Origin of the sequence: Oceanobacillus rekensis, from assembly GCF_002153375.1 — a bacterium.
GTDB lineage: Bacteria > Bacillota > Bacilli > Bacillales > Amphibacillaceae > Oceanobacillus > Oceanobacillus rekensis.
Map to the genome: position 1 here is coordinate 1 of NZ_MTBQ01000002.1, position 461373 is coordinate 461373.

408 protein-coding genes, 24 tRNA genes, 2 rRNA genes, 13 pseudogenes and 6 riboswitches (1 of these 453 only partly in view) are annotated in these 461373 nt (G+C 38.1%); of the genes and pseudogenes, 325 read left to right on the forward strand and 122 right to left on the reverse strand.

Annotation, left to right across the window (positions count from 1 at the left end):
* The 26 genes from BV906_RS03940 to BV906_RS04060 form a co-directional block, all read left to right on the forward strand.
* Positions 1 to 87 (forward strand): 23S ribosomal RNA (locus BV906_RS03940); the annotation flags it as partial.
* Positions 88 to 153: 66 nt separating this feature from the next.
* Positions 154 to 269, forward strand: a 5S ribosomal RNA gene (gene rrf, locus BV906_RS03945).
* Between the two features lie 374 nt (positions 270 to 643).
* Positions 644 to 718 (forward strand) — tRNA-Glu (locus BV906_RS03950).
* A 4-nt stretch (positions 719 to 722) separates the two neighbouring features.
* Positions 723 to 798: transfer RNA gene (locus tag BV906_RS03955), tRNA-Val, on the forward strand.
* Between the two features lie 40 nt (positions 799 to 838).
* A tRNA-Met gene (locus tag BV906_RS03960) sits at positions 839 to 915 on the forward strand.
* Positions 916 to 929: 14 nt separating this feature from the next.
* Positions 930 to 1006, forward strand: a tRNA-Asp gene (locus BV906_RS03965).
* A gap of 7 nt (positions 1007 to 1013) precedes the next feature.
* A tRNA-Thr gene (locus BV906_RS03970) sits at positions 1014 to 1089 on the forward strand.
* A 53-nt stretch (positions 1090 to 1142) separates the two neighbouring features.
* Positions 1143 to 1218 (forward strand) — tRNA-Lys (locus BV906_RS03975).
* A gap of 5 nt (positions 1219 to 1223) precedes the next feature.
* Positions 1224 to 1336: transfer RNA gene (locus BV906_RS19350), tRNA-Leu, on the forward strand.
* A 901-nt stretch (positions 1337 to 2237) separates the two neighbouring features.
* Positions 2238 to 2312, forward strand: a tRNA-Gly gene (locus BV906_RS03980).
* A 7-nt stretch (positions 2313 to 2319) separates the two neighbouring features.
* Positions 2320 to 2408, forward strand: a tRNA-Leu gene (locus BV906_RS03985).
* A 7-nt stretch (positions 2409 to 2415) separates the two neighbouring features.
* A tRNA-Arg gene (locus tag BV906_RS03990) sits at positions 2416 to 2492 on the forward strand.
* Positions 2493 to 2498: 6 nt separating this feature from the next.
* A tRNA-Pro gene (locus BV906_RS03995) sits at positions 2499 to 2575 on the forward strand.
* Between the two features lie 11 nt (positions 2576 to 2586).
* Positions 2587 to 2659 (forward strand) — tRNA-Ala (locus BV906_RS04000).
* Between the two features lie 20 nt (positions 2660 to 2679).
* Positions 2680 to 2756: transfer RNA gene (locus tag BV906_RS04005), tRNA-Met, on the forward strand.
* Between the two features lie 22 nt (positions 2757 to 2778).
* Positions 2779 to 2854 (forward strand) — tRNA-His (locus BV906_RS04010).
* Positions 2855 to 2871: 17 nt separating this feature from the next.
* A tRNA-Ile gene (locus BV906_RS04015) sits at positions 2872 to 2945 on the forward strand.
* A gap of 22 nt (positions 2946 to 2967) precedes the next feature.
* Positions 2968 to 3060: transfer RNA gene (locus tag BV906_RS04020), tRNA-Ser, on the forward strand.
* 132 nt (positions 3061 to 3192) lie between these two features.
* Positions 3193 to 3268 (forward strand) — tRNA-Phe (locus tag BV906_RS04025).
* An 18-nt stretch (positions 3269 to 3286) separates the two neighbouring features.
* Positions 3287 to 3372 (forward strand) — tRNA-Tyr (locus BV906_RS04030).
* Positions 3373 to 3398: 26 nt separating this feature from the next.
* A tRNA-Gly gene (locus BV906_RS04035) sits at positions 3399 to 3472 on the forward strand.
* A 13-nt stretch (positions 3473 to 3485) separates the two neighbouring features.
* Positions 3486 to 3559, forward strand: a tRNA-Ile gene (locus BV906_RS04040).
* Positions 3560 to 3623: 64 nt separating this feature from the next.
* Positions 3624 to 3697 (forward strand) — tRNA-Arg (locus BV906_RS04045).
* 10 nt (positions 3698 to 3707) lie between these two features.
* Positions 3708 to 3782, forward strand: a tRNA-Asn gene (locus BV906_RS04050).
* A gap of 3 nt (positions 3783 to 3785) precedes the next feature.
* A tRNA-Ser gene (locus BV906_RS04055) sits at positions 3786 to 3876 on the forward strand.
* 4 nt (positions 3877 to 3880) lie between these two features.
* A tRNA-Gln gene (locus BV906_RS04060) sits at positions 3881 to 3955 on the forward strand.
* Positions 3956 to 4253: 298 nt separating this feature from the next.
* On the opposite strand, the gene BV906_RS04065 is transcribed toward BV906_RS04060, so the two are convergent.
* Positions 4254 to 5069, reverse strand: a complete 816-nt coding sequence (locus BV906_RS04065; protein WP_087972180.1) for a glycerophosphodiester phosphodiesterase family protein — start codon at positions 5067 to 5069, stop codon at positions 4254 to 4256.
* Positions 5070 to 5505: 436 nt separating this feature from the next.
* Here BV906_RS04065 and BV906_RS04070 point away from each other — a divergent pair, with 436 nt between their 5' ends.
* The 6 genes from BV906_RS04070 (at position 5506) to BV906_RS04095 (ending at position 14660) form a co-directional block, all read left to right on the forward strand.
* Complete coding sequence (locus tag BV906_RS04070; protein ID WP_245843870.1) at positions 5506 to 6393, forward strand: endonuclease/exonuclease/phosphatase family protein; 888 nt, start codon at positions 5506 to 5508, stop codon at positions 6391 to 6393.
* 364 nt (positions 6394 to 6757) lie between these two features.
* Positions 6758 to 11509, forward strand: coding sequence for a lamin tail domain-containing metallophosphoesterase family protein (locus BV906_RS04075; protein WP_245843872.1), 4752 nt, complete (start codon positions 6758 to 6760; stop codon positions 11507 to 11509).
* A 234-nt stretch (positions 11510 to 11743) separates the two neighbouring features.
* On the forward strand, positions 11744 to 12373 hold the full coding sequence (locus tag BV906_RS04080; RefSeq protein ID WP_087972182.1) for a TetR/AcrR family transcriptional regulator: 630 nt from the start codon (positions 11744 to 11746) through the stop codon (positions 12371 to 12373).
* Entirely contained in the window at positions 12370 to 13041 is a 672-nt protein-coding gene (locus BV906_RS04085; RefSeq protein ID WP_087972183.1) for an MBL fold metallo-hydrolase, read from the forward strand. Before BV906_RS04080 ends, BV906_RS04085 begins: the two co-directional genes overlap by 4 nt.
* 95 nt (positions 13042 to 13136) lie before the next feature.
* Positions 13137 to 13472: a YrdB family protein gene (locus BV906_RS04090; protein WP_176330263.1), complete on the forward strand. Its 336-nt coding sequence runs from the start codon at positions 13137 to 13139 to the stop codon at positions 13470 to 13472.
* A gap of 285 nt (positions 13473 to 13757) precedes the next feature.
* Positions 13758 to 14660 (forward strand): glycine betaine ABC transporter substrate-binding protein, encoded by a 903-nt coding sequence (locus tag BV906_RS04095; RefSeq protein ID WP_087972185.1) that lies wholly within the window; start codon positions 13758 to 13760, stop codon positions 14658 to 14660.
* Between the two features lie 406 nt (positions 14661 to 15066).
* Here BV906_RS04095 and BV906_RS04100 read toward each other — a convergent pair whose 3' ends face one another.
* Positions 15067 to 16356: a glycosyltransferase family 2 protein gene (locus BV906_RS04100; RefSeq protein WP_245843875.1), complete on the reverse strand. Its 1290-nt coding sequence runs from the start codon at positions 16354 to 16356 to the stop codon at positions 15067 to 15069.
* A gap of 347 nt (positions 16357 to 16703) precedes the next feature.
* Here BV906_RS04100 and BV906_RS04105 point away from each other — a divergent pair, with 347 nt between their 5' ends.
* The 4 genes from BV906_RS04105 (at position 16704) to BV906_RS04120 (ending at position 21455) form a co-directional block, all read left to right on the forward strand.
* The gene (locus tag BV906_RS04105; protein ID WP_087972186.1) at positions 16704 to 17084 is read left to right on the forward strand and encodes a DoxX family membrane protein; all 381 of its coding nucleotides are present in this window, start codon (positions 16704 to 16706) and stop codon (positions 17082 to 17084) included.
* A 212-nt stretch (positions 17085 to 17296) separates the two neighbouring features.
* Positions 17297 to 18076 carry an alpha/beta fold hydrolase gene (locus tag BV906_RS04110; protein WP_087972187.1) on the forward strand — a complete coding sequence of 260 codons (780 nt, stop codon included), beginning with the start codon at positions 17297 to 17299 and terminating at the stop codon, positions 18074 to 18076.
* A 767-nt stretch (positions 18077 to 18843) separates the two neighbouring features.
* Positions 18844 to 19608, forward strand: a complete 765-nt coding sequence (locus BV906_RS04115; RefSeq protein ID WP_087972188.1) for a gluconate 2-dehydrogenase subunit 3 family protein — start codon at positions 18844 to 18846, stop codon at positions 19606 to 19608.
* 98 nt (positions 19609 to 19706) lie between these two features.
* Positions 19707 to 21455: a GMC family oxidoreductase gene (locus BV906_RS04120; RefSeq protein WP_087972189.1), complete on the forward strand. Its 1749-nt coding sequence runs from the start codon at positions 19707 to 19709 to the stop codon at positions 21453 to 21455.
* Between the two features lie 447 nt (positions 21456 to 21902).
* Here the strand turns inward: BV906_RS04120 and BV906_RS04125 are convergent, their stop codons facing one another.
* The gene (locus BV906_RS04125; RefSeq protein ID WP_087972190.1) at positions 21903 to 23003 is read right to left on the reverse strand and encodes a metallophosphoesterase family protein; all 1101 of its coding nucleotides are present in this window, start codon (positions 23001 to 23003) and stop codon (positions 21903 to 21905) included.
* A gap of 410 nt (positions 23004 to 23413) precedes the next feature.
* Here BV906_RS04125 and BV906_RS04130 point away from each other — a divergent pair, with 410 nt between their 5' ends.
* The gene (locus BV906_RS04130) at positions 23414 to 24049 is read left to right on the forward strand and encodes a YdcF family protein (RefSeq protein ID WP_087972191.1); all 636 of its coding nucleotides are present in this window, start codon (positions 23414 to 23416) and stop codon (positions 24047 to 24049) included.
* 168 nt (positions 24050 to 24217) lie between these two features.
* Here the strand turns inward: BV906_RS04130 and BV906_RS04135 are convergent, their stop codons facing one another.
* The 6 genes from BV906_RS04135 to BV906_RS04160 all read right to left on the reverse strand — a co-directional run bounded on the left by BV906_RS04135 (position 24218) and on the right by BV906_RS04160 (position 30619).
* Positions 24218 to 26275 carry a CocE/NonD family hydrolase gene (locus BV906_RS04135; RefSeq protein WP_087972192.1) on the reverse strand — a complete coding sequence of 686 codons (2058 nt, stop codon included), beginning with the start codon at positions 26273 to 26275 and terminating at the stop codon, positions 24218 to 24220.
* A 41-nt stretch (positions 26276 to 26316) separates the two neighbouring features.
* Positions 26317 to 26958 carry an ABC transporter permease gene (locus tag BV906_RS04140; RefSeq protein ID WP_087972193.1) on the reverse strand — a complete coding sequence of 214 codons (642 nt, stop codon included), beginning with the start codon at positions 26956 to 26958 and terminating at the stop codon, positions 26317 to 26319.
* A gap of 137 nt (positions 26959 to 27095) precedes the next feature.
* Positions 27096 to 28004, reverse strand: a complete 909-nt coding sequence (locus BV906_RS04145) for an ABC transporter substrate-binding protein (RefSeq protein ID WP_087972194.1) — start codon at positions 28002 to 28004, stop codon at positions 27096 to 27098.
* Between the two features lie 22 nt (positions 28005 to 28026).
* The gene (locus tag BV906_RS04150) at positions 28027 to 28668 is read right to left on the reverse strand and encodes an ABC transporter permease (RefSeq protein WP_087972195.1); all 642 of its coding nucleotides are present in this window, start codon (positions 28666 to 28668) and stop codon (positions 28027 to 28029) included.
* Positions 28659 to 29786, reverse strand: a complete 1128-nt coding sequence (locus BV906_RS04155) for an ABC transporter ATP-binding protein (protein ID WP_087972196.1) — start codon at positions 29784 to 29786, stop codon at positions 28659 to 28661. The genes BV906_RS04150 and BV906_RS04155 overlap by 10 nt, the downstream gene beginning before the upstream one ends.
* Before the next feature lie 125 nt (positions 29787 to 29911).
* The gene (locus tag BV906_RS04160) at positions 29912 to 30619 is read right to left on the reverse strand and encodes a TetR/AcrR family transcriptional regulator (protein WP_087972197.1); all 708 of its coding nucleotides are present in this window, start codon (positions 30617 to 30619) and stop codon (positions 29912 to 29914) included.
* Between the two features lie 129 nt (positions 30620 to 30748).
* Here BV906_RS04160 and BV906_RS19105 point away from each other — a divergent pair, with 129 nt between their 5' ends.
* The 3 genes from BV906_RS19105 to BV906_RS04170 all read left to right on the forward strand — a co-directional run bounded on the left by BV906_RS19105 (position 30749) and on the right by BV906_RS04170 (position 35185).
* The gene (locus BV906_RS19105; protein ID WP_140321955.1) at positions 30749 to 30922 is read left to right on the forward strand and encodes a glycosyltransferase; all 174 of its coding nucleotides are present in this window, start codon (positions 30749 to 30751) and stop codon (positions 30920 to 30922) included.
* 76 nt (positions 30923 to 30998) lie between these two features.
* Complete coding sequence (locus BV906_RS04165) at positions 30999 to 31484, forward strand: hypothetical protein (protein WP_087972198.1); 486 nt, start codon at positions 30999 to 31001, stop codon at positions 31482 to 31484.
* A 299-nt stretch (positions 31485 to 31783) separates the two neighbouring features.
* Positions 31784 to 35185, forward strand: coding sequence for a phosphodiester glycosidase family protein (locus BV906_RS04170; RefSeq protein WP_087972199.1), 3402 nt, complete (start codon positions 31784 to 31786; stop codon positions 35183 to 35185).
* 448 nt (positions 35186 to 35633) lie between these two features.
* Here BV906_RS04170 and BV906_RS04175 read toward each other — a convergent pair whose 3' ends face one another.
* From BV906_RS04175 to BV906_RS20010, 3 genes are all read right to left on the reverse strand, one after another.
* Complete coding sequence (locus tag BV906_RS04175) at positions 35634 to 35837, reverse strand: hypothetical protein (protein WP_087972200.1); 204 nt, start codon at positions 35835 to 35837, stop codon at positions 35634 to 35636.
* Positions 35838 to 35839: 2 nt separating this feature from the next.
* Entirely contained in the window at positions 35840 to 36625 is a 786-nt protein-coding gene (locus BV906_RS04180; RefSeq protein ID WP_087972201.1) for a GAF domain-containing protein, read from the reverse strand.
* A 544-nt stretch (positions 36626 to 37169) separates the two neighbouring features.
* The gene (locus tag BV906_RS20010) at positions 37170 to 37391 is read right to left on the reverse strand and encodes a DUF3237 family protein (protein ID WP_281254113.1); all 222 of its coding nucleotides are present in this window, start codon (positions 37389 to 37391) and stop codon (positions 37170 to 37172) included.
* Positions 37392 to 37439: 48 nt separating this feature from the next.
* Here BV906_RS20010 and BV906_RS19745 point away from each other — a divergent pair.
* Positions 37440 to 38567: pseudogene (locus BV906_RS19745) on the forward strand (RNA-guided endonuclease InsQ/TnpB family protein).
* Positions 38568 to 38719: 152 nt separating this feature from the next.
* Here BV906_RS19745 and BV906_RS04195 read toward each other — a convergent pair.
* A complete protein-coding gene (locus BV906_RS04195) occupies positions 38720 to 39052 on the reverse strand; it encodes a DUF3237 family protein (RefSeq protein ID WP_245843882.1) in 333 nt (110 codons plus the stop codon).
* Positions 39053 to 39099: 47 nt separating this feature from the next.
* Positions 39100 to 40437, reverse strand: a complete 1338-nt coding sequence (locus BV906_RS04200) for an MFS transporter (protein WP_087972204.1) — start codon at positions 40435 to 40437, stop codon at positions 39100 to 39102.
* Between the two features lie 289 nt (positions 40438 to 40726).
* Here BV906_RS04200 and BV906_RS04205 point away from each other — a divergent pair, with 289 nt between their 5' ends.
* From BV906_RS04205 to BV906_RS04225, 6 genes are all read left to right on the forward strand, one after another.
* Complete coding sequence (locus BV906_RS04205) at positions 40727 to 41515, forward strand: TatD family hydrolase (RefSeq protein WP_087972205.1); 789 nt, start codon at positions 40727 to 40729, stop codon at positions 41513 to 41515.
* Between the two features lie 109 nt (positions 41516 to 41624).
* Complete coding sequence (locus tag BV906_RS19110; protein ID WP_140321956.1) at positions 41625 to 41858, forward strand: hypothetical protein; 234 nt, start codon at positions 41625 to 41627, stop codon at positions 41856 to 41858.
* A 205-nt stretch (positions 41859 to 42063) separates the two neighbouring features.
* Positions 42064 to 42175, forward strand: a riboswitch (TPP riboswitch).
* A 107-nt stretch (positions 42176 to 42282) separates the two neighbouring features.
* Positions 42283 to 43293, forward strand: coding sequence for an ABC transporter substrate-binding protein (locus BV906_RS04210; protein WP_087972206.1), 1011 nt, complete (start codon positions 42283 to 42285; stop codon positions 43291 to 43293).
* Positions 43293 to 43583, forward strand: a complete 291-nt coding sequence (locus tag BV906_RS04215; protein WP_087972207.1) for a thiamine-binding protein — start codon at positions 43293 to 43295, stop codon at positions 43581 to 43583. The genes BV906_RS04210 and BV906_RS04215 overlap by 1 nt, the downstream gene beginning before the upstream one ends.
* Positions 43583 to 44359 (forward strand): ABC transporter permease, encoded by a 777-nt coding sequence (locus BV906_RS04220; protein ID WP_087972208.1) that lies wholly within the window; start codon positions 43583 to 43585, stop codon positions 44357 to 44359. Before BV906_RS04215 ends, BV906_RS04220 begins: the two co-directional genes overlap by 1 nt.
* A complete protein-coding gene (locus tag BV906_RS04225) occupies positions 44346 to 45083 on the forward strand; it encodes an ABC transporter ATP-binding protein (RefSeq protein ID WP_087972209.1) in 738 nt (245 codons plus the stop codon). Before BV906_RS04220 ends, BV906_RS04225 begins: the two co-directional genes overlap by 14 nt.
* Before the next feature lie 138 nt (positions 45084 to 45221).
* On the opposite strand, the gene BV906_RS04230 is transcribed toward BV906_RS04225, so the two are convergent.
* The gene (locus BV906_RS04230) at positions 45222 to 45476 is read right to left on the reverse strand and encodes a GlsB/YeaQ/YmgE family stress response membrane protein (protein WP_087972210.1); all 255 of its coding nucleotides are present in this window, start codon (positions 45474 to 45476) and stop codon (positions 45222 to 45224) included.
* A 498-nt stretch (positions 45477 to 45974) separates the two neighbouring features.
* Between BV906_RS04230 and BV906_RS04240 the strand changes: the two genes are divergently transcribed.
* Positions 45975 to 49127, forward strand: coding sequence for a purple acid phosphatase family protein (locus BV906_RS04240; protein WP_087972212.1), 3153 nt, complete (start codon positions 45975 to 45977; stop codon positions 49125 to 49127).
* 28 nt (positions 49128 to 49155) lie between these two features.
* Here BV906_RS04240 and BV906_RS19365 read toward each other — a convergent pair whose 3' ends face one another.
* From BV906_RS19365 to BV906_RS04250, 3 genes are all read right to left on the reverse strand, one after another.
* A complete protein-coding gene (locus BV906_RS19365) occupies positions 49156 to 49311 on the reverse strand; it encodes a hypothetical protein (RefSeq protein ID WP_176330265.1) in 156 nt (51 codons plus the stop codon).
* Between the two features lie 28 nt (positions 49312 to 49339).
* Complete coding sequence (gene yidA, locus BV906_RS04245) at positions 49340 to 50170, reverse strand: sugar-phosphatase (protein ID WP_087972213.1); 831 nt, start codon at positions 50168 to 50170, stop codon at positions 49340 to 49342.
* A gap of 221 nt (positions 50171 to 50391) precedes the next feature.
* Positions 50392 to 50979: a TetR/AcrR family transcriptional regulator gene (locus BV906_RS04250; RefSeq protein WP_087972214.1), complete on the reverse strand. Its 588-nt coding sequence runs from the start codon at positions 50977 to 50979 to the stop codon at positions 50392 to 50394.
* Positions 50980 to 51473: 494 nt separating this feature from the next.
* Here BV906_RS04250 and BV906_RS20210 point away from each other — a divergent pair.
* The 7 genes and pseudogenes from BV906_RS20210 to BV906_RS04285 form a co-directional block, all read left to right on the forward strand.
* A pseudogene (locus tag BV906_RS20210) lies at positions 51474 to 51596 on the forward strand (AMP-binding enzyme); the annotation flags it as partial.
* 200 nt (positions 51597 to 51796) lie between these two features.
* Positions 51797 to 52012: an AMP-binding protein gene (locus BV906_RS20215; protein ID WP_425435179.1), complete on the forward strand. Its 216-nt coding sequence runs from the start codon at positions 51797 to 51799 to the stop codon at positions 52010 to 52012.
* Positions 51990 to 53321, forward strand: coding sequence for an MFS transporter (locus BV906_RS04265; RefSeq protein ID WP_087972217.1), 1332 nt, complete (start codon positions 51990 to 51992; stop codon positions 53319 to 53321). The genes BV906_RS20215 and BV906_RS04265 overlap by 23 nt, the downstream gene beginning before the upstream one ends.
* Before the next feature lie 11 nt (positions 53322 to 53332).
* Positions 53333 to 53572 (forward strand): Zn-ribbon domain-containing OB-fold protein, encoded by a 240-nt coding sequence (locus tag BV906_RS04270; RefSeq protein WP_176330266.1) that lies wholly within the window; start codon positions 53333 to 53335, stop codon positions 53570 to 53572.
* An 893-nt stretch (positions 53573 to 54465) separates the two neighbouring features.
* The gene (locus BV906_RS04275) at positions 54466 to 55155 is read left to right on the forward strand and encodes an ABC transporter ATP-binding protein (protein WP_087972219.1); all 690 of its coding nucleotides are present in this window, start codon (positions 54466 to 54468) and stop codon (positions 55153 to 55155) included.
* Complete coding sequence (locus tag BV906_RS04280; protein ID WP_087972220.1) at positions 55133 to 56488, forward strand: ABC transporter permease; 1356 nt, start codon at positions 55133 to 55135, stop codon at positions 56486 to 56488. Before BV906_RS04275 ends, BV906_RS04280 begins: the two co-directional genes overlap by 23 nt.
* A 208-nt stretch (positions 56489 to 56696) precedes the next feature.
* Positions 56697 to 57548 (forward strand): glycerophosphodiester phosphodiesterase, encoded by an 852-nt coding sequence (locus BV906_RS04285; protein ID WP_087972221.1) that lies wholly within the window; start codon positions 56697 to 56699, stop codon positions 57546 to 57548.
* A 90-nt stretch (positions 57549 to 57638) separates the two neighbouring features.
* Here BV906_RS04285 and BV906_RS04290 read toward each other — a convergent pair whose 3' ends face one another.
* Positions 57639 to 59417 carry a sulfatase family protein gene (locus BV906_RS04290; protein WP_281254114.1) on the reverse strand — a complete coding sequence of 593 codons (1779 nt, stop codon included), beginning with the start codon at positions 59415 to 59417 and terminating at the stop codon, positions 57639 to 57641.
* Between the two features lie 256 nt (positions 59418 to 59673).
* Here BV906_RS04290 and BV906_RS19370 point away from each other — a divergent pair, with 256 nt between their 5' ends.
* Positions 59674 to 59826 (forward strand): hypothetical protein, encoded by a 153-nt coding sequence (locus BV906_RS19370; RefSeq protein ID WP_176330267.1) that lies wholly within the window; start codon positions 59674 to 59676, stop codon positions 59824 to 59826.
* 18 nt (positions 59827 to 59844) lie between these two features.
* On the forward strand, positions 59845 to 60726 hold the full coding sequence (gene galU / locus BV906_RS04295) for a UTP--glucose-1-phosphate uridylyltransferase GalU (protein ID WP_087972222.1): 882 nt from the start codon (positions 59845 to 59847) through the stop codon (positions 60724 to 60726).
* Between the two features lie 803 nt (positions 60727 to 61529).
* Here the strand turns inward: galU and BV906_RS04300 are convergent.
* Positions 61530 to 62648: a M20 peptidase aminoacylase family protein gene (locus BV906_RS04300; RefSeq protein WP_087972223.1), complete on the reverse strand. Its 1119-nt coding sequence runs from the start codon at positions 62646 to 62648 to the stop codon at positions 61530 to 61532.
* A 350-nt stretch (positions 62649 to 62998) separates the two neighbouring features.
* On the opposite strand from BV906_RS04300, the gene menC reads away from it, so the two are divergent.
* A complete protein-coding gene (gene menC / locus BV906_RS04305; RefSeq protein WP_087972224.1) occupies positions 62999 to 64105 on the forward strand; it encodes an o-succinylbenzoate synthase in 1107 nt (368 codons plus the stop codon).
* A gap of 142 nt (positions 64106 to 64247) precedes the next feature.
* Here the strand turns inward: menC and BV906_RS04310 are convergent, their stop codons facing one another.
* Positions 64248 to 65624: an OmpA family protein gene (locus tag BV906_RS04310; RefSeq protein ID WP_087972225.1), complete on the reverse strand. Its 1377-nt coding sequence runs from the start codon at positions 65622 to 65624 to the stop codon at positions 64248 to 64250.
* Positions 65625 to 65879: 255 nt separating this feature from the next.
* Positions 65880 to 65983, forward strand: a riboswitch (SAM riboswitch).
* A gap of 132 nt (positions 65984 to 66115) precedes the next feature.
* Here BV906_RS04310 and BV906_RS04315 point away from each other — a divergent pair.
* Complete coding sequence (locus BV906_RS04315; RefSeq protein WP_087972226.1) at positions 66116 to 67726, forward strand: sodium:solute symporter family protein; 1611 nt, start codon at positions 66116 to 66118, stop codon at positions 67724 to 67726.
* A gap of 149 nt (positions 67727 to 67875) precedes the next feature.
* Here BV906_RS04315 and BV906_RS04320 read toward each other — a convergent pair whose 3' ends face one another.
* The gene (locus tag BV906_RS04320; protein WP_087972227.1) at positions 67876 to 69219 is read right to left on the reverse strand and encodes an MFS transporter; all 1344 of its coding nucleotides are present in this window, start codon (positions 69217 to 69219) and stop codon (positions 67876 to 67878) included.
* A 496-nt stretch (positions 69220 to 69715) separates the two neighbouring features.
* Between BV906_RS04320 and yiaA the strand changes: the two genes are divergently transcribed.
* Complete coding sequence (gene yiaA / locus BV906_RS04325; protein ID WP_087972228.1) at positions 69716 to 70186, forward strand: inner membrane protein YiaA; 471 nt, start codon at positions 69716 to 69718, stop codon at positions 70184 to 70186.
* Between the two features lie 329 nt (positions 70187 to 70515).
* On the opposite strand, the gene BV906_RS04330 is transcribed toward yiaA, so the two are convergent.
* The gene (locus tag BV906_RS04330) at positions 70516 to 70935 is read right to left on the reverse strand and encodes an OsmC family protein (protein WP_087972229.1); all 420 of its coding nucleotides are present in this window, start codon (positions 70933 to 70935) and stop codon (positions 70516 to 70518) included.
* A gap of 130 nt (positions 70936 to 71065) precedes the next feature.
* Positions 71066 to 72604, reverse strand: coding sequence for an AbgT family transporter (locus BV906_RS04335; protein ID WP_087972230.1), 1539 nt, complete (start codon positions 72602 to 72604; stop codon positions 71066 to 71068).
* A gap of 244 nt (positions 72605 to 72848) precedes the next feature.
* Between BV906_RS04335 and codA the strand changes: the two genes are divergently transcribed.
* Positions 72849 to 74111 carry a cytosine deaminase gene (codA, locus tag BV906_RS04340; RefSeq protein ID WP_087972231.1) on the forward strand — a complete coding sequence of 421 codons (1263 nt, stop codon included), beginning with the start codon at positions 72849 to 72851 and terminating at the stop codon, positions 74109 to 74111.
* A 72-nt stretch (positions 74112 to 74183) separates the two neighbouring features.
* Here codA and BV906_RS04345 read toward each other — a convergent pair whose 3' ends face one another.
* Positions 74184 to 74690: a GNAT family N-acetyltransferase gene (locus BV906_RS04345; RefSeq protein ID WP_087972232.1), complete on the reverse strand. Its 507-nt coding sequence runs from the start codon at positions 74688 to 74690 to the stop codon at positions 74184 to 74186.
* 217 nt (positions 74691 to 74907) lie between these two features.
* Here BV906_RS04345 and BV906_RS19750 point away from each other — a divergent pair, with 217 nt between their 5' ends.
* Entirely contained in the window at positions 74908 to 75027 is a 120-nt protein-coding gene (locus BV906_RS19750) for a GntT/GntP/DsdX family permease (RefSeq protein WP_281254123.1), read from the forward strand.
* A 213-nt stretch (positions 75028 to 75240) separates the two neighbouring features.
* Here the strand turns inward: BV906_RS19750 and BV906_RS04350 are convergent, their stop codons facing one another.
* Complete coding sequence (locus BV906_RS04350) at positions 75241 to 76227, reverse strand: NAD(P)H-quinone oxidoreductase (RefSeq protein WP_087972233.1); 987 nt, start codon at positions 76225 to 76227, stop codon at positions 75241 to 75243.
* Positions 76228 to 76350: 123 nt separating this feature from the next.
* Positions 76351 to 77724, reverse strand: coding sequence for a solute carrier family 23 protein (locus BV906_RS04355; protein ID WP_087972234.1), 1374 nt, complete (start codon positions 77722 to 77724; stop codon positions 76351 to 76353).
* Between the two features lie 589 nt (positions 77725 to 78313).
* Here BV906_RS04355 and BV906_RS04360 point away from each other — a divergent pair.
* From BV906_RS04360 to BV906_RS04405, 10 genes are all read left to right on the forward strand, one after another.
* Positions 78314 to 80167: a helix-turn-helix domain-containing protein gene (locus BV906_RS04360; protein ID WP_087972235.1), complete on the forward strand. Its 1854-nt coding sequence runs from the start codon at positions 78314 to 78316 to the stop codon at positions 80165 to 80167.
* Between the two features lie 246 nt (positions 80168 to 80413).
* Entirely contained in the window at positions 80414 to 81604 is a 1191-nt protein-coding gene (locus BV906_RS04365) for an acyl-CoA dehydrogenase family protein (RefSeq protein WP_087972236.1), read from the forward strand.
* A gap of 121 nt (positions 81605 to 81725) precedes the next feature.
* On the forward strand, positions 81726 to 82574 hold the full coding sequence (locus BV906_RS04370; protein WP_087972237.1) for an alpha/beta fold hydrolase: 849 nt from the start codon (positions 81726 to 81728) through the stop codon (positions 82572 to 82574).
* A gap of 79 nt (positions 82575 to 82653) precedes the next feature.
* Positions 82654 to 83610, forward strand: coding sequence for a VOC family protein (locus BV906_RS04375; protein ID WP_087972238.1), 957 nt, complete (start codon positions 82654 to 82656; stop codon positions 83608 to 83610).
* Positions 83611 to 83779: 169 nt separating this feature from the next.
* Positions 83780 to 84262, forward strand: a complete 483-nt coding sequence (locus BV906_RS04380; RefSeq protein WP_087972239.1) for a flavin reductase family protein — start codon at positions 83780 to 83782, stop codon at positions 84260 to 84262.
* A 39-nt stretch (positions 84263 to 84301) separates the two neighbouring features.
* Positions 84302 to 85138 (forward strand): FAD synthetase family protein, encoded by an 837-nt coding sequence (locus BV906_RS04385; protein WP_087972240.1) that lies wholly within the window; start codon positions 84302 to 84304, stop codon positions 85136 to 85138.
* 19 nt (positions 85139 to 85157) lie between these two features.
* The gene (locus BV906_RS04390) at positions 85158 to 85931 is read left to right on the forward strand and encodes a 2-keto-4-pentenoate hydratase (RefSeq protein WP_087972241.1); all 774 of its coding nucleotides are present in this window, start codon (positions 85158 to 85160) and stop codon (positions 85929 to 85931) included.
* An 11-nt stretch (positions 85932 to 85942) separates the two neighbouring features.
* Positions 85943 to 86833 (forward strand): acetaldehyde dehydrogenase (acetylating), encoded by an 891-nt coding sequence (locus BV906_RS04395; protein ID WP_087972242.1) that lies wholly within the window; start codon positions 85943 to 85945, stop codon positions 86831 to 86833.
* A 1-nt stretch (position 86834) separates the two neighbouring features.
* Positions 86835 to 87839, forward strand: a complete 1005-nt coding sequence (gene dmpG, locus BV906_RS04400) for a 4-hydroxy-2-oxovalerate aldolase (RefSeq protein ID WP_087972243.1) — start codon at positions 86835 to 86837, stop codon at positions 87837 to 87839.
* Positions 87840 to 88274: 435 nt separating this feature from the next.
* Positions 88275 to 89087: an endonuclease/exonuclease/phosphatase family protein gene (locus BV906_RS04405; protein WP_087972244.1), complete on the forward strand. Its 813-nt coding sequence runs from the start codon at positions 88275 to 88277 to the stop codon at positions 89085 to 89087.
* Between the two features lie 110 nt (positions 89088 to 89197).
* Here BV906_RS04405 and BV906_RS04410 read toward each other — a convergent pair whose 3' ends face one another.
* A complete protein-coding gene (locus BV906_RS04410) occupies positions 89198 to 89788 on the reverse strand; it encodes a TetR/AcrR family transcriptional regulator (RefSeq protein ID WP_087972245.1) in 591 nt (196 codons plus the stop codon).
* A 168-nt stretch (positions 89789 to 89956) separates the two neighbouring features.
* On the opposite strand from BV906_RS04410, the gene BV906_RS04415 reads away from it, so the two are divergent.
* The 8 genes from BV906_RS04415 to BV906_RS04450 all read left to right on the forward strand — a co-directional run bounded on the left by BV906_RS04415 (position 89957) and on the right by BV906_RS04450 (position 100333).
* Positions 89957 to 91450 (forward strand): aldehyde dehydrogenase family protein, encoded by a 1494-nt coding sequence (locus BV906_RS04415; RefSeq protein ID WP_087972246.1) that lies wholly within the window; start codon positions 89957 to 89959, stop codon positions 91448 to 91450.
* 95 nt (positions 91451 to 91545) lie between these two features.
* Positions 91546 to 93132, forward strand: a complete 1587-nt coding sequence (locus BV906_RS04420; RefSeq protein WP_087972247.1) for an AMP-binding protein — start codon at positions 91546 to 91548, stop codon at positions 93130 to 93132.
* A 31-nt stretch (positions 93133 to 93163) separates the two neighbouring features.
* The gene (locus BV906_RS04425; protein WP_176330268.1) at positions 93164 to 94753 is read left to right on the forward strand and encodes an AMP-binding protein; all 1590 of its coding nucleotides are present in this window, start codon (positions 93164 to 93166) and stop codon (positions 94751 to 94753) included.
* 32 nt (positions 94754 to 94785) lie between these two features.
* Complete coding sequence (locus tag BV906_RS04430; protein ID WP_087972249.1) at positions 94786 to 95952, forward strand: thiolase C-terminal domain-containing protein; 1167 nt, start codon at positions 94786 to 94788, stop codon at positions 95950 to 95952.
* Between the two features lie 2 nt (positions 95953 to 95954).
* On the forward strand, positions 95955 to 96371 hold the full coding sequence (locus BV906_RS04435) for a Zn-ribbon domain-containing OB-fold protein (protein ID WP_087972250.1): 417 nt from the start codon (positions 95955 to 95957) through the stop codon (positions 96369 to 96371).
* Positions 96372 to 96469: 98 nt separating this feature from the next.
* On the forward strand, positions 96470 to 97522 hold the full coding sequence (locus tag BV906_RS04440) for a zinc-dependent alcohol dehydrogenase family protein (protein ID WP_087972251.1): 1053 nt from the start codon (positions 96470 to 96472) through the stop codon (positions 97520 to 97522).
* A gap of 125 nt (positions 97523 to 97647) precedes the next feature.
* Positions 97648 to 99294 (forward strand): flavin-containing monooxygenase, encoded by a 1647-nt coding sequence (locus tag BV906_RS04445; protein WP_087972252.1) that lies wholly within the window; start codon positions 97648 to 97650, stop codon positions 99292 to 99294.
* A 73-nt stretch (positions 99295 to 99367) separates the two neighbouring features.
* Positions 99368 to 100333 carry an alpha/beta hydrolase gene (locus BV906_RS04450; protein ID WP_087972253.1) on the forward strand — a complete coding sequence of 322 codons (966 nt, stop codon included), beginning with the start codon at positions 99368 to 99370 and terminating at the stop codon, positions 100331 to 100333.
* Between the two features lie 338 nt (positions 100334 to 100671).
* On the opposite strand, the gene BV906_RS04455 is transcribed toward BV906_RS04450, so the two are convergent.
* The 3 genes from BV906_RS04455 to BV906_RS04470 all read right to left on the reverse strand — a co-directional run bounded on the left by BV906_RS04455 (position 100672) and on the right by BV906_RS04470 (position 103754).
* Positions 100672 to 101199: a hypothetical protein gene (locus tag BV906_RS04455; RefSeq protein WP_140321958.1), complete on the reverse strand. Its 528-nt coding sequence runs from the start codon at positions 101197 to 101199 to the stop codon at positions 100672 to 100674.
* Between the two features lie 985 nt (positions 101200 to 102184).
* A complete protein-coding gene (locus BV906_RS04465; protein WP_087972256.1) occupies positions 102185 to 102616 on the reverse strand; it encodes a M67 family metallopeptidase in 432 nt (143 codons plus the stop codon).
* 1 nt (position 102617) lies between these two features.
* Complete coding sequence (locus tag BV906_RS04470; RefSeq protein ID WP_087972257.1) at positions 102618 to 103754, reverse strand: hypothetical protein; 1137 nt, start codon at positions 103752 to 103754, stop codon at positions 102618 to 102620.
* Positions 103755 to 104060: 306 nt separating this feature from the next.
* Between BV906_RS04470 and BV906_RS04475 the strand changes: the two genes are divergently transcribed.
* From BV906_RS04475 to BV906_RS04530, 12 genes are all read left to right on the forward strand, one after another.
* Positions 104061 to 104696 (forward strand): BMQ_0737 family morphogenetic spore coat protein, encoded by a 636-nt coding sequence (locus BV906_RS04475; RefSeq protein ID WP_087972258.1) that lies wholly within the window; start codon positions 104061 to 104063, stop codon positions 104694 to 104696.
* A gap of 367 nt (positions 104697 to 105063) precedes the next feature.
* Positions 105064 to 105714 (forward strand): BMQ_0737 family morphogenetic spore coat protein, encoded by a 651-nt coding sequence (locus BV906_RS04480; RefSeq protein WP_087972259.1) that lies wholly within the window; start codon positions 105064 to 105066, stop codon positions 105712 to 105714.
* 74 nt (positions 105715 to 105788) lie between these two features.
* Positions 105789 to 106358, forward strand: a complete 570-nt coding sequence (locus BV906_RS04485) for a hypothetical protein (RefSeq protein ID WP_087972260.1) — start codon at positions 105789 to 105791, stop codon at positions 106356 to 106358.
* A complete protein-coding gene (locus BV906_RS04490; RefSeq protein WP_087972261.1) occupies positions 106351 to 106674 on the forward strand; it encodes a hypothetical protein in 324 nt (107 codons plus the stop codon). The genes BV906_RS04485 and BV906_RS04490 overlap by 8 nt, the downstream gene beginning before the upstream one ends.
* Positions 106675 to 107555: 881 nt before the next feature.
* A complete protein-coding gene (locus BV906_RS04495) occupies positions 107556 to 108341 on the forward strand; it encodes a BC_2427 family protein (RefSeq protein ID WP_087972262.1) in 786 nt (261 codons plus the stop codon).
* Between the two features lie 172 nt (positions 108342 to 108513).
* Positions 108514 to 109296 carry a CsxC family protein gene (locus tag BV906_RS04500; protein WP_087972782.1) on the forward strand — a complete coding sequence of 261 codons (783 nt, stop codon included), beginning with the start codon at positions 108514 to 108516 and terminating at the stop codon, positions 109294 to 109296.
* Positions 109297 to 109656: 360 nt separating this feature from the next.
* A riboswitch (TPP riboswitch) is annotated at positions 109657 to 109759 on the forward strand.
* Positions 109760 to 109846: 87 nt separating this feature from the next.
* Entirely contained in the window at positions 109847 to 110641 is a 795-nt protein-coding gene (gene thiM, locus BV906_RS04505) for a hydroxyethylthiazole kinase (protein WP_087972263.1), read from the forward strand.
* Between the two features lie 40 nt (positions 110642 to 110681).
* Positions 110682 to 111041, forward strand: coding sequence for a Lin0512 family protein (locus BV906_RS04510; RefSeq protein WP_087972264.1), 360 nt, complete (start codon positions 110682 to 110684; stop codon positions 111039 to 111041).
* Between the two features lie 81 nt (positions 111042 to 111122).
* A complete protein-coding gene (gene tenA / locus BV906_RS04515; RefSeq protein WP_087972265.1) occupies positions 111123 to 111806 on the forward strand; it encodes a thiaminase II in 684 nt (227 codons plus the stop codon).
* A gap of 220 nt (positions 111807 to 112026) precedes the next feature.
* The gene (locus BV906_RS04520; RefSeq protein ID WP_087972266.1) at positions 112027 to 112974 is read left to right on the forward strand and encodes an ATP-dependent 6-phosphofructokinase; all 948 of its coding nucleotides are present in this window, start codon (positions 112027 to 112029) and stop codon (positions 112972 to 112974) included.
* A 424-nt stretch (positions 112975 to 113398) separates the two neighbouring features.
* A complete protein-coding gene (locus tag BV906_RS04525; RefSeq protein ID WP_087972267.1) occupies positions 113399 to 113737 on the forward strand; it encodes a DMT family transporter in 339 nt (112 codons plus the stop codon).
* A 2-nt stretch (positions 113738 to 113739) separates the two neighbouring features.
* Complete coding sequence (locus BV906_RS04530; protein WP_087972268.1) at positions 113740 to 114054, forward strand: DMT family transporter; 315 nt, start codon at positions 113740 to 113742, stop codon at positions 114052 to 114054.
* Positions 114055 to 114122: 68 nt separating this feature from the next.
* Here BV906_RS04530 and BV906_RS04535 read toward each other — a convergent pair whose 3' ends face one another.
* The 3 genes from BV906_RS04535 to BV906_RS20220 all read right to left on the reverse strand — a co-directional run bounded on the left by BV906_RS04535 (position 114123) and on the right by BV906_RS20220 (position 116245).
* Positions 114123 to 115061, reverse strand: coding sequence for a DMT family transporter (locus BV906_RS04535; protein WP_245843889.1), 939 nt, complete (start codon positions 115059 to 115061; stop codon positions 114123 to 114125).
* A gap of 284 nt (positions 115062 to 115345) precedes the next feature.
* Positions 115346 to 115900 carry a uridine kinase family protein gene (locus BV906_RS04540; protein WP_087972269.1) on the reverse strand — a complete coding sequence of 185 codons (555 nt, stop codon included), beginning with the start codon at positions 115898 to 115900 and terminating at the stop codon, positions 115346 to 115348.
* A 105-nt stretch (positions 115901 to 116005) separates the two neighbouring features.
* Complete coding sequence (locus BV906_RS20220) at positions 116006 to 116245, reverse strand: TetR-like C-terminal domain-containing protein (protein ID WP_245843891.1); 240 nt, start codon at positions 116243 to 116245, stop codon at positions 116006 to 116008.
* Between BV906_RS20220 and BV906_RS04545 the strand changes: the two are divergent.
* The 3 genes and pseudogenes from BV906_RS04545 to BV906_RS04555 form a co-directional block, all read left to right on the forward strand.
* Positions 116212 to 116361 (forward strand): annotated as a pseudogene (locus BV906_RS04545) (SDR family oxidoreductase); the annotation flags it as partial. The gene BV906_RS20220 and the pseudogene BV906_RS04545 sit on opposite strands and share 34 nt — an antisense overlap.
* 111 nt (positions 116362 to 116472) lie before the next feature.
* On the forward strand, positions 116473 to 116622 hold the full coding sequence (locus tag BV906_RS04550) for an SDR family oxidoreductase (RefSeq protein WP_087972270.1): 150 nt from the start codon (positions 116473 to 116475) through the stop codon (positions 116620 to 116622).
* A gap of 24 nt (positions 116623 to 116646) precedes the next feature.
* Positions 116647 to 117417 carry an SDR family NAD(P)-dependent oxidoreductase gene (locus tag BV906_RS04555; protein ID WP_087972271.1) on the forward strand — a complete coding sequence of 257 codons (771 nt, stop codon included), beginning with the start codon at positions 116647 to 116649 and terminating at the stop codon, positions 117415 to 117417.
* 63 nt (positions 117418 to 117480) lie between these two features.
* Here BV906_RS04555 and bioB read toward each other — a convergent pair whose 3' ends face one another.
* The gene (gene bioB / locus BV906_RS04560; protein WP_087972784.1) at positions 117481 to 118476 is read right to left on the reverse strand and encodes a biotin synthase BioB; all 996 of its coding nucleotides are present in this window, start codon (positions 118474 to 118476) and stop codon (positions 117481 to 117483) included.
* A 169-nt stretch (positions 118477 to 118645) separates the two neighbouring features.
* Positions 118646 to 119173 carry a biotin transporter BioY gene (locus BV906_RS04565; protein WP_245843981.1) on the reverse strand — a complete coding sequence of 176 codons (528 nt, stop codon included), beginning with the start codon at positions 119171 to 119173 and terminating at the stop codon, positions 118646 to 118648.
* Positions 119174 to 119564: 391 nt separating this feature from the next.
* Here BV906_RS04565 and BV906_RS04570 point away from each other — a divergent pair, with 391 nt between their 5' ends.
* Positions 119565 to 119786, forward strand: coding sequence for a hypothetical protein (locus tag BV906_RS04570; RefSeq protein ID WP_087972272.1), 222 nt, complete (start codon positions 119565 to 119567; stop codon positions 119784 to 119786).
* A gap of 165 nt (positions 119787 to 119951) precedes the next feature.
* On the opposite strand, the gene BV906_RS04575 is transcribed toward BV906_RS04570, so the two are convergent.
* From BV906_RS04575 to BV906_RS04585, 3 genes are all read right to left on the reverse strand, one after another.
* Complete coding sequence (locus tag BV906_RS04575) at positions 119952 to 120791, reverse strand: MetQ/NlpA family ABC transporter substrate-binding protein (protein ID WP_087972273.1); 840 nt, start codon at positions 120789 to 120791, stop codon at positions 119952 to 119954.
* Between the two features lie 65 nt (positions 120792 to 120856).
* The gene (locus BV906_RS04580) at positions 120857 to 121528 is read right to left on the reverse strand and encodes a methionine ABC transporter permease (RefSeq protein WP_087972274.1); all 672 of its coding nucleotides are present in this window, start codon (positions 121526 to 121528) and stop codon (positions 120857 to 120859) included.
* Complete coding sequence (locus tag BV906_RS04585; protein WP_087972275.1) at positions 121518 to 122531, reverse strand: methionine ABC transporter ATP-binding protein; 1014 nt, start codon at positions 122529 to 122531, stop codon at positions 121518 to 121520. The genes BV906_RS04580 and BV906_RS04585 overlap by 11 nt, the downstream gene beginning before the upstream one ends.
* 131 nt (positions 122532 to 122662) lie before the next feature.
* Positions 122663 to 122767, reverse strand: a riboswitch (SAM riboswitch).
* Between the two features lie 233 nt (positions 122768 to 123000).
* Between BV906_RS04585 and BV906_RS04590 the strand changes: the two genes are divergently transcribed.
* Entirely contained in the window at positions 123001 to 126045 is a 3045-nt protein-coding gene (locus BV906_RS04590) for an efflux RND transporter permease subunit (protein ID WP_342744344.1), read from the forward strand.
* A gap of 188 nt (positions 126046 to 126233) precedes the next feature.
* Positions 126234 to 127178: an EamA family transporter gene (locus BV906_RS04595; RefSeq protein WP_087972277.1), complete on the forward strand. Its 945-nt coding sequence runs from the start codon at positions 126234 to 126236 to the stop codon at positions 127176 to 127178.
* 141 nt (positions 127179 to 127319) lie between these two features.
* Here the strand turns inward: BV906_RS04595 and BV906_RS04600 are convergent, their stop codons facing one another.
* Both BV906_RS04600 and BV906_RS04605 read right to left on the reverse strand, forming a co-directional pair.
* Positions 127320 to 128534, reverse strand: a complete 1215-nt coding sequence (locus tag BV906_RS04600; RefSeq protein WP_087972278.1) for a dicarboxylate/amino acid:cation symporter — start codon at positions 128532 to 128534, stop codon at positions 127320 to 127322.
* A gap of 465 nt (positions 128535 to 128999) precedes the next feature.
* Positions 129000 to 129680: a phosphoribosylaminoimidazolesuccinocarboxamide synthase gene (locus BV906_RS04605; protein WP_087972279.1), complete on the reverse strand. Its 681-nt coding sequence runs from the start codon at positions 129678 to 129680 to the stop codon at positions 129000 to 129002.
* 366 nt (positions 129681 to 130046) lie between these two features.
* On the opposite strand from BV906_RS04605, the gene BV906_RS04610 reads away from it, so the two are divergent.
* The 3 genes from BV906_RS04610 (at position 130047) to BV906_RS04620 (ending at position 132523) form a co-directional block, all read left to right on the forward strand.
* Positions 130047 to 131009, forward strand: coding sequence for a 3-hydroxyacyl-CoA dehydrogenase family protein (locus tag BV906_RS04610; RefSeq protein WP_176330270.1), 963 nt, complete (start codon positions 130047 to 130049; stop codon positions 131007 to 131009).
* Positions 131010 to 131134: 125 nt separating this feature from the next.
* Positions 131135 to 131851, forward strand: coding sequence for an HAD family hydrolase (locus BV906_RS04615; RefSeq protein ID WP_087972281.1), 717 nt, complete (start codon positions 131135 to 131137; stop codon positions 131849 to 131851).
* A 255-nt stretch (positions 131852 to 132106) separates the two neighbouring features.
* Positions 132107 to 132523 (forward strand): VanZ family protein, encoded by a 417-nt coding sequence (locus tag BV906_RS04620; RefSeq protein WP_176330271.1) that lies wholly within the window; start codon positions 132107 to 132109, stop codon positions 132521 to 132523.
* A 130-nt stretch (positions 132524 to 132653) separates the two neighbouring features.
* Here the strand turns inward: BV906_RS04620 and BV906_RS04625 are convergent, their stop codons facing one another.
* On the reverse strand, positions 132654 to 133400 hold the full coding sequence (locus tag BV906_RS04625) for a hypothetical protein (protein WP_087972283.1): 747 nt from the start codon (positions 133398 to 133400) through the stop codon (positions 132654 to 132656).
* A gap of 238 nt (positions 133401 to 133638) precedes the next feature.
* On the opposite strand from BV906_RS04625, the gene BV906_RS04630 reads away from it, so the two are divergent.
* From BV906_RS04630 to BV906_RS19755, 4 genes are all read left to right on the forward strand, one after another.
* Positions 133639 to 135216 (forward strand): FAD-dependent oxidoreductase, encoded by a 1578-nt coding sequence (locus tag BV906_RS04630; RefSeq protein ID WP_087972284.1) that lies wholly within the window; start codon positions 133639 to 133641, stop codon positions 135214 to 135216.
* A 101-nt stretch (positions 135217 to 135317) separates the two neighbouring features.
* Positions 135318 to 135443, forward strand: coding sequence for a transposase (locus BV906_RS19625; protein WP_217896379.1), 126 nt, complete (start codon positions 135318 to 135320; stop codon positions 135441 to 135443).
* 719 nt (positions 135444 to 136162) lie between these two features.
* Entirely contained in the window at positions 136163 to 138316 is a 2154-nt protein-coding gene (locus tag BV906_RS04635) for a peptidase G2 autoproteolytic cleavage domain-containing protein (protein ID WP_245843892.1), read from the forward strand.
* 555 nt (positions 138317 to 138871) lie between these two features.
* Complete coding sequence (locus BV906_RS19755; RefSeq protein WP_281254124.1) at positions 138872 to 139108, forward strand: transposase; 237 nt, start codon at positions 138872 to 138874, stop codon at positions 139106 to 139108.
* Positions 139109 to 139194: 86 nt separating this feature from the next.
* Here BV906_RS19755 and BV906_RS04640 read toward each other — a convergent pair whose 3' ends face one another.
* Positions 139195 to 140223 (reverse strand): glycosyltransferase, encoded by a 1029-nt coding sequence (locus BV906_RS04640; protein ID WP_176330272.1) that lies wholly within the window; start codon positions 140221 to 140223, stop codon positions 139195 to 139197.
* Between the two features lie 1194 nt (positions 140224 to 141417).
* Here BV906_RS04640 and BV906_RS04645 point away from each other — a divergent pair.
* Entirely contained in the window at positions 141418 to 142020 is a 603-nt protein-coding gene (locus BV906_RS04645; RefSeq protein WP_087972287.1) for a glycosyltransferase family 2 protein, read from the forward strand.
* 480 nt (positions 142021 to 142500) lie between these two features.
* Positions 142501 to 142879: pseudogene (locus BV906_RS20225) on the forward strand (transposase); the annotation flags it as partial.
* On the opposite strand, the gene BV906_RS04655 reads toward BV906_RS20225, so the two are convergent.
* The 3 genes from BV906_RS04655 to BV906_RS04665 form a co-directional block, all read right to left on the reverse strand.
* Positions 142853 to 143608 carry a sulfotransferase domain-containing protein gene (locus tag BV906_RS04655; RefSeq protein ID WP_087972288.1) on the reverse strand — a complete coding sequence of 252 codons (756 nt, stop codon included), beginning with the start codon at positions 143606 to 143608 and terminating at the stop codon, positions 142853 to 142855. The pseudogene BV906_RS20225 and the gene BV906_RS04655 sit on opposite strands and share 27 nt — an antisense overlap.
* 76 nt (positions 143609 to 143684) lie before the next feature.
* Positions 143685 to 144803 carry a polysaccharide biosynthesis C-terminal domain-containing protein gene (locus BV906_RS04660; RefSeq protein WP_087972289.1) on the reverse strand — a complete coding sequence of 373 codons (1119 nt, stop codon included), beginning with the start codon at positions 144801 to 144803 and terminating at the stop codon, positions 143685 to 143687.
* A gap of 497 nt (positions 144804 to 145300) precedes the next feature.
* The gene (locus BV906_RS04665; RefSeq protein WP_087972290.1) at positions 145301 to 146164 is read right to left on the reverse strand and encodes a glycosyltransferase family 61 protein; all 864 of its coding nucleotides are present in this window, start codon (positions 146162 to 146164) and stop codon (positions 145301 to 145303) included.
* An 832-nt stretch (positions 146165 to 146996) separates the two neighbouring features.
* Between BV906_RS04665 and BV906_RS04670 the strand changes: the two genes are divergently transcribed.
* The 5 genes and pseudogenes from BV906_RS04670 to BV906_RS19765 form a co-directional block, all read left to right on the forward strand.
* A complete protein-coding gene (locus BV906_RS04670; RefSeq protein WP_087972786.1) occupies positions 146997 to 148034 on the forward strand; it encodes a polysaccharide biosynthesis protein in 1038 nt (345 codons plus the stop codon).
* Positions 148035 to 148615: 581 nt separating this feature from the next.
* Positions 148616 to 149227, forward strand: coding sequence for a class I SAM-dependent methyltransferase (locus BV906_RS04675; RefSeq protein ID WP_087972291.1), 612 nt, complete (start codon positions 148616 to 148618; stop codon positions 149225 to 149227).
* A 138-nt stretch (positions 149228 to 149365) separates the two neighbouring features.
* Positions 149366 to 149699 (forward strand): annotated as a pseudogene (locus tag BV906_RS19135) (HTH domain-containing protein); the annotation flags it as partial.
* A 139-nt stretch (positions 149700 to 149838) separates the two neighbouring features.
* Positions 149839 to 150588 (forward strand): SDR family NAD(P)-dependent oxidoreductase, encoded by a 750-nt coding sequence (locus tag BV906_RS04680; protein WP_087972292.1) that lies wholly within the window; start codon positions 149839 to 149841, stop codon positions 150586 to 150588.
* A 292-nt stretch (positions 150589 to 150880) separates the two neighbouring features.
* A pseudogene (locus BV906_RS19765) lies at positions 150881 to 151000 on the forward strand (histidinol phosphate phosphatase domain-containing protein); the annotation flags it as partial.
* On the opposite strand, the gene BV906_RS04685 reads toward BV906_RS19765, so the two are convergent.
* Entirely contained in the window at positions 150983 to 151891 is a 909-nt protein-coding gene (locus tag BV906_RS04685) for an AraC family transcriptional regulator (RefSeq protein ID WP_087972293.1), read from the reverse strand. The pseudogene BV906_RS19765 and the gene BV906_RS04685 overlap by 18 nt on opposite strands.
* A gap of 215 nt (positions 151892 to 152106) precedes the next feature.
* Between BV906_RS04685 and BV906_RS04690 the strand changes: the two genes are divergently transcribed.
* The 7 genes from BV906_RS04690 (at position 152107) to BV906_RS04720 (ending at position 161681) form a co-directional block, all read left to right on the forward strand.
* The gene (locus BV906_RS04690) at positions 152107 to 154230 is read left to right on the forward strand and encodes a glycoside hydrolase family 3 protein (RefSeq protein ID WP_087972294.1); all 2124 of its coding nucleotides are present in this window, start codon (positions 152107 to 152109) and stop codon (positions 154228 to 154230) included.
* Positions 154231 to 154474: 244 nt separating this feature from the next.
* The gene (gene ilvA, locus BV906_RS04695; RefSeq protein WP_087972295.1) at positions 154475 to 155731 is read left to right on the forward strand and encodes a threonine ammonia-lyase IlvA; all 1257 of its coding nucleotides are present in this window, start codon (positions 154475 to 154477) and stop codon (positions 155729 to 155731) included.
* Positions 155732 to 155926: 195 nt separating this feature from the next.
* Positions 155927 to 157213, forward strand: coding sequence for a branched-chain amino acid transport system II carrier protein (gene brnQ, locus BV906_RS04700; RefSeq protein WP_087972296.1), 1287 nt, complete (start codon positions 155927 to 155929; stop codon positions 157211 to 157213).
* Positions 157214 to 157404: 191 nt separating this feature from the next.
* Positions 157405 to 158364, forward strand: coding sequence for a hypothetical protein (locus BV906_RS04705; protein ID WP_087972297.1), 960 nt, complete (start codon positions 157405 to 157407; stop codon positions 158362 to 158364).
* 98 nt (positions 158365 to 158462) lie between these two features.
* A complete protein-coding gene (locus BV906_RS04710; protein ID WP_087972298.1) occupies positions 158463 to 159089 on the forward strand; it encodes a metal-dependent hydrolase in 627 nt (208 codons plus the stop codon).
* A gap of 583 nt (positions 159090 to 159672) precedes the next feature.
* Complete coding sequence (locus tag BV906_RS04715; RefSeq protein WP_087972299.1) at positions 159673 to 160341, forward strand: YesL family protein; 669 nt, start codon at positions 159673 to 159675, stop codon at positions 160339 to 160341.
* Between the two features lie 434 nt (positions 160342 to 160775).
* Positions 160776 to 161681, forward strand: a complete 906-nt coding sequence (locus BV906_RS04720; protein ID WP_087972300.1) for a nucleotidyl transferase AbiEii/AbiGii toxin family protein — start codon at positions 160776 to 160778, stop codon at positions 161679 to 161681.
* Positions 161682 to 161833: 152 nt separating this feature from the next.
* Here BV906_RS04720 and BV906_RS04725 read toward each other — a convergent pair whose 3' ends face one another.
* The 8 genes from BV906_RS04725 to BV906_RS04760 form a co-directional block, all read right to left on the reverse strand.
* On the reverse strand, positions 161834 to 162880 hold the full coding sequence (locus tag BV906_RS04725) for a lactonase family protein (protein WP_087972301.1): 1047 nt from the start codon (positions 162878 to 162880) through the stop codon (positions 161834 to 161836).
* Positions 162881 to 163021: 141 nt separating this feature from the next.
* Positions 163022 to 164281, reverse strand: coding sequence for a glutamate-5-semialdehyde dehydrogenase (locus BV906_RS04730; protein ID WP_087972302.1), 1260 nt, complete (start codon positions 164279 to 164281; stop codon positions 163022 to 163024).
* Positions 164282 to 164302: 21 nt separating this feature from the next.
* Positions 164303 to 165436 (reverse strand): glutamate 5-kinase, encoded by a 1134-nt coding sequence (gene proB, locus BV906_RS04735; RefSeq protein ID WP_087972303.1) that lies wholly within the window; start codon positions 165434 to 165436, stop codon positions 164303 to 164305.
* Between the two features lie 47 nt (positions 165437 to 165483).
* Positions 165484 to 166326 (reverse strand): pyrroline-5-carboxylate reductase, encoded by an 843-nt coding sequence (gene proC, locus BV906_RS04740; protein WP_087972304.1) that lies wholly within the window; start codon positions 166324 to 166326, stop codon positions 165484 to 165486.
* 296 nt (positions 166327 to 166622) lie between these two features.
* Entirely contained in the window at positions 166623 to 167405 is a 783-nt protein-coding gene (locus BV906_RS04745; RefSeq protein ID WP_087972305.1) for an ABC transporter ATP-binding protein, read from the reverse strand.
* A gap of 109 nt (positions 167406 to 167514) precedes the next feature.
* Positions 167515 to 168237: an amino acid ABC transporter ATP-binding protein gene (locus BV906_RS04750; RefSeq protein WP_087972306.1), complete on the reverse strand. Its 723-nt coding sequence runs from the start codon at positions 168235 to 168237 to the stop codon at positions 167515 to 167517.
* Complete coding sequence (locus BV906_RS04755; protein WP_087972307.1) at positions 168234 to 168896, reverse strand: amino acid ABC transporter permease; 663 nt, start codon at positions 168894 to 168896, stop codon at positions 168234 to 168236. The genes BV906_RS04750 and BV906_RS04755 overlap by 4 nt, the downstream gene beginning before the upstream one ends.
* A gap of 116 nt (positions 168897 to 169012) precedes the next feature.
* Entirely contained in the window at positions 169013 to 169861 is an 849-nt protein-coding gene (locus BV906_RS04760) for a transporter substrate-binding domain-containing protein (RefSeq protein ID WP_087972308.1), read from the reverse strand.
* 339 nt (positions 169862 to 170200) lie between these two features.
* On the opposite strand from BV906_RS04760, the gene BV906_RS04765 reads away from it, so the two are divergent.
* Complete coding sequence (locus BV906_RS04765; RefSeq protein WP_087972309.1) at positions 170201 to 171265, forward strand: M42 family metallopeptidase; 1065 nt, start codon at positions 170201 to 170203, stop codon at positions 171263 to 171265.
* Positions 171266 to 171290: 25 nt separating this feature from the next.
* On the forward strand, positions 171291 to 172895 hold the full coding sequence (locus BV906_RS04770; protein ID WP_087972310.1) for a glutathione ABC transporter substrate-binding protein: 1605 nt from the start codon (positions 171291 to 171293) through the stop codon (positions 172893 to 172895).
* 77 nt (positions 172896 to 172972) lie between these two features.
* On the opposite strand, the gene BV906_RS04775 is transcribed toward BV906_RS04770, so the two are convergent.
* Complete coding sequence (locus BV906_RS04775; protein WP_087972311.1) at positions 172973 to 173227, reverse strand: GlsB/YeaQ/YmgE family stress response membrane protein; 255 nt, start codon at positions 173225 to 173227, stop codon at positions 172973 to 172975.
* 126 nt (positions 173228 to 173353) lie between these two features.
* Positions 173354 to 174829: a phospholipase D family protein gene (locus BV906_RS04780; RefSeq protein WP_087972312.1), complete on the reverse strand. Its 1476-nt coding sequence runs from the start codon at positions 174827 to 174829 to the stop codon at positions 173354 to 173356.
* Between the two features lie 136 nt (positions 174830 to 174965).
* Here BV906_RS04780 and BV906_RS04785 point away from each other — a divergent pair, with 136 nt between their 5' ends.
* Positions 174966 to 175817: a Cof-type HAD-IIB family hydrolase gene (locus BV906_RS04785; protein WP_087972313.1), complete on the forward strand. Its 852-nt coding sequence runs from the start codon at positions 174966 to 174968 to the stop codon at positions 175815 to 175817.
* A gap of 62 nt (positions 175818 to 175879) precedes the next feature.
* Here BV906_RS04785 and BV906_RS04790 read toward each other — a convergent pair whose 3' ends face one another.
* Entirely contained in the window at positions 175880 to 176380 is a 501-nt protein-coding gene (locus tag BV906_RS04790) for a GNAT family N-acetyltransferase (RefSeq protein ID WP_087972314.1), read from the reverse strand.
* Positions 176381 to 176560: 180 nt separating this feature from the next.
* On the opposite strand from BV906_RS04790, the gene BV906_RS04795 reads away from it, so the two are divergent.
* The gene (locus BV906_RS04795; RefSeq protein WP_087972315.1) at positions 176561 to 177538 is read left to right on the forward strand and encodes a Gfo/Idh/MocA family protein; all 978 of its coding nucleotides are present in this window, start codon (positions 176561 to 176563) and stop codon (positions 177536 to 177538) included.
* Positions 177539 to 177784: 246 nt separating this feature from the next.
* Here BV906_RS04795 and BV906_RS04800 read toward each other — a convergent pair whose 3' ends face one another.
* The 4 genes from BV906_RS04800 to BV906_RS04815 are packed head-to-tail and all read right to left on the reverse strand — an operon-like array spanning position 177785 to position 181358.
* Positions 177785 to 178525, reverse strand: coding sequence for an energy-coupling factor transporter transmembrane component T family protein (locus BV906_RS04800; RefSeq protein ID WP_087972316.1), 741 nt, complete (start codon positions 178523 to 178525; stop codon positions 177785 to 177787).
* Positions 178506 to 180176: an ABC transporter ATP-binding protein gene (locus BV906_RS04805; protein WP_087972317.1), complete on the reverse strand. Its 1671-nt coding sequence runs from the start codon at positions 180174 to 180176 to the stop codon at positions 178506 to 178508. The genes BV906_RS04800 and BV906_RS04805 overlap by 20 nt, the downstream gene beginning before the upstream one ends.
* A complete protein-coding gene (locus BV906_RS04810; protein WP_087972318.1) occupies positions 180173 to 180751 on the reverse strand; it encodes an ECF transporter S component in 579 nt (192 codons plus the stop codon). The genes BV906_RS04805 and BV906_RS04810 overlap by 4 nt, the downstream gene beginning before the upstream one ends.
* Entirely contained in the window at positions 180744 to 181358 is a 615-nt protein-coding gene (locus BV906_RS04815) for a YkoF family thiamine/hydroxymethylpyrimidine-binding protein (RefSeq protein WP_087972319.1), read from the reverse strand. Before BV906_RS04815 ends, BV906_RS04810 begins: the two co-directional genes overlap by 8 nt.
* A gap of 102 nt (positions 181359 to 181460) precedes the next feature.
* A riboswitch (TPP riboswitch) is annotated at positions 181461 to 181567 on the reverse strand.
* Between the two features lie 607 nt (positions 181568 to 182174).
* On the opposite strand from BV906_RS04815, the gene BV906_RS04820 reads away from it, so the two are divergent.
* The 4 genes from BV906_RS04820 (at position 182175) to purU (ending at position 186951) form a co-directional block, all read left to right on the forward strand.
* On the forward strand, positions 182175 to 184088 hold the full coding sequence (locus tag BV906_RS04820; RefSeq protein WP_140321960.1) for a S8 family serine peptidase: 1914 nt from the start codon (positions 182175 to 182177) through the stop codon (positions 184086 to 184088).
* Between the two features lie 317 nt (positions 184089 to 184405).
* Entirely contained in the window at positions 184406 to 185665 is a 1260-nt protein-coding gene (locus BV906_RS04825) for a flavin-dependent oxidoreductase (protein WP_087972321.1), read from the forward strand.
* Positions 185666 to 185680: 15 nt separating this feature from the next.
* Entirely contained in the window at positions 185681 to 185974 is a 294-nt protein-coding gene (locus BV906_RS04830; protein ID WP_087972322.1) for a Dabb family protein, read from the forward strand.
* A 77-nt stretch (positions 185975 to 186051) separates the two neighbouring features.
* Positions 186052 to 186951, forward strand: a complete 900-nt coding sequence (purU, locus tag BV906_RS04835; protein ID WP_087972323.1) for a formyltetrahydrofolate deformylase — start codon at positions 186052 to 186054, stop codon at positions 186949 to 186951.
* 137 nt (positions 186952 to 187088) lie between these two features.
* On the opposite strand, the gene BV906_RS04840 is transcribed toward purU, so the two are convergent.
* From BV906_RS04840 to pdxR, 15 genes are all read right to left on the reverse strand, one after another.
* Complete coding sequence (locus BV906_RS04840) at positions 187089 to 187643, reverse strand: YtxH domain-containing protein (protein WP_087972324.1); 555 nt, start codon at positions 187641 to 187643, stop codon at positions 187089 to 187091.
* Positions 187644 to 187676: 33 nt separating this feature from the next.
* Positions 187677 to 188000 carry a gas vesicle protein gene (locus tag BV906_RS04845; protein ID WP_087972325.1) on the reverse strand — a complete coding sequence of 108 codons (324 nt, stop codon included), beginning with the start codon at positions 187998 to 188000 and terminating at the stop codon, positions 187677 to 187679.
* A 502-nt stretch (positions 188001 to 188502) separates the two neighbouring features.
* Positions 188503 to 188823, reverse strand: coding sequence for a gas vesicle protein K (locus tag BV906_RS04850; protein ID WP_087972787.1), 321 nt, complete (start codon positions 188821 to 188823; stop codon positions 188503 to 188505).
* On the reverse strand, positions 188813 to 189073 hold the full coding sequence (locus BV906_RS04855) for a gas vesicle protein (RefSeq protein ID WP_087972326.1): 261 nt from the start codon (positions 189071 to 189073) through the stop codon (positions 188813 to 188815). The genes BV906_RS04850 and BV906_RS04855 overlap by 11 nt, the downstream gene beginning before the upstream one ends.
* A gap of 14 nt (positions 189074 to 189087) precedes the next feature.
* Complete coding sequence (locus tag BV906_RS04860) at positions 189088 to 189924, reverse strand: GvpL/GvpF family gas vesicle protein (RefSeq protein ID WP_087972327.1); 837 nt, start codon at positions 189922 to 189924, stop codon at positions 189088 to 189090.
* On the reverse strand, positions 189899 to 190156 hold the full coding sequence (locus tag BV906_RS04865) for a gas vesicle protein GvpG (RefSeq protein ID WP_087972328.1): 258 nt from the start codon (positions 190154 to 190156) through the stop codon (positions 189899 to 189901). The genes BV906_RS04860 and BV906_RS04865 overlap by 26 nt, the downstream gene beginning before the upstream one ends.
* On the reverse strand, positions 190153 to 190920 hold the full coding sequence (locus tag BV906_RS04870; RefSeq protein WP_087972329.1) for a GvpL/GvpF family gas vesicle protein: 768 nt from the start codon (positions 190918 to 190920) through the stop codon (positions 190153 to 190155). The genes BV906_RS04865 and BV906_RS04870 overlap by 4 nt, the downstream gene beginning before the upstream one ends.
* 5 nt (positions 190921 to 190925) lie before the next feature.
* Positions 190926 to 191840 (reverse strand): gas vesicle protein GvpN, encoded by a 915-nt coding sequence (gene gvpN, locus BV906_RS04875; RefSeq protein ID WP_087972330.1) that lies wholly within the window; start codon positions 191838 to 191840, stop codon positions 190926 to 190928.
* Between the two features lie 19 nt (positions 191841 to 191859).
* On the reverse strand, positions 191860 to 192126 hold the full coding sequence (gvpO, locus tag BV906_RS04880) for a gas vesicle protein GvpO (RefSeq protein ID WP_087972331.1): 267 nt from the start codon (positions 192124 to 192126) through the stop codon (positions 191860 to 191862).
* A 73-nt stretch (positions 192127 to 192199) separates the two neighbouring features.
* The gene (gene gvpA, locus BV906_RS04885; RefSeq protein WP_087972332.1) at positions 192200 to 192475 is read right to left on the reverse strand and encodes a gas vesicle structural protein GvpA; all 276 of its coding nucleotides are present in this window, start codon (positions 192473 to 192475) and stop codon (positions 192200 to 192202) included.
* 62 nt (positions 192476 to 192537) lie between these two features.
* The gene (gene gvpQ, locus BV906_RS04890; RefSeq protein ID WP_087972333.1) at positions 192538 to 193104 is read right to left on the reverse strand and encodes a gas vesicle protein GvpQ; all 567 of its coding nucleotides are present in this window, start codon (positions 193102 to 193104) and stop codon (positions 192538 to 192540) included.
* A gap of 390 nt (positions 193105 to 193494) precedes the next feature.
* Positions 193495 to 194712 (reverse strand): CynX/NimT family MFS transporter, encoded by a 1218-nt coding sequence (locus BV906_RS04895; protein WP_087972334.1) that lies wholly within the window; start codon positions 194710 to 194712, stop codon positions 193495 to 193497.
* Positions 194713 to 195046: 334 nt separating this feature from the next.
* Positions 195047 to 196480 carry a dipeptidase gene (locus tag BV906_RS04900; protein ID WP_087972335.1) on the reverse strand — a complete coding sequence of 478 codons (1434 nt, stop codon included), beginning with the start codon at positions 196478 to 196480 and terminating at the stop codon, positions 195047 to 195049.
* Between the two features lie 109 nt (positions 196481 to 196589).
* On the reverse strand, positions 196590 to 198023 hold the full coding sequence (locus BV906_RS04905; RefSeq protein ID WP_087972336.1) for an alanine/glycine:cation symporter family protein: 1434 nt from the start codon (positions 198021 to 198023) through the stop codon (positions 196590 to 196592).
* Positions 198024 to 198711: 688 nt separating this feature from the next.
* Entirely contained in the window at positions 198712 to 200121 is a 1410-nt protein-coding gene (gene pdxR / locus BV906_RS04910) for a MocR-like pyridoxine biosynthesis transcription factor PdxR (protein WP_087972337.1), read from the reverse strand.
* A 129-nt stretch (positions 200122 to 200250) separates the two neighbouring features.
* Here pdxR and pdxS point away from each other — a divergent pair, with 129 nt between their 5' ends.
* The 4 genes from pdxS to BV906_RS04930 all read left to right on the forward strand — a co-directional run bounded on the left by pdxS (position 200251) and on the right by BV906_RS04930 (position 203059).
* Positions 200251 to 201138 (forward strand): pyridoxal 5'-phosphate synthase lyase subunit PdxS, encoded by an 888-nt coding sequence (gene pdxS / locus BV906_RS04915; RefSeq protein ID WP_087972338.1) that lies wholly within the window; start codon positions 200251 to 200253, stop codon positions 201136 to 201138.
* Positions 201139 to 201219: 81 nt separating this feature from the next.
* A complete protein-coding gene (gene pdxT, locus BV906_RS04920) occupies positions 201220 to 201813 on the forward strand; it encodes a pyridoxal 5'-phosphate synthase glutaminase subunit PdxT (RefSeq protein WP_087972788.1) in 594 nt (197 codons plus the stop codon).
* 93 nt (positions 201814 to 201906) lie between these two features.
* Complete coding sequence (locus tag BV906_RS04925; RefSeq protein ID WP_087972339.1) at positions 201907 to 202089, forward strand: CsbD family protein; 183 nt, start codon at positions 201907 to 201909, stop codon at positions 202087 to 202089.
* Between the two features lie 70 nt (positions 202090 to 202159).
* Complete coding sequence (locus tag BV906_RS04930; RefSeq protein WP_087972340.1) at positions 202160 to 203059, forward strand: sulfurtransferase; 900 nt, start codon at positions 202160 to 202162, stop codon at positions 203057 to 203059.
* Between the two features lie 106 nt (positions 203060 to 203165).
* Here the strand turns inward: BV906_RS04930 and BV906_RS04935 are convergent, their stop codons facing one another.
* Both BV906_RS04935 and BV906_RS04940 read right to left on the reverse strand, forming a co-directional pair.
* Positions 203166 to 203474: a DUF3006 domain-containing protein gene (locus tag BV906_RS04935; protein ID WP_245843898.1), complete on the reverse strand. Its 309-nt coding sequence runs from the start codon at positions 203472 to 203474 to the stop codon at positions 203166 to 203168.
* The gene (locus tag BV906_RS04940) at positions 203452 to 204729 is read right to left on the reverse strand and encodes an MBL fold metallo-hydrolase (RefSeq protein WP_087972342.1); all 1278 of its coding nucleotides are present in this window, start codon (positions 204727 to 204729) and stop codon (positions 203452 to 203454) included. Before BV906_RS04940 ends, BV906_RS04935 begins: the two co-directional genes overlap by 23 nt.
* A 254-nt stretch (positions 204730 to 204983) precedes the next feature.
* On the opposite strand from BV906_RS04940, the gene BV906_RS04945 reads away from it, so the two are divergent.
* The gene (locus BV906_RS04945) at positions 204984 to 205256 is read left to right on the forward strand and encodes a DUF3006 domain-containing protein (RefSeq protein WP_087972343.1); all 273 of its coding nucleotides are present in this window, start codon (positions 204984 to 204986) and stop codon (positions 205254 to 205256) included.
* Between the two features lie 155 nt (positions 205257 to 205411).
* Positions 205412 to 206170 (forward strand): polyphosphate kinase 2 family protein, encoded by a 759-nt coding sequence (locus BV906_RS04950; protein ID WP_087972344.1) that lies wholly within the window; start codon positions 205412 to 205414, stop codon positions 206168 to 206170.
* A gap of 62 nt (positions 206171 to 206232) precedes the next feature.
* Here the strand turns inward: BV906_RS04950 and coaW are convergent, their stop codons facing one another.
* Complete coding sequence (gene coaW / locus BV906_RS04955) at positions 206233 to 207033, reverse strand: type II pantothenate kinase (RefSeq protein WP_087972345.1); 801 nt, start codon at positions 207031 to 207033, stop codon at positions 206233 to 206235.
* Between the two features lie 161 nt (positions 207034 to 207194).
* Here coaW and BV906_RS04960 point away from each other — a divergent pair, with 161 nt between their 5' ends.
* The 8 genes from BV906_RS04960 (at position 207195) to BV906_RS04995 (ending at position 216251) form a co-directional block, all read left to right on the forward strand.
* Positions 207195 to 207821 (forward strand): 5-bromo-4-chloroindolyl phosphate hydrolysis family protein, encoded by a 627-nt coding sequence (locus BV906_RS04960; protein ID WP_087972346.1) that lies wholly within the window; start codon positions 207195 to 207197, stop codon positions 207819 to 207821.
* Positions 207822 to 207836: 15 nt separating this feature from the next.
* Positions 207837 to 209006 carry a toxic anion resistance protein gene (locus BV906_RS04965; RefSeq protein ID WP_087972347.1) on the forward strand — a complete coding sequence of 390 codons (1170 nt, stop codon included), beginning with the start codon at positions 207837 to 207839 and terminating at the stop codon, positions 209004 to 209006.
* Between the two features lie 167 nt (positions 209007 to 209173).
* Positions 209174 to 210109: an endonuclease I family protein gene (locus tag BV906_RS04970; protein ID WP_087972348.1), complete on the forward strand. Its 936-nt coding sequence runs from the start codon at positions 209174 to 209176 to the stop codon at positions 210107 to 210109.
* Positions 210110 to 210607: 498 nt separating this feature from the next.
* Positions 210608 to 211330, forward strand: coding sequence for a 5-oxoprolinase subunit PxpB (pxpB, locus tag BV906_RS04975; protein WP_087972349.1), 723 nt, complete (start codon positions 210608 to 210610; stop codon positions 211328 to 211330).
* A 19-nt stretch (positions 211331 to 211349) separates the two neighbouring features.
* Entirely contained in the window at positions 211350 to 212114 is a 765-nt protein-coding gene (locus tag BV906_RS04980; protein WP_087972789.1) for a LamB/YcsF family protein, read from the forward strand.
* Positions 212115 to 213071, forward strand: coding sequence for a 5-oxoprolinase subunit C family protein (locus tag BV906_RS04985; protein ID WP_087972350.1), 957 nt, complete (start codon positions 212115 to 212117; stop codon positions 213069 to 213071).
* 257 nt (positions 213072 to 213328) lie between these two features.
* Entirely contained in the window at positions 213329 to 214498 is a 1170-nt protein-coding gene (locus BV906_RS04990; RefSeq protein WP_245843900.1) for a hypothetical protein, read from the forward strand.
* 562 nt (positions 214499 to 215060) lie between these two features.
* The gene (locus BV906_RS04995; RefSeq protein WP_087972351.1) at positions 215061 to 216251 is read left to right on the forward strand and encodes an MFS transporter; all 1191 of its coding nucleotides are present in this window, start codon (positions 215061 to 215063) and stop codon (positions 216249 to 216251) included.
* Between the two features lie 60 nt (positions 216252 to 216311).
* On the opposite strand, the pseudogene BV906_RS05005 reads toward BV906_RS04995, so the two are convergent.
* Positions 216312 to 216925 (reverse strand): annotated as a pseudogene (locus tag BV906_RS05005) (IclR family transcriptional regulator).
* Positions 216926 to 216957: 32 nt separating this feature from the next.
* On the opposite strand from BV906_RS05005, the gene BV906_RS05010 reads away from it, so the two are divergent.
* Both BV906_RS05010 and BV906_RS05015 read left to right on the forward strand, forming a co-directional pair.
* A complete protein-coding gene (locus BV906_RS05010) occupies positions 216958 to 218073 on the forward strand; it encodes a hypothetical protein (RefSeq protein ID WP_176330273.1) in 1116 nt (371 codons plus the stop codon).
* Between the two features lie 738 nt (positions 218074 to 218811).
* Positions 218812 to 219173: pseudogene (locus BV906_RS05015) on the forward strand (transposase); the annotation flags it as partial.
* A gap of 60 nt (positions 219174 to 219233) precedes the next feature.
* Here the strand turns inward: BV906_RS05015 and BV906_RS05020 are convergent.
* Positions 219234 to 219422, reverse strand: a pseudogene (locus BV906_RS05020) (IS4 family transposase); the annotation flags it as partial.
* Between the two features lie 733 nt (positions 219423 to 220155).
* On the opposite strand from BV906_RS05020, the gene BV906_RS05025 reads away from it, so the two are divergent.
* The 14 genes from BV906_RS05025 to BV906_RS05090 all read left to right on the forward strand — a co-directional run bounded on the left by BV906_RS05025 (position 220156) and on the right by BV906_RS05090 (position 234697).
* Complete coding sequence (locus BV906_RS05025) at positions 220156 to 220842, forward strand: CoA transferase subunit A (protein WP_087972353.1); 687 nt, start codon at positions 220156 to 220158, stop codon at positions 220840 to 220842.
* The gene (locus BV906_RS05030) at positions 220826 to 221479 is read left to right on the forward strand and encodes a 3-oxoacid CoA-transferase subunit B (RefSeq protein WP_087972354.1); all 654 of its coding nucleotides are present in this window, start codon (positions 220826 to 220828) and stop codon (positions 221477 to 221479) included. Before BV906_RS05025 ends, BV906_RS05030 begins: the two co-directional genes overlap by 17 nt.
* Positions 221480 to 221493: 14 nt before the next feature.
* Positions 221494 to 222486: a TAXI family TRAP transporter solute-binding subunit gene (locus tag BV906_RS05035; RefSeq protein WP_087972355.1), complete on the forward strand. Its 993-nt coding sequence runs from the start codon at positions 221494 to 221496 to the stop codon at positions 222484 to 222486.
* A gap of 30 nt (positions 222487 to 222516) precedes the next feature.
* Positions 222517 to 224472: a TRAP transporter permease gene (locus BV906_RS05040; protein ID WP_087972356.1), complete on the forward strand. Its 1956-nt coding sequence runs from the start codon at positions 222517 to 222519 to the stop codon at positions 224470 to 224472.
* Positions 224472 to 225317, forward strand: a complete 846-nt coding sequence (locus tag BV906_RS05045; protein WP_087972357.1) for a 3-hydroxyacyl-CoA dehydrogenase — start codon at positions 224472 to 224474, stop codon at positions 225315 to 225317. Before BV906_RS05040 ends, BV906_RS05045 begins: the two co-directional genes overlap by 1 nt.
* A 12-nt stretch (positions 225318 to 225329) precedes the next feature.
* Positions 225330 to 226109: an enoyl-CoA hydratase/isomerase family protein gene (locus BV906_RS05050; RefSeq protein WP_087972358.1), complete on the forward strand. Its 780-nt coding sequence runs from the start codon at positions 225330 to 225332 to the stop codon at positions 226107 to 226109.
* Between the two features lie 15 nt (positions 226110 to 226124).
* On the forward strand, positions 226125 to 227291 hold the full coding sequence (locus BV906_RS05055) for an acyl-CoA dehydrogenase family protein (protein ID WP_087972359.1): 1167 nt from the start codon (positions 226125 to 226127) through the stop codon (positions 227289 to 227291).
* A complete protein-coding gene (locus BV906_RS05060) occupies positions 227291 to 228478 on the forward strand; it encodes a thiolase family protein (RefSeq protein WP_087972791.1) in 1188 nt (395 codons plus the stop codon). Before BV906_RS05055 ends, BV906_RS05060 begins: the two co-directional genes overlap by 1 nt.
* A 137-nt stretch (positions 228479 to 228615) precedes the next feature.
* A complete protein-coding gene (locus BV906_RS05065; RefSeq protein ID WP_087972360.1) occupies positions 228616 to 229587 on the forward strand; it encodes a hydroxyacid dehydrogenase in 972 nt (323 codons plus the stop codon).
* A 27-nt stretch (positions 229588 to 229614) separates the two neighbouring features.
* Positions 229615 to 230025 carry a PaaI family thioesterase gene (locus BV906_RS05070; protein ID WP_087972361.1) on the forward strand — a complete coding sequence of 137 codons (411 nt, stop codon included), beginning with the start codon at positions 229615 to 229617 and terminating at the stop codon, positions 230023 to 230025.
* Between the two features lie 617 nt (positions 230026 to 230642).
* Positions 230643 to 231407 carry an SDR family oxidoreductase gene (locus tag BV906_RS05075; protein WP_087972362.1) on the forward strand — a complete coding sequence of 255 codons (765 nt, stop codon included), beginning with the start codon at positions 230643 to 230645 and terminating at the stop codon, positions 231405 to 231407.
* 10 nt (positions 231408 to 231417) lie between these two features.
* Positions 231418 to 232497: a tartrate dehydrogenase gene (locus BV906_RS05080; RefSeq protein ID WP_087972363.1), complete on the forward strand. Its 1080-nt coding sequence runs from the start codon at positions 231418 to 231420 to the stop codon at positions 232495 to 232497.
* Between the two features lie 46 nt (positions 232498 to 232543).
* Positions 232544 to 233857 carry a hypothetical protein gene (locus BV906_RS05085; protein WP_245843902.1) on the forward strand — a complete coding sequence of 438 codons (1314 nt, stop codon included), beginning with the start codon at positions 232544 to 232546 and terminating at the stop codon, positions 233855 to 233857.
* A 66-nt stretch (positions 233858 to 233923) separates the two neighbouring features.
* A complete protein-coding gene (locus tag BV906_RS05090) occupies positions 233924 to 234697 on the forward strand; it encodes an IclR family transcriptional regulator (protein WP_087972365.1) in 774 nt (257 codons plus the stop codon).
* 307 nt (positions 234698 to 235004) lie between these two features.
* Here BV906_RS05090 and BV906_RS05095 read toward each other — a convergent pair whose 3' ends face one another.
* Entirely contained in the window at positions 235005 to 235718 is a 714-nt protein-coding gene (locus BV906_RS05095; RefSeq protein WP_087972366.1) for a substrate-binding domain-containing protein, read from the reverse strand.
* 550 nt (positions 235719 to 236268) lie between these two features.
* Between BV906_RS05095 and BV906_RS05100 the strand changes: the two genes are divergently transcribed.
* From BV906_RS05100 to BV906_RS05115, 4 genes are all read left to right on the forward strand, one after another.
* The gene (locus BV906_RS05100; protein WP_087972367.1) at positions 236269 to 238032 is read left to right on the forward strand and encodes a sigma 54-interacting transcriptional regulator; all 1764 of its coding nucleotides are present in this window, start codon (positions 236269 to 236271) and stop codon (positions 238030 to 238032) included.
* A gap of 299 nt (positions 238033 to 238331) precedes the next feature.
* On the forward strand, positions 238332 to 240017 hold the full coding sequence (locus BV906_RS05105; protein ID WP_087972368.1) for an acyl-CoA dehydrogenase family protein: 1686 nt from the start codon (positions 238332 to 238334) through the stop codon (positions 240015 to 240017).
* Between the two features lie 16 nt (positions 240018 to 240033).
* Positions 240034 to 240933 (forward strand): NAD(P)-dependent oxidoreductase, encoded by a 900-nt coding sequence (locus BV906_RS05110; RefSeq protein WP_087972369.1) that lies wholly within the window; start codon positions 240034 to 240036, stop codon positions 240931 to 240933.
* A complete protein-coding gene (locus tag BV906_RS05115) occupies positions 240930 to 242390 on the forward strand; it encodes a CoA-acylating methylmalonate-semialdehyde dehydrogenase (protein WP_087972370.1) in 1461 nt (486 codons plus the stop codon). The genes BV906_RS05110 and BV906_RS05115 overlap by 4 nt, the downstream gene beginning before the upstream one ends.
* A 127-nt stretch (positions 242391 to 242517) precedes the next feature.
* On the opposite strand, the gene BV906_RS05120 is transcribed toward BV906_RS05115, so the two are convergent.
* The 3 genes from BV906_RS05120 to BV906_RS05130 all read right to left on the reverse strand — a co-directional run bounded on the left by BV906_RS05120 (position 242518) and on the right by BV906_RS05130 (position 245492).
* Positions 242518 to 243561: an enoyl-CoA hydratase/isomerase family protein gene (locus BV906_RS05120; protein ID WP_087972371.1), complete on the reverse strand. Its 1044-nt coding sequence runs from the start codon at positions 243559 to 243561 to the stop codon at positions 242518 to 242520.
* Between the two features lie 16 nt (positions 243562 to 243577).
* Positions 243578 to 244363 (reverse strand): enoyl-CoA hydratase-related protein, encoded by a 786-nt coding sequence (locus tag BV906_RS05125; RefSeq protein WP_087972372.1) that lies wholly within the window; start codon positions 244361 to 244363, stop codon positions 243578 to 243580.
* A 259-nt stretch (positions 244364 to 244622) separates the two neighbouring features.
* A complete protein-coding gene (locus tag BV906_RS05130; protein WP_087972373.1) occupies positions 244623 to 245492 on the reverse strand; it encodes a LysR family transcriptional regulator in 870 nt (289 codons plus the stop codon).
* A gap of 207 nt (positions 245493 to 245699) precedes the next feature.
* On the opposite strand from BV906_RS05130, the gene mmgD reads away from it, so the two are divergent.
* The 74 genes and pseudogenes from mmgD to BV906_RS05495 all read left to right on the forward strand — a co-directional run bounded on the left by mmgD (position 245700) and on the right by BV906_RS05495 (position 324415).
* Positions 245700 to 246803, forward strand: a complete 1104-nt coding sequence (gene mmgD, locus BV906_RS05135; RefSeq protein WP_087972374.1) for a citrate synthase — start codon at positions 245700 to 245702, stop codon at positions 246801 to 246803.
* 63 nt (positions 246804 to 246866) lie between these two features.
* The gene (locus BV906_RS05140; protein WP_087972375.1) at positions 246867 to 248300 is read left to right on the forward strand and encodes a bifunctional 2-methylcitrate dehydratase/aconitate hydratase; all 1434 of its coding nucleotides are present in this window, start codon (positions 246867 to 246869) and stop codon (positions 248298 to 248300) included.
* Positions 248301 to 248315: 15 nt separating this feature from the next.
* Positions 248316 to 249233: a methylisocitrate lyase gene (gene prpB / locus BV906_RS05145; RefSeq protein ID WP_087972376.1), complete on the forward strand. Its 918-nt coding sequence runs from the start codon at positions 248316 to 248318 to the stop codon at positions 249231 to 249233.
* Between the two features lie 473 nt (positions 249234 to 249706).
* Positions 249707 to 250861 (forward strand): acyl-CoA dehydrogenase family protein, encoded by a 1155-nt coding sequence (locus BV906_RS05150; protein ID WP_087972377.1) that lies wholly within the window; start codon positions 249707 to 249709, stop codon positions 250859 to 250861.
* Positions 250858 to 251934, forward strand: a complete 1077-nt coding sequence (locus tag BV906_RS05155; protein ID WP_087972378.1) for an acyl-CoA dehydrogenase family protein — start codon at positions 250858 to 250860, stop codon at positions 251932 to 251934. Before BV906_RS05150 ends, BV906_RS05155 begins: the two co-directional genes overlap by 4 nt.
* Before the next feature lie 15 nt (positions 251935 to 251949).
* The gene (locus BV906_RS05160) at positions 251950 to 252756 is read left to right on the forward strand and encodes an enoyl-CoA hydratase/isomerase family protein (protein WP_087972379.1); all 807 of its coding nucleotides are present in this window, start codon (positions 251950 to 251952) and stop codon (positions 252754 to 252756) included.
* 190 nt (positions 252757 to 252946) lie between these two features.
* Positions 252947 to 254605, forward strand: a complete 1659-nt coding sequence (locus BV906_RS05165) for a sigma-54 interaction domain-containing protein (RefSeq protein ID WP_245843910.1) — start codon at positions 252947 to 252949, stop codon at positions 254603 to 254605.
* 4 nt (positions 254606 to 254609) lie between these two features.
* On the forward strand, positions 254610 to 255551 hold the full coding sequence (locus BV906_RS05170; protein WP_176330274.1) for a ketopantoate reductase family protein: 942 nt from the start codon (positions 254610 to 254612) through the stop codon (positions 255549 to 255551).
* Between the two features lie 102 nt (positions 255552 to 255653).
* On the forward strand, positions 255654 to 256391 hold the full coding sequence (locus BV906_RS05175; protein ID WP_245843917.1) for an MBL fold metallo-hydrolase: 738 nt from the start codon (positions 255654 to 255656) through the stop codon (positions 256389 to 256391).
* A gap of 297 nt (positions 256392 to 256688) precedes the next feature.
* Positions 256689 to 257837, forward strand: a complete 1149-nt coding sequence (locus tag BV906_RS05180) for an acyl-CoA dehydrogenase family protein (RefSeq protein WP_087972383.1) — start codon at positions 256689 to 256691, stop codon at positions 257835 to 257837.
* A 134-nt stretch (positions 257838 to 257971) separates the two neighbouring features.
* Positions 257972 to 259936: a TRAP transporter permease gene (locus BV906_RS05185; RefSeq protein ID WP_087972384.1), complete on the forward strand. Its 1965-nt coding sequence runs from the start codon at positions 257972 to 257974 to the stop codon at positions 259934 to 259936.
* Positions 259937 to 259950: 14 nt separating this feature from the next.
* Entirely contained in the window at positions 259951 to 260955 is a 1005-nt protein-coding gene (locus tag BV906_RS05190) for a TAXI family TRAP transporter solute-binding subunit (protein WP_087972385.1), read from the forward strand.
* A 29-nt stretch (positions 260956 to 260984) separates the two neighbouring features.
* The gene (locus tag BV906_RS05195) at positions 260985 to 262583 is read left to right on the forward strand and encodes a long-chain-fatty-acid--CoA ligase (protein WP_087972386.1); all 1599 of its coding nucleotides are present in this window, start codon (positions 260985 to 260987) and stop codon (positions 262581 to 262583) included.
* Between the two features lie 16 nt (positions 262584 to 262599).
* Positions 262600 to 263463, forward strand: a complete 864-nt coding sequence (locus BV906_RS05200; protein WP_087972387.1) for a 3-hydroxyacyl-CoA dehydrogenase family protein — start codon at positions 262600 to 262602, stop codon at positions 263461 to 263463.
* Positions 263464 to 263483: 20 nt separating this feature from the next.
* Positions 263484 to 264257 (forward strand): electron transfer flavoprotein subunit beta/FixA family protein, encoded by a 774-nt coding sequence (locus tag BV906_RS05205; protein WP_087972388.1) that lies wholly within the window; start codon positions 263484 to 263486, stop codon positions 264255 to 264257.
* 17 nt (positions 264258 to 264274) lie between these two features.
* A complete protein-coding gene (locus BV906_RS05210) occupies positions 264275 to 265252 on the forward strand; it encodes an electron transfer flavoprotein subunit alpha/FixB family protein (RefSeq protein ID WP_087972389.1) in 978 nt (325 codons plus the stop codon).
* A 6-nt stretch (positions 265253 to 265258) separates the two neighbouring features.
* Positions 265259 to 266104 (forward strand): annotated as a pseudogene (locus tag BV906_RS05215) (3-hydroxyacyl-CoA dehydrogenase family protein).
* A 15-nt stretch (positions 266105 to 266119) separates the two neighbouring features.
* A pseudogene (locus BV906_RS05220) lies at positions 266120 to 267268 on the forward strand (acyl-CoA dehydrogenase family protein).
* Positions 267269 to 267295: 27 nt separating this feature from the next.
* The gene (locus BV906_RS05225) at positions 267296 to 268480 is read left to right on the forward strand and encodes a thiolase family protein (protein WP_087972390.1); all 1185 of its coding nucleotides are present in this window, start codon (positions 267296 to 267298) and stop codon (positions 268478 to 268480) included.
* Positions 268481 to 268897: 417 nt separating this feature from the next.
* Positions 268898 to 269677 carry an enoyl-CoA hydratase/isomerase family protein gene (locus tag BV906_RS05230; protein WP_087972391.1) on the forward strand — a complete coding sequence of 260 codons (780 nt, stop codon included), beginning with the start codon at positions 268898 to 268900 and terminating at the stop codon, positions 269675 to 269677.
* 21 nt (positions 269678 to 269698) lie between these two features.
* On the forward strand, positions 269699 to 270142 hold the full coding sequence (locus BV906_RS05235; RefSeq protein WP_087972392.1) for a PaaI family thioesterase: 444 nt from the start codon (positions 269699 to 269701) through the stop codon (positions 270140 to 270142).
* Positions 270143 to 270323: 181 nt separating this feature from the next.
* Complete coding sequence (locus BV906_RS05240) at positions 270324 to 271907, forward strand: long-chain-fatty-acid--CoA ligase (protein ID WP_087972393.1); 1584 nt, start codon at positions 270324 to 270326, stop codon at positions 271905 to 271907.
* A 90-nt stretch (positions 271908 to 271997) separates the two neighbouring features.
* On the forward strand, positions 271998 to 273176 hold the full coding sequence (locus BV906_RS05245; RefSeq protein ID WP_087972394.1) for an acyl-CoA dehydrogenase family protein: 1179 nt from the start codon (positions 271998 to 272000) through the stop codon (positions 273174 to 273176).
* 32 nt (positions 273177 to 273208) lie between these two features.
* Entirely contained in the window at positions 273209 to 273973 is a 765-nt protein-coding gene (gene fabG / locus BV906_RS05250; protein ID WP_087972395.1) for a 3-oxoacyl-ACP reductase FabG, read from the forward strand.
* A gap of 36 nt (positions 273974 to 274009) precedes the next feature.
* Positions 274010 to 274459, forward strand: a complete 450-nt coding sequence (locus BV906_RS05255) for a MaoC family dehydratase N-terminal domain-containing protein (protein ID WP_087972396.1) — start codon at positions 274010 to 274012, stop codon at positions 274457 to 274459.
* Positions 274456 to 274854 carry a MaoC/PaaZ C-terminal domain-containing protein gene (locus tag BV906_RS05260; RefSeq protein ID WP_087972397.1) on the forward strand — a complete coding sequence of 133 codons (399 nt, stop codon included), beginning with the start codon at positions 274456 to 274458 and terminating at the stop codon, positions 274852 to 274854. Before BV906_RS05255 ends, BV906_RS05260 begins: the two co-directional genes overlap by 4 nt.
* A gap of 33 nt (positions 274855 to 274887) precedes the next feature.
* A complete protein-coding gene (locus tag BV906_RS05265) occupies positions 274888 to 276093 on the forward strand; it encodes an acyl-CoA dehydrogenase (protein ID WP_087972398.1) in 1206 nt (401 codons plus the stop codon).
* Positions 276094 to 276117: 24 nt separating this feature from the next.
* Positions 276118 to 276891 carry an SDR family oxidoreductase gene (locus BV906_RS05270; protein WP_087972399.1) on the forward strand — a complete coding sequence of 258 codons (774 nt, stop codon included), beginning with the start codon at positions 276118 to 276120 and terminating at the stop codon, positions 276889 to 276891.
* Between the two features lie 37 nt (positions 276892 to 276928).
* Positions 276929 to 278098 carry a thiolase family protein gene (locus tag BV906_RS05275; RefSeq protein ID WP_087972400.1) on the forward strand — a complete coding sequence of 390 codons (1170 nt, stop codon included), beginning with the start codon at positions 276929 to 276931 and terminating at the stop codon, positions 278096 to 278098.
* 76 nt (positions 278099 to 278174) lie between these two features.
* Positions 278175 to 278738, forward strand: coding sequence for a TetR/AcrR family transcriptional regulator (locus BV906_RS05280; protein WP_087972401.1), 564 nt, complete (start codon positions 278175 to 278177; stop codon positions 278736 to 278738).
* 37 nt (positions 278739 to 278775) lie between these two features.
* Positions 278776 to 279183, forward strand: coding sequence for an acyl-CoA thioesterase (locus BV906_RS05285; RefSeq protein WP_087972402.1), 408 nt, complete (start codon positions 278776 to 278778; stop codon positions 279181 to 279183).
* A 99-nt stretch (positions 279184 to 279282) separates the two neighbouring features.
* The gene (locus BV906_RS05290) at positions 279283 to 279732 is read left to right on the forward strand and encodes a tripartite tricarboxylate transporter TctB family protein (RefSeq protein ID WP_087972403.1); all 450 of its coding nucleotides are present in this window, start codon (positions 279283 to 279285) and stop codon (positions 279730 to 279732) included.
* Between the two features lie 32 nt (positions 279733 to 279764).
* Positions 279765 to 281309, forward strand: coding sequence for a tripartite tricarboxylate transporter permease (locus BV906_RS05295; RefSeq protein ID WP_087972404.1), 1545 nt, complete (start codon positions 279765 to 279767; stop codon positions 281307 to 281309).
* A 58-nt stretch (positions 281310 to 281367) separates the two neighbouring features.
* Positions 281368 to 281769 carry an acyl-CoA thioesterase gene (locus BV906_RS05300; protein WP_087972405.1) on the forward strand — a complete coding sequence of 134 codons (402 nt, stop codon included), beginning with the start codon at positions 281368 to 281370 and terminating at the stop codon, positions 281767 to 281769.
* A 24-nt stretch (positions 281770 to 281793) separates the two neighbouring features.
* Complete coding sequence (locus BV906_RS05305) at positions 281794 to 282861, forward strand: phosphotransferase family protein (protein WP_087972406.1); 1068 nt, start codon at positions 281794 to 281796, stop codon at positions 282859 to 282861.
* A gap of 66 nt (positions 282862 to 282927) precedes the next feature.
* Positions 282928 to 283722, forward strand: a complete 795-nt coding sequence (locus BV906_RS05310) for an enoyl-CoA hydratase/isomerase family protein (protein ID WP_087972407.1) — start codon at positions 282928 to 282930, stop codon at positions 283720 to 283722.
* A gap of 79 nt (positions 283723 to 283801) precedes the next feature.
* The gene (locus tag BV906_RS05315) at positions 283802 to 284770 is read left to right on the forward strand and encodes a tripartite tricarboxylate transporter substrate binding protein (protein ID WP_087972408.1); all 969 of its coding nucleotides are present in this window, start codon (positions 283802 to 283804) and stop codon (positions 284768 to 284770) included.
* 70 nt (positions 284771 to 284840) lie between these two features.
* Positions 284841 to 285818: a tripartite tricarboxylate transporter substrate binding protein gene (locus BV906_RS05320; RefSeq protein WP_087972409.1), complete on the forward strand. Its 978-nt coding sequence runs from the start codon at positions 284841 to 284843 to the stop codon at positions 285816 to 285818.
* 115 nt (positions 285819 to 285933) lie between these two features.
* Positions 285934 to 286680 carry a 2-phosphosulfolactate phosphatase gene (locus BV906_RS05325; protein ID WP_087972410.1) on the forward strand — a complete coding sequence of 249 codons (747 nt, stop codon included), beginning with the start codon at positions 285934 to 285936 and terminating at the stop codon, positions 286678 to 286680.
* A 17-nt stretch (positions 286681 to 286697) separates the two neighbouring features.
* Positions 286698 to 288362: a long-chain-fatty-acid--CoA ligase gene (locus BV906_RS05330; RefSeq protein WP_087972411.1), complete on the forward strand. Its 1665-nt coding sequence runs from the start codon at positions 286698 to 286700 to the stop codon at positions 288360 to 288362.
* An 87-nt stretch (positions 288363 to 288449) separates the two neighbouring features.
* Positions 288450 to 289430 (forward strand): NADPH:quinone oxidoreductase family protein, encoded by a 981-nt coding sequence (locus BV906_RS05335; protein ID WP_087972412.1) that lies wholly within the window; start codon positions 288450 to 288452, stop codon positions 289428 to 289430.
* 68 nt (positions 289431 to 289498) lie between these two features.
* A complete protein-coding gene (locus tag BV906_RS05340; RefSeq protein ID WP_087972413.1) occupies positions 289499 to 289756 on the forward strand; it encodes a hypothetical protein in 258 nt (85 codons plus the stop codon).
* The gene (locus BV906_RS19140) at positions 289732 to 289920 is read left to right on the forward strand and encodes a hypothetical protein (RefSeq protein ID WP_140321961.1); all 189 of its coding nucleotides are present in this window, start codon (positions 289732 to 289734) and stop codon (positions 289918 to 289920) included. The genes BV906_RS05340 and BV906_RS19140 overlap by 25 nt, the downstream gene beginning before the upstream one ends.
* The gene (locus BV906_RS05345) at positions 289917 to 291002 is read left to right on the forward strand and encodes an ABC transporter substrate-binding protein (RefSeq protein WP_245843925.1); all 1086 of its coding nucleotides are present in this window, start codon (positions 289917 to 289919) and stop codon (positions 291000 to 291002) included. Before BV906_RS19140 ends, BV906_RS05345 begins: the two co-directional genes overlap by 4 nt.
* A gap of 310 nt (positions 291003 to 291312) precedes the next feature.
* Positions 291313 to 292881, forward strand: coding sequence for an ABC transporter substrate-binding protein (locus BV906_RS05350; RefSeq protein WP_176330275.1), 1569 nt, complete (start codon positions 291313 to 291315; stop codon positions 292879 to 292881).
* A 37-nt stretch (positions 292882 to 292918) separates the two neighbouring features.
* The gene (locus BV906_RS05355; RefSeq protein WP_087972416.1) at positions 292919 to 293665 is read left to right on the forward strand and encodes an SDR family NAD(P)-dependent oxidoreductase; all 747 of its coding nucleotides are present in this window, start codon (positions 292919 to 292921) and stop codon (positions 293663 to 293665) included.
* A gap of 254 nt (positions 293666 to 293919) precedes the next feature.
* Positions 293920 to 295872, forward strand: a complete 1953-nt coding sequence (locus BV906_RS05360; RefSeq protein ID WP_087972417.1) for a sigma 54-interacting transcriptional regulator — start codon at positions 293920 to 293922, stop codon at positions 295870 to 295872.
* A gap of 31 nt (positions 295873 to 295903) precedes the next feature.
* Positions 295904 to 297460 carry an acyl-CoA carboxylase subunit beta gene (locus tag BV906_RS05365; protein WP_087972418.1) on the forward strand — a complete coding sequence of 519 codons (1557 nt, stop codon included), beginning with the start codon at positions 295904 to 295906 and terminating at the stop codon, positions 297458 to 297460.
* A 24-nt stretch (positions 297461 to 297484) separates the two neighbouring features.
* Positions 297485 to 299059 carry an ABC transporter substrate-binding protein gene (locus BV906_RS05370; RefSeq protein WP_087972419.1) on the forward strand — a complete coding sequence of 525 codons (1575 nt, stop codon included), beginning with the start codon at positions 297485 to 297487 and terminating at the stop codon, positions 299057 to 299059.
* A 98-nt stretch (positions 299060 to 299157) separates the two neighbouring features.
* Positions 299158 to 300102: an ABC transporter permease gene (locus tag BV906_RS05375; protein ID WP_087972420.1), complete on the forward strand. Its 945-nt coding sequence runs from the start codon at positions 299158 to 299160 to the stop codon at positions 300100 to 300102.
* A gap of 14 nt (positions 300103 to 300116) precedes the next feature.
* Positions 300117 to 300956: an ABC transporter permease gene (locus BV906_RS05380; RefSeq protein ID WP_087972421.1), complete on the forward strand. Its 840-nt coding sequence runs from the start codon at positions 300117 to 300119 to the stop codon at positions 300954 to 300956.
* Positions 300957 to 300973: 17 nt separating this feature from the next.
* Positions 300974 to 302002, forward strand: a complete 1029-nt coding sequence (locus tag BV906_RS05385) for an ABC transporter ATP-binding protein (protein ID WP_087972422.1) — start codon at positions 300974 to 300976, stop codon at positions 302000 to 302002.
* Positions 301977 to 302975 (forward strand): ABC transporter ATP-binding protein, encoded by a 999-nt coding sequence (locus BV906_RS05390; RefSeq protein ID WP_087972423.1) that lies wholly within the window; start codon positions 301977 to 301979, stop codon positions 302973 to 302975. The genes BV906_RS05385 and BV906_RS05390 overlap by 26 nt, the downstream gene beginning before the upstream one ends.
* A 52-nt stretch (positions 302976 to 303027) precedes the next feature.
* Positions 303028 to 304683, forward strand: a complete 1656-nt coding sequence (locus BV906_RS05395; RefSeq protein ID WP_087972424.1) for an AMP-binding protein — start codon at positions 303028 to 303030, stop codon at positions 304681 to 304683.
* Positions 304684 to 304775: 92 nt separating this feature from the next.
* The gene (locus BV906_RS05400) at positions 304776 to 305984 is read left to right on the forward strand and encodes a CaiB/BaiF CoA transferase family protein (RefSeq protein ID WP_087972425.1); all 1209 of its coding nucleotides are present in this window, start codon (positions 304776 to 304778) and stop codon (positions 305982 to 305984) included.
* Between the two features lie 21 nt (positions 305985 to 306005).
* Complete coding sequence (locus BV906_RS05405) at positions 306006 to 307355, forward strand: acetyl-CoA carboxylase biotin carboxylase subunit (RefSeq protein WP_087972426.1); 1350 nt, start codon at positions 306006 to 306008, stop codon at positions 307353 to 307355.
* Positions 307356 to 307380: 25 nt separating this feature from the next.
* Positions 307381 to 307593, forward strand: a complete 213-nt coding sequence (locus BV906_RS05410) for an acetyl-CoA carboxylase biotin carboxyl carrier protein subunit (RefSeq protein ID WP_087972427.1) — start codon at positions 307381 to 307383, stop codon at positions 307591 to 307593.
* Positions 307594 to 307786: 193 nt separating this feature from the next.
* Positions 307787 to 309115: an MFS transporter gene (locus BV906_RS05415; protein ID WP_245843927.1), complete on the forward strand. Its 1329-nt coding sequence runs from the start codon at positions 307787 to 307789 to the stop codon at positions 309113 to 309115.
* Between the two features lie 541 nt (positions 309116 to 309656).
* Positions 309657 to 310352, forward strand: coding sequence for a CoA transferase subunit A (locus BV906_RS05420; RefSeq protein ID WP_087972429.1), 696 nt, complete (start codon positions 309657 to 309659; stop codon positions 310350 to 310352).
* Positions 310345 to 311025, forward strand: a complete 681-nt coding sequence (locus tag BV906_RS05425; protein ID WP_087972430.1) for a 3-oxoacid CoA-transferase subunit B — start codon at positions 310345 to 310347, stop codon at positions 311023 to 311025. The genes BV906_RS05420 and BV906_RS05425 overlap by 8 nt, the downstream gene beginning before the upstream one ends.
* A gap of 63 nt (positions 311026 to 311088) precedes the next feature.
* Positions 311089 to 311862 (forward strand): SDR family oxidoreductase, encoded by a 774-nt coding sequence (locus BV906_RS05430; protein ID WP_087972431.1) that lies wholly within the window; start codon positions 311089 to 311091, stop codon positions 311860 to 311862.
* A 26-nt stretch (positions 311863 to 311888) separates the two neighbouring features.
* Positions 311889 to 312890, forward strand: a complete 1002-nt coding sequence (locus BV906_RS05435; RefSeq protein ID WP_087972432.1) for an NADP-dependent oxidoreductase — start codon at positions 311889 to 311891, stop codon at positions 312888 to 312890.
* A gap of 1192 nt (positions 312891 to 314082) precedes the next feature.
* Complete coding sequence (locus tag BV906_RS20110) at positions 314083 to 314211, forward strand: hypothetical protein (protein ID WP_342744347.1); 129 nt, start codon at positions 314083 to 314085, stop codon at positions 314209 to 314211.
* Positions 314208 to 314339 (forward strand): hypothetical protein, encoded by a 132-nt coding sequence (locus BV906_RS20115; protein ID WP_342744348.1) that lies wholly within the window; start codon positions 314208 to 314210, stop codon positions 314337 to 314339. Before BV906_RS20110 ends, BV906_RS20115 begins: the two co-directional genes overlap by 4 nt.
* Before the next feature lie 21 nt (positions 314340 to 314360).
* Positions 314361 to 315512 carry a thiolase family protein gene (locus tag BV906_RS05445; protein ID WP_087972433.1) on the forward strand — a complete coding sequence of 384 codons (1152 nt, stop codon included), beginning with the start codon at positions 314361 to 314363 and terminating at the stop codon, positions 315510 to 315512.
* Positions 315513 to 315740: 228 nt separating this feature from the next.
* Complete coding sequence (locus tag BV906_RS05450; protein ID WP_087972434.1) at positions 315741 to 316718, forward strand: NAD(P)H-dependent flavin oxidoreductase; 978 nt, start codon at positions 315741 to 315743, stop codon at positions 316716 to 316718.
* A gap of 24 nt (positions 316719 to 316742) precedes the next feature.
* Positions 316743 to 317519, forward strand: a complete 777-nt coding sequence (locus BV906_RS05455) for an enoyl-CoA hydratase/isomerase family protein (RefSeq protein ID WP_087972435.1) — start codon at positions 316743 to 316745, stop codon at positions 317517 to 317519.
* Positions 317520 to 317934: 415 nt separating this feature from the next.
* Entirely contained in the window at positions 317935 to 318873 is a 939-nt protein-coding gene (locus BV906_RS05465; RefSeq protein ID WP_087972437.1) for an MBL fold metallo-hydrolase, read from the forward strand.
* 144 nt (positions 318874 to 319017) lie between these two features.
* A complete protein-coding gene (locus BV906_RS05470; RefSeq protein ID WP_087972438.1) occupies positions 319018 to 319851 on the forward strand; it encodes an aldo/keto reductase in 834 nt (277 codons plus the stop codon).
* 66 nt (positions 319852 to 319917) lie between these two features.
* Positions 319918 to 320133, forward strand: coding sequence for an alcohol dehydrogenase catalytic domain-containing protein (locus BV906_RS05475; protein WP_087972439.1), 216 nt, complete (start codon positions 319918 to 319920; stop codon positions 320131 to 320133).
* Between the two features lie 51 nt (positions 320134 to 320184).
* Positions 320185 to 320625 (forward strand): hypothetical protein, encoded by a 441-nt coding sequence (locus BV906_RS05480; protein ID WP_087972440.1) that lies wholly within the window; start codon positions 320185 to 320187, stop codon positions 320623 to 320625.
* Between the two features lie 356 nt (positions 320626 to 320981).
* The gene (locus BV906_RS05485) at positions 320982 to 322037 is read left to right on the forward strand and encodes a TRAP transporter substrate-binding protein (RefSeq protein WP_087972441.1); all 1056 of its coding nucleotides are present in this window, start codon (positions 320982 to 320984) and stop codon (positions 322035 to 322037) included.
* Between the two features lie 41 nt (positions 322038 to 322078).
* Positions 322079 to 323989, forward strand: coding sequence for a TRAP transporter large permease subunit (locus BV906_RS05490; RefSeq protein ID WP_087972442.1), 1911 nt, complete (start codon positions 322079 to 322081; stop codon positions 323987 to 323989).
* A 126-nt stretch (positions 323990 to 324115) separates the two neighbouring features.
* Positions 324116 to 324415 (forward strand): heme biosynthesis protein HemY, encoded by a 300-nt coding sequence (locus BV906_RS05495; RefSeq protein ID WP_087972443.1) that lies wholly within the window; start codon positions 324116 to 324118, stop codon positions 324413 to 324415.
* 313 nt (positions 324416 to 324728) lie between these two features.
* Here BV906_RS05495 and BV906_RS05500 read toward each other — a convergent pair whose 3' ends face one another.
* Together BV906_RS05500 and BV906_RS05505 are read right to left on the reverse strand one after the other, a co-directional pair.
* On the reverse strand, positions 324729 to 326825 hold the full coding sequence (locus tag BV906_RS05500) for an RNA degradosome polyphosphate kinase (RefSeq protein WP_140321962.1): 2097 nt from the start codon (positions 326823 to 326825) through the stop codon (positions 324729 to 324731).
* A 179-nt stretch (positions 326826 to 327004) separates the two neighbouring features.
* Positions 327005 to 328549 (reverse strand): Ppx/GppA family phosphatase, encoded by a 1545-nt coding sequence (locus BV906_RS05505; protein WP_087972444.1) that lies wholly within the window; start codon positions 328547 to 328549, stop codon positions 327005 to 327007.
* A gap of 783 nt (positions 328550 to 329332) precedes the next feature.
* Between BV906_RS05505 and BV906_RS05510 the strand changes: the two genes are divergently transcribed.
* The 3 genes from BV906_RS05510 (at position 329333) to yhbH (ending at position 333727) form a co-directional block, all read left to right on the forward strand.
* Positions 329333 to 330391 (forward strand): hypothetical protein, encoded by a 1059-nt coding sequence (locus BV906_RS05510; protein ID WP_087972793.1) that lies wholly within the window; start codon positions 329333 to 329335, stop codon positions 330389 to 330391.
* Positions 330392 to 330492: 101 nt separating this feature from the next.
* Complete coding sequence (locus BV906_RS05515; RefSeq protein ID WP_087972445.1) at positions 330493 to 332388, forward strand: PrkA family serine protein kinase; 1896 nt, start codon at positions 330493 to 330495, stop codon at positions 332386 to 332388.
* 166 nt (positions 332389 to 332554) lie between these two features.
* Positions 332555 to 333727: a sporulation protein YhbH gene (gene yhbH, locus BV906_RS05520; RefSeq protein ID WP_087972446.1), complete on the forward strand. Its 1173-nt coding sequence runs from the start codon at positions 332555 to 332557 to the stop codon at positions 333725 to 333727.
* A 37-nt stretch (positions 333728 to 333764) separates the two neighbouring features.
* On the opposite strand, the gene ymzB is transcribed toward yhbH, so the two are convergent.
* Positions 333765 to 334160: a protein YmzB gene (gene ymzB / locus BV906_RS05525; RefSeq protein ID WP_245843987.1), complete on the reverse strand. Its 396-nt coding sequence runs from the start codon at positions 334158 to 334160 to the stop codon at positions 333765 to 333767.
* A gap of 250 nt (positions 334161 to 334410) precedes the next feature.
* Between ymzB and BV906_RS05530 the strand changes: the two genes are divergently transcribed.
* Positions 334411 to 335832 carry a SpoVR family protein gene (locus BV906_RS05530; RefSeq protein ID WP_087972447.1) on the forward strand — a complete coding sequence of 474 codons (1422 nt, stop codon included), beginning with the start codon at positions 334411 to 334413 and terminating at the stop codon, positions 335830 to 335832.
* Between the two features lie 558 nt (positions 335833 to 336390).
* Here the strand turns inward: BV906_RS05530 and BV906_RS05535 are convergent.
* The 4 genes from BV906_RS05535 to BV906_RS05550 form a co-directional block, all read right to left on the reverse strand.
* Positions 336391 to 337395, reverse strand: a complete 1005-nt coding sequence (locus tag BV906_RS05535; protein ID WP_087972448.1) for a GTPase — start codon at positions 337393 to 337395, stop codon at positions 336391 to 336393.
* A gap of 119 nt (positions 337396 to 337514) precedes the next feature.
* A complete protein-coding gene (locus tag BV906_RS05540; RefSeq protein WP_087972449.1) occupies positions 337515 to 338525 on the reverse strand; it encodes an aliphatic sulfonate ABC transporter substrate-binding protein in 1011 nt (336 codons plus the stop codon).
* A gap of 34 nt (positions 338526 to 338559) precedes the next feature.
* Positions 338560 to 339312, reverse strand: a complete 753-nt coding sequence (locus tag BV906_RS05545) for an ABC transporter permease (protein ID WP_087972450.1) — start codon at positions 339310 to 339312, stop codon at positions 338560 to 338562.
* Complete coding sequence (locus tag BV906_RS05550; RefSeq protein ID WP_087972451.1) at positions 339245 to 340087, reverse strand: ABC transporter ATP-binding protein; 843 nt, start codon at positions 340085 to 340087, stop codon at positions 339245 to 339247. The genes BV906_RS05545 and BV906_RS05550 overlap by 68 nt, the downstream gene beginning before the upstream one ends.
* A 212-nt stretch (positions 340088 to 340299) precedes the next feature.
* On the opposite strand from BV906_RS05550, the gene larE reads away from it, so the two are divergent.
* Positions 340300 to 341139, forward strand: coding sequence for an ATP-dependent sacrificial sulfur transferase LarE (gene larE, locus BV906_RS05555; RefSeq protein ID WP_425435170.1), 840 nt, complete (start codon positions 340300 to 340302; stop codon positions 341137 to 341139).
* A gap of 226 nt (positions 341140 to 341365) precedes the next feature.
* Here larE and BV906_RS05560 read toward each other — a convergent pair whose 3' ends face one another.
* Positions 341366 to 342736: a tetratricopeptide repeat protein gene (locus BV906_RS05560; protein WP_087972453.1), complete on the reverse strand. Its 1371-nt coding sequence runs from the start codon at positions 342734 to 342736 to the stop codon at positions 341366 to 341368.
* A gap of 131 nt (positions 342737 to 342867) precedes the next feature.
* Between BV906_RS05560 and mbcS the strand changes: the two genes are divergently transcribed.
* The 3 genes from mbcS to BV906_RS05575 all read left to right on the forward strand — a co-directional run bounded on the left by mbcS (position 342868) and on the right by BV906_RS05575 (position 345919).
* Positions 342868 to 344448 (forward strand): acyl-CoA synthetase MbcS, encoded by a 1581-nt coding sequence (gene mbcS, locus BV906_RS05565; RefSeq protein ID WP_087972454.1) that lies wholly within the window; start codon positions 342868 to 342870, stop codon positions 344446 to 344448.
* A 103-nt stretch (positions 344449 to 344551) separates the two neighbouring features.
* A complete protein-coding gene (locus BV906_RS05570; RefSeq protein WP_087972455.1) occupies positions 344552 to 345526 on the forward strand; it encodes a dipeptidase in 975 nt (324 codons plus the stop codon).
* A gap of 66 nt (positions 345527 to 345592) precedes the next feature.
* Positions 345593 to 345919: a hypothetical protein gene (locus tag BV906_RS05575; protein WP_140321963.1), complete on the forward strand. Its 327-nt coding sequence runs from the start codon at positions 345593 to 345595 to the stop codon at positions 345917 to 345919.
* Positions 345920 to 345975: 56 nt separating this feature from the next.
* Here the strand turns inward: BV906_RS05575 and BV906_RS05580 are convergent, their stop codons facing one another.
* Both BV906_RS05580 and BV906_RS05585 read right to left on the reverse strand, forming a co-directional pair.
* On the reverse strand, positions 345976 to 346842 hold the full coding sequence (locus BV906_RS05580) for a YitT family protein (RefSeq protein ID WP_087972457.1): 867 nt from the start codon (positions 346840 to 346842) through the stop codon (positions 345976 to 345978).
* A 210-nt stretch (positions 346843 to 347052) separates the two neighbouring features.
* A complete protein-coding gene (locus tag BV906_RS05585) occupies positions 347053 to 347514 on the reverse strand; it encodes an SRPBCC family protein (protein ID WP_087972458.1) in 462 nt (153 codons plus the stop codon).
* A 288-nt stretch (positions 347515 to 347802) separates the two neighbouring features.
* On the opposite strand from BV906_RS05585, the gene BV906_RS05590 reads away from it, so the two are divergent.
* Entirely contained in the window at positions 347803 to 348000 is a 198-nt protein-coding gene (locus BV906_RS05590; RefSeq protein ID WP_087972459.1) for an alpha/beta-type small acid-soluble spore protein, read from the forward strand.
* Positions 348001 to 348130: 130 nt separating this feature from the next.
* Here the strand turns inward: BV906_RS05590 and BV906_RS05595 are convergent, their stop codons facing one another.
* Positions 348131 to 349225 (reverse strand): branched-chain amino acid aminotransferase, encoded by a 1095-nt coding sequence (locus BV906_RS05595; protein ID WP_087972460.1) that lies wholly within the window; start codon positions 349223 to 349225, stop codon positions 348131 to 348133.
* Positions 349226 to 349377: 152 nt separating this feature from the next.
* On the opposite strand from BV906_RS05595, the gene BV906_RS05600 reads away from it, so the two are divergent.
* Positions 349378 to 350163 (forward strand): HAD family hydrolase, encoded by a 786-nt coding sequence (locus BV906_RS05600; protein WP_087972461.1) that lies wholly within the window; start codon positions 349378 to 349380, stop codon positions 350161 to 350163.
* 470 nt (positions 350164 to 350633) lie between these two features.
* Here the strand turns inward: BV906_RS05600 and serA are convergent, their stop codons facing one another.
* The gene (gene serA, locus BV906_RS05605; protein ID WP_087972462.1) at positions 350634 to 352220 is read right to left on the reverse strand and encodes a phosphoglycerate dehydrogenase; all 1587 of its coding nucleotides are present in this window, start codon (positions 352218 to 352220) and stop codon (positions 350634 to 350636) included.
* Positions 352221 to 352468: 248 nt separating this feature from the next.
* On the opposite strand from serA, the gene ilvD reads away from it, so the two are divergent.
* From ilvD to BV906_RS05705, 21 genes and pseudogenes are all read left to right on the forward strand, one after another.
* On the forward strand, positions 352469 to 354151 hold the full coding sequence (gene ilvD, locus BV906_RS05610; RefSeq protein ID WP_087972463.1) for a dihydroxy-acid dehydratase: 1683 nt from the start codon (positions 352469 to 352471) through the stop codon (positions 354149 to 354151).
* Positions 354152 to 354743: 592 nt separating this feature from the next.
* Complete coding sequence (gene ilvB, locus BV906_RS05615; RefSeq protein ID WP_087972464.1) at positions 354744 to 356471, forward strand: biosynthetic-type acetolactate synthase large subunit; 1728 nt, start codon at positions 354744 to 354746, stop codon at positions 356469 to 356471.
* The gene (ilvN, locus tag BV906_RS05620; protein ID WP_087972465.1) at positions 356468 to 356986 is read left to right on the forward strand and encodes an acetolactate synthase small subunit; all 519 of its coding nucleotides are present in this window, start codon (positions 356468 to 356470) and stop codon (positions 356984 to 356986) included. The genes ilvB and ilvN overlap by 4 nt, the downstream gene beginning before the upstream one ends.
* 46 nt (positions 356987 to 357032) lie before the next feature.
* A complete protein-coding gene (gene ilvC / locus BV906_RS05625; protein ID WP_087972466.1) occupies positions 357033 to 358067 on the forward strand; it encodes a ketol-acid reductoisomerase in 1035 nt (344 codons plus the stop codon).
* The gene (locus BV906_RS05630) at positions 358054 to 359598 is read left to right on the forward strand and encodes a 2-isopropylmalate synthase (protein ID WP_087972467.1); all 1545 of its coding nucleotides are present in this window, start codon (positions 358054 to 358056) and stop codon (positions 359596 to 359598) included. The genes ilvC and BV906_RS05630 overlap by 14 nt, the downstream gene beginning before the upstream one ends.
* A gap of 111 nt (positions 359599 to 359709) precedes the next feature.
* Complete coding sequence (leuB, locus tag BV906_RS05635) at positions 359710 to 360792, forward strand: 3-isopropylmalate dehydrogenase (protein WP_140321964.1); 1083 nt, start codon at positions 359710 to 359712, stop codon at positions 360790 to 360792.
* 43 nt (positions 360793 to 360835) lie between these two features.
* Positions 360836 to 362242 carry a 3-isopropylmalate dehydratase large subunit gene (gene leuC / locus BV906_RS05640; protein ID WP_087972468.1) on the forward strand — a complete coding sequence of 469 codons (1407 nt, stop codon included), beginning with the start codon at positions 360836 to 360838 and terminating at the stop codon, positions 362240 to 362242.
* 13 nt (positions 362243 to 362255) lie between these two features.
* Positions 362256 to 362846 (forward strand): 3-isopropylmalate dehydratase small subunit, encoded by a 591-nt coding sequence (gene leuD, locus BV906_RS05645; protein WP_087972469.1) that lies wholly within the window; start codon positions 362256 to 362258, stop codon positions 362844 to 362846.
* 159 nt (positions 362847 to 363005) lie between these two features.
* A complete protein-coding gene (gene ilvA / locus BV906_RS05650; RefSeq protein ID WP_245843929.1) occupies positions 363006 to 364022 on the forward strand; it encodes a threonine ammonia-lyase in 1017 nt (338 codons plus the stop codon).
* 627 nt (positions 364023 to 364649) lie between these two features.
* Positions 364650 to 365659: pseudogene (locus BV906_RS05655) on the forward strand (ABC transporter ATP-binding protein).
* Positions 365646 to 366578 (forward strand): ABC transporter ATP-binding protein, encoded by a 933-nt coding sequence (locus tag BV906_RS05660; RefSeq protein WP_087972471.1) that lies wholly within the window; start codon positions 365646 to 365648, stop codon positions 366576 to 366578. Before BV906_RS05655 ends, BV906_RS05660 begins: the two are co-directional and overlap by 14 nt.
* 6 nt (positions 366579 to 366584) lie before the next feature.
* Positions 366585 to 367547, forward strand: coding sequence for an oligopeptide ABC transporter permease (gene opp4B / locus BV906_RS05665; RefSeq protein WP_087972472.1), 963 nt, complete (start codon positions 366585 to 366587; stop codon positions 367545 to 367547).
* A 29-nt stretch (positions 367548 to 367576) separates the two neighbouring features.
* Positions 367577 to 368485 (forward strand): ABC transporter permease, encoded by a 909-nt coding sequence (locus BV906_RS05670; protein ID WP_087972473.1) that lies wholly within the window; start codon positions 367577 to 367579, stop codon positions 368483 to 368485.
* Between the two features lie 157 nt (positions 368486 to 368642).
* A complete protein-coding gene (locus tag BV906_RS05675; RefSeq protein ID WP_087972474.1) occupies positions 368643 to 370511 on the forward strand; it encodes an oligopeptide ABC transporter substrate-binding protein in 1869 nt (622 codons plus the stop codon).
* Between the two features lie 120 nt (positions 370512 to 370631).
* Positions 370632 to 371309 (forward strand): ribose-5-phosphate isomerase RpiA, encoded by a 678-nt coding sequence (gene rpiA / locus BV906_RS05680; RefSeq protein WP_087972475.1) that lies wholly within the window; start codon positions 370632 to 370634, stop codon positions 371307 to 371309.
* 81 nt (positions 371310 to 371390) lie between these two features.
* Positions 371391 to 371672: a YciI family protein gene (locus tag BV906_RS05685; protein WP_087972476.1), complete on the forward strand. Its 282-nt coding sequence runs from the start codon at positions 371391 to 371393 to the stop codon at positions 371670 to 371672.
* Between the two features lie 215 nt (positions 371673 to 371887).
* The gene (locus tag BV906_RS05690) at positions 371888 to 372565 is read left to right on the forward strand and encodes a DNA alkylation repair protein (protein WP_087972477.1); all 678 of its coding nucleotides are present in this window, start codon (positions 371888 to 371890) and stop codon (positions 372563 to 372565) included.
* A 202-nt stretch (positions 372566 to 372767) separates the two neighbouring features.
* On the forward strand, positions 372768 to 372851 hold the full coding sequence (locus BV906_RS20230) for a putative holin-like toxin (RefSeq protein WP_425435180.1): 84 nt from the start codon (positions 372768 to 372770) through the stop codon (positions 372849 to 372851).
* Between the two features lie 509 nt (positions 372852 to 373360).
* Positions 373361 to 374854 (forward strand): glycerol kinase GlpK, encoded by a 1494-nt coding sequence (glpK, locus tag BV906_RS05695; RefSeq protein ID WP_087972478.1) that lies wholly within the window; start codon positions 373361 to 373363, stop codon positions 374852 to 374854.
* Positions 374855 to 374941: 87 nt separating this feature from the next.
* Positions 374942 to 375517: a chromate transporter gene (locus BV906_RS05700; RefSeq protein ID WP_087972479.1), complete on the forward strand. Its 576-nt coding sequence runs from the start codon at positions 374942 to 374944 to the stop codon at positions 375515 to 375517.
* Positions 375517 to 376044: a chromate transporter gene (locus BV906_RS05705; RefSeq protein WP_087972795.1), complete on the forward strand. Its 528-nt coding sequence runs from the start codon at positions 375517 to 375519 to the stop codon at positions 376042 to 376044. Before BV906_RS05700 ends, BV906_RS05705 begins: the two co-directional genes overlap by 1 nt.
* Positions 376045 to 376586: 542 nt before the next feature.
* On the opposite strand, the gene BV906_RS05710 is transcribed toward BV906_RS05705, so the two are convergent.
* Together BV906_RS05710 and BV906_RS05715 are read right to left on the reverse strand one after the other, a co-directional pair.
* Positions 376587 to 377372 carry an HAD family hydrolase gene (locus BV906_RS05710; RefSeq protein WP_087972480.1) on the reverse strand — a complete coding sequence of 262 codons (786 nt, stop codon included), beginning with the start codon at positions 377370 to 377372 and terminating at the stop codon, positions 376587 to 376589.
* Between the two features lie 175 nt (positions 377373 to 377547).
* On the reverse strand, positions 377548 to 379245 hold the full coding sequence (locus tag BV906_RS05715; RefSeq protein WP_087972481.1) for a M3 family oligoendopeptidase: 1698 nt from the start codon (positions 379243 to 379245) through the stop codon (positions 377548 to 377550).
* 217 nt (positions 379246 to 379462) lie between these two features.
* On the opposite strand from BV906_RS05715, the gene BV906_RS05720 reads away from it, so the two are divergent.
* Positions 379463 to 379657 carry a YwbE family protein gene (locus BV906_RS05720; protein WP_087972482.1) on the forward strand — a complete coding sequence of 65 codons (195 nt, stop codon included), beginning with the start codon at positions 379463 to 379465 and terminating at the stop codon, positions 379655 to 379657.
* Between the two features lie 135 nt (positions 379658 to 379792).
* The gene (locus BV906_RS05725; RefSeq protein WP_087972483.1) at positions 379793 to 380077 is read left to right on the forward strand and encodes a hypothetical protein; all 285 of its coding nucleotides are present in this window, start codon (positions 379793 to 379795) and stop codon (positions 380075 to 380077) included.
* 105 nt (positions 380078 to 380182) lie between these two features.
* On the opposite strand, the gene BV906_RS05730 is transcribed toward BV906_RS05725, so the two are convergent.
* The gene (locus BV906_RS05730) at positions 380183 to 381037 is read right to left on the reverse strand and encodes a CvfB family protein (RefSeq protein WP_087972484.1); all 855 of its coding nucleotides are present in this window, start codon (positions 381035 to 381037) and stop codon (positions 380183 to 380185) included.
* A 470-nt stretch (positions 381038 to 381507) separates the two neighbouring features.
* Between BV906_RS05730 and BV906_RS05735 the strand changes: the two genes are divergently transcribed.
* From BV906_RS05735 to BV906_RS05745, 3 genes are all read left to right on the forward strand, one after another.
* Positions 381508 to 382404 carry an AEC family transporter gene (locus BV906_RS05735; RefSeq protein ID WP_087972485.1) on the forward strand — a complete coding sequence of 299 codons (897 nt, stop codon included), beginning with the start codon at positions 381508 to 381510 and terminating at the stop codon, positions 382402 to 382404.
* Between the two features lie 291 nt (positions 382405 to 382695).
* Positions 382696 to 384138: a magnesium transporter CorA family protein gene (locus BV906_RS05740; RefSeq protein ID WP_087972486.1), complete on the forward strand. Its 1443-nt coding sequence runs from the start codon at positions 382696 to 382698 to the stop codon at positions 384136 to 384138.
* A gap of 214 nt (positions 384139 to 384352) precedes the next feature.
* Entirely contained in the window at positions 384353 to 385144 is a 792-nt protein-coding gene (locus BV906_RS05745) for an SDR family oxidoreductase (protein WP_087972487.1), read from the forward strand.
* Between the two features lie 85 nt (positions 385145 to 385229).
* Here BV906_RS05745 and ytaF read toward each other — a convergent pair whose 3' ends face one another.
* Complete coding sequence (gene ytaF, locus BV906_RS05750) at positions 385230 to 385862, reverse strand: sporulation membrane protein YtaF (protein ID WP_342744350.1); 633 nt, start codon at positions 385860 to 385862, stop codon at positions 385230 to 385232.
* Between the two features lie 204 nt (positions 385863 to 386066).
* Between ytaF and BV906_RS05755 the strand changes: the two genes are divergently transcribed.
* A complete protein-coding gene (locus BV906_RS05755) occupies positions 386067 to 388238 on the forward strand; it encodes a DNA topoisomerase III (protein ID WP_087972488.1) in 2172 nt (723 codons plus the stop codon).
* A 147-nt stretch (positions 388239 to 388385) separates the two neighbouring features.
* Here BV906_RS05755 and BV906_RS05760 read toward each other — a convergent pair whose 3' ends face one another.
* Positions 388386 to 388592 (reverse strand): DUF2188 domain-containing protein, encoded by a 207-nt coding sequence (locus BV906_RS05760; RefSeq protein WP_087972489.1) that lies wholly within the window; start codon positions 388590 to 388592, stop codon positions 388386 to 388388.
* Positions 388593 to 388768: 176 nt separating this feature from the next.
* Here BV906_RS05760 and BV906_RS05765 point away from each other — a divergent pair, with 176 nt between their 5' ends.
* The 16 genes from BV906_RS05765 to BV906_RS05840 all read left to right on the forward strand — a co-directional run bounded on the left by BV906_RS05765 (position 388769) and on the right by BV906_RS05840 (position 403434).
* Positions 388769 to 389008: a ferredoxin family protein gene (locus BV906_RS05765; RefSeq protein ID WP_087972490.1), complete on the forward strand. Its 240-nt coding sequence runs from the start codon at positions 388769 to 388771 to the stop codon at positions 389006 to 389008.
* 290 nt (positions 389009 to 389298) lie between these two features.
* The gene (locus BV906_RS05770) at positions 389299 to 390726 is read left to right on the forward strand and encodes an ATPase domain-containing protein (protein WP_087972491.1); all 1428 of its coding nucleotides are present in this window, start codon (positions 389299 to 389301) and stop codon (positions 390724 to 390726) included.
* Between the two features lie 12 nt (positions 390727 to 390738).
* A complete protein-coding gene (locus tag BV906_RS05775) occupies positions 390739 to 390999 on the forward strand; it encodes a hypothetical protein (RefSeq protein ID WP_245843932.1) in 261 nt (86 codons plus the stop codon).
* A gap of 17 nt (positions 391000 to 391016) precedes the next feature.
* The gene (locus tag BV906_RS19630) at positions 391017 to 393113 is read left to right on the forward strand and encodes a LuxR C-terminal-related transcriptional regulator (RefSeq protein WP_217896381.1); all 2097 of its coding nucleotides are present in this window, start codon (positions 391017 to 391019) and stop codon (positions 393111 to 393113) included.
* Positions 393114 to 393601: 488 nt separating this feature from the next.
* The gene (locus tag BV906_RS05785) at positions 393602 to 393955 is read left to right on the forward strand and encodes a DUF192 domain-containing protein (RefSeq protein ID WP_087972492.1); all 354 of its coding nucleotides are present in this window, start codon (positions 393602 to 393604) and stop codon (positions 393953 to 393955) included.
* Positions 393956 to 394009: 54 nt separating this feature from the next.
* Positions 394010 to 394204, forward strand: a complete 195-nt coding sequence (locus BV906_RS05790; protein ID WP_087972493.1) for a Flp family type IVb pilin — start codon at positions 394010 to 394012, stop codon at positions 394202 to 394204.
* 93 nt (positions 394205 to 394297) lie between these two features.
* Positions 394298 to 394804, forward strand: coding sequence for an A24 family peptidase (locus BV906_RS05795; protein WP_087972494.1), 507 nt, complete (start codon positions 394298 to 394300; stop codon positions 394802 to 394804).
* Entirely contained in the window at positions 394801 to 395175 is a 375-nt protein-coding gene (locus BV906_RS05800; protein WP_087972495.1) for a TadE/TadG family type IV pilus assembly protein, read from the forward strand. Before BV906_RS05795 ends, BV906_RS05800 begins: the two co-directional genes overlap by 4 nt.
* Before the next feature lie 9 nt (positions 395176 to 395184).
* Positions 395185 to 396105: a pilus assembly protein TadG-related protein gene (locus BV906_RS05805; protein ID WP_176330276.1), complete on the forward strand. Its 921-nt coding sequence runs from the start codon at positions 395185 to 395187 to the stop codon at positions 396103 to 396105.
* Between the two features lie 9 nt (positions 396106 to 396114).
* Positions 396115 to 397047: a Flp pilus assembly protein CpaB gene (cpaB, locus tag BV906_RS05810; RefSeq protein ID WP_087972496.1), complete on the forward strand. Its 933-nt coding sequence runs from the start codon at positions 396115 to 396117 to the stop codon at positions 397045 to 397047.
* Between the two features lie 19 nt (positions 397048 to 397066).
* Positions 397067 to 397876, forward strand: a complete 810-nt coding sequence (locus BV906_RS05815; protein WP_087972497.1) for a CpaE/TadZ family protein — start codon at positions 397067 to 397069, stop codon at positions 397874 to 397876.
* Positions 397877 to 397879: 3 nt separating this feature from the next.
* Entirely contained in the window at positions 397880 to 399301 is a 1422-nt protein-coding gene (locus tag BV906_RS05820) for a TadA family conjugal transfer-associated ATPase (protein WP_087972498.1), read from the forward strand.
* A gap of 1 nt (position 399302) precedes the next feature.
* Positions 399303 to 400232 carry a type II secretion system F family protein gene (locus tag BV906_RS05825; protein ID WP_245843934.1) on the forward strand — a complete coding sequence of 310 codons (930 nt, stop codon included), beginning with the start codon at positions 399303 to 399305 and terminating at the stop codon, positions 400230 to 400232.
* A 5-nt stretch (positions 400233 to 400237) separates the two neighbouring features.
* Positions 400238 to 401152, forward strand: coding sequence for a type II secretion system F family protein (locus tag BV906_RS05830; protein WP_087972499.1), 915 nt, complete (start codon positions 400238 to 400240; stop codon positions 401150 to 401152).
* Between the two features lie 566 nt (positions 401153 to 401718).
* Positions 401719 to 402273, forward strand: a complete 555-nt coding sequence (locus BV906_RS05835; RefSeq protein WP_087972500.1) for a WxL domain-containing protein — start codon at positions 401719 to 401721, stop codon at positions 402271 to 402273.
* Positions 402274 to 402423: 150 nt separating this feature from the next.
* Positions 402424 to 403434 (forward strand): WxL protein peptidoglycan domain-containing protein, encoded by a 1011-nt coding sequence (locus tag BV906_RS05840; RefSeq protein ID WP_087972501.1) that lies wholly within the window; start codon positions 402424 to 402426, stop codon positions 403432 to 403434.
* Positions 403435 to 403999: 565 nt separating this feature from the next.
* Here BV906_RS05840 and BV906_RS19390 read toward each other — a convergent pair.
* The 6 genes from BV906_RS19390 to BV906_RS05865 form a co-directional block, all read right to left on the reverse strand.
* Complete coding sequence (locus BV906_RS19390) at positions 404000 to 404140, reverse strand: hypothetical protein (RefSeq protein ID WP_176330277.1); 141 nt, start codon at positions 404138 to 404140, stop codon at positions 404000 to 404002.
* 185 nt (positions 404141 to 404325) lie between these two features.
* Positions 404326 to 404694: a MaoC family dehydratase gene (locus BV906_RS05845; RefSeq protein WP_087972502.1), complete on the reverse strand. Its 369-nt coding sequence runs from the start codon at positions 404692 to 404694 to the stop codon at positions 404326 to 404328.
* Between the two features lie 11 nt (positions 404695 to 404705).
* Positions 404706 to 405113, reverse strand: coding sequence for an FAS1-like dehydratase domain-containing protein (locus BV906_RS05850; RefSeq protein ID WP_087972503.1), 408 nt, complete (start codon positions 405111 to 405113; stop codon positions 404706 to 404708).
* Positions 405110 to 406255, reverse strand: coding sequence for a thiolase family protein (locus BV906_RS05855; protein WP_087972504.1), 1146 nt, complete (start codon positions 406253 to 406255; stop codon positions 405110 to 405112). The genes BV906_RS05850 and BV906_RS05855 overlap by 4 nt, the downstream gene beginning before the upstream one ends.
* Positions 406252 to 407703 (reverse strand): AMP-binding protein, encoded by a 1452-nt coding sequence (locus BV906_RS05860; RefSeq protein ID WP_087972505.1) that lies wholly within the window; start codon positions 407701 to 407703, stop codon positions 406252 to 406254. The genes BV906_RS05855 and BV906_RS05860 overlap by 4 nt, the downstream gene beginning before the upstream one ends.
* The gene (locus tag BV906_RS05865) at positions 407704 to 408285 is read right to left on the reverse strand and encodes a biotin transporter BioY (protein ID WP_087972506.1); all 582 of its coding nucleotides are present in this window, start codon (positions 408283 to 408285) and stop codon (positions 407704 to 407706) included.
* A 369-nt stretch (positions 408286 to 408654) separates the two neighbouring features.
* Here BV906_RS05865 and BV906_RS05870 point away from each other — a divergent pair, with 369 nt between their 5' ends.
* Positions 408655 to 408924 carry a hypothetical protein gene (locus BV906_RS05870; RefSeq protein WP_087972507.1) on the forward strand — a complete coding sequence of 90 codons (270 nt, stop codon included), beginning with the start codon at positions 408655 to 408657 and terminating at the stop codon, positions 408922 to 408924.
* 101 nt (positions 408925 to 409025) lie between these two features.
* Here BV906_RS05870 and BV906_RS05875 read toward each other — a convergent pair whose 3' ends face one another.
* Positions 409026 to 409796, reverse strand: coding sequence for a DUF2268 domain-containing putative Zn-dependent protease (locus BV906_RS05875; protein WP_087972508.1), 771 nt, complete (start codon positions 409794 to 409796; stop codon positions 409026 to 409028).
* 161 nt (positions 409797 to 409957) lie between these two features.
* Between BV906_RS05875 and BV906_RS05880 the strand changes: the two genes are divergently transcribed.
* The 21 genes and pseudogenes from BV906_RS05880 (at position 409958) to BV906_RS05985 (ending at position 431583) form a co-directional block, all read left to right on the forward strand.
* Positions 409958 to 410182, forward strand: coding sequence for a YppG family protein (locus tag BV906_RS05880; RefSeq protein WP_087972509.1), 225 nt, complete (start codon positions 409958 to 409960; stop codon positions 410180 to 410182).
* A 457-nt stretch (positions 410183 to 410639) separates the two neighbouring features.
* The gene (locus BV906_RS05890) at positions 410640 to 411098 is read left to right on the forward strand and encodes a class D sortase (protein ID WP_342744352.1); all 459 of its coding nucleotides are present in this window, start codon (positions 410640 to 410642) and stop codon (positions 411096 to 411098) included.
* 104 nt (positions 411099 to 411202) lie between these two features.
* A riboswitch (purine riboswitch) is annotated at positions 411203 to 411303 on the forward strand.
* A gap of 92 nt (positions 411304 to 411395) precedes the next feature.
* Positions 411396 to 412691, forward strand: a complete 1296-nt coding sequence (locus BV906_RS05895) for an NCS2 family permease (protein ID WP_087972511.1) — start codon at positions 411396 to 411398, stop codon at positions 412689 to 412691.
* 14 nt (positions 412692 to 412705) lie between these two features.
* Positions 412706 to 412858: pseudogene (locus BV906_RS19775) on the forward strand (class D sortase); the annotation flags it as partial.
* A 508-nt stretch (positions 412859 to 413366) separates the two neighbouring features.
* A complete protein-coding gene (locus BV906_RS05905) occupies positions 413367 to 414677 on the forward strand; it encodes an ABC transporter substrate-binding protein (RefSeq protein WP_425435172.1) in 1311 nt (436 codons plus the stop codon).
* An 89-nt stretch (positions 414678 to 414766) separates the two neighbouring features.
* Complete coding sequence (locus BV906_RS05910) at positions 414767 to 415627, forward strand: carbohydrate ABC transporter permease (protein ID WP_087972512.1); 861 nt, start codon at positions 414767 to 414769, stop codon at positions 415625 to 415627.
* A complete protein-coding gene (locus BV906_RS05915; protein ID WP_087972513.1) occupies positions 415627 to 416445 on the forward strand; it encodes a carbohydrate ABC transporter permease in 819 nt (272 codons plus the stop codon). The genes BV906_RS05910 and BV906_RS05915 overlap by 1 nt, the downstream gene beginning before the upstream one ends.
* 40 nt (positions 416446 to 416485) lie before the next feature.
* Positions 416486 to 417526, forward strand: coding sequence for a LacI family DNA-binding transcriptional regulator (locus tag BV906_RS05920; protein WP_087972514.1), 1041 nt, complete (start codon positions 416486 to 416488; stop codon positions 417524 to 417526).
* Positions 417527 to 417592: 66 nt separating this feature from the next.
* Positions 417593 to 418312, forward strand: a complete 720-nt coding sequence (locus tag BV906_RS05925; protein ID WP_176330292.1) for a ThuA domain-containing protein — start codon at positions 417593 to 417595, stop codon at positions 418310 to 418312.
* Positions 418313 to 418338: 26 nt separating this feature from the next.
* Positions 418339 to 419370 carry a Gfo/Idh/MocA family protein gene (locus BV906_RS05930; protein WP_087972516.1) on the forward strand — a complete coding sequence of 344 codons (1032 nt, stop codon included), beginning with the start codon at positions 418339 to 418341 and terminating at the stop codon, positions 419368 to 419370.
* A 5-nt stretch (positions 419371 to 419375) separates the two neighbouring features.
* The gene (locus BV906_RS05935; RefSeq protein WP_087972517.1) at positions 419376 to 420410 is read left to right on the forward strand and encodes a Gfo/Idh/MocA family protein; all 1035 of its coding nucleotides are present in this window, start codon (positions 419376 to 419378) and stop codon (positions 420408 to 420410) included.
* A 14-nt stretch (positions 420411 to 420424) separates the two neighbouring features.
* Positions 420425 to 421393: a sugar phosphate isomerase/epimerase family protein gene (locus BV906_RS05940; protein ID WP_087972518.1), complete on the forward strand. Its 969-nt coding sequence runs from the start codon at positions 420425 to 420427 to the stop codon at positions 421391 to 421393.
* 117 nt (positions 421394 to 421510) lie between these two features.
* On the forward strand, positions 421511 to 422194 hold the full coding sequence (locus BV906_RS05945) for a YesL family protein (RefSeq protein WP_245843936.1): 684 nt from the start codon (positions 421511 to 421513) through the stop codon (positions 422192 to 422194).
* A 36-nt stretch (positions 422195 to 422230) separates the two neighbouring features.
* Positions 422231 to 423886: a glycoside hydrolase family 13 protein gene (locus BV906_RS05950; protein WP_087972519.1), complete on the forward strand. Its 1656-nt coding sequence runs from the start codon at positions 422231 to 422233 to the stop codon at positions 423884 to 423886.
* A gap of 391 nt (positions 423887 to 424277) precedes the next feature.
* Positions 424278 to 424742 carry a flavodoxin domain-containing protein gene (locus tag BV906_RS05955; protein ID WP_087972520.1) on the forward strand — a complete coding sequence of 155 codons (465 nt, stop codon included), beginning with the start codon at positions 424278 to 424280 and terminating at the stop codon, positions 424740 to 424742.
* 112 nt (positions 424743 to 424854) lie between these two features.
* Positions 424855 to 425820, forward strand: coding sequence for an N-acetylglucosamine kinase (locus BV906_RS05960; RefSeq protein ID WP_087972521.1), 966 nt, complete (start codon positions 424855 to 424857; stop codon positions 425818 to 425820).
* A 16-nt stretch (positions 425821 to 425836) separates the two neighbouring features.
* A complete protein-coding gene (locus tag BV906_RS05965) occupies positions 425837 to 426691 on the forward strand; it encodes a MurR/RpiR family transcriptional regulator (protein ID WP_087972522.1) in 855 nt (284 codons plus the stop codon).
* Positions 426692 to 427373: 682 nt separating this feature from the next.
* Positions 427374 to 428279, forward strand: a complete 906-nt coding sequence (murQ, locus tag BV906_RS05970) for an N-acetylmuramic acid 6-phosphate etherase (protein WP_087972804.1) — start codon at positions 427374 to 427376, stop codon at positions 428277 to 428279.
* Positions 428280 to 428352: 73 nt separating this feature from the next.
* A complete protein-coding gene (locus BV906_RS05975) occupies positions 428353 to 429714 on the forward strand; it encodes an ABC transporter substrate-binding protein (protein WP_087972523.1) in 1362 nt (453 codons plus the stop codon).
* A gap of 104 nt (positions 429715 to 429818) precedes the next feature.
* Positions 429819 to 430712 carry a carbohydrate ABC transporter permease gene (locus BV906_RS05980; protein ID WP_087972524.1) on the forward strand — a complete coding sequence of 298 codons (894 nt, stop codon included), beginning with the start codon at positions 429819 to 429821 and terminating at the stop codon, positions 430710 to 430712.
* A gap of 28 nt (positions 430713 to 430740) precedes the next feature.
* A complete protein-coding gene (locus BV906_RS05985) occupies positions 430741 to 431583 on the forward strand; it encodes a carbohydrate ABC transporter permease (protein ID WP_087972525.1) in 843 nt (280 codons plus the stop codon).
* Between the two features lie 54 nt (positions 431584 to 431637).
* Here the strand turns inward: BV906_RS05985 and BV906_RS05990 are convergent, their stop codons facing one another.
* The 3 genes from BV906_RS05990 to BV906_RS06000 are packed head-to-tail and all read right to left on the reverse strand — an operon-like array spanning position 431638 to position 436684.
* A complete protein-coding gene (locus tag BV906_RS05990) occupies positions 431638 to 432906 on the reverse strand; it encodes an exo-beta-N-acetylmuramidase NamZ family protein (RefSeq protein ID WP_087972526.1) in 1269 nt (422 codons plus the stop codon).
* 23 nt (positions 432907 to 432929) lie between these two features.
* Positions 432930 to 435002 carry a beta-N-acetylhexosaminidase gene (nagZ, locus tag BV906_RS05995; RefSeq protein WP_087972527.1) on the reverse strand — a complete coding sequence of 691 codons (2073 nt, stop codon included), beginning with the start codon at positions 435000 to 435002 and terminating at the stop codon, positions 432930 to 432932.
* Between the two features lie 23 nt (positions 435003 to 435025).
* Positions 435026 to 436684 (reverse strand): serine hydrolase domain-containing protein, encoded by a 1659-nt coding sequence (locus tag BV906_RS06000; protein ID WP_087972528.1) that lies wholly within the window; start codon positions 436682 to 436684, stop codon positions 435026 to 435028.
* A 420-nt stretch (positions 436685 to 437104) separates the two neighbouring features.
* Between BV906_RS06000 and putP the strand changes: the two genes are divergently transcribed.
* Together putP and BV906_RS06010 are read left to right on the forward strand one after the other, a co-directional pair.
* Entirely contained in the window at positions 437105 to 438604 is a 1500-nt protein-coding gene (gene putP, locus BV906_RS06005) for a sodium/proline symporter PutP (RefSeq protein ID WP_087972529.1), read from the forward strand.
* A gap of 17 nt (positions 438605 to 438621) precedes the next feature.
* On the forward strand, positions 438622 to 439572 hold the full coding sequence (locus tag BV906_RS06010; RefSeq protein WP_087972530.1) for an agmatinase family protein: 951 nt from the start codon (positions 438622 to 438624) through the stop codon (positions 439570 to 439572).
* Between the two features lie 141 nt (positions 439573 to 439713).
* Here the strand turns inward: BV906_RS06010 and BV906_RS06015 are convergent, their stop codons facing one another.
* Positions 439714 to 440181 (reverse strand): SgcJ/EcaC family oxidoreductase, encoded by a 468-nt coding sequence (locus tag BV906_RS06015; protein WP_087972531.1) that lies wholly within the window; start codon positions 440179 to 440181, stop codon positions 439714 to 439716.
* 211 nt (positions 440182 to 440392) lie between these two features.
* Here BV906_RS06015 and BV906_RS06020 point away from each other — a divergent pair, with 211 nt between their 5' ends.
* Positions 440393 to 440647, forward strand: a complete 255-nt coding sequence (locus tag BV906_RS06020) for a hypothetical protein (RefSeq protein ID WP_087972532.1) — start codon at positions 440393 to 440395, stop codon at positions 440645 to 440647.
* A 240-nt stretch (positions 440648 to 440887) separates the two neighbouring features.
* The gene (locus BV906_RS06025; protein ID WP_087972533.1) at positions 440888 to 442189 is read left to right on the forward strand and encodes a S8 family serine peptidase; all 1302 of its coding nucleotides are present in this window, start codon (positions 440888 to 440890) and stop codon (positions 442187 to 442189) included.
* A gap of 386 nt (positions 442190 to 442575) precedes the next feature.
* On the opposite strand, the gene BV906_RS06030 is transcribed toward BV906_RS06025, so the two are convergent.
* The 5 genes from BV906_RS06030 to BV906_RS06050 form a co-directional block, all read right to left on the reverse strand.
* A complete protein-coding gene (locus BV906_RS06030) occupies positions 442576 to 442842 on the reverse strand; it encodes a helix-turn-helix domain-containing protein (RefSeq protein ID WP_087972534.1) in 267 nt (88 codons plus the stop codon).
* Positions 442839 to 443012 (reverse strand): YvrJ family protein, encoded by a 174-nt coding sequence (locus BV906_RS06035; protein WP_087972535.1) that lies wholly within the window; start codon positions 443010 to 443012, stop codon positions 442839 to 442841. Before BV906_RS06035 ends, BV906_RS06030 begins: the two co-directional genes overlap by 4 nt.
* Positions 443005 to 443640 carry a sigma-70 family RNA polymerase sigma factor gene (locus tag BV906_RS06040; protein ID WP_087972536.1) on the reverse strand — a complete coding sequence of 212 codons (636 nt, stop codon included), beginning with the start codon at positions 443638 to 443640 and terminating at the stop codon, positions 443005 to 443007. The genes BV906_RS06035 and BV906_RS06040 overlap by 8 nt, the downstream gene beginning before the upstream one ends.
* Positions 443641 to 444017: 377 nt before the next feature.
* Positions 444018 to 445343, reverse strand: coding sequence for a short-chain fatty acid transporter (locus tag BV906_RS06045; protein WP_087972537.1), 1326 nt, complete (start codon positions 445341 to 445343; stop codon positions 444018 to 444020).
* 172 nt (positions 445344 to 445515) lie between these two features.
* The gene (locus tag BV906_RS06050; RefSeq protein ID WP_087972538.1) at positions 445516 to 445920 is read right to left on the reverse strand and encodes a secondary thiamine-phosphate synthase enzyme YjbQ; all 405 of its coding nucleotides are present in this window, start codon (positions 445918 to 445920) and stop codon (positions 445516 to 445518) included.
* Positions 445921 to 446169: 249 nt separating this feature from the next.
* On the opposite strand from BV906_RS06050, the gene motA reads away from it, so the two are divergent.
* From motA to BV906_RS06085, 7 genes are all read left to right on the forward strand, one after another.
* Positions 446170 to 446955: a flagellar motor stator protein MotA gene (gene motA, locus BV906_RS06055; protein WP_087972539.1), complete on the forward strand. Its 786-nt coding sequence runs from the start codon at positions 446170 to 446172 to the stop codon at positions 446953 to 446955.
* Positions 446948 to 447715, forward strand: coding sequence for a flagellar motor protein MotB (gene motB, locus BV906_RS06060; RefSeq protein ID WP_087972540.1), 768 nt, complete (start codon positions 446948 to 446950; stop codon positions 447713 to 447715). Before motA ends, motB begins: the two co-directional genes overlap by 8 nt.
* Positions 447716 to 447889: 174 nt before the next feature.
* Positions 447890 to 449584 (forward strand): methyl-accepting chemotaxis protein, encoded by a 1695-nt coding sequence (locus BV906_RS06065; protein ID WP_087972805.1) that lies wholly within the window; start codon positions 447890 to 447892, stop codon positions 449582 to 449584.
* A gap of 76 nt (positions 449585 to 449660) precedes the next feature.
* Positions 449661 to 450125 carry a chemotaxis protein CheX gene (locus BV906_RS06070; protein ID WP_087972541.1) on the forward strand — a complete coding sequence of 155 codons (465 nt, stop codon included), beginning with the start codon at positions 449661 to 449663 and terminating at the stop codon, positions 450123 to 450125.
* Between the two features lie 239 nt (positions 450126 to 450364).
* Positions 450365 to 452401, forward strand: coding sequence for a chemotaxis protein CheA (locus BV906_RS06075; protein WP_087972542.1), 2037 nt, complete (start codon positions 450365 to 450367; stop codon positions 452399 to 452401).
* A gap of 18 nt (positions 452402 to 452419) precedes the next feature.
* A complete protein-coding gene (locus tag BV906_RS06080) occupies positions 452420 to 452884 on the forward strand; it encodes a chemotaxis protein CheW (RefSeq protein WP_087972543.1) in 465 nt (154 codons plus the stop codon).
* Between the two features lie 876 nt (positions 452885 to 453760).
* Entirely contained in the window at positions 453761 to 454942 is a 1182-nt protein-coding gene (locus BV906_RS06085) for an MFS transporter (RefSeq protein WP_425435174.1), read from the forward strand.
* A gap of 38 nt (positions 454943 to 454980) precedes the next feature.
* Here BV906_RS06085 and BV906_RS06090 read toward each other — a convergent pair whose 3' ends face one another.
* Positions 454981 to 456645: an SLC13 family permease gene (locus BV906_RS06090; protein ID WP_087972545.1), complete on the reverse strand. Its 1665-nt coding sequence runs from the start codon at positions 456643 to 456645 to the stop codon at positions 454981 to 454983.
* Between the two features lie 617 nt (positions 456646 to 457262).
* Here BV906_RS06090 and BV906_RS06095 point away from each other — a divergent pair.
* Positions 457263 to 458006: a Cof-type HAD-IIB family hydrolase gene (locus tag BV906_RS06095; protein WP_087972546.1), complete on the forward strand. Its 744-nt coding sequence runs from the start codon at positions 457263 to 457265 to the stop codon at positions 458004 to 458006.
* A 111-nt stretch (positions 458007 to 458117) separates the two neighbouring features.
* Here BV906_RS06095 and BV906_RS06100 read toward each other — a convergent pair whose 3' ends face one another.
* The gene (locus tag BV906_RS06100; RefSeq protein WP_087972547.1) at positions 458118 to 459140 is read right to left on the reverse strand and encodes a YeiH family protein; all 1023 of its coding nucleotides are present in this window, start codon (positions 459138 to 459140) and stop codon (positions 458118 to 458120) included.
* A 162-nt stretch (positions 459141 to 459302) separates the two neighbouring features.
* Here BV906_RS06100 and BV906_RS06105 point away from each other — a divergent pair, with 162 nt between their 5' ends.
* The 3 genes from BV906_RS06105 to BV906_RS06115 all read left to right on the forward strand — a co-directional run bounded on the left by BV906_RS06105 (position 459303) and on the right by BV906_RS06115 (position 461263).
* Entirely contained in the window at positions 459303 to 460181 is an 879-nt protein-coding gene (locus BV906_RS06105) for a LysR family transcriptional regulator (protein ID WP_087972548.1), read from the forward strand.
* A 78-nt stretch (positions 460182 to 460259) separates the two neighbouring features.
* On the forward strand, positions 460260 to 460442 hold the full coding sequence (locus BV906_RS06110; RefSeq protein WP_087972806.1) for a cold-shock protein: 183 nt from the start codon (positions 460260 to 460262) through the stop codon (positions 460440 to 460442).
* Between the two features lie 377 nt (positions 460443 to 460819).
* Positions 460820 to 461263, forward strand: a complete 444-nt coding sequence (locus tag BV906_RS06115) for an IDEAL domain-containing protein (protein WP_087972549.1) — start codon at positions 460820 to 460822, stop codon at positions 461261 to 461263.
* 50 nt (positions 461264 to 461313) lie between these two features.
* Here the strand turns inward: BV906_RS06115 and BV906_RS06120 are convergent, their stop codons facing one another.
* Positions 461314 to 461373: the 3' portion of a penicillin-binding transpeptidase domain-containing protein gene (locus BV906_RS06120; RefSeq protein ID WP_087972550.1), read on the reverse strand. The gene runs 1959 nt beyond the window's last position; the window shows 60 of its 2019 coding nt (coding positions 1960–2019); the start codon falls outside the window, past its right edge — the gene reads right to left on this strand; its stop codon occupies positions 461314 to 461316.

Below are 461373 nucleotides of genomic sequence, written 5' to 3' on the forward strand. Positions count from 1 at the left end.
TCAGAGACGATGAGGTTGATAGGTCCGAGGTGGAAGCGTGGTGACACGTGTAGCTGACGGATACTAATAGATCGAGGACTTAACTAAACTTCTTTATTGATGTGTTGATTTACTCTTATTTAGTTTTGAAGGTGCAAACCTTAAAACTATATGTCTGGTAGCAATAGCGAAGAGGTCACACCTGTTCCCATCTCGAACACAGAAGTTAAGCTCTTCAGCGTCGATGGTAGTTGGGGCTTTGCCCCTGCAAGAGTAGAACGCCGCCAGGCATTATATGAAAACAGCTGATACAAAATGTATCAGCTGTTTTTTTGTGTGCCACGGTTTATCTTTTGTCATTGTTAGCGAGAAGATCCCTTCGTGGAGGGTATAACTTAACGATTAGAGAGACGATAAATCGCTATACTTGCGAGATATTACCAGAAGGTTTTGTGAATCCCATTAATAAGACCAAAGATACTTTTATAATGAAAATTAAATAGAAGTAAAGAGGTTAACAAGATGGCGATGAAAATATTGTTGAATTCCTATATATNAATATTATTTCACATAGCACAACGACTATTCATCTGTTAGTCATAGATTCGAAGTTTATCCTTTAAAATCTAACTGTGAAATTATTTAATTGTTTACAAACTTACCAGGCCCGTTGGTCAAGCGGTTAAGACACCGCCCTTTCACGGCGGTATCACGGGTTCGATTCCCGTACGGGTCACCAACATGGAGGATTAGCTCAGCTGGGAGAGCACCTGCCTTACAAGCAGGGGGTCGCAGGTTCGAGCCCTGCATCCTCCACCATTTTAAAACTTTTAGATGAATATTAATTTATCTCCCAAATCGCGGGGTGGAGCAGTCTGGTAGCTCGTTGGGCTCATAACCCAGAGGTCGTAGGTTCAAATCCTGCCCCCGCAACCAAAATTTTTCAATATGGTCCGGTAGTTCAGTTGGTTAGAATGCCTGCCTGTCACGCAGGAGGTCGCGGGTTCGAGTCCCGTCCGGACCGCCATATATATGCCGGCCTAGCTCAATTGGTAGAGCAACTGACTTGTAATCAGTAGGTTGGGGGTTCAAGTCCTCTGGCCGGCACCATCGTTTGTACAAAAAAATAGATATTTTCAAATGGTGATTTTCAATCATATTGTGAGCCATTAGCTCAGTTGGTAGAGCATTTGACTTTTAATCAAAGGGTCGAAGGTTCGAATCCTTCATGGCTCACCATTTGCGGGTGTGGCGGAATTGGCAGACGCGCTAGACTTAGGATCTAGTGTCTTCGGACGTGGGGGTTCANGATCAGAAATAGAGGAAAAGCAAACCAATTTAGGCCTTTTAACATCCAAACTCAGGAAGCGGAGTGAAAACTGAGGCACTACGACAAGATTGGTTGCCAATGTGAAATGTAATTAAGTTTTCCAGTTGTAACAAACTATTAGAAAGTAACTCGAAATTTATGGGGGATTCAATAAATATAGTATAGGATCAACTGCTCTAAATGTTCGATCCATGCAAAATAACCATAGTGCGAATGATGATAATTTTTTAGTAATGGAAGTCCACTTGAAAAAAATTCAAAGATAGATGCTTTAATTAGATACAGAAAGTTGCAAATAAAGGAGTAGTTTATTACGAGAAAATACTCTTAAATAATTTGTCAAATGTTGTTGACTTTTAGTTGCACACGTAGTATTATAATTCTTGTCGCCAAAATAATACTATTTATTACGCGTCATCTTATTTTGATAATAAAATGAGAGATTTAAAGTAATCATTGACTTTCACTAGTCAAAATGCTAAACTTTAAAAGTTGTCTCGAAACAACGCTCAAAAAATATTTAAAGTAATCATTGACTTTCATTAGTTAGAATGCTATACTTTAGAAGTTGTCTCAAAACAACGTTTTAAAAAAGATTAAAAAAGTTGTTGACAAAATGAATTGATTTATGGTATGATATTAAAGTCGCTTTCAAAAAACGACTTACAAATTTGCTCTTTGAAAACTGAACAAAACAACCAGTATGTCAAGGGAAGAAAACATGTTTTTCTTTTCAAACAACTCACATAAGTTTTACTTATTGAGTATGCAACAAGCTAAGAACACAAATGGAATTGACTGATGTTGATTCTATTCAAACACTTTTATGGAGAGTTTGATCTTGGCTCAGGACGAACGCTGGCGGCGTGCCTAATACATGCAAGTCGAGCGCGGGAAGCAACCAGATCCCTTNTTTTAATTGCTAAGCGCGGAAGTAGTTCAGTGGTAGAACATCACCTTGCCAAGGTGGGGGTCGCGGGTTCGAATCCCGTCTTCCGCTCCAAGCCCTTGCCGGGGTGGCGGAACTGGCAGACGCACAGGACTTAAAATCCTGCGGTAGGTGACTACCGTACCGGTTCGATTCCGGTTCTCGGCACCATATATATGCGCTCGTAGCTCAATTGGATAGAGTACTTGACTACGAATCAAGCGGTTAGAGGTTCGAGTCCTCTCGGGCGCACCATTTTAACGGGAAGTAGCTCAGCTTGGTAGAGCACTTGGTTTGGGACCAAGGGGTCGCAGGTTCGAATCCTGTCTTCCCGACCATTCATTATTTTGGGGCCTTAGCTCAGCTGGGAGAGCGCCTGCCTTGCACGCAGGAGGTCAGCGGTTCGATCCCGCTAGGCTCCATTTATTTATCTATTTATTTTGGCGGTGTAGCTCAGCTGGCGAGAGCGTACGGTTCATACCCGTGAGGTCGTGGGTTCGATCCCCTCCGCCGCTACCAAAAACTACATATGGTTAAAATGGCGGTCGTGGCGAAGGGGTTAACGCACCGGATTGTGGCTCCGGCATTCGTGGGTTCAATTCCCATCGGTCGCCCCATATTATATTATATATATGGACCCTTAGCTCAGTTGGTTAGAGCTATCGGCTCATAACCGATCGGTCGCAGGTTCGAATCCTGCAGGGTCCATTTGCAGAAATTATCATAACGTGGAGGTATACCCAAGTCCGGCTGAAGGGATTGGTCTTGAAAACCAACAGGCGGGTTAAACCGCGCGGGGGTTCGAATCCCTCTACCTCCTCCATTTATTTAATTAAATCATTGTCTTGGTAACTCTGTAATTAGAACACAGCACTTACTTCATTGTTAATACAACTATGTACGAACAGTAACGAAATGCTAGATCCTTTTTTATTTCTTATGTATATTTATATACGGCTTGGTAGCTCAGTCGGTAGAGCAGAGGACTGAAAATCCTTGTGTCGGCGGTTCGATTCCGTCCCGAGCCACCACTATAAAAATAATATAGTGGAGGGATAGCGAAGTTGGCCAAACGCGGCGGACTGTAAATCCGCTCCCATCGGGTTCGTAGGTTCGAGTCCTACTCCCTCCACCATTTCATATATAATAATTCACAATAATGCGGGTGTAGTTTAGTGGTAAAACCTCAGCCTTCCAAGCTGATGATGAGGGTTCGATTCCCTTCACCCGCTCCATATATATTTCTATGGGCCTGTAGCTCAGCTGGTTAGAGCGCACGCCTGATAAGCGTGAGGTCGGTGGTTCGAGTCCACTCAGGCCCATTTTTTCATTTTTCCTATGTTGGTTTATATTCCACAAAGGTATGTTAATATACAATTTTACCTTGCGCCCTTAGCTCAGCAGGATAGAGCAACAGCCTTCTAAGCTGTAGGTCAGAGGTTCGAATCCTCTAGGGCGCATTTAGATTATTCCACAGTAGCTCAGTGGTAGAGCAATCGGCTGTTAACCGATCGGTCGTAGGTTCGAATCCTACCTGTGGAGCCATATGGGGAAGTACTCAAGTGGCTGAAGAGGCGCCCCTGCTAAGGGTGTAGGTCGTGTAAGCGGCGCGAGGGTTCAAATCCCTCCTTCCCCGCCATTATTGGGCTATAGCCAAGCGGTAAGGCATCGGGTTTTGATCCCGTGTATCCTAGGTTCGAATCCTAGTAGCCCAGCCAAATACATACTACAATGCTTGTTTTCCCTATTACGTTTCTGATGAGACCGTAGAGGGATTTTTTAAATCACTAAAATCAATCAAGGCTAAATAACAATATAAATAGTACAGAAAAAACGTGTGGATAATGATATCCACACGTTTTTAAATTTTTTCTACAATTTATCCTCTTATTTTAGGAGTATAGCCACTTTTAATCATAAAGGTTTTTAAAACACTAAAATCCCGCCAATCAAAAGTGAATGACGAGATTTTTCTTTTACATGACATTACAGAGAAAATGATTTATTTAATATTGATTAGGGTACAATTACATCTGTTTCTATCAACCGTGGATGAATCTTTTTAGCTTTTGCATATGTTTCAGCAGAATTGACCGAGTATACATGCAGTTTTAGTTTTGCCTTTTTGATTATTTTAGCACTTTCTTCATCTATATTGTGAATGGATGTAGTATAGATGGCGTTATCATACTTCATTAACTCTTTAATGTCGGCTTCTATATTATTCAATGCATTTCCAAGAAAAGTCAGAGTTGCATCTGGGTACCAATTGTTAAACTGATCTCGAATACTCTTATTACTTAGTACAAAAAATGAATGATTTAATACACCTGTTTTCTCAGCTTCCTCCATAAGACCGTCTACGAATTCCTTGTTATCCCAGTTGCCTTTTGACCCATCAAAATTGATACCAATATTATATTTATGAGCTTCTGTTAAGACAGTATTAAGTGTAGGGACTTTATAACTTGTTACATTTCCATTTTTATCTACGATCATGAAATCTTGAATTTCCTCTAATGTTAAATCTTCAACTCTTCCAGATCCCGTAGTTGTACGATCGACCGTTTGATCATGCATTAATATATATTGGCCGTCCTTCGTTTTTTGTACATCAATTTCAACAAATCCATAACCCAATAACCCAGCCTGTTTAATTGCTTCCAATGTGTTTTCTGGAGCAGTCACTTGTGCACCACGATGAGCACTTAACTCTGTTTTGTTACTTTTTAGCCAGTTATCATTTGGATCTGCACTTGCTACACTACCAAACAGATTAGATGTTACAAATATTACCAATAAAGCTGATAAAATAAATTGATATCTTTTCACTTTTCATCATTCCTATCCTAAAAGATTGATTACATTTTCTAATTAGATATATATATGTTTTTTTAAAAAATTCCTACTTGTCTTCTTCTCCTTTCTTAATTAGATTAGTTGTTGTATCCTATTCTATCTAAATATTGTTAATTATATATAAACTAGATATATAGATTTTGTAAATGGAAAGAGTGAATGCTTCCATAAACAGATAGTTTCAATCTGCTACACGTACCTTCCATTGTTACAAAGGAATCAAGTACAATTTACTATATTTCTTTACTTAATTTATAAACTCAGTTTATATCTACTTAATAGACCTCGTTTAAACTAGATGTAGACACTCAAAGAGGAGGATGGAAGTATATTAAGAATTTAATAAGTATTTGAGAATGACGACGATTTTTTCCCCACTACGTAAATTATTTTAAAGGAGGATTTTTAATTGAAAAATTTGTTGCAAAAGTTCTTTGTCTTATCAAGTTTGTTCGTAATTTTGGGAAGCTTATTTTTCAGTCCGGTCAATGCTTTAGCTGCTGAGAAGAATGCAAAGATTAATGTGATGACCTTCAACTTAAGATACCTAAATGATTCTGATGCATCACCACATACGTGGGAAGAAAGACGTTCTACTGTTCGTCAGGTTATTCGGAAGGAACAGGCTGATATCATCGGAACGCAAGAAGCAGTCTACCAGCAGGTAAAAGATGTTGCTAATGATTTACCGAACTATAAATGGATTGGACAAGGACGTGAGGGTGGCAATGAAGGCGAGTTCATGTCCATTTTCTATAATGAGAATCGTTTTACTCCACTAGAATATGATCATTTCTGGTTATCAGATACACCGGATGTTGTTGGTTCCATATCGTGGGGAAATACGATTCCTAGAATGGTGACATGGGTAAAATTTCTGGATACCAAATCCAACGAGGAATTCTATTTTGTGAATACCCATTTTGATCACATGTCTGAAAAGGCAAGAGAAAAAAGTGCTGAGCTAATTTCAGAAAGGGTAAAAGAATTTGATCAGGATTTACCGATTCTATTAACCGGAGATTTTAATGCAGGACCTGATAGCGTACCACATGATATATTACTTAATGAAGGTGGGTTTGTTGATACGTTTACAGCAGCAGGTAAAACCATAAATAAAGAACTTGGTACATTTAATGGTTATGATGATCCCACTGGTGGCGGTGCTGATAATAGAATTGATTGGATTTTATCAAAAGGAAATGTAACCATCGATACTAGTGAAATCGTTAATTACCGAAAAAATGGACAATATCCGAGTGATCATTTTCCGGTATTGTCAGAAGTGACCTTCTAATCAATAACGTGGGGACGGAGAGAACCTTTCTCCCTACATCAATCTCCCGTAAGTTACTCCAACGCGTTTAGAACGAGGATATGCGGCATTAGAAAATGATTTTGTCCATGTCCAATAAAAAAATTGAGATGGATCAGAATCTTGCGAGGAGTATATGTACCGGATCCAAGATTATCTTACAAAGAATGCAATTCCTAGTAAATTAGGGATTGCATTTTTTCCGTTCATATCTAATTTGATAAAATAAAACCCTTTTTTGCATATTTTGACAATCTTTACAAAACTTTACCATACTGTAACAGTTAATTAATAATATATCACTATGATTACATTTGTATGATAAAAAATGACAAAGGGGAATTTTATGAAATATAGAAAGAGAAAAAAGTTGAATAGGACGTTATCGATTCTATTAATTCTAACCGTATTGCTTTTAGATTTTGCGATGGTTTTACCAAGTGATATTGTCCTTGCTGAAGAATCAGATACTACGGAAGCAATAGAATTAGATAACACGGAAGAAGATTTCAATGCTAATCCACAATTATTAATTACCGAAATTTCTCCAAACTCGCAAGGTGGGGGAACAGATTACTACGAGTTTTTTGAAGTCTATAATAATACAAATCAACCTTTAGCATTAACAAATTACTCATTTACATACCGTTACACAGATACAGGGAATGAAACCATATTCCAAGTTCCGGCTGTTACGATTGAGCCCGGGGAAACAATGGTTCTTTGGTTTAATAATGGTGGGAAGACTTTAGCTGACTTTAATGCAAATCATGGTGTTGATTTAAGAAGTGAACAGGTTGTTGAATTTACATCTGTATTCCCTGGTTTCGCTAATGGTGGAAACCGTGCCATTGTTACTAAAGATAATGAAGGAAATGAAATTGTTTCTGCAAGTTATCTTGGAGAAGATAATGATAATACAGGTGCAGATATTCACTATACCTATCCAATAGCTAGTACAGAAATGGTCAAACAACAAGGAGGAGCGACTCCCACTCCAGGTACGATTGAGGAAAATCAAGTTCCTTCAACACCTGTAACATTACCAGATGTAGTAGAGGATGAAGAAGCACCGATTATTGAACATACTCCAATAACGGAAAGCAGTTCTTTATCACCAATAAAAGTCGAGGCGACGATAACGGATAATGCAGCAATCCCACTTGCAACCCTATATTATAAAGAGGCAGGTGCAGATAATTTCACATCCATATCCATGCATCCGAGTGGGGAAGATCCATCAACCTATACTGCAGAAATTCCAAGCAAGCATGTTCAATCAGATGTTGTCTACTATATTGAAGCAACAGATGGTATAACTAGTGAACAGACTGAGGAATATACGATTACTGTTGAAAAGGCAACCGTTGATTATGAAGCGATACCTCTATTTCTTGTAACAGAGGTCGTGCCGGATACAGCAAATATTGACGGGGCAGATGGATACGAGTTTATTGAAATCTATAACAATAGTGATCAACCAATTAACTTTAAAGACTATAAATTGAATTACAGATATGATAAAGATCCATCAAGAGATGTGGTTTGGCCATCCATACCAGAAGATGTCGTCATCCCTGCTGGGGAAACGCTCGTATTCTGGATCATTAATGCGAAAAATGGAAATGCAAGCATAGCTGATTTCAATGCACATTTCGGGACAGATTTAGTAGAAGATGAAGATATTGTAAGAATTTATAGTGGTGGCATGGCGAATAGTGGTGGGCGCGGTCTTGTCGTCAAGACCAATGCTGGAAAAGAAATAACCGTTTCCTATTACAATGATGAAGCTGGTGTTGATGACACATTGCCAGATAAAGGTATTATTTATAAATATCCAGAGGACGGTACCTTAGAGTCTATTAAGGTAAGTGCTGGCTTGGAAGATGCTACTCCAGGTACTGTTGAAGCCTTCCAAGTTCCCGAGCAGCCAGTTCCGGTTGGAAATGATACGGTTGATCCAACTGTGGAAAATTTAACAGAAGTTACCGAAGTAAATGAACAGAGCGATATTAATATTGTTGCAGATATAACGGACGATAAAGAAGTACGAAGTGTTCGCTTATTTTATAAGACAAATAAGCAAAATGACTACAACAATGCCGTGTTACAACAAGATGAAAATGATGGGTTCTATCATCATACAATCTATTCTCCTGAGATCATAGGGAATGAAAAACTAACGTATTATTTTGTCGCAACAGATGGAGTGAATGAAGTAACGAGTGAAACATTCGAAATTTCAATTACAAATGATTTCGATCAATCGAGTTTACGTTTAAATGTGGAAGATGACGAAATCGTAAACGGAGAGGTCATCCTAAAAGGAACATCACAAGCCGATTCACCTGAAGATATGAAAATGTACATCGATGGAAAAGAGCAAGTGGATGGGACGTACCATTCTCTTGATCGAGTTGCCTATTTTGCATATGAGGTAAATGGCCTGAACACCTACTTCAAAAATGCTGTAACAATGGGTGATGAGATTCTCTATATGATGGATCAGGATTGGCTTACAGACTGGAAAACATTCAGTATCCCAATTGAACCTGATTCCCTTCAATTAGGTGACAATACAATAACATTAAGATCTGGAAACAAAGCATCACCATATGATTTAGAATCAAAAGAAAACCGTGATAACTATGATTTGCGTAACGTTCGATTGGTACTATCAGATGGCACCATTTTAAGAGATCCAAATTATACCGACACAACAAGGGTAATTGGTATGAATGATGACAATCCATTTGAAGATTTCACATTTGAGATTACAGACAAACATGCCAAGGCAAAAACTTATAAATGGGATACAACTGCAATTGCAGATGGCGAACATGAGATAAAAGTTGAAGACAAGGATGAAGCGGTAAGTTCAAGTCTGCTTGTAGACAATACGGCACCTGTTGTTGAAACAACGATTGTAGATGGGGAAGAATATAAAGGTGAATTTACAATTAATGTCGATGTAACAGATGAAATTGCTGGTATGGAGGAAAATGTCCAAGTCATGCTAGATGAAGAGGAAATTACCGTACCATATGAAACGGCATCATCTAAGCTAACGCCAGGAGAACATAAACTTACCGTTATAGCTGTTGATAAAGTTGGAAACAGTGTGGAAGAAGTTATTCCATTTTCAGTAGTCTCTGAGAATCCTGATAAACCGGAACTCATTTCCCCTGCAGATGATAGTTCAGCTGTGGTTGATGGGGATCCAAAGCTAAAGGTTAAGGTTACCGATCCAACGAATGACAAAGTCGATGTAGCTTTCTATCAAGGCTATAAATATGATGCAAACAGTAAAGATGCTGTAAAAGGTTATAAAAATGCTGCAGATACAGAACCACCACAAGTAATGGTTCCAGAAGGAGAACAAGCCTTTACCACAGAAGATATAGCCAATGTATCGAAAAAAGACGGAAATTATTTAACAACAGATTCAGATACGCAATTCCCATATCATCGTTTTGATGTTACTGTCGATGAATCAGTTGATGAAAACGACATAGTGGAACTCTCATGGCTTGGTAATTCATTACAAGGTAGGAAAGTGTCGATGTACGCATGGAATCACCAAGATAATGGGTGGACATTAATTGATCATAAAATAGCAGGAGAAGAAGACTTTGAATTAAAAGGAAATGTGACTGTTAATGAATTTGTGAAGGATTCAAAAGTTAATGTATTAGTCCAAGATTTAATTCCAAGTACACCTGATGACTATGATTATACTTTTGTTTGGATGTCAGATACGCAATATTATGCGGAAAGCTATCCACATATTTTTGATAGACAAACACAATGGATTGCTGAAATGAAGGAAGAATTAAAGATTAAGTATGTATTCCATACGGGTGACTTAGTAGATGAAGCGGATAAGGAATACCAATGGGATCATGCAGATGAATATATGAGTGTGCTTGATGAAAATGAAATTCCATACGGAGTTTTAGCAGGAAATCATGATGTTGGTGGCGTGAATAATGATTATACAGCGTACTATAAGTATTTTGGTGCAGATCGTTTTGAAAATAAAGCCTATTATGGTGAATCATACCTTAATAACCGAGGACATTATGATTTAATTTCAGAAGGTGGCAATGATTATATCATGGTATACCTTGGCTGGGATGTGACGGATGAAGGAATTGCATGGGTGAATGAGGTTCTTGAAGCACATCCGAACAGAAAGGCGATTTTAAATTTCCACGAATATCTTTTAGCAACGGGAACAAGACATCCACTTGGCGAAAAACTGTTTAACGAAATCGTCGTACCAAATGAAAATGTTATTGCAGTATTAAGTGGACATTATCATGAAGCACAAACGTTGATTGATGAAATTGATGATAATGGTGATGGAACAGCGGATCGTAAAGTATATCAACTACTTGCAGATTATCAAGCTGGTCCAGAAGGTGGACAAGGCTATATGCGATTACTTCATTTTGACCAAGATAATAATCGAGTCATCGTTAACACGTATTCACCCTATATGGATGATTATAATTTCTTCGATACCGATGAATATCCAGATAAAGATGAATTTATCATGGAGCTCGACTTATCGGTACAGGAGAAACGTGTTGCAACAGATTATTTCGCTGTTAACGTTTATAGTGATACAGAAATAGGAAATGCAGTGAATGTTGCTAGTGGAGAAAGTGCTGAGATGACATGGACAGGACTAGATGAAGGAAAAACCTATTCCTGGTATACGATTGCAACTGATCAATTTACTGGGGAAACAAGATCAGATATGTGGACATTTGTAAAAGGTGAGCACAACGCGAATGTTCCAGAAAAAACATACGACTTCAAAAACTACAAAACCGGTAAACTAATGATCCATCAACAGAACGTATCCATTACAGTTGATGCAGCTTCAGAAATCAAAAATGGTGTTGTATTCACAGGCGAATATGCAACATTCCATGGAGAAGGATTCGCGGATACAACGGTAACCATCAAACCGAATAAAGATAAGGCGTATGTAGATTTTAATGGAATTGAAGTAAAAGAGGTAATCATTGAAGGTGATTATGTAGAAATTACTGGCGATGAAAACGTGGGAAAGATTAATGTGAAGTAAGGTTTATAGAATTAGTGGAATGGAGGGTCAATTGACTCTCCATTTTTATTATTTTCATTAAAGATATATGTACTAAGTAAAACGGTGAGGGGTCAATGGCTCAGACCCCACTTCTTTTGCTGCACATCTCTCCATATTTATTAATTTTTCTAAAAACTATCTTGACAAGTAACTAACCACTGGTTATATTATAACCAGTGGTTAGTTACTTGGTTGGAAAAGAGGTGCAAATCGATGAAAACAAAGCGTTCAGAAGAAACAAAGAAAATTATTCTGTCAGCAGCAGGAGAACTATTCTCCCAAAAAGGGTATGATGCTGTTTCCATAAGAGAGATCGCTAAAGAGGCTGGTTGCTCGCATACAACCATTTACCTTTATTTTAAGGATAAGGAAGCATTACTCCATGAATTGTCCATGCCATCCCTGGAAGAATTACTTCAAAAAATGAAACGAATAACACTGTCCGAGTCCCAAACTGCAGAAGAAAAGCTAAAGGGAATCAGCAATGAATTTCTCCATTTTTGTTTAAGAAACAAAAATCTATACACGATTTTTATTAACGTAAAATCAACAAGAGTGGATAATCAGCAGCCTGAGCTTGAAATTAATAAAGCTCGATTAGAGATATTTGTATTAATGAAGCAAACGCTCGGTCAATGCCTATCCATCTCAAATAGTGACCAGATACTCGCTTTCTCACGTATTTTTTTCTATAATCTTTATGGAATTTTGAGTACCTATTCATACCAACACGAATCTATAGAAGCGTTAATGGAACGATTAACTCCAACATTTGACCTTGCAGTTGAAATTCTTATTTTAGGATTTAAAGAAAAAATAAATCAGGGAGTTGGAAAAGAATGAAGATACGGAAGATTTCTGACCATATTTGGAGTTTGAAAAGTTGGGTAGGGATAACCGTGAGTGTATGGGTCGTTGTTAATGATGATGGTGTAACCCTTGTTGATGCAGGCATGCCAATCATGTCCAAGGGAATGCTGCAGTTTTTGAGACAACTGGATGCTGGCCCACTAAATCGTATCTTACTGACTCACGGACATTCGGATCATGTTGGTGCACTCAAGTCTATTTTACGTCAGAGGGAAATTCCCGTATATGCCCATCCAATTGAAATCCCCTACTTAGAAGGAGATAAGCTCTACCCGAAAAGGAAAAAATACGAAAAGAATGTTGTAAAAGGAATTGTTCAACCATTGCATACGGATAATCTTGGTACATTGTCAGCTATTTCAAATATAACACCTTATTTAACTCCAGGGCACTCCCCTGGCCATGTTGTCTATTATCATACGGAAGATCGAGTATTATTAGCAGGAGATCTTTTCACCTCGAAAAAAGGAAAACTTCACCGACCAATGCCCATGTTTACAGGAGATATGAACGAAGCGGTAAAAAGCAGCTCCATCGTTAAGCAACTAAACCCTAAGCAGTTAGAGGTTTGCCACGGTAACACAGTCTATAACCCCATAAAACAAATCGATGCATATATTCAAAACATGACACAACTGTGAGAGGAAGCATGGGGACGGTTCTCCTGCTTCCTTTATTGCAAAGGACTGGGATTAAATACTAATTTCTTTATTCCAATAGAAAGGAGATGAATCCGATGATTATGATCGAAGTTATTCTATTTGCTTTCCTTTTCCTATTCGAATTGGCAGCGTTAGCAGCATTCTCCTATTGGGGATTTAATTTAGATAAAGCACTTGTTACTAAAATCATATTTGGTATAGGAACACCACTACTGATCACTATTTTTTGGGGATTATTCATTGCACCCAAAGCATCCCATCCTGTAGCAGATCCACTACGAACCATTTTGCAAATCCTAATATTCAGCCTGGCAACAACTGCATTATATTTTTCAGGAAAGACAACACTTGCGATAACCTTTCTCATAGCTGTAATTCTGAACATATTCCTCGTTCGTGTTTTGGTATGAAACTCCGAATGCCAATTGATTTCAATGCTAGGATTTCATTAGGTACTGCTAAAATACAGAAAAATGCTATAATACTGAGAAAAACTTACGATATGCTAGCATTACCCATAAAACACCCCATTCTTTAAAGCTGAACACACCTTATGTAGATAATTGACTAAATTTGACGTTTGAGTTATTTGTAATAAAGATTTAACATTAAATATGTTGTACTTATTAAAAGGGTGTAAACCATTCATGATAATGGAAAGAATGGCAATATGTGAAAATGGAGTGTAGTACAAAATGGTGAATTTTAAATGGAAGAAAATATGGATGATTGCTGTTTTACCCATATTTCTTATAGTAGCAGGTTGTGGATCTGATGATGAGGATGCACAGACTGAAACCAATGTTAGTAAAGAAATGGAGTATACAATTACTGGTATAGAGCCTGGTGCTGGACAATCTGAAACAAATGACGAGGCTATATCTACATACGATAGCCTTAATGGTTGGGAACATCAACTGTCTTCAACAGGGGCAATGTTATCAGAATTAGATGATGCTATGAAGAGTGAAGAACCAATTGTCTTTAGTGCATGGTCTCCTCATTATATGTTTGCCAATTGGGATATAAAATACTTAGAAGATCCTAAAGGTATATTTGGGGAAGAAGAATCCATCATAACGATTGCAAGAAAAGGCCTAAAAGAAGAAATGCCTGAAGCTTATACAATGCTTGATCGATTTAATTGGGAACTATCAGACGTAGAATCGGCCTTGTTAAAAGCCCAAGAAAAGGAATTTGAAGAAGTAGCTCAAGATTGGGTAGATGAGAATCAAGAAACTGTTGCAGAATGGACAGAAGGGGTAGAGCCTGTAGATGATACTTCCATAGAATTAGTTTTAACTCCTTGGGATGCAGAAGCTTTTACAACAAATGTGGCTAAAATTGTATTGGAACAACAAGGTTATAGTGCCAAAATTACATCAGTTGATCCAGCTATTTTGTTTGAAATCATAGCAGACGGTGGTGCAGATGCATCTCTAGCACCATGGATGCCATCCACACATGGTGCATTATATGATGAGTATGAAGGCGAAATTGAAGATTTAGGAGCGAACGTAGATGGTGCCAAAATTGGATTAGCTGTACCATCTTATATGGACATTGATTCCATTGAGGATTTACAACCGAAAGAATAAACAATACTTAATGTAGAAAAACTTAGGCTTTCATGTTGTGTATTTGCACAGCGTGAGGGCTTTTTTTCTTTTTGGAGGAGAGCCAACCAAGTCACCCCTCCACTCGGGCGTGAGCATCCATCAAACGGTCGAAGCACACTCCCACTCGGGCGTGAGCACCTATCAAACGGTCGAAGCACACTCCCACTCGGGCGTGAGTACTCATCAAACGGTCGAGGCACCCCTCCACTCGGGCGATGGCACCCATCAAACGGGCGAGCCGCACCTCCGCTCGGTCCAAACTTAAGATGACTCCAATAACAATATCAATTTCATTCAGAAATTATCAAAATGAATATTATACAAATCGAGCTAAACAAAAAAACACGAGCATCAATCTCGTGTTTGTCAGTAAACCTCGCAATATTCATCGAACTTCATCAATGGATTTTACCACGGTGTGAACGATTGGTTTCCATGTTACATCCTTAAACAGGGCTACAATAGCAATTGGTATGTATGTGAACATAAAGAGTGGAAACGTGAATGTGTAGACTATCTTTTTCCATGCTGAACAATGAATTTTCTTCCACTCTGTTAGTGTGGTGATGAAACCAAGCACAAACAGAAGACCATAAAACCAGCTAATATGTTTCAACAAGGCTATTGTGGTTGTTTCAATTACTTCTGTCCCTTCAAAAATCCCTAGAATTCCAGCTGCATAGAATGCTAGATTGATAGTAATGCTCATACAGGAAACGAGCATGGCTGGCATGATTGTCATTGCCATATCGTAGCATGAGAACCGGCTGTGCTTTCCTTTGAAAATACCACCAAGCAACTTCTTTCCATATTTACCAAATACCTGGTAGAATCCCTTTGCCCAGCGCAAGCGTTGATTCCAAGATTGTTCAAAAGTGACTGGCTGTTCATCGTAAAAGATGGCGTTTCTGCAGTATCCAATCTTTTCGCCTTTAATGATTTGCGACACAGAAAACTCGATGTCTTCTGTGAGGAGATGGTGAATCCAACCACCATTGGATCGAATCACATCAGCATCTACGAGGAATCCGGTACCGGAAATGGCACAGCTAGTACCAAGCGTCATCCTTGGAAGATTGAGATATTCTGCTTCATGCTGGAACCAAAGTGCATAACCCGCTGATATCCAGTTCTGGTCAAAGTTCTTAGAATTTCGATAACTGGTGACGACCCTATATCCTTGATTAAAGGTCTTATTCATCTCCGCTATATAATTCTCATCCAACAGATTATCGGCATCAAAGATGAAATATCCGCCGTACTTTTCCGAAGCATATTCACTCTCGATAATTTTGAACATATAGTCGAGGGCATATCCCTTTCCAACCTGTTTTTTATTAAAGCGCTTTCTAACAATGGCCCCAGATTGCTCAGCCACCCTTGCAGTCTGATCGGTACAATTATCTGCAATAACAAAAATATCGATCATTTCTACTGGGTACTTTTGGTTTTGAATACTCTTAATGAGTTGTCCAATCACAAGTTCTTCATTTCTGGCAGCGATGATTACTGCGTATTTGGACGGAGGAACTTCCCGTCTTACTTGCTTACGGAGCTTCCGTTTGGCCACAAATGCAACAAACATGTAAACAATTTGATACGAGTACATGACGATGAATAATAAAAATAGAAGAAAGTTAAAATTTTCTATAAAAGTTGAGATAGGTAAGTTCAAACTGATACCTCCAAGATTCTATTATTTATTTTTAACATGACCCAACTAACAGTTTTCCCTGAAGGAATCTTATCCCCTGAAAATTAATTATATAGTAGAGATTTTAAGTAAATATTAATATTATGTAAATATTTGGTAAACTAATGTAAAATGAGTAAGTTATCATCTAAATAATAGAATAATGGGAAGATGTACATATAAGGTAACTCTAACAATATTAAGTATCGAAGCGGTTCTTCTTGGAGCGCATTAGTAATTTAAAATTTTTAATATTTTATCCCGCAATCCCCCTTTCCTGAGTTAAACTGGATGCAAACAGAATAAACTATAAAGGGAGGTTGGTAAAATTGCCTAAACGGTTGATGCACCTATGCAGATTATTTTTAGGAATCGTTTTTTTAGTTGCTGGTATAAATGGTTATTTCGTCATTTTTGGATTAGACCCATTTATAGAAACCAGTCCGGAAGCAATGGCATTATTCGAATTTAACTATCTATTAATTGCAGAAAAAACGTTAGAAATTCTATGTGGTATTTTACTTTTGAGTAATCAATTTGTCCCCTTGACCATTGCCATATTATCGCCAATTGTAGCCAATATTTTCTTGCTGCATGTATTCCTGGACCATTCGTTGCTTCTCTTAGCTGTATTGCTTGTCCTCATGTTAGGTTATTTATTGTTCTATTACCGAGAGAACTTTCTTAGAATCTTGGAGAGAAAACCTTAATTTATCAAAAGAGACAGGGATCATTTCATACCTGTCCCTCTATAAAATCCCCTTTAAGAATGAGTCCAGTCCGGTCAGCATCCAATAGAGCATCCCTTTCTAAAAGTGCCCACTTATCAGAGCATATAGTCCCATCATCCCAGGCGTTCACCTATATTCATGGGATTGAATAGTTTATTAGGAAGAATATTTAATGAAACGGGGGAATTGCTGTGGGATACTTTGTAACTGTTGAACCAGGAGTGAATTTATATGTTGAGGATTTAAACCCTGGTGGGAGTAAGACTATCGTGTTTTTACATGGATGGCCGTTCAGTCATAAACAGTTTGAATATCAGTTTGATTTTCTTTCTTCCATGGGTTACCGATGTATAGGAATTGACTGGAGAGGGTTTGGGCAGTCTGATAAACCGGTTGGTGGCTATAATTATGACCGCCTGACAGATGATATCCGTACTGTAGTGAACACACTTCAACTCGATAACTTCACACTTGCGGGGCATTCGACAGGAGGAGCTATAGGTATTCATTATATGGCACGGCACAATGGTTACGGGGTATCCAAGCTTGTCTTAATTGATGCAGCAGCACCCACAGGATTCACTGAAGATACAGCTGCAAAACTTCTAAATGAAACGTTAAATGACAGGCCCAAGATGATTCGAGGGATCCTAGATACCTTTTTCTTTCAGTATATTTCCACACCATTCGCGGACTGGTTTTTTCAATTGGGATTGCAAGCTGCAGGCTGGTCCACCGCGGCAATCATTACTTTATTAAGAGATCAGAATCTTACTGCGGACCTGCAACAAATAGCTGCCCCTGTATTAATCATTCACGGCGTTCACGACAAAGTGATTCCATTCGCACAAGCCCAGGAACTTCATCAAAAATTAAGAAATTCACAGCTTGTCCCATTTCAATACAGCGGTCATGGAGCATTTTGGGAAGAACGCCACAAGCTTAACCAGCTATTGGTAGAGTTCGACTAGGGACGGAGGGATAGGTCCCTTGTCCCGCTTATTTTACAAATATCAAAGTAACCGTCCTAGCCAGGCCAAGTGGACAGGATGGTTACTTCTTAGTCATTCTCAAAGTTATAATTAGCCGTACTTATGTGACATGTAGTTACTAAGGCCTGAGTTTTCGAGCACTCGGTGGGACAACAAACCTGTCCCCAAGTCCCTCTAAGTTCGATAAATTGACAAATTAGTTTATTAGACCTAAACTTTATTTACCATATATTGTAACATTTATAAGATAATGTAGGTACTTACACATAATGAGTTGTTTTTGTCATTATATCGTAGGGGTTTAATTTATTGCTTTAGTACATATAATACATAATCTATTAATATAGTAAAGACCTATATCATCGTAGTTTATCCAACCAATATGGATATTAGTGTAGAGGGGGAGAGCAACTAAAAGAACATGGAATGCAGTAGAATTACTTTTTTAGTACGTAATTCTTTCTAAAAATCACCAACTTCATAGTTATAATCTAGTAATTGATAATATTTTTGCAGGATTAAAGAGCATCTATTTTTACTAGTTTGATTACTTTGTTTGAAAGCGTGACCATTATATACTGCTACTACATAACACAACAGAGAATGAACAAAGGAATAGATTAGTCAACAATAAATGAGATGAGAATTCGGCGATAACTACATAATCGACTGGTTCGTGTTAAAAAATCCCGATGCGTTACTTGTCACTCTCTTTACTACTAATTTTAAAAATTGGAGGCTTTTCAATGTCAAATCATGATGAAAAACAACTTGATGCAAATGGTTCCTCAAGACGTAAATTCTTGAGAAACACTGGGATTGCTGCCGGGGGTGTTGTTGTCGGTGGAACATTAGGTGGTTTATTGGGAATGAACGATAAAAATGAACCAGCTGAATCAGCATCCACTTCAAAGGCAGTAACACATACAGAAAATCATAATCAGGCGCTAATGTTCTTTACACCAGAACAGTTTCATATTACAGATGCAGCAACAGAACGGATTTTCCCGAAAGATAATAATGGTCCAGGTGCCAAGGAATTATTAATCGGATATTATATCGACCATCAATTAGCTGGCGGTTGGGGCACTGGAACAACCGAATATACTTCGGGACCATTCTTCCCTGGTGAGCCTACACAAGGTTATCAAGGTCGCCTAAATAGACAACAAATCTTTAAAATTGGCTTAAAAGGAATACAAGATTACAGTCAAAAGACATATCAGAAAAGTTTCCCAGAATTAACAGCGGAAGAACAGGATGCTGTTTTAACAGAGTTTGCTGATGGAAATGTAAGTTTGAGTGGACCAACTTCCTCCCATTTCTTTAGTGAATTGCGCGCAGCAACACTTGAAGGGGCCTATTCGGATCCATTATATGGTGGAAATGCTGGAATGGCTGGGTGGGAAATGAAGAACTTCCCAGGACATCAAATGAGCTATCTAGATATTATCGAAGAAGAGTTTACTGAAATTAAACCATTAGCATTAAACTCGCAGCATAATCATTAAGCTTTTAGAAAACGGTTTCTTCTTGATTTTAAGGTTAAAGTTCTGTAGTTTAAATAGGATTTTTTAAATATATAAATTTTTAACAGGGGGAATTATCGATGGCTACAAAGTTACCAAAAACAGACGCCGTAATTATTGGTGTTGGTTGGGCTGGGGGAATTATTGCTTCCGAGCTTACAAAAGCAGGACTAAAGGTTGTTGGTATTGAACGTGGTGGTGATAGAAAAACAGAAGACTATTTTATGATGCATGATGAACTGAGATATGCACAAAGACATGGCATGATGCAAGATCTATCGAAAGAAACAGTTACATTCCGTAATAATGAAAAAATGCGGGCATTACCAATGAGGAGATACGGTTCTTTTTTGCTAGGAGATGGTGTAGGTGGTGCAGGCGTTCACTGGAACGGGCAGAATTTCCGCTTCTTACCATATGATTTCGAAATACGCAGTAAGACAATTGAAAAATACGGGGAAGGTAAAATTCCCAAAGATATGACAATCCAGGATTGGGGTATCACGTATGATGAAATTGAGCCGTATTATGATACATATGAAAAAATGGCTGGTATCTCAGGGGAGGATAACCCATTAGGTGGGCATCGTTCGAATCCATTTCCAACACCGCCAATGAAAAAGACAGTAAATATGAAATTATTCGAGGAAGCAGCGAAAAAATTGGGATTAAATCCATATGTTCAACCATCCGCCAACTTATCGGAAGACTATACGAACCCAGATGGAATTTCCCGTGTTGCTTGCCAATATTGTGGATTCTGTGAACGTTTTGGTTGTGAGTACGGTGCGAAAGCTGACCCAATCGTTACGGTATTACCTGTAGCAAAAGAAACAGGAAACTTTGAATTGCGTCCAAATTCATATGTAACACGTATTCTTCATGATGGTAGTGGTAAGGCTACGGGAGTTTTATATACGGATTTGAATACAGGTGAGGAATTTGAACAGCCTGCAGATATCATTGTCTTAACAAGCTATGTCTTTAATAATGTACGCCTTCTTCTATTATCTGAGCTTGGAAAAGTTTATAATCCAGGAGATGGTACAGGTGCTATTGGCAAAAACTATGCATATCAAATCAGAAAAGGAGCAGCAACTGGATTCTTTGATGATAAAAAATTCAATATGTTTGCTGGTGCAGGTGGCTTAGGGATTCTTCTAGATGATTATAACGGCGATAATTTTGACCATACCGATTTAGATTTTATTCATGGTGGAATGATTATTCATCAGCAAACAGGTCAAAGACCAATTGGGAATAACCCTGTCCCATCAGGAACACCATCATGGGGTCAAGAATTTAAAGATGCTTCCTTAAAGTATACAAACGCTACACTAAAGGTAAGTGGTGAAGGTGCATCCATGTCCTATAAACATCATTACCTTGATCTTGATCCAACGTATAAAGATTCATTCGGTGATCCATTAATTCGCCTTACGTACGATTTCGAAGAACAAGACCGCAAGTTGGCTAAGTACTTGGCCGGGAGATGTGAGGAAATCCTAATTGAAATGGGTGCCGATCACGTGGATACCATGCAAGAGTTAGAGCCATATGATGTTGCTGTATACCAATCTACACATAATACAGGTGGGGTTATCATGGGTGCAGATCCAGAAACTTCTGCAGTCAATAATTACTCGCAAATGTGGGATGTTGAGAATCTATTTGTTGTTGGTGCTTCATCATTTCCACAAAATGCAGGCTATAATCCAACGGGAACGGTAGGAGCTTTATCATACCGTGCTGCGGAGGGGATTGTGGAGTATTTGAAAAATAGTGGTGGGCAATTGGTTAATGCTAAGAAAGAAACACAGAACGTATAAGTTTATAAGATTTAGCAAAAACCACAGCATGAGTGCTGTGGTTTTTGGTGTTTGTGGGTTTGGGTGTGGAATTTCAGGTGAGTTAATCCACACTCGGGCGACAGGACCCATCAAACGGGCGAGTTGCTCCTCCACTCGGGCGGAAGCACGCATCAAACGGTCGAATAGCACATCCACTCGGTCGACAGCACGGATCAAACGGGCCAAGTGCACCTCCACTCGGGCCCGGTCAAACGGTCCATGTGCACTTCCACTCGGTCGACAGCACCCATCAGACGGGCGCTTTTGAGGAATAGTAACTAAGAAATAGTTGAAAATGTTTTATATTAGGATTGTTCGTCTTTATATTGTCAGGATGTCTGTCACCTTTCAATTTAAAAAGAAGCAAATAAAAAGCCACCCAAAATAAATTTAAAAGGGTGGCTTAGTGATTAATATTCTACTAGTTTATTCTATCCCATAATCCTCAGCGAAAAGCATCTTTGTGTCAACCAGTACATCCTCCGCATTTTCATCTAGGTTGAATACTCGTGCACCGCGCAGCCTGTCGTTTTCCTCGCCACCAAGACCATACGTTCCAAATCCAACACTTCCTGCGTAGCCTAATTGGATACCGTAATAGTCACCAACATATGTATTGATATGGTCATGACCAGAGAAGACACCTTTCACATCTCCTCTATCCAACATAGCTGCGAACATTCCGCTGTTAAAAGGACCAGTGCAAACACATTCATTTTTCTCACCTACGATATTATGTTTTTCCACTGCTTTCTGATGACTTTCTTCTGTTCTATCAGATGGACTCGCATACCACATATATTCAAATTCTGGGAGAGGAATATGCATGAACGCCAGTGATGGAACTTTATGTCCAGTTGTTTGCTCTAGTTTTTCAGACGTTTCATAATACCACTGAACTTGATTGTGGCGGAGGTAATCCCATGTTTGGTATCCTTCAAAATCCTGTCCTGCGATTTCATCTGGGGCATATCTGCCACTATCAAATAACCAAACGTTAAAGGCTGGATCTGTATTTTTGGAGTTATTGATAACCAGGTTTGTGTTACCAGTTCCAGTAATATCCTTAGGTCCCGGCTTGTTTACATTGTGTTCATAAGACATATAAACATCGAGCATATCTTCTTCGTTCATTCCGGTCTTCGATGTATGATCTTCATCATGATTACCGAAAGTAACTGCCCATTGGATACCTTTATCCTCCATCGGTTGTGCAATGCTATCCAAAGCTTGCTTCACCTCATCAGCTGTATCGATTTCAGCAGTAAGCATGTCACCATTTAAAATGGCTAAGTCGGGATTCTGCTCATCAAGCACTGTATTCATCAATTCTATTGTACGGGAATCGATATCCTCGTCATCCTGAATATCGTTAAACTGCACAATTTTATACTTCCCGTCAGTGTTAAATTGCAGCTTTTCATTCCCATTGGTCTTCCCTTGAACGGAAGAATTGGTGAAGCTTGTTGTCATTAAAATTACAGCAAATGCAATGATGACAATTCCGGTTAATGATTTCAATTTCATAAAATTACCCCTTTCTTTAGTCTGTAGTTTAATTGTAATATATTGGTATTAAACGTATATTAATTTACTATATTATTTATGTGAAAAAAGATAGAGTAATAGTCCTGAGACAAAGGGGAGAGGGATTTTTGATGTAGCGTCCGCTTAAGCAGTTACAGTGGGTGAGAGTACTCTTTTCATTACACTCTTGTATCATTATTTGAAAGGTTATTAAAGTTACTTTTAAACCTTTCTTATTCCTGAATGACTATTGTCTGTTATTTTAATATTACCTTTCTATGCTATTAGGTAATTTGAAGTATACTAGATTCAAAGAATAGTTCTAATAGCTGTTTAGATGACAAAACCGAACAGAATTACAGAATAAAGACGCACGTCACCTTGCTTTCAAATTCAAGGAGGATAATATATTGAAAAAGAAAAAGATACTTATCATTTTATTACTTCTATTTTTCGCATTGATTCTAGGATTCTTCCGCTATGGGGGAGAATTATTAGTAGTAGAAGACGATATAGAAGATGTGGATCATGCTGTTATTGTTTTACTGATGGGAAGTGTTGCCGATCGTTCCTTAGGTGCTGCTGAACTTTACGAAGAAGGCAAGGGTGATAGCATACTCATCGTGCGCTCTCATATAACGGGAAATGAAGTTTTACAGGAGAGGGGCATATCAATACCAGGGGATGCTGAGAGGAGTAAAATTGTTCTATCCGAATTAGGTGTAGCTGAAGAGGATTTAACGATTCTTCCTGGATCAGCCGAAAGCACCAAAGACGAGGCACTCGTAATTGCGGAATATTTAGAGGGAGGAGCGGATATAGATTCCATTTTACTCGTGACATCCAAATATCACTCGTATCGCTCGAAAATTATTTTTAACAAGGCACTTGAAGAATTGGATGTAGCGATTTACTCGGCACCAACTCCCTATGATCCCTACGAGTCCAAAGGTTGGTATCGAGATCGTGAGGATATTCAGCGCGTTGCTACGGAGTATATGAAATTGGCGCATTATTTTCTGTTGGAGCGGTTTCAGATGAGGTAGCGCGGCGAGTTACATTTTTAAATTTATGAACTTAAATAAGTAAGAAAAGAACATCAAAAAAGCTGCTAAACCATCAAAAATCAATGATTTAGCAGCTTATATCATATTCTGCAATTATCAGGAAAGTTTCCGGGAGTACAAGAAACCAAAATGCAATGCATTTCCTGTTTAATTAAAGTCTCGAGGTATTTCTTCTTTCCATGTTTTTCTAAATATTTCTTTCTCACTTTCATAGGCAATGAGCGTGTTGGTTAGATAAAATATGGTTTCATCACTGGACATTTCACTGAAGGTCTTTAGCTTCGTTTGCCAATCATCTCGTCCAACTTTTAATTCCCATTCACATGTTACGTTAGCAGATAATGGGTCACCTTCTTTAATGGTGAATGTATTTTTATTTAAACTTCCATGCTCGATGCCGTTGGTTAGAAGTTTTCTTTCACCCTCATCTGATATATCTTCTAATTTCCAAACTCCATTTACGAGATCATGCCTTACTTCTCTCGTTCTTTTTTCCTCACGAAGAATCTCTCTTTCGATCACTGGCGCTGTTTCTGGAGATTTGAAGTGGTCTCCGCATGTCATATCATCTGGTTGTTCTTCTCTTACAGGTAATTCGATATATGTGCTCTCACCAGGATAAACCGTCAATGTGACAGGTTTTGGTGATGGCCAAGCTTGTGGCCAGTAGGTTGGTGATAGTGCTACTTCTAACTGATGGCCTTTTGGAATCTGTTGACCTAAAACATCCAGATCAATAGAAATGTGATATTTCTTACCCGGCTCGAGTGCCTCTGGATGCTCATGCGATTGTAGATGGTTTAAGTTAAACATTCCCCAACTTATTAAGGTAGATTCACCTGTTGGTGCCTTGTCACTTAATCGTACAGCTAACAATGCATTTTCTTGGTCAGAAGAAACTTTCGCATGGAATATAGGTTGTCCTAGCAGATCCATCGATTCTTCGATTGGTTCTGAGGTGAAGACAACGGATTTACCATTTTCTAGGCGCTGATCTGCTGGTAAATCGCCTGGCTCCCCAAATGGACAGAATACGCCAGAATAAAACCCATGTTCCTGTACACTTGGAAGAGCAATAGAATCACCGTCTACCGTCTTGTCAAATGACAATGCTCCGTCTCTTAACCATAATTTCTGCCCTTGTACATTTTTAGAAGGCCAAGAATCGTCACCAACCCATTTTCCTGGTCGTTTTTCATACGTTACTTGCGGAAGTTCACTATTTTGAACCCAGGAAATTAGTTTAGGTTCGTCCATAATTCCGGTATCTTTTCCTTTTAACCATTGATCCCACCAGCGCAGACATTCCTGTAAGAAACCAATATTAGGTTCTGGTGTTGCAACTTCTGGATATTCATGTGCCCATGGACCAATGAGCCCTTTACTCTCGTTTGGTAATTTTTCAAGAAGACGGAAAATAGAGTTCGTATAGCCATCTTGCCAACCACTTACTGCAAATACTGGAATTTCAATATCCGAATAATCCTCACAGATAGAACCATGTTTCCAATAGTCATCTCGACGCTGGTGTCGTACCCATTCTTCTGCAAATGGCGGTGCGTTTTCTAAGCGATCAAGCCAATTGTCTCGCCAACTTTTGCCAACCACTTCTGGGTCCTGTGGTCTGGCATTGTAAATAAACATGGTTGAAGCCCACCATAGCATATCTGACGCTAATAGATTCCCTCCGCGGTAATGGACATCATCTGCGTAACGATCATCTGTGGAACATAATGTAATAATGGTTTTCAGTGCAGGGTGTTTTCGTGCAGCAACTTGAAGCCCATTAAATCCACCCCATGATTTACCAATCATTCCAACCGAACCAGTAGACCATGGTTGTTCACTAATCCAATCCAATATATCTAACGCATCGTCATGTTCTTGTTTTAAATATTCATCCAATAAAACACCATCCGAATTTCCTGAACCTCTGATATCGACACGAATACTTGCATACCCATGTCCGGCAAAATACGGATGTCTTATGGAATCACGTATAGCGGTAAAATCATTTTTTCGATATGGAACATATTCTAAAATTGCTGGGACTGGGTTTTCCTCTGCATCTTTTGGTAACCAAATATCTGCTGCTAATTTAGAACCGTCAGACATGGGAATCCAAACATGCTCCCACTTTTTAATTTCATTTGGAAATTCTGTGATTGTTTTGCGTTCTTCTGAATCTCTTACGTTAAATACCAATATTGTCAACCTTTCTTTTCATCTATTTTAATGAATAGCATTTACGCCATTCGTTGTTTTGTTTTCTTTTCCACTTTTCCTAATGCGACATCGGCAATAATCGCGATGATGGTTGCAGGGATAGCACCAGCATAAATTTTTACATCGGATTGCAGACTAATACCAGAAATAATTTCTTTACCTAATCCTTCTGCACCAATATATGGTCCGATACATGCAACCGCAATTGCAATGACGGAAGCAACTCGTAAACCAGCCATTAAAAATGGAATGGATAAAGGAAATTGTAGTTTTGTAAGTAATTGAAAAGCCGTCATTCCCGATCCTTTTCCCGCTTCGATAATGCTATCATCTACTTCCTTAATTCCAACATACGTATTTCGTACAATAGGCATTAAGGAATACAAAAATAATCCAATGACCATCGTCTGAAAACCAAGTCCAAAATAAAGCATAAGAATAGCTAGCATTGCTAAACTAGGAACCAACTGTAGAATGCTTGTTATAGAGATAATAATTGGAGCTAGTTTTTCATATTTCGCTGCAATAATTCCTAATGGGATACCTACGAGAAGGGCAAAGAATATCCCATAGGCTACCATGGCAATATGTTCTACCGTTAAAGCAAATAGTTCGCTACTATTTTCTATCATATATTGACCTAATTCTGTAATGAAGTTCATTTTTAATCACCTTTTTTGTTTATTGAGGTTGTTCAAAAAGCCCGGTAATATGATACGCTGAATTTCTTCGTTTGTTCATATCTCCACTCCCCTGAACTTCTCGTTCTTATTTATCCTCCTTTTTGAACACGCATTTATTAAAGCAATCCTTTTTCTTCTAAGAACTCTCTTGCTACTTCTTCAATACTGCGTTTCTTGATATCCACTTCGTACATTAACTCAGTCATTTCTTCGGTGGTAATCATACCAACAATGGAATCCAAAATTTCCGCTATTTCTGGATACTCATCAATAACTTCATTTCTAGCTACTAAAGAAGCATCATATGGCGGAAAGAATTTTTGATCGTCTTCCAGAATCTTTAAGTCGTATTCCACTATTTGTGGATCAACCGTGTAGGCGGTGACAACATCTAAATCTCCACTCGCAATTCCCTCATACATTAGGGCAACATCCATACCTCTTGCATCACCAAATGAATAACCATATGTGTCTTGGTATCCTTCATAGCCATCATTTGCACGTTCAATCCAAGAATTATCTGTACCTAGAGTTAAATCATTTGCATAATCACCTAAATCGGACATGGTTTCTACGTTATTTTCTTCTGCGAAATCCCGTTTGATTGCAATACTGTATTGGTTACTAAATCCAATGGAGTCATACCATTTCATATCATATTTTTCACCGAATAATGCTTGTGCTTGATTTAGTGTTTTTTCTGGGTCTGTTGAGTATGTCACTTGATCTTCATCGAAATGGTTATTATATACTTCACCGGAATAGAGGGTTGCAAAGTCAAATTCTCCTCGATCAATTGCTCCCATCACTTGTGGACTTGCTGGAATATCTTCTGTAATATTCACTTCATGAATGGTTTGGTCCTCTACTAGTAGTTTCACAATTTGACCCATAATTTTAGGGTCTGTATTCTTCTGGCCACCATATTCAAATATTTCTCCACCCTCTGCGGATGACTGATTACCACAAGCTGTCGTGATTAAAAGTAATAAAGCTAATAAACTACCTGTCAGTATCTTTTTCATACAAAAAACTCCTTTTTATTTTTTAGGCCTTTGAGAATTTCTTTTCAAATTTGCCAAATATTAAATCTAAAATTAACGCAATAACAATTGCTAAAATCGTTCCCGTAAAAATCATGTGTTTATCGTTATAGCCAATTCCAGCTAGTACTAAATCGCCTAAGCCACCTCCACCTATTAGGGCAGCGAGAGTTGTCCAGCTAATAATATAAACAGTGGTAACCCGAATTCCCGACATGACATAGGGAAGTGCTGCAGGTAATTCGATTTTAAACAACCTTCCAAAGGTGCTAAAGCCCATTCCTTTTGCCGCTTCCACAATACTAGGATCAATAGACTTGATCCCTGTATACGTATTACGTAAGAGTGGGAGCAGCGCATAGAGGAATAACGCAGTAATGGAAGGGATAAATCCAATACCTAGTAATGGAATCATAATGGCTAAAAGGGCCACAGTTGGTATCGTTTGGAAAACATTAGCGATGTTGAAAATGAGGTTTTTTATTTTTTCATTTTTCATTTTTGTCATATAAATTGCTAATGGAACGGTTACGATAATGGATAGAAGTATAACGACAAATGAGATGACTAAGTGCTCATAGGTATAGGTCAAGATCGAATCATACTTATCCTGCCAGAACGCAATGTAATCTGTAATTAATTCCATACAGAACCACCACTCTTACGCTCATAAAACTGTTGCAAGAACCGGTATAAATCCTCACGTTCTACAATCCCTTCAAGCTTTCCTTGCTCTGATTGAACAGGGAAAATCATTAATTTACTTTCATGGAACTTTTTCATGAGGAAGTTCGTATCCACTTTTCTGGTGATGGCTTCAATCGAGTCATCTACTAATTCTGCTAATGTCGCCTTTTTATTATTTAATGCTTGATAGAGATTGACAATCCCCTTATATTCGCCCTTTCCATCAACAACTGGAATTTCTACTAATTGATTGGTTGCCATTAAATCAATTGCTTCCTCTGTTCGTTGTTCCATAGAAATACGAGGGAAATCTTTTATAATAAATTCACTTAATGGTGGTAAGGCATTTCCTAATCTCTCTTCCCCAATAAATTCTTTAACAAATTCATTTGCAGGGTTTGTCAATAATTCTTGTGGGCTACCCTTCTGCACGACCTGGCCATCTTTCATTAATATGATTTGATCAGCAATCTTGATCGCTTCATCCATGTCATGGGTAACGAAAATAATGGTCTTATTAATTTCCTTTTGCAGGCGAGTGAGTTCATCTTGCAATTGTTCCCTGCTAATTGGATCCAAGGCACTAAAGGGTTCATCCATTAAAATGGTTGAAGGTTCAGCTGCAAGTGCTCGTATAACGCCAATTCTCTGTTGTTGCCCACCACTTAATTCGGAAGGGTAGCGGTTCCTATATATATCTGGATCAAGATTAACCATCGTTAATAAAGCATCCACTTTTTCTTTAATTTTTTGCTTGTCCCATTTTAATAATTTAGGGACAGTTGCAACATTTTCGGAAATTGTCATATGTGGGAATAAGCCGATATTTTGAATGACATATCCCATTTGACGACGAAGCTCAATTGGATTGATTTCTTGAATATTCTTCTCGTCTATGAGGATTTGGCCATCCGTGAAATCCGTTAAACGATTCAAAAGTTTCATTGTTGTTGTCTTTCCGCAACCACTTGGGCCAATCAAGACATTAACTTTTCCTTCTTCAAAGGTTAGATTAATAGCCTTTAGTGCTTGAAATCCGTCCTCGTAATACTTGTTAATATTCTTCAGTTGTATCACATGTGCTCCCCCTTGATTTGTTTTTACGAAACTCAATATTAACCAGTTCAATTTATGAACATGTTCATATAATATCTCAAAAAAATGGAAGTTTTATTATGAAGAATAAAGCTTCCTGGTATTTTCTAATTGATTTTGTATTGAAAAGAAACGTGAATGTCATTGCGTTTTTCTGGAACAACGATATGAATGACACATTTATAAACATAATAAAGTGTCATGCTAATGGCTTGTTCTTTCGTATATTTTCTACGGTTATTCATGACTGTATTCATCATGCCTTTCCAAATAAGCAACGTCATATCTGCCATCAAATCGACATCTTCTTGTCTAAGAAAACCTTCATCCACAGCACTTTGAATATATAATGCACTACGTTTCGAAAAGTCTTGTTCAATGATAATATCTTTAATTTCATCTGGAAGTCCTAATAAATCTTTTTGATAGATTTGGTAGTAATGCTCCAATAAATCTTCTGGAATGGAACCAAGATTATCCATAAAAATCACGGAATATATTTTCGGCTGTTCAAAAGAATGTTTACAGAAACATTCCCAGCTATATAACCACTTCTCTAGCGTATTATTACCCTTACTTAGGTATTCAGGTAATTCATTAATGTAGTCCGATGTAAATCGCATGGCAGCGAAAAACTTTAAATGGGATAAATCTTTAAAATAATTATAAGCGGTTGAACTCGTATAACCAGCTTTATCTGCTATTTTTCTTATGGTGAAATGATCAATCCCATCTTCCATAATAACTTCCGTCGCTGCATCTAAAAAATAACGCCACATACGTGCTCGTTGGATGTCTTTCTTATTCGAACTCATTCATTCACTTCCCTTAGGATTATTTCCTCCGCTTTTGAACACGTTTGTTTGATGAACATGTTCATACTAGCATAAATAAAAAAACATGTAAAATGGTGATTCTGTTATTTTTCGATTTTTTTGAGAAGAATGGAATGTTCTTTTGGCTTCCTTGGAGGAATAGTGGTATCAGCATGTTGCCAAAATAAAATAGATATCGATTATATTATCCGACATACGTCCATCATTCATTTTTGTGGGAAGAAAAAACCTTGGCATAAAAACTATACAGGGAAATTTCATGCGCTGATAGCATTATATTAGTAACTATAGTATAGAAATAGTATGCTGTAACTATTAAGTAAATATATGACTAATTTTCTAAGAAGAGGTGAAAAAAATGAAAACAAAAAAATTATATTTCCTATTGATGAGTGCCCTATTTTTAGTAGTCTTAACTGCGTGTGGAGGGACCACCGAAAATGAGGAAGGAACGGAAACAGAAGAAAGCGGAGCGGATGGAACAGACGGGTCAGTAGAAGAATCAGATGAAGTTGAAAATAATGAAGAGGCGGAAACAGAGAATTCTACACCGGCTGATGATCAAGATGAAGAGACCGAATCTGTAGAAGAGGCAGATGAGGAAATTGCCGAATCAGAGAATGGTGATGGGGCAGCAGAAATCATAAAAGAAGAAGTAACTTATAGCGGACAAGGAGATCCTCATACCATAGAAGTTGAAACAGATAAAGGAACAATGGCACTCCAGATAACTGAATTTATGGATGATGATTGGGCATCGTTAGAACCAGGAACACGGATGACCATTGAGTACTATGAGAATGATATGAGCCAGTTGATGCTTGTTGATTATACGGTAGAGTAAGGGGATTATGGTTCATCTCAACTAATAAGGCATTAGGATAGATATTACCCTAATGCCTATTTTTAATGAGCTCGTTGTACCGGGAAGCAAAAGAACCGTCCCATGCTCCAGTGAGACAATGAACCTATACTTATATCTCTTATATTAACTTTCATCATTCTATTTCACTACAAAAATTCACAAAATTCTTAAACCTATTTAATATAGCTCTGCTACAATTGTAATAAAGGATTAATGAAGGGAGGACGATGTACATATTGTAGGGAATTTATTACATGTTAAATAGGAGGGAACTATAAATGACTCGTAAATGGTGGGTGAGTATTGTACTGGCTTTCATTTTTTCCGTATTAGCTATTATTCCGGTATATGCAGACAATGAACCAAACCGAATAGCAGATGCCCGTTCCGCATCCTCAGATCGGACAGAACCAGAGATAACGGTTGGAGCCGATGGGAAAACGCTCGTATCAGAAGAAGATACGATTACAATCGGTCCGGGCATTGAATTAACAAGCTTTGAAAGATTTGATGTCCGTGGATGGTTGAACGGTGAAATCATGACAGTGGATTTGTCGAATGAAGATGTTTCAACTGACCTGCTGTTTCCTGGTGTAGTCACAGAAGCAAAGAGCGTTTCGGAAATGGCACTTGCTTCTGGAGCAGTTGGTGGTGTAAATGGTGATTTCTTTGACATTAATAATACGAAAGCACCTTCTGGAACCATGATTAAAGATGGCGGCCTATTAAAAGGTCCACAAGGCTCCCATACGTTAACAGCAGGAGTCGATGAGCAAGGAAAAGGGCGAATTGCGAATATTTTCCTTGAGGGTACCATTAAGCTTCCCAGTGGAGATTCTATGCTTACAGCTTTAAATCAATCTTCCATTCCATCGAACGGAATTGGACTGTATACATCTGTGTGGGGTCAAACACAAAGACCAGCAAGTGGGTCTTCTTTATATGAAGTAACTGTCCAAGAAGGAGAAGTAGTTGCTGTATCTGAGGAACCTGGCAGTGGAGATATTGCTGATAACAACTTTGTATTGGTTGGACGTGAACAAGGTGCTACTCTATTAAAAGAGCTATCCATAGGTGATAAAGTGAACGTGGAATACGCGCCAAAAATGGATGAAGATACAATAATGAATTTTGCAGTAGGTGGAAATATTAAACTGGTCGAAAATGGACAAGTTCCTACAACGATTGATGACAGCACAACAGCACCACGTACCGCCGTTGGTTTTTCCGAAGATGGGAACACGATGATTCTTGGATTGGTTGACGGTCGTCAAACCGATAGCCGTGGAATGACCTATAAAGAGCTTGGGGAATTGATGAAGGAATATGGTGCATATACTGCCTTAAATATCGATGGTGGTGGCTCATCGACAATGGTCGCACGTCAACCAGGTTATGAAAATGCTATAGTGGTAAATGAACCATCTGACGGCGTTGAACGCAGTGTACCAAATGGGATTGGCATCTTTGCCGAGGCTGGCAGTGGTGAACTCACAGCTTTTTCTGTTGAAACAGTTACAGATATGGAAAACAGTGATCGTATTTTCCCTGGCTTAAGCAGAACTTTTACTGGACTTGGTCACGATGAAAACTATTCTCCTGTAGAAGTTGGAGAAATATCTTGGCAGGCTCTGCCGGCAAATGTCGGATCTTTTGACGAAGATGGAGTTTTTTATGCGAAGAAAACTGGATCTGCTGTAGCGGAAGCACAAATTAAATCTGCAAAAGGAACGCAGGAGATTACCGTACTCGGAGATTTGGACCGGATAGCGCCTTCAAGCTCCTATCTAGGACTTGAAATGGGCAGAAGCAGCAGTTTTTCTGTTACTGGTTATGATTCTAATGGGTATTCAGCTCCAATTGAAGCTCGCGACGTTGACTTGGTTTATGATGATTCGGTTATTACAATCGAGGAAAAGCAGGATGGGAGCTTTACGGTTGTAGCCTTGGAAGATGGGGCATCCACTACCATTTCGGTAACTGTACTGGATAAGGAAGTAACTATTCCTGTTACGGTCGGACTTACTTCCATTAATATAGCTGATTTTGAAAATCCAACAGGATGGGGTGTAACAAAGTATCCATCGAATGTCGGTGCATCCATGGAAGTAGTAGAAGGTAGAGAGGGAAATGGCATTCAGGTGAACTATGACTTTTCGACAACTACGGCAACACGGGCAGCCTATTTACAGACATCCCCTCGTCTTGAACTCCCTGGTGATGTTCAGAAAATCGGTTTATGGGTACATGGTGATGGCAATGGTGCTTGGCTTCGTACCGTTATTACGGATGCATCCGGCACAAACTATACGTTAACATTAGCGAATCAGGTAAATTGGACAGGCTGGAAATATATTGAGACATCTCTTCCAGAGGGAATAAGCTATCCAGCAAAATTATGGCGTATTTATCCGGTGGAAACAGATAGAAGTAAGCAGTATTCCGGACAGCTGATCTTTGATGATTTGACTGTTGAAGTTCCACCTTCTGTTGAAATAACAAAAGAAGAGGAACCAGAATCTGATCCATTGATTATACAAAATGATTCAATAGGCAATGATCGTTGGAAATTTGCAGTACTTACCGATAGTCAATTTACAGCAGCAGCTCCAAACAGTAATCAAGTAGAAATGGCACGGGAATCTCTTCGTCAGATTGTTGCTGAAGATCCTGAATTTCTGGTCATCAACGGGGACCTTGTTGATACAGCATGGGAAGAGGATTTTGAGTTTGCAAAACAGGTTTTAGAGGAAGAAGTAGGAATGGAGATTCCAATCTACTATATTCCTGGTAATCACGAAATTGCAGGTTCAGGGAATTTGAATAATTTTTTAGAAGTATTTGAGGAAAACCGTTATAGCTTTGACCATAACGGTACAAGATTTATTTTACTGGACACGTCAACAGGAAGCTTACGAACGAGTGATTTTGGCCAAATGATTGAATTGAAAGAATCGCTGGATGATGCTGCATCGGATCCTACCATTAAAAATGTGACGGTTATCGGACACCATCCGACACGTGATCCATTACCAACAGAAAATAGTCAGCTGTCTGATCGTAAAGAGGCAGAGCTGTTGGAGAAATGGCTCACTGAATTCCGTCAAGAATCGAATGGAAAAGGGGCCCTGTATATGAGTGGTCATGCCCACACCGTAAATCTGGAACGTGTGGAAGGTGTTCCATATATGGTTACAGGACCTGCTGGGAAAGCTCCTTATGGTGCAGCAGATAATGGCGGTTTCTATGCATGGACATTATTTGGAATTGATCCTACTGCTGTACCTGATAAGTCAAATGGTCCAGAGAGAGCAGCAGAGAAAAGCAATGTGAAGGGCGCAGAGTGGATTCAAGCAGAGGTTCGTCCACTGCTGGAATCAGTCACACTGCAAGCACCTAAATCTGCTATGATCGGTGAAACCATTTCGATTGAAGCAACTGGTCATCAGGCTGGAAATCTGGACTTCCCTTTACGCTATCCAGCATCTGTAACTTGGGAAGGAAGCAATAATGTCTATATTGGCTCAGGAAAAGCAGCTGAACGAGCTGAAAAGTCCGGAAGCTATGCAGCTGTCTTCAATCCGGCAGATAGAAAGCTTCAAACATTGAAAGCAGGAGAAATTACATTAAAAGTAACATCAAACAACGTAAGCAGTGAGCAGCAAATTACGATTCAATAGGAAAACAATGTTACTAAGAAGACGCAATTTTAATGAATTGCGTCTTTTTTGTACATAATTCAGCAGTTATATTTCTTATTTCTGATAGAATTCTCTGCTCTTGTCGTATTTTCATATTGGGGTTGCAAATGTATAAAGGATTCAATGGAGCATTAAGGTTTTGGTTATATCGTTCAAATTCTAGTGTTCTTTAATTTCAAACCGACTCTCACCCACAACAAAGTCATAAACTCGCAAATGCTTCTTTTTCACCCTATACCTCTCAAAAAAAGATTCCTCCATATCAACCGTATCAAGCAAAAATTGGCAGGTATGAGTCCGGTTCAATACCGCATTCACACCAGCCAATTAGCAGCTTAATATAAAACTCTAACTTTTGGGGGTCACCTCATTACTTGTCCCACGAAAGAGGGCAAAGACTTATGTAGCGGAACCTGTCTCTGTCCCGCTACATAACGGGAAACAACTTTTTCAGTTTATTATTCTGTTGAATACTGATTGTTGCCTGTTTGCTTCTTTCTTGATCCATTAATTCTTTTAATTGATGGTTGATCCTTACTACTTCTTTATTATAAATGTTCAAGGGTAGCTCTTTGTTCTTATATGCTACATTTAAAGCTGCTTTCCGAAAATAAAGCGTATCTCTGTTCATAGTTAATCCCCTCCATTAGTTGTCGGTGGTTGATCACCTGCGATATTGGATAATTCCTTCGTTAAAAATATACTTAAAACACCATCAATAATGGTAGCATAAAGTTCACATACCTTTATGGTAGTATCTTCCATTTGATGTTTAGCATCAATCGTGAGAATGCCCCAATCATTTATTGGAATGCATATGATCGAGCTGTAGTCGTTAGAGGAATCGGATGACTCCTCCCAATCGGGGTCAGATTTTACATCTGGTACATAAATCGTTTCATTCCTTCTATAACATCTTCCACCTATTGTGTCATCCAAATCTAGAAACTTATTATCATGCTGGTTTTTGTAGAAGTTGGCACTGCTTTGTACAAGTCTTAATAATTCATTCTCCGGTTCATAAAACCATAAACCAACTCGGTGTTTTGCGTTAATCATTGTTTTGATATCAGAGGATAGCGCCTCAATAATGCTTTGTGCCAGGTGTGTAGGTGATAACTTAGGATCTTTTTCTGAAAAATATTTATTTTTCAGCCTGTTAAATGTAGTTGCATTTACAAGAATCTCCGAGAGCTGATCTGATATGGTTTTTTGATAAAAGTAATCTTTTTCCAATTGATTCTTTTGTTCAAGCAACGCAATAATCCGATTTTCTTTGTCAACAGCTAGGTAAAAACGTTTTGCACCAAGATAGGCCCAGATTCCGATAATTACAAGCGTGATTAAAATGATGATGGATGAGATGTAATAAAACCAAGGAGGCTGGTTTTCCATCATTGCTGAAATAATACTTTCCATGATGAATCACCTCAGAAATTACGTATTTTGTTAGGAATATCTCCTAAGTATTGTTCTTTTAATTAGCATATGCACCTAAACGGTAAAATTAACCAGACAAATGAACTAAATCCTAAAATCTGTACGTTACATTATTATATAAATTACTTTTTATTTGTATGGTAGATTTATAATGTATTTTTGTGAAAACGAAGATTATAGAAGTTTGTGAGGGGACATCTGTTGTTACAAGAACAATATGAGGCAATGAAGCAAATTGTGGAGGATATTTATTATCATCTCGAATGATGATTATTAGTTCCCGGATTTAACAAAGGAAAAAAGGGAATTGGAGAAGGCATTCGAAGTATATGAATACTAGAATTATAAAAGGCTGTCAGTTTAGATAATCATGATTGATTACAAAACTTGCAGCCTTTTATTTATGAAGCTATCTTTATAACTTTTGCTTCCTATATATCTAAATTCGTTACGGCACGTCCAAGTAAAAATTAATCGACAAAAACCGAGGAGTGACAGGCACTCCTCGGTTTCAACATTCTCCTTACTCAACCAAATAAAACACCATCTCCACATTCGACGGTCTCCTAATTCCCTCCCCAACAACAATCATCCGATTAAGAAAACCATATTTCTCACTACTCGTCTCAAATGTAGGGGTAGTTTTAACGGTACTCCGAAAGAAGTCTCCCTCCTCAAGGAATGTGAAGGCGATAGCCCAATGAGTAGGTGGGAGATGAATTTCGGTTTGCGATAGCAAAAACACTTGCAAAAAACAAACATTTGTTCTATAATCGGCTTAGGAGGTGCAATCATGTTACTGAATCATAAATACGAAATTTATCCTTCAGACGAACAAAAAGAACAACTGGAGCGCTGGATTTCTTATTGTCGTCAAGCCTATAATTCTGCACTTCTGGATAAACAACGAAAATATAAGCAATCCAAAGAATCATACACACGCTTTGCCATGCAAAAACAATTAAAGTTAGATAAAAGTAAAATACCTTTTCTAAAAAAAATACCTTCTCAACCATTGCAAGAAGTATTCATTCGATTAGATAAAGCCTTTGTAAATTTTTTTCGAAAACAAGCAAACTACCCAAAGTTAAAGAAATACAAAGAATACAACAGCATGACTTTCCCACAATTTGGCTTCAAACCAAACTCACATCACGCTTGAGCAGCCTCTTTTGCCACTAATGGAAATCTACAACTTTCAAAACTAGGTCAACTACCCATTCATTTACATCGTCCGATAGACGGAACGATCAAACAACTCATTATAAAACGACAAGGAACACGCTGGTATGCTATTTTTAGTGTCGAGAGGCAAGTATATCCAGCACCAATCAACAGAGACCTTGTAGTTGGAATTGACGTTGGGTTGGATAAATATGCCGTTTTATCCGATGGTAAAAGCTTTGAGAACCCAAGATTTCTTCGTCAAACAGAAAAGAAGTTGAAACGAGCACAAAAGAAGCTTTCCCAACAAAAGCGAGGCTCAGCCAATTATAAGAAACAAGTCATCAAAATCCGTAAGCTTCATGAAAAAGTAGCTAACCAACGAAGGGATACCTTACATAAATGGAGCTACAATCTAACGAAATACTATTCCGTTATTGCAGTAGAAAACTTAAACATTCGAAATATGGTAAAAAACAAACGTTTAGCTAAGTCCATTTCGGATGCAGGCTGGGGAATGTTTCGCAATATGCTATCTTACAAATGTGAAAGGAATGGTGGATTACTTATAAAAGTCAATCCAGAATTTACGACTCAAGATTGTTCAGAATGTGGTACACGTGTGAAAAAATCCTTATCCATTCGCACGCATGTTTGTAAAAGCTGTGGAACCATCCTGGATCGTGATTATAATGCGAGCCTAAATATTTTACGTAAAGGACTAGAACAGTTAGATCAAATGTTAGTGATGGATTAATCCATAAAAACTGTAGGGCAAGGTTGTGTCCGAACAGTATAATCAAAGCCTGTGGAGACAATGTCAGCCATCTTAGGAAATCCCTTCGATGCAGTGGTCTGTGAAACAGGAAGCTCCATCTTCAAGCATTCGGAAAGAATGATAAGGTGGGGTCATTCACAGTAATACGAGCCATCCGGTACTGCTTCCCCGCGAATTAACTTATCAATAATGTCTTTCGGGCCGTGCCTGAAGCCCTCATTTACAATATAAATTGGTACGCCATCATCTGTTTCAATTGTATAGTGGGCGACGACTTCTGTTACGCCGTCACTTTGGATCAGTTGATAATCCGCCCCTTCTTGAAGGATGGTTCCTTTTATTTCTGGACCTTCGAATGATCCGCCCGTGATTGGAATCACTCTTCTTTTTCCTTTTCCATATTCTCCTATTTCAATCGGGGAATCTACTTCTATTTTTGCTGTAAATAAATGTGATAGATTCATCGTCATATTTCGGTCCTTTCTATATATAAGTGAACGCTCTTAGAAATTTAAGCGATATTCTCTGAACTTTCATGCTCCGTTGCTTTCTTCGTTTCGCCATGTTTTACTTGAACGAAAAGCAGTGCGAAGGCGCCGAGTACTGCGGCACTTGCGATTGCTGTAAAGTTAAATTGTGGCTGTAGTCCCATCGAAAGTAGAACGCCGATAAATGTCGGTGCTACAATTCCGCCGATACGACCTACAGCCATGGTGCTTCCAATTGCTGTTGCCCGCATTTCGGCAGGATAGTATTGCGAAACTACTGCATTAAATAAATTCTGGACGCCAACCGATGCAGCGCCAATGATTGCAATCAGTACAAAGGCAATAAACATACTGGTTGTAAGACCGATAAATGATAGGGAAATTGCTCCACCAAAGAATAACGGAACGAGCACTTTTTTAAAGCCAAGCCGATCAACTAATGGACCAAAGATGACTGTCCCAAGAATAGCACCTACTTGCATGACAGCTGTAAACATAAGACTTGAGCTTAAATCATATCCCGCTTCCATCATAAGGCTTGGAAGCCATGTATTCATCGAATAAATTAAAACAAATGCACTGAAACACGAAAGCCAGAACATTAATGTACTAAAAGCGCGCTTATCCTCAAATAGCTTGAAAATAGCAATACCTTCCTTTTTAAGGGCAGGTGTAACAAGCTTGAAATCGCCTGTTAATGTCGAATCTATTTTTGAAAGTACAGCTCTTGCTTCCGCGTCTTTTCCTTTTCGAAGGAGAAAATCGACGGATTCTGGGATATCTTTAATGATAAACGGAATAAATAATAATGGAATTCCACCTAGCCATAAAACAGGCTCCCAGCCTACTTCCGGAAGAAGCGACCTGCTTGTAAGGGATGCTAGAATAGCTCCAATAGAATAACCGCAAAATATGAAGGAAACGAGTGTCGTACGGATATGCTTTGGTGCATACTCTGTTGCGAGTGCGATAACATTTGGCATCACCCCACCTAACCCTAAGCCTGCTAAGACACGAAAAATGGTGAACATAATCGGCCCTGTGGCAAAACCGGATAAAGTCGAAAAGACGCTAAATAGGATAACGGTGAATACAATAATCTTTTTCCGACCAACTTTATCCGCTAACATACCAAATAAAAAGCCACCAACCGCCGTTCCGAGTACTGTATAACTCCCAATTGCCCCTGCAGTCAACCCTGAAATTCCCCATTCGGCTGTAAGGGAAGGGATAATTGCACCATAAACGACAACGTCATATCCATCAAACATAATAATAAGAAACAACCAGATTACAAGCCAAACATGAAAGGATTGAATGCGGCTCGAGTCAATCACGTTCATGGGATTAATCATTTTCAATTTTTTCTCCTCCTTTTTCAGTTTATTAACAGTTAGAATAATTAAAAAAATGCCTTTAATATGTAATTCTAACAATTATATAGTATGAATAAGGAAAAGAGAAGATATTTTCGTAGATTTTGATGAATTTTGTAATTATTAGTAAAGGATTATACAATGCCTAAATTCCCTCTTGTTTTGCTGATATAAAAGTAGAGGAAATCTAGCGTATTGATCAGGTAACAAATTATACTGAATTTGATACCAAAAAATTATTAGAAGTTAATTTACGAGGAATGGAGTGATTTGAATGAATAGGCAACTTATTGATTCACATATTCATCTTGATATGTACGAGGAAGCGGATCTTAGAGAACTATTGCTTGAGCTGAATCCCAATCATATAAAGAAGGTTATTTCCGTATCCAATCATCTGCAGTCAGCAAAAAAGAATCTAGCATTAGCGAAAAACGATCCACGCATCCGACCTACATTCGGTTTTCATCCAGAACAGCCATTGCCAACGGATAGTGAAGTTGCACAATTGCTGCAATTTATCCAAGACAATCAGCATTATATGATTGCTATTGGGGAAGTTGGGCTACCATATTATTTACGAGAGAGTCATCCAGAGATGCAAATTGAGCCCTATATTGAATTACTAGAAATATTTGTGCAACAGACAGTGAAACTGAACAAGCCGATTATTCTTCACGCCGTTTATGACGATGCACCAATTGTTTGTGATTTGTTGGAAAAATACACGGTAACAAAGGCACATTTTCATTGGTTCAAAGGGGATCAGCGGACGATTGAACGAATGAAGCAAAATAACTACTATATTTCTGTAACTCCTGATGTTTTATATGAGCAGGAAATTCAGGCACTTGTAAAATCATATCCAATTGAACAGATGATGGTCGAAACGGATGGACCATGGCCATTTGAAGGAGATTTTAAAGGGAAAATGACACATCCGAAAATGATGCACCAATCGATTGCGAAAATAGCACAATTGAAGAATTTAGAATTGGGTGATACGTATCAGACAATCTATGAAAATACTTGTCGTTTTTATGGAATAAGTGGTTGGCTGTAATTTCTTTATTCCTAAGAGAGATAGAAATTCCTTTTACCTAAATAGTAAAGCAGAAATAAATATATTTTCCTAGTATGTTATATTATAATTAGTACACATACTATAAAAAGTGAGTGATTTTTTGTTCTGGATCAACATAGATAAACAAACAAAGTCAATAAAAATACATCAAGCAAATTGCAAATATATAGTAAAGAAGGAAAGTAGTTATAAAGGAATCGAACGTGAATTACGTGACGGTGGCTGGTTCGCAATTGATTCCACGGAAGAAGCACAGCAATTTTTCTACTATAGTTACCCTAATTTTGAACGAAAGAAATGCAATGCATGCCATCGTTCATAGGTGACTGTCACTCCCTGGTTTATGTCGATAAGTGTCGAATTCTTTTACTGGATTGTGCTATTTTAATCGGGGAATGAACTTTGAATTTTGCAGAATGCTTTTTAGAGGAAATAGTTCTGTCCTATACAGACGGGGCTGTTTGCTTGTTTTTTACTTGAAGTTATCGGCTTTTTATGCCATAGTATTACTGTAATTAAAAATAGAATATAAGTTGTAGGGGGACCAGTGTTGCTGGTTGAGATTGTATCCGTTTAGATACTGACTCTTAGAACCTGATCTGGCTAGAGACCAGCGTAGGGAACATGCTCGATACATAAATAATAGTATGCGCCCTGGAATTCATTTCTAGGGCGCTATTTGATTTTTAAAATTCTATTAGTATAAAAGCAGCCTCTATCAAACTTATACGAGGAGGAATTTCGCAGTGAGAAAAATCATAGGTATTATTTTTCTGCTCATCATGCTCACAGCTTGTGGGAATAATGATGGGGAGACATCTGTTGATACAGATGGACAGCAAGAATTAGAGGAAGTAACCGTTGTATTAGACTGGACACCAAATACGAATCATACTGGTTTATATGTTGCAGCGGATAAAGGATATTTTGAAGAAGAGGGACTTGATGTGGAAATCATCATGCCTGGTGAGGCTGGTGCGGATCAGTTAGTGGCATCGGGACAAGCGGAATTTGGTGTAAGTTATCAGGAATCCATCACAGAAGCACGAATCCAGGATATTCCAATTGTATCGATTGCAGCGGTTATTCAGCATAATACTTCTGGGTTTGCATCTGTAAAAGATAAAAATATTACAACGCCAAAAGATTTCGAGGGAAAATCGTACGGTGGATGGGGTGCACCGGTTGAGAAGGCGGTTCTCGATTCGATTATGAAGCAGGAAGATGCTGACGTGGAGCAGGTCGAGATCGTCAATATTGGTGATGCAGACTTCTTCACTGCAATGGAGCAGGGTATCGACTTTGCTTGGATATATTATGGCTGGACAGGGATAGAAGCAGAACTTCGTGAGGAACCGATTAACATGGTTTATTTAACGGATTATAGTGAGAAACTGGATTACTATACACCGGTACTTGCTACGAATGAAAAAATGATAGAAGAGAATCCAGAAACGATAGAGAAATTTTTAAAAGCTGTCTCAAAAGGCTATCAGCTTGCAATCGATCATCCTGAAGAAGCAGCAGACATTCTACTTGCAGCAGTTCCTGATTTAGATCCTGAATTAGTAAAAGCTAGTCAGGAATGGTTAGCATCGAAATATCAAGATGATGCGGACCGTTGGGGCGAGCAAAAACTGGAAGTATGGGAAAACTATGCAACATGGATGTATGATAATGGTTTATTAGAAGCAGAGCTAGATAGTGAACAAGCATTTACGAATGGATTTTTACCAGAAAATGAGGAGGAAGAATAATGGCAAATGCACTCGTAAGTATTCAAATTATCCCAAAAACAGCAAATGGAGAAGATACAATTCCATTTGTCGATGATGCCATTGCAATCATTGAAGCATCTGGTGTGAAATATCAGGTAAATCCTCTGGAAACAACGATGGAAGGCGAGTTATCTTTCCTATTTAATATCATTGAGAAAATGAATGAGAAAATGACGGAAAAAGGCTGTCCAAGTGTTATTTCTCAAATTAAAGTATTCTATAAACCCGATGGCGCGTCAATGGATGAATTAACGGAGAAATATCGCTAATGCGTACATTATTTCAAAAAGGATGGCGACCGGTTTTGGTCCTCATCCTTTTATTTTTCATTTGGGAGTTTTGCACAAAAATTTTTGATATACCAAAATGGCTGCTTCCGGCACCATCACAAGTTATTACGGAGGCAATCAGTGGCTGGTCTGTATATGCAGGGCATCTAGCATCGACGGGAAAATTAATTATTACTGGATTTATCATTGGCAGTAGTATTGGCATCCTTGTTGCAATCGGTTTGCACCTCATTCCTTTCTTAAGGGAAGCATTTTACCCATTGCTTATTATCTCGCAAAACATTCCAACAATCGTACTCGCACCATTGCTCGTTATCTGGTTTGGGTTTGGCATGCTTCCGAAAATTATCGTCATTACATTAGTTTGTTTTTTCCCGATTACTGTCGCCTTATTGGACGGGTTTAGGCAAACGAATCGTGATTTATTGTACTATATGCAAATGGCAGGTGCGTCCAAGCAACAAATTTTCTGGAAGCTGGAATGGCCACATGCACTGCCATCCCTTTTCTCTGGTTTAAAGATTTCTGCAACATATAGCGTCATGGGAGCCGTGATCTCGGAATGGCTTGGCGCGGGTAAAGGGATTGGTGTATATATGACATTAGCATCCTCTGCCTTTCGTACGGACCGCGTGTTTGTCGCGATTTTCTTAATCATTGCAACGAGCTTGCTGTTTTTTGCGATAATCATTGCTTTAGAAAAAAGGGTAATCAAATGGAAACGGGAGGAGGGGAATGGAAATGAGTCAGCTTGAGATTGGGCATGTTTATAAATCATTCGGGGAAAATAACGTGTTGAATGATCTCTCATTCTCCGTCAAAGAGGGGGAGTTTGTTGCCCTTCTAGGTCCTTCAGGTAGTGGGAAAAGCACGTTATTTCGAATTATCGGCGGAATCAGCCAACCCTCCTCAGGGAAAGTAATGTTAAATGGCGAGAATATTACTGGAAAACGTGGTTCGATTAGCTATACACCGCAATCCCCATCGCTTATGCCATGGCGGACAATACTTGATAATGTGTTGCTTGGACAAGAGATTGCAGGAAAGCGTGATGTACAACGAGCATTGCAAATGATTGAACGAGCAGGACTTGGTGGCTTTGAAAAAAGCTATCCACATGAACTCTCGGGTGGAATGCAGCAAAGAGTTTCATTTATTCGCAGTATTTTAAGTCCACAATCGTTAATCTTACTAGATGAACCATTTTCGGCATTAGATGAATTTACAAGACTAGACATGCAAAAGTGGCTCCTCTCGATATGGGCAGAATACAAACGCTCCATCCTATTCGTGACACATAATATCGAAGAGGCGTTATTTTTAGCAGATCGAATTATTCTCTTATCATCAAGGCCAGCAACCGTAAAATGCGAATTCACCATTTCTTTCGAACGTCCTAGAGATGAAGCCATCCTGCTTTCTGATGAATTTTTACAATGGAAAAAACGAATCCACCAAGCAATGAAAGAAGAAACATAAAGGAAGCATGGGAACGGTTCTCATGCTTCCTTTTTTGGTGTGGAGAAAGCAAAATAACCGTCCCCATGCTTCTTTTGTGAGAAGTCTAATATAAGCAAAAGAGGTTGCATTACTGCAACCTCTTCCTGTAAAACTTATTTATGCTGTTTTTCTCATAGCCTTCATAATCAGACTTACGATAAAGATTAATACAATTGCCCCAATTAATGCTGGGATAATGTAAAAGTCTCCAATTTCCGGTCCCCAGCTTCCTAATAGGGATGAACCAATCCAAGCACCAATAAAACCTGCAATAATATTACCAATAATTCCGCCTGGTACATCTTTTCCAACGATTAGACTAGCTAACCAACCTAGAATACCACCAATAATTAAACTCCATAGAAATCCCATAATGAATTCACTCCTTTTTTTGTGTTGTACTCTATGTATATCCTTAATTACTTTCTTTTAAACTTATTGGAGAAATGGAGGCTGGGGATCGCTTGGCTGGAGAGGCGTATGGGGAAGTCGGGCGCCAGCAACACTCAGACGGTCGACAGCAGCACTCAAACGGGCGAGGGCGGCACTCAGACGGTCGCCAGCAGCGCTCAAACGGTCGACAGCAGCGCTCAAACGGTCGCCGGCAGCAATCAGACGGGCGGCTGCACCTCCCAGCCGGTCAAGCACAACCCCCAAACAGTCCAATCCCCAAAAAACAGAGCTACTCATACTACCTAGGCCTTAATGCATGCAACAATCATCCATCCTCAATCTAAAGACCGATGCCTATACTCCCGTTTTGCTCAATTTACAGAAAGATTACGCTAAATTAACAATTAGGAAACAATAGACTAGTAATCTAGTGTTGGGACTTCGGGAGAATTTTGCCGAAGAAATAATAAAAATGAAATGGAGTGTTGGTACGTGAATCTTTTAATGGAGCGGAATCAGACATTGCAACGTTTCTTTGTGTTTGCACTTGTACTACTTATGATTTTATCAAACTTAAGCCCATTTGTAAGTACAGTGAAAGCGGCAGAGGAGCCAGCAGATGGAACAACAGAACAGGTTTTATTAAATAGTGGAAGTACATGGAACTACCTTGATGATGGATCTGATCAGGGTTCAGCATGGAAGGAAGCTGATTTTGATGATACAAAATGGAAAAACGGTGTTGCTCCACTAGGCTATCCTGATGATGAGGATCATGGCAGCTTTGGTGATATTGCGACTGTTATTGATTATGGTGGCGACTCACAAAACAAACATGCAACATCCTATTTCCGAACAACTTTTGAAGTAGAGGATTTAAATGAAATTGGTAATGCAGGAGTTATTAATGCCGGTATTGATGATAGTGCGATTTTATATCTGAATGGACATGAAATTGGTAGATACAATCTTCCAGCAGATGAAGCTATTCCGTTTAATGGCTATGTGGAAGATTATGGCCTTGATGATGCCAACGAAAGCAGTGATAAAACGTTTAACTTAACGGAAGAGCAAATGACATACATAGTCGAAGGTACCAATGTACTTGCAGCTGAAGTACATCAGGACAGACCATCCAGCTCTGACGTATTTTTTGATTTAGAGTTCAAATCTATTTATATCGACCCATCCGTTTATCAAGCGTCAGCTATTTCGTTTGCTCCGGGAGCGAATGAAACACAATACAATTTCTCTTGGTATTCTCCAAAAACAGATGTACCTGGTGTTATTGAATATGCGAAGGTAACAGATGAAAATATGGAAGAGTTTCCAACTGAAAATGTGCAAACTGTAACTGCAACACTAGCAGAAGCATCTTCAGGTTTCCAAGCGAATGAAGCAACAATTAATGATATTGAGAGTTCATCCGAATATGTTTATCGTTTAGGTAATGGAAATGGAAAATGGACTGAGGCCTATAACTTTAAAACACAAGAAAGTGATTCCTATAATTTCCTATTCATGGGAGACCCGCAAATTGGATCAGGTGAAGTGGAAGCCGATACAACTGGCTGGATAAATACAGTTAGTAAGGCAATTGGCATGTTTCCGAATACAGCTTTCATTCAATCGGCAGGCGATCAAGTTAATGATTCTAACTCAGAGGAAGAGTATGCAGGCTGGTTTGCACCAGAATTATTAAAAAGTTATCCGACGGCTACAACAGTAGGTAATCATGATCATTCGGTTTACTATGAATACCATTTTAATACACCAAATCAAAACCCGGAGCTTGGTAATTCAAACAACTCTAGCGGGAATTATTATTTCACATATGGTGATACACTCATCATGAACTTAAATTCAAATAATAAAAATGCAGCAGAACATGTCCAATTTATGGAGGAAACAAATGCAGCTAATCCAGATGCAAAATGGAAATTTGTAGTTTTCCATCATTCTATCTATAGTGCTGCAAGTCATTCACTGGAATCTTCCATCATTAAATTAAGAGAAGATCTTGTTCCAACAATCGATGAATTGGATGTTGACGCAGTGTTAATGGGTCATGATCATTCTTTTGTAAGAACGTACCAAATGAAGAATCTTCAACCATTGAAAAATCAAATGGTAAGAGAGGATGGCGGTGTTATCAATCCTGATGGTACCGTGTACTTAACAGGAAACTCTTCCAGTGGAAGTAAATATTATAATTTAAAACCCGATCACGAACCATATGCCGCGGTTAGAACCCAATTAAGAACACCAACCATTATGAATGTTGATGTAACACCAACGAGTATAGAATTTAAGACGTATCGAGTGGATACAATGGAAGAGGTGGATTCTTATAAAATTATTAAAGATGAATCTATTCCAGTTGAATTACCAGGACTTAAAGAAGTAGAACTGGAAGTAACAGGAAATGTTATTCCTACTGAAGCCTCCAGCTTTTATCCAGAAATGAACTTAACGCTAAATGGGATCAATGATCAGGATGGTCCATATGATATAGCGTACGAAGATATTACGTACAAAACGGATAAAGAGGGTCAAGTTTCCATTTCACCAAATGGGGCAGTGACTGTTTTAGAAGGTGCCGAACCAGGCGAAGTGCGTGTATGGGCAGAAGTAGTTCATAATGGAGAAATTTTTGAATCAAACCAAGTGACAATCAATTTGGTTGAACATGGTGAACATAAGTTAATTGATCGAGGTAGTGAGTGGAAATATCTTGATAATGGCACTGATCAAGGTACAGCATGGAGAGAATCTGACTTTGATGATAGTATCTGGGCAAGCGGTATAGCGCCACTAGGCTACCCAGCAGGTGAAGATCATGGTGACTTTGGTGATATTGCTACTGTCATTGATTATGGCGGCGATGCAGGAAACAAATATGCAACATCCTATTTCCGAACAACATTTGAGGTAGAGGATCTAGATACAATCGGCGATATCGGCTTAATCACTGCAGCAATTGATGACAGTGCAGTCTTATATTTAAATGGTCATGAAATCGGCAGATATAATCTTCATTCTGGAGAAATTCCATATGACGGATATGTTTACCAATATGGAACATCCGGAGCAAACGAGGGGGATAACGAAAGATTTGAGTTGGACGAATCTCATTTGGATCATTTAGTTGAAGGTACAAACGTATTGGCTGTCGAAGTGCATCAAGACCGTCCAAGCAGCTCCGATGTATTCATGGATATGGAATTTATCACAAATGTGAACAACACTCCAAGTGAGCCTGAAGCTCCGGAAGAACCAGAAACAATCGTACCAGAAGAAACATTGGAATATAATAACTATAAAACTGGAAAGTTAATGATTCATGAACCGAGCGTCTCCATTACAGTTGATGCAAAATCAAACATCAAAAATGGCGTTGTCTTCACTGGAGAATACGCAGAATTTCATGGTGATGGATTCGAGAACACTAGCGTTACCATTAAACCTAAAACCAAATACGATGGTACAGTTATTGATTTTAAAGGAACGGAAATGTCAAAAGTAATTATTGAAGGCGACAAAGTTACAGAAATAAGAGGCACTGAAAATGTAGAAAAAATAGAATTTGTAAAAGGCGCAAGAGAAGAGGATATTAAAATTTTTGAATAAACTAGTAGAGGAAGCATGGGAACGGTTCTCATGCTTCCTTTTTTACTTTGTTCCAAGAATAACCGCTAGTCCAATAGAGGAGTCCGCCACTGCATGATAGAGCTAAAGCGAAATAAATAGAAGCTGCAGGAATCGATGAGTTAATTGCGTCGATTCCTGCAGCTTCTATTTTAAAAAAAATCATTTTAATACATCACAATTTTGATGCAGTGCTATTTGGCACTTACTCGTAAAGGCTCTAACGCAAGTTTTTCAATTGCATACGCCACTCCACTATCATTATTGCTTCGGGTTTGGAAATCGGCTGCTGCTTTGATTTCTGGAATGGCATTATCCATTGCCACGCCACACCCTGCGTACTGGATCATGGATAAATCATTTCCATTATCACCGATACTCATTACTTCCTCTTGCTTAATTCCAAGTTGTTCTGAAAGCTTCCTCACTGCATTTCCTTTGCTTGCACTAGGATGAACAAATTCGAGAAAATAAGGTGAACTTCGAACAATCGTATACTGTTCATTTAGGTACTCCGGTAGTTCTTGAATGGTTTGATTTAAGCTTGTCGGCTCATCAATAAACATGATTTTTGGTATCGATAGAGTTGTAGGCACATCACTCACCTGGCGATAACTTAATGGAATTTTATTAATATATGATTCTAACACCGTAAATTCACTAATATCGGAATTCGGCGTATAAAGCCCGTCCACATCAAAGAAATGCATTGGCGTTTTCAATTCAATACTAAGGTCGTACAGCTTTACTAAATCCTCATGTCCAAGTGATAATTCAGCTACAACTTCGTTTGTGTGCGTATCCTGTACAAATGCCCCATTATATGCGATGACAAAGTCGCCCTCTTCTTCTAAGTTTAGTGCTTTAATATAACTCCGCATACCACCAATTGGGCGACCGGAACAGAGGACAATTTTAATCCCTTGCCTTTTTGCCTCATCTAATGCGTGTTGCACATCTTCTGGTACTTCATGATGGTCATTTAAAAGAGTCCCATCCATATCTATCGCAATTAATTTATACAATTTTCATTCTCCATTCTTATGTTGGATATGACTATTATACGACAAGAAGGGATATTTGGCATGTGATGATAATTTGGGATTACTTGGCATGGTGGGCAAACGGTAAACTATCCCCAATTTAATTTTATAAGAAGTGAATGATGTTAAGGAATAGTGGCGGATTGATTATGAATTCAATTAAATATGTTTAATGATAGCTCCAATTAAATTTTTTGTGCTGTTTAGCGTTTTATATATATTTTCTTTGTATTGGTTGTAACAATCTTACCTAATTGTTCTGCCATAAATTCGACAGAGTGGTCAAAGTCATTTTTAATCCAATTTATAATCAAACCAATAAGTCCGTAGACTCTATAGGAACAGAATAACTCATGATTCAAGTCTTTAGAAAGGGTAGGCAAGGCAAAGTCGATATCTTGATGATAATGAAGCTCCATCATTTCTAACATACGATCTTGTAAATGAATCGGTACACTGCTACTTAACATCGTTGTATAAAAAAGTTTATGCTCAATAAAATGCTCGAATAATGGAATTGTAGAAATGTCCGTGATGTTCATTTCCATGTAGGATATATGTGGTTTTCGATAGGCTATAACCATTTGCTCTAATGTTTGTTCCACGATTTCTTCTAGTAAATCTTCTTTTTGCTCGTAATGAAAATAAAAAGTTCCCCGATTTACCTCTGCTCTACGTACGATTTCAGATATGGAAATGGATGCGAACTTTTTGTTCTGTAACAACATTAATAATGCATGATGAAAAAACACTTTCGAGCGTTTAATACGTTTATCTTGAGATTTCTTCATATAAACCCTCCTCAGAGACAAAGACTATTATCATAGTAAATGAACAATAGTTACCTTCACTGTATGATATTGAACAATTTTAAAGATATTATATATTGTATACGCTTTCAATTATTGCTAGATTTAATTATAAAGTTACTTTATATTATGAATTATCGAAAGTCAATATTTATAAAGGAGATGTTTAACGTATAAGCTAATGATGAAAATACTGTATCCGAATTTAAAATAATCAAACAAACCTTGTGGTGTTGGTGCACCGAATATTTTCTTCACCGGGTTATCTGCGTCGTTTGTCCACTCTTCGAAGAGTAAGATTATGTTCAGTAATTATTATAAAAACCCCGAAGCAACGATAAAAGCGTGGAGAGATCTTTGGTTCCATATAGGAGATGTAGGGTGGATTGATGAAGAAGATTATTTATTTCCGCTGACCGAAAAAAAATGTTGTCCGTCGTAAAGGAGAAAATACTTCTTCTTTTGAAGTAGAAAGTGTCATCAATCACCATCATCAAGTACAAGAATCTGCAATCGTGGGAGTGCCTTCCGAATCATCCGAGGAAGAAGTGATGGCAGTTTTAGTACTACAACAAGATGAACAGCTGGAACATGAGTAATTGCTTTTGTATTGTGAAGAATATTTAGCGCATTTCGCTATTCCACGTTATATTCGAATTGTGCAAGGAGTTACCACGTACACCTTCCCAACGTGTTGAAAAATATAAATTCGTGAAGAAGGTATTACGATTGATACGTGGGATTGTGAACCAGTAAATTATAAAGTGAAGAGATAGAGGGAGGTAAAAAGGAATGTATCATACAAAAAGGAGACCGTTGTGCCGTCATGTTACAAAATAGTCCTGCTTTTCTAATCTCCTGGTTAGGAATCGCACGCATAGAAGCGATTGAAGTATCAATTAATACAAGTTTACGAGGGGACTTATTTGCCTATATTTTAAATCAAGCACTTAATTTCAATTTCTATTATAAATCCATCGGGAGGAAATTGTATGCCAAAGGTAAATGTAGTTAAAATGGTTGATGAAAGTAAAGTAAACCGTTTCCATCTATTAATCGTCTTCTGGGGATTATTTATCTTATTAGCGGATGGGTATGATCTCATGGTATTTGGAGCAGTAATTCCGAGTTTGATGGAAGAGTGGTCTATGTCATCTAGTACTGCCGGGTTGATTGGCAGTTTAACACTAGTAGGTGGTTTACTTGGGAATTTAATATTTGGTGTCATCTCTGATCTAATGGGTAGAAAAAAATCCATTATTATATGCTTAACAGGGTTTAGTGTTTTTACCGTACTTTGTGGCTTTGCAGTCGGTCCAGTTGATTTTGCTGTTTATCGTTTTACAGCTGGAATTGCCCTAGGTGGTGTTATGCCAATTGTAGTTTCTTTAACATCAGAGTATGCACCTAAATCAGTTAGAAGTATGTTAGTGGGAGTTGCGTCAACAGGCTTTGCGATAGGGGGGATAACCGTTGCACTAATTGGTTCCACTGTTATTACTAATTTCGGATGGCAATGGATGTTTTTCTTAGGCGGACTACCGCTACTTACACTTCCGTTTATTATCAAAATGTTACCAGATTCTTTAGGCCACTATATGAAGAGAAATGATCGACAACGAATTGTAGCTGTATTGCAGAAGATTAGCCCTTCCTATCAACCTTCCGAAGAAGATGTATTTGTTGCAGAAGAAGCTAAAAGCGGGGTGCCAATAGCAGATTTATTTAAAGAAAAACGCGCTCGTTCTACGATGGCGTTTTGGATATCGACATTTATGTTATTGCTCATGGTTTATGGATTAGGAACGTGGTTACCGCAATTGATGGTTGCATCAGGTTATGCACTAAATTTAAGTTTAACATTTTTGTTAGCACTTAATTTTGGAGCTATGTTTGGTCAAATAGGTGGTGGACTCTTAGCAGACAAAAGTGGTTCAAAAAAAGTGTTGATAATTATGTTTATTACTGGAGCAATTGCTTTAGCATTATTCGGTTTACCGTTCAATGCAATCGTACTCTATCTACTTGCAGCAGTTGCTGGTTCATGTACAACTGGGGGGCAAGCGGTTAACAATGCATATGCTTCGAAATATTACCCAGCTTATATGCGTTCAACTGGTATAGGATGGGCGCTTGGTATGGGACGTTTCGGTGCCATAGCAGGACCTGCAGTTGGTGGTTTATTACTTGATTCTTCACTTCCATTATATGTTAGTTTCTTAGTGTTTTCGATTGCAGGTGTAATTGCAGCAATTGCAATTACATTTGTACAGGATGACGTGACCATATTGCAACCTGTAGCGAAAAATAAATTTGCCCAATAAATTGGATTCCAGTGAGCGGTAGAGCGAGGGTGCTTACTTATACAATCATTCAGCGGCCTATTCTACCTGCATATACGAAAGAAGCACCATATATACTTGCTATCGTGCAATTACTAGAAGGGCCAACAATGATGACGAATCTCGTGAATTGTCAGTTAGATAAATTGAAATGCGATATGGAGGTGAAAGTGCTATTTAAAAGTTGGACAGAAGACTTTTTAGTCCCGGTATTCGAGTCACTCTACGGTTAATTGGTGATTCCTGCTACGTTGAAATTATTTCGTCGGGTTGGGAATGCTGGTGCCGATTACTATTGGTTTCAAATTATAGTTCAGAATAAAAAAGTAGATGAAGTCGAAGTTTCGACTTCATCTACTTTTCCCCTATTAAGAAGTTCTGAAAATGGAAAACGCATGTTGTAATACTTGTGCAGCACCAAGTACAATTTTAGCTCCTTTTAATGTTGCGTCTGTCATATAACTCTATATTCTGATACTAGTTCATCACGTTTTGACGCCAGTACAAATACATAGTTCACATTTTAACAAACCGAGTAGAAAAGTTTGTTTAAGCCAATTTTGTAACGGTGCTTTTATATCTGCTGTTTCATCTAAAACAATACCACCTTCTAATACAACTACAATTTGTTTTAAACGTATAACGAATGATTTTACCATTAATGGCAGAGGTTCCAGATGTTAGGTCCTCTGGTTTTACAATTGCAAAGTTACCTCCTGATATCATCGTAATTAGCAGGGAGGATAAGAGACTGGACTGGAAAAACCGAAAAAACTTTATTATTACATCTACGTTCAAATGATATGAGTATACTAGAGATAAATCTGCGTGCTTGAAGTCACATCATTTTTTCTTGAAAAGGCAATCTACACATATAACCATGTAGAAACTCTGAAACAGAACGGCCCACTCACATACGAGCAAATTGTAGTTAGATATATATCCCTATAGATTTGTAAAATGATGGGAGTAAATATATTGATTGATTGCGCTTTGTTCCTTGGGTGAACTGGAAGTAATGAATATAACAAGGTTCTTTTCGTCCATTTTCATTTAATAGGTTTCATGTTAAATATAAAGGGAAGGAATAAGTTGTCAGAATAGCTGTGAAAATGGGGGATTTCAGATGATGACATTATCAAATATCAACAAATCCTATAAGTCTGCTGCTGGAAGGGAATCGGTTCTCGGTGGTCTTGATTTTCAGATTGATGCGGGAGAATATGTGGCGATCATGGGTTCTTCCGGTACGGGTAAGAGTACCCTGATGAATATATTGGGTACGTTGGAGCGGCCGGATTGTGGGGAGTATTTGTTTCGGGGGAAGAAGATACATCGGATGAGTAATCGGAAGCTGACATTGATGCGCAATAAGGAGATTGGATTTGTTTTTCAAAATTATCAGTTGATCCCTAACCTATCAATCTATCAGAATGTGATGCTACCGCTGGAATATCATCGGAAAGGCTTTATGAAAAAGCGGGATCGTGTCAGGAAGGCACTCATGATGGTTGGGCTTGAGGGAAAGTCCAGGCAAAAGCCACAGCAGCTTTCAGGTGGACAGAAGCAGCGTGTTGCGATTGCGCGTGCAATTGTGAATGAACCGTCACTGCTTTTGGCCGATGAGCCGACAGGGAGTCTGGATGAGAAAACGACGGAATCGATATTAAAACTATTTGATCATTTGCATCAGCGTGGTGTGACAATTATTTTGATTACACATGATATGGAAGTGGCGAAACGAGCGGAGCGGATCATGTATTTAAAAGGCGGGCTGTTAAAGGAGCATACATATGAAACTAGTCAAAGCCTTTAAAATGGCCTTACTTGGGATTTGGGGTAATAAATTTCGAGTTATTTTATCTATCTTTGGTGTGATTATTGGTGTGTTTGCTGTGATTGTACTTTCCGCGATTGCTCTTGGGGTGAAGGATACGGTGATGAAGCAAATGGGGAGTCTTGGTGCGGAACAAATCATGGTCATGCCTGGGCGTGTTTTAAAGGATGATGGGGGAGCACATAATTTCCTGAGCGGTGTTTCCAGCTCGCCTAGTACATTGACAAATACGGATGCGGAAGAGATAGGGAAGTTGAAATCCGTTGAATCTGTTACCCCATTGCTTGAAACAGTAGGCAGAATTCAGTATGAGAGTCAGTTTGGGGAGGCACGGACGGTTGAGGGAATGCTTGTTGGGACGAGTGATTCCTACCAAGAAGTTATACATACGAGCCTTGAAGAAGGGCGCTTTTTTACAAATGATGAGGGAGCAAATAAGGATAGAGTTGTCGTATTGGGGAGTGGGATCCACGCCTCATTAATGAATCAGAACCAGAATCAAGATCTGATGGATGATGAGACAGAAACGAATGTCGAGGCAGAGAAAAAGTGGTGGCAAAAGCTTTTGGACAAGTTTACTGGCAATACTGTGAATGCTGAAGAGGCACCAACAGCAGAGGAAAGTTTGGTTGGAAAGGAAGTTATCATCCAGGGCGATACCTTTACGGTCGTAGGAGTGCTGGAATCGGTAGCAACCCTTGGCATGACGTCAAATAGTAGCATCCTGATGCCAGTACAAACCGCACTCGATGTGACGAGTACAGAAAATTTAACGAACATCTATGTCAAGGCGGATTCGATTGAAAACCTTGATCAGGTGGAAAAAGAGGTGCACGGAGCTGTCGGATTGAATCATCCGGAGACCGATTTCAGTACGGTTAAGCAAACGGAAATGCTTGGAGCTATTGAAACGGTAACAAAAATCCTGCAAGTCATGCTTATCGGAATCACGGCAACCGCACTTGTCATCAGTGGCGCAGGCATCATGAACGTGATGGTCATGTCTGTTCGGGAACGTACCAGAGAGATTGGAATACGCAAAGCGCTTGGTGCATCGACGCTTGAGATTTTATTGCAATTTTTATTTGAAACGATTTTACTATGCCTGGCAGGGGGCATCATCGGTCTATTACTTGGCTACGGATTTGTACAATGGTGGAATGGAGCAATTACTATCTTCCCACTCGTTCTACCAATATGGGTCATCCAGCTCGCACTCGGCTCGTCCATCCTAATCGGTTGTATCTGCGGCATATATCCAGCAATTAAAGCCGCTAGATTGCAACCAAGCCGGGCATTGCGGTTTGAGTAGTTGTGTATGGAAGCATGGGGACGGAATTCATGCTTCCATTTTTGATGTGGCGGAACTTGAGAACCGTCCCCATGCATCCTTTTCAGGGTCTTTTGATTCACTACTAATCTATTACTTTTCCTTACATTTCTTTATGTTCTATTAACAGTTGCTTAATAGACTTCCTTTATAATGATAGATAATACTGATAAAGGGAGAGATTAAGATTATGATACGAAAATTCACAATTTTTTCACTGACAGCGGTTTTATTCATGTCCATGTTTACAGCTCCAATACTCGCATCCAGTGACGGAACCCAGACGATTCAACAACAGCAGCAAATGGTTAATGTTGCACATCGTGGTGCTTCAGGGCATGCTCCGGAAAATACAATTTCTGCCTTTGATAAAGCGGTTGAAATGAAGGCTGATTATATTGAGATTGATGTACAAATGACGCAAGATGGAAAAATAGTAGCTATCCATGATACAACAGTTAATCGCACAACAAATGGTACGGGATCGGTTGGAGATTACACACTTGAGGAAATTCAGCAATTGGATGCTGGAAGCTGGTTCGGTGAGGAATTTGCAGGTGAACAGATTCCTACTTTTGAAGAAATACTAGATAGATATCGTGGAAAAATAGGGATATTAATAGAATTAAAATCACCATCACTGTATCCGGGTATTGAAGAAGAAGTCGCTGAAGCTTTAATGCAACGTAATTTGCATAAACCTAATAACAACAAAATTATTATCCAGTCGTTTAATCATGAATCTGTACAAAAATCAAAGGCACTTTTACCAAATATACCTCACGGCGTTCTAGCTGGGTTAACTTGGGCAGATGTTACAGATGAACAGCTAGCACAATTCGCAACATATGCAGATTTCTTCAATCCAAATATGAATATTGTTACAGATGAGCTTGTTGACCGTGTACATACTACTGGGTTGAAAATCTACCCTTATACGGTACGAGCACAAGAACAAGCTGATAACTTATTTGAACTTGGTGTGGATGGGATAATTACTGACTATCCTGAATATGTCTATAAGCATCCTGTGAAAAACTAAAAATTGGGACAAGGGTGGAAGCATGGGGACGGAATTCATGCTTCCATTTTTTGATATAGCGGAACTTAAGAACCTTCCCCCTGCTTCCTATTAAGGCCCTGGAGACAATCTTTTTTTCGCTGATTGTTTTTCGAGGATATCCATTAATTTACGTTGAACTATCTTTGTTTCTGGAGTGGCAAATGTAGGGTGGGCTAAGTTTATCTCCTCGAATGGGTCTTTTGTTACATTGTATAATTCATATTGATCTGGCACAGGTTTTGTTTTTGTAGTCGTTTTGTTTATTGATATTTCCGTTGCTTCTGAAAGAGATAGATTGCCTTCCGTAATTGCAACTTGGTCCTCAACATTAGGATTGCTCCAGAAATGAGGATTATCGAAGTATCGAGATAGCTTCCATTTTTCCTCCGTATGATTTTCGCCCGTCTTTAATGTCGTAATCACTGTCTCTAGATGATTGGGCTGTGTAACGGACTCGTAAGGTTCACCCTTTTGTGTCACTTGATGTAACCCTCTTGAAAATTCATCATCTGTCATAAAGTAAAGGGCTTCATTTGCACGGGGAAATTCCTTCTTTTCGCTCAAAAGTGGTGTTAAATCTCTCCCAACTAATGGGCGTACTTCCGAATGATCTTTCCGGAGAATGCTTTGAGCCTGTTTGATAGGAATGTCGGCAAGTCCTAATAGTGTTGGAATAACGTCTATATGACTTGTTAACATAGCTGTTTTTTGTTTACTAGGGAAGAGTTTTGGACTGTGGATAAGAAATGGAACATGAATGGACTCCTCATATGCCGTATGCCATTTTTGAAACAATCCTCCATGCGCTCCTAATAAATCTCCATGATCAGAAGTGTAAACAACAATTGTATTTTCATAAAAAATAGATTTTTGCAATGCTTGAAACACTTTTAACACTTCATTATCAACTTCTTTTAAAAGAGAATAATAAAGCTTCCTCAAAAATGGTGTATCAAAAGTGGGCTGGAAGGCTTTTTGATATGTGTCGCGGTAACTTTCTTGTGCTGTTGGTTTTGTTTGTAATGACTCCCCGGCTGTTGGTGCTTGTGGGATATCCGGAACGCTTGGGTCTAATTTAAAATCAAAATTAGGTGATAATTGAGTAAGTAGCCCAAACAATGTAATATCGTGAGGATTTATGAAAGAGGAGACGATGAGCCAAGGATCACTCTCCTTAGAATGGTCTTCCTCGAGTTCCTCTAATAAAGTAACCACTTCTTCCGCGTAAACAGCATCCCGCCCATTTACACCGAATTTTGCAGATGAACCCGAATTCCTTGGATCAGAGCCATGTGGTTCTGGGCCAATCCAGCCTGAAAAACCATAGGGATCGAGGCGATTTGCTTGCGAGTAGATCTGCTCATTCTTATGATTTGGTACACCAGTATATTTGTCATAGCTTAATAATGGCTGATGTGTACCTGGAATTAAAATATCCTCATCCGATAGATGCCATTTTCCTTTCCAGTACGTACGATAGCCAGCAGTTCGGAAATAGTCTCCAAGCGTCGGAACCGTATTATGGTCAAGCCAAAATGCATCCGAATCAAAAGCTCCCTTTGCAGCTCCTGTTGTTTGGGTTACGCCGTGAAGTGATGGATATTGCCCTGTGAAAAGTGTAGCCCTACTTGGTGAACAAGCGGTACTACCAGCATAATGATTTAAAAAACTCATACTATTTTCACGTAACAGTTCATGTGCCTTTAAATGTTCCTTGCGCCATTCCTTTAGTTCTTTATTTTCATATGCCATTGGATAGCGTTCCTCATCAACCATAATGAAAAGAAAATTTGGTTGATTCTTTTTATGTTTTACGTGATTAGAATGATTCTTATGTCCCTCTGCCAACTCAAGTCCCCCCCCAAGAAAATTAAAATACCTTTAACAGAATATCGTATGAATAAATCACCCAGTCGGTTCCAGAGGAAGCATCGGGACGGAATTCATGCTTCCATTTTTATTTTATTAGAAAGCAAAAGAACCGTCCCCATGCTTCCAATTGTTATATTATTGTAAAGTGACAGTTATCGACAAAAATTGACTGTATTTTATGATATTGTAAAATAGGATATAGTATTTTAAGAGAATCAAGGGTGGGAAACGGATGAGTGAGAAGGAAAAACTTCAAAATATGTTGCAAAGAGTTATTGATGAAACAGAGAACAATACAATGCAGTCAGCAAAAGAAGTCATACAATCTCTAATTAGTGAAATAACGATTAATGCTAGACCACAGGAAAGTAAGCTTAAGCATTAACAGATTGGAGGAGTGTACATGCAAAAGATTAGGAAGGCAATTATCCCAGCTGCAGGGTTAGGAACACGATTCCTGCCTGCAACAAAGGCAATGCCGAAAGAAATGCTGCCAATCGTTGATAGACCTACCATTGAGTACATCGTGAAAGAGGCAATCGCATCTGGAATAGAAGATATCATTATTGTAACCGGTAAAGGAAAACGAGCGATTGAAGACCACTTTGATATTAATTTTGAATTGGAAGAGAATTTAGTGCGAAAAGAAAAGTTTGAGTTGCTGGAAAAAATTAGACCATCCTCCCAAGTTGAAATACACTACATACGCCAGAAAGAACCTAAGGGACTTGGCCATGCTGTATGGTGCGCAAGGAAGTTTATCGGCAATGAACCTTTTGCAGTATTATTAGGGGATGATATCGTAGAAGCGGAGAAGCCTTGTTTAAAGCAATTAATCGAACAATATGATGAAACACGTTCATCTGTTATTGGTGTGCAAAATGTTTCTGATACAGAAACACATCGCTATGGAATTATCGATCCGAAAACGATGGAGGGTAATCGTTATCAGGTTAATGGCTTTGTTGAAAAGCCAAAACAAGGAACTGCACCTTCAAACCTCGCGATTATCGGACGTTATATTTTAACTCCGGAGATCTTCCAGTTCCTTGATAAGCAAGAAACCGGGCAAGGTGGGGAAATCCAGCTGACGGATGCGATCCACCAGTTAAATGAGATTCAGGATGTATATGCATATGCCTTTGATGGTAAAAGGTATGATGTTGGTGATAAGCTTGGGTTTATCCGCACAACAGTAGAGTTTGCATTAAAGAATGAAGAAATAGGGGCAGAAGTTGAAACGATACTGAGAGAATTATTAAGTGAGAAATCTGTAGATCGGTAAATAGAAAGGAAGCATTGGGACGGTTCTTAAAGATTCCGTTTTGAGGTGCATATTTAAAAAAAGTTGCCTCATAGACACTTAAATTGGCAAATTAAACGGCGTATGAAAATAGTAAAATCAGCGATAGCTTTACCATATTAAATGGTAAGGCTATTTTTTGTATTGTCGAGATATGAACTCTCTATTAACAAGTGCGTTATTTGCTATGTTAATTTCCATTAAATCAAAAGGCTTTCAGAAGACAGGATTATTAAACAATCTCAGAAAAATGTTCTTCATAAATCGGATGAATGACCGAATAAGGCAAAAATGAGAGTAAAAGGTCACTCATAGCGCAGATGAGTGACCGAGTAAGGCAAAAATGAGAGTAAAAGGTAACTCATAGCGCAGATGAGTGACCGAGCAAGGTAAAAATACGAGTAAAAGGTAACTCATAGCGCAGATGAGTGACCGAGCAAGGTAAAAATGAGAGTAAAAGGTAACTCATAGCGTAGATGAGTGACCGAACAAGGCGAAAATGCGAGTAAAAGGTAACTCATAGCTCAGATGAGTGACCGAACAAGGTGAAAATAAGAGTAAAAGGTAACTCATAGCTCAGATGAGTGACCGAAAAAGGCAAAATTCAAGAGAGAGCTTCTCCATAAAGTGAAATTTCTATTGTCATAGAATAGATAAAAACCTCTAAATATTTGTTTGATTAAACAATTGATATAACAACAAAAAAGGCATACGTCCATTTCGTATGCCTTTTTAGCGTGTCATTTAACCATTATGCACCACAAAACGGAATCCTTTTGACGGTTCTACTTTGTTTTCAGTATTGCTTGGTATAGAATTTCTACGCCGTTTATGAGAGCTTTTTCATTAAATGTCATTTTCGGGTGGTGGAGACCTGGTTGAAGGTCACATCCTAGTCCAAGCATGGTAGCCTTTAGCTCTGGCTTTTTAATTGTATAAAAGTGAAAGTCGTCTCCACCTGGAGTAACGAGTGGTGGGAGTAAATTGTCAGCTCCGATTGCTTCAGAAATAGCTTCCCTCATGATGGCCGTTGCCACATCGCTCGTCTCAGCAGCAGCTATTCCTCCCGTATTAGTAATTTCAATATCTACGTTATAAAGTTCTTTTACAGAGTCAAAAATATGATTAACTTCTGTTTCTAATTGTTCGATCAACTGATTATTTTGAGCTCTTAAGTCAAGGGAAAAAGATGCATTTCCTGGGATAATATTTGTGTTTTTCCCACCTGCATGAAATCTAGTCATCTTAACTGAATAGGGTACTCTAGGATCAAGGTGGATTTGGCCTAGCATATTAACAATTTGAGCGCCAATTTCAATTGCATTGTGATTCAGATGTGGTCGTGCACCATGCGCATCATCGCCCTTAATATCAGCACTATACATTTTCGTAGCACCGTGGACAATGACAGGTGTAGCTTTTCCCATCGATGCTTCCTGCTGTGGCCGCAAATGGACACCATATAAGTAATCCAGATTTTCTGCGACACCTTTTTCAACCATTTTTAATGCCCCTGTACCATGTTCTTCAGCAGGTTGGAAGATAAATTTAACGGCAACTTTCTCAGCTAAATCCGGCTGTTGTTCCAGTTTCCATAATACCCCTAGAACCATTGCCATGTGTGCATCATGACCACAAGAATGATTTGCTTGGAATTCACCGTCTACTTCTTGCCATAAGGCATCGATGTCTGCCCGGATTCCTATTATAGGAAGGCCTTTGTTAAAGTTCCCATATTCACCAACCACACCAGTACAATCATCAAAAACCGTCACACGGCATCCACTTTTTTCTAGTAGATTTTTAATATACTTTGTTGTTTCTACCTCTTCCCAGCTGATTTCAGCATGTTCATGTAAATAGTGAAATGTATCAATAACACGTTCTTCTATTTTCTTATCCATTATCTTCGCCATCCTTTATAAAATACTTATATGTTGGTTGTACCTTTCCACGTTCCTCTATCCGATTAATCATTGCTAACATGGCATTTTAAAGCGACATTGTCACCGTACCTTTACCTGAATATATTGATTTGAAGTATAAACTTCATTATAATCTACTGCAAGCTAAGTGGGAAGACTATTCACACTAAGGGGAAATGATTTGGAATTTCCTTTATAGTGGTTTGGGTATCATCCTTGTCAACTTAGTAATAGCATATATTCCAATTACACGTAATTATCTGGTATATTAATGGAATAATCCTTATTGTAATCGCAGTCAGAATAATAGCCTAAAAGGAGAATCTTATATGAAATTATCGGAAATAAACGTTTATAAAGTTAATATGCGAATGAAAACTCCATTTACAACAAGCTTTGGAACAGAACAGGATCGCTTATTTTTACTTGTTGAAATAAAGGATGAAAATGGTGTATCTGGCTGGGGAGAATGTGTTACTTCCGAAATGCCACTATATATCGAGGAATTTACGGAATCAAGCTGGATCATGCTGAACAAATTCCTGATTCCGCTAATTTTGAAAAAAGAAATCGAACATCCAGACGAGTTGCAGAAGTTCTTTGCTCCTTTCAAACGAAATAACCTGGCAAAATCTGCATTGGATGCTGCGGTCTGGGATCTGTATGCAAAATTAAAAGGGATATCCTTGGCAGAGGCATTGGGTGGTACGAAATCTTCCATCGATGTAGGAATTAGCCTTGGAATTGAGGAGAACATTGACGACCTGCTAGATAATATTCAGCAAAAAGTCGATGAGGGCTACAAAAGGATTAAGGTAAAAATTAAACCTGGTAAAGATGTAGCTGTTGTGAAAACCATTCGGGACAGATTCCCTGATATTCCGCTTATGGTCGATGCCAATTCAGCATATACATTAGATGATATCGAAACGTTAAAGGAACTCGATCAGTTTAATTTGATGATGATTGAACAGCCATTGACTGCAGGAGATCTGATTGATCACGCAAAATTGCAGAAAGAAATAAAGACGTCTATTTGTCTGGATGAAAGCATTCACTCCTATGATGATGCGAGGAAAGCAATCGAACTTTGCAGCGGTAGAATTATCAACCTAAAAATTGCTAGAGTAGGTGGATTAACGCAATCGAAAAGAATCCATGATTTATGTGAAAAGGCAAATATCCCGATGTGGTGTGGCGGAATGCTGGAATCAGGTGTTGGACGCGCCCATAATATTGCGATTACTTCCCTGACTAACTTTACCCTGCCAGGAGATACGGCGTCATCCTCAAGATATTGGGATAAGGACATCATTGAACCAGAAGTTATTGCAGAAAACGGAGTTGTACAAGTACCAACAGCACCCGGCATCGGCTATGGCGTCAACATTGAGGAAATTAAAAAACACTTAATCGAAGAAAAACGATACAACTAAGTAGTGGAATTATTGGGAAGGTTTCATGCTTCCATTTTTTGATATAGCGGAACTTGAGAACCATCCCCGAATGGAAAGTAGCCCCCGTTCTATTATAGAACGGGGGCTACTTTGAAAGTCGGGTTGATTAAATATTTTCTTTCTATTCGCCTTGAGGGTTGATTACAATCTCCACTCGGCGGTTTTCATTGCGTCCTTTTTCCTCTTCATTGGATGCGATTGGGGCAGTTTCCCCGTATCCTTTTGTTTCGATGTTCAAATGGCCAATTTCACCGTTTTCCTTTAAATATTGGAATGCTGCATCTGCTCGGGCCATCGATAAATTCTTATTGAATTCTTCTTCCCCAGTGTTATCAGTATGCCCATTGATATGAACGTTTGTCTTTTCGGGTAATTTTTCAAGGTCGGCAATAATTCCATTTAATGTTTCTTCTGCATCCGCCTTTAACTCGCTCTTTTCAATATCAAATAATAAATGATCAGGCACTTGCATCTTAATTTCTTCTTCATCGACAGTAAGGTTTACTTCTTCTGGTGGAGTTAACTCAGGTGCCTGCAATTCCACGTCAAATTGCAGAAAATGCTCGCCATCCTCGTTTGTCTGTACAAGTTCACCAGTCCATTTTTCGCCATTTTCTCCGTATGCTTCCAAAACATTATCCCAGGAATTATTTTTGGCTTCTACTTGAATTGGCAGGTACATCCCGGCTCTCAAGGATTGATAAGGAATCTTCAGTTGAAATGTGCTGTCAGGATTTACGTGCTGGTGATCAAAGGAAAAAGGAATAATACCACCCTCGGCATTCTCGACATTCCCGCCAAGCCATGTTCCTTCTACTAAATTACTATTCATGTTGACATATATATAATCATGATCCGTATCGACACTTTCTACTTCCAGCCAAACATTGGGATCGCCATAATCAGATGGTCTTTCCTTCCACTGGGGTGTTTCAATCGCAATGCTGTATGGCGTTTCTTTTAAACTATCCGTTCTTACCGTTGCCTTCACATCATATCTTCCGCTGTCTTCGGTTTCATAGACAAATGGCCCTGTTGCAGAGGAAAGGTTTTCTCCATAATATTCTGCTGCCTTATCAGAGTTTTGCAATCGGAAATTTAAAGTGAGATCGGAAGTGCTGTTAGGAAGCTCAAAGTAAAAGGACCCATCTTCCTCAACTTTGGCACTTTCAATAAGGCTACCAACAGCCATGACATCTGTTTGGCCACCGGAATGAATATTCAAGCCTGCAGGTAGATTGCTTTCCCCCTCAACGATAATCGTATCACCTTCAACAGTAACTTCACCGCCAATCCAAACCTCTGGATCAGCTTGTTGCGCTTCATCGGCTTCTTCACTTTCTGTCTTGCTTTCATTCGCATTATCTACTGTAGTTGTTTCATCTTGCGTCTCTTCATTTGCATCTGCTGCTGTTTCTGTGGCGTTTTTCTCACTGCATCCAAAGAGCATCAACACGCAGATTATTAGGAAACCAGTATAATAGATGGACTTTTTCATTGTTTTCCTCCTGCTTGGTTTATTATGTATGGAAACTATTAATTGTACTACGCGTTCAGGCTGAAAAAGTTTCAGGTTAACAGGATTTTCTCTATATTTATCCAAATAACCTAGTATTTACAGAAAAGGAAGCAAAAGAACCGTCCACATGCTTCCACTTTAATAGTAAAAAAGTCTAATTATATCGAAAGTTACCGAAATATATTGACAATATGTTAGAACCCGTGTAAATTAAATACAATTAAATAAGTTTACTTCTTATCAAGAGAGGTGGAGGGAATGGCCCTTTGATACCTCGGCAGCAGGCTTTTCATGAGCACTGTGCTAATTCCATCAGACAACGGTCTGGAAGATAAGGAGAGGATATCGGACAATTACCCTCTTCTTAATAATAGAAGGGGGTTTTAAATTGGCTTTTCGTACATAATCTTTTATACTCAAATACAAGTATTTCAATTGGATTAATATATTAATTAAGGGAGTGAATGATGATGACAGAATATGGTGTGTGGATTATTGTTCTGGCAGTAGGATATACTTTTGCATTGATTGTCGCGGGGCAACTTGCAAAACGAAGATTGACGAAGAAGGACAGTTATTTTGTGGGAAACAGGAATTTTAATAAATGGATTGTTGCATTCTGTATTACTGGATTATTTTCCGGATCAACATTTATATCGATTTTGGAATTATCTTATTTAAGTGGTATTTCAGCGATTTGGTATGGTGTAGCGGAAATGCTTCAGATCTTCATCATAGCTTTCCTGATTATCCGCTCTTTCCGGAAAAAAATGCTTGTAACAGTATCCGGTTTGATTGGTGATAAATATGGGAGAGCTGCCAAAGGGTTATCAGGTGCAATTACTGCGTTTGCCTTTCCTATGTGGTCGGTTGCAACAGCTATCGCATTTGCCTCAGCTTTCCATGTGTTCACCGGTATATCGTTGAGTTTATCAGTGGCTTTTACTGCAATACTTCTATTTATCTATTTACAAGCTGGTGGCATGTGGTCTATCGCCTTTACACAGACAATGAATATGGTTCTTTTTAGCTTGATGATCATCATTGGAGTGGTCGCTTTCTTCATCAATCCAGGAATATCTGGTCTGGCAGCTTTAAATTTAGAACGTCCAGAGATGTTTGATTTTGGAAGTGTTGGGCTGCAAGTGATTGTTGTATGGTTTGGAACGTTTCTTGTAAATGTTATTCTCGCTCAGGCAGCATTTCAAATGGCACTTTCATCCCGAACTCCGGAAGAGGGACAAAAGGGGATGGTAATGGCTGGAGTAATGGCGATACCTTTCATTATTGGCGGTGTTCTTTTCGGTATATCAGCAGCAGTCGTTGTGCCGAACGCATCGACGGGTCTCATTGCTATTCCGCTGTACTTGGCGGAAGTGCTGCCTGCTCCATTAGTAGGTGTGTTCTTTCTTGGTGTTTGGGGCTGTGCGTTAGGATGGGGAGGTCCGTGCCAATTCTCAGGTGCAACAAGTTTGGGACGTGATGTAGGAAGTGCAATCAATCCCACTGCTACGGGAGATCAACTTATTAAATATACAAAAATATCCTTATTGCTTTTAACTGGGTTGATGATCATCTTTGGTTTATTGCGTACAGAGCAATCGGCATGGTGGAATGTGTTTGCATGGACGATCCGAAACAGCGCAACATTTGCACCGGTTATTGCAGCTCTATTCTGGCCAGTTGTTACAAAGCGTGCGGTAGTCGCATCCTTGTTTACAGGCTTTACGAGTGGATTATTATGGTACTACTTAGGTGGTTGGAATCCTCAAGAGTTTTACTTAAACATACACCCTGTTTGGATTGGAAGTTCCATAAATATCTTAACAATTGTACTTGTAACACTTCTTGATAACAAATCAGAATGGAGAATTCAAAAATCAGACCGCATTGGCTACATTGGTTTGACTGCTGCACTTCTATTGACAGTTGTCAATGTTGTTTACTTCTCTCCGCTCTATGAAAGTGGTTTATTCGGACTATTTATGTTTGCAGGCCTATTATGCTTCTTTATAACAGCAATACGCTTTGTTCGACCAGAGCAAAAAGAACAAATAACAGCACAAGCATCGAATTTGTAACAAGGGAGGAAGCATGGGGACATTCTCATGCTTCCTTTTTCGTGGAGTGGAAGCAAAAGAACCGACCCATGCTTCGTTCTATGAAAAAAGACCCTGAATTCGCATAAATGTTTACGAATTCAAGGTCTGATTGAAAGTTTTAAAACTATTTAGTTGGCGACTTTCTCCAATTCCCGTTCGTTAGTAATTACTTTCCGACCTTGCCTGTTGGCTAAATATACAGCCAATGCCGCAAAGATTCCTGGAATGGCAAATATGAAAAAATTTAGCTGTAACGTTAAATTGGATGCAAGTAAAATACCGCCAATTGTGGGCCCGAGTATTCCTCCAATGCGTCCAACAGCAAGTGCCCATCCCAACGCTGTGGAGCGAATTGTAATTGGGTAGAATTGGGAAGTATAGGAGTGTGTAAGGTTTTGTGTTCCTACGGTTGCCGCTCCTGCAATTGCTACCATGACATATAATAGAATCATATTGGATGCGAATCCTAGACTTGTAATCGAAATAGTGGCGATAACAAAGAACAGAATAAGCGATTTACCAACACCCCAACGGTCTGCAACCCATCCCATTAAAATGGCACCGATTGTTGCTCCAACATTTAACGCTAGAAGAAAGCTTAAGCTTGAACCAAGCGGGAAGCCTGCTTCGGTCATGAATTTAGGCAGCCATGTATTCAATCCATAAATCATTAGTAGGGACATAAAGTATGTTAACCATATCATCACCGTTAAAAAGCCTCTTTTTTCAGTAAATAGATTTTTAACTGGTGATGACGTTTCTTTTGGCTTGTTTAAAACAAATGCTTCATTTTCGGAAGGTGTATATGTTGGATTGGCCTTTACAAGAATCTTTTGTATCCCTTTACGATCATTTTTATTAACCAATGTCCCAACTGAGTCTGGTAGCGCCTTCGCTAGGAACGGCAAGAACAATAATGGAATAGCTCCGAAGAAGAATACGGACTCCCAACCAAAATTAGAGATAAGAATCATACTAAGAAACGCAGCGATAACCCCACCAATGGAATATCCGACCATAATCGTAGCAATCATACGGCTGCGCATTCCTTCAGGTGAATATTCGCTGATCAATCCAATGACATTGGGCATCATGCCACCTAGTCCTAATCCAGTTATGAATCGGAACAGTCCAAACATTTCGGGACTGGGAGAAAGTCCTGCCAGAAGCATAAATAGGCTGAAGATAAAAACACAGATCATGATAATCCTTTTTCTACCCAATTTATCTGCCAGCGTTCCAAATATTAACGCCCCAAACATCATTCCGAATAAGGCATAACTTCCATACCTTCCTGCCTGAACTGCAGAAATTCCCCATTCCTCCATGAGTGTAGGTACTACTGCGCCATAGATAGTTAAATCAAAACCATCAAACAGCATTAGTAGTGCACCCCAAAAAAGTAACATCCAATGAAATTTATGTAACTTTGTTTTTTCAATTACTTTTTCTGCATTTGTTGTTACCTGCATCGTCTTTTCCTCCAATTTTATCTCATTAATTAATGGTCATTAATACGAGTATGTAAAGTTTGGAAATACACTAGAGAATTAAAATATAGCAATGGATCAGTCATATACTTGTTTATTGATTGAAAGTATGCGTTTACATTTAAACTTTAGTGTTAAAGAAACTTTAATATAATATAAGCTCTCTCCTTTGTTATATTTTTTGAATATATATACAATTTAATCTCTTTTCTAATAGAATGTCCAATAACTATTTTTTGGGTAATTAATGGAAATCCAAAATATTTTTTTGATTTCTAGTCGTGGAAGCATGGGGACGGTTCTCATGCTTCCTTTTTCTTGCGTGAGAGGAAGCAAAAGAACCGTCCCCATGCTTCCATTTATAAAATTATCTTCTATTTACAGGAAATTTATATATATATAATGTAGGTAAGGGCAATACAGTGTACTTATGGTACTTCATTTTTTTGATTAGAAAAAGGATGGGGGTAAAAATTGAATGTCTGAGGAACGCGAGTCTTTATTAGATATGGAAAAAGAAGATGATTCAAATGTTGAATTAGAAAGGAGAGAGGGGGAGCCAACTTCAGCTTTCAAAGGTGCTTCTTGGGCAGCTTTATTGATTGGTGTTGGATCTTATTTTATCGGTCTGTTTAACGCAACAATGGAATTGAATGAAAAGGGGTATTATTTTGCGGTTTTAATATTCGGGCTTTATGCTGCGGTATCTTTACAAAAAGCAGTAAGAGATAAGGAGGAGGGAATACCGGTTACTACTATTTATTATGGTATTAGTTGGGTTGCACTAATTATATCTATTTTATTAATTGGCATCGGTTTGTACAATGCTGGAAGTATTATTTTAAGTGAAAAGGGATTTTTCGGTATGGCATTTGTTCTTAGTTTATTTGCAGCAGTAACCGTTCAGAAGAATATCAGAGATACACAAAGGGTGAGGGAAAGAGAATGAGGTATTCTACGATTTTGCTTATCTAGTTTTATTAGTAAGATAACTCCATGATGCTTATATTAATTGACCGGAAAAGGAAAAAACCCTATAGTGCAGACGCTTGGAAAGTCTGCACTATAGGGTTTTTGTTGCATCAAGTCCACAAAGGAGTAAGTCATGAAGAGCGGATACGACTTTGGGAGGAAAAAAAGGAAAGCGATAATTAATAATAGTAAGTTGAACGGAAAACGAATAATCAGGAGCATAAACAAAGGCCAGAGTTTAATTTCTGGCCTTTGTTGTTTAATAAATTACTCTTTATGCAATTAGCGATTTCGGAAATTTTTCGGTTAGGCGGATTGTTCCTCGCCATTCAAAATTAGTTTGAAAGAAATTTCTCCACTTAATGAATCAGATACGGAACAATATTTTTCCTCTCCGAGATGGATTGCGCGCCACACTTTCTTGCTGTCAATATCACCATCAATCGTAAACGTCACAACAATCGCTGTAAAGCCTTTTGGTGCTTCTTCCTTTCGAGTGCCATTTGTTTCTATTTCTATTTTATCAATTTTATCGAGATGGGGTCGGAGAATCATTGTTACATCAATCCCAATACACCCTGCTAATGAACCTAAAAGCATTTCTGTTGGGGTAGCACCTTTTCCTAAACCACCGTAAGCTTCTGTCGCGTCCATATTTACCGCATAGCCAGAATCACCAACCGCTTCGAAGGCACGTCCACCCGTCCATGTTGTTGTTACTTTCATCTCTATCATCCTTTCTTGTAGTTCGTGTTCAAAAAGGAGGGTAAATAGGACCGAGAAGTTCAAGGCGGCGGAGAAACAAGCCAACGTAGAAATTCGATGTGTCATATTTACCGGACTTTTTGAACAACCTCTAGTACGTTAAACTTGTCCCAGGTCCAACCGGTATACCTAGTAAATACCATATTACAAAGAAGATTGTCCAGCAAACTAGAATGGCAATGGAGTATGGAAGCATTAGGGATATCACTGTTCCGACCCCATTTTGTTTCCCATACCGCTGGGCAAAAGCAACGACGAGTGGGAAGAATGGCATCAATGGCGAAATAATATTTGTTGATGCATCACCAACCCGATATGCCACCTGGGTTACTTCCGGAGATATGCCCATTTGCATAAACATCGGTACAAATACAGGAGCCATGATTGCCCATTTTGCAGAATCTGCAGCAATAAATAGGTTGATTATTGTTGTAATCAGGATCAATGCGACAAGTAATAGTGCCCCATCTAATTGAATCGCCTCTAATACGCTTGCCCCTTTTACCGCGATAATGGTACCTAAATTCGTGTAATTGAAAAATGCAACAAACTGTGCTGCAAAGAAAATCAATACAATAAATCCAGCCATTGCCTCCAGTGAATAGCTCATTAGATTTGCAACATCTTTATCATTTTTGATTTCTTTTGTAACTATCCCATAAACCGTACCAGGCACTAAGAAAATCAGCATCATTAGAAAAATAATACTGCTCATGAAAGGGGAAACGATTAGACTTCCACCCTCACCTCGAAGTGGGCCATTTTCAGGAATGACAAGGAATGCTATTAAAATGACTGTAATTAGGATAGAGATATTTGCCCAAACTAAGCCTTTCTTTTCAATACTGGAAATTCCGCTTTGGTTGGGGGTAGGTTCACTTGGTACATATTTTCCTAATTTCGGTTCAATCAGCTTATCTGTGATAATCGTGCCAATAATAACAATTAAGAAAGTAGAAGCAAACATAAAGAACCAGTTATCTGTCGGGTTTACCAAATAGCTGGCATCTAAAATGCGGGCAGCTTCTGTAGAAATCCCGCTTAATAACGGATCATTGGTACCTATAACTAAATTTGCAGAGTATCCCCCTGCAACCCCAGCAAAAGCAGCTGAAAGACCTGCCAAGGGATGCCGTTTGAAGCCTAAAAAAATAATAGCGCCGAGTGGTACAAGTACGACATAACCGACAGAAGCAGCTACATTCGATAACACACCCATAAGTACAACAATGGGCGTCACAAATTTCCTTGGAGCTTTCGTAACCGTATTTGTCATTAAGGCATTAATATAGCCACTTTTTTCAGCGACACCAACCCCTAACATTGCAACTAATACCGGTCCAAGGGCAACAAATGATGTAAAGTTGGATACAATACTTGAAAACATATATGCAATGCCCTCGGAAGTGAGCAAACTGACTGCACCGACGTTGAGCATTTCGGTTTCCATCGTTTCATTGTTTACTCCTTCAAACGTCACGCTCGTTCCCATAGAATAAAGAATATGAGATAAAACGATAACGGTGAATGTAAACATTATAAAAATGGTTACAGGATGTGGTAACCGATTTCCCTTTTCCTCGATAAAATTTAACATACGAATTGACTTGGATGTGTTTGTTTTATTCATAGCTGCACCTACTTATCCTATTTCTCTTTCCAAGTATACTTATATGATAATAAAAGTCTAGAATATTGTCTTAGGATGGAAGCAGATTTCACAAAGAGCATGGGGACGGTTCTCCTGCTTCCATTTTTGTGTGAAGTGGAAGCAAAAGAACCGTCTCCGTGCTTCCTATATGTTAAGATTTAGCTGGGGTTTCGCGCAAAGTTGGTTAATATAGTAAAGAGAATTTGAAGGAGTTGTTTTACGAATGATTCTAAAAAATGCAAAGCTTTATGGCCAGGAAGGCAGATGGAATATTGGGGTGAAAGGAGAGCAAATTAAGACGATTACGCCTCATACAAGTCAAAACGAGACAAGTGATGTGAACGTTATCGATCTTCAAGGGAAAATTGTACTGCCTCCATATGTAGAACCGCATATTCATCTTGACTATGCGCTGACAGCAGGAACACCAAGATGGAATCAATCGGGTTCTGTCTTTGAGGGAATTGAAATTTGGTCTGAACGGAAACAAATTGCCAACGAAACAAAGGATGATATTAAAAAACGTGCCTTAAAGGCGATAAAAATGCAGCTAAAGCATGGTATTCAGCATGTCCGCACCCATGTAGATGTAAGTGATCCGAAATTAAGAGGGTTAGAAGCCTTACTGGAAGTGAAAGAGGAAATAAAACCTTGGATGGATTTACAACTTGTAGCGCTTCCCCAAGAAGGGCTTTACACGAAATCAGATGGGGAAGAGTTGCTGATTAAGGCACTGGAAATGGGAGCGGACGTTGTCGGTGGTATTCCACATTATGAATTAACTCGCGAAGATGGTGTTCAGTCCGTATTAAAGGCACTGGAACTTGCGGTGAAATATGATAAACTCGTCGATATTCATTGTGATGAGATTGATGATGATCAATCAAGATATATTGAAGTACTTGCAGGGGAATCGCTGAAATTAGGTATGGGTGACCGTGTTACCGCAAGTCACACAACCGCAATGGCCTCGTATAGTAATGCATATACGTACAAGCTGTTCCAAACCTTGAGAAAAGCTAAAATTCATTTCGTTGCGCTGCCAAAGGCCAACTTGCATTTACAAGGGAGATTTGATAATTATCCAACTCGTCGGGGACTAACACGAGTGAAAGAGTTACTAAATGAAGGAATAAATGTTTGCTTTGGCCTTGATTCCATCATGGATCCTTGGTACCCGCTTGGCGATGGCAATCTCATGGATGTTGTTGACACAGGCCTACATGCTTGTCACATGACAGACCATGACCACATCGTGACTGCACTGAATCTAATCACAACTAATGGAGCCAAGGCATTAGGAATCGAAGAAGGTTATGGCATAAAAGAAGGGAATAAAGCAAACCTGATTGTCATTGATTCTGATTCAGAATATGAAGCGATTCGCACACAGGCAACCGTGCTCTACTCCATTCGAAATGGAAAAGTGATGGTGGAAACGAAACCTGCAGAAACAACCATCGATGTACCGGGTCTTTTATGGTAGGGTATTCATTCCTGAAAACATTGGGAGATGGGGTCGAATCAAGGTCCCCATGTCCCGTATCATGTTAATTTTTCATAATAAACGATGATATCTTAATGCTTTAAAATCTTCTCCTTCAATAATTCCGTACTCATCTTGCTCATGGATAAACTGAAAACCCTTTGCCTCATAAAATGGAATGCCCTTCCTATTTCCTTTCGTAACATTCACCCACTGTACTTTTGCACCATATTCGATGAGCTCTTTTGTAACTGCCTCAAGAATCATCGTACCAATACCCTCTTTTGTACGCTCGGGATCTAGATATAGGGTATGTAATTCACCATGATCTTCACTAATCATTCCACCAACACCAGCACCTAAGACTTTTCCATCTTCTACTGCAACCATCCAGCCATTCCATTCCGGGTTAGTCGTTGTGACTTCCTTCAACAGTCTGCTAGGCGTATAAAATTCACTAATCAGTCGTTCGATGTATTCAGTTGTTAGAATATCACTATAGGTGGCCCAATAACTATTAATACAAACTTTCGCTATTCCATCGATATGCTCTTCTGTCGCTTTTAGAATTGTAATCATTACAAAGGCTCCTTTAAATAAATTTTACTTATTTAATAATTGCAATTTTCAAATGTTATCTATATCTAGAATAATACGTAGGCATATAAAATGAAAGGATTATAAGAGAAATCGGATAGGGGCGGTAGATAATTCGCTATCCCAGATTTACAGTTTCTATGGCTAGGTTTGCCTTTATGGCGACATAGCTTTACATGTGAATGATATTGTTTTCTAGATTGTCAAGCAGTCTTTTGGTTTAAAGATGGAAGTCACATTCTCAACATGGACCGTGTTGGATACATTAATTTCTGTTTGTGGAATCGTATTAGTATTGATGCTTAGCCTGTTTGTTTAAAAATATAAAAAAACTGCTAGTGTCCAATGGCTTTGTTAGAAGCTGTACAACTAGCAGTTTTTATTTTAGTTTATGTTCTAGAGCCATCAAGTTAGTATACTATCAAAACCATAAATATAGTAAGTTTGATGGTTAATACATTACGTATTTAGCCAAGGTATTTCTTTAGATTCGCAATTCCATGGCAAATTATATCGTTCAGCTATGCTGAATTCAGCTTGTTGAATCGACTTTTAAGATAATTTTCCCGATGTTTTTGTTTTGTTCCATGTGCAGGTGTGCTTGTTGAATATCCTCAAAAGCAAATACACGGTCGACAATCGGCTTAAGCTGCTTACTTTCAAAATAATTTAGAGCATTTGTGGCAAAATCTGCTGTCAGTTCCGCCTTGTACTGATTACTTCTTGGTGTAAGCAGTGTGCCTGTCAACTGAATCCGTTTAGACATCAGATCTCTTAAACTTACTTCTTCTATTTTCGCTCCGCCTAATACGCCAATTAGTATCCAGCGTCCATCTACCTTGATGCTGGCCATATTTTTATCCCAGTAAGATGCTCCGATAAAGTCCAGAATTAAATCAACACCTTGTCCATCTGTCGCTCGCAATACTTCCTCAGCAAAATCTTGCTCCTTATAGTTGATACAGTGATCTGCGCCTAATGACTGGGCAAAATCCAGTTTCTCTTTTGAACCAGCAGTAGTGATGACTGTCGCCCCGACAAGTTGTTTCGCAAGTTGGATCGCTGCTGTTCCGACACCGCTTCCACCGGCATGAATGAGTACTGTTTCGCCCTTGCTTAATCGCCCTAACCAAAATAACGTTTGATAAGCAGTTAAGAATACTTCAGAAATCGCTGCTGCCTCTTCAAATAATAAGCCTTCCGGAATGACCATCGCCCGGTCAGCAGGCATAACAGCATATTCTGCATATCCGCCGCCATTCACAAGTCCCATTACGCTTGTTCCGACTTTTACTTCTGTTCCCGGTCCAGCTTTTTCAACAATCCCCGCAACTTCAATCCCCAAAACTGGATTCTTCAAATAACCTGAACGGCCTTCGCGGTTGACGATGTCCGATCGGTTAACAGCGGCCGACTTCACTTTGATTAACAATTCACCTTCGTGCGGTTCCGGTTTCGGCTGTTCTGATTCTTGTAATTGTTCCGGACCGCCTGGCTTTTTCACAATGATAGCCTTCATATATTGTTTCTCCTCTCCTAACGTATTTATCTTTCTTCAAGAAGTGCTTTTTAGCTGCAGGAGTTGAATTCCCCTTTATTTTAAGCTTAATGAACGAAGAAACGTCTTTATGTAAACCAAACCTCAGACGATATCTTGCTCTTCTTCAATTTCTTCCTTATTCTGTTTCTTTCTCTTTCTCCCAGTATTTTCAATTGTAAAATACAAGACAACTCCCAGAATTAAAGCAGGCGCAGCACCGTAAATCGCTAGAACAATAGCCATAATTCCGGCAACACCCATCTCTACTTCCGTTTTCACTTGTTTCATACCGATTGTTATACATAAATAACCTGTTAAAATCAATGTAATCGAGAGAGCAATCGGTAAAAATGGACGGAAGAAAGTAACTAGTGGAAGCATGAATATACCTATGGAAAAAGCAATAAGCATTGTGTTTGTGCCTGAGTAAATACTATCCATTGCTTTTCTACCCTTCGTATATCTTTCCGTTACAGAAGCAACACCGGCAGTATAGATTGGTCCCGACATCCCAGGATGCGGTGCAAATAAGCCATTTAACAGATTTCTGACAAATGTTAATAGATGCATTTGACTAAAGCTATAGGAGATTTTTTCATCTTTTCGTGCTTCGCTAGCCCTCTTAACCATTTGTTCCCCAACAATAATATCTCCATAAGCAATAATGTAAGCCAATACTGCAGTTGGAACAGCTGCTATTAACAAATCAATTCCAGGAAATCCAATAACCCATGGAGTTAACTGCCAAACTTCAGAAATAGAAGGCACTGTAATACCCCATTCTATACTAGGAGTAGGGTACTCTCCAACAAGCCAGCCAACGAGTATTGCTGTAAGAATAGCTGGTACGATACCGTAACTTGCTATAAAGCGTACAAATCGATTTTGAATGGACATTTTTTTGAAGTGCAAAGAAAACATTGTAAATAAACATAGCAAACCACCAACAGTTATCGCGATGGGAGTTTCAGCTAAACGTCCACCAGGTTCAATTTCAGTCATGATCGCCGCTATACCTGCCCCTATCAGAACACCAGCCTTTAATGATGGTGGTAAGTTAACAACTACTTTTTCCCCTAACCCACTGATTCCGAAAATTAGAAAGAGGAAAGCTAAAACTAATTGAACAGCAATAACAGCTTGTACCGCTTCAGCACCTGGTTCGAATCCTCCTATAAAGACGACAATCAAAGGAATTAACGCAGTGATGAAACCGGATACAAAAGGAACTCCAAAAGTAGATGGAATTAGCATTAAAAATTGATTTAAAATCGTAATCGTTAATGCCGCTTCATAGGAAATCCCCATCACACTGGTCATGATTTCAATCATACCTAATCCTGCGGTAAACAAAACTACCCCTTGAATCAACTCCGGAGTTTCTAGTTTATAATGAATGAATGGTAATCTCATTTTATAGGGCCCTATTGGCCAGTATGGTTGTTCTGCACCATTTTTTCTTTTATACAAAGACAAAATATGTCACCCCTTCACAACGTAATCGCTTTCATTTTGAATGAATTATCTGTATCGCTACCTACTAACTTGTAAACTACTGAACTCTTGACTTCCTTTAAAAGTCGCTTATAAAATTGAGAGATAATAATTCGTTAAAACTATTTGTTAATTGTCGCTTATTTTATACTATCCGTTATTAGTATTTTGCGTCTTGTAGTAATATAATGTGAGACTGCTTTCTTTGAAAGTAATCCATCAAACTTACAAACAATCGCGACAACAGCTTAAATATCAAGGCTTTACAAATTTAACCCCCTCCTTTATTAGCGTACATCCAGTAAAAGGTGGAGAAAATCAAAGTACATCATTTTTCTCTGAATTTTCGTTTTTATTTTCCGTTTGCTAATATTCTGGTAATATAACGACATATCAAGTAGTATAAAAAAATTGCTGATAAATGTCAACGATGAATTCTAATGCTTTAAATGAACTCCTGTAATCTAAACATGGGATAGGAAACATGGCGAGGTAAGAGCCGACTTGCTGCTAAATTATTATACTTGCTAAACTTTTATAAAAACAATGATTGATGGGGAGGATTGGTAAAATGGAAATTCATGTCCCTAAAGAGATTTATCGTATTCAAGTCACAGATGCCAACCGAAAAATTATAACTTCTTCTTCTATATTTGGTATTCTTTTTGATCAACTTAAAAAGAATATCGGAGAAAATCGTGTCAAAAGTTTTTTGTTTCATTTTGGCTGGGAAATGGGGATCAACGATGGAAAAGAAGCATTAAAACAAAACTTACCGATAGATGCCCTAATTAAGTATGGACCAAGGCTTCATATAAAAAATGGCCATATTGCAGGAATTAATCACCAATGCAAGGTGCAATTGGATCATAATGATAACGTAACATCCGTACTAGGACAAGGTGTTTGGATTGAAAGTTATGAAGCAAGGGAATACAGGAAAATCCAAGGTATCTCGGATACACCAGTCTGCCACACACTCGTGGGATATTCAAGCGGTTATATGTCGACGATTTTGAAAAAAACACTCCTGGCCAAAGAACTAACCTGTGTAGGCAGAGGTGACTCGGAATGCAGCTGGGTTATTAAAACAAAAGAAGAATGGGAAAGCGAAAATGAAGAAGATCTTCATTTTTTTAAAGATCAAACAATTATAAACGAGTTAAGTTATACCTATGAACAACTGCTTGAACAGCAGAAATTCCTTGAAGGGCTAGCAGATTTCCAAAAGCAGCTAACCGAGGAGATAGTTGGTGGCAGTGACTTGGAAAAAGTAGCAAATAGAGCTTTTGAACTTATACGGATCCCAATCACTATTGAAAATAGGGATTCCGAAAAGATTACGTATGCAGGGCTAACCGATGAACAATACACGATGTTAAAAGAGGATTTGGATGAATCTATGAAAGACTCGAAATCCATTCATGTAAATCACAAGGAAAAGGGAGAATCCATTACAACAGATATACAAAAGAGATTGGCCTTTCCAATAATTGTTCAGCAAAGAATTATTGGATACTGTTCATTTATATACACGAATGAGAAAAATATAGATTTTGAAAAAGACTACCTGCTCTTAGAACGTTTCAGCAATGCTATTTCCCTTATTCACCTAAACGAAAAGACAAAATTTGAATCCTTTGAACGAATGAAGGGAAACTTTCTAGAGCGAATTATCGACGGCAATTTACCTAAAGCCGAGATGGTGAAGAGAGGTAATTATACTGGAGTGGATTTAACCAATCCATACTATATCATGGTAATGGATTATCAGCTGAACCACCATTCCATCGAAGAAGAATTTCAGCTAGATGAGCAAATTTACGAAACAACAACTTATTATTTTAAAGAGAGAAATCAACACATCCTCGCAGGTCATCATGAAGGGAAATTAACCGTCTATATCAGTATTGACCAATTAAAAGAACACCAAGCAGCTAAATTATTTACCGATTTCTATCAGTATTTACAAAGAAAATATAAGAAGAATGAATTTGCTCTGGGAATAAGTAATATAGCTGATGATATTAAACAAATCACCAAGTATGTTGAAGAGGCTACGATTGCATTAGGGTTAAGTGCAGACAGTGGATTAACATTTTTTAATAATTTGGGAATTCTAGGTGTGTTAATTAGTTCAAAAAATAAACAGGCAATCAAACTTCTTGCCGAGAAAGAATTAGGTCCACTGCTAGATGAAAAAAATGCAGATGAATTAATAAGAACATTATATTTATATTTATTAAACGGTGGAAAATTGGAAAAAACCACGTCAGACCTAACCTTATCCATGGGAGGGTTAAGACACAGAATTAGTAAAATAGAAGATTTACTGAATAGAGACTTACGTAATCCAAATGATATGCACGAGATATTGCTCATTCTTCAGTCACTGATCGCATTAGGTGAATGGAGATTAAATTAAAAACGTATGCTTAGTCAACCTATTTTTTAGTCTTCAGTTAAAATATTTATCTTAAAGAGAGACCGTCATTCAAACAGTGGCGGTCTTTTAAATGGAATAAAAAGAGCACTTTTTGCTTTTTATTCCGTTAACAAGACAATTTTTGCTCTAGATAAATTTCTGATAGTTCCTTATACTTTTATTTGTAAGCGATACCAATAATCTAAACAAAATAAATATTAAAAGTTATCAAAAAGGAGTGCAACTATGGTAAACGCATTGTTAAACAAAACAGATAATGATACCATTCAAAAATTACTAGATGACGCAAAAGAAATTGGAAAATTAGCAGAAAGGGAATCCGCAGAAGCTGAAAAAAACGCATCAATTTCTGCTAATGTTGCTCAAGCGATTAAAGATTCACCGATTTCAAAAATATTATTACCAAAAGAATATGGTGGTCCTCAAGTTGATTTAAGAACGTTCGGGGAAATTGTTCGTACGGTGGCTTATTATAATGTTTCAGCTTCATGGCTGACATTTCTATATCCGCTTCATAACACACTTCCATCGTATTTACCAAAAGAAGCAAGAGATGAGATCGTTAATCAGGGTGGGTTAATCAGTGATATCTTTGCTGCCATTGGAACGGCTGAAGAAGATGGCGATGGTTACCGCATTAGTGGTAAATGGAATTTTGCAAGTGGAGTTAATTATAGTGATTGGATCGGTGTTGGTGTAGATATGCAATTACCTGGTATGGACAAACCAGAAGTGTGTTTGCCTATTCTAAAAACATCGGATCTTCAAATCGTTGAGAACTGGGATACCTTTGGTCTTCGAGGTACAGGAAGTAATCAAATTATTGCCGACAATGTATATGTACCTAAAGAAAGAATTCTTCCAGTATCACGTATGGAAGTAGATGGTAGACCACCAGAAGATGACTATGATAAAGACTATCCGTTCTATCATGTTCCATTCTTCCCAGCGTTTTACTTGGGATTCCCATATATGGCACTTGGCGGAACAAAGCGCATCATTGATGAATTCAAAAATGCTACTGAAAAACGCAGACGTTTAATGGATAATGGTTTACTAGAGAGTGAATCTCCACGGAGTCAACGTGTAATGGCAGAAATAACAACTGATTTTCATGCAGCAGAAGCTTTAATGGATCAATATATTACAAAACTCGAAAATGCTCGAAACAATGTAGAAGAAACTTCAGCAGCAGAGTTCTTTGCTATTCGAACGAAAGTAACGAAAATTTGTACAGAAATTGCTGTACGCGTTCTGCTAACACTCGGTGGAGCTGCATTATATAAAGGCGGACCAATTGAACAATTCTTCCGTGATGTTTTAGCCGTTGCTACACATAAAACTTCTCTATATGAGGACTCTGTTCAAGCATATGGGTTGGAATTATTCGGATTTGATAGTGGCGTTCGTGGTTAATAGGGTATGATTTTTTTAGCACATTATAAGATGTAAGCGTTTTGCTCTAGTTAAAAGTATCTTAAATGAGGTATTTCTTTGATGATTTAGAAGATATATAAATTATTTGGAGGAAAATTAAATGACAATTTGGAATGAATTAGCTGATCTAGAATTTAAACTATACTATGTAGATGCAAATGGAGTAAAAACTAGAGTGCTGGAAGCGGGCGAGGGTGAACCACTCATCCTTCTTCATGGTACAGGCGGTCATATCGAGGCATATGCAAAAAATATGCAAGGATTGAGTAAACATTTCCGTGTCCTTGTTGTTGACATGTTAGGACATGGTTATACAGATAAACCTAATAAGCCATATGGCATCGATGATTACAGTGACCATTTACTCGATTTAATGAAAGCTATGAACTTAGAGAAAGCATTTATCTCCGGTGAATCATTAGGCGGTTGGGTAGCAGCATGGTTTGCAGCTCATCATCCAGGCTATGCTAAAGCATTAGTACTAAATACTCCTGGTAATGTTAACAGTGACCCGGAAGTTATGGAACGTCTCAAAAAATCTACTATTAATGCTGTAGTAAATGCAAACTATGAAAATGTAAAGACAAGATTAGAATGGCTTATGTACGATAAGTCAATTGTAACTGATGAACTGATTGAAAACCGACGTCAAATATATACACAGCCATCTTACCAAGAAGCGGTCTATAATATTGTTCACCTTCAAGAAATTGAACCAAGGAAAAAATATATTTGGGACCCATCATGGTGTGGGAAGATCGATGTACCAACACTATTAGTTTGGACGGATCACGACCCTACTTCTACAGTAGAACAAGCAGGCCCGATTAAAGACATGATTCCAGGAGCAGAACTTGAAGTAATCTATGATGCTGGACACTGGCCACAATGGGAACAAGTAGAAGCATTCAATAAAAAACTTACCGACTTTATGCTGAAACATAAATAAATCTTAAATGATCGTTTTTCAACTAACAATAAATTATACAATAGATTCTAAAAAAATTAGATTACGGATGGTGATGAGAATGATTTATCGCTTGGGGTATGCCCAATTAAATGTTTCAAATTTAGAGGAATCACTCAACTTCTATGAAAAAGTTTTAGGTTATATTAAAACAAAACAAGTAGGAAAAAAAGCATATTTACGTGCTGCTGAAGAATTTGATGAATATTCATTAATTCTGAATGAAGATAAAGATAATATATCATTAGATCACTTTGGACTTCGTGTATCAAGCGAAGCGGCTTTAGACGATATTAAGAAGAAAAATGAAGAGCTTGGGGTACATGTAGAAGAAGCAGAAGACGCGGATCACGGAAGAGTGCTTAAAGTCACAACTCCAAGCGGACATCCAGTAGCATTCTACCATCGTTCCCCACAATTAAATGTGTATCACGGGGAAAATAGAGATGTTATTCTTCCAATGAGGAGAACACATTTGCAAAATGGGGTTCCTCCAATACGTATTGACCATATGAACCTACGTGTACCAAGTGTTAATGAGGAATGGGAATACTGGGAGAACTTTGACTTCAGTATATCTGAATATGTGGAAAGCGAAGACGGAAAAGACAAATATGCTGCCTGGATTCGCAGAGAAACAAACACACATGATATCGCTTTAGTGCATAAAGAAGTAGCATCCCTGCACCATGTTGCTTATATTGTTGACGGTGTTGCAGGAGTTATTAAAACAGCAGACGTACTTGCAGATGCCGGATACCGCAATAATATTGAATATGGTCCGGGTCGCCATGGTGTAACGAATGCATTCTTCCTGTACATCAAAGACCCTGATGGACATCGAATTGAAATTTATTCCGATGATTACAAACGTGATCTTGATCAGGAACCTGTCGCATGGACACAGAAAGCATATGAGAAAAATGGGCGCCTATGGTGGGGTGCTGAAGTTCCAGAATCATTTAAAGATACAACAGCAATCAATAAAAACTGGATGAAACAATACCAGTCCAATTAAGATAAAGCCGAAGCGCCTAATGTAATGTACAAACTGGATCTCTAAAGCAAATAATTGTTTATAAACTTATAGAGGAACAATCATTCCACTGGGCGCTGGTGCTTTGAATCTTTATTTATAGATTGAGTATGAATGAAACGGAATTTAAAATACGAAGGGGGATTTTAAAATGGATGATCGTTTATTCCGAAATGCAATGGGGAATTTTGCAACAGGGGTTACTGTAATCGCAACGGAAACAAATAGAGGTGCGCATGGAATGACAGCGAATGCCTTCATGTCACAGTCACTAGACCCAAAACTAATTATTATTTCACTAAAGAAAGATGCACATATGTTAACGAAAATTAAGGAGAGTGGGCAGTTCTCCGTTAACATCCTTTCAGAAGAACAAAAGGAACTATCAATGGTTTTTGCTGGTCAGTTAAAAAGTGAAAGCGAATTCAAATTTGACTATCTGGACGGAAAGCCGGTAATTCCAGGAGCCCTTGCACAAGTTGCCTGTACGGTTAAATCAGAATATGTAGAAGGTGATCATTCTATTTTCATTGGTCAAGTAACGGATGTTCATTTAGAAGACGGTGAACCACTTATTTTCTCTAAAGGAAAATATCGCTCATTAGAAAACCCAGTAACGGCTAGTTATAGTTAATTATAAATATAAGCAAAAAGAAGGAGTGAGAAAATCCTTATGAAAACGATACACTTAAATTCCACTAACCGTGAATACTGGAAAAACTATTCAACACCAAATGTAATGGCATTGGGATTCTTTGATGGGATTCATAATGGACATAAAAAAGTGATTAAGACTGCCGGTGGTGTCGCAAAAAGAAAAAACCTTTCACTGGCAGTAATGAGCTTTTTTCCACACCCAAAAACGATCCTATCAAAAGACAATACGGAGTTTGATTATATCATGCCACTTTCAAAAAAGGCTTCCATCTTAGAATCCTTGGGTGTGGATAAGTTTTATGTGGTGAAATTTGATAAGGATTTTCTTTCCCTTCTTCCGGAACAATTTATATCTAGCTACCTGCTTGACATGAGTGTTATTCATGCAGTAGCTGGATTTGATTTTTCCTATGGCCACCGAGGAGCCGGCAATATTGATCGCTTAAAACGTGATTCTTCTCATCGGATTAACGTAACAAAAGTTGATAAGGTAGATTTTTATGGAAAAAAGATCAGCTCAACATGGATACGCGAGCTCATATTTAAAGGAGAAATGGAACAGTTATCAAATGTTCTCGGAAGATATTATGAAACCGGGGTGTACTGGGACGGGCAGTGTTTCAGATTAACACCGTATTATATACTCCCCGACCAAGGGATGTATAAGGTAGTTATCACAATAAATGGAAGACTTTTTGAGACAGAGGTCATTATTCCTGCAAATCGGAATGGTATCTACTTAACAGAAAACCTAAAATACCGATTTCTTCCGAACGAAAAAGCAGACATTATTTGGTTACACCAAATACCTGTTGCACAAGAAATTCAAGTTAGAAGTGTTTCTACTATATAGCTTACGAGGGGAGTAAACGATGAACATACAGGAAGCTGTTCATTCACTTATTGAAGCAGAAAAAACAAAAGAAACCATCGATGCATTTACATCGCATGAAGAAATTACAAAAGACGAAGCCTACCAAATTCAATTAAATATAATTGATTACAAAAAGCAAAATGGTGAAAAAGTGGTTGGTAAAAAAATTGGACTAACAAGTAAAGCCATGCAAGACATGTTAGAAGTAAGTACTCCTGATTATGGTCATCTCCTTGAAAATATGATCTACAGAGAAGATACGGCCATCTCTTTAGACCAATTTATTCAGCCGAAAGTAGAATTCGAGATTGGTTTTGTCTTAAAGGAGAAACTAAAAGGTCCTGGAGTAACGATAGAAGATGTTATAAAAGCAACAGATTATGTTGTACCAGCTGTTGAAATTATCGATAGCCGGATACGAGATTGGAAGTTTAAATTTGAAGATACTGTTGCAGATAACGGATCATCAGCCGGTGCAATCATCGGAAAAGATTCCAAACGATTGAGTGAAATTAATCTTCCTGAAGTAAAAATGTCATTATATAAAAACGATGAATTCATTGATTCTGCGTACGGATCTGCTGTAATGGGTAATCCGATTGAAGCAGTTGCATGGCTGGCAAATGAGGTTGGTGCCTATGATATTTCACTAAACGCTGGAGAGATTATTCTAGCTGGGGCTCTGTCCAAAGCTATTCCAATGGAAGACGGAGATCAATTTAAAGCGGAATTTGAAAATCTTGGAACCGTTTCAGCAACGTTTAAAAATTAAGGAGGATTTTTATGTCAAAATGTAAAGTTGCTATTCTTGGCTCAGGAAACATTGGAACCGATTTAATGTATAAAATTGAACGATCAGATGCGTTAGAACTAACAATGGTAGCAGGAGTTGACCCTGATTCAGAAGGGTTGCGGCTAGCGAAAGAACGTGGATACCTTACAACAACCAAAAGTGTCGATGGACTTCTCGAACATCCGGACAAATTTGAAATGGTGTTTGACGCAACATCTGCGAAAGTGCATCAATCCCATAGTGATAAACTAACCTCAATTGGAAAACAAGTATTTGACCTAACGCCAGCTGCAATTGGACCATTCGTTGTACCACCAGTGAATTTGGATCAATTACAAAGCGAACCAAATGTTAACTTAGTTACTTGTGGTGGTCAAGCTACGATTCCAATTATTCATGCGATTAATCGTGTCTCCCCTGTTTCATATGCAGAAATTGTTGCGACCATCTCAAGCAGCAGTGCAGGACCAGGAACACGAGCAAATATTGACGAATTTACTCTGACAACAGCTAAAGCGATTGAAAAAGTCGGTGGTGCAAAAAAAGGAAAAGCAATTATCATCTTAAATCCTGCTGAACCACCAGTTATGATGCGTGATACGATTCATGCAACTGTAGAAGAAGAAGGGAAAGAAGCTGAAATCGTTCAGTCTATCCATGATATGGTGAAGGAAGTTCAAACGTACGTTCCTGGTTATCGTATGAATACAGAACCGCAATTTTCAGGAAAAGAGATTTCTGTCTTTGTTGAAGTGGAAGGTGCAGGAGATTTCTTCCCTACTTATTCAGGTAACTTAGATATTATGACAGCAGCGGCAACAAGGGTAGCGAATGAATTAGCATTACAACGATCTCATGCAGCTAAAGAAGGAGTGAAGTAAGATGACGAATCGCAATTTTGAAATCGTTGACGTAACACTACGGGATGGCAGCCATTCGATGAGGCATGCGTTTACAAAAGAACAAGTAAGAGAAACGGCAAGAGGTTTGGACCGGGCTGGTGTGAATTATTTTGAAGTATCACATGGTGATGGCTTAGGTGGATCCTCCCTGCAATATGGTCTATCCGAAGTGAATGAGCTGGAATTAATTGAAACTGCTGCAGCTGAATGCAGTCAGGCAAAAATCTCTGTACTGCTTATTCCTGGGATTGGAACGAAGAATGAGTTAAATGAAGCTGTAAAAGCAGGCGCAAACATGGTACGTGTTGCAACCCATGTGACAGAAGCAGATGTTGCGAAACAGCATATTGAATTAGGACGCGAACTTGGATTAAAAACAGTAGGATTTTTAATGATGGCCCATATGGCACCAATTGAAAAGCTCGTACAACAGGCAAAATTATTTGAAAGCTATGGAGCAGAAGTTGTTTATGTAACCGACTCTGCTGGTGCACTCCTACCTCATCAGGTTACCGAAAGAATTACTGCATTAAAAAATGAACTTACTTGTGAAATTGGATTTCACGGTCATAACAACCTATCGATGGCCATGGCAAATACACTTGCTGCAGTACAAGCGGGTGCCACGTATATTGATGGAAGCTTACGTGCATTAGGCGCAGGAAGCGGTAATACGCAAACGGAAGTAATGGTTGCCGTTCTTGAGAAAATGGGATATCAAACAGGAATTGATCTATATAAAATTCTAGATGTAGCAAATGACGTTGTTGCTAAATATATGCCACGTCCTCAAGAGGTTACTGGTTCGAGCTTAATGATGGGTTATTCTGGAGTGTATTCTAGTTTTCTTCTACATACAGAAAAAGCTGCTAAACAGTTTAATATTGATGAAAGAGATGTCTTAGTAGAACTTGGTAACATGCAAGCTGTCGGAGGACAGGAAGACCTTATTTATGAAGTAGCTGCAAAAATCGCAAACAAATAACAAATATCAATTACATGACAGGAACCGATATTACTAAACGATAGAACAATTTGTTCTACCGTTTTTTTTATGTGGAAATGGTGGTACGTGGGGACACAGGTCCATGTCCCGGCAAACTAGACCAAATAAAAACGAGCGATTCACTAGAAGCGAGTCTTGGATTGGCAGAGTATTTGTCCATGGGATTTTTTCAGGGTCTTTCGAATCACTACTAATCTCTCGCTTTTCCTTACATTTCTTTATATTCGATTTACAGTACTTTAATAGACTTCCTCTATAATTAAAGATAAATATTGATAAAGGGAGAGATTCAGATTTGATAAGTAAATTCACTTCTCGCTAACAGCAATTTTATTCATGTCCGTGTTAACAGCCTTTATTCGAACCAATGGTTAAGTACTTTATAATTATCAAAAATATGGGGAGGTTATTCTTATGAAGAAAACTGTCGTTGGACTAGCATTGAGTATCCTTGTAGTATTTTCACTAACTAGTAATGTTTTTGCGGATGATTATGGGCAAGAGGTAGATGTTAAAGTAATGTCTTATAATATTTACCATGGTGTTGGACAAGACGGTAAATTAGATCTACCAAGAATCGCTAAGGTAATTCAGGATGCAGATGCAGACATTATTGGACTTCAAGAGGTTGATCGCTTTTATGGGGATAGAAGTGATTTTCAAGATCAAACAAGGGAATTAGCAAAATTATTGGGGTATCACTATGTTTACGGTGCTAACCTGAATCTTGAACCAGCCGAAGGGCAAGAAGAAAATAGACAGTATGGAACAGGTATACTAAGTAAGTATCCGATTATCGACTCAGAAAATATTTATTTGAGCAGTTTTGGAAATGAACAGCGGGGACTATTGCGTACAAAAATAAATGTCAGAGGGGTTCAGATGAATTTCTTTAATACACATTTAGGATTGAATGCACCTGAAAGAAACAAACAGGTTGAAGAAATAATCGAAGTAAAATCTTCATTTGAGGATCCAAGTGTATTGGTCGGTGATTTAAATGCAGAACCTAACAGTGAAGAATTTCAATTATTATTAAATAAGGGTAATTTTGTTGATACATTTTCCGAGGTGGAGAATTCGAATACATTTCCGGTAGTTGACCCAATGAAAAGAATTGATTATATTCTCACATCACCAGATATCAAATTTACAAACCCAGAGGTAATTTATACAGAGGCATCTGATCATTTACCATTAGTAACCGAATTAACGATTAGGAGATAACGAAACAGCACACTTCCTTGGGGAGTGTGCTGTTTTTGTGTGGCAGGTATGTACATATTGTTAAAAAGTAAGAGTCTAGAAAAGTCTACTATTAAACCTCGACATTAATATTACATTTTAATAGAAACTTTTTCAGTATGAAATGTGGCTATTTTTACAACTTGATCAGCCATAAACTGCCTGGAATAGTGATAATCGCTTTTTATCCACTCTAGTATTAATCCTATTGTTCCGTATACTCGGTAATGATAAAGGAGTTTTAAGTCTATCTCGGAATCACAATCATTAATGATAAAATTGACGTCTTCGTTAAAGTGACTTTGCAATGATAGGATCATTTTTTCTTGAAAGTTAATCTTTACGTTAGGGCCCAACATAATTTTGTAAAAATCTTTGTTCTCAATAAAATGGTCAAAAATGGAAATGGTAGAAAGTTCAACAATATTTACTTCCTCTTTTAAATCTTTATAAGGTTTTCGAAAAGCGGAAGCAAGTTCATTTAACATTTCTTCCATCATTTCAGCTAATAAATCCTCTTTCTGTTCAAAATGAAGATAAAAAGTACCACGATTGTATTCAGCATGTTTAACAATTTCAGTGATCGTAATGTCTTCGTATTTCTTTTTCTCCATAAGAGACAGAAGTGCATTTTTCAATGCCTTCTTCGTTCTATTAACTCTTTTATCATTGGATCTTTTCATATAAAAACCCCTTCTATTTTAAATTAATGAACAATTTCAGTTTTACTGTTTAGTAATGAACATTCTCTTTAAAATTAATGATTGAAAGCGATTTCAATTGAGGGTATGCTATAAATATGTTCTAAGTTTACCATATATTAAGAATTTTACAAATGTAGGGAGAGATGAATGATGCCAACGTTAGTTTCTTTGAATCCGAAAGCTGCTCAATTTGCTTCTAAATCTTTAAAAATGCTGATAGGTGGACAATGGGTGGATGCTATTTCCGGAAAAAGAAGAGAAATAAGGAATCCAGCAGATGGAACCGTAATTACAACCGCTCCTGATGCGGGCAGGGAAGATGTTAATCAGGCAGTTATTCAAGCTCGTAAAGCATTTGAGGGCCCCTGGTCAAAGGTGAAACCGAATGAACGTGCAAGGCTTATTCTGAAGTTAGCCGATTTAATTGAAGAAAATGCTGAGGAATTTGCACATTTGGATACACTTGATTATGGTCAACCGTTAACACTTACGTCAAATTTTGCAGCAGCTGCAGCTGATAATTTCCGCTATTATGCCGGATGGGCAACGAAAATTACAGGAGAGACTCATACATCATCCGTACCCGGTGAAATTTTCAATTATACAAGAAGAGAACCCCTTGGAGTATGTGGAGGGATTGTCCCTTGGAATGCTCCGTTAATGAATGCTGTGATGAAGATATCTGCACCGCTTGCAGTAGGGAATACAGTGGTGATCAAGCCATCCGAGGAAACTCCTCTCAGTTTATTGCGCTTAGGAGAACTGATTCAAGAAGCTGGATTTCCAGATGGTGTGGTTAATATCATTACAGGTGACGGTCCAACAGCGGGTGATGCGTTAGCTTCACATCCAGATATAGATAAAATCGCATTTACTGGTTCAACAGCTGTTGGTAGAAAAATTATTGAAAACAGTGCAGTAAATATAAAAAAAGTCACGCTGGAATTAGGTGGAAAGTCTGCACATGTTATCTTTTCAGATGCAGATTATGAAACAGCATTACAAAATGCAGCAAATGCTGTTTTCTGGAACTCTGGACAAGTTTGTTTTGCAGGCTCAAGATTATTTGTTGAAAGAGGAATTTATGATAATTTCGTGAGTGATTTGGCTGAATATGCTAGTAAATATAAACTCGGAAATGGGTTTGATGAGGCAACTGATATTGGTCCATTAATTTCTGCCAAACAACAGGAACGTGTCTTACATTATATGGACATTGGGCAAAGGGAAGGGGCAGAAATGCTTTTCGGTGGTAAGGCAGCAGAAAGTGAATTACAAAATGGGTACTTTGTAAAACCAACTGTTATGGCAAATGTGAATAGTGAGATGACGATTGCAAAGGAAGAGATATTTGGCCCGGTCGTTTCTGCTATACCATTTGATAGTGAAGAAGAAGTCATACGTCTGGCGAATCAAACAGAATATGGTTTAGGTGGTGGGGTTTGTACAACGAACCTGAAGAAAGCACACAGAGTAGCGCATGCTATGAAAACAGGTAATGTGTGGATTAATACGTATAACATAACGGAACCTAATTCTCCATTTGGTGGCTATAAACAAAGTGGCTTGGGCCGAGAAAATGGTGCTGCTTCCATTGATGCATATACAGAAGTCAAAAATGTGTGGGTGGATCTTAATTAATCGTTGTGTAGTAAGGACGCTTAGAATAAATCAGAATCTGTTTCTAAGCGTTCATCCCTTTAATCATACTTTTGCCATAAATAAGAGGTGATTTGATGTATAACGGGCTAGAGACTTTTAGCGCAATTGTAGAGACACGGGCAAATGAATATCCACATAAGTGTTTTATAAAATTTGAGGATAGACATTTAACATACCGTGAATTTAATGAAGCTGGAAATAAAGCAGCAAATATGATAAAGCGAATAGGCCATGAATTGGGTGATACATGTGCGGTCATGCTTCCAAATGGTCCGGAATTTATGTCTGCATGGTTAGGTCTGGCAAAATTGGGCGTCATTGAGGTGCCTATTAATACTGCATTCAAGGGAGACTTACTTGCATATATTCTCAATAAGGCGGAATGCAAAACAATTTTTCTATCGGTGGAGTGGGTGGAGCGGATAATTGCCATTCAGGAACAACTGAATTATCTGGAACACATTATTGTAGTAGGAAATCAAGATGAAAAGCCTGCGAGTTCTTTCAGGTGGCATTCATTTACAACTTTAATGGAGCAGTCAGAAGCTACCCCAATTGATGTTACTTTAACGCCATCCGATCCCTCTGTCATACTTTTCACATCTGGTACAACGGGGCCTTCGAAAGGTGTCGTGTTGAGTCATCGTGCCAATTTTAGTGTAGCAAAAACAGCATGCGATTTAATGAACTATGATCAGGAAGATCGTTTGTATACGGTTTTTCCGTTGTTCCATGTGAATGCAAGATATACAACGGTTTTGGTGGCTTTACTGACAGGTTGTGATGTCGTGATGCATAATCGTTTCTCAGCCTCGAGGTTTTGGGAAATTTGCCGTAGTGAGCATGTTACCGCCTTTAACTTTATGGGATCCATGCTATCTATTCTAATGAAGCAGCAGAAAAAGGTGGACGATGCTGACAACCCTGTGAAGAAAGCATATGGTGCCCCCACGCCAGTTGAGATTTATGAAGACTTTCAGACGAGGTTTGAAATTGAAATTTCAGAGGTGTACGGATCGACAGAACTAGGAACGGTAGCGGCGAATCCTGCATCAGACTTTCGAAAAGGCGCTTGCGGAAAAACAGTACCGATTTATGAATGTGAAATACAAGATGAAGAGGGTTTCCCCTGTCCAGTTGGGGAGAGTGGGGAAATTGTAGTACGACCAAAAAAAGCTGGAATAATGTTTGCGGAATATTATGGAAGTCCAGAAGCTACAGTTAAAGCCTGGGAAGACTTATGGTTTCATACAGGAGATACAGGAAAAATGGATGAAGATGGATATCTGTACTTTGTTGATAGGAAAAAGGATGTTATTCGCAGAAAAGGGGAAAATATTTCTTCTTATGAAGTGGAAAGTGTTATCAACAGCCATCCAAAAATCTATGAATCTGCTGTTGTTGGCGTCCCATCCGAACTGACAGAAGATGAGGTACTTGTCATCGTAGTTTTAAAAACTGGAGAAAAGCTTGGGACTGAGGAATTATTGGACTTCTGTCAAAAACGAATGGCATATTTTGCGGTGCCGCGTTTTGTCCGATTTCTAAATGAATTACCGCGGACACCATCCCAAAGAGTTGAAAAATATAAACTTCGCAAGGAAGGAATTACGGAGGATACTTGGGATCGTGAATTAGCAGGTTATCAGGTGCAACGTTAATTTTATTTTCTAAGAAATTGGGGAGATGAATATGTATAGTGGCACAGAGACATTTGGAGAAATAGTAGCATTCCGAGCAAGAGAAAATCCTGATAAACGGTTTGTACGTTTTGAAAGTGAGGATCTCACATATAATCAATTTCATCTTGGTGGAAACAAGGCAGCAAATGCATTGTCTTCTTTAGATTTATCCAAGGGGGATACCTGTGCGATGATGCTCCCGAATTGTCCGGATTTCTTAACCACCTGGTTAGGATTAACAAGGATTGGTGTTATGGAAGTTCCTATTAATACAGGACTTCGTGGAGACCTCTTAGCATTTATTCTTAATCAAGCGGAATGTAAAGTAATCGTTATCCAGTCTGAATGGGTCGATCGAATTCAAGGAATAAGTGATCAATTAGACTGCCTAAAACATGTCATTGTTGTTGGGGAAGACGATTCGAACGTAATCATAGAAAATATTTCCATTCATTCCAATCAACGTTTAATAGATAATGCTACTGATGAAAATATAGAAATCCAAATTAAACCGAAAGATCACTCCTTAATTCTTTTTACTTCAGGCACAACCGGACCTTCGAAGGGAGCGATACTTAGTCACCGAGCTAATTTTGCCTTGGCTAGGTCCTGTTGTGACCTGATGAACTATACTCCTATTGATCGGTTGTTTACCATGTTTCCTCTTTACCACGTTAACGCTAGATATGCAACGATTCTTGCAGCATTATTAGCTGGAAGTGATGTTGTAATGCATAATCGCTTCTCAGCATCTAAATTTTGGGATATATGCAGACGAGAGCAAATTACAACATTCAATTATATGGGATCCCTTTTAACGATTTTAATGAAACAACCAGTACGACCAAACGATGCTACCCATACCGTGAGGCAAATCCAAGGTGCTCCGTGTCCAGCTGAAATATATGAATCATTTCAAGAACGATTTAATGTAAAAATTACGGAGGCTTATGGTTCGACGGAGATTGGGTTGGCAACCGTAAATCGGGCAGAGTCATTTAGAAAAGGATCCTGTGGAAAAGTACTTTCCATTTTTGAGGTACAAATACATGATGAAAATGGGAAACCCTGTCCACCAAACACAGCTGGTGAAATGGTTGTACGTCCTAAGGAACCTTCCATTATGTTTTCTGGATATTACGGAATGCCGGAAGCTACCATTAAATCATGGAAAAACTTGTGGTTTCATACGGGAGACCGAGGGCAAGTAGATGTGGATGGGTATTTTTACTTTGTTGACCGGAAGAAAGATGTTGTAAGGCGTAGAGGTGAAAATATATCATCCTATGAAGTTGAAAATGCCATCAATAAACATCCATTTGTTCAGGATTCAGCGATCATTGGTGTTCCTTCAGAATTATCGGAGGAAGAAGTTTTAGCAGTTGTAAAGATACGAGATGGTCGTGAGCTAGATGCGGAAGAGCTGCTGGACTTTTGCCAAGAAAGGCTGCCATATTTTTCCGTACCTCGATATGTTCGTTTTATTCATGAATTTCCGAGAACACCTTCTCAACGAATTGAAAAATATAAGCTTCGTGAAGAGGGAATCACAAATGAGACTTGGGATAGGGAAGCGGCAGAATATAAAGTAGTCCGGTAATGCATGATTAAAAACAGAAAGTAGGAAATCCATTGGAATCATTACGAGGCAAAACTGCAATCATTGGTGCAGCAGATTCAGATGTTGGGGTTGTTCCTCATATGTCAGCTACACAACTTTGTGTAGATGCGGCTCTAAAAGCAATGGATGATGCTGGCATTACAAAAGATGAGATTGACGGGATCGTTTCATGCGATTCTTGGGCAGAGCCGTTTTTATATCATGCGGAGGCAATCTCTGAATATCTGCAAATAGAACCTAAGTATTGTATCAGTGTTGGTACTGGAGGAGGAACAACATTTTCTCTTTTGCACCATGCTGCTTCCGCCATTGCGACAGGTATTTGTGATACGGTGCTTATCACCATGGCGGATAGCCTAAGAAGTGGGATTTCTAAAGAAAAAGCGATGAAAACACAGGCTTCTACTGGCCATCCGCAATTCGAATCACCCTATGGGCCCTCTGTACCTTCATTGTATGCGTTGATTGCAAGAGCACATATGGCTGAGTTTGGTACCACGGCAGAACAATTAGCTGCTGTATCTGTTACCGCTCGAAAACATGCTCATTTAAACCCAGCAGCACAAATGCGTGAATTAATCACAGTGGAGGATGTAGTGAACTCGCGCATGATTGCAGATCCGCTTCATTTATATGATTGTTCACTTATATCTGATGGTGGCTCAGCAGTAATTCTTACTTCCAGGGAAAAGGCAAAAAACTACTCGAAGCAACCGGTATATTTACTCGGTGTAGGTGAAGGTCACCGACATGAACATATCAGCCAGGCACAAAGTCTTACCACTTCTGCTGCTGTCGATTCCGGGAAACGCGCATATGAAATGGCTGGTCTTGGTCCAAATGATATCGATTTTGCGGAACTTTATGATTGTTTCACTCCTACCGTTTTAATTGAATTAGAGGATTTAGGGTTTTGTGAAAAAGGAGAGGGTGGGGCATTTGTGGAAAGTGGAGCCGTTGATCTAGGGGGATTACTTCCAATTAACACACATGGTGGATTACTCTCCCATTGCCATCCGGGTAACCCGGGGTCCATGTTTGCTTTAACGGAAGCTGTTGTGCAATTAAGAAACGAAGCAGGCAGGAGACAAGTAAATGATGCTGAGGTTGCGCTTGTACACGGACAGGGTGGCATCATGTCCAGTCATACAACACTTATTCTGGGCAAGGAGGTGTAGCCATGGAACATGCGGGAAAGAACTTTCCAGAACCAACAATTGAGACAGAAGCATATTGGGATGGTTGCCGGAACCGCGAACTATTAATTCAGCAATGTAATCAATGTGGGAAATCTCAGTTCTATCCTCGTATGATGTGTACAAACTGTATGAGTAGAAATGTTCACTGGGTTAAAGCAACTGGCAAAGGGAAAGTAAAAACGTATACAATCATCCATCGGGCGATATCTAAAGCATATGCAAAAGAAGCTCCTTATGTGGTTGCGATTATTGAATTGTATGAAGGTCCAAGTCTGATGAGTAATATAGTTGGGTGTCATCCAAGAGATGTGAATGTAGGACAAGAAGTAGAAGTCACCTTCCAAGATTGGTCAGAAGAAATCACCATTCCCATGTTTACTCCAATAGAAAGGGATTAATTTTATAAATTGCAATGGCTGAAAAATCCCCACACTATTATTAGATGTTTAACTTATTTCTATAAAATCAATAAAAAAACCTATGAGGAGGAATTGTTATGAAGGCACTTGTCCTAACTGAATTCAATAAAAAAATGGAAGTAAAGGAGGTCCCGGAACCAACTTTAGAAGACAATGGGGTGGTTATTCGCGTAAAGGCTAACGGGATTTGCAGAAGTGATTATCATTTTATGAAAGGTGATTTGAGTTGGGTTGGCATGCAATTGGAATTACCTCATGTTTTAGGCCATGAATTTTCAGGAGTAGTAGATAAAGTAGGTCGTGATGTTACTAAATTCAAAGAAGGTGACAGGGTCGTGGTTCCACATGCACATGGGGAAGGGACTTGTGAGTATTGTATGACAGGTCACTCGAATATTTGTGATCATGGAAGTGTGGCAGGTGTTTCCTATTGGGGTGGTTTTGGGGAGTATGTTCATGTTCACGATGCAGACCGGAATGTTGTGCAATTACCCGAATCTATTTCGTTTGAAGCAGGTGCTGCACTAGGGTGCCGCTTTATGACAGCATTTCATGGGCTAGTAGATCAAGTGAAAGTAAAACCAGGAGAATGGGTTGCTGTTCATGGAAGTGGTGGTCTTGGATTATGTGTGTCACATGTAGCCAGTGCAATCGGTGCAAGAGTCATAACCGTTGATATTAATGATGAAGCCTTAGAACTTGCGAAAGAATTCGGTGCTGAATTTACGATTAATGGTAGTAAAGAGGATGCTGTACAGAGAATAGTAGAGATTACGGGCGGTGGTGCTCATGTTGCGGTGGATGCATTGGGAATAACTGCAACTTGCCAGAATGCAATTAATAGTTTAAGGAAGCGCGGAAGACACTTACAATTAGGACTTACATCATCTGATGAGCAGGGAAAAGTTGAATTACCAGTGGATTTGATTGTAGTAAAAGAATTGGAGTTTATTGGTTCATCTAATATGCCTGTATCTAGATTCTCAGCTATGTTGAATATGATTGAAAGTGGTGTACTACACCCTGAGAAAATGATTACTAGAAAGGTAAGCCTTGAAGAAGCTGCTGATATCATCATAAATATGGAAGAATTTAAAACACCAGGATTAAGTGTTGTCAATCAATGGTAGTAGCCTTGTCATAAAAAAAGGAAAGATTAATGATCCGAGTAAAGAGTAGAATTGTAGGGATATTTAGTTTTTCATGAAAATTAAATTGTATCCGCTTACAATAATAGTTTAGGAGGATGATAAACATGACATCTACAACGAGGAAGAATGATGTAACCGAATTAGATGCAGTAGTTGTTGGAGCTGGTTTTTCAGGATTGTATATGCTTCATCAATTACGTGAGGCTGGATTCAGTACGATGGTCTATGAGGCTGCTGCCGATGTTGGCGGCGTGTGGTATTGGAATCGATATCCTGGTGCACGATGTGACTCAGAAAGTATTTATTATAACTATACTTTTTCAGAAGATCTTTATAACGAATGGACATGGACATCTAGATTTCCCGGACAACCGGAAATACTCCGTTATCTTAATTTTGTTGCAGATAAGTTTGAGCTCAGGAAAGATATCGAGTTTAATACACGCATTCATTCTGCTCGGTATGATGAAGCGGTAAATAGATGGATTATCCATACAAATGACAACCAAGTGATATCAGCTAAATACTTTATTACAGGGGTTGGCTGCATATCTACCGCGAACATTCCTAATTTTAAGGGATTAGAGAATTATGATGGTGAATGGTACCATACAGGCCACTGGCCCCATGAGAAGGTAAATTTTCACGGTAAAAGAGTGGGAGTTATTGGTACTGGATCAAGTGGCGTCCAGACCATTCCTGAGATTGCGAAAGAAGCAGCACATCTGACGGTTTTTCAGCGGACACCGCAATATAGTGTGCCGGCAAAGAACCATCTTTACAAGGAGGAAACCGTTCAGCAGGCGAAAGAAAACTTTCATGAGATCAAGCGGAAAATACGGTCATCAATGGGGGGACTTCCAATCCAGCCAGGGGAGCTGTCTGCATTGGAAGATACTCCGGAAAACCGCCGCAAAAACTATGAAGATGCCTGGGAAAAAGGCGGTGCATATTTATTATTTTCTTATAATGACCTGCTAGCTGATGAGGAAGCGAACGAAACGGTTTCACAGTTCATCCGGGAAAAAATACAGGAAACGGTAAAAGACTCAGAGATTGCTAGGAAATTAACTCCAACTTATTATTATGGAGCGAAGCGGGCTATCCTTGATACGGATTACTTTGAAACATATAATCGAAAAAATATAAGTCTTGTAGATGTTAAACAAGCTCCAATTGAAGAAATTACTAAAACTGGAATAAGGACAACCAATGAAGCATATGACCTGGATGCTATCGTTTTTGCGACTGGATATGACGGAATGACCGGGTCACTATTTAATATGGATATTATAGGAAAGGACGGCATATCTCTGCAAGATAAGTGGGAAAATGGATCAGATGTCCGCACCTATCTGGGTATTTCCACTGCTGGTTTTCCAAATATGTTCATGATTACAGGCCCAGAAAGCCCTTCCGTTTTAGGGAATGTACCTGTAGCAGTGGAGCAGCATGTAGAGTGGATTGCAGATTGTATGGAATACCTTCGTAAGCATGATATCAAAACAATTGAAGCCAATTCGGAAGATGAAAATGCTTGGAGCAAGCACTGCCGAGAACTGGCTGACAAAACACTTTATACAAAGGTTGAGTCTTGGTATAACGGTGCCAATATTGCCGACAAGGCTCGAGGTTTTCAAATTTATGTAGGAGGATATGGTCCTTATCGGGATATATGTGATGAGGTAGCGAAAAAAGAATATGCAGGTTTTTCTTTAGCATCTAGTTCCAAATCACTGGAATGGTCTTGACGATAGAGATGATGGTCGTATATATGAATTGATTACTATTTAAACAAAATATAAATAAATGGAGTGATAGAATATGAAAAATAGAGTTAACCCAGAATTGAGAGAAATAATTGAGGCATTTCCTCCATTAGATTTGGATAATTATAAAGCTACAAGACAAGCGGCACAGGATGGTCTCCAAGCTATGGAGATTCCCTTAGATGAATCTGTTTCCATTAATGACGAGATGATTCTAAATTCTTATGATCAATCTTCGGTCAGAGTACGGATTTATGATAAAAAGGAAAAAAGTGGTGAAGCACTACCCGTGTTGTTGTGGATTCATGGTGGAGGTTATGTATTAGGTTCACCTGAGGAAGGGGATATTTTATGCCAGCGTTTTGTTGCGGAGGCAAATTGCATGGTTGTTTCTGTGGATTATCGTTTGGCACCAGAATTCCCTTATCCAGCTGGATTAGAGGATTGTTATGCAGCACTTCAGTGGGTGTATGAGAATGCAGGTGAACTAGGTGTAGATGCAACTAGAATAGGTGTAGCAGGCCAAAGTGCTGGTGGCGGAATAACAGCCGCACTTGCTTTACTTACTAGAGATAGAAAAGGGCCGGAAATAAGTTTCCAAATGCCATTATATCCAATGATTAATGATCATAATAATACCCCATCAAGTTTTGAAGTAACGGGAAACTTTGTCTGGAATCATGATTTAAATAAGAAGGGTTGGTCCATGTATTTAAATGGAAAAGACGGAACAGAAAGTGTTTCTGAATATGCGGCACCTGCTCGGGCAACTAATTTATCAGGTCTACCAAAAACATATATTTGCGTGGGACAATTAGATCCATTTCGTGATGAAACATTAGATTATGTAACCCGGCTCTGCCAGGCTGGTGTTGATGTAGAGTTTCATCTCTACCCTGGAGTTTTTCACGGATTTGAAGCAATTGCACCAGACACGGCGATTGGCAAACAGACAGTGGATGAGTATGTAGGTGCAGTGAAGAATGGTTTACATCCAGTTTCGCTTGTGGAAAATATATAGGGTTTCACTTCTGATTTTCCCGAGATAAATTACGGACCAAACAATCACTCTATACTTTATAAGGATTGTTTTGATTAAAGGTATGTGTCCGCTGTGCCAACATAAAAACAAATAAAGGCTAAGGTATTTTACCCTAGCCTCTCCTTCATTTGCCAAATAACTCCATATCCTATTTGACCACCGCATCTACAAACTCTGAAGCGAATTTTACCAATATTGATGCTTTAAATTTAAATACATTGTGTTCATTAAATGTTGCTACATCTCTTGACAAGAGTTGTTACTTGATTATAGTCTAGTGACTTTAAACTCCATTCACTGGTGGAACTGTTTGTTCATTAAACCGATGGAAATCCAGGTGTTGTTGGAGCTGGTAGAACGAATGATGGAGGAGTTGTTTGTGCATCACAACGATTAGGGTTTGCATCACATAAGTTCCCATGCTCGTCTTGAATAAGTTGTCTAGTAACAGTAATGTTAGTACGTAAGATAATCTTGACTAAAATACCTTCAACAAGTGCTAAACCTCCAACATCAACCACAGGCACCCCTGGTTGAGTAAATATTCCTTCTACTTCAAGCGGAGTTTCAAATAACATATCCTCAGGGCAAGCTCCTGGACAGTCTGTATGCTCTTGAAACGGTAGGCTCGTAGTAATGGTAACAGGGAGATCTACACCTAGAATTGTTACTGTAATAGTTGCAGGAATTAGACCGATATTAACTACTTTGTCTCTTATAACTCTGGCGTTTTGAGTAATTGCACCTAGATTCGGAACTACATTTATAGAAACAATATCGTCAACATCTAGTAACCCTGGAAATAATCCTAGTGGAAGTGTTGTTTCTGCAACCTTTTGTACCATCTTTGAACATACTACTGAATTAACTAAAGTACAATCGCTGTTCAATTTTACGGGTTTACGCACCGCGTGGTCCTTAAAATTACAATTGCAAACTGAGTCATGCTTACCACAAGAGTGACATGAATCTTTCTTATGATCATTCTTATGCTTATTAGGTTTCACTTTAATAGGTGAACTCATTCTTTTGTTGTTTCCAGAACAGCCATATCCATATCCTGACATGTAATCACAATCCTTTTCGTAGTTTTTTTGAAAATAAATTTACTTTCAAGATAGCTTATTACCAAAATTAGTAATTGACTGTACAAGAGACCATTTATGCGGGTTTTTCTATGTATTTAGGCTCTTTAAAGTACTTACTTGATGATGTGAAAAATATAAGAAGGCCTCTTTAGAGTAAAACTTACACTCTAAGAAGGCCTTTTTTGAATCAGTAATGTAGCATTATTATTACATCATATCAACCGACCGTAAACGAACATCTCCACCCTAAACTCCCAGCATGTTTAACGCTGCTTTAACCGGTGTTGATTTAGAGGGAATAGCCCAATATCTTCGACCCTCATCCTATCCAATGATGTACGAATGGTCTTTGCTTTCCCTACTCTCATTTAAAAGACAATAAAATTTGAGAAGATACTTTATTACAAATTGCATCTGGTTTTTAACAACCTCCATCCTATTTGAAGTACATTTTTTTATGTCACTGAAAAAAGTCCCATCATTACAATCAATTCAAATCATATGAAAACCGCGCTATTATCCTATTCGGAGGAGATAACTAAGGTCTTCAGTATGCTTTCATGCAACAACCACCACCGGATCTTTTTACCGGTCTCCTTTTAATGGATGATGAATCAATTACTATTGGTTTATCAGGATTTTTTAAATATTTATGGTTGTGGTTACTTACTTTTGTTTTCACTTTTATTGTTTTCAAAACTTTCAACTCCTTATTCGGTATGGTACATTATAGTTTTATTTTCTAAAAAGGACCGGGCTCTGCGGGCTGTTCTACAAAAAAGGAGCACGACTCATAAACAGATTCTTGTATGTGATACCATTTGGTTATCGGTGGCCTTGTTTTATAGGAAATAATCACCATGAACACATGATCATCAGGGTGATTGGTAATATCATAATTAGAAGGAACAGGTGCTGTAGTAGGGTGGGAATGATAAACAGCAAGTACCTGTTCATTTAGTTGTTTTATTTTCTGAACGGTTTCCTCGACAATCTTCTTTCTTACAAAAAAACGTCTGTCAGATTTCCATTCGTTCTCTAATTGCCAAATGGACTGTACATTGTGATTAATTCCTGATAATAAACCACATGCCTCATAGGGCAAACAAGACCTACCATGTTCCACCATTTTATCGTGTATTGTTTGAGGTATCGTTATTTCCCCGCGACCCATGCTAATCTTTCTTTTGAAAGATCGAAAAGAAGGATCCAGTTTCTTTTTTCGGACTAGGTTGTTTTTGCTCTTGACTACTTTTTTCCTCAACAATATTTTGCTTATCAGCAGCTGGTATTTCTTTTTCAGTAACTTGTATTTCTTTTTCTATTGTTTCGATTGGTGTGTCCCGTGTGAAATCTTTTGGGGCTAAAAAGTTGGCTTCTTGTTTGTTAGGCAGCTCTATGTTGGGTTCGGAATGTTTTTCTATAATTGTCTCCTTTACTGGATTTTCCTCTACATTTTTTTTCATGGAGGATTCTTCATGTAGGGGTGGAGTATTATTATTGACAGTTATGGAAGGGCTTTTATCAATATTGCTTTCAGCCTTTTTTTCTTCCTGTTTATTTTTTGTTGCTTTTGGACGAATAATTATATTCTTATTTAATTCCAGATAATGTGGGAAAGCATTTCGTTCCATATTCATGACTGCTGCAGAATCTTGAACGTGATTAGAAGCGTTTGTAGGGTGAATTGTTTGGCTGCTTGGTAGTGGATGTCTGAAATTTTGACGAGTTGTCATATTTTTTTTTTTGCTCGATGCTTCCTCTATATAACTAGGAGATCGAAGCATGTTTTGTAATTGTCTATATTCGGATTTCTTTGGAGCTGGTGGTTCTTTGGCTGGTTCAGGAGTTGGAACATCTGATTCTATATATTCTTTTAATTGTAAAATTTCCTCTTTTAGTCTTTCGATTTTAATTTTAGTTTCTATTAAGTGATCATCCTGTTTGTTCATCACTTGATTCATTTTTTCGAGCAGCTCCGTAAAACGTATCTGTTCCATTCTATCCATCATCCAATTCATATCTTGTTTCAATTGACTTACTGATTCACTAACCGTATTCATACGAGTGGAAAGGAATTGTTTCTCCAATTCATACTCTGTTACTCTTCGTTGATGGTTTTCTTCCATAATCTTCATTTCCCCTTTAAGTTTAGAATATTTTAATTGTAAATCATTAAAATCACTTTTCGTCTTAAGGTAGCCATTCACCCCATCCTGTGATTTTACTGTTTCTAACGTATATTTGTAGATATCAAGCTCCCGTTGCAGTTTCTCGACGTCATCAGAGTTATAAAGTTTATATCGTTGCATCCCCATTCACCCTTTTACAGCACATTAATATACTATTGATGTAACACCAATACGTGACAAATGTGCAGATTTTAAACGCTAAAAGCAGATGAACTTCTATTGTTCTAATTGTATGCAGCTTTTACTCTCTTTAAGCTAAAAGAAAGTCATGTTTGATGTTCCAATTGCACGAAGGTACCGTTGTATTTATGATATTCGCCCAACGTAGTGAATATCATGGGAATTCCGCTAATTCATTACACGGACTGGTACATCTGTTCATAAGCTACAATGAAACTAAAATCTTATTCGGAGGTGTTTGCAATCATGCAAGCAGAAAATTTAACCGGGGGTCAAGAACTCCTATGTATTAACACAAAAAAAGTATATGACTGGGTCATCAATGATGCAACATTTGATATTACGATTGCCTCTGCAGAAAATCCTGAAGGGGTATCATGTGATGATATCGAGTCGTTATCTTGTGAGGTGGTTCCAGATTTAGAAAATGGTATCGTAGAGTTGGGAAGGGAAGATCGGGAATTTATGATTGACGATGAGACCATAACCCTTCAATTAGTAACACTACGTAAAAATTTCGCAGTTAACCTTTTTGCAACACTTGATAACGGAACCACTGTGCCAATTTCTGACAATCCTTTTGAGTTCAGTCGTTGCGAGCAAGTCGTTTTATGTGCTCCGGAAGATACTGATATTGATGTCACTTATACAGATGTCGATTGTTTTGTTTGTGACTTTATATGTGATGGTGATCTATCTGATATCCAAATTACTGTACGTTTATGTCAAAGCATCCAGTCCACGTTTGAAGTAACGCTTGAAATCGTTGCTGATTTCTGTCAACCAAGAGAGGAATTACCACTTGGACCTTGCCCAGCACCAACGATTCCACCACAATGCCCAGTAGTTTTCCCAAATAGCCTCGGTAATGGTGGCGAATAAATTATCAGCATCGTATAAAAGAGATACTTCTATCGGGTTGTCGAGCTAACCACGACAGCCCTATTTTTTTTATGCCGGGCATGTTCATCATGGGGTTAATGATTAACAATTGTTAAAGGAGCAAGTGGTATTCCTGCTATATATATATTATTTATTCACCCTGTTAGGAACGGCTTTTGCACACCAAAGTGAGTTATAAAATGTTGAGATTATGGGGGACTTTCAAGTTTTTCGCTATTTTTATATATTCCTTACATACCTTCTGTGAAAATATAATTTGAAAAGTAAACTAATTGATTATGCGCATTTGGTTATTATCTCATAGTCTATAAATGAGTATAATAATCTTATTTGGGGTGTTTAAATTATGCAAACTGGAAATTTGCCCGGGGGTCAGGAACTCCTATGTATCAATACAGAGAAGGTATATGATTGGGTTATTAACGATGCAACATTTGATTTAACTTTGAATGGCTTAGAATTACCAGATAATCCTGCTACTGGTGACCCATTAGATTGTGACGATATCGATATTGATACCGTTACATGTACGGTTGAACCGATTGCGTCTACTATTTTGGATCGGGTAGACCGAGATTTCGTTATTGATGACAGTCAGGTGACACTACAACTAGTGAATATCCGCAAAACATTTGAAGTAACCATTTTTGTAGACTTGGTAGGAGGGGGAACAGTAGAAGTCGCTACTAGAGAATTCACGCGTTGTGAGCAAGTGATTCTTTGTGCTCCAGAAGGTACAGATGTAAATGTAACTTTCACAGAAGTTGATTGCTTTGTATGTACAGCTGCTTGTGATTCGACAACAACTCCAGGTGAACTTGATGTTTCCGTTAATGTACGTCTATGTCAAAGCATACAATCTGTTTTTGATGTAACGCTTGAGGTTATAGCTGATTTCTGTCAACCAAGGGATGTACTTCAAATCCCACCATGCCCTGTGCCAACGATACCACCGCAGTGCCCAGTAGTTTTTCCCAGCAACCGTGATAACTGTTAAGAATCCAGCATAAGTATGAAAGAGAGGAAATACTATGCTCCTCTCTTTATTTTTCTTTGGGGGTGAACGATATAATGAAAAGAACGGATGAAATAAGGGGGAAAATTGCTAAGTGGCAGGAAATGAACACCTCTTATCTGAAAGAAATAAAAACATTAGTATCGGAAACAAAAGCAGCAAAGGATTTTCAAGTCATTAGTTACTTTACATATTCCTTTAACATTTCTCATGAACAAGGACAAGAAAACTTTATTCTTGGTACGTATCATATTAAGAACTTGGGAGGAAGCCCACTTTCGAACCCATACATTTGTATAAAGCTATCTGAAGATTCACCGTTTGACTTTTCCGGAAAATACTTAAATAAGGACTCCAAGCAAAAAATGAGACTGCCAAATGTATGGGAGCGAATCAATGATTCTCAAGATAAACAGGAATTTTGGTTAAGGCAGGATAAAATAAATAAACTGGAACCGAACGAAACATTAACATTTTCAAACTTCCAAGTGAAATGGATTCCGGAATCATCTTATACGGGCAGTATTATGGGGTTTACCTATGGGGATGAGATAAAGGAAGGAATTAGCTCCCTCAACCAGATTAATGTCGGTGGTTCCATAGGAAAGGGGAATGAAAATGAGTAATCATCAACTCAATCAAAAGCAAAAGGATCTATTCAAACAGTTAATTCGTGATCAGCTTAATGTTAATATTGATGAATTAAAGAATAAAGATCAGCCAAAAGAAGATAATAGTTTCGTTTATTTAGAAAATGAAACACTCCAAACGATTATTACGAATATGCTTGCGAATTTAAATATGCATTATTCTCCTGATAATAATAATGACGGGGTTGAACCACCCGATCTTGAAGACATTTCAAGCTACCTTGACACGTTGATTGAGGATAATAAGATGGCATTTGAAGAGGTTATCGCTATTTTAAAGGAAAAAGACTAGGCACGGGAATTTTAAATTACGGTTGCGCTGGATCTGTTTTGAAAATGTAAAAAATAAAGTATAATGAGCAATTGTATGAGAATACTCTTTTGGCAAAATGTCTTTTCAATTGAAAGGGCATTTTTTATTAGCGTTTGACATAACTGTCTAATCAATTTTATCAATTGGTCATATAGTAAAGCAATAACCCCTTTAATTGAAAGGGGGATAAGTAATATAATTTCTTCTACTATAAAAAATTAGTAGCACAAAACCATGGCCTTAGTTTTGTGCTACTAATGCTTCTGGCACCGGATCTGTCTCCGTTACTGAATCTTCAGGACAGACTCCAGGTCAATCGGTATATTCTTGAAAGTATATTCGGATTGGTACCCTCTGGATAGCAGCTACTATTCTAATTCAATAAATGCAACAATAAATCCTTGTTAAGCAATTATTCCCTTAAGGATTAACATATCTGGGGTTTTTAAACACTTCCAAAAGGTATATTATTGAAACCTGAACGACAAATGCCTACATAAGAACCCTGCTCCAGCTCCGAATGTTCGAAACCAGCCTTAAAGCCCGTTCGTTCGAGTAATTGAAACTATTTTTATTTGAAAAACAGACCACTTATCTCATGATTCAAACTCCCAAGTTATCTGCCCGTTTTCATCCATGGTTCGCATACGTTTGAAAGGTTTCTGTAAAACGATCAGAAACAATAAACATCATCCCATCATCATTTAAATGATTTTTCGCATTATAAAAAACAGCTTGTAAATCTTCCTCACTTGTAACCCAATTTGAATGATGTAAAACTCGGGGAAGCAGGGACAAAAGATGATTAACTGCATAAATAAATATTAAGTAAGCAGTATTGTTCGAGGAGTGAAATTGAAATGAAATTTAATAATAATCATAAGAATGTCAACAAAAACAGTAATTTAATAGGATATAATACATCTATTGGTAACCAAGTTCAACACATTAAAGTTCCATTTTCAACTCATATAAAAATTGATGATTTTCTTCAACAGCCAATTTTCGTTCATACAGCCGAGCGTTCATTCAACTTCAAAGATCAAACTGGTATGAGCCCTGACTTTGAGACATATCAACTTAATACTTCTTCTTATTATCATGAGGAACCATATGGCAGATTGGTTTTCTCTAACGTACATGCAATGATGAATTTAAACAAAGAGTCTTCTAGAGTATCTAAGAAAAATAATGACTTCCAACAAGAAATAATGAAACCTATTAAACAAAACACAAACTCACTAGATGGGCACGACATTTTAAATACATTTCCTATTGCAAAGTTTCTTATTCCAGTAATACTTGGGGAATATGATATTGAAATCGTATTAGAGAAAAATACGCTAATGGATAAAGGGATCATCAAGATTTTGGATGTTTCAACAGAAGTTGTAGTGACAAATTGTAAATTCTTACCCTCCAATTTCATACACTCTTCAGATCATATGAAACAGACAGCTTCAAATGGTATATTATTTGTTGAAGGATTTATTCAAGAATCAATAGAATATCTCCCTGCTATTAATTGGGAAAAGATATCACCACGAGAATGGTTAAAAAAAGTATATTATCGAGTAGACCAAAAAATAATGGTACATTTAAAGATTCAATTGCTGCAATTAATTCAATTTGACCATAGAATCTAAAATAATGAAATTCCAACTTACTAATAAAAATCAGCAATCGACTCCTACTATCAGTCCATTCATAATTTCACTAACTGAATACCTTATTAGTGTAAAGGTAATAGACGACCTTTAACAAAAAGGAGGAAATTTTATTATGAAAGGCTATGGTCACAGTAACTTAAATAAAAAAATGGTAAAGAAAGATTCTAGTCCAAGTAAAGTAAATTGTGAGGTTAAATCGCGTACAGAGGTTCAACTTCCAGATACTCCCGCTACTCCCGTCGTTAATCCAAATCTATCTGATGTGTATATTAAAGTCCCACTAGTTTTAGCAGAGACAACTCTTCAAGTCGTAGTAGAAGCTGACATTCCACTTGATCCGCCAGCATGTGAAATTAAAAGAGTATTAAAAGATGTTTTCTTAACACAGTGTAAACTCGTTCCTGTTGGTCCATTTGAAGAAATAAATGAATCAGGAGGATTCTACACTTCTGAAGGAGCTAAGTTATTCGTAGAAGGATATATTCGTAAAAACATCGAGTACGCACCAAAAGGCTGTAATAGCGCACTACGTACTTTAACAGCGAAGGTTCCGTTTTCTGGTTTTGCAGATTTAACTGGTGATCTTATGAATTTACCGATTTTCGGTTTTGGAGATCAAAGAAGAGGACAATTTATCGATCCTAAACATGGAGAATCTCCTCGTTTGGATAAATACTTCTTCCAAAATAGCGTCATTTACAATGAACAGCCATTCTGTGAACTTCTTAGTGCGGAATTCTTTGAGCTTGACTTTTCTCCGCATTCATTTGACTCGGACAAAAGCAAAGGTTCTAATAACGGCAGCTTTAACAAATTACGTGAAAAAATCGTTACAGATCTTACTTTAAAAGTGTTGCAAGTTCAACAAATTCCACTTAATGTAAATGGTGGTGGAGTTGCTCCATACGACGCACACGAAGACGAATGCTAGTAATTATTTAATTTTTAACTATTTATGAAAACAAGTTGAGCTTATTAATAGCTCAACTTGTTTTATGATTAGAGGGACATAGGTACATCGTCAAGCCATTTTGCTTTACTTTATTTTAGACAATTTTAGGATCGCTAATCAAGTGACCAATATACCCGGGGGAGTGCGGTCTTAGACGAATTAGTGATCGTCAGCTAATTTGTGATACGCGATCAATTTTTGATATCTACATCATCTACATAGAAAGCGACATGTTGTAGCTCGTCATCAAAATAATTTAGCTGTTTCTGTTATTTCTTATTAAACGATTTAACTTTTATAAAATCAGAAAATAATGTATAGTTAAGATAATTGAATAAAACAATCCACTAGGGGTGCCATTCGGCTGAGATAAGATTCTTTTCTTAATCCCTTTGAACCTGAACTGGTTAATACCAGCGTAGGAAAGTGGAGATGGCTGCGTATACATATTTTGAAACCGTATATAAAACCACTCCACTTTGGGGTGGTTTTTTTTATTCTACCAACTTATTAGAGAGGAGATGTCTAGATGAATCTTATAGCAAAAATCAGGGAAGACAAGCCGTTTATTTTTAATATTACAAATGAAGTTGCGAGTAATTTTGCTGCAAATGGACTGATCGCAATCGGTGCTTCCCCTGCGATGTCCCATACGCCAAAAGAAGCGAAAGACTACGGGGAAATTGCTGACGCTGTCGTATTGAACCTCGGAACATTAACGGAGGACCGTGGGGAAGCGATGGTAATAGCTGGAAAGGCAGCAAATGAGAAAGGGGTACCCGTTATTCTTGATCCGATTGCAGTTGGTGGGACAGCGTTTCGGACAGAAATAATTAATGAAATACTTGCAACTGTGAAACTTGCGGTAATTCGTGCTAATGCCGGGGAGATTGCTGTATTGGGAGGTACCATGGATAAAGCAAAGGGTCCCGATTCGGTAATTGAAGAAAACGACCCGAAAATCGCAGCAGCCGTAGCTCGGAAATTTAATGCAGTTGTGATTTCAACCGGGGAAACAGATGTGATTACTGATGGCGTGCGAACTGCTCTATGTAAAAATGGTCATGAAATGCTACAGAATATTACAGCAAGTGGATGTCTGCTCTCGTCATTCATTGGGCCTTTTGTAAGTGTAGGGGATGATGTATTCGAAGCTGGTGTCTATGCAACAGCAAGTTATGGTATTGCAGCGGAATTAGCAATGGAAAAAGCAGTGGGACCCGGAACATTTATCCCTGCATTACTTGATGAACTTTATTTTCTAACGGATGAAAAAGCAGAAAAATATAAACAGACTCAGGAATTGAAAGGAACACGTATTTAAATGGAGTCTTCCTGAAGAGTAATGGAAGGAGGGAAAGAAAATGGAAAATCTTTTATTTATCGAAACAGGAACAGGGGTGGATGTGCACGGACAGGATGTAAATATTGCTTCTGAGCGAGCAGTGATGAATGCAATCCACGTAAATTCCATGCCGGGCATGAGAAAAATTCTGCCGAATGGCGACTTAAATAAAATGAGAGTAAATGTAAAGCTGGGCCTACCGCGGGATTTGGGGAAATTGGATCAGAACAAAATAAAAGAGTTGATCCCTTATGGTACGGTCACGGTCGAAGTGATGGCTGGAGGTATGGCAACGTCGAGCGGAATTTTTCTTGAAGAACAACAGGATAAAAACGATTTGATGTATATCGTTAATGCTGTAGTAGAAGTAGGTTACTAAAATTTACCGAATATTGGATGCTAAAAAAAATATCCATTTCCTAATAACCAGTAGGAAACTAAAATAGAGGAGGAATTTTTCATGCGTTTTACAGAGTCGTTGCGTGAAGCAACAAAGCAAAGTTGGGAGTTAAGTTTGAATCATCCGTTTGTGCAAGGTATTGTAGATGGGGATTTGCCGCTGGATATTTTTAAAAACTACATTATGCAGGATATCTATTATTTGAAACATTACGGTAAAGTGCATGCCTTTGCGGCAGCCCATGCAGATGACTTTCATGTTTCTGCTAAACTTGCTGAGAAAGCTAAAAAGACAGCTGAAGCAGAGCTAACCGTGCACAAAGAGCATGCTAAACTTTTAAAGATTACTGATGAGGAAATGGAAAACTTTAAGCCAGCACCAACTGCCTATGCATATACATCTCATTTATACCGGGCGTCATTATCTGGAAGTTTGGCCCAAATCGTAGCTGCCATGCTGCCATGTTACTGGCTGTATGCAGATATTGGCCTAACATATAAGGATGCAAAACCAAAAGAAAAAATCTATCAAAATTGGCTGAATATGTATGCAAGCAACGGGTTCCAGGAATCGACACAAGAAATGATCGACCTGCTGGATGAATTAGCTGAAAAAGCAAGTGAAGCAGAGAAGGAGAAATTCAAAGAACAATTTATCATTGCCAAAGAATATGAACTCGCGTTCTGGGAAATGTCATATACCTTTGAAACATGGCTATCAAAAAGAGATAAAGTGTCTGTATAAGGCATAGGGAGGAAGCATGGGGACGGTTCTCATGCTTTCTTTTTTTGATGTGGCGGATATTGAGAACCGCCACATGCTTCCATCCATTGCAGATGGATAAAACTTGGTTTAGATGCAATTAATTTTCACTGGAAGAGTGTATAATAAGAGTAATCTTATAAAATGTGGACGTACATATCTAAATGTTGGATAAGTAAAATTTACTCTGAGGTGTTTATTAATGATTAAATTAGGAATTATGACAAGTGGCGGAGATGCGCCTGGAATGAACGCTGCAATTAGTGCAGTTGTAAAAGCAGCGAGTTATCATCACATGGATGTAATGGGAATACAATATGGAATCCAAGGACTGGTAGATGGTAATATCTATCCACTGACTTCTGTTGAATTGGAAAACATTACGCATAAAGGTGGAACAATGCTAAAAACATCAAGCAGTCCAGAATTTATAGATGAGACAGGAGCGATTGCTTCGTTAGGGAAATTTGGGATAAATGTTTTAGTAATTATAGGTGGCAATGAGGCCCTTAAATACGCTGATAAATTACAACAAAAAGGTGTAAAAGTGATTGGAATACCTGCAACAATTGAGAATGATCTAACATTTACAGATTATTCCATTGGCTTTGATACGACTATAAATACGATATTGGATAGTATTGCTAAAATAAAAGATACAAGTCTATCGCATGAAAAAACAACCATTGTGGAAGTGATGGGTAGAGATTGCGGAAGTTTAGCTTTATTTTCAGCTCTAGCGGGTGGAGGAGAAATCATTTCTACACCTGAAAGAAAATTGGATATAAATACGATATGTTCGGAGTTATCTACAAGAATAAACAGTGGAAAAAGAGATAATCTCGTTATTGTAACCGAAAAACTATATGAGATAGGGAAGTTACAAAAAGCCATTGAAGAAAAATTAAATATTAGTGTTAGAGCATCCGTACTAGGTATTTTGCAAAGAGGAGGAAATCCATCTGCTTTTGATAGGATACTCGCAAGCAAAATGGGAATTGCAGCAGTAGAACTATTAAAGGATGGGCAATCAGGCAAGGCCGTTGGAATAAGAGAAAATAAAATAATAGATGTTGAGCTTAATCAAGTAAATACGAACATGAGGGATGAACAAGATAATTACCGTTTAGCGGAAATACTTTCATATTAGGAAGCATGGGGGGCAGTTCCCCTGCTTCCTTTTTTGATGTGGCGGATTTTGAGAACCGTCCCCATGCTTCCACCTGTTTGATTCCTGCTTAGTTTTAGGGTTCATATTCTCAATCTACATTATTCCAGCACATTCACCAGCTCACCAATATTATCAATAGAAACAGCCACTTTATCTCCAGATTTCAGCCAAACTTGCTTATCTTCCGGATTGACGAAGTTCTCCATTTACTTCACAACGAATATCCAGGTTGTTCGGGTCGATATATCATCTGCGGTTACACAATTTTGAAAAAATCAGCAAGGGGAGGCAGGTGGCATCATTACGAGTGTGAAATCACTCCTTATAACGCGGTCTAGACGATATATGCTAGAATAGGAGTGTGTAATTTATAGATATTTTCCATCAAAAGGAGGAATTGCAAGTGGCCTGGCTTTATGTTCTTTTTGCAGCAATTGTCGAAGTGTTCTGGGTCATCGGATTGAAATATTCGGATTCACTAATAGAGTGGATTGGCACAATCTTAGTCATTGTTCTTAGTTTTTATTTTGTAATTAAAGCATGTGAAAAACTGCCACCTGGAACAGTTTATGCTGTTTTTACAGGCTCAGGGGCAGCAGCAATTGTGTTGCTTGACTTCATCCTGTTTAGTGCAGAATTTTCGATGGCGAAGATTTTCTTTATTGGTTTAATAATAGTAGGCGTCATTGGAATCAAAATGACCACACCAAATGAGGAAACGAAAGAACAGGGAGGGGATTAAATATGGCTTGGATTTTCCTTGTTATAGCAAGTCTTGGTGAAATATTCGGAGTCATGTGCATCAATCTTTATCTTCGTAAAAAGTCAATTGGCTGGCTGCTCATGATTATCTTAACGTTTGGTGGCGGATTTGTTTTTCTTTCCCTTGCGATGAGAGAAATTCCGCTTGGTACTGCCTATGCGATTTGGACAGGCCTTGGTGCGGCTGGAGCAGTCTTAATGGGCATCCTACTTTTCAAAGAACCTGCCGGCTGGAAACGAATCCTCTTCTTACTCTGTATCATAGCAGGTGCTGTCGGACTAAAAGTGCTGGAATAAGAAGCATGGGGGACGGTTTTCCTGCTTCCATTTTTGATGTGGCGGATTTTGAGAACTGTCCCATACTTCTATGGGATATACTTGCCCGGCTTCCTTTTTGTTTTCCTTTGTATCAACCATGCTTCCAAACCACCAGAACCGAGTATGACTCCAGATACAATTAGAATCAGTCCTAAAAAATGTACTGGAATAATTGCTTCGCCTAAGAAAATAGCCGCTCCAATTAGTGAGAAGAATGTGTTCAAATTCAGGAAAATAGCTGTTTCTGCTGGTCCGACCCGGCCAATCGCATAATTATAGGCTGTGTGTCCGACACCAGTAGCAATTACCGCTGAAAAAAGAAAAATCGTCCATACAGCGGGAGAGACACCTGCAAGCGAATCCAGTCCACCTGGTTCTTTCCATAAGCTGAAGATAAAAAGAAAGATGGAGCCTATCACCAGCATATAGCCAGTTAACAGCCTAGGATCCATCGTTTCAGCAGCCCGCTTAATTAAAATAAAGCTAAGCGCCTGTGAAATAATGGCGAGTAAAATTTGCACATCTCCTAGATTAATAGAATGCATGCCACCACTTCCGACTAATACGGTTGTACTGACACCTAAAGTTCCAAAAATAAACCCGATGAACTGAATGAATGTCGGTTTCCTTTTCAAAAAAAGCATTGAGAAAATTACCGTCAATAATGGCCCCAGCCCTAAAATCAATCCAGTATTCGTCGCTGTCGTATTGGTAAGTCCCTGTGCTAAAAAGTAATGATGAAATACGACACTTAAAAAAGCACCACCGATAATGTAAATCCACTCTGATCTCTTCGGCAAGCGTACTAAATGCAAGCCCATTAGAATTAGAAACGCAACGACCCCGGCTACGAAAATCCTCAGGGAGGTAATTGTAACGGGCATAAAGTTTTCTACGAGGATTTTTAATGCAGATACATTCATACCCCAAGAGAGCATGATAAGAATAATAATGATATATACATTTCTATTACTAATTGTACTCACCCGCCCTGAATTTTCATAATATAAGTTAGTCTAGCATATATTCGGCAGGGAAGCTTGGGGATAGCTTACGGTGCTTAAAAATTCATTTTAATGAAGCTAATTATATAGGATTTAGGTTGTTAGCTTCTATATTATCAGTAAGTAATACTTTATTAGCAATACCAGTGTAGTATTCCTGTCTCAGGGGAAAGCGGGAAAGAAAAGTGCGATAGAAGGAAAGTGTACCTTCATTATAAGTAAAGGTACATATCCCTTTTCTGGATATGTACCCATATGATAACTAGTTAATTCAATATCCATTTGCAGACAGCATCCAAGGAGGTTTGCGTTGGATTAGAACCGTTAATGATGAAATCTGCATGCCATTTTGTTGGCTCAATAAACTCGTTATGGCGGTGTCTGACTAAATCAAGATACTTCGAAGTAATTTCGTCAAAAGTGAACAAGTCACGATCCCTTTTTAATCTCCTGACCAATCTTTCATCAGATGGACATTCTACAAATAATTTTAAGTTAAGTTTGTCTCTAATCTCATCAAAATGTAACACCATTAAGCCCTCAATTATAATCACATCGAACTTTTTTGAGGATATAAACTGAATGAGGTCAACATTTAATTTGTCAATCTCAACGGAATTTGGATGATCATAATCATCGTATTGCGCTTTATTATATGGGGCATCAACTTTCGGTTTTACTTTCTTAAAATAATCATCCATCTCAATTGTCTTCACATTCAATTGACTTAAAGCTTCAGCTAAATTGCTGCAAAAGGTAGACTTACCACTGCCTGAACCACCAGCTATTCCAATTACAATACATTGTTCATTCGTCTGCATATGAAACACCCTGTCATCTATTATTCATGAACTTTCATTTGGTTAATGCTTTATTCCCCCAAATGCGCCGTTATAAACTAATAGGGTTTATTCAGATGTATGCTTCTAACTATCCCAAATATACCTAAACAAATAAATAGATGTTTTTGATAAATTAACCAATTTTTCGGTGAATTCTGCTTGGCTTTCCTTCAAATCATTATGTATCCAATTCCTGAGGAGTCCACAAAATCCAAAAGCGTATAACGAGTGAAATAATCCATATTGACTGGGATATAAGTCAATGGTTTCGAAATACCAATTATCGCGCAGAAAGCAAGGAAGCTTTAGCACAAGCCACACCATTAAAACGGCTTGGTAAAGCAGAAATGGCTAAGGCTGTATTATTCCTAGCTTCTGATGATTCATCATTCATGAGTGGTAGTAGTTTAACGGTAGATGGTGGGTATACGGCCGGGTAATAAGTAATAAATCTAAGTAGAATATTTAAATACTAGTGTTTCCTGGGGCAATCATCAGGGAACAGTTAAACATAAGCATATTTGTTCTAACAAAAAAGGAGAGTCATCGTTATGTTGTTTGAAAATAAGGTCGTATTAAACCGGTATGCAACTGCCGAGGAAATTGCAGATCTAATGGTATTTCTATCTTCTGACAAGGCATCATTTATTAGTGGATCTTATTACAGAATCGATGGTGGACAAGGAGCTACATCTGTTTAATATAAAAAAATTGGAGGGATTTATATGACATTTCCAGTATTAGAAGGTAAAGTGGCTATTGTAACAGGTTCAGCAATGGGAATGGGACTTGCTACAGCAAAGCTTTTTGCAGATGCAAAGGCTAAGGTAGTAATCGCAGACTTCAACGAAGAAAAAGGAAAAGAAGCCGTTTCTGAAATTGAAGCAAACGGTGGGACTGCCTATTTTGTCAAAGTTGATATATCTAAATCGGATCAAGTACAAGACATGATTGCTAAAACAGTTGAGAAATATGGCCGTCTTGATGTGGCAGTTAATAATGCTGCATTAACACCAGATAATGCCCCTGCAGCTGAGTTTGATGAAGAGTATTGGAATAAGCTAATCTCCATCGATCTTACCGGAACGGCATTATGTATGAAATATGAATTACAGCAAATGATCAAACAAGGAGATGGCGGAAGTATTGTCAATATATCTTCCGTAAGTGGTTTCCGTCCACAGCCAAATAATATTGCCTATGTTGCAGCGAAACATGGGGTAGTTGGAATGACGAAGGTTGCTGCACTAGAGAATGGGGATAAAAATATTCGTGTTAACTCCGTCGCACCAGGTGCGATTGATACTCCTATGTTAAGGGGAGCATTGGAAGAAACTGGGCAAACAGAAGAGGAATTTGCGCCGCAACTTAGTCTTTTAGGACGATTTGGCCAGCCTGAAGAAATTGCTGAAGCAAGTCTATGGTTAGCTTCCGGCCAATCGTCATACATTACAGGAACAGTTATCCACGCTGATGCTGGATATACAAGCCGATAATAGGATGAACACCAATCAATTATAAAGTGGAAGCATGGGAACCGTCCCCATGCTTCCTTTTGATTATACTTGCTCTTCACGTACTTGACTATAATCAATTTCAAATCCGAGGTCTTCAATCATTTTATGATCATCTGTACTATCCTGTCCGGCTGTCGTTAAGTAGTCACCAACAAAGACTGAATTGGCTGGATAAAGTCCCAGTGGCTGCAGACTTCTCAAATTTACTTCCCGCCCGCCCGAAATTCGAATTTCCTTGGTAGGATTGATATAACGAAATAGGGCCAATACTTTCAAGCAATAATTCGGATGCAATTCTTCCGTTCCTTCTAATGGTGTGCCATCAATCGCGTGTAAGAAGTTTACCGGGATAGAGTCGGCATCAAGAATTTTAAGAGTTCTTGCCATATCAATCACATCTTCTTGTGATTCCTTCATACCAACAATCACACCAGAACATGGTGAAATACCTGCTTCTTTTGCCGTATTAACTGTTGCCACACGGTCATCATATGTATGTGAAGTTGTAATATTCGGATGGTGAGCTTTGGATGTATTGATATTATGGTTATAACGATCAACACCAGCATCCTTTAATTGCTCGGCTTGTTCCGGCTTCAAAATTCCCATACAAGCACATACTTTCAAATCATATTTATCCTTAATTTCTTTGACCGCAGAAGCAACTGTATCCACTTCCCGTTTGCTTGGCCCTCTTCCGCTCGCAACAATGCAATATGTTCCTGCATTTAGCCGATCTGCTTGCTCTGCACCACTTAGCAGTGACACTCTATTTACGAATGTGTACTTATCTACAGGTGCGGTTGATATGGAGGATTGAGCACAATATCCGCAGTTTTCCGGACAAAGACCTGATTTCGCATTAATAATCATATTTAATTTCACTTTATTCCCGTAATAATGACGTCTAATGTTATATGATCCCTGAAGTAGCAATAGTAATTCATCATCTGGACAATTTAGAATTGAAAGTGCTTCATCATCACTTATTTCCTCGCCTGCTAACACTCGATCTGCCATACCAAACCAATCATTCATCATATTTTTATTCTCCCTTTTTAAAAAAATATTTGTGAATTTGACCCGAGCAACTGCCTATATTATCCTTTTTCAACCCAATAGATGAACAGAGTGCTCGATCCCAAATTTGTTCGTAAACTTTTTACAACTAATCATCCAACCCATTTTCCAGTAAAGAGTCTCATAATTAAGCAGTTGTCTTATGTTTTACATTTCTCGATTTGTAAACTTTTCCGTGAAGCCGAAATGCCAGTACACCAGCTAAACAAGAGAAGATAATATCTTTTGGAAGTGGAGCAGCCATCCATAACCATGCAATCGCATAACTAAATCCTTCTGGCGCACCAAACCATAGCTGATAAGCAAAGTACATCCAAGTTGTTCCAAAAACATAGTTAATAGTCATTCCTGATAATGCGGCCATAATAAAGTTTGTTTTTGAAGATTTCTTCTCTGCCATTTTTCCTGCAACAAAGGCAACAAGAATATTGGATAAAATAAACCCGAAAGTTGGTGTAATTATGGATGATGGGCCACCTGAGAATTGAGAAAATACCGGGGCTCCGGCTAGTCCAATCAAGGCATACACTGTCATGGAAATGGCTCCTAATCTGCTTCCAAGTAGAAGACCTGATAAAATACTGAAAAATGTAGTTAAGGTAATCGGTACTCCTCCGACAACAATAAAAGCGGTTATATTTGCTCCGATTGCCATTAATGAAGCGAATAATCCCGCCAATGTAATATCTTGCGCCTTTAATTTGATGGTTTTTCCTCCTTTCTGCTGCAAACCAGCTGAAAATTTTACAATTTAATTCATTTATTGTTAAAAATAAGAATATTTCATTTTAAAGTAATTGTCAACCTATTATTTAAATAGCTAACAATGAAAATGAATTTTAATAACACGGTAATCAGTTACTGTATCAGCAGATTGATGGAAGTGTAATCGTTGAAAGTTCTTTTAGTAAAACTTTTTCGTAGTTGTTGTTATCCTAAACGTAATAAATCAAGTGGAACCTAAAATCAAAAATGAAATGGTTAATATATTTTAAAAAACTGCAGAAGATAAACTTGTAATTAATATTACTGAGGAGGGGATTTTGATGACTCAACAACAAATTGATTTAAATCAACTGACACAAGCAAAAGCAAATGTAACATTAACACAGGAATTGTTAACACAAGCAATTGAAAAGTCTACATCGGACCAGGCACTTGCCCAAGCAGCAATTAAACAAGCTTCTTCCGAAATAGCCTCTGCCCAAACAGCGGTTAGCCAAGTTCAAAGTGCAATATTAACACAGCAAGCACAATCCGAATCTTAAGTAGATTTGTAGTTGTTGTTGTCCGAGGAACATCTTTTCTTTCCTCATTTGGTGTCAGATCTTCAACTTTATAAAGCATTAAAAACTTCTAAGAAGATTAATGAATGCAGAAAAAGGGCCAGATTTAATTCTGGCCCTTTTTCATGAATTTCGTAATCTTATCATTTATTCTGTCATCCAAGCAGGTTTACCAAAGCCTTCAAATTCTTCATCGATAACTTGTTCAAATGCATCAGATTCAACTACCTCTAGAATATCTTTTGCTAATTGGCTATCCTCATTTTCAGCAGTTACTGCAACTACATTACGATACGAATCATCCATGTCTTCAAGTGCTATTGCATCCAGTAGATCCATGTCTGCTGCTAATGCAAAGTTACCAGGAACAGTAGAAAGGTCAGCACTTTCCACAGCGCGAGGTAATTGACCTGCTTCGATTGGCTGGAATTCTAAATTCTTTGGATTTTCTACAATGTTTTGCTCAGAAACTTTTAACTCATCAGCATTTTCATCAATGACGATTAGACCTTCATCTTGAAGCGTGTTATATGCGCGCGCACCATTTGTTGGGTCATTTGGAACCGCGATAGTTGCCCCATCTTCAATTTCGTCTATGGAATTGTATACATTCGAATAAATTCCCATTGGTGCAGTTGGTACAGTAGTTAATGCGGTTAAGTCCATTTCATTTTCTACTTCAAAATTTTCCAAGTAAATCGTATGCTGGAATAGGTTAGCATCAATATCCCCTTGATTTAAGGCATTATTTGGCTGGATATAATCACTAAATTCAACAACTTCAACCGTATATCCTTTTTCCTCGAGTCCTGGTATTAAAGCTTTTGTTGTCATATCGCTGTATGGTCCTGGTGTTGCGCCGATTTTAATATCTTTTGTTGCTTCTCCTTCACCATTTGAACTGCTATCTTCATTGTCACTGCCACCACATGCAGCAAGTAACCCAATTACAAGTATTAATACTAGTCCTAATAATGTCTTTTTCATTTTGTCTTTACCCCTTTTTATGTTATTAAAATTAGATTGCCCTTATGGAAAGGACATATCTACTTTTATTTTTTATTAACAACTTTAGCAATTTTATCGCCGGCAAGTTGTATGATTTGAACGAAAATAATTAGAATAATAACGGTTGTAATCATGATGGTGTCATCATAACGGTAGTAACCAAATCGTATTGCTAAGTCGCCAATACCACCACCGCCAAGGGTTCCTGCAACGGCAGATGTCCCAACTAAACTGACAATCGTTATCGTGATTCCAGAGATGATTCCTGCCTTTGCTTCAGGAAGAATAACATCTTTAATGATCATCCATGGTGTTCCACCGGCAGCAATCGCTGCTTCGATGACGCCATAATTAACTTCCCGAAGTGCGGACTCTACCAAGCGGGCAAAGAAGGGAATAGCTGCTACAGATAAGGAAACACTTGCCGCTGTAGGTCCAATCATGGAACCTACGAGAGCGACGGTTAATGGAATTAGGGCCACTAAAAGAATAATAAATGGAATGGAACGTATGAGATTGACAATAAAACCTAAGATTTGATTGGCAACCCGGTTTTCCAGAAATAGGCCTTTATCAGTAATAAAGATTAATATTCCTAATGGGAGTCCAATGATAATTGCAACAACAAGTGCAATGGAAATCATATATAACGTTTCTAAAAAGGCAGAATTGATTTCTGGAATAAATTCGATTAAATGATTAACATCAAATTCCATTGCGAATCACCTCAACTTGAGCAGATTGTTTTTCAATATATTGTAAAGCCTTCTGAATTTCATTTGATTCACCAACTAATTCCATCACAAAGATTCCTAGTGGCAAATCTTGAATATAATCGATGGAACCATGGAGGAAATTTCCTTCTACATTAAATTTCTTTAGCGTACCTGAAATGACCCCTTCACCAGCTACATCGCCTCGGAAAAGTACCTTAACAATCGTGCCTTTTACATGTTTTAAAATTGTCTCCGGGATTTCAAAGGAAACGACACTGGAAATAAACTCTTTCGTCAATTCCTCTTTTGGATTAGAAAATACATCATAGACAGGACCATCTTCAACAACTCTGCCATCCTGCATAATCGCCATCCGATGACAGATGTCTTTGACGACGTCCATTTCATGAGTGATGATTACAATGGTGATGTTCAACTCTCGGTTAATTTTTTTTAATAGGTTTAAAATCGATTTTGTTGTCGTTGGGTCCAGTGCAGAAGTTGCTTCATCACATAACAACACTTTTGGATTATTTGCCAATGCTCTGGCAATTCCAACCCGCTGCTTTTGCCCACCGCTTAGCTGGCCTGGGAAAACATCGCGCTTGTCTGTGAGACCAACCATGTCCAGCAATTCATCAACTCTAACCTTCATTTCCTCTTTTGGTAATTTGGCAGCCTTTAGTGAAAATGCAATATTTTCCGCTACCGTTTTTTGACTGACCAAATTAAAATGTTGAAAGATCATTCCGATTTTAAGCCGTGCAAGCCGCAAATCACTTTTGTTTAATAAGGTAAGATCAGAGCCATCGACTTTTATTTTTCCAATGGTTGGTTTCTCCAGTAAATTGATACAACGGAGAAGGGAGCTTTTTCCAGCACCAGAATATCCGGCAATCCCGTATACTTCTCCCTCATTCACGGTTATAGAGACGTTATCTACGCCTTTTATTTCTCTCTTATTCGTATGATAAACTTTTGTTAAATTACGAATCTCAATCATAAGCTTCCCTCATTTCTAGTTGTAAAGCAGTTGAAGTTTTCAGGAAAAATGCAGCTCTGCTCATATTGCTTCATTGATTTACTGAATTAAAAAATGCCCTCTCATCTGAAAGGGCATTGACATATGTACAACGATTATCTTTCAGAATGAAATATTCTGCAGGATTTAGCACCTTCCCAGGCCATGGGGGTTGCCGGACGTCAAAGGGCCATTCCCTCGGTCACTCTTGATAAAGTTTATTATTCAATTATTAGTTGCACTAATTATATTGCCTAAACACTAGATTGTCAAGGAAGCATGGGGACGGTTCCCTTTCGATATATTTCGCCAAAAGCCGGGGAGTGACAGGCACTGGTAAGACGGCGTTAATTTAAGTTATTGTAAATTATTGCTGTTTTTCAACTATTGCAATTATATTTCGATTATACTATTTAGGGCTTTAAAAATATAGATGAGGGACGGGGAGAACTTGCTGAAGTTTATTGTTAATCGAAAAATTCTAGTTGGTTTGGTGACGGTACTAGTACTAATCTTAGGGGGATATTCATTAACAAAGCTTGATGAAGAGCTTATGCCACCTGTGGAGTTTGATGGAGCATATATTGCTGTGAGCGCTGGGGATATGGCTGCAATTGAAGTAGAAAGAACCATTACTACTCCACTCGAACAAAGTATTCAAGGGATTGATGGTGTGGAAGAAATCTATTCCACCAGCATGATTGGACAAAGCAGTTTGCAAATTACGATTGCAAAAGGGCAAGGTGAAGATGTTTCAAAAGAGATTGAATCAATTGCCAATGCTGTTACTTCTGATGTGTCAGGGGTTACAGAAGTAATAGCAGATCAAATGAGCATGAGCGGAAATTATGAGTTTTTTATGGATGTTTCAAATGGAGATATAGATGTCCTTACAGCATTTGCGCAGGATGTTCTCCAACCTCGTTTGGAGGAGCTCTCTGAAGTAAGAGATGTTTCTCTCATGGGAATACAGGAATATGAAATGAGTATCGAATTGGACCGGGAAAGTCTGCTGGAATTTGGTTTGGATAGTTCACAAGTTATCTCGATTATCCAGGAGACCAATACAGAGGCGACATTAGGGGAAGTACAAGAGGAAGGTGCGCAGCCCTCTATTCGTTGGGAAACCGAATTAACGTCGATTGAAAATGTGGAAAATATTAAAATCCCAACAGAGGCAGGTTTTATTGCATTACATGAAGTTGCAGATATTTCCAAACAGCCATTAGAAAATACTTCTTATGTATGGAAAGATGGGACAAAGGATTTTATCTTTGTTCAGATTGCTCGAAATGCTGCTGTGACACAAATCGATATGGCAGAGGCGATACGTGAAGAAGTTCAGCTGATAAGAGATGAAGGCCTAGTCGAGGATGTTGAATTAAATGAGCTCGTTGCCCAAGCGGACTATGTAAAAGAATCGATTGATGGAATCACAAATAATATCCTTATTGGGGGTATAGTTGCAATTGTTATTTTACTGTTGTTTTTACGTAATGTTCGGGCGACGGTTATTATCGGAATCTCCATTCCAACTTCTATCCTACTAACGTTTATCACGATGTGGATTTTAGATTACAGCTTTAATATGCTTTCACTTATTGCCCTTGGCTTAGGTGTTGGAATGATGGTTGATTCGTCGATTGTTGTACTGGAGTCGATTTACAAGAAAAAAGAACAAGGATTAAAACCGTTGAACGCAGTGCTTGAAGGTACAAAGGAAGTAACTTCAGCAGTTATTGCTTCGATGCTGACTACGATTGTTGTATTTTTGCCAATTGGGTTAATGGGTGGGGATATCGGGCAGTTTATGGTAATCCTATCTGTCGTTGTTGCCATTACGCTCATTAGTTCTGTTATTGTTGCCTTTACCTTAATTCCATCATTATCTGAGAGATTCCTTAAGATTCGTAAAAAGAATATTGGAAAAGAAGGACGAATAGTCAAAGGGTATGGGGATCTCGTATCATGGGTTGTGAAAAAGAAACGAAACAGCTTTGCAATGATTTTTATCTTTTTCCTCATGTTTTCTGGTTCCATGTTTCTTGTTACTAAGATTCCAATGACCATCATGCCGGATATGTTAAATCGGTATGCGGAATTAATGATTGATCTCGAGACAGGTGTATCTGCAGAAGAGAAAGAAGAAGCTGCAATGACAATAAATGAAACATTAGCTGCCATTGATGATGTAGAAACAAGTTATATTATTGATGATGGATCGATGTTCTATACGTTGATTAATATGACCAAGGAGGACGAGATAACAAGAGAACAGAAAGAAGTGAATGAAGAGATTTTAAGTTCCTTGCGAGAGCTGGAAGAAGATCACCCAATAAAAAGTGTGCAGAGTGCCATGTCTGTAAATACAGGGCAGCCTGTTCAACTGCAGATTAAAGGTGAAAATTTTGAAGAAATGCAAGCGATCGTGGATGATTTTTCAAATGAGCTTGAAAGTATGGAGGGGCTTACTGGTATTACTAATTCAATGGAACGGACTTCCATTGAAAAGGTAGTAGAACTAAATGAAGAGGCGATGGAGGATGCTTTGGTTTCAGAAATCCAGATTCGTCAATTTATACAGGAGGCATTTCTTGATATGCCGATTGGTGAAGTTGCAATCAGCGATGCAAGCGTCCCGTTAGTTGTGAAGTGGAATGAAGAATTAGTTAATGAAGATGATTTGCTTGAGTTGGAAATCCTGACGCCTGAAGGGGAAAGGACCCTATCCGATTTTGTGTCATTACAAAATATGGATACACCGAATGAAATCTCTCATATTGATGGGGAGCGATATATAACGGTTTCTGCTGATATTGAAAATACCGATTTGGGGACAGTCAATCGAGAAATTCAAAATCTTATTAATGATTTTGAAATTCCATCTGGGTACACGATTTCTGCTGGAGGGGATCTCGAAACACAGCAAGAACTCCTTTCCGATTTGGTAATGGTTCTCGCCATATCCATCTTCCTCGTTTACCTGGTCATGGCAGTGCAATTTAATCATTTGGCACATCCAATTATTGTTATGTCTGTCATTCCAATGACGATTGTTGGTGTGATTTTAGGTTTATTTATGACGCAACGGGAACTTAGTATGATGTCAGGAATGGGAATCATTATGCTCATTGGTATTGTGCTAAATAATGCAATTCTTTTAATTGACCGGACTAACCAGCTGCGTAAAGAAGGTGCTTCGGTAAATGAAGCGATAAGCAGGGCTGGTAAGGACCGGATCCGACCAATATTTATGACGACATTTACGACAGTTGGCGGCATGTTACCACTTGCACTTGCCACAGGTACTACGGGTAATTATCAGGCACCGATGGCAACTGCGATTATATCTGGATTATTGTTTGCAACCATGATCACACTCGTCTTAATTCCTGCAGTCTACCGAATGTTTCATGCAATAGGAATTGGATTTGGCGGCTTATTGAAGAAAAAGCAAAAAGCAACGAAGAAGGATCTAAAAGAACAAGCAGGATAATGTCAGTCAAGGAAGCATGGGGACGGTTCTCATGCTTCCTTTTTTTCTTGTAGAGGAAGCAAAAGAGCCGTCCCCATGCTTCTAGAAAAACAAGAAAACTATCCGGAAATATGCTATTATAGATAGGTTGGACTATTTTATTTTTTTGTGGATTAACCATATGTCTTGAAACTACTGGAGGGGATGAAATGAAGCGAAACACTGCGATGATTATTTTTATTATAGGTGCTAGTTGTTTCGGACTCAATCCGTTATTTATAAAATTGGGCTATGCGGAAGGATGGAGCCTGGGAGAAATCAATGTTGTACAGGTTATCATCGCATTAGCGATTCTTTGGATTATTGGAATCCTGTCCATTAAACGTTACCCGTGGGTGCTTCGGAAGCTTACAGTAAAAACTGTGATTTCGTTGATAATCGCCGGCAGTTTCACTGGTTTAACAAGTATTCTTTATTACGGTGCGATGCAGTACTTACCAGTTTCACTCGCTGTTGTATTACTGTTTCAATTCGTGTGGGTTGGCGTGTTGTTTGAATGGGTATTTAATAGGAAAAAGCCGAATAAAAAAACTGTACTATCTGTACTGTTAACCTTAGTTGGTGTATTTTTTGCGGCGGGGGTAATGAACGGAGGAATGTCCGATATTTCACTGATCGGGTTCGCTCTAGGGATTGGTTCTGCATTCTCATATACAGCGTTCGTTTTTGTCAGCGGACGTGTAGCTGTTGATATTCCAGCAACAGTCCGGACACCAATTATGATCACAGGTGCAGGTATATTAACATTTATTGTTTTCCCACCACATTTAACGCTAAATGAAAGCGTGTTGGGAGGCAATATATGGATTTATGCAGCAGGAGTAGCCATTTGTGGATTAATTTTAACACCGTTACTTTTTGCTATTTCGACACCGCATCTGTCTGGTAGTTTAGCAATGATTTTAGGGTCTATAGAATTACCTGTATCCGTAATCGTTGCGGCGATAGGGCTGTCCGAACATATTTCACTATCAAGATGGGCTGGCGTAATTCTCATTCTTTTGGCGATTACAATAGGAGAAATGCGAGGAGTATGGCAATACTTGAAGCAGAAAAAAAGTAATCCAGAAAAGAATAGCCGGCACTCGGCATAAAAAAGAAGCATGGGTTCTCATGCTTCTTTTTTTGATATGAAGGAAGCAAAAGAACCGTCCCCGTGCTTTTTCTGATTTTTAGTTTTAATAGAGGATGCAGTGCCGGTAATTTTGGTTACTCTCTATGGATTAATTCATGGATTATCTGCTCTTTGTGTCTTTTGCTTCCCATTTGTCTAATATCGTTGCATTTGCCACATTCCCAACAACATTTAATAACGTCCTAAATCCATCTGTTAAGCGATCGACCCCAGCAACGAGAGCGATTCCTTCTAGCGGCAGACCTGCAGCTGTTAACACCGTTGACATCATAATGATACCAGCACCAGGAACCCCTGCTGTACTGAACGATACAACTACCGCGCTTATAACAATCGCAATAATAATAGAAGGTGTTAAGTTTATATCAAATAATTGCGCAACAAACAGTGCGTTAAAAGCTTGTAAGATACAAGCACCGTCACGTTTTAAGGCAGTTCCTAAAGGTATGGAGAAACTTGCAATTTCCTGCTTCATTCTAAAACCACTTTTTGCATTTTCCATTGCTACCGGTAATGCAGCGTTTGAACTGGCCGTACCAAAAGCAATACCGAATGTTGGCAGGAAACTTTTCCAGAAATGAGATGGCGAAATTTTTAATATAGCTAATATTAATGTATAAACAACAAGCATAATACTAATTGCTAAAATTAACCCAATAATATACATGATTAATCTCTGAACAATTTCAAATCCCTGTGTAGCTATAACAGAACTAATTAACGCAAAAACGCCAATTGGTGATAGCTTTAAAACGATTAATGTAATCTTTTCTATAATTTTGTGAAAACTTTCTACGAAGGATACAAATGGTGTTGCTTTGTCCCCAACAAGGTGAATCCCAATAACAAAGAGGATTGCCGTGAAAATTACTTGCAACATGTTTCCAGATGAAAATGCCTCAAAAGGATTGGTAGGAATAATTGAAACTAGCCAGTCTATAATGCTTTGTCCTTCAGGAACTTCTTGTGTACCGGTATCATTAATAGCATCAACCGCTTTTCCTGGCTGTAAAATTTGAGCTGTAACGAGTCCGATTATAAGTGCAATAATATTGGTAAAGATATACAAAGATAATATTTTTAATGTAAGTTTACCAACGTTGTCCGAATTCTTTATACTTGAAAAACCTACAATAAGTGAAGTGAAAACGAGTGGTACAACAACAAATTGAATACCCCTTAAGAAAATTTGTCCAACAGGTGTTAAAACATATTGTTCCAGCCCGGGAACAATAGTTGGAAAGAATACATTTAAAATAACACCAAAGATGATCCCAACTATCAAGCTGAGGGTTATTTTTGTTGATAGTTTCATTGAATGGCCTCCTAATTCACATTAAAATGGTATGGTTAATAGATTTTATATTACCTTTAAATTTTTGTCAAAGTATTAAGAAAGCGCGGCGACGGTTCTCGTGCTTCCTTTTAGGCAAGCATTCGAATCTACTCACATATAATAGGTAATAGCTTTATTCCAATCATCCATAAAGGGGGCATAACGATAAAATTTATCAAGTCAAATATATTCTGCAAAAGAAGTGGTTTTGAAATGATATTACGAATGCATTTTGCAGCTAATGAAAGCAGCTTGTTTGTTCGAAATGGAAAGAAGAACTAGATGGATAAATAAACTAAAGTAGAGTGTGGGATATAGGTGTAAATAATCCGTTTAGCACGAACATTTTCTGATTGAAGTGGAGAAGAAGTGAAAGATAACGAATGAAGAATAATTTTGTTTGTTTTTAAAAAAGGCTGACCAATTTCATGGCCAGCCTTTTGTTTATAGGAATAGTTTTTCCAGTTCTAATGGTTCGATATACTCTCCGTCTTTATATGCGCGCATGTTTCCACCAGAGATTTCATCAATAAGAACAATTTGTTTGTCCTCGCCAGTTCGTCCAAATTCAAATTTAATGTCATATAAATCGATGCCTTTTTTAGCAAGTTCATCTTTGACCACATTTGCAATTTGCTGTGTGAGGTTCTTTAACTCTTTGTATTCTTCCTTGGATAAAATGCCAAGCATGTCCAAAGCATCCTCACTTATTGGCGGATCTTCGCGATCATCATCTTTTAAAGTAACTTCCACAAAAGCATCAAGTGGTTGTCCTTCTTCAGCGTACAAACCATATCTGCGCAGGAAACTCCCAACTGCACGGTATCTGCAAATTACTTCAAGACCTTTTCCAAAAACTTCAGCAGGTTTAACAGTCATGGTCGCCTGTTCGATATCGGCATCAATATAATGGGTTGGAATCCCTTTTTCCTTTAAAGTTTCAAAAAAGTATTTCGTTAATCGTAACCCAGCACGGCCAGCACCTTCCAATGTTAGTCCAACTGTATTTGCTCCCGGATCAAAAACACCCTCTGTACCAGTGACATCATCTTTAAATTGAAGCAGGTAATTTCCATCTTCCAATTCATAGACATCTTTTGTTTTTCCTTTGTACGTTAGCTTCATGGACAAAACTCCTTTGATAATATAACGTTTATACAATTTAATCACTTTAATTATAATAATAAAATAGTGGAAGGACAAGGTATAATCGATGATTTAACGAATTGCAGCCAAAAACTCCTTAAAAAGGAGGCAACTCCATGCTTCCATCTATTCAGAAAAAGAAAAAAGTGGGAATAATATACATGGCGTTCCTTATAGAGGAACAACCACCTTTACCTAGAAGTAATTTACATATACTATGAGACAAAGTCAACTTGTTTCTTTTACGTATAAATCGAGTGTATACTTAAATATTTAATAAGTCATAAGCTACTTACTTATCTACATACAGTTGCTAAATTTGATTATATGAAATGGGGTATTAAAATGGAAAATATCACAGTACTTGGAGCAGGAATTATGGGACATGGTGCTGCACAATTATTTGCCCAAGCAGGGAAAAATGTACGTATTCGAGCCAGACGCGAGACATCCTTGGAAAAAGCACGGGAACTCATTACAAATAGCTTGAAAATAATGGTCGAAAAAGAAATGCTGACTCAGAATGAAATGGAAAAGACATTAGCCCGGATCACATACACAACAGATTTGCTTGAAGCTATTCAGGGCGCTGACTTTATTCTTGAATCCATTCCAGAAGTTCTTGAACAAAAACTAGAAACATATGAAATTATTGAAAGCGTTGTCTCTGAAAAAACGATTATTTCATCGAATACATCTACATTTCCATTGGAAGAATTAACTCAGGAAGCAAAGCATCCGGAAAGATTTATAATTACTCACTTCTTTAACCCACCACAGCTTGTACCAATTGTGGAAATTGTTCAATTCGAGAAGACAGATGAAAAGATTGTGAACACAACTTATGATTTAATGAAGGAAATCGGAAAATCCCCAGTAGTTCTAAAAAAAGAGATTACAGGCTTTATCGTTAACCGTGTTCAAGTAGCGATGCTTCGTGAGGCCTTCCACTTAATGGAAATGGGAGTAGCTACGGCTGAAGATATCGATATCGCTATGAAAGGAAGCATGGGCTTTAAATGGGCGTTCTGCGGTCCAATGGAAAGTCAGGATTTAGCCGGTCTGCAAACAACAGAAGCTATGGTTGGTAACATTATGAAAGATCTATCAAATACAAGAGATGTTCCTTCTTTCTTAAAAGAAATGGTAGAAAATGATCAACACGGCATTCGAACGAATCAAGGTTTCTACAACTATGATGATAATGGTGAAAAAGCCATCAATACAAGAGACGACCATTTCCTGGACCTCCTCAAGTTACAAATAAACAAAGAGAAAAAGAACAAAACTATTTCATCATCAAAATAAGACAGTGGAGGCATGGGGACGGTTCTCATGCTTCTTTTTTTTGTGAAGCAAGTGAAGCAAAAGAACCTTTCCCGTGCTTCTCCTTCACTATGAATTATAGTATGATTGTAGGGGAGGTTGATAGAATGGATACTATTATTTTTGATGTGGATGATACGTTATACGATCAAGCAGCATCATTTAAAAATACATGTAAGAAAATGATTGATAAGACTTTTACTGATCAGGAATTGGATAATCTTTATATTATAAGCCGCAAGTATAGTGATGCGCTATTTGATGAACAAGTAGCGGGTAAAATAACGATTAGGGAAATGCATATACGTCGTATGAAAGATGCATGTGCTGAGGTTGGCATTGATATGACAGATCAGGAGGCAATGGATTTCCAAGAAGCCTATGTAGCTGAGCAGCAAAGAATCGCCTTATTTGATGAAGTGATCGAGCTATTGGATCTGCTTGTAGAGAATAATAAGCAGCTTGCAATCCTTACAAACGGAGCCGAGGGGCATCAATCGATGAAAATAAATCAACTGAAACTGGATAGATGGATTCCTGAAGAGAATACTTTTATATCAGGTGCAATTGGTCATGCGAAACCATCTATAGAAGTTTTTACGGTTCTTGAGAATAAACTTGGATTAGACAAGGGAAAAACCGTTTATGTTGGTGATTCTTTTGCGAATGATATGGTAGGTGCAAAACAAGCAGGCTGGCATGCGGTATGGATGAATCATCGAAATAGAAACATGCCGGATGACAGTGTTAAGCCAGATAAGGTACTTTATAGTGCAAAAGAATTATTAGATCTTTTCAGTAAAGAGATGTTATTGGTTAAATAGAAGCTGTATTTGGAAAAGGTTTGATTTTGGGGAGCTGACTTATTACCCTTGAATCAATTAGGTGCTGCTACTTAAATATTGGCTTCAGTATATAAAAATGGGAACCTGGTCATATGTAGACCGTGTTCCCATTTTTTCTTTTCTCGCTAAGTGATTTAAAAACTATGCCAAAATGCTACGGAATGCCCCATGCTTCCAATTGTATGACATCTCCTGTTTTCGTCTATAATGGAAAATAGCGGGAGTCGAATTATTATGATTTTTTTACTTATTCTATGGATTATCTTTATTTTTATTTGTACATGTACAAGTAATGTTCATGCACTATTTGAAAATTTTGATATAAGTTTTTCTTTCACACCAACACCTGATTGGAGTAGCTTATTTCAGCTTTATTCTCCGGTAAATGTGAGCAAGTTTGAGATGACAGGGCACTTTATGATGTTCTTTGTGTTGACATGTCTATTACTGGAAGTCATTAAGGAGAAGGGACTATTTATTGTAATAGCCATTACCTTTGCCATCTTTACGGAGTTCCTGCAACCCTTCTTTGGCAGGGGTGCAGATATATACGACATAGCTGCTGATGTAATTGGTGTATTTATAGCAGTTGGATTAGTTTCCGTCCGTTATATTTTCTATCGTTGGGCGGAAAGTGAAAAGGAAGCATGAGGACGGTCCTCATGCTTCCTTTTTTGATGCGGAGTGAGGCGCAAGTGGAAGCAAATTCGCATCCCCGTTCTTCCGGTTGTACCTGTGAAATGAGAGTTCACTGAACTTCTTATGATAAATTTTTCTCTTTTTATCGTTCACAAGTTTTCCTTCTTCTTATTTTCGTTATTATTTTCCTAATGAAAATAGGACTAACTTTTCCCTCTAATAATAGAAGTAAGCCACCAATCCCTAGCACGAGCCAGACATTGGGAAAGCTGAGGATAGTAAGATAATTGCCGTAAAACGCTCCAAGTAATATAAAAGCACCCTTGAACCGATGATTCAAGTTGGTTAGTTGGAACAGGCCGGTTACAATGAGGACTGCTGCGGCCAGAATCGGCCCTCTCGCATCATGACTGATTAGAAAGGTAATATAAAAATAGACAGCACCAAACCAGGCCACTGCACCAAGGTAGCGCCAGATTTTGAAAAAACGCATTAGCATATGAGCTATGGCCATATACATTACCACAATAAAAATACCTAGAAATAGAATATGAAACAGCCAAAAATAGGATGTGTTAATCAGTTTTACAAAGATATTCCCGGAAACATATTGGTAGCTTATAAATGCTAGATAGATGATAAGAATTGGTAAGATATATGTAAAAAACAGCCGGCTTAATCCTTTTTTTACAACTACTTTCCGATCTTTGGAATTTTTAGCAGACTCACTGGTCCTTTGCATTTTCTTATATTCTATTCGACTGATACGTGGTGTTTGTTCAACATCTGGCTCGTTCCAGTCGTCTTCAGATTGGTTGTCCATCGGTTCATGTTCGGGAACGTAATCATCATGATCTTCTTTTTTATCTTTATTCCAAAAAGCGCTCACAAGGAAGCCCTCCAATTTTTGATAACGTGTATCACTGTTTTATTATATCAAAATTCGCGGAGGCCGTATATCGCGTTAAACGATGGGAGGAAGCATGGGGATGGTTCTCATGCTTCCTTTTTTGATGCTTAGTAAGGAGCAGAAGGAAGCAAATTCGCGTCCCCGTGCTTCTTACGTATAGTCCAATTGGGAAATGGGAATTCTATTGGTAAAGTATGGAATGGAGGATTTATTGATTATGACGAATAAGGATTATACAGGAGGTAAATTGCCTGAGTCTCCCGAGTCCTATTGGAAGGACTCTACCGATTTACCGGAGTTCCCTAAGCTGGATAAAGATATTCATGTTGATGTGGTTATTGTTGGAGGCGGTATTACTGGCATAACATCTGCCTACCTTTTGGCAAATAAGGGTCTCAAGGTTGCTGTGTTGGAGGCGGATAGGTTACTGAATGGAACGACGGGACATACAACGGCAAAGATTACTGCCCAACATGATTTAATATACGATGAATTGATTACGAACATGGGGAAAAGCAAGGCAAGGTTATATTATGAAGCCAATACAGAGGCATTACAATTTATCAAAAAAACAATCGACCAACATCAAATTGACTGTGACTTTAGTGAACAGGATGCTTATATTTATGCAACAACAGAGGGATATGAACAAAAGATCCAAAAAGAAGCGAAGGCATATGAACAACTTCGCATTGATGGGGCACTTGTTGATTCGATTCCTTTTGATATAGAAGTAAAAAATGCATTAGTGATGCGAAATCAGGGACAGTTTCACCCAATTAAATACATGAACCCACTTGTCCAGAATATCACGGAACAGGGCGGGCAGATTTTTGAGAATACAACGGCAGTAAATGTTGAAACAGGAGAGCAGCCAGCGGTTCTTACACGTGACGGTGCTAAGGTTACAGCTAATCATGTACTCGCATGTTCACATTTTCCATTTTATGAGGGCCTCGGACTTTATTCTACAAGAATGTATGCAGATCGTTCATATGCGCTTGCGGCCAAAGTCAACAAGAAATTCCCGGGTGGAATGTATATTAGTGCGGACAAACCAAATCGTTCACTAAGATCTGTAACGATTAATGGGGAGGAAATGGTACTTATTGTTGGGGAAAGTCACAAAACAGGACAGGGCGTAGACACAATGGAACATTACAAAGCCTTGGAGGAATTCGGTCAACAGGTTCTTGGACTAGAAAAGATTAACTACCGCTGGTCTGCGCAAGATTTGACAACTTTGGATAAGGTCCCATATATCGGCGAAATAACAGCTGGTCAGCCAAATATATTAATTGCGACTGGATACAGGAAATGGGGAATGTCCAATGGAACGGCTGCCGCTCTTCTGTTATGTGACATTGTCTTGAAAGAAAAGAACAATTTTAAAGAGTTATACACACCATCAAGATTTTATGCGAATCCGAGTATAAAAAACTTCTTCGTGCAAAACGCAGATGTTGTTTCCCATTTAATTAAAGGAAAACTTGAAATGACAAATATTGATCCTTTTACATTATCAAATGATGAAGGGTCTATCATTAGTGTTAAAGGGGAAAGAAAAGGTGCCTATAAGGATAAGGAAGGAAAGTTGCATATAGTAGATACAACTTGTACGCACATGGGATGCGAAGTCGAATGGAATAGCGGCGAACGATCCTGGGATTGTCCGTGTCATGGCTCTCGATTTACATATACCGGTGATGTCATGGAAGGCCCAGCAGAAAAACCGTTACAGCAATATGATTATAAACTGCTGGACAACCTCACTTCCGAAGACTCTGGGTACTAAATATAAAAAGGAAGCATGGGAACGGTTCTCATGCTTCCTTTTTAATGATGAACTGCACCCCAAATTTTGGACACAATATAAAATTTGGAGGTACTGTTCAGATGTCTAATAGAAAGACAGAAGAAAAAGTTCAGGTAGTTAAACGTTACTTGGAAGGCAATGATAGCTACAGAGATCTAGCACAAGACGCAGGAATAGATGAAGGAGAAATTAGATATTGGGTGTAGAAGTACCAATATCAAAGAGATAAGGCCTTTAAAAAAGACTATACAAATTATTCCTTACAATTTAAACTAGACGAACTAAACTATATGAATGAGGATAGGACGTCTATCTGGGAATGATTACATCCATAAGAATGTACCACTTCTACCATGTTTTTTCACCAGTGTTTGCCACAAAAAATATACCACTTATTGCCAATGCGTTTACCAATGGGGTAACGTAATGGCTTCGGAAAGTGAAAAAGCCTAGATCCCTCTTTATATTTACTGGGGAATTAGGCTTATGGTCTTCCGAATCGCCCCCGATTCTTGAATAGGCTACTATATTATGATGGAGAATTACATACTATTCAATATTTAAATTTGAATTATTTTCATTTAGTGATTATTGTATATCATCGGTCTCTGACATGAAAAAGAAGCACTTCATTAGTATTTTTAAAGGATTTAACAGTTTAAATACTTCGTCAACACTATATTTTCCATCAAATAGCCCCCTATTAAAAACAACAAACGTTTTATTAAAACCATTTTACAACATTTGTTGCTTCAAAACAGAGCTTAACGTTGTAAACGCGGTTATGAATAGTTAGAAATATAAAACTTAACCTTGAGAAGGCGCTATATTTGCGGAATTGTTCCAATTCTCTACTAATTATCCAATCCATAATACTATCAACACCATATCATACAGTAATGGAATGATAAAGGAGGTTGATTTCATGTCTGATCAGAACGAGATGAAGTCCAATGAAAATCTGGAGGAAGAGGTTCAAGACCAGGAAATAGGGATTTTGCAAGTAGAACCTTGTTGTGATAACGGTTGTATTTTGACGGATGCTGCAAATGGATGTTCTGTAGCGGAAGGAACGGGTAATACGGCCAGTGGATTTGCTTCCCATGCAGAGGGCGTCGGCAACACCACGAATGGAAGAGCCGCTCACGCGGAGGGAGGAGGATCGGCTACAATAGGCGATCTACCTAACCATGCGGTAGGGGATAGCTCTCACGCAGAAGGGCTCAATACGAGAGCATTTGGACATTTTTCCCATGCAGAAGGCGGTGGTCAAGATCCAATTGGAAATCTTGCTATTAACACAGCAGGTGGACAAAGTTCTCATGCTGAAGGAGTTGGAACGACAGCCAGTGGGTTTGCTTCTCATGCGGAAGGAGGGACTTTAAATATTAACACTAATCCAGGTCCGCAGGCGCTAGGGTTTGCCTCTCATGCAGAAGGAATAAGTACAACTGCGATTGGACAAAGTTCTCATGCGGAAGGACAGAATACAAATGCGAGTGGAATTACTTCCCATGCCGAGGGGGAGGGAACAAGCGCCAGTGGATTCCGTTCTCATGCTGAAGGGGCGGGTTCAATCGCCTCGGGCAACACCTCCCATGCCGAAGGGTTCGTTACCAGAGCAAGTGGGTTTGCCTCCCATGCGGAAGGACAAAACTTTGCTGGTATTGCAACCGAAGCGACGGGACCAGGATCACACGCCGAAGGGCAAGCTACGATGGCCAATGGGGAGGCTTCCCATACCGAAGGAAGAAGCACCTCAACTTCTGCTGGTGCGTTAGCTGCTCACGCAGAAGGAATAGGCAACACCGCAAGTGGAAGAGCCGCTCACGTGGAGGGAGGAGGATCGAATACAGTAGGTGATCAACCGAACATAGCAAGTGGGGATAGCTCTCACGCAGAAGGGATCAATACGAGAGCGTTTGCCCATTTTTCCCATGCCGAAGGTAGAAACACGACTGCTGGTGTATCGGGAAGTCCGACGTCGGGTCAATTTTCCCATGCGGAAGGAATGAATACCACCGCTAGTGGGCAGAGCTCTCATGCCGAAGGCGAAAGCACGATAGCCAGTGGATTTCAATCCCATGCGGAAGGATTTAGTACCGCTGCCAGTGGAGTGGTTTCCCATGCGGAAGGCAGTTCAACAACCGCCAGTGGGTTTGCTTCTCATGCGGAAGGATTCAGTACCGCTGCCAGTGGAGTGGTTTCCCATGCGGAGGGGCAAAGTACCACTACAGCTGGATTTACAGGTGCTCATATCATGGGGTCATTCGGGGCTGCAACAGAAGCCTTTTCTTGGTTTATTGCGAATGGAACCTCTGCAGGTTCTCCCGGTTTAGGTGCAAAATGGCTTAGATCTAGCGGCAACATGTTTGTGGATGGAGCGTTTGTTCCCGGGGGTGCCGACTATGCGGAGATGTTTGAAACCACAGACGGGAACCCGATTGATGCCGGATATTTTGTGACAACAAAAGGAAAGAAAATATGTAAAGCAACAAGCAAGGATATGTATATTGCAGGCGTTACGAGTGCGACTCCTAGTGTGATTGGGGATAGTGGGGAAATGCGATGGAAAGACAAGTTTGTGACAGATGAATGGGGAAGAATCCAGCATCACGAGGTAACCATTCCTGCGCAGACAGATAACGAAGGAAGAATCATTATTCCTGAGCGCAAAGAAACCCAGCCTATTCTGAACCCTAATTGGGATCCAAGCAAAGACTATGTTTCCCGTCTTCAGCGGCCGGAATGGGTGGCTGTGGGTTTAGTAGGGAAACTGTTAATTCGAGATGATGGCACCTGTGAAGTCAATGGGTATTGTAAGCCTAGCGATGAGGGAATAGCAACGAAGTCAAGTCAGGGATATCGTGTGCTGGAGCGTACTGGGCCAAATCAAGTATTGGTACTGCTTAACTCTGTTCCTGCAAATCAATCTAGTCGTGTTGAAGAACTTAAAGAGTTAGCAAAAATAAAAGAACAATCGATTAAGCACCTGAAAGAATTAGCCAAGTTAAAAGAACAAGGATTCCTTACTGATGAAGAGTTTCAGATAGAAAAAGGAAAGCTATTAAATTCATAAGGATATTGGTTAGGATCCCAACCTAACTTGTTAGAAAAATAGAATCTCCATGCTTTGGCCCTCTATAAATGATGATGATACTTCAAACAACTTGGTAAAGCTGTATATATACAATCATAGTTAACATAATCCTAATCGTTGATATATCGACGTTCTCGGGCTTCAGAATAAGAGGTTGCATAAAATATGGTGTTTTATGCAACCTCTTATTCAGTATAATGGCCCAATTGCGGAAGACTGCTTTTATTGAAAATCATTCAATTTTTTACAATAAGTATAACATTTTTCACCCCAAAAACTATGGATTTTTAGCTTTGATCATCCAGAAGGTATGTAGTGGTAAACTGTCTGTCATTCATTGGTACATTTTTTGTCATCTAGTGGTAAGAACTATGTCAAGGATGGTACATTTTCATTGGCTGTAATCAGGGAAACAGCTGCTATATTTAATTTGCCGTATTATTCTACTCTTAGATGCTGGGAGCATTTGTTTAACCCAAAGGAAGCAGACGCCCTAATATCAATAGGAGAGGGGCGATTAGGCATGAACAAGAAATCCGGGAAACAAGAAAGCCAAAAGATTCGGTGAAGGAATTCCGGGAGGAAGTAGAACGTTTGCGGATGGAGAATGCTTACTTAAAAAAGATGAATACCTTAGTTCAAATTAAACATAACAACCACTTCCAATGTTTTTCATTAAGGGGTCTTTCAAAAATTAGGCTGGAAGGGGCTCTCATTTGTATTGCCACTAATTTGAAAAAGTGGGAAATAATGAACACCTGGCATACATAAGAAAGCGACTGTCTTATTTGACAATCGCAAATCGTTAACACATAAGGCACATAGCCATTCTTGTTCTTTAGTTAGGAACCTTCTGACTATTCTACGCATTCCTTATATACTTCCAATGTTTCGCTAACCATATTCTTTACATCAAAATACTTTAATGCAGTATCTCGTGCTTCTATCCTGGAAAAAAGTAAATAGTCACGATTGTCAGCAAGAAGTTTCAAATCTTCAGCAATCCGTTCAGGAGTTGGCAATGGTAGTTTATATTCAGGTATCGCGTCCACATGTTGTTTTTTATCTTGCCTAAACCACTCTTGATCAATTTTCCCCCCATATCCATAGCCAAGTAAAAACCCTACATTCCCACACGCCATAGCCTCTCTTAATGAACGGCTATGTCCAAATGCTACTTGATGTTTTTGTAGTAAAGGTAGTGGATTATCAATCCACGGACGTGAGATAAATTCAGTAATAGAATGTGAATTATTTACACCAACTTTGTTTGCTTCAATTTTTACCCCCTGATCTCTTAGTATTTTAATTGTTTGATTTAGTATTCTTAATCCTCGAGATGTTTTTTCATCAGTCCGCCCGTACCATAAAATTTTTAAGGGTTCATCAAGATTGTTTGTTATTGCTAGGGGTTTAAATTTTTCTAAGTCTATTCCATTCGGGATAATGGCAATTTTTTGTTTATATTCAAGCCCAACTGAATCAGCCTGAGCAGAACCAATTGCAATGATTTTTTTTGAATGAGCTAACGCACTTGGATGAGTTTTTTGCCAAGGATATACTCCATGAATGGTAATAACTAAAGGTACATTTAATCTCTCTGAAACACTTAAAGCTGAACTATATGTTAACCTCGCGTGAGCATGAATTAAATCAACCTTGGATTTCTTAGCAAAAGTATAAAGATCATTTCCATAAAAAAAATGGATTGGAATCTCTGTGTTCAGGTTACGAGTTAAAGAGGCATAGTTATTGAGCCTTCTATTATTTCTTCTTTGATCTTTTTTGATAGCTATGGATACTTTTATTCCTAAAGAATGGAGTTCATTAGCTAAGTCCAATAGATGAGTTAAGACACCGTTTTTCATCAATACAGATGTTAACAAAATGTGCATTAAATCAATCCTTTCCTTATATTCTTTATTTTGTTAAATACCTAGGTCTTCCGTGGTAGAAAATCTTAGATCATAAAAGTTTATTAAATTATCTGATGGCAAAAATGCAAAGTAGTATCTCACTTTCTTAAAATATATTTTATATCAGCATATTAACCGAGCTTATTATTTGTTAAGATTTTCTTTTAGTTAAACTAGGCGTCACCCTTTTTTAGCAATCCTCATAATAAAAACGCATCATAATTAATTAAGAAATAATTAGTAAAAACACCTGATCTATTCATATTAACGGATTAACATTTGTTCATTTTTAATCGCTTAGAGAGGATTTTATACATTTTAATACGCCGATGCTTTTTTGTTTTTAAGAAGCCTGGAGGATACGTAAAGAGGTAGAGCTTTATGTATCCAGACTTAATAACTTAAGCCTGCTATAGACCGCAAAAAAGCGAAATATCAATATCAGCAATATCAAGAAGACCCGGGAACAAACCAAGAGGAAGTATTACTTCTGCAACCTTTTGTACTTTCTTTGATCCAGCTTGCAAGTGTGAATTTAAAGTATCTCGCAAATGAAACCATTAACGAGCGACTGTAATAGTAGTTAATTCATAGGTGCGTTGGTATAATCTCTATTTTCATAAGCAAGTAAAACTTCATATTTAAACTTTTTAGAATATGATTTCTAAAACATAGAACAACTTCCACAAAGATAAAACTGATTTTTTTAATCTGTCTACCTTAGGAGAAGCATCTCAGTATCTGCAGGCTTTCTTGAATACTGAAAATGTTGGTACCAAGCTGTATAACATCCAACTTAAAGGAAGGCTTTTCATAAGCAATCCTAAGATCGCGTATGAAATTTATAACAAGCAGACTGGGCTTTTTCTACAGGTAACAATAAAAGAATTCTTCTAAAATACAGTTACAGTCTACCTTCAAACAATCATCAAAAACACCAAGTTATCTTTGATATTAAGAACTTATTTCGGAATATCATGCGACATGATGATTAAACAAATAATCTCATTTACTAAATACCTTATCATTACGTAATACACTGGAACATTAATATTAGAACACACATATATTATTTAAGGTGATGTTATCTGGTGTTTTCCTTTGCATAAACCTTTGAATTTGTAGTTGTAATATAAATGAAGAAGAAAAGGGGAGAAATTTCCATTGAAAATTAGCTTTCTAAGTCCAGCCTATAATAGTGCAGAATGGATTAAGATCATGTTAGATAGTATTCCTAAAGAATATGCTTATGAAATTATTGTATGCGAAGATGGATCTACTGATAATACATTAAATATATTAGAAGAGTATAAGAAAGGTTGTCCTCAATTAAAAGTATTAGTTAATGAAAAAAATATAGGTGCGTATGATTCATATAATAGGTGTATTGCAGAAGCCACTGGAGACTATATCGCAATAATTGATAGTGATGATATATACTTGCCAACTATCAGGGATGTATTAGCACAAGTAGATGGCGAATATGACATATATTATTACAATATGCTTACTAAGAATGGGAGGACTTTAAGAAAACAAAAATCAGATGGTTATCGTTGGCCTGGACACTTTAAAATAATCAGAAGAAGTTTTATTGGCGATGCAAAATTCACAAATAGAAAAGATGTTCCTGGTGATATAGATTTTCATAAAGTATTAGTTAATAAGAGACCTAAATGTAAATATACTAATATATTTGCCTATTGGTACAACTCTCCGAGAACAAACTCTGAGAGTGACTTGTATCGAAGAAGGCTCAAAAAGTGACATATGTAGTGTGTTAGTTCTGGAGCGAATAACATAGAAAAGAATGTGAAGATGTATATTTAAAATAAAATAAATAACAGGGTACAGGTTCCTCATCATTAAGCTTAAACAAAACTATTCTCTTTAGAATAAAGTCAACGGGAGTGTAAACTAAACTGTGTAAGTAAGAGAGCGTACTGCTCTTACTTCGCAGTTTAGTTTTTTATTGGTAGAATAAAAATAAAAATATAACGATTAGTTGGTTGTTATTCTATTGGCTAAAACAAAGCGAGATCAGAAATCAGCTGAATTAGCGAACCAAATTCTAGGAAACAACCAACTAGAGACTGTAGAAGACATGCAGAACGCACTCAAAGATATATTTGGGCCTATGTTTGAATCCCTGTTGAAGCGTGAAATGAATGATCATTTAGGCTATAAATCAAACGATAAAGAGGGAAAAGACAGAAAACAGGTAGAATGGTTACGAGAAGAAAAGCATCTTGTCATAGCGCATTTGAATCGGTCCAACAACTGTGGACTGCCAGGGGCGATTGATGTTTGAATAAGGAACTTTCATCATGTCGAGCGACTCTATGACTATGGAAGTGCTCGACATGGTGAAAGTTATGTACACAACAAATGCGGTTGATAGTATTCATTCAAGCCTTAGAAAGGTAACCAAAAAAGGAGCATTCTCCAATGAGAACGCCCTTTAAAAGTCTTGTATTTATGCGTAACTGAGCTCAAGGAAAAATGGGAAGGTGGCCATATCCAAAACTGGTCGATTGTTATGAACCAACTTCTTAGTCACGTAATAAAAATTAGTTTGATGTATTTTTGTGTATCAAAATTAGGTAACTTTATATTCCATTTTTAGTAATGTCGAATAAAATTTTTGATTAATTATCTGCTGTTGTTCCTTATTTAGAAAGGATTTCCATCCACCTACTCGACCTTCTCTAACAAATGGAATATTCCTGTCGTTAAACTCCGAAGGGTTAAGAGGTTCTTTTTGTTTTACTTCTAATGATTTCATATTATCAAAAGAAGCCCAGTCTATAGCTTCTTGGATTTCTTCATCTGTTCTATCTAAATTTAAAAATTTTAGGAGTCTGTATACTTCTCTAGAAGTATCGATGAGAAGGTCCTCGTATTTAACAAGTAAAAAACCATTCTTTACATTTTTTTGATTCGTAATCCAACTTTCAACACTTTCATCCCACATTCCAGGCCAAACATTTCCTAACAAGAATTTTTCAAAAAACTCATTAAACTCATTAAACATTAATTTAGAACCTTCCCCAAGGTATTTTAAGTGATGAAAATAATATGAGATCACTATATCCCGAGGGTCTCTTACCAAATAAATTACTTTAGGATATGTGAAATCGTAACTCTCATGGCTCCATACAAGGTGTGGGGAAGGAAGGTTATCTACCATTTCCTCTTTAAGCCTTTGGATAAATTCAAATCTGTTTGCCCAGTCTATTTTTTTTCTATATAATAACGTTCCAATTAGAAATAATAGGTAGTTGTTCCCTGACTTTGGATATGCAACTATACAAATATCATCAGATTGGATTTTATAAGTAAGGCCTTTTGACATGCTTTTTCACCCTTTATTAATTTTACTTTAAGAAAACAGCGAATTTATGAATTAGTATCATTTAATGTCATTAATTTTAAGGTTGAACATTTGATGGAATAGTATCCGGTTTATTAGGATTAAATACTTCATTCGCCCAAAATAAAACAATCATTTCCTCATTTGATAAATTCTCAATGGAATGTATATATCCTGGTGGGATGTCTACGACTTCTATCTTTTTGTCTGTAACAAAATAAGTTATTACTTCATCCGAATCTATGTTTCTAAATTTAATATTTGCTTCTCCTTTTATGACAAGAAATTTTTCTATTTTTGTATTATGATAATGGTTTCCTCTTATTACGCCTTTTCGTGATTTAGAGACAAATATTTGGCCCATCTCATGCGATTTAATTAATTCAAATAGGGTTCCTCTTTCATCATCATAAGTAGGCAATTCATATGAGAAATTGTTCTTATCGAAATAGGACATATATGTTGAATATAGAAATCTAGTCAATTTATCGGACAAATTAGGAAGCATTAAGGTTTTTCGTATATCTCTTATTTCATAGAGTTTATTAGCCAATTCACCTAATGTTATTTTGAAGTTCTGACTTATAGAACAATCGTACTGTCCTTCTTTTGTCCTTTTATAAATACAATCTGTAAAACTATTTACCACATCATCAATGTACACCAATTCTATACTTTTGTTAGAGTCATGAATTGAAATATCTATACCGTGTGAAATATTGTAACAAAAAGTGGCGGCGACTGAATTATAATTAGGCTTACACCATTTCCCGAACACATTTGGTAATCTATATATATAAACCTCTGCACCCGTTTCCACACTATATCTTTTAAGAATATCTTCTGCCTTTTTTTTGCTTATGCCATATGGGGTATTAAGTTCTGCCTGAGTGGACGATGAAAACACTATTTTAGGATTTTTATTAACTTTCTTTAAATAGTTTACTATTAATTCAGTCAACCCCAGGTTAGTTCTCACAAATTCTTCATCATCTAGTGGTCTATTAACTCCTGCTAAATGGTATATGATATCCGAATCATTCAAATATTGATAAAGCAAGGATAGGGAATCCCTACTACTATACGTCATTATTGTTAAACCTTCTTCCCTAGATAGTCTTTCCGCCAAGTTTTTACCAATAAAGCCAGTTGCACCAGTTATTAACACTTTAACCATTTACTTAACTCCTCGCACTTTTATTTGAGTTAGTCATTATCTTCAGTAAACTTTTGTTAGTCCAATAAACCACCATGTCTCAACAATTGTTCAATCTTCTGGAATGATAATAAATTAGCATTCGACTCATATTTCGAGAAATTTACTTTGGGAAGATGTTTGTAATTATTGTATATTTTTGAAGATGGGAGTAACGGGTAGATAACACAGCAATCGTCACTACAATGATAAGTAAATTCCGATTCATACTAAGAAACTAATACCTTATGAAGCTTTTCGCCCGAACAATTCCCTATTTCTTTTATTAATATATTTATCAGTTAAGTTATTGATTAAAACCTTGCCAGATCCACGATGCGGAAAGATAACATTTTCATCACATATACCTCTCTCCAATTGACCCTTGGCTGTTTTTAGGAGCATGTCAATGGCTTGAGGTAAGGTTTCAGAAAAATCATTAGTAGTTTCAACTGGTGATTATTATTTTCTATCTATTATTAAATTTCTGCGCTATCCACTATTTCCAATAATTTATCTATATTGACAATAAGGTTGTTCATTATTACATGAACACTAGATGGAGGATATGCGACCGAACACATTAGAAGGTAATAGTCTAGATTAAGATAATTACCAATTTTTATAAATTCGTCTGAAGTTGAATTGAATAACTGAATGACCTTAGTTCCTGGATTACAAAATAATAAATTTGTCAGTCCTGCACCATTTGACCCAATAACAGCTTTAGCTGACGAAAAGATATTAATTTGTTCTTGTACCGACATGGAAGACAAAACAATTTTTTTAAATCCTCTTTTTTCCAATACCCCCATCACTTCTTCTTCATTAATAACTTTCCTCCATAAAGCATCTTCGCGACTAATATAAATTCGTTCAAATTCACTTGAATTTTTAACAGATTCTTTATTAAGAAAAGTTTCGCGTAGAAAATCTACGGTCCATTTTACACTTGTTCCTATATTAAATGGGACTGATGGGAGAACCAAGTTTTCTGCCCTCAGGTGCATTCCTGGTGTAAGCTGAATAATTTTATTTTTAGGAATCCCCAGCGTTTCAATAGTTTCCCGATGATATCGAAATTTTAGCGGTGGTAAAACGTATTTATCTATCTGGATTCCACTGAGTTGCAACAAGTGAAACCTGCCTACAGTATCATGTAACCAATGCCAATAATTAGAGTGTCCCGCCCAAGCTAAAACTGCTACTGTCCCATGATAATAGGATGGTGAAGGAATACGTGTATTTCTAAAGTAATCCCAATATAAATGAAAAGCCATGTCTCGTAGCAGTTTACGATCGGGGGTCAATACAAAAACCATCCCTTCTACTAATCTATTCATCCACACACTTCCATGTTTAACAATGGAAACAAAGGATTTATCAAACTTATGACTCACTCCAAATTGTGGAGGGTTTACCCAATCTACCCATTTTGGTGGATCTCCTTTTGGAGCAGTAAATTGGAAAGCCTCATTTGTATAAAACTCTTTATAAACATGCTGTATTTCACTACCTAGCTTTGTTTCCTGAATCCAATCACTTGTGTTTAAATAAAAGTTTTTTTTTCATACTACACCTCATTCTAAGATTCTATATAAATTATTCTATTCGGAAGAAGGGTGTTACAATTTTATAGGAGGTTTGTTAAGGAAAGAGTGAGGAAAATTAAAAATAACGAGGGTAATATGTAAAAAACAGACCCATAACAACTTTTAGTATAATTGGTTGGGTGATAAAAAATCCGATAGTAAAGTTTTCTGAAATAGAGGCTCCGTCTTTATAAAGGGCTCTTGTGGAGCGTTCCCTCTCAATAATTTTCCCCTTCTTGACATTGATTGTCCAAGCTCCAGATTTTTTCTTTGTTTCTAGAAGGTAGCGTTAGTGTCATACTCCTCTTTATTTAAGTGAATAAAGGCCTCCTTTAGTAAACTTCACTGGAACCACAATATTAGAACACACATATATTATTTGAGAGGTTTTTATCCTGTGTTTCACTTTGCATAAACCTTTGAATCTTATAATTTAAATATAAATATACTAATATATTTGCCTATTGGTATAACTATCCGCGAAAAACTCTGAGAGTGACTTTCTGCGAAGGGGCTGAAATAATGACATATTTAATTGGATATTTCTGGGACGAATCAAGTGGAAAAGCTTGTAAAGATTTCCATGTTTAGAGATAAAATACTACTAATAACAGGTGGCACAGGTTCCTTTGGAAATGTAGTGCTAAAACATTTTCTGAATACGGACATTAGGGAAATTAGAATACTTTCAAGAGACGAAAAAAAACAAAATGATATGCGCGCTTTGTACCAGAATGATAAAATAAAATTCTTTATCGGGGATGTACGGGACATCAATAGTTTAAATGATGCTATGTACAATGTGGACTTTATTTTTCATGCTGCTGCGCTTAAACAAGTTCCCTCATGTGAATTTTTTCCGTTAGAGGCTGTAAAAACAAATGTACTTGGGACCGACAATGTATTAACTGCAGCGATAAGAGCAGGTGTAAAAAAGGTGATTTGTCTTTCAACAGATAAAGCAGCATACCCTGTAAATGCTATGGGTATTTCAAAAGCTATGATGGAAAAAACATTCATTGCCAAGTCGCGATTGGCCTCCCCTGAAAAAACGCTAATTTGTGGCACTAGATATGGTAATGTTATGGCATCCCGTGGCTCGGTCATACCAGTGTTTATCGAACAAATACAGTCTGGAAAACCACTAACGATTACTGATCCCAAAATGACTCGCTTTATAATGAGCCTGGAAGATGCTGTGAATTTGGTTTTATATGCCTTTCATAATGCCTCGAATGGTGACATTATGGTTCAAAAATCTCCATCTGCCTATATAGGTGATTTAGCACAAGCACTAAAGGAATTATTTGGAGTGAAAAATGAAATTGAAATTATTGGTACACGCCACGGTGAAAAGGTTTACGAGGTACTGCTTACAAAAGAAGAAGCGGCAAGAGCGATTGATTTGGGCGACTTTTATAGAATTTCTGCGGATAACCGAGAGTTAAATTATGGTAAGTATCTTGAAGAAGGTTCACCTAAAATTACTCTAACAGATGAATATAATTCCAATAACACAAAAATTCTTTCTATAGAAGAGATAAAAGAGAAATTGTTGTCTCTTACTTTTGTTCAAGATCAACTACGTAAATGGAAAGGAAGAGGAAAAGGAAATTTTTAGTTCCTGGTACTACTTGAATGGCAGGTTACATCATCTCATTATATTTACATTACCATGGTCGTGAAGTAATGACCTTTCTGAGGACACCATTTCCTTATTGTGAGAACATTAATGGTGACATTATGGAGTCGTCTTTGTTAAAAGTAATTTAAATCCAAAGTTTAGGGTAAACTTTAAACAAGCAAAGAATAGGATTTACCATGAACGGGATGATTGGTTAATCTCCCCGAATAACAGGAAGATCTTGTTTAAGAAATATCCACCAAAAAGAACACCTCTGATTATGAATAAGCTACAAAATAGACCAATGTGAGAAGTTAAAAACTGTTGCTAAAAACACGCTGAAATGCGCCAAAAAAAAGGCCAAGGTCGGCCTTTTTTACTCCGTTTTCTTCGATACCCTTAAATTAATAACTACAAAATGTATATCCTAAACATAGGATATTTTATCTCGTAGTAAATTTTTATACAAGTTTTACTTTTATTAACAAAGGTAAAATTTAGTCCATTGGTATATATACTTTATTAAAAATGTATAAGCAATATTGATTGATTATACTACACAGAAAGGTGTGTAATCGATGGAAGATATATTCACGAATATTCACAAAAATAATAAGTGGGGGAGCTCTGATTCTGTTTCAGGACCAGGTTCATCCATCACACAAACCAGAACACTTATCGAAGAATTACCAAAATTAATAAAACACCTTAAAGTAAAAAAAATAATAGATGCACCATGCGGTGATTTTAATTGGATGAAGGAAATATACAAAGACATAGAAATGTATATTGGCATCGACATAGTAAATGAAATAATCCAAAGAAATAAGAAAGAGTATTTAGCAGATAACCTACAGTTTATTCATTCAGATATTATAAAAGATCAATTACCGGAAAGTGATTTAATCCTTTGTCGAGACTGTCTTGTACATTTTTCTTTTTCAGATATTCGTTTAGCACTCAATAATTTCAAGGCAAGCCATTCTAGGTATTTGTTAACAACTACATTTACTAATCGAAAAGGTAATACCAATATTAAGACGGGAGGATGGCGTCCTCTTAATTTAGAAATGAAGCCGTTCAATTTTCCTAAGCCCATCCATGTAATAAATGAAAACTGTACTGCAGGAAGCATGAGATATACAGATAAATCATTAGCTTTATGGGATTTAAATACAATTAACTTTTGACTTGTTATAACTTGCGGTGTTTTGCAAACTAAACGTTTAGAACTAATATGTACCCTATAGAACAGACACTTTAAAAAAGAGTCTGCTCTATAGAATATTTTTTTGTATAATGAAGAAAATAGCGATCGGGGAAAAAATATGCGTAAAAAAACATTCACACAGGGAGACATTGAGAGGTTATTAAATAACACCTATGTAAAATCAGTTAGTCAAAAGGGAATCACTTATTCAGATGAATTTAAGCGCATTTTATTGTAAATATGAGAATGGTAAGCTACCAAAACAGATTTTTGAAGTATGTGGTTTCGATTTAGAAATCATAGGAGAAAGAAGAGTTCAATCTTCTACAAGCAGATGGAGTGCAGCTTATAAAATGGATGGAATAAATGGTTTAATAGATACACGAAAGGAGAACTCCGGAAGGCCAAGTCAATGTGAACTCTCTTTAGAAGAAAAAATGGCACGATTAGAACAATTTTAGACTTTTCACCAATCTGGAAGCAAAACCGTCTCCATGCTTCCATCAATGTTTATATTCTTAGTTTAGGTTCAGAATTCATTGGTAAAATAAGAAGCGGAAACATTAATATAAAGTAAGAGGAGGAATTATTATGTCAGAACGTTTTAAAGGTAAAACTGCGATTGTAACAGGTGGTGCAAGTGGAATTGGTGAAGCAACGGTAAAGCAGTTTGCCGAGGAAGGCGCTAAAGTGGTTATTTCTGATATGTCAGATAAAGGGAAGGATTTGTCAGATCTTCTCAACAAAGAGGGTTATGAAACCATTTTTATCAAAACCGATGTAACAAATGAAGAGGATGTAAAGAATTTAATCGACGTAACGGTTGAAAAATTCGGCAGTCTTGACGTTCTTTTCGCAAATGCGGGAATAGGTGGCATAACGCTTGTACATGAAACCGATTTTTCGGAATGGAAGAAAATCATCGATGTTAATTTACATGGTGTTTTCTTATGTAATAAATATGCGATTACGCAAATGCTAACTCAGGAAAATGGCGGGGCTATCGTTAATAATGATTCCATCCATGGCGTTGTTGGTAAACAAGGAGTTGGCGCTTACAGTGCAGCTAAAGGTGGCGTGAAATTATTAACACAAACGGAAACTGCTGAATACGCGGCTCGAGGCATTCGGATTAATAATGTCAATCCAGGATATATTGAAACCCCATTACTCGCAGATTTGCCAGAGGAAGCAAAGCAAGAATTAATCAAATTGCATCCGATTGGCCGTTTAGGAAAAGCGGAGGAAGTAGCAAAGGCCGTTGCTTTCCTAGCAAGTGATGACGCATCATTTGTAACAGGCGCAAGTCTATTGGTTGATGGAGGATACACAGCCGTTTAAACATTTCCAAATGATTAAAGTGATTGATTTAATGAGATAAGAGAGACCGTTCCATTGCTTGTTAATATAAGCAAAGGAGCTGTCTTTTTTTAGGTTGGGCTCTATTATTCTAGGTTTAATTTGAGAAGGAAGGTAAAGTATGTCAGGATTCGCGGAATAAACTTTAAATTCGCGGAAATATAAAATAATCCGCGGAATAAATAACTAAAATCGCGGAATTATGCACTTAATTCGCGGAATTGAAACTTTGCAGCAACAGTAGCAGCGGCAGCCCCAACCCGCACCTGATCTATATAAAGATGTAGCCAAAACGTTAGTTAAAAATGATATCGCAACAGAAATTAATCCAGGATTATACTATCGTTATCCAGTCAAAGAAATGTGTCCGAGCCCACTATTTTCTAAATTCCTTTTGTAAGTTTTTAGGGGATAGGTTGTATTCTTTTTTGAAGAGTCTGTAAAAGCTTGAGTAATCAGTGAAGCCGCATTTGATGGCAATTTCTTCAATGGAGTGCTGATTTTGTTTAATCATGGTTACTGCTCTAGCAAGCCTTTTTAATGATACATAGCGATAAAAAGGGAAATTCATATTCCCTTTAAAATAATGGGAGAAATAGTATTTATTTAAATGAAAATGATTAGATATTTGGTCTAAACTCAAATCTGTGTCAGTCAAATGGGATTCAATATATTCCAGAATAGATACGAAACGTTGATCCAATTCATTTTTTTTATTAAGGTCTGGATTACTGCTAGAAGGGTTGAAAATGAGTTGAAGTGTTTGAAATAATAGATAATGCAATGCAAAGGAATGATGTTCTCCGCCATTTTTTCTCCGTATCGTGATGTCTTGAAGTAGGGAAATGACATCTTGGAACTTCTGGGAATTTAAGTTTAACACATAAGATCCTTGAGTTTTTTGATAAACAATATCTTCCTTCATAGATGGCGAAATAGACAAAAAATCAGCCATTAAATGCGTACTGATTGTAAACATAACACGTTCGTAGTTATCGAAATTTTTAACATTAGCTTTATGAACAGCATAAGGCGGGATGATAACAACATCACCTTTCCTTAAGTTGTACGTCTTTCCTTCACAAAAGAAGTCACACTCTCCACCTAAAAAGATTAAGAACTCCATCGCATCATGACTATGCAATCGGAATAAAGGCTCTATATCGGATACATTTCCTAATGATTTATCAGAATTCTTGACCCAATTATGTGACTGGAGATTTTCGCTCCAGTAATAAAGATCGAAGTCCTCACTGATGATGGGCATAAAGATGGGTTGTTTCATAGGTTATCACCTCTAAACAGCAATATTTACAATATTTCTAGCAATAAATGTTATTTATTTAAGGAACTTTTTTGTTATTATAACATTATAATAGCCTTTCATGTAAATGCTATAAAAATGTAACCCCTATCTTAAGTGAAAACCAAGTCATATGTATATAATTAATGCATATAGAAGGTATAATTTGGGAGAGATAATGTTTAGGAGGCTTTAAAATGGATTTTAAAGATAAACAACCAGAATTAGAAGTCAAGACGAAGAAACTCATTGAAGTTGATGGTCTTAAATTTAAAGATTTAAATGGAGACGGGAAACTGGATCCATATGAAGATTGGCGCCTGAGTCCAAAAGAGCGTGCAGAGAACCTTGTTTCCTTGATGAATATCGATGAAAAGATCGGTATGATGCTGATTAACTCACGTAAAATGGGTCTTGCTCAAGAAGATAAGGAAAAGACAAGTCATGATGGTGTGTTAGATGAAGGTATTGTGGAAAAAGGGGAAACAATCTTTGCCACATCAAAAGTATATGGTACAACACATACGATTGAGAATAGAAAGTTAAGACATTTTATTTTAAGGGACAACTTTAGCCCGGCTGAAATGGCAGAGTGGATCAATAAAATGAATGAAGTTGCTGAAGGGACCCGTTTAGGTATTCCTGTCCTGGTCGCATCTAATTCAAGAAATGAAAATGCAGAACCTGTTTTTGGTATGAATGATGCAGGTGGGATTTTCTCCACATGGCCTGGTACCCTAGGACTTGCAGCTGCAGCACAGGGAGAAATTAAAGATGGCGGAGATGCTTCTTTAATTAGCGAATTCGCTAAAATTGCCCGCGCGGAATGGGATGCGACTGGAATTAGAAAAGGCTATATGTATATGGCTGACACTGTTACAGATCCAAGATGGCAACGGACGTATGGTACGTTTGGAGAAAATCCGGAATTTATTTCTGATGCAATTGGTCGCCTGATCGATGGATTCCAAGGTGAAGCGTTAGGAAAAGATAGTATTGCAATGACAACGAAGCATTTTCCAGGTGGCGGAGCAAGGGAAAATGGATTTGACCCACATTATGAAGAAGGAAAGTGGAATCTATACCCAACTCCAGGAAGTTTGGAAAAATATCACTTACCACCATTTAGAGCTGCTGTAGAACATGGAACATCTTCCATCATGCCATATTATTCTATTCCAAGTATTAAGAAGAGTGTGGTACAGGAGTTCGAAGGGAAAGACATTCCATTCGAAGAGGTAGGCTTCACATTTAATCATTATTTCATCAATCATATTCTTAGGGAAAAACTTGGATTCAAAGGCTATATCAATAGTGACAGCGGTATTATTAATAATATGAGCTGGGGCGTTGAAGAATTAAGCGAGGCCGAACGTTTTGCTAAAGCGGTGAATGCCGGAACAGATATTGTGGCGGACACAAATGATATTGAGAATCTTAAACTAGCCATCAGCAAAGGATGGATTAGTGAAAAACGTATTAATGAAGCGAATGAGCGACTGCTTACAGAAATGTTTGCGTTAGGTCTTTTCGATGATCGGACGTATAATTCACCAGAATCGGCTACAACTGTAGTTAGTAACAAAGCTAATTGGGATGCTGCATACGAGGGCCATAAAAAATCTGTAACCATTCTTAAAAATCAAAACGAAACATTACCATTAACAGCTGAAAAGCTTAACGGTAAGAAGGTCTACGTGGAAGTACTGCATAAGGAAGAAGAACGTGCAACAGCATACACGGAAAAGGCAAGAAAAGAATGTCTTGAGCTTGGCCAGTTTACGTTGACCGATAATTATGAAGAAGCTGACGTAGCGATTATGTTCTTACATCCAAAATCTGGTTCTTATTTCAATGCGACACCAGGACTATTAGAACTTGATATTTGTCAGGATAAAGTAGTATCCGCTTTGGATGGTTCATTGTATCAGGAAACTACCATAACAGGTATCAATCGTCTAAACGAAGTGGCAGACAATGTTCGTAGTCGCGATGGAAAAGTGGTTGTCAGCGTGAATGTGACATTACCATGGATTCTTGGAAACGTGGAACCACTTGCGGATGCATTAGTTGCTGGATACGATACATTCTATAATGCACAGTTTGAAGTTATCGCAGGCAATAGCCAACCAGTAGGAGTTTTACCATTGACATTACCAGCAAGTGAACAAGTAATTGCTGTTTATCAGAATGGTGAAAGTGTGTCAAGAAATGACGTACCAGGCTATGACAAGGACAAGTATATGCCTGAGGGACTTAGCTATGCATATAAAGATAGTGACGGAAATGTTTATACACTAGGACACGGATTAAGATATTAGGTGCCTGTCACTCCCCGAATTTTGTCATGTTCTGAGAATTAAATACTAAAAAAGGAAGCATGGGGACGGTTCTCATGCTTCCTTTTTTTCCATCGAGGAAGCAAAAGAACCGTCCCCATGCTTCCACAGTTCTCTAATTTATCAGAATATGGTAAGATAGGTTGTAGTTTAGTAAGTGTAACTAAAGTTTTTACATTAAAGCTTGGCGATCAGCCTTAGTTTACTAAGAAAGGATCCTGTTTTTATGAGTACAAAAGTAAGCCCGATACAAATTAAAGATATTATTGTTGCGAATCAAGTTTTAAAAGATGTTGTCATCAAAACACCGCTGCAAAGAGATTCGGTTTTGTCTGAACGGTATCAGTGCAATGTTTATTTGAAGCGGGAAGACTTGCAAGTTGTTCGCTCCTTTAAGCTAAGGGGAGCCTATAATCTAATGCGGAGTTTATCAAAAGAGGAATTAAAAAATGGGGTAGTTTGTGCAAGTGCAGGAAACCATGCTCAAGGTGTTGCCTATTCATGTAAGGCGCTCGGTGTTCAAGGGACCATCTTTATGCCAAGCACGACGCCAAGACAGAAAGTAAAATTTGTTGAATCTTTTGGAGGTTCATTTGTAACAATTGAATTAACTGGTGATACGTTTGATGATTCCTATGAACAAGCAAGGGAATACTGTGATGCGAATGGAATGTCCTTCATTCATCCATTTGATGATTACAGAACGATTACCGGACAAGGAACAGTTGGCCTTGAAATTTTAGATGGAATGGACGATCCTATATCACATATTTTTATGTCTATTGGTGGTGGAGGCCTCGTATCTGGAGTTGGTACCTATATTAAAAGCATTAGTCCAAATACAAAAGTTATTGGTGTAGAACCTGCTGGTGCTGCATCGATGAAGGCATCATTACAACAAGAAAAAGTGGTCAAGTTGGATCATATCGATAAATTTGTTGATGGCGCAAGTGTCGGACAAGTAGGTAATCTTACGTATGAAACCTGTAAACATGTTCTAGATGATATCGCAGTCGTACCTGAGGGTAAAGTATGCACCACAATGCTGGATCTATATGATAATGCAATCGTAGCAGAACCTGCTGGTGCATTACCTGTTGCTGCACTGGATTATTACAAAGATGATATTAAAGGAAAAACCATTGTTTGTGTAATTAGTGGTGGTAATAATGATATTGACCGAATGCAAGATATTCAAGAGCGTTCCCTTATTTTTGAAGGATATAAACATTATTTCATTGTCAATTTCCCACAACGTGCAGGTGCACTTAGAGAATTTATGGCAGATGTACTCGGAGAAACGGATGATATTACTCGCTTCGAATATACGAAAAAGAATAACCGGGATAAAGGACCAGTCCTAGTTGGAATTGAGCTGAAGCACCCAAATGATTATGCCCCTTTAATCAATCGCATGAACGATAAAGGATTTACTTATATTGAAATAAATAAAGATCAAAATTTGTTTAACTTGTTAATTTAATTGTTAAGGAAGCATGGGGACGTTTCTCCTGCTTCCTTTTTTATATGGAGTGGAAGTGCGCAGAGTAAGCAAAAGAACCGTCCCCGTGCGTCTTCCATTGACAATAATTAATGGTTACTGTTATAGTACGTTTGGTCATGATTTCTGAATGATTTTTATATCAAATAAAACTACATTTGGAGGATATTCTGCATTATGAAAAAAGATATATTTACCATTGGATTTATGCTTTTTGCATTATTCTTTGGGGCGGGTAACTTAATTTACCCACCAATAATTGGAATCGATTCTGGAACTTCTTATTGGGCTGCAATTAGTGGGTTTATTATAACTGGGGTCGGCCTTCCTATATTAGCAGTCACTGCTATTTCCTTTGTGAAAAATGATGCAAGAGAACTGGCAGATCGCGTCCATCCATTGTTCGGACTTATTTTCACCTCCATTGTTTATCTGGCAATAGCCCCCTTTTTCGGCATTCCACGTGCAGCAACTGTTGCATACGAAATGAGTTTCGAAGCTTTTTTAGATGGGAATTCTAGTAGCGCATTATTTATTTTTACGAGTCTTTTCTTTATTTTAGTATTTATCTTCAGCTTAAATCCATCTAAAATGGTCGATCAGATTGGTAAGTATTTGACTCCAATTTTGTTGCTGGCCATTTTAGCTCTCGGTATTGGGAGTTTCCTGATGCTGGATACAACTCTTTCGCTACCAACTGCAAAATATGCTGCCACTCCGTTTTTTACCGGGTTTGTGGAAGGGTACTTGACGATGGATGCAATAGCAGCGCTCGCTTTTGGAATTATCGTTGTAAATGCATTTAAAGATCGTGGTATTAAGACGAAGCAGGACTTAGTCAAATCCACGTTAAAAGCAGGAATCATTGCGGGTATTGGGCTAACAGCTGTTTATACTTTTCTTGGTTGGATTGGAACAAAAATGGCTGTACATGAAACATATACGAATGGTGGCGAACTCTTGTCCAGTGCTTCAAGCATCATTTTTGGTAATTTCGGTGTACTATTACTCGGAGTAATCGTTGTACTTGCATGCTTTACGACATCTGTTGGCCTTGTTGTAGCGTCAGGAGAATTTTTTACAAAAACAACAAGTATCCCATATAAATGGGTTATCTTATTTGTTACCGTTACAAGTTATATCATATCAAATCAAGGGTTAAATACGATTATTAGTTTTTCTGTTCCGGTACTTGTCTTTATTTATCCAATAGCAATTGTTTTGATTCTGTTGACATTTATGAATAAGCTTTTCCATGAATCAACAGCTGTTTATCGAGGGGCAATACTGTTTACAGCAATTGTAAGCTTTTATGATGGACTGGTTGCATTTGGCTTTGAATTACAGACAATTACACCTTTTATGGAAAAACTACCATTCTTCTCGATTGGATTGGGATGGCTTCTCCCAGCAATTATTGGAGGATTGATTGGGATCGCCTTCTCAAAAACAAAGAATATTTAGTTGTTAAAGGAAGCACGGGGACGGTTCTCCTGCTTCCTTTTTTGTGTGGGGGTGAGAAGAAGAGGAAGCAAAAGACCGTCCCCACGCTTCCAAAAAAGGTTCCCTATTATTCGACTTTATATAGTATAATGGAAATAGCAATTTTAACGATTGGTGTATTTTACATAATTAGTAAATATTTAGGAGGACCTATGAAAAGTAAAAATATCATTCTACTCCTGACAATAATCTTAAGTCTTTGTGTGATAAGTCCGGTGGTTCATGTCCAGGCTACTTCTGATAATTCATCAGACATCCCTCCAGCTAAAGAGCTGGGACCCGAAGAGCCGGTTTCTGAAAAGAATGTTGAAGAGGAACCTGAACCAGAGGCAATACCTGAACCGGAAGTTGAAGAGCCTATCGTGCCGGAACCGGAAGAAAGCGTGGATGAAAAACTCGATTCGTCTTCCGATAAAGATGCACAGGAAGATAGAGAAGAAGAGCAACCGAAAAAGCCAACGGAATCAAAGGAAAATTTGGAGGACAATAATGTTTCACAAGAGGAAGCGAAACCATCAACGTCCAACAATAATAGCAATCATAAAAATAATTCCACTCCATCTGAAAGAAGTTGGGAGAGCCCAGCATCCAATTCAACCAATTCTGGCAGTAATTCAACGTGGCAGGAAAGTCAAGATATTGAAGAAAATGTAACAGAGGAAATAGAAGTTTTGGAAGAAGAGGATACGGAGCCGGTAGTATGGACATTGGAGGAAATGCTATCCAATAATGCATGGGTTAGTGTCGTTGATGGAAGTTACTTCGCTATAATTGGTGAGGAGCAACAGGAAATCACGGAAGAAGTGGCGATTACATTGGGATATGAACCAGAGGTTGATGTAGAAGCGGAAGAGCCGGCGGATAATGATTTCATGGAAACATACCGTTTAGCGATGCACAATAAAGGGATAGAAAGACTGCCATTAAATGACCCGGAATCTGAATGGAAACTGGTTGCACAGCCTGACTATGAAGAGGCATCCGACCAGCTAGTTGCATCGAATACTAAACTAGATGCTTTTTCTGGGCAGAAGATCCTTGCCTTTAGTGTACTTGGTTTCGCTGCAGTCATGTTGATTATCGTGTATATCGTAAAAAGAAGACGAGCATAATTTAATTTAATTTAAGCCCGGTTATAAAAATATATGGGCTTTTTTTATTTGGTTGGAGAACCCTCCACAATATTAAGTCAGAAGGTGGTTATGTCATCATGAATGGTACTGCACATGCTGCAATAGGTGCGGCAACGGGGTTTGTCGTTGCAAATAATATGGATGTTTCTACGAGTGTAACTTTCTTATTCGTTGGATTGGGCACTGTTTCCGGATTAATGCCAGATCTGGATATCGATGGCAAACTTAGCTCCAGAATAACATTCTCCCATAAGGTGATCCAATCTGCTGCACAATTAATCGGAATTTTGATGATTATTTACAGTTTATATGAGGGAACAGCTACAGACAGATATTTTGGTATTGGCATTGGTTTGGCAATGGTAATTATATCTTCGTTTATCAAGCAAAGGCATATGCTGATGATAACAGGAATCGGGGTAATTGCAGCAGGAGTTTTTCTCCAGGAAGTGTGGTTACTACTGCTTGGAATTTATATTTTAATTGCGTCCTATGTTTCCCATCGAAGCTATACACACTCGATAGTAGGTGTTATTTTCTTCGGAATCATTGCATCAAGATTGGAACTATCTCTTGGTATTGAAGGTGTTTTCTATACCTGTATAGCCGGATACATCAGTCATCTAGTTGCAGACAGTAAACTATTACCAGTGAATAAACGGGGAATTAAATTGTTTTTGCCCTTCTCATCGAAGGAACTATAAGGAAGCATGGGGACGGTTCTCCTGCTTCAAAGTCAAAGGGAAAAATACTGCTAAAATGATGGATTCTTGTACAAGAAGGCTTTCATGGCTAATAACTAATGACGATATTTAAATCACTAATTCTAATGATTTCATTTGGAATCTTAATGTCCAAAATAAATTCCCACCCTATGAGCCTGGCAAGCAACTAGGGTGGGAATTTTGCTCTATTGTAAACCGCACCGTTTAAGGGCTATTATATTGACCGTTAGTGTATTAGCACTAACGGTCTCTTTAACTTATGTAACAGATCAACCCTATTATACCGATACTTTGATTTGATTTCTACATAACAATAATAGATGCTGGGTAAGCTTGTTCGTTCGATGGAGATTTATTTCTATTATTTTTCCGTACGCCCTCGTCTATCGAACATAATCGACAAGTTACAAGTAAGTTGTCGATATTTCCCGGGAAATGTTAAGACATAGGACGAATCGCCCTTTTCAGAAATGTATAAAAATTACATATACAAATAATTCAGTTATCGTTTATAATGGTAGGAGATAGGATTAATAACGAGTAGAAAAAGAGGAGATTATATATGGAACATACAGGTTTAATGGGAGGGTTTTATCGATTAAGTGAGTGGATTACAAGACTTGCGTATGTGAATCTATTATGGATCCTATTCTCTTTATTAGGTGGAATTTTGTTAGGGGTAGTGCCTGCTACTGTTGCATTATTTACTGTTACCCGAAGATGGGTTAGGAATGATGAGGATGTTCCTGTTTTTGACGTATTTTGGCAGGCTTATCGAAGCAATTTTATAAAGTCGAATCTACTCGGATTAGTGTTAGCATTTGGGGGAGCTATCCTTTTTGTTTACTTTGATAATTTGCATCTATTGCCTGCACAGCTAACTCAAATTTTGCGAGTCGTTCTATTCAGCTTTATTTTACTCTATGGAATTATTATTGTTTTTATTTTCCCAGTATATGTTCATTATAAAGTAGGCACGCTTCATTATATTAAGAATGCTTTAATTATTGGATTGACCTTTCCACATTATGCAATCGTCATGATTTTATCCTTGGCATTACTAACAATGCTATTTCAATTTGTACCTATTCTTATTTTCGTTTTCGGTGGGAGTTTCAGTTCGCTACTAATCATGTCACTTGCATATAATGTATTTAAAAAGATAGAAATCAAACAGAAAGAGAAGGATAATGAAGAAAAAGATAAAGAGAGACAGGTTCAGTATAATTAGGCGGAAGCATGGGGGCGGTTCTCCTGCTTCCTTTTTTTAGTTCGCTGGGGAGGGGAATGGTCTACGCATCTACATGGCCAAGGACACGTGACATTATCAAGAGTAAAAATGGTAACTTATGTAACTTTTCCGTTTCACTATTATAGAACGTTATTTATTTCCTGTAATGCTATCTTTCTCTATAATATAAAAAGCACAACAAGCTGCATATTTTGCCTTTTATATACGAAAAACATTGATTGTCCGCTAAAAGAACAGCCTTCATGCTACAGATTTTGGAGCCAAAAGGAAGCAGGAGAACCGTCACCATGCTTCTAATTTCCAAAATTATCCTAATGTCCCTTATATTACTAGTTAACTATACTCCTATAGAGACGATAAGATATATATATATAGGATAGAAATAGAAATCGAATAAAAGGGGTGCATTAGTCATGAAGGAAGTTAATTACATATCAGTTCATAGCAATGAAAGTTTACAGAATATTGCTGGGGAAATTGGGGGAGACAATAATTCCACCGTATTGCTGTATATTCAAGGGCGGCTTTTATACCGACTATCAATCTCTAATTACCGAGAAAAATTCTTGCTGAAAGGTGATCATTTTTTATACGCTTTGAGAAAATCGAATCAAAAGGTGACAAAGAAAATTGAATTTTTGGCCACTTATCTTTCAAATGATAGGCAATCAATCAAGGAGGCATTTGGAAAGATATGTAGCGGAGCGTATGAAGCGGATGGTGTGGAGTTTGATGCTAACGGAATAATTGCAGAACAATGCAATCAAGGGATTTATATTGAAATTCCAGCTACATATAAAGGTGAAAAAGAGATAGTCCAATTGATCATCAGCTTTGGTGATTTTGTAGTTCCAAAACCGCAGAAATTGCATTATCCAGTGTTATCCGACAGGCAAGATGTGCAAGCACCGGTTATTTGGGCATATTCAACAGAAACAATAGTGGCAGAAAAAGTGGAAGAAATACTATCTTCTTCCATTCTAACAGACAATCTAGAACCATTCTATGATATGCATGTCTTGCTGGAAACACAGGATTTTGATGGACGAGTTTTATTGGAGGCCGTATTTGAAACATTTCAAAGGAGAGGCACCATTATAGAAAAAGAACAACCTCTATTTACGCAAGCATTTATAGAAGATGAAGAAAGAGTTGACGAGTGGAGGAATTCACGAAGCGATAGTGGGCACGAGGAAAACTTAGAATTTCCGCAAGTCATGCAGCATATAGGTAACTTTTTAGCGCCGATTTACCAAGCAATACTGGAAGAAAAAGAGTATTTTAAAACATGGAATAGCAAGACCCAAACCTGGATATAAAGAAGCATTGGACCGGTTCTCTTGCTTCCATGCACATCAAATAGGAAGCAGAAGAATCGTCCCCATGCTTCCTAACCAATAGAAGTTAACCATCTATAGTAGGTGGTTAACTTCTTTTACATTTGTGCTAAACTTTTTTAGTTTTCTTCACTTTACAAGAATTTAAGGCAAATAGGTTCTGGAGCAGCTATATCTTTTTCTACTAATGTTAATTTTCCCGTATCTGTGTCTCTTGAAAATAAGACGAGATTGTTGGACTCTTGATTTGCTACAATTAGAAACTTTTCTGTTGGGTCTAAAACGAAATCACGTGGCCAATCTCCTTCTGAAGAAGTATTTTCCACAAAGGTGAGTTCTCCAGTTTGTTCTTCTGTCTTAAACACTGCAATACTATTATGTCCACGATTTCCGGAATAAACGAACTTACCGTCTGATGAAACGTGTATGGCGCTGCCTTGATTGTTTTCAGTAAATTCTTCAGGAATCGTTTTTACAGATTGCAGAATAGAGAAACTCCCATGATCAGGATTATAGTTTAATACGATAACACGCGAACTGAATTCGGTGACTAGGTATGCAATTGATTTAAGTTGTGGATGAAATGTAAGATGTCTCGGACCACTTCCAGGCGGAAGATCCAATCGACTTACTTCATTCAACTCGCCCTTTTTGCTGACACTGTAGGTAGCTAATAAATCACTGCCAAGGTCAATAGCTGCTAAGTATTTCCCATCTGGTGTCATGCCTGAATAATGGGTATGTGCTTTTTCTTGCCTGTGATCTGGGCCGCTTCCGTTATGCTGGATTGTTGAAACAGGGGGACTAACCGTTCCTTTTTCCTGTTCAATTAAATAGGAATCAACGGTCCCTTTATGATAATTCGTGCTGAACAAGTAGTGATGTCTTTGATCAGTATTGACATGACAAGGATTTGCGCCAGGAGTCAATTGTTTGTTCAAAAGAGTCAACTGACCACTAGATAGATCAATGCTATAGGCAGCAACACCACCATTTTCTCCTTCCTTTGCGACGGAATAAAGAAATTGCTTATCGTCCGTGATATTTAAATAAGTTGGGCTACCTATTGTAGCCGCAACGTTGACATTCTTTATTGTCGCTTCCTCTGTATCAAGCTCAAAAGAATAAATCCCCTTGCTATCTTTCTTTGTGTAAGTTCCAATGTATCCGATATAGTTCATATATTTAGGACGCTCCTCTTCAATATTCTTACTATCAATATTAACCAACTGTTCTATCTGAAGCAAGCGGAAGTATGCACGGGGACTGTTCTGTGCTATCTGAACAGAAAAAAAGGAAGCAGGGGAATGTCCCCATGCTTCCTATCTTGTTTGGCCGTTGCCGTTCATTATATATTTAATGGTGGTTAGTGCTGGTAATCCCATTGGGCCGCGTGCGTGCAGTTTTTGTGTGGAGATTCCTATTTCGGCACCGAAGCCAAGGGCACTTCCATCGGTGAAACGGGTTGATGCATTGTGATACAATGCTGCTGCATCGACGAGTTTCATAAATGTTTGCGCTATTTCCTTATTTTCTGTAACTATTGCTTCAGAGTGTTTTGTTCCATAGGCATCAATGTGGTCTATTGCTTCTTCCACATTATTTACTGTTTTAACTGCAATATCTGTACTCAAATATTCATTTACCCAGTCATTTTCCGTGGCAGGCACAGATCCTGGTAATACTTTTACTGCCAGCTCATCACCATGAACGGCTATATTATTTTCTTTTAATGTTTGTATCAATGCATCTTTATTTTTTTCCAGCCAATCTTTATGAATAATTGCAGTTTCAGCGGCATTACAAACAGCTGGACGATCTGTTTTCGCGTTAACAAGAATGGCTAAAGCTTTTTCAACATCTGCTTCTGCATCAATGTAAACATGGCAATTTCCTACACCGGTTTCCAACACAGGTACAGTGGCATTGTTAACGACTGCTTGAATCAATGAACCACCACCACGTGGAATAAGCACATCAATATGCTCTTTCATCGTGAACAACTGTTGTGTTGCTTCGCGGTCGGTACTTGCGATAAATTGTACTGCTTCTTTTGGTATTTTTGTCTTTTCTAAACCACGATGGATGACGTCAACGATTCTTTTATTCGAATTAATCGCAGAGGAGCCACCCTTAAGAACAATTGCGTTTCCAGATTTTAAAGCTAATCCACTTGCGTCAACTGTCACATTTGGACGAGCTTCATAAATCATACCGATCACACCAAGAGGGACGGTTATTTTTTGAACGTTCAATCCATTGTCCAATGTCCAATCAGAGTTCACGATTCCAGTAGGATCTTCAAGTTTTGCAACATTACGCAACCCCTCGGCAAACTCTTCCACACGTTCTTTCGTAAGTGTTAATCGATCCATATATGCGTCATCATAGCCTTTTTTTTGGCCATTTTCCAAATCCTCTTTATTGGCCGTTAAGATTGTTTCATATTCCGTGTCCAGCACATCAGCCAATATAAGCAGTGCTTCATTTTTTTCTTCAGTGGTTAGTAAAGATAAAACCTTCGCTGCTTTTTTTGCCTGAATTGCCTGTTCTTCGACGTTCACTTTATTAATGACTGTCATCAAATTCCTCCTGTGAAATTTTTATACTCCTACAAGCGCGTTAGTATCAAGTAAGCAGACGAGCTGTTCGCTTTCAATTGCTGCTTTCTGGTATTTTTCTAAATCAATATCTGCCTGATTAACGAGTTGATCCAATGCTTTGGAAGAGTAATTCACAACGCCAAGACCGATTTCGTCACCATTCATATCAAAAATCTTCACAACAGCACCTTTTTTGAAACGACCATTAACACTGTGTACTGCTGATGTTTCCAAGCTTGTTTGGTTTTCGATAATTGATTCAGTTGCCGAATGGTTAATGGTTACTTCGCCTTCAGGTCCAGAGTTGAACGCAATCCACTGTTTCTTCTGATTCAGATTACTAATCGTATCTTGAGGCTCAAAATACGTACCAACTGCATTGTTATAGACTGCATCGTAAATAATACCAGCTGTACTTGATTTTCCAATAAAGGAGGAAATTCCAGATGCCATCGTAATTTTAACTGCTTCGATTTTTGACTTCATTCCACCTGTTCCAACAGAGCTACCGGGCTCCCCGGCAGTTGCTTCAATTTCAGGAGTGATTTCATTTACTTTGGTAAGAAGCTCTGCATTTTCATTTTTGCGTGGATCACTATCATATAGTCCATCAATATCTGAAAGGATGATTAATTGATCTGCATCAATTAGTCCAGCCACTTTTGCTGAAAGTGTATCATTGTCGCCGAATTTCAAGAATTCCATTGTAATGGTATCATTCTCATTTACGATTGGAACAATCCCACGATCCAATAAGACATTTATCGTATTTCGAGCATTGTCATAGCGGCTTTCGTCTGAGAAATCACTACGAGTAATTAATATTTGTGAAGCTACATAACCATGGGAAATAAAGAGATCTGAATATGTTTCAATCAGTAACCCTTGCCCAATAGATGCTGCAGCTTGTTTTTCGGGTAGACCTTCTGGGCGGGTTAAACAGCCAAGCTTACGATAACCAGCTGCCACGGCTCCTGAGGATACGAGCAATACATCGTACCCATCATCCTTTAATTGAACAACTTCTTCGACTATCTTTTCCAATTTTCTGCGGCTTAATTCTCCGTTCATACTTGTTAATGAACTACTTCCAATTTTGATTACGATACGTTTCCTTTGTTTATCACTTGTCATTCCATCACTCACTCCATTGATAATTTTTTTCTTTTATTTTTAGACGTTTATTTCTGAAGGGCTAACTTTTCCTCAGGTTCTTTGCTTAATTCCTTTGAACGCGCAGCAGCACTTTTTACTGCTTCAATAATGGCCATTCCACCGCCATGTTTATTCAACGCATCGAGGCCTGCTGCTGTTGTGCCATTTGGAGACGTAATATTTTTCCTGAGTTCTGTTGGTGTTTGTTCTTGTTCAAGTATCATTTTTGCTGCACCATAAAGTGTCTGTGCACCAATTTTCCGTACGAGTTCACGGTCAAATCCTGCCTCATGGCCAACTTCTTCGATATGTTCCATCAAGTTATAAAAATAAGCCGGGCCACTACCTGCAATGCCAGTGTACATATCCATCATTTCTTCATCGATAAGATAAGCTTTACCGATGCATTCCATTAGTTCTTTAGCAAGTATCACCTGCTCCATTGCCACATGCTTACCAGGGGAAACAGCAGTTGCTGATTCCTGAATCATGCTTGACGTATTCGGCATTACGCGGATGACTCGTTGCTGGTCGTTTAAATTAGCTTCCATATAAGAAGTGGAAATTCCAGCCAACACAGAAATGAGTAATTGATCCGCAGTAATTTTCCCACGTAGGTCTTCCAAGACGCCATCTATATCCTTCGGTTTCATTGCTAAAATAAAAATATCTATTGTTGAATAGTCCAATTGGTCTTTAGTTATTGCTTTGATGTTATATTTATTTTTTAATTCGTTCAAACGATTTTCATTGCTTCGGTTTGTAACGATGATTTGCTGTGGTTCCATTTTTCCTGAATGTACAAAACCTGAGATAATTGCTTCCGCCATATTACCTGCACCTAAAAATGCAATTCGTTGATTATTCAAATTGAATACGCTCCTATTTAAAACTTTTTTTTCGAACCGGTAATAAGCGTAACACTCTCAAATTATACTTCAAGGGATTTCACACAAGTCATGTGTATAACGCCGAAATAGTTAAAGTAAGCGTTAACAAAAGGAGATATACTCCTCACATCCGCTTAGAACCGCTTAAATCCGCTAACATCGTGATATTTGAGAAGCGAGGGGGACGGTTCTCTTGCTTCCATTTTTTTATGTACAAGTGAAATAGGAGAAAGAGGAAGTTCGTGGAAGCAGAATAACAGTCCCCATGCTTCCTTCTAGTCGCGGAGGGTCATCCATGGGCGTTCATTTTGCCATTCTACTCCAACACTTCTATTAAAGAAGCGTGATAAGCGCTCACTAGTCAATACATCCTGGCTCGTCCCTTTATCAAAAACTTGCCCTTGACGTAACAGCAACGTATGTGTGAAAACTGGTGTGATTTCCTCCAAATGATGGGTTACGAATATAATGGTTGGTGCATTTTCCTCAGTTGCCAGTCTATTTATGGAAGACATTAATTCCTCGCGGGAAATAAAATCAAGACCATTTGTTGGTTCATCAAGGATTAACAATTCTGGTGCAGCCATTAATCCTCGTGCAATTAGGAGTTTTTGTTTTTCACCTTGGGAACATGTTTGATAGGTACGACCGGACAAATGGCTGCAATCAAGCTTATCCATAATTTCCAAGGCTTTTTGAAAGTCTTCCTTGGTATGGTTTTCATGCAATCCGATTGATGCAAATTTGCCACTAACAACGACAGACTCCGTGTATTCTGTATCCTCTATTTTCTCTTGAAGGGAGGAGCTGACCCAACCAATCGATTTCCTCAATTCCCTAATATCTGTTTTCCCAAAAGGTTGACCAAGCACATTGACAATTCCTTTTGTTGGCCAAATATATCCATTGACCATATCTAGTAGTGAAGTTTTACCGGACCCATTTAACCCAAGTATTGCCCAGTGTTCTCCATGCAACACTTCCCAATCAATATTCGATAAAATCTCCTCACCCTGTCTTTTCCATGAAACACTTCGCATCTCAATGATTGAATTCAATGATTTAACCTCCTTCATTATATGGAAGCGCGGGGACGGTTCTCTTGCTTCCAACATCTCCAAAATAGCAAAAAAGGAAGCAGGAGAACCGTCCCCATGCTTCCCGTCATTATAAGATTTTGTTTAGGAATTCCTTTGTTCGGTCGGATTGTGGGTTGGTAAAGACTTGGTCTGGGTCGCCTTGTTCGACGATGACACCTTCGTCCATGAATAGGACTCTGTCGCCGACTTCTTTTGCAAATCCCATTTCATGTGTTACAACGACCATTGTCATTCCTTCCAGTGCAAGTTGCTTCATCACTTCAAGCACTTCTCCGACCAGTTCGGGATCGAGTGCGGAGGTTGGTTCATCAAACAGCATCATTTTTGGCTCCATCGCAAGGGCTCTGGCAATGGCAACCCGCTGCTGTTGACCGCCAGATAATTGGGATGGGAATTGTTCTGCTTTATCTGATAAGCCAACTTTCTCAAGTAACTTCATTCCTCGTTCTCTTGATTCCTTTTCCGAAATTTTCCTTACCTTCTGTGGAGCAAGCATAATATTTTCAATCACATTTTTATGTGGAAATAGGTTGAACTGCTGAAACACCATGCCGATTTCGGTACGTACCATATTAATATTTGTCTCAGAGTCACTTAAATTTTTACCATCAACAACGACATCACCACTTGTAATTGTCTCCAGCATATTCAGACAACGGAGGAAGGTACTTTTCCCCGAGCCACTTGGACCGATAACACAGACAACTTCCTGTGGCTCGATATGGCAATCGATTCCTTTTAATACTTCATTATTTCCAAACTTTTTATGTAAATCTTTTACTATAATCATTTGATATCCAACCTTCTTTCAACAATACGCAGGATAAACGATAATGATAATGTAATTGCCAAGTAAAACACTGCAACCATTGTATAAATCTCTACCGCATTAAAATAGTTTGATGCAACCAATCTCCCTTGAAACATCAATTCCGGAACAAGTATAACCGATAATAGCGATGTATCTTTTATACTGATAATAAACTGGTTTCCGAGTGGGGGAATCATTCGCTTAAAAGCTTGCGGCCATACAATATAGCGCATCGCTTGACCGTGACTTAAACCGAGTGAACGCCCAGCTTCCATTTGTCCTTTTGCAATCGACTGAACAGATCCCCGCACAATCTCTGCAATATAGGCACCTGAATTTAATGCGATAACGATAATCCCTGCCATCACAGAATCCATATTATAATTTGTGATTAAGGGGAGGGCGAAGAATATCCAAATTGCTTGTACCAATACAGGAGTCCCTCGAATGATTTCTACATATAAAGATGAAAGCCCATAAATAACTTTGTTCTTGGCAATTCGTCCAAATCCAAAGATACCACCTAAAATAAATCCAATTATAAGTCCAACGACTGAAATTAACAGCGTATAATAAAGTCCAGTCCCGAGCTGTGGCAGAAAATCAATAACTCCTACCCAATCAAATCTTCCTTCCATAGTTCCACCTCACATAATAAAGCTAAGGACCATCAGGAAAAACATTGATAATCCTTAGCTTTTAAATTTCTTAGAAGATTACCTCTAGTTGTTTATCCATTTCGTCTGTGAATTTTTTATTCGGTCGGTTCTCCAAACCATTTTGTATAGATTTCATCATATTTGCCATTTTCTCTTAAATTTGCTAAGGCTTCATTGATAGCTGCAACGAGATCTTCTTTGCCTTTCGTTATCGCAATACCATAATCTTCAGCCTGGTATAGATCCCCAACTACTTTCAAACTGTCTTCCCCTTGTGTTTGGATATAATAGTTGACGTTCGGTGCATCATAAAGAATCGCGTCTGAGCTGCCATTCTCAACAGAAAGATATGCTTGATCTAGTTGTTCGTATTGATTTGCCTCAGCACTTTCAATATTTTCCTCGATATACGCTGCACTTGTCGAACCTAAGCGTGTGGCAATTGTTTTCCCTTCCAAATCTTCTATACTATTAATATCCTCATTATCACTTGCAACCCCGATTGCTAAACCGGATTCATAGTATGGGTCACTGTAATCGATCGCATTTTTTCTTTCCTCTGTAATACTGATTCCAGCGATGGCGATATCGAATTGACCTGTTTGCAATCCTGGGATTATGCCATCAAAATTCGTTGTCTCCAGCTCGATTTCAAATCCAGCTTCGTCTGCAATCGCATGAATTAAATCAATATCAAACCCAGTATATTCACCGTCTTCCAAAAATTCGAAAGGAACAAATGACGTATCACTTACAACGGTATATGTATCTTCCAACTCTACCTCCGCTGAAGCTTCCGAGCTTTCACTGCTCTCCGTATTTTCTGCTCCTTCCGTGGAGTCTGTCGTATCTGTTTCTTCATCTGACCCACACGCAGCCAGCACAAGAATCAGCATAATAGAAATGAATACAGTAATCTTTGCTTTCCAATTTCCCTTTTTCATTTAAAATCCCCCTTTAATGTTTCGCCTATTGATAAAAGTACTATGACAATTTTACCAAATATAGAACTTATTAGAAAATTCGATATTATGTAGTATTACATGATATACAAGCATTAAACAGTTTAGCAAACCCCACAAGGCCAAAATCCTTAAACTTATTGAATATAACTGCTAAATACGGACAATTCTGTCAAAAATGGAAGCGTCCCCATGCTTCCTACTTGATTCGGGAGATGCTTGGGTATAAAATGAAGAATATTGTCGAAATTTGGCTACTAACAGTGTTTTATAGTAAAAATTTTGAATACATAAACATAAATGCGGATAGGGGATATAAGGATGGACGAGCATGTTAAACAACTTAGTAAGTTACATGGGCCTTGTGGGTATGAACAGAATGTCGCTTATTATATTCGGGATTATGTGCAAGATAAAGTCGATCATGTTCAAGTTGATGCGATGGGAAATGTGATTGCACGGAAGACGGGGTTGCGTCGGGGACCTGTGACACTTTTGACCGCACATATGGATGAGGTTGGATTCATTGTTAAAAAGATAGAAGAGAATGGATTGCTTCGTTTTGAAAAGCTTGGAGGACATGATGATCGTATTCTATTGGCACAGCCGGTAAAAGTACTTGGCTCCGGCAACGAACTAGATGGTGTGATTGGTACGATGTCGGCACATTTTATGAAATTTGATGATCCACAAAAGGTTCGTGCACATACGAAGTTGTACATAGACATTGGCGCAACGTCGATGGAGGAAGCACTGAATATGGGTGTTGAGATTGGTACACCGGTTACATGGGCAACAGAACCTAAGTTGATTGGACCGAAAGAAAAACAGATGATCGTTGGAAAGGCCCTTGATGACCGTGCAGGTTGTGCCGTACTTTTATCCGTATTAAATGAAGTTCACCAAAAAGATTTTGCCGGCGAACTTGTCTTTTTATTTACCGTTCAGGAAGAAGTTGGATTACGTGGTGCACAAACAGCAATTAATCAATTGCCTGATGTCGATTTAGCAATTGCGATTGATACAACAGCGGTCAGCGATACTCCTGAGGAAACAATGGACCAAACCTTATTCCTAGGTGCTGGAACCGGGATTAAGATTATGGACTTTAGTTTACTAGTGCAGAAGGCCATGACAGATGTATTGAAAAAGGTAGCCATCAAAGCGAATATTGCATATCAATTGGAAGTTTTCCCTGGCATTGGTACGGATGGTGGTGCGATTGCCCTGGCAAATAAAGGAATCCCAACAGGTGTATTATCCATTCCATCACGTAACGCCCATTCACCGGTCGAAATGGTTAGCATGGCAGACCTAATGGCAACTAAAGATTTACTAAAGGAGTTTATTTTTAATCTGGATGAGAATACAAGCTTTACATTCTAAACTACAGAAAAAGAGGGAAAACATTATGAGAACATGGAATAGATCTTTTTTAGTTACAGCATTTCTAGTAATACTTAGTTTATTGCTCGTCGCATGTGCAGGTGAACCGGATGAAAGTCCTAATGATGACAATGCGGAACAGGGAGAAGGCGGCAGTCAAGGTGGAGATTTAGTAATCGCGACACAAGCAGATGCGGTATCATTGGATCCACATGCAACAAATGATACACCATCAGCGAATGTAAGAATTAATATTTTTGAAAATCTAGTCACCCAGGATGAAAATATGGAACTGCAACCAAGTCTTGCAGAAAGCTGGGAACAAATTGATGATACCAAATGGGAATTTAAACTTCGTGAAGGCATTACATACCATGACGGATCAGTATTTAATGGGGAAGTAGTAAAGGCAAATATCGAGCGTATTCTTGATCCTGACATTGGGTCTCCAGTCGCATTTATGTATGATATGGTAACCGAGGTAGAGATTGTTGATGATTATACAGTAAGATTTATTACTGACTTTCCTTTTGCGCCATTACCAGCACACTTAGCACATCCTGGTGGTCAAATGGTATCAATGGAGCAAATTGAAGAAGATTATGCTGCAATGGAAAACGGGGAACAGCCAGGAACAGTGATTAATGAAAATCCTATTGGTACAGGGCCATTCCAGTTTGAGAAATGGAATACTGGTCAGTCAGTTAAATTAGCCAATAACGAAAATTACTGGGGTGAACCAGCTTTACTTGACACGGTAACGTTCAAGGTAGTGGCAGAAGATCTAACACGAATTTCCGAGTTAACTACAGGAGATTCACATGTCATCACACCACTTAGTCCATCTGATGTGGAACAAGTTGAAAATACAGATGAATTGAATGTCGGGCGTCAGGAAAGCTCATCCTTAGCATATATCGGATTTAATATGGAAAAAGAACCATTTAATGATGTTCGCGTACGTCAGGCAATTTCGATGGCAATCGATAAAGAGGAAATTATTAATGGGATATATGATGGTGTTGGAATCCCTGCGAAAGGACCACTTGCACCAGGAATTTTCGGACATGATGAAGACTTAGATGGTCTGGAGTATAATGTGGATGAAGCAAAGGCATTATTAGAAGAAGCTGGATATCCCGATGGCTTTTCGGCAACGATTTGGTCAAACGATGATCGCCAACGTGTGGATACAGCAACAAACGTACAAGCGCAACTTGCCGAAATTGGTATTGATTTAGAAGTGGAAATCATGGAATGGGGAGCAATGCTTGAGGAAACTGCAAATGGAGAACATGAAATGATGGTATTTGGTTGGACTACTGTTACTGGTGACGCTGATAATGGGATGTATCCCTTATTCCACTCCGATAATCTTGGAGCACCGGGTAACCGTACATTCACGGTAGACGAGGAATTAGATACCTATTTGGATGAAGCAAGACAAACTGCCGATCCAGATAAACGATTGGAATTATATAGTCAGGCACAAGAAAAACTAGTAGAAATCGCACCATTCGTATACCTTTTACACCAAGAATACTTACTGGGCGTACGCAACGAAGTCAAAGGACTAACACAACTACCAACACAATTATTGCAATTAAAAAACGTCTATATAGAACAATAAATAATGGAAGCATGGGGACGGTTCTCCTGCTTCCTTTTTCTTTCGGAAGCAAAAGAACCGGCCCCATGCTTTATTTATTAAGCACTTTTTCTCATAGCTTTCATGATCATACTTACAATGAAGATCAAAATAATTGCACCAATTAAGGCCGGGATAATAAAGAAATCGCCTATTTCTGGTCCCCAACTTCCTAATATTGCAGAACCAAGCCAAGCACCAATAAAACCTGCAATAATATTACCAATAATTCCACCTGGTATATCCTTTCCTACAATTAAACTACCGATCCAACCTAGAATACCACCTATAATTAAACTCCAAATAAATCCCATGTTGTATCTCTCCTTTTTTCGTGATGTATTATACTGTATAACCTAATTTTCTATTTTATAAACTTGGAAGCATGGGGAGCGGTTCTCCTGCTTCCAAATGCACGAAAATGGAAGCCCCGTGCTTCCTTAATATGTCGTGAAACGTAATGTTTTCTGAATCCAGTAAATTCCATATTTGATTGGTGTGAGTCCGTCTTCGTTTTTTTCGTAATTAACCGTGAAATCTCCGTCTTTGTTATGCCATATTCGCTTGAAATAGTTGTCAATATCTTGAATGAATTCACTATCTGACGGTGCAAGAATGCTGATGTTATTTTCCAAATTATAATTATCAAGATTTCGTGATGTGAAATTCGTGGAGCCTGCTATGACATGGCTTTTTTCACCAAGATTGAAATAGGCTATTTTTGAATGGTACTGCTCCTTATTCGTGTTATACCACCGTATCGTTATATTTTGATTCGAACCCTTTAATAGTTCCTTGGCAATCGGGATATTCGGCAAGCCGATTTTCTCTGAACCAAAAGCATTCTCATTTGGATCTAAAATAAGGCGAATCTCGACATTCCGTTCTGCAGCCTTTTCAATGGCGTCGACCACATCTCGATCAGCCAAGTAAAACATACCAATCCAAATGACATCACCTGCATTCGTTTGTTCAAACGCATCCATTAAGGCTTCTTCTATTTTACCTTCTGTGACAATTTGAGCTTCAATCATTGCCGTATGTTCTCGTTTGGAGGGAGCCGGAATTAATGCATTTAACTCCTTCTTTGATGGGAACGCATTAATGTCCCCACCTGAAAATGCAGCAACAGCCCGTTCAGATTCAACCAAATCTTTTAAAATCGAACCGGTAACCTTAATGCCAATATTTGAATGATACCCACTAGCGTCATGGGCGTTAGCCGAGAGAACCAGTCCATGATCTTCCGTCACGATTGCTTTCCGGTGGTTTGCCTTAATATTCATTAATTGTAAGTAGGACCGTACTGTCACGTCTGGTGACGTTTCGCCCATCGGATTTGGTAGCCATCCATTCCCCTCCTGTCCGAACCATTGAATAAACATTCGCCAAACGCCGGAGTAAAGCAGGTTTGGATCACGAAGCTTGTCCAGATCGGTATAGATAACTTCCGCTCCAAGTTCTGCTAAATAATCGATGTGCTGCGCCTCATGCGAGCTATATGTAGTATTGAGGTCATCCGTAATGAATATAACTTTCAAATCTGGATATGCTCGCATTTGATCGCGGATTTTCTGTGAAAAGGCAGAACTTAACTTCGGGAAATCTCTACTCTCATCGGAAACTTCATTGACCATAAACATGTCAATAATCAAAAATTCCTCTGCTTGTTCGATCGTTTTAAACACTTCATCGAAAATATGATGATCATAAATCTCCTTCCCATTTTTCTGGTAGGTCAAATCATATAGAAATTCAACCTCATCCTCGGCAAGTAAATGGGTATCACCCGCATAGGAAATGCCTTCGGGTAAAGGTTTCTGCTGGTAATAAATGAGAACCATTATGTAAGTAACCACAAGCACACCCAAAATCCACCAGCGCTTTTTATGACAGCCCTTTCTATTCCTTTTCATGGCAGCGCTCCTATTAAAAAGTATTATTCTTTCTCTAATACCCCTAACAGACCCTGTTCACACCTTGGAACCGTCCCCGTGCTTCCTTTCTGGTATAGTTAGGGTAATTAATTGTAGTGCTGTGGGAGGTAAGATAATGAAGTTAATTGCGATAGATTTGGATGGTACGTTGTTGTCGGAGGATGGTTCGATCAGCAATGAAAATAGAGATGCAATACTCAAGGTGCAAGGCAGGGGAGATATCATTGTCATTTCCTCTGGTCGTTCGCTGCATGATACGAAACAGATTTTGCAAGATGCTATGCTTGATTGTCCGATTATAACTGGGAACGGTGCTGTTGCCTTTGATTCTGATAAAATACTTCAGAATCTATATCTGGAACCGGAAGTTATCGGAGAATTGATGGACATTCTTGATGGAGATAAATTATATTATGAGCTTTATACGAATAAAGGGGTATATGTCGAAGAAGGCGGGAGAGAACTTCTAAACAAGGAAATTAAACGTTTGCATGGACTGGATGCTGACTTGGAAGTGGAAGCGGCTAATCGAATTGTTGAGATTCAATACGAGCAGAACGGTTTGACCTTTGTCCCAAACTACCGAAGCATAGATTATAAGCCGTTGGAAGTATATAAAATATTTATTCTATCCTTCGACAAGGAGAAGCTCCTAAAGCTTCGTGGAAATTTACAAGAAAGAAAGGATATATCGATTACCACCTCTGGCCAGCAAAAGCTCGAGATAGGCAACCGTGAATCAAGCAAAGGGAATGCACTACAATTCATTGCAAATCACTTCGGAGTGCCGATAGAAAATACAGTGGCGATTGGTGATAATTTAAATGACCTTTCCATGTTCAACGTTGCCGGGATCTCGATAGCAATGGGAAATGCTGAAGAAGTGGTGAAAGAGCAGGCTACCTTTATAACGACAAATTGTAGTGAAGGTGGAGTAGCCTATGGATTAAGGCAGTATATATCCTGAGTGAAGGAAAGATTGAATGGCGAACAGCGGGATGCTGTTCGCTGTTTCACGTTTCCACTATGCTATTCCAGTCGCTTTTCAAATCCCCAAAAAGGCAAGTCCCGTTCTTCCAAATAATATTCGCCGACCTTTTGATAACCGATCCGTGTAAATAAACGCTGTGCTTTCTCATTAAGAGAATATGTATCAATTTTCATGCCAGTCAGTCCAAATTTTTTAAAGTACTCCTCCGTAAATGTAATTAGTTCTGTCGCAACATTTGATTTGCGATACATCGGATCAACGGTTAAGCGATGAAATGTACCACATTCATTATTGGAAAGTCTCCAAACCAGCTCATTATACTCTGGTGCAATATTTTGATTAGCCGTTATAAATCCTAAAATATTACCAGCACCCTCATAAACAAATAAAGAAGAATGGTATATATCCTCAGAAAAATGCTCACCTGTAGGATATGTGTCATCCCACTGATCGCTACCTTCCGCATTCATTACCTGTATCGTTTTATTGGCAATCCTTATAATCGTATTTAAATCTCTTATCGTCGCTAGCCGAATCATATTGTTAGCCTCCTCTTTATTCAGTTTTAAACGTATGAGTAATTATAATATAACAATAGAATGATTCATACTTTATACAAATATATGATTGGATAAGATGCGGAAGCAAAAGAACCGTCCCCATGCTTCCTATCCATGTTAGAATTGATTCAGAATATAAATGAATGAGGGGTGGCCAATTTGAATATAGCAACGATTGGAACGGGGAGTATCGTAGAGTTATTTTTGTCAGCGGTTGAAGATGTTGATGGTGCACAGTGTATAGCTGTTTACTCTAGAAAAGAGGAGACGGCTGAGATGTTGGCGGATAAGTTTGAGATCTCGGCTATTTATACGGATATGGATGAAATGATGGAGAATACGGCGATTGATTTTATTTATATTGCATCACCGAATAGTTTGCATTTTGAACAGGCATACCTAGCACTGCAACATGGTAAAAATGTAATTGTTGAAAAACCGTTTACGTCAACTGCAAGAGAAGCGGAGGAGTTAATCGAGCTGGCAAAGGAAAAGCAGCTTATGATTTTTGAAGCTATTTCCACGATACATATGCCGAATTATAAATTAATCCGAGAGTATATTAGCAGTCTCGGACCAATTAAGTTAATTCAATGTAATTATAGTCAGTTTTCCAGCAGATATGAAAAATTGCTGAATGGCGAAACACCTAATGTCTTTAACCCGGAATTTTCCGGTGGTGCGTTAGTGGATATCAATGTTTATAATTTTCACTTTGTCATGAATCTTTTTGGTGTCCCGGAATCGGTCAGCTATACGGCAAATAAGCATGCAAATGGCATTGATACGTCAGGGATTGCAGTCATGAAGTACCCTGATTTTATTGCAGAATGTTCTGGTGCTAAAGATACACAGAGTATGAACTTTGCGATGATCCAGGGGGAGAAGGGCTATCTGAATGTCGTAAATGGCGCAAATGGCTGTCAGGAGGTTATCGTTACAATTGGCAAGAGAGAAGTAAGGCTGAACGCACAAACGAAATCGAATCGCCTCTATTATGAAGTAGCTGCGTTTCAAAAAATATACGAAGCCAAAGACTTTGAACGCTGCTACGATCTATTGGATTATACAAAGACCGTAGTAGATGTTCTCGAAGCAGCACGTAAAGACGCCGGAATTACATACGCCGCCGATTGAGGAAGAATGTGGACGGTTCTCTTGCTTCCATATTCAACCAAAATAAATTAATAAACGCCAACACTAATCTGGATTTAGATAGTGTTGGCGTTTAATTTTTATTTACGACACTCTTGCTAGGGCGAGTCCAAATTAGAATAAACAATCTGATCCCGACTAGAGCAATCTTAAAGAAATAGAAACGCATCATGCGCTACACGCCAAGTCAGATCCCATTGGAAGCAAAAGAACCGTTCCCACGCTTCCTCAAGAGGCGAGAAGTGCGGCGAGAAATCCGGTTAGCATGATGAGTGGGAAAAGCCAGTCTGTTTTCTTGACCGTAAATTGGCGATAAAAGGTTCGGTTTTTATCACCTGTGAATCCTTTTGATTCCATTGCGATTGCTGTTCTTTCTGCTTTTCGGATGGCGCTTGCAAGCAACGGGATGGAATAGCGTTTATAGTTATTCCATTTTTCCGTTACAGTTTTAGCCTGATTGACACCACGTATTCGATGGGCATCATGAATAAGTTTTATTTCATCACGCATCATGGGCAGGAAACGATAACCAGCTAATACAGCATAGGCAATCTTAGGCGGCAACCTCAATTGCTGCATCATACTTAATATGAAATGGACAATATTTGTTGTGAAAACAAACAGCAGTGAGAGTGCTGCAACGTTCAATACCCTGATGGAAAGTGCCAGTGCAGTGAGCAGTGTTTCCCGTGGATACGCCATGCCCAGTAATACGACAATTTCATCCTGGTTTTTCGGTGTATCGGCAAAGACAACGGATGTCCATAGCATTCCAAAGGAAAAAATAACAAAAGGAATAAAATAAAGCGCATATTTTTTGAAATTGACTTTACCAAAAATAAATGTAATTGATACCGTCCATATTAAAAATAGCAACGGAGTCATTGGTTCAAAAATGAATGCCAGCAAAACAACGAGTATCATAATTGTCAATGCTTTTATACTTGGATTAAGACGTTGTAAAAACATAATAAGCATCCTTTTCCTTTTCATATATGTTTTGAATTTGGACACGAACAGGAAGTTCAAGTTGCCATTCTTTCAGTTTGCGAGAATCCATTTCCCATAACCGGTCAGGTGGGGTATCAGCAACAACCTTACCGTTATTAATCACGATGACCCTTGTTGCATAGTGGTCAACGATTTCCATATCATGGGTAATCATGATAATTGTTGAATTTGATTGATGGCGTTGCTGTAAAAGATGCATCAGTTCTGCATTGGAATTGGCATCCTGTCCGAATGTAGGCTCATCCAGCAACAGGAAGGATTGGTCATCAACAATCATCGTTGCAACACTCAGCCGGCGCTTTTGCCCTTGGCTGATGGAAAATGGATGTTCATCTTTAAGCTCGAGCAATCCAAAGGCTTCCAGAATCAGATGAACTTTATCTTGGATAGCTTCGACAGATATATTTTTAATTTTTAAACTAAAAGCAACCTCATCATAGACCGAGTTTGTAATGAATTGATGTTCAGGATTTTGAAAAACATAGCCAATTTCCTGTCGTAGCAGTGATTCTTTCCATTCATTTAATGGCTTTCCTTTTAAGAGAGTATTGCCACAATCTGGCTTTTGAATGCCAGCCAGTATGCGGGAGAGGGAGGTTTTTCCACTACCATTTGCGCCAACAATTGCGACGAACTCCCCCTCGTAAAATGTAAGCGAAACATTCTTTACAATCTCGCGTTTCTTTGCAGACCAGGAAAGATTGCGCGTTTCCAAGATAGGGTTCACCTGAACAGGGAGATTCTGCTTAGATTTTTCCTGTTCAATATAGCCCCATTTGGAAGGATACTCGGTAAATTCCTCGACAGTAAGTGGAAGGTCTATTAGTTCTGGATTGTTTTCCAAAAGATATTGTGAAATCTTCGGAAGCCATATGCCTTGCTCCGCCAATTGCAGGCGCTGATCTCTTATTGCTTCACGTAATGAACCATCATAAAAAATTTCCCCACGACGGTTTAATAGAAGACATCGCTCCGCTAAATCTGTCCAGCCATCAAGCTTATGTTCAATAATAATCAGCCCGAATGACATTTTTTTCTTTAACATGTTGATTGTTTGAATGACGTCCTTTGTTGCAATTGGATCCAGGTTCGCTGTCGGTTCATCCAAAATAATCAAGGATGGATCCAATGCAAGGATGCAGGCGAGCGCAAGTTTTTGCTTTTGCCCACCGGATAGTGTTGATACGTTGGATTCCTTGAATTCCGACAGATGAACAAGTGATAAGACATCATCGATTTTTGCTTCCATTTCAACATGAGGTACTCCGATATTCTCCAATCCAAAAGCGACTTCATCCTCAACAGTAAGCATGCAGAACTGTGTTTCTGGATCTTGGAAAACCACGCCAACTTTCTTGCTTAATTCGCCGGGCTTGTAATCAGATACCTTTCTGCCATCGATAAAAATATCCCCGTCCATCTCACCATCCAACTCCCGTGGGAAAATCCCGTTTAAACAGGAAGTTAATGTACTTTTCCCACTACCACTTGGTCCGAGCAACAAGACAGTTTCACCTTGATAAAGTTCAAAATTTATATTCGAAAAAATATTCTTTTGATTCGTTTCAAATCGTAAGCTGAGATCACACACTTCTACAAAAGGCTTCATGCGGCTTTCCTCTTTCGATATTCTTTTCCTAAGGCAAAGCTTGATAGGACACCGGTTTGCGCAAGTCCATCACTCAATGCTTTTCCGAGTAATCCAGCGATTAATGCACCACTGATCATACGTACAATAAACATCGCCGTCACGTATCCAGGTGCGAGTGCAGCGTAGCCACTCATGAAATATCCATAGATAAAACTAGTTACAGCGGATCCAACCCCTGCAGCCATCAGTACCCATGTCGAATAATTTTTCCAACGGGTTGCAGCAAATACTGCTTCTGCACCAATACCTTGAACCATCCCGGTAACAATCAGCATTGGACCAATAGCGTTTCCAATTAATACTTCGACCATCGCGGCAATGGTTTCTGATAAGAATGCCGCACCGGGTTTTCGTATAATATAGGCGGCAATAATGGAAACGATAAACCAAATACCGAAAATGAAATCATAGCCTATTGGTCCAAAAATTCCTGCTAGGACTCCACCAAGCGGCAAAAATGCTAAGTAGACAACACCAAAAACAACGGATAAGGCTGCCATGACAACAATCTCTTTAAAACGCCAATTAGTCATTCTTTGTCTCACCTTTATGTGAAGGGCTGTTTGCTGAGATGGAGACAGTCATCACGGTATGACTTGATCCACCTTCAACGGTTGCCTGAAAAACATTTTCCAATCCATCAAAAATGGCTACTGCTTCACCATCAAGACGTGTTGAATAATGCGCTGGTGAGACGGTAACATGTTTTTTCATTGCTTCTATTTGCGCGTAGATTACATCCATATAATCTCCACCGCCTAGAGGGTAAAGTGAAAATTTGGATGCGACAGGTTGTTTGATATCTTTTACATCATTGGAATTTAGCGGTGTTTCATCCGCATCCATATATGCCTCACCTTGGGAGTCACCAGGGCAGCCAAGAGAATAAGTTGCCTGAAATGCGACATGTTCTCCGGTTTTTGCTGCATGGATAAAAGCTGCTTTTGTTACGTCAAATACATGGACGAGCTTTCCCCTTACAGTTGTCGTGATATCATCTGTTTTGAGATGTACCTTTGACGTATCAACCTCTTTTAAGGCTCCCTTGATAATCTCAATGAATTGATCACTCATCGGATGGATGGAAAAACTTGCACCTGCAATATCACTTTTTGTACATGCTTGACTTTGATTAACCATCTTACATTCCTCCTGTTTTATATTTTTCTCTATAAAAAAAACTGCATCCCCCTGTAGGGAATGCAGTCTCATTGTATTTATCATCATAAAAAATATTGATATACACGGTCGACCGCACTTCCCCACGCTAGTATTATCTAGTTCGGGTTCAAAGGGTCAGAACAAAACAGTTCTTCTCAGCCGTTTAAACAGCTCCCCTAGCGCTACATAGTTATGCAATTTTCTAAATAAACAGTACCACATTGAAAAAATATTGTAAAGCTAAGCATTAAAAAAACGAACAGTGCCTGTCGCTTCATGAACTATGTCGAATTCTGTTTAGAGTGGGGCGACTATACGAGTTGTGGCTAGTTCCTGCTCCCAAGAGCGATTAGACTTCCTGACACCTCCGTTCGATAAGTCAACATCGACTCACTTCGTTCGCCGTGTTTCCTTTATCTCCCACGGTGCAGTCCAGTCTAATCGCTCCTAATCGGTCGCCTCCATTATTGAATATTGTCACTTCCCGAATTATGTCGAATGATTTACAGGTGGAAATTAGATTTAATCTGTTTCACTTAAATTAAAAACGGGTATTAAATCTTATCTTAACTATTAATCAAAATAGAACTATAAAAAATAAAGGGATTAGGAAAAGTTATAGATTCACAATAGTACCCTGTGTTTTTTTATGGGATTAACTAGAATTCGGCACAATTCGAGGAGTGACAGGCACCGCTATTACTGATAGAATTCAGTTAAGTAGGTCTAATAGAGAGGGTGATAGTAGAATTGTTCAAATCGAGGTTATGTCATCTGTTGCTTTTAGTTTTACTTATGATCGTTTCCCTTACTCCAGTCAATGCTTTTGCAAGTGATGGGGTTGAGGCAGTTATTGGATATGAAAATAAAGTCGGTAAACAGCTAATTATGGAGAAAAGTAGTGAAATAGATTATGAATTTACAAGAATACCTGCAATTGCTGTAACTATCAATCGTAATGCATTGGCTGGACTTTATGAAAGTTCCAATATTACTTACATAGAGGAAAATACGGCAGTCGAATTATCAACTAATACGGAAACAATTACCGAAGTTCCAGACGCGAATACTTTAAAAGAAATGGAACAATGGAATATTATATCGACCGGTATAGATTCTGCATGGGAAGAGGGTTTTACCGGTAAAAATGTTAATGTAGCCATTATTGATACAGGGATATCTCCACATACGGATTTGACAATATCTGGTGGAACTTCAACTGTTGATTATACCGAAGAATGGCTGGATGATAGTGGGCACGGGACACATGTAGCCGGCATTATCGGTTCAAAGCGAAATGATTTCGGCATAGTTGGGGTTGCACCTGACGTAAATCTTTATGCAGTAAAGGCTTTGGATGCTAATGGTGAGGGGACATTGACAGATTTATTGGAAGCAATTGAATGGTCGATGAACAATAATATGAATATTATCAATCTTTCCTTAGATACAGATACAAGCAGTGAATCAATGCAAAATTTGTTGAAAAAAGCCTATGATTCAGGAATATTGATTGTTGGTGTAAGTGGAAATAATGGAAACAGTGTCACCTACCCGGCAAAATATGATAGCGTCATTGGGGTTTCTGCAGTAGACGGCCGTTTGAATATCGCTGGATTTTCTTCAACAGGCCCAGAGGTGGAATTTTCTGCACCGGGAATCAATATTATTAGCACTTATTTAAATGATTCATATGGGACAAGCAGTGGAACATCACAAGCTTCCCCACATATAGCAGGAATGCTTGCAATTTTGAAGCAAAAATACCCTGGAATGACAAGTAGCGAGCTTCGAGCCGAACTAATTTATCATGTTCAAGATTTAGGGAGTGCGGGAAGAGATACTCTTTATGGTCATGGGTTTATTACGTATAAACCAGATGATCAAACAGCTCCCGGGGAAGTTACGAATCTGCAGTTGACTGAATCTAGCCCTGATTCACTTTTGGTAAGCTGGGAAAACCCGACAGATGAGGATTTTTCTGAAGTGAGTTTATATGTGAATGATTCCTATGTAACAGCTTTAACAAGTGATAATGAGGCAATATATCGTGCAGAAGAATTGGAAGCCGATACGGAATATACGTTTTCACTGTACACCGAAGATAGATTTGGTAATGTGTCAGAGGGCACATTCCTTAAAGCGCGGACGGCGGTAGACGAACCTGTTTTGGATGAAGAAGAAGTTGTTGTCGAACAGGGTAAAACAAATGATAAATCGATAGCAGATGAAAATAGCATTCAGGTCCCAAATACCTCTGAGAAAAAGGAAAGTAAGCGAGCTGTTACGGAGTCAGAAGCGGATACCGTTGTGGATTCAGATGTGAAGGAGCAAGGAAATATTGATGCAGAAGATCAGAAACCAGAGCAAACGGAGAAGAAATCCGATGATCGTATGTTGGAGGAAGATAAATCGAGGGAAGATACCAACAAAACATCTGCAGAAAAATCAGCCGGAGTTGGTAAACGAGAAACTGCCTCTGAAGTTAATACGGATAAAATTAATGCATCACTTAACTTAAACGAGAAAAAAGAAGAAGGCAGCAAATCTGGAAAAACCGTAGAAAAATTAGAAGAAGAAAACAAAGAAGAATCAGTAGATGATGAAGATGAAGTTGAAGATGAAAGTAAAAATATATTTACACGCATCTTTCAATCTATAGGGAACATACTCACTACAATACTTGACTGGATTCGAGGACTATTCTAAGTGCCTATCACACCTTGTTTTTTGTCAAAATTTGTCGAAGGTAGGAACTTGCTTTATTAAAAAAACTTATATATTGAGGCTACTAGAGTTATAGTTAACATTAATTCTGTAGTCTTTTCTATTTAACCTGTATTTGTCCTATTGAACGGAGGCGTCAGGAAGTCTGGAGAGCACCTGGGAGGCGAAACTAGCCGCAACACTTAAAGCCGTATCACTATAAATGTTATTCGACAAAATTCGGGTAGTGACAGGCACTGTTCGGTTATGTAATAATGGTGAGTAGTATAAATTTTTTGTTGATTTGCGGGGGGATATGTATGTCGGATATAAAAACAGCTATCGTCGCTGGTGGTGGAATTGGTGGTCTTGTAACTGCCCTTAAACTTCATCGTGCTGGTGTATCGGTTAAAGTATTTGAAAGTGTGGAAAACATTAAAGCACTAGGCGTTGGAATCAATCTGTTGCCACATGCGGTCAGGGTTTTGACTGATTTAGGTTTAGCGGAAGATCTTGCGAAGATTGGTGTACCAACAGCAGAACTTATCTATGTTAATAAATATGGTAAGCAAATATGGCAGGAACCAAGAGGTCTTTATGCTGGTTATCATTGGCCACAATATTCGATTCACCGCGGAAAGCTGCAAATGTTATTATTAGAAACGGTAAAAAAACGCCTTGGTGAAGGAGCTGTACATACGGGACATCGCCTTACTTCATTTGAAAATCATGAAGACAGGGTGGAAGCGCATTTTGAAAATAAGAAAACTGGGGAACGGTTAGGTACATACAATGCTGACATTATGATTGCCGCAGATGGAATCCATTCGGTAGTACGTAAAACTTTTTACCCGAACGAAGGGGAACCAATTTTCAGTGGACGGATTTTATGGCGTGGTTTGACAGAGTCTTCCTCGTTTTTAACTGGGAAATCGATGATTATGGCCGGGTTTCAAGATCAGAAATTCGTCACGTACCCTGTCGATCCTGAAATGGCAAATGGAAGATCCCTTGTCAATTGGATTGCAGAATTAACGGTCGGTGGTGAAGCGCCGACAAAAGCTGATTGGAATCAGAAAATAGATAAAGAGAAATTCGCATCTGATTTTGCCACATGGAATTTCGGCTGGCTGAACGTTCCTGAACTGATTGAGCAAACAGAATCGGTCTATGAGTTTCCAATGGTTGACCGCGATCCTGTAGCACAATGGACATTTGGCCGCGTGACATTACTTGGTGATGCTGCACATCCAATGTATCCAATCGGATCTAATGGTGCTTCCCAAGCGATACTCGATGCCGATGAATTGGAACAAGCACTCCTAGAACATTCGAATTCGAGTGCGGAGCATATTTTAAAAGCATACGAAGAAAAACGGTTAACAGCGACAGCCAATATTGTGCGAAGTAATCGCAAAAACGGGCCAGAGCATGTGATGCAAATTGCAGAGGAACGTGCCCCTGAAGGCTTTGAACATATTCATGATGTCATTTCAGGGCAGGAATTGGAAGAGATTATAGGCGGATATAAGAAAATTGCTGGCTTTGAAAAAGATACCCTAAATAAGAAAATGCAGTAAGGAAGGGGTATAATTATGATTGAACATATTGTATTAGTCAAATTTAGTACGCAAACGTCAAAAGAAGAGAAAGATGAATTAATTCGGAGGACGCTCGCATTAAAAGAATTAATTCCAGGCATTTTGGACATTCAACAAGGGCATAATTTTTCAACAAGAAGTAAGGGGTATAATGTTGGCTTGACTGTCAGATTTGAAAATGAAGCTGCACTGGAAAATTACGGCCCACACCCCGAACATCAAAAAGTGTTCTCTTATCTACAATCAATTGGCATGGAAGACAGCATCGTCGTAGACTTCCAAATATAAGTACCTGTTATTCCCAGAGTAACAACAAAAACCGGGGAGTAACAGGCACCAAATGAAAGAAAATGAGGTAATCAATCATGAACAGTTATTCGGAAGGAAAAATACAAGCATATCAAGATAAAAACGAAAATCGGGCTCGTTTCCTAATTAAGTGCCCTGACCAACCAGGTATTGTTGCTGCAGTATCCCAGTTTCTCTATGACCATGAGGCAAATATTGTAGCATCCAATCAATATACGATGGATCCTGTAGGCGGAGAATTTTTTATGCGAATTGAGTTTGACTGTCCGGATTTGAAAGAAAAGGCAGGAAAGTTGGAAGAGGAATTCCTTCCACTCGCAAATAAATTCCAGATGGACTGGAAAATCATGTATGTTAGCGAACTTAAAAACATGGCGATATTTGTTTCCAAAGAGCCACACTGCCTCTTGGAACTTCTCTGGGAATGGCAGAGTGGGGATCTGATGGCTAATATCGCACTTGTCATCAGCAATCATGAAACAGCTCGGGAAATGGTGGAATCACTTGGGATCCCGTTTTATTATATTCCAGCAAACAAGGATATTCGTAGTCAGGTCGAACAACAGCAGAAAGAGCTGCTTGCGCAGTATGACGTGGATCTGATTGTTCTTGCGCGCTATATGCAAATCCTCACCAATGATTTTGTCAAAGGGTATGAAAACCGTATTATCAATATCCATCATTCATTCCTGCCAGCTTTTATTGGTGCAAAGCCGTATGAACGTGCATATCAGCGCGGAGTAAAAATGATCGGAGCAACTTCCCATTATGTAACTAGTGATTTGGACGAGGGACCAATCATTGAGCAAAATATCGGTAGGGTCGATCATCAGGATAATGAGGAAGATATGAAAAAAATCGGGCAGTCAATTGAGCGCAGTGTCCTGGCCCGGGCAGTTAAATGGCATTTAGAAGATCGAATTATTGTGCACAAGAATAAGACGATTGTATTTTAGAGTATTCTACTGTCATAATGTGAAAGTTAAAAAAGCTGTTAGATTGATGGAATATAAGAATTCCACCAAATCTAACAGCTTTTTACTATTCGGCATATTTCGCCGAAAAGCGGGAAACGACAGACACTTATTTGAGTTTATTTGAATACAGATGCTTTCGCTTTCGCAGTTGTTCTGCTTGTTCCAGTTGTACGTCTATTTGTCGGTTTTCTATTCGTGGTCGTCCTTGATTTGGGCTCTGTTTTTGATTTGTTTGCAGATTCGTTTCCACCCGTTTGTGCTACTTTATCTTCTTGATTACTTCCCATTGCATCTTCCATATCATTTGATTGTAATTGGGAACCCTCTTCTGTATCTTCTTCATCATCCGTTTTTTTTCGATTGGTGATTTTAGTTGTAAGCACTTTTGCTTTATCTGTTGCATTCGTTTTAATCGAAGAATACTTTTCCATTGTTGAATCACTAAGTTCCTTGGATTTATCTACAGCTTTATCTTTTGCATTGCCCACTTGGTAAGTTATATCTCCGCGCAGTTCTTTACCAGACTTAGGGGCAAAGAACATTGTCGTAGCTACACCAAGTGCCCATCCGATCGCTCCACCTGTGATTACATCCTTTTTTGTATAAACTTTATCCAACACCTCTACATTTTCCTGTGCATCTTGATTTTTCTGTTTGTTTTGTTCAGTCATCTTTAGTCCTCCTTGAAAAATAAATTTTTATAATTAACGGCCGTTTCCAGCCAGTTTTCCTTCCAATTTTTCCAGTCGTTTTTGCAGCTGTTGATTTTCTTCTTTCAGCTTATCCTGTTCCTGTATTGCGGCTTGAGAGTTTAGGAAGGGATCTGTTTCCCACCAATCCATCCCGATTTCTTTTGCTTTATCAACGGAAGCGACAATTAGTCTTATTTTGATTGATAATAACTCTACATCGGCAATACCTACTCGAATATCACCAGCAATAACGACACCTTTATCCAGAACGGTTTCAAGAACATCAACCAAATTACTTGATTGGTTAGTTGTTTGAGGTGCATTCCCTTGATTCATTTCAGATTGACCTCCTTTACAGTAAAGCGTTGTTCCATTTCTATTTAAATGCTTAGTCTTATTTAAGACTTTTCCACAGAATTTATAAACTGCAAAATAAATTTAGATTTATTTCCAAGACATGTACTTTTCCCACCGTCAGGGATCGCTGCGGGCGGATGCACATCCTTAGGGCACGGCCTCAGCCCTGAAGAGAAAACCACTCTTCTGGTCATCGGACACGTGCTGTTCCCGAAGGAGTCACCGCCCTCCGCTCACCCGGACTGGTGAAGCTACATGATGTTAATTTTTAAAACAATCACCAATACAGTTAATGGTTTGCAAGCTTAATACCAGCTCTGGGAAATATACGTAGACTCTAGCGCAAGTTGGCTCACCAGCCGCCTTAGGATGCGCGAAGTATATTTCCCAGAGCGTTCGCCGAAGTTCCTAATCTAAGTTTCGCAGTTATCTGGGGCAGTTGGTGTTGGGTTATAAAGCTACAAACATTAAATAGCCTAAACTAGAGTAAATTACCCAATGGTCCAAGATCGATGTTCAAATCATCATCGTCCAGGTTAAATATTTCTTTCAACTCATCCATCTTCACATCTAAATTCATTAGTGCGACACCGAGTTTTTCAATTTCTTCTTCGGTTAAATTACCGCCGTCAACTCTCCGGATTGCTTGTCGTTCAACGAGTTGTCTTAATAGCTCGATGACAGTTAGGACAAGTTGGGCAAGACCTTCTTCAGCACCTTCTGGGTCAAGTTGTATTCGACCACTTTTTTCAGGCTGCCTGTCAAGACTTGCAAGCGACTGGGGTTGGTTATTAAGATTGATTGATGACACGGTCCAATTCCTCCTTTTCTCGGTCTAACTGTTTGGATGATAATTTAGCAGCTGTTTCTTTATTTGATTCAATCAGTGTTTCAACAGAGGCAATTAATACCCGTAAATCGAGATAGACTAAATCAATTCCGGCAATGGAAATGATGAGATCTCCTTTAAGTGCCACTCCTTTGTCGAGTACAACATCCAGAATATCTATTAGGCCAACATCTTTGTTATTAAATTCACTTCTTTGTGACATGGGTATCCTCCATATTAACTAATCTTTGCAAAGTGGTAGGACGGCCATGGACCGGTAACCTCCATATGCCAGCCAGCATCTTCCCATTCTTTTTGTTTTTTCTTAATAGCTGATAGAAAACTTTCAACTACAGATTTTTCCAGCAAATAGACACTGTTCCAGCACATCTCATCCGATCGTCCAGTTACATCTTTATTCCAATTCTTTTTCACTTCTGTATCTATGCTAAGAGATGCTAAATCCTCATGAATTTTCTCTGAAAAAGCTTGTTTTTCCTTTTCTGCTTCCTGATCGATTAATTGATCAAGCTTTCTTTTTTCTAAATATTGCCTGCCTGGTGACATTGCTGCAATTTCTTCCTTTTTTGATTCAACTGTTTCGTTGTAGCCTGCAACTCTTTCTTTTACTTTATCTGCCTCACAATATATTTTTAAAATCCATTCTTCCTTGTCTGCAATGTTTTCAAGAAGCTCCATCATATGCTGTTTATGTTGATCAATCGTACTTTTAAGGCTCTCGTAACTTGTATAAATGGTGCAGAACTTCATTGGAATAATTGGATAGTTTTCATATAGTTTCATCAATACTTCATGATGGTGAAATGCATATTTATGAAGCCACTTCGCATCATTCGTTTTTTTCTCTAATTCCTTTTCACCGTATGCTTCTGGGTCCAACTCACAAACAACCGCATCGATTTCATCAAAGGATAAACTAAATAAATCTGACTCCCCATCAAGGCCTTTAAGGCGGGGGAGAGGTTGACTAGTAGCTGCTGAAGGTATAATTCCGTATAGATAAATTAGTTTTTCCATAGTTGATTCCTCACCTTTTGCCTTTGGTAAATTCATTGATTTGTTCCATTTCCAATTTTTTAGCTATTTCGTACCGGGTTAACAGTTCTGTTTCCGATTGTTTGTAGGATTCTTCATCGATTTCTTCCAGTTCATACATCATTTGCAGATGGATTAACTTTTTTTGGATATGCTCCAGATCATAAAATTCCTTTTCCACTTCTTCTTGCACCTTTTCCCCGATTTTTACCATTAAGTTTATAGGAGAAGTGAAGAGTTTTTGGATCATGTGGAGGGCTCCTCTACTTTCAATCTAATATTGATGAAATTATATGCCGGCCATGGACCTGTATATTTAAAGTCCACTTTGTCCTGCCAGCTGTCATGGAGTACATTTACCATTTCATCGAATTCTGCTTCTTTATCCCGGTCAATTAAATAGGCAGCATTTAAAAGCATTTTCTCTCCAATCGGATCATTGAGCTGAGCCGCTTCTGCCAGTGGTGTTAGAGGTTCATGGATCTCTGACTTGATATCACTTTGCAGCGCTTGGAAAAAGTTTTTCGCCATCTCACCAAGCTGGATTCGGTCAAAATAGCCTGCTGCTTCTGATTTGGAATGCACGACCTGTTTTTTCTTCATTACTTGATCGTTTTTGTTAATATTTTTTTCGAGCCAGTCTTTTTTACCGACTACCTTTAAGCCAACCTCAATTTTTCCTTTAATTTGCGGGAATATTTTTTCCAACTGGGGATAGAGGCTTTCAGCGAGTGCAACGACATCTGCTTCACTATGGAACATATTCCCGAAACTGATCGGTATAACCGTATCCATTTCACCCATGACGGTAGAAAGTACTTGCTGATGCATCATTAGATTATCTTTACTTGGATGATAGATTTTCATCGGTACTTTAGTGACGACCATTGCTGCGTCTTTGTAATGGACCGTATATATTTCCCTTTCTTGTCCTTCAAAATGAATCTTGCCAAAGGACGGACTTTCTTCTGTTTGTATTCCGCAAAACACATAAATGCCTTGTTCTTCACTCATTTTATTCACTCCATTGTAATTTTTTTGCTTTCTTGTTCCAGTTGTCTTTTTACGCGATGCTTATGCTTATCCTCAATACATGCCTGAAGGGGAAACCAAGTTATATCAAAACATAATTGGTTAAAATCTTCATTTGAACCGTCAACCGGAATATCGTAACGTTTTACCATATCAGCAATCATAATGGACGCTCTCAGCGATGGTCCTTGAAAGTCTTGACTTGAATGACAAAGCTTACGAATTCGCATCATGAACTGTACGATTGCTTCTGCTTTTTCTCTTTCAATGGATGTTTTATTGATAACGGCAGTAATTTCCGCTTCCTGTTCCAGTGATCCAAGCGTCATTGTAACCATCCGGTCCAATAGTGCATCCTGTGTTTCATAAACACCGGCATATTCCACTGGGTTACTCGTGAAAATAACCGAAAAATCAGGGTGGACCTTTATAAACGATTTATTTTGCTTCATTCCATATAGAGGCAAAATCCTTTCTTCCAAAATAGGTAAAAATATATTATTTGCCTCTGGCTGGGAACGCGTAAACTCATCATATACAAGGGTGTAACCTTTTTTTACCGCTTCAAGCAGTCGTCCATCCGACCAGGATTCTGAAACATTTTCCTCAATCTTATGAACACTTCTTACATAATTATCCTTTAGTTTCCGACGTTTATAGCCTGAGAAAGCACCAATCAGATCTTCTGTGGAAAGATCTTTATTTCCATTAATCAGCATCACTGGTCTTTCTCTTTTTTTAGCAATATGGAGGGCAAGGGTTGTTTTCCCGATTCCCGATGGGCCGGTAAAATGAATTGGATAGCCGGTTTCAAGGTATCGCAATGAACGTTTAATCATTCCGTTGTAATAGGATGATTGTTCATATAAGCTTGTTTGGTTGTCATCTATGTTCCCGGTCATGTCTGATTCTCCTGTCCATCTACGCCTGCTCCTCTAAATCGCTCCGAAACCTTAGGCTAATTCTCGAAAATCCAGCTACCTCTGAATCATTATCAATAAAAACTTCATATAGGCCGATCATTTGGTCATGTGCATATTTTTTCATATAGTCTTTTTCCTCAATTACTTCAACCAAAGCCCTCCAGCCGTTCTCCCCATTTTCCTCATGCTTTTTCACAGAAATAATTTTATGTGGTGGGGCAATATTTTCATTGAAAAAGCTTTTGATTTCCTCCATGATTTTCATGTTGCTTCACTTCCTTTATTGCTTTTGATTAAGTATGGATGGAGCCAGGATCACTGACTCCTTACCCAAAATTTTATGCTTCTTCCTCATCGTATTCCAAGCTGTTCGAACGGGCTGATAAGCGGTCGGATAGGCCATCTTCCTCAAAATCGTCCTGTAATAAACCAACAGCTTCTGCGTATCGTAACCATGTGTCAACACTGGCAATTACGACACGGGCTTCAACGGTAATCAATTCGATTCCTACAACGGAAACCCTCACAAATGCATCAATTACAATTCCTTTATCCAGTATTCTGTCAATAACCTCCGCTAAACTTGAACCATCTGTAGACTTTTGAATAGGCATGTAAACATGCTCCTTTCTAGTTGTGAAAATTTATATAAAATAATTATTGTAAATAGATTTTCCTATAAATCTGAATGGTGCTTAATATTTCTCGGACCTTTTATTTTCATAGAGCTTTTTATAGAAGTGGCACTTTTGATGTGACTTGCACCTTTGATCTGGTTCACACCTGGCACCCCGGTATCTGAGCTTGTCCTTTTTTTCATATTACCCTGGAATTCCTGACCGGTTTCCTTTGCACCTTGTACCTTATCCTTCACTTGCAGCAAGGCACTTTGCATTTTGTCTTCAACTTTTTTAGCATTAGCATGAACCTTTTCCGCATTTTCGTCTTTCTTTTGCTGGAACCTTTCAGCCGCTTCATTCGCTTTAGATTGAATACCTTCCGTCAACTTATTGCGGAATTGCGCAGCCATTTCTTCTTTGATTTCCTTTTCTGCAACCTCTTTTAATTCAGTAGGGTCATCGGCTTCCTTGATTACTTCCTTCACTTTTGGTACTGCATATTTAAGCCCTTTGCGAACCTTCGGAAATAGTAATGGTGCCGTAGTAGCTAAAAATGTAATTCCACCAGCCATAACAGATGCCGTTATTCCAGGGTGATTCACCATTTTTTTGGGTGCTCCCATAGGTAACCTCCTTTATAGTGGTTGCCATTTTGTTTTCTGACCCATTTCTAGTGGGTACCCCTGCGGATTTCAAGGAAAACTGGTTATTTTATCCTGTATAGGGTGATTATGGCGGACTTAGGTTGATTGTGACAAAGGAAAGATAGATAGATTGTACAAGGGGAGAGGATTATGAGTATTTTTGTTACAAACGTTACAATTAGATTAAGTTGGATACCTGTCATTATTGGATTGTATAGAAACGCAAAAAGCTGCTGAAACGAATATAATTCCGTTTCAGCAGCTTTTTTGGCAGTAAAAAAACATAAATACTTTCTTAACTGCATAAATGCAATTAGATTTGTCACTAAAAAGTTTGGTAACAACCAAGTTTTCTAATGTTCTTTACAATTACGAATCCAAAACATATTTATTCCGTCCAGCCCCTAAGCCGAATAACAATACAAGGACACATACAGACATAATGGTAATCAGTGGTATTGTCCAGGCATTTGTTAAATCATATAAGTACCCGATTATAATTGGACCCATTGCTGCAAGCAGATAGCCAATGGACTGTGCCATTCCTGATAGTTCGGCAGCTTGTTTGGCAGTACGCGCCCGCATGCCAAGAAATGCAAGAGCTAACGCAAATGCCCCAGCTAGTGTGATACCAATTAAAATGACACTTATTAACATGATGGTATAAGATTTGCCAAGCAGCAGTCCACCATAGCCTAAAAAACCAGAAAGAGTCAATACAATAACAATTCCACGTTGTGACTTTAATTTTTCCGCTATCATAGGTACGAGAAAACTGGCAGGCAAACCGATAATCTGGGTAAATGAAAGCATCCATCCTGCTGTTGTCATGCTTAGCCCCGAATCACTAAGAATAGTGGGGAGCCAGGAAATCGTTACATAAAATAAAAATGATTGGAATCCCATAAACCCAGCAACTTGCCAGGCAAGCGGTGAACGCCAAATCCGATTATCAGTAGTATGGACATAGTATTTTTCCGTCTGATTTGTTGTACGTTCTTTTCTCGAAAGATAGATCCAAACAATAATCCCTAACACTGCAGGGATTGTCCAAACGAGTAAAGCGGTCTGCCATCCGCCGTTCATCGTGTTTGCCAAAGGAACACTTAATCCGGAAGCGGAGGCAGCAAAAATCCCCATGGATGTGGAATAAACACTTGTCATCAAACCAACTTTAGCAGGGAACTTATCCTTAATGATTCCAGGTAAAAGAACATTTAAAATTGCAATTCCTAATCCAACAAATAATGTACCCATAAAAAGAAGAAAGACGACTGAGATCGACCTTATACTAATCCCAAAGAATAGTAAAATTAGTCCGATGATCATGGCTCGTTCATTCGTATAACGATTACCTAGACGCGGTGCCATTGGAGACATAATCGCAAAAGCGATTAGTGGCAGACTTGTAAGCAACCCGGCACTCCAACTGGAAAGTCCAATATCATCACGTATCAGACTAATAACCGGCCCAACAGACGTAATCGCCGGTCGCAAATTAAAAGCAATGATGACAATCCCTGCTATTAATAATATGTAGTATAATCTTTTCGATTGATTTGCTGCACGTGCTCGTACTGTATCCATGGAAGCGACTCCTTTTCTATCTATCTTATAACTTCCCAGAGATAATGTCACCTCTTTTCAAATGCCAACTGGAGCTGATAGAAGGAGTATCTTCTCTTTGTATCAAGCATTAACTTGGATTACTAGCTACATATTTTCATTATGTAATCCGATACCATCTCGTTAAAATGCAAAAAGTGAATGAGATGCGAGAACACTAGAATGGACACTACCTTCATGAGGTGAAAATAGGGGAGCGACACGAATGTCACTCCCCTAAGTATGTTGAATTCTATTTATATCGTTGGAAGGCTATATGAATTCTGGCTTGTTCGAACTTCCAGAGTATCACACATCAATTATCGATATAAAAAATTCTTGTCTCTCTTTCTGTGTCGCCATTAATATTTGCAGCTTCGAATGTTACAACATGGAATCTTTCTTGAAGGGCTTCCTTCAGTTCCAATGTGATTACCTGGGATTCAGAATCAAAATCAGGAGAGTATGATATGCCATCGACGATTACGCTGATTGTACTTTCATCTATTTCTGATTTAGCGCTTATTTCAATAGTTGCTGAAAGAGTAGGTGTTCTACTATCTATCATTTCTCCCATTTCATATTCTGGAGTTATTTTTAAGCCTGATGTATAAGGACGGACCGCTGCAGCTTTTTCAACTTCCATTAATAATCGGAATGTATTTTTTTCGAGGATTTTTTGAATATCTTGACTTGAGTAGCCTCTATTTACAAGCTCATCCGTAATTTTATGAAGATTGGTCACATCCTGTATATCTGCAGGCATATCTGATCCATCAAAATCCGATCCAATGGCAACATGGTCGATGCCAATCAAATTTACTGCATAATCAATATGGTCAGCAATGTCAGTTACATATGCCTCCGGTTCATTGGTTAAAAATACTGGATAAAAGACGATGCCGATGACGCCACCATTTTCTGCAAGAGCTTTCAATTGCTCGTCCGTGAGATTCCGCTGATGATTTTTCAATGCGTTTATACCGGAGTGGGTCGCCATAACAGGGGCCTCCGTCACTTCTAAAATATCCCAGAACGTATTCTCGGACATGTGAGAAACATCGATAACCATTCCTAATTTATTCATTTCCCGAGCGACATCTGCTCCTAGTTCGGTTAACCCACCCTGTGACGGTGTTTTTCCTGGATCACCGTAAACACGATTTGCACCTTCACCAAGCGCGTTTGAATAATTCCAATTGAAGCCAATCGCTTTTACACCGAGATCATGATACTGATGAAGCAATTCGATGGCGTTATGTTCCTCAAGTGAATAAGCACCCTCAATGGTCGGGATTGCAGCAATTTTCCCCTCATGAATCGTGCTCAAAATTTCCCTGGATGTGGAAGCAATTTGAAATTGATCCGGGTTATTTTGTTCCGTCCAATACAGTGCATTTAATAAAGCAAGCGTACGACTGATATTACGTGGGTTATTCCCATAATAATCCGTTGTGTAGGCTGCAAAAAAACCTGCGTTCAACCCGCCCTTTTGCATCTTTGGTATGTCAATATGTAGAGAAGTTTCTTCGCCGAGATCAGTTTCAGGCAGCCACGTATCCTCGTTGATGATATTCATCATCGTATCCACATGACTATCCATTATGATAGATGCTGAATGGATATCTTCTATATTCTCCTCTTGATATAGTGCCGGATGGAGAGTAGAGATTAAGTTTTCAACAGTGGGCAATGGATTTGGCGATTGAAGTGATAATGTAACGATTAGCCAAAAAAGCGTCAAAGGCATGTAAGAACCTCCTTTAGGGGTGCCTATGTTCTTAAATCGGAAACTGAAAAATGACAGGCACCGCCCGAATTTAACTTGAATTCAGTAGGTGCCTGTGTGTTGTTCGTTTTTATTTATCTTCAGGCTTGCTTGTACTTTCTGTTTTACGATCCCAGCATTCGATACCTTCTTGGTCATCGAGCAAATCTTTGTAAAACACGGGGTCTTTTCCTTCCTTACGTTGTTGCATGTAGTCTTTGAGAAGACGGTTTGCTAGCTTGAAAAGTCTTGTAATGGCATACAGGTTAATCAATGCCATGATTGCCATTGTCAGATCTGCAAGTGCCCAAACTAAATCGAAGGAAGCGAGTGTTCCGAATACAACCATTGCGAGAACAATAATTCGGTAGATAAATAAAGCAGTCTTGCTTTCTTTAATATAGGCAATATTACTTTCCCCATAATAATAGTTACCTAAAATAGAGCTGAATGCAAAGAGGAAGATGGCAATGGCGATAAATACACCTGCCCAATCACCGAGCATTTGTGTAAAAGCATTCTGGGTTATTTGAATCCCGTCAGCCTCACTACCGGCAAATCCACCAGCAGACAGAATGACAAATCCTGTTGCCGTACATACAAGGATCGTATCGAAAAATACACCTAATGCTTGTACGAGGCCTTGTTTTACTGGATGGCTTACTTCCGCAGTTGCAGCTGCATTTGGTGCAGCACCCATACCAGCTTCATTGGAGAATAGGCCACGTTTTATGCCCATCATAATAGCAGCACCAAATCCACCACCAGCAACTTGCTGAATACCAAATGCATTTGCAAAAATAAGTGCAAACATATCTGGCACAGCAGAAAGGTTCATAAACAGAACGACGAGTGCTAGTACAACATATAATATCGCCATTACTGGAACAATAATCTGGGAAACATTTGCAATACTTTTTAGTCCGCCAAAAATAACGAGAGCTGTCAAAATAACTAATACAACTGCAACGATTCTAGAATCCAACGCAAATTGCCCTTCAAAAGCAAGGCTTATCGTATTGGATTGTACCGAGTTAAATACAAGGCCATATGTAAATGTAATAGTGACCGCGAATACAATACCAAGCCATCTTTTCTTCAAACCTTTTTCAATGTAGTATGCAGGACCACCGCGATACTGATTATCATCCTTAACTTTGTACACTTGTGCAAGCGTGCTTTCCACAAATCCTGATGCTGCACCTAAAAGGGCAATCAGCCACATCCAGAATAATGCTCCCGGTCCACCAAGTGCAACAGCCGAAGCTACACCAGCCATGTTCCCTGTACCTACACGGGATGCAGCACTGATAGCAAATGCCTGGAATGGGCTAGTTCCTTTTTTACCCGAACTATCAAATGTCCGCTTGTCCATAATTACCCGAAACATTTCAGGAATTGTTCGGAATTGGACAAAATTAGTTTTAATCGTGTAGTAGAGTCCCAAACCAATTAAAACAATAATTAAAATATAACTCCATAAAAAATCATTCATGACTCCAACAATATACTCTAAAAATTCCAACTTCATACACTCCCTATTTTTTAGTGCCGACGATACGAGTTGCGGCTAGTTCCGGCTCCCAGGAGCTCATAGACTTCCTGACACCTTCGTTCGATAAAGAAGACTTGCCGAGTGACCAAGGCATGAGGCTTGGTCGCACTTATACCCTTGGGTGAAAGTCAACATCGACTCACTCCGTTCGCCGTGTTTCCTTTATCTTCTACGAGGGAATGTTCAACAAGAACGCCACATCACGTGGCTGGTCTTTTGGTGGGGCGAGTAACCGCAGTCCCAACGTTGAACCACCCCACGTCCTGTGGGGCGCAGTCTAATCGCTCCTAAACGGTCGCCTCCACTTTTGGATATTTTCACTCCACGGTTTTTGTTGAATTCTGTCTGTTCCGCTTTGGAAATAATAGGCGAGTGTTCGCAACAGGTCCATAAACAGGTTCACAAAATATTGGTGGAGATTCATTAAGATACCTAGTACATCTCTTTTGTCGAAAATTCCCTATTTAATTTGATTTAAAACCTAAGCAATTTAGACAGAAAATTAGTATCGTAGTGAAAAATTGTGCTACTTAGAAATTGTACAGGCAAAAAGCGGTAAGGGCAATAAAAATAATAAGGAAGAAAATGGATTTATAGACATATTTTTCGACAAAACTCAGGGAGTGACAGGCACCGCTAGACACCGCTATAGCAATTTTTATCGTTCCCAGGTTGTTAGTAGTGTTTCTGTTGCGATTTTTAATTTTTCTTCCGTGATACCGGCAAAGCCAAGGACGATTTTAGGAGGACTTTCATCACCTTTTCCCATGGAATAGGCAGAAAATGGGTAGACCTTTACAGCTGCTTCAGCGGCTCTCTGGACAAGTTCTGATTCACTCATTCCATTTTTCACAGCAAGAACAATATGCAACCCTGACCGCTCACCAACCACGGACACTGTATCTTCATATGGCTTTAACAGCTCAATAATTTTTTCCAGTTTCCGTCGGTAAATTTTCCGCATCCGGTTTAAGTGCCGCTCAAAGTCACCCTCTCGCATAAATCGTGCAAGTATGTGTTGGTCGATTCGTGAAACGGAAGAATGATAAAAGGAAAGTTCATCCCTATACCGCTCCAACAGCGACTTAGGCAAAACCATATAACTAATTCTTAGTGATGGAATCAATGATTTAGAAAAAGAACCTAAATAAATTACTTTTTCCTGTTGATCCATGCTTTTCAAGGGAGGAATCGATTTTCCACTATAGCGAAATTCACTGTCATAGTCATCCTCAATAATATAACGATTCGCTTCCGCGGTAGCCCAGTTTAAAAGCTGTGTCCGCCGATTAACGGAAAGTACGGTACCATAAGGAAAATGATGTGAAGGGGTTACGTAAACAACATTTGGGTTAGTGTTCTCAATTGATTCGACCTGTATACCTTCCTCGTCAACTTCAAGCGGGTACACTTCGTTTGGATAACTTTTCAACATACGCAAAATCAAATGGTATCCAGGATCCTCTACACCATAGACCGTATCTGTTTTAAATAAAAGCAGAAGCTGCTGTAGTAAAATCTCAATGCCAGCCCCAATAATAATTTCCTCTGGGGAGCATTGCAGCCCACGAGCATGGTACAAATATTGGGAGATTTCCTCGCGAAGTTTGATTTCTCCCTGTGCATCACCAAGTAAAAGCAGCGAATGGTTTTGTTTATCGATTGTATTTTTTGCGTATTTCCGCCATTGTTCAAAAGGAAAATTCTCTGTGTCAACCCAGCTTGGATGAAAATTGTATTTAATCGAAGAATAGTTCTCTTCTTGCTGTTCAAATTTTGGATTCTTTTTTGCATCAACAGGCTGCACATATTCTAAATCTTCACTAGCTAATACAAAATAACCTTTTCGCGGGAGGGATTCCAGATAACCCTCTGCGATTAATTGATCATATGCAGCCTCCACCGTGTTTTGACTAATGTGGAGGAAATCAGCCAGTTTTCGTTTAGATGGTAGCTTAGATTCAAATGATAATCTTCCTTCAATAATTTCTTTTTTTATATACTTATACAATTGCTCGTATAACGGTATATCTGTATCACGGTTTAAATGACAGGATAACATCTCCATTTTCTTACTTCCTCTCTAGCTGACCTTGTTAGTTTTTATGAAACTGGCACTTTCAATGGGATCACATTCCTTTATAATAAATGACATATTAGAAAATTACAAACTAAGATTTGGGAGATGAATGGGAATATGGAAAAATTAGTAGGTAGCGAAACAGTAAAAAGAGGAATGGCACAAATGCAAAAAGGCGGCGTCATAATGGATGTCATTAATGCCGAGCAGGCGAAAATTGCGGAGGCATCAGGTGCAGTAGCTGTAATGGCATTGGAACGTGTACCATCTGACATTCGTGCAGCTGGTGGCGTAGCAAGAATGGCTGACCCACGTATTGTGGAAGAAGTATTGAATGCAGTATCGATTCCGGTAATGGCAAAAGCTCGAATTGGGCATATAGTGGAAGCGAGAATACTCGAAGCAATGGGTGTCGATTATATAGATGAAAGTGAAGTACTTACCCCAGCGGATGAGGAATATCATATTTTGAAAAGTACATACACAGTTCCTTTCGTTTGTGGATGCCGTGATTTAGGCGAAGCTGCAAGACGTATTGGTGAAGGTGCTGCGATGCTTCGTACTAAAGGGGAGCCAGGAACAGGAAATATTGTCGAGGCTGTCCGTCATATGCGAAAAGTTCAAGCACAGGTTCGAAAAGTTGTACACATGAACGATGATGAATTAATGACAGAGGCGAAATTACTTGGTGCCCCATATGATGTATTGAAGCAAATTAGAGCGGAAGGAAAGCTTCCTGTTGTTAACTTTGCTGCAGGTGGAGTCGCTACACCAGCAGATGCTGCTTTAATGATGGAACTTGGCGCGGATGGTGTTTTCGTTGGATCCGGTGTCTTCAAATCAGAAAACCCGGAGAAATTCGCTAGTTCCATTGTTCAGGCAACTACTTATTATAATGACTATGAATTAATTGGAAAACTATCAAAAGAACTAGGTAGCCCAATGAAAGGAATCGACATCTCCAAACTACCAGCAGAAGAAAGAATGCAAGAACGAGGCTGGTAGAAAACCGAACAGTGCCTGTCACTTCCTTAAAATTTGTCGAATATAGATAGTTAATGTAAAGGGGGGGTCTGTATGGAAGGAATCATGACAATTGGTGTTCTTGGGCTACAAGGTGCGGTGCAAGAACATCTAAAACAGATTGAAGCTCTGGGACTCCATGGAATCAGTGTGAAAAATCCTGAGCAGTTAAATGATATTAACGGATTGATCATACCAGGAGGAGAAAGTACTGCAATTAAAAACCTTATTGTCAGATATGGTTTTCTCGAACCCTTGCAGGAATTCTCGCAAGCTGGTAAACCAATTCTCGGAACTTGTGCAGGGATGGTGCTTCTTGCGAAAGAGATTGCAGATTCACCGGATTCCCATCTCGGGTTAATGGATATAAAAGTCAGGCGGAATGCATATGGAAGACAGCGTGATAGCTTTGAAGCCGATTTGGAAGTGAAAGGTATAGATGGTACATTTCCATCCGTGTTTATCCGCGCACCATACATTGAATATGCTGGTGATAATGTGGAAGTATTAGCCACTTTTGACGGGAAAATTGTAGCAGCACAACAAGAAAATCTATTCGTATCTTCTTTTCATCCTGAACTGACAAAGGATACGAGATTTATAAAATTATTCGCAGAAATGGTTGCCTCTTCATTTGAAGAGCCTGTCACTTCTTGAATTATGATTGAAACTTAGAGGCAGACTCAGGTGTTTTAGATTTCTTCAGCAGGGTAAGTAAATAATATACTAACTTTTGATGGAGGGATTTAGATGTCAGACAATGGTTTTAAAGAGAAAGCAAAAGGTGTAGGGAATAAAATTAAGGGTGAGGCAAAAGACCAATGGGGTACTGCAACAGATGATCCCAGCAAAAAGGCTGAAGGAAAACTTGATAAAACAAAAGGCGAAGTACAGGATAGTATAGGAGATACAAAAAATAAGCATAATAAATAGTACTTTGATTAAATAGCCACTGGGTCTTTTCCATTGGCTATTTAATTTGATGTTAAGAGGAGGAATATTGATGAGTAAAGTCCCTTTAATTGTGAATACGGAATGGTTAGCGGAAAGACTAGAAGATCCTAAATTGAGATTATTGGATGCTACAACTTTTTTAAAACAACCTGCTGAAGGGGGATATTATGATGTTTGGTCAGGTAAGGAAGCATATGAAAAAGGTCATATTCCTGGTGCAGTTTATGCTGATTTACTTGGAGAATTTTCTGACCCAGATTCAGAATATAAATTCACTGTCCCATCGAGAGACAGATTTGTAAAGAAAATTAGTGAACTAGGTGTTGGTGATGATACATACGTGGTAGTTTATGATCAAGGTGAAGCTGTTGTTGGTGCTTCTGTTATTGCCTCTGACTGGGCTTCCCGTCTTGCATGGCAATTGCGCTACGAAGGTTTTGACAATGTAGCCGTTCTTGATGGTGGTTTTCCTAAGTGGCGTGAAGAAGGGCGTTCAGTTACAACGGAGCCAGGATCTTATCCAACTGCAACATACTCTGGAGAACGCCGTCCTGAACTTTTAGCAACAAAAGAAGATGTAAAAAATGCACTGAATGATGAAAATGTAATTCTGCTGAATAGTTTAAGTGAAGCTGATTTTAATGGAGAAACAAATACATACTCCCGAAGCGGCCATATTCCTGGTAGTGTAAATGTATTCTTTGGAGAACTTTCTGATATAAAAACAAAAGAACTTCATGATGAGGAAAAGTTGCGTAAAAAATTTGAAGAAGTCGGTGCACTTGATCCAAGTAAAAAAGTTATTACTTATTGCGGAAGCGGAATTGCTGCAACGTGGAACGCTCTTATTTTAAATAAACTTGGTCAAACAAACGTAGCAATGTATGATGGGTCCATGACCGAATGGACAGCAGATCCATCACTACCATTGGACAAGGTTGAAAAATAAAGCTAACCTAAATAAAAGGTTAGCTCTAATTTGTGGGTATTCCACATTTCAAAGCTAACCCTTTTTTAGTGCCCTATTTCGACAAAGTCCGGGGAGTGACAGGTACCTAATTTTTCCTAAACTTACTCCCGCTGCTTTTGGATCGGAGTTTTGCCATTAAGTCTGATGATTTCTTAGCTTCGGCATCGGTTTTGCTCGTATCAATCGAAAGTATATTATAGCTGCCATTACTTGATTCCATACGAAAAGCTGTGTTGATGTCACTGCCCACGGGTAATTCACTTTTTTTAATAACAAGCTCCGCATTATTTTCTTCTATTAAAATAACTGCTTTGTCACCTTCAAATCGATCAAGAATTCCTTTCATCTTACCTATCAACTCCTCAATTCTTTTATGTGCATGCGATTCCTTCACTTTTTATATCTGTAATTCTCGCTGGTCCTATCCCGTTAATCCGATCTAAATCATCAACGGACTGGAATGGTCGTAAATCAATGACGTCCTGTGCTCGTGCTGGTCCAATATGGATAATACTTTGAACCTCTCTGGCGGAAGCTGTATTAATATTTATGCAGGAGCTGTCTGCAGGAACTTCACTGGAGTCTTCAGAATCAGGTTCTTCTTCAACATCCGATTCTGCCGGTGTAGTTGAAGCTGTGCTGCCGGGGCTCACCGTACCGTCCTTATTTGTCTCAATGTTATAGTTTTCCCCATCGGAAGTAATAATAATGGTGCCATGTACATCTGTCCCGTAAAGTCGGGTCCCTGAATTTTTAATGAGTGAAACAACCTCAGTACTTGGATGCCCATAACTATTACCTTTTCCAGCACTATATATGGCAACAGACGGATTGACTGCATTAATGAAGGAAGGATCACTGGATGTGTTTGACCCGTGATGCCCAAGTTGAAGGATATCTGCCTGGATATCTATTCCACTGTTCATCATTTTCAATTCATCGCTTCTTGCGGCATCACCTGTGAATAAAAATTTAGTGCTTCCATATGTGAAAAGCAACGAAACAGACTCCTCATTCGACTTACCAGAAATGCTGGATGGGTAAAGGACATCAATTTCAAGTGGTCCAATTTCATATTCCTCGCCTGTTCGGGGTTCATGGAAATCTGCACCACTATTTATAACCGCTTCAATACCGCGTTGGAATGTCTGTGAAGAGCTTTCATTCCCCGACAGCCAAACCTCGCCGACATCAAATGTATTCATCACCGAATCAAGCTGTCCGATATGATCAGCATCCGGGTGGCTAACAACAACCAAATCAATGGAGGAAACATGCTGTGACTGGAGGTAATTTACAACCTCATTTCCTCGCCAGTCCCCTGTATCGAAGAGAATTGTATAGTCTTGTTCTCCATCAGAATACTGAAAAAGCGTTGCATCCGCCTGACCTACATCAATATAATGAACCATTAAATCCGATAGTGTGGTAGCTTGGCTAACATCAACTTCTGCTGGAGCATCCTCATTGGTAGTTTCCGTAGTTTGGGATTCCTCCTCAGATTCTGGAACTTCCTCTGCTGGAACCTCGTTCTGATGATCATCCTGATTCACCTCATTTGCTGGTGTTGCTTCGTCCTGAATCTGACTCTGTCCACATGCAACGAGAAGAACAGTGAGTATGATCATTAGTAAAAATCTTATATTCAATTACATACCTCCATAGACTTACATTCCGTTTAAGCGTATCAAAAAGGATCGACAATGGCTATGCAATTTTATACAGATGCTTTTAAAATCTATGTAAAATAGCATTTTATGCTCGTTAAAAAAGGTAACTATCTTATTTTAACTATAGATAAAATGACATTTTCAAGCCGTTCAGAATATTGATTATGCTATTTTACGAAGATGAAATATACCAGGAGATTCTGCATAATGAGAGATAGGAAGGAGACGATTCTATGAACAAGAGTCATAGGTTGTTTGAATTCACGGTAATAGCAGGAATACTAGCAATTATGTTATTCACCAACATTGTATTTTCACAGGAAAATGTAACCAAAATTAGTTATATCGGCTTCATTGACCGATTCGAAAACGATATGGCAGTCATTCTACTGGAAGAATGGGGAGAAGAAATTATCCTGCCTAAAACACTCCTCCCACCAAACACCCAAGAAAACACCCACCTCACAATTGAACTAGTACCCGAACTGGTGCCTGTCACTCCTTGAATAATAAAATGTTTACCTTGCGACGAATTAGGAAAAATAAAGAAGTAGGATGAGTTTATGAATAGAAACAATGAAACCATTACTTTGAATGTTGAATATTACATTCGATAAAAACCGAGAAGTGACAGTGTACCGAAACAAGGAGGTAAATTCCAATGGAAACCAACTTAAGTAACCTAAAGCTTAATAAAAAAATGGATAAGGCAACATATAAAAAAGAAAAGAATAAGTATCAAAAACGGCTTATGAGCTTACAACGGAAAATTGTGGATGAGCATCTTGGTTTGATTCTCGCATTTGAAGGTGTCGATGCTGCAGGGAAAGGAGGCGCAATTAAACGACTTACTTCTGAAGTGGATCCAAGAGGAATTGCGGTACACCCGATTTCCGCACCAAAGCCACATGAAATGCGCTATCATTATATGCAACGGTTTTGGAGAAAAATTCCCCAATACGGACAAATTGGCGTCTTTGACCGCTCCTGGTATGGCCGGGTATTAGTTGAACGCATTGAGGGGTTTGCGACAAATAAAGAATGGAAGCGTGCATATGATGAAATTAATCATTTTGAAAAATTATTGTCAGATGATCACTATATTGTATTGAAATTTTGGATCCAAATATCAAAAGAAGAGCAATTGGAGCGCTTTGAAGAACGTCAAAATGACCCACTGAAAAGCTGGAAAATTACCGATGAAGATTGGAGAAATCGGGAAAAATGGAAGCAATATAAAACTGCTGCAGAGGAAATGTTGCGAAAGACCGACCAGGATCATGCACCATGGATCGTTGTCGAGGGAAATAATAAACGTTATGCACGCATAAAGGTTTTGAAAAAAACGGTTAAACAAGTAGAAAATTATTTAAAAGATGCTAGTATCCAATTACCGGATTATTCTTTGTTTGAGAAATAAGCCGGGCAAAGTTTTAAGTTTATCCCGACTTTATAATGGATCATTCCACCCACTGCTTGCTTCTATAAAAGCAAAGCACCGATTGCCCCGGCGTATGCACCACTGCTCAAGAAAACAGGTTCATACGGTATGCGGTCTTGAAAACTGGTTAACACATGTTGCAGTGTTTTATTCCCATCCAATGTGCTGCCAATAAAAATAATTTTCTTAACGTTTTTTGCTAGAGCTGCTTGACCGGCGAGTAAGATGAGCGTCTCACCAATTAACTGCATGAGTGCAGCCATATGGTCAGCGGCGTTTGCATTCTCGTTGTAATTTGCCTTACCAAAATTTGATGCAGTGAGTTCACCGAAAATGGGGGCATCATCAGGAGCATAGATGTCTTTTACTAATAAATCGCTATTATTGTGATTTCCTTTTGCGGCTAATTCTAAGAGCTTAAGGAAATCTTTTTCGCCTGTAATCAAGGAACCAAGCCCCATTAATGTACCTCCACCAACTCCGCTTCCCGATAATCGTTCAAAACTAGTTGGTGTGACATGGAAAATCGATGTCCCCGTCCCAACGTTCACCACAATATATTCAGCACTCGGACTATGTTTTTCCAGATCTAGCAAATAACGTGTACCTTCTACTAGTGCCTGAAATTCATCTATTTGGCGGCATTTTTGTGTTGCAACAGTCGCCAGCTGACCGCTTTTTCCCCCTGTCACACGCAATGTCGCCTCAGGAGCCACACTTTTCAGCCATTGAAGAAGTTTTTCTGTTTCCAGGTTTGGATAGGTTTTAACATGAAGAATATCTCTTTCGACGTAAGCTATCTTTATAAGTGAACCTCCAGCATCAATTCCGATTAATCTCATGAATACAATCCCCCAATTCAACAATACAATTTCCCACTATCATATCCCACACGTCCCCATTCGACAATTTGAAACCTTTTGTTCGTTGTTTTCGTATTGTATAATAGGGTTATAAGTTATAATTAATTATCTTACGAGATTATATATAGGAGTTGGTAGATGTGAGGGCTGTGTTTCAATTTATGATTCAGTCAATGACAGGTTTCCTTGGTACAGTTTCGACGTGGTTGGTCTGCTTTTTCGCTTTTGGACAAACCTTACTACTCTCAAGTTTATTCGCGGTTGCTGGTGGTACGGTTGTTTACCTGACATCTAAGCAAATCTTGAATTATCGATTTGGAATCGTTAATGGACTGACGAGACGAGAATATAAATATATCGACAATAATCTAAAAGATGCAAAACAGAAAATATCGCGCCTGCAAAAGGCTTTATTCCGAGTACGGTCACTGCAGCATGCCAAGCAAAATTTAGAAATTGCTCGAACTGCACAAAAAATATATACGAATGCCAAGAAAGAACCAAAGCGCTTTTACCAGGCAGAGGGATTTTTCTACAATCATCTTGATTCCCTTGTGGAACTCGCTGAGAAATATGCATATCTATCATCCCAGCCAGCCAAAACAAGAGAAATGGAAAAATCACTAAAAGACACCCGCCAGACCGTGGGAATGCTTGGTGAAACAATCAAAAAAGACTTGCATATTATGCTTGATGATGACATAGACACATTGCATTTTGAACTCGATGTGGCCAAACAGTCCATTGGCAGGACAAATAAGAAATAACAGGAGGTTCACGAAATGAGTCAACAAAACGAACACAAAGCAGATAAAATAGATGATTTACTTGCTAATCCGTTTGGCGAAAAGAAGGATGATGCCTCAACACCGACAGTAACACAACAAAATCAACAACCGGACAAGCCTGACAAACTAATTAATAAACTAACGGAAGAAAATCGGGAGCGGGCAATCCAACTAGCCGGACAAATTGACCCGCAAAATAATCAGTCGATTGCCCAATATGGTACAGAGGCACAATCAAAACTATTGGAGTTTTCTCATGGCATGTTGGAACATGTTCAAAACAAAGATGTTGGTGAGATTGGCTCCATACTTACGGATTTAATGAAAAAACTGGAACAGGTTAACCCAGAGGAACTGAAAGCTGAAAAGCGTGGTTTACTATCCCGTGTATTTGGCAAAGTTTCTGGTTCCGTGAACGAGATTCTATCCAAGTACCAAAAAACAGGTGCACAAATTGACCGGGTCAGTATAAAGTTGGATCGAAGCAAGGATGCATTAATGTCAGATAACGGCATGTTGGAGCAGTTATTTGATAAAAACAGAGATTATTATGACGCCCTGAATATTTATATCGCTGCCGGTGAAGTAAAGCTTGAGGAATTAGAGAACCAAACGATTCCAGAGCTAAGAAGAAAAGCAGAACAGAGCCGAAGTCAGATGGATTTTCAGGAAGTGAATGACATGATGCAATTTGCTGATCGTCTCGAAAAACGGACCCATGATTTAAAGCTCAGCAGACAAATTACAATGCAAAGTGCACCACAGATTCGACTTATGCAGAATACAAATCAGGCATTGGTCGAAAAGATTCAATCATCGATCCTGACTGCAATCCCACTTTGGAAAAACCAAGTTGCCATTGCACTTACATTATTGCGCCAGAAAAGTGCTGTCGAAGCACAAAAACAAGTATCGAAAACAACCAATGACTTACTCTTGAAAAATGCTGAGATGCTCAAAACAAATACAGTCGAAACGGCAAAAGAAAATGAACGAGGCCTTATTGACATTGAGACATTGAAACAAACCCAGGAACATCTTGTTTCTACAATAGAAGAAACGATTCATATCCAAACAGAAGGACGCGAAAAGCGTCAGCTGGCCGAAAAAGAATTAAGTGGTATGGAAGAGGAGCTCAAACAAAAACTGCTCGAACTGCGGTAGTAAAATGAAACTACTCATACAACCGAATAATTGAAAATTTATTTTAACAATTAAATTGAAGGATTTTCGGGAAAAGAGTTGAATCAATCTATATAGAGAAATTTTTAACATATTGCCATCTTGTAAAGAGGATTAGAATGGATAGTTAAAATTAAGGAGGAATCCAGATGATACTCACCCAGCAGCAGACTGAAAGACTACTCCCAGTGAAAATCGATCGGCAGCGCCTTGGTACCCTCATCTCTAACCTTAAAGAAAACATTGCTACTCTACAGCAGGATGAAAAAGAATATTATAACGCGGAACAGGATCAGCAAGAAAAAGAGCAATATTATCAATCAATCATGTTGGATAAACCTAACAGAAATACAATTGAATCGTTGCAACAATTACTCCAGGAAACCCACACCAATCAAGTTCGATATGATCCCAGTGAATATGTATATCCCTGGGTTGATTTAAAACCGGATGGAAATCTCACCAGCATTTATTCAGGAAAAAACCGCAAACCGGAGGAGATAATCCAGGAAGATTATGTAACCTCTTTGAAGCGGCAGAGCAGCATGGATACAATGTTTAATTCGAATAAGAATTTAATAGATGCCCAACTCACTCAAATTGAAAAAGAGTTTCCTTATAATTGTGAACATGTTGTCCCCCAATCCTGGTTCAATGAAGAAGAACCAATGCGGGGCGATATTCATCATCTATTTACATGTGAACCAAAGTGTAATTCTTTTCGAAGCAATTACCCATACTTTGACTTTGTAGAGTACCAACCGGAGGAAATAACATCTAATCGCGTACGTACAGCATGTGGTAAAGCAGAGGATCGTTTATTTGAACCGGAATATGGAAAAGGTGCGGTTGCCCGAGCAATGCTTTATTTTCTGCTTCGGTATCCTGATGATATAGAAAATCAATATCTAGAAAAGATAGATGTCGATCTTCTATTGGACTGGCATCAGAAGTTCCCACCGGATTTGTATGAAAAACACCGTAATCAAGCAATTTTCAAAATCCAAGGAAATCGTAATCCTTTTATCGATTTTCCTGAAGAAATGCGAGAGATTGTCTATGGGATGCTGTTGTCAGGTCAGTAAATAGTAGTGTGACACTGTCACTTTCCGGTTTTTGTCGGATGAATAAATCTCTGTACAAAAAAAGCAAGGGGCCGTTTAAGGACGTACGGACTGGACTTAAACGGACAGAGGTGAAGGAAGTCTTTCTAGTCCATAGGGGCTGGCGCTGAACGCGGCTTGTTTATATGAGTAGTAAATTTACATTATTATCATGGGTTATTTACCTATACTTGTAATTTTCCGGTTGTTGTCGAAAAGTATAAAAGCTGCTAACCTTTGTTTAACACGAATTAGGTTGGTAGCTTTTTTATTATCTAATGTGTTTCAGTTTCAATCTGTTATATCTTTATCATAAGTAGCCGGAGCTGTGATCCATCATTCGTTTTTCCTTAAAACACGGAGGATATCTAGGAATCTGAACATTGACCCAAACATAGCCATAATTGTTCTAATATAAAAAAATGTTACAATATAAGAGGAGAATTTTTTTCTCCCTATTATTAATGGTGGTGGATAAGATTGTTTAAATTAAACCCTTATGGTGATACAGGATTACGGGTTCAATTTGGGGAGACAATTTCAAAGGAAACAAATGAAAAAATCCGAAGTTTCTGCATGTATCTTGAAAAGGAAAATATTCCCGGTGTAATCGAATGGATTCCAACGTATACAACGGTTACTATTGTATATGACCCATATTATATTTTATATGATATGTTGAAAACACGAATTGAATCAATCCAACATCAACTCTCTGACATCGAGTTGCCACGAGCAAAGGTTGTACATATTCCCGTGCTTTATGGTGGAGAGAAGGGCCCAGACCTTAACCATGTAGCATATGTAAATGGAATGGACGAGTCTGAAGTAATTAGGATTCACACTGGAATAGATTATTTGATCTACATGATGGGCTTTATCCCAGGTTTTCCTTACTTAGGTGGCATGTCTGATAAAATTAATGCACCAAGATTGGCGAATCCGCGAGCAAAAATTCCTGCTGGTTCTGTTGGTATTGCCGGAAAACAGACAGGAATTTATCCACTGAACTCGCCAGGAGGATGGCAGATTATTGGACAAACACCAATTAAATTATATGATCCAAATCGGGAGAAGCCTATTTTGCTTCAAGCAGGAAATTATATACGATTTTTTTCAATCACTAAATCGGAAATTGCAGCAATAGAGAGAGAAGTGGAGGCAGGGAGTTATCTTCCTCCTATTGAAAAATATACAGAATAAAGATGGGAGTAAGATACTTATGACAAATCATGTTGACCTGAACAGTGATTTGGGCGAAAGTTTTGGTGCTTATACTATCGGACAAGATGAACTTGTTATGAACTACATATCTTCTGCCAATATTGCGTGCGGCTATCATGCCGGTGATCATAATATTATCCAGCATACCGTAAAAAAGGCGACGGAAAAAAATATCAGCCTTGGAGCACATCCCGGATTACAAGATTTGATTGGTTTCGGTCGTCGGCCAATGGAAATCGATCCAGAGGAAGTTTATAATCTTATCGTTTACCAGGTAGGTGCAATTGATACATTTGCCAAAATTAATGGAAATAGACTAAATCATGTAAAACCCCATGGTGCATTATATAATATGGCAGCTAAAAATAAAGAAATTTCACAGGCTATTGCTGAGGCAGTCTTTAATATTAATCCGAATCTTATTTTATTTGGATTAGCGGGCAGTGAGCTTGCCCAAATGGGGAAGCAGGCAGGACTGACTGTTGCAGAGGAAGTTTTTGCTGATCGTACATATCAAGAAGATGGTTCCTTAACATCAAGAACACTTAAAAACGCGATGGTAGAAGATGCTGATGAAGCAGTGTATCGAGTGATTCGAATGGTGGAAGAGGGAAAAGTAGAAGCTGTGGATGGCTCGGATATAGCGATTCAAGCAGACACGATTTGCATCCATGGAGATGAACCTAAATCACTGGAATTCGCTAAAAAACTGCATAACGCCTTGATTACAAAAGGAATTTCGATAGAAAAAGTAGGGAAGTAAATGGGAAAACTATTTGAAGTTATAAAGCCAGGATTGGCAACGGCTGTCCAGGATCTTGGACGCATAGGTTATCAGCAATATGGTGTCGTCGTCTCTGGTGCTATGGACAACTATGCTTTACAGATTGCAAATTTACTCGTTGGCAACGATCGTGATAAAGCAGGGCTTGAAGTTGTTATTATGGGACCAGAGCTTCTTGTACTAAACGATACGGTAATTGCAATTTGCGGTGCCGACCTATCCGCTGAATTGGATGGTGAACCGGTCTCTGTTTGGAAATCTTTCACTGCTAAAAAGGGACAACGACTCACATTTGGACAGCCTAAAGTTGGAAGTTATGCCTACATTGCTGCTGCAGGTGGAATCAACACTCCTCTTGTAATGGGAAGCAGATCTACATATATAAAGGCAGAATTAGGTGGCTTTGAAGGCCGTTATCTACAAAAGGATGATCGTTTGGAAGCAGGACAAGCGGGTAAGCCACTGAAACAGCTTTCCGGCCGAGGACTAACCGAAAGCGCTGTACCAGATTACAGTTTGCAGAGAAAAATCCGCGTCGTTTTGGGACCTGATCTGCGCAGCTTTCCGGACAATGTCGTTGAGAAGTTTTGTGCATCCCAATTTAAAATGACAGCACAATCCGACCGCATGGGCTATCGTCTGGAAGGACCGAAGCTTACCCATAAAGAGGGAGCAGATATTCTTTCAGATGCTATTTTACCTGGTACAATACAAGTTCCTGCAAATGGACAGCCTATCATTCTCCTTGCAGACAGACAAACGACCGGTGGTTATACACGAATTGCCACAGTTATCTCCGTTGACCTCCCCTATGTCGTTCAAAAACTTTCCGGCAGTATACTGCAGTTTGAAGCAGTAAGCGTGGAAGCGGCACAACGACTATATGTAGAAAGAGAAACCTTACTAAGAAAACTAACCATACGAGCAGGAGTATAGCCACACTACCGCAGCTGTGATGCTCCCCGAATATGTCGAATTTCAGCACGCAATATTCTACAAAAATTTCCCGGGTAATAAAAACAGTAACTGCTAAGAAGTTGCTGTTCTTTTATGTTCCACACTATCCATATGGTAATTAGATCTAAACTGATATAATTATTACAATATTTACAAAGATAAAAATGTAGGTTATGGTTACTTATATAAAAGAAAAAATTTGATTAAAAATAAAAAGTAACGCAGGAGCATTTATTATGAAGAAAGTCATCCAGTGGGGACTTACCATTTCCATCATTATTTTTACGATACTTCATTTTTACACGTACTTTAATGAGCATGAATTATTATTGAATCTCCTGTCCATCAGTGGTATGGGTATTTTTTTATTTGCGGTAGTTATTTATACACCAGCCAAAATTAAAATGCCACTAGGACTGTTTATAGTTGGAATTATTATCTTCGTATTTTCGGATTCATCTCTTACACAAGGTTTGATGAGTGGATTTCTGCAGATGAGAAATATGATTGGTTTGCTAATCATTGTGCCGATGATTAGCTGGGTATTGCGTGAAGAAGCATATTTGGAAGCGATAATGGGGCTTGGGCACCAATTTTTAAATACGAGCAGGAAGTTTTACTTTGGTATTATCTCTTTTACCCAAATCATTTCATACTTCCTATTGTTCGGATCCATCCCAATGATGTATCAATTTGTAAACATGATTTTAAAGGACGAAAAGGGTGAAGCCTGGGAGCATTTCAAAGGAACCGCTGTACTTCGAGGCTTTGCACTTTCTGTTATGTGGGTAATCAGTATCCCAAGCTTTGCGTTCGTGGTGGAAGTAATGGATGCAAACCTTGGAATATCTATCGTACAAGGGATGATGGTAGCGATTTGTGGAATCTTTATCTCGCTTATCTTTTCTAAATTTGAAGAGAAAAAATATGGTGTAAATCTCACCGCCGGTCTAACGTCAGAAATAGAGGACCTTCTCAGCCATACTACGAATAAAAGAGAAGTAAATCGGCATTCAATCGAATTTATTGTCTTATTTATATCGCTATTCGGTTCGATTTTTATATTAAATGCCTTTGTGGAAATGGAACTGCTTGTATTGATTCCAATGGTTGTTATGATATGGATTATTTCCTACTATGTCTTTAAGCGTAGATTGAATAAACTGTATGAGACGGCAAAAACCTACATACAAAAGGACATGGTTAGTCAGTCCTATCAGCTCTGTGTCATGCTTGGTGCCGGTATTCTTATTTTCGCATTGAGTCAGACCGGGTTTGCGAGCATCGTTGTGGACGGTGTATATTCCTTGCAGGAGATAATACCCTTTCTAAATGTTTTATACTTACTGCCATTCATGGTTATAATTCTAGGATTTTTCGGACTCGGTCCACTCTGGTTCTCGTAGGTGGAATCCTGGAAACTATTTATCTTCCATATCCACCCGAACTTATTGTTCTCGCTGTCACCCTTGGCAGTTCCATTTCCATCCTATTATCACCTGTTTTGATGCCAATTATTGTGTTAAGCGGTACGAACGGATTGAGTGGATTTAAAAATGGAATGGTGTTTAATTGGAAGTTTGCGCTGGTTATTTATGTAATGGTGATGGGATATGTGCAGGGGAGGGTTTATTTTGCGTAGGGTATCCATCCTGATTAGCTGAAAAAATTTTATTGGATCCTTGATATTACTTATGGTTAAAGCACTTAGTTCCTCTGTTCCCAAAAAAGTGATGGAAAATACAGCTGGATGTCTATGCCTAAATACTTTCATTTATAGCTGTATTTGCTGAGTATGTGTTATTCCTATTGTTTGTCCCTCAACAAATGCTACCATTGATCCATACATTGTCGTTTACGGTTTTAGAACATTAGGATTATATCCCACCTTGTCCCTCCATTTTTTCTAGCTACTGCATTAATTGAGGTTGCTATTATTCTCTGTTGAAAGGAAAGAGGTGAAATGAATTGAGCAAAACGAATCTTTGGACGAAGGACTTTATTATTATTTTTTTAACGAATTTTTTCACACATATTGTCTTTTACTTATTAATGTCAACCGTGGCATTGTATGTCGCAACAGAATATCAGACTGGTCAGGGATTAGCGGGCTTGGCTGTTGGGATTTTTGTCATTGCTGCCCTGTTAGCTCGATTTGCTGCCGGCATTTATATTGATCGGATTGGACGTAAAAAAGTGCTCATTATTTCATTACTTGCTTTTGTAATTACGATGTTTCTTCATTTAGGGGCAAACAGTCTGGCATTTCTTATGTTACTTCGTTTCGCTCAAGGAGCAGCTTTTGGTTTCATTACAACCGCTGCAGGTGCCATTGCTGCTGAGCTTATTCCAGATGAGCGACGTGGGGAAGGAATCGGGTATTATTCAACAGCGATGAATGTAGCAATGGCGATCGGTCCTTTCCTCGGAATCGTCATTAGTACATATGCAACATTTCAAATGATTGTCCTTGTTGGGGGTATAGTTGCGTTCATTGATTTGATTATTACTCTATTTATTAAAGTACCAAAAATTCAAATTTCGCCTGAGCAGCTAAAAGGAATGAAACGATTTAAGGTAAGCAATTTTATAGAACCAAAATCGGTTCCAATTTCAATTGGTATTTTTACAGTTGCATTGGGGTATTCGAGCCTTTTATCTTTCTTGTCGACGTATGCCAAAGATATCCAAATGGAAAATGTCGCAAGTTTTTTCTTTGTTGTGTATGCTATTGCTGTAATATTGTCCCGGCCATTTACTGGAAAATGGTTTGATCGGTATGGTGAGAATGCAGTGAATTATCCGCTGTTAATCTGTCTTGCTCTTGGATTCTTATGTTTAAGTACCGCACCAAATGGCATACTTTTTCTTTTGGCTGCTGCATTAATTGGCATTGGTTTTGGGAATGTACAGTCCAACTATCAGGCAATCGCTATCCAGCAAGCTCCGTCAAATCGCAAAGCATTGGCAACATCAACCTATTTCATCTTTCTTGATTTAGGTACGGGAAGCGGTCCATATTTATTGGGAATCTTAGTAGGTTTTATGGGTTTTCGCTATTTATATGGAGCCATCGCTATTTGGATTGTTGTTTGTATGGGAATTTACTATGTTTTACATGGAAAAAAGGCAAATATCAAACAGAAGAGCGCTGCTTAAAATGCTTGGGGATTATTCAAGGCCAGTTAAAAGCTAAACTTAGAAGGGTACAGTCTTTTCCTAATACACATATCCCATATGTTCCGATATTTGATTTGAAGCTACTTTCATTTTTTCAATTATGGCATCTTTGTTTCCATCTGTTATTCGATTGGAATGTCCAATGACAGATAATGAAGCAACAACTTCTGCCTCATGATTATGAATGGGGGTAGCAATGCTCGTATAGTTTCATAATAGGAAGATTTTAGTAAACAATAATCCTTTTCTCGTATCTCTGACAATAGGCTAACCAACTCATCTGGTTGGGTTACTGTGTATGGTGTATAGGCATATAATTCTTTTTGCAATACCTTTTTAATATAGTCATCACTTTGGAAAGCTAGTATACAAAGTCCTTCACTTGTACAGTGGAGGGGATTAGTCCTTCCAATTTGTGTGACAAGTCTGTCTGGATGCCTGCTTTCTATTCGGAACAAGTATACGACTTTCTCATTTTCCATTAAACAGATATGTACTGATTCATCCAAGGTTTTAGAAAGGTCGCTAACGATTGGCAATGCCTCTTCGTATAATTCATGATGACTAAAGATAGCGCCACCTAAACTGAGAATGGCAAGTCCTAATCGATAGTGATTTGTTTTTGGGTTTTTAGTTAAAAATCCTTCTCCCATCAAGGAGGATATATGGCGATGGGCACTTCCTTTTGGCAGATTTAATTGGTTCCTTATCTTATTTGGAAGCGATTATGGGGCTTGGGCATCGATTTTTAAATACGAGCAGGAAGTTTTACTTTGGTATTATCTCTTTTACCCAAATTATTTCATACTTCCTATTGTTCGGCTCCATTCCGATGATGTATCAATTTGTAAACATGATTTTAAAAGATGAAAAAGGTGAAGCTTGGGAGCATTTCAAAGGAACTGCTGTACTTCGAGGCTTTGCACTTTCTGTTATGTGGGTAATCAGTATCCCAAGCTTTGCGTTCGTGGTGGAAGTAATGGACGCAAACCTTGGAATCTCTATCGTACAAGGGATGATGGTAGCGATTTGTGGAATCTTTATCGCGCTTATCTTTTCTAAATTTGAAGAGAAAAAATATGGTGTAAATCTCACCACCGGTCTAACGTCAGAAATAGAGGACCTTCTCCGCCATACTACGAATAAAAGAGAAGTAAATCGGCATTCAATCGAATTTATTGTCTTATTTATATCGCTATTCGGTTCGATTTTTATATTAAATGCTTTTGTAGAAATGGAACTGCTTGTATTGATTCCAATGGTTGTTATGATATGGATTATTGCCTACTATGTCTTTAAGCGTAGATTGAATAAACTGTATGAGACGGCAAAAACCTACATACAAAAGGACATGGTTAGTCAGTCCTATCAGCTCTGTGTCATGCTTGGTGCCGGTATTCTTATTTTCGCATTGAGTCAGACCGGGTTTGCGAGCATCGTTGTAGACGGTGTATATTCCCTGCAGGAGATAATACCCTTTCTAAATGTTTTATACTTACTGCCATTCATGGTTATAATCCTAGGATTTTTCGGACTCGGTCCACTCACCGTAATGGTTCTCGTAGGTGGAATCCTGGAAACTATTTATCTTCCATATCCACCCGAACTTATTGTTCTCGCTGTCACCCTTGGCAGTTCCATTTCCATTCTATTATCACCTGTTTTGATGCCAATTATTGTATTAAGCGGTACGAACGGATTGAGTGGATTTAAAAATGGAATGGTGTTTAATTGGAAGTTTGCGCTGGTTATTTATGTAATGGTGATGGGTTATGTGCAGGGGAGGGTTTATTTTGGGTAGGGTATCATGTACCTTCTTTCATAACTGTAATTCATAATTATCATTTATTTCAAAGTAGCCTTGGTAAACATCCTAATACTTTCGATTGTGGCGTCTATGGGTAGATGATTAACTAAGACAATAAGGAAGCATTAAATATTTTATTTATGGTTGCTATAAGTGTATTGAGGTTACATGTGATAATATGTTATTGCAACCGGGTATACCGAAAGAAGCAAGAGTTACGTTTAGCTAGCACGAGAAGTTAACAGAATTAATTTAAACATATAGAATGTATCTTCTATGTATTTGATAGAAAGGTACACTATACATATTCATATATTTATATATTTGCTGCTGCTTTTAGTATTTTAACAATGTCATTTGTTATTAAATCTGTTATTTGTTTGAAATGCCAAATAACAAAGCAACAATTTCGGCCTCATGATTGTGAATGGGTATTGAGATGCTTTTATAGTTTTTATAATAGGAGAATTTTAATAGACAATAATCCTTTTAAAGTCTCTTGATAAAAATCTGGATAACCGTTAACATTTTGTTTAATAATTTTTAGTTAAGAACCCCACCACTACTTAGTACTCCCTTTTTGGCAGATTCAATTATTTCCTTTACTTCGGCTGCTAGTGTAGTAATTAAAAGACAGAAAGCCTTTAAACAATAAATGGCTTTCTGTCTTTTTTTATATCTTAAATAATGAACTACATTTAATACAAATCGATTTGATTTGAGTCCGAAGAAATTATAGAGCTGTATAAGTTGCACTGGGCAATCGAACTGTTTTTTTAATGGATCAAACAGCATCTCAGAATCAAGAAGTTCTACTGTAAAAGCGAATGGGTCATTAAAAATCAAGTGTTTACCGCACTGATTGTATTTTGCCTACTTGTACTGGTTCAAAACGAGACGAAAAGCAAGCAAAAAACATTACAAATTAGCCGCTATTTAAGAGCCTCTTCGTGGAAGCCATCCTATATCTGGCTTTTAAAATAGAGGGGAAAGGTGTACCTAAACAAACAAATTGTCGTCACATAAGTCTAACTGTAATAAATTCCCAAATGGATGGAGCCACTTTTATTGCGTATTTATTTTTTTGGCTCTAATAGAGGGAAACCGATAAATGGGATATTCTGAAATTATTAATGCAACACTAGTGAAACCTTTTGAGTCGTACCAATTAACACCATTTTTCCGATAAAACATACGTGTCATCGGAAAGTTTAAAGTCGTAAATTTCCCGAGTGACTGCTTTTTTCCGTAACCTTGAAAGAAAAAAGCACCCATTATCTGTCATAAGGTCAAAGCGCTCATAAACCAGATAGCCGCGGTCAAAACACATACATGCATTCCTTAATTTTTTCGTATAGTAATCTAATTTCAATGTTTTGGATGTTTTCTTCAAACAATTGAAGATTTATTGGTAAAAACCATTACCCAAATGAAGTTTTGTTTGTAATCTTGTCCGTATGTTTGTCCTTTATTAGTGAGTTTGGACGGGTTACCACCTTACTTATCCATTATAAAAGACTTTTTCTTTGTGCAAAAATAAAATTGTGAAGATTTTGTTATTTTTAATATTTAAATTAAAATAATGCAACACTAGTGCTTAAATTTATAATCTTTTCACATCCAGCATACTTATAAAACTGATAAATGCATGAACATTATTCATCTTCAAATAATCTTCATAATAATACATCCGTGTTGTAACTTTAAATTTTATTCTTTTGTTACATATTCCTAATAACGCATTTGTGTGTTAAAACTACATATTTTTCAAACAATTCAATTTTAGTGTTGCATTATCGTAATATTTAAACTATAATTCAAAGTAAGAAAAAACAGAATATTCATTCCGATATACGGAACGATAAAGGGATTAAATTCATAGGGGGGAATAAAAAAGGGGAATATTTTACAACATAACAATTATTTTGATGTTGTACCATTTGGTAAAAGCAAGTTTTTTACGTGATAACAAGGAATTTATACTATTTACGTATTACGAAATTGTAAACAGAAATAGTTGGAAGAGCGGGAGATTTATAAGGAATATTCATTTAATAAGTAGGAGGAATTTGTAAATTGGAAAAATTAATAAATACTTCTAAGGCTTTAGATTTAATTAATAATGGCGACACTCTTTTAGTTGGTGGATTTGGCTTATCTGGTACACCGCTTACCATGCTTGATGAAATAGCGAATTCAGAAAAGCATGATCTAACAGTTGTAAGTAACAATTTAGGTGAAACAGGTAAGGGGTTGGGGAAGTTATTGCTTTCTGGAAACTTGAAAAAAGCAGTGGGGTCCTATTTTACAACAAACCGTGATGCGGTTCAGGCATGGTCAGACGGTGAACTGCAAATTGAACTTATTCCACAGGGGACACTTGCTGAAGCCGTTCGATGTGGAGGAGCTGGAATTGGTGGGTTTTATACCAAAACAGCTGTTGGGACAAAACTAGCTGAAGGAAAGGAAGAAAAAGTAATAGATGGTAAAACGTATATTCTTGAGAAGGCAATAAAAGGGGATATTTCTCTTATTAAAGCATTGAAAGCGGATACAATCGGGAATCTCGTATACGATCATACTGCTCGTAACTTCAATGCAGTAATGGCAAGTGCCGGGAAAGTAGTCATTGCTGAAGTAGATGAAATTGTTGAGGCTGGAGAACTTCATCCACTTGAGATTGTTACCCCTCATGCATATGTCGATTATATTGTTTTAAATAAGTATGTGAAAAAGGGAGGTGCATATGTTGAGTCAGTCTGAACGCATTAAGATTGCAAAGCGAGTGGCAGAGGAGTTAAAAGAAGGACAAATAGTAAATCTTGGAGTAGGAATTCCAACTTTAATTCCTGATTATCTTGAGGGAAAGAAATTATTCTTGCAGTCAGAAAACGGTTTGCTTGGAATGGGTCCAACGCCTGATAAAGAAAATGTCAATATGGACTTAATTAGTGCCAGTAAGAAACCGATCACGATGGACACAGGAGCCTCCTTATTTGATAGTTCAGATTCATTTGTTATGATTCGTGGCGGTCATGTCGATGTTGCTATATTAGGCGCTTTACAGGTCGATCGATATGGTGAAATTGCTAATTGGGCAGTACCAGGAAAGACCATTCTAGGAGTAGGTGGCGCGATGGATCTAGTTGCTGGAGCTAAGCAAATTATTATAGCTTCAACACTATGTGCAAAGGATGGAAAATCAAAATTGGTTGAGAAATTACACTTTCCTAGTAGTGGTAAAAGAAGGGCAGATCTACTTATTACAGAACATGCAGTATTTAAATTTACCAATGAGGGTACAGAGCTTATTGAGATTTTATCGGATATAAGTATAGAGCAATTAAGAGATATGATAGATGTTGAATTCAAATATAATGATATAAAAATTATAACGTAGATGGAGGTAATTAAATGAAGAAAATAAATGGATTGTTGGTAGGTTTTATTGCGCTAACTTTGGTATTAATTGGTTGCTCGTCTGATGAAGATGGGGAAAGTACTTCAGATGCAGAAAGTGGAGTGCCGGCAGAAATAACATTTGGTTCTGCGACAGTCGGTGGTTTTTGGTATACATTATCTGGCGCTATGGCAGACGTGATGACAGATGTTTTTCCAGATTCATCTACAACCATTGTTGAAGGTGGATCAGTTTCTAACCTACTTGGACTTGGTCAGGGAGCCTATCATGTTGGATTTAGTAATGGACAAACGGTTCCTGAAGCATTAAATGGTATTGCAGCTTTTGATGAGCCAATAGAAAATGTGAGCACAGTTGCAACGCTTTATCCAAATGTATTTCATATCGTTGTACGTGCTGATTCTGACATTTATACGGTTGAAGATTTGAAAGGAAAGACGGTAAGTCCTGGAATTAAAGGATATAGTGGTGAGCTTGCTTTCATGGATATATTAGAACTTTCTGGAATGTCTTATGATGATTTAGGTGGAGTGGAATATATCGGAACTTCCGATGGAGCAGATTTATTACGGGACGGCCATATAGATGCAATAACAGGCATGCTTTCAGCGCCAGTTTCGACCTTTCAAGAATTAGATACAACACTTGGTATTCGTTTAATCCCACTGGATGATGAAATTATCACGGCTTTAAATGAAAAAAATGAAGGATACCTTGATTATACGATTGAAGCGGGAAGCTATCCGAATCAAAAGGAAAATGTGGGAACTGTTGCTGGTTATACCGTATTACTGGTTAATGATGATTTGATGAGTGAGGAAGCAGTTTACGATTTAACAAAAATGTTATTTGAGAATCGCGATACTTGGGAAACTATTTCCACTATTATGAGTGATTTTAATCCGGAATATTCGGTAGAAAATAATGTTGGTAATTTGCATCCAGGTGCGGAAAGATATTACAAAGAAGTTGGGGCCCTGAAGTAGGCAAATAGATGGACTAAGGAGAGTGAAAAAATGAGTGAGAAGGAATTAAAAGAGAAAACTGATGGTGTCCCTAACTCGAAGGTACGTACTTTAAAGGGCGTGTTTAGTACCATTATTTCAGTTGTTGCAATTGGAATGTCAATCTTTCACCTATACACAGCATTTTTTGGTGTGTTTGAGTCAATTTTGCAACGATCTGCACACATTGGATTTGCTTTGATTCTTATATTTGCCATCTATAAACCTAGTAAAAAAGCTTCATCAGGTGAAAGTATTCCTTGGTATGATTGGTTATTGATCATATTAACTATAGTATCCTACTCCTACTTTGTCTTTAACGCACAAGAGATTCAGTCTCGTATGAGTTACATTGAAACGTTGACAGGCTTCGAGATTGCGCTTGGGATAATAGCTGGTTTGGTCCTGATTGAAGCAACTAGACGAGTGATTGGAAATACGCTTGTTATTCTTTCGTTATTATTCTTAGCCTATGGTTTTTGGGGACACTTGTTACCAGGTGCGTTATCTCATCGTGAATTTACAACGATGTGGATTATTGACCACTTATACTACACAGTGACAGGTGTGTTCAGTACACCACTTGGCGTATCAGCAACGTTTATTTTCTTATTTATTCTATTTGGGAAATTCTTAGAAGTATCTGGTGCGGGTAAGTTCTTTATTGATCTATCTGTTGCTGGAATGGGGAAATATCGTGGTGGTCCTGCAAAGACAGCAATTGTCGCTAGTTCTATACTAGGAACGATTTCTGGAAGTGCGGTTGCGAACACAGTAACAACTGGAGCGTTTACCATTCCATTAATGAAGAAAACGGGGTATAAGAAGGATTTCGCTGGAGCCGTTGAGTCAGTGGCATCCACTGGTGGGCAAATTATGCCACCAATCATGGGAGCATCAGCGTTTATTATCGCTGCCTATTTAGGTGTTCCTTATATGGATATTGCTATTGCAGCCATTATTCCAGCTCTTCTTTACTATTTATGCTTATATGTTCAAGTTGACTTACGTGCGAAACGGATTGGACTTGTAGGTTTAAACAAGGAGGATTTACCTAGTACTTGGGGAGTGCTCAAAAAGGGGTTTATGTTTTTTATTCCTCTTCTTCTAATTGTTGCTTTGTTAATAGCTGGTAGTTCTCCAATGAAGGCAGGATTATATGCAATTATTGCAACGATACTAGTTGCTGCAATTAGTAAAGCTAGCAGACTTTCATTTAAAACAATTATTAAAGCGCTAGATTTAGGCGCTAAGGCATCGCTTGAAACCGCAGTTGCCTGTGCCGCAGCTGGGTTGATCATCGGGATGATTGGTTTAACTGGTATTGGCTTGAAATTCAGTGGTATCATCATTGACCTATCGGGCGGGATCTTAATTTTTACCCTTATTTTCACGATGATTACAAGTATTATTTTAGGAATGGGACTTCCAACAGTCGCTGCATATCTTGTACAAGTACCATTGACAATACCCGCTTTAATCGAATTAGGGGTAACACCATTAGCTGCGCATATGTTCGTATTCTATTTCTCTGCACTATCAGCAATCACTCCACCGGTTGCATTGGCTGCATTTGCAGCGGCTGGAATAGCGGGTTCCGATCCTATGAAGACTGGATTTAATGCAGTAAGACTAGGGCTTGCAGCGTTTATTGTTCCTTATTTATTCGTTTATGGGGAAGAGCTTTTATTAGTTGGTTCGGCACCAGCAATTATTTTATCAGTCATCACTGCAATCACTGGGATTGTCGGTATTGCCTGTGCAGTAGAGGGGTGGTTGTTACGTCACGCGTTTTGGTATGAGAGGATAATCTTATTTATTGGTTCTCTATTAATGGTCATTCCTGGAATATATACAGATATTGCTGGAGCGATTATTATGGTGTTCATTTATCTATTACAACGAAATTTCCGAAAAGATTTATTGGTGCTAGACACATATGGTGAAGATGCGAAGGAGATGTATTAATGGAACGAGTAACCGTTGTTGGATCTGGTTTAATGGGAAAAGGAATTGCATATAGTTGTGCAATCTCTGGGTATACCGTTTATTTAAATGACATTAATGAAGAGGTCCTTCATCGGGCCGAGAAAGATATCACTCATTTGCTAGAAAATAGTTTGGAGAAAGGATATTTAAGTGAAGAAGCATATCAACACGCAACAGCAAACATTCATTATGAAGTAGATCTTGAAACAGCTGCAAAGGGTTCTGGACTAGTTATAGAGGCTGTATTAGAAAAAATGGACTTAAAGATTGATATCTTCAAGAAATTGGACAAAATTTGTAAACCAGATACAATTCTTGCCACCAACACATCTACAATGAGTCCAACAGAAATTGGTGCGCAAACTTCACGACCAGATCGAGTTGTTGCCATGCATTTTTTTAACCCAGTACACAAAATGAAATTAATCGAAGTCATACGTGGATTAGAAACATCCGATGAAACAGTTGCCTTTGTAAAAGAGCTGGCATCATACTTAAATAAAGAGGCGGTAGAAGTTAATGAATTCCCAGGCTTTGTTACATCGAGAATGAATTGTCTAATCGGAAATGAAGCAATGAACATGTTGATGGAAGGGGTAGCAAGTGCAGAGGATATTGATAAAGCATTAAAGCTAGGGCTGAACCATCCAATGGGACCACTGGAACTTGCTGATCTAGTCGGACTTGATACGCGTTTACGGAATATGGAGTATTTATATGAAACGTTAGGTGAGAAATATAGACCTTGCCCACTCTTAGTGAAGTATGTAAAGGCAGGTAGATTAGGAAAGAAAAGTGGAAAAGGTTTCTTTGAATATAGGTAAGGAGTGCAGCTGATGGAACAATCTAATTATGTTGAAGCAGTAATTGAAAGCGGTATCTACTGGCTTACTTTAAATCGAATCGAAGCTCGAAATGCGCTTGACTCAAATATGTTAGATGAAATCGAAAGAGCATTTGGTGAGGCAGAGAAAAATCAAGATGTGAAAGTGATTGTTGTTCAAGGTGCGGGTGGAAAGTCATTTGCTGCAGGTGCAGACATTAAACAGTTAAATGCTAAAAAACCGTTAGAGGCACTAGTTCCGGGGATGCAAGGACTATACCGAAGAGTTGAGAATTGTAACAAGGTAACGATTGCAGCTGTTGATGGGTACGCATTAGGTGGGGGATGCGAGCTTGCACTAGCTTGTGACATTCGAATGGCAACGAACCATGCAAAGTTTGGCTTACCTGAGTTGAACCTTGGAATTATTCCCGGAGCTGGAGGTACACAACGTCTTTCAAGAGTAATTGGAAAAGGCCGCGCCTTAGATATGATATTAACTGGAAAAATCATCGATGGCGAGGAAGCAGAGCGAATTGGTCTTGTTACCTACTACGTTCAACGAGAGAAATTGAAAGACAAGATAGATGAAGTTTCAGGTCATATCCTAAAGAAAGGCCCCATCGCTATCCAATTAGCGAAGCACGCCGTCAATAAAGGTTACGACCTAGATATCGAAACGGCATTATGGATTGAAAAGCTATCCCAAGCTGTTGCTTTTGGGACAGATGATAAACAAGAAGGAACAGCGGCTTTTATCGAAAAAAGGCAAGCTGAATTTCAAAATAAATAAAGGGAGATGTCAGATATGGATTTTGAATTTACAGAGGATATTAAATTTTTAAGAGAGAACGTAAGGAAATTTGTGAGAGAAGTTGTTGAACCAGTAGCAATGGAAATCGAGGAGAAGGATCAAATTCCAGAAAGTATTGTTGATCAATCAAAGGAAATGGGGCTGTTCAGTTTAAGTATTCCAGAGGATTATGGTGGGCTTGGCCTTGATATGGTTGGTAAATGTGCAATCTATGAAGAACTTGGTAAAACACATAACGGTTATACAACATTAATTGGAGCACATACCGGGATAGGTTCTGTCGGAATCGTTGAACTCGGTACAGAGGAGCAAAAACAAAAGTACCTGCCCAAAATGGCGTCTGGGGAATGGATTGGTGCGTTTGCGTTAACGGAGCCGAGTGCAGGATCGAATGCCGCTAATCTGAAGACTACAGCTGTTCGTAAAGGTGATAAATATATTCTTAACGGCTCGAAACACTATATCACGAATGCAGTAGACGGTCATGTATTTACGGTGATGGCAGTTACAGATCCTTCTAAAGGAGCAAAAGGAATTACATCTTTTATTGTTGAAAAAGACTTTCCGGGATTTATGCTCGGTAGTGTTGAGCAAAAAATGGGGCTAAGAGGTTCACATTCAGCAGAGCTATTCTTCGAAGACATGGAAGTTCCAGTTGAGAATGTCTTAGGAGAAGAAGGAAGAGGGTATATTAATGCCCTAAAAATTCTTGCAAATGGTCGTGCGGGTTTAGCAGCGCGGAACCTAGGTTCTTGTGAAAGATTACTAGAACATTGTTTGTCCTATGCTAGTGAGCGGGAACAGTTTGGAAAACCAATATTAGAGATTCAAACTGTACAAAACATGTTAGCTGAAATCAGTATGCAAATCGAAGTGTTACGTTCCATGACTTATCGGGTTGCATGGATGACAGATCAGAACCAACGTGTCGTGAAAGAAGCAGCAATTGCCAAACTATTCGGTTCAGAAGTTTACAATAAAGTAGCGGATTTAGCAGTGCAAATACATGGTGGAATTGGTTATATGAAAGATTATCCTATTGAAAGATATTATAGAGATGCAAGAATTACTAAAATCTATGAAGGAACCTCTGAGATACAAAGAAATATTATTGCAAGTGAATTAATTAGAAATTTAAAGAAGAAAGAAGTTAAATTATGATGAAGGAATCCTATATTATTGGCTCTGTCCGAACGGCAATTGGCAAAATGGGAGGTACATTAAAAAATGTTCCCGTCGATCACTTAGCAGAAAAGGTTATTCGTGAAGTGTTACAAAAGTACGGACCTAATGTAGCAGTTGATGAGGTAATTATTGGGCAAGCGAAACAAAGCGCGGATACATCAAATCTAGCAAGGCTGGCTGCTCTCCGTGCTGATTTACCTGTTTCTGTTACAGGTTATACTGTTCATCGTCAATGTGGGTCAGGATTACAAGCGATTAATAATTCGGAAATGCAACTTAAACTAGGATTATCCGATGTCGTCGTAGCAGGTGGTGCAGAAAGCATGAGTACTGCTCCGTACTACATTCGCAATGCACGCTATGGTTATGGAGCAGGCAATGGACTGCTACTTGATCCAAATACGGAAAGTCAACCGTGTTCACAGCCAGTGGGAAAATACGGAAATTTAACAATGGGACAAACGGCAGAGAATTTAGCAGTGAAATATAATATTTCCCGAGTGGAACAAGATGAATTTGCCTATCGTAGTCAGGAATTAGCGGATCAAGCGATTAAAGAAGGGCGATTTAAGGAAGAAATTGTTGCGGTTGAAGTGAAAGATCATAAGAAGACAATTTCTTTTGAGGTGGATGAACATCCAAGACTTTCTTCGATTGAAAAATTAAGCACACTTAGACCCGTCTTTAAAGAAAATGGTTCAGTTACTGCAGCAAACTCCAGTGGCAGAAATGATGGTGCAGCAGCGATATTAATGATGAACGAAGCTAAAATGAATAAGTACGGTTTAAAACCGAAAGCAAAAATTATTGCGCAAGCAGTTAGTGGTGTTTCCCCGGAGATTATGGGGATTGGACCGGTAGAATCCACTCAAAAAGCCCTAAAACAATCTGGTTTATCAATAAACGATATTGGTTTAATCGAGTTAAATGAAGCATTTGCAGCGCAAGCATTATCGGTAATTAAAGAGTCCGGTATGGACATCAGTCGTGTGAATGTCAATGGTGGAGCAATCGCTCTTGGACATCCTATTGGGGCTACAGGAGCAATCTTAATGACAAAATTACTCCATGAAATGGAACGAAGAGGCGAAAGATACGGACTAGTTACGCTTTGTATTGGTGGAGGGCAAGGAATTTCTACTATTATAGAATATCTTCAATAAGGAGAGTAGCTGGCAGTTTATACTGCCAGCTTATTATAAATATAAAATGCATAAATAAAGAGGAAATATGTATTGAAAATAATGGGGAAATTGCATGGTTAAAGTGAAAGTAGTCCAATGTCAAAAGGAGGTAACCAATGCACATCGTACAGATTCTCCCTATGTATCATCCAGATGGAGAGGAATTATTAAATCGATTAGCTTATGTAACCAAGTTCGAACAATTTGATGAATCAAAAATTATCCGTTTTTTAAATAATCATGTTGTTGATGGCATTATACTACGGGCTCCAGCGAAAATCACTCCTGCTATTCTTGATGCGTGTCAACATGTAAAGGCAATATCTGGAGCGGGTGTTGGACTCGATAATATAGACGTCGATTATGCAACAAGAAAAGGCATCCCAGTACTTCACGCACCGAAAATAAATAGTCAAGCAACAGCGGAACATGCTATCAGTTTAATCCTTGCTACTATGAAAAATATTGTGACATTTCATAAGGAAACGAAAAAAGGTAATTATGACTATCGCGACGGAAAATTCACGATTGAGCTCAAGGATAAAAAACTAGGTCTAATAGGATTTGGATCCATAGCCCAAAAAGTTGCGAAAATAATGAGATATGGTTTTGAAATGGATGTATTGGCTTATGTCCGCAATAATCATCTTGAAAGGCAGAAAATTGCTGACTCTATCGATGTTAACCTTACAACTTCCATGGAACAGGTATTTCGCGAGTGTGATGTTATAAGTTTGCATATACCGTTAACGGATGAAACTAAAGAATTAATTGACAGCGATTTTTTTAACTTAATGAAGCCAAACGCTGTATTGATTAATACTGCTCGTGGTGGGATTGTTCATGAAAAAGATCTTGTGGATGCATTGAAAAATAGAAAGTTTCTTCGGGCAGGTGTTGATGTATTTTCCAATGAACCACCTTCATCAAGTCATCCTTTTTTCGAAGTGGAACAAATCATTGTTACCCCACATATCGGTGGAATTAGCCAAGAAGCTGCAAAAGCAACATCGGAGATTATTGTTAAAAACCTTATAAAAGCAATAGATGGGGAAGATATGCATACAATTGCAAATAGGCAACGATAACTCACTAAAGAAAGGAATGGGGAGTCGATGAATAATCACTTAGAAAATGCACGACAAGATTTCGAACAAAGTGCATATTGGAACTTTATCGGTTTAAGCTTGAACGAATTAAATGAAGGTTTTGCATCACTTACATTACCCATTCTGCCCTCGTTTTTAAATGTGAGAAATACCGTGCATGGAGGGATATATTTTTCTATTATGGACACTACGATGGGGCTTGCATCACGTTCTCTTGGATATGATGAGGTTGTGACAATCCAATTGAATACGCAATTTATAAAGCCGGCGGTTGACGGAGTATTAATATCTGAGGCAACTATAATAAGCAAATCTCGCTCGACAGCACTAGTTGAAGGAAAACTTTTCGATGGGAATGGAAATCTTATAGCACATAGTACTGGTACGTTTAAACTAACAAAAATGGTAGAACAATGAGTATACAATGTTTGAAAGATTTCGCTAAGCGGGTACTCCCAATCCAAAAAAGCGGTAGGTTTCCAAGCTGTTAACTGTTTGGCGTCTATTGGCTATTGGAATTAGCAAAACGATGTATTTTTTATTGATGAAGTGATTGGAGCAGAAATCATAATTTTTTTCACGTTAGGAAGAACGCTGTACCATGAACAATATATGGAACGGTGAGCAGACTTATTCAAGAAGCTGTGATTGGACTAGAATCCCCCAGTTATAAGAGCGGGTGTTTTTCCACTGTTAATCACTTCTTGCTACACTCGCATTGGATTGTAAGATGTTCAAATGGATGCACAATTTCTTTGTTCAAAGAAACCAATACTCATCAATAAATTAAACACAAATCTTTTACATGCTGGAAACCGATACATTCTGGTAAATAAAAAATAGGAAAATCGGCAAGAAGTTGAAAGAATGATAAGTCATAGAGTTAGCTGAAGTTTAAACAAAGAATGTAACACTTGTTAAATGTTCCCCCATATTTTAATCCGATGAAGATACTCTTCAAGAGAATCCGAATGAGTATGAAGACCATCTAAAAATGTTAAATCAATTACATAGAAAGGGGAGATTCTTTAATAATGTATGACGATTTCAAAGGGAAAGTTGTTGTGATTACCGGGGCAGCGAAAGGAATTGGATTTGCAATTACGAAGCAGTTTGGAGAGAAGGGGGCACATGTTTGCCTGCTCGATCAAGATGAAGTTGGTTTACAATCCGCAATAAAGGAGCTAGATGTTTTAGGTATTTCCAATGAGTCATCAACTGTAGATATCACAAATGAAAACGATGTGAAAGAAATCTTTGCACTTCTCGGAGAAAAACTTGGAAAAATTGATATTCTCATTAACAATGCGGGGATTACTCGAGATAATTTGCTCTATAAAATGACAATAGATGAATGGACAAAGGTGGTGGATGTTCATTTAAAAGGGACGTTTTTATGTAGTAAATATGCGCATGTTTGGATGGTTAAAAATAATTATGGACGTATCATTAACTTATCATCGGTTTCTGCACTCGGTAATCGAGGTCAGGTAAATTATTCGGCCGCAAAGGCGGGTATACAAGGTTTTACAAAAACCCTTGCTATGGAACTGGGTAGATATAACATAACGGTGAATTCTATTGCACCTGGATTTATCGTTACTGATATGACGAAATCTGTAGCTAATCGGTTGAATATATCATTTGATGAGTTGAAGAAAACAAAAATTAGTCAGATTCCAGTTAGACGAGTTGGTAAACCTGAAGACATTGCCAACGCTGCTTGCTTTTTTGCAAGTGAATTATCATCGTTCGTATCTGGTCAAGTGCTCTATGTAGCAGGTGGACCTAAAAATTAAGGAGGTTATTATGAAGGAATGGAAAATTGCACTAATTCCAGGTGATGGAATAGGGCCCGAAGTAGTTGCAGAAGGTGTAAAGGTACTGAAAAATATAGAGAAGATAGATGACACGCTTTCGTTTCAATTTCATGAGTTTCCTTGGGGGTGTGAGTATTATTTAGAAAATGGCAAAATGATTGCTGAAGATGGAATGGAACAATTAAAAGATTATGACGCAATCTATCTTGGGGCAGTGGGCTATCCAGGCGTTCCCGATCATATATCACTTTGGGAATTACTACTACGAATACGAAAAGGATTTGATCAATATGTTAATTTGCGCCCAGTCACATTGCTTAACCGTGAATTATCACCGTTAAAAGAAAAAACTGAAGAGGATATTGATTTTCTAGTTATTCGTGAAAATAGTGAAGGGGAATATGCAGGGGCAGGAGACTGGTTATTTAAAGGGAAGCCTGAAGAAGTAGTTTTACAGACAGGAGTCTTTTCCCGTAAAGGAACCGAGAGAATCATTCGTTATGCCTTTGAAGAAGCGCGTAAGCAAAAAAAATCACTAACGAGTATAAGTAAAGCGAATGCCCTTAATTATTCCATGGTTTTCTGGGATGAAATATTTGTCGAGGTTAGTAAAGAATATCCAGATGTTGCAACATTTTCCTATTTAGTTGACGCAGCTAGTATGTTCTTTGTGATGCAGCCTGAACGATTTGAGATTGTTGTCACTTCCAACTTATTTGGAGATATTCTTACGGATATTGGTGCTGCAATAACTGGTGGAATGGGTCTTGCAACGGGGGCAAATATAAATCCAGAAAGAAAATTCCCATCCATGTTTGAACCTGTACACGGTTCGGCACCAGACATTGCTGGAAAAGGTGTAGCCAATCCAATCGCAGCGATTTGGTCCGTTGCCCAAATGATGGAACATTTTGGTGAAGACTTATGGGGTGATTTAATCGTAAATACGATTAAAGAGTTGATAAATGAGAAAAGAGTTCTCACCCCAGACCTCGGTGGTAAGTCTACTAGTTCTGAAGTTGGAGATTATTTTGTTCAGAAGTTAACTAATGCTACCGTGAATAAATAATCATTATTATGAGAGCTGGGATGGTATGATGCGCTTTTTTTTGATCATGAGTATGTGTGTCTTATATATCATCCAGGAAATTATATCAACGGATGTGTTAAATAGTATATACATGGTTGTTTGTATACTCGTTTTTCTTATTGCCTTTTTTCCTTTGCATAGAAAAGGAAAGATGCTCGTAGGTTTTCTCTTTGTAATGGGAATTATTATTCATTACTTTCAAGGCAATCGGGCTTTAGAGCTGTTCAGTGGTATTACACAAAATTTAGCATTATTAAGTATCATTTTACTGGCGCCCCTTCTTTCTATACCGTTGAAACGAGAGGGAGTTATTGATGGAGTAGTTACAAAGTTGGATGAACAGAAGAATAACGAGAGAAGAACCTTTTATGGAGTAAGTACTTTTATGATGTTTTTAGCGCCTATTCTCAACATGGGTGCTTTACGCATTGTACACGGATTTGTGGAGAATTTGCATATTTCAGCAAAACTCCTTTCCCGCTCCTATTATGGGGGATTTACTCCTGCAGTTATTTGGTCACCATTTTTTGCATCGGTGGGTATTGTGTTATATATCGCGGAGTTATCCTATTTGTCTTATATGCTAGTGGGTATTACCTTTGCCTTCTTGCAAGTGGTAATTGGAATTATCTTGCTACGTCCGGAAAAAGGAAATAAGGAAAAAGTTCAGAATAATCCAACAAATAGATCGGCAGATAGAAAAAACGTATTTTTGTTAATTGGATTTGTTTTTGGGCTGTTAGCTTTACTCATCATAGAGGAGGCAATAACTCATCAACCAATGCTTTTATTGGTATGTTTAAATTGTCTCCTCATTCCCTTCTTATGGGTGATATTTCGTCGGAAGTTTAGTGAAATGAAAAGTGAATTGCGTATCTATAAAGATCGAGTTACGAACAAATCGAATATGGAAATGGGAATATTCTTAGGTGCTGGATTATTCGGCAATGCACTTGTACAAACGAGTATTGTGGATGTTTTACAAAATGTCATTGTTTGGTCTTCTGAAGGTTCTATTTTCTTTTTATTTTTGTTTGTTATTTGCTTTATAACATTAATGGCGGTTATTGGTATTCATCAAATAATTGTCGTACCAATTATATTAACAATTCTTCTGACGTCTGACATTAATATAAGCATGTTGGCAGCTGCATTTATGTGTATTTTTTCTTGGATGTTGTCTTCAGCGATTAGTCCACTTAATGCTTTAAATATTATTATCAGTTCTTGTGTGAGAAAAGATGGTTTAACAGTCGCATTTAAATGGAATGGAAAGTATTTCTTTGGGGTTACAGGGATGGCCTTTATATATGTTTATTTCTTAAACGTTATTGGTTAATTCAACCAACAATCATTAATTCAATTACAATCACATCACTAATGGAAAGGAAGTGAACATAAACGCATGAGTCAAAGCCTTTTAAAAGCTATAAAAATATTAGATTGTTTCTCTACAAAATCACAACTATCCCTTATTGAAATAGTAGAGTTATCTAATTTACCAAAGACAACAGTGTTTCGCCTCGTTTCTTCATTGGAAGAAGGGGGATTAATTGTTAAAGTAAAGAAAACGAGCCATGACGTTACATTTCGTTTGGGCTTAAAGTTATTGGAATATGGAAACCTTGTGAATGAGCAAATAGAATATCTAAAACTAGCCTTACCACATATGAGAAAACTGAATGAAGAGTTAAATGAATTAGTCCACCTAACCGTATTAGAAAACAATGAAGCTGTTTATATAGAAAAAATTGACAGCACGAAACCTGTTCGCTTAGTGATTGAAAAAGGCAGAAGATCTCCTCTGTATGCTGGTTCTGCTCCAAAATTATTATTAGCAAAAATGGATGATATTTCTTTGCACAATTACTTAAGTGTCGTAGCGTTTGAAAAGATTACAAAAAATACGATTAAAAGTTTCGAGGATTTAAAAATAGAGATCCAAAAAATTAGAAAAAATGGCTACTCTATCAGTCGAGCGGAGCATTTTAAAGATACGATGGGCTTTTCCTTTCCGATTTATGATAGTAATGGGAACACTATTGCAGCTTTAGGTGTGAGTATTCCATTAACAGATTACTCAGAGGAACGTGAAAAAGTAATCTTAGAAAATATAAGGATGTCCGCACAGAATTTTTCTTTGGAGTTAGGATATAAGCTTATTAAGCTCCAAGATTAGCGGTAATTACTAAAAAAAATAAAACGAAGGGTGATAGAAGTACTTTCTACTAATCATGATTCAGATGAGGCAATTCTTTACTATTCATAAAGTAAACTCTGCATAATTAATAAAAGAGTGTATTTTAAAATACGGCATACACATAAACTACTGGATTTATGGATAGTTTATCCGTTGTTTTATAAGAAAATGCCACAAAGTATGTTTACTTTTTTCTATTTTAACTTACTAAAGCTAGATCTAACTCCACTGAGGATGGAAAGCCTTTAAAATAATAAGTTGCTTTCCATCTCTTTTTTATCTCGATCTATAATCCTTTCACATCCAACGTCCGAATAAAACTAATAAATGCGTTCACAATATTCATCTTAAGCGTTTCCTCATGATAATACATCCATGTTTTGCGTGTAATCGGGTCCCCCACATGATTGTATAAAGGCTTGGTGATAAGTTCTGGGTTAGGACGGACTACTAAGTCTGCTAAAATAGCATAGCCTAATCCATTGATAACCATTTCTTTACAAGTTTCCACTTGATTGACTTGAATATTTATATAGGGGCTTTGATTATAATTGTTGTACCACCAACGATCTACAATATCCTTCATTCGTTCATCCGTAAAATAATCGATACGCGGTAAGGAAGGAAGAGTTTCCCATTCGAAATCCCATGGAGAAGCGACGCAAATATTCTCTTCATAGAGTAATTCTTTTTGCTCCTTCCAGGGATAGTCACCTTTAATAAAGCTAATATGTACATCATTATTCAAAATTAACCGATGCATTTCACTGCTCCATCCTGAGACAACTTGGAATTCTACGTTCGGATATTCCTGTTTAAATAAACGCAGCAATTTAGGCATTTTATTTAGAGCCAAAAAATTAGAAACTCCTACTCGAAGCGTTCCCGCGACTTGATTTCTCATATTATTTAATTTTTCTTCAATTTTCCTTTGTTCCTTTAGCATATTTTTAGCATGTTCTGCAAGTTTTTCTCCTTCTGGATAGCTATGTTTTGGCATTGTGTTTTTTGTTCGAATTATTTTGAACGGTGGGGGCGAATTAAAGGGACCGACTACTATTTCGCGGTTTTGTGCTCACTGTCATGTGAATAATCAGTTTCTTAAGGTTTAACAAAAATAGCTTTGAGCAATAACAGACTCCCTATGGGCGATTCCGTTTATATTTATTTTCATTTTTCATCTTCGTTTTGCCCTTTGTCATGGAATATAACCTCCCTTTTTTGGCAGATAGAAAAGCATAAAAACTTCCAATCTGCATAAGTGCAACTAAAGATTGTCACTTAAAAATGTGATGCCAACCATGTTTTCTAAAAGTTTGCTTCATTTTATTGAAAAAATGCATGATCAATTAATAAAGGTTAATAATTGAGGACGCAATATAGTCATGTTACAATGCATTATATAGTAAAATAATTCAGAAAATACAGAGTAGTGATAAAGTTGAATGCACTAATTTACTTTTAAAATTAACGAGCGCTTGGTCAAAGATATTAGGAGAAAGTTTAAAAAGAGGCTGGAGTATCTTTCCTAAGAAAAAGGAGTGGGTAACATGATGGAAAAAGTTCAGGTTGGAAATTGGATGAACAGACATGTTACGAGCATCAATCAATTGATGTCGATTGAAGATGCGTTACAGTTATTAGAAGAGCTGAATAAAACAGAACTACCTGTAACAGAAGATGGTTGTTTTATTGGTGTGTTTCGTTTACATGCATGTATCCAAAAAGTTAGGGATGGCTTGTCCTTTGAAAATCCAGTTCAATTCGTAATGGATAGAACCTGTACTAGTATCAATCAAAATGACCAGATGAAGGATGTCGCTCATGTTCCTAGCTACATTATCCAGGGAGAAGAAAGATTACTAGTAGGTGAACTCACAGAAAAAGAACTACTCGCCTATCACCAAGACCTTCATAGTGTATTGGAAAAAGCAGAGGAGCTTGTGAAATGGTATGAACTCGTTTTTGATACGGCATACGAGGGGCTAACAGTCGTTGATGAAAATGGTGTGATTCAGCTGTTTAATCAGGCTTACAGTCGCTATGTTGGTGTTTCGCGAGAAAAGGCGATTGGGCATCATGCAGAAGAAATTATTGATAATACGCGTTTACCAGTCGTATTAAAAACAGGCGTACCTGAGCGCAGCCAGGCCCATCGCTTACAAGGTCAGAATTTAGTCGTTCACCGAATTCCAATTTGGAAGGATAATGAGGTCATTGGTGCGGCGGGAATTCTTATTTATGAAGGCATGTCAGAGATTTATCAAGTTATTCAGCAAATGGAGAAACTTGAGGAAAAGCGGAGCCAGTCCGAATTTAAATTGCCTTCACCTGATTTTTATCCAGATAATCGGACGCAATTTGAAAATATACTTGGAAATAGTCCGATAATTTCTGAAACGAAAAAGATGGCAAGAAAAGCAGCACGTTCGAAGGCAACGATTTTGCTTACGGGTGAAAGTGGGGTAGGGAAGGAGCAATTTGCAAAAGCCATCCATTACGGGAGTGAGGCTGGGAAGGGAAACTTTGTCAGTGTGAATTGTGCAGCCATTCCCGATGGGTTACTCGAGTCAGAATTATTCGGCTATTCGAAAGGTGCTTATACAGGTGCAGATATGAATGGCAAGCAAGGAAAATTCGAGCTAGCCCATGGCGGAACATTGTTTTTAGATGAAATTGGTGATATGCCGTTATCGATGCAAGCGAAAATATTACGTGTGTTACAAGAGAGAAAAGTGGAAAGGGTGGGTGGCAATCGACAAATACCTGTTGATTTTAGACTCATTACTGCGACGAATAAGGATTTAAAACAGATGGTTGCAGCAGGGGAATTTCGCGAGGACTTATATTATCGCCTCTATGTCATTCCAATTAAGATTCCACCATTAAGAGAAAGAAAAGAAGATATCCCAATTATTTTGTCCCACCGGATACAACAACTAGCGGAAATCTATGGCGGGAAGCTGAAAACAATCGATCAGCGTATTTTGCAAATGATGAATCAATATGATTGGCCAGGGAATGTTCGAGAATTAATGAATGTACTGGAACGACTATTTGTATTATCCGACTCGGATCATATTACGATAGATAATTTACCGGAAATATTACTTTCAGAGGTACACAACCGTCAGACAATTGTTGGGAGGATTCAGAGAAAAAATAATACGTTAAAAGATGAATTCAGGGACGAAAGACAATCGATTGAGCTGACATTAAAACAGGCAAAGGGAAATAAAACAGAAGCGGCAAAATTATTGGGGATATCACGTGCAACACTCTATAATAAGCTTTCTCGCCTTGCGATTGATTAATCGCTCACTCTCATTTTTGGATAACTTGGTAATCGCAAAGCCTTAAGGCAAATTAACTTAGAGGAAGTTCAGCTAAAATAGCGATGTCCTATCGTAACACTGAACTAACCTGTACCCTATAGGTCTCACTTATGCAGTAAGAAAGTAATTTCTTAACTGCCAAGGTCGTCCAACGAAAGTGTCAAACTGTCTAGACAATTAAACAGTGACAACGTACTTAACTCCATGTTTTGCAAAGTGACCTTTGTTGGCATGAAAGTTGCAATAAGTAAGTGAAAGGTAAAGGAGGGCAAATAGTAATGGGGAAACAAGCGTTACACGTCAATGATTCAATTTTTCCAAGAGAAAACATTTATTTAGCAAATTCCTTCAATCTTCAAGAAGAGGAAAAGCTGTTTTCGAAAACAATTGAAAAGTTTGTCAATGATCAAGTTTTGCCAAATAGAACAGCGCTCGACGACCATAATTATCCAGTTTCCAGTAAATTATTCAGAGAAGCTGGTGATTTGGGATTATTAGGTGTCGATGTTCCAGAAGACTATGGCGGCTTAGAACTAGGCAAGCGATTCTCTGGGTTGGTTGCTGAGAAAATGGGTTATGGCGGTTCGTTTAGTGTCTCGTTCAACATTCATACAGGGGTAGGAACGTTGCCCTATGTTTATTTTGGAACAGAACAACAGAAAGTGCGTTACTTACCAAAGCTTATTTCAGGAGAATGGGTTGGGGCATATGCTTTAACAGAACCAAATGCGGGTTCAGATGCGTTTGCGACAAAATCACAAGCGAATTGGGACGCTGATTCGAATGAATGGATCATCAATGGAGCGAAACAATGGATAACGAATGCGCATATTGCCGGTGTCTATGTTGTGTTTGCCAACACATCAGAAGGGATCACAGCCTTTATCGTTGAACGATCGCTGCGAGGTGTTTCTATTGGCCCAGAGGAGAAAAAGCTGGGTATTAAAGGTTCCTCAACTGCTACGCTTATTCTAGAAGATGTGCGTGTCTCAAATGAGCAAGTCCTTGGGGAAATTGGCAAAGGGCATTATATTGCCATAACCATTTTAAACTTAGCGCGACTGAAATTATCGTTTGCAAATATTGGTACTTCAAAGCAAGCATTATCCCTTGCCATCAACTATGGATTAGAGCGTAAGCAGTTTCAAAAAGAGATTATTCATTTTCCAATGATTCAAGAAAAGCTTGCGAATATGGCCATCGCTATATTTGGAGCGGAAAGTGCAGCCTACTATACTGCAAGCTTATTGGACCAGATGAACGAAACATCTGAGAAAGTGGATGACACAATCCAACAGCTTTCCAATTATGCGCTGGATTGTTCGGTTAATAAAGTGTACGCATCAGAAGCACTGGACGCGATTGTTGATGAAGCACTCCAAATCCATGGTGGCTATGGGTATATGCAGGAATACGATGTCGAATATCTGTACAGAGATGCGCGTATTAATCGTATTTTTGAAGGAACAAATGAAATAAATCGCCTCACGATTACAAAATCATTTTTCAAAAAATTTAATAAGGATCAAATTACAGCAATAGATGAAATAACGAGTGGGACCGACAACACCTTCCAGACAGCAGCAATGAAACTATTTAACACTATTTTGAAAGCGGTTTCTATAAGTGGTGACGTAAAGGATTTAGAACAGGAAAGCATGCGTATTATTGCCGATGTTCTCAAAGAAATCTATGTGATAAAAGCAGCCAAGTTAACAGCAAAGCATGCTGAAGAAAATAATGAATTGAAGGAGTTATTGGCAGACATTCTTTCTGAGGAAGGTTATCGCCGCGTGGAGCAACACACGATTGAACTAATTGCATCGATTGTTTCGGATAAGGTACAAAAGCAAGATTTGCTTGAGGGGATAAAGGCCTTGAACATACCACTGTATTCCAATTTATTTGCAAAAAAACGGAAGATAGCAGCAGAACTAACTAAACAGGGTGGCTATTCAATATAAGAAATGGAGGGATATGATGGATAGAATCGGATTTATTGGTTTAGGAAATATGGGGCTTCCGATGGCAAAAGGCTTAATCAACAAAGGTTATCAAGTAACGGGTTTTGATTTAAATGAGGTAGCGATTCTCGGTTTCAAAGAGGCAGGTGGAGAAATTGCTGCGACCCTTGCTGAAGTGGTGGATAAAAGCGATGTTATTTTTACAAGTTTGCCATCATCAAAAGCGGTAGAATCGGTTTACTTAGGAAAAGGCGGGTTAATCGAAAATGGCAATTTAAATGTCGTATTTGTTGATACGAGTACAGTTGCACCCGAAATGAATATGAAAATAGCCACTGTTTGTGAAGAGCGGGAAATTCCCTTTCTTGCTGCCCCTGTTAGTGGTGGCGTGATTGGTGCCGAGAATCAAACTTTGACGGTAATGGTTGGTGGTTCAACTGAAATCGTCCAAAGGGTAAATCCAATCTTGAATGTTCTAGGAGAGAATATTTTCCATGTGAATGAACAGATTGATAGTGGCACAACGGTTAAATTAATTAATAATTTGCTCATCGGATTTTATACAGCAGGAATTAGTGAGGCCTTGCAATTAGCGAATAAAAAGAACATAGACTTAGATGAATTATTTGCGATGTTGAATGTAAGCTATGGTCAAAGTCGAATTTATGAGCGGAATTATAAGAGTTTTATTGCTAAGGAAGATTATAATCCAGGATTTGCTTTAAAGTTATTGCGCAAGGATCTTGAGTTTGCAATGGAGCTAGCGGAAAATCATCAGTTGGATTTACCGATTAGTCAAGCATTGCTAGGGCTATATAAAGACGTTGAGCTAGAAGGCTTTGGTGATCAAGACATGGCAGTACTCTATGAGAAAGTTAAACAACAATCAAATCATAATATGGGGGCGACGAAATGATTACATCAGAAGTAAAAGTTATGCAAAATTTTATTGGTGGCGAATGGGTAGCAGCATTAAGTGGAGAAACAGTGACGGTACCCAATCCAGCAACAGGAGAAACCATCGCAAAAGTGACGTTATCAGGGAAGGAAGACGTTGATCTTGCAGTCGCTGCTGCAAGGGAAGCCTATCCTGAATGGTCAGCTGTTCCTGTACCGAATCGTGCGCGTTTATTATACAAGTATCTTCAATTATTAGAAGAAAATAAAGAAGAATTAGCTACGATCATTACATTGGAAAATGGAAAATCGCTAAACGATTCAAGGGGTGAAGTCCAACGTGGGATTGAAGTCGTGGAATTAGCTACTTCAACACCGAATTTAATGGTCGGGGATGCCTTACCAAGTATGGCTAATGGTATAGACGGATCACTATGGCGTTATCCATTAGGTGTTGTTGCGGGGATTACTCCATTTAATTTCCCGATGATGGTTCCACTATGGATGTACCCGCTTGCGATTGCTTGTGGGAACACGTTTGTACTAAAAACATCAGAACGGACCCCGGTATTAGCAGAACGACTTGTTAACCTATTCTATGAATCTGGTTTTCCAAAAGGGGTATTAAATCTTGTTCATGGTGCGAAGGACGTAGTGAACCGAATCCTTGAGCATCCAGAAATTGAAGCGATTTCCTTCGTTGGTTCGGAGCCTGTCGCAAAGCACGTATACCAAACAGGAACAGCCCACGGGAAACGAGTTCAAGCCCTAGCTGGTGCCAAAAATCATGCAGTCGTTATGCCAGATTGTCATTTGGATAAAACGGTTCAAGGCGTAATCGGTGCTGCATTTGGAAGTAGTGGCGAACGTTGTATGGCATGTTCCGTCGTTGCTGTTGTAGACGATATTGCGGATGAGTTCCTTGATAAATTAGTTTCGGAAGCAAAGAAATTACGCGTTGGTAACGGTATGGATGAAAATACTTTCGTTGGCCCACTTATTCGTGAATCCCATAAAGAGAAGGTCATCGGCTATATCGATACAGGCGTTGAAGAAGGTGCAGAACTGCTTGTCGATGGTAGGCATATCAAAGAAGAGACAGAAGATGGATATTATGTTGGAGCAACGATTTTTGACCATGTGACACCAGAGATGACCATCTGGCGAGATGAGATATTTGCCCCTGTGCTAAGCGTCGTTCGCGTGAAGGACTTAGATGAAGGCATTAAAGTGACGAATCAATCGAAGTTTGCCAATGGTGCGGTTATCTACACGTCCAGTGGTAAAGATGCACAGAAATTCCGCAATGTAATCGATGCAGGGATGATCGGTGTCAATGTCAATGTCCCCGCACCAATGGCATTCTTTGCCTTTGCTGGAAACAAAGCATCTTTCTTTGGTGACTTAGGTACAAACGGAAAAGACGGTGTCCAGTTTTACACACGTAAAAAGATTGTAACAGAACGCTGGTTTTAAGAAGGAATGACTAATGAAAAATCCGACTCTGATGAGAGAGTCGGATTTTTTTGGTTGGCTAATATTTTTAAAAGACTGTTGCTGCGGTCTCAATAAACAAGTTTTAACAAATCTTTTCATTTAAATTTTATTTAGTAAAAAAAGAATCGACGAATGCTTCCGATACGTCCGCTAGTTGTTTATATTGATAGTCTGGTTGCTGGTCTTTGTCAATAATAACGGAACGAACACCTTCATAAAAATCAGCTGACTTCATATAGTTCTTCGCAATAATCAAATCCGTTTCTAAACATGCTTCGAGCGTTTTAGTTCCTCCGTCCACGATTTGCTTTAACGCGACTTTTAGTGAAACAGGTGACTTGGATAATAAAATCTCTTTCGTTTTCACAGCAAACTCACTCGTATCAGGTTGCAAGGAATCAATAATTTCTTCTACTGTATCATAGGCGAAATGCTCGTCAATTTTTGCTTGCAGGGAGGCTAATTTCCCCTCGACATTGGTCGTATTTTGATAGGAAGCAATGATCTGTTCAAGCGTTGCTTCAACATTATTCTCATGATGCCAATTATTCGTATTGACGTGATCGATGAACGCTACTAATTGCTCACTGGAAATGATGGAATCAGCTACGTTAGCATAAAGAGTATCAACAGCTGACAGTGTACTTGCAGTCAGTGCGAGATAACGTCCAGTATGTCCTGGAGCTTGATTTAAATAGTAAGTCGCACCAACATCTGGGAAAAAGCCGATATTCATTTCCGGCATCGCCCATTTTGTTCGCTCAGTCACAATCCGGTGAGTTGCCCCAACGGAAAGTCCCACACCTCCACCCATGACAATCCCATCTAGACAGGCGATAATTGGCTTAGGGAATTGGGCGATAAGTCGGTCGGTCTCGTACTCTTCAGAGAAAAACTGCATGGCGTTCCCCATTGCCTCATCACTATCTCTTGCGCTATAAAGGGTTTTAATATCACCACCAGCACAAAATCCCTTTGTCCCTGCACCATTTAATACGAGCAAGTGAATTGCAGGATCATGTTCCAATAAAAGTAGCTTCTCTTTAATTTGGACAATCATATTATAGGTTAAGGAATTGATTGCCTTTGGTCGATTTAATGTAATCGTTGCAACACCATTGTCATTTGTAGAAAATAAAACTTCATCCATGTTGATCGTTCCCCCTTTATCGATGGTTAAACTGGGCCTGTCTTTTTTCAACAAAAGCTGAGACCCCTTCTTTTGCGTCTTCTGTTAAAAATAGTTCGGCAAATTTTTCACTTTCTCGCTGTAATCCACTGGTAAGCGATTCATTTGCTCCTTGAACGATACATTCGATGACACGCTGCACACTTTCCATACTATTCCCTTCAACAAAGGATGTAGCAATCGAGAGGGCAGTCGTTCGCAAATCATCGGAAGGGACGGCTAATTGAGCGATGCCCAGCTCGATGGCTTCTTTACTTTTAATCTGTTTTCCCGTCAATATTAAATTTAGTGCGGTTGCAGTGCCCGTAATTTTAGTCAGTCGTTGTGTACCGCCAAATGATGGAAGCAGTCCCAGTTTTAATTCTGGTAGACCAATGATGGCATCCTCCGACATAACTCGGAAATGGCTGCCGAGTGCTATTTCTAATCCGCCACCGAGCGCAGGCCCGTTAATTGCGGCAATGACTGGCTTCGTAAGTGCTTCGATTTCATTACAAAGCGCTTGCCCTGCTTGAGACATGGCGAACCCCTTATCATAATCCCCCATTGCAGGGACAAATTCCCTTATATCTGCTCCAGCCGCAAAAAATTTCCCCGATCCTGTTAGGATAACTGCATGGATATTTGTTTCTTCCTGTATATGTTTAAGCGCTACCCGTAATTCACTAATCATTGCCGCTGACAACGTATTTGCTGGTGGGGCATTTAATTCAATAATCGCAATCTGATCATGTGTTAATAGATTTATAAATTGATAGTCCATTTTAAAAGCCTCCCGTTATTTAATAGTCTATATATAACTTATTGCAAGAATTGTGCCAAGTAAGAGTGTTGTTTTATCAAAGAAAATCGGCTGGTACGGTGTCCATCTGTCTATACGATTAGACAATCCTAGACATGGTTGAATAACAATTAATCTCTTTTCAGAAAATTTCTTCTTGAAGAAGGGCACCCCATAAAGGACTTTTTCCTTGCATATAACCCAAAATAATGAAACGTTAAGTCTTTTTGTATATCTCCATTTATAACCCTTTCACATCCAAAGTTCGAATAAAACTAACAAACGCATTTACAATATTCATCTTAAGCGTTTCTTCATGATAATACATCCATGTTTTGCGTGTGATCGGATCACCTACATGATTGTATAAAGGTTTAGTGAAAAGTTCTTGGTTAGGGCGGACTACTAAGTCTGCTAAAATAGCATAGCCCAATCCATTGATAACCATTTCTTTACATGTTTCCACTTGATTAACTTGAATATTTATATAGGGGCTTAGATTATAATTGTTGTACCACCAACGATCTACAATATCTTTCATTCGTTCATCCGTAAAATAATCGATACGCGGTAATGAAGGAAGAGTTTCCCATTCAAATTCCCATGGAGAAGCGACACAAATATTCTCTTCATAGAGCAATTCTTTTTTCTCCTTCCAGGGATAGTCACCTTTGATAAAGCTAATATGCACATCATTATTCAAGATTAACCGATGCATTTCACTGCTCCATCCAGAAACAACTTGGAATTCTACGTTTGGATATTCCTGTTTAAATAAACGAAGTAATCTAGGCATTTTATTTAGTGCAAAAAAATTAGAGACACCCACCCGAAGTGTTCCCGCGACTTGATTTCCCATATTATTTAATTTTTCTTCAATTGTCCTCTGTTCCTTTAGCATATTTTTAGCATGTTCTGCAAGTTTTTCTCCCTCTGGTGTAAAGGTAACCCCTCTGCGCTTTCTCATAATAATTTGAATACCATAATAGTCTTCTAATTTCTTTATTCGAGAAGTTAACGTAGGTTGCGATAAAAATAAACGTTGCGCAGCCTGTGTGATGTTCTCTGTAGCATACAATGTAGCCAGCATTTCCCAGTCTTGATAATTCATCCTAACTCCCCTTTTTAAACGAAATTATATGGAATAAGCATTAGGTATTGATAAAATCTATGTCTAATTATTAATATTATATATTTTCCCAAAATTCAAATCAATAGTATACTAGAATTAGTTGTAAATATGATAGCTATTACAAAACACTTTATTGAAGATGTGCACCATGAGATACCTCATAAAGATTAAAAAAGGAGGATTTTGATGGCGACAATTGACAAGTATTTTCCAGGTTTAGATGGGGTTATCGCATCAGAAACAGCAATTTCATTTCTTGATGTGGAACGAGAGAAAATTATTATTAAAGGAAATGACCTGATTGACTTATCGAAGGACAAGGAATATATCGACATTGTCAACTTATTACTGGAAGGGTCCTTACCATCAACAATTGACAAAGTGAAATTAGAAGAAAAGTTAAGTTCTAATTATGATGTGCCTTCAGAGCTATTTAACATACTTCAATTATTACCGAAACAGACTCACCCAATGGATGGATTGAGAACGGGAATATCCGTACTTTCTGGTTACGATGAAAATATAGACAATCGTTCACTAAATAAGGAAAGAGCGTATCAACTTTTGGGGCAACTCCCTACCATTACTGTAAATAGCTATCGGATTATAAATGAACAACAACCAGTATATCCGCAGAAGGATCTTTCATATAGCGCAAATTTCTTATATATGATTACAGGTGAGAACCCAACTGAACTAGAGGCAAAGATATTTGATCGTTCCCTACTTTTATATAGCGAACATGAAATGCCTAATTCAACTTTCACAGCAAGAGTTATTGCATCGACGCAATCTGATATTTATGGCGCCTTGACAGGTGCGGTTGCTTCTTTGAAAGGAAATTTGCATGGCGGAGCGAACGAAGCGGTTATGTATATGCTAAACGAAGCTAAAACAGTAGAGGAATTTGAAGATATACTGAGAGAAAAACTACTAAAAAAAGAAAAAATCATGGGATTTGGCCATCGTGTTTATATGAAGAAAATGGATCCGAGAGCCTTAATGATGAAAGAATCTTTGAAGCAGCTATGTGATAAAAAGGGCGATTATATGCTGCTGGAAATGTGTGAGGCAGGCGAAAAGATAATGGTGCAGGAAAAAGGTCTATATCCAAATCTAGATTATTATGCAGCACCAGTATATTGGATGCTTGGTATCCCAATTCCGTTATATACACCAATTTTCTTCAGTGCAAGAACAGTTGGCCTATGTGCACATGTTATTGAACAGCATGAAAACAATCGGTTATTTCGTCCTCGAGTAAATTATATTGGTGAACAATATGTGTAGAGTAGGATACTGTGATTTTTATAGTTTATATGAAATGAAATGTAAAGAGAAAGGGAGATAAACATGTTAAAAGTGGAGGATCGGCAGAAAACAGATGCACTCATAGAGGAAATTACTGACTATGTACTAAATAAAGAAATAACAAGTGAGGAAGCTCTCACAACTGCGCAGTACGTATTAATCGATACCCTTGGTTGTGGGATTCTGGCTCTTAGTTATCCTGAATGTACAAAATTACTAGGACCAGTTGTACCTGGTACGGTTGTTCCTAATGGAAGTCGTGTTCCAGGGACTTCTTATGTACTTGATCCAGTACAGGGGGCATTCAATATTGGGGCGATGATTCGTTGGCTTGATTATAACGATACCTGGCTTGCGGCAGAGTGGGGGCATCCATCTGATAATTTAGGAGGGATACTGGCAGTAGCCGATTATGTGAGTCAGCAACGTATTTCCAAAGGCCAAGAACCTCTTAAAATTTTTGAAGTATTAGAAGCGATGATTAAAGCACATGAGATTCAAGGGATTTTAGCCTTAGAAAACAGTCTAAATCGTGTGGGATTAGACCATGTGTTATATGTAAAAATTGCAACAACAGCAGTCGTAACAAAGATGTTCGGTGGCGGAAGAGAGGAAATTAACAATGCATTATCGAATGCTTGGATCGATAATTCCAGCTTACGTACGTATCGACATACACCAAACACAGGATCACGAAAGTCTTGGGCTGCGGGAGATGCTACAAGTAGGGGAGTACGATTAGCAATGATGGCTATTAAAGGAGAAATGGGTTATCCCACTGCACTAACTGCACCTGGGTGGGGATTCCAGGATGTGTTATTTAACAATCAAAGCTTAAAGCTTAGCCAACCATTGGATAGCTATGTGATGGAGAATGTATTATTTAAAGTTTCCTACCCAGCAGAATTCCATGCGCAAACCGCCGCAGAGGCAGCAGTTCAATTGCATCCAGATGTAGTAGATCGGATAGATGAAATTGAAAAAGTAACAATAACCACCCATGAATCAGCCATTCGTATTATTGATAAACAAGGTCCTTTAAACAACCCTGCAGACCGTGATCATTGTCTTCAATATATTACTGCAATTGGACTTTTAAAAGGTAATATTGGGGCGGAGGATTATGAGGATGAATCCGCGGCAAATCCAAGAATTGACTCGCTTCGGAATAAGATGGTTGTTGTGGAAAACAAACAATACACGAAAGATTATCTGGATCCAGGCAAGCGTTCGATTGCAAATGCTGTTCAGGTTCAATTTAATGATGGAACTACAACGGAAAATATAGTATGCGAATATCCATTAGGGCACCGGTTCCGACGCAAAGAAGCAATACCAAAAATCCTGGAAAAGTTCAAAGGGAATCTTTCCGCTCACTATACAGATAAGCAACGTAAGAGAATTGAAGATGTTGGCTATGATTTTCAAAAGCTTACCAAAATGAATGTTAATGAATTTGTTGAATTATTTATCTGAGGAGGACCAACAAGTATGGCATGGATAGTAGAACAGCAATCAACGCAAAAAGAATTAGCAGATCAATTTAAGGAACTTATTCAGTTAGAAACTATTTTACAAATTCCCGGTGCACATGATGCAATGTCAGCGCTGGTCGCAAAAGAGGCTGGATTTTCAGCCCTTTACTTATCTGGGGCAGCATACACCGCTAGTCGCGGATTACCAGATCTTGGCATTATAACATCAACAGAAGTTGCCGAACGAGCACGGGATCTCGTTCGGGCTACTAATTTACCTGTACTTGTTGATATTGATACGGGATTTGGTGGAGTACTTAATGCTGCACGAACTGCCCGTGAAATGGTCGAAGCAAATGTAGCAGCTGTCCAAATTGAGGATCAACAGCTACCTAAAAAATGCGGACATCTAAATGGAAAACAGCTTGTTACAACAGAGGAGATGTCACAAAAAATTAAAGCTATCAAAGAGGTAGCTCCATCTTTAATTGTTGTAGCAAGAACTGATGCTAGAGCAGTTGAAGGAATAGAAGCAGCTCATGTAAGAGTGCAAGCATATATTGATGCTGGTGCGGATGCTATTTTCCCTGAAGCATTACAAAATGAAGAAGAGTTTCGCTGGTTTGCAGATAAGGTAAAAGTGCCTTTACTTGCGAATATGACAGAGTTTGGTAAGACGCCGTTTATATCGGCAGATGCATTTCAAGATATGGGATTCAGTATGGTGATTTACCCCGTTACATCGCTTCGAGTAGCAGCGAAGGCTTATGAGCGTATTTTTAGTTTGATTAAAGAGCAAGGTTCTCAAGAAGCGGGAGTTTCTGATATGCAGACGCGAAAAGAGCTTTATGAAACGATTAGTTATGATGCGTTTGAGGAGTTGGATGAGAGTATTGCGAAGACTGTGTTGGTAGAGAATGGTAAAAAAATATAATTGAGTTCTTGATTGATTAATGGGTCATTGACTTTTATAACATGTGGTTAATAGTGTGTTAAGCAAAACAACAGATAAGGAGAAAATTCAACAAGATGTTATCGAATTTTTCATCTTATTTGCTACTTTAATTTAGATTTATTCTTTTCTTATAAGTGGTTTTAATATCGACTATTAGTCATGATTTCACTCATCGTATTAACCTGCATTGTTCTCTATTATTATCTTAAGAGTAAGTAACTAAAGTTAAGAAAGGAGGAAAAATTTACTTTCTAATAGAATCCATAATTAAATATTTTAAGTCATCGTCATTTTGTCGATGACTTTTTAACATGTAAATATTGCATTGAATAATATGAATAATTAAAATATTATATATATGTGTATTGTTTTTAAATTTTAAATCATTTATACTTATTTAAAGTACACTAATAGATATCTTTTACTGTATAACGGAAAAGAGGATTGTGAAAATGAATAAACTAGATTTACCAATTATTGAATTTACCGATGAACAAGTGAAGTTTAGAAAAGAAGTTCGTAAGTTTCTCGAAGATGCGAGAGATAGCGGAACCTTTGAATCAAAATGCGATTCTTGGCTAAGTGGATATGATCCCGAATTTTCAAGAAAGATTGGTAGCCAGGGGTGGATTGGGATGACATGGCCCAAAAAATATGGTGGATCAGAGCAAAGCGCAATTGAACGTTACATTGTTATTGAAGAATTACTCGCAATTGGTGCACCAGTTGCTGCGCATTGGTTTGCAGATCGACAAACTGGACCACTTTTTCTTCGATATGGTACAGAGAAACAGAAAGAGTTTTTCTTGCCTAAAATAACTGAAGGTTCTTGTTACTTTTCGCTTGGTATGAGTGAGCCAAATTCTGGATCAGACTTAGCTTCTATTAGTACAAGAGCTGAGAAAACTGATGGTGGATGGATATTGAATGGTTCAAAAACATGGACTAGTGGTGCACATCATTCTCATTACATGATTGTATTATGTAGAACCGCTCCAAAAGATCCAAAATATAGGCATGGAGGTATGAGTCAGATAATCGTTGACTTAACTAGCCCTGGGGTAAGTATTCGTCCAATAAAATTTCTAACTGGTGAAAAGCATTTTAATGAAGTTTTTTTTGAAAACGTTTTCGTTTCAGAAGAAAATATTGTTGGGACGGAAGGGGATGGTTGGAAACAAAATATGCAAGAACTTGCATATGAGCGAAGCGGTCCTGAAAGAATGCTAAGTACGTTTCCTTTATTAGGAGAATTAATATCGGTACTAAGAGAAAATAATGATAAGCAAGGATTAAAGGAAACGATGAAACTTGTTGCTCGGTTAAACAGTTTCCGACTTATGTCACTTGGGGTAGCGCAGTATCTAGAAGAAGGAAAAGATGTATCAATTGCAGCTGCATTGGTGAAAGACCTAGGGACAAAATTTGAGAAGGATATTGCAGAAACTGCTCGATTAATTATATCTAGTGTGCCATCTGTTCATTCTAGAAAACAATTTGAAAAATATCTAGCACAGTCAATTTTGCATTCGCCTGGATTTACACTGCGTGGTGGAACCACGGAGATATTAAGAGGAATTGTATCGAAAGGAATGATTGCAGAATGAGTGAAATGCATGAATTAATTTTAGATTCGACCACTAAAATTTTAAAAGACATTTGTACAAAAGAATTAGTAGATAAATCCGAAGAGGGTCAATGGGCAGGAGATTTATGGGAAGTATTAGTTGAATCAGGAATCACTTCTATCGGTGTTCCTGAATCAACTGGTGGAACAGGAGGAGATTTTGTTGATGCATTTCATATTCTTCGCTTAGCAGGGAAATATGCGGTGCCGCTTCCATTATCCGAAACACTAATCGTAAATTGGTTGTTAGCGGGTTACGGAGTAATTCCTCAGGAAGAACCAGTAACGTTTGAACTTAATAGCAAGCTTCAATTGGAGAAGAATGATGCAGGGTTTCTAGTAAATGGTGCATTAGAAAATGTTTCATGGGCGAGGAACGCTAAAAAGATTTTAGTTCTTGCTAGTTTAGAGGAAGAAACGTTTGTAACTTTATTGCCTCTCGAAGATGCCTATATTGAGAATAATAATAATTTAGCGGGTGAGCCGATTGATACAGTAGTATTTGAGGATGTAATGGTTAATGACATAGAAACCTATATTGTAGAAGAAAATACACTACAAGAAAAAGTTATTGATTTAGGTGGATTGTCTAAGGCTGCAATGATGAGTGGAGCATTAGATAAAGTGTTGGAATTAAGTGTCCAGTATATAAAAGAAAGAGAACAATTTGGACGACCACTTCATAAGTTGCAGGCGATACAACAACATATTGCAGTGCTGTCTGGAGAAACAATTGCTGCATTAACAATAACGAATAAGGCGATTGACTCCTATGATAAAGGAACAACTGATAACGAAATTGCCTACGCAAAATTAAAGGTAAATGAATCTGCTGGTATTGTAGCAGAAATTGCACATCAAATTCATGGTGCAATTGGTGCAACACATGAGCATCAACTTCACCATTTAACTAGACGTCTGTGGGCTTGGAGAGATCAGTTTGGGAATGAGAATTTTTGGGCTGAAAAACTAGCTGAAAAAATAATGGATTCTCAATCACAAACGTTATGGGAAATGATGACAGAGGAGCAGATGATAGAAACGATGCAATAATTAGGAGGGAAATAGATGTCTGATTTAATTTTTGAAGTTGAAAATAGCGTAGCAAGAATCACATTAAATCGACCAGAAAGTTTGAATGCATTTAGCGAGGAAATGATTAATGAGTGGATTAAAGCACTTGAAACAGTACGTGATTCAGATGAAATCAGAGCAGTAGTTGTTTCAGGTAATGGAAGAGCATTTTGTTCTGGTGGCGATATTAAGGAAATGATTAAAGGAAATGGCTTCTATAGAAGTCAGAATGATATCACAAGTAATGGACTTGCAAGGAAAAATTCCTTATGGAAGAAGGTACAACGTGTACCTTTACTATTAGAGGAAATCGATAAGCCAGTAATTGCAAAAGTTCATGGTATTGCATTCGGTGCTGGATTAGATATGGCCTTAATGTGTGATATTCGTATTGTTGCAGAGGGAACAAGACTTTCTGAAAGCTATCTGAATGTTGGACTCGTACCAGGAGATGGTGCAACATATTTCTTACCACGTTTGGTAGGGACAGATACTGCGTTGGATATGTTATGGAGTGGAAAAGTACTAAATGCCAGGGAAGCTAAGGATATAGGTTTAGTAACATTTGTTGTGCCAGATGCAGATTTAGATTCATACACTGAGGAGTATGTCCAAAAACTTGTTAATGGTCCGCAACAAGCAATAAGACTTACAAAACGAGCGGTTTATCAAAACAGAGATATGAGTTTACGTTCTTCTTTAGATATGATTTCTTCTTCCATGGGGTTAGTAACAGAGTTGGAGGATTATCAAAGAGGCGTTCAAGCTGTTTTGGAAAAGCGTAAAGCTGTATTTGAATGATGAAATAACAAATAGTTATACCCTAGTATTTTTTCGGCCAATCTAATTCTTACCTTGGTATATATCTAGAATCTACTTAATAAATAGGATAATTTATTTTATCTGCAGAAACAAAGAGTGTATCTCGCCTAGTAGACGTGAACAGAATTTTAAGGAGATGATTCAAATAAATCGGACAATAGATAAGATGATGTTAAAAGAATCCCCTTTTCTTTCTATTACTCTAGATATTAATAACCTGATAATCGAATGTAATCATACAATGGAATCTATCCTTGATAAAAAATTAACAGGAATGGATATAACTACTGTCTTTTCCGTTTGGAAACATCCTTTACGCTCTAAACTCATACATGCCGAATATAAAGATCGTATTTTCGCTTTTATTGTAGGGAAAATTAATGATACAGAAGATAAGATGTTATACGGAGTTGAAACATCTGATTTTGCTATGTTAATCAAAGAAAATAAAGATTTGAAAAATTTGACTAGGGAATTGGATGCTATCATTGAAAATTCTTATGATGGCATCTATATTACAGATAGCAATGGCTTAACGTTAAAAACCAATACCGCAATTGAACGAATCACAGGCATACCTAAGGAATATTATGTTGGAAAGAACGTTGGAACTCTTATAAATAGAGGAATACTTAAAAATTCTGTAACAAAAAAAGTTTTGGAATATAAAAGAACGGTCTCTGTTGTTCAAAAAAATTACGTAGGAAATGAAACAATTTTAACGGGTAGTCCAGTTTTTGATGATAATGGTGAAATTGAGAAGATTGTGACCAATATTAGAGATTTATCAGATTTAAATGAATTACAAGCAGAGCTTGTTAAAGTAAATAAGCTAAATGACAAATATAAAAGAGAATTACAACGATTGAAGAATAAACCAGATCAACTTAAGGATATCATTACAAAAAGTGAGCAAATGAAAATGATTTATGATACTGCAAAACGAATTGCTAACATTGATGCGACGGTGTTAATTCTAGGGGATACAGGTGTGGGAAAAGATGTATTAGCAAATTACATTTTTTCAAATAGCAGCAGATCTAAGGTAGGAGAATTCATAAAAGTAAACTGTGGTGCAATTCCTGCTGAATTACTAGAATCAGAACTTTTTGGTTATGAAGGTGGTGCTTTTACTGGGGCAAATAGTAAAGGAAAGCCAGGTATGTTTGAACTTGCAAATAGAGGAATCCTATTTTTAGATGAAATAGGTGAATTACCCTTATCCTTGCAGGTTAAATTATTAAGAGTATTACAGGACGGGGAGATTCAAAGAGTTGGGGGAACACTACCAAAGAAGATAGATGTTCGAATTATTACAGCAACGAATCGTAGTCTGAAAGTAATGGTAGAAGAAGGTGATTTCCGAGAAGATCTGTATTACCGATTAAATGTAATACCGATTAAAGTACCTCCGCTAAGAGAACGTCGTGATGATATATTACCGCTGATTCAATTATTTTTACAGCAAATTAGCGAAAAATATCATTTAAATAAAGAATTCGATTATGATCTGAAGGATTTTTTCTTGTCTTATGATTGGCCTGGTAATATACGAGAGTTGTCTAATCTAATAGAAAGATTGGTGGTTACCACCAATGAAAAAGTTATTTCTATGGAAGACCTCCCTGCTGAATACCATCAAGCAAATGATGTAACGATAAACAGTATTTTACCACTCAAGGATGCGATAGAAGCAGCTGAGAAAAAAGTGTTAACACTAGCAGCTAAAAAGTACGAAAATACCTATGAAATTGCAAAAGCACTAGAGTCTAGTCAACCTACAATTGTAAGAAAGTTGAAGAAATATGAAATTAGCATTAGGAGATGAGTTTATGAGAATCGGAATTGTTGGTGCAGGAGCAGTAGGAAGTTTTTTTGGTGCTTTACTTCAACAAGGGGGGCATCAAGTATCTTTCCTTACGAGAGGAAAGCATTTGGAAGCAATGCAAAGACAAGGTTTAAATATAAAAAGAGAGGATGAATCGTTTACAATACATAGTACATTTACAAATGACCCGGAGCAATTAGCAAATTCGGAACTCATTTTGTTTTGTGTGAAATCAAATGATACAGAACACATGGCAAATAAATTACTCCCGATATTACAAGAGAACGCTTTCGTTATGACAATGCAAAATGGTGTGGATAACGAAGAAATATTAAAAAAAATATTTGGTGTTGAACGTATCCTTTCTTGCGCAACATATGTACAAGCCGTGATAGAAAAACCAGGTATTGTGAAACAACAAGGCAGGGTAGCGCTGGTAATTGGAGAACTTGATCAATCCGTGAGCCAGCAATGTGCGGATATTGTTGCTTGTTTTCATCAGGCAAGCATTGATGCAAAACACACCGGCGATATTGTTGGGAAAAAATGGAGGAAATTTCTTTGGAATATTACCTTTAATCCATTGTCCGCAATATCAACTGCTACCGTTGGAGACCTACTCGATGATAAACCATTACGCGAAACGGCGGAGTCCATATGTAAGGAAGCAATGGAAGTTGCTATCAATGCCGGGGTTTCAATAGATCCAGCACGCACGATGGAAACCATTTTCAAAAATGCAGAACGCGCGCGAGTACATCAAACTTCTATGTTACAAGACCGATTATCTGGGAAGCAAATGGAGGTAGAGTCGATGTGTGGATATGTTGTGAGAAAAGCCAATGAATTAGATATTGCAGTACCAACCGTACAAGCGTCTTATAGTATCTTAACTTTTATGAATAAACAACAGTCCTTGGATGGTGGTCGGCTCGTAACAAAGTAGAGAAAGGAATGAATAATCATTATTGAAATTCAAGAGACGGAAGATGTTACTTGTGTCAAGGCTCAGGTGATTAGATCGGATGGAAAAGGTAGGCCAGTGTACATGTTTTTGGTAGATGGTATGCTAATTGATACCGGACCACAATGCCTGGAAAAGGAAATTATCTCTTTTTATAAAGAACATTCAAATATGATTCAACTCGTTGCACTGACACATAGCCATGAGGATCATTCGGGGACAGCACCATGGATACAAAAAAACCTTGATATTCCAATATATGTCCATCCAAAAGGGATACAAGTATGTAAAAAAAATAGTCCATATCCAAAATACCGCCAAGCTACTTGGGGATCTCGAAAAGAATTTAATCCTTTACCGCTTGAAAGTAAAATAAAGTCAGTAAATGAAGAGTGGGAAGTGATATATACTCCTGGACATGCGGATGATCATGTTGCTTTTTACCATGAGCAAACCGGTCGTTTGTTTAGTGGTGACTTGTTTGTTTCAACGAATCCCAAGGTAATTATGTGTTCAGAATCAATCCCGGTGATAATGAATTCAATAAGAAAACTACTAACGTATGATTTTAAATCAATGTATTGTTCGCATGCAGGTTATTTCAAGGATGGAAAAAGTAAATTAGAACGGAAATTAGAATACTTGGAATACATTTATAGTGAAGTGGAAAAAATGCATAGAAAGGGGCATTCTATTGTTGAGATACATAAGAGTTTATTTCCAAAAGTATATTCAATTGTAGAATTTTCTAATGCTGAATGGGATTCAATACATATCGTATCGTCGATTATTTCAGAAGTCGATAAAAAATCCTTTAGGTAATTTATTTTACGATAAAGGTTTTTTATGGAATGATTCAAGAATGAATTGCCAAGTCAATATTGAATCGTTGGTTTCTCCCGGCTTTTAAAAATTTTAATTCAATTTTGAATTTATGTATAAAATACTAAATTATTATAATAGTAATTTAGAATAAACCAAAAAATGATAGAACTTTTAAAACCCTTTAACTATAAGGGTTTTTGTCTTTTTATTTGTCCTTTTTGTAATTATTAGGTTAGGTTGGCATGGATTTTGCTATATATATAGTGAGTACATAAATAAAAGGAGGAAGTATAAATGACAATTACAATTGCGGATGAACTAGAACAGATGAAAACAATGATTAAAAATTTTGTAGATAATGAAGTGGATTCATATGCTCAGCAAATTGAAGATGAGGATGCTATTCCACAGCATTTAATTGAAAAGGCAAAAGATTTAGGGTTGTTTGGGATTAGCATTCCAGAAGAGTATGGTGGTATTGGTCTAAATACGGTTGGCAAGGCAGTAGTGCTAGAGCAATTGGGTAGGACCCATAATGGATTTGTTTCTTTAATTAGTGCACATACCGGGATAGGTAGTACTGGTATTGTAAAACTTGCATCTGACCATTTAAAACAAAAATATTTGCCGGAAATGGCTGCCGGAAGAAAGATTGCAGCATTTGCTTTGTCGGAACCTGGGGCAGGATCAGATGCAACGAATTTATCAACACAAGCTGAGGAAAATGGAGAACAGTGGGTACTAAATGGTACGAAGCATTTTATTACCAACGCTCCTGTTGCAGATGTGTTTACTGTATTTGCGGTAACCGATAAAGAAAAAGGTGCAAAAGGTGGGATTACAGCATTTTTAGTAGAAAAGGATTTTCCGGGGCTAATTGTAGGAAAGAAAGACAAGAAGATGGGACTACGTGGTTCTTATACTGCTCAGGTAATTTTTGATAACTGTATTGTTCCGAAAGAAAATGTAATTGGTGATGTTGGTATGGGATATATGAATGCTCTAAAGATACTAGGCGAAGGCCGTGTTGGTTTAGCAGCACGCTCGGTCGGTTCTTGCGATAAGTTAATCGAAATTTCAGCGAGCTATGCAAAAGAGAGGGTTCAATTCGGTAAACCAATTGCTGATAATCAAGCGATTCAATGGATGTTAGCTGATATGGCTACAGAAACTGAAGCGGCTCGTACCTTAACGATGATGGCAGCTGAAATGATTGACTCAGGAAAAAAGGTAATTAAAGAATCGGCAATGGCAAAATTATTTGCATCTGAAGTATTTAATAAGGTAGCAGATAAGGCAGTTCAAATCCATGGTGGTATCGGTTATATTGGCGAGTATCCAGTGGAACGTTTTTATCGCGATGCTAGAATTACAAAAATCTATGAAGGAACAAATGAGATACAACGTCTTATTATTGCAAGAAAAGTCTTAGAAGAAAATTAAAATGACTCTATATAAAAAACGAAATAGTGAAAGCGTTATCAATTATGGTATTTATAATCGGAGGATTATCCCTTAAGTGTTACGATTTCCTCCGATTGTTATGCCATACTAAAAAGAAGAATGGTGGTGAATAAATGGTCACGCAAACGGCTTCAACACAAAAAATCGATACGACAGTTACGGAGAAACCAACTTATGTTGAACAAATTTGGAAAGGCAGAAGGGAAAAATGGAGCCGCTCAAGAATTCTTTTGACCATCATTTCCTTATTGGCAATGGGGCTATCTGTATTTCATGTATATACCGCAGGATTTGGAACATTATCCTCCTGGCAACAGAGAAGTGTCCATGTATTATGGGCGATTATGCTGATTTTTCTCATCTTCCCATTTAGAAAAGGAAAAAAGTTTGGTGTTATTGACATTTTAATCATTCTAGTAGCAGTTGCTACATCAGGTTATATGTTGTTTGATGCGGAAGGAATTCAAAGCAGACAAGGGAATATCAGTTCAATGGATGCAATGTTTGGAACTACTTTTATTGCGTTGGTCCTTGAAGCTACAAGAAGAACAAATGGTGTTTTAATGGCTGCAATTGGTGTGTTCTTTTTAGCCTATATTCTTTTTGGGCAGTATTTTCCCGGAGCACTCGCACATCCGGGGATCCGATATGAAAAAATGGTTGACCATATGTTTAGCGGTACACTAGGAATCTTTAGTGAACCAATTTATGTCAGTTCTACCGTGCTGATATTGTTTGTTATCTTCGGTTCCTTCTTAATGCGTTCTGGTGGTGGTCAGTTTTTTACTGATTTTGCTTTTGGGTTACTTGGTAATAAAACCGGTGGACCTGCATTATCTGCTGTCGGATCAAGTGCACTAGTTGGAACGATAACAGGTAATGGTGCAGCAAATGCTGCCATAACAGGTGCATTTACGATTCCCTTAATGAAAAAGCTTGGGTATAGTAAGCGATTTTCAGCAGCAGTGGAAGCAGTTGCCTCTCAAGGTGGTCAAATTATGCCACCGATCATGGGTGCGTCGGTCTTTATTATGGCGGAAACACTTGGAATATCATATATCAAACTAGCATTGTATGCATTAATACCAGCAATAATATATTTCTTTATTGCTGGAATGGTTGTATATTTCCATGCGAAACGTTTAAAGATGGCTGGTATTCCAAAAGAACAATTGCCTAGTGTATGGAGAGTCCTATTAAGGCAAGGTTATCTGTTCATACCAATTATTCTCATTATTGGGTTAATGGTTTATGGTTTTAGTCCGATGAAAGCCGGTTTTTATGCAATTTTAGCAGCGTTTGTTCTAAGTTGGATTCGTAAGGCAACTCGAATGAATTTTCTAGATATATTGGCTGCGTTAGAAAGTGGTGCAAGAAATGCATTAACAGTAATTGCTGCCTGTGCAACTGCAGGGATTATCGTTGGGGCAGTATCTTTAACAGGATTAGGAATTACTTTTTCGAGATTTGTAATCGATTTAGCAGGAGGAAATTTGCTTCTACTTCTTGTCCTTGTTGGTATAGCTTCCATTATTATGGGAATGGGAATGCCGACCGTATCGGCATATGTCATTCTTGCTGTATTAGGTGCTCCAGCATTAATCCAATTGGGTGTAAATGAAGTAGCTGCACACATGTTTGTATTTTACTTTGGGGTAATGTCCGGTCTAACACCTCCAGTAGCGATTACAGCTTATACTACTGCAGGTATTGCTGGCTCTGATCCTCTTAAAACAGCAGCGTACTCAATGAAAATTGGCTTAGGTGGATTCTTTATACCATTTATTTTTGCTTACAATCCCGTGTTGCTTATGCAGGGGGGAAATACAGCAGAAATTTCACTTGCAATTGGTAGTGCATTTTTAAGTTGTATATTCTTTGCTGGTGCACTAGAGGATTACTTCTTGGGGCGACTAGGCGTGTTAAAGCGAATTATAATGTTTGCTGGCGCGCTATTACTGGTAATGCCAGGAATTATTGGAGATGTAATAGGTGTATTGTTGGTAATCTCGCTTATTATTTGGCAGAAAAAAGTCAATGCAACAGCAATTGCAGAATCAAGTCAAAAAATTGGATAGGGAAGGTGAATCTTATGAAAAAAATAATATTGAGTAGTCTTATGCTTCTTATTGTAGGATTTTTAGCAGCATGTGGAGATAGTGAAGCGGCTGTTGATTCTGATAAACCAACAGCTCCAGACAAATTTCTAACAATTGGTTCAGGACCGATGGGGTCAGGATGGTATCCGATCACAACCACCATGACAGAGCTTTATTCAACGGAGTTTAATGGTTTGAATTCGACACAATTAGAAGGTGGTTCAACAGCTAATTTAAAGTCACTTGAAGTTGGAGATATTCAAATGGGAATTAACTATACGACAGATTTTAATGCTGCACTTACAGGTGGAGATGGTTTTGATGAACCACTTGAAAATATAGCAGCAATTGGATCGATTTATCCCGTATATCAAACAATTGCAACAACTAAAAGCAATAATGATATTAATTCCATTGAAGATATTGTAGATAAACATGTTTTTCTCGGACCAAAAGGTGGCGGTGGCCCTGTCGGCTTCTGGAACATGATGAAGGAATATGGAATTGATGAGCAAACAATTGTGGATGCAGGCGGACAAATCTCTTATGGTAACTATTCAGATGGAGCTTCTATGCTTAAAGATAATAATGTAGACATTTTCTTAGGAGGTGGAGCGCCAACTGTACCAGCATTACAAGAGATGGAAATAACGTCTCCAATCAAAGTACTTCCTATCGACGAAGATCAGCTGGCTAGTATTGAAGGAAAAGGTTTAGGGATTACTGCAGGTGCACTACCAGGTGATACTTATGCGGAAAATCCGGATGATATTCCAACTTACATTATGGAGACAATGATTACCATTCGTGCTGACTTAGATGAAGACTATGTGTATAACATAACGAAAATATTCTGGGAAAATCTAGCAACATTTGAAGAACAAGTACCAGAAAGAGCGAAAGACTTTAGCTTAGATACCGTTATGAATGGAATCAGCGCAGAAGACCTGCACCCTGGTGCAAAACGTTATTACGAAGAACAAGGTGTACTAGAATAATTAAAGTAATCCGGAGAGGGGGATTTTTATTGAATAGGTTGGAAGAACATAGATGGTATAAAGCATATCCACTTGATATGAAAAGCGATATAGAAATACCAGAAATACCAGTATATACCTTGTTAAAATTGACATCACAAAGATATGGGAAACGGACAGCAATCATAAATGAAAATACGACAATATCCTACGAGGAATTAAAAGATAGTGTGGATCGATTAGCAAGTGCGTGGGATAATCTCGGTTTGAAAAAAGGGGAGAGAATTGGGTTGATGATATCCAATCAAGCCTCTTATATTATTTCTTATTATGCAGCAATGAAACTGGGTTTAATTGTTGTTCAAATCAATCCACGCTACACCGCTAGAGAGCTATTGCAGATTGTTAATGACTCCTCCACAATCTACATGGTTGTGGAGGAGGATAGTGTTGAAACCGTTAGGCAACTAGAGGATATGTATGTTTTTAATCATATTTTTGTTACAGATAAAGGGGATTCTTCATATCCGAGCATCGGCGAAATTTCAAAAAAAACATCCCCTTTTGATAAAGAAATCTCAATACAACCAAAAGATGATGTTGCGGTAATTCAATATACAGGTGGAACATCAGGAGTTATGAAAGGTGCCATGCTCACCCACTATAACTTAGTGGCTAATGTTTATCAAAGTTATGCGATGTACGGAAAAAGAATGGAATTTGGTAAGGAGTGCATACTTACAGCAACACCACTTTATCATGTGTACGCAATGACAAGCGCTATGAACCTAGGAATCTATATAGGGGCTACAATCCTATTAGTTAACAAATTTGAAGTAACTAAAGTACTAGAGATTATTAAACAATATCAACCGACATTTTTCCCTGGGGTACCTAGGATGTATAACGCCTTCGTTAATCATAAAAATGCACAAGAATATGGTCTTAGTAGTTTTAAGTTTTGTTCCAGTGGGTCAGCTCCCCTCCCAATAGAAGTGATTCGGAAATTCGAAAAACTAACTGGAGCAGTCATCGGAGAAGGATTCGGTTTATCGGAAGCATCGCCATCTACACATCGAAATCCACCGAGTGGTATTCGTAAAGTTGGTAGTATTGGAATCCCGTTTCCAAATACAGATTGCAAAATTGTAGATGATGAAAACATAGAGCTTCCGATTGGATCTGTTGGGGAGTTAATTATTAAAGGGCCGCAAATTATGAAAGGCTACTGGAAAAATGATGAGGAATCAACCTACGCATTAAAGAATGGCTGGTTATATACAGGAGACCTCGCAAAACAGGATGAGGATGGCTATTTTTATATCGTTGGGAGAAAAAAGGAAATGGTCATTAATGGAGGATTCAATGTTTATCCTCAAGAAGTCGAGAATATTTTGTATGAACACCCCGATATTAAAGAATGTGCTGTGGTAGGAATTCCACATCCAGAAAAAGGGGAAATCGTAAAGGCATTCCTTGTTCCAAAAGATGAAGCTGTCATCGATTTTGAAGAAGTGAAGGGCTTCTGTTATCGGAATCTAACGCCATATAAAGTACCGAAAGCGTTTGAGATTATTGATGAGCTGCCAAGAAATACAGTAGGAAAAATTCTAAAACGTATTTTAGTAGACAAAGAAACAAAGAAATAGACAAGGAGGAGTGAACATGAAAGTAAGGGATATCCAAACGGTTGGTGTAATTGGCTCAGGTGCAATGGGTTCGCAAATAGCAATGGTGTGTGCACTAAGTGGTTATGAAGTAGTGTTGAATGATATCGAAGAATCAAATCTTGTGAAGGCGGAAGACTCCTTTCAAGGCCATATGAATCGTCGTATCCAAAAAGGAAAGTTAACAGAAGAAGAAGTGAACTACGCTTTCGGCAGGCTAAGCTTTACGAGTAACTTACAAGATGTAAAGGGTGCAGATATTGTCATTGAAGCTGTTGTAGAAAAGCTAGATGTTAAACGTAATCTTTTTGCTAGATTAGAAGAAATCACGAAAGAAGGCACGATTCTAGCTACAAATAGTTCTACAATTGTAAGTTCAAAAATTGCTGATGCAACAAACCATCCAGAAAATGTGTGCAACATTCACTTCTTCAACCCTCCATTAGTAATGGAATTGGTTGAGGTTGTAAAAGGACCACATACGTCTGATGAAACGGCTCGGGCTGCAAACGAATTTATTAAAACATTAAACAAGGTACCGGTATTACTGAAGAAGGAAATTTCCGGTTTTATTGCTAATCGTATATTAGGGAAGCTTTTGGATGAAGCAGTTTTTCTGTTAGAAAACGACTATGCAACACATGAAGAGATTGATCTCGTTGTTAAGAAAGCTTTAGGACATCCATTAGGACCATTTGAATTAATGGATTTAACCGGAATTGATGTCACCTATTTTGTTCGAAGTCAGCGTTATCAAGAAAGCGGAAATGAAGCAGATAAGCCATCAAGTTTAATTCAAGAGAAAGTAGAAAAAGGTGAGCTTGGTCGGAAAGTAGGGAAAGGCTTTTACCAATATAGCTAAATAAGAAGGAGAGATTAATGATGAATATCTATGTAATTTTGAAAAGAACATTTGATACAGAAGAAAAAATTACTTTGGAAAATGGAAGAGTGATTGATGAAAGTGCTGAATTTGTCATCAACCCATATGATGAGTATGCATTAGAAGAAGCTGTTCAACTGAAAGAAAAACACGGGGCAGAAGTAACAGTTGTTACTGTGGGGTATGAGGATGCAGAAAAGGAACTTCGAACAGGACTTGCAATGGGAGCTGATAAAGCTGTTCTGATTAATACCGAGGAAGATTTGGAAGATGGAGATGCCTTTACAACGGCTAAAATTCTAGCGGAGTTCTTTGAAGACAAAGAGCTTGATTTAATTTTAGCAGGTAATGTTGCGATAGATGAAGGAACTGGTCAAGTAGGTCCACGTCTAGCAGCAATTCTTGATATTCCATACGTTACTACAATCACGAAGATTGAAGTGGATGGTGCGAAGGCAACGATTGAACGTGATGTTGAAGGCGATGTAGAAGTAATTGAAACAACGCTTCCACTATTAGTTACAGCTCAACAAGGGTTGAATGAACCACGTTACCCTTCTCTTCCAGGGATCATGAAAGCGAAGAAAAAACCATTGGATGAATTAGAAATTGATGACCTTGACCTTGAAGAAGAGGATGTTGAAGCAAAAACGCAAACTGTAGAAGTATTCTTGCCACCGGAAAAAGAAGCGGGAAGAATCTTAGACGGTGAAATTGATGAACAGGTAAGTGAATTAGTGTCATTATTGCATTCAGAAGTAAAGGTAATATAAAACGGGAGGGTTCATAAATGAGTAAAAAGGTATTAGTTTTAGGAGAAATTAGCAATCAAAAATTACGAAATGTTTCCTTTGAAGCAATTGGAGCTGCACGAACAATTGCTAGGGATGGTGAAGTACTAGCTGTATTATTGGGAAATTCTGTTCAAGCATTTGCAGATGAATTGATTCATTATGGTGCAGACCGTGTCATAACGGTTGAACATGAAAACTTAAAACACTATACATCTGATGGCTACTCTCAAGCCCTCTTAGAAATAATCGATGGAGAGAATCCAGAAGGAATTGTTTTCGCTCATACTGCACTTGGCAAGGATCTTGCTCCTAGAATCGCAAGCAAAATTGATTCTGGTCTAGTATCAGATGTTACAGATATTGAAGTAGACGGAGACAACATTTTGTTTACAAGACCGATTTATTCTGGAAAAGCATTTGAGAAGAAAATTATTACAGATGGAATTTCATTTGTAACGATTCGCCCGAATAATATTACAGCTTTTGAGAAATCAGAAGCACGGACAGGCGAAATTGTGCCAAAACAAATCGAAATTAACAATTTACGAACAATTATTAAAGATATTATTCAAAAGAAATCTGAAGGTGTCGATCTATCGGAGGCAAAAATTGTTGTTGCTGGTGGACGTGGTGTGAAGAGTAAAGAAGGTTTCGATAAATTATATGAATTTGCGGATGTATTAGGTGCTGCAGTAGGTGCATCCCGTGGTGCGTGTGACGCTGGTTATTGTGATTATTCCTTACAAATTGGTCAAACAGGTAAAGTAGTTACTCCAGACCTTTACATTGCTGTAGGAATTTCCGGTGCCATTCAGCATTTAGCTGGTATGTCAAACTCGAAAAAAATTGTTGCAATTAATAAGGATGCCGATTCAAATATATTTAATGTTGCAGACTACGGAATTGTAGGAGATTTATTTGAAGTTCTTCCAAAATTAACGGAAGAAATTAGGAAAATTAAGGTCGGTGTGTAAGCTGTGATAAAAAATGTAAGCGTGATAGGTGCAGGACAATGGGGAGAGGGATTGCATTTGCATGTACACTAGGCAATTTAAACGTTTCTCTACAGGATATTAGCGAAGCTTCACTTGAAACAGCGAAAGCGTATATTGACAAGCAATTCCAGAAAAGTATTGAAAAGGGAAAGGTAACGGAAGAAAAGGCATCTAAGCTGAGAGGATATACATTATTCTCTCGGCTTAGAAGAATCCGTAAAAGATGCGGACCTTGTCATTGAAGCAGTTTTAGAAATAATGGACTTGAAAAAAGAGATGTTTAAGCAGATGGATAAGCATGCACCAAAACATGCGATTCTTGCAACGAATACATCAACAATGAGTCCTACCGAAATTGCTGCTCAAACGAATAGACCTGGACAATGTATTGCATTGCACTTCTTCAATCCAGTACCAAAAATGAAATTGATTGAAATGATTAAAGGGCTCGAAACATCGAAAAAAACAGTTGCCATGTCAAAGGCATTCGGTGAAAGCATTGGAAAGGAAACCGTTGAAATCAATGAATACCCTGGATTTTCCGTAAGCCGAATGAATTGCCTTATCGGAAATGAAGCGATGAACATGCTAATGGTAGGGGTAGGTTCTGCAGAAGACATCGATAAAGCGATGAAATTAGGATTAAATCATCCGATGGGACCATTGGAGCTAGCTGATTTAGTAGGTTTAGATACTAGACTTCGAAACATGGAGTATTTATATGAAACACTTGGAGAAAAATATCGTCCCTGTCCGATATTAGTAAAATACGTAAAAGCTGGTCGTTTAGGAAGAAAAACAGGAAAGGGATTTTATGACTATACAAAATAATGAGGAGTGGACAGCGTGAATTTTAAGTTTGATGAAGAAATCCAATTTTTGAAAAAAAATGTCCGTGATTTTGTTCAAACAGAAGTAGAGGCAGTTGCAATGGCTATCGAAAAAGAAGATAAGATTCCAGAGCGAATCATCGAAATGTCTAAAGAGATGGGATTGTTCGGACTTAGTATTCCAGCAGAGTACGGTGGACTAGGTATTGGCATGGTTGGAAAATGCGCATTATATGAAGAACTTGGTGCAACACATAACGGATATACAACACTAATCGGTGCACATACAGGGATAGGAACGGTTGGGATTGTCGAACTAGGGAACGAAGAACAAAAACAAAAATACCTTCCCGATTTAGCAAGTGGCAAGAAGATTGGTGCATTTGCCCTAACAGAACCGAGTGCAGGTTCAAATGCTGTTGCGCTTAAGACAACAGCAGTTCGTAATGGAGATAAATACATTCTTAACGGGACAAAGCATTACATTACAAATGCAACCGAAGCAGATGTGTTCACTGTAATGGCTGTTACAGATTCAACGAAAGGTGCCAAAGGAATTACGTCGTTTATTGTTGAAAAAGATTTCCCGGGTTTTAAAGTGGGTGCAGTAGAACCAAAGATGGGATTAAAGGGATCGCATTCTGCTGAAATCATCATGGAAGATTGCGAGGTTCCAGTTGAGAATGTTTTAGGTGAAGAAGGCTAAGGTTACGTGAACGCATTAAAGATTCTAGCAAATGGACGTGCAGGATTAGCGGCGAGGAACTTAGGCTCAAGTCAAAAACTACTAGACTTGTCAACTTCCTATGCGATTGAACGCCAACAATTTGGAGTTTCAATCATAGATCACCAAGCAGTTGGGCATATGCTTTCTGAAATGGCAGTTGATATTGAAGCATTGCGATCTTTTACATATCGAGTAGCTTGGATGGTTGATGAAGGCCTGAAAGTAATTAAAGAAGCGGCTATGTTAAAACTTCATGGGTCAGAAGTTTATAACCGAGTAGCCGATAAAGCAGTTCAAATTCATGGTGGTATTGGGTATATTTCGGATTTTCCGATTGAGCGATTTTTTCGAGATGCACGTATTGCAAGAATTTATGAGGGTACATCGGAAATACAAAAAAATATCATAGCAGGCCAATTGAAAAAGGAATATAGCTAATCTAAAAACAAAAGGAGATGGTTTAAAGTGAAGGAGAATATTGTTATTGTTAGTGCAGTTCGAACAGCAATCGGTGCATATGGTGGTTCATTAAAAGAAGTAGGAGCAGGTCATCTTGCTTCTACAGCAATAAAAGAGGCAATTAATAAATCTGGGTTATCATCTGATCAGGTCGATGAAGTGATCCTTGGCGAGGTTCGACAAACGACTGAATCATCTAATATTGCTAGAGTTGCAGCATTACGTGCCGGTGTACCAGAAGAAGCTACTGCGTATACGGTAAACCGTTTATGTGCTTCGGGTATGCAGGCAGTTGCTTCCGGTGTTCAGCAAATTTTATTTGACCAAGCGAACATCGTAGTTGCGGGTGGTACGGAGAGCATGAGTCGTTCGCCTATCTATCTGAGAAATGCTAGATTCGGTGGGGATAAAACTCTCTTAGTAGATTCAAATGCAGAAACAGGACAGCAGCCTTCTGAAATATATGGTAAAAATTTGGGAATGGGGATAACTGCTGAGAATGTAGCAGAAAAGTATCAAATTTCTAGAGAAGATCAAGATGCATTTGCTATCGAAAGCCAAAAAAGAGCAAGTAAAGCGATTGAAGAAGGGCGTTTCAAGGAGGAGATTGTTCCAGTAGAAGTGAAGGACAGAAAAGGAATCTTTACGTTCGAACAAGACGAGCATCCACGTCCAAGTACGACACTCGAAAAACTTTCTAAACTAAAACCGGCTTTTAAAGAAAATGGAACCGTAACAGCTGGGAATGCTTGTGGTAGAAATGATGGTTCTTCAGCATTGGTTCTTATGAAAGAGTCACGAGCGAAAGCATTGGGACTAACCCCACTAGCACGAGTTGTTGACTGGGCAACTGCTGGTGTTTCTCCAGAAATAATGGGTATCGGACCAGTTCCAGCTGTTAGGAAACTATTAGAAAGAACGTCCAAACAATTGCAAGATATTGATCTATTTGAGTTAAATGAAGCCTTTGCAGCACAGTCACTTGCAGTTATTCGGGAATTAGAAATGGATGCCGAAAGAGTAAATGTAAACGGTGGTGCAATTGCACTTGGACATCCAGTTGGAGCTAGTGGTGCAAGGATTATCACGACACTTTTACACGAACTAATTAAGCGTAATCAACAATTTGGCGTAGCAACATTATGTGCTGGTGGCGGACAGGGCATGGCAATTATGATTGAGCAAGTTTAAGTGTGAAAATATGAAAGGAATTCTAATCTGTAGATAATATGGGAATAATCAATCATTATATTTTGACCATATTGGATTTTTCAAGTCAAGAAACGAAGGTTTAAATCAGTGATTTAACTGAAACAAGATACTCATTATTGGCCTCTAAGTTACAGTTTAAGTGGAGTTATTTGCAAGTTTACTTAACGCATCAATCGAAACAGAAATTTATCCTGCTTATGGGAAATTATTAGCAACAGTCAATTTAAATTTACCCTGTTTCGATCTTTAGTTAAAGTTTCTTTTCAAGCAGTTTCTTCTATTACTAAGATTGATGGGAAAATAGTTACTGGTATGATGAAGGCAAAAATGTAGCAGCAAAGGGGATAGGAACATTTAAAATATCCTTATTCTTAATAACAAAATAGGAGTGGTAATATGGGTTTTGAAAAAATCGAAGTTAAAACAAGTGGAAAATTAGGGTACATTACAATTAATCGACCAGAAGTGAGAAATGCATTAAATAGGGAAACTTTAGAAGAGATAGTAGTAGCCATTGAAAGTCTTACCAAAAATAAAGAAGTAGGCTGCATAATCTTTACTGGTAAAGGTGAAAAATCATTTGCTGCAGGAGCAGATATTAAACAATTACGAGAAAAAACAGCATTAGAAGCTTTAAATCCATTTAGCATGCAAGGAGTCTATGATATTATTGAGAACTGTGAAAAGCCAACGATAGCCATGGTAAATGGTTTTGCACTTGGTGGAGGGTGTGAACTAGCAATGGCTTGTGATATTAGAGTAGCCTCTACAAATGCTAAATTTGGCTTGCCCGAATTAAATCTGTCAATAATTCCTAGTGCTGGAGGAACACAACGTCTTGCTCGTTTAGTAGGGAAAGGTAAAGCACTGGAAATGATTTTAACCGGAAAAATGATAAGTGCAAACGAGGCCTTAACGTTTGGTTTAGTTTCAGAAGTTGTGGAGTTTGAGGAACTAAACAATACCGTAAAGGAATATGCAAACCAAATATTAAATAAAGGCCCTTTAGCTGTAAAGCTTGCCAAAATAGCTGTTAATTATGGAACTGAAGCTGATATTAAAACAGGTTTATTACTAGAAAAACTTTCGCAAGCCGTATTATTTAGTTCTGAGGACAAAAATGAGGGAACACAAGCGTTCATAGAAAAGCGTAAGCCTAACTTCCAAGGGAAATAAAGTTTCATAGGAGGGCTGATATTGGTAAGTACAATTAATGAAATAAAAGAAAGTTTTGAATCGAGTGCATTTTTTTCCCATATTGGATTTGAAATTATTAGCTTTGAAGAGGGGAGCGTAAAACTCAAGCTCCCAATAAAAAGACAGTTATTAAATGCAAATGAGACATTGCATGGGGGTGTTCATGCCACAATGCTTGATCTCATAATGGGAATGACTACTAGATCTGTTACTAAAACACGCTGTACGACTATTAATTTAAATATTAACTACCTTGCTCCTACTACGGGGGGAGCAATATTCGCTAGCGGAAAGATACTGAGACAAGGATACCGTATTGTAACAGTAGAAGGCGAGCTAGCTGATGATGAAGGACGTTTGCTAGCAAAGGGTGTTGGGACATTTAAATTAATAAGGGATAGAGATAAAAAAGAAAAAAGAGAAATATATAAGACACAAATCTAAGTCTATTTGAGTGATCAATAGCAGGGCTGAAATTTTTCTTCTCTATTGATCACAATATTTTTTATTAATTTAATATACAAATAATATTGATTTATCAAATAATTGTGTTATAATTTAATTAAATATTCAGAACATACCACTCAGTTAGTATCATAACATTCCTAATGGAGGTTCGAATTATATGGAAAAACCTTGGATTAAGCATTATGCTAAAGGAACTCCAAAAGAGATAGACATTCCTGGTATCTCCATTCCACAAATACTCAGTGAAACTGTAGAAAAGTATTCAGATCATACCGCTATTACTTTCTTTAATCAGACGTATACATATACCCAACTAGATAAAATGATTAAAAATGTAGCTAGTTCATTGAGTAATATTGGAGTAGCGAAAGGAGATACTGTTGCTCTGATGCTTCCAAATTGTCCGCAATACCCAATAAGCTATTATGCTGCATTGATGTGTGGGGCAACTATCGTCCAAATTAATCCAATGTATAAGTCATCGGAGTTATTGCATGTACTTAATGATTCAGGAGCAGAAGTAATAATAGTTTTAGAGAGCTTACTTCCTCGGATTGAAGAAGTAAAAGATGCAACCTTAATATCTACTATTATTCCGGTTTCAATTGAAAGCGATTGCAAGTTTAACGACTATCTTAAGGATAAAGGTTTACCCATCCCAACTGTAGATATTAATCCTATGGAAGATATAGCAGTGCTTCAATATACAGGTGGAACAACTGGACGTTCAAAAGGGGCAATGTTATCACACTATAATCTTGTTGCGAATATTGTACAAAGTTATGCAACTTCACAAGTTAAAATTAATAAAGGGGAAGAGAGAGTACTTACCATTACACCTTTGTTTCATGTCTACGGTATGACAAGTTGCATGAACCTTACATTTTACATTGGAGGAAACTTAATCTTGGTTCCTAGATTCGATGTTAAAGAAACAGTTAATGTGATTGAACAAACAAAACCAACCATCTTCCCAGGCGTTCCAACCATGTACATTGCATTATTAAACTATTATAAGGAGCGCAAATTTGACCTTAGTTGTTTAAAGACTTGCTCAAGTGGATCGGCGCCATTACCAGTAGAAGTAATTCAGACTTTTAATAAAACAAGCGGATCTATTGTTGCAGAAGGTTACGGATTATCCGAAGCATCTCCTACAACACATCGCAATCCAATTGTCGGTATACAAAAGCCTGGAAGTGTCGGTATTCCAATTCTAAATACGGATGCCAAAATTGTGGATTCAGTTACCGGTGGGGAAGCGCTTGCTGTTGGAGAAGTTGGCGAATTAGTAGTAAAAGGTCCACAAATTATGAAAGGCTATTGGAATATGCCTGAAGAAACCAATCAGGTTTTACGGCATGGGTGGCTCTATACCGGTGATCTAGCAAAAATAGATGAAGATGGTTATTTCTATATTGTAGGCAGAAAGAAAGAAATGATTATTGCTAGCGGATATAATGTTTATCCGGTTGAAATTGAAGATGTTATTTATACACATCCAAAAGTATTAGAAGCAGCTGTTATTGGTGTTCCAGATAAATATAGGGGAGAAACAGCAAAAGCTGTTGTTGCGCTAAAAGAAAAGGAACATCTTACGGAGGAGGAGTTAATTTTATTTTGCAGGGAAAAATTAGCGGCATATAAGGTTCCCCATTCTGTAGAATTTGTGGACGAGTTTCCGAAAACTTCTGTAGGGAAAATACTAAAGAGGAAACTACTAGAACAATTTAATACTTAATTGAGAATAATTTTACCAGCATACTAACCAGTTAGTATTTTCGGCACAAATCTATCATATATATAGATTATAAAAAAGGAGAGATAAGACATGCATTTAAGATTAACGGAAGAACAAAAAATGGTTCAAGAAACGATTCGTAAATTTGTTGAAAAGGAATTAATACCACTTGAAAATGAAGTGCTTCGGAATGAAAGGGAAGGGAAACCAAGTCTTCCAATTGAAAAACAGGAAGAGCTTACTTTAAAGGCAAAAAATGCAGGCTTTTGGGGGATCAATACACCGGAAGAATATGGTGGTGCTGATTTGGGACAAATGATGCAAGCTATCGTTTCAATGGAAGTTTCAAAAACCTTCGTTCCTTTCAAATTTGGAGGGTCTGCTGATAATATCCTTTATTATGCAAACGATGTACAGAAGGAAAAGTACCTCATTCCAACAATTAATGGAGAGAAGAAATCGTGTTTTGCAATGACAGAGCCAGGTGCAGGATCTGATACAAGAAATATTAGGATGACAGCAGTTAAGGATAGTAACGAATGGGTGCTGAACGGTGAAAAAACGTTTATAACCGGTGGGAATGAAGCTGACTTTGTAATGGTTATTGCGATTACAGATAAAGAATTACATCAGAAATCAAAAGGTCGTCAAGGCGTTACGTGTTTCATTGCTGACCGTGACATGGGCTGGAGGTCTGAGTATATTCATACAATGGGAGAATGGGGTCCTGCTAGTTTAGTCTTTGAAAATGTTCGTGTTCCTGAAGAAAATATCCTAGGAGAACTTCATGGCGGATATAACCTTGGATTAGAATGGATTGGTTTTGCAAGATGGATTGTTGGGGCACGTGCAGTTGGTTCGGCAGAACGTTTATTGCAAATGGCGATTGATTATGCAAATGAGCGTGAGACGTTTGGGAAACCAATTTCTGAAAGGCAAGCAATTCAGTGGCAGATAGCAGATTCTGCAGTTGAAATTGAAGCGGCTAAATGGTTGGCGCTAAATGCTGCATTTACACTTGACCAAGGAGAAGATAATCGTCATCTAGCTTCAATGGCTAAATTGTATGGAGCAAATATGGGCAATAGAGTAATTGACCGGGTCCTACAAATTCATGGCGGAATGGGATATACAAGAGAATTGCCAATAGAACGCTGGTACCGTGAGGCAAGACTATGGAGAATTTATGATGGTACAGATGAAATTCAACGCTTGATTATCTCTAGGAATCTATTAAAAGGTAATGTAAAAATCGGACAATATATCTAAAAATATAGATCAAAACATAGGAGGAATGAGAAATGGCAGGGAATTTTGAAGGTAGAGTAGCATTTATTACAGGTGGTAGCAGAGGGATTGGAAAAGGTGTTGCATTAAGGTTTGCAGAGGAAGGGGCAAAGGTTGCAGTTATTGATATTAATGAAGAAGCATTGAATGAGATAAAAACAGAATTTGCTGAAAATGGTTATAAAATTTTCACCAAGAAAGCGAATGTTGTTAACGTGGAAGAAGTAGAAGCAGCAGTACAAGAAATTGTTGCAACCTATGGAACAGTAGATATATTAGTAAATAATGCAGGGATTATCCGCGATAATCTATTTTTCAAAATGACAGATAGTGACTGGCAACAAGTTATGGATGTTCATTTAAAAGGGTCTTTTAATGTAGCAAGATCAGTTCAAAAATACATGGTAGATCAAAAATATGGTCGTATAATTAATATTTCATCTACATCTGCACTTGGAAATCGCGGGCAAGCAAATTATGCGACAGCGAAAGCAGGTTTGCAAGGATTTACAAAAACACTAGCAATTGAACTAGGAAAATATGGAATCACTGCAAACTCTGTTGCGCCGGGATTCATTGAAACGGAAATGACAAGAGCAACTGCTGAAAGAGTAGGCGTTCCTTTTGATGAGTTTGTAAAATTTAGCGTTGGTAAAATTCCTGTTGCTAGAAGTGGTAAACCAGCGGATATAGCCAATGCAGTTGCGTTTTTTGCTGATGAAAAATCATCCTTTGTTAGTGGCCAAGTTATTTATGTTGCAGGAGGACCAAAAGCGTAACTCTATATATTTATATAAAGGAGATGTGATGTGTGTATGTTTGAGGAGCTTATTGGAAAAAAATCAAATAAAGTAAAAAACAAAGTTGAAAGAGGCTTAGTAGAAAGGTTTGCAGAATCTATTGGTGATTCAAGCCCTATTTTTGTTGATGAAGAGGCTGGAAAGCAATCAAGATATGGACAAAACATTGCACCGCCAACATTCCCTCGTACTTTTAACTATGGGAAGGTCAAGGGGCTCCATTTACCCAATAAGGGATTAATTCATGGCGAACAAATTTATCATTATGTTAGACCATTATTAGTTGGAGAAGAAATATATTGCTATACAGAAGTGAAAGATTACTATGATAAAACAGGTAAAAATGGCTTGATGGGTTTTTTACTCACGAAAAGATATGGTGAGGATTTAAAAGGAAACCTTATTTTTACCGAAGAATCGATTGTTATTATCAATGAGGCTGTAAGGGAGGCATTGAAGGTATGAAACAATTAGTTGAATTAACTTCGGGTGATGCATTGGAAACTATTCTAGAACCTGTAACTAGAATGGATTTGATTAAATATTCAGGAGCCTCTGGAGATTTCAATCCAATTCACACAGTTGATGAAGAAGCTACAAAAGTAGGGTTACCTGGTATTATTGCCCACGGAATGTGGACCATGGGGAATTTGGCAAAACTCTTTACACCTTATTACGAAGAAGGATTTATTCAAGATTATAAAATAAGATTTGCTGGAATGGTTTTTCTGGATGACGTTATTACGCTAAAGGCGAAAGTAGAGGAAAGTACAGACGAATATTCAGTTTTTAACGTTAAAGCTATCAACCAAAATGAAAAAGTAGTTATCAAAGGTACGGTACGTTTCCTGAAAAGATAATGGATAAAAATAATTTTAAAGGGGATTAGCTAAATGAACTTTGAATATTCTGATAAAGTTAAGGAACTACAAGAGAAACTAAACAATTTTATGGAGAAATATATCTACCCTAATGAGAAGAAATACGAGGAACAACTTAAACCAGATGATAGATTTGCGGTAGTACCACCTATTATGGATGAACTAAAGCAAAAAGCTAGGGAAGAGGGACTTTGGAATCTATTTTTACCAGAGAGTGAATATGGTGCAGGTTTAACAAATGTAGAGTACGCGCCGTTATGTGAAATCATGGGCCGATCTAGTATTGCCCCAGAGGTATTTAATTGTGCAGCACCTGATACGGGGAATATGGAGACTATTGTTCGATATGGAACGGAAGAACATAAGGAAAGGTGGTTAAAACCTTTATTAGATGGAGAGATTCGTTCTTGTTTCTCAATGACCGAACCAGATGTGGCTTCATCGGATGCAACAAATATTCAAGCTAGTATTGTGCGCGATGGGGATGAATATGTCATTAATGGTACTAAGTGGTGGTCTTCTGGTGCGGGTGACCCACGTTGTAAAATTGCAATCGTTATGGGAAAAAATGACCCTGATGCACCAAAGCACAAACAGCAATCTATGATTCTAGTACCACTGGATACTCCGGGAGTCACTGTTAAGCGAACATTACCTGTGTTCGGCTATGACCATGCACCACACGGTCATGCAGAAATAGAATACAAAAATGTACGTGTACCAGCATCTAATATGCTACTTGGCGAAGGAAGAGGATTTGAAATTGCACAAGGAAGATTAGGGCCTGGTAGAATCCATCACTGTATGCGAACAATTGGCGCGGCAGAAAGAGCTTTAGAATTGTTATGTAAGCGAGTGCAAGAGAGGGAAACTTTTGGGAAAAAACTAGCTGAACAAGGCGTTATTCAAGAATGGATTGCAGATGCAAGAATAAATATTGAACAGGCTAGACTTTTAACGCTTAAAGCTGCTTATATGATGGATACAGTCGGTAATAAAGAAGCAAAGGCAGAAATAGCGATGATTAAAGTTATTGCTCCTAATATGGCATTGGAAATAATTGATCGAGCAATTCAAGCATTTGGTGCTGCTGGTGTAACGGAAGATTACCCATTAGCTGCAACCTGGGTAAAGATTCGTACATTAAGGTTGGCTGATGGACCGGACGAAGTACACCGTAGAGCGATTGCAAGACTTGAATTAAAGAAATACCGTTAAATTATAGGAATAAGGAGGGAAAACATGCATGTTAATGAGCTTTTTAACCTAACAGGAAAGACTGCAATAATAACTGGAGGAGGTCGTGGTCTAGGCAAGCAAATTGCTGAAGGCTTCGCTGAAGCTGGTGCTAATATAGTTGTTTGTTCAAGAAAAGAAGAGAATTGTAAAGAAGTAAGTCAACAGCTACAAGACAAGGGAACCGAAACATTAGCACTAAAGTGTGATGTTACTAGTCCTGAAGATATTAAGGATGTTGTTGAAAAGACCCTTGAGAAATTTGGTAGGATTGACATATTAGTTAATAATAGTGGGGCTTCGTGGGGGGCTCCCGTTGATGAAATGCCATTAGAAGCTTTTCAAAAAGTAATGAATGTAAATGTTGTGGGGACATTTTTAATGTCACAAGCAGTTGGTAAGGTTATGACTGAGCAAAAATATGGAAAAATCATTAATATCGCTTCTGTTGCTGGACTGAGAGGGTCAAATCCAAAATTCATGGATGCAATAGGGTATAACTCAAGTAAGGGTGCAGTTATTACTTTTACAAAGGATCTAGCTGTTAAATGGGGACCACGTGGGATATATGTTAATGCAATTGCGCCAGGTTTCTTTCCAACGAAGATGTCGAAGGTTCTTATTGAACGAGGTGGAGATGAAATGCGTGAACGAACACCACTTCGAAAATTTGGCTCGGAAAATGACTTGAAAGGTGCAGCATTATTCTTAGCAGCTGCAGCATCAGATTTTGTAACTGGAGAAACGATTGTAGTTGATGGTGGAAAAAGTGCAATGTAATAATTTAAGTAAAAAAAGATAAGGAGTGAATGGAAATATGAAAAGAGATGCGGTAATTGTATCAGCTGTCCGAACTGCAATTGCAAGACAAGGAGGTTCATTAGCATCTGTTCCTGCTCATGTTTTTGGAGCAGAGGTTATAAAAGAAGCAGTGAAACGGGCTAATATTGACCCAGAGTCGGTAGATGATGTGATTTTTGGTAATGTACTTAGTGGTGGCGGAAATATTGCTAGACTTACAGCATTACAGACAGGTCTATCTCCCAATTTACCAGGACTTACAGTAGATCGTCAATGTGGCTCAGGTATTAATGCAGTAGCCCTTGCTGCACAGGCAATACAATCTGGTACAGGGGATATTTATATTACTGGTGGTACAGAAAGCATGAGTCGTGCGCCATATCTAATGGATCGTCCAGAAAAAGCGTATAGCCCAGCACTTCCAAACTTTAGAAAATCGCAATTATCTCCAAAAGAAATAGGTGACCCACCTATGGGGATTACAGCAGAAAATCTCGTGAAGAAATACAGTATTAGTAGAGAAGAACAGGATGAATACGCATTAAGAAGTCAACAAAGAATGGCTAAAGCCATGGAGGAAGGGTACTTTGACGAGCAAATTGTTCCAATATCGGTACCAGTCCGTAAAGGAGATCCTATTGTATTTGATAAAGACGAACATCCACGTCCGAATTCAACATTAGAAGCGTTAGCTAAACTACCGCCAGCTTTTGTTAAAGATGGCTCAGTAACAGCAGGGAGTAGTTCTGGATTAAATGATGCTGCATCTGCACTAGTCGTAATGTCTAGGGAAAAGGCAGAAGAATTAGGTCTTACACCATTAGCTACTATTCGTACTTCTGCAGTTGCTGGTGTGGATCCAAATATCATGGGTATTGGACCAGTACCAGCAACGAAAAAAGTACTCGAGAAGTCAGGACTTAGCCTAAAAGATATGGACATTATTGAACTAAACGAAGCTTTTGCATCTCAGGTCATTGCGTGTGATAGAGAGTTGTATTTTGACCCTGAGAAACTAAATGTAAATGGTGGAGCAATTGCACATGGGCATCCACTAGGTGCAACTGGTGCAATTCTAGTAACGAAAGCAGTTTATGAATTAAAACGTTCGAACGGAAGATACGGTCTGGTCACTGCGTGTATTGGTGGCGGGCAGGGAATTGCATTAATTATTGAAAGAGCCTAAAAAGTAAATACTACACCATATTGCCGACTATACGAATGTGCTTTGTACTAGACTAATGAAAGAGAGGAATTTGCCTGTGAAGGAGAAAATTATTAGAGAAAGCATAGATTTATTCGATGAAAAGGGGTTTATCGAGACATCAATTCAGGATATAGTCGGCAATATTGGTGTTACAAAAGGAACATTCTATTATTATTTTGAGAGTAAGCAGGAGCTGTTAAGAGATATACACTTATCTTATCTTCAAGAATTATTGGAAGAACAGCAAATAATTTTAGGGGATAAAGATAAAAATCACATAGATAAACTATACAGCGTTATCTATCTACTGATTAGAAAAATTAAAAGTCATGGACCAAATGCGAGAATACTATTTAGAGAAATGCGGCATCTAACAAAGGAAAATATGGAACAGATTAAAAAGAAAAGAAAAGAATTCCGTAACAATTTTAAAGCGATGATAGAAGAAGGAATTCAAGTTGGGGAATTTAAAAATAATATACGGTCCGATATTCTTGCAATTGGTATTCTAAGTATGACCAATCGTAGTTATTACTGGTATAACCCAGATGGAGAAATAGATGAGAGGGAACTGGTAGATTTATATTTAGAACTTATTTTGAATGGTATAAAAGCGTGAAATGTACGATTAAGAATTAAAGGTGGGGAAGACAACAATGTCGTATTCTCATGAAGTAGAAGTATTTGTAAGGTTATGCGAAACAGATGCATTAGGTCATGTCAATAATACGAGTCATTTTCGATATTTTGAAGAAGCTAGGGGGAAGTTTTTCAAAATTATTTATCCGGATAGAAGTTCTTCCTTTAATTTCATAATAGCTTCCATCAAGTGTGACTACATACATCAAGCTTTTGCAGGAGAAATTCTAATTGTAAATACAAATATAAATCGAATTGGTGATAAGAGTTTCACAATTACTCAAATACTTAAAAACAAGGAAACAGGGATTACTATTGCAATGGGGGAACTTGTACTCGTTTGTTACGATAACGTAAAAGGAATAAGTATTCCCATCCCAGAACCGCTGAAAGAAAATCTTGAAATGCAGTTAAGTTATCACTAATTTAAATCTTACAAAATGAATAAGAGGTTTTGTTAATAAAGGTTGATCAGATTTAGGGAAGTTTTATTAATCTACAATATATTTGAGTGGAGGGAGAGAATGAATAATAATTATTTTAAAATTAAAGACTCCTATATATATGGACTTGTAGTATTACTTGGATTATTACTTCTAATCATTGTAATACCGATGCAAATCCAAAGTGGAGAGCCTAGGTTGATGCCTTATTTGTATGCAGCAGGATTATTGATTGTCGGTCTGTATAAGTTTATCTCATTCTTATTCAATAAAGAGAGCGAATATTTAAAATTTAACAAAACAGTTATTAAATATGTTGGCTTAAATATCTTGATATATACAGCTTATATATTTTTAATTCAGCATATTGGTTTTTTTATAATGTCAATTATTTTCATAGTTGCTCTATTACGTGTACTTGGTGAGGGATGGAAAATTACAATCATTTTAAGTGTGGTATTACCTGCCTCTATTTATCTATTATTTACGCAAATATTAGCTCTGTATTTTCCTTCAGGAATCCTATTCTAAAATACTCCAAATCTGAGGAGGTGTAGTAAAAGATGTTTACACAAATAGTTGAAGGTTTCTCCATGATGTTCACTCCTATGACAATTCTTTTAATATTAGCTGGTGTTATTGCTGGAACCTTTTTAGGTGCGATACCTGGTTTAACTTCAACAATGGGGATTGCATTAATTCTACCAGTCACTTTTTACTTGGACCCAATTGCTGGAATTAGTATGTTAATTGCTATGTATAAAGGTGGAATGTTTGGAGGAAGTATATCTGCAATATTGTTTAATGCTCCTGGAACCCCCGCTGCGGCAGCTACTGCTCTCGACGGGTATGTACTAAAACAGAAAGGGTATCCGCGTAAAACGATACGGCTTGCTCTAATATCATCAACAACAGGTGACTTAGTAGGTAATCTGGTACTTATTTTTACTGCTGGATTACTTGCATCAGTAGCATTACGATTTGGACCAACGGAGAATGCTTCATTAGTTATTTTTGCTTTGGTTTTAATCATAGTGATAACTGGAAACTCAATAGCAAAGAATCTTATTTCAGTATTAATAGGATTGTTAATTGCAACAATTGGAGCAGATCCAGTTACTTCCATACCACGTTTTGACTTTGGAATGGTTGAACTTTCTGGTTCTGTAAGTATTATAGCACTTGTTATTGGTTTGCTGGCAGTTTCAGAAGTATTTGAAACAATGGCCCAGCATTACCGTAATCGTAACAAGGCTGATAAATCTAAGTCGAACATATCTGAAATTGAAATGGGCGAAAAAAGTCAGAATGTGGATAAGGATGAGGATAACTTAACTTGGAAAGAGGTTACTGCAGTTAAGAGAACACTCGGACGCTCAGCGATAATTGGAACATTAATTGGTGCTCTTCCTGGCCTAGGTCCAGTTACGGCTTCGTTCGTTAGTTATGCGCAAGCAAAGAGTAAATCTAAGAATGGTGATAACTTTGGTAAGGGTGAAAAAGAGGGCGTAGTTGCAGCCGAGACTGCAAATAGTGCTGTAGGTAGTTCAAACCTTATTCCACTCCTATCCTTAGGTATACCTGGAGATGCAACTGCAGCTTTGATTTTTGGTGCGTTAATAATTCACGGTATTATTCCTGGGCCTCAACTTATTGAGACAAATGGTTCTATTGTTTATGGGATATTTGCTGGAATGTTATTGGCATCGGTGTTTTGTTTAGTTATAAATTGGTATGCAAGTAATATTTTTCGGAAGATTGCAGTAATACGACCGACGGTGTTAATGCCAGTAATTCTTGTTCTGTGTATTGCAGGAACATATGGATATAGTCAAGCTTCCTTTGATATTATCGTAATGTTTATCTTCGGTGTATTAGGTTTTGTATTGAAGAAGGTAGAGATTCCATTAGTAGGGGTTGTTATTGGCTTTGTACTGGGACCCAAATTGGAAGAATCAATTAGGCAAGTCTTGGTTTTATCGAACGGAGATCTAGGTGTATTCTTTACTAGACCAATTTCTTTGGCGTTTTTAATTATCGCACTATTTGTTACCTTTGGTCAATTCAGAAAGGAAAAAAAGTTAAAGGACGAGAAAAAGGCAGCATAAAAATCACATAATACATCTTTCCTATTATATAAGGTTATTAAAAAAGGTGGTGTTTAAGTTGACGAACTCTCATGACATAGAAGTTTATGTTAGATTTTGCGAAACCGATGCAATTGGGCATGTAAATAATACAAGTCATTTTCTGTATTTTGAAGAGGCGCGTACAAAGTTTTTTAGAATGATTCATCCAAATAGACAATCTTCTTCAAGCTTTATATTAGCGTCGATAAAGTGTGATTATATTGAGCAAGCTTATGCAGGCCAGGTATTAAAGGTGTCAACTAATGTTTTATATATAGGGACTAAAAGTTTCACAATAAGACATAGGCTCATTGCAAGTGATAGTAATAAAATAATCGCAGAAGCAGAAGCGGTTACAGTTTGTTTTGATTTTAAAAATCAAAAGACAATACCTTTAAATAGGGAACTAAGAGAAAGCTTAGAAGAATATATGGTTTAAATAAAAGATTTGAGGAGGTGCAGTATGTCATCTGAAGTAATTCCTATTCGAGAAGGAGAAGAAATTGATTTAGTCAAAATGGAATCATTTTTAAAAGAGAGTATAAAAGATCTGCCAAATGAGACTTTGACAATGAAACAGTTTAGTGCTGGACGTTCTAATTTAACATATCTATTAAAAGTGGGAGATTGGGAAGCGGTCTTGAGACGACCTCCCTTAGGACCGGTTGCTCCTAAAGCACACGATATGGAAAGGGAGTTTACAATCTTAAAAGAGATTTCGCCGTATTTTTCTCCAGCACCCAAACCTTATCTGTTTGTTGACAAGGAGATTAGTATAATCGAATGTCCTTTCTTTATTATGGAAAGGAGACAAGGAATTGTTTTAGACACTGAATTCCCAAGTCATATTACTTACACTGAAGATTTAGGGCGGAAAATTTCTGAAATAATGGTAGATACATTAGTCTCTTTACATCAGATTGATTATACAAAAACAAAATTAAAGGATATGACCAAACCAAGTGGTTTTTTAGAACGACAGGTTAATGGTTGGATTTACCGGTATGAAAGGTCTAAGACAGAAGAATTAGAGGGTATTGAACAATTAAAAAAATGGATGCTAAATCATATTCCGGTATCACAAAGCTCTACAATTATTCATTATGATTATAAACTAAATAATCTAATGTTTACGAATGACTTTAGTGAAATAAATGGGTTGTTTGATTGGGAAATGACAACAGTGGGGGATCCATTAGCAGATTTAGGTGTAGCCATGAGCTATTGGAAAGAGGGAAATGATTCACCGCTTTTACAAAAAGGGTCAGAAATTGATACGGTCACTGTATATCCAGGTTTTATGTCACGTAATGAATTTATGGAATTGTATGCAAAGAAAAGTGGTAGAGACGTATCGAATATGAACTTTTATTTGACTTTTGCTTATTTTAAATTAGCTGTCATTTGCCAGCAAATCTATTATAGGTGGAAAAAAGGACAAACAAAAGATGCTCGATTTAAAGATTTAAATTTATATGTAAATAATTTAATTAAATATTGTTTAGAAACGACAGTGAGTAAGAATCTATAAGATATTAATGAGAAAGTGTAGTTGTTAAAGGTTCCAACAATATACAAATAGATAGGGGATTTTAATATGCAAAAGCAAATTGAAGTATCAAATCATTTATTAGTGAACATTAATAATGGGATTATGAACATAAAACTTAATCGACCAGAAAGTCTGAATGCTTTTAGCACGGAAATGATTTCGGGATTAAAAGAAGCACTAAGAAATGCAAAAACGAACAATGATGTAAGGGTTATTACAATCTCAGGATCAGGTAGGTCATTTAGTTCTGGTGGCGATGTAAAAAGAATGGGGAAAAGGAAACCAATAGAAACCTACGAGCATATTGGGAATTTAAACGAATTAATTCTTGCTATGAGAGATTTGGAAAAACCAATTATTGCAGCTGTACATGGGTATGCTGCGGGTGCTGGATTTAATCTAGCTCTAGCAAGTGACATGATTCTAGCTGCTGAGGATAGTAAGTTTGTTTTGAGTTTCTCTAAAGTAGGATTAATTTCCGATGGAGGAGGATTATATTTCCTACCAAGATTAATTGGTAGTTACCGTGCGAAGGAACTCTTCTTTAATGCTGAACCTATTACAGTAGAAGAAGCACATTCACTAGGTATTGTTAATCATGTATATCCTTTAGAAGACTTCGAGAATCGTGTAGAGGAATTTGTTGCAAAAATTGCTGCAGGACCATCGAAAACGTTTGGATTAATTAAAAAGATTGCCGATCAGTCATTACAATCAAGCCTAGCAGAAATACTTGAACAAGAGCGCATTACGCAGGCAACGATTGCAACAACGGAAGACCATGCAGAGGGAATCTTAGCATTTAAGGAAAAAAGGAACCCAAATTTTAGTGGGAAATAATATCCTTTCTTAAGCAAGATGTTTAACTAGTAACCAATGAATGAAATCAAAACAATCTATCTAAGAGAGGATGATATAAATGAAGAAAAAGACTGTTTTGGGGATATTCATAGCTATATTACTATCACTTTTGGTTGCATGTAGTTCAGAGTCTAGCGGTAGTGGTGATTCTGATTATCCTAAAAAACCCGTTACATTGATGTTACCCTATGGTTCTGGAGGAACGACTGATTTATATTTTAGGGAGTTTACGAATATTGCAGAAGAGCATCTTGGACAGAGAATAATTATTAAAAATGAAACTGGCGGTGGAGGATTATCCATGTATTCTACGCTCGCAACTGCAGACACCGATGGATATACAATGGCTGCTGGTATGGGAACATCTCTTTATGCGATAAATCCACATCTTGAACTAATGGAACATGATGGAGAAGATTTTACGCTTGTTTCACCTGCAATGCAATACCAGTACGTATTTGTTGCACCTAGTGATGCTCCTTATCAAACATTTGAGGAGTTAATAGAGTACTCAAAAGAAAATCCATTAACATTTGCTGCCTCTAGTACGACAAATCATCTGTTCGCTGAGACTATCAATAAGGCGGAAAATTTCGATTTGCAATGGAAGATAGTTAATTATACTAGTGATTCCGAGTCTATTGCAGCGGTTTTAGGTGGGCATGTAGATTTTACATTGGTTTCGCCGATAGCAGTAGCTGGTTCTGAGCAGGCAGGGGATATAAACTATTTAGCTGTTTCACCTGAAAAGTTTGAATCTCATCCTGATGTCCCTACAATGGATGAGTTGGGATATGAATTAGATATAACAGCAATGATAGGTATTGGTGGGCCTAAAGGTTTACCAGAGGACGTTGTAGCTAAATGGGATGATGTAATAAAGAAGACGTTAGAAGACCCTAAACTTATTGAATTTGCAGCCAAAAACTATTATACGCTGCCAAATATGTCTCAGGAAGAAATGGATGACTTTTTTACCAACCAAAGAGAACGCTTTGGTGAGGTCATTGATCGAGTAGTGGAATAGAATTTTTTCGTCATGATACGAGAACGAGTAATAAACAAAATTATTCAGTCACAGGGAGGAGGACTAATGAATGTATAAAAAGTTAATTTTCATAGTCATGTTCGCTAGTATGTTCTTTATTTTAGTTGCTTGTAGTGAAGAATCAAGTAGTAGTGATGGTGAGTCGGACTACCCTAAAAGACCTGTTACGATGATGGTTCCTTACGGGGCAGGTGGAACAACCGACCTTTACTTTAGGGAGTTTATTAATATAGCAGAAGAACACTTAGGGCAGAGGATTATTATAAAAAATGAAACTGGTGGCGGCGGGCTATCAATGTATTCTACTCTTGCAAATGAAAAACCAGATGGGTATACAGTTGCTGGTGGAATGGGGACTTCGTTATATGGAATAAATCCACATCTCAATTTAATGGAACAGGACGAGGATGATTTTATACTGGTAAGGCCAGTAATGGAATATATGCATGTGATTGCTGCTAGTAAAGATGCACCTTTTCAAACATTTGAAGAGCTATTAGAGTATTCTAAGGATAATAAGGTTACTTATGCTTCATCCTCTACTACAAATGCTATAATGGCAGAATTAATTAACCAAGAAGAAGATTTTGAGTTGCAATGGGAGGCCGTTAATTATAGTAGTGCAGCTGAGACGACTTCAGGGGTTTTAGGAGGTCATGTAGATTTTACACTTGATACAATTACCCCAATGCTTGGTTCTATTCAGTCGGGGGATATTAACCTTTTAGCTGTCATTCCTGATACGAAATTAGAAACTCATCCAGATGTACCAACCTTAAAAGAATTAGGTTATGAGTTTGACATGAGCGCTATGATTGGAATAGGAGGACCAACTGGTCTACCGGAAAATGTTGTAGAAAAATGGGAAGAAGTAATTAGTAAAACGATGGAAGATCCTAGACTTGTAGAATTTGCAAAGAAAAATAATTATATTTTGCCAGATTTGAATTCTGAGGAAGTAAAAGAATACTTTGACAATCAAAGAGAACAGTTCGGTCAGGTTATCGATAGGGTAGTTGAACAGTAGTTTTATAAATAGTTATAGTGATGCTTAAATGGAAAAGGTCAATAGTAGATTTATTTTTCATTTAAGCATACTTTTTATTATTCATAACTAATATTTTTACCTAAGGAGGTAAGAAATGAGAAGGTGTCGACTGTGGTTAACAAAAGAGGAGATTAAACCAGAACTTTTACACGGTAATACAGTAGTTGTGATTGATGTTCTGCTAGCAACTACAACACTTCTTACAATTATGGAAAGAGGTGCAAAAAGAGTCTTCCCAGTTGAAAATAAGGAGGATGCAGTAAATTTACAAGCTAAATTAGGAGATATGGCCATTACTGGTGGGGAACAAAGGGGAAGAAAAATAGACGGGTTTTCTCTTGGTCATTTGCCAAAAGATTTTCCTCCAGAAGTAGTAGCGAATAAAGATGTCATTTTCTTATCAACAAATGGCACACGAGCAATTTGTAGATCTGCTAATGCTAATACAGTATTACTAGCTAATCTAAGGAATGCCCCTACTGTGGCGAAATATTTGAACACGATACAGGATGAAGATATATATATTGTGTGCTCTGGTGCTGGGGGCCATTTTTCACTTGAAGATTTTCTGTGTGCGAGCATCATTATATCTCAACTTAACCTAGACAATGTCAAGTATAACGATGCTGTACAATTATCTTTACAGCAGAAATTTAATAGTAAGAATAAGGTTAAAAGTATTTTAGAAAAAACTAGAGTTGGTCGTTCTAGTATTAAAAAGGGAATGCAAGATTTAATTGATTTTACTGGAGACGTTGGTGCATCTGAATTACTAGTTCACGTGAAAGATGGAGAGTTAAAGGAGCTAAATAGTAGTTTATTAAATAGTATGACTAAATAATACAAGGAGAGTTGTGTATGTTAACTCGCCATTATGAACATTGGCCTTTTAGGCTAACCAAACAAATTGTTATTCCCGATACTACAATATATAACAACCTAGAAATCAGTGCGAAGCGGTATCCTGAGAACATTGCTATAAATTATTATGGTAATAAACTAACGTATAAACAACTAATTAAAGAAGTTGATGCAATGGCTGGTTTCCTTCAACATGAATTAGGGGTTACAAAAGGAGATAAAGTATTATTATTAATGCAAAATTCCCCTCAATATATCATTGGATATTATGCTATCTTACGGGCTGATGCCATTGTAGTACCATTAAATCCGATGTTAAAGACAATGGAACTTGAGTTTTATATTAAGGATGGCGATATAAAAAATGCAATTATTGGTCAAGAATTGATAGAAAATGTACATCCGTTATTGGTAGATGGTTTCCTGAAAAATATTATTATAGCTGCTTATTCGGATTACATATCGGATGAATTTCCTTTGGAGATTCCTAGGGAAGTGGCGGTTTTTAGAAAGGAATCCAATCATTCTAATCATTATTTGTGGAATGAGTGCATCGGATTTAATTATGTACCGAATGAAACGACTTCGGGCCCTGATGATCTTGCTGTCATACCTTATACTTCTGGAACTACTGGTTTACCTAAGGGGTGTATGCATACGAATAGAACTGTTCAGGCAAATACTGCTGGTGGAGCACACTGGAATAGAACAAATGCTAGCAATGTACAATTGGCAACCCTTCCCTTCTTCCACGTAACTGGAATGGTAGGTAGTATGCATACGCCAATATTTGCTGGAAGTACGATTGTTATCATGACGCGGTGGAATAGGGAGGTAGCTGTAGAGTTAATAAGTCGCTACAAGTGTACGAATTGGGTTGCGATTTGTACGATGGTTACAGACTTTTTAGCAAATCCAAATCTCGATAAAGAACAAATTTCTTCATTGATTAGCATAGCTGGTGGTGGGGCAACACTTCCTGAAGCAGTAGGGCAGAAACTCTATGAAATGACTGGAATAAAGTTTACGGAAGGATACGGTCTTACGGAAACCATTGCACAAACACATCAAAATCCCGGAGAAAGACCTAAGATGCAATGTTTAGGTATCCCATCATTTGGAGTAGATGCGAGAATCATTAATCCCAATACAAATCAAGAAGTTGAAGCTGGTGAAGAAGGAGAAATTATCATTAATGGACAACAAGTAATGATAGGCTACTATAATCGTGAAGATGAAAATGAAAAGGCATTCATTTATATGGATGATAAACGTTTTCTCAGAACTGGAGATATTGGTCGCTATGATGAAGAAGGATATTTTTTTATCGTTGATCGCGTTAAAAGGATGATCAATGCCTCAGGGTTTAAAGTATGGCCGACAGAGGTAGAATCATATCTTTATAAGCACCCTGCTGTACATCAAGCATGTGTAATTGGAGTGCCTGATACGAGAAAAGGAGAAACAATAAAGGCTTTTATCATATTAAAAGAAGAATATAAAGGGAAAATAAACGAAAAGGAAATTATTACATGGGCGAAAAAGAATATGGCAGCTTATAAGTATCCTCGCTTTGTTGAATTTAAAACAAAATTGCCAACAACGAGTAGTGGAAAGATTCTTTGGCGTAAACTCCAAGAGGAAGAACAAAAAGTGAAATAGAAGTTTTTTTGGTGAGAACCTGCGCCGTTAATTAACTGGAAATATATTATATTTATAATATTTACACTATATGAAGGAGGACTTCAAATGCGAAGTTGGAAAGTAACAAAATTAGGAGAACCATCAGATGTGTTGGAATTGCAAGAACACCCAAGGCCTAAAGTAGAACCAGGAAAAGTTTTAATTGAAGTAGATGCATGTTCCTTGAACTTTTTTGACATTTTACTTTGTCAAGGTAAATATCAGGAAAAGCCACCAATCCCTTTTACACCTGGATCTGAAATATCTGGTACGATTCGAGAAGTCGGTGAAGGTTCCCAATTTAATGTAGGCCAACGGGTTATAGCTACACCAGCCAAACCTGAAGGTGGATTGTCAGAGTGGGTAAGTGTACCGGAAGAATCTGTTTATGTTGTGACAGACTCAATGATTTCCAGTGAGGCTGCAGGGATGTTTATTACGTATCAAACATCTTATTATGCGTTATATCATCGAGCATCTCTTAAGGAAGGAGAAGTATTGTTAGTTCATGCTGGGGCTGGTGGAGTAGGTTCAGCGGCTATTCAGCTTGGAAAAGCTAGAGGAGCAAAAGTAATCGCAACTGCAGGAGGACCAGAAAAAGTTCAAATTTGTAAAGATTTAGGTGCGAATATAGCAATTGATTATAGGGTAGAAAATTTTGTTGAAATTGTTAAGAAAGAAACAAATGGGAAAGGTGCAGACGTTATATATGACCCAGTAGGTGCAGACGTTTTTGATTTATCTCGGAAATGTATTGCCTTTGATGGGCGCTTATTAGTAGTAGGATTTGCAGGTGGACGCATACCAGAAGCACCGGTAAACCATGCACTAGTTAAGAATTATTCCATAGTAGGGGTTCATTGGGGATTGTTTAGAAAACACTTCCCAGAAAAGGCAAGGGAGATTCACAATGATTTAATGCGCTTATATGAAGAGGGTTCAATCCGACCATTAATTTTTAAGGATTATGATTTCACTAAGGTCCCTGAAGCATTAGAAGTGCTAGGGGATAGAGGAACGTACGGAAAATTAATTGTTAAACCTTAACTTGGAAATCACACACACTAATTAGCTAAATGTGGACACCTTAATCTAAGTATAAAGGGGTGCTAGTGATGACTAAATTCAAGAAGATTCTATTTGTAAAATTACTGCTTTTACTGGGATTAGCAGTTATTGTTGGATGTACGTCAGAATCAGGTTCATCGGAGGAAAGTCAATCGGGGAAAACTACGGATACCAATGATGGTACACCACAAAAGGGTGGAGAAGCTGTTGTTACCTATGTAGCAGATGTTAGTAGTTATGATCCTATTAAAAGTACGACTGGTATTGACCAAGCATTATTATGGCCTCGGTATATGAGACATTAATTGCATTCACACCTGAACTAGAATTAAAGCCAGGCCTTGCTGAAACTTGGGAAACACCAGATGATACAACAATCATATTAAACTTAAGAGAGGGCGTTACGTTTCATTTCATGATGGTACACCGCTTGATGCGGAAGCAGTTAAATTTAACCTCGATCGGGTGAATTCAGATGAATCTGTGTTAACGACATTAGGTAATGTTGACAATGTGGAGGTTGTAGATACGTATACGGTAAAGATAAATTTAAAGGAACCGGATGCATCTATTTTGGCAGCATTATCTGATCGGGAAGGAATGATCGTTTCACCTACAGCCATCGAGAAATACGGGGAAGATTATGCTCAGAATCCTGTGGGAGCAGGGCTGTATAAAATGGTTGAGAGAATACCAAATGGTGAAATTGTCTTCGAAGCATTTGAAGACTATTGGCAAGATGGGAAGCCTTATCTTGATAAAATGACTGTAAAAATTATGGCTGATGAAAATACAAGAGTAAATTCGCTTAAATCTGGAGAAATCGATTTAGCTTACTTACTTTCGGTTGGAGCTACCCAAAGCTTTGAAAGTGATTCTAATTTTGTCAAAACAGAAATAATGCCATTAAGGCATAGGCAATTATTTGTGAATACATCAATGGCTCCACTGGATAATAAAGCAGTGAGATTAGCGATTTTGCATGCTATTGATCGTGAGGCACTTATCCAAGCGCTTAACTTTGGTGAAGGTGAGCCTGCTAATCAGTCTTTTCCAAAGGATTACTGGGCAGCCGATGAAAACATAGAAATCGAGTATGATCCAGAAAAGTCGAAAAAATTACTACAAGAGGCAGGGCTTGAAAATGTTTCATTTACTATGAACATTCAGGCAAACCCTTTCATGAGTAAGTTAGCAGATGCAATAAAGGAACAGTTAAGTAATGTTGGTATTGAATTGAAAATTACCCCTATAGAGATTGTCGCCGGAGATGCAAGTTATTTTTCAGAGAAAAAAGTACCTGCACATTTAACTTCTTATACAGGTCGAGCTGATCCACATCAGGCTGTTAAACTTTTATATTCAAGTGAAAGTTTTCATAATGCTGGAAGTTATTCTACTCTTGAAATTGAAGCACTAATTTTGGAAGCAGCAATCGTTATTCCAGTCATTTTTGAGCCACATCTATCAGCGAACAGCAGTAGATTAAAGGGGTATGAGCCTAATTTAATAGGAAAAGCGTTCTTTAATGATATTTGGATAGATCAGTAATATTTTTTAGCGTTATTAAAGATATGAGACGATTGTATACATTTACCAAGATGCAGTAGCGATAGTCACAGGTGGTAGATTAACAACTTTGCGTTTTGCAGAAAAAGCTTCTCTATCAGGGTTGCAGTTCTTGATAGAGAAGCAGGTGTAAAAAAAGTAAATGTATTAAAAAAGAATGTATAAATGCAGAATATGCAATTACTGATATGACAAATCCAAAGGAAGTAGAAAATAGGCTTACAAAGACAATGGCTATATCATTAATAAGCTCCATATTTAATTTTAAAAAAGTATGAAAGGGGTGTTAGTAATGGTTAAGTTCAAGAAAATTACTTTTGTAAACTTAGTGCTTTTATTGGTTTTAACTGTTATTGTTGGATGTTCGTCGGAATCGGGTTCATCAGAAGAAAGTCAAGCGGAGAATACAACTGATACTAATGATGGTACACCGAAGCAAGGTGGTGAAGCGACTGTTACCTTTCTTGCCGATGTTAGTAGTTATGATCCAATTCTAAGTACTACTGGTACTGATCAGTCTTTGTTATGGCCAGTATATGAGACACTAATTGGATTTACCCCCGAACTAGAACTAAAGCCAGGGCTTGCTGAATCTTGGGAAACACCAGATGACACCACAATCATTTTACATTTAAGGGAAGGTGTTACGTTTCATGATGGTACACCACTAGATGCAGATGCAGTTAAATTTAATCTTGATCGGGTAAATTCAGATGATTCCCTATTAACTACGTTAGTTAATGTTGAGAATGTCGAAGTTGTAGATACGTATACAGTCAAATTGCAATTAAGTGAACCTGATGCATCTATTTTGTCAGCATTATCTGATCGTGAAGGAATGATCGTTTCACCGACTGCGATTGAGGAAAACGGCGAAGATTACGCTCAGAACCCTGTGGGTGCAGGACCGTATAAAATGGTTGAAAGAGTGCCGAATGGTGAAATTGTATTCGAAGCATTTGAAGACTATTGGCAAGAGGGTAAGCCTTATCTTGATAAGTTGACTGTAAAAATCATGGCAGATGAAAATACGAGAATTAATGCTCTTAAATCAGGAGAAGCCGATTTAGCTTATCATCTTTCAGTTGCATCTAGTCAAAGTTTTAAAAATGACCCCAATTTTGTTTTAACAGATATAATGCCATTGAGACACAGGCAAATATTTTTGAATGCGTCAATGGCCCCAATCGATAATAAAGACGTAAGATTGGCAATTTTACATGCTATTGACCGTGATGCACTTATCGAAGCTATTACCTTTGGTGAAGGTGAGCCCGCTAATCAATCTTTTCCGAAAGATTACTGGGCAGCTAATGAGAATATGAAAATTGAATATAATCCAGAAAAATCAAGAAAGTTACTAGAAGAGGCAGGAGTTGAAGATGTCTCATTTACTATGATTACACATTCAATTCCGACTGTACTTAGGGTAGCAGATGCAGTACAGAGCCAGTTAAGTGATGTTGGTATTGAAGTGAATATTGAGCCTATGGAAATTGTCGCTGCTGATGGAAGTTATTTCGCAGATAAGGAAGCACCTGCTTACTTAACTGCATATACAGGCCGTGCTGATCCGCACCAGGCTGTTAAGATTTTATATGCAAGTGATAGTTATTACAATGTTGGCAGCCACTCTACTCCAGAAATTGAATCTCTTATTTCGGAAGCTGTCTCAATTTATAACCAAGGTGAACGCGCTAAATTGTATAGTGAGCTTAGCAAGAAAGCTATCCTGGAAGAAGCAATCGTTATTCCGATTATTTTTGAGCCTCATCTATCAGTAAATAGTAGTAGATTAAAAGGTTACGAGCCTAATTTAATAGGTAAAGCATTCTTTAATGATATTTGGATAGAGGAGTAAGATTTTTTAGCGTCACTAAAAACAAGGAGATGGTTGTATGCGCCTACATGATAAAGTGTCAATAGTTACAGGTGGTGGGGGAGATATAGGTAGAATAACAGCATTGCGCTTTGCAGAAGAAGGGGCTTCTATTATGGTTGCGGATATTAGTGAAGAAGCATGTGTGAAAACAGTAAATATGATTAAAGAGAATGGTGGAAAGGCAGAGTATGTAATTACTGACATGACAAATCCTCGGGAAGTTGAAAATCTGGTTCAAAAGACATTAGATTCATATAATAAAATCGATATTTTATTCAACAATGCTGGTGTTGGAAGTGGTGGAGAAAAGAAATTGCCTGATGTATCAATGGAACAGTGGAAAAAAGTTATAGACACTAATATTACAGGTGTGTTTTTGGGAATGAAATACGCTATTCCAAAGATGGAATCTGGAAGCTCGATTATTAATACTGCCAGTATTGCAGGAATTAAAGGGCAAAAGTTAACTTCGGCTTATTCGGCCTCTAAAAGTAGTGTAATTGCACTTACTAAAGCTGTTTCCAAAGAATTCGGAAGACAAAATATTCGCGTTAATGCAATTGCGCCGGGAATTATTGATACTAGTATGGTAACTCACTGGAAGGAAACGGAAAAGTGGCCACTCTTATCCACTGCCAATTCTTTAAAAAGAATTGGAACACCAGAAGAAGTAGCCAACGCTGTTTTGTTCTTAGCTTCAGGTGAAGCCTCATTTATTACCGGGGAAACTTTAGTTATTGATGGTGGGACATTGAATCAATAATTATCTTTGATAGCTATTAAAAAGCAGAATACAAAGTGGCGATCTCCAAGAACTCCATTTATCTTAAGGAGTTCTTTCTTTTTCATCATATAGAGTATTTTGATGCAAATAGGAATCGAAGGTAAAGAATATATAGAAAAATCAGTATATTTTTAAATTTAAGTGTTTTCAAACATCAAAAAATAGTATATAATAAAAAACAAGTATTCAACATTAGATTAATGAAAGCGCTTTAATGAGGTGGTGATAGAAAATTGACTGTTAAAGTTAAGGATATAATGACAAGAACATCAGTTCGCTTTTATGATGATGATGAGGTAAACAAAGCTATTGAAATGTTTTATGATTTGAAAGTGGAAGCAGGTCTTGTCTTTTCTGAAGACCAATTAGTTGGAATGATTACTATAAAAGATCTAATGAAAGGAATAGCTTTAAAAAAGAAAAGGGTAGGAGAAGTCCAAATTCATATTGATAAGTTTGTACATGAGGATGAGACCATCACTATGATTGATTCAATTAATTGTAATGTTTACCCAGTAAGGAATCAAGAGAGTATTTGGACAGGCTATGTTAATAGCCATCAATTACTTGATGCAAAAGCAAATCAAATGGAAACTGAGAAAATAAGTTTAAATGCTATATTTCAATATGCGCATAACGGTATTATAGCTATTGACAACAATGGTTATATAACAGCTATGAATCCAGCAGCTGAGCAACTTACAAACTTAAAAAAAGAAGAGTGCCTCGGTAAGTTTTTGGCTGATGTAGGTATTCCAACTGAACTATTGGATGTTGCGAAAACAGGAAAAAAGCAAACAAATAAGTATAACGTAGGGAAACGTAAATTTATTTCAAATAGAACTCCTATAATTCACAATGGTAAAACAATAGGCGCTGTAGGTGTTTTTCAGAATATTTCAGATATAACTGATACATTTAAGGAACTTCGCAATATACAACAAGTTGTTAGAGAATATGACTACGTTCTAGATTTTTTAAATGATGCATCTTTGATTCTTGACAGATATGGCGCAGTGTTAAAAGCAAACACAGCATTTAAACGTGTACTGGGTACATTAAAAGTACCTAAATATTATCAGGAATTATTAGGTAATTATTTTGAAAACTGTGTAGTCACCGATATAAAGAGACGGAAAAAAGCTATTACTTATCTCGAAAGGAATAAGCAAAATGGAAATCCTATTTTAATTAGAGCAGCACCAATTCAAACTAAAGATGAGGGGTTTAACAAGATTGTAGTTACTATTAGGGATTTGTCAGTTGCTAATGATAATAAGAGTTTCTTATTCTCTGAAAGATTTAAACTACATCAATTATTTTCTGATTTTAAAAAAAGTCATATCTTAGTAACACAGTCAAAGGGAATGAAAAAATTAAAAAGAAGAATTTATCAATATGCGAATAATGAAGAATCTATCCTCATAGAAGGTGAATCAGGTACTGGAAAGGAAAGAATCGCACGAATTATTCATGCTAGCAGTAATAATCATGATGCGCCTTTTATCAAGATTGAGAGTGGTTCAATTTCAAATATATCAACAATCGATAAAACTGTTAATGGGATGATTTACTTTAATGAAATTGAGAAATTGCCAAATAATATGCAATTATATTTACTTAATCTTCTATATACTAAACCAAAGAAATTCCGAGTAGTAGCAGGAACTAATACAAAATTAAAACAATTTGTTGAAAAGGGTATATTTTGTAGAGAATTATTTGAAGTTTTAAGCTCAGAAATTATTTATATGCCTTCTCTAAGAGAAAGAGTAGAAGATATACCATTATTGGTTTCTGTATTACAAGATAAATTTTCCGAATTATATAATGTAGAAAAATTTTTTTCAAAGGAGGCGATCGAAAGCTTAGAAGGTTATAATTGGCCAGGAAATATATTAGAACTCATGAATGTAATTGAAAGACTTATTACCATTACTCCAGAAGCAACAATTAATAGAAACCAAGTAGAGGATTGTATCTTTCAACAACAACATATTGCTCGATCTCCTAGAAAGGTTCTTGTCAATGGCATAGTTCCATTAAAGGATGCCATTGGGGAGGTAGAACAACAATTAATCACACAAGCAATGGCTTTATTCCGTAATACTAGAAAAACCGCATCTGCTTTAGGGGTTAATCAATCTACAGTAGTCAGAAAAATGCAAAAGTATGCCGAGGAGTAATTAGAATATTATTAGCTAAGGAGGAAAAATAATGAGTTGGCAAGCAGAAATAGAAGAGTTGCGAAAAAGGGAGAAAGAAGCATATAAGATGGGTGGAACTGAGAATGTTGAAAAACACCTTTCAAGAGGAAAATTAACAGTTAGAGAAAGGATTAATAGATTACTAGATAATCACTCTTTTCATGAAAGTGGAGCCATTGCTGGAAAAGTAACTTACGATGAGAATGGTGAAAGAAAAGATTTTAGCCCAGCGAATTTCCTTCTAGGTACAGGAAGAATAAATGGTAGAAAAGTTGTCATTGGCGCAGATGATTTTACTGTACGCGGTGGTGCTGCAGATGGGGCAATTAAGGAAAAACAATTATACTCGGAAAAAATGGCTCATGAATTACAGCTTCCTATTATTCGACTAGTTGATGGAACTGGAGGTGGAGGAAGTGTAAAATTCCTAGATATTCAAGGGCATACATACGTTCCTGTCAATCCAGCTTGGGACTATGTTGTGAAAAATATGGGGGTTGTTCCTGTTGTAGGTGCATGTCTTGGTTCTGTAGCAGGTTTAGGCGCAGCTAGAGTAACTGCATCACACTTTTCTGTAATGGTAGAGAAAACATCGCAACTATTTGTGGCAGGACCTCAAATTGTAAACTTTGGTGTTGGCCAAAATCTAACAAAGGAAGAATTGGGTGGCGTTCAAGTACATCGTTCAAGTGGCGCAATTGATAATATAGTGAAATCTGAGGATGAGGCATTTGAACATATACGTAAATTCTTATCTTATTTACCAAGCAATGTCTATCAGTTGCCACCTGTAATTGAATCAAAAGATCGCATAGATCGTAAAGACGAAGGCTTAATTTCAGCTATTCCAAAAAATAGAAGACGTCCATATAAGATACGACCTATTCTGGAAAAGATTTTTGATATTGGTTCCATTTTTGAAATGGGTCGTTACTATGGTGGTGGGACTGTAACAGGGTTTGCTAGACTCAATGGGCATGCAGTAGGTTTTTTAGCAAATGATCCATTTGTTGGTGGCGGGGGATTAACAGTAGATAGTTGTGAAAAGATAGAGCGATTTGTTGATTTATGCGAAACCTTCCATCTACCAATTGTGAATTTAGTTGACCAACCTGGTCTTGTTGTAGGGCTTGAAGCTGAAAAAAGAGGGACAATCCGTAAGGGCGTACGTGCGATAGCATCAATTTATCAGGCAAGAGTTCCGATGATAGAAATTATCCTTCGCAGAGTATTCGGCGTTGGGGGTGCAGGAATGATTAATGGTCATGGACTACACCAGCGTTATGCATGGCCGTCTGGTGACTGGGGATCACTACCAGTCGAAGGAGGAATCCAGGTTGCATATCGTAGGGAGCTAGAAGCTAGTGATAATCCACAGGAATTGTTAGCCAACTTGGCAGCCAGAATGGAAAGTGTTCGTTCACCATTGCGCACAGCTGAGGCGTTTGGAATCGAAGAAATTATTGATCCTCGAGATACAAGACCGCTACTATGTGAATGGGTGGATGATGCATATACATTATTGCCGCAACACATTGGTCCATCTACACATACGATGCGTCCATAATAAAAAATAAAAGGAGGGTTTAAGATGAAGAAGATGAAGTTAAATTCAATTAGTTTATTATTTTTATTGATTGCTACCCTACTAATAGTTGTAGGTTGTTCGGGAAATGAAGAAGTTAGTAATACAGAAGAAACAGCAGTAAATAGTGATACTGTTGAAGAAGGTACACCGGTACAAGGTGGCGAAGCAGTGTTTGCATATAATACGGACCTTAGTAACTATGATCCAATTAAAGGGAGTGCAGGAAGTGACCACACATTACTGTGGCCTGTCTATGAGACATTAATTAAATTTACATCAGAACTAGAGCCCGAACCTGGTTTAGCAGAATCCTGGGAATTTACGGATAATACAACACTTTTGCTGAATTTAAGAGAAGGAGTAACTTTCCATGATGGAACTCCTTTTAATGCAGAAGCGGTTAAATTTAATATTGAACGTATAAATTCAGGGGAGTCAAATATATCTGATTTAGAGAATATTGAAAAAGTAGAAATTATAGATGAACATACAGTTGAATTAATTTTTTCACAGCCCGATTCATCTATATTGTTAGCTTTATCTGATAGAGGCGGAATGATGGCATCTCCAACTGCTGTTGAAGAGTATGGAGAGGACTATTCACTAAATCCTACAGGAGCAGGACCTTTTAAGATGGTTAACCATATTCCAAATGGTGAGATAGTTTTTGAGGCATTTGAAGAGTACTGGCAAGAAGGTCAGCCATATTTAGATAAAATGACAGTAAAGATAATGGCAGAAGAAAATACAAGAATTAATGCATTGAAATCAGGAGAAGTTGATTTGGCTTACTACTTATCTCCTACTAACGTACAATCTCTTGAGAGTGATCCAAACATTGTATTAAAACAAGTGGTGCCAGTTAAATTCCGTATGCTTTATATTAATACAGAATATGAACATGTAAATAACAAAGCTGTAAGACAAGCTATTTTACATGGCATTGACCGTGAGGCCATTGTTCAAGCGATTAACTTTGGTAAAGGTGAGGCAGCATATCAACCGTTCCCAGCAGATTATTGGGCATCTGATAGTGAACTTACAATAGAGTATAATCCTGAAAAGGCAAAAGAACTGTTAAAAGAAGCTGGATTGGAAAATGTATCCATAACGATGAATCACTATACTACTGCATATGAGCAAAGAATAGCAGAAGCAATAAAGAGTCAATTAAGTGAAATTGGAATTGAAGTAAACCTACAATCTATGGAATTATCAGCGGCTGTATCAAACTACTTTAGTGAAAAAGAAGTCCCTGTTTTCTTATCGAGTTGGACTGGTCGACCAGATCCGCAAATGACAATTAATTATTTATTTGCAAGTGATAGTTTCTATAATGTAGGTGGACATTCTACAGAAGAGATTGAGAGTTTAATTTCTCAAGCAGCAAGTAATTATAATCAAGAAGAGCGTGCAGAACTTTACAAGAAAATTAACCAGAAAGCTGTTTTAGAAGAAGCGATTATGATCCCACTTTTCTTTGAATTAGTAACAGATGCTATGAATCCGTCGATAAAGGGATATGAGCCTAATATGTTAGGTAAACCAGTGTTCTCAACCATCTGGAAAGAACAGTAATTTCAAGACTAGGAGTAACAGTAATCTGTTACTCCTCAAATAAAATATGAAAATTCGATCTTTTATTAACTACAAAATTAACGAGAGGAGAGGGTATAATGTTTTTTAAATTTATTATGAGAAGATTGCTTTATGTTATACCAATGCTTATTATTACAACCCTCATCGTATTTTCTTTCATTTTGTTAATTCCGGGTGATCCTGCATTAGCGTTACTTGGTGAAAATGCTACACCTGAGAAGATAGCTCAAATACATGCACAATTGGGACTTGACCAACCTGTAATAAAACAATACTTAAATTGGCTTGGAAATGCGGTTCAAGGGGATTTAGGAAGGTCAATATTTACAGGGCAACCTGTTGAAGAAGCAGTGTTTAGTCGGTTAGGTGTTACGTTTCAACTTGTTATAGTTGCTATGATTTTTGCAATTGCTGGCGGATTGTTCTTTGCGATTACATCTATTTACTTTCCGAATAGTTGGATGGATTACGTTGCACGATTCTTTGGAACACTGGGAACAGCAATTCCAAACTTCTGGTTAGGGATGATATTGATTATATTTTTCAGTCTCCAACTTGGCTGGGTACCAGCAACAGGATTTACAAGCATTACCGAAAGTCCGGGGGCCTTTTTACAAGGGACAATACTTCCCGCAATAGCACTTGGTGCTACTGGGATGGCGCAAATAACGAGGCATTTAAGGTCGTCCTTAATAGAAGTAATGAGTGCCGATTACGTACGTACCGGTTTTTCGAAGGGAATTAATCGTTGGCAGGCTATTATGAAACATGGTCTCCAAAATGCAATGCTTCCAGTAGTAACGACAATAGGTATTTTATTTGGAAATCTATTAGGTGCGACTGTGGTTATAGAGACTGTTTTTGCTATACCAGGTATGGGGCAGCTTGCGGTAAATTCCATTTTACAACGTGATTTTACGATGTTACAAGGTGTAGTACTTGTACTAATTGCGTTAATAATACTAATTAACTTTATTACAGACATCGTCTATGCTTTATTAGATCCACGTATTGAATATTAAAGGGGGTTAGAAAAATGAGTCTTAGAGGTATTTTTAAAAGATTAATGGGAGAGCGTCTAGCTTTTATTAGCTTGATTTTTCTAATCCTTCTTGGGATTACTGCTATCGTTGCTCCCTATGTTGCACCCCATGATCCATTGGAACAAAATTTATCAAAAGTGTTATTAAATCCAAGTGCGGAGCATTGGTTGGGAACGGATGAACTTGGTCGAGATATTTTTAGTAGATTGATCATGGGGCTTACAGCTGCATTCCAAGCGGGATTGTTCGCTATTTTAATCCCACTATGTATTGGTGTACCTATGGGGATTCTTTCAGGATATCTTGGTGGTATTATTGATGATATCTTTATGCGGATTGTAGATGGGATCATTGCAATTCCGGCAATCCTATTGGCTTTAGGGATAACTGGAGCGTTAGGAATTAGTCTATGGAATGCCATGATTGCAATCGGTATTATTTTTACACCACAAATGGCTAGGTTAGCTAGGGGGCAGACTTTGCAAATTCGCACAGAGCCTTATGTTGAAGCATCAAAAATATCTGGTGCAGGAGCTATATGGATTATGGTGAAACATATTATTCCAAATATTGCTCCTCCAATTATAGTTCAGGCTTCATTTTATTTAAGTTATGCCATTCTTGTGGAAACATCATTAAGTTTTCTTGGAATGGGAGCCCAATCACCGCAAATAAGCTGGGGAAATATGATTCAGCAGGCTTATAGCATGATTAATATGAATCCTTGGATGATCATTTACCCTGGTTTAGCTATTATGCTAACCGTTTTAGCTGGGAATTTTCTTGGAGATGGCCTGCGAGTTGCGCTTGATCCGAAATATAAAAAAGCTTAGTAGGGGAGGAAGGCAGAATGAAGATTACAGAGAGTCCATTACTTGAAGTGAAAAACCTTCAGACATATATAAAAACGAAGAAAGGAGAAATTAAACCAACGAATGATGTTTCGTTTTCGATAAATAGAGGTGAAATTGTAGCATTAGTTGGGGAATCTGGTAGCGGAAAAAGTGTAACTTCCTTGTCGATTATGGGATTAAATGCAAGTGCAATTAAATATAAGCCTGAGAGTTCAATAGAATTTAAGGGAAGGGATTTATTGAAATTAAAAGAAAAGGGATTAAGGAAAATTAGAGGAAATGAAATTGCAATGATTTTCCAGGACCCTATGTTTTCATTGAATCCTGTTCATCCTATTGGAAAGCAAATTGCAGAATCGGTTGTGTTGCATAAAAAGGTAAACTATAAGGAAGCTTTGAAAAGAGCACTTGAGTTATTGAATAAAGTAGGTATACCAGATGCAGCAAGACGGATTAATGATTATCCGCATCAATTATCTGGTGGGATGAGGCAGAGAGTTATGATTGCTCTTGCACTTGCCTGTGATCCAGAACTGTTAATTGCTGATGAACCTACAACAGCATTAGATGTGACGATTCAAGCGCAAATCCTAACCTTACTTAGAGACTTACAACAAGAGCTTAATATTTCGATTCTATTAATTACGCATGACCTTGGTGTAGTTGCTGAAGTAGCAGACCGTGTCCTTGTTATGTATTGCGGGAAAGTAGTGGAGGAAGGTACTGTTGATGAAATATTTGATAGCTCTCTACATCCATATACGAGAGGATTAATGTCAAGCATACCACCATTACATGGTATTTCTAAGGATTTGTTAGATGCTATTCCTGGTGTTGTTCCAAATCCATTAGAGTTACCAAAAGGATGCAATTTTGTAACACGTTGTGATTTTGCAACAGAAAGATGCCATCAAGTTGAGCCGGAATTAACTAGGTATCCATCTGGAAATAGGGTTTCTTGTTGGAATAAGTTGGATAAGGAAGGAGAGATGAAAGAACATGTCACAACCTCTATTAACTCTTAAAGACGTTAAGAAATATTTTCCAGTGGGAAGTGGTCTCTTTGGAAAAAAGGATCAATTTGTGAAAGCGGTTGATGGTGTTAATTTAGATATATACCCTGGTGAAACGGTTGGTTTGGTTGGAGAGTCTGGTTGTGGGAAAACAACAACAGGAAGAATGGTTGTTGGCCTTTCTAATCCAACAGAAGGTGACATATTATTTGAAGGAAAGAAACTATTAGACTATAAAAACAAAAAAGGTTTAGGTAAGAATTTGCAAATGATTTTCCAGGACCCTTATTCTTCACTTAATCCGAGAATGACCGTTGCAGATATTATTGCAGAACCATTAGTTCTCCATAATATCGGAACCAAAGCAGAGCGAAAAAAGAAAGTAGATGAATTACTAGAAAGAGTAGGTCTAAGTTCGTATCACGGAAAGCGATATCCAGTAGAATTTTCTGGTGGGCAGAGACAGAGGTTAGGTATTGCGAGAGCTCTTGCACTGGAACCGAAATTAATTGTTTGTGATGAACCAGTTTCTGCTTTAGATGTGTCGATTCAAGCGCAAATCTTAAATCTATTGAAGGACATTCAGAAAGATATGGGGATATCGTATCTCTTTATTGCCCACGGTATTCAAGCTGTAAAGCATATTAGTAATCGAATTGCCGTAATGTATCTTGGGAAAATTATCGAACTTAATGAAACTGAAGAACTATTTGAAAACCCAAGGCATCCCTATACAAAAGCATTGTTGTCTGCAGTACCTCATCCCGATCCAAAAATGAGGGATAGGGAGCGTATTATACTAAAGGGAGATTTACCGAGTCCAGCCAATCCTCCGAAGGGATGCAGTTTCCATACACGCTGTCCAGTGGTAATGGAGCAATGTAAGAGTAAAGCACCTAAGTTGGTAACTACTTCTGAGCAAAGTTTAACAGCCTGCTTACTCTTTGATGAACAAGAAAGTGAAAATCTGACTTTAACAAAATGATAAAGTAACTATTTGCTTGTAGTATTTTAATCGTGAGGAGGAGTGAGACCACTTGAAAAGTCTTATTAAAAAAAATTGGCCAAATATATTACCAGAAAAACTTAATTATCGTTTAGGTGAAAAACCTCTCCATGAGTATTTAGCCAATAATGCAAAAGAAATTCCAGGTCAAACAGCATATATCTTTTATGGGAATAATATTACCTGGAGTGAACTAAATGAAAATGTAGATAGATTCGCAAGTTTTCTTAAGAGTAAAGGTGTAATAAAAGGTGATCGAATAGCCTTGTATATGCAAAATTGTCCGCAATATATTATTGGGCATTATGCTATTCAAAAATTAGGTGCTACGGTAGTGCCGCTAAATCCGATGTATAAGGAAGCTGAATTGGAATATTTAATAAATGAAGCATCTATTAAAGCAATATTTTTAGAGCAAAAACTTTATACTAGAGTCAAAAATATAAGAGAAAAAATACCATCACTTGAATTTGTTGTTACAACGAATTATGCCGACTATTTACCAGAAGAGCCAAACATGCCGCTGCCAGATGAACTTAAAGTGAATAAACAGAAGATTCCTAATGTATATGACTTTTTTGAAATTCTGGTTTCCTATCCGGAATTAAATGAAACGGCAGAGATTGATTTATGGGAAGATATCGGGCTATTGGTTTTTACGTCTGGGACTACTGGAAGACCGAAAGCAGCGATGCTGACATATGGAAATGCACTCTTTAAAACAGCTTCAACTAGCCAGATTAAGGGATATAAAATAGAAACAAATACAACTGCGACTTCTCCCTTATGTCATATAGCAGGTATGTTAATGGGGGTAAATATTCCTGTGTATAGCAGGTGCAAGACCGTTTTATTTACTCGATTTGATCCAGAGGCTGCAATCACTGCTGTTGAAAGGTATAAGATTAATTCATGGTATACGGTAGCTACAATGAATGTGGCAATTTTAAATCATCCGGGTATTGAGAATCGGGATTTGACGTCATTAAAGACAAATTACGCTACAAGTTTTGGAATGCCGGTTAATAAGCAGTTAGCAGAGGATTGGGCGAAATTGACTGGGGGTTGTGTGCTTACTGAATCATCATATGGATTAAGTGAAACACATACCGCTGATACCTTTATGCCGTTAAATAAGATAAAATTTGGCACCTGTGGTATTCCAGTTTATGACACTTCTATTCGTATTGTTGATTTTGAAACTGGTCAAGATTTACCTCCTGGGGAACAGGGGGAAATTGCTGTAAAAAATCCCGGTGTTTTTAAAGGGTATTTAAATAGACCAGACGCAACTGAAGAAACATTACGAGATGGTTGGGTGTTTACAGGTGATATTGGTGTGATTGATGAAGATGGTTACCTGTCCTTTAAAGGGCGCATTAAAGAAATGATAAAATCATCAGGTTACAGCGTGTTTCCAGAAGATGTTGAAATATTGATAAAGGATCATGAGGCTATATTACAAGTAGCTGCTGTGGGTGTTCCTCACATGACAAAAGGAGAAATTGTTAAAACATTTATTGTGCTCAAGCCTGAATACAAAGGGAAAATAACAGAGGATGAAATTATTGAATGGGCTAGAGAAAAAATGTCTGCCTACAAATATCCACGTGAGGTTGAATTTCGTAATACGTTACCTGCAACAAATTCAGGGAAAGTATTGCGTAGATTATTAGTAGAAGAGTAATATTCTATAGCCAATTAGAACTCCATAGATAGTTAATGGTTATCTTACCTGTTAACTATGGAATAAATATTAGGATAAACGAGGTGCATTAAATGTCGATTTTATCTGGGGTTAAAGTTCTGGATTTTTCACATTATATCGCTGGCCCCTTCTGTAGTCAGATACTTGGTGACCATGGAGCTGATGTAATAAAGGTAGAGCAAATAAATGGAGAGAGGGGAAGGATAGCTCCTCCACTTCATGATAATGGTGAAAGTTTATATTTTGCTTCCGAAAACCGTAATAAACGTGGACTTTCAATTGATTTGAAATCAAAATCTGGACAGGAAATAGTAAAAAAACTAATCGAAAAAGCAGATATTCTAATAACCAATTATGGGGCTGGTGTACCTAAACGGTTAGGAATAGACTTTGAGACGATTTCAAAAATTAACCCAGAGATAAGTATGGTTCAAATTACAGGATTTGGATTGGATGGACCATATAAAGACTACGCGGCTTATGATGGAATTGTACAATCAATGAGTGGTTTAGCGTCTCTAACTGGGCATCCGGGGGGGAAACCTACGATTGTTGGAACCTATATAGCTGATCATATAGCTGGTTTGCAAGCATCGATGGGAGCAATGCTTGCATTGTTTCATCGAGAAAGAACCAAGAAAGGGAAGTTTGTTGACGTAAGTATGTTAGACAGTATAATTCCTATGTTTGGTAGTATACTTTCTGAACACTTGGAGACAGGTAAAGAAAGGGAATTATTCGGAAATCGTGATCCTCGTGCTTTTTGTAATGCTTATCCGACAAAGGATGGATACATTTTTATTGCCCCTAACACACAAAAAATGTGGGAATCGTTTTGTGGATTAATGAATCGAGTTGAATGGACAAAGGCTGATTCCATTTATTCAACTCGTGAAGGTAGAATGGAAAATAGAGATGATTTAGAGAGTTTAATAGCTGAGTGGACAAAGCAATATTCTAAACTTGAAATCTTTGATTTACTTCAAAAAGAAGGAATAGCATCTGGACCTGTTAATTCATTGGCGGATATTGCGAAAGATCCACAAGTAAAAAATAGAGATATGATTCGCAAAATGAGATTAAGCAAAGAGGGAGAAGAGATTCAAGTTAATGGAGTTCCTATTAAGATTAGCGATACTCCTTTTAATGAGTTAACTCCCCCACCTGCTATAGGAGAGCATTCGGAGGGAATTTTGTCTGAACTTGGTTATACATCACAGGATATAAAATCTTTTTCTGATTCAGGTGTAATTTCTTCTGAGAGAGTGTATCAAGAATAAGCAGTAGAATGGAGGTATAATATGATAAACAAAATATTAGTAGCAAACCGTGGTGAAATTGCTGCTAGAATTATCCGCACATGCAAAATGTTAGATATTAAAACAGTAGCTATCTATTCAGAAGCAGATAAGGATTCACCATATGTGAAAATGGCTGAGGAAAGCTTTTTAATAGGTCCTCCCAATGTAAATGAAAGTTATCTAAATATAAATAAGATATTATCTGTAGCAAAAGAGGCTAAGGTTGATGCGATTCATCCAGGCTATGGATTTTTAAGTGAGAATGGGAAATTTGCAGATAGTTGCCGAAAAGAAGGGATAATATTTATTGGACCTTCAAGTAAGGTAATAGAAAAGATGGGCGATAAAATTGTTGCTAGAAGTATTATGAAAGATGCAGGTGTTCCTGTAATACCAGGGACAGAAGGAGCTGTAGCTTCGGTTGAAGATGCTATTAATCTAGCTAAGGAAATTAACTATCCAATTATGTTAAAAGCCTCTGCTGGAGGCGGTGGAATTGGAATGGAAGTTGTTCATTCAGATGAGGAACTAGAAAAAGCTTTTGAAAGTAATCTAAAAAAATCGCAAAGATTCTTCGGTGATGGATCGATGTTTTTAGAGAAGAAAATTGAGAATGCACATCATATTGAAATTCAATTATTGGCTGATAATTTTGGTAATGTTGTTCATTTATATGAACGGGAATGTTCTATTCAACGGCGTAATCAGAAGGTAATTGAGGAGGCGCCATCAATTTTCATCTCAGAAGAAACACGTAAAAAAATGGGAAGCATAGCCGTACAAGCTGCTAAGGTAATAGGATATACAGGTGCAGGAACCATAGAGTTTCTAGTCGATGAGGAGAACTTTTATTTTCTTGAAATGAACACAAGACTTCAGGTGGAACATCCTGTAACAGAGGAAATAACTGGAGTAGATATTGTTGAAGCACAAATAAAAATAGCTGAAAATAAAACGTTACCTTTCAATCAAGACGAAATAGTAAGTGAGGGTCACTCCGTAGAAGTGAGAATATATGCCGAGGATCCAGTAAGATTCTTTCCATCACCAGGGCTTATTACAAAGGTTGAATTTCCAGAGGGAGAAAGTATTCGAAATGAAACTGCTATCACAAATAATTATACTGTATCCCCTTACTATGACCCTATGATTGGAAAATTGATCGTTAAAGGTAGTGATAGGAAGCAAGCCATTTCAATTTTAAAGGATGCGCTAATGCGATATAATATTGAAGGTATTAAAACGAATATTCCAATGATTCTTGAAATTATTAATAATGAAATATTTCAGGCAGGTCAAACAACAACTGATTTTGTAGAGAAGCATTATTTGCCAGTAATTAAAAAATAAAAAAGATGTGGAGGAGGAATAAGAAATGCAGGAATTAAAAGCTAATATGACAGGAAACGTTTGGAAGGTAATTGTTAATCAAGGGGATAAAGTTGAAGAAGGTCAAGAGGTAGTAATATTAGAATCGATGAAAATGGAAATACCTATTGAGGCAGAAGCATCTGGAAATATAAAGGAACTAAAAGTTGGAGAAGGAGATTTTGTTAATGATGGGGATGTTATTGCTATCATAGAATAACTTGGTTATGAATAATATAAAGAATGATTAATATACCTATATTAAGGAATAAATTATACGGAGGTTCACAGTTAAACCCGCTTGTGAACCTCTTTTAGCAATCATATATAGGGGTTAAGGTTAACATAGAAGGTAGGTTTTATAGGTAATGTTAACTCGCTCATCTTCTGAAATAGAAAAGAAGGATAGTCAGGTGATTCCAGAGAAAAAAATAATTTATATTTGGAGTTTTGCTGTATTTTTTGCGACGATGAACTCAACTATGTTTAATGTTGCTTTACCTAGTGTCCAAGTTGATCTATCTATTAATATTTCCGTTGCATCTTTAATTATTTCAGGTTACTCTGTGGTTTTAGCAATTTCTACATTAACATTCAGTCGTTTAAGTGAGTTTATACCTATCCTTAAACTTCTAATAACAGGTATAGTACTACTAAGTTTTGGTTCGATAATAGGATTTTTCTCTAAGCACTTTGTTTTAGTTCTAATTACACGCCTGGTCCAAGCTATTGGTGCGGGTTCAATAGTAAGTCTTTCCCTTGTACTTATATCACGGTACATACCATTTTCTAGACGCGGAAGAGCAATGGCATTAACTTCCTCTGCAGCAGTATTGGGACTGGGTTTGGGGCCTGTTCTTGGTGGGATAATTGATCAATTTTTGGGATGGAACTTTCTTTTCTTGGTAACAGTTTTGATTGTATTTTTAATACCTATGTTTATTTATTTATTACCTAAAGAGGAGATAACAAAGGTTAAGTTTGATTCCATTGGTTGTGCTTTGACATGTTTAAGTGTCGTATGTTTGATGGTTTTCTTCTCCACCTTTAAAGTTATTTTTATATTAATATTTATTTTATTAATAACGCTAACATCAAATCATTTTCTTCGGGTGAAAAGTCCATTCATCAAAGCTAATTTATTAAAGAATAGAAAGTATACTACACTTTTATATATTGGCTTTGTATCATACTTTGTCTACTTTTCCACTTTGTTTATATTGCCTTTTATATTGACGGATATATTTCAATTAGAATCATCAGAGATTGGATTCCTTGTCTTCCCCGGAGCTATTTTATCAGCTGTTGCCGCAAATTTCATCGGACGACTTATTGGGCGTTTTGGAAACGTATCTATTATTCTTGCTGGTCAAGTATTTCTGATAATCTCTACCATTTTGTTTGCGTTTCTAGCAACAAGTTCAACTTTACCTATTTTAATATCCTACTTATTTATGAGCCCTGGATTTACTGCCCTATCAACAAGTGTACGTAATGAAATATCAAAAATATTACATGTAGATGAAATTGGTTCGGGTATGGGGATTGTGCAATTAACCCAATTTTTTGGAGGATCTTTTGGTGTCACCATTACAGGAACAATCCTTACTATTCAAGAAGGACTTTCGCAAGTAATTATGTATAGAAATATCTATATAGTACTAATTGTTGTTACAATAACCTCTATATTAATGGTGTTTTTATATCGGAGAAAGCTAGAAACCGGAGTATCAGACGATTAGCAATATAAATTAGTGCGAAATCACTAATTTACAAGATATCAGCAAATATTAATTCTATTTTTAGAAATTATAAGCCTAAAGATGGAGAGATGTATGTTTCATGTCACATTGAATATTGGTCTAGAATGCCAAATACTATAACTGTCTCAGAAATTATACTCTATCAAAATCTTGAAGTCATATGATGATTATTAAGGGAATACAGTGGATAAGATATTTGATGGAAAAGCTAGGAATGACTTCATACAAATATCTAGGAATTATTGACTATTGGTCAACACCACCTACTGCATTTAGTAGGATGAAAGGAAAAAGGCACAATTATAGATCAGTATAATAAAGCTGGGGGAAATTGGATCGGAAGAATGTTTACCATTTTCCTTTTTATATAAGGTTATTTATCCCCTTTAATTATCTGAATTTATGATATATAATAAATATTATAAACATACTATACGGTTAGTATTAAATTTTGCGGAGTATCTATCTTATCTAGGAAATCTAATTTTAATAGTTTACATTGAATTAAGGAGGAGCATGCATGAGCGAAATGTCGGTAGGCTCAATAATAACAAATGTAGAATTTCTATGTGCTGAGGAAGCAGTGTCAAAAATTCCTAACAAAGCGCGCATGATGGTAGGTGGGTTTGGACGTTCCGGTATTCCGGAGTATTTGTTGGAAACGATGATTGAAACAACCGAAATAGATGGTTTGACAATTATAAGTAACAACATTAGTGAAGGTTCGAATCTACATCATTTATTTATGTTAGGGAGAATAAAAAAGGCAATTGGTACGTATTACACAACGAGTAAAGAAGTGGTGAAGGCGTATCGTGAAAATCGAATAGAGATTGAGTTGCTTCCTCAAGGGACTTTGTCTGAGGCATTACGATTAGGTGGGTCAGGTATCCCTGCATTTTATACGCCGACATCAGCTGGTACAGAACTAGCCAAAAATAAAGAAAGCCGTATGTTTAATGGCAGAGAGTATGTTCTTGAAGAATCATTGACGGCTAAAGTTGCACTGGTTAGGGCACATAAGGCAGATAGAGCTGGTAATCTTATATACCGAAAATCTGCCCGTAATTTTAATCCGCTTATGGCAATGGCTGCTGACTTAACAATTGTGGAAGTGGATGAAATTGTCGAAATGGGGGAATTAGATCCAGAGCAAATTGTAACTCCATTTATATTTGTCGATGTGGTGGTAGAAAGGGGAAGGGAAAATGACTGATCTTACAGTAAAGCGTTACATAGCATGGAGAGCTGCTCAAGAATTACAAGCAGGAGTTGTAAATCTTGGTATTGGTATTCCTACTTTGGTGGCAGACTATCTTTCTCCAGGTCTAGTAACCTTACATTCAGAGAACGGAATTTTAGGTGTTGGACCATCACCTGTTCCAGAAGATGAAGATCCAGATTTAATTAATGCTGGAAAAGCGCCAGTTACCATACAGCCTCATTCTTCTTTTTTTGATAGTTCTTTATCGTTTGCAATGATGAGGGGAGGACATCTAGATGCAACAATAATTGGCGCTCTACAAGTTGCTGCAAATGGTGATATCGCGAGCTGGGCAATTCCTGGTAAAGATGTACTTGGAGTAGGAGGAGCTATGGATCTTGTAGTGGGAGCGAAAAGAGTAATTGTTGCAACTACACATGTAACACCAAAAGGGGAGCCCAAGATTCTTTCTAAATGCAAATACCCATTAACTGCTAAGGGGAGAGTAGATACAATTATTACAGAATATGCAGTATTTAAAATACGTCAAAGTAAGCTTTACTTAGTTGAAAAGGTTGAGGAGATTTCATTTGAAGATTTAAATCAAATAACTGAAGCACCTTATGAAATAGGAGGGAATTTCAAAACGGTAGTTCGTGAAGAATTGATGCATGCCTTATCTTAATAAACTAAAAATTTTATTCAAAATGAAAGATACTAATAATAGAGTAAAGGCAGGGGATAAATGATGAAAGTACAAGAATTATTTGACTTAAAAGGTAAAGTTGCACTGATTACTGGAGGAGGAAGAGGTTTAGGGGCACAAATTGCGGAAGTATATGCGGAAATGGGATGTGAGTTGGCACTTTGTTCACGGAAAAAAGAGAGTTGCGATGAAATTGCAGAAATGCTTTCAAATGAATATGGGGTTAAGGCTAAAGGATATGCATTAGATGTTTCTAGTGAAGAACAGGTAGAAAGTGTAGTAAATGAAGTTCTTAAGTATTTTGGGAAGATAGATATTTTAGTAAATAATAGTGGGGCAACCTGGGGAGCATCGGTAGAAGAAATGCCATTAGAAGCATGGAATAAGGTAATGAATGTTAATGTTACGGGAACGTTTTTAGTAAGTAAAGCAGTTGGTAAACATATGATTGAACGTAACTATGGGAAAATTATTAATATCGCTTCAGCTGCAGGACTGACAGTTAGACCCCCTGAAGTGACGAATACGATTGGCTATACGACAAGTAAAGCAGCAGTTATTCATTTTACAAAAGATCTAGCTATCAAATGGGCAAGACATAATATTTATGTCAATGCAATTGCACCAGGGATGTTCAGAACCAAGATGACGAAAGGGACCTTGGATCAAAAGGAAGACAGGGTTGTTGAAACGATTCCATTAAAGAAAATTGGCGACGAGAATATGTTAAAGGGTGCAGCTATTTATCTAGCAACACAAGCAAGCGATTTTGTAACTGGCACCGTGTTGAGTGTGGATGGGGGAAGTACGTTATAAAAGTTTAAGAGTGGGGGAATGGAAGAATGCAAAAGACAAATCGAAGTATTCTATTGGTTAGTCGACCAAAAGGGATGCCAAAACAGGAGGATTTTAAACTTATAACTAATCCAATTCCTGAAGTAAAAGAAGGTGAAATATTAATCCGAACTATTTACCTTTCTGTAGATCCATATATGCGTGGAAGAATGCGTGGGATAAAAACATATGTTGAACCATTTGAGTTGAATGAAGTATTAATTGGTGGAGTTGTAGGGGAAGTTATAGAATCCAGGAATTCAAGGTTTAGAGTTGGAGAAATTATTGAAGGACGTCTAGATTGGGCTGATTTTTCCATATCAAATGGAGTAAATGTTAGGAAAGTAAATCCTAACCTTGCATCAATATCAACAGCACTTGGAATAATAGGGATGCCTGGGTTAACTGCTTATTTCGGTTTACTGGATATTGGTAAGCCAAAGGAAGGGGAAACAGTTGTAATTTCTGGAGCTGCTGGAGCAGTTGGTACAGTTGTAGGACAAATTGCAAAAATAAATGGATGTCGTGTTGTTGGCATTACAGGTTCTGAGGAAAAGAAGAGATACCTTGAGGATAAGCTTGAATTTGACGTAGCAATTAATTATAATGCTGAAAACGTATTAGAAGACTTAAGGACAGCATGCCCCGATGGTGTGGACATTTATTTTGACAATGTAGGGGGGGAAATTTCTGATGCCGTCATGACTCTAATCAATTTTCAATCGAGAATAGTTCTTTGTGGACAAATATCTTTATATAACAAAGAAAAAAGTGAAAAGGGACCACGAATTCAAGGTTCATTAATTCATCATAGTGCAGTGATGAAAGGATTTATTGTTGGGGATTATGCCGATCGACATCATGAAGGCTTAGAGCAATTGGGTGAATGGGTAAAGGAAGGTAAGTTAAAATATCATGAAAGTATAGTGAATGGTTTAGAGAACGCTCCAAGGGCCTTTATGGGACTATTTAAGGGTGAAAATATTGGAAAGCAGCTGGTCAAGCTATAAGAGATTATTAATGTTGGACAAAAGTTAAAAGTTGATAAACATAGATTAATACATTTTATTATTCAATGTCTAATTTAAGCTTCTAATAAGGAAATCTAATTAAGCATGCTCCGATAAATGTTAGAGTAAAATCTAATCCATAATCGGAGTAGCTTTAATTGGAATAAAATTGTATAAGTGAATGGGTCTTTCCTTGATTACTAAGTCTATTAAATCCAAATTCTTAGAACCCTCACTTGACAATAAAAAATCTACTCATTAGAATGAATGTAAACGATTACAAAAAGAGGAGTTATCTAGTTTACTTTATCGGGAAAAGACAACAAAGAAAAGGATAAAATTATTTGAAAACACATCATTCCGCACCGACAGAAAAAGACTATCTACGAACTACAATGGAAGCTATCGTCTAAATACACCTCATGACAGAAAAAAATCTATTCACTACTAAATTAATGTAAATAGAATATACCCTAATCAATGTCATCAACAGTTACATGTGAACATGGCATTGAAAATAAACAAACTTCCACAACCAGAGTTACCCAATTAAGTAGTATTTTCTAGTTTATAATTGCGGGAGAACCTTAAACTTCAATCAGATTACAATCATTCCTTTAATCTGATTTTAAAAGAATCTAATTCCCAGGACAATAAACTGTTTAACATAACCACTAGAATGTAATAAAAGAACTTCCCATTACCATATCAAACATTCAACCCGCATTCTTTCAAAGCAAGAATAATAGACTTATACAGAGGTGAAATATATGAAACTAAAAAACAGCACAACAATCATCACCGGCTGAGCAAACGGACTGGCGAAGCAATAGCTAGAAAAACTTTATCAAATGGCTGAAAAGTTGCTTTGTTGGATTTAAATGAAGAAAAAGGAAAAGCACTAGCCGATTAACTTGGGGAGTATGCAATCAATCTACATAAAAGGAAAGCGTAAAACCTCATTAAATGAAGCAGTTAATTCATTTGGAATGGTTATGCAGTCGTTAACTATGCAGGAATTGAAATTGCAAGAAAACCTCTGGAAAAAAGTTGTACCTAAGGTAGTTTCTCTAAAGTTATACAAATCGACTTAATCGGTATATTTCATTTCATTCGTCTTGCGACCGTTTCAGCATTTGATGGACAACTTGGGCAGACGGCTTAAAGCGCATCAAAGGCTGATATTGTAGGAATGACATTACCAATTGCAAGGGAGATTTCAACATATGGAATAAGAGTCATGTCGATTGCACCTGGTGTCTTTGAAACACCGTTATTTGCTTTCTTACCAGAAAAGGCAAGAGAATCTCTGGGGAAATGACACCATTTCCATCAAGACTCGGTAAACCTGAAGAATATGCACAATCGGTCCAAAGGATTATTGAAAACCCGATGTTGAATGGAGAAACCATCCGGCTTGATGGCGCAATTCAGATGCAACCGAAATAAAAATAGGAAGGATGATATATTATGAGAGAAGCAGTTATTGTTGAAGCGGTTCGGACACCAGTTGGGAAGAGGAATGGAAGTTTAAGTGAAATCAGGTCTGAGGATTTGGCAGCTAAACCATTGGAAGAAGTAATCAAACGTGCAGGGATTTCATCCGAGTTGGTCGAGGATGTGATTATGGGGTGTGTGACACAGACAGGGGAGCAAGCCTTTGATATTGGTAGACAAGCTGCTTTAATTGCTGGCTATCCTATCGAAGTACCAGGAACTACGATTGATAGACAATGTGGTTCAAGTCAGCAGGCAGTCCATTTTGCAGCCCAGGCGATTATTAGTGGGGACATGGATGTCGTAGTTGCAGCAGGTATTGAAAACATGTCTCGTGTCCCAATGGGTTCCAATAAGCAGGGTGTTAAATTAAGTGAAAAGCTAACATCAAAATATGAAATTATTAATCAAGGACTCTCTGCTGATCGGATTGCTAGAAAGTGGAATATAAGTAGAGAAGAAATGGATGCATTCTCCGTGGAAAGTCATGAAAAAGCAATTGCAGCAAGAAGCAAGGGGAATTTTGAAAAGGAAATAATGCCTCTTGAATTTTTGCGTGCTGACGGAACTCAAATTGTTATGAAAGAAGATGAAGGGCCACGTGAAAATTCTACTGTTGAGAAGCTTGGCGGCTTGAAACCTGCTTTTAAAGAAGATGGAGCGATTACAGCTGGAAATGCAAGTCAAATCAGTGATGGTGCAGCAGCAATTCTTTTGATGTCGCGTGAAAAGGCAGAAGAACTCGGCTTAAAACCCAAATTTAAGGTGCTTGCTAGAACAGTCGTAGGATCTGATCCAACATTAATGCTGACAGGTCCCATTCCAGCAACCGAAAAAGTATTGCAAAAGGCTGGACTTACCATTGAAGATATCGATGTTTTCGAAGTGAATGAGGCATTTGCTTCCGTCCCGATGGCATGGCTGAAAGAAACAGGTGCAGACCCGGATAAGTTAAATCCAAATGGTGGTGCAATTGCCCTTGGTCATCCGCTTGGTGCGAGTGGTGCAAGGTTGATGGTAACGATGATGCATGAACTGGAACGGTCTGGTGGGCGTTATGGTTTACAGACGATGTGTGAGGGACATGGCATGGCAAATGCAACCATCATTGAAAGAATAGATTGATCCAAGTGGTGAGGGGGAATCATTTGCCCCTTGAAAAATGAAGATAATCGCGCCACCATTTCAACATACGGAAAAATACTCGAATAAGTTTAAGATGTGTAAATAGAATCAATCTGTCATCTTTATTCAGATTTTTAGCGATTTACAGGTAATGGAAGAGAATATATGATTATGCAATTGACAATTGTATTACAAGGAGAATAGTAAAATAAAGGAGTTTGTAAGAGTATGCAGTTAAATAATGTGAAAAAGAAATTAACATTGCCTGTCATTATGGCGCCAATGTTTTTAATATCAAACCCGAAAATGGTAATTAGTGCTTGTGAGTCTGGTATTATCGGTTCATTTCCAGCTCTTAATGCGCGTACAAAAGATATTCTTGATGAATGGATGGAAGAAATTAAATTGGAATTGGAAAAGAAGCGAACAGAAAATCCGGATAATAATATTGCCCCTTGGGGAATTAATTTCATTAGCCATAAATCCAACAAACGCTTTTTCGAAGACTTGGAATTAATTCAAAAGCATCAACCACCAATTGTTATTACGTCGCTTGGAGATCCAAGTCCAGTCGTAGAAATTGTTCATGAATATGGCGGTATTGTTTTGTCGGATGTCATTAATATTAAATTCGCAAAAAAAGCATTGGAAAAAGGAAGCGATGGGCTGATTCTAATTGCAAATGGTGCAGGTGGACATGGCGGTACACTGAACCCGATTGCATTTGTCCATGAAGTTCGTAGTTTCTTTAATGGACCGCTAGTTCTTGGTGGGACCATATCAAAGGGGGAAGATATTTTAGCTGCCCAGATATTAGGTGCTGATTTTGCATATATGGGGACACATTTCATTGCTGCAGAGGAAAGTGGTGCAAGCGAGGAATATATCCAGACAGCGATTGAATCAACTATTGATGATATTATTTATACCCCTGCATTTAGTGGTGTACCAGCTAACTACTTAATCCCAAGTATTATAAAATCTGGACTTGACCCGAAAAACCTGCCAGAGAAGGGAAGTATTGATTTCTCTGAGCTTGGAAATCCGGATATCCGTGCGTGGAAGGACATATGGGGTGCCGGTCAAGGTGTTGGAGTAATGAAGAAAATCCAGACGGTCGCTGAGATTACAGAAGAGCTGCTTGAACAGTACAGAAACGCACAGAAAAGAGTAGTAAGTAATTATCCAGAACCTGTAAAACGTTAAATAAGAATGAAAAGAGGTGGCCCCATGGCGGAAGTTGTTAACATAAGAAAGGAAAATAAGATTGCCTACATCTCCATGAATCGACCAGAAAAACGGAATGCGCTATCCGTGGAAATGGCAAATGAATTACTAGATGCATTAAAGGATGCTGAGAGAGATGATGATGTAAAAGTAATTGTCCTTTCTGGGGAAGGGAAGGCTTTTTCCGCAGGCGGGGATCTTGAAACATTAAACAGCTTAAGCAATACTGCAGAGATTTTAAAATATATGAAACAGGCACTTGCAGTCATTCAGACAATGCGCCAATTGGATAAATATGTGATAAGTGTAGTACATGGATTTGCCGCGGGTGCGGGTTTTAGTATTGCAATCGCAGCAGACTTTATCGTAGCAGATACGAATGCAAAGTTTGTCTGCAGTTTTACAAATGTCGGAATTATTCCAGATCTAGGATTGGTAAAAGCATTATCCGAAAAACTACCATCAGCAGTTGCTAAAGAATGGATATCCTCTGCAAAGCCAGTTTCTGCCGAGGAGGCCTATGAAAGAGGGATTGTAAATAAAGTAATAGATGGTGACCTAATAAATGGTGCAACAGAATTTGCCCAGTTTATTGTAGACGGCCCACCACTTTCGAATCAGTTTGTAAAACAATTAGTTAATCATGCTGGTGAACTAACATATGATTCGAATGACATGCAGGAAACAGCGATACAAACACTGCTCCTTCAATCCGAGGACAATAAAGAAGGAATTGCCGCATTCTTTGAAAAGCGAAAACCGGTTTTCAAAGGGAGATAGTTTTAACGAAAGTTCCGCGGCACCTTTCAAAGTCGTTCAACCGCTACCTAAAGTTGTACAGTATTCAAAGAAAGTGGTGCAACCGCTATCTAAAGTTGTGCAGTATTCAAAGAAAGTGGTGCAACCGCTACCTAAAGTTATGCAGTATTCAAAGAAAGTTACGCAAACGCTGCTTAAAGCTGTGCAATAGGTCTAGAAAGTGGTGCAACGCTACCTAAAGTTGTACAGTAAACATAGAAAGTCGCTCCACCCCTAGTAGAAATATCGTGGTGATCGATACTATAAAGAACCAGAAAAAATGAACGCTCCAATCAAAGAGGGATCGTTTTAAGCATGCTGATATAGAAGATATACTGCGTCACGATACTCTGCAACATATCTTCATATAAAAATATGAAATTGGAAGTGAACTATTTTGCTGGAAGAATACGGAATTAAAATGGTTACCATTGATCTCCCTTTCCGCCTCAACCATGTCAACTGTTTCATTGGAGAAGGGGAACATGGAATACAGGTAATTGATGCAGGTCTCCATAACGAGCAAACAGTCAAGAGATGGGAAAAGGAACTTGCTGGTAAAACGGTAACAGATATTTTGGTAACACATTATCATCCAGACCATTTTGGCTATGCTGGTGCATTACAACAAAAGACTGGAGCACAAGTTTCCATGTCACAGATCGATGCGAAAGCTGGATTGTTTGCCTGGCAGGATGATTTTTTAAAGGATCTTTCCGATAACTATCAACTTGCAGGGATCTCTGAGGATCATGCCAATAATATGATCACAAATACAAAGGAATTCGTTCCACTTGTTACACCTTATCCGGAGATAAATCACTATTTCGAGGAAGGTGAGCGGCTGCCAATTGGTAAGTATGAATACGAGGTGATCCATACTCCCGGACATTCCGATGGCTTGGTGACCTTTTATAATAAGGAGAAAAATATACTGTTATCAACCGATCACATTTTACCAAAAATTACACCGAATATTTCCTACTGGTTCCATGGAGATCCAAATCCATTGGGAAATTACTTAAAATCATTGAATAAAATCAAACAGCTGGATGTTGATTTAGTTGTACCATCACATGGGAAGTCATTTTATGGTGGAAATGAGCGGATTGATGAGATCATTGCACACCATGAGGAACGGTTGGAAACATTACTGGAAGGAATACGGGGTGGTAGTACGGTTTATGAAGCCTCGGAAGCATTATTCCAGAAAAAATTAACCATTCATGAATCACGGTTTGCGATCGGAGAGACTCTCGCACATTTGGAGTATTTACGATTAGAAGATAAATGCGTGCGTGAACTTGTTGATGGATGTTATCGATATTCAAGCTGACCCTATCCCCTGTATAACTGCTGTTATACAGGGGATTTTCTAGTGGGATTAGTATCAATATCTGAATAATCGTTACTAATATTTTAATGAACCATCAAAATATTATATGATGATAGAAGAAAAACAAATTGGAGGCTATCACATATGATTACAAATCTACAAGACACCGTAACATTAAATAATGGTGTCAACATGCCAGGGTTCGGACTTGGAGTCTACAAGGTTGAAGATGGTAAAACGGTTGTAAATTCCGTGAAAACGGCAATTAAGAATGGGTATAGAAGTATTGATACAGCTTCATTTTATGATAATGAGGAAGGTGTCGGGCAGGGAATTAAAGAATCAGGCATTCCGAGAGAGGAAATTTTTATTACCTCAAAAGTTTGGAATGAGGAGCAAGGCTATGAGAGCACAATGGAAGCTTTTGAAAGAAGCTTGAAGAAATTGAACACAAATTACTTGGATCTGTACCTGATCCACTGGCCAGTTAAAGGCATGTATAAGGATACATGGCGGGCAATGGAAAAATTATATGAAGAAGGCAAGGTCCGAGCGATAGGGGTTAGTAATTTCCATGTGCATCATTTACAAGATCTGATGAAAGATAGCAATGTAAAGCCTGTTATCGATCAGGTGGAATTCCATCCGCATTTGACTCAAGCCGAGCTACGAGAGTTTTGCGAGAAGGAAAACATTCAATTGGAAGCATGGTCACCATTGAAACGTGGTCAGTTACTAGATGATCCAACACTAATAGAGATTGCTGAAAAGCACGGAAAGACTGCAGCACAGATTATTTTACGTTGGAATATCCAAAGCAATATCATTACGATTCCAAAGTCCATTACGGAACAACGAATTATCGAAAATGCTGATATCTTTGATTTTAAACTTACAGAAAATGAAATGGAAAAAATTAATGACCTTAACATCAATGATCGTGTTGGAACAAATCCGGACAGCTTCGACGTTAAGTAAAGGTGTTATCATGGTCCCTGTTTTAGGTTTATATTATGCATCTACGGGGGATAGGGAAATAATTCAATGCTAATATGTGGTTCTGATTTACATTTATATAGGAGTACAATCCCACTCAATAAGGATTGTGTGATTGCGCACGAGCCACTGGGAATCGTTGAAAAAGTAAGTCCTGGTGTGAAGCAAGTAAAGAAGGGAAAACGGGCCGTTATAATAAAAAAGAGAAGCAGAATATCTGCCTCTCTTTTTTGCTGTTCAAAGTTTAAATTCACTTCGATATAGCTTACAATCTTCTATGAAACTATTATGAAAAAATGAGGAGACTGATACACCATGAAACGTTTGAATACTATAGTAATTTTAACTTCCATTCTATGTTTAAGCGGATGTATGCATCCAGCGGTCGTATCAATAGTTCAGGATGCATATGGAGCAGTGTTAGTTGAAAATGATGCCTTGGTTGAATCGTATTTTTCAGAAGACTATCTTGATGAACATCCAATAAGTAAATTATCAGATGAGATGGGTGAAGATGTTCGAAACAGAAAAGGGATCGAGTTGATGAATATCAAAGAACTTAAGGAAAGACAATTAGCTCCGGAAATCGTGAAAATGTTGAACGAAAAATATGGCGAGGAATGGAATTTAATTGCAGTACAGACAAGTGAAGATACAATTATGATTTGGGTCGTCTCTAGAGGCAAGCAGAAGTATTCAATTGTAGACGGAGAACATATGGATACGGACATATATTTTAAGGATATTTTAAAATAACCGACTTTTTTTTGAACATCGGGGAATAGTAAGTATTGAGTATTATTAAAGTGGTCTCAAGATAACAGAATACTTATAAATTATTCCCTTTAAACAATACTATTTGACACCAGTCTTTATGTGTTTTATTATGTACACCTGATACATTTTTACCACCTTTTTAAACTGCAAATAATGAATTTCACTTCGATTAATTTAAGTGACCACTATTATTCCAATGAAAATAAGTATATGTTTTTCACCAGACAACTATCCTTAGGTAAATAAAAGTCGGAATATTAAGTTAATATACCGTTTCTAATTACCACTTGCATCACCGGTAGTAGTGTATTAGAAATCATAGAAGGAGAGCTATTATGACAATAAAAAAGAGTGTAACGCCTATAATCATGATTATCATTTTTCTAGGTCTTATTTTATTAGGGAATTTGGCATTAAATTCAAGTGCGGAATCTGATAATTCCGATACTATCCATCTTCGTCTCGGACAAGTAAAAGCAGCTTCTCATGCAGTGTCACTGGGAATTGATAAATTTGCAGAATTAGTGGAAGAAAAATCAGATGGAGAAATTATTATTGAAACGTTTCATGATGGTTTAATTGGAAATGATCGTGAGGTAATTGAAAGTGCTCAAATGGGAAGTATTGCAATGGCAAGCTCGTCAACACCAAATATGACCAGCTTTACGAACTATTTTACTGCTTGGGATCTTCCGTACATTTTTGAAACGAAAGAAGAGGTATATACTGCTATTGATGGAAAACCCGGTGAAATCGTGCGCGACCAAATGGAGAATAATGGTTTTAAAGTTATCTTTTTCCCTGACTATGGTTACCGGCAGATTGTAAATAATGTTCGACCAGTAAAAGTTCCAGAGGATATGTCTGGATTGAAAATCAGAACAACGAATTCAAAAATAGAACAGGCTGATTTCGTTGAATATGGTGCAAATCCAACCCCTGTAGCATGGTCTGAGGTATTTACTGCTCTTCAGCAAGGTACAGTCGAAGGTGAAGGAAACAGCTATTCATTACTTTGGGATTCCAAGCATCAGGAAGTGTTGGATTATGCGACAGAAGTAAATTATAACTACAGTTCGGATATCGTTGTTATGAATCTGGAAAAATATAATGCTTTGTCTGAGGAACATCAGCAAATAATCATGGAAGCAGGAGTAGAAGCTACAGAATGGCAGCGTGAGATAGCAAATAAAAATGATGATATAGCGAAACAGGAATTCATAGATTATGGAATCGAAGTATATGAGCCTACCGAAGAGGAAATGAAACAATGGAAACAGGCTTCTGAACCGGTATGGGATCAGTTTGTAGTCGAAGGAATTGCTGAACCGGAGTATGTTGAGATTATCTTAGAAACACTAGGAAAGACAAGAGAGGATATTTTTGAATAGTATCTTTATAAAAATAGATTTTATGATTAGGGGATGAAAACATGGCAGAAGATATAACAATTGGTGGAAGCACCAACCACGAGAAACCTCCATCTGAAAATAGGAGTCCGCTAAAACGAATCTGGGGATTTATTGATCACCGATTGGAAGAGATATTAGTAGTTGTTGGTTTTGCTGTTTTTATCCTTTTAATCAATCTTCAGGTAATCAACCGGTATGTATTGACGTTTATAGAGATTGGAAACATTACGACTTGGACTGAAGAAATTGCTAGATACATTTTTATATTCGTATCCTTTCTCGGGGCCAGTTTAGCCATTAAAAAACGAGAAAGTATTCGGGTAAATATCGTTGTTGATCGTTTCCCGAAGCATGTTCGGAATGCGATTGATGCAGCAAATAGTGTATTTATGCTATATTTCAGTTTTATTATGGTTTCTTATGGATTTAACTTAATCAATTTTCAAATGGAAACAAATCAGGTGACTCCTGCATTAGGTATACCAATGGCCCTAGCTTACAGTGCTATACCAATCGGTTTCCTGTTAATGGGGGTTCGTCTCATTCAAACTTTAATTGAAGATATGAAGGGGATGTCTGCGAAAGACGGATTACTGACTGCCGGTATATCTATATTATTTATTTTACCAGCAGTGCTATTTAAAGACGGCAGTATTACATTGCTATTATTTGGTTATTTTATATTATTTATTGTATTTGGTATGCAGATTGCATTTGCACTTGGGATTAGTACACTAGCAACTGTGCTTGCCACGGATGCAATCCCAGTTGACTTTTTCCCGCAAACAGCATTTACAAGTATTGATAGTTTTCCAATTATGGCTGTACCATTTTTCATCGCAGCAGGAATAATTATGGGTAACAGTGGGATTATACAGAAATTATTGAATCTGTCGGATGAATTATTAGGGTTTCTACCAGGTGGACTGGCACTGGTCGCTATTGTTACAAGTATGTTTTTCTCAGCAATTAGTGGATCTGGCCCAGCAACGGTTGCAGCAATTGGTACACTGCTGATTCCAGCAATGATTAAACAGGGCTACAATCCAGGATTCTCTGCTGCTGTCGTTGCAGCGGCAGGTACGATTGGAATAATTATTCCACCAAGTAATCCTCTTGTTATTTACGGGGTTGTTGGTCAGCAGTCGATTACCGAGTTATTCATGGCAGGTATTGTTCCTGGAATTCTGACAGGACTTGGATTAATACTCGTTACTTTCTTTATCTCAAAGAAGAATGGATGGAGGGGTGACAAAGATTCATTTAGTCTGAAAGGCACATTAAAGGCGACGTGGGATGCAAAATTCGCCTTATTGGTACCAGTAATTATTTTAGGTGGTATTTATGGTGGTATTATGACACCAACTGAAGCGGCGGCTGTTGCTGCAGCTTATGGTTTAGTAATTGGTATGTTTGTTTATAAGGATCTTAATTTTAAAGGTGTCTATAAGAGTCTTGCATCAGCAGGCGTTACCTCAGCTGTTATTATCTTGCTGATTGTGATGGCAAATATATTCGGTCGCTTGATAACATTGGAACAAGTAGCAGAAACCGTTGCTAGTTTTGTTTTATCCATTAGTGAAAACAAAATCGTTATCCTGTTACTATTGAATGTGTTTTTGTTACTAGTGGGACTTGTCCTCGAAGCTTTGGCGGCAATCGTTATTTTAACACCGATTTTACTGCCAATGGCAATGGAACTAGGAATTGATCCTATTCATTTCGGTATTATTATGATTCTCAACCTGGCTATCGGATTGATTACACCACCAGTTGGCGTAAACCTTTTCGTATCAGCTGGTGTAACGAAGATGAAAATAGAAGAAGTTATTAGAGGCGTGATGCCTCTGTTAATCGCAATGATTGTTGTGTTATTGCTCGTCACCTATATTCCGGAAATAAGTATGTTTTTTGTGGAATTGATGCGTTAATCATTATGTTTATAAAATTTACTGCGCGGGTTAGATGTCCGGGGATTTCTTCTGAAAAGCATATTTTTGGATTTCCTAAAATTTCATGGGATAATAAAAAGATACTATAGGATTGGAGATATTTAAATGAAATGTAAAATTAATCGCAATGCAGCTAAAGTACTAAAAAATATGTTAACTACGGAAGAAGCAGAAGGTAAAATGATTCGTGTTAATATTTCCAATATGCATGGAGACCATGCACATTATGGTATCTCATTTGATACACCAACAGAACATGATGAGATTGTGAAAACAGATAAAGATGTGGATATTTTGCTTGATACGCGGGAAGAGTTTCTGGATGGAATCTGGATTCAATATTTCTTTGTAGAAAATGAAGGATTTGTCATTACAAATCCATCTAAAGGATCAGGACATCACTAAATTGCAAAAAAAGAAATCGGCGCTGTTGCCGATTTCTTTTTTTAGGATGTTAACGGTTGTGCCATCGCACTACAAAGTTGCGCAGTCCTGTTCTAAAGTTGTGCCATCGTACCACAAAGTTGCGCAGTCCCGTTCTAAAGTTGTGCCATCGCACCACAAAGTTGCGCAGTCCTGTTCTAAAGTTGTGCCATCGCACCACAAAGTTGCGCAGTCCCGTTCTAAAGTTGTGCCATCGCACCACAAAGTTGCGCAGTCCTGTTCTAAAGTTGTGCCATCGCACCACAAAGTTGCGCAGTCCGCTCTAAAGTTGTGCCTACTCCTCATCATCCAAAACCTGATAAGCAATCTCAGACAACTTCATTTGACTATCCACTTCTTTTTCTCCATGTTTTGCGCTTGTATAGTGGTAGGTGCCATCGCTCGCCTGTTCCCTTGCTTTGACATTGTCATTTAGTGTGACGGTTAATACGTCTTTAATTCTTTCTTTTACTGACTGCTCATAGATTGGGAACAGTAGCTCGACACGCTTTTTCATATTTCTTGTCATCATGTCGGCGGAAGAAAGGAAAATTCGCTCGTCCCCATCACTATGGAAATAAAAGATTCTACTATGCTCCAGAAAGCGTCCGACAATGCTTCTGACACGGATGTTTTCACTGACACCTGCAATGCCGGGCTTCAGGCAGCAGATTCCCCGGACGATGAGGTCTATTTTTACGCCTGCCTGGGAAGCTTCGTAAAATTTCCTGATTAGAATTTTATCTGTTAAGGAATTCATTTTGGCAATAATTCTTCCATTTTCCTTCTTTTTATGAAAACTAATTTCCTCGTCTATATAGCGCATAAAATCTTCCTGAATATCAAAAGGGGCCATGGATAGATGATTAAAATTAGGTTTTTCAGTAAATCCACTTAAATAATTGAAGAAATGGGTGGCATCAATTCCGAATTTTCGCTTCGTTGTGATGATGCCCATATCCGTATACGAACTTGCTGTCGAATCATTATAGTTTCCTGTTCCAAGATGGACAAAACGTTCGATTTTTTCCTTGCGTTTACGGACGATTAATGTAATTTTACTATGAGTTTTAAGAGAATTCATGCCATAAATTACATGGCAACCAGTCTTTTCTAATTCCTTTGCCCATTGTACATTTTGTTCTTCATCAAATCTTGCTTTTAATTCGACGAGTACAGTGACTTGCTTCCCATTTTCAGCAGCCTGTTTCAATCCTTTGATAATAGGGGAATTCCCACTGACGCGGTATAGCGTTTGTTTAATCGCCAAAACATCGGGATCATTTGCAGCATCTTTAACAAGATCAACGACAGGTTCGAATGATTCATAAGGATGATGCAGAAAAATATCTCTTTTCTCAGCAGCTTCAAAGACTGTCTCCTCACGAGAAATATCTTGTGGTTGCTGTGGCATAAGTGTTTCATAAATCAAATGTTCATTCTCGATTTGTACTTTCTTATAAAAGCCAAAAAGATAGGTAAGGTCAAGCGGGCCGTCAACCACATACATATCTTTTTCGTGGATTTCCAATACATATAAAAGAAACTTTACAATCGCTTCATCGTATTTATCTGAACGGACCTCAAGTCGTACGGCAGCACCCCATTTTCGCTTCCTCAGTTCTTTTTCAATTTCCTTTAGAAGGTCCCTTGCGCCCTCTTCATGTATTGTCAGGTCGGCATTTCTCGTAATCCGAAATTCGGTGATGGAACGAACATGATATCCTTTAAACAGTTTATGAATATAGTGTGAAATAATATCTTCAAGCAAAATATATTGATCTGTCCCTGGAACCTTCATAAAGCGATCGAGTAATGCAGGGAGCTGGACAATCGCATTTTTCGTTATTGGGTTCTGCTTGTCATACAGATCTTCCAGTACGATTGCCATATTAATCGACTTGTTGGAAAGCATTGGAAAAGGATGGTAGGCATCGATGGCCAACGGTGTCAGGACAGGGAAAATATATTCATCAAAATAAGCTTCAAGTTTTTCATTCTGTTCAGCTGTTAGTTCGTCAGCTGTAATAACTGAAATATTTTCTTCTGCAAGCTCGGAAAGAAGACGACGGTACATGAAGTATTGGCTTTCTACGAGCAAATGGTTTTCTTTGGATATTGCCTCTAATTGCTGCTTTGGTGTTAGCCCAGCTTTATTTTCAGGTTTATTGAAATCAGCTTTCACCTGATCTTTTAGGCCTGCAACCCTAACCATGAAAAACTCATCCAGATTGGAAGAGAATATGGAAACGAATTTAAATCGCTCCAAAAGTGGGTTTCTCGTATCATTTGCTTCCTCAAGAACTCTTTTATTGAAGGCAAGCCAGCTAAGTTCTCTATTGTTGTAATACATTGGGTTATCCAAATCAATTAGTTTGTCAGTTGTTTTCAATATAATCACCCTTAAATGAAGTCGCTATTAGCAGGTATTCCAAAAGTTCGGTAAAAATAACACATCGAACTTCTTGGTCATTTTTATCCTTCATTTTCAAACACTAATAATTTAATTGTATAACAATTATTCGACAATAAATGATAAGTTTTTGTAAAGTTTTAAGGAAAAAGTAAAAATTAACCCACTAAATCTTTTTCGCTATATAGAAAAATGACGTCAATATTTCTTCCGAGAGTTTTTTCCAAATGCTTCTTCTGTTTTTCTAGCTGGTACTGTTCCGGTTTGTAATCCTGTTTACAATAGAATGTCAGCGTTATTACTTCCTCGCCAATTTCCATAGCAAAGTTTGTTATTACCTGTCTGTTGGTTGCATCCATACAATAAGTAAATTTAAGTAAGGAGCCAAGTAATTCTATTTTTTTCCGCTCTTCCTTTAAGAACCAGTTTTTAAAAGGAGCGATGAATTGTTTGAAAACCGTTTTGTTTTTATAGGATGCGATCAATGCCAATTTTAGACGTTCCATATGCATAAGCCCATCAATGGTCCGATTGGCCAGCAGGTAAAACGTGTGCTGAGGGCTTGATTCAGAATCAATATATTCTCCAAGATTATATACATAGCTAGCCCGCTTTAATGGTATCCAATCTTCCTTTGTCAGTGACCAAATCCCTTTGGACTGTAGTCCTTTAAATAATTTTTCCATTAGCAACCCGATATGCTGGATTTGGTTAAAATCCAGTTTGTATTCATAGATTAACTCTATTAAGCTGTCCTCAAGCACGTTCGGGTATAGATTTGTTTCTGTGTTTCCTGATAAATATTCATAGAAAACACCATCACGGAGTCCTTTTCTGCTTAGGATAAACCCTTTTGCATCGATTACTTCGTATAAATTAAGAAAAGCACTAGCAGCAGGTAAAATCGTATCCGCTCGGTCTTTGGAAAGTCCCTCTACCTTTTCCAATTCATCCTTTTCAAGTGTTGCAAGATAGGTTACGATGGCAGCAATATCACTGTCATTCATTTGATATTGATGTAGTCCTGCAAGAGGATAGGCTTTCCTGTTTTGATCGATTTGCGCCAGATTACGAGCACTTCCACCGATACCAATCAATGGAACAGATTTATTCTGCAACCAGTTTAAGGTGCTGAACTGCTCTTGCAGAAATCCACGTAACTTCATCAAATTTTTCTCGATAGAATTTTCTTGTTTAAGGAATTCCTTTAATGTTAATGCGCCGAAAGGAAAACTGTGATATTCCTGTAAAACTCGGTTCTTAAAATAAGTTATTTCTGTACTTCCGCCACCAATATCAATGGTGATTCCCTCGGTAATAGAAGTGGAATTGACAACAGATAGATAACCATAAGTTGCTTCTTCTCTTTCAGATAATATCCGCATTTCCCAGCCGATTTCATCCAGAACGATCTGCTTAATTTCATCCTTATTGCGTGCTTGGCGAATGGTTGCAGTAGCAATTACGACAAAGTTGTCCAATTGATAGGTTTCCATTACATTTTTAAAGCTTTGGAGTGTTGAAATCAATTTCCTAATTCCAGTCTCGTTTAACATGCTTTCCTCATCAAGGTAGTTACGCAGGCGAGCAACAGCCTTAACGTTTTCAACTTCATGTAATCGACCAGAATTTTCTTGATTATAAACAACGAATCGCATCGTATTTGACCCGATATCAATGACTGCATAGTAGCTTTTTTTCATTACTATCACCAGTTTCTGTAAGTTATTATAAGATGTATATTTCACTGTTTTAAAGGCAATGTTACCGAATATTTAACAAGACATTCGTAATTCCCGGATAATCCTAATTATTTCTTTAATCCCCTAGTTTGGCAATAGACAAACCTGAAGACGTTTCTATTAAAACGGCTGTTTTTAAAGACTTGGACTGCAGCTACTCGCCCCGCCCAAAGATGTTCAGCTACGGCTCCTTGAGGCAAACGTATAAGCAATGGACACTTCAAGTCAAATTCATGCACTTTTCCGGTCCCTTGCTTATACGTTTGCCTCTAACCAGTCACCTCCGCCTTTCTAAGTATGTTGCTTTTGTCACAAAGACTAGGAACTGCTTCATAAACTACGTCTCTTCGGCGACCGCTCTGGGAAATACACTGCGCGCCATCCTAAGGCGGCTGGTGAAGCCCCTTCATGCTAACACATTTCAGTGTCTCACCGATGCCTTTCTTCCCACAGCTAGTTAGAAATGGCTTGCAATTACTGTACTTGCAATAGTTAAAATAGCATCATACAACTTCACTAGTCCGGGATTGCTCTGGACGGTGACTCCTGCGGGAACAGCACGTGTCCGAAGACCCCGCAGAAAGGAATGGTTTGCTTCCGTTTGTAATATTAATCATAACATTCACATGAATCTGGGCATGACATAAACTATTAGAAAACTTGGTGTTTGCTATGAGGTTGGGCGAATGCCAAGCCGCACTTATGCAGATAGGAAAATTTTCGTACTTTCTTATCCTGCTAAAAATGATAAAAGGATGTGGTGATTTGTCCAATCAAAGCTATTATGTGAGCGGTAATACGTCTAAAGGACTACTTAATTACTTACCTACAAATATCAAAAACATAAATCGAATAATCGTATTAAAGCATTCGTCTGAAATGGTAAAAACAAGGCTAATCAAACGGGCTATCAATCACTATGACACAACAGATGATATCGAAATTTTAAAAAGCCCATTAGGAAAAAATTATTTGGATGGGATAATCATCCGTGCGAAATCAGTAGCTATTATAACGGATAGAATTCCCTTGAAACCCTTAAGTAATTCAATGGAACTGGATTTAAACCCGATCATTGGGAGAGTTCAAGAAACGGATGACTATTTGAAAAACAAGAATAAATTTGATTCATTCGTGACAAAGGCCCATCAAAATTTTGCAACAGGTCTACAAGTTCATGATGATCTGGAAGCAATCTATATTAAAGAAATGAACTTCAAACGTGCAGACGAAATGGCGGATAACTTAATACAGGAAGTCTTACAAAACAAACAAATAAAAAACGAACAAGCGCATGTATACCATAGGTTCTTTGGTACCAATACAGCAGATGGCGTCGTGAATGAAGTGCCAGATCTAATCGAAAATATAAAACATGTCTATTATATCAAGGGGCGTGCAGGGACTGGGAAATCAACCTTTATGAAAAAGATTGTAAAAGCATGTGTTGCATATGGTTTTGATATGGAATTATACCATTGCAGTTTTGACCCAAACAGCTTAGACATGGTACTTGTCCGTGAGCTTGATTTCTGTATTTTTGATAGCACAGATCCACATGAATTTTTCCCGACTCGTGATGGGGAAACTATCATTGACTTATATAAAGAAACGGTGACACCCGGAACAGATGAAAGGTTTGCAAATCAGATTAACTCCATTAATAGCCATTACAAATCCTATATGAAAAAAGGTATTCAAGATTTAAGTGAGGCTGTGAAGTATTTGGAAAAAAATGAGAAAGCATTCAGCTGCAACGATAAAGATATCGAAATGGCGTATGCATTACTGATGAAGATATAAATTTATTATACTACTTTCAACTCGAAACTGATTACGCATAGCATGAATCCAGATGTACGTGCATAGGATATATAAACCGCTGCATGATGGAGGGAGTAAATATGAGTATATTAAACAAGGTGAGAAACTATAGGGAAGAAGAAAAGCGCTTAGTATGGGAAGGAACATTCGCTGACTACTTGGAAATTGTTAGAGAACGACCTGAAGTTGCTCAGACTGCTCATTCACGTGTATATAATATGATTAAAGATGCTGGTGTAGCGGAAAGAGACGAACAAAAGATGTACGAATTCTTTGGTGAAGGAATCTTTGGGCTCGAGACAGCGATTGAACGATTGGTGGAGGAGTATTTTCATCCAGCAGCAAAACGATTGGATGTCCGTAAGCGTATATTATTGTTGATGGGACCTGTTAGTGGGGGGAAATCCACGATTGTAAGCATGTTGAAAAGAGGCTTGGAACAATACTCGCGTACAGATAAGGGAGCGGTTTATGCCATTAAAGGCTGTCCAATGCATGAGGATCCGCTACATTTGATTCCACAGCATTTACGTGATGATTTTTCCGAGGAATACGGGATTCGTATCGAAGGAAGTCTATCCCCGTTGAATACGATGCGGCTGGAACAGGAATATGATGGTCGAATTGAAGATGTTAAAGTGGAACGTATCTTTTTCTCAGAAGATAAACGTGTCGGCATTGGAACATTTAGTCCATCCGATCCGAAATCTCAGGATATCGCTGATTTAACCGGTAGTATTGATTTTTCAACGATTGCCGAATTTGGATCGGAATCAGACCCACGAGCATATCGTTTTGATGGGGAACTTAATAAAGCGAATCGTGGGATGATGGAGTTCCAGGAAATTTTAAAAAGTGATGAGAAATTCCTCTGGCATTTACTATCATTGACACAGGAAGGGAATTTCAAGGCGGGAAGGTTTGCATTGATTTCTGCGGATGAACTGATTGTAGCCCATACAAACGAATCGGAATACCGCTCATTTATTTCAAATAAGAAAAATGAGGCACTCCATTCTCGTATGATTGTCATGCCAATTCCATATAATCTTCGAGTGAGTCAGGAAGAAAGAATCTATAAGAAGATGATTAGTGAGAGTGATATCGCCGATGTCCATGTAGCACCACATGCATTACGTGCTGCAGCAATCTTTTCTATTTTGACGAGACTCAAAGAATCGAAGAAACAAGGAATTGATCTCGTTAAGAAAATGCGACTATATGATGGAGAAAGTGTGGAAGGCTTCAACCAAATCGATGCAGAGGAATTGAAAAATGAATTCCAGGATGAGGGAATGGGAGGAATTGATCCCCGCTATGTTATCAACCGGATATCTTCCACAATTATTCGTAAGGAAGTACCATCGATTAATGCACTCGATGTATTACGCTCCTTAAAAGATGGACTTGGACAGCATCCATCGATTTCGAAAGACGATTTAGATGAATATATGAATTATATTGCTGTTGCAAGAAGGGAATATGATGAAATAGCGAAGAAAGAAGTACAAAAAGCATTCGTCTATTCGTATGAAGAATCTGCCAAGACATTAATGGATAACTACCTGGATAATGTGGAGGCCTATTGTAATAAAAATAAACTGAGAGACCCACTGACAGGGGAAGAAATGAATCCAGATGAAAAGTTAATGCGCTCAATCGAGGAACAAATTGGAATTTCGGAAAATGCAAAAAAAGCATTTCGTGAGGAAATACTTATTCGTCTGTCTGCATATGCCAGAAAAGGAAAGCGCTTCGATTATAATTCCCATGAACGCCTCCGTGAAGCAATTCAAAAGAAACTTTTCGCAGATTTGAAAGATGTCGTGAAGATTACGACATCATCGAAAACACCGGATGAATCGCAATTGAAAAAAGTAAATGAAGTAATAGCTCGTTTAATAGATGAACATGGCTATAATTCCGTTTCGGCGAATGACCTGCTTCGCTATGTAGGCAGCCTATTAAATCGCTAACCTAAAAATAAATTCGGGACTAACGACTAAGTTAGTCCCTTTTTTCATACCAATTATGAATTATTGGAAATAACTTGTTTCTATTTGCATAGGATAAAGAAAGTAGAAAGTAGAAAGTATATAGTTTAATAAAATACTGAAAATTTAAATAATAGGAGAGGATAGAATGCAAGAAAAGCAGGACCAAAATTTCGTTGTCTCCCAGGAAAACTGGTCTCTCCACAGAAAAGGTCATCAGGATCAAAAACGCCACAGTGACAAAGTGAAGGATGCCATAAAAAATAACTTACCAGATTTAATCAGTGAAGAAAATATTATCATGTCCAATGGGCGTGATGTCATCAAAATTCCGATTCGCTCTTTGGATGAATATAAAATCCGCTATAATTATGAAAAATCAAAGCATGTCGGCCAAGGCGGCGGTGGTTCGGAAGTTGGGGATGTTATCGCACGTGATCCGAATGCAGAGCAACAAGGTCAGAATGGAGCCGGCAAAGGCAGAAAAGCTGGCGATAAACCTGGCAATGATTATTATGAATCTGAGGTATCGATTGCCGAAATTGAGAATGCCCTCTTTAGTGAGTTGGAATTACCGAACCTCAAGCGGAAAGAACCAGCAGAAATCACAACCGAAAAAGTTGAATTCAATGATGTCCGTAAAAAAGGGCTAATGGGTAATGTGGATAAAAAGCGTACGATTTTGACAGCGTTAAAAAGGAATGCCCGGGATGGCAAGGCAGCAATTACCCCGATTCATAATGATGATTTGCGCTTTAAGACTTGGAATGAAGTGATTAAGCGGGAGTCCAAAGCAGTTGTTATTGCCATGATGGATACGAGTGCATCAATGGGGACATTCGAAAAATATATGGCAAGAAGCTTTTTCTTCTGGATGAATCGCTTTTTGCGTACGAAATATGAAACAGTGGAATTTGAATTTATTGCCCATCATACGGAAGCAAAAGTTGTTACCGAAGAGGCGTTTTTTTCCAAAGGGGAAAGCGGTGGAACCATTTGTTCTTCAGCCTATCTCAAAGCTTTGGAAGTGATTCATGATAAGTACAATCCATCTCGCTATAATATCTACCCATTTCATTTTTCGGATGGAGAGAATATCTCCTCCGATAATCCGAAGTGTATCAAATTAGTCAATGAAATAATGGAATGCTCCAACATGTTTGGTTACGGAGAAGTGAATGGCTACAACCGTTATTCAACATTGATGAATGCCTATAAAAAAATTGATGACCCGAAATTCCGTCATTATGTTTTAAAAGAAAAAGGTGATGTGTACCATGCGATGAAGAGTTTCTTCCATAAGGATAAAACTACCGTTTGAAAATAACATTCCCCTCTGACATAAGAGGGGAGTGTTATTACTTTTCCTCAATGGTATATGTTGCCCGATCAGTTTTTAAGTTAAATAATTTACCGTCAAAATAATAGTTGGATGTGTCATCCAGCGGTATTTCATAGCGTGGGGCAGGTAGTGGTTCCATTTGATTTTCAGCGTTTTCAATTTCCCCTTCACCACTTAATATTAAGGAATGCTCGGACACATAATCATCAATGCTCTGTGTATTGTTGGAATAGGAGACGTATTGCAGTTCTATTTCCGTTTCATCTAAATCGTTCAGTTCCTTTTTTGTGATTTTAATATTTTTCCCTGTCCATGATTTAAGTTTATCATTAAATTCTTCGATTGATAATGCCTGTTGCTCCATATGAATCCCTCCTGCTTTTAGATTACCCTGATAATACGCTTCATACACCTTATCCAATTTTTCCCCACCTTAACGGGCAGTAAACCCCCTTAAGGAAAAGGTTTCAAAAAGACCAAGAAATATATATGTGTAGGGGTTAACTGCCCGTAAAGGTCCGATTCTGTTCAAGGGCCTGCGGGTCTCCCTTGCGGTGCTAACAATCAGTGAGGGAAAAGGGATCCCCCCACTGATTGAAGTTTCACTTTATGGACATTATTTTCTGTACCAATCATAAACTGTATAAAGCACTTCTGGAGGGATGAATGTGGAGCAAACGAAAGAACTAAGTTATGCAATAGATGAAATAACAGAAATCGCAACCGGATTCGGGCTTGATTTCTATCCGATGCGCTATGAAATTTGTCCAGCAGATATTATCTATACATTCGGAGCATATGGCATGCCAACAAGATTTACGCATTGGAGTTTTGGGAAGCAGTTTCATAAAATGAAGCTGCAGTATGATCTTGGACTTAGTCAAATATATGAACTTGTCATAAACTCGGACCCTTGTTATGCGTTTTTGCTTGATACAAATAGCCTCATTCAAAACAAACTAATCATTGCACATGTACTGGCCCATTGTGATTTTTTCAAAAACAATGTCCGCTTCTCCAATACGAGAAAGGATATGGTAGAAAGCATGACAGCAACAGCAGAGCGTATTGCAGACTATGAGATGAAGTATGGTAAGGAAGAAGTGGAAAGCTTCCTTGATGCTATCCTTTCGATTCAGGAACATATTGACCCGTCTCTTGTCCGTTCCAAGTTACCAGCTAATCGGAATGTAGAAGAGGAGGAAGAAGCGGAACAGCCAAAAATTAGAACGAAATATGATGATTTATGGAGTCTGGATGACAAGCCAGCCGATCAAAAACCGACGACGAGAAGAAAAATCAAAAAGCTGCCGCCAAATCCTGAGAAAGATATCTTATTATTTATTGAACAGCACAGCAGGGAATTAGAAGACTGGCAACGTGATATTTTAACGATGATGCGTGAGGAAATGCTATATTTTTGGCCGCAGCTGGAGACAAAGGTTATGAATGAAGGATGGGCATCCTATTGGCATCAGCGAATCTTAAGGGAAATGGATTTAACAACAAGTGATACAATTGAATTTTCCAAACTGAATGCAGGTGTTGTTCAACCATCAAAAACGTCGATTAATCCGTATTACTTAGGCTTAAAAATTTTTGAAGATATCGAGGAAAGATATAATAATCCAACAGAAGAAATGAAAAAGCTCGGCTATAAATCGAATTCGGGTAGAGAGAAAATTTTTGAAGTCCGTGAGATTGAATCGGATATTTCATTTATCCGGAACTATTTAACGAAGGAACTGGCGCAAAAGGAAGATATGTACTTGTTCGAGAAAAAGGGAAGGGACTATCGTATTTCAGAAAAGGATTATGAACAGGTCAGGGACCAGCTCATCTCCATGAGAGTGAATGGTGGGTTTCCATATATTGTCGTTGAAAATGGAGATTATTTAAGAAATGGTGAGCTATATCTTGTCCATGGCTATGAAGGAATCGAGCTGGATATTCGTTACCTTGAGCATGTGTTGCCATATATCCATCAATTATGGGGGAGAACGGTTCATATGGAAACGACAATTGAAGATAGAAAAGTCGCTTTCACTTATGACGGAAAGGATTTGGCGAAGCGGAATTTGTAGATGTAAGCTACTGCACATAAGGTGAACTTCAGCGGCCGCTCTGGGAAATATACTTCGCGCACCTTAGGGCGGCTGGTGTGCCCCTTCATGCAGACGCATTTCGGGGTCTCACCTATGCCTCCCTTCCCGCAGCAGTCTACGTATATTTCCCAGACCTGGTTTTGAGCTTGCAGACGATTAACTGCTTAGTGATGTTTAAAAATCAGATCAAACAACTTCACTAGTCCGGGTGAGCGGAGGGCGGTGACTCCTGCGGGAAAAGCACGTGTCCGAAGACCCCGCACAGTGGGTTTCTCGAGGAGGCTGAGGCCGTGCCCTAAGGTGCGCATCCGCCCGCAGGATCCCGGACGGCTGCAAAGCACACGTGTTTGGAAATGAGCCAACAGTTACTTCACTTTTTATTTTGTAGATAGAATCTAAAATACATGGTAGTTAGTTCGCAATTTATCTCGACTACGGGGTAAGTAACAACAATCTATACGAAAATAGCTAACACAAAGAGAGCTTGGAAATTCAAGCTCTCTTTGTGATCTGCAAAAAAAGGGAAGGGTCAGGTAATTATTTAATTATCTCCTTAGCATCCTTATTACGGAAATATTCGTATAGGGATTTTAGGGAGTTGGCGTCGAGTTCGATGTTATTTTCATAGGCATATTTGATGGCGTAACCGAGTGCCAATGTCATGCCGCCTGCAATACTTCCGCCGGCAACAGATCCTGCGCCAGGGATAAATTTGACGACTTGACGGAATAATGTTTTTCCGATATTTCCTGTAATGGTTGCAATTGCGAGTTCTTTTGCTTTTTTCTTGGATAAGGGTTTTTCATATAATGCTGCCAATTTTACCATCAGTCCAACTTGAATCCCTGTTAATGGAACGAAATCTGACCCAGGTAATGGTGCAGCACCGATTGCTGTTGCCGACCCTGTTGCACCTAAGATCCATTTATTCGCGATGGAGGATTTTTCTTTTATTAGTCTGGCGAATTGGATTTCTTTATGTTTTTTTTTAAGTATGTCCAAAATTTCATTTCTCAATTTATCAATATTTTCACCAGTTCGTGATGATATTGGAACGACTTTATATTTATGATTTGTATGTTGTTTTACATAGCTGACAAGGCTCGGTATATCATCTGCAGCATCGATTTTATTCAATACAAAGAGGATATTTTTATTTTCTTTGGAAATCAGTTCAAATGATTTCTTCTCTCCATCTGATAAGACGGTTCCTGCAGCATTTAAGAAAAATAAGATAACATCTGCATTTTTATAAAAATTCATCGTTTCCTCGGAATTTTTATTATTAATATCATCAAGTCCTGGTGTATCTGCGAATATGATTTTATCGCGATATATATAGCGGTCAATCCCTGTTGTTTCTCCTGGTTTTGCACCAACCATGGCAACTTCTTCACCGATAATCTGATTAATCGTCGAAGATTTACCTGTATTGACATCGCCAATCATGGCAAAAAGGATTTCCTCATCTAACTGTGCATTTACTCTGTTTGTTTCCTGCTCATATGCTTCTTCAAATTCTTGTTCATTGAATTCTGCCAAGACAAACACGCTCCTTACTCTCTATATTACCAAAATGGTGAACTTGAAACACGTGTGAACCGAATAGAATAGAAAAAGCTGTGGACAGGATATCGTCCACAGCTTTTATTTACTAATTATTATTCTCCCTGTAAGCCTTCCAAAATAGACAAATCAATTAGGCCATCAATATCATTACTTGGTATATATTCTGCTTCCAAGCTAATATCTGCCATTTCCTGAATAACTTCTTCGTTTACTTCGGTTGTAACTTCGAGATTATTAAAGGCTGCTTCGACTTCATCTGCATTAAGCTCCTGGCCAGTAAGTTCTTTCAAATGCTTAATAACTAACTCCTGGCTTTCTTCTGGATTTTCCTGAATGAATTCGACAGCTTGTTTATGTGCTGTTAAATAGCTTTTAGCTAACTCTTCATTATCTTTAAATTCTGCAGTAGCTGCAACAACAGTATTGGTTGAGTCTTTCCCCCATGCAAATTCATCCCAGTCAAGCAATTTCTGCCCGTTTGCCTGTGTTTCGAGTACATATCCCCATGGTTCCTGTGTTGCTGCTGCTTGAACGGAATCTTGGGCGAAAAGTGTCGTCGAGTCTGCCGGTGCTGCTGCATGCATTTCTACCGTTCCACCACTTGTCGTAGGTGAGAGACCAACTTCCTGAAGTGCTTTCCTGAGCATGACATCTTGCGTACTTCCAATAACTGGAATAGCTACTGTTTTACCGTCCAGATCTGCCACTTCCGTTACACCACTGTCCTTATCTGCGACTAGTACTGCACCACCATTGACAGCACCAGATATCATGTGATAATTGGAATCTTTCACATAAAAATTGAGTAATGGACCAGGACCGACTGTACCAACATCAATTGCATCCGTTGCCATGGCTTCCATAAATAATCCACCATTTGTAACCGTTCTTGTATCAATCGTAATATCTTCTCCAAACGCTTCGTCAAAGTAGCCATTTTCCAATCCGACAATTGTTGCGATATGTGTCATATTAGGAAAGTAGCCAATGGTTATTTCATTTGTTCCACCATCGCCCTCACTATCAGAAGAGCTGCCACATGCCGATAGAAAAAGGGCTACAATAGTAATAAGAATTGATAATTTAATTGTTTTGCGTTTCATTTTATTACCCCCATTTAGTATAGTTTATAATTTATTAGCTTAATCCCCATTTTTTCTGAACATTTTTCTCCAATCTTGTAAAAACAACATTATCCATAATTGTACCGATAATTGCGATGATAATCATGACGGAAATAACTAAATCCATTTGTCCGAGTGAACGGCCTGTTTCAAGTAGATGACCAAGGCCTCCACCGGCACCAAGTAATTCACCGGCCATCAGTGCACGCCATGAAAATGCCCAAGCGAGACGCAAACCGGATATGATTTGCGGGATGGATGCAGGGATAATGACGGTACGCAATAAATGGAATCCGCTGGAACCATATGTCCTGGCAACACGTTGGTATAGTGTCGGTACATTTTTAAACCCACTTGTCGTATTCATTGTCATCGTCCATGTTGCCCCAATTGTAACGACGAACAGAATAGCAGTCTCCCCAAGACCGAACCAGACGATTGCAAGTGGTAGCCAGACGATACTTGGGATAGACTGTAGTGCTACGACGAGAAATCCTAATGTATCATCAACAAGTTTGTATCTCCAGATTAAATAACCAAGTATCAGTCCTACTATGACCGCAATAGTAAAACCAACTAGAAGTCGACCAATACTTTGGAAGATTGCTCCAGTAATTTGACCATTTATAATTCCGTTAAAGAGTGTTTCCAACACCTGCAATACACCTGGAAACATGAAGGTTGGAACAGTGGACAGTCTAGATGCCACTTCCCATATCACCATTAGTATCGCGATGAATATCACTCTTCTTAAAGTTGTAATCATCTCCAAGTTCCTCCTTCAGTACTTTCTCCATTTCTTCTTCAAGTGTTGCAAGTATTTTTTGCTCCAGATCAAGTGTGACACTATCTGGTGTATAACCGTCCTGAGTTGTTTGGACATGGTATGTTGCTTTAATTTTCCCCGGACGTGTTGCCATGACAATAATTTTCTGTGATAAGAGTACAGCCTCACGTATATTATGTGTCACAAACAATACAGTGACTTTTGTCTTTCTCCAAATTTCCAACAGCTCATTGTGTAATGCCATTCTTGTTTGTTCATCCAAGGCAGCAAATGGTTCATCCATCAATAAAATATCCGGATCCATTACAAGTGCACGTGCGATAGCTACACGATGCTTCATTCCGCCTGAAAGTTGATGCGGATAGGAGTCGGCATAATTGCTCAAATGGACAAGTTTCAGCATTTCCGTTGCCTTCGCTTCAGCTTCTTTTTTAGGCATTTTTTTTAGAAGAAGGCCATATGTTACATTATCGAGAACGTTTAACCATGGGAAAAGTCCGTCCTCCTGGAAAACGACAACACGATCTGGACCAGGTTTGGTTACTTGTTCTCCAGAAATTTCAATTTTTCCTTTAGAGGCTTTTTCGAGTCCGGAAACCAAGTATAGTAAAGTAGACTTACCACAGCCTGATGGTCCTACAATAGATACAAACTGTCCTTTCTCCACTTCGAAGCTTATATCATCCAATACTTTTACTTCGTTATTTGTATTGCTTTGAAACTTTTTTTCAACTCCATCAAGTGTTAAATACATTTTTTCTCATCCCCCTTTTAATTCAAAGTAGTTTTATAGGTTTTATCGTATTAGTATAATATGTAACTTTTATTGAAATTTGTCAATAGAAATTAAATAATTTAAGCGATTTTATTGACAGTTTTTCGATTGGACAGTACGATTAAACTAGGTATAAAATATATTTGTTAGCTAACGTTTATTAAAACGTTTATAAATAGAAAGTGAGGAGAATGGATATGAATAAAACACTTCATGAAAAAAATGAACAACTTGGTGAAATTCTATCTGGAATGGGTCGTGTCTTAGTAGCTTTCTCTGGTGGTGTAGACAGCTCTTTCCTATTAAAACGTGCACAGCAGGAGTTAGGGGATAACGTACTTGCTGTTGTCGTAGCATCCGAACTTTTCCGTAATGAAGAATTTGATGGTGCTGTTAAACTTGCAGAGGATATGGGTGTCCGTGTACTGAAAACAGAGATGAAAGAACTCGAGAATCCTGCCATCGCAGCAAATACTCCAGACAGCTGGTATCACAGTAAAAAAATGCTTTATTCTCGCTTGAATGATATTGCAAAAGAAATGGCTATTCCGTATGTACTTGATGGCATGATCATGGATGATATGGATGATTTCCGTCCAGGACTGAAAGCAAGAACAGAAGAGGGCGCACGCAGTGTTCTACAGGAAGCAGGAATGTATAAACAGGAAATCCGTGAACTGTCCAAACAATTGGATGTACCTGTATGGAATAAACCTGCATCATGCAGTCTAGCATCTAGATTCCCATATGGTACGGAAATTAATCGTGAGAAAGTGAGTCAAGTAAATGAGGCAGAGCTTTTTCTAATTAAACTTGGCTTTGATATGGTTCGTGTACGTTATCACGCAAATGTGGCAAGAGTTGAAGTTACAGAAGATAAGATTGCAGACTTTATTGCTAAACGTGAACAAATCCAAATGAAACTCGTTTCACTCGGATTCGATTATGTTTCTGTTGACCTAAAAGGATATCGCACTGGAAGCATGAACGAAGTATTACCTAAAGAACAATTGGAAACAGAAATCGGTTAATTAAATAAGAAGCCTGTTCGTAAGTTAGGTACTGTTACCTACGAAAATGAGAGAGTATCACAAAAAGTGACTGCTAAATTGTACAGCAATTTAGCAGTCACTTTTTTATTGGTACAGAATCCTTTGTATATAAACTCATTGATTTAACTTTAAAATCAGTACGCCTACGATATTGCCACAAGCACTCAATGATTACCTGAACATCTCCTTCTTATGTGATAACTGCTTACTTACTCATCTGAATCAAAAGCTGTTGATATGCAGCAGCTTCTTCCTTATCTCCCAATTCCAGATAGACTTTTGATAAGTGTGTAATAGGTTTCCGGTCTTCCGGGTTAAGTTCCATTTCCCATTTGAAACAGTCGATGGATTTTTCATATTGACGAAACTGAACATATAATTCCCCGAGCTCAAATTGCTGATCAGGGTCCTCCATCATTTTTTTCATTTTTAATAGCTTCCGTTCGATAGGCAGTTGATGTCCTGCATCATGGAAAGGTTTAAACCAGTCGAGAATATCGCTGAGCGGATACCCATCCAAAAAGGCAGATACAAAAGGTTTGATCATTTTTTCCATTGTATAGGCGTTGTTCTTGGATAGCTTGAGCAATCTTTTATTAGATTTAGAAAAGTAAGTGGATAATAAGGTAGCGTCAGTATTTTCAAAGCTGTGAATGGTCATCTCTAATTGCTCATCAGGTACCAATAATTTGGTAGACATCAGGAATTCTGTCATTTGATTTGCATCACCAGCATTCATTATGATATTCATTAGCTCTTTATTTATAGAAGTATTTGGTTTAAACTCTTGTAAAAATAGTATTTTATCTATAATAGGTAAATGATTTATGTTGGTGAGGATAGCTTCAAAATTTGATTTGCTAAATTTGGACCTGAGCATTGCTGTTCGTACAGCTAGTTCATCTAGGGGGCGATCCTGCTCTTTATATAATTGGAAAAGAAGTTCTGTGGATTTATTGTTACATAGAACATCAAACGAGGCAGCTTCAAAGTTGATCGGGTCCTTTTCGTACACATCCAGCATTTTCTCGTATAGTCCGCGATACTTACTAAGCTGCATATCATTCATCATATCATGCGCAAATTTACTCTCACACCCAACATTGATGAATGTTTTCAAAAGTTTATAGGCAGTCAGATTCTGACCATTTCTACGATAATCGTAGTACGTACGTTTAAATAAATTCTCAACGGAACCTGATTTCGTAAATGAATCAAAGTAGGAGATAATTAGTGCAGTTTCTAATTTTGGATATGACTTTTGAATGTTTTTAAAAAGTTGGTTGAACGGGATAAGGTGAAAAGTTGTCTTATTTCTTAGAACTTGTGTGGTTATCGGGTGAGACCCTTTGAAGTGGATGCCTTTTGTAAATGCATGGTGGATGTAGGAATTTATTTTGATATGTTTGCTTTTAGCGCCATTGATAAAATCATTTTTATAAAAAATTAAATAATAATGATTTTTATTTTGATCAGTTGCTTCCAGTACTTTACTTTGTTTATAGAAGACGAGTTGTTCAGCGGTAAGTGTCAGCTCTTTCTTATTCACACGAATTTGGAATTGATTTATGCTCATTGAAACTCCCCCTTTATTAAAACAATGATAACATAGTAAGGAAATTTCAACGAACAAAATCATTTCTTAATATTTTTTTATCTGATATAATGATTAGAAATTAGTATCAGGTACTAAGGGGAGGTATTTATATGAATAGAGAAGATTTAATTGCTCCAAAAAATTATAATATCGTAATGGAAATTGAAAAATATGCACAGGATACTGGCCGTAAAGCGGTGATTTGGGAAGATGAATCAGGAGAAAAGAAAGAAGTTACATATGATACTCTCATCAGAAACGCAAATAGAATTGGTAATCTTTTTAACCAAAAAGGACTAAAGCGCGGTGATAAATTACTTGTCATGATGCCACGTCTTATTGAAACGTATGAAGTATATTTAGCTGCATTAAAAACGGGAATTATTATTATTCCTAGCTCGGAAATGTTCCGTACAAAGGATTTACAGTACCGAATTACACATGGTGAAGTTCGTGGTGTTGTTAGCTTCGCAGATTATACGGAAGAATTTAATGGCATCCAACAATATGATGAGTTAGTAAAATTTACGGTTGGAAATGCTTCCAGTGGCTGGCATTTCCTTGATGAACTTAAACTATCTGCAACTGATAAGCTTTCAATTGTTCCAACTACTCGGGATGATATTGCATTTTTACCATATACATCAGGTACAACAGGTAATCCAAAAGCCGTGATGCATACACATGGCTGGGGATATGCACATATGCAAACGGCCCCGGAAAACTGGTTAAGTATACGTGATGGGGACACAGTATGGGCAACCGCTGCTCCAGGTTGGCAAAAATGGGTATGGAGTCCATTTCTTTCTGTACTCGGTTCAGGTGCAACTGGCTTTGTGTATAATGGCAGATTCGAACCGAAAAAATATTTGAGTTTATTGGAACAAAATGAAGTCAATGTATTTTGCTGTACACCAACGGAATATCGTCTCATGGCAAAACTTGATAATTTATCCGAATACCATATACCAGAATTACATAGTGCCGTATCTGCGGGTGAGCCATTGAACCGTGAAGTCATTGATAAATTTGAGGAACATTTTGGTGTTACTGTTAGGGATGGTTATGGGCAAACAGAAAATACTTTACTACTCGGATTTTTAAAAGGCATGAAGGTGAAACCCGGTTCGATGGGGAAACCAACACCAGGTAATAATGCCCAATTGATTGATGAAGATTGTAATCCTGTTGCAGTAGGAGAAGTGGGTGATATTGCAATTCCGCTTGATACACCTGCATTATTTAAAGGTTATTATAATGACACAGAGCGCACCAAGAAATCGCAAAGAGGGAACTTCTATATCACAGGTGATCAGGCATCAATGGACGAGGAAGGCTATTTCTGGTTTGAAGGCAGAAATGACGATATTATTGTTAGCTCTGGATATACGATTGGACCATTTGAAGTGGAAGATGCATTGGTGAAACATCCTGCCGTAAAAGAATGTGCGGTAATTGCGAGTCCGGATGAAGTTCGTGGGAATGTCGTAAAAGCATATATCGTCCTTCAGGGAAATGTCGATTATAATGATCCAGGGTTGATTAGAGAATTACAAAATCATGCCAAACAATTAACCGCACCATATAAGTATCCACGAAGGATTGAATTTATTGATGAATTGCCAAAAACATCATCAGGTAAAATTCGCCGAATCGAATTGAGACAACGTGAGCAAAATAAAAGTAATTAACGATGAAAGTGGAGAGAAGCTTATTCTCTTCGCTTTTTTTTCGTTAAGGTGTAGTGAATTAACGACACTTCCCTCATTTCCAAATAGAAAAAGGAGCGGTTTTATGAAAATAATTGATACACATTGTGATGCACTATTAAAATTGCAACTTGCAAAAAGGGGACAATATGGATATATGAATCCTTTAAATTTCGGGAATTCAGACGTGATTGATACAAATCTGGATCGCTTAAAACAAGGTCAGGTTCTGGCACAGTTTTTTGCTATTTTCATTCATCCGGATGTCCCATCAGATGAGAAATGGCAGCATGCATTGGAACAGATTGATATGTTTTACACAGAAGTTATCGGAAAAAACCCTGAAATGATCCATATAAGGAGCTGGTCCGATTTCGATACATTGAAAAAGGGCGAGATTGGGGCTGTCTTAACATTGGAAGGTGCCGATCCATTTGGCAATGATCTAATGAAGCTTCGTCAATTATACCGTCTAGGTGTGCTTTCAATCGGATTAACGTGGAACCATGCCAATCTCTGTGCAGATGGAGTTGAGGAACCACGTGGGGGTGGACTTACATTACTTGGTAAAGAAGTAGTCAAATTAAATAATGAGAATGGTGTTTTTACGGATGTATCCCATTCCACTGTAAAGGGTTTCTGGGATATGATGGAACTTGCCGATTATCCGATTGCAAGTCATTCCAATGCACGTGCAGTTTGTGATCATCCGAGGAATTTATTTGATGACCAGATAAAGCGTATGATTGCAAAAAACGGCCTGATACATGTGGTATACAATCCACCCTTTATTAATCATGAACGTGAAGAAGCCACTATCACAGATCTTCTAAAACATATAGAACATCTTTGTTCATTGGGGGCTGTGAAACAGATTGGATTTGGTTCGGATTTTGATGGAATCAGTAGTTTTGTCACTAATCTTGAAAATGCAGCTAATTATCAAAACCTAATTAATGAGCTTTTAAAATTGTATTCAGAAGCTGAAGTGAAAGGATTTGCTTATCAAAACTTTTTGGACCATCGACCGGGAATGAATACAAATGTATATTTCGCTTAAAACTTACCTATATTAACCAAAAGGAAGCGAAGATTTTTCATTAACTTAGTGATTGGGCTGGTAAAATTGAGGAAACTGACTTTTGTAATTAGTCTTATATTTATTATTTTTGTAACGATCCCACTAATGGAAGCAGAAGCAGCAGTTGTTGAAAATGATATTTATGAAACAACTGATATGCAACATAATTGGAAGAAGTATGGTACCGATATAAATGTTTTTCAGACGGATACACATGAAGTTACATATTGGAAAAACTTTATGAGGTATAGTCGCACATGTAATATTTCTCATGAGGTTAAAACAATCGTATATTATTGTGGGTTGCATGATCATACAAAGTCTGAAACGTTTTTGGAAGAAATTACCCACAGCGTAAATCATTCCCATTAAAATAATTTTATTTTAGAACAAACAAGCACGCCTTTTCCGGCGTGCTTGTTTAGTTGCTATAATTTTTGTCCATAATATCTATCCAATGAAAATCCACGACCGAGAATTTCGGATGCATTTAAGAAAATAACAAATGATGTTGGTGCTTCTTTTTGCAGGATCTTTTTCAACTGAACGGCTTCCGGCTGCTCGGTAACACAGATAATCATCGTTTTATCAAGATTGGAGTAACCACCAACCGAGCGGACCTTTGTAAGTCCACGGTCGATTCCATCATGGATGAGGGACTGAATCTTTTCCTCTTCCTCTGTAATGATTAAGATGAGTTTTGTTGCAGAAGTACGTAATTGTACAAAGTCAATCGCTTTTCCTGAAATATAGATAGCCAGCAGGGCAAATAATGTAAGTTCCAGACTAAAGACAATAATCGATGTAGTAACGACAAGTCCGTCTACGATAAATTGGGAATAGCCACTGGATATACCAGTGAACTTCTTGACAATCTGTGCAATGGCTGCTGTTCCACCGGTTGATCCGTTACCTTTATAAACAATTCCAAGCCCGACTCCAAGCAAAATCCCACCATATAATGCACCTAGAAATGGATTCGTCACAGTGATCGGGATATCCGCTGAAAGGAAAATAATAAAAGGGACCCAAAACGTTCCAACTAATGATTTAAAACTGAAATCCTTTCCTAAAGCAATCCAGCCAATAATGAAAATTGGTATATTAATAATCATTTGGATCATCGCAGGACTTAATGCGTAAATCTCAAACAAAATCGTACTGACCCCTGAAATACCACCTGCTGCTAGTCTTGAAGGGAGGAAAAATATATTATAGGATAGGCCGACAAGTGTAGCGCCTAAAATAATATATATATATTGGGATGCTAATTTATTGCGCAATATTTTTTTCATGTTGTGTTTCCTTTCCGTGTGTTGATGCAACTTATACTTTATCACTCGGCAGGAAAGGAGTAAATAGCTATATCTCGCACTATAAAAGAAAATGGGGACCAAAGACGTTATGGGTATCTCACTATTTCAATGTTACGTAATATATCAATTGATTGGGAATGGGATATAAATAAAACATGGATTCTCAATAGAAAACCCATGAAAAAACGCTTATACAGTTACTCTTAACTTTTCCTGCTCGATAATTTCAGCCTTCACTTTCTCAGTCAAATTTTTTCCAACCTTTGGAACAATCGTTTTTAATATGGGATTAATCATTGGTCCCATCATCCCTTTTACGCTGACACTCAGGAAACCGGTCACCATGGTTTTCTGGTCAGATAATGCACTTGCCTGGAAGTAACCTTCACCAATACATGCCTCATTTAATCCGGTTAGATGAAAGCGGATATTCGCAGGTTCAACCCATTCTGTAATCGTAACATTCAAATTTACGGTTCTGTTTATGATTCCAATATCGCCATGTATCTTCCAAATCGATTCTCTATCGTTCAAAATGCTATGATCAGCATACCCTGGTACAAGAACAGCCCAGTTATCAATTGAACTAATAAAACTCCAAATTTTGTAAATAGATACGTCCATTTCTATATGATGCGTACTGTTCGCCACTAGATGTTTCTCCTCCTTATGTACTTCTGTGTTCAAATTAACATGCAAGGCTAATATATGTTTAGGCTAACTTTTTTAGACCAAAATTATCCCGCATAGTACTCAAGCGGGCGCGCCCCGCCGTCACTCGGTCGCCAGCACATCTCAAACGGGTGAACAGCAGCCCCGCTCGGGTATCAGCACCCTCCAGACGGGCGTGAACAGCATAATGAATAATATAAATAATCTTACAGATGATAAGCATAGAACAGAAATTTTTCTGTTCGAATACACCGAGGAGTGATCTGGATGGCTGACAACAATCGAAATCAATTGTTAGTGCCTGGTGCTGAAAATGCAGTGGACAAGATGAAACAGGAAATTGCAAATGAATTTAATGTTGAACTTGGAGCTGATACAACTGCACGTGAAAACGGATCGGTGGGTGGCGAAATGGTCAAGCGAATGATTAAAATCGCCGAAGAAAGTATGAACGGGAACAAATAGTGCAAGTACCCGTATAGCGGAGTGTTAAGGCAATCCATCAGTTCGCTATACGGGCGCCTGAAGCTGGATGATGTAAAAAGAAAAAGGATACCTCTAGAGAAAATTCCCTAGAGGTATCCTTTTCAACTTTTTAATTTTTTATGGTGTTTTTTGTTGCCACGTTCACGAGCCAATTAAATGGATCTTCTGTTTTACCATATTGAATAGCAGTTATTGTATCATAAACTTTCTGGGAGATTTCTCCGGTTTTTCCACCGTTAACAATCATATCTTCGCCTTCCCATGTCAATTGGGCAATTGGAGAGATAACGGCTGCAGTTCCAGAACCAAATGCCTCTTCCAATGTGCCGTCCTTGTGTGCTTGATGTAATTCTTCCATGGAAATTCTTTTTTCCGATACTGGAATGTTCCAATGTTTCAGAAGCTCGATAACTGAATTTCTTGTGACACCAGCAAGGATACTTCCGTTTAATTTTGGTGTTACAACTTCACCGTTAATTTTAAAGAATACGTTCATGCTTCCAACTTCTTCGATATATTTCCGCTCGACACCGTCAAGCCAGAGAACCTGTGCAAAACCTTCTTTAGCAACCATTTCCTGTGCTTTTAGACTTGCTGCATAGTTACCACCGGTTTTTGCTTCACCAGTTCCACCTTTAACGGTACGAACGTAATGATCTTCCACAGCAATTTTTACCGGGTTAATTCCCTCTTTGTAATAAGCGCCAACAGGTGATAAAATGACAATAAATTTATAATGGCTTGATGGTGCTACGCCGAGATATGGTTCAGTGGAAATCACAAATGGGCGGATATACAGGGATGTTCCCGGTGCATCTGGGACCCAATCTTTTTCCACGGATACAAGCTGTTTAATTGCTTCTAAAGCAAAATTCTCGTCAATCGGTGGTATGCAAAGGCGATCATTGGAGAGATTCAAACGTTCAAGGTTTTTCTCCGGTCTGAATAGTTGAATATCTCCTGTAGCAGTACGGAATGCCTTTAATCCCTCGAAAACCGATTGACCATAATGGAATACCATTGCGGAGGGTTCGATTGTTAAAGGTTGATATGGTACAATGCTCGCATTATGCCACCCTAAAGGTTCAGAGTAATCCATTACAAACATATGGTCTGTAAATGTCTTACCAAAAATAAGCTGATCCGATTCAGGTTTTTGTTTTTTCGTTTCACTAAGTTGTACGCGAATAGTCTGTTCTCCCATATCAATTAACTCCTTGTTTTGTTTTTAAAATTTCTATTTATCATAAGGGATAAATCAAATTTTCGCAAGACTTAATATTTAATTTACTTTGTTAAATGAATAGTACCATAGTATGCTAGTTAAGGAAAATATGTTTTTAGGGAGCTGGAAATATGGTTAAAGCAGTATTTTTTGATTTGGATGACACATTGCTTTGGGATGAAAAAAGTGTGAAAGATGCATTTGAAAAAACGTGTGAGCTGGCAAGTGTGAAATATAATATTGATCCAAACGAGCTGGAAGTCAAGGTAAGGGAGAGTGCGAGAGAAATATATGCTTCATACGATACATATGATTTTACGAAGATGATTGGGATTAATCCTTTTGAAGGACTGTGGGCCAAATTTCTGGATGAAGGAGAGGAATTTGGAAAACTAAAGGAAATTGCTCCAGGTTACCGAAAAGAAGCTTGGACAAAAGGATTAAGTGATTTAGGAATTGATGATCCTGAATTTGGGTTAGAACTTGCGGAGGCTTTTCCTAGGGAACGGATGAAAACGGCACTTTTATATGATGATGCCATCCAGGTGCTTGAGACGCTGAAAGGAAAATATCAGTTGTTGTTGTTGACAAATGGTTCACCTGATTTGCAACAAACAAAACTTGATTTGACTCCGGAATTAGTACCTTATTTTGATCGAATCGTTATTTCTGGGGCTTTTGGTAAAGGAAAACCAGACCCATCTATTTTTGAACATGCATTGGAATTGTTATCACTTAAAAACAATGAAGTGATCATGGTAGGAGATAATCTAAATACCGATATTCTAGGAGCGGAACGAGCTGGAATTACTTCTGTATGGATTAACAGGCATCAAAAGGCAAAAGGGGAAACAATCCCAACATATGAAATTACCAAATTGGATGAACTACTCCCAATAATTGAGAAGCAGCAATGATAAAAAGCACACCACTTATATTTTTTGAAGTGGTGTGCTTTTGCTGCCGTCAGGGGTCACTCCGGGCGGATGCGCACCTTAGGGCACGGCCTCAGCCCCGAAGTGAAAACCACTCTTCAGGTCTTCGGACACGTGCTTTTCCCGCAGGAGTCACCGCCCACAGCGATGCCGGACTGGTGAAGTTACATTATGTTTTGTTAGATAATGCAAGTACAGTAATTGTAGCAACCTTCTCCAGCTCTGGGAAATACACGGAGTCTTCTGCGGGACGGGAGGCATCGGTGAGCCAACGCAGCGCTTTAGCGCAAGTTGGCTCACCAGCCCCCGCGAACCGTGAGTGTATTTCCCAGAGCGGTCGCCGAAGTTGCTTACCTTATGCCGCAAGATATTAACTCTGCACTGCTTAGAAAGCAACAATTCTTTTTGGTGGATGAGTAAACGCAGTCCCAACATTAATCAAAGAACCAAACTTATAGATCTATCGCCGTAACTTCTTTAATTTCATCGAGGCTCTTCAATTCCTCCAATGCATCTGTTTCCAAATGTTTATCAATCGTTAGGATCATAATGGCATTCCCACCGATATCAGAACGATCCACTTGCATTGTCGCGATGTTGATATGATGTCTTGCAATTGTGCTTCCCATGCGGCCAATAACACCTGGCTGGTCAGTATGCTGGATGACGACCATATGTCCTTTAGGAGTAACATCCACACGAAATTCGTCTACTCGAACCAACCTCGGACCAAATCCATTCAATAACGTTCCGGCAACTTTGCGACTTCCTGATTTGCTTGTAACTTCCACAGTAATTAGGTTAGTAAATCCTTTTGTGGAAGAAGTTTTGCTCTCTTTAACAGTAATCCCTTTTTTATCGGCTAAATATAGAGCATTGACGTCATTAACATGATTTCCTAGAAAGCGTTTCAAAATCCCTTTCACCGCATTTCTTGTTAATGGTGCCACTTCAATTTCAGATAAATCTCCGGAGTAGGTAATATTAATTTCTTCAACAACTTCTTTTGTCAGGTCAATCAGGAAGGTGCCTAATTTTTCGGCAAGATGGAAATAAGGTTCGATTTTATGCATGATTTCACTTGGTACAGCTGGAAGGTTAACAGGATTTTTCACAACATCACCGTTTAAAAAGCTGATCACATCATGACTTACATCGATTGCGACGATCTCCTGTGCTTCAATGGTACTTGCACCTAAATGCGGGGTTGCAACAACCTGTTCCAATGTGAGCAGTTTATGATCGATAAATGGTTCCTCTTCGAAAACGTCGAGTGCTGCGCCTGCAACCTTTCCAGAAACAATCGCATCATAAAGGGCATCTTCATCAATAATCCCACCACGAGCACAATTGATAATCTGGACACCAGGTTTCATCATTTCAAAAGCCTGTGCATTAATCATATGTCTTGTTTCTTTCATCAAGGGCGTATGTACTGTTATAACATCGGCTTTTTGTAAGACAGCTTCCAATGTTCCGTAGCCAATTCCCATTTGTTCTGCTTTTTCTTCAGTCAGGAATGGATCATAGGCAATGACATTCATCCGCTGCCCCTTCGCACGTGCAGCCACTTCGGCTCCGATTCTGCCAAGGCCAACGATGCCTAATGTTTTATTCTTGATTTCCATACCAACGTATTTTTTACGATCCCACTTCCGATTTTTTAATGCATGGAAGGCCTGTGGGATGTTCCTCGATAGGGCCATCATCATTGCTATCGTGTGCTCTGCAGCAGAGTTGGTGTTTCCGTTCGGTGCATTTACCACGATAATTCCGTTTTCCGTAGCTGCTTCCAAATCGATATTGTCAACCCCAACACCTGCACGACCAATGATTTTCAGGTTCGTTGCTTTACGAATCAATTCTCTTGTCACCTGTGTTTGACTACGGACAAGCAATGCATCGAATTCGCCAATACGATCTTCCAGTTCAACTGGACTGAGGTTTGTTTCCATCACTAAATTTATATTTTTATTGTTGCGCAATGGTTGAATGCCTTCCTCACTTAGTGGATCACTAATAAATACATGAAATGTCATGATTATTCCGCCTCCAATGTAACCAATTTTGCAAACAAAAAATATCTGTAAATTCAATCTCTATTTATATTTTAATATAGCAATATCTTAAAGGTTGTCAATAAATTTAAAAAACATAAAGGTTATCTATATTCCTGTAAACGCTTTAAAGCCAAATAAACATTGACTTGCATTTTTAATTTTAAAAAATTAATTGAAGTATTAAAAAATTAGCCTTATAATAGTTCGAAAGAAAGGTGGTAATTTTGATGAGTAAAGATTTACGTATAAATAGTAAAGCATTTGATGGAACGATGAGGGCTCCGAATCGTGCCATGTTACGTGCAGTAGGTGTTACGGATGAAGATTTTAAGAAGCCAATGGTAGGAGTTGCCAGCACGTGGGCAGAGGTTACTCCGTGTAACATACATATTGATGAGTTAGCTGTCAGCGCTAAAAATGGTGTCAGAGAAGCTGGCGGGGTACCACTGATTTTTAATACGATTACTGTATCTGATGGAATCTCTATGGGAACGCAAGGAATGAGGTATTCGCTGCCGAGTCGTGATGTGATTGCTGATTCCATTGAAACGGTTGTTGGTGCTGAAAATCTGGATGGACTTGTAGCGATTGGTGCCTGTGATAAAAATATTCCAGGCTGTATGATTGCGATTGCCAACTCCGGAGTTCCTGCAGCATTTGTCTATGGTGGAACAATCGCACCTGGTCAACACGGGGGAGAAGACATTGATATTGTTTCCGTATTTGAAGGTGTTGGAAAACATAATAATGGAGACATCGATGACAATGAACTCAGATCTATCGAATGCAGTGCATGTCCTGGTGCAGGTGCTTGTGGTGGTATGTATACCGCTAACACAATGGCATCTGCAGTGGAAGCGATGGGTATGAGTTTACCTGGAAGTTCATCAAATCCTGCAGAATCAGCTGAAAAGGCTGAAGACGTAAAAGCAGCTGGAGAAGCAGTTTACAAAATGCTGGAAAATGGTATTTATCCAAAAGATATTATGACAAAAGAAGCATTTGAAAATGCCATTACAGTTGTTATGGCACTTGGCGGGTCTACAAATGCAATTCTTCACCTGCTTGCAATTGCACATGCAGCGGAAGTCGACTTGTCGATTGACGATTTCAACCGTATGCAAAAGAAAGTACCACATCTTGCTGATTTAAAACCAAGTGGAAGATTCGTTATGCAAGACTTACATCGTGTTGGTGGTGTACAAGCCGTTATGAAACTATTGCTTGAAAATGGTTATTTGCATGGTGATTGTTTGACTATTACTGGAAAAACAATTGCAGAAAATCTGGCGGATGCACCATCACTTCAAGAAGATCAACAGGTTATTATGCCTTTTGACAATCCAAAACGTAAAGATGGTCCTTTAATTGTTCTGAAAGGGAATCTTTCCCCAACAGGTGCAGTGGCAAAAGTTTCTGGTGTAAAAGTAAAACGTCATACCGGTCCTGCTCGAGTATTCAATAACGAGGTAGATGCGACTGCTGCAGTATTGGCCAATGAAATTAATGATGGGGATGTTCTCGTCATCCGCTATGTGGGTCCTAAAGGTGGACCTGGAATGCCAGAGATGCTTTCTATTTCCAGTATTCTTGTTGGAAAAGGTATGGGTGAATCTGTGGCGCTACTGACAGACGGTAGATTTTCAGGTGGAACGCATGGATTAGTTGTTGGACATATTTCTCCAGAGGCACAAGATGGAGGTCCGATTGCATTCTTGAAAGAAGGCGATCTCGTAACAATTGATTCCGACAAAAAGGAGATCTCGATGGAAGTTTCCGAGGAAGAATTGGCTGCAAGACGTAAAGTTTGGGAGGCACCAGCCTTGTATACGAAAGGTGTACTTGGAAAATATGCACATAATGTATCCTGTTCGTCTAAAGGGGCAGTTACAGATTACTTGAATAAATAAGATTACCAGAAAGCGTCCGTGTAAAAACGGGCGCTTTTTTTTGTGAAAAAGTAACAAAAATTAGTTTGGTTGGTGTATCAACCATGTAAACGCAATCATAAAATTTAACTAATCAAATTATCAAAATACTTATGAAAACACCCTTGACTCTTTTTTAAAAAAGTTATATGATAATTCCAATATCAGAAATCACTTAACAAATGTATTTTTCTGAAATGAGTAATTAAAGAGATAACTAATAATATGAAAATCAAATAAACTTAACTCGATGACGAGAAAAAAGGAACATGTTACGTGTATTTACAGAGAGCTGGGGTTGCTGGAAGCCCAGAAATACATATTGTTCTGACATCTTCTCTGAGTGCCGTTTTGAACGGAGGAAACTCCCATTAGGTATGGCCAGGTGCAAATTATTTGTACCTGTTATCAAGCAAGCTGATAATCAGCTTGCAAAGGTAGTATTCGTAAGGATGCTATGAAACTGGGTGGTACCGTGAAAAGAAGACTCTTTTCTCCCCAATAATTCTGATATAGTGCAGATTATGGGGAGAGAAGGGTCTTTTTTTAAATTTTAAAAAAGGAGGTTGCAGAATTGAAGATAGAAGCTAGCCTTGATGTTGAAGTAAATGGAAATTTGTTAACGGGTGCTGATTTATTAATTAAAACGTTGGTTGACGCTGATGTGGACACCATATTTGGATATCCGGGTGGCGCAGTATTACCAATCTATGATGCGTTATACCGTAATAAAGCTGAAACTCCTTTCGAGCATGTACTTTGTCGTCATGAACAAGGATCAATTCACGCGGCAGAAGGATATGCACGGGTTACAGGAAAGCCTGGAGTTGTTATTGCAACATCAGGACCAGGTGCAACCAACCTGATAACCGGAATTACGGATGCAATGATGGATTCATTGCCACTTGTTATATTCACTGGTCAGGTCGCGGAAAATGTGATTGGTACAGATGCTTTTCAGGAAGCAGATGTGATGGGTATTACAACACCAATTACAAAATACAACTATCAAGTGAATGATATTGCTGATTTACCAAGAACTGTTAAAGAGGCATTCCATATTGCATCAACAGGAAGACCGGGTCCAGTCGTTGTCGATATCCCGAAAAACATCTCAGCGAATATCACAGTAGATGATTATGATGATGATTTTTATTTGCCAGGGTATCAGCCAACATTGAAGCCGAATCCATTACAAGTTATTAAATTGGCAGATGCTCTAAGTCGTGCAAAGCGTCCACTGCTACTTGTAGGTGCTGGAACAAAGTTTGCGGATGCATCCGTTGAATTGAAACAGTTTGCCGAAAAGTATCAGTTGCCTGTTACTACTACATTACTTGGACTTGGAAGTTTTCCAGGAACAAACGAGCTGTCATTGGGAATGGCAGGTATGCATGGAACATATGCAGCGAACATGGCAATCTATGAAAGTGATCTGCTAATCAATATTGGGGCAAGGTTTGATGATCGGTTAACCGGGAATATTGAACATTTTGCACCAGCAGCGAAAGTTGCACATATTGATATCGACCCAGCCGAAATTGGTAAAGTTATTGAAACCCATATTCCAGTCGTTGCAGATGCAAAGAAAGCTCTAAATGCTTTGCTTAACACACAGATTGACCAGCCAGATCACAAGGATTGGATGGATAAATTACAAGAAAACAAGAAAGAATATCCGCTCTGGTATGAACGTACCGAGACACCATTATCACCACAATGGCTAATTGAACAGGTGTACAACGTATCAAAGGGTGAGGCAATTGTTACGACTGATGTCGGACAGCATCAAATGTGGGCAGCACAATTTTACACATTTGACAAACCAAATAATTGGGTGACGTCAGGTGGACTTGGCACCATGGGATTTGGATTCCCAGCAGCTGTTGGCGCTCAACTAGGAAGACCAGATGACCTCGTTATATCCATTGTTGGTGATGGTGGATTTCAAATGACTTGCCAGGAATTATCTGTTGTTAAACAAAGGAAACTTCCTGTAAAAGTAATTATCGTCAATAATGAGGCACTTGGAATGGTTAGACAATGGCAGGAGACTTTCTATGAAGAAAGATATTCAGAATCATTGTTTTCTGAAAACCCTGACTTCGTTAAATTGGCTGAAAGCTATGGTATAAGAGGAGTGAGGGTGGATAGGGAAGAAGATGTGATTCAAACTCTCGAAGACATTTTTGCTTATGACGGACCAGTCGTAGCTGATTTCCGAGTAGTACGAAAAACATCTGTCTATCCGATGATTGCTCCAGGAAAAGGAATTCATGAAATGGTCGGGGTGAAGAAATGAGACGAATTATAACTGCAACCGTTCAGGATCGTGGAGGAGTATTAAACAGAATTACCGGAATGCTCAATAAACGTCAATTCAATATCGAAAGTATTTCTGTTGGAGCATCTGAAACAGAAGGTATTTCTAAAATGACGTTTGTAGTGGAAATCAGTGATAGACAGAAACTGGAACAGCTGACAAAGCAATTAAACAAGCAAATTGATGTGTTGAAAGTATCCGATATAACGGATAAAGCAATGGTGGCCAGGGAACTGGCATTAATCAAAGTAGTGAGTACAGGACATACGAGAGCTGAAATTCAAGGTATTATCACTCCTTTTCGTGCATCTGTGATTGATGTAAGCAAGGAGAGCATGACGATACAGGTTACAGGTCGTCCAGATAAGGTGGATGCGCTGATTGCCTTACTCAGACCATATGGTATCAAAGAATTAACTAAAACCGGTGTAACAGCATTCCTAAGAGGACAGCAACCTGATAACATCACAGAAATGAATTCCATGATTAATTAATCAAAATATAAAAAATAAAAAATGAAAAATCGAGAGGAAGATTTAAATGGCTAAAGTACTATATGAAAATGATATCAACAAAGAGGTATTGGAAGGTAAGAAAATTGCAGTAATCGGATATGGCTCACAAGGTCATGCGCATTCATTGAACCTTCGCGAAAGCGGCTATGATGTTGTAATCGGACTAAGACCAGGGAAATCACAGCAAAAAGCGGAAGAGGATGGCTTTGAAGTATTTCCAGTAGCAGAAGCAGCCAAACAAGCAGATGTTGTAATGGTTCTTCTACCAGATGAAAATCAACCAAAAGTATATGAAGAAAGTATCAAGGATAATCTAGAGGCTGGAAATGCACTTGTGTTTGCACATGGTTTCAACATCCACTTTAGTCAGATTGTACCACCAACAGATGTTGACGTATTCCTTGTAGCACCAAAAGGACCAGGACATCTTGTAAGAAGAACATATGAAGGTGGCGCTGGAGTACCAGCATTATTCGGTGTTTATCAGGATGTTACAGGTAAAGCAACAGATATTGCTTTGGCATATGCACAAGGAATTGGTTCTGCAAGAGCAGGTGTTCTTGAGACAACATTCCAGGAAGAAACAGAAACTGATTTGTTTGGTGAACAGGCAGTTCTATGTGGTGGGGTAACAAGCTTAATTAAAGCAGGTTTTGAAACATTAACAGAAGCAGGTTATCAGCCTGAGGTTGCTTATTTTGAGTGTATGCATGAAATGAAACTAATTGTAGATCTTCTATATGAAGGTGGATTAGAAAATATGCGTTATTCTATCTCAGATACTGCACAATGGGGAGATTTCGTATCAGGCCCACGCGTTGTAGATGCGGAAACAAAAGGAAGAATGAAAGATATCCTAACAGATATCCAAGACGGTAAATTTGCTAAAGGATGGATTCTTGAAAACCAAGCAGGTCGTCCACAATTTAATGCGATCAATAATAATGAAAACAAACATCAAATTGAAACAGTTGGAAAGGAGCTCCGTGATTTAATGCCTTTTGTTAAAAATCCAATTGATTCTAAACAAAAGGAAGTGAAAGTCCATGTCCCAAATTAAGATCTTTGATACAACACTTAGGGATGGAGAACAATCACCAGGGGTTAACCTGAACAAACTAGAGAAGTTAGAGATTGCTAGACAATTAGAACGTTTTGGAGTTGACCGGATGGAGGCAGGATTTCCTGCTTCCTCCAAAGGTGACTTCGAAGCAGTAAAAGCAATTGCTGATACAATCAAAAAAACTTCTGTTATTGGATTGGCAAGAACGATAAAGTCTGATGTTGATATTGCCTGGGAGGCATTAAAAGGTGCAGAAAATCCTGCTATCCATCTTTTCTTAGCCACATCTCCAATTCATATGGAATATAAATTGAAGAAAACACCTGAAGAGGTAATTGAGACTGCGGTCAGCATGGTTTCATATGCCAAGCAAAAGTTCAAAGAGATTGAATGGTCTGCTGAAGATGCAACAAGGTCAGATTGGAAATTCCTTGCTGAAATCATTGAAAAAGTGATTGATGCTGGAGCAACTGTCATCAATCTCCCGGACACGGTAGGCTATACGACACCAGCAGAGTATGGGAAACTATTCCGTTATATTTCCGAAAATGTACCAAATATTGATCAGGTTGCCCTTTCTTGTCATTGCCATGACGATCTTGGTATGGCGGTAGCTAATTCCATTGCTGCTGTGGAGAATGGTGCAACACAGGTAGAAGGAACCATTAACGGAATTGGTGAACGTGCTGGTAACGCTGCTCTGGAAGAAGTTGCCGTGGCATTGAAGATACGTTCTGATTATTATCCATATGAAACAGGACTTCAATTAAATGAAATCAAACGCACAAGTGACCTCGTTGCAAAATTAACTGGTATGTATGTGCAGGCAAACAAAGCAATTATTGGTCGAAATGCGTTTGCACACGAATCAGGAATTCATCAGGATGGCGTATTGAAAAATGCAGAAACCTATGAAATTATTACGCCTGAGTTGGTTGGGGTTAACTCCAATACTTTATTCTTAGGGAAACATTCTGGTCGCCATGCATTTAAAGATAAGGTGAAGGAATTCGGTGTTGAACTTTCAGAAGAAGAATTGAAGGAATCTTTTGAGCAGTTTAAGCAATTAACCGATCATAAAAAAGAAGTAACGGATGACGATCTTTACACCATAATTATGGAAATCAAAACAGAATCCTCATCAATCAATAAATACCAATTGGAAAAATTCCAAGTTCAATATGATACCGAAAATGTACCGACAGCTACTGTCGTACTAAAAACACCGGAAGGAATGATAGTAGAAAATTCCTGTCCAGGTCAAGGTAGTGTGGAAGCACTCTATAAAACGATCGATAGTTTAATACAAGAAACTATTAAATTGGTCGACTATCAGTTGAATTCGGTTGGCGGGGGAAAAGATGCATTAGCAGAGTCACATGTACAGTTAATCGTTAACGGTGAAACTGTCAATGGGCGAGGCTCCGCACAAGATGTCCTACAAGCATCTGCCCATGCATTTATCAATGCAGTAAATCGATATATGATTAAAATAAAAACAACTGAAACAGAAGAATTGGTTCAATAATTATACTATAATGTAGCCCCCTGGTTGCCGAAGCCAGATGAAACAAAGGTGGAGGCAACCGAATAGGGGTGTTTGCATTTGATGAATTTACTAAAGGAGGACCCCTCAGCTATGGATAAGCAAATCATTCTTCTTCCAGGTGATGGAATCGGAAAAGAAATAATGGAGTCTGCGAAACTTGTTTTAACTGCAATAGCAACGGAGTACAATCATAACTTTACGTTTCATGAACATGCAATCGGTGGAGATGCCATCGATAAATATGGCGAGCCATTACCTGAGGAGACTGTAAATGCATGTCAGCGTGCAGATGCTATTTTGCTTGGTGCAGTTGGTGGTCCAAAATGGGATTCTGTTCCTGTACATTTAAGACCTGAAAAAGGATTGCTCGGTATCCGTAAATCACTTGGGCTTTTCGCTAATTTACGACCAGTAAAGGGATTTGCATCATTGCTTCATGCTTCCCCGTTAAAGGAAGAAGTTATCAAAGACAGTGACATTATGATTATTCGTGAACTAACTGGTGGGCTTTACTTCGGTCAACCAAGTGAAAGACGAGAAAATGGCGATGTAGTAGTTGATACACTTTATTACCATCGAACAGAGATGGAGCGAATCATTGAAAAAGGTTTTGAAAGTGCAAGAATTCGTAGTAAACATCTGACATCGGTTGATAAAGCGAATGTACTTGAATCGAGCAGAATGTGGCGTGAAATTGTCAACGAGAAAGCGAAGCAATATCCCGATGTGACAGTAGAACATTTATTGGTTGATGCAGCTGCAATGAAATTAATTACACAACCAAATCAATTTGATGTAATTGTTACTGAAAATCTGTTTGGGGATATTCTAAGTGATGAAGCATCTGTTTTAACAGGTTCGTTAGGAATGCTGCCATCAGCAAGTGTTCGCACGGATGGTGTTGGTCTATATGAACCAGTCCATGGATCTGCACCAGATATAGCTGGAAAAGGCATAGCAAACCCACTTGGGATGATTTTATCAGCAGCGTTAATGCTACGTTACTCGCTTGGATTAGAAGAAGAAGCGTCTAAAATTGAAAAAGCAGTAAATGAATGTATGGAGCAAGGGTATCATACCCCTGATTTGAAAATAAAAGACGGTAAACTAGTAAGTACAAAGGAAATAACAGAGATAGTACTTGAAAATCTAAATACCAAAATGTATAGCTGATTCAAATTGCAATCTGTATGTCTAATGAGTGAGGTGTAAGAAAATGGGGAAACCAGAAACAATTATTGAGAAAATATGGAATAAACATGTTGTACACCAAGAAGCGGGTAAGCCTGATTTATTATATATTGACCAGCATTTGGTCCACGAAGTTACATCTCCACAAGCTTTCGAAGGTCTTCGTATTGCTAATAGAAAGGTTCGTCGTCCCGATTTAACCTATGCGACAATGGATCATAATGTCCCGACAAAGGATCGCCATGTTATAAAAGATGAAATTTCCAAAAAACAAATGGAAACACTAAAGAAAAACTGTGAGGACTTTGGTATTAAACTTGCCGATATGTTTCATCCGGATCAAGGTATCGTTCATGTTATTGGACCACAACTTGGACTAACACAACCAGGAAAAACCATTGTATGTGGAGACAGTCACACATCGACACATGGTGCATTTGGTGCATTGGCATTTGGTATTGGTACAAGTGAAGTAGAACATGTCTTGGCAACCCAAACTATTTGGCAGGAAAAACCGAAAACCCTAAACGTTAAAGTCGAAGGAAATCTTGGACCAGGTGTAACAGCTAAAGATTTAATCTTAGCTATTATTGGTAAATTTGGGGTACGGTTCGGTACCGGGTATGTAATGGAATTTACTGGTGAAGCAATTCGAAAGTTATCGATGGAAGGACGTATGACAATTTGCAATATGTCCATCGAGGGTGGTGCAAGAGCAGGGCTTATCAGTCCAGATCAGACAACTGTAGATTACTTGGAAGGCAGAGAATATGTTCCAAGTGGAAAAGAATTTGAAAAGGTCGCTACGGAGTGGTTGGATCTTGCAACAGATGATGGTGCTGAATACGATGAAACAGTAATTATCCATGCAGATGAAATTGAGCCACAGGTAACATGGGGAACAAATCCAGGTATGTGTGTTCCTATAGGTGGAAGTACACCAATTATCGCTGATGTAGACCATAAAGAAGATGTTAAACGAGCACTTGAATATATGGGTCTGGCAGAGAATCAGCCGATAACTTCTATTGAAATCGATCACGTGTTTATCGGTTCCTGTACGAATTCAAGATTAAGTGATTTGCAGAAGGCGGCATCGATCATTCAGGGAAGAAAAGTGAAAGATGGCGTTAAAGCAATCGTTGTACCTGGTTCATTCAGTGTTAAGCTTCAGGCAGAGAAAATTGGATTGGATCACGTATTTACCGAAGCTGGATTTGAGTGGCGCGAGTCCGGATGCAGTATGTGTCTAGGTATGAATGATGATATCGTTCCTCCTGGTGGCCGTTGTGCTTCCACCTCAAACCGTAACTTTGAAGGTAGACAGGGAAATGGTGCACGTACACATTTGGTAAGTCCAGAAATGGCTGCAGCAGCGGCAATAGAAGGGCATTTCGTTGATGTACGTCAATTTGCAGGAGTACCAAACTAGGAGGTGGCAAAACATGGAGGCAATTAAGGAACATAAAGGGTTGGTTCTTCCATTGGATCGTTCCAATATTGATACGGACCAGATTATACCAAAACAATTTCTAAAACGAATTGAACGCACTGGATTTGGACAATATTTATTTTATAATTGGAGATTTGATGATGATGGTAACCCACAGGAAGACTTTGCATTAAACCAACCGCAATATCAAAAATCTTCTATCTTAATAGCGGGAGAAAATTTCGGTTGTGGCTCGTCGAGAGAGCATGCACCATGGGCACTCGATGACTATGGTTTCAAAGTAATCATTGCACCGAGTTTTGCAGATATTTTTTATAATAATGCATTGAAAAATGGTATTATTCTTATTAAGATGGAGGAAGAACAACTTAATAAGTGGATGCTAAAAGCAGAAGAATCTTCGTTTGTCTTATCTGTGGATTTAAAAAATCAACAGATTACTGACGATACAGGAAACGTCATTGATTTTGAAATTCCCGAATATCATAAGGAAAAGCTTATGAATGGTTGGGATGATATTGCATTGACATTGTTGCAGGAAGATAAAATTACTGCATATGAAAATTTAACAAGTGTTAATTGACAGTAACCCCATTAGAACTTCTGAGTCACGAAGAAATTCTAATGGGTTTTGCTGCCAATGAAAATTCCGAAAGTTCTGGGGGCCTTTAGGTATACCCTCATAGTACTAACATATAGTAGTAAATAAGTTTTACTTTTTAAGTTCATCATTTAAAGGAGAGTGAGTTGTCTTGGGGATTGCTTAACGGGTGAGAAGGTATACCATGCAATGAAGCGACTTGCACCGATTGTTCATTGTACACCATTACTAACATCACATACGACAGATAATTTAGTAGGAAAAAATGTATATTGTAAAATGGAAAACCAGCAAAAAACGGGTGCATTCAAATTTCGTGGAGCAAGCTTTAAACTCATGCAGCTATCTGAGGAAGAACTTGCTAAGGGCGTAATAACAGCATCAGCTGGTAACCATGCACAGGGATTGGCAAATGCCGCAGCAAAGCTAGGAGTAAAAGCGACTATTTTCATGGCAGAAGGCACACCACATGCGAAAATAAATGCAACCCGCAATTATGGTGCTGAAGTTGTACTGATTGGGGAAAGCTTCCAGGAAGCATATCGTGCAGCCCTGCAACATCAGTTGGTCTCGGGTGCAGTTTTTGTCGAACCGTTTGATGATTACGATATTATGGCGGGACAAGGAACAATTGCAATGGAGATGCTCAAGCAGGAAGATAAAATCGATACCATTCTCGTACCTGTAGGTGGCGGTGGCTTGATCAGTGGGATTGCCGTAGCAGCCAAACATGTTAACCGAAAGATTAAAATAATTGGTGTCCAGGCAGAAGGAGCATCTGCAATTTACGAAAGTTATCATTCCAATACAGTAAAAAATATGTCGAAAGTTGCGACGATCGCAGAGGGAATCGCAGTGAAAGAGCCTGGGAAATTAACGATGCCGATTATTCAGGAATATGTAGATGATATGATAACCGTAAAAGATGAGGAAATTGCATCTGCAATTGTCTATATGCTGGAACGGAATAAAACATTGATTGAAGGTGCAGGTGCTGCAGCGTTGGCAGCCTTATTTACGCATAATGATCAAATAAAATCAAGATATTGTGGTGTTGTTGTCAGTGGTGGAAACTTGGATCTCGGGATGATGCCTAAAATCCAGCAGCTTGGCGGACAGACCACTGCCACAAAAGAACAGGCATATATCGCTCTTTAATCTTAGAAAATCTGGTTGTCATCAAGCTTTTGCGTGACGGCCTTAGGTGCACTTATGCAGTAAGAAAGTAGTTTCATAACTACAAGGGGGAAGTCTTCCAATTTAGTTGCTAAATTGGAAGATTTTTTTTGATTTGTTATGCCTACAATTTCATTAGATTTTTGTTTAATTATTATAATTATTAAAATCGTCCATTGTAAATTTTTGCCAAAACATATTGCTTTTCTAAAAATCTTCACCTATAATTTAACTATATATTAAGATTTGTTTACAATTTGATTTTAGACTTTACAAATTTTGTGAATGGCTATACGAATTTAAATTACAATTGTCCATGAAAACCCATGAATAGTGAATATAGCAGAGGAAGGCATAGAAGCGGGTTTTACTTACTATTTATAATCAAAGTTGCCTAAAAAATCATAAATATAATTAAAGTCTGTGCAATATCTAATAAGTAAATCCTAAAGAAGACATATTATCAATAAAATTATCAGAATATTCTGCCGTAAAGTATAATAATGTTGCTTGTAATACAGCTAGCAGTCTTTCCTGATGAAGAACAGTCCTTTACTATGTTGGAAGGCATATCATAGTCTACTAATATGTTCACCTGGGGGAATTCATTTGAGTAATAAATTATTGGAAATTAAAAACCTTACTACATCATTTCGGATTGGTGATGGTTATTACGCCGCTGTGGATGATGTAACATTGACATTAAATAAAAATGAAGTATTAGGTATTGTAGGGGAGTCGGGTTCAGGAAAAAGTGCCCTTGCTTTTTCTGTAATGGGTTTACATAATCGCGCGAAAATTGAAGGGGAAATTTTACTGAAAAATAACGATCTAGCAAAAATGCCTCATTCGAAATTGAATAAACTTCGTGGGGATGATTTAGCAATGATTTTTCAGGATCCTCTTACAGCATTAAATCCCTGATGGAGGTTGGAGATCAAATTGCCGAAACATTAATTCTTCACAAACCTGAAATGTCCAAGATGCAGCGGAAAGAACGAGTGATTGAGCTATTAAACATGGTTGGTATCCCAAGACCTGAATATGTTCATGGGCAGTTTCCACATGAACTATCTGGTGGGATGAGACAACGTGTTGTCATTGCGATTGCCATTGCAAATAAACCAGAATTATTAATTGCAGATGAACCAACAACAGCATTGGATGTTACAATCCAAGCACAAATTCTTGATCTGATCAGAAAGCTCAAGGAAGACATTCACGCTGGCATCATTTTAATTACACATGATTTGGGTGTTGTTGCAGAAATGGCTGATCGGGTTGCAGTTATGTATGCAGGACAAATCGTAGAGATTACTGATGTACATACATTGTTTGAAAACCCGCTGCATCCATATACAAAGTCATTATTGAATTCTGTTCCTGCAGAAGGACAGGACAAACTTCATGTTATCCAGGGGATTGTACCATCATTAAAGAACCTTCCACGTAAAGGATGTCGTTTTGCTGCTAGAATTCCTTGGGTTGATGAATCGGCACATGAAGAGAACCCTATATTGCATGAGGTTACACCTGGTCATTTTGTACGGTGTACCTGCCATGAACATTTTAACTTTCCTGCCGATATAAAGGAGGGGCACGCAAATGGATTTTCTTGAAATCAAGGATCTACAAGTATATTTTCCAATTAAAGGTGGGATTTTTAACCGTACAGTAGATCATATCAAAGCAGTTGATGGTGTTTCATTTAATATAGAACAAGGAAAAACATATGGACTTGTAGGTGAATCTGGGTCTGGAAAGTCGACTACAGGCAGGGCGATTATTGGGCTGGAAAATATAACTTCTGGCAACGTTTTGTTTGAAGGGAAAGATATAACATCTAGGAGAAGTAAGACGAAAGATGTAAGAAAAGATATTCAAATGATTTTCCAGGATCCTTATTCCTCCCTAAATCCAAGAAAACGTGTACTCGATGTCATTGCAGAGCCACTTCGAAACTTTGAAAAGCTATCACAACAAGAAGAAAAAAAACGGGTACAAGAATTATTGGAAATAGTAGGTTTAAGTCCAGAAACAATATTGAAATATCCACATGAATTCTCTGGTGGGCAAAGGCAACGTATAGGGGTTGCAAGAGCCATTGCATTAAAGCCGAAACTTATCATTGCAGATGAACCAGTATCTGCGCTCGATGTATCTGTTCAAGCTCAAGTTCTTAATTTCATGCAAGATATTCAAAAAGAATTGAACCTAACCTATTTATTTATCAGCCACGATCTTGGGATTGTAAAGCATATGTGTGATGATATCGCAATTATGTACAAGGGCCGTTATGTGGAACAAGGGTCAAAGGAAGATATTTTTAGTAATCCACAACACATCTATACAAAACGGCTAATTGCAGCAATTCCTGATATTAATCCTAGAAATAGAGATAAACAATTTCAATTCCGGAGTGAAGTACAGAAGGAATTTGATGAGTCTTATGATGATTATTTTGATAGTGAAGGCTTAGCTTACGGTTTACAGCATATATCAGATTCTCATTTAGTAGCATTACCGGAGAAAGGTTGATAAGTTATGTGGAAATTTATAATAAGAAGACTCATTATTACGTTTCCCCAATTAATTGTACTTAGTGTTTTGATCTTTTTAATGGCACAGGCGATGCCTGGTGATGCACTTACTGGACAGGTTGATCCGAATGTAAGTCCAGCAATCAAAGAACAGTTAAGGGAAAAGCTAGGACTGAATGATCCATGGCATATTAAATACGCTGATTGGGTAGGCGGCGTAGTTCAAGGTGATTTTGGTGACTCTTTCCGTTTTAAAATGCCGGTTACAGATTTACTGGAACAGCGAATCATTAATTCTTTTTGGCTAGCTGTCGTCACATTAATCTTTACATATATTATTGCGGTGCCTTTAGGATTACTCAGTGGCCGCTATAATGACACAATACTCGATTCCTCTATTACCGGTTATACGTATATAGGATTTGCTACACCATTATTTATTTTTGCGCTTATTATGCTTTGGATATTCGGTTATCAATTGGGATGGTTTCCTACTAGTGGGAGTGTCAGTCCGGGACTTGAGCCAGGTTCACTAGAATATATAATAAGTAAGTTTAATCACCTGTTGTTACCGGCAATTTCGATGGCATTGATACAAACGGTATCCACCGTTCAATATTTACGGAGTGAAATTGTCGACACGAAACAAAAAGAATTCATTGTTACTGCAAGAGCAAAAGGTGCATCAGAAGCTAGAGTATATAATAAACATATTTTGAGAAATTCATTACTTCCAATTGCAGCATTTTTTGGTTATGAAATAACAATGCTCATTACAGGAACAATTTTTGTCGAACAGATATTTGGTTATCCGGGTATGGGGCAGCTTTTTCTAGAGTCGATAAATTTACGTGATTACAGTGTTGTAAACGCTATCGTATTACTGTTCGGAAGTGCAGCAATATTAGGAGCATTATTATCCGATATTATTTTAAGTATCATTGACCCACGGATCCGTATTAAATAAGAATTAAGATTGACTCTGAGGTGATAAAAATGGAAATGAATACTATGAATATGGAGAATGAAAGTCAAGATCCGAATAAGAGTCCTTCTGGCTTACGAATTTTGTGGAAAGAAATTGTCAGGGATAAGCTCGCACTTTTCTCACTACTGTTATTAGTAGTCATTATAATTTTTGTGTATGGTATTTCACTTATTTTGGATCAAGATGAAATTGTTACCGTTGATTTGTTTGCAATTCATGAAGCCCCATCAGAGGAATTTATCCTTGGAACAGATTATGGTGGTCGTGATGTCTTTGGTCAGTTAATCATTGGAACAAGGAATTCTCTTTCCATTGGAATCCTGGTTACTTTAATTAGTGGTGTATTTGGTATTGCGTTTGGATTAATTGCTGGTTTTTTTGGAGGGCATACGGATAATTCCATGATGCGTGTATTAGATTTCTTTCAAATATTACCATTCACCATGTTAGTAATTGTCTTTATATCCATTGTACCAAGCTATACGATTCTGGCATTTTCCTTAATCATGGCAGCTTTTAGTTGGATGGGGATAGCTCGACTAATTAGATCGAAAGCATTACAAGAAAAGGAATTGGACTATGTGCAGGCATCTAAAACTTTAGGTACATCAAATATGAAGATTATTTTTAGAGAAGTGATGCCGAATATCAGTTCATTAATTATTGTTACGATGACATTGAATCTTGCTGCCAATATCGGACTGGAATCCGGACTTTCATTTCTTGGATTTGGTTTTCCGGAAAACACACCAAGTCTTGGTACATTATTAAGCTATGCCACAAATCCACAAACACTTGAGTATAGATGGTGGATTTGGTTGCCAGCTGCAATATTGATTTTAGTGTTAATGCTTTCAGTTAGAAATGTTGGAGAAGCTTTACGACGTGCTACAGACGCAAGACAAAGAAGAGGATAAAGCTGTATGGTGCTCTTAAGGAGGTGAGTAATACATATAGAGGTAAGTATTTAGACATGTTACTTTCATCAATGTTTGAGATTGATGTTTAGTATATAAAGTCAGTCAGGAAGTCTATGACTGATGGAAAAAGATAAAAAAAGGGGAGGTTACAAGTATGAAGAAAGCTAGTTTTAGTAAATGGCTTTTAGCTCTAATGCTCGTATTATTGCTTGTATTAGCAGCATGTAGTGGGGATTCTGATGAAGATACTGGCGATTCAGGTGCTACAGAAGATGAAGGCACAGAAGCGGAAACTGAAGAGGAGGACCCAGCTGAAGATGGCTTGTATTCAATCGATGACTTTGAGGTCGATAAAATGAATGCCGGTGAGGCGATTGAAGGTGGTACGCTAAACTATGGTTTAGTATCTGATACTGTTTTTGAAGGTATTTTAAACCGAGTATTTTATGAAGGTAACCCAGACTTTGAAGTATTAAAATTCTTTGATGAAGATTTACTTGCAATTGATAATAACTTCAACTATACCCAAGACGGGGCAGCACAATGGGAATTGACTGAAAATGAAGATGGGACTGTTACAGTTACAATAAGTATTCGTGATAATGTAAACTGGCATGATGGTGAACCAGTAAAAGCAGAAGACTTGGCATTCGCTTATGAAGTGATTGGCAGCCCGGAATATACTGGTCTACGTTCCTACTATATTGAAGATGTAGTAGGAATGACCGAATATAATGCAGGTGAAGCAGATACAATCTCTGGTCTTGAAATTGAAGATGAAAAAACTCTTAATATTACATTTAATACAGCAAATCCTTCCCTTTTAGCAAGTGGTATATGGGCCTCTCCAATGCCAAAACATATTTTCCAAGATATGGATATAGCTGATATGCCAGAATCTGATGAAGTACGTGTTAACCCAATTGGATTTGGACCTTTTAAAGTTGAAACAATAACACCAGGTGAGTCTGTAACTTACACTGCAAACGAAGATTACTGGCAAGGCGCACCGAAACTTGATGGAATTACATTAAAAGTTGTTGATCCAACTGTTGTAGCGCAAGCACTGGAAACTGGTGAAATTGATTTAGTGGATAGTTTCCCAACAGACCAGTTCCCAGATGTTGAGGAAAAATTAACGAATGTTGAATTTTTGGGGAAAATTGATGAAGCTTATACGTATATCGGTTTTAAACTAGGTAATTGGGTACCTAATGATCCAGAAAATCCAGAGGGTGCTGGTGAAGTAGTTCCAGATCCAGATGCGAAAATGGCTGATGTTAACCTACGTCGTGCTATGTGGTATGCAGTGGATAATGATTCTGTAGGTGAACAATTTTACAACGGACTTCGTTGGGCAGGAACTACATTAATTATTCCGGCATTCCCTGATTATTATGACGATACAGTTGAAGCTCCATCCTATGATCTTGATGAAGCTAACCGGATTTTGGATGAAGCTGGATACGAAGATGTCGATGGTGATGGCATACGTGAGAATCCTGAAGGAGAAGAATTAACAATTGGCTTTGCGTCCATGTCAGGTGGAGATACTGCAGAACCAATCGCAAATTACTATATCCAAGCATGGGCTAAAGCGGGTCTTAAGGTTGAACTTGTAGATGGCCGTCTAATGGAATTCAATTCTTTCTATGATAGAGTTGAAGCTGATGATGATGCAATTGATATTTATCAAGGTGCATGGGGTACCGGTACTGACGTAGATCAAAATGGTTTATACGGACGTACTGCAGCATATAATTATTCACGTTATGCAAGTGAGGAAAATGATGAACTTCTAGCAGCAGGTGCATCCCCAGAATCAATGGATATTGAATATCGTAAGGATATCTATAAACAATGGCAAGAGCTAATGGTAGAAGAAATCCCTGTATTCCCAACATTGTACCGTTCGAAGCTAGTATCAGCTAACGAACGTGTTACAGACTATTCAATCCAACCTTCATGGAATGAAAAATGGCATGAAGTTGGCGTAACACAAGAAGAACCGGTTTTACCTTAATAATTATCACTGTAAAAAACCCGCTTTATAGCGGGTTTTTTGTTGCCTGTGATTCTCTGAACTTTGTCGAATGATAGGAATACGTTATAATCATTAATAGATAAGGGAGGATGAGTTCAAATGTTGAATGAACAAGATCGCATGAAAAAAGCGGTTGGAGAAGAAGCAGCTACATTAGTAGAAGATGGCATGAAAGTTGGATTGGGATCAGGTTCAACTGTTTATTGGATGATTCGCAAACTTGGAGAACTAGTGAAGACTGGTTTAAAAATAGAAGGCATTCCATCTTCTAATCAAACAGCACAATGGGCAAATGAATTTGGTGTTCCATTGACAGACTTCTCAAAAGTTAAAGAGCTTGATATAACGATTGACGGAGCAGATGAAGTGGATGAAAATCTGCATTTAATCAAGGGTGGCGGGGCGGCCTTATTTAGAGAAAAAGTCATTGCACAGGCAGCAAGAGAGTTTATTATCATTGTTGATTCCTCCAAAATCGTAACGAATTTAGGTGAATTTCCTTTACCTGTTGAAGTCCTTCCATTTTCTTGGGAGCGAACCGCTAATGAAATATCAAAACTTGGTTGTACACCGAAAATCAGAAAAAAAGATGCAGAAATTCTGATAACGGATAATGGAAACTATTTACTTGATTGTCCATTTGATACGATTTCCGATCCAGCAAAATTAAATGAAGCAATAAATAAAATTATTGGTGTTATTGAAACAGGATTATTTATCGGAATGGCAAATAAAATCATTGTTGGTGATGGTGAAACTATAAATATCATAGAATAGCTCACATCGACAATAGATGAAATGCGGGGAGTGACAGGCACTAGCCTGGACCGGTATGATGAGAGAGGGAGGATTTTACATATGAAGTATTTTGCTGCGTTATCACCGATGTTGGATGAAGGAAAGAGCCAAAAGTATCGTCCAGATCATTTGGATTATTTAAAAGAAAAAGAGAATGAAGGTAAAGTCTTTGCGAAAGGTCGTTTTACGGATGGGACTGGCGGCCTAGTGATTTATATGGCAGAGAACTTAGAAGAAGCGGAAGCAATCGTTAAAAATGACCCATATGTTGTTAAAGGTGCAAGAGATTATGAAATTCATGAATGGGTTATGACAACGGATGCAGTACTACCTGAAAAATAATCGATAAGTTTGTGGGGAAAGTTATGAAATAGCAGGAGAAATAAGTGACCAAATTGCATAATGATTTGGTCTTTTTTATTCCTTTTACACAAAAGGATTGGTTGATATAAAAAATATAACAACATCGCATTTAGTAAATGGAACTTTAAATCACACAACGATAACAACTATTTTATTATTATAACGAAGTAACTCAATGTAGGGTGGCAATAATGATGAGTGATTCATTAAATTCATATGTTCAAGAACTTGTTAATATATATTTAAAACATACTGATGTAGAATTTGCTAAATGGTCTAAAAACTATTTAAGAAACCAATTCGACTTTTTGGGTATTCGAACGCCAATTCGTCGAAAATTAACGAAACAATTTATAAAAGAAAACGGATTACCTCAAAAAAAAGAACTGAAAGATGTCATTTTTATGCTCTGGGATCTTCCAGAGCGTGAGTATCAAAAAGCAGCCCTTGATATTCTTGAAAAGGCAAAAAAGGAATTAACCAAGGATGATCTACCCTGGCTATCCAGTTTGATTGTGAAAAAGTCGTGGTGGGATACGATAGATGTACTTTCCCCTCATATTATGGGATATATGTTTTCTAATAATGATGAACTTATTCATTCCTTTGCTGATAAATGGATCGAGGATGAGAATATTTGGTTACAAAGGTCAGCATTATTGTATCAGCTAAACTACAAAGATGAAACAGATGAGGAGCGACTATTCCGATACATTTTAAGGCGAGCAAATAGTGATGAATTCTTTGTCCAAAAGGCAATTGGATGGATACTGCGTGAATATGCTAAAACTCGCCCAGAGAGCGTAAAAACATTTGTTGCTAACCATTACTTAAAACCACTTAGTAAGCGTGAAGCTTTGAAACATCTTTAAGACATAATTATAACTTGTGCTTATTTTACTAATCTAGCGGATGGTGTTAGCCGCTCAATAAGTGCACAAGTAAAGGCAGTGGAGTTCTCCATAAAATTCCCTATGTAGTCCTGTAATACAAACTCATATGCTATAATAATGGATAAGTGCATAAGGCTTTTGTGGGTGGTGGCTCACTCCCTTTAGAAAGGGGGTGTTGCCAATGACAGTTTATGAAACGCTCGTTTTGATGATTTCTTTTGGATCATTAATCGTTGCGCTTCTGTCATTTGACCATAAAAAATAACCACCCCAGCCTGACTTAGCTAATTAAGGTGGTTATCTTCCTTATAGTGAGTCGCCCCCTTAAAAGGGCTATTGCACTTACCGCTTGGTGTTACAGCACCAAGCGGTTTTTTATATTGTATGATTATCTATTTATAGTATACCCGATTTTTAGCAAAATGAAAACAATCATTCTAAGAATGGTTGCTATTGTATTGGGTAATTCTAGGTAATCTTCTAGAAAGTTTACATCAATTTGCAATGCCAACGGTGTTAAATCTGATTGGATAGAAGCGACGGAATTAATTGGACCTTCTGTATTAGTTATTTTTTTTCGTTATCTATTTGAATTTATTTCCTTGAAACAATCTTTTAAGAAAAACAAAGATGTACTTGATGAGTAAAGTTTGTGGATATCTCAAGCTGTTTTTTATGTTTAAAGTCGGGAATACCTAGAATAATTAAATATAATCAACAAATTACGTATAATGGATAACAAGTAATCTGAAAAGCGAGTGGAGGAGCGGACTAATGGGAGAAAAATATATACTATCAATTGATCAGGGAACGACAAGCTCAAGAGCACTTATCGTTAATCATGAAGGCAAAATAGTAGAAACAGCCCAACGTGGTTTTGAACAATTCTTCCCGCATCCGGGCTGGGTGGAGCATGATGCGAATGAAATATGGAACACTGTTCTTGCATGTATTGCTGAAGTTTTAAGGAAATCAGATATTAATCCGGATCAAATTGCCGGTATCGGAATAACGAACCAGCGTGAAACAACCGTTGTGTGGGATAAGACTACAGGGAAACCAATCTATAAAGCGATTGTCTGGCAATCACGTCAAACGGAAGGCATTTGCAAGGAATTAAGGGAAAGCGGCAAGGAAGATTTATTCCGTAGCAAAACAGGTCTGCTTATTGATCCTTATTTTTCCGGCACGAAAGTAAAATGGATTTTGGATCATATTGATGGTGCAAGAGAAAAAGCTGAGAATGGTGATCTCCTTTTTGGTACAATTGATTCCTGGCTTGTTTACAAGTTCTCTGGTGGAGAAACACATATTACCGACTATTCCAATGCTTCAAGAACATTAATGTATAATATCTATGAACTGGAATGGGATGAAGAATTGCTGGATATCCTAAACGTTCCTAAAAGCATGCTCCCAGAGGTTTGCAATTCATCGGAGATTTGCACCAATACAAAATCCTATCATTTCTTTGGCCATGAGATTCCAATAGCAGGAATTGCTGGTGACCAGCAGGCGGCACTGTTTGGTCAGGCATGCTTTGACAAAGGAATGGCAAAAAATACGTATGGTACAGGTTGCTTTATGCTGATGAATACTGGAGATGAAGGCGTTGTTTCCGAGCATGGGTTATTGACAACACTTGCCTGGGGAATCGATGGAAAAGTCGAGTATGCCCTTGAAGGCAGTATTTTTGTTGCTGGTTCTGCTGTTCAATGGCTGCGCGATGGATTAAAATTGATTGAAGATGCTCCACAAGCAGAGGATTTTGCATCGAAAGTGGATTCAACGGATGGTGTCTATATGGTTCCAGCATTTGTCGGACTTGGTACACCATATTGGGATAGTGATGCAAAAGGTGCCGTATTCGGTCTGACTCGTGGAACAACGAAAGAACATTTCATTCGTGCAACATTAGAAGCGCTGGCATATCAGACAAAAGATGTCTTAGATGCCATGATAACTGATTCAGGTATCGAGTTGAAAACGCTTCGGGTGGACGGTGGTGTTGTTAAAAATGATCTGCTCATGCAATTTCAAAGTGATATTCTCTCTGTTCCTGTTGAGCGACCAGTTGTACAAGAAACAACAGCATTAGGTTCGGCCTACTTGACAGGATTGGCTGTCGGTTATTGGAAAGATAACGAGGAAATAGCAAGGCAATGGCAGAATGAAAAAACCTTCCACCATGAAATGGAAGAAAAAAAGCGTGATCAATTGTATGCCGGCTGGCAAAAGGCTGTCGAGGCTACACGGGTTTTTAAATAAGGAAAGTTAGCCAGCAATTCCCTCACCATCTTAATTAGGGTCGTGGTGGGAATAGCTAGTAGAATAAATAGAAGAGGTTTGTGACGCATGAAAACGCAATGGAATATTTTTATAGCATTCTTTCGGGTTGGAATCCTGGGCTTTGGTGGAGGTCCGGCTTCCATCCCACTCATCCAAAAGGAAGTAGTGGACAACTATAAATGGATGGAAAATGAAGAGTTTGGCGAAATACTGGCTATTGGAAATACGTTACCGGGACCAATCGCTACAAAACTTGCTGGATATATTGGTTATCGTGTTTCGGGGTTGATTGGTATGTTTAATGCTTTAATAGCAACCGTCTTACCGACCATTTTATTAATGATTATTTTATTGACATCATTATCAAACATTCGTGAATTTGACTGGGTACAGGGGATGACCGCGGCTGTTGTTCCAGTCGTGGGAATGATGATGGCAGTTCTTACGTGGCAATTTGCAAAAAAAGCAGGGATAGGTTTCGGCTGGGGGAAAGCACTAATTATGATTTTTATTGTTTTTATTTTGCTGCAAGTCCTCCACATTCATCCTGGCATTGTTATTGTTGTGCTATTGATCCTTGCCCTAACATTACCGGTAAAAAAGAAAAACGATGATATCGGAAGTAAAGAAGGTAATAAATGATGATCTACTTTCAACTGTTTCTGGCCTTCTTTATTCCTGGGATACTGGGATACGGTGGAGGTCCAGCATCTATTCCGCTGATTGAAAATGAAGTTGTAAAAAGATATGAATGGATGACCGTTCAGGAATTTGGTGAAGTACTAGCACTTGGTAATTCCCTTCCAGGACCGATTGCAACAAAAATGGCAGGATATATTGGTTTTGAAATGGGTGGTGTGCTTGGATCATTTGTTAGTGTATTTGCAACAGTAGCACCTTCTCTAATACTCATAATTCTGGTTGGAGGCATCTTATTAAAATACAAAAAGTCGCCGAAAGTAAAGCGTCTTAGTCTTTTTGTGCAACCCGTAATTGCTATTCTGCTTGGTGTCATGGCATGGCAGTTCTTCAGCGAATCCTATGCAGGAATTGGCATTTGGCAAACGGCAATCATTGTGATTCTAAGTTATCTTCTAATTGAACGTTGGAAAATACATCCAGCTTTAATAATCGCGGGAGCATTGTTGTATGGAGGATTCTTTTTATAGGACTCAGTCCTTAACTTTTAGATTTAATCTTTTGTACAAGACTCTGTTTTGTAAGGTATATCAATAATCACTGGGAAGAAATATTAACGCAATCAAATGAAGCTTAATACCAAAAAAGCAAAGCCATATCCACAAGGCTTTGCTTTTTCTATTAGGCTGTTTTCTAGAAGAGTCAGACCGCGGTACACATCTTATTGAAAAGTATTGCAGTTTTTGCCACAATTTCTATAAACTGTGAAGTAACTGCTAGATGATAAATTTAAGTATGGGCTTTTCTCGCCGTCCGGGTGAAGTTGTAGAATGCCTTTTTAGCTATTATCAAATGTATTCATTTCAGCAACCTTCTAACCAGCACTGGGAAATATACGTAGACTCTAGCGGGAGGAAAGACATAGGTGAGACAACGTAGCGCTTTAGCGCAAGTTGGCTCACCAGCCGCCCTAAGGTGCGCGAAGTATATTTCCCAGAGCGGTCGCCGAAGGTTCTTATTTGGGGCAGTTTATCTCAACTACTAAGATTAAAGAATAAAAATATGCTCCCGGTTATTTCACCACGCCAAGCTTTTTCAACCCGTTGTATATACCTGAATCAGATACAGAAGTTGTTCGATGTTTGGCAACTTCGAAAAGGTCTGGATGGGCATTTTCCATTGCAAAACCTTCGCCTACTGCCTGAAGCATTTCTTTATCATTCAATCCATCGCCAAATGCGATTGCCTGTTCTTTAGGGATATTCAATCGCTTTAGAATCTTTTTGATTGCTTCCCCCTTATTCACGTTTTTACGGATAATATCATATGCCATTGTTGCTCCTTCGATATTCACCTGTGACATGCGAATATTATCATCAACTTCATAATGGGAGGCTTCTGCTGGTTCCAAATTCATTGCTGTAATTCCGATGATTTGGTCTGCTACCTCATCAGTGAACTGGGAGTTTTGTTTCAATTGGAATATTTCATTGAATTGCTTGACGAAAGGATTGTCGAGTGATGTGTAGTAATTTCTGTCCTTCGTATAAAGTACCAATTCATTATTTGATTTTCCAGAGATGTTTAGAAATTCTCGAACGAGTTTTTCGTCCATTGGCTCATCAATAATTGTGTCTTCCTGATAAATGGCATAGGCACCATTATAACCGATAAGTGAATCGACGTTTAATTCGTTTGCAAGGTCTTTCACTTCAATAAGTGGTCTGCCTGTTGCAATAAATACTTCCACACCGTTATTCTTTGCTTCCTGGATAGCCGTTTTCGTTGATTCGGTGTATGTATGATCGGGCATTAAAATCGTTCCATCAATATCAAGAAAAAGTACTTTGTATGTCATGTTGATCTCCTTTAATTTGTTAGTTTATATTATGTCCATTTTAGCATAGATGGGGTGTACATCACAGGAACAGGAATAGATGTAAAGAGTCCGATTACATCACCAATTAAAGAATTGTGACAGATAACCAAAAGACAGTAGTGCTTCACCCTGAGCACCACTGTCTTATTAGTTGTTATAATGCTTGATCATCCACAGATTCGAGCCAAGCTTCAATGGTACCGATGACTGTTTCCACTGTCCCTTCATCAAATGGGGAGCGAAGATTGGCTACTTCGACAAGTTCAAGGAAGGATTTAGAACCACCAAGTTTGCACAGGTTTAAATAATCAGCCCAAGACGTGTCATGATCCTCACGTGATTTCTTCCAAAATTGGAAGGCACAAATTTGTGCAAGTGTATAATCGATATAATAGAATGGAACTTCATAAATATGTCCTTGTCGCTGCCAGAAAGCCCCTGACTCCAAGTATTCATTCCCATCATAATCAAGATGTGGTAAGTAAATTTTTTCAAGTTTCTTCCATGCATCTCTTCTTTCCTTTGGTGTCCACTCCGGGTTTTCATATACAAGATGCTGGAATTCATCAACAGCTACACCATATGGCAGAAACTGCAAACCGTCTGTTAAGTGTGCATACTTATATTTATCAGCATCTTCTTTAAAGAAAAGCTCCATCCATGGCCAAGTGAAAAACTCCATACTCATTGAATGAATTTCAGCGGATTCGCTTGTAGGGAAAATATACTCTGGAACATCGATGGCTCGGCTAGAATAGGCTTGGAACGCATGACCTGCTTCATGTGTTAGAACATCGACATCTCCTGAAGTGCCATTAAAGTTAGCAAAGATAAATGGTGCGCCGTAGTCTTCAATAAATGTACAATATCCACCAGCTTCTTTACCTTTTTTAGCTTCGAGGTCCAATAGGTTTCGATCTAACATAAAATTGAAAAATTCATTAGTTTCATCCGATAACTCCGCATACATTCTTTTGCCATTTTCGATAATCCATTCTGGTGATCCCCCGGGTTTTGCGTTCCCACTTTTGAATTTAAAATTTTCGTCGTAAAATTTAAAGGACTCGACATCGATTCTTTCAGCCTGTTTTTCATACAGTTTGGTTGCCAATGGGACAACGGATTTCCGAACTTGTTTTCGGAATACTTTAACCATGTCTGGAGTATAACCAATTCGCTGCATTCGCAAATACCCGACTTCAACGAAATTGCTAAAACCTAGTTTTATAGCAATTTCATGACGAGTTTTAACAAGCTGATCATAGATGGAATCAAATTGGTCCTCATGTTCTGCAAAGAATCCCGCATTTGCTGTGATAGCTTGTTTACGAAGCTCTCTGTCTTTACTTTGCGCAAATGGTCCGAGCTGTGCTAGTGTATATGTTTTCCCCTGGAATTCAACTTCAGCAGAGGCCACGAGCTTGGAATATTCGGAGGCGAGCTTATTTTCCTTTTGAAGTAAACTAATAATCTCAGGAGAAAATGATTTGATTTCAAAGTCTGCAATTTGGAATAATTGCGAGCCAAATTGCTTTTCTAATGCTTTACGAAAAGGTGATTTCACCAATACCTTATAAAAGTCGGTATCCATTTCTTTCAATTCAGGCTCGATTTCATCAAAATAATCCCGTTCCTTTTGATAAAATTCATCCTTCGTATTTATTGATGAACGTATATAAACTAAATTGAAAAGTGTTGAGAGTCGATTGCGAAATTCATTTATTCGCTTGATCGAATCGATAGCACCTTCAACGGATTGACTGTCGGTAAACACCTTTATAAGCTCCTTGAATTTAGCCTGTTCATCCCCTAGCAAAGGTCTTTCATAGGAATAGTCGTCAAATTGTAGCATTTTAATCCCCCTTGGATATATGTAGTTATCTAAGTTATTATTCGACTTACTAGAATAAATATCTCTATCTTACATGATAAAACCTTTTCGTAAAATAAACACTTTTTCCCCCTTAACATTTTCCTAATTGTTTAGTTATGTGAAATGATACATCAATTGGAGATTACTATTCGAAATGGTATGATAGATGTATGATAAATGATAGGAGACGATAAAAATGGCAGTTGATGGCAGATATAGAAAAAATATCCACCCAGGACTAGAAGTGGAAATTATTTTAAAAAAAGACCAGCGAACAGGTAGAACGACTGCTGGAGTTGTGAAAGATTTACTTACAAAATCGGAGTTTCATCCCCATGGAATAAAAGTAAGACTGGAAGATGGACAAGTAGGCAGAATCAATACGAAGTAATTGATTTTGTGATACGAAATAGATTGTACTGATAGCGAATCAATTCATACTTTAAAAACAATAATCTGATTGACTTTGCTACCGTTAAATTGTAGACTATAAGTAGTGTAATTTACTATAATTGGGGTGAAAGATATGGTACAGGCAGTAATTACAATTGGAGCAATTTTGACAGCAATTACATTAATTGCAAACATTGTTTTGGTTAAAATGACCTCTAAAGAATCGCATTCTCCATACTACATAAGCTTATTTTTAGGGATTGTAGGAATATTATTATTATTAGTTGCTTCGTTCGCTCCGAAAGTAGACATGCTTGGAGCAGGTTTTGGTGGATGGGGAATTGCAGCTATGTTTTCAGCAGCAATTGGTTTTATCATCTCATCGATTATGGACTCTTATCGAAATGTGAATGCTTAATAAAAAATGCAGATTCTGTAAACAGATTCTGCATTTTTTATTTGGCCATTTTGTAAAAGAGGAGGGCGAGTAAGAGCAGCCCCAGAGAGATTAATCAAAGGGCCATTATTTTAAGTATGTTTTACCATCACGCTGTTCGATTTTACCTTCTTTTAGCAGTTTGCCTAACGCACGTTTAAATGCAGCTTTGCTTATTTGGAAAGTACCAAGGATATCTTCGGGATCGCTTTTATCGCTGAAAGGGATTACGCCATCGTTTGCTTCGAGCTTCTCGAGTATTGCTTCGGCATCTGATCCCATGCTTTCCTGCTTTAGAGGACGAAGCGAAACATTAATGGAACCGTCATCCTTCACATCGATTACCCTTCCTTGCACGAATTCACCTAATCTTGGTTCTGATTTGCGTTCCGTGCGGTGAATAAATCCACGGTGGTTATCCGTGGTTATCATTGCAGAACCTTCTTTATCCGTGAAGTAAATGGTACCACTTACGGATTGCTTTATTAATTCTTCTGGTGCAGACTCAACTTCTCTTTCAACAATTCCTTCTGTTGCAGGTATTGCCAGTAATCTGCCTTTTCGGTCTTTGCCAAGCGTAACAAACAACTTGTCACCAGGTGTTGGCCAGACGCTCTCAAATAGTGGCAGATCATCTTTTGATACAAGCATTTCCTTTGCAATCCCAATATTCACGAAAACGCCAAGATGCGGCATAACTTCCACTACTTCCGCCCAATCATATACATCCATCGATACGTATGGAAGCTTTGTTGTTGCGATTAGATTGCCTTTTTTATCATTGTATAAAAAAGCATCGACCACTTGATCAACTTCAAGGTTATTTTCCGTATCATTGTGATGTAAAAGGGCTTCCTGGCCGTCTTTTATTAAAACATAGCCGGTATCAATCGTTCGGTTTACTGTCATCGGCTGGATCGTACCAATTGGTAATAAATTCATGTCTCTTTCCTACTTTCATTTATATGTATTGGAAAAGGGGCACCCCTTACTAAAAGAGTACCCCTTTGTTTATAAAGTAACACATAAGATATTATTTTAATCCCGATTAATTATCGGGTGGGAAATTTTAGATACAGAAATTTCACTTAACCGCGGTACATGTTCCACTGGTTGGTTAGCGTATGCTACTCGCAACAATCGCTTACGCTTTCCTAGTTCTCTAACTTAAGCAACGTAAGCCCTACCTGCTCTTACGTCCTTGCGACCCCTTAGTCGCGCCAGTGTGAATAAGCATCTTCAAAAACAAATACATTGTAGAATGCCAGATCACTTACTGTTACTTTGATAACTTGACTATTATCTCATGTATGAAACGATTTGTCAAATCTTTTTGCCAGGTTAATTAAAATGATGGGTATGGAATCCATATGGTAGACTTATGAATAGATTATTTGTTTGGAGATGTTAAAATGAGTTTATTTTTAAATGTTATTATTCCAATAATGGCAGTTTTTGCATCCGGTTTTATTTTACAACGGATTCGGGTATTGGATGTGAAGTCAGTATCAGCAGTTTGCCTGTACATATTATCACCTGCTTTAGTATTTATTACGTTATATGATGCAGACTTTAACAGTGGATTTTTAGTTATTCTTATTTATATGTTTGTTTTATTTTATGCCATGGTTTTTCTCAATAAGATATTGGCAAAAATCTTTAAATGGGGGCCGAATATAGAAAGTGCATCGATTTTGGCGTCTGGTTTTATGAATTCTGGGAATTACGGCTTGCCTGTCGTGCTTTTTAGTGTGGGAAGTGCGGCGATTCCATATGCGATTTTTATTATGGTTGTACAAGGGCTGCAAAATAACTTCTTCGGGGTTTATTATGCATCGAGAAGTACAAGTGGTATGGGACGTGCGCTTAAAAATGTGCTGAAGATGCCAACAACCTATGCAGCTGTGTTGGCATTTATTTTCCTGTCCTTTTCCATTGCCATTCCAGAATCCGTACACTCCACATTATCCATGGTAGGTGAAGCGGCAATCCCGGTAATGATGGTTATGCTTGGGATGCAGCTTGGTTCGATTACCGGCTTGAAGTTGAATTGGCAGGTTGTTATATCTGCCGTTACATTGAAAATGGTTATCGCACCATTGATTGCATTCCTTTTTGTTTTAATTTTCAATGTGGATCCACTAATCGGAACAGTTCTCATTATTATTTCGGCAATGCCAACTGCTGCAACAACGACAATGTATGCCATTGAATTTGATACAGAACCAGAGTTGGTTTCAAGTATTACATTAATTTCTACGTTGATAAGTATTGTAACACTCACGATCCTGTTAAATCTGATTTCGTAAACGTATATGTTTTTATTCAAAACAAATTGGGTAACTTATATATATGCGAACTTGAAAACGACTTTTACTGGAAAGGATGAATCCGTATGTTACGTACTATTCTTATGATTATAGGTGCAATCGTTGTGATTGGTTTTATTATTTCTTTAATTTAGTTTAAATATGCATGAATTGCCCGCTGACGATTTGGTCTGCGGGTTTTTGTGTGTTTTAGTAGCATTACTGAATTGTTTGTTTTTCCCTTCAAAGGGTATTTACTGATTAACAGCTCGGCATGCAGGGGGAGTGAATATGGGTTCTTCAATAGATATCCAAAGTGATATTCGTGTTAAAAGGTCTGTACAACAATATCTTTTTCCTTTTTTACTCCGCGGGGAAAAAATAGAATCGTTTGCAGAAAGATTGCTGGAAGAAGGATTTATATTTTTTGACCTTAGTGATCAAAGCCAAGAGGTAATGTTTTATGGGAAAGATAGAATTTCTGCTAGGTCATTGGACCACTTTTTTATGCCTAATATTAAACAGATTCTATTTCCTGAAAAACATAAAGATATAGAAGGAATTAGAAGGTTTTCGAAAAAGATGAATAGGCAATGCAGTTTGAATGCTCCATTTTTAAAGACAACTTTTATATTGGAATCTGTTGATGTATTTGTATGCCCGTTCCATATTGGTTTCATTAATTTGAGAGTTACCTTGCCAGAAAATCTAAGCTTCGATGATGTTCTTTATTTTGGAGACGTTTTCCGGAAGATGGAACAGATTTCGGAACAAGATGAATTAACAGAAGTGAAGTGTGGTGAAAAAACCTACCAAACAGTGAAAGATTACATATTTAGCGAATTGATTCCACCACTTGGTGAATATGTCATAAATGCAAAAAAGGAAGATTCCTATTTTGGAAGCTTGCCATTTTTCATCGATGAGCGTATGTATGTCATAAGTTATATCAATTACAACGGGGAGAGTATTTCTGAAACCAATCTGTACCGAACAGGAAAGTTGAATGGATATGGGCCTGATGGGGAACGGTTTGCAGGTGCCTTTAACCCTGCCTATATTTCCAGATATTGTGAAGATAAGGTGTATGACAGGTGGAGTGATCGAACGTATTATGTGATGAGTGAACATCATTTCTCATGTATCACAAGAGAGAGCGGAAGTCTTGAGGAGAGATTAGCAAGTCAAATGTATGGAGAACATTTTTATTCAATCTTTCTGCTCTTATATTACAAAATCGTTTTGCTTAAAATTTCTCATGATCATGCCGAAGTAGATGTCATAAAGGACCAATACAATACGGAATTATTAATCGTTATGATTACTAAATTTTCTTCCAAGTATTATCTTCCTACTATTAATAGTACGGAATCGGGAACAGAAATTTACGATTATGCGAAACGGATTTTACGAATTGATCATTTGTATGCAGATGTAAAGGATACATTAAAAACACTTTACCAAAACCAAGAAAAACTAAATGACAAGCGAATGAATTACTTACTCCAAATATTAACGACTTATATGGTTATTTCCGGGATTTTCGGAATGAACCTTGTTATTGAAGACTGGAAAGAAGGGTTTAATATATCGACAATCATGGGGTACGCCTTCTTTGAATGGTTTTCACTAATTGTCATTCTTAGCGGAATATTTGTTGCAATAGCATTAGGTGTATTCTTTCTTAAAAGTTATTTCAGAGAAAGAAAGAACCGAAAGAAGATAATGTTTTAAATGATGAAAGAGGATTACGAAAAGCCACCAACTGATAAGTTCGAATCGAGTCGCTTAGCTTCTCTACTATTCAAAGCCAAGCCACCACGACCTTCAAGACTCAAATATTGGCATCATAGATTGAACAGACTCTTTTAAAAAAACCTTTAGGAGGCGACCTATCGTTTTCAATTTGCTATAATAGTCAGAAAGATGACAAAATGGGGGATTGCAAATGGAATTAGATTTGAAAGGAAAATCTGTCATTGTAACTGCATCTAGTAATGGACTAGGCAAAGCAATTGCAACAGAATTTGCCAGAGAAGGTGCTCATGTTCTAATTAGCAGCCGTACAGAAGCGTCGTTACAAAGAACGATAGATGAAATTAAACAGGAGACGGGAAATGATCAGATTGATTATGCTGTATGTGATATGAAAAATGAAGCCCATATACATCAGCTAGTTGAAAAAGCCGTTTTATGGAATGGGACGGTTGATGTACTGATTAATAATGCAGGAGGACCGCCATCAGGAAGTTTTCTGGATATGTCCGATGATGATTGGTATCATGCGTTTGAATTAAATTTACTCAGTTTTGTCCGAGCAACAAGGGCGGTTGTACCGATTATGCAAAAGCAGAACCGTGGTCATATTGTAAATATTGCTTCCTCATCGATTAAACAGAGTTTGGACGACTTAGTCCTGTCAAATACCATGCGACCTGGCATCGTCGGTCTTGCTAAAACACTGGCACAGGAATTAAGTGCGGATAATATTTTAGTTAATACAGTCGGCCCAGGAACTATCGAGACTGACCGAATTGTTGCGTTAAATAAAGCGAAAGCTAAGAAACGGAATGTCTCTACAGAAATCGTTATGGAAGAATCAGAGCAGGAGATTCCAATGAAACGGTTTGGCCAGCCAGAGGAATTTGCAAAGGCTATTGTCTTTCTGGCTTCGGGCGCAAATACTTATATCACGGGTCAATCATTAATTGTTGATGGTGGCCAAGTGAAAGCATTATAAAAAGGATGAGGCTGTATCATACGGCCTCATCCTCTTATATTTTCATAGGAGTTCTGGTTGGTCTCAGACATATGTCTCAAGTGGGTTAAAGCAAATTCAAAATCCCAATCCCGATTAATAATGCAGGGGGCAAAAGGGTTAATTGCTGTAGTTTTTTATTTTTTGCTAGAAAAGTACCTAAGCTCATTCCCAAGTATAAGAAAAAGCCACTCATACATGCTGTTAGTAGTGCTGTAAGGAGTGGTGAATAGCCTAGCATGGATGCACCGATACCGGCTCCAAATGCATCGAGTGCCAGTGCAAGGCCAAGTAAAAATGCCTCCCCCCACGATATACTACCGGAACGATCCAGGTCAGCGTTGTCTGGAGTAGTAATGACAGTTTTCAAATGGTCAATTTTCGTCGCCTGGGGAATTTTCGGTTGATTGGTTTGTGACTTTTTCAATCTGGAGCGTATTATATTCACGAATGAAAACAAACCAAGCAAAATTAAAATAGACCCACCAAGAATCTTTGCAGTCTTCTCTGTAATAAAGATGCTTAATAAGTCCCCAATAACCATCGATGTATAGACAATCAATCCGGAGCAAAGCATGATAATCAATAATGCTATGATCGGTACTTTTATTTTCTGTATCCCATAGGTAATTCCAACACCAAATCCATCCAAACTTACTGCGATAACCAATAATATTAACCCAGTATATATGAACATCATGAACATCCTCTTCAAGGTTTCTAGAGTATAATATGGAATTCAGGCATTTGGTGTTACTTGCTGTTTGGAATAATGCACGGATGTGGGTAATTATGATAAAGTAACAATAGATGTTTTAGAAGGATGTTCAAAAGTCGGGTGAAAATGATACCTATGAATTTCCCGATCCTTTTTGAACACGATTAGAAGAGGAGATTTTTAGAAATGAGTAAAATAGTTGTTTTAGCAGAAAAACCATCCGTTGGCCGTGATATCGCAAGAGTACTTGGTTGTACAAAAAAAGGTAATGGCTATCTGGAAGGTTCCAAATATATTGTTACATGGGCACTTGGGCATCTCGTTACATTGGCAGATCCAGAAACATATGATGATAAATATAAAACTTGGCGGATGGAGGACTTGCCGATGCTTCCAACTGATTTACGACTTGTTGTCATTAAAAAAACGGGGAAGCAGTTCAGTGCGGTTAAAACCCAACTAAACCGTAATGACGTTAGTGAGATTGTCATCGCAACTGATGCAGGACGTGAAGGGGAGCTTGTTGCCCGTTGGATTTTGGAAAAGGCAAGGGTGAAAAAGCCGGTGAAACGCTTATGGATTTCATCTGTTACAGATAAAGCGATTCGTGATGGATTCAAAAATCTAAAGCCCGGACCAAATTATATATCTTTATATGAATCTGCTGTGGCACGTTCAGAAGCGGATTGGTATGTTGGCTTGAATGCAACAAGAGCACTGACGACCAAACATAATGCACAGCTTTCCAGTGGCCGTGTCCAAACACCGACATTGGCAATGATTGCTTTAAAGGAAAATGAAATAAAGGAATTTAGACCTCGTAAATTTTATGGAATTGAAGCGAAAACAGATAAAGGATTTAAACTTGTATGGCAGGATGGAAAAAATAATTCACGTTTGTTTTCCAAAGAGAAGGCAGATACTTTAGTAGGTCAGTTAAAAAGTAAGCAAGCTACGGTCACTCAAATCGATAAAAATCACAAGAAAAAATTTGCACCACAGCTTTACGACTTAACAGAGTTACAACGTGATGCAAACCGGATCTTCAATTTTTCTGGTAAGCAAACATTGTCCATTATGCAAAAACTTTATGAACAGCATAAAGTATTAACCTATCCACGAACTGATTCACGTGTCATTACAACAGATATTGTTCCAACATTAAAGGAACGTGTAAAAGCATGTGGAGTGGATGAATATTCCAAGGCTGCAGCGAAAATTATGAAGAAAGATTTAAAATTATCCAAAGCGGTTGTTGATAATGCAAAAGTATCTGATCACCATGCAATTATCCCTACAGAGCAGTCAGTGATTTTGACAGATTTGGATGATCGAGAGCGGAAAATCTATGATCTTGTAGTCAAACGTTTCCTTTCTGTATTGTCCGATCCATATGAGTTCGAACAAACTACAATTACTGCTTCTATTGGAAACGAGCAGTTTGTTGCAAAAGGAAAAGTGATTAAAAAACTAGGATGGAAAGAAATCTACAATAATAGTACCAATGAAGAGGAGGCAAATGATGATCAGCGTTTGCCGGTCATTAACAAAGGCGATGAATTCGCTAATATAAAAATTTCTCTTACGGAAGGCGAAACCAAGCAGCCGGAACGTTTTACGGAAGGTGCATTACTTCATGCGATGGAAAATCCTGTCCGGTATATGGGCTCAGATGAAAAGCATTTGGCAACCACCATTAATAAAACTGGTGGTATCGGAACTGTTGCCACACGTGCCGATATTATTGAAAAACTGTTTAACAATATGTACATGGAACAGAAAGGGAAGTATATCTATTTAACTTCCACTGGTCGCCAACTGCTGGAACTGGTACCAGAAGATTTGCGTTCACCTGCATTAACAGCTGAATGGGAGCAAAAGCTTGCACTTATTGCAGAAGGTAAATTGAAAAAGGAGAAGTTTATCGCTGAAATTAAAGCATATACAAAAGAAGCGGTTAACGAAATCAAAAATAGTGATGAGAGATTCAAGCATGACAATATGACAGGTACAAAATGTCCGGATTGCGGAAAGCTCATGCTGGAAATTAATAATAAACATGGACGTAAGCTTGTCTGTCAGGATCGTTCATGTGGACATAAGAAGAACATTGCTAAACAAACGAATGCCCGCTGTCCAAATTGCCATAAACGCTTGGAACTCCGTGGTGAAGGCGAAGGCCAAATATTTACATGTAAATGCGGACACAGAGAAAAATTGTCAGCCTTTAATGCCCGTAAACAAAAAGAGAAGAACCATAAAGTATCGAAAACAGATGTTAATAAGTATTTAAAGAAACAGGATGATGGCTTTAAGAATAATGCACTTGCTGAAGCATTAGCGAAATTGAAGAAGTAATATAGAAGAAGGGAGAATCTCAAGCTATTGAGTTTTTCCCTTCTTTTATTGCGGAATAAGGTGAAATGACATTGTTTACATATAAATAGCCATAGTTCACATCTTGTGAGTCGCCAGCAGATGAATAGGACACCTACATGAGGTGTCCTATAGTCCTTTATATTTTTTTTCCTCGATAACATTATGGTCTTCATCAAGTATTTCCACTATACTTGGGGTGTTTTCCTGAGCCATTTGTTCAGCCGCCTCGATTGCTTCCGATTTTATATCATATACTTCCTCGGGGGCAACATCCTCTAATTTCACGAACCATGCCGATGCATCTACATTTGGTGTAACACTATAGGTTCTCATTAAAAAAACTCCTTCTTTCCTTTAATATATTATATCTTTTCCCAAAATAGATTTATATGAAACATAAAAATCTATTCACACAAATAAGTAAGTTTAAGCCAAAAGGTTTACTTCCGAAAGTTAAAGCATTATCATTTAATTGAATAATTTTTTAGCGTATAAGGGGGTAAAAATAGATGGCTTTTGTAATTTTAGATGCCTGCCAGGGTGAGAAAGCTGGAGAGTGTGTCAGTGTCTGCCCGGTGGATTGTATAGAAGAAGGTGTAAAACAGTTTTACATAGATCCCGATATTTGTATTGATTGTGGTGCATGTAAAGCGGTTTGTCCAGTTTCTGCAATAGAGGAAGAATATGATTTAAATCCTTCCCAGGAGAAATACTTGGAAGAGGCGGAGGAGTTTTTCGCCAATAGATAGAATATAAATACAATAAGACTGCCTATAATGAGGCAGTCTTATTTTTTTATTCTCCATCTTTAACTTCTTCTGCCAGTTTACTAATAGAAATCAGAGATGGATAGAAAGTAGGTAAATAACCTGGTTATAGTCCTATTGATAGGGGTAAACAAAGAGTAGTAAAAGATGTAATACAAAATGGGAACAGTAGGGGATATATAAAACGGTTATTTCTAGTATATTATAGGTTATATCATTCCTTTATCCTATACAAGTAATACAACATAGAAAACGATAAGGGGGAGATATCATTGCATACAGCTGCTACAGGTATTACAGGCTTGGACGAAATTCTGGGAGGTGGCATCCCGAGAGGATCAGCAATAATTGCTGAAGGTGCACCCGGAACAGGAAAGACAACACTCGGTATCCAATTTCTCTACAATGGAATTCATGACTATGGTGAGAATGGGATGTTTATTACCTTCGAGGAATTCCCTGATCAAATCTATACGGATATGAACAGATTTGGGTGGGACTTGCGTGCCTTGGAGCGTCAGAATCAATTACGCGTTATCTCTCTTTCACCTGATACATTAATTGACCAAATGCTAACACCAAATGGTTTGTTCGAACAAATGGTAAATGAGATTGATTGCAAGCGAATTGTCATTGATAGTATCAGTCTTTTGAAGTTCTTAAATATGGATAGTGAGATAAAAGGCCGACAGATATTATATACGTTACGTAATATTTTGAGAAAATTTAAACTTACTTCCCTGCTTATTCAAGAGCAATCAAATCTTGATTCTAATCATGTACCTTTTGAGCATTTTATCTTCGATGGTCTTATTCGATTATCATTAAAAAAACATTTGCAATTATTTCGCCAGCGAACACTCGAGGTACTAAAGATGAGGGGAAGCAGTATTATTGAAGGGGAACATATTTATCGCATCACAGAAATTGGTGTGTACGTTATATTAGCCAGTAAAACGGTTGCAGATATTCAGGATGCACAATCAGAATTTCGTTTGAAAACAGGGATATCATCCCTTGACGATATTTTAGGCGGCGGATTGGATAAAGCAAATATCTATATGCTGGACACAAACAGTAAAGCAAATTACCGCAACATTATTACATCCATTCTGGCAGAACGGATAAAAGCAGGAGATCAATTGTTAACAATTCTCTCCAGTATTCAATCGATAGAGGAACTTGCGGCGCTTCTAAAGCTTCATCAAGTAGACTTAAACAAGGTAATAGAAGAACAGAAAATGTACTTTATTGAACATTATAATCGTCCCATTTCTCCTGATTGGAAAAATGCAGTGTTTCATGTGAATGACCTAGAAAATGATAAATATAATCATTTCTTGAGATATGAGTTATATCCGCAAATTAAAAATGATTTAAAGCATGATAAAAAATGGTTCGTTTACTATGATCTGAATGCAATTATTAATGAACGTGGAACAGATTATGTATTAAGAAACTTTGCATCTGAAACAGCATATGCAAGGTCAATGGGTATGACCGTATTGGTGCTATGTAATTTTAAGGAAGTTGGAATAAATGTAGCATCTTTTTTGGAACGTTCATGTAACGGCGTTTTGAAAACGTGGGTAGATGGATCTTATCAATATTTGCAGATTACAAAAGCTTCAAATGGTGATATTTCCAAGCCTTACCTGCTGGAAAATATGAAAGAATCCCCATATATACGCTTGATATAAAGGAGGTAAATTATGATGGTTAATAAAGAACTGATTCCACTTCAAATGGAATGCACCATGCTGTTTCAATCCAATCCCTACATGATTGAATCACCGGAAGGGATTAGCATTAGGCTAGGGAGAAAAGTAGAAGACATTCTACCAATTATAGATCTGCTGTTAAAACAAGGAATCCTTCAGCTGCTAGGCGATGAAGCATCCCCACTGTATCGTTATCAGGAACCTAGAGTGATTCAAGATATTGATCTTTCAGGGGAAGTGGAAAGTGTATGATTCAAAACCTGGAACTTTTGAAAGAGTTACAACATGTATATGCAGCTAAATTTGATTTTACGATATGGATGACAGATGAAAAAGGGGAAGTCTTTCTAGCACCTCAAGGGGAAAATGATTTATGTAATGTCCTTCTGAATCAGGAGCAGGATTCTATTTTTAAAAAAGTAAAGGAAAGTATACAGAAAACAAGGATCACGACACCGGTTCTATATGATATCTTTCCAGGAATATATATATTGGCCAATTCGATCGTTTTAGAGAATGGAAAAAAGTATTATATGTGGGCAGGTTTAATGATTGAGGATCAGACCCAGGGACTTATAAAAGATCAACTTCAAAACACATATGGAAAAGAAGTGGCATGGGATTCTATTCTAGCTAAGACACCACTGATTACCTCTGGTAAAAAACAAGGGTGGATGAAGAGGATGGAAAAGCTAGGTGAGCTTGTATACCTATTGCTTACGGAGAAAAAAGATTCGGCTTTTTTAGCAGTACAAAATGAATTATTCCAACAAAGTGTTCAGGAACGGGAAAGAGGAGTAACGCAATTATTGCGTGATTTTTTTGCTGGAAATACTATTTTTGAGTTTATCGGTCTAGCAGAGGAAAAGGAAGATTTATATACAGTTACAGAAGTAATTGGCGAAGGAATAGATGCGTTTCGAGGGGCGCAATTTTCTCCAGGGGAAGGGTTTTTAGGAAGGGTTCTTTTAACCGGTGAATCTGATTACTGGGAAAATATTGATAGAGATCCCAGGTCCATTTTCTTTAAAAGACATCAGTTTAAGCCAAAATCAATGCTTTGTTTTCCGATAAAACAATATGACCATTCTACGAAACTACTATTCTGTGGAAACATCCATAAAGAAGGCTTTTCAACAGGAGATATGGAAGTAGGGAAGACACTTGCAATTATGCTGGAAACTCACTCAGTAGTTAACACCCTGCAACGGGAAAATGATGAACAGCTGCGTCGATTATCATCTCTTATTGAGATATGCAAATTAATGGTATCGACTCCCGATATGAAAAAAATTGTATATATTTTAGTAGATATAGGGGTTAATTTAGTTGAAGGTACCTTCTCCTGTCTCATACTTAAAGATCGCAAGAACGACAAAGTTAAGCTGATCTCCCGCGGAAATGCCAGTCATGATATTGGAGTATATGCAAAGGACGTTGTAAAACGCTATCTAGCAGGTGAGAAACAAGTTGAAATAAAAGCCCCCCAGGTATACGTAACTGATGAGGGTGAACGAGTGGTTGAATGCCCGCTGTTTACAAAAGGAAATATCAACGGTGTCCTTTGTGTTGGAATTCCTAAACAATCGGAGCCACAGCTTCAGGAACACGTTAATTTCTTAGAAACCCTATCCATTATTGGTGGAGTATCTATGCAATTGGCTCATCAAGAAGAAGCGGAAGTTGAAGATAATCGGGTAAATACGCTTTATCGGGCAATAGAACAATTTGACAAAGAAGCATATATTGAAAACGAGGAAACTGCAAATCTTGCCGGGCGACTTGCGATGAAGCTTGGATTGGATGCACTTACAATAAAAGAAATTGGACAAGCATGCCGTTTATCCTACTATACGCCTCAATTCATTAGGGAAATCTTTCCTAATAAAAAAATCGATTTAATTGTTAAAGAGGGGAAGGAATTGATTGAGGTTACTACACTATCATGGGAAGAAGCGTGCATTGGGAGCCAGGTATATGCATTGGCAAAGATATATAATGAAAATAAGGCACTGGAAGCCATCCCTAAACAAATACAAGGGATAGAAATGGTACGGGCGTTTATTGCACTGGTGAGGGAAAGTCAGATTGTTGAACAGGAACTCACTCTGGTTGATGAAAATGCTGCAGTCCAACGTATTGACTCCGTTACAAGTACCATCAAGGAAATGGATCTATCTCCAAGGGAACAGGAGGTACTTGATCTTGTCATCCAGGGTTTAAACAATAAAGAAATAGCCCAGGAACTCTATATTAGCGGGCATACGGTCAAGAATCATGTGACGAAAATTTTCCAAAAGCTTGATGTGCCAGACCGGGCCCATGCTATCTCCAAAGTCTATCAATTGAAATATCACACCAGTTAGACCTCTCAGAAATGAGGGGTTTTTTATTGCTCACGGACTTTATGTGGTCTTATTTTAGTTGAAAGGTCGTTGATAACGGTCGTCACGGACTTTGTGTGATTTCATCGAAGTCATGAGGTCGTTGATAGTGGTTGTCCGGGACTTTATGCGATCCCAACGCAGTCATAAGGTCGTTGATAGCGGTTGTTCGGAACTTTATACAATCTCGTTGCAGCCATAGGGTCGCTGATAGCGGTTGTCATGACCCTTGTACATATGCTCAGTGTGATCATTCGATTACTGACAGGATTCTAACAGACTAGAAGCTACCTATTCCCATAAGCTTTCCTATCCAAGACATTTCGGTTCTAGGAATAGGAATGCATTCCTATTAAAAAGCAGCTTTCAATAATAGGAATGGTGGGGGATATTTTTTATGTCTGCTGGAATGCATAATAGGGATTGTAAGTTGGTCAACAAGTTACACGAAATTAAAAAATGAGCAGGAGGTGCTGAAAATCAAACTGGTCAATATAGATACAGATGAAGTAATTGCTGAACGTGTAGATGGAGCCTATACATTCTGGTCTCGTTTTAAAGGATTGATGCTGACAGAAAGCATGCCGGAAAACGGAGCCCTTCATATAACTCCTTGTACAGCGATTCATACGTTTTTTATGAAATTTAGCATTGATATTATTTATCTTAATAAAGAAAAAGAAATCGTTGGGATCGAGGAAGATTTGGAGCCGGGAAAAATAGGTAAGAAATTTATGAACGTAAAATCAGTGATTGAGCTTTCAGCCGGCACGATTCGAAACACCCCTACCGTTGTTGGACAGAAGGTAGACTTAGTTGACTAGAATTTATGAGGAAATCAAATAAAAAAATTATATATATTAAAGGAGAGATTTTGAATGTTAAACAAAATCAAAGGATTATTTATTGAGGAAAAAGGACAAGGGATGACTGAGTATGGGTTGATTTTGGGATTGATTGCGGTGGCAGTTATCGTAACATTATCTTTGCTAGGTGATCAAATTGGTAATATTTTTAAAGGATTAACAGACCAATTAACGGGTTATACGTCAGATCCAAATGCAGAGGGATAAGAAATCTTTACACTTTAAGTTTCAGCTATTACGGGACTCTATACTTTAGGGTCCCCTCATTACTATCAAACAACGAATGAAAGGATGGACCTCATGATTGATATCTTCCTTATTGTTATTTTACTAATATGTTTAATTACTGATATTAAAAACAGAATGATCTACAACAAAGTGATTTACCCTGCACTATTAATTACATTTATCTACCAGTTCACAACTGGCGGCTGGGAAGCACTTAGCCATTCTTTCATTGGTTTTTTGATAGGTTTTGGTTTACTGCTTATTCCTTATTTTATGGGTGGTATGGGAGCTGGCGATGTGAAGTTGCTTGCACTGATTGGTGCGATGAAGGGTGGAGCATTTGTCTTCCAGTCATTTATATATATAGCAATTATAGGTGGACTGATTGCAGTTTTAATTATTTTATTACGCGGAAATATGCTTAAATCTCTCGCATACTATTTTTCAAGTATCATAGGCGGAAATAAGGTTCAAGGAGTTATAACAAAGGGATCATTATCAGCAACCTATCCATATGGTGTAGCCATAGTTGGTGGGGCGTTTGTTGGTCTACTATTACAAGGTATGAGTCTTCTATGATCAGAAAACAGGATGGACAGTCATTGGTAGAATTCGCATTGGTTCTGCCAATTTTGCTAATGTTGCTGGTCGGAATTTTTGATTTTGGCAGAATCCTGTATACGCATTTGCAGCTTGAAATGGTTGCACAGGAATCGGTGCGTATGGGCGGACTTGGTCAAAGTGATACTGAGATTCGAACCTATGCAATCAATCAGTTTAATGGGGATGGTTCCAAGCTTCAAGTAACTATCTCTCCTGGTGATGGTGTTCGGAAAGCAGGCGATTACGTTACGGTATCACTCTCCTATCCAGAGAAATTTATGGATGTACTTGGGGGAGCAGCAATTCCCTACACGATAAGTACCAATTCCACGATTCGGGTTGAATGAGGTGAGCGGATGAGATTAATCTATCAAAAGTTTAGAAAAGATGAAGATGGAAATGCACTTATCCTAGTAGCGCTGGCGATGAGTGCCATTCTTGCCATGGTTGGTCTTGTCATCGATGGCGGGAACTTATATGTTTCCAAAAGCCACCTGCAAAAAACAGCGAATGCAGCTGCATTATCAGGTGCCCAGGAAATCGTGAACTCAGAAACTGCTGTCAATGAAGTCGTTAACCAGATACTGCTATCCCATGATGAACAGAATAGTTCATTACAGGTGAATATAGAACCGAATCGTCAACTCCATGTTGAACTTGCAAAAGATGTCCCACTTTTTTTTGCAACATTATTTGGAATTGATTCTGTGCCCATTACAGTGGATGCCAAAGCTGGCGTAAAGCCAATGGGAGAGGCTAGGGGTGCTGTACCTTTAGGCATTAGTGATTCTGTTGAGTTGGTGTATGAACAAACCTATGAACTGAAGGTAGATGCTGGTGATTCTGTAAGTGGTAACTTTGGTGTACTCGCACTAGAAGGACCGGGAGCAAAAAACTATAAGGAAACCTTAACACATGGATTTGATGAAAGCCTGAAGGTAGGCGACATTGTAAATACGCAGACAGGTGATATCGCTGGTCCAACGAGAGACGGAATTAAATACCGTATCGATAACTGCCCATATCCTGATGGTGAGTACCAGGAGAGGGACTGCCCAAGGGTCATGCTGGTTGTTGTTTATAAACCGTATAGTCAATCAACAAATCAAATGCAGAGCGTGAAAATAACCGGTTTTGCATACTTTTACGTCTCTGAGCGCATGGGTAAAACGGATAAATCCGTTAAAGGGAAATTCATCAAACGGACCGGCCCTGGTATTACCGGTGAGAACAGTCCAGCAGATCGCGGAGCATATGCAATAAAACTGGAAGAGTAGGTGTATTTTATGAAACCAAAGAAAGTACTGCTGCTTGCAGTCCTATCAGGAATCATTACCACGGCATTATTTTATCTATTTATAACCAATACGACTGCTGAAACAAGTGCTTCCGAACAGCCATCAGTTGAGATGGTGCAAGTGGTGGTAGCGGCAGCAGATATACCAAGTGACCATCAAATATTACAGGAGCAGGTTGCGGTAAAAGAAATCCCTGAAGATCAGGTGCATCCAGAAATGGTGACAGATATAAACAGCGTGCTGAATAAATATGCAACTGCTGATATCAAACAGGGTGAAATTCTCATGAATCATCGGGTACAAGAAAAAACAGAGGAGAAAGAAGTCGTATCCCGGAAGATTAATGAGGGATATCGGGCAGTTTCTGCAGAAGTTATGTATGTTAGTGGTGTCTCCAACCTGATCCATCCGGAAGATTACGTGGATGTGATTTTGACATCTGGAGAAAAGCCAGAGACAGAAATTATCCTTGAAAAGATTCGTGTACTTGCGGTTGGGGAACGGATGACCGAGAAAAAAGCAGAAGGTGCCGAACAAGTCCTTTATCAATCTGTCACACTTGAACTAGATCAGGATGATACCGTAAAGCTGATCAATGCTAGTAACCGTGGTTTATTCCAGCTGGCGCTTTACAGTAAATCGGATTTAAATGAGGAAACAGCAGATAAAGAAGTGAATCAATCGGATGAAAAAATCACGGAAGCTACAAGCAAAATTGTTACACTGCCAGTCAAGTCTATTATCCGGGATTCACCAAGTCTCTTGGCAAATCCAATCGAAGTTGTTAAGGAAGAAACTACTCTGCTGCTTCTTGGTAACCAGGAAACAGATAAGGATGGAAGAATCTGGCTTGAGATAGAGACGACCGATAAAGAAAAAGGCTGGATCAGCAGTCGGATTATCAAAGGGGAAAAGGAGTAAATTTCAGGGAGGGCTTTGTATGACCGAGACACAGGATATAAAACGGATCGTAGTTTGCAGTGCTGTTGGTGGAGTTGGAAGAACAACTATTACTGTTAACCTGGCAGCACTTCTGGCAAAAGAAAATATTACAGTTAGTGTCATCGATGCAGATCTTCAATTTGGTGATATCGCCCTGGCATTCGACCTCCAACCATCCCTAACGATAAAGGATGCAGCAGAGCGTAACGATAAAGAAAATATTTATTTCTATATGATGGATCATGCATCAAGTGTGAAAGTTTTACCTGCACCAGACAGGCCTGAATTTGCAGAATTAATCTCACCGGATTTTCTAAGCGCAATTATTGATAGATTAGAAGACAACACGGAAATTATGTTGGTGGAAACACAGGCAGGATTAACCGATATGAACATTCAATTGATGGAACAAGCTGATCTAATTTTAGTAGTAAGTACACCAGCAATGGCAGCTTTGAAGAATTCTAAACTGATGATTGAAACACTTGATTTACTGGGGATAAAAGACAAGGCACATTTAGTAATCAATAGATTTACAACACAAACCGTCATTCGGCCGAAAAATATACCGGAACTTACCAACATGGAACAGATAATTTTTTTGCCATTAGTAGATAAACAAATGGAACAATCACTGGATATTGGGATTCCATTTGTCACCAGTCATCCGAAGGCATCATTTACAAAGGAGCTGGAAAAAGCTATAGGGGATTTGCTTCATTTAAAAGAAAATAAAAAAATAAAGTCAAAAAGCAAATTAGGTTTTCTCCACCATATACGACTAAAGGGAACGGAACAAGGAGGATAAAAGATGAGTTTATTAGCGAGAATACATTCAAAGAGTCAGGCAAATATTCAGGAACAAACAACAGCGGATAATAGTACGGCAGTTGAACATCCGGCAACTCAGCAGGATAAAATAATACATGTAGAAGTTTCTCCTCCGCTAATCGAAACATCCTATGCACCCGAGCCGTCTGATGACTATATGGAATTAAAAAACCTTATTTTTAAATATATTTTAAAGGAACGTAATGAAGAAGAAATTGAGGAAATCGTCGCTGACCTAGATTCCATCATCACTGAGATTTTGAATGAAAATGAAGGCATTAAGGATGTAAAGGACTGGAAGCTTCTTAAAGAGGAAATTAAAAATGACCTTACAGGATATGGGCCAATCAATCCTTTGCTGCTTGATGATAGTGTGACCGAGGTTATGGTAAATGGACCAAAACAGGTCTATGCTGAGCGTGACGGGAAACTGGGACTTACCAATATCCAGTTTCGCGACAATGACCATGTAATGGCAGTGCTCGAGAAAATTGTAGCCCCACTTGGCAGAAGAATTGATGAGAGCAGTCCAATGGTGGATGCACGGTTAATGGATGGGTCAAGGGTAAATGCAATTATTCCACCACTGGCATTAAATGGACCTACCATTACAATCCGGAAATTTTCCAAGGATCCATTTACTATAAATGATTTAATTCGATTTGGTACATTAAACGAAGAAATGGCAGAGTTTATCAAGGCAAGTGTGGAAGCAAAATTAAATATTTTTGTAAGTGGTGGAACAGGTTCAGGTAAAACCACTACGTTAAATGTACTATCCTCATTTATTTCCAATAAAGACCGTATTGTAACGATTGAGGACGCAGCGGAACTGCAGCTTGGTCAGGACCATGTCGTCTCACTGGAAACAAGACCCCCTAATATAGAGGGGAAAGGTGCTATTTACATCCGTGACCTTGTAAGAAACTCGCTGCGTATGCGCCCGGATCGAATTGTAATTGGTGAGGTGCGTGGTGGAGAAGCACTCGATATGCTGCAGGCGATGAACACCGGACATGATGGATCACTTGCTACAGGTCACTCTAACAGCCCGAGAGATATGGTTGCCCGACTCGAAACGATGGTTCTTATGGCTGGAATGGAATTGCCGGTAAAGGCCATCCGGGAACAAATTGCAGGAGCATTGGATGTGATTATCCAGCAGTCCAGACTGAAGGATGGTACACGTCGTATCACGAATATTACGGAAGTGCAGGGCCTGGAAGGAGATATTATTGTGCTTCAGGATATTTTTACATTTAAACAATCCGGTATTGACCAGAATGGGAAAATTATCGGTAAGCTCGTACCAACTGGAATTCGTCCGAAGTTCTATGAACGAATGGAAAACGAAGGGATTCATCTTCCAACATCGATATTCACGGAAAAGGTGGAGATTTAACATGCAAATTTTCGTATTAATTTCCATGTTTATCACCATTTTTACACTACTCATAGCAATTAGTTTAATACGGAATTCCGAAAAGGGAGAAAGAGTGAAAAAAAAGAAAACATCCCTAAAGGAATTGCTAAAAGATATGAATCAGAAACTCAGCCTGCTTTTATTGAAAAATAAAAAACAAAGCAAGAAAAAGAGAAAACTGGAACAACGACTTAGCGTCGCAGGTGTTCCTGTAAAACCGGAAGAGTTCATCGCCTTTCAATGGCTTGGAGCACTCTTTACCGCAGGACTTTTTCATTTAATTTCTGGTAATATCCTGTTTTCTATCATAGGCATCATTGTAGGATTTCAATTTCCATCTTTATGGCTTAAATCAAAAGAAAAAAAGCGAATGAAGGAATTTAATATGGGACTGCCAAGTATGATTACATCCATGATCGGTTCACTAAGGGCGGGTTTTAGTTTACCGCAATCATTACAGATGGTAGCGGAGGAATCCTACTCACCGATAAAGGAAGAAGCAGAACTGGTATTAAAAAAGATGCGCTACGGAACCTCCCTGGAAGATGCTTTGGTGGAATGGAAAGATAGAATACCGAGTGAAGATTTGGAATTAATGGTGGAGGCAATTATCATCCAGCGCCAAGTTGGAGGAAATCTGGCCTTTCTATTAAATAAGATTGTAGAAACAATACGGGAAAGGTCTAAAATTCAAAATCAGATTAAGACACTTACTGCACAGGGCCGTCTATCCGGTATGATTATCAGTCTGCTTCCAGTGGCACTTGGTTTTATTATCTATTTAATGAACCCAGAATATATTGGAACGCTTTTTACAAACCCAATTGGAATAGGAATGCTAATTGCCGGAGCAATAGGCGGTATGATTGGATTTATATTAATACGTAAAATTACTACAATCGAGGTGTAAAATAAATGGCTTTGTATGTTAGCTTTTTTTTATTTATCTGCCTGTTGACATATGGTTTAGTTGGGATAGTAGCGGAAAGACAAGGGCATATTCAGAAAAGAGTACATGCTTACTTTGTCACGAATACACCATCATACCAAATAGATGCAGTCGAAGAGGAACTTTCCTTTTATCATAGGGTAGTTAAGCCATTCTGGGTTTCGTTTAAACGAAAATACACCAAACGGCTGGGAAAGGAAGAAGCATCTAAGCTTGAACAGAAATTGCTGCAGGCTGGACAACCATTTGGTTTTAGTCCGGTTGAATTTAAAATGGCAAAGATAATTTTCAATGTAGTTCTCCCTTTAATTGGAGGAGGAGTAGGACTCCTTTTAAGCTTGAATGTTAAAGTTATTCTGCTGATTGTATTGCTGTGCTTTGGAGTGTCAATTATTTATCCAAAGCTATTCTTAAAAAATAAAATCCAAAAAAGAAGCCAGGTTGCTGGAAAAGAACTGCCGGATATTTTGGATTTATTGACGATAAGTCTGGAGGCTGGATTAGGTTTTGATGCAGCATTAAGCCAGGTTGTTAATAAGAAAAAAGGCGAGGTCATTAAAGAGTTCAAGATAGCTCTGGAAGAAATGCGCTTAGGGCAAACAAGAAAAGAAGCATTAAATTCGATTAATGACCGGCTCGCCTCGGATGAATTAAGATCATTGATCTATAATATTGTACAAGCGGAGAAATTAGGAATCGGCATGGTTTCCGTCTTACGCGTACAAACTGAAGAAATTCGTGAATACCGCAGGCAAAAGGCTGAAGAAACAGCGATGAAGGCACCAATCAAAATGATGTTCCCATTGGTATTATTTATTTTTCCTACCTTGTTTATTATTTTATTGGGACCGGCAATGATACAGCTTATAGGCTCGTTTTAAAGTATGGTTATAATACATGAAATAAAATAGAAAGTGACGCGTTAAGATGCAGGAATCGTTTAATTGTTATAATGTCTAAATGACGCTACAGGGCATACGAAACAATGTATGTCTTTTTTGTTGTTATACCAATGTTTAGGTTTTTTTGTCATCAAAATATTTTAAGGTCTTTATATATGGAAATAGTTATTGTACGGCAAAATTCGTTGTTAATTTGAGTGTCAATTTTATAGTCATTTAAGAATTGCTGCAGTAATGATTAATTTAAAAAGGACCTCTATTGAAATCATTCTATCTTAAACGAACAACTGCTAAAACAGGCAACGTGTTTAATATTTGTAGGATATTGTAGGACTTCCATACGATAGAGGAATTCCAAAGTAACACTCCATTGTATTCTTCAACTTTACCTATTCGGACGAACATACAAAGGAATATATCAATAATAGGAATAGATTCCTATTATATGCCAATAGGAGCACTGGGGGATATGTATAGCAACTCTTTCAAGTCATAATAAGGATTGTAGGTTACCACTTACAATAAAAAACCAGGAGGAAAAATATATGAATAACTTCATCAAGAAAATATCTATCGCTACATTATCGTTAGGATTGGTGGCCGGTTCTTTTGCAACAACTGCTTCTGCTGATACATCGACCGTGGATACAACATTAACAGGTGGTTCATTATCACTAGAGAATGTTTCAATTAATCCGTTTAAGGCTGTTACGTTAACCGGTTCAACTCAAAGTACCACAACAACATTACCTGAATTTTCAGTGGTTGATGCAACAGGAACAGGAGCGGGATGGAACCTAAACATTAAAGCAACTCAATTAGCAACTACGGGTGGACAAACATTACCTGAAAACAGTCTGAACATTTCTACTCCAACTATTACTGCGGAAAATGGATCTTCAGATGCTAGTGTGATTGGTTCTGGAAATGGAGACATCAACTCAACAACAGGAGTAAAACTTTTAACGGCTGAAGAAGATGAGGGTATGGGTACATTTAAAATAACGAACTCAACTCTAACCCTTAATTTACAACCTAAAGATACAATGGCTGGAACATATACTTCTACTGTTACCTTTGATCTAGTAGCTGGACCATAAGATTAATAGATTCAAATATTTTTTCAAGGTTGATTCTGAATACAGGATCAACCTTTATTTGTTTTACTTCTAACCAAAAAGGGTAGTTTGTTAACAGAACATTTATTAAATAACTCATTCAAAGTTACAGGAAATTAGGGGGAATTAAGATTGAAGTTACGTGTATTTTTTATTTTAGGATTCATTTTATGTTGCCTTCCAATCAATACCTTTGCTCAAGATGAAGTTGCACCACTTGCAATTGAACCTATTTACCCTGACAACCAACAGCCTGAAACAAAAGGTTATTTTAATTTATTGGTTGAACCAGGAGAAACACAAGCAATAGAATTAAAGGTTACCAATAACTTAGATACGGAGTTAACACTCACAGGAAGCACTGCCAATGCCTATACACACCCAACGGGCGGAATGTTATATGGCACAGATATAAATTCTGAGAGTAGCAGACTTCTTGATGATGCAGTACTCATAGCTGACCTTATTGAGATTGAAGAGAATATAACAATCCCACCTCAATCTTCAGTAAATGTGCCTATTGAAATTACAGTTCCAGAGGAAGATGGTCAGACATTTTTAGGGGCAGTTGTTCTAACAACAGAGCCAACGGATACGGCAATGGAAGAAACAACCGAAGCTGATTCAGCAAATGTGATACTAAATACAGAGACATCGTACACTGTAGCTTTGCAATTGAATTTGCCAGATGAGACAACTCCTGATTTTTCACTTGGCGAGGCTGGATTTATAAATGAAACAGGCGAGGTATTTATCGAAATGACCAACAATGCTCATTTGATACAGGAGGAGATTATAGGTACATACGATGTGTCAAATCAAGAAGGAACTGAATTATTTAAAGGAGAAATCCCTTCCTTTAAGATGGCTCCAAAATCTCAAATTCGCTACCCGGTTCCATGGGGAAATGAAACGCTTGATGATGGAACATATAACCTTACCTTAAGTGGCACAGCAGGAGGAGAAGCCTTTTCAGCTTCCGAAACCTTTACCATAGAGAATAAAGATATTCAAGAATTCGAGGAGAAAAACCTGCCTAATACAAATACTTCCGATAATAACGGAATTCCTATTTGGGTTTGGTTTGTTGGAGCATTTGTTTTTGGTATTCTAATGTTTGTCATCGGAAAAAAGGCTAAATAAATTTAAAAGGTCATTGCCCGTATTATCAGTATCTCAACTAAATCCACAAGTTACGGCACTTAGTAGATGTGTTTTTGTTCATATCTCCTAAATACACAAAATAGCTTTACCATTTGATTTGGTAAAGCTAGCGCTATTATTAATTTATATTACTATTTTTATAGTTAATTGATTTGCTAATTCGATTGTCGATCAAGCAACATATTTTAGATGTGCAACTCAAAACAGAAGCCTTTATGCTTAAGATGCAGTCACTATTTTGTGCGACTAGTAGTGGTAAATGGCGCTAAGCGTTTGAATAATAAAATTATGTAATTTGTTGGTAAGCCGTATGCCTTAATAGATCACTTCCGGTTTAATAACGGGGTTCCTTATTTATAAAAAGTTTAGGTAGTCTATTTCTGATGAATATATTAGCTAATCTTTTTTGTGAATAATAAGTTATATAGCTTTACAATCTTACGTTCATTTTGGTTAGATTTATCCCAATGAACAGCTTGAACTACCTTGAGCCCACCTAGTTGTCCTACCAATTGTGGTTGTATATAATATCGTATTTTATCTTTTAATTATCTTCCTTTACTTCCACCGCCAAGTTACTCGCAATCCAGCGTTTTGCGATAGTATCTTCAATTTCATAAACTTTACCCGCACGCAAAAGTTCCCCATGGTATGCCGTTTGCACGTTCATTTTTACTTTTATCACGTTACATTCTCCTTTTTTACACATAATAATTAATTATACATGAAAAAGACGCCCTATTGTTTTAGGAACGTCATAAATATTAATAATTTATTATCATGCTAAGTGCCAGAATGTCAAATAGTAATTAGATTGAATTTTATCGGCATTAAACAGAAGTATGCAAACAAGCAGCCTCTCATGTCCAACTATCGAAATCTCATATTTCCTTTTATTACGATTTTTCCATTTTGATTTTCCCCAAGAATTTTAATTTCATTAGACGACAATACAGAGCCCGTTACGGTTAATTGATCATTTACATATACGGGTGCTATTAATTTCATTTGATAGGATTGGATCATCTGCGTTCTACCAAGTAAAGGTGATACTAGCCTAGTACTGATAGCCATTGTTAGCATTCCGTGTACAACCTTTTGTGGGAAACCCGCTTGCTGAGCGGCGTCGATAGACATGTGAATTGGGTTTAAGTCCTGCGAAACTTTTGCATAGTTTTCGACCATTTTATCTGTTATTGGAATCATGATTGTTTTTGGAAAAAATGCCTGCAAATTCATGTGGATTATCGTCACCCCAATTCAAGCATAAGTGTTGTATTACTTGTTGCAACTGATTTATTATCTTGGTTAATACGTAATTCATGTTTTGAAAACAGCTTATTTCCCTTTTGCCGAACTTTTAATACGGCAATTTGACAATGATACACTTGATTAGCTACCAAGGGTTCCTCGTAATAGAATTCTTGCTCCGTTTGAACCACTGGTGATTGGTTTGATAGCCATGGGATGTCAATACGTTGCCAAAACAAAGTAGGATAAGTCACAGGTAGAACTAAATCGTCATATCCAGCGTTTCGTGCTGCTTCCGGGTTATGAAATATTGGATTTTCTTCTCCAATTGCTTCTGAGTATAGGCGTATGTCATCCCTCGTGACTTTGATAGCAACGGCCTCTGTTACGAATCCTTCTTGAATCATGAGCTTTCATACCTTTCAAATAATGTAGCAAGTCCTAAGCCACCACCAATGCCAAGTGTAGCTATGGCATATTTGCCTTTAAGGCGTTCCATTTCAGTACATAAGCGTGTGACAAGGATTGCTCCTGATGCGCCATAAGGATGGCCAAAGGCAAGTGCTCCGCCACCGACATTTAATTTGTCCTCAGGGATATCAAGTTCCCGTATGGAAGCCAATACCTGAGAAGCAAATGCTTCATTAAATTCTACTAAATCTATATCTTCAATGCTTAATTTTGTTCTTTTTAATAGTTTTTTCACGGCGGGAATTGGACCGATTCCGAGTAGATTTGGGTCGACACCTGCACTTGTTGCATCAATAAATTTCAAAAGAGGCTTGAGACCAAGCTCAAGGCATTTTTGCTCGGACATAATCAGTACAGCAGAAGCTCCATCATTCACCGGACAAGCATTGCCAGGCGTCACTGTTCCATCTTCTTTAAAAATCGGTCGTAACTTAGCGAGTGTCTTCAATGTTAACCCGGGACGTGGACATTCATCCTCATTTTTCCCCTGCAGTACAACCATCTCATTTGAAAAACGATCTGAATCTCTTGCTGCGACTGCTTTCTGATGGCTATTGTATGCGAATACGTCTTGTTCGGAACGTGAAATTTGATATGCTTCTGCAACGTTTTCAGCAGCTATTCCCATATCAGGATCGCCAATGGATTCAGGAGAAAATTGAGCACGTGTAAATAGTGTTGGCGTCCCGTATAGAGAGGTCGGCTTTTCCATCTTCCATGGTGCAAGGCTTGAGCTTTCGATTCCACCCGCGATATAGATGTCGCCAGCACCGGCTTGAATATTCCGGCATGCTATGTGGATTGCTTCTAGCCCGGATCCACATTGGCGGTCAACGGTAACTGCAGGAACCTCGACTGGAATGCCAGCAGTTAAAGCAGTAAGCCGTGCAATGTTTCCTCCAGGTCCAACAGCATTCCCCAGAATTACTTCATCAATAGAACGAGGATTGATTCGGCTTTCAGCTATTAGTTCCTGAATTACAGCGGCTCCCAATTTTTCAGGGGGCATGTTTTTAAATATCCCGCCTATTTTGCCAACTGCAGTTCGCTTTGCTTGTACAATGACCGGTGTGTTCATGATGTATACCTCGCAATCTGTAATTCGACGTCCTTTCGGGAAATCTTTCCTGTAGAAGTATAAGGAAAATGGTCCACTTCATGAAATTCCTTTGGGCATTTATAGGTAGCAAGATGTGTTTTGCAATGCGCTTTTAATTTTTCTAATTCCGCTTGATGTTTCCATTTAACCAGTGCGATTGCCTTTTGTCCCCAATAATCATCAGTGACACCAATAACGACTAACTCTTGAACCGACTCTATTTCTTTCATTACTTTTTCTACTTCTTCCGGGTAAATATTCAGCCCGCCACTGATAAGCATATTTTTCTTTCTGCCTATAACGGTGAGAATTCCTGTATCATCAATAAAACCTAAATCACCAACCGTTGCGCCATGTTTTGTTAATACGTTGCTTGTTTCTTCGGGATTATTCACATACCCAGTAAATAAAAAATCACTTTCAATAAATATTTCACCAATTTCACCATTTGGAACTTGTTGCATTTCCTGATCACGTATCGTTATTTTGACACTTGGAAATGGTTTTCCAACGCTATCCGGATGCTGCTGTGTCACTGCATTGGATGCATAAGTAATAAAACTTAATTCAGACGCACCAAAATATTCGTAGACAACACTGTTAGGAAAAGAGTGCTGTAGTTTCGTTCTCAATTCAGGATGAAGCTTTGCACCAGATAAGAGAAAGGTGATTCTTTTTTGGATTGGATACACGGTTTGCTGTAAGAATCTGTGAATCATCGTTGGCACCGCATAAACGACTGTAGCTTCACTGTCATTTAAAACTTCAGGATTAAAAGTTGCTGTCAGTTGGAATGTGGCGCCAATATGTAATGCGTGTGTTGCTGCAAATAGGGATAATGAATGACACAAAGGACCTGGTGCAAGCATGATATCCTCCTGATTATATTGAAATACGTTTTCAGCAACAGCAAAGCTCGTTAACCAGGATTCATGGTTTCTAATAAAACCCTTTGGTGTGCCGGTTGACCCGGAAGTGAAGCCGAGATAGAAGGGTTTATTGCTATTTTCATTCCATTCGCAAACCATCTTATTTGGAGATGGCTTTTTCAATGTTTCTATCTCGTAAGATTTTTCAAAGATTGTTGATAAGCTTCGAGGAAAATGCTTGCTCGTGATGATTATATCCGGCTCTGCAGTTTGCATGATTCCTACAAATTCCCTTTTACTCCATTTTGGATCAAAGGGAATGGCAATCCATCCTAGTGTTATAACAGCAAAATATAATTCAAGGAAAGCTGGCTCATTGCCAATTAAAATGGCTACCTTTTGTGGATTACTTTCACGCTTCAAAGACAGTAAGTGCTGCTGTATCTGGCATATATTACGATGAAATTCAGTATAGGTAATCACCTGATCTTCATATAAAATTGCGGGTTTCTCTGGATTTCTAAGTGTCATTTCTTTTATGTTTTTTCCAATTCCCAATTAACTCACCTGCTTTAAATGTTTGCCCTTTTTAGGCTTTTGAATCTTTAATAATGGATATACTTTGTTGATTTTTAATGTAATATAACCAGCAACGAATACCTTTGTTAAATCCCCTGGCAAGAAGGCTAAGGCAGAGAGAGCGGTAGGAATCCATGGAAGGTTTCCTATGAAAGACAAGTATGTAATACCACATGCATAAACAAGCACAATACCACCAATAAAGTTAAATAATATAATTTTAGATAAATTTAATTTGTGCCAGTTTCTTTCCACAAGATATCCAATGGTTCCCGCGGCTATTGGCCAACTCATAATGTAGCCCCCACCAGGACCAATCAATACACCCAGTCCTCCTCTTGCTCCACTAAGTAATGGTACGCCAATCCCAACAAGTGCTATAAACAGAAGCAGACTTAAACTCCCCCGTCGTGCACCTAGAACGCCGCCTGCTAACATGACCCCAAGTGTTTGGGCTGTTATTGGCACTGGACTGAATGGAAGCGGGATAGGTGGGAAAAATCCGAGAACACCGATAATTGCTGCAAATAAAGCAATGTACATCATATCCTGTAATTTCATTTATATAACCTCCAATATTCTTAATTCATTAATAACTAGAATATATAGAAATAAATCTATTGTCAACTTAAGATTAATACGGGTGACATACTAATGAATTATTGAGTGCAGGATTTTAAAGCAATACGTTGCCGAATGTATTGGATGGTATATAAATAAAAAGTAACCACCCTATACTAGATTGATAGCATATAGTGTGGTTACTTTGCTAGGGATATCCGATAAACTATATCCTTCACAATTAGTTTTATTATAGTAAACTGTTCCATCGCTATGCTGTTCAGCTATTACCCTGATATATCCATCCCTTACGACAATTGGATAACATACATATAATGCTAAGGACTAAATTTTAGATGGAGGTATAACATGTCAGTTGGTTATTATCATGGCTTATGTAACCGCTATAGAGGCAGGGCAGTTGAAATAAGAACACGTGATGGAAGAAGTCATAGGGGAATTATTCAGAGAGTTGACAATCGTAACGTATATGTGCGTCCAATTGGTCGAGGCGGTGGTTTAGGTGGCTTTGGTTATGGATTCTTCGGTGGTTATGGCAGATATCGTCCAGGATTCGGCTATGGAATTGCTTTAGGGGCTATAGGAACCTTAGCTTTACTACCATTTTTCTTCTGGTAAAGCATTTAATTTTCGGCACAGTTATGAAAGTAAAAATCAAAACAGACAACCGTTTCCGTCTGTTTTGATTTGCCTATTAAAAAATGTGTGTTTTGAACAATCTATATCATTTTATCTGATGATGTACCTAGTAGATCTTTAGTTGTTAAATGGTTTGCTTCCATATATTTCTGTATCAGATAATATCCGCTGCAATATCCGAGCATCTTCGGATAAAATCGTAATCCATATAATATATCCCAATGCTTCGGATGGTTTTGTGGAAGGTCTTTATAAGGAAATACCATTTTAGTCCACATATGTTCCAGTTCCCCGCTTGTATAATACGATGTCCATTTTGCCGTATAGTCTTCACCTAAGCTTTCCTTGACGGAACTCTCTGCCAATCCTTCTAAAATGATAGTATCCAGCAATACATAATCCTTTTCGTCTTTGGAGAAATGGGCTAGCCGACAAATATGGTTATACTCATGTGTGAATAACGCTTTTATTTCTTTTTCAGTATTAGCCTCAGAAATAAATAAAAATAATTTATTTCTAAATGCCAAGCCGGATTTCCCATTAAAGTTCTGTTTCATATCTCGGTTGTTTGCATCAGATGGAAAAATAAAAATTGGGATATTCGGTCCATTCCATAACAGCTGAAGCTTGAGCGCTTCCTTTTTTACAATGCTCCAGACTCGGTTATCCTGCATCTTTTGAATTACTTCTCTACCATTGTCAGATGGCATGCGATACATACCATGCAAGACTAAATGGTGATAAATCTCTGAGGGGGAAACATCATCAAAGTAATCCATTGTCTTTTTACATAGGGCGATGGGGTCTTCATAGGTTTCGAGCAGCCATTTATCTGTTTCCATCACAAGCATATTATGCACTCCCTGTTTCGTACTATTTCATACAATATGCATTCCTTTGGAGAAAAGTTTACAGAGTAGAAAGTTTTATGATGAAGCAGGACAGATAGCTCTTCATAAACCGTACCGATTGAATAACATATATAAGATACTAAAATGGAGGTGTTATAAATATGTTTCCTGAACGACCGAGACGACCAATGTTCCCTGATCGGTACGGAAGACATGCACAAAGAAAACAGCCTACCCTGAAATCTAATTTATTGTCTATGATTCAATCGGATGATGGAAATCTGGATTTCGAAAAAATTTCAACAACTTATAATCAACTAAATAAAATATATGGGCAGGTAAGTCCAATGATCAGTCCGGTGATAGCTAAATTCACCAAAAAGTAACTTTAGAATATTTTATTATAATGGTTATTTTTTAAAGAGATGAACTCTAGTTTTTCGTGCTGGCAAAATCTTAAACTGCGAAGTAACTGCTGTTTGATTTCTATCAATATGTAGAAACTTCGGCGACCGCTCTGGGAAATATACTTCGCGCACCTTAAGGTGGCTGGTGAGCCTCTTCATTCTAACGCATTTCAGAGTCTCACCTATGCCCTTTCCTCCCGCAGGAGTTTTCGTATATTTCCCAGAGCTGGTTAAAGGTTTACAAACTATTAACTGCATTAGTGCTTGTTATAAACAACCCATCCAAGCAGCTTTAACGAATGGTGGTGCTTTTAAAAAAAGATTGACGACTTTTGGCATTCTGTATAATCATTTCATAAAGATTCGCAATTTTAGTGAAATGAGGAGAGCGAAGTGAAAAAGTGGGCAGCAATTATTCTTGTATTGGTGTTGTTTATTGGGGGTTTGCCACAGAAAACAGAGGCAAAGCAGTTATCCAGAGTTACCGGCAGTTGGTGAAGAGATTGGTGAGTTGTATATACCCAAGCTTAAAGCGGCAATGCCCATATACCACGGGACGACCGAAGATGAGTTGGAAAAAGGAGTAGGTCATTTCGCAGGCAGCGTACTTTCGGAGGAGACAGATAATTCTGTTTTATCAGGGCATCGTGACACTGTATTTCGCCGGCTTGGCGAGGTCGGTGTAAATGATGTGTTGGCTGTTACAACGTCAGCCGGAAAGTTCACATACCGAGTGAGAAAAACACGGATTGTGGATGCAGATGATCGTACTGTAATCGTACCAAAGCCCCGTGCTATCTTAACAGTTTCCACTTGCTATCCATTTAATTTTATAGGATCAGCACCGGAGCGTTTTGTATTGGAGGCTTATTTGATAGAGCATGTGGAAGGATGAAAAAATGCCGTTCCAAAGGTCAGAACTAAGAGACCTTTTGGAACGGCTTTGTTATTTTATCATTGTCGAGAGGAGGTTGATTTGTTATCATTTCTCTGTTATGTATAAAAATTATAGCTACACCTTGTATAAGTTCAAGAATATGGCTTGAACGTTTCTACCAGCTACCTTAAAAAGCTTGTCTACAAGGAATGGGGAAGTGGAAATGTTCTCTGTACCTTCGTGGATTTGACTTTAACATGCTTATGGTAGCCAAGGTTTATAATGTTCATGTTACAAAATAGGAGATGGAACATCATGAAAAACTTCTTTCAATTTACAGAAAGAAATACGACATATAAAACAGAAACATTGGCAGGAGTGACAACCTTCCTTTCTGTAGCTTATATTTTAGTTGTAAATCCGCTTATACTTAGTCAAGCAGGTATGGATCAAGGGGCTGTATTTACGGCAACGGCCCTTACAGCTATCATTGGCAGTCTGCTTATTGGTATACTTGCTAATTATCCAATTGCTATTGCACCAAGTATGGGATTGAATTCATTTTTCACTTTTTCTGTATGTATCGGGATGGGGATTGAATGGCAAGTAGCCTTAACGGGTGTCTTCATTGCAGGAATTATTTTTATGATATTAAGTTTGATGAAAATACGGGAAAAGATTATTAATGTCATTCCTGAGAATTTAAAGTATGCGATTGCTTCTGGGATAGGTTTTTTCATAGCATTTATCGGATTGAAAAATGCAGGAATGGTTGTTTCTAATCCAGATACTTTTGTTACGGTTGGTGACTTAACATCTCCCATGACACTGCTCGCCGTGTTTGGACTTGTCATTACAATATTTATGCTCGTACGTGGAATCAATGGGGCAATCTTTTATGGCATGGTTTTGACAACTATTATTGGGATGGTTGCTGGATTAATTGATGTTCCTTCTTCCATTATTGGAAAAATACCAAGTCTGGAACCAACGTTTGGTGTTGTTTTCTTCAATTTAAATGAAATTTTCACACTGGAATTACTAGCGGTTGTCTTTACCTTTTTAATTGTTGCCTTTTTTGATACGGCTGGTGCATTGATCGCACTCGCCAGTCAAGCAGGATTTATGAAAAACAATCAAATCCCGAACGCAGGAAAAGCACTTCTTTCCGATTCCTCTGCTGCAGTGATTGGATCCATATTGGGGACCTCAACACCAGCTACAAGTGTAGAGTCTTCTGCTGGTATTGCGATCGGGGGGCGTACTGGTTTTACGTCTATCATTATAGCGGCCTGTTTTGCGATTGCCTTATTCTTCTCGCCAATTCTTGCAGTTATTACGACAGAGGTTACAGCACCTGCATTAATTGTTGTAGGGTCATTAATGGCAATGCAAATAAGCAGGATAGATTGGAATAAATTAGAGGTAGTGATTCCATCTTTTATAACAATTATCATGATGCCACTTACTTCCAGTGTAGCCACGGGGATTGCTCTTGGTTTTATTCTTTATCCACTAACTTTAGTAGCTCAAAAGCGCTATAAAGAAATTCATCCTATTATGTATGTGCTTTGCTTATTGTTTATTTTATACTTTGCTTTTGTGGTGTAGGATTTCCATAAACACGGATTGTGGATGCAGATGATCGTACCGTAATCGTACCGAAGCCCCGTACTACTATCCCAACAGTATCCATTTGTTACCCATTTAATTTCATAGGATCAGCACCGGAGCGTTTTGTATTGGAGGCGTATTTGATAAAGCATGTGGAAGGATGAAAAATGCCGTTCCAAGGGTTAGAACTCGGGCCCTTTTGGTACGGTTTTTTGCTTTTTCGTGATAAACGAGGTACAACCCAGCACGGATTTAACCTAATAATAATGTAAGGCATAATACACCTTGCTTAAAGATATAAACTTTTATGCAAACGATTTACCTGCTGGATTATGAATTATTAGTGGTACATATGATCCAGTATAAGAAACTTTTATTAAATCCGGTGAAACGAAAGTAGTAAGGGATAAACCCTTTACCAGATCTACTAATCATTTAGTTTGGTAGCGCTTAATATTTTTCTGAAAAACTATTGCTCTTTTAAAAAACATATGATATTATTCAGTTAATTAATGCAAACGTTTTCCCGACGTTGCATTTAAGTGGCTATTGATATATAGGCTACTAGAGTCAGTAATGGAATTGAAACTTCTAATACTAGAAATTTTATTTTTTAGCATTAATTGTAATCGGTTTCATTATGAGGGAAAATAAATTTAAGGGGTGGATAAATTGAAGAACAAATCATTTCTATCGAAAATCTTTATGGCAATTGTCCTTTCTAGTATTTTAATCGTAGCTGGTTGTTCAACAGCGGAAACAGAATCTGAAAGTGAAGGAGAATCCTCAGGAGATAAAGTAGCCGTAGATATTTTCCAATTTAAAGTAGAGTTCAAAGACCAATTTGAAGAAATTATTGCTTTGTATGAAGAAGAAAATTCAGATGTTGAAATGTCTGTCCAAACGGTAGGCGGCGGGAATGATTATGCAGCTTCACTGAAATCACAAATGGCATCAGGAAAAGAGCCGGTTATATTTAATATAGGTGGACCTACTGATGTGGAAGAATATAGAGAATACTTAACAGATCTATCCGATACAGAGGCAGCTTCATTAGCTCTGGAAGGTACATTAAATGGAATTGAGGAAGATGGTAAAGTTTGGGGGCTTCCTTTCGCACAAGAAGGCTACGGTCTAATCTATAATAAAGAAATTATTGAAAAAGCTGGTATCAACCCTGAAGAGCTGACAACGTTTGAAGCTCTTGAAGAAGCCATAGCTACAATTGACAGCCAAAAGGAGGAACTTGGCTTGGAAGCCGCTTTTGCATTACCTGCTAAGGAATTGTGGGTAATGGGAAATCACTTGGCAAACCATTATATCGCACCTGAATTTAACAGCGATATCATGGCGGCATATGAAGCGGAAACAATTAATTTTGAATATGGCGATCAAATGAAAAGAATGCTAGACCTGCAAAATCAATATTCTGTACAGCCTGTATTGAGTTTGGATTATTCACAACAGGTAGAGCAATTATTCTCGCTAGGAAAGGTTGCTATGATTCAACAAGGAAACTGGGTATATCCAACAATTGATCAAATGGATGCGGAACTTGCTGAAAACAATATTGGTATGATTCCAATGCCATTTGAAGGTGACTTAAGTGATCACTTGCCTGTTGGTGTGCCACAGTATTGGGTTGTAAATAAAAACGCAAGTGAAGAACAACAACAAGCAGCCAAAGATTTTCTTGATTGGATGTATACTTCCGACATTGGAAAAGACTTTGTATTAAATGAATTCAAGTTTGTTCCTGCATATGAAGGGTATGATTCAGAAAAAATCGCAGACCCACTTTCTAAAGTGGTGTACGACTATTCTTCAGAAGGAAAAACAATTGGCTGGACCTTTATGTCCACACCGGTTGGTTGGAATGAGGATGTTCTTGCAGCCAACTTCCAACGTTATATAAGCGGTGATATGGAGTGGCAAGAAGTCCTTGATGAAGCAAAAGCAGCTTGGGAAAAATCTCGTCAATAAATAATTTATGTAACAGCCAACAAAATATAAAGTTTCATTTTGTTGGCTGTATTTCATTCATAGAAAGCTGAATATGGAGGTGCTCTTAAATGAAAAGTAGGAGCGTATCATTCTGGTTGTTTCTAACTCCAACCTTACTCGCCTTAACACTCGTTGTCTTTTTTCCATTTATATATGGATTTATTTTCTCGTTTACGGACTGGAATGGTTTAACTGCATCAGAATTTATTGGGTTCTCCAATTATATTGATGCATTCAAGGATAAAGAATTTCTCGATGCCATTATATTTACAATTATGTTTGCGATCGTTTCCATCATTCTCGTAAACATTATTGGATTAGGTTTGGCATTGTTGGTTACTCAAAAATTGAAATCAAGTAATTTACTACGAACTGTCTTTTTTATGCCTAACCTTATTGGTGGTTTAATACTTGGTTTTATTTGGCAATTTATTTTTGTGAGTGCTTTCGATGCTATCGGTAGTGTACTTGGTATTGAAGCATTGCAAGGTTGGTTATCGACAACAGAAACAGGATTCTGGGGATTGGTAATTCTTAATACGTGGCAGTATGCCGGTTATATTATGATTATTTATATTGCTTACTTAGAGAGTGTTCCTAAAGAGTTGATTGAAGCGGCAGAAATTGATGGAGCGAGTGCGTTTCAACGTTTTTGGAGAGTGAAATTTCCGCTCGTAGCACCGGCATTCACCATCAGTTTATTCCTGACACTTTCCAATGCATTTAAATTATACGATCAGAACCTTGCATTGACAAATGGTGGTCCATATAACTCCACACAAATGCTTGCTATGGAAATATATAATACAGCATTTAGTGATTATGATATGGCGTATGCACAATCGAAGGCAGTTATATTCTTTATACTTGTAGCTACAATTGCATTGACACAAGTTTATTTCAACAAGAAACGGGAGGTAGACTTATAATGAGGGGAAAAAGGAGAAGTAAAATCATACTTGAAATACTTGGTGTCCTTTTGGCCCTAATTTGGCTATCACCTTTTTACTTAATGATTGTTAATGCCTTTAAAACGAAAAACGGCATTTTTACCGATATATTGGGTCTACCTGAAGAGTGGACAGTAGATAATTTCAAACAGGCATTTATTGATTTGGATTTTTTAAGTTCGTTTACGAATTCAGTTATAGTATCTGTTGGTAGTGTCGCGCTAATTATTTTATTTTCATCGATGGCGGGGTATGCACTGGCAAGAAATAAAACGAAGTTAAGTGGAATTATCTTTATGGTATTTGTTGCAGCTATGTTAATTCCATTCCAATCGGTAATGATTCCGTTAATTTCAATATTTGGTGAAGTGAATATGTTGAATATTCAAGGGTTGATTTTCATGTATTTAGGCTTTGGGGCAAGTCTATCCATCTTCTTATATCATGGAGCAATGGCGAGTATTCCTGTCTCGCTTGATGAGGCAGCAACGATTGATGGTGCAAATAAATGGCAGGTATTTTGGAAAATAGTTTTTCCAATGTTAAAACCAATTTCAGTAACCGTTATGATTCTGAATCTTATCTGGATCTGGAATGATTATTTGCTGCCATCACTTGTATTAAGTGCTGATACTGCAACATTACCATTAAAGATGTTTTTCTTTTTTGGACAATATACAAAACAATGGCATTTAGCTTTGGCTGGATTAACCATCGCGATTATTCCTGTTATTATCGTCTACTTTTTTGCTCAAAAGCATATTATTGAAGGTGTCACAGAAGGAGCTGTTAAGTAAATGGCACAAGCCTCTATAAATACACAAGGGGATGTAAACAATGGCTGTCACAATTAAAGATGTAGCAAAGCGGGCAAATGTTTCGCCATCAACTGTCTCCCGAGTGATAACGGACAGTAATAAAATTAGTGAAAAGACAAAGCGAAAAGTGCGTCAAGTCATGGAAGAAATGGGATATCACATAAATTTTAATGCCCGTGTACTTGTTCAAAAGTCAACACAGACAATTGGAATCGTTATGAAGCATTCAGCAAGCCACTCTCTGCATAATCCTTTTTTTCCAGAAGTACTGCGAGGAATCAGTGCTTTCTGTCATGAAAAAGATTACAGCATTTCATTGACTACTGGTAATTCAGAGAAATCTATTTTTAATGAGGTAGTAAAAATGGTTCAGGGAAGACGAGTGGATGGAGTAATTGTCCTTTATTCCAAAAAGGATGATAAAGTTGTTCCATATTTGATAAAACAAAACATTCCGTTCGCCGTCATTGGTAAACCATTAAGTGAGACCAATAAAATTATGTATGTCGATAATGATAATGTTCAGGCTTCTAAAGAAGCAACAGAGTTTCTGATCAAGCTTGGTCATCAAAGAATAAGTTTTATTGGTGATGATCCTGAATTCCAGGTGATTCAAGACAGGATAAATGGTTATCAAGAAGCTTTGAAGTTACATGAATTGGAAGTTACTGAGGATTACATTAAGAGTTTTGAATATGGAACAGCTAATGGTAAGCAGGTTGTGGAAGAGTTACTCAGCTTACCTGAAAAACCTACTGCGATGATTATATCAGCAGATGTAAATGCTTTGGTAGTAATGAAAGAATTGAGTAAAAGAGATATATATGTACCGAAAGATATGAGTATTATCAGTTTTAATAACACGATTATTTCGCAATTATCAACACCACCAATGACCTCCATTGATACCCAAACCTATCAACTAGGATATGAGGCATCAAAATGTGTCATTGAACTAATTGGTGATCCGGAAATGTTTAAGCGCAGTGTCATTATTCCTACAGTAATTGAAAATAGAGAAACAACTGCGATTTATAAAGGCAATGGAAAATATAATTGATATTTTATTGCACAAATAAATGCAAACGGTTGTCTAAAATGAGGTACAAAGAGGGAGAGATAGATGATGAAAGTCTTGGTATGGAATGAAAATCGCCACGAGAAAACAAATGCAATCGTTACAGAGATCTATCCGGAGGGAATACATGGCGCCATTGCTGAATTTCTACAAGATGATGACGTTCAGGTAAAAACAGCTACATTGGATGATGCACAGCATGGATTAACCGATGAAATATTAACCGATGCAGATGTTTTAGTATGGTGGGGACATTTAGCACATGATGAAGTTGCAGATGAAATCGTTGAAAAAGTAAAACAGCGTGTATTGGATGGAATGGGATTAATTGTCTTACACTCTGGCCATTTTTCTAAGATCTTCAAAAGCCTGATGGGAACATCATGTGACCTGAAGTGGCGCGAAGCAGGGGAGAAGGAGCGTATTTGGAACATTGACCCAACACATCCTATTACAGAGGGAGTTGGACAATATTTTGAATTGGAACAGGAAGAAATGTATGGTGAGCATTTCGATATTCCAACACCAGATGAATTAATTTTTGTTAGTTGGTTTGAAGGTGGAGAAGTTTTCCGTAGTGGTGCAACATTTAAACGAGGAAAAGGTAAAATATTCTATTTCAGACCTGGACATGAAACACATCCTACATATCACAATAAGGATGTACAACGTGTCATAAAAAATGCAGTTAAATGGGCAAATAATACAAACACACCAACACATGTATATGGGAATGCAAAACCGTTAGAAAATATCCTTGGAAGATAATGAAGATTAATAGGAGGAGTTTCATTATGTCAAAACTTCATGTCGCAGTCATTGGCTGTGGAAGCATCGCAAGACATCGTCATCTCGTAGAATACGCCAATCATCCGGAAGTTAAGATTGTAGCTGTATGTGATGCTGTGGAATCAAGAGTAAAAGAAACCGCTGAAATCTATAATGCAAAAGCATATACAAGTTACGAAGAATTGTTAACAATGGAGAAAATAGATGCAATAAGTGTCTGCCTGCCTAATTATTTACATGCACCTGTCAGTATTGCAGCTCTAAATAAAGGATGTCATGTTTTATGTGAAAAACCGATGGCAACATCCAGAGAAGAAGCGGAAGAAATGATCAAAGCAGCTGCATCAAATAATAAAAAACTAATGATTGGACATAATCAGCGATTTGTACCTTCCCATCAAAAGGCAAGAAAATTAATAGAACAAGGGGAAATAGGAAAGATCTACAGCTTCCGCACAACTTTTGGGCATGGGGGACCTGAAGGCTGGAGTGCAGATGGTACTGATAGCTGGTTCTTTAAGAAAGACCAGGCATTTATTGGTGCAATGGGAGACCTTGGTGTACACAAGGCAGATTTACTCCGTTATTTATTAAATGAAGAGTTTGTTCAAGTGGGGGCATTTGTTGAGACAAGTGCAAAGGAAAATACCAATGTGGATGATAATGCGACACTTATTTTAAAGACAAAAAGCGGGGTAATCGGTACACTTGCTGCAAGTTGGGCATACACAGCAAAAGAAGATAACTCTACCATTATTTATGGTGAAAATGCTACGTTGAGACTCGAAGACGACCCGCAATATTCCTTAGTTGTACACTATAAAAATGGTGAATCTGTATACTATGAATTGGGTGGTATCCAGTCCAATGCTGAAGGTGGTCAAACAACCACACATGTGATTGATCATTTCGTTGAGTCAATTCTAAAAGACTCGGAACCTTTGATTGATGGAGAAGAAGGTAAGAAATCGTTGGAGGTAATTCTAGGAGCATTGGAATCTGTCAAATCAAATAGCATTTATCATATGGAGAAGTGAAGGAAATGGTGAAGTTAAAGATGGGAATTATAGGTGTAGGGGGCATTGCTCAAAGCAGGCATATTCCAGCCTATCTTAAATTCCTCGAAAAGGTGGAACTGGTGGCGGTGCAGGATGTAAATCTTGTTCGTGCAAAAGAAGCAGCAAAAACATTTAACATTTCTAGAGTTTATACGGATTATCGAGAACTCTTTCAGGCAGTTGATGCGGTAACTATTTGTACACCAAATAAATTTCATGCGGAAATATCCATTGCAGCTCTGGAGGCTGGTGTCCATGTTTTTTGTGAGAAGCCAATGGCTATAACAGCTGCAGAATGTGTATCAATGCTTGCTGCATCAAGAAAAGCTAATAAAATTTTATCAATTGCATACCACTATCGCTTTATGGAAGCATCTATAGTGGCAAAAAAAGCGATGCAGGATATCGGTGAACCGTTAGTAACAAGAGTTCAGGCACTCAGACGCCGTAAAGTTCCAGGTTGGGGAGTATTTACGAACAAAGAAATGCAGGGTGGAGGTAGCTTAATTGATTGGGGCTGTCATTTTCTTGATCTATCCCTTTGGTTACTTGATGGACCACAACCAGTTGAGGTAATGGGTACTGTTTATAATCGATTAAGCAAAACACCAAACCAATTGAATGATTGGGGATTCATTGATTATGAAGCATTTAATGTCGATGATCATGTATCTGCTTATATCAAGTTTGAAAATAGCAGTTCCATGCTTTTTGAATGCTCTTGGGCCGCAAATATAAAAGATGATTCGACACATGTCAGTATTTCTGGTACAAAAAGTGGACTGAGTGTATTCCCATTTGAAATCTATCAACCTAAATATGGAAAAATGATGACAACCGAAGCAATGATGGAAGAAGATCCTAAACAGGTAGGAATCCTTCAGGCAACGAATTTTGTAGAAAGCTGTTTAGGTGAAGCTGAATTAATATCCAAACCAGAAGAGGCTTTGAAAGTTACGAAATTAATGGAAGCAATTTATGAAAGCAGTGAAGTTGGATCAAGTATAAAATTTTCTTGAAACGGGGGATAGAAATGAAACTAGGTGTATTTACCGTGTTATTTGCCGAAAAGCCATTGGAAGAAATGCTCGACTATGTTAAGAATGCAGGATTACAAGCAGTTGAAATAGGTACAGGAGGAAATCCCGGAACTGCCCACTGTAATGTCGATGAATTATTGGAAAGCGAACAAAAACGAAAAGATTTTAAAGATAAAATTACGTCAAGAGGTTTAACAATCAGTGCATTCAGCTGTCATGATAATCCAATCTCTCCAAACAAACAGCATGCGAAAGCTTCCCATAACACCTTTTCGAAAACAGTTCGACTTGCGGAATTATTGGAAGTACCGGTCGTGAACACCTTCTCTGGCACTCCTGGATCCAATGAAGATTCCAAATATCCCAATTGGCCAGTTACGCCATGGCCAACGGAATACTCCGATATTCTAAAATGGCAATGGGAAGAAAAACTCATTCCGTATTGGAAGGAACAAGGACAATATGCGAAAGACCATGGTGTTAAAGTTGGCTTGGAACTGCATGCAGGATTTTTAGTGCACACCCCACACACCTTATTGAAATTGAGAGAAGCAACGAACGACGCAATTGGGGCCAATCTTGATCCAAGTCACTTATGGTGGCAGGGAATCGATCCGGTTGCAGCTATTAAAATTTTAGGCAGAGAAAATGCGATCCATCATTTTCATGCAAAAGATACATACATTGACCAGGACAATGTCAATATGTATGGATTGACAGATATGCAACCCTATTCTGCTGTTCAGACCCGCGCCTGGAGTTTCCGCTCTGTCGGTTATGGCCATAGTATCCAGGAATGGTCCAATATTGTAAGTGCATTAAGGACGTATGGTTATGACTATGTCATTAGTATCGAGCATGAGGATCCAATTATGTCGATTGATGAAGGATTTAAGGCCGCAGTTAAAAACCTAAAAGCCATCAATATCGAAGAATCACCTGCTGACATGTGGTGGGCATAAGTATAAATAGGGACTACCTATCAAGTTTATCTCTGTGCAGTTTAAGGACATAGATTTGAAAAGTATCTGTTCGGCATACAATGAATAGATTCTTACATACTATAGGAGGATACAACATTGCGAAATTCTGAATTTGCGAACGGGTTATATATGATAAGTGAATGGGTGATGCGTTTTTTGGTAATCAATTTAATATGGCTCCTATTCAATTTGCCAATTATATTCATTGTAGTAAGTATGATATTTGCCGATCAGTTGAATATTTTATATTTATTGCTGGTCCCTTTAGTCATTTTACTGCCAATACTACTTTTCCCTGCTACTGCTGCTATGTTCGCTTCTGTGAGGGATTGGGTAATGGGCAAAGAAAATAGAGGACTATTTAAATCATATTGGAATTACTATAGAGTTAACTATAAACAAAGTCTGCTTGGTGGAATAATTTTAACTACAATATGGGCTATCTGGGGTTTGGATTATTATTACTTTAGTCAGGAAAATATCATACTAATGTTTGCCTTTGTCATATTGGGAGTAATTCTTTTCAGCTATACGATTAACTTTTTTTCCATCATAGCACATTACGATATGGGACTTGGAACAATGTTAAAAAACACCCTGCTAATAACGATTGGAAGTCCTTTATTATCCTTCTCCATACTTATAAGCAGTGGACTTATTTTGATCATAAGCAGTAAGGTTTGGTTTTTAATGCCTTTTTTTACATGGTCGATACTTGCGTTTATATCGTTTTCAGCATTTTATCGATTATATATAAAGTTAATTACGAGGCATTCATAATGGTTGCAGCGTAAAAATACGCAGGGAGTGATGATTATGAAAAGAATCTGGTGGAAAGAAGCAGTTGCCTATCAAGTTTATCCACGAAGCTTTATGGATTCAAATGGGGATGGGATTGGGGACATCCAAGGTGTAATAGCTAAGCTTGACTATTTGAAGAATCTCGGAATCGACGTCATCTGGGTGAGTCCAATCTATCAATCCCCAAATGATGATAATGGCTATGATATTAGTGATTATCAGGACATTATGGATGAATTCGGTACAATGGAAGACTTTGATCAATTACTAGATGAGGTCCATAAGCGTGGTATGAAACTGATCATGGATTTAGTAATTAATCATACGTCAGATGAGCACCCATGGTTTATAGAATCGCGCTCCTCAAAGGATAACCCGTACCGTGATTATTACATTTGGCATCCGGGGAAGAAGGGGGAAGAACCAAATAATTGGGAGTCGATATTTGGTGGTTCTGCTTGGGAATATGATAAAAGTACAAAGGAATATTTTCTTCATGTTTTTTCAAAAAAACAGCCGGATCTGAACTGGGAAAATTCCGATGTTCGCAAAGAGTTATACCAAATGGTCAATTGGTGGCTTGATAAAGGCATTGATGGATTCCGTGTAGATGCCATTTCCCATATTAAAAAGATTGCTGGTTTACCTGATCTTCCTAATCCGATGCAAAAGAAATACGTTCCTTCCTATAATGGTCATATGAATCGTGAAGGTATTCAGGATTTCCTGAAAGAATTAAAAGATGAGACATTTGCCAACTATGATATTATGACGGTCGGTGAAGCGAATGGGGTAAGCATAGAAGAGGCAGATGAATGGGTAGGAGAAGAAAACGGGAAGTTCAATATGATTTTTCAATTTGAACATTTAGACCTTTGGGGGAAAAATACAGATACAGGATTGGATATTCATGCATTAAAAAAGATAATGACAAAATGGCAAACAGGCTTAAATGGTTTGGGTTGGAACGCATTATTCCTGGAAAATCATGATCAGCCGCGTTCGCTTTCGACTTGGGGCAACAGCAAGGAATATCGTGTTGAATCTGCGAAGGGACTTGCAACCATGTACTTTCTGATGCAGGGCACACCATTTATTTATCAAGGCCAGGAAATCGGCATGACGAATGTTCAATATCCTTTCATTGAAGATTATAATGATGTTGATGCGAAGAACCTATTCAAGCGACAGACAAAAGAAGGTGTACCAGTTGAAGAAATAATGGAGATTATTTGGAAAACCGGTCGGGATAATTCAAGAACACCGATGCAATGGAGTACGGGGAAAAATGCAGGGTTTTCTAATGGGGACCCATGGCTTCAGGTTAATCCGAATTATAAAGAGATTAATGTGGAAAAGGAAATGCAGAATCCAGATTCCATTTATCATTACTATAAAAAGTTGATTGCGTTAAGAAAGGAACTAGAAGTGCTGATCTATGGAAGATACGATATCATTTTGGAGGGCCATGATCAGGTTTATGCATATACAAGAACATTGGACGATGAGACGGTAGTAATTATTACGAATTTATTTGCAGAAGTTGTTGAATTGATGTTACCAGCTGACCTGGAAAATAAAACAAAGGATTTATTACTCAGTAATTATGATCAATTTGAAGCTAATAAACTACAACCTTATGAAGCCAGAGTGTATAAAATAGTTGAATAGGATTTTATAAAAACAGGGATTAAAAATTAAATTTTCGAGGCAGGATTATTAAACAATCTCAGAAAAATGTTCTTCATAAATCCGATGAACGACCAAACAAGGCAAAAAAATAAGGAAAGTGTTCTTCATAAATCCGATGAGTGACCAAACAAGGCGAAAAACAAAGTAAAAGGTCACTTATAGAGCAGATGAGTGACCGAACGAGGCAAAACACAAGTAAAAGGTCACTCATAGAGCAGATGAATGCAAAAACACAAGTAAAAGGTCACTCATAAAGCAGATGAATGACCGAACAAGGCAAGCACTGTGTGGTGGCAATATACTCTAGTTGAAAATGATTATCATTATCGTTATAATGGAGGTGATAATTAGCCAGAGTGGAGGGGAAGCAATGAATAAGGTGCTTATACTTTATGCAAGCTCTACGGGTAACACAGAAATGATGACTGAAGCGATGGTATCCTATCTTGAGAGCCAGCGCTATTATGTTGTAATGAAATCATTTGAATTTGATTCGATTAATATAGAGGAACTACTTAATTATGACTTAGTTCTGATTGGTACACATTCTGCAGATGATGGAGAGATTCCTTTTGAGGCGGAACATTTCTATGACGAACTTAATGATATAAATCTTAAAGACAGGTTAATTGGTGTATTTGGTTCTGGAGAATCTTTTTATGATGTGTTTTGTGAGTCGATTGAAATTATGGGTGATCGACTGGAGTATCTTGGTGCAAGACTTGTCCCAACCCGGTTAAAAGTGGAACTTGAGCCAGATGAAAAAGATAGGTTGCGATGTGAAGCGTTTGTAAAGGAAGCATGCGAGATGATTGAGGAAACAGTGGGTACCTAGCCACTGTCTTCTCTTTTTTTTATCTTATTTAAAATAAAATTTCATTAACGGTGTTGTTTTTTAATATAATATTATATATTGTATAAATATAATATAGCTAGGAGGTGACTGGGTGGATTTTCTAATGGGTATCGATGGTGGTGGTACAAAAACGGTTGCAGTAATTGCTGATAGGAATGGGAAAGTTATTGCACAGACAAGAGTTGGCTCGACAAATCCGAATTCTTGCTCAAAGCAGGAGCTCGAGAAAACCTTTAGGGAATTGTTCCACACCCTGGAAGTACAAGTGCCCACTAGCTTTCAAAAGATTACAAATCTGTTTGCAGGTATTGCGGGAACTGGAAATGAAGCTAACAAGATTTTCTTAAAAGATATGATTAAACAATTCGTACCAGCCCATACGCTCATTCACGTTGAACCAGACACGATAAACGCCCTTTATTCAGGTACATACGGAAATCCAGGGATTGTTCAAATATCAGGAACAGGATCTATTACATACGGAATAAACAAGAATCAAAAGCATGACCGGGTTGGTGGCTGGGGCTATTTATTAGGTGATGAAGGAAGTGGCTATGATATTGGACGTCAAGGAATTATGGCAGTATTAAAGGCTTATGATGGGAGAGGTCCTAACACTATTATGTCTCAGCGGATGTTTACGTATTTTAATAAAGATAATGGGCATGATTTCATTCAAAAGATTTACAGTTCTCCAAGCCCGAAGAATGAAATTGCAGCTCTTTCAAAAATAGTTATCCAATCTTTTAAGCAACAAGATCCAGAAGCAGATAGAATAATAGGTAGTGTAATCCAGGAGATTACACATAGTATTAAAACATTATATAAAAAATTATTTTCAGAACATGATAAGGTAAAAGTAGTGTTATGTGGAGGCATTTTTAGTGAAAAAGCTATTGCCGAATTAGTGAAGATTAGCCTAAACGATGATCCCAATAAGACAGTTGTATTGCCCGATATTCCTCCAGTCGGTGGTTCCCTGATAGGTGCTTATGTTATGGGCGGAGAGCATCCGACAAGTGACATTATAAAAAATATAAATGATACAATCCACTAGAAAAGAAGGTGAAAGCATGTCTCAACTTAAGGGCGGACTAGTTATTTTAAAGGATATGGTAAACAGCTTGCCACCTTCCGAGAAAAAAATAGCACATTATATATTGGAAAATCCTGAGGAGTCCATACTGCTAACAGCATTAATGCTCGGTGAAAAAAGTAAAACAAGTAGTGCTGCAGTCATTCGTTTATGTAAATCATTGGGCTTTAGTGGCTTTCAGGAATTAAAAATAAGAGTTGCTGGTGATTTGCAAAAGCAGGCTGTAACCGAGTATCGTGATATCGAGCCGAATGAAGGTTTTAAAAATATTATTGATAAAGTTACAACAAATACAATCCAAACACTAAAAGAGACGGCTGATATTATGGATGAAAAGAATTTGCAAAGGGCTGTCGGTGCATTGGAAAATGCACCATCCATCATTTTTTTTGGTGTCGGTGCTTCCTATATCGCAGCAAAGGATGCCGAGCAAAAGTTTTTGCGAATTAATAAGAATGCATATTCCTTTTCCGATGCACATATGGCAGCAACTTCCATTGCGAATAAAGGACCAGATGATGTAGTGGTTGGTATTTCGTTTTCAGGCAATACAGATGAAGTTGTAAGGCTGTTAAAGCTTGCCAAGCATAAAAATTCAACAACGATTAGTATTACGAAATATGGAAATTCATTGGTTTCCAATTTTTCCGATATCCAGTTACACACATCTGCTGCAAAGGAAGCGACAATAAGAAGTGGTGCAACTTCCTCGCGAATCGCCCAACTGCAGGTAATCGATATATTATTTATGTGTTTAGCGTCTGTTCAATATGAAGAGACTGTACGACATTTAGATGAAACGAGAGAAGCTATCTCGTTTTTCAAGAAATAATATAGCTTCTTTATAAAAACTCTTATATTAATCTTTGGGGCATCTACTCCTCCAACCGAAAAGGATTGTTACTTTTAAAGCATTACAGAGTGGAGATAACTCCGAAATAAGAAACTTCGGCAACCGCTCTGGGAAATACAATGCGCGCATCCTAAGGCATAGGTGAGCCCCTTCATGCTAACGCATTTCTGGGTCTCACCTATGCCTCTCTTCCCGAAGGAGTCTCCGTGTATTTCCCAGAGCTAGTTAGAAGGTTGCTGACAATTACTACAATTGATAATAGCTAAAAAGCATCTAACAGCTTCACCAGTCCGGGTGAGCGGAGGCCGTGCCCTAAGGTCCGCATCCACCCGCAGCGATCCCGGACGATGGGAAAAGCACGTACGTATATAAACCCAGCAATACCTCACAGTTTATAGATTTTGTAGCAATAGCAACATTTCTTTTGGTGAGCATTGCGGAGTCCCAATTCTTTGCGGTGAGGCAACTAATCATAGACCTAATCTTTTAGAAAACAGCCTTTTCAAATTATAAGTGAAATTTTATTACCACAATAAAAAGAAATATTGACAAAATAATTCAGTCAACCTATAATAAAGTAAAATTGAGAAAATTATTTTTATTACTATTATTTAGGTAACCAAAATAATCGAATCTAATGACAAGGGTGAACCTTATGCGTATGGAATTAACTAATCTAACTACCGAGCATAGAAATCAGAATAGTATGAATCTGGATCAGATGTCTACTGCTGAAATATTGAAACTGATTAATGAAGAGGATAAGAAAGTGGCCGAAGCGGTTGAATTGGTGTTGCCAAAAGTGGAAGTTGCTGTGGAAAAGATTGTAGCAGCCTTATCCAATGGGGGAAGACTTTTCTATGTGGGTGCTGGTACGAGTGGAAGATTAGGTGTTATGGATGCATCAGAGTGTCCACCAACTTTTATGACGCCAGCGGAGACGGTGCAAACGGTTATGGCCGGTGGGAATAATGCATTTTTCCAAGCTGCTGAAGGGTCTGAAGATAATGAAGCACAAGGGGAAGCAGATTTAAAGTTAAGGAATTTCACTAAACAGGATGTGGTCATAGGGATTACTGCCAGTGGAAGAACCCCCTATCCAATTGGTGCCTTAAAATTTGCTAGGGAACTTGGGGCATATGCTATATCACTTTCATGCAATAAAGATTCATTGATTAGTAGCTATGCAGATTGTGAGATAGAAGTTGTCGTGGGACCGGAAGTTCTGACTGGTTCAACAAGAATGAAAGCGGCAACATCACATAAGATGATTTTGAATATGATCAGCACAACAACGATGGTGAAGCTTGGGAAAGTATATGAAAATTTAATGGTGGATGTCCATGCAAGCAACTATAAATTGAAGGAACGTGCTAAACAGAACATTATTGAAATCACAAATGTTTCCTATGAGTTAGCAGAAGAAGTATTGAATCAGACAAATCATGAAGTCAAGCCTGCGATTGTGATGATTGAAGCTGGAGTTACTTTGGAGGTAGCGAAAGAGGCGTTGTTAAAGAGTAATGGTTATGCAAGACTCGCAATTGAATCATTAAAAGTTAATTAGAATCGGAAACTCCATTACTGGGTTAAAACTTGTAATGTGTTTCATATATTTTTCACAAAAATAAAAGGGGGTAATGAGTTTGAACAGGTTATTTAAAGGACGTTTTTTCTTACTAATAGCTGTGTTGTTGATGGTGGCATTAATTGCAGCGTGTTCTTCAGGTGAAGATAACAATGATACGGATGATGCTACAGAAACGAGTGGAACACCTAGCACGGATGCAGAGGGCGAAGTTTCAGGGGATCTTGAAATCCAATACTTTGTAGGTGGCTATGGTGATTCCTGGTGGAAGGAAGTTATCGCAGATTTTCAAGAGGAATATCCTGATATAAACGTAATCGAACATGCAGGTCCAAACATAAACGATGAGATGCGCTCCCGTTGGGTATCCAATGATCCACCTGATGTTGTCTACATTGATGGGGCTGGCTCAAGTGAAACCCAGATGGTTGAGGATGGACAATTAATGAATTTAACAGAATGGGTGGAAGGAATTGAGCTGGAAGGCGGCGATAAATTAGTGGATAGCTTTATCGTACAGCCTGGTAAATTCAACGGTGAAATTTACTCATTACCTCTAGTATTTGATACATGGGGAACTTGGTATGACAGAGCATTATTTGAAGAAAAGGGCTATGACGTACCAACAGATTTTGATAGTTTTATGAGTTCAATGGAGGAAATTAAAGACGGAGAGGGAATCGAACCATTCGTGACTAGTGGTCAGCATCCATATTACTTCCTTCGTGGCATGCTTTACCCTGCATTTGGTGCAGCTGGTGGAGAAGAATTACTTGCTGATTTAATTACTGGTGCAGAAGGTGCATGGACAAGTGATGTCGTACTTGAAACAATGAAAAAAGTGGAGAACATGCAACAGGAAGGCATGTTTGATTCAGGATTGGGTGCATTGAATCATACGCAATCGCAAATGAACTTTCTGTTACATGAAAATTCATTTATTCCTGTAGGCTTCTGGTTACCGAATGAAATGGCAAATGATATACCTGAAGGGTTTGACTTTGGTTTTATTCCATCGCCAATGCAGGATGAAGGTGAACCCTTTGCTATTGTTCCGGATTTAAGACCTTTGGCAATAGCTGAAAATGCAGAAAATCCAGAGGCAGCTAAAGCTTTCGTCGAGTTTGCATTTACTAGAGAGTATGCAATGTCATTCTCTGAACATACAGGAGCTATTATGAATATTACAGAAGTTGATTTAACAGAAAATGAAAATGTCCCAGGTTATTTAACCGAAGCGAACGCAATGATTAATGATCCAGAACAAGTGCAAATCTATGAAAAACCGCATCCAATGAGTGCTGACTTGGAAACACCAATTGGTAATGCATTGATGTCCTTAATGCTCGGTAATATGACTGCAGAAGAATTTGTAGAAGAAGCAGAAAAAGCCGCTGCAGAATATCGTGATTAATTTAATAAGAATCGATGAGTAACTTATAAGTCAGTGTGGAACATGATGGCATTTGATAAGCCATTATGTTCCATACACCTATTTTTATTAGAAAGAGTGATCGAATGGTACAGTCTAAAAAACAAAAATATACGTTTCTGGCATTTTGCTTAGTTCCTACGTTTATTATGTTTGCTATCTTTACCCTTTATCCTTTGTTCAGCGGCTTGTACTATTCTTTTTTTGACTGGTCAGGATCCTCCCAAAACAAAGAATTTATTGGATTTGATAATTACATAAAATTATTCAATGATGCGATCATCCCCAATACGATTATCCATGATTATTTCCTTGTAGTAACCAAAGTTATTGGCATCATGATTTTAGCAATGTTTTTTGCTGTTGCTTTAACACAGCTGAAAATTAAAGAGGCACCATTTTACCGGGTTGTATTTTTCTTCCCGAATATTATGTCTGTTGTTGTAATCGGGATACTATGGACTTTCATCTATAATCCAAGTATGGGGCTAGTTAATTCAGGATTGGAATTTCTCGGTCTCGGAAATTTGGCGAGACCTTGGCTTGGAAGCGAGACATGGGCACTGCCAAGTCTTGTTCTGCCATCAATTTGGGCAGGAATCGGCTTATTTATGTTAATGCTTATGGGTGGAATATCCAATGTGTCAAAAAGTTATTATGAAGCGGCTGAGATGGATGGAGCAAACCAGTGGCAGCAATTTTGGAAAGTAACCTTACCACTTGTTTGGCCACAAATAAAAATATCTATTCTTTACATCGTTATTACGACACTTAATGGTTCGTTTGTTATTGTGCAGGTAATGACTGCGGGTGGGCCGAATAACTCCACACATGTAATGGGTTCCTATCTTTATCAACAGGCATTCGTACAATATAACTTCGGTTATGGGGCTACAATTGGAGTTATGATTTTAATACTTTCCCTAATAACGGTATTATTAATGCAATTTTTAATGCGGAGAGACAAGGTAGAATACTAGAATTTAAGTGTGAAAGGAGGGAAGCGAAGTGAAACGTAGTGTTGGACATATATTAGGGAAAACAGGAATACGGATACCACTTATTTTATGGACGATTGCTGTGTTATATCCAATCTTTTGGATGTTCCTCGGTTCATTTAAATCAAATGCAGAAATTTACCGTAATCCATGGGGGTTTCCTGAAAACTTTAATTGGCAGAACTTTGCGGATGCATGGACGAATTATAATATTGATACAAGTGTATTTAATAGTCTAATTGTGACAGTAGTTGGTTCCCTTTTAACATTATTACTTGCTGTTCCTACTGCATATGCGATTGAGCGTATCAACTTTCGTGGCAGTAAAGTATTATTTACATTATATGTTTCAGCAATGATGATCCCAATGGTATTGGGGTGGATACCGTTATTCTTTCTACTATCGGATATAGGTTTATTAGATAATATTTATGGATTGGCTATTGTATATGCAGTCAGCCAGTTGCCGTTTACAATCTTTGTTCTAACAAGTTTTATAGGCACCATACCAAAGTCATTGGAAGAAGCTGCAGCAATTGACGGGTTATCTCCATACGGTGTACTTTGGAAAATTATTACACCTTTAACGATGTCGGGGATTATCACGGTAACGATTATGAATGCGATCCAGTTTTGGAATGAATATTTCATGGCATTGATCTTTTTACAATCGAGTGAAAACTATACATTAGCATTGGCAATCGACTTTATTAGCAGTGAAGCCCAATATACGAATGCCTGGGGGACACTATTTGCCAGTCTCGTAATTGCTATTCTTCCTGTAATTGTTCTATATGCGATTTTCCAGAGGAGAATCTCACAGGGCATGACAGAAGGAGCGATAAAAGGATAGATACAAAGAAAAAGGAAAAGACATCCAGCTTAATGGATGTCTTTTTTCATCTAATCAATAAATAAGGTAATCTTTACGAACTTTTTCAAACTCTTTCAATTCATCTTTCCATTCTTTCTCCATATCTTTAACAGAATCTCCGTTTTCAATTGCCTCACGAATCCAGCCATTACCAATTAAATTGTCAAAGAAGGATATTCCAGCGCTATTTTCAGCACGAAATTCAAAGTCATCCGGGTACATATCATGCAGTGTTTTTACGATATGAAGCCCAGTTTCAACTGGTATATAAGATTTCTTGTTTGTCACATGAATTTGTACACCATGACTGAGTTTTCCAGCATGTTTCGAAATGGAAGGTGTAAAGGATGCTGCCCGGAAAGTGACTCCAGGTAAATCTAATTCATTTAAAACTGCTGCAAATTCTGTGCTGTTGACAAAAGGTGCACCGATCAATTCAAATGGTTTTGTTGTTCCACGACCTTCTGATAGATTTGTTCCTTCAATTAATGCTGCACCTGGATATACGAGTGCTGTATCGAGCGTTGGCATGTTTGGTGATGGTAAAACAAATTCTAAGTCTGTATCATCGTAATACATATTACGTTTCCAACCATCCATTTCCACAACCGTTAAATCAGCACCAATCTCAAACTCTTCATTGAAAAGCTTGGCCAATTCTCCGACTGTCATTCCGTGACGTAATGGGATTGGATAGTTACCAACAAAGGAGGAATATTCTCGATCAAGAACTGGACCTTCGACTTTATGTCCACCTAGTGGGTTAGGACGGTCAAGCACGATAAATTCAATATCATTTTCCTTTGCTGCTTCCATTGCATATGCCATCGTATAAATATACGTATAGAAGCGTGTTCCTACATCTTGGATATCGAATAGTAATACATCCACATTTTCAAGCATTTCCGGTGTCGGCTTTCTCGTTTGGCCATATAAGCTATAGACTGGTAATCCTGTCGTTTCATCATTATAAAACTCGACATATGCTCCAGCCTGTGCATCACCACGGACACCGTGTTCAGGGCCATACAGTGCGGTTAATTCAACATCCGGATCATTGTGCAGTAAATCTACAATACTATTTAACTCCTGATCTACACCGGTTGGATTGGTAATTAATCCGACTCGCTTTCCCTCAATTAGATCTTTTTGCTCATCGAGTAAGACATCAACGCCTAATTGTAATTCATTAGGGTTTCCTTTACCTTTACCTTTTCCATTGCCACCCTTATCTGCAAAAACTGCAGAAAGAGAGGTGAGAACCATGACAACTGTCAATAGCATAATAAGCGATTTTTTCATTTTGGTTGAACACTCCTTATTTTTTAGTAGTTTAATCCAAATCCATAATCAAACAGTATATTGTCATTTTGATCCGGGATAGTTACTGGCAGCAGTCCAGTTGGATTGTTTTCGCCAAAAAGTGTTGCTGCTGTCGCCTGAAAGCTTGCAGGTCTAAATCCATATTGTGCCAAGTAGGCATCAATATCTGGAAACGCCATCACATCGTACGGATTACGAATGCCTACACCGACTACCGGAGCTTCTACATGCTCAATAAGTTGATTGATCAATTGCATTTGGTTGCTTTTTGGTGATCGGCCACTAACATTAAAGGTGTAAGAACCAGCAACTACTGCACTAGCGTTTTCAAGCTCAGCAAGTTGGTCCTCATTGAGCGGTCCGGATGCTACTAAAAGAGCTGTATTCGGATGGTACTTACGGATAGCGTCATACAAGCTGTTAATATACGTATTACCTACGACAACGATTTTTTCTTCATTAGATAAGTTGAAAGGTAATACATCGTTATTTTTAATCAGGGTAATCGATTGGTTGGCTGCTTCTGCCTCGACTTGTTTATGTGCTTCAGAGCCAACAACCGCTTCAGCATTTGCAATAACTTCTTCTATTGGCAGTGGGTTCTCTGATTTGATAATCCCACGCTCGACCTTTAAAGTCAGAATTCTTTCAACCGATTCCTCGATACGATCTTCTGTTATCTCTCCTGTTTCTACAGCTTCAAGCAACCCACCTGCCACTTCCTCAAGCCCGACAGGCATTAAGATAATATCTGTTCCAGCTTTTACAGAACGGATGACGGCATCAACGGATCCAAAATGTTCCGCGATTGCAGCCATGTTCAAAGCATCGGTAATAATAACACCGTCATATCCCATTTCTTCACGCATCAAACCGGTTAATACTTTATGTGAAAGGGTGGCAGGTAAAGAGATTTCAGTGCCATCCTTTTGAGAGATTACTTTTGTATCATCTATCATAGGGAAAGTAACGTGCGCCGTCATAACTGCATCAATATCTTCTTTCATTGCCTGTTGAAAAGGGAAGAGTTCTACTTCCAATAAACGTTCCTTATTATGGGGAACTTCAGGCAGTCCAAGATGTGAATCAACAGCTGTATCACCGTGTCCTGGGAAGTGCTTAGCGGTTGCTGCTACCCCTGTGCTTTGCAAACCTTGAATATACGCTGAACTCATTTCAGCGACAAGTTGAGGTGATTCACCAAAAGAGCGTACACCGATTACCGGATTATCCGGGTTATTATTTACGTCTAGTACTGGAGCGAGGTTCATATTTATACCTAGAGCATTTAACTCCACACCGATAACCCTACCAACGTTCTCGGCAGTTTCCACTGAACGTGTGGCGCCAAGTGCCATATTCCCAGGCATATGTGTACCTGATTGCAGGCGGGTAACGATACCACCTTCCTGGTCAATAGTCAGCAACAAGCCATACTTTTCACTCGCTTCCTGATACTCAGCCACCAATCGCGCGGTCTGTTCTGTAGTGACAACATTCTCTGCGAATAAAATGACTCCGCCAAGATGGTATTCCTTAACAAGATTTTCAATTTCAGGGAGCATTTCAGTTACATTTTTCCCGTCCCAGTTTCTAAAATCAGGCATAAGCATTTGACCTATTTTCTCATTTAATGTCATGCCTTTGATTGCGTTTTTGATTATATTGTAACGATTTCCTTTTTCTTTTATAACAAGTTGTTCGGATGGTTTCTTATGCACGGCGATTCGATCTGTTGAAGTACCATCTGTTACTGTGATGAAGGAACGACCGTTTTGTCCGGTGAATGTGACAACACCATTTTGATCAACTGTAGCAACATTCTTATTTTTTGAAGCCCATGTTAAATTTTCAGAAGTCATTTTAAAATGACCATCCTTATAGATGTTCATTACATTTAAATCGACTTGATTATCCTCAACGGTTATAGCTACTTCGGGGACGTTCTGGAATATGATTAAATCATTGATTCTACCCTCTGCAGCAATAACCTTACTACTTGTAAAGGTGAACGTACTTAATGTAAGTACAATTATTGTGACAAAAATAAATGGAGCGTTCCGAAAGAAATTCATGATATTCCTCCTCTAGAATCATTCTAATAATTGCGTTCAACCCATCCGTTGCTTACCACTTCAAAAGGTATGTTTTCTTTTGAGGAATCAGTGAGTTTTAAATTGCTTACATACCAGCCACGTTCATTTCCACCTACATCGGTAGAGTAACGAAACCGAATTTGGGTCGTATTTGCAGGAATCTCAATTTGTTCATGAAGCCAGTCCTTACTGCTTCCGGAATAGGCATCTTTAACAGTATTCCAATGTTCACCATCACTTGATACTTCTAAATAACCGAAATCCCAATAATTTTCAATTCTGTACCACGTATCATAGGACAGTGTCGCATCATCTTCTAAATTAACTTCGACTGTTAGTGTGCGATTTTCTAAAAGATCACCATGTCCGGCATACCAGGTGCCATCACTCTTTGGAGTAGCAACGGGTATTGCATTAGCAACAAGTCTTGCAAGCTGTTTTCTAGCGGTGTTTGTTGATACCGTATCACGTGATGGATGGACACGATTTGTTAAAAGAATCGCGACGGTATCGTTCTCCATATTAACGACAAGCGATGTTCCTGTATAACCGGTATGACCAATTGATGCTGGTCCGGAGAGCCCGTCCATGTACCATGCTTGTGAAATTTCCCATCCTAATCCATGATCATTTCCAGGGAATTCAGGAATTTGGTTTTCAACTAATAGTTCCACCGTTTCCGGCTTGAGGATTCGTTTTCCATCATAACGTCCATCATTGATGAACATATGTGCAAACTTACCTAGATCCTCTGCAGATGAAAATACCCCTGCATGTCCTGCGATGCCATCCAAGACCCAAGCACTTTCATCATGTACTTCACCCCAAACAAGTCCCCTGTTTATCCCAGGCTGGTATTCGGTTGCAGCAATACGATGAATTAATGATTCTGGTGGGTTGTACATTGTATCATTCATTTTTAATGGTTTTGTGATGTTCTCATAAACAAATTCATCGAGACGCTGTCCTGATAAACGTTCAATAAGCGCTCCTAAGGTGATCATGTTTAAATCGCTGTAAGTGTATGTAGATCCTGGTGAGTTATTAAGTGGGTACTGATAAACATATTGCAGTCTATCTTCACGATTATCTCCAATCGTATGAAGTGGAATCCATGGGGTAAATCCTGATGTGTGAGTCATAAGTTGTTTAATCGTTACATTTTCTTTTCCATTCTCTGCAAATTCCGGAATATAATCAGCAACAGGGTCATCAAGTTTAAAAAAGCCTTGTTCATACAAAATCATAGCTGCTGTTGAAGTGAAAATTTTGCTGATGGAGGCGAGATCAAATATTGTATCATTGCTCATTTTTATTGGTTGGTCGGCTGTATTGCCTTTGTAATCTTCATATAAGTATGCATGTCCATATGCATTATGTTGTACAATATGACCTTTCCTCGCAACGAAGGTAACAGCCCCGGGGAATGCTCCGTCTTCAATTGCTGCTTCCATATAAGGGCCGATTTCTAGTAAAGGTTCCGAAAGCATTCCAGCTCCATGTACGGAACCTGGATGTAAGACGGGTGCTGTAGGTCCAGGATCCCCCCAAGTAAAGCGATGCTTAGAATCCTTTTTAGCCTGTACTGGCGTACCTGTGGTAATAATAATGGAGAAAGCTAGTAAACCAGTGATAAAGATACAAATAAAACTTCTTTGCATATTTCTCCTCCTTCTATTTATTCATATAATTCAAATTATTTATTAAATTCCATCTTAATTATAGCATGCTATTAAAATTAGCCATCACTCAAACTAACTATATTATAAAATTATATTTTAAAATAATGCTAAGAATGACCCAGGTAAAATAGATTAGAAGGTTGCGAAATTCAAATATCTAGTTATAATACCTAGTCTAATTACATATTTTTAAACTATACAAGAATATTTTTAATTTTCTGGTTTAATGTTATTCAGCATGGGAAAATGGAAAGGGTATATGAATAAATATAATAGGGGGCTTATTATGGAGGTATTTATGCTTGATGGCTGGACATTGTTTTGGTTTGCAGTACCGATGCCATTGTTGGTAGTATGGGCGATTATTACTTTCTTTACGGACAAGGGGAGTGATGATGTATGAATCCAACACTTATAACATTTATCGCATATCTAGCAGTTATGATAACCATCGGAATTATTACCTACAGAATGACAAACACATTATCAGATTATGTTCTCGGTGGTCGTAAATTAAATAGCTGGGTAACGGCATTTTCGGCATCTGCGAGTGATTTCAGTGGTTGGCTACTTATCGGTTTACCTGGTGCAGCATATGCGGCAGGTCTTGGTCAGTGGAGTTTGTGGATTGCCATTGGTTTGGCTGTTGGTGCGATGATTAACTGGCAGTACGTGGCAAAGCGCTTAAGAGTTTATACCGAGTATACAAATGATTCGATTACATTACCACAGTTTTTTGAAAACCGTTTTCGTGATAATTCTCATTTATTAAGAGTCATTTCCGCATTGTTTATTTTAGCGTTTTTCCTCTTCTATACCGCTTCAGGACTAGTTGCAGGTGCGAAATTATTCCAAGGGACATTTGAAATTGATTACCATTTCTCTTTAGTAGTTGGAGCAATTATTATTGTTGCATACACGTTTTTAGGTGGATTTCTAGCAGTTAGTTATACAGATTTTATTCAAGGTGTATTGATGTCAGCAGCATTACTATTTACTTCTATTTATGGATTGATTCAAATTGGTGGATTTGGGGAATTGTTTAGTCAACTGGGTTCTATCAACAGTAGTTTAATAAATGCATTTGCAGCTACATCCTATGACGAAGCAGGTGGAGTTCTATGGGAATCTGCTGGGGCAATTGGAGCGGTCGGTATTATTTCAGCACTTGCCTGGGGTCTTGGTTATTTTGGACAGCCACATATTTTAGCAAGGTTTATGGCGATTCGTTCACATAAAGAAGTCAGGAAAGCACGTTTAATAAGTGTTTCTCTGGGACTTGTTATTCCATTGTATGGTGCTTTAATTATAGGGATGCTTGGGATTGTAACATTTGATCAGCCATTAGCTGATTCGGAGCAGGTTTTCATTCAACTCGTACAGGTCGTTTATAATCCGTGGGTTGCAGGCTTTTTACTTGCAGCAGTATTAGCAGCAATTATGAGTACGGTTGATTCCCAGTTGCTCGTATCATCCAGTGCTTTATCAGAAGACTTTTACCGAAGATATTTGCGTAAAAAGGCAAGCGATAAGGAACTTGTATGGGTCGGAAGGATATCTGTACTTGTTATTGCAATCATTGCATTGATACTTGCGTGGAATGAGAGCAGTTCTGTACTTGATCTTGTATCGTATGCATGGGCTGGTTTTGGTGCAACATTTGGACCGGCAATCTTGTTCTCCCTATTTTGGCGGAAAACAACGCGTAATGGAATTTTGGCTGGGATTATTGTTGGTGGTATTACCATATTCCTATGGCCACTAACAGGTTCAGAATTATATGAAATGGTACCTGGATTTATTTTATCAAGTATGGCAATTATCGTATTCAGTCTTATAGGAAAAGGACCTACAAAAGAAATGTTGGATGAATTTGATAAAGTTTCTGGAGTCAAATAAATTAGGAGTGAAAAGTTATGACAGAAAAAATCTATGGCAATACACCTTGTTATTTAGGCGGAAAGAAAGTTAGCCTAAAAGATACTAGTTTTCAGGATAGAGATGTACTTGTGTATGGTGTACCTTGGGAAGGTGCGGTAACATGGGGGGATTATACAGGCTGTGAGCTTGGTCCAAAGGTTATCCGTTTAAATTCCGCTCGTTATTCTGGTTATTTACCAGAATTGAATCATATGGATGTTTTGAGTCATTATAAGATTGGTGATCTGGGTGATATCGATATTGTTCCAGCAGATACGTTGGAAACAATGAACCGCATTGAAAGTTTTGCAACGGAAGTTTGGAAAACGGGAAAATTCCCGGTTGCCTTTGGGGGAGATCATGGGATTACTTATCCGATTGTGAAGGCATTAAGTGAAGAAGTAGAGGGGAAAGTCGGAATTATTCATTTGGATGCCCATTATGATAACCATCCAGATTACGATGGTGACCTTTACGCACGCAGTACACCATTTCATCGAATTTATGAAAGTGAAAGTGTTCGGAATGAGAGTATTGTTCATATGGGAATCCATGGTCCACGCAACAAGCCCGAAACAGGAAAGTATGCAGCAGAAGTTGGCGCAACAACAATCTCTGTGAGAGAAATCAGGAAAGCTGGAACAGATCTGACGGTGCTTGCACGAAAGGCATACGATATTGCAAGCGATGGGACAGAAGCAGTTTACCTAAGTATTTGCAGTGATGTTTTGGATTTTGCCTTCAATCCTGGTGGGCCTGTTGATGGAAATGGTGTCACTTCCTATGAATTATTGGAGCTTGTTCATGAATTTGCGAAACTCGGTATTCGTGGCATGGACTATGTGGAAGTATACCCACAACAGGATACAAATGATAATTCATCCCATTTTGTCACCTATACAGTGTTATATGCCCTAGCAGGAAATATTTTAAGTGAGAATAAATAATAACATGCCACGCCTCTGAATGAGGGGTGGTATTTATTTTGACTGCTTTTATAACAGCTAGTCTCACACAATCAGCTGATAATTTAAATCGGATGATTGAAGAAACGGAGTAAAAGTCCCGAGCAGAGTAAACGGCTTTTCTTAAAAGTCGTTTACTCCTTCGTTACGTACCTCCCTAAGTTCATTTGTCATCTCTTCTACAAGCTCTGGTCTTCCATGAAACTGTGCAGGTGTATTCTGAAAAAGTTTCACATGCCAGCTTCCATCTTTATGAACGGCAACCATTGTTTGGTGTGCATTTAGTTCAGGCTTAATATCTGGTTGGCCGTGTGGCACCATCCCAGCAATTGCACGTAACAAAGCTGTATCGTTATTTAGCAAATTTATCTCTTTTATCTTTGTTACAAACGGTGCGGTAGGGTGGTCTCTAAATATTGGAGAAATATGTGAAAAAATCTCCTCACGACCATCTGCCAGACTGCCATCAAAACCAATTTGTACCCCATCTACTGTAAATACATTTGCCATATCACGGGCTTGGCGATTGTTCCAAGCGTTAATTAATTTCTGGTAACAGCCAATAATTTGATCTGTTATAGCACTGTCCATTATATACCACTCCTTTGCATTTATATTTATATCATAAGCATATCATAAATGAACGAGCAGCCATTAGTAACCTTAACGATGATTTATTTTATAAACTATTTTTCTTATGAAATACAGATAATATGACCTATAAACTATCTTTAATTCATACTAAATACACTTGTGAATGTATGAACGACTGAACTAAAATAAAAGTATAGGAGGGGAAGATTTGACTCAAGAAATGATTGATGAGTTGTTGGGATCTGTTACAAAATTACTTGACGATATTAAAGATGTACAAGAAAATAGCCATTATATGGATCAATTGATAAATCAGTTAGAATTACGGGTAAATGATATGGAGATAACTATCCACGATTTGGAACAAAATGCAAAGAGTCTTGACCATAGACTGTCTCAGGTCCTGGAATGTATTATGGGTAGAGCAAAAAAAGAAATCATATTCTATCAAGCAATCAGCTAAGCGTGCTAAGGCAGGCTTGTTTTTTTTGCAAACTTATTCTTTTTAACACGGGTCCTCTAGTCTGTAAGCATTAGCAATAAACAAATCTCTACTTCGGAATCCGAGATTTGTTCTAATTGTCGACAAAACTACTATATTTTTATTATAATTTTCTAAAAATAGTTATCAAGTCTGATTTTTTTCATTACTTTATATGATAGTCTATCAGTGAAGGTAGATGATTATAAAAGGAGGAGTAAAATGAGTAATAGAAAAAAAGTATGGTTTGAAGATGCCGAACGTAAACTGGATCCTGGCTTAGTGGAACAATTACGAAATTCCCGAAAAGTAAGCAAGAATGTAACCAGCAACAATGAAATCCCCATTATCGTTTATTTGAATAATTGTAATCAAGACAAAAAAGACGACCTCTTACATGCATGCAATGTTGACTCCCATAACAAACTCGGTAAAGAACTACACAGTATTAATGGTGTAAAAGGCCATTTAACACCTGATAAGATTAAACAAATTAAAGACCATGAAGCAGTAAATCGGATCTTTTACGACCGGATAGTAACTTCCTTTCTGGATATTGCCTGTGAGCAAACAGGTGCAGTTAAAGTAAGGGAACAGCTGAATTTAACTGGAAATGGTGTTACGATTGCAGTCATCGATACAGGCATCCACCCACATGAGGATTTGACCAATCCTTCAAATAGAATTATAGCTTTTCATGATTTTATAAACGGGGAAAGCAAACCGTATGATGATAATGGGCATGGAACACATTGTGCTGGTGATGCTGCTGGAAATGGAACCCTCTCCGATGGAAAGTATGTGGGCCCGGCACCAGAAGCCTCTATCATTGGCTTAAAGGTTTTAGATGAACAAGGAAGTGGTAGACTATCCACGATTATTGAGGGATTGGAATGGTGTATGGATCATAAAGAAGAGCATAACATACGTATCATCTCTCTTTCGCTCGGGGCCCCTGCCTATGAATCTTTCAGGGATGATCCATTGTCACTAGCTGCCCAAGCTGCCTGGCATCAAGGAATTGTTGTATGTGCTGCTGCCGGGAATAGTGGACCTACTGCAGCAACGATCAGTACTCCTGCAATCGACCCTTTTATCATAACGGTTGGATCGACTGATGACCAGAACACATTAGAGCGAACGGATGATCTGATAGCAGATTATTCGAGTAGAGGTCCAACAATTGATACGCTGATTAAACCGGATATTTATGCACCAGGCACAAATATTATCTCCTTGTTAGCTCCGGGCTCAAGCATTGAATCCGAAGTACCAGAGATGATTATAGATGGGAATTATATCCAATTATCAGGGACATCGATGGCAACACCAATTTGTGCAGGTATCATTGCCCTCATGTTGGAAGCGAATCCTGAGCTCAGTCCAAATGATATAAAGAGTATCTTAAAAGCAACATCTCACCCAACACTTGATGACATTTGGGGATATATTGATGCTGAGAGTGCCACCCGAATGGCAAAAAGTTATCTACAAATTCCAGCTGAAACAGTCCAGGAAAGCTAAACATAAGGAAAGGGAGAACACAATGTTCTCCCTTTCCTTATGTTTATACCTTAGTCGGAATGTGCAAATCAGAATTTGTTTGCATAGAGCGTTAGAAGAATTTCGATATGGAGACTTGTACATCAATAGAGATCAGGATGACAGTAAGAGAACAAAGGGGTGAAAAGTGGCATTCTTCCCCCACCTAGAAAAAGTGGGGGAGACGAAAAGTAGTTTAAACGCGTTTTCTCTAGCAATATGTAGCCGTCCCCTAAGGATAGGGGAACGGTCTATATTGGAGGATGGAAATTAAAAACGAAATAAATTACTTTTTTATTAGGCAATATTTTAATACATACTCCTCCCTTAAAAGAATCTATTCTATTTTATTTATACTTTTTTGCAAGTTACTTTGATTCAGCGTAATCCAAGGAATGTTGTTCTTTTAGTATATCTGTAAATTCCCAAAAACCATAAGTGTTACTAAAGTCGTATTGCCTGACTATCTCTATTACTTTTATTTTAAGTTCTTGAGATAGGTCGCCCTGTTCTTGAGGAGAAGTTTGTTTCAAAGAGGCCCTGATTTTAGGCTCGAATAAATGAAGAACAATTTCCAGTGAGTCGATATCATTATGCTCTTGAACTTTTTTCGTTAAGTCAATGAGTCGAGTCATGATATATCTCTCCTTAATTCATTAATAACATCTGATAATTTTTTCGAATGTTGTTCTAAGCGTTCCATTCTAACTTCATAACGTATCAATAAAACTAAAGTCACCACTACGGGGAATCCGACGTTTTCCAATGTTTGAATCATAAAAGAAAGAGTAGAGATTTCAATCATGTTTTCCCTCCTCCATTATTAGCTTTTTTTTCAGGATACTTAAAGCCTTACTTCTTGTTTTTGAAATAGATTGCTGGGAGACACCTTCTTTAGCAGCGATTTCCGTATCAGTCATATTGAAAAGATACGATGCTTCTAAAATATATTTCTGTCTTGGTGTGAGGGAAAGAATAGCATGATACAGGGCGGGATTTTCAATATAACTTTCCAAATGTTGATTGTTTGCCAATGCTTCTTCATCAATAGTTGTGTAATCATCTGCAATAAGATCCACATTTGATGTGATGTTCATGGCATCTTCGCGAATTGGCTGGTCCAAAATTAGTAATTGCCGTTTTCTGTCCAAGTTAATTTTTTGGTCGTAACGAATAGCATGCCTTCTCAAATCATTTGATAGTTGACTAATTAACCTTATCTCGGAAAGATGATCCTGGAATGCCTTATCTAAAGCCTTCTTCGTATCACACGTTGAATAGCGGATGGACTGATCCAGAAGAAAATAATTTTTCTTCGTAAGCAAAAATGATCGCATTAGATTGTTTCGGAAAATAAACTCATTTTCATCAACAAACTTTCTTGCCCATGTGTATTCACAATGTTCCTTGTTAGGAATTGTATTTTTTTCCATCCTAATTTTCCTCCCTTCTATCTTAGTAAAGGCAAAATTAATAACTATTATACAACCTGAAAGAACATCAGTTTCCTATATTATAAATAATATTTACATTAAATTCCATTTAATCTTATCTTAAAAATTTTGACGAATGAGTTGTAATTCGGGACAATTAATGACCTTTATAGAGTAGATAGGAAAATATGACTAAGCTTTACATACCAGCTAACGAAGAATAATATGGAAAGAAAACGAATAATAGCATATTTATTCGACAATTAGATAGAAGTAACTATGCTATAGGTACCAGTAAATTTTACAATTCATCAGACAGAAAAAAAGCAGTCGTCAAAAAAACATCCCTCGACTCCTGTGTGGGCGAGGGATGTTTTTTAGAATAATAACAAACCAATTGATATAGGGATCAGGCTAAATAGTAGTATCATGACACAGAATCCCATAATGTCACGAACTTTCAGGCCGGCTATTGCCAATGCAGGCAGTGCCCAGAATGGTTGAATCATGTTTGTCCATGCGTCTCCCCATGCAACTGCCATGGCGGTTTTTGCTGTGTCTGCTCCGGTTTCAAGAGCTGCTTGAATCATAATTGGACCTTGAACTGCCCATTGACCTCCACCTGAGGGAACGAAGAAGTTCACAATACCTGCACTTATAAAGGCAAAAAACGGCAGTGTATAATCAGTTGAAAAGCTGACGAACCATAATGACATTTGCTCCGATAAACCGGATGCAACCATCATCCCCATAATCCCTGCATAAAAGGGAAATTGAATAATGATTCCTCCCGCATTTTTAACACCTTTATTAACTGTATCCAGAAAACGTCTTGGTGTTTTATGAAGAATGATTCCAAGAAATAGGAAAATAAAATTGACGATATTGATATTTAAATCAAATCCGTTTGTCGCAAAATGATAGACAATATAAGCAAGTCCCATCAATCCGATTAAGAGAGAAACAATCTGGCTGTTTTCAAGCTTTTCAGCTGGTGTAGAAGGTAGTAATGTTTTTATTCCTTCCTCATTTTCGGAATCGGATTTCCATAATTGAGTATTCGTATTCGATAACGGATCTGTACCCTTTAATAAATAGCGATTAAAAAAAGGTAAGGTAATAACTAAAGCAAGTACCATAAATATATTAAAGGGACTGAATATAGTTTCTATCACAGGAATTGTTCCCATCGCATCCTCTAAAAAATGCCCAGGTGTCGCAATGGTTAAAGGGATGGAGGCGGAAAAACCACCATGCCAGACGAGAAATCCGCTATAGGCACTAGCGATTAACAAGCGATAGTCCACGGTGGGAACGCGTTTCGCAACATGGATGGCGAAGAGAGCGCCAACAACAAGTCCAAATCCATAATTAATCAAACAAGCAATACTGGCAACGAAAGTAACTAACATAATTGCCTGTCCAGGTGTATTTGCGAATTTACTAAGCTTCGCCAATATGTTTTTGACAAATGGCGTACTTGCTAAAATATAACCTGTAACAACAATCAATGACATTTGCATTGCAAAGGCTAGTAAATCCCAAAAACCAGTTCCCCAATGTTCAACCATCTGCACTGGTCCACTATCTGTAAAGAACACACCTAATAAAAACACGATAAAAGTTAAAATAATAGCAAATAGAAAAGCATCGGGTAAATAACGCTGGACCATCCGATCAAAAAATGAAGTTAACACTTTCAAAACATAATCCCCCCTAAATTAGTTTGTTTGCGCTTTCAGTGTTGTCGTTGATTTTGTGAGAAAAATATCAATCTAAAAACATAGTATAGTTGATTATATGCTTGTCATCAAGTGGAAATTCGCAAAACACTAATTATACTGTCTAATCCTTATTTATATGAAAACTACTTATCTAACCTTCCACTATCTTGACAACATACTTCCGGTTTCGTCTCGGTCCGTCAAACTCACAGAAGTAGACCCCCTGCCATGTACCAAGTACTAACTCGCCACCTGAAATGATAAGTGTCTGTACATGTCCAACAGTACTTACCTTTAGGTGGGATGCTGTATTTCCTTCTAGATGTCTATCTTTTACATGTTCCCACGGATAAACTTCATCCAGCCTCATCAACATGTCCCGTTTCACATCGGGGTCCGCATTCTCATTTACCGTAATACCTGCTGTTGTATGAAGAGAAGAGATAATCGCTATACCATCTGTTATACCTTCATCACGAATCCACCCTTCAATTTCTCCAGTAATATCCACCATTTCTGAATGTTTTTTTGTGTCTAATTCAAATGTCTTTAACATATAAAGTCACACATCCTCTCACTAAAAAATATAAGTTTATTCTACAGGAAATACGGGGTGCCTGTCACTCCCCGTATCTTGTCGAATAATCGTTATAGAGCTTCCACTATATGAGTGACGGCTAGTTTCGGCTTAGAGGAATGATTAATCAAAATATTCCACATTCCTGTGAATTACTACACAGATTACAAATTGAACCGATAAAAAGAGTAAGAACAATGGAATTTATATTCTAAAGGAGGTAGCCCCATGGATAAGACGTCAATTATAGGTTTATTATTAGGACTCATTGCGGTTGGAGTAGGGATGGTGCTGAAGGGTGTAAGTATCATGGCAATTGTGAATCCCGCAGCAATCCTAATCATCCTTTTAGGAACTGTTGCAGCGGTAACTATTGCTTTTCCTGCAAGTGTCCTAAAGAAAGTTCCTGCTCTATTTAAAATCCTTTTTACGGAACAAAATGAAACAGACACAAAAGAACTGATTGCAATATTCGGTGAATGGGCAAATCAGACGCGTAAAGAAGGCATTCTAGCACTGGAACAAAAGCTTGCTGAGGTAGATGACCCTTTTTTATCATCTGGATTACAACTTGCGATTGATGGGCAGTCTCCAGATTTTATAAAAGATATTATGCTTGAAAAAATAGATGCAATGGAGCAAAGACATGAGGAGGGTGCAGCTATCTTCTCTCAGGCTGGTACATATGCACCGACATTAGGAGTGCTTGGTGCGGTAATTGGACTGATTGCTGCATTAGGAGATATGTCAGACATAGATGCTCTCGGTCAAGCGATTTCTGCTGCATTTGTTGCAACCTTATTGGGAATTTTCACTGGTTATGTGTTATGGCATCCGTTTGCAAATAAATTACGCGAAAAGTCAAAAAAGGAAGTCTTGCAAAAGGAAATTATGATAGAAGGAATTCTTTCCATAACTACAGGAGATTCAAAAATGATTGTTAGAGAGAAACTTGGATCATTGCTTTCGAGTAAAGAATTGGCGGCAATAAAGCGGGCTGATACGAATGAGTAGAAGGAAAAAGAAGAAACAAGCCCATATCGATGAATCTTGGCTGCTCCCATATTCCGATTTGCTTACACTTCTAGTAGCGCTTTTTATCGTGTTATTTGCAATGAGTGATATTAACGTCCAAAAATATGAACAACTCGCTAGTGTGTTTCGTAGTGAATTCTCAAGCAGTGGAACTGGTATGTTAGAGCAAAACAATACACCGGTAGAATCCCCGCCAGCTGAAGAACTGCAGGAGGAAAAAAAAGAGGAAAAGGAATCGGACAGCAGATCACAGGCTGAAGGTGAACTTCTTCGATTGGAACAGTTGCAATCAATGATCCAACATTATATCTATGAAAGTAGTCTTACAGATCAATTGGGAACCGAGTTAACGGATGAAGGGTTACTAATCACAATTGTAAATGATGTTTTCTTTGACTCTGGCAGTGCAGAAGTTAAAGCAGAAGGACAGCAAGTTGCGCAGGATGTTTCCGAACTTTTACACACAGATCCACCATACCAAATTGTAATTAGTGGTCATGCGGATGATGTTCCAATTGGTATATCCGAATTTAGCTCCAACTGGGAACTTAGTGTTACAAGAGCACTCAATTTTATGCGGATTATTTTGGAGAACCAAAAGCTAGATCCCACGCTATTCAGTGCCAAAGGTTTCGGGGAGCATCAACCCATTGTACCAAATACTAGTGATGAAAATCGCGCAAAAAACAGACGAGTGGAAGTATTGATCCTACCAAACTATGAAATAAACATCCCTTAATAATCTAGTTCTGTTAGATGTCTATTTTAAAGACTGTTTTCACATAGATTGGGACTCCGCACTGCTCATACCAGCGAAATGACTTGTTGTTATCTAACCCGTTGTCGAGATAAACTGCGAACTAAGATAGGCAACTTAAGAGAAACTTACTAATATATGAAAGAAGGAAAAGTATTGAAGAAGTTATATAATTTTAAAAGTATTCGTTCAAGAGTTTTTTCTGGTTTTGCAGTTCTGATTATTCTCTTGTTTATTTTTATCTTATTTAATTCAACTATGATTCGTACTACAAATGAACAAACAAGGGAAATCATGGATTATCAACTATCCTTGCTGATTGTCGATGAAAACCTGGCGAATAATATGGCAATACGCGAAGCTTACTTAAGAGGCTATCTATTATTTGATGATGAAAATGAAAAGAATAAATTTAATGATTCACTTGCAGCGTCGTTTGAATTAGAAGAAGAATTACTGGCGTTAAATGACAGTAAAGAGAACAGGGAGCTTGTCGATAAAAAAATCGAATGGGGTACCCTGACAGATGAAATCATTGCACTATATGAAAATGGAAATCAAGATGAAGCACTAGATTTGATGATGAACGATCTAAGTCCACTTACAGATGAAATCATTGATTATATGCTCGCGGCAGCTAAAAACAGGGAAGCGATAATTACTGGTCTAGGTGATGATATTATTGAAAATGGCACATCAAACTTCACTACAATGATTGTATTCGGTGTAATTATAGTTATCGTAGCAATTGTCTCAGCATTACTTACAAGCAGAAGTATTACGAAGCCGATTAATGCTGTCATGCAACGGATGAAGTTAGTTTCTAGCGGAGATATTAGCCAAGAACCACTCGAAGTTTCGACAAAAGATGAAACCGGTCAGCTTATTATTTCAACGAATGAGATGAGCCAAGATTTAAAAAATATCGTTACAAAAATTAACGAAGTATCTGAACTTTTATCAAGTCAGGGGGAAGAACTAACAAGCTCTGCCAACGAAGTAAAGGCGGGTTCTGATCAGGTGGCAATCACGATGGATGAATTAGCGACTGGATCTGAAGCACAGGCAAACAGTGCGAGTGATTTAGCTAATGTTATGGGTATATTCTCTAAGAAGGTTGAGGAAGCAAAAGATAAGGGTGAAAGTGTTCATTCACATTCAAATAATGTCTTAGAAAAACTAAGAATTGGTGGCCAGCTTATGGCAAATTCTAACGATCAAATGAAGAAAATTAATCAACTCGTTAAAATTTCTGTTCAAAAGGTTCAAGGACTTGATTCACAATCACAGGAGATTTCCAAGCTGATTTCGGTTATTCAGGAAATTGCTGGGCAAACGAACTTGCTTGCTTTGAATGCAGCAATTGAAGCAGCAAGAGCTGGGGAACATGGTAAAGGTTTCGCTGTTGTAGCAGATGAAGTCCGGAAACTTGCTGAGCAGGTATCTGCTTCTGTAGGGGATATTACGGGAATTGTTGATACAATCCAGACAGAGACAAGTAGTGTAACAACTTCACTGGAAGGCGGTTATAAAGAAGTGGAACAGGGTACATATCAAATCCAGTCAACCGCTGAAATGTTAGAAGAAGTTGAAGTGTCTATAGGAACAATGGTAACAGACATTAATACGGTAATAGAAAATCTTTTGGAGATTGCAGATAGCACCAAACAGGTGAATAATTCCGTCGAAGAGATTGCCTCTGTTTCAGAAGAGTCTGCAGCAGGTGTCGAGGAAATTGCTGCTTCAACAGAACAAACAAGCAGTTCTATGGAAGAAGTTGCCGCAAGCACCGAACAGCTTGCAAATTCTGCAGAAGAATTAAATGATCTTATTCGACACTTTAAGTTATAGTACACTGGTTTAATTGCTAACGACTATATCCACTAGCCTGTCCGAGTAACAATTTTTTATTGAGGAGGATCTTCCATTGTCATTAACTATAAAAGAACGAAATCAGTCAGTTACAACATTGCTGAATGGTATGAACAAATCGCTTGCGTCAATTGTTCCGATGGACTATCAATTGTCAAAACCTGGATTGCTAGGGAAAACATTAAGTCTTCAATTTGGGGTTCTTATCGGTTTTACAGGAGCTTTAAGAGGTAAATTAATTCTAGCTGCAGATTTATCTGTTTTCGCATCCGTTGGGGAGGCCATGTTTGGTATGGTGGTTGAAGGTGAAATGCTCACATCATTTAGCGGGGAATTTGGTAACATGCTTGCTGGAAATCTTTCTACAACGATAGGAGATAACGGAATGGTAATAGATATCACAGCACCAACCATCATGCAAGGAAATACTAGATTATCAGGTTATGACAAGGCAATTCATCTTACTGCCAGTTTAATAAATACAGGGGATTTGGATATTTACTTACTATTGGACCAATAAAGTCTATTAAAACAGGAAACGAACGATTAATTACGTTTCCTGTTTTTTATTTAACTTCATGCTTGTATTTGTAATTTAAACTACATAAACCTAAATCGATTACCGATATAAAAAGTAGTATTTCAACTAAAATATTTGTAAGATTCAATTGTGAACAATAAGTTTATCAGCTATCCTTAAATAGATTCAGTAGAAAAGGCAGTTATACATAACGAATTAGTAGAGAAAGGAAATACGCTATGGAAGCAGATCAATATTTGGAAATGTTTTTGGACGAAAGCCGTGAACATTTACAAGCAGTAAATGATAATATACTTAAATTAGAAAAACAGCCCCACGATCTGGATCTCGTAAATGAAATTTTTCGGTCAGCCCATACATTAAAGGGAATGGCTGCTACGATGGGGTATGAGGATATCACATCCTTAACACATAAAATGGAAAATGTCCTAGACATGATTCGTAATCGTCAACTAACTGTTTCAACAACGATTATTGATATTGTTTTTTCAGCAATTGAATATTTGGAAGACATGGTAAAAGCTATCGGTGAAGGTAATGATGGGAAAAAGGATGTAACTGGATTAGTTCATCAACTAGATCAGATTGAAAAAGGTGGGCAAGTCACTACAGCTGCACAATCAAACACTGTAGAAGAAGAGAATTTGATTAACTTTGATGAACTCGGTCTTGATGAATTTCAGATTACGATAATTGAACAGGCAAAGGAGCAGGGATTTTCCCCTTATCAAATAACAGTTACATTGACGGATGAGTGTATTTTAAAAGGTGCACGTGCTTATATGGTTTTTGAGTCGTTGGAAGAGCAGGGGGAAATTATTCGTACCAACCCTTCTGTTGAAGAAATTGAAGAAGGCGACTTTGCCCAAAGCTTTTCTATAATTTTCCTTTCAAAAGAAGGAGTAGACATAATTAAAACGGTAATTGTAAAGGTTTCAGAGGTGAAAGAGGTGGAGATTAGCAATCTTGCCTCACTTTCAAACGTTAATCAACCAAGTAGTGATATGCCAGATTATGAAGAAGAGAATACGTCTTCCCAGATAATAAATGAAGAAACGGCAGCTACAATCGAAAAGACAACTCAGGCAGAGTCAAGCGGTCATACTTCTAAAACAATTCGCGTTAATCTGGAGAAAATTGATGATCTGCTGAATTTATTTGAGGAAGTGGTTATTGATCGAAGCAGATTAGAAGTGATTGCGGAAAGCCTCAGCAATCAGGCTCTAACGGATACAGTGGAGCATATGAGGCGTGTATCTACAGATATGCAAAGCCTTATATTGGCAATGAGAATGGTTCCGATTGAACAGGTATTTAATCGTTTTCCACGCATGATTCGTGGGCTTGCCAGAGATTTAAACAAAAAAATAAATCTTGAGATAATTGGTGCAGACACGGAACTTGATCGAACGGTTATCGATGAAATTGGAGATCCTTTAGTACACTTAATTCGTAACTCTGCTGATCATGGAATTGAATTACCAGAGATACGAAAACAGTCTGGAAAGTCTGAGGAAGGTAATTTAATATTACGGGCATTTCATAGTGGCAATCATGTCTTTATAGAAATTGAAGATGATGGTGCGGGAATCAATCGGGGAAAAGTTCAGGCTAAAGCAATTGAAAATGGACTTATTTCTGCTTCTGAGGCAGAAATATTAACAGATGATCAAATAGCTAATTTTATTCTTTCTTCCGGTTTTAGTACAGCGGACAAAGTATCGAACGTTTCTGGACGTGGAGTTGGACTTGATGTTGTAAAAAGTAAAATTGAATCACTTGGTGGTCAAATTACTATCGAGTCCAAAGCTGGAAAGGGAAGTGTTTTTTCCATCCAATTGCCATTAACACTTTCTATTATTGCAACCCTGCTTGTTAAGGTGAAGCAGGAAACCTATGCAGTTCCATTATCGAGTATTATTGAAACAGTCATACTCAAAAAAAAGCAGATGATGTATGCACATGGCAAGAAAGTGATGGACTTCAGGGGTAAGATTGTTCCACTTGTTTCCTTGGCAGCCGTATTTGACGTACAGGAAGAAGAGGAAAGCGATACGAACGTATACTCCGTTGTTATTGTAAAAAAAGGAGAAAAGCTTACCGGATTAATTGTGGATTCCTTTATTGGCCAGAAAGAAGTTGTTTTGAAATCACTTGGAAACTATTTGAAGGATGTTTTCGCAATTTCGGGTGCAACCATTTTAGGTGATGGTGAAGTCGCTTTAATCCTTGATCCGAATGCATTGATAAAGTGATATTAGGAGGTTTATAAATTGGCTGAGATAACTAAGTTCATTGTATTTAAAGTGCAGGACCAGTCTTTTGGAGTTAATGTCCAACAGGTTATATCGATTGAAAGAGTAAAGGAAATAACGCACGTCCCACGAACATCGCATTTTATTAAAGGGGTCATGGAATTACGAGGAGAAACTACCCCTATCATTGATTTGAAAGAAAGGCTTTTGCTTACTGAAACAGATATAACTGATGACAGTCGCATTCTCGTTGTTTCGGTACTGGATATGCAAGTAGGTTTGATTGTTGATGAAGCAACGGAAGTAAAAGATATTGATCAAGAGATGATCCAGCCAGCACCAGAATTAGTTGCTGGCGTTCATAATACCTTTATAAAAGGAGTAGCAAAAATAGATGGAAATCTATTAATTTTACTTGATTTGGAACGGATTGTAGATCTTGAAGAAACAAATGAATTACGTGAGGTAATTGTAGAAGAGTAAGTGATTGATAGCATGATAAAAGGGAGTACGAAGTTTAAAACTTTGTGCTCCCTTCATATTTTATTCTATGCCTTTACTTCGCAGTTGAGATAAAATGCGAAGTAACTGCTGGTTTTCTATCTGTATGCAGAAACTTCGGCGACGCTCTTGGACTTCGCTTTCCGCGGACGGCTGGTGAGCGAACTTGCGCTAAAGCGCTGCGTTGTCTCACCGATGCCTTTCCTCCCGCTGGAGTCTACGTATATTTCCCAGAGCTAGTTAGAAGTTGACAAATTATTAACTGAATTAGTGATTGTTAAAAAATCTGATTACTTCATCAGTCCGGGTGAGCGAAGGGCGGTGACTCCTGCGGGAAAAGCACGTGTCTGAAGACCCCACAGAGTGGTTTTCTCGAGGAGGGCTTGAGGCCGTGCCCTAAGGTCCGCATTCGCTCGTAGCGATCTCGGACGGCAGTAAAAGCACATACTAGCAGTTACTTCGCAGTTTATAGAAAGAGTACAGCATCATGTTAACCATCTGCTAATTAATTAGAAACCGTTCCCTAGATAGTTTGTTTGACAACTAAACTAATATAGAAATAGCAGTTCGTTAACTATTATTATTTCGTCAATAGAGATTAATATGTTGTTTAATTTTGAAAATAATAAAAACGTCATGGTAGCTTATTCGTGTAAGAAGCTGTATTTCCTGGGAAATATAGTAGGAAAAGCTGATAAATGTAGAATTTTGATGTAATCATCATAGTAAATTAATAGATCTATTTGTGGAGTGAAATACCTGTTTTCAAAGAAAGATTATAGTATACTATGTGAGTAAATATGTTCATCTATAATTAATAGGAAGTGGATCCAGATGGGGCAACCGTATAAGTACCGTATGAAGGATTTTTATTTTTGGAAAATAACATTAAGTTTAGCTTTTGCATCCTTTTTTGTTTTTGCAAGTATGTATGTTGTACAGCCTTTATTGCCATTATTTGTAAAGGAATTTGACGTTACTGTTTCTGCATCGACACTTACTTTATCCATGACGATTGTTGGGCTGATTATTGGGCTTATTATTTTAGGATTCTTTTCAGATAGGATGGGGAGAACTTATTTTATTAAACTTTCATTAATTGGTTCTGTTATTCCTTTCTTTTTGATTCCGTTATCAGAGTCCTTTTATATCATTGTGTTCCTGCGTTTTATTCAAGGTTTTGCATTGGCGGGTTTACCGGCTGCAGCGCTTGCCTATCTGAATGAGGAAATAGATAGGGGAAGTGTTGGTTTTGCCACCGCACTATACATATCTAGTAATGCATTAGGTGGTATGGCAGGAAGAGTATTTACCGGTTATTTAACCGACCGCTTTTCATGGGAAACAGCATTTTATGTTTTTGCGATCGTGGGAGTATTTGTTTCCATAGCAGTAATTCTATTGCTTCCAAAGTCAAGGTTCTTTGAAGCAAGCAAACTTCCGTTTAAAAAAGATATGGAAGGGATGGGCTTTCATTTAAAAAATCCAGCCATTCTGCTTACGATTGGAATAGGAGTTGTTCTGCAATTATCATTTACATCTATTTGGACATACTTGCCTTTTCATTTAGGATCTAAACCTTTTTCATTATCGATAGAAACAATTTCCTATACTTTTTTTGCTTATGGCTTGGGGGTTATTGGTGCTCCACTAGCTGGCTGGCTAGCGGGGAATCTTGGTTTAAAAAAAGTGCGCATTGCTGGAATACTCGTTATGACACTTGGAGCATGTATCACATTCAGTCAATCAGTTGCGATTATCGTCATCGGGTTATGTGTTCTATGCCTTGGATTCTTCACTGCCCATTCACTTACAGCAGCATCTGTAACAGAACAAGCAACACATCATAAAGGAAGTGCCTCAAGTTTATACTTAGTAGCTTATTATATTGGGGTTACGCTTGGAAGTTCGCTGGGGCCTTTATGGAACACTGCGGGATGGAATGGAATCGTATTATTAGCTGTACTATTGCCTCTCATCTATTTAACCTTTGTGGTTGGAATGCAGCAACGTATAAGTAAAAGAAACAGAAACAGCTAAAAGGAGCTATCTCATTGGAACCCCTTTTAGCTGTTATATTATTTAAATTCTGTTGGATAACCATTAATTTCAATTCCAAGAAATAGTGGAACAAGGAAATAAACAGTCAATGCTACTAACACGACACCTGTAATGTTTAACCAGAACCCTGATTTTGCCATATCCGGAATTCTCAGATAGCCTGATCCAAAGACAACCGCATTTGGTGGGGTTGCAACTGGAAGCATAAAGGCACAGGATGCAGCTAATCCGGCGGCTGTCATCAGTACAAATGGATGCATATCAATCGCTAAAGCCAGTGCTGCCATAATTGGATACATCATTGTAGCTGTTGCCGTATTTGATGTAATCTCTGTCAGGAAAATAACAAGCGCAGTAACCGCAATAATAATCACAAACACATTTACACCCTGCAAGGCAGTCAGCTGATTTCCAATCCATTCTGAAAGGCCAGATGATGTAAACCCTGCAGCGATTGCAAGACCACCACCAAACAGTAAGAGAATGCCCCAAGGCAGTTTCACAGCACTTTCCCAGTTCATTAAATAATCACCTTTAATATTTTTGGAAGGAATAATAAAGAGTAATAATGCGGCCGCAATAGCAATGATAGCATCATTAATATAAGGATTTATTTGATTTAATATAAATGTACGTGAAATCCATGAGAAAGCTGCCAATATAAATATGACAAATACCATTTTTTCTTCATAGGAAGCTTTTCCAAGTTTCTGCTTTTCCTCATCGATAATTTTTCTTCCACCAGGTAATGATTTTAACTTAAGTGGAAAAGCCATCTTTGTTAGATAAACCCACGCTAGGATAATGAATGCCCATGCGAAAGGAACCCCAAATAGCATCCATCTGGCAAATGAAATTTCCACACCATACAATTCATTTACAGTGCCTGCAAGAATTACGTTCGGTGGAGTTCCGATTAACGTTGCCATCCCTCCGAGGGAAGCAGAATAAGCAATACCGAGCATCAATGATTTCCCGAATGCAAAATTCTCTTTGGACGTATCTATCTGAGAATCATTTTTTAACGCATCGGAAACTTGATAAATAATGGCCAATCCAATTGGAACCATCATCATTGCTGTTGCCGTATTGGAAATCCACATAGATAAAAATCCGGTTGCAACCATAAATCCGAGAACAATTCGATCTGTATTTGTACCCATTACCGAGATAATACTGATGGCTATTCTTCTATGTAAATTCCATCTTTCCATTGCCAATGCTAGAATAAAGCCTCCCATAAATAGGAAAATAGTGTCACTACCATATGCAGAAGTAGTTGCACCGATGTCCATTCCGTTTGTCATCGGAAATAGAATAATTGGCAGTAAAGCAGTGGCTGGGATGGGAATTGCCTCCGTCATCCACCATACAGCCATCCAGATTGTCGTTGCCAGAACGGCCACCCCTTCATCTGATAATCCTTCTGGGGATATAAAGAATAAGGTAATGAAAAATAGTAATGGTCCTAAAATCAATCCGGTAAGCTGTATTGGTTTATAAGGTCGTTTATTACTACTGCCATTTCCGCCTTCATCATTCTTTCCATTTAATTTGGAATCATGATCTGCTTTATTCTCTCTTTTTTTCTCCATTGTTTCAGTTGATTCTACGAAAAAACGGAACATATCCTTTACTTGATCATGTTTTACCCATAACCAATTCCATGTTGCAGAAATCATATAAAGCCCCCCTTTGAGATTCAAGTAAATTATACAATTATTCTAGGAATCTAACAAGATAATTGTATTCGTTTTCATTTGATATACTTATATATTGTATATCCGTGTTCGTTAGGATAACTGAGATTTTTAGTGTGAAAATAGTGAATATAAAACGATACTAGCGAGAACATTTATTGCAATGGCGGGAATTGTTGACCTGATAGTGGTAGACTTGCCTATCCCGTGGTATATATACAAAAAATAGGAGAAAAATGGTTTTCTTATCGTTTTGGCTCAACCTCTGGTAAAATAGGTTACAGATATAGAATTACATCTTGATTTTCATTTTGAATTGGAATATTTACTGTTGAGATTCTTGTCTGGCCTGCAATCTCAATACTTGCAAACAAACTCGCTCCAAAGTGGCGCAAAGGTTTTTTTTCAAGGCATTGTGGATAGTATAGCCTCTGTTGGTAGAATAATTGGGCTGTTGTTGATGGTTTTACCGTTGATTTTTATAATTTTGACTTACTATTTATTTTTTCGGTTTGCCATACTGCTGATCCCTTTTGTTAGGACAGATTTCATGATTAACTATTAAATAAAAAAACAATTGTAGAAAAGGGAGTATTTTGATGACAGAACAAAAACATGACATAAAGCTTATTGCACTGGATATGGATGGGACGTTACTATCAAGTGACCACAAAATATCAGAACGTACGGAAAAAGTAATTAAAGATGCGCAAAATCAAGGAACTCATGTTGTTCTTAGCACAGGACGAGGATTTCATAATTGTTATCCATATGCTGAACAATTGAAATTGCAATCCTACCTGATTACTGCCAATGGGGGCCAGATTTGGACAGTAGAAAAAGAACTGCTTGACCAACATTTATTGGAAACTGCGCTCATTGAGAAGTTGTATAATATTGGTACCCAGGTTGGCGTTAATATGTGGATGATTTCCACGAGTGGCGTTTTCCGCGGGGAAGCACCGAAGAATTTTTATGATTATGAATGGCTGAAATTTGGCTGTGAATCACAGGATAAGCAAAAGTTAGATATTATGATCCAGGAGCTTTCCCATTATGAGGGACTTGAATTGACAAACTCACTTCCTACAAATATCGAAGCAAATCCTAAAGGTGTCAGCAAGGCTAGAGCCCTGAATTTTCTTTGTGACAAGATAGGGATAACGATGAAGGAAGTTATGGCAGTTGGCGATAGCCTTAATGATATTAAGATGATTCAAGAAGCTGGAATAGGCGTGGCAATGGGCAATGCCCAGGTAGCAATTAAAAAAGTTGCAAACTTCACAACGGACACTAATAATGAAGACGGCGTCGCTAAAGCAATCGAAAAATATGTTCTATAACAAACGGAGGAGTGCCTGTCACTCTCCGTTTTTTTATAGAATTCTGTCGAGGGGTACGCAGGTCTCAAACGGCCAAATTAAACCTGCTGTCCTCGGATTTATAACTATCAATTAAATTCCTGCTATCCAATACATCAACACAGAAACAGCAACCGAAGCAATGAGCATGGCCAATAGTGGACGCATTGCTTTATTTTTAACTTCCTTCAGATCCACATTCAATCCGAGTCCAACCATTGCCGAAGTAAGGATGAATGTGGTAACGACGCTAATAGAATCCATCACTCCATTTGATACTGGGATAATATCCCCCAATACATAACTACCAAATAGACTCATTGCAATGAATCCGAGCAAAAACATTGGGAATTTAACTTTTGCATCATCTGTCTCACCATCCGTTGATTTACGGTTTTTCATCCATAAAATCAATACAAAGCATACTGGTACAAGTAGGAAAACACGTGCAAGCTTAGCGAGTAATGCCATGGCGAGTGCTTCTTCACCAGCAGGTTCTGCAGCAAGGGCAACATGTGCTAATTCATGTAAGGCGAGTCCCGACCAAATGCCGTATTGTACATCTGAAATAGGCAGTAGTGGTAGCAGCAAGGCGTAAATAATTGAAAATACAGTGCCTACCAATGCGATGATTCCAACACTAATTGCTGTATCTTCGTCTTTTGCCTTTACAATTGGTGCCACAGCAGCAATTGCCGCCGCACCACAGATTCCTGTACCAATACCGAGCAACAAAGCAATTTGAGAATTACCCTTAAATAGTTTTGCTAAGTAGAGTGTCACCAAAATAGCAAATACAATTGTTATCGCAGCTTTGACTAATAGAATTATGCCATCCTCAAAAATCACATCAATATTTAACTTCAAACCATATAAAATAATAGCAAATCGTAATAAATATTTAGATGAAAATTGAATACCGTGACGAAAATATGCAGGATAACCAAATAATTGTCGATATCCAATCGCTATTAGAATTGCACATGCAAGTGGCCCAACGCGATCAAAACCTGGAATAAATGAAAGCAAATATCCAAGCAGCGCAAAAATAAATGTAAACGCAATACCTAATAATAGCTTTTTCAAGTGTGCAGCATCATTGATGAACGTACCCATGAACTTTACCTCTTTTCTACTTCTCCTAGTATAATTTTTTTACTTGCATAAGGAAAATAAATTATTATAATTACTATGATAAGCTAAACTTATAGTAAAAACATTTCATGATATATTCTACAAAATTCGGGGAGTGACAGACAAACGAAATGGAGGGGTAGTGTGGATCAGCATTTGATTGTTTTTAGGGAAGTGGCTGAGCGTAAAAACTTTTCTCGTGCGGCTGAGGCTTTACATATGTCTCAGCCTGCAGTCAGTCAATATATCGCATCCTTGGAAAAGGAGCTTGGTGTTCGACTATTGGAGAGAAGTAATAAATTTGTGGAGTTGAATAAAGCAGGAAAGATTGTCTATCAGTATACACAGCAAATTTTACGTAGTTATGATCAAATGCAGACACTCGTATTCGATTTAAAAAATGAACCAAGTGGAGAACTGAAAATTGGTGCGAGCTATACGATTGGAGAATATGTACTTCCAAAGCTTCTAGCAAGATTACAGGAAGAATACCCTAATATTGTGCCCGAAGTATCTATTGGAAATACAGATGAAGTCGGTTTACAACTGCTGCATCATGATATAGATATAGGTCTCATTGAAGGAAATTACACACATCCACAATTCTCTTCCCTGCAATTTGACGTGGACAAAATGTATATAATCGTAGCGAATCGACCATCCTTAATGATAGAAGAACAAATATCCATAAAAGATTTGGAAAACGAAACCTGGATTATTCGAGAATCAGGTTCAGGGACACGCAGGGTACAGGAGGATTTCTTCAGAAAGCACCATCTTAAGCCAAAACGAACTTTAACATTTGGTAGCACACAGACAATTAAAGAAGGCGTTGAGGCGGGTTTAGGCATTAGCCTGCTTTCCGATTTAACTTTTGCAAAGGAAATTCAATTGAATAAGATTCAGAAGCTTATTGTTGAAGGTACACCAATTAATCGGAAGTTCTCCATTATAAAAAATCATCATGAGTTTCAATCAAAGGCATTGCAAGTATTTGAAGAGCTTGTTAAGCAAATAATTTAAGCAGGTTCCTTAGGATGCCCTTACATTGTTGCTCGAAAAGGAGTATAATGGAAGAGTAGAATGAAAGGGGATGCTATTATGTCATTTTCTAGAGGACCAAAAGAACCGGTTCCACAGGTGGAAACGAATGTATGGTCATGCACAAGTGACGATTGTCAGGGCTGGATGAGAGAAACTTTCAGCTTTAATGAGGAGCCAGCGTGCCCACTTTGCAAATCGAGGATGGAACGTGAAGTTCGTGTTATTCCAGAGATGAAATAGAAAATAGTGTCTCAGAAGAAGCTGAAGTTATCATAACATAGTATCTATAGTTATTAGTTAAGAACGTTGGATTTCCAACGTTTTTTCTTTAACTTCAGTTTGAGTTATGATAATCCCTAATTCATTTTTTAAAAGTTTTTTTACTTAATTATTGGAATAGTTACACACTTCATGTTATATTATAGAAAAAGGGGGTACAATAAGTTAAATATCAATTATTTGTAATCGCTTACAACTTGTGTGGGTTTTCTTGATAACTTACGATTAGGGAAGTGCTTGGATAATTTTCTTCTTGTATTTCATTCAAAATTCATGTAAGATAAATTAACAGAATATTTAGATTGGTAATGCGAATTATAAATTAGGAGGTGGAATCGATGGTAACTGTCAAGATGCTTAAACCGTATTACGTTAAAACAGAAGAAAAGTATGTTCGAATCATTTTGGCGTATCAGTATTTTTCGGTCATGATCAATAAGAAAGTCTATCAATTCATTCCTGTTGAGGCCAATGAAATACGGATTAATCGAAAAACAAAGAGGGTAGAGAATACAGATGCGATCTTTGCTTTTCAAAATGGTAAAGATGTTGTAAATGTCCCGATGGCTAAACTCATCTCCATCCCTGATTTTCTCAAGCAATTGCATTCGATTGCTGAATCGTATTACCACAATGAGTCTACTATAAGTAAGACAGACCAAGAGAAAGCTACCCATCTTTTTATTCATGAGCTGGAAAGAGATAATATTAAAAGACTCATTGACATGGCACTCGACGCTCGTGATGAGAACGCTTTCAAGGAATTGGTGGAATTATTATAATTAAAAAATCTACTCCGCAACGAAGGGAGTAGATTTTTTTGATCCTAAACCTATTTAATCTGTGATAAGACGTCAGTCACTTTTTGAATTGCAATTCCACCTTCTTTCGT

Excerpts from the sequence above, each read along its gene's own strand:
- BV906_RS19365 (WP_176330265.1), bottom strand. The coding sequence starts at position 49,311 with ATGATTTTTTTTAAAATAGAAGCTGCAGGAATCGACGCAATTAACTCA.
- BV906_RS04950 (WP_087972344.1), top strand. The coding sequence starts at position 205,412 with ATGGAAACCAACTTAAGTAACCTAAAGCTTAATAAAAAAATGGATAAG.
- BV906_RS04685 (WP_087972293.1), bottom strand. The coding sequence starts at position 151,891 with ATGAAACAACCCATCTTTATGCCCATCATCAGTGAGGACTTCGATCTT.
- BV906_RS04225 (WP_087972209.1), top strand. The coding sequence starts at position 44,346 with ATGAGTCAGCTTGAGATTGGGCATGTTTATAAATCATTCGGGGAAAAT.
- BV906_RS04555 (WP_087972271.1), top strand. The coding sequence starts at position 116,647 with ATGACATTTCCAGTATTAGAAGGTAAAGTGGCTATTGTAACAGGTTCA.
- BV906_RS04075 (WP_245843872.1), top strand. The coding sequence starts at position 6,758 with ATGAAATATAGAAAGAGAAAAAAGTTGAATAGGACGTTATCGATTCTA.
- BV906_RS04215 (WP_087972207.1), top strand. The coding sequence starts at position 43,293 with ATGGCAAATGCACTCGTAAGTATTCAAATTATCCCAAAAACAGCAAAT.
- yiaA (WP_087972228.1), top strand. The coding sequence starts at position 69,716 with ATGTCTGAGGAACGCGAGTCTTTATTAGATATGGAAAAAGAAGATGAT.
- BV906_RS05660 (WP_087972471.1), top strand. The coding sequence starts at position 365,646 with ATGGATTTTCTTGAAATCAAGGATCTACAAGTATATTTTCCAATTAAA.
- BV906_RS04265 (WP_087972217.1), top strand. The coding sequence starts at position 51,990 with ATGCCAAAGGTAAATGTAGTTAAAATGGTTGATGAAAGTAAAGTAAAC.
- BV906_RS06050 (WP_087972538.1), bottom strand. The coding sequence starts at position 445,920 with ATGTTAAAGACATTTGAATTAGACACAAAAAAACATTCAGAAATGGTG.
- BV906_RS04705 (WP_087972297.1), top strand. The coding sequence starts at position 157,405 with ATGAAAAGTAAAAATATCATTCTACTCCTGACAATAATCTTAAGTCTT.
- BV906_RS20115 (WP_342744348.1), top strand. The coding sequence starts at position 314,208 with ATGACACCATTTCCATCAAGACTCGGTAAACCTGAAGAATATGCACAA.
- BV906_RS05125 (WP_087972372.1), bottom strand. The coding sequence starts at position 244,363 with ATGGACTATCAATTTATAAATCTATTAACACATGATCAGATTGCGATT.
- BV906_RS04410 (WP_087972245.1), bottom strand. The coding sequence starts at position 89,788 with ATGAAAAGATCCAATGATAAAAGAGTTAATAGAACGAAGAAGGCATTG.
- BV906_RS04500 (WP_087972782.1), top strand. The coding sequence starts at position 108,514 with ATGGTAAAGAAAGATTCTAGTCCAAGTAAAGTAAATTGTGAGGTTAAA.
- BV906_RS05325 (WP_087972410.1), top strand. The coding sequence starts at position 285,934 with ATGAGAAGGTGTCGACTGTGGTTAACAAAAGAGGAGATTAAACCAGAA.
- BV906_RS04565 (WP_245843981.1), bottom strand. The coding sequence starts at position 119,173 with ATGGCAATCGGAGCAAATATAACCGCTTTTATTGTTGTCGGAGGAGTA.
- BV906_RS05160 (WP_087972379.1), top strand. The coding sequence starts at position 251,950 with ATGTCTGATTTAATTTTTGAAGTTGAAAATAGCGTAGCAAGAATCACA.
- BV906_RS04665 (WP_087972290.1), bottom strand. The coding sequence starts at position 146,164 with ATGAATAGATTAGTAGAAGGGATGGTTTTTGTATTGACCCCCGATCGT.
- gvpA (WP_087972332.1), bottom strand. The coding sequence starts at position 192,475 with ATGCCTATTCAAAAGTCTACAGATGGTTCAAGTTTAGCGGAGGTTATT.
- BV906_RS05205 (WP_087972388.1), top strand. The coding sequence starts at position 263,484 with ATGAATATCTATGTAATTTTGAAAAGAACATTTGATACAGAAGAAAAA.
- BV906_RS05765 (WP_087972490.1), top strand. The coding sequence starts at position 388,769 with ATGGCTTTTGTAATTTTAGATGCCTGCCAGGGTGAGAAAGCTGGAGAG.
- BV906_RS04815 (WP_087972319.1), bottom strand. The coding sequence starts at position 181,358 with ATGGTTAATCAAAGTCAAGCATGTACAAAAAGTGATATTGCAGGTGCA.
- gvpO (WP_087972331.1), bottom strand. The coding sequence starts at position 192,126 with ATGAAAATCATGGAGGAAATCAAAAGCTTTTTCAATGAAAATATTGCC.
- BV906_RS04170 (WP_087972199.1), top strand. The coding sequence starts at position 31,784 with ATGACTCGTAAATGGTGGGTGAGTATTGTACTGGCTTTCATTTTTTCC.
- rpiA (WP_087972475.1), top strand. The coding sequence starts at position 370,632 with ATGTTGAATGAACAAGATCGCATGAAAAAAGCGGTTGGAGAAGAAGCA.
- BV906_RS05030 (WP_087972354.1), top strand. The coding sequence starts at position 220,826 with ATGTTGAGTCAGTCTGAACGCATTAAGATTGCAAAGCGAGTGGCAGAG.
- BV906_RS04360 (WP_087972235.1), top strand. The coding sequence starts at position 78,314 with ATGGAAATTCATGTCCCTAAAGAGATTTATCGTATTCAAGTCACAGAT.
- BV906_RS19370 (WP_176330267.1), top strand. The coding sequence starts at position 59,674 with ATGAGTGAGAAGGAAAAACTTCAAAATATGTTGCAAAGAGTTATTGAT.
- proB (WP_087972303.1), bottom strand. The coding sequence starts at position 165,436 with ATGACAAGTGATAAACAAAGGAAACGTATCGTAATCAAAATTGGAAGT.
- BV906_RS05110 (WP_087972369.1), top strand. The coding sequence starts at position 240,034 with ATGGATAGAATCGGATTTATTGGTTTAGGAAATATGGGGCTTCCGATG.
- BV906_RS05855 (WP_087972504.1), bottom strand. The coding sequence starts at position 406,255 with ATGAACACACCGGTCATTGTACAAGCAAAGCGAACTGCAGTTGGCAAA.
- BV906_RS05285 (WP_087972402.1), top strand. The coding sequence starts at position 278,776 with ATGTCGTATTCTCATGAAGTAGAAGTATTTGTAAGGTTATGCGAAACA.
- BV906_RS04480 (WP_087972259.1), top strand. The coding sequence starts at position 105,064 with ATGCAAACTGGAAATTTGCCCGGGGGTCAGGAACTCCTATGTATCAAT.
- BV906_RS05805 (WP_176330276.1), top strand. The coding sequence starts at position 395,185 with ATGAGATTAATCTATCAAAAGTTTAGAAAAGATGAAGATGGAAATGCA.
- BV906_RS04285 (WP_087972221.1), top strand. The coding sequence starts at position 56,697 with ATGATACGAAAATTCACAATTTTTTCACTGACAGCGGTTTTATTCATG.
- BV906_RS04755 (WP_087972307.1), bottom strand. The coding sequence starts at position 168,896 with ATGGAAGGAAGATTTGATTGGGTAGGAGTTATTGATTTTCTGCCACAG.
- BV906_RS05035 (WP_087972355.1), top strand. The coding sequence starts at position 221,494 with ATGAAGAAAATAAATGGATTGTTGGTAGGTTTTATTGCGCTAACTTTG.
- BV906_RS04870 (WP_087972329.1), bottom strand. The coding sequence starts at position 190,920 with ATGAGTGAAGAACAAGGCATTTATGTGTTTTGCGGAATACAAACAGAA.
- BV906_RS06030 (WP_087972534.1), bottom strand. The coding sequence starts at position 442,842 with ATGACTCGACTCATTGACTTAACGAAAAAAGTTCAAGAGCATAATGAT.
- BV906_RS04125 (WP_087972190.1), bottom strand. The coding sequence starts at position 23,003 with ATGAAATTGAAATCATTAACCGGAATTGTCATCATTGCATTTGCTGTA.
- BV906_RS04145 (WP_087972194.1), bottom strand. The coding sequence starts at position 28,004 with ATGAAAAAGATACTGACAGGTAGTTTATTAGCTTTATTACTTTTAATC.
- BV906_RS05040 (WP_087972356.1), top strand. The coding sequence starts at position 222,517 with ATGAGTGAGAAGGAATTAAAAGAGAAAACTGATGGTGTCCCTAACTCG.
- BV906_RS06025 (WP_087972533.1), top strand. The coding sequence starts at position 440,888 with ATGAGTAATAGAAAAAAAGTATGGTTTGAAGATGCCGAACGTAAACTG.
- BV906_RS04520 (WP_087972266.1), top strand. The coding sequence starts at position 112,027 with ATGATTAAATTAGGAATTATGACAAGTGGCGGAGATGCGCCTGGAATG.
- BV906_RS04425 (WP_176330268.1), top strand. The coding sequence starts at position 93,164 with ATGTATAGTGGCACAGAGACATTTGGAGAAATAGTAGCATTCCGAGCA.
- BV906_RS04790 (WP_087972314.1), bottom strand. The coding sequence starts at position 176,380 with ATGATTCGGCTAGCGACGATAAGAGATTTAAATACGATTATAAGGATT.
- leuC (WP_087972468.1), top strand. The coding sequence starts at position 360,836 with ATGGGGAAACCAGAAACAATTATTGAGAAAATATGGAATAAACATGTT.
- ytaF (WP_342744350.1), bottom strand. The coding sequence starts at position 385,862 with ATGATGTTCATATATACTGGGTTAATATTATTGGTTATCGCAGTAAGT.
- BV906_RS05485 (WP_087972441.1), top strand. The coding sequence starts at position 320,982 with ATGACAATAAAAAAGAGTGTAACGCCTATAATCATGATTATCATTTTT.
- BV906_RS05800 (WP_087972495.1), top strand. The coding sequence starts at position 394,801 with ATGATCAGAAAACAGGATGGACAGTCATTGGTAGAATTCGCATTGGTT.
- BV906_RS05570 (WP_087972455.1), top strand. The coding sequence starts at position 344,552 with ATGAAAATAATTGATACACATTGTGATGCACTATTAAAATTGCAACTT.
- BV906_RS05365 (WP_087972418.1), top strand. The coding sequence starts at position 295,904 with ATGAGTTGGCAAGCAGAAATAGAAGAGTTGCGAAAAAGGGAGAAAGAA.
- BV906_RS04895 (WP_087972334.1), bottom strand. The coding sequence starts at position 194,712 with ATGGATACAGTACGAGCACGTGCAGCAAATCAATCGAAAAGATTATAC.
- BV906_RS05085 (WP_245843902.1), top strand. The coding sequence starts at position 232,544 with ATGAGTATGTGTGTCTTATATATCATCCAGGAAATTATATCAACGGAT.
- menC (WP_087972224.1), top strand. The coding sequence starts at position 62,999 with ATGAAATTATCGGAAATAAACGTTTATAAAGTTAATATGCGAATGAAA.
- BV906_RS04395 (WP_087972242.1), top strand. The coding sequence starts at position 85,943 with ATGTCAAAATGTAAAGTTGCTATTCTTGGCTCAGGAAACATTGGAACC.
- nagZ (WP_087972527.1), bottom strand. The coding sequence starts at position 435,002 with ATGAATTTCTTTCGGAACGCTCCATTTATTTTTGTCACAATAATTGTA.
- BV906_RS05815 (WP_087972497.1), top strand. The coding sequence starts at position 397,067 with ATGACCGAGACACAGGATATAAAACGGATCGTAGTTTGCAGTGCTGTT.
- BV906_RS04845 (WP_087972325.1), bottom strand. The coding sequence starts at position 188,000 with ATGAATCAAGGGAATGCACCTCAAACAACTAACCAATCAAGTAATTTG.
- BV906_RS05880 (WP_087972509.1), top strand. The coding sequence starts at position 409,958 with ATGTTTCCTGAACGACCGAGACGACCAATGTTCCCTGATCGGTACGGA.
- BV906_RS05920 (WP_087972514.1), top strand. The coding sequence starts at position 416,486 with ATGGCTGTCACAATTAAAGATGTAGCAAAGCGGGCAAATGTTTCGCCA.
- BV906_RS05150 (WP_087972377.1), top strand. The coding sequence starts at position 249,707 with ATGAATAAACTAGATTTACCAATTATTGAATTTACCGATGAACAAGTG.
- BV906_RS04240 (WP_087972212.1), top strand. The coding sequence starts at position 45,975 with ATGGAGTGTTGGTACGTGAATCTTTTAATGGAGCGGAATCAGACATTG.
- purU (WP_087972323.1), top strand. The coding sequence starts at position 186,052 with ATGAACAGTTATTCGGAAGGAAAAATACAAGCATATCAAGATAAAAAC.
- BV906_RS05245 (WP_087972394.1), top strand. The coding sequence starts at position 271,998 with ATGCATTTAAGATTAACGGAAGAACAAAAAATGGTTCAAGAAACGATT.
- BV906_RS05670 (WP_087972473.1), top strand. The coding sequence starts at position 367,577 with ATGGAAATGAATACTATGAATATGGAGAATGAAAGTCAAGATCCGAAT.
- BV906_RS04390 (WP_087972241.1), top strand. The coding sequence starts at position 85,158 with ATGAACATACAGGAAGCTGTTCATTCACTTATTGAAGCAGAAAAAACA.
- BV906_RS04775 (WP_087972311.1), bottom strand. The coding sequence starts at position 173,227 with ATGGGATTTATTTGGAGTTTAATTATAGGTGGTATTCTAGGTTGGATC.
- BV906_RS04730 (WP_087972302.1), bottom strand. The coding sequence starts at position 164,281 with ATGACAGTCATTAATAAAGTGAACGTCGAAGAACAGGCAATTCAGGCA.
- BV906_RS05895 (WP_087972511.1), top strand. The coding sequence starts at position 411,396 with ATGAAAAACTTCTTTCAATTTACAGAAAGAAATACGACATATAAAACA.
- ilvA (WP_087972295.1), top strand. The coding sequence starts at position 154,475 with ATGAGTACAAAAGTAAGCCCGATACAAATTAAAGATATTATTGTTGCG.
- BV906_RS04485 (WP_087972260.1), top strand. The coding sequence starts at position 105,789 with ATGAAAAGAACGGATGAAATAAGGGGGAAAATTGCTAAGTGGCAGGAA.
- leuB (WP_140321964.1), top strand. The coding sequence starts at position 359,710 with ATGGATAAGCAAATCATTCTTCTTCCAGGTGATGGAATCGGAAAAGAA.
- BV906_RS05675 (WP_087972474.1), top strand. The coding sequence starts at position 368,643 with ATGAAGAAAGCTAGTTTTAGTAAATGGCTTTTAGCTCTAATGCTCGTA.
- BV906_RS19140 (WP_140321961.1), top strand. The coding sequence starts at position 289,732 with ATGGCCTCGGTATATGAGACATTAATTGCATTCACACCTGAACTAGAA.
- BV906_RS04780 (WP_087972312.1), bottom strand. The coding sequence starts at position 174,829 with ATGAAAAGGAATAGAAAGGGCTGTCATAAAAAGCGCTGGTGGATTTTG.
- mmgD (WP_087972374.1), top strand. The coding sequence starts at position 245,700 with ATGGCGACAATTGACAAGTATTTTCCAGGTTTAGATGGGGTTATCGCA.
- BV906_RS04990 (WP_245843900.1), top strand. The coding sequence starts at position 213,329 with ATGAAGAAAGTCATCCAGTGGGGACTTACCATTTCCATCATTATTTTT.
- BV906_RS05790 (WP_087972493.1), top strand. The coding sequence starts at position 394,010 with ATGTTAAACAAAATCAAAGGATTATTTATTGAGGAAAAAGGACAAGGG.
- BV906_RS05340 (WP_087972413.1), top strand. The coding sequence starts at position 289,499 with ATGACTAAATTCAAGAAGATTCTATTTGTAAAATTACTGCTTTTACTG.
- codA (WP_087972231.1), top strand. The coding sequence starts at position 72,849 with ATGATTCTAAAAAATGCAAAGCTTTATGGCCAGGAAGGCAGATGGAAT.
- BV906_RS05350 (WP_176330275.1), top strand. The coding sequence starts at position 291,313 with ATGGTTAAGTTCAAGAAAATTACTTTTGTAAACTTAGTGCTTTTATTG.
- BV906_RS04680 (WP_087972292.1), top strand. The coding sequence starts at position 149,839 with ATGTCAGAACGTTTTAAAGGTAAAACTGCGATTGTAACAGGTGGTGCA.
- BV906_RS04140 (WP_087972193.1), bottom strand. The coding sequence starts at position 26,958 with ATGAACTTCATTACAGAATTAGGTCAATATATGATAGAAAATAGTAGC.
- BV906_RS04655 (WP_087972288.1), bottom strand. The coding sequence starts at position 143,608 with ATGTCAAAAGGCCTTACTTATAAAATCCAATCTGATGATATTTGTATA.
- BV906_RS04985 (WP_087972350.1), top strand. The coding sequence starts at position 212,115 with ATGGGAAAACTATTTGAAGTTATAAAGCCAGGATTGGCAACGGCTGTC.
- BV906_RS04345 (WP_087972232.1), bottom strand. The coding sequence starts at position 74,690 with ATGATTACAATTCTAAAAGCGACAGAAGAGCATATCGATGGAATAGCG.
- BV906_RS04195 (WP_245843882.1), bottom strand. The coding sequence starts at position 39,052 with ATGAATCTATCACATTTATTTACAGCAAAAATAGAAGTAGATTCCCCG.
- BV906_RS05915 (WP_087972513.1), top strand. The coding sequence starts at position 415,627 with ATGAGGGGAAAAAGGAGAAGTAAAATCATACTTGAAATACTTGGTGTC.
- BV906_RS04980 (WP_087972789.1), top strand. The coding sequence starts at position 211,350 with ATGACAAATCATGTTGACCTGAACAGTGATTTGGGCGAAAGTTTTGGT.
- BV906_RS20110 (WP_342744347.1), top strand. The coding sequence starts at position 314,083 with ATGACATTACCAATTGCAAGGGAGATTTCAACATATGGAATAAGAGTC.
- prpB (WP_087972376.1), top strand. The coding sequence starts at position 248,316 with ATGGCATGGATAGTAGAACAGCAATCAACGCAAAAAGAATTAGCAGAT.
- BV906_RS04970 (WP_087972348.1), top strand. The coding sequence starts at position 209,174 with ATGATACTCACCCAGCAGCAGACTGAAAGACTACTCCCAGTGAAAATC.
- BV906_RS04420 (WP_087972247.1), top strand. The coding sequence starts at position 91,546 with ATGTATAACGGGCTAGAGACTTTTAGCGCAATTGTAGAGACACGGGCA.
- BV906_RS06090 (WP_087972545.1), bottom strand. The coding sequence starts at position 456,645 with ATGATTTCTGCAACATGGAATTGGTTATGGGTAAAACATGATCAAGTA.
- BV906_RS05190 (WP_087972385.1), top strand. The coding sequence starts at position 259,951 with ATGAAAAAAATAATATTGAGTAGTCTTATGCTTCTTATTGTAGGATTT.
- BV906_RS04690 (WP_087972294.1), top strand. The coding sequence starts at position 152,107 with ATGGATTTTAAAGATAAACAACCAGAATTAGAAGTCAAGACGAAGAAA.
- BV906_RS04115 (WP_087972188.1), top strand. The coding sequence starts at position 18,844 with ATGTCAAATCATGATGAAAAACAACTTGATGCAAATGGTTCCTCAAGA.
- BV906_RS05690 (WP_087972477.1), top strand. The coding sequence starts at position 371,888 with ATGAGTGATTCATTAAATTCATATGTTCAAGAACTTGTTAATATATAT.
- BV906_RS04080 (WP_087972182.1), top strand. The coding sequence starts at position 11,744 with ATGAAAACAAAGCGTTCAGAAGAAACAAAGAAAATTATTCTGTCAGCA.
- BV906_RS04280 (WP_087972220.1), top strand. The coding sequence starts at position 55,133 with ATGAAACTAGTCAAAGCCTTTAAAATGGCCTTACTTGGGATTTGGGGT.
- BV906_RS05755 (WP_087972488.1), top strand. The coding sequence starts at position 386,067 with ATGAGTAAAATAGTTGTTTTAGCAGAAAAACCATCCGTTGGCCGTGAT.
- BV906_RS05375 (WP_087972420.1), top strand. The coding sequence starts at position 299,158 with ATGTTTTTTAAATTTATTATGAGAAGATTGCTTTATGTTATACCAATG.
- fabG (WP_087972395.1), top strand. The coding sequence starts at position 273,209 with ATGGCAGGGAATTTTGAAGGTAGAGTAGCATTTATTACAGGTGGTAGC.
- BV906_RS05055 (WP_087972359.1), top strand. The coding sequence starts at position 226,125 with ATGGATTTTGAATTTACAGAGGATATTAAATTTTTAAGAGAGAACGTA.
- BV906_RS04465 (WP_087972256.1), bottom strand. The coding sequence starts at position 102,616 with ATGGGTCGCGGGGAAATAACGATACCTCAAACAATACACGATAAAATG.
- BV906_RS05720 (WP_087972482.1), top strand. The coding sequence starts at position 379,463 with ATGGCAGTTGATGGCAGATATAGAAAAAATATCCACCCAGGACTAGAA.
- BV906_RS04310 (WP_087972225.1), bottom strand. The coding sequence starts at position 65,624 with ATGAAAAAGTCCATCTATTATACTGGTTTCCTAATAATCTGCGTGTTG.
- BV906_RS04095 (WP_087972185.1), top strand. The coding sequence starts at position 13,758 with ATGGTGAATTTTAAATGGAAGAAAATATGGATGATTGCTGTTTTACCC.
- bioB (WP_087972784.1), bottom strand. The coding sequence starts at position 118,476 with ATGAATGATTGGTTTGGTATGGCAGATCGAGTGTTAGCAGGCGAGGAA.
- BV906_RS06035 (WP_087972535.1), bottom strand. The coding sequence starts at position 443,012 with ATGATTGAAATCTCTACTCTTTCTTTTATGATTCAAACATTGGAAAAC.
- BV906_RS04220 (WP_087972208.1), top strand. The coding sequence starts at position 43,583 with ATGCGTACATTATTTCAAAAAGGATGGCGACCGGTTTTGGTCCTCATC.
- BV906_RS04660 (WP_087972289.1), bottom strand. The coding sequence starts at position 144,803 with ATGGTTAAAGTGTTAATAACTGGTGCAACTGGCTTTATTGGTAAAAAC.
- BV906_RS05210 (WP_087972389.1), top strand. The coding sequence starts at position 264,275 with ATGAGTAAAAAGGTATTAGTTTTAGGAGAAATTAGCAATCAAAAATTA.
- BV906_RS05470 (WP_087972438.1), top strand. The coding sequence starts at position 319,018 with ATGATTACAAATCTACAAGACACCGTAACATTAAATAATGGTGTCAAC.
- BV906_RS05165 (WP_245843910.1), top strand. The coding sequence starts at position 252,947 with ATGTTAAAAGAATCCCCTTTTCTTTCTATTACTCTAGATATTAATAAC.
- BV906_RS05430 (WP_087972431.1), top strand. The coding sequence starts at position 311,089 with ATGAAAGTACAAGAATTATTTGACTTAAAAGGTAAAGTTGCACTGATT.
- BV906_RS05955 (WP_087972520.1), top strand. The coding sequence starts at position 424,278 with ATGAATAAGGTGCTTATACTTTATGCAAGCTCTACGGGTAACACAGAA.
- BV906_RS04570 (WP_087972272.1), top strand. The coding sequence starts at position 119,565 with ATGACTCAACAACAAATTGATTTAAATCAACTGACACAAGCAAAAGCA.
- BV906_RS05630 (WP_087972467.1), top strand. The coding sequence starts at position 358,054 with ATGTCCCAAATTAAGATCTTTGATACAACACTTAGGGATGGAGAACAA.
- BV906_RS05255 (WP_087972396.1), top strand. The coding sequence starts at position 274,010 with ATGTTTGAGGAGCTTATTGGAAAAAAATCAAATAAAGTAAAAAACAAA.
- BV906_RS04445 (WP_087972252.1), top strand. The coding sequence starts at position 97,648 with ATGACATCTACAACGAGGAAGAATGATGTAACCGAATTAGATGCAGTA.
- BV906_RS04575 (WP_087972273.1), bottom strand. The coding sequence starts at position 120,791 with ATGAAAAAGACATTATTAGGACTAGTATTAATACTTGTAATTGGGTTA.
- BV906_RS04595 (WP_087972277.1), top strand. The coding sequence starts at position 126,234 with ATGAAGCGAAACACTGCGATGATTATTTTTATTATAGGTGCTAGTTGT.
- BV906_RS06095 (WP_087972546.1), top strand. The coding sequence starts at position 457,263 with ATGACAGAACAAAAACATGACATAAAGCTTATTGCACTGGATATGGAT.
- BV906_RS05120 (WP_087972371.1), bottom strand. The coding sequence starts at position 243,561 with ATGGATGAAGTTTTATTTTCTACAAATGACAATGGTGTTGCAACGATT.
- BV906_RS05100 (WP_087972367.1), top strand. The coding sequence starts at position 236,269 with ATGATGGAAAAAGTTCAGGTTGGAAATTGGATGAACAGACATGTTACG.
- BV906_RS04750 (WP_087972306.1), bottom strand. The coding sequence starts at position 168,237 with ATGATTATAGTAAAAGATTTACATAAAAAGTTTGGAAATAATGAAGTA.
- BV906_RS05730 (WP_087972484.1), bottom strand. The coding sequence starts at position 381,037 with ATGAATTTATTACCAATTGGTACGATCCAGCCGATGACAGTAAACCGA.
- BV906_RS05710 (WP_087972480.1), bottom strand. The coding sequence starts at position 377,372 with ATGACATACAAAGTACTTTTTCTTGATATTGATGGAACGATTTTAATG.
- BV906_RS05265 (WP_087972398.1), top strand. The coding sequence starts at position 274,888 with ATGAACTTTGAATATTCTGATAAAGTTAAGGAACTACAAGAGAAACTA.
- BV906_RS04830 (WP_087972322.1), top strand. The coding sequence starts at position 185,681 with ATGATTGAACATATTGTATTAGTCAAATTTAGTACGCAAACGTCAAAA.
- BV906_RS04770 (WP_087972310.1), top strand. The coding sequence starts at position 171,291 with ATGAGAACATGGAATAGATCTTTTTTAGTTACAGCATTTCTAGTAATA.
- BV906_RS04630 (WP_087972284.1), top strand. The coding sequence starts at position 133,639 with ATGACGAATAAGGATTATACAGGAGGTAAATTGCCTGAGTCTCCCGAG.
- cpaB (WP_087972496.1), top strand. The coding sequence starts at position 396,115 with ATGAAACCAAAGAAAGTACTGCTGCTTGCAGTCCTATCAGGAATCATT.
- BV906_RS04580 (WP_087972274.1), bottom strand. The coding sequence starts at position 121,528 with ATGGAATTTGATGTTAATCATTTAATCGAATTTATTCCAGAAATCAAT.
- BV906_RS05685 (WP_087972476.1), top strand. The coding sequence starts at position 371,391 with ATGAAGTATTTTGCTGCGTTATCACCGATGTTGGATGAAGGAAAGAGC.
- BV906_RS19105 (WP_140321955.1), top strand. The coding sequence starts at position 30,749 with ATGGAATGTTCTTTTGGCTTCCTTGGAGGAATAGTGGTATCAGCATGT.
- BV906_RS05965 (WP_087972522.1), top strand. The coding sequence starts at position 425,837 with ATGTCTCAACTTAAGGGCGGACTAGTTATTTTAAAGGATATGGTAAAC.
- BV906_RS05330 (WP_087972411.1), top strand. The coding sequence starts at position 286,698 with ATGTTAACTCGCCATTATGAACATTGGCCTTTTAGGCTAACCAAACAA.
- BV906_RS04615 (WP_087972281.1), top strand. The coding sequence starts at position 131,135 with ATGGATACTATTATTTTTGATGTGGATGATACGTTATACGATCAAGCA.
- BV906_RS04965 (WP_087972347.1), top strand. The coding sequence starts at position 207,837 with ATGAGTCAACAAAACGAACACAAAGCAGATAAAATAGATGATTTACTT.
- BV906_RS05545 (WP_087972450.1), bottom strand. The coding sequence starts at position 339,312 with ATGATTACAACTTTAAGAAGAGTGATATTCATCGCGATACTAATGGTG.
- BV906_RS05390 (WP_087972423.1), top strand. The coding sequence starts at position 301,977 with ATGTCACAACCTCTATTAACTCTTAAAGACGTTAAGAAATATTTTCCA.
- BV906_RS05795 (WP_087972494.1), top strand. The coding sequence starts at position 394,298 with ATGATTGATATCTTCCTTATTGTTATTTTACTAATATGTTTAATTACT.
- BV906_RS05510 (WP_087972793.1), top strand. The coding sequence starts at position 329,333 with ATGATAAAAGGATGTGGTGATTTGTCCAATCAAAGCTATTATGTGAGC.
- BV906_RS20220 (WP_245843891.1), bottom strand. The coding sequence starts at position 116,245 with ATGGTGTGGCTTGTGCTAAAGCTTCCTTGCTTTCTGCGCGATAATTGG.
- BV906_RS05515 (WP_087972445.1), top strand. The coding sequence starts at position 330,493 with ATGAGTATATTAAACAAGGTGAGAAACTATAGGGAAGAAGAAAAGCGC.
- BV906_RS04370 (WP_087972237.1), top strand. The coding sequence starts at position 81,726 with ATGACAATTTGGAATGAATTAGCTGATCTAGAATTTAAACTATACTAT.
- BV906_RS04855 (WP_087972326.1), bottom strand. The coding sequence starts at position 189,073 with ATGTCACAAAGAAGTGAATTTAATAACAAAGATGTTGGCCTAATAGAT.
- BV906_RS04415 (WP_087972246.1), top strand. The coding sequence starts at position 89,957 with ATGATGCCAACGTTAGTTTCTTTGAATCCGAAAGCTGCTCAATTTGCT.
- leuD (WP_087972469.1), top strand. The coding sequence starts at position 362,256 with ATGGAGGCAATTAAGGAACATAAAGGGTTGGTTCTTCCATTGGATCGT.
- pdxS (WP_087972338.1), top strand. The coding sequence starts at position 200,251 with ATGGAAAAATTAGTAGGTAGCGAAACAGTAAAAAGAGGAATGGCACAA.
- BV906_RS05925 (WP_176330292.1), top strand. The coding sequence starts at position 417,593 with ATGAAAGTCTTGGTATGGAATGAAAATCGCCACGAGAAAACAAATGCA.
- BV906_RS04930 (WP_087972340.1), top strand. The coding sequence starts at position 202,160 with ATGAGTAAAGTCCCTTTAATTGTGAATACGGAATGGTTAGCGGAAAGA.
- yhbH (WP_087972446.1), top strand. The coding sequence starts at position 332,555 with ATGCAAGAAAAGCAGGACCAAAATTTCGTTGTCTCCCAGGAAAACTGG.
- BV906_RS05420 (WP_087972429.1), top strand. The coding sequence starts at position 309,657 with ATGAGCGAAATGTCGGTAGGCTCAATAATAACAAATGTAGAATTTCTA.
- pdxR (WP_087972337.1), bottom strand. The coding sequence starts at position 200,121 with ATGGAGATGTTATCCTGTCATTTAAACCGTGATACAGATATACCGTTA.
- BV906_RS04275 (WP_087972219.1), top strand. The coding sequence starts at position 54,466 with ATGATGACATTATCAAATATCAACAAATCCTATAAGTCTGCTGCTGGA.
- BV906_RS05725 (WP_087972483.1), top strand. The coding sequence starts at position 379,793 with ATGGTACAGGCAGTAATTACAATTGGAGCAATTTTGACAGCAATTACA.
- BV906_RS04120 (WP_087972189.1), top strand. The coding sequence starts at position 19,707 with ATGGCTACAAAGTTACCAAAAACAGACGCCGTAATTATTGGTGTTGGT.
- BV906_RS05820 (WP_087972498.1), top strand. The coding sequence starts at position 397,880 with ATGAGTTTATTAGCGAGAATACATTCAAAGAGTCAGGCAAATATTCAG.
- BV906_RS05380 (WP_087972421.1), top strand. The coding sequence starts at position 300,117 with ATGAGTCTTAGAGGTATTTTTAAAAGATTAATGGGAGAGCGTCTAGCT.
- BV906_RS05075 (WP_087972362.1), top strand. The coding sequence starts at position 230,643 with ATGTATGACGATTTCAAAGGGAAAGTTGTTGTGATTACCGGGGCAGCG.
- BV906_RS05240 (WP_087972393.1), top strand. The coding sequence starts at position 270,324 with ATGGAAAAACCTTGGATTAAGCATTATGCTAAAGGAACTCCAAAAGAG.
- BV906_RS05495 (WP_087972443.1), top strand. The coding sequence starts at position 324,116 with ATGAAATGTAAAATTAATCGCAATGCAGCTAAAGTACTAAAAAATATG.
- BV906_RS04825 (WP_087972321.1), top strand. The coding sequence starts at position 184,406 with ATGTCGGATATAAAAACAGCTATCGTCGCTGGTGGTGGAATTGGTGGT.
- BV906_RS05700 (WP_087972479.1), top strand. The coding sequence starts at position 374,942 with ATGAAAACGCAATGGAATATTTTTATAGCATTCTTTCGGGTTGGAATC.
- BV906_RS04600 (WP_087972278.1), bottom strand. The coding sequence starts at position 128,534 with ATGAAACTATCAACAAAAATAACCCTCAGCTTGATAGTTGGGATCATC.
- BV906_RS04230 (WP_087972210.1), bottom strand. The coding sequence starts at position 45,476 with ATGGGATTTCTATGGAGTTTAATTATTGGTGGTATTCTAGGTTGGTTA.
- BV906_RS05505 (WP_087972444.1), bottom strand. The coding sequence starts at position 328,549 with ATGAAAAAAAGCTACTATGCAGTCATTGATATCGGGTCAAATACGATG.
- motA (WP_087972539.1), top strand. The coding sequence starts at position 446,170 with ATGGATAAGACGTCAATTATAGGTTTATTATTAGGACTCATTGCGGTT.
- BV906_RS05170 (WP_176330274.1), top strand. The coding sequence starts at position 254,610 with ATGAGAATCGGAATTGTTGGTGCAGGAGCAGTAGGAAGTTTTTTTGGT.
- BV906_RS05845 (WP_087972502.1), bottom strand. The coding sequence starts at position 404,694 with ATGAATTTGCAGGCATTTTTTCCAAAAACAATCATGATTCCAATAACA.
- BV906_RS05050 (WP_087972358.1), top strand. The coding sequence starts at position 225,330 with ATGGAACAATCTAATTATGTTGAAGCAGTAATTGAAAGCGGTATCTAC.
- BV906_RS05260 (WP_087972397.1), top strand. The coding sequence starts at position 274,456 with ATGAAACAATTAGTTGAATTAACTTCGGGTGATGCATTGGAAACTATT.
- BV906_RS05735 (WP_087972485.1), top strand. The coding sequence starts at position 381,508 with ATGAGTTTATTTTTAAATGTTATTATTCCAATAATGGCAGTTTTTGCA.
- BV906_RS05290 (WP_087972403.1), top strand. The coding sequence starts at position 279,283 with ATGAATAATAATTATTTTAAAATTAAAGACTCCTATATATATGGACTT.
- BV906_RS04620 (WP_176330271.1), top strand. The coding sequence starts at position 132,107 with ATGATTTTTTTACTTATTCTATGGATTATCTTTATTTTTATTTGTACA.
- BV906_RS05175 (WP_245843917.1), top strand. The coding sequence starts at position 255,654 with ATGTTTTTGGTAGATGGTATGCTAATTGATACCGGACCACAATGCCTG.
- BV906_RS04165 (WP_087972198.1), top strand. The coding sequence starts at position 30,999 with ATGAAAACAAAAAAATTATATTTCCTATTGATGAGTGCCCTATTTTTA.
- BV906_RS05530 (WP_087972447.1), top strand. The coding sequence starts at position 334,411 with ATGAATGTGGAGCAAACGAAAGAACTAAGTTATGCAATAGATGAAATA.
- BV906_RS04510 (WP_087972264.1), top strand. The coding sequence starts at position 110,682 with ATGGAAAATCTTTTATTTATCGAAACAGGAACAGGGGTGGATGTGCAC.
- gvpQ (WP_087972333.1), bottom strand. The coding sequence starts at position 193,104 with ATGGGAGCACCCAAAAAAATGGTGAATCACCCTGGAATAACGGCATCT.
- BV906_RS05405 (WP_087972426.1), top strand. The coding sequence starts at position 306,006 with ATGATAAACAAAATATTAGTAGCAAACCGTGGTGAAATTGCTGCTAGA.
- BV906_RS05060 (WP_087972791.1), top strand. The coding sequence starts at position 227,291 with ATGAAGGAATCCTATATTATTGGCTCTGTCCGAACGGCAATTGGCAAA.
- BV906_RS04160 (WP_087972197.1), bottom strand. The coding sequence starts at position 30,619 with ATGAGTTCGAATAAGAAAGACATCCAACGAGCACGTATGTGGCGTTAT.
- BV906_RS05315 (WP_087972408.1), top strand. The coding sequence starts at position 283,802 with ATGAAGAAAAAGACTGTTTTGGGGATATTCATAGCTATATTACTATCA.
- ilvN (WP_087972465.1), top strand. The coding sequence starts at position 356,468 with ATGAGACGAATTATAACTGCAACCGTTCAGGATCGTGGAGGAGTATTA.
- BV906_RS05590 (WP_087972459.1), top strand. The coding sequence starts at position 347,803 with ATGGCTGACAACAATCGAAATCAATTGTTAGTGCCTGGTGCTGAAAAT.
- BV906_RS05185 (WP_087972384.1), top strand. The coding sequence starts at position 257,972 with ATGGTCACGCAAACGGCTTCAACACAAAAAATCGATACGACAGTTACG.
- BV906_RS20230 (WP_425435180.1), top strand. The coding sequence starts at position 372,768 with ATGACAGTTTATGAAACGCTCGTTTTGATGATTTCTTTTGGATCATTA.
- BV906_RS05230 (WP_087972391.1), top strand. The coding sequence starts at position 268,898 with ATGGGTTTTGAAAAAATCGAAGTTAAAACAAGTGGAAAATTAGGGTAC.
- BV906_RS04585 (WP_087972275.1), bottom strand. The coding sequence starts at position 122,531 with ATGATTGAGATTCGTAATTTAACAAAAGTTTATCATACGAATAAGAGA.
- BV906_RS04315 (WP_087972226.1), top strand. The coding sequence starts at position 66,116 with ATGACAGAATATGGTGTGTGGATTATTGTTCTGGCAGTAGGATATACT.
- BV906_RS05410 (WP_087972427.1), top strand. The coding sequence starts at position 307,381 with ATGCAGGAATTAAAAGCTAATATGACAGGAAACGTTTGGAAGGTAATT.
- BV906_RS05435 (WP_087972432.1), top strand. The coding sequence starts at position 311,889 with ATGCAAAAGACAAATCGAAGTATTCTATTGGTTAGTCGACCAAAAGGG.
- BV906_RS04605 (WP_087972279.1), bottom strand. The coding sequence starts at position 129,680 with ATGAAGCTAACGTACAAAGGAAAAACAAAAGATGTCTATGAATTGGAA.
- BV906_RS05155 (WP_087972378.1), top strand. The coding sequence starts at position 250,858 with ATGAGTGAAATGCATGAATTAATTTTAGATTCGACCACTAAAATTTTA.
- BV906_RS04405 (WP_087972244.1), top strand. The coding sequence starts at position 88,275 with ATGAAGAAAACTGTCGTTGGACTAGCATTGAGTATCCTTGTAGTATTT.
- BV906_RS04945 (WP_087972343.1), top strand. The coding sequence starts at position 204,984 with ATGAACAAGAGTCATAGGTTGTTTGAATTCACGGTAATAGCAGGAATA.
- BV906_RS05115 (WP_087972370.1), top strand. The coding sequence starts at position 240,930 with ATGATTACATCAGAAGTAAAAGTTATGCAAAATTTTATTGGTGGCGAA.
- putP (WP_087972529.1), top strand. The coding sequence starts at position 437,105 with ATGAATCCAACACTTATAACATTTATCGCATATCTAGCAGTTATGATA.
- BV906_RS04760 (WP_087972308.1), bottom strand. The coding sequence starts at position 169,861 with ATGAAAAAGGGAAATTGGAAAGCAAAGATTACTGTATTCATTTCTATT.
- coaW (WP_087972345.1), bottom strand. The coding sequence starts at position 207,033 with ATGAGATTAATCGGAATTGATGCTGGAGGTTCACTTATAAAGATAGCT.
- BV906_RS04085 (WP_087972183.1), top strand. The coding sequence starts at position 12,370 with ATGAAGATACGGAAGATTTCTGACCATATTTGGAGTTTGAAAAGTTGG.
- BV906_RS06040 (WP_087972536.1), bottom strand. The coding sequence starts at position 443,640 with ATGGAAAAAAATACAATTCCTAACAAGGAACATTGTGAATACACATGG.
- BV906_RS04925 (WP_087972339.1), top strand. The coding sequence starts at position 201,907 with ATGTCAGACAATGGTTTTAAAGAGAAAGCAAAAGGTGTAGGGAATAAA.
- BV906_RS05475 (WP_087972439.1), top strand. The coding sequence starts at position 319,918 with ATGCTAATATGTGGTTCTGATTTACATTTATATAGGAGTACAATCCCA.
- BV906_RS05560 (WP_087972453.1), bottom strand. The coding sequence starts at position 342,736 with ATGAGCATAAATCAATTCCAAATTCGTGTGAATAAGAAAGAGCTGACA.
- BV906_RS04205 (WP_087972205.1), top strand. The coding sequence starts at position 40,727 with ATGAATAGGCAACTTATTGATTCACATATTCATCTTGATATGTACGAG.
- BV906_RS05975 (WP_087972523.1), top strand. The coding sequence starts at position 428,353 with ATGAGTTTGAACAGGTTATTTAAAGGACGTTTTTTCTTACTAATAGCT.
- BV906_RS06115 (WP_087972549.1), top strand. The coding sequence starts at position 460,820 with ATGGTAACTGTCAAGATGCTTAAACCGTATTACGTTAAAACAGAAGAA.
- BV906_RS04490 (WP_087972261.1), top strand. The coding sequence starts at position 106,351 with ATGAGTAATCATCAACTCAATCAAAAGCAAAAGGATCTATTCAAACAG.
- BV906_RS04900 (WP_087972335.1), bottom strand. The coding sequence starts at position 196,480 with ATGCCTTTGACGCTTTTTTGGCTAATCGTTACATTATCACTTCAATCG.
- BV906_RS04840 (WP_087972324.1), bottom strand. The coding sequence starts at position 187,643 with ATGACTGAACAAAACAAACAGAAAAATCAAGATGCACAGGAAAATGTA.
- BV906_RS04450 (WP_087972253.1), top strand. The coding sequence starts at position 99,368 with ATGAAAAATAGAGTTAACCCAGAATTGAGAGAAATAATTGAGGCATTT.
- BV906_RS04670 (WP_087972786.1), top strand. The coding sequence starts at position 146,997 with ATGTTTAGAGATAAAATACTACTAATAACAGGTGGCACAGGTTCCTTT.
- BV906_RS05400 (WP_087972425.1), top strand. The coding sequence starts at position 304,776 with ATGTCGATTTTATCTGGGGTTAAAGTTCTGGATTTTTCACATTATATC.
- BV906_RS05540 (WP_087972449.1), bottom strand. The coding sequence starts at position 338,525 with ATGAAACGCAAAACAATTAAATTATCAATTCTTATTACTATTGTAGCC.
- glpK (WP_087972478.1), top strand. The coding sequence starts at position 373,361 with ATGGGAGAAAAATATATACTATCAATTGATCAGGGAACGACAAGCTCA.
- BV906_RS04720 (WP_087972300.1), top strand. The coding sequence starts at position 160,776 with ATGAAGGAAGTTAATTACATATCAGTTCATAGCAATGAAAGTTTACAG.
- BV906_RS04495 (WP_087972262.1), top strand. The coding sequence starts at position 107,556 with ATGAAATTTAATAATAATCATAAGAATGTCAACAAAAACAGTAATTTA.
- BV906_RS06000 (WP_087972528.1), bottom strand. The coding sequence starts at position 436,684 with ATGCAAAGAAGTTTTATTTGTATCTTTATCACTGGTTTACTAGCTTTC.
- BV906_RS04715 (WP_087972299.1), top strand. The coding sequence starts at position 159,673 with ATGGAACATACAGGTTTAATGGGAGGGTTTTATCGATTAAGTGAGTGG.
- BV906_RS06010 (WP_087972530.1), top strand. The coding sequence starts at position 438,622 with ATGACAGAAAAAATCTATGGCAATACACCTTGTTATTTAGGCGGAAAG.
- BV906_RS05865 (WP_087972506.1), bottom strand. The coding sequence starts at position 408,285 with ATGAAATTACAGGATATGATGTACATTGCTTTATTTGCAGCAATTATC.
- BV906_RS04550 (WP_087972270.1), top strand. The coding sequence starts at position 116,473 with ATGTTGTTTGAAAATAAGGTCGTATTAAACCGGTATGCAACTGCCGAG.
- BV906_RS04725 (WP_087972301.1), bottom strand. The coding sequence starts at position 162,880 with ATGAACTATATCGGATACATTGGAACTTACACAAAGAAAGATAGCAAG.
- BV906_RS04250 (WP_087972214.1), bottom strand. The coding sequence starts at position 50,979 with ATGAAGAAATCTCAAGATAAACGTATTAAACGCTCGAAAGTGTTTTTT.
- BV906_RS05445 (WP_087972433.1), top strand. The coding sequence starts at position 314,361 with ATGAGAGAAGCAGTTATTGTTGAAGCGGTTCGGACACCAGTTGGGAAG.
- BV906_RS05200 (WP_087972387.1), top strand. The coding sequence starts at position 262,600 with ATGAAAGTAAGGGATATCCAAACGGTTGGTGTAATTGGCTCAGGTGCA.
- BV906_RS04610 (WP_176330270.1), top strand. The coding sequence starts at position 130,047 with ATGGAAAATATCACAGTACTTGGAGCAGGAATTATGGGACATGGTGCT.
- BV906_RS05950 (WP_087972519.1), top strand. The coding sequence starts at position 422,231 with ATGAAAAGAATCTGGTGGAAAGAAGCAGTTGCCTATCAAGTTTATCCA.
- BV906_RS05105 (WP_087972368.1), top strand. The coding sequence starts at position 238,332 with ATGGGGAAACAAGCGTTACACGTCAATGATTCAATTTTTCCAAGAGAA.
- BV906_RS05830 (WP_087972499.1), top strand. The coding sequence starts at position 400,238 with ATGGCTTTGTATGTTAGCTTTTTTTTATTTATCTGCCTGTTGACATAT.
- BV906_RS04710 (WP_087972298.1), top strand. The coding sequence starts at position 158,463 with ATGAATGGTACTGCACATGCTGCAATAGGTGCGGCAACGGGGTTTGTC.
- BV906_RS04635 (WP_245843892.1), top strand. The coding sequence starts at position 136,163 with ATGTCTGATCAGAACGAGATGAAGTCCAATGAAAATCTGGAGGAAGAG.
- BV906_RS05180 (WP_087972383.1), top strand. The coding sequence starts at position 256,689 with ATGACAATTACAATTGCGGATGAACTAGAACAGATGAAAACAATGATT.
- tenA (WP_087972265.1), top strand. The coding sequence starts at position 111,123 with ATGCGTTTTACAGAGTCGTTGCGTGAAGCAACAAAGCAAAGTTGGGAG.
- BV906_RS05140 (WP_087972375.1), top strand. The coding sequence starts at position 246,867 with ATGTTAAAAGTGGAGGATCGGCAGAAAACAGATGCACTCATAGAGGAA.
- dmpG (WP_087972243.1), top strand. The coding sequence starts at position 86,835 with ATGACGAATCGCAATTTTGAAATCGTTGACGTAACACTACGGGATGGC.
- BV906_RS05850 (WP_087972503.1), bottom strand. The coding sequence starts at position 405,113 with ATGATTCAAGAAGGATTCGTAACAGAGGCCGTTGCTATCAAAGTCACG.
- BV906_RS04800 (WP_087972316.1), bottom strand. The coding sequence starts at position 178,525 with ATGTTTTTACAACGTCTTAATCCAAGTATAAAAGCATTGACAATTATG.
- BV906_RS04330 (WP_087972229.1), bottom strand. The coding sequence starts at position 70,935 with ATGAAAGTAACAACAACATGGACGGGTGGACGTGCCTTCGAAGCGGTT.
- BV906_RS04350 (WP_087972233.1), bottom strand. The coding sequence starts at position 76,227 with ATGAAGGCTATCATTGTGAAAAAGCCAGGCGGTCCGGAACAATTACAA.
- brnQ (WP_087972296.1), top strand. The coding sequence starts at position 155,927 with ATGAAAAAAGATATATTTACCATTGGATTTATGCTTTTTGCATTATTC.
- BV906_RS05295 (WP_087972404.1), top strand. The coding sequence starts at position 279,765 with ATGTTTACACAAATAGTTGAAGGTTTCTCCATGATGTTCACTCCTATG.
- BV906_RS04860 (WP_087972327.1), bottom strand. The coding sequence starts at position 189,924 with ATGAATTTACCAAAGGCAAAAGGTGAGGAATCAACTATGGAAAAACTA.
- murQ (WP_087972804.1), top strand. The coding sequence starts at position 427,374 with ATGGAATTAACTAATCTAACTACCGAGCATAGAAATCAGAATAGTATG.
- BV906_RS05320 (WP_087972409.1), top strand. The coding sequence starts at position 284,841 with ATGTATAAAAAGTTAATTTTCATAGTCATGTTCGCTAGTATGTTCTTT.
- BV906_RS05270 (WP_087972399.1), top strand. The coding sequence starts at position 276,118 with ATGCATGTTAATGAGCTTTTTAACCTAACAGGAAAGACTGCAATAATA.
- BV906_RS04300 (WP_087972223.1), bottom strand. The coding sequence starts at position 62,648 with ATGGATAAGAAAATAGAAGAACGTGTTATTGATACATTTCACTATTTA.
- BV906_RS04805 (WP_087972317.1), bottom strand. The coding sequence starts at position 180,176 with ATGAAGCCTTTTGTAGAAGTGTGTGATCTCAGCTTACGATTTGAAACG.
- BV906_RS05835 (WP_087972500.1), top strand. The coding sequence starts at position 401,719 with ATGAATAACTTCATCAAGAAAATATCTATCGCTACATTATCGTTAGGA.
- BV906_RS05550 (WP_087972451.1), bottom strand. The coding sequence starts at position 340,087 with ATGTATTTAACACTTGATGGAGTTGAAAAAAAGTTTCAAAGCAATACA.
- BV906_RS04365 (WP_087972236.1), top strand. The coding sequence starts at position 80,414 with ATGGTAAACGCATTGTTAAACAAAACAGATAATGATACCATTCAAAAA.
- ilvD (WP_087972463.1), top strand. The coding sequence starts at position 352,469 with ATGAGTAAAGATTTACGTATAAATAGTAAAGCATTTGATGGAACGATG.
- thiM (WP_087972263.1), top strand. The coding sequence starts at position 109,847 with ATGAATCTTATAGCAAAAATCAGGGAAGACAAGCCGTTTATTTTTAAT.
- BV906_RS05870 (WP_087972507.1), top strand. The coding sequence starts at position 408,655 with ATGTCAGTTGGTTATTATCATGGCTTATGTAACCGCTATAGAGGCAGG.
- BV906_RS05425 (WP_087972430.1), top strand. The coding sequence starts at position 310,345 with ATGACTGATCTTACAGTAAAGCGTTACATAGCATGGAGAGCTGCTCAA.
- BV906_RS05275 (WP_087972400.1), top strand. The coding sequence starts at position 276,929 with ATGAAAAGAGATGCGGTAATTGTATCAGCTGTCCGAACTGCAATTGCA.
- BV906_RS05450 (WP_087972434.1), top strand. The coding sequence starts at position 315,741 with ATGCAGTTAAATAATGTGAAAAAGAAATTAACATTGCCTGTCATTATG.
- BV906_RS05595 (WP_087972460.1), bottom strand. The coding sequence starts at position 349,225 with ATGGGAGAACAGACTATTCGCGTACAACTTAGTGAAACGAAAAAACAA.
- BV906_RS06100 (WP_087972547.1), bottom strand. The coding sequence starts at position 459,140 with ATGGGTACGTTCATCAATGATGCTGCACACTTGAAAAAGCTATTATTA.
- BV906_RS05600 (WP_087972461.1), top strand. The coding sequence starts at position 349,378 with ATGGTTAAAGCAGTATTTTTTGATTTGGATGACACATTGCTTTGGGAT.
- BV906_RS05740 (WP_087972486.1), top strand. The coding sequence starts at position 382,696 with ATGGGTTCTTCAATAGATATCCAAAGTGATATTCGTGTTAAAAGGTCT.
- BV906_RS05335 (WP_087972412.1), top strand. The coding sequence starts at position 288,450 with ATGCGAAGTTGGAAAGTAACAAAATTAGGAGAACCATCAGATGTGTTG.
- BV906_RS06085 (WP_425435174.1), top strand. The coding sequence starts at position 453,761 with ATGAAGGATTTTTATTTTTGGAAAATAACATTAAGTTTAGCTTTTGCA.
- BV906_RS04320 (WP_087972227.1), bottom strand. The coding sequence starts at position 69,219 with ATGCAGGTAACAACAAATGCAGAAAAAGTAATTGAAAAAACAAAGTTA.
- BV906_RS05930 (WP_087972516.1), top strand. The coding sequence starts at position 418,339 with ATGTCAAAACTTCATGTCGCAGTCATTGGCTGTGGAAGCATCGCAAGA.
- BV906_RS05745 (WP_087972487.1), top strand. The coding sequence starts at position 384,353 with ATGGAATTAGATTTGAAAGGAAAATCTGTCATTGTAACTGCATCTAGT.
- BV906_RS04375 (WP_087972238.1), top strand. The coding sequence starts at position 82,654 with ATGATTTATCGCTTGGGGTATGCCCAATTAAATGTTTCAAATTTAGAG.
- BV906_RS06015 (WP_087972531.1), bottom strand. The coding sequence starts at position 440,181 with ATGGACAGTGCTATAACAGATCAAATTATTGGCTGTTACCAGAAATTA.
- BV906_RS04810 (WP_087972318.1), bottom strand. The coding sequence starts at position 180,751 with ATGACTAATTGGCGTTTTAAAGAGATTGTTGTCATGGCAGCCTTATCC.
- BV906_RS05355 (WP_087972416.1), top strand. The coding sequence starts at position 292,919 with ATGCGCCTACATGATAAAGTGTCAATAGTTACAGGTGGTGGGGGAGAT.
- BV906_RS04475 (WP_087972258.1), top strand. The coding sequence starts at position 104,061 with ATGCAAGCAGAAAATTTAACCGGGGGTCAAGAACTCCTATGTATTAAC.
- BV906_RS05305 (WP_087972406.1), top strand. The coding sequence starts at position 281,794 with ATGTCATCTGAAGTAATTCCTATTCGAGAAGGAGAAGAAATTGATTTA.
- BV906_RS04380 (WP_087972239.1), top strand. The coding sequence starts at position 83,780 with ATGGATGATCGTTTATTCCGAAATGCAATGGGGAATTTTGCAACAGGG.
- BV906_RS05910 (WP_087972512.1), top strand. The coding sequence starts at position 414,767 with ATGAAAAGTAGGAGCGTATCATTCTGGTTGTTTCTAACTCCAACCTTA.
- BV906_RS04470 (WP_087972257.1), bottom strand. The coding sequence starts at position 103,754 with ATGCAACGATATAAACTTTATAACTCTGATGACGTCGAGAAACTGCAA.
- BV906_RS04150 (WP_087972195.1), bottom strand. The coding sequence starts at position 28,668 with ATGGAATTAATTACAGATTACATTGCGTTCTGGCAGGATAAGTATGAT.
- BV906_RS04335 (WP_087972230.1), bottom strand. The coding sequence starts at position 72,604 with ATGAATAAAACAAACACATCCAAGTCAATTCGTATGTTAAATTTTATC.
- BV906_RS04820 (WP_140321960.1), top strand. The coding sequence starts at position 182,175 with ATGATCGTTTCCCTTACTCCAGTCAATGCTTTTGCAAGTGATGGGGTT.
- BV906_RS05370 (WP_087972419.1), top strand. The coding sequence starts at position 297,485 with ATGAAGAAGATGAAGTTAAATTCAATTAGTTTATTATTTTTATTGATT.
- BV906_RS05935 (WP_087972517.1), top strand. The coding sequence starts at position 419,376 with ATGGTGAAGTTAAAGATGGGAATTATAGGTGTAGGGGGCATTGCTCAA.
- BV906_RS04440 (WP_087972251.1), top strand. The coding sequence starts at position 96,470 with ATGAAGGCACTTGTCCTAACTGAATTCAATAAAAAAATGGAAGTAAAG.
- BV906_RS04175 (WP_087972200.1), bottom strand. The coding sequence starts at position 35,837 with ATGAACAGAGATACGCTTTATTTTCGGAAAGCAGCTTTAAATGTAGCA.
- motB (WP_087972540.1), top strand. The coding sequence starts at position 446,948 with ATGAGTAGAAGGAAAAAGAAGAAACAAGCCCATATCGATGAATCTTGG.
- opp4B (WP_087972472.1), top strand. The coding sequence starts at position 366,585 with ATGTGGAAATTTATAATAAGAAGACTCATTATTACGTTTCCCCAATTA.
- BV906_RS04540 (WP_087972269.1), bottom strand. The coding sequence starts at position 115,900 with ATGCAGACGAATGAACAATGTATTGTAATTGGAATAGCTGGTGGTTCA.
- BV906_RS05980 (WP_087972524.1), top strand. The coding sequence starts at position 429,819 with ATGGTACAGTCTAAAAAACAAAAATATACGTTTCTGGCATTTTGCTTA.
- BV906_RS04385 (WP_087972240.1), top strand. The coding sequence starts at position 84,302 with ATGAAAACGATACACTTAAATTCCACTAACCGTGAATACTGGAAAAAC.
- BV906_RS05385 (WP_087972422.1), top strand. The coding sequence starts at position 300,974 with ATGAAGATTACAGAGAGTCCATTACTTGAAGTGAAAAACCTTCAGACA.
- BV906_RS05990 (WP_087972526.1), bottom strand. The coding sequence starts at position 432,906 with ATGAAAAAATCGCTTATTATGCTATTGACAGTTGTCATGGTTCTCACC.
- BV906_RS04180 (WP_087972201.1), bottom strand. The coding sequence starts at position 36,625 with ATGGAAAGTATTATTTCAGCAATGATGGAAAACCAGCCTCCTTGGTTT.
- BV906_RS05825 (WP_245843934.1), top strand. The coding sequence starts at position 399,303 with ATGCAAATTTTCGTATTAATTTCCATGTTTATCACCATTTTTACACTA.
- BV906_RS05490 (WP_087972442.1), top strand. The coding sequence starts at position 322,079 with ATGGCAGAAGATATAACAATTGGTGGAAGCACCAACCACGAGAAACCT.
- BV906_RS05080 (WP_087972363.1), top strand. The coding sequence starts at position 231,418 with ATGAAGGAATGGAAAATTGCACTAATTCCAGGTGATGGAATAGGGCCC.
- BV906_RS05045 (WP_087972357.1), top strand. The coding sequence starts at position 224,472 with ATGGAACGAGTAACCGTTGTTGGATCTGGTTTAATGGGAAAAGGAATT.
- BV906_RS05065 (WP_087972360.1), top strand. The coding sequence starts at position 228,616 with ATGCACATCGTACAGATTCTCCCTATGTATCATCCAGATGGAGAGGAA.
- serA (WP_087972462.1), bottom strand. The coding sequence starts at position 352,220 with ATGACATTTCATGTATTTATTAGTGATCCACTAAGTGAGGAAGGCATT.
- BV906_RS04785 (WP_087972313.1), top strand. The coding sequence starts at position 174,966 with ATGAAGTTAATTGCGATAGATTTGGATGGTACGTTGTTGTCGGAGGAT.
- BV906_RS06110 (WP_087972806.1), top strand. The coding sequence starts at position 460,260 with ATGTCATTTTCTAGAGGACCAAAAGAACCGGTTCCACAGGTGGAAACG.
- BV906_RS05455 (WP_087972435.1), top strand. The coding sequence starts at position 316,743 with ATGGCGGAAGTTGTTAACATAAGAAAGGAAAATAAGATTGCCTACATC.
- BV906_RS05090 (WP_087972365.1), top strand. The coding sequence starts at position 233,924 with ATGAGTCAAAGCCTTTTAAAAGCTATAAAAATATTAGATTGTTTCTCT.
- BV906_RS04090 (WP_176330263.1), top strand. The coding sequence starts at position 13,137 with ATGATTATGATCGAAGTTATTCTATTTGCTTTCCTTTTCCTATTCGAA.
- BV906_RS04530 (WP_087972268.1), top strand. The coding sequence starts at position 113,740 with ATGGCTTGGATTTTCCTTGTTATAGCAAGTCTTGGTGAAATATTCGGA.
- galU (WP_087972222.1), top strand. The coding sequence starts at position 59,845 with ATGCAAAAGATTAGGAAGGCAATTATCCCAGCTGCAGGGTTAGGAACA.
- BV906_RS05760 (WP_087972489.1), bottom strand. The coding sequence starts at position 388,592 with ATGAGAACCTATAGTGTTACACCAAATGTAGATGCATCGGCATGGTTC.
- BV906_RS04865 (WP_087972328.1), bottom strand. The coding sequence starts at position 190,156 with ATGATCCAAAAACTCTTCACTTCTCCTATAAACTTAATGGTAAAAATC.
- BV906_RS05580 (WP_087972457.1), bottom strand. The coding sequence starts at position 346,842 with ATGAAAAAAATATTGCGCAATAAATTAGCATCCCAATATATATATATT.
- BV906_RS05480 (WP_087972440.1), top strand. The coding sequence starts at position 320,185 with ATGAAACGTTTGAATACTATAGTAATTTTAACTTCCATTCTATGTTTA.
- BV906_RS04435 (WP_087972250.1), top strand. The coding sequence starts at position 95,955 with ATGGAACATGCGGGAAAGAACTTTCCAGAACCAACAATTGAGACAGAA.
- gvpN (WP_087972330.1), bottom strand. The coding sequence starts at position 191,840 with ATGACCGGGAACATAGATGACAACCAAACAAGCTTATATGAACAATCA.
- mbcS (WP_087972454.1), top strand. The coding sequence starts at position 342,868 with ATGAATAGAGAAGATTTAATTGCTCCAAAAAATTATAATATCGTAATG.
- BV906_RS05070 (WP_087972361.1), top strand. The coding sequence starts at position 229,615 with ATGAATAATCACTTAGAAAATGCACGACAAGATTTCGAACAAAGTGCA.
- BV906_RS05875 (WP_087972508.1), bottom strand. The coding sequence starts at position 409,796 with ATGCTTGTGATGGAAACAGATAAATGGCTGCTCGAAACCTATGAAGAC.
- BV906_RS05775 (WP_245843932.1), top strand. The coding sequence starts at position 390,739 with ATGATGGTTAATAAAGAACTGATTCCACTTCAAATGGAATGCACCATG.
- BV906_RS05715 (WP_087972481.1), bottom strand. The coding sequence starts at position 379,245 with ATGCTACAATTTGACGACTATTCCTATGAAAGACCTTTGCTAGGGGAT.
- BV906_RS06075 (WP_087972542.1), top strand. The coding sequence starts at position 450,365 with ATGGAAGCAGATCAATATTTGGAAATGTTTTTGGACGAAAGCCGTGAA.
- BV906_RS05130 (WP_087972373.1), bottom strand. The coding sequence starts at position 245,492 with ATGAATTATCAAGACTGGGAAATGCTGGCTACATTGTATGCTACAGAG.
- BV906_RS05095 (WP_087972366.1), bottom strand. The coding sequence starts at position 235,718 with ATGCCAAAACATAGCTATCCAGAAGGAGAAAAACTTGCAGAACATGCT.
- BV906_RS04455 (WP_140321958.1), bottom strand. The coding sequence starts at position 101,199 with ATGGTACAAAAGGTTGCAGAAACAACACTTCCACTAGGATTATTTCCA.
- larE (WP_425435170.1), top strand. The coding sequence starts at position 340,300 with ATGGATATGAATAAAACACTTCATGAAAAAAATGAACAACTTGGTGAA.
- ilvC (WP_087972466.1), top strand. The coding sequence starts at position 357,033 with ATGGCTAAAGTACTATATGAAAATGATATCAACAAAGAGGTATTGGAA.
- BV906_RS19625 (WP_217896379.1), top strand. The coding sequence starts at position 135,318 with ATGTCTAATAGAAAGACAGAAGAAAAAGTTCAGGTAGTTAAACGTTAC.
- BV906_RS05310 (WP_087972407.1), top strand. The coding sequence starts at position 282,928 with ATGCAAAAGCAAATTGAAGTATCAAATCATTTATTAGTGAACATTAAT.
- BV906_RS04675 (WP_087972291.1), top strand. The coding sequence starts at position 148,616 with ATGGAAGATATATTCACGAATATTCACAAAAATAATAAGTGGGGGAGC.
- BV906_RS05940 (WP_087972518.1), top strand. The coding sequence starts at position 420,425 with ATGAAACTAGGTGTATTTACCGTGTTATTTGCCGAAAAGCCATTGGAA.
- BV906_RS05705 (WP_087972795.1), top strand. The coding sequence starts at position 375,517 with ATGATCTACTTTCAACTGTTTCTGGCCTTCTTTATTCCTGGGATACTG.
- BV906_RS04765 (WP_087972309.1), top strand. The coding sequence starts at position 170,201 with ATGGACGAGCATGTTAAACAACTTAGTAAGTTACATGGGCCTTGTGGG.